370 protein-coding genes, 5 tRNA genes and 1 riboswitch (2 of these 376 cut by a window edge) are annotated in these 461,373 nt (G+C 53.3%); of the genes, 220 read left to right on the forward strand and 155 right to left on the reverse strand.

The genetic code is table 11. From position 1 onward, the window contains the following. From ACTJIK_RS07105 to ACTJIK_RS07130, 6 genes are all read left to right on the forward strand, one after another. Window positions 1–2,805 carry the 3' portion of a TonB-dependent receptor domain-containing protein gene (locus ACTJIK_RS07105; protein WP_440645664.1) on the forward strand. It extends 300 nt beyond the left edge of the window, so the window shows 2,805 of its 3,105 coding nt (coding positions 301–3,105); the start codon falls outside the window, past its left edge; the stop codon is at window positions 2,803–2,805. A gap of 57 nt (window positions 2,806–2,862) precedes the next feature. After that, window positions 2,863–4,296: a hypothetical protein gene (locus tag ACTJIK_RS07110; protein WP_440645665.1), complete on the forward strand. Its 1,434-nt coding sequence runs from the start codon at window positions 2,863–2,865 to the stop codon at window positions 4,294–4,296. 101 nt (window positions 4,297–4,397) lie between these two features. Continuing rightward, window positions 4,398–5,189 carry a hypothetical protein gene (locus ACTJIK_RS07115; protein ID WP_440645666.1) on the forward strand — a complete coding sequence of 264 codons (792 nt, stop codon included), beginning with the start codon at window positions 4,398–4,400 and terminating at the stop codon, window positions 5,187–5,189. 71 nt (window positions 5,190–5,260) lie between these two features. Beyond that, window positions 5,261–5,557, forward strand: a complete 297-nt coding sequence (locus ACTJIK_RS07120; RefSeq protein WP_440645667.1) for a hypothetical protein — start codon at window positions 5,261–5,263, stop codon at window positions 5,555–5,557. Between the two features lies 1 nt (window position 5,558). After that, window positions 5,559–6,233: a hypothetical protein gene (locus tag ACTJIK_RS07125; RefSeq protein ID WP_440645668.1), complete on the forward strand. Its 675-nt coding sequence runs from the start codon at window positions 5,559–5,561 to the stop codon at window positions 6,231–6,233. 300 nt (window positions 6,234–6,533) lie between these two features. Then, window positions 6,534–8,117, forward strand: a complete 1,584-nt coding sequence (locus ACTJIK_RS07130) for an ABC-F family ATP-binding cassette domain-containing protein (RefSeq protein WP_440645669.1) — start codon at window positions 6,534–6,536, stop codon at window positions 8,115–8,117. Here ACTJIK_RS07130 and ACTJIK_RS07135 read toward each other — a convergent pair. From ACTJIK_RS07135 to ACTJIK_RS07145, 3 genes are all read right to left on the reverse strand, one after another. Continuing rightward, a complete protein-coding gene (locus tag ACTJIK_RS07135; protein ID WP_440645670.1) occupies window positions 8,114–8,404 on the reverse strand; it encodes a hypothetical protein in 291 nt (96 codons plus the stop codon). The two genes, ACTJIK_RS07130 and ACTJIK_RS07135, sit on opposite strands and share 4 nt — an antisense overlap. Before the next feature lie 263 nt (window positions 8,405–8,667). Then, on the reverse strand, window positions 8,668–10,008 hold the full coding sequence (locus ACTJIK_RS07140; RefSeq protein ID WP_440645671.1) for an FGGY-family carbohydrate kinase: 1,341 nt from the start codon (window positions 10,006–10,008) through the stop codon (window positions 8,668–8,670). A gap of 20 nt (window positions 10,009–10,028) precedes the next feature. Continuing rightward, complete coding sequence (locus tag ACTJIK_RS07145) at window positions 10,029–12,152, reverse strand: bifunctional aldolase/short-chain dehydrogenase (RefSeq protein WP_440645672.1); 2,124 nt, start codon at window positions 12,150–12,152, stop codon at window positions 10,029–10,031. 179 nt (window positions 12,153–12,331) lie between these two features. Here ACTJIK_RS07145 and ACTJIK_RS07150 point away from each other — a divergent pair, with 179 nt between their 5' ends. From ACTJIK_RS07150 to ACTJIK_RS07200, 11 genes are all read left to right on the forward strand, one after another. Then, the gene (locus ACTJIK_RS07150) at window positions 12,332–13,363 is read left to right on the forward strand and encodes a GntR family transcriptional regulator (RefSeq protein WP_440645673.1); all 1,032 of its coding nucleotides are present in this window, start codon (window positions 12,332–12,334) and stop codon (window positions 13,361–13,363) included. Between the two features lie 155 nt (window positions 13,364–13,518). Continuing rightward, window positions 13,519–16,626, forward strand: a complete 3,108-nt coding sequence (locus ACTJIK_RS07155) for a SusC/RagA family TonB-linked outer membrane protein (RefSeq protein ID WP_440645674.1) — start codon at window positions 13,519–13,521, stop codon at window positions 16,624–16,626. Window positions 16,627–16,648: 22 nt separating this feature from the next. Beyond that, window positions 16,649–18,133: a RagB/SusD family nutrient uptake outer membrane protein gene (locus ACTJIK_RS07160; RefSeq protein ID WP_440645675.1), complete on the forward strand. Its 1,485-nt coding sequence runs from the start codon at window positions 16,649–16,651 to the stop codon at window positions 18,131–18,133. Between the two features lie 31 nt (window positions 18,134–18,164). Next, window positions 18,165–20,828: a c-type cytochrome gene (locus tag ACTJIK_RS07165; protein WP_440645676.1), complete on the forward strand. Its 2,664-nt coding sequence runs from the start codon at window positions 18,165–18,167 to the stop codon at window positions 20,826–20,828. A 2-nt stretch (window positions 20,829–20,830) separates the two neighbouring features. Continuing rightward, window positions 20,831–21,883 (forward strand): aldose 1-epimerase family protein, encoded by a 1,053-nt coding sequence (locus tag ACTJIK_RS07170; protein ID WP_440645677.1) that lies wholly within the window; start codon window positions 20,831–20,833, stop codon window positions 21,881–21,883. 28 nt (window positions 21,884–21,911) lie between these two features. Continuing rightward, window positions 21,912–23,111 carry a hypothetical protein gene (locus ACTJIK_RS07175; RefSeq protein ID WP_440645678.1) on the forward strand — a complete coding sequence of 400 codons (1,200 nt, stop codon included), beginning with the start codon at window positions 21,912–21,914 and terminating at the stop codon, window positions 23,109–23,111. Between the two features lie 60 nt (window positions 23,112–23,171). Beyond that, window positions 23,172–24,215, forward strand: coding sequence for a sugar phosphate isomerase/epimerase family protein (locus ACTJIK_RS07180; RefSeq protein ID WP_440645679.1), 1,044 nt, complete (start codon window positions 23,172–23,174; stop codon window positions 24,213–24,215). 21 nt (window positions 24,216–24,236) lie between these two features. Next, complete coding sequence (locus tag ACTJIK_RS07185) at window positions 24,237–25,382, forward strand: Gfo/Idh/MocA family protein (protein ID WP_440645680.1); 1,146 nt, start codon at window positions 24,237–24,239, stop codon at window positions 25,380–25,382. 17 nt (window positions 25,383–25,399) lie between these two features. Beyond that, window positions 25,400–26,143, forward strand: a complete 744-nt coding sequence (locus tag ACTJIK_RS07190; RefSeq protein WP_440645681.1) for a 3-keto-disaccharide hydrolase — start codon at window positions 25,400–25,402, stop codon at window positions 26,141–26,143. A gap of 193 nt (window positions 26,144–26,336) precedes the next feature. Then, entirely contained in the window at window positions 26,337–27,353 is a 1,017-nt protein-coding gene (locus ACTJIK_RS07195; RefSeq protein WP_440645682.1) for a zinc-binding alcohol dehydrogenase family protein, read from the forward strand. Between the two features lie 10 nt (window positions 27,354–27,363). Then, window positions 27,364–28,857: an alpha-L-fucosidase gene (locus ACTJIK_RS07200; RefSeq protein WP_440645683.1), complete on the forward strand. Its 1,494-nt coding sequence runs from the start codon at window positions 27,364–27,366 to the stop codon at window positions 28,855–28,857. Between the two features lie 46 nt (window positions 28,858–28,903). Here the strand turns inward: ACTJIK_RS07200 and ACTJIK_RS07205 are convergent, their stop codons facing one another. From ACTJIK_RS07205 to ACTJIK_RS07220, 4 genes are all read right to left on the reverse strand, one after another. After that, window positions 28,904–29,674 (reverse strand): TerC family protein, encoded by a 771-nt coding sequence (locus tag ACTJIK_RS07205; protein ID WP_440645684.1) that lies wholly within the window; start codon window positions 29,672–29,674, stop codon window positions 28,904–28,906. Window positions 29,675–29,691: 17 nt separating this feature from the next. Beyond that, a complete protein-coding gene (locus ACTJIK_RS07210; protein ID WP_440645685.1) occupies window positions 29,692–29,946 on the reverse strand; it encodes a zf-TFIIB domain-containing protein in 255 nt (84 codons plus the stop codon). A gap of 93 nt (window positions 29,947–30,039) precedes the next feature. Next, a complete protein-coding gene (locus ACTJIK_RS07215) occupies window positions 30,040–30,375 on the reverse strand; it encodes a hypothetical protein (protein WP_440645686.1) in 336 nt (111 codons plus the stop codon). 43 nt (window positions 30,376–30,418) lie between these two features. Continuing rightward, entirely contained in the window at window positions 30,419–31,273 is an 855-nt protein-coding gene (locus ACTJIK_RS07220) for an isocitrate lyase/PEP mutase family protein (protein ID WP_440645687.1), read from the reverse strand. Window positions 31,274–31,350: 77 nt separating this feature from the next. On the opposite strand from ACTJIK_RS07220, the gene ACTJIK_RS07225 reads away from it, so the two are divergent. Beyond that, window positions 31,351–33,498: an outer membrane protein assembly factor BamB family protein gene (locus ACTJIK_RS07225; RefSeq protein ID WP_440645688.1), complete on the forward strand. Its 2,148-nt coding sequence runs from the start codon at window positions 31,351–31,353 to the stop codon at window positions 33,496–33,498. A 165-nt stretch (window positions 33,499–33,663) separates the two neighbouring features. Further along, window positions 33,664–34,110, forward strand: coding sequence for a VOC family protein (locus ACTJIK_RS07230; RefSeq protein WP_440645689.1), 447 nt, complete (start codon window positions 33,664–33,666; stop codon window positions 34,108–34,110). On the opposite strand, the gene ACTJIK_RS07235 is transcribed toward ACTJIK_RS07230, so the two are convergent. Then, on the reverse strand, window positions 34,111–34,785 hold the full coding sequence (locus tag ACTJIK_RS07235; RefSeq protein WP_440645690.1) for a response regulator transcription factor: 675 nt from the start codon (window positions 34,783–34,785) through the stop codon (window positions 34,111–34,113). A gap of 270 nt (window positions 34,786–35,055) precedes the next feature. Between ACTJIK_RS07235 and ACTJIK_RS07240 the strand changes: the two genes are divergently transcribed. The 4 genes from ACTJIK_RS07240 (at window position 35,056) to ACTJIK_RS07255 (ending at window position 41,098) form a co-directional block, all read left to right on the forward strand. Next, window positions 35,056–36,144: a DUF4856 domain-containing protein gene (locus ACTJIK_RS07240; protein WP_440645691.1), complete on the forward strand. Its 1,089-nt coding sequence runs from the start codon at window positions 35,056–35,058 to the stop codon at window positions 36,142–36,144. A 90-nt stretch (window positions 36,145–36,234) separates the two neighbouring features. Further along, on the forward strand, window positions 36,235–37,365 hold the full coding sequence (locus ACTJIK_RS07245) for an imelysin family protein (RefSeq protein WP_440645692.1): 1,131 nt from the start codon (window positions 36,235–36,237) through the stop codon (window positions 37,363–37,365). Further along, the gene (locus ACTJIK_RS07250; RefSeq protein WP_440645693.1) at window positions 37,352–38,692 is read left to right on the forward strand and encodes an HTTM domain-containing protein; all 1,341 of its coding nucleotides are present in this window, start codon (window positions 37,352–37,354) and stop codon (window positions 38,690–38,692) included. The genes ACTJIK_RS07245 and ACTJIK_RS07250 overlap by 14 nt, the downstream gene beginning before the upstream one ends. 9 nt (window positions 38,693–38,701) lie before the next feature. Further along, the gene (locus ACTJIK_RS07255) at window positions 38,702–41,098 is read left to right on the forward strand and encodes a TonB-dependent receptor domain-containing protein (RefSeq protein WP_440645694.1); all 2,397 of its coding nucleotides are present in this window, start codon (window positions 38,702–38,704) and stop codon (window positions 41,096–41,098) included. A 4-nt stretch (window positions 41,099–41,102) separates the two neighbouring features. Here ACTJIK_RS07255 and ACTJIK_RS07260 read toward each other — a convergent pair whose 3' ends face one another. Continuing rightward, on the reverse strand, window positions 41,103–43,472 hold the full coding sequence (locus ACTJIK_RS07260; protein WP_440645695.1) for a TonB-dependent receptor domain-containing protein: 2,370 nt from the start codon (window positions 43,470–43,472) through the stop codon (window positions 41,103–41,105). A 77-nt stretch (window positions 43,473–43,549) separates the two neighbouring features. After that, a complete protein-coding gene (locus ACTJIK_RS07265) occupies window positions 43,550–44,569 on the reverse strand; it encodes a helix-turn-helix domain-containing protein (RefSeq protein WP_440645696.1) in 1,020 nt (339 codons plus the stop codon). A gap of 97 nt (window positions 44,570–44,666) precedes the next feature. On the opposite strand from ACTJIK_RS07265, the gene ACTJIK_RS07270 reads away from it, so the two are divergent. Both ACTJIK_RS07270 and ACTJIK_RS07275 read left to right on the forward strand, forming a co-directional pair. Next, window positions 44,667–44,939 carry a hypothetical protein gene (locus ACTJIK_RS07270; RefSeq protein WP_440645697.1) on the forward strand — a complete coding sequence of 91 codons (273 nt, stop codon included), beginning with the start codon at window positions 44,667–44,669 and terminating at the stop codon, window positions 44,937–44,939. Between the two features lie 11 nt (window positions 44,940–44,950). After that, on the forward strand, window positions 44,951–45,304 hold the full coding sequence (locus ACTJIK_RS07275; protein ID WP_440645698.1) for a hypothetical protein: 354 nt from the start codon (window positions 44,951–44,953) through the stop codon (window positions 45,302–45,304). A gap of 224 nt (window positions 45,305–45,528) precedes the next feature. Here ACTJIK_RS07275 and ACTJIK_RS07280 read toward each other — a convergent pair whose 3' ends face one another. The 7 genes from ACTJIK_RS07280 to ACTJIK_RS07310 form a co-directional block, all read right to left on the reverse strand. Further along, window positions 45,529–46,944, reverse strand: coding sequence for an arylsulfatase (locus ACTJIK_RS07280; RefSeq protein WP_440645699.1), 1,416 nt, complete (start codon window positions 46,942–46,944; stop codon window positions 45,529–45,531). A gap of 108 nt (window positions 46,945–47,052) precedes the next feature. After that, complete coding sequence (locus tag ACTJIK_RS07285; protein WP_440645700.1) at window positions 47,053–48,315, reverse strand: MFS transporter; 1,263 nt, start codon at window positions 48,313–48,315, stop codon at window positions 47,053–47,055. A gap of 44 nt (window positions 48,316–48,359) precedes the next feature. After that, complete coding sequence (locus ACTJIK_RS07290; RefSeq protein WP_440645701.1) at window positions 48,360–48,944, reverse strand: TetR/AcrR family transcriptional regulator; 585 nt, start codon at window positions 48,942–48,944, stop codon at window positions 48,360–48,362. A 92-nt stretch (window positions 48,945–49,036) separates the two neighbouring features. After that, on the reverse strand, window positions 49,037–50,623 hold the full coding sequence (locus ACTJIK_RS07295) for a Na+/H+ antiporter (RefSeq protein ID WP_440645702.1): 1,587 nt from the start codon (window positions 50,621–50,623) through the stop codon (window positions 49,037–49,039). 15 nt (window positions 50,624–50,638) lie between these two features. Next, entirely contained in the window at window positions 50,639–51,199 is a 561-nt protein-coding gene (locus tag ACTJIK_RS07300; RefSeq protein ID WP_440645703.1) for a flavin reductase family protein, read from the reverse strand. A gap of 102 nt (window positions 51,200–51,301) precedes the next feature. Continuing rightward, window positions 51,302–52,684, reverse strand: a complete 1,383-nt coding sequence (locus ACTJIK_RS07305) for a chloride channel protein (RefSeq protein WP_440645704.1) — start codon at window positions 52,682–52,684, stop codon at window positions 51,302–51,304. Between the two features lie 34 nt (window positions 52,685–52,718). Then, a complete protein-coding gene (locus ACTJIK_RS07310) occupies window positions 52,719–53,828 on the reverse strand; it encodes a hypothetical protein (protein WP_440645705.1) in 1,110 nt (369 codons plus the stop codon). Between the two features lie 184 nt (window positions 53,829–54,012). Between ACTJIK_RS07310 and ACTJIK_RS07315 the strand changes: the two genes are divergently transcribed. After that, entirely contained in the window at window positions 54,013–54,723 is a 711-nt protein-coding gene (locus tag ACTJIK_RS07315; protein WP_440645706.1) for a DUF4198 domain-containing protein, read from the forward strand. A 99-nt stretch (window positions 54,724–54,822) separates the two neighbouring features. On the opposite strand, the gene ACTJIK_RS07320 is transcribed toward ACTJIK_RS07315, so the two are convergent. Next, window positions 54,823–55,674 (reverse strand): phosphatase PAP2 family protein, encoded by an 852-nt coding sequence (locus ACTJIK_RS07320; protein ID WP_440645707.1) that lies wholly within the window; start codon window positions 55,672–55,674, stop codon window positions 54,823–54,825. 244 nt (window positions 55,675–55,918) lie between these two features. On the opposite strand from ACTJIK_RS07320, the gene ACTJIK_RS07325 reads away from it, so the two are divergent. Both ACTJIK_RS07325 and ACTJIK_RS07330 read left to right on the forward strand, forming a co-directional pair. Continuing rightward, window positions 55,919–56,965 (forward strand): sensor histidine kinase, encoded by a 1,047-nt coding sequence (locus ACTJIK_RS07325; protein WP_440645708.1) that lies wholly within the window; start codon window positions 55,919–55,921, stop codon window positions 56,963–56,965. A gap of 1 nt (window position 56,966) precedes the next feature. Next, complete coding sequence (locus ACTJIK_RS07330; RefSeq protein ID WP_440645709.1) at window positions 56,967–57,689, forward strand: LytR/AlgR family response regulator transcription factor; 723 nt, start codon at window positions 56,967–56,969, stop codon at window positions 57,687–57,689. Between the two features lie 51 nt (window positions 57,690–57,740). Here the strand turns inward: ACTJIK_RS07330 and ACTJIK_RS07335 are convergent, their stop codons facing one another. Beyond that, window positions 57,741–58,874, reverse strand: coding sequence for a glycoside hydrolase family 88/105 protein (locus tag ACTJIK_RS07335; protein ID WP_440645710.1), 1,134 nt, complete (start codon window positions 58,872–58,874; stop codon window positions 57,741–57,743). A 302-nt stretch (window positions 58,875–59,176) separates the two neighbouring features. Between ACTJIK_RS07335 and ACTJIK_RS07340 the strand changes: the two genes are divergently transcribed. The 3 genes from ACTJIK_RS07340 to ACTJIK_RS07350 all read left to right on the forward strand — a co-directional run bounded on the left by ACTJIK_RS07340 (window position 59,177) and on the right by ACTJIK_RS07350 (window position 62,235). After that, on the forward strand, window positions 59,177–59,764 hold the full coding sequence (locus ACTJIK_RS07340; protein ID WP_440645711.1) for a TetR/AcrR family transcriptional regulator: 588 nt from the start codon (window positions 59,177–59,179) through the stop codon (window positions 59,762–59,764). 127 nt (window positions 59,765–59,891) lie between these two features. Then, window positions 59,892–60,773, forward strand: a complete 882-nt coding sequence (locus tag ACTJIK_RS07345; protein WP_440645712.1) for an alpha/beta fold hydrolase — start codon at window positions 59,892–59,894, stop codon at window positions 60,771–60,773. 103 nt (window positions 60,774–60,876) lie between these two features. Continuing rightward, window positions 60,877–62,235 (forward strand): SGNH/GDSL hydrolase family protein, encoded by a 1,359-nt coding sequence (locus ACTJIK_RS07350; protein ID WP_440645713.1) that lies wholly within the window; start codon window positions 60,877–60,879, stop codon window positions 62,233–62,235. Between the two features lie 23 nt (window positions 62,236–62,258). Here ACTJIK_RS07350 and ACTJIK_RS07355 read toward each other — a convergent pair whose 3' ends face one another. Then, complete coding sequence (locus ACTJIK_RS07355) at window positions 62,259–62,711, reverse strand: VOC family protein (protein WP_440645714.1); 453 nt, start codon at window positions 62,709–62,711, stop codon at window positions 62,259–62,261. Window positions 62,712–62,749: 38 nt separating this feature from the next. Further along, window positions 62,750–63,118: a hypothetical protein gene (locus ACTJIK_RS07360; protein ID WP_440645715.1), complete on the reverse strand. Its 369-nt coding sequence runs from the start codon at window positions 63,116–63,118 to the stop codon at window positions 62,750–62,752. 169 nt (window positions 63,119–63,287) lie between these two features. Here ACTJIK_RS07360 and gndA point away from each other — a divergent pair, with 169 nt between their 5' ends. The 5 genes from gndA (at window position 63,288) to ACTJIK_RS07385 (ending at window position 69,596) form a co-directional block, all read left to right on the forward strand. Further along, entirely contained in the window at window positions 63,288–64,703 is a 1,416-nt protein-coding gene (gene gndA, locus ACTJIK_RS07365) for an NADP-dependent phosphogluconate dehydrogenase (RefSeq protein ID WP_440645716.1), read from the forward strand. A gap of 17 nt (window positions 64,704–64,720) precedes the next feature. Beyond that, window positions 64,721–66,229 (forward strand): glucose-6-phosphate dehydrogenase, encoded by a 1,509-nt coding sequence (gene zwf / locus ACTJIK_RS07370; protein ID WP_440645717.1) that lies wholly within the window; start codon window positions 64,721–64,723, stop codon window positions 66,227–66,229. Between the two features lie 6 nt (window positions 66,230–66,235). Beyond that, window positions 66,236–66,961: a 6-phosphogluconolactonase gene (gene pgl / locus ACTJIK_RS07375; RefSeq protein ID WP_440645718.1), complete on the forward strand. Its 726-nt coding sequence runs from the start codon at window positions 66,236–66,238 to the stop codon at window positions 66,959–66,961. Between the two features lie 142 nt (window positions 66,962–67,103). Further along, window positions 67,104–67,715 (forward strand): glutathione-regulated potassium-efflux system oxidoreductase KefF, encoded by a 612-nt coding sequence (gene kefF / locus ACTJIK_RS07380; protein WP_440645719.1) that lies wholly within the window; start codon window positions 67,104–67,106, stop codon window positions 67,713–67,715. 12 nt (window positions 67,716–67,727) lie between these two features. Next, entirely contained in the window at window positions 67,728–69,596 is a 1,869-nt protein-coding gene (locus ACTJIK_RS07385; protein WP_440645720.1) for a monovalent cation:proton antiporter-2 (CPA2) family protein, read from the forward strand. Here the strand turns inward: ACTJIK_RS07385 and ACTJIK_RS07390 are convergent. The 3 genes from ACTJIK_RS07390 to ACTJIK_RS07400 are packed head-to-tail and all read right to left on the reverse strand — an operon-like array spanning window position 69,593 to window position 75,239. Then, on the reverse strand, window positions 69,593–72,769 hold the full coding sequence (locus ACTJIK_RS07390; RefSeq protein WP_440645721.1) for an efflux RND transporter permease subunit: 3,177 nt from the start codon (window positions 72,767–72,769) through the stop codon (window positions 69,593–69,595). The genes ACTJIK_RS07385 and ACTJIK_RS07390 overlap by 4 nt on opposite strands. Before the next feature lie 6 nt (window positions 72,770–72,775). Continuing rightward, window positions 72,776–73,867 carry an efflux RND transporter periplasmic adaptor subunit gene (locus tag ACTJIK_RS07395; RefSeq protein ID WP_440645722.1) on the reverse strand — a complete coding sequence of 364 codons (1,092 nt, stop codon included), beginning with the start codon at window positions 73,865–73,867 and terminating at the stop codon, window positions 72,776–72,778. A 10-nt stretch (window positions 73,868–73,877) separates the two neighbouring features. Then, window positions 73,878–75,239 (reverse strand): TolC family protein, encoded by a 1,362-nt coding sequence (locus tag ACTJIK_RS07400; RefSeq protein ID WP_440645723.1) that lies wholly within the window; start codon window positions 75,237–75,239, stop codon window positions 73,878–73,880. Window positions 75,240–75,369: 130 nt separating this feature from the next. On the opposite strand from ACTJIK_RS07400, the gene ACTJIK_RS07405 reads away from it, so the two are divergent. After that, window positions 75,370–76,209, forward strand: a complete 840-nt coding sequence (locus ACTJIK_RS07405) for a TonB family protein (RefSeq protein ID WP_440645724.1) — start codon at window positions 75,370–75,372, stop codon at window positions 76,207–76,209. Window positions 76,210–76,282: 73 nt separating this feature from the next. Here the strand turns inward: ACTJIK_RS07405 and ACTJIK_RS07410 are convergent, their stop codons facing one another. Together ACTJIK_RS07410 and ACTJIK_RS07415 are read right to left on the reverse strand one after the other, a co-directional pair. Continuing rightward, complete coding sequence (locus ACTJIK_RS07410) at window positions 76,283–76,654, reverse strand: type II toxin-antitoxin system HicB family antitoxin (RefSeq protein WP_440645725.1); 372 nt, start codon at window positions 76,652–76,654, stop codon at window positions 76,283–76,285. Then, window positions 76,651–76,824: a type II toxin-antitoxin system HicA family toxin gene (locus ACTJIK_RS07415; RefSeq protein WP_440645726.1), complete on the reverse strand. Its 174-nt coding sequence runs from the start codon at window positions 76,822–76,824 to the stop codon at window positions 76,651–76,653. The genes ACTJIK_RS07410 and ACTJIK_RS07415 overlap by 4 nt, the downstream gene beginning before the upstream one ends. 140 nt (window positions 76,825–76,964) lie before the next feature. Here ACTJIK_RS07415 and ACTJIK_RS07420 point away from each other — a divergent pair, with 140 nt between their 5' ends. From ACTJIK_RS07420 to bglX, 5 genes are all read left to right on the forward strand, one after another. Beyond that, on the forward strand, window positions 76,965–78,113 hold the full coding sequence (locus tag ACTJIK_RS07420) for a glycoside hydrolase family 18 protein (protein WP_440645727.1): 1,149 nt from the start codon (window positions 76,965–76,967) through the stop codon (window positions 78,111–78,113). A gap of 74 nt (window positions 78,114–78,187) precedes the next feature. Then, window positions 78,188–80,728, forward strand: coding sequence for a family 20 glycosylhydrolase (locus ACTJIK_RS07425; RefSeq protein WP_440645728.1), 2,541 nt, complete (start codon window positions 78,188–78,190; stop codon window positions 80,726–80,728). Between the two features lie 103 nt (window positions 80,729–80,831). Then, the gene (locus ACTJIK_RS07430) at window positions 80,832–82,745 is read left to right on the forward strand and encodes a hypothetical protein (protein WP_440645729.1); all 1,914 of its coding nucleotides are present in this window, start codon (window positions 80,832–80,834) and stop codon (window positions 82,743–82,745) included. 116 nt (window positions 82,746–82,861) lie between these two features. Continuing rightward, complete coding sequence (locus ACTJIK_RS07435) at window positions 82,862–84,256, forward strand: sialate O-acetylesterase (RefSeq protein ID WP_440645730.1); 1,395 nt, start codon at window positions 82,862–82,864, stop codon at window positions 84,254–84,256. Between the two features lie 68 nt (window positions 84,257–84,324). Continuing rightward, the gene (bglX, locus tag ACTJIK_RS07440; RefSeq protein WP_440645731.1) at window positions 84,325–86,550 is read left to right on the forward strand and encodes a beta-glucosidase BglX; all 2,226 of its coding nucleotides are present in this window, start codon (window positions 84,325–84,327) and stop codon (window positions 86,548–86,550) included. A 33-nt stretch (window positions 86,551–86,583) separates the two neighbouring features. On the opposite strand, the gene ACTJIK_RS07445 is transcribed toward bglX, so the two are convergent. The 7 genes from ACTJIK_RS07445 to ACTJIK_RS07475 form a co-directional block, all read right to left on the reverse strand. Then, on the reverse strand, window positions 86,584–87,648 hold the full coding sequence (locus ACTJIK_RS07445; RefSeq protein ID WP_440645732.1) for a response regulator: 1,065 nt from the start codon (window positions 87,646–87,648) through the stop codon (window positions 86,584–86,586). Continuing rightward, a complete protein-coding gene (locus tag ACTJIK_RS07450; RefSeq protein ID WP_440645733.1) occupies window positions 87,645–88,793 on the reverse strand; it encodes a sensor histidine kinase in 1,149 nt (382 codons plus the stop codon). The genes ACTJIK_RS07445 and ACTJIK_RS07450 overlap by 4 nt, the downstream gene beginning before the upstream one ends. Window positions 88,794–88,819: 26 nt before the next feature. After that, complete coding sequence (locus ACTJIK_RS07455) at window positions 88,820–89,635, reverse strand: alpha/beta hydrolase family protein (protein ID WP_440645734.1); 816 nt, start codon at window positions 89,633–89,635, stop codon at window positions 88,820–88,822. A gap of 54 nt (window positions 89,636–89,689) precedes the next feature. Next, window positions 89,690–90,988 carry an erythromycin esterase family protein gene (locus ACTJIK_RS07460; RefSeq protein WP_440645735.1) on the reverse strand — a complete coding sequence of 433 codons (1,299 nt, stop codon included), beginning with the start codon at window positions 90,986–90,988 and terminating at the stop codon, window positions 89,690–89,692. A gap of 26 nt (window positions 90,989–91,014) precedes the next feature. Continuing rightward, window positions 91,015–91,725 carry a LytR/AlgR family response regulator transcription factor gene (locus ACTJIK_RS07465; RefSeq protein WP_440645736.1) on the reverse strand — a complete coding sequence of 237 codons (711 nt, stop codon included), beginning with the start codon at window positions 91,723–91,725 and terminating at the stop codon, window positions 91,015–91,017. Then, window positions 91,722–92,801, reverse strand: a complete 1,080-nt coding sequence (locus ACTJIK_RS07470) for a sensor histidine kinase (RefSeq protein WP_440645737.1) — start codon at window positions 92,799–92,801, stop codon at window positions 91,722–91,724. The genes ACTJIK_RS07465 and ACTJIK_RS07470 overlap by 4 nt, the downstream gene beginning before the upstream one ends. A gap of 144 nt (window positions 92,802–92,945) precedes the next feature. Then, a complete protein-coding gene (locus ACTJIK_RS07475; RefSeq protein WP_440645738.1) occupies window positions 92,946–95,369 on the reverse strand; it encodes a glycosyl hydrolase family 95 catalytic domain-containing protein in 2,424 nt (807 codons plus the stop codon). A 136-nt stretch (window positions 95,370–95,505) separates the two neighbouring features. Here ACTJIK_RS07475 and ACTJIK_RS07480 point away from each other — a divergent pair, with 136 nt between their 5' ends. After that, window positions 95,506–96,099, forward strand: a complete 594-nt coding sequence (locus ACTJIK_RS07480; protein ID WP_440645739.1) for a hypothetical protein — start codon at window positions 95,506–95,508, stop codon at window positions 96,097–96,099. Window positions 96,100–96,352: 253 nt separating this feature from the next. Here the strand turns inward: ACTJIK_RS07480 and ACTJIK_RS07485 are convergent, their stop codons facing one another. Beyond that, window positions 96,353–96,613, reverse strand: coding sequence for an HTH domain-containing protein (locus ACTJIK_RS07485; protein ID WP_346316042.1), 261 nt, complete (start codon window positions 96,611–96,613; stop codon window positions 96,353–96,355). Between the two features lie 963 nt (window positions 96,614–97,576). Between ACTJIK_RS07485 and ACTJIK_RS07490 the strand changes: the two genes are divergently transcribed. The 13 genes from ACTJIK_RS07490 to ACTJIK_RS07550 all read left to right on the forward strand — a co-directional run bounded on the left by ACTJIK_RS07490 (window position 97,577) and on the right by ACTJIK_RS07550 (window position 121,506). Continuing rightward, the gene (locus tag ACTJIK_RS07490) at window positions 97,577–99,730 is read left to right on the forward strand and encodes an alpha-galactosidase (protein WP_440645740.1); all 2,154 of its coding nucleotides are present in this window, start codon (window positions 97,577–97,579) and stop codon (window positions 99,728–99,730) included. Window positions 99,731–99,876: 146 nt separating this feature from the next. Next, a complete protein-coding gene (locus tag ACTJIK_RS07495) occupies window positions 99,877–101,256 on the forward strand; it encodes an alpha-L-fucosidase (RefSeq protein WP_440645741.1) in 1,380 nt (459 codons plus the stop codon). Between the two features lie 95 nt (window positions 101,257–101,351). Continuing rightward, window positions 101,352–102,809, forward strand: coding sequence for a sulfatase family protein (locus tag ACTJIK_RS07500; RefSeq protein ID WP_440645742.1), 1,458 nt, complete (start codon window positions 101,352–101,354; stop codon window positions 102,807–102,809). A 61-nt stretch (window positions 102,810–102,870) separates the two neighbouring features. After that, window positions 102,871–103,431 carry a hypothetical protein gene (locus ACTJIK_RS07505; RefSeq protein WP_440645743.1) on the forward strand — a complete coding sequence of 187 codons (561 nt, stop codon included), beginning with the start codon at window positions 102,871–102,873 and terminating at the stop codon, window positions 103,429–103,431. A gap of 34 nt (window positions 103,432–103,465) precedes the next feature. Beyond that, complete coding sequence (locus tag ACTJIK_RS07510; RefSeq protein ID WP_440645744.1) at window positions 103,466–105,049, forward strand: tetratricopeptide repeat protein; 1,584 nt, start codon at window positions 103,466–103,468, stop codon at window positions 105,047–105,049. Window positions 105,050–105,408: 359 nt separating this feature from the next. Further along, the gene (locus ACTJIK_RS07515; RefSeq protein WP_440645745.1) at window positions 105,409–108,201 is read left to right on the forward strand and encodes a TonB-dependent receptor; all 2,793 of its coding nucleotides are present in this window, start codon (window positions 105,409–105,411) and stop codon (window positions 108,199–108,201) included. 18 nt (window positions 108,202–108,219) lie between these two features. Beyond that, window positions 108,220–109,242, forward strand: coding sequence for a phytase (locus ACTJIK_RS07520; RefSeq protein ID WP_440645746.1), 1,023 nt, complete (start codon window positions 108,220–108,222; stop codon window positions 109,240–109,242). A gap of 382 nt (window positions 109,243–109,624) precedes the next feature. Continuing rightward, window positions 109,625–112,690 (forward strand): SusC/RagA family TonB-linked outer membrane protein, encoded by a 3,066-nt coding sequence (locus ACTJIK_RS07525; RefSeq protein ID WP_440645747.1) that lies wholly within the window; start codon window positions 109,625–109,627, stop codon window positions 112,688–112,690. A 10-nt stretch (window positions 112,691–112,700) separates the two neighbouring features. After that, the gene (locus ACTJIK_RS07530; protein ID WP_440645748.1) at window positions 112,701–114,203 is read left to right on the forward strand and encodes a RagB/SusD family nutrient uptake outer membrane protein; all 1,503 of its coding nucleotides are present in this window, start codon (window positions 112,701–112,703) and stop codon (window positions 114,201–114,203) included. 46 nt (window positions 114,204–114,249) lie between these two features. Beyond that, window positions 114,250–115,554: a glucoamylase family protein gene (locus ACTJIK_RS07535; protein WP_440645749.1), complete on the forward strand. Its 1,305-nt coding sequence runs from the start codon at window positions 114,250–114,252 to the stop codon at window positions 115,552–115,554. A gap of 365 nt (window positions 115,555–115,919) precedes the next feature. Further along, window positions 115,920–118,463 carry a glycoside hydrolase family 95 protein gene (locus tag ACTJIK_RS07540; RefSeq protein WP_440645750.1) on the forward strand — a complete coding sequence of 848 codons (2,544 nt, stop codon included), beginning with the start codon at window positions 115,920–115,922 and terminating at the stop codon, window positions 118,461–118,463. Beyond that, window positions 118,460–120,304, forward strand: a complete 1,845-nt coding sequence (locus tag ACTJIK_RS07545) for an alpha-L-fucosidase (protein WP_440645751.1) — start codon at window positions 118,460–118,462, stop codon at window positions 120,302–120,304. The genes ACTJIK_RS07540 and ACTJIK_RS07545 overlap by 4 nt, the downstream gene beginning before the upstream one ends. Before the next feature lie 29 nt (window positions 120,305–120,333). Then, window positions 120,334–121,506, forward strand: coding sequence for an alginate lyase family protein (locus ACTJIK_RS07550; RefSeq protein ID WP_440645752.1), 1,173 nt, complete (start codon window positions 120,334–120,336; stop codon window positions 121,504–121,506). Window positions 121,507–121,814: 308 nt separating this feature from the next. On the opposite strand, the gene ACTJIK_RS07555 is transcribed toward ACTJIK_RS07550, so the two are convergent. Further along, window positions 121,815–121,979, reverse strand: a complete 165-nt coding sequence (locus ACTJIK_RS07555) for a hypothetical protein (RefSeq protein ID WP_440645753.1) — start codon at window positions 121,977–121,979, stop codon at window positions 121,815–121,817. A gap of 27 nt (window positions 121,980–122,006) precedes the next feature. Continuing rightward, entirely contained in the window at window positions 122,007–122,852 is an 846-nt protein-coding gene (locus tag ACTJIK_RS07560) for an arsenite methyltransferase (protein WP_440645754.1), read from the reverse strand. A 40-nt stretch (window positions 122,853–122,892) separates the two neighbouring features. Between ACTJIK_RS07560 and ACTJIK_RS07565 the strand changes: the two genes are divergently transcribed. Further along, window positions 122,893–123,126 carry a hypothetical protein gene (locus ACTJIK_RS07565; RefSeq protein ID WP_440645755.1) on the forward strand — a complete coding sequence of 78 codons (234 nt, stop codon included), beginning with the start codon at window positions 122,893–122,895 and terminating at the stop codon, window positions 123,124–123,126. A 10-nt stretch (window positions 123,127–123,136) separates the two neighbouring features. Here ACTJIK_RS07565 and ACTJIK_RS07570 read toward each other — a convergent pair whose 3' ends face one another. Together ACTJIK_RS07570 and ACTJIK_RS07575 are read right to left on the reverse strand one after the other, a co-directional pair. Beyond that, window positions 123,137–123,868, reverse strand: coding sequence for a tetratricopeptide repeat protein (locus tag ACTJIK_RS07570; protein WP_440645756.1), 732 nt, complete (start codon window positions 123,866–123,868; stop codon window positions 123,137–123,139). Further along, complete coding sequence (locus ACTJIK_RS07575) at window positions 123,865–124,446, reverse strand: RNA polymerase sigma factor (protein WP_440645757.1); 582 nt, start codon at window positions 124,444–124,446, stop codon at window positions 123,865–123,867. The genes ACTJIK_RS07570 and ACTJIK_RS07575 overlap by 4 nt, the downstream gene beginning before the upstream one ends. A 207-nt stretch (window positions 124,447–124,653) precedes the next feature. On the opposite strand from ACTJIK_RS07575, the gene ACTJIK_RS07580 reads away from it, so the two are divergent. Both ACTJIK_RS07580 and ACTJIK_RS07585 read left to right on the forward strand, forming a co-directional pair. Then, a complete protein-coding gene (locus tag ACTJIK_RS07580; RefSeq protein WP_440645758.1) occupies window positions 124,654–126,669 on the forward strand; it encodes a PKD domain-containing protein in 2,016 nt (671 codons plus the stop codon). Between the two features lie 74 nt (window positions 126,670–126,743). Next, on the forward strand, window positions 126,744–129,461 hold the full coding sequence (locus ACTJIK_RS07585) for a CHAT domain-containing protein (RefSeq protein ID WP_440645759.1): 2,718 nt from the start codon (window positions 126,744–126,746) through the stop codon (window positions 129,459–129,461). Here the strand turns inward: ACTJIK_RS07585 and ACTJIK_RS07590 are convergent. Further along, window positions 129,366–129,899 carry a MarR family winged helix-turn-helix transcriptional regulator gene (locus tag ACTJIK_RS07590; RefSeq protein WP_440645760.1) on the reverse strand — a complete coding sequence of 178 codons (534 nt, stop codon included), beginning with the start codon at window positions 129,897–129,899 and terminating at the stop codon, window positions 129,366–129,368. The two genes, ACTJIK_RS07585 and ACTJIK_RS07590, sit on opposite strands and share 96 nt — an antisense overlap. A 145-nt stretch (window positions 129,900–130,044) precedes the next feature. On the opposite strand from ACTJIK_RS07590, the gene ACTJIK_RS07595 reads away from it, so the two are divergent. The 3 genes from ACTJIK_RS07595 to ACTJIK_RS07605 are packed head-to-tail and all read left to right on the forward strand — an operon-like array spanning window position 130,045 to window position 133,970. After that, window positions 130,045–131,088, forward strand: coding sequence for an HlyD family secretion protein (locus tag ACTJIK_RS07595; RefSeq protein ID WP_440645761.1), 1,044 nt, complete (start codon window positions 130,045–130,047; stop codon window positions 131,086–131,088). Between the two features lie 3 nt (window positions 131,089–131,091). Continuing rightward, a complete protein-coding gene (locus ACTJIK_RS07600; RefSeq protein WP_440645762.1) occupies window positions 131,092–132,672 on the forward strand; it encodes a DHA2 family efflux MFS transporter permease subunit in 1,581 nt (526 codons plus the stop codon). A 20-nt stretch (window positions 132,673–132,692) separates the two neighbouring features. Continuing rightward, a complete protein-coding gene (locus ACTJIK_RS07605; protein ID WP_440645763.1) occupies window positions 132,693–133,970 on the forward strand; it encodes a TolC family protein in 1,278 nt (425 codons plus the stop codon). A 112-nt stretch (window positions 133,971–134,082) separates the two neighbouring features. Here ACTJIK_RS07605 and uxuA read toward each other — a convergent pair whose 3' ends face one another. The 3 genes from uxuA to ACTJIK_RS07620 all read right to left on the reverse strand — a co-directional run bounded on the left by uxuA (window position 134,083) and on the right by ACTJIK_RS07620 (window position 137,010). Beyond that, window positions 134,083–135,249: a mannonate dehydratase gene (gene uxuA / locus ACTJIK_RS07610; protein ID WP_440645764.1), complete on the reverse strand. Its 1,167-nt coding sequence runs from the start codon at window positions 135,247–135,249 to the stop codon at window positions 134,083–134,085. A 70-nt stretch (window positions 135,250–135,319) separates the two neighbouring features. Further along, window positions 135,320–136,588, reverse strand: coding sequence for a glycerate kinase type-2 family protein (locus ACTJIK_RS07615; protein WP_440645765.1), 1,269 nt, complete (start codon window positions 136,586–136,588; stop codon window positions 135,320–135,322). Continuing rightward, window positions 136,588–137,010 (reverse strand): hypothetical protein, encoded by a 423-nt coding sequence (locus ACTJIK_RS07620; RefSeq protein ID WP_440645766.1) that lies wholly within the window; start codon window positions 137,008–137,010, stop codon window positions 136,588–136,590. The genes ACTJIK_RS07615 and ACTJIK_RS07620 overlap by 1 nt, the downstream gene beginning before the upstream one ends. Window positions 137,011–137,204: 194 nt before the next feature. On the opposite strand from ACTJIK_RS07620, the gene ACTJIK_RS07625 reads away from it, so the two are divergent. The 3 genes from ACTJIK_RS07625 to ACTJIK_RS07635 all read left to right on the forward strand — a co-directional run bounded on the left by ACTJIK_RS07625 (window position 137,205) and on the right by ACTJIK_RS07635 (window position 142,197). Continuing rightward, complete coding sequence (locus ACTJIK_RS07625) at window positions 137,205–140,306, forward strand: amidohydrolase family protein (protein WP_440645767.1); 3,102 nt, start codon at window positions 137,205–137,207, stop codon at window positions 140,304–140,306. A 21-nt stretch (window positions 140,307–140,327) separates the two neighbouring features. Beyond that, entirely contained in the window at window positions 140,328–141,629 is a 1,302-nt protein-coding gene (locus tag ACTJIK_RS07630; RefSeq protein WP_440645768.1) for an amidohydrolase family protein, read from the forward strand. Between the two features lie 196 nt (window positions 141,630–141,825). Continuing rightward, entirely contained in the window at window positions 141,826–142,197 is a 372-nt protein-coding gene (locus ACTJIK_RS07635; RefSeq protein WP_440645769.1) for a rhodanese-like domain-containing protein, read from the forward strand. A gap of 33 nt (window positions 142,198–142,230) precedes the next feature. On the opposite strand, the gene tyrS is transcribed toward ACTJIK_RS07635, so the two are convergent. Next, window positions 142,231–143,517 (reverse strand): tyrosine--tRNA ligase, encoded by a 1,287-nt coding sequence (gene tyrS, locus ACTJIK_RS07640; protein WP_440645770.1) that lies wholly within the window; start codon window positions 143,515–143,517, stop codon window positions 142,231–142,233. Between the two features lie 225 nt (window positions 143,518–143,742). On the opposite strand from tyrS, the gene ACTJIK_RS07645 reads away from it, so the two are divergent. Then, window positions 143,743–144,357: a TapB family protein gene (locus ACTJIK_RS07645; RefSeq protein WP_440645771.1), complete on the forward strand. Its 615-nt coding sequence runs from the start codon at window positions 143,743–143,745 to the stop codon at window positions 144,355–144,357. 1 nt (window position 144,358) lies between these two features. Here ACTJIK_RS07645 and ACTJIK_RS07650 read toward each other — a convergent pair whose 3' ends face one another. The 3 genes from ACTJIK_RS07650 to gatC form a co-directional block, all read right to left on the reverse strand. Beyond that, window positions 144,359–144,919: a cob(I)yrinic acid a,c-diamide adenosyltransferase gene (locus ACTJIK_RS07650; protein ID WP_440645772.1), complete on the reverse strand. Its 561-nt coding sequence runs from the start codon at window positions 144,917–144,919 to the stop codon at window positions 144,359–144,361. Between the two features lie 82 nt (window positions 144,920–145,001). Further along, on the reverse strand, window positions 145,002–145,709 hold the full coding sequence (locus ACTJIK_RS07655) for an ABC transporter ATP-binding protein (protein ID WP_440645773.1): 708 nt from the start codon (window positions 145,707–145,709) through the stop codon (window positions 145,002–145,004). Between the two features lies 1 nt (window position 145,710). Next, a complete protein-coding gene (gene gatC / locus ACTJIK_RS07660) occupies window positions 145,711–146,001 on the reverse strand; it encodes an Asp-tRNA(Asn)/Glu-tRNA(Gln) amidotransferase subunit GatC (RefSeq protein ID WP_346316008.1) in 291 nt (96 codons plus the stop codon). 147 nt (window positions 146,002–146,148) lie between these two features. Between gatC and trpS the strand changes: the two genes are divergently transcribed. The 9 genes from trpS (at window position 146,149) to ACTJIK_RS07705 (ending at window position 159,050) form a co-directional block, all read left to right on the forward strand. After that, window positions 146,149–147,153 (forward strand): tryptophan--tRNA ligase, encoded by a 1,005-nt coding sequence (gene trpS, locus ACTJIK_RS07665; protein WP_440645774.1) that lies wholly within the window; start codon window positions 146,149–146,151, stop codon window positions 147,151–147,153. A gap of 33 nt (window positions 147,154–147,186) precedes the next feature. Then, window positions 147,187–147,819, forward strand: coding sequence for a deoxynucleoside kinase (locus ACTJIK_RS07670; protein WP_346316006.1), 633 nt, complete (start codon window positions 147,187–147,189; stop codon window positions 147,817–147,819). Between the two features lie 111 nt (window positions 147,820–147,930). Beyond that, a complete protein-coding gene (locus ACTJIK_RS07675) occupies window positions 147,931–148,644 on the forward strand; it encodes a hypothetical protein (protein ID WP_440645775.1) in 714 nt (237 codons plus the stop codon). Between the two features lie 221 nt (window positions 148,645–148,865). After that, a complete protein-coding gene (locus ACTJIK_RS07680) occupies window positions 148,866–150,878 on the forward strand; it encodes a ComEA family DNA-binding protein (protein WP_440645776.1) in 2,013 nt (670 codons plus the stop codon). Window positions 150,879–151,484: 606 nt separating this feature from the next. Continuing rightward, window positions 151,485–154,655: a SusC/RagA family TonB-linked outer membrane protein gene (locus ACTJIK_RS07685; RefSeq protein ID WP_440645777.1), complete on the forward strand. Its 3,171-nt coding sequence runs from the start codon at window positions 151,485–151,487 to the stop codon at window positions 154,653–154,655. Window positions 154,656–154,674: 19 nt separating this feature from the next. Then, the gene (locus tag ACTJIK_RS07690; protein ID WP_440645778.1) at window positions 154,675–156,153 is read left to right on the forward strand and encodes a SusD/RagB family nutrient-binding outer membrane lipoprotein; all 1,479 of its coding nucleotides are present in this window, start codon (window positions 154,675–154,677) and stop codon (window positions 156,151–156,153) included. Window positions 156,154–156,308: 155 nt separating this feature from the next. After that, a complete protein-coding gene (locus tag ACTJIK_RS07695) occupies window positions 156,309–156,620 on the forward strand; it encodes a DUF3467 domain-containing protein (RefSeq protein WP_440645779.1) in 312 nt (103 codons plus the stop codon). A gap of 8 nt (window positions 156,621–156,628) precedes the next feature. After that, the gene (locus ACTJIK_RS07700; protein ID WP_440645780.1) at window positions 156,629–157,705 is read left to right on the forward strand and encodes an Ldh family oxidoreductase; all 1,077 of its coding nucleotides are present in this window, start codon (window positions 156,629–156,631) and stop codon (window positions 157,703–157,705) included. 22 nt (window positions 157,706–157,727) lie between these two features. Next, window positions 157,728–159,050: an aspartate kinase gene (locus ACTJIK_RS07705; RefSeq protein WP_440645781.1), complete on the forward strand. Its 1,323-nt coding sequence runs from the start codon at window positions 157,728–157,730 to the stop codon at window positions 159,048–159,050. Window positions 159,051–159,251: 201 nt separating this feature from the next. Here the strand turns inward: ACTJIK_RS07705 and ACTJIK_RS07710 are convergent, their stop codons facing one another. After that, window positions 159,252–162,236, reverse strand: coding sequence for a DNA polymerase III subunit alpha (locus ACTJIK_RS07710; protein WP_440645782.1), 2,985 nt, complete (start codon window positions 162,234–162,236; stop codon window positions 159,252–159,254). A gap of 4 nt (window positions 162,237–162,240) precedes the next feature. Next, window positions 162,241–163,467, reverse strand: a complete 1,227-nt coding sequence (gene dinB / locus ACTJIK_RS07715) for a DNA polymerase IV (protein ID WP_440645783.1) — start codon at window positions 163,465–163,467, stop codon at window positions 162,241–162,243. Window positions 163,468–163,589: 122 nt separating this feature from the next. Here dinB and ACTJIK_RS07720 point away from each other — a divergent pair, with 122 nt between their 5' ends. Further along, window positions 163,590–164,264 (forward strand): SdpI family protein, encoded by a 675-nt coding sequence (locus ACTJIK_RS07720; RefSeq protein WP_440645784.1) that lies wholly within the window; start codon window positions 163,590–163,592, stop codon window positions 164,262–164,264. 90 nt (window positions 164,265–164,354) lie between these two features. Here ACTJIK_RS07720 and ACTJIK_RS07725 read toward each other — a convergent pair whose 3' ends face one another. Continuing rightward, the gene (locus ACTJIK_RS07725; protein ID WP_440645785.1) at window positions 164,355–165,068 is read right to left on the reverse strand and encodes a Crp/Fnr family transcriptional regulator; all 714 of its coding nucleotides are present in this window, start codon (window positions 165,066–165,068) and stop codon (window positions 164,355–164,357) included. A gap of 98 nt (window positions 165,069–165,166) precedes the next feature. On the opposite strand from ACTJIK_RS07725, the gene ACTJIK_RS07730 reads away from it, so the two are divergent. Genes ACTJIK_RS07730 through ACTJIK_RS07740 form a run of 3 tightly spaced genes read left to right on the forward strand, consistent with a single transcriptional unit; the run spans window position 165,167 to window position 167,859 of the window. Continuing rightward, window positions 165,167–165,571: a hypothetical protein gene (locus tag ACTJIK_RS07730; protein WP_440645786.1), complete on the forward strand. Its 405-nt coding sequence runs from the start codon at window positions 165,167–165,169 to the stop codon at window positions 165,569–165,571. A 25-nt stretch (window positions 165,572–165,596) separates the two neighbouring features. Next, complete coding sequence (locus ACTJIK_RS07735) at window positions 165,597–166,178, forward strand: methyltransferase (protein ID WP_440645787.1); 582 nt, start codon at window positions 165,597–165,599, stop codon at window positions 166,176–166,178. A gap of 25 nt (window positions 166,179–166,203) precedes the next feature. Then, window positions 166,204–167,859: a SulP family inorganic anion transporter gene (locus ACTJIK_RS07740; RefSeq protein WP_440645788.1), complete on the forward strand. Its 1,656-nt coding sequence runs from the start codon at window positions 166,204–166,206 to the stop codon at window positions 167,857–167,859. Between the two features lie 48 nt (window positions 167,860–167,907). On the opposite strand, the gene ACTJIK_RS07745 is transcribed toward ACTJIK_RS07740, so the two are convergent. Next, window positions 167,908–168,372 (reverse strand): hypothetical protein, encoded by a 465-nt coding sequence (locus tag ACTJIK_RS07745; RefSeq protein ID WP_440645789.1) that lies wholly within the window; start codon window positions 168,370–168,372, stop codon window positions 167,908–167,910. 110 nt (window positions 168,373–168,482) lie between these two features. Between ACTJIK_RS07745 and ACTJIK_RS07750 the strand changes: the two genes are divergently transcribed. Then, window positions 168,483–169,238 carry an XRE family transcriptional regulator gene (locus ACTJIK_RS07750; RefSeq protein ID WP_346315990.1) on the forward strand — a complete coding sequence of 252 codons (756 nt, stop codon included), beginning with the start codon at window positions 168,483–168,485 and terminating at the stop codon, window positions 169,236–169,238. Window positions 169,239–169,456: 218 nt separating this feature from the next. Here the strand turns inward: ACTJIK_RS07750 and pdeM are convergent, their stop codons facing one another. Both pdeM and ACTJIK_RS07760 read right to left on the reverse strand, forming a co-directional pair. Then, window positions 169,457–170,107, reverse strand: coding sequence for a ligase-associated DNA damage response endonuclease PdeM (pdeM, locus tag ACTJIK_RS07755; protein WP_440645790.1), 651 nt, complete (start codon window positions 170,105–170,107; stop codon window positions 169,457–169,459). Window positions 170,108–170,135: 28 nt separating this feature from the next. Beyond that, window positions 170,136–172,577: a ligase-associated DNA damage response DEXH box helicase gene (locus ACTJIK_RS07760; protein ID WP_440645791.1), complete on the reverse strand. Its 2,442-nt coding sequence runs from the start codon at window positions 172,575–172,577 to the stop codon at window positions 170,136–170,138. A gap of 46 nt (window positions 172,578–172,623) precedes the next feature. On the opposite strand from ACTJIK_RS07760, the gene ACTJIK_RS07765 reads away from it, so the two are divergent. Beyond that, window positions 172,624–173,946 (forward strand): NCS2 family permease, encoded by a 1,323-nt coding sequence (locus tag ACTJIK_RS07765; protein WP_440645792.1) that lies wholly within the window; start codon window positions 172,624–172,626, stop codon window positions 173,944–173,946. Window position 173,947: 1 nt separating this feature from the next. Here the strand turns inward: ACTJIK_RS07765 and ACTJIK_RS07770 are convergent, their stop codons facing one another. The 5 genes from ACTJIK_RS07770 to guaA all read right to left on the reverse strand — a co-directional run bounded on the left by ACTJIK_RS07770 (window position 173,948) and on the right by guaA (window position 180,767). Next, window positions 173,948–174,763 carry a sulfite exporter TauE/SafE family protein gene (locus ACTJIK_RS07770; protein WP_440645793.1) on the reverse strand — a complete coding sequence of 272 codons (816 nt, stop codon included), beginning with the start codon at window positions 174,761–174,763 and terminating at the stop codon, window positions 173,948–173,950. A gap of 317 nt (window positions 174,764–175,080) precedes the next feature. Next, complete coding sequence (locus tag ACTJIK_RS07775; RefSeq protein WP_440645794.1) at window positions 175,081–176,685, reverse strand: ATP-dependent DNA ligase; 1,605 nt, start codon at window positions 176,683–176,685, stop codon at window positions 175,081–175,083. Window positions 176,686–176,698: 13 nt separating this feature from the next. Further along, window positions 176,699–177,712, reverse strand: a complete 1,014-nt coding sequence (locus ACTJIK_RS07780) for a ligase-associated DNA damage response exonuclease (RefSeq protein WP_440645795.1) — start codon at window positions 177,710–177,712, stop codon at window positions 176,699–176,701. An 81-nt stretch (window positions 177,713–177,793) separates the two neighbouring features. Further along, entirely contained in the window at window positions 177,794–179,065 is a 1,272-nt protein-coding gene (locus ACTJIK_RS07785) for an ABC transporter substrate-binding protein (protein WP_440645796.1), read from the reverse strand. Between the two features lie 163 nt (window positions 179,066–179,228). After that, window positions 179,229–180,767, reverse strand: a complete 1,539-nt coding sequence (guaA, locus tag ACTJIK_RS07790) for a glutamine-hydrolyzing GMP synthase (RefSeq protein WP_440645797.1) — start codon at window positions 180,765–180,767, stop codon at window positions 179,229–179,231. A gap of 134 nt (window positions 180,768–180,901) precedes the next feature. Here guaA and ACTJIK_RS07795 point away from each other — a divergent pair, with 134 nt between their 5' ends. The 10 genes from ACTJIK_RS07795 (at window position 180,902) to ACTJIK_RS07840 (ending at window position 190,113) form a co-directional block, all read left to right on the forward strand. Next, window positions 180,902–181,618, forward strand: coding sequence for a head GIN domain-containing protein (locus ACTJIK_RS07795; RefSeq protein ID WP_440645798.1), 717 nt, complete (start codon window positions 180,902–180,904; stop codon window positions 181,616–181,618). A 57-nt stretch (window positions 181,619–181,675) separates the two neighbouring features. Continuing rightward, window positions 181,676–182,602, forward strand: a complete 927-nt coding sequence (locus ACTJIK_RS07800; protein WP_440645799.1) for a hypothetical protein — start codon at window positions 181,676–181,678, stop codon at window positions 182,600–182,602. A 186-nt stretch (window positions 182,603–182,788) separates the two neighbouring features. After that, the gene (locus tag ACTJIK_RS07805; protein ID WP_440645800.1) at window positions 182,789–183,925 is read left to right on the forward strand and encodes a beta-ketoacyl-ACP synthase III; all 1,137 of its coding nucleotides are present in this window, start codon (window positions 182,789–182,791) and stop codon (window positions 183,923–183,925) included. 103 nt (window positions 183,926–184,028) lie between these two features. Continuing rightward, on the forward strand, window positions 184,029–184,451 hold the full coding sequence (locus tag ACTJIK_RS07810) for a hypothetical protein (RefSeq protein WP_440645801.1): 423 nt from the start codon (window positions 184,029–184,031) through the stop codon (window positions 184,449–184,451). 9 nt (window positions 184,452–184,460) lie between these two features. Continuing rightward, the gene (locus ACTJIK_RS07815; protein WP_440645802.1) at window positions 184,461–185,459 is read left to right on the forward strand and encodes a BtrH N-terminal domain-containing protein; all 999 of its coding nucleotides are present in this window, start codon (window positions 184,461–184,463) and stop codon (window positions 185,457–185,459) included. A gap of 9 nt (window positions 185,460–185,468) precedes the next feature. Then, the gene (locus ACTJIK_RS07820; RefSeq protein ID WP_440645803.1) at window positions 185,469–186,215 is read left to right on the forward strand and encodes an ABC transporter ATP-binding protein; all 747 of its coding nucleotides are present in this window, start codon (window positions 185,469–185,471) and stop codon (window positions 186,213–186,215) included. Window positions 186,216–186,238: 23 nt separating this feature from the next. Continuing rightward, window positions 186,239–187,534, forward strand: coding sequence for an ABC transporter permease (locus ACTJIK_RS07825; RefSeq protein WP_440645804.1), 1,296 nt, complete (start codon window positions 186,239–186,241; stop codon window positions 187,532–187,534). 82 nt (window positions 187,535–187,616) lie between these two features. Next, entirely contained in the window at window positions 187,617–187,874 is a 258-nt protein-coding gene (locus ACTJIK_RS07830; protein ID WP_346315975.1) for a phosphopantetheine-binding protein, read from the forward strand. 15 nt (window positions 187,875–187,889) lie between these two features. Next, window positions 187,890–189,104 (forward strand): beta-ketoacyl-[acyl-carrier-protein] synthase family protein, encoded by a 1,215-nt coding sequence (locus tag ACTJIK_RS07835; protein ID WP_440645805.1) that lies wholly within the window; start codon window positions 187,890–187,892, stop codon window positions 189,102–189,104. Next, on the forward strand, window positions 189,094–190,113 hold the full coding sequence (locus tag ACTJIK_RS07840; RefSeq protein ID WP_440645806.1) for a beta-ketoacyl synthase chain length factor: 1,020 nt from the start codon (window positions 189,094–189,096) through the stop codon (window positions 190,111–190,113). Before ACTJIK_RS07835 ends, ACTJIK_RS07840 begins: the two co-directional genes overlap by 11 nt. Window positions 190,114–190,155: 42 nt before the next feature. On the opposite strand, the gene ACTJIK_RS07845 is transcribed toward ACTJIK_RS07840, so the two are convergent. Then, complete coding sequence (locus ACTJIK_RS07845; protein ID WP_440645807.1) at window positions 190,156–191,889, reverse strand: M14 family metallopeptidase; 1,734 nt, start codon at window positions 191,887–191,889, stop codon at window positions 190,156–190,158. A gap of 242 nt (window positions 191,890–192,131) precedes the next feature. Further along, complete coding sequence (rpsT, locus tag ACTJIK_RS07850) at window positions 192,132–192,386, reverse strand: 30S ribosomal protein S20 (RefSeq protein WP_440645808.1); 255 nt, start codon at window positions 192,384–192,386, stop codon at window positions 192,132–192,134. 359 nt (window positions 192,387–192,745) lie between these two features. Here rpsT and ACTJIK_RS07855 point away from each other — a divergent pair, with 359 nt between their 5' ends. Together ACTJIK_RS07855 and odhB are read left to right on the forward strand one after the other, a co-directional pair. Beyond that, window positions 192,746–195,493 (forward strand): 2-oxoglutarate dehydrogenase E1 component, encoded by a 2,748-nt coding sequence (locus tag ACTJIK_RS07855; protein WP_440645809.1) that lies wholly within the window; start codon window positions 192,746–192,748, stop codon window positions 195,491–195,493. A 38-nt stretch (window positions 195,494–195,531) separates the two neighbouring features. Next, complete coding sequence (gene odhB, locus ACTJIK_RS07860) at window positions 195,532–197,112, forward strand: 2-oxoglutarate dehydrogenase complex dihydrolipoyllysine-residue succinyltransferase (protein WP_440645810.1); 1,581 nt, start codon at window positions 195,532–195,534, stop codon at window positions 197,110–197,112. A 72-nt stretch (window positions 197,113–197,184) separates the two neighbouring features. On the opposite strand, the gene ACTJIK_RS07865 is transcribed toward odhB, so the two are convergent. Next, window positions 197,185–198,594: a serine hydrolase domain-containing protein gene (locus ACTJIK_RS07865; protein ID WP_440645811.1), complete on the reverse strand. Its 1,410-nt coding sequence runs from the start codon at window positions 198,592–198,594 to the stop codon at window positions 197,185–197,187. Window positions 198,595–198,933: 339 nt separating this feature from the next. Here ACTJIK_RS07865 and ACTJIK_RS07870 point away from each other — a divergent pair, with 339 nt between their 5' ends. Then, window positions 198,934–200,079, forward strand: coding sequence for an Fmu (Sun) domain-containing protein (locus ACTJIK_RS07870; RefSeq protein ID WP_440645812.1), 1,146 nt, complete (start codon window positions 198,934–198,936; stop codon window positions 200,077–200,079). Here ACTJIK_RS07870 and msrB read toward each other — a convergent pair whose 3' ends face one another. Together msrB and mnmA are read right to left on the reverse strand one after the other, a co-directional pair. Continuing rightward, window positions 200,080–200,535, reverse strand: a complete 456-nt coding sequence (msrB, locus tag ACTJIK_RS07875) for a peptide-methionine (R)-S-oxide reductase MsrB (RefSeq protein ID WP_440645813.1) — start codon at window positions 200,533–200,535, stop codon at window positions 200,080–200,082. 130 nt (window positions 200,536–200,665) lie between these two features. After that, entirely contained in the window at window positions 200,666–201,757 is a 1,092-nt protein-coding gene (gene mnmA, locus ACTJIK_RS07880; protein WP_440645814.1) for a tRNA 2-thiouridine(34) synthase MnmA, read from the reverse strand. 332 nt (window positions 201,758–202,089) lie between these two features. Here mnmA and ACTJIK_RS07885 point away from each other — a divergent pair, with 332 nt between their 5' ends. The 5 genes from ACTJIK_RS07885 to ACTJIK_RS07905 are packed head-to-tail and all read left to right on the forward strand — an operon-like array spanning window position 202,090 to window position 207,958. Continuing rightward, window positions 202,090–203,556, forward strand: coding sequence for a tagaturonate reductase (locus ACTJIK_RS07885; RefSeq protein ID WP_440645815.1), 1,467 nt, complete (start codon window positions 202,090–202,092; stop codon window positions 203,554–203,556). A gap of 10 nt (window positions 203,557–203,566) precedes the next feature. Continuing rightward, the gene (uxaC, locus tag ACTJIK_RS07890) at window positions 203,567–204,961 is read left to right on the forward strand and encodes a glucuronate isomerase (RefSeq protein WP_440645816.1); all 1,395 of its coding nucleotides are present in this window, start codon (window positions 203,567–203,569) and stop codon (window positions 204,959–204,961) included. Further along, window positions 204,961–205,959 (forward strand): PfkB family carbohydrate kinase, encoded by a 999-nt coding sequence (locus tag ACTJIK_RS07895; RefSeq protein ID WP_440645817.1) that lies wholly within the window; start codon window positions 204,961–204,963, stop codon window positions 205,957–205,959. Before uxaC ends, ACTJIK_RS07895 begins: the two co-directional genes overlap by 1 nt. Window position 205,960: 1 nt before the next feature. Beyond that, window positions 205,961–206,623: a bifunctional 4-hydroxy-2-oxoglutarate aldolase/2-dehydro-3-deoxy-phosphogluconate aldolase gene (locus ACTJIK_RS07900; protein WP_440645818.1), complete on the forward strand. Its 663-nt coding sequence runs from the start codon at window positions 205,961–205,963 to the stop codon at window positions 206,621–206,623. Window positions 206,624–206,662: 39 nt separating this feature from the next. Next, a complete protein-coding gene (locus ACTJIK_RS07905) occupies window positions 206,663–207,958 on the forward strand; it encodes an MFS transporter (protein ID WP_440645819.1) in 1,296 nt (431 codons plus the stop codon). Window positions 207,959–208,199: 241 nt separating this feature from the next. Here ACTJIK_RS07905 and ACTJIK_RS07910 read toward each other — a convergent pair whose 3' ends face one another. Then, a complete protein-coding gene (locus tag ACTJIK_RS07910; RefSeq protein ID WP_440645820.1) occupies window positions 208,200–209,846 on the reverse strand; it encodes a UxaA family hydrolase in 1,647 nt (548 codons plus the stop codon). Between the two features lie 260 nt (window positions 209,847–210,106). On the opposite strand from ACTJIK_RS07910, the gene kduI reads away from it, so the two are divergent. The 14 genes from kduI (at window position 210,107) to ACTJIK_RS07980 (ending at window position 231,276) form a co-directional block, all read left to right on the forward strand. Next, window positions 210,107–210,949 carry a 5-dehydro-4-deoxy-D-glucuronate isomerase gene (kduI, locus tag ACTJIK_RS07915; RefSeq protein WP_440645821.1) on the forward strand — a complete coding sequence of 281 codons (843 nt, stop codon included), beginning with the start codon at window positions 210,107–210,109 and terminating at the stop codon, window positions 210,947–210,949. 81 nt (window positions 210,950–211,030) lie between these two features. After that, window positions 211,031–213,202: a glycoside hydrolase family 88 protein gene (locus ACTJIK_RS07920; protein WP_440645822.1), complete on the forward strand. Its 2,172-nt coding sequence runs from the start codon at window positions 211,031–211,033 to the stop codon at window positions 213,200–213,202. A 16-nt stretch (window positions 213,203–213,218) separates the two neighbouring features. Beyond that, the gene (locus ACTJIK_RS07925; RefSeq protein WP_440645823.1) at window positions 213,219–213,989 is read left to right on the forward strand and encodes an SDR family oxidoreductase; all 771 of its coding nucleotides are present in this window, start codon (window positions 213,219–213,221) and stop codon (window positions 213,987–213,989) included. A 15-nt stretch (window positions 213,990–214,004) separates the two neighbouring features. Further along, on the forward strand, window positions 214,005–215,051 hold the full coding sequence (locus ACTJIK_RS07930) for a LacI family DNA-binding transcriptional regulator (protein ID WP_440645824.1): 1,047 nt from the start codon (window positions 214,005–214,007) through the stop codon (window positions 215,049–215,051). An 8-nt stretch (window positions 215,052–215,059) separates the two neighbouring features. After that, entirely contained in the window at window positions 215,060–216,247 is a 1,188-nt protein-coding gene (locus ACTJIK_RS07935; RefSeq protein WP_440645825.1) for a glucuronyl hydrolase, read from the forward strand. A 145-nt stretch (window positions 216,248–216,392) separates the two neighbouring features. Continuing rightward, a complete protein-coding gene (locus ACTJIK_RS07940) occupies window positions 216,393–218,654 on the forward strand; it encodes a cation:proton antiporter domain-containing protein (RefSeq protein WP_440645826.1) in 2,262 nt (753 codons plus the stop codon). 110 nt (window positions 218,655–218,764) lie between these two features. Continuing rightward, window positions 218,765–220,984: a heavy metal translocating P-type ATPase gene (locus tag ACTJIK_RS07945; RefSeq protein WP_440645827.1), complete on the forward strand. Its 2,220-nt coding sequence runs from the start codon at window positions 218,765–218,767 to the stop codon at window positions 220,982–220,984. Window positions 220,985–221,007: 23 nt separating this feature from the next. After that, a complete protein-coding gene (locus ACTJIK_RS07950; protein ID WP_440645828.1) occupies window positions 221,008–221,217 on the forward strand; it encodes a heavy-metal-associated domain-containing protein in 210 nt (69 codons plus the stop codon). 160 nt (window positions 221,218–221,377) lie between these two features. Continuing rightward, complete coding sequence (locus ACTJIK_RS07955; RefSeq protein WP_440645829.1) at window positions 221,378–221,755, forward strand: hypothetical protein; 378 nt, start codon at window positions 221,378–221,380, stop codon at window positions 221,753–221,755. 34 nt (window positions 221,756–221,789) lie between these two features. Next, window positions 221,790–222,035, forward strand: a complete 246-nt coding sequence (locus ACTJIK_RS07960) for a hypothetical protein (protein WP_346315945.1) — start codon at window positions 221,790–221,792, stop codon at window positions 222,033–222,035. 211 nt (window positions 222,036–222,246) lie between these two features. Continuing rightward, complete coding sequence (locus ACTJIK_RS07965; RefSeq protein ID WP_440645830.1) at window positions 222,247–223,287, forward strand: LacI family DNA-binding transcriptional regulator; 1,041 nt, start codon at window positions 222,247–222,249, stop codon at window positions 223,285–223,287. Between the two features lie 999 nt (window positions 223,288–224,286). Beyond that, entirely contained in the window at window positions 224,287–227,217 is a 2,931-nt protein-coding gene (locus ACTJIK_RS07970) for a SusC/RagA family TonB-linked outer membrane protein (RefSeq protein ID WP_440645831.1), read from the forward strand. A gap of 21 nt (window positions 227,218–227,238) precedes the next feature. Further along, on the forward strand, window positions 227,239–228,882 hold the full coding sequence (locus ACTJIK_RS07975; protein ID WP_440645832.1) for a RagB/SusD family nutrient uptake outer membrane protein: 1,644 nt from the start codon (window positions 227,239–227,241) through the stop codon (window positions 228,880–228,882). 102 nt (window positions 228,883–228,984) lie between these two features. After that, a complete protein-coding gene (locus tag ACTJIK_RS07980) occupies window positions 228,985–231,276 on the forward strand; it encodes a GH92 family glycosyl hydrolase (protein WP_440645833.1) in 2,292 nt (763 codons plus the stop codon). Between the two features lie 90 nt (window positions 231,277–231,366). Here the strand turns inward: ACTJIK_RS07980 and ACTJIK_RS07985 are convergent, their stop codons facing one another. The 3 genes from ACTJIK_RS07985 to ACTJIK_RS07995 form a co-directional block, all read right to left on the reverse strand. Further along, window positions 231,367–233,649, reverse strand: a complete 2,283-nt coding sequence (locus ACTJIK_RS07985; protein WP_440645834.1) for a GH92 family glycosyl hydrolase — start codon at window positions 233,647–233,649, stop codon at window positions 231,367–231,369. A 176-nt stretch (window positions 233,650–233,825) separates the two neighbouring features. Continuing rightward, window positions 233,826–234,449 carry an N-acetyltransferase gene (locus ACTJIK_RS07990; RefSeq protein WP_440645835.1) on the reverse strand — a complete coding sequence of 208 codons (624 nt, stop codon included), beginning with the start codon at window positions 234,447–234,449 and terminating at the stop codon, window positions 233,826–233,828. Further along, window positions 234,449–234,817 carry a DUF7674 family protein gene (locus ACTJIK_RS07995; RefSeq protein ID WP_440645836.1) on the reverse strand — a complete coding sequence of 123 codons (369 nt, stop codon included), beginning with the start codon at window positions 234,815–234,817 and terminating at the stop codon, window positions 234,449–234,451. The genes ACTJIK_RS07990 and ACTJIK_RS07995 overlap by 1 nt, the downstream gene beginning before the upstream one ends. Window positions 234,818–235,152: 335 nt before the next feature. On the opposite strand from ACTJIK_RS07995, the gene ACTJIK_RS08000 reads away from it, so the two are divergent. The 5 genes from ACTJIK_RS08000 (at window position 235,153) to ACTJIK_RS08020 (ending at window position 242,541) form a co-directional block, all read left to right on the forward strand. Next, window positions 235,153–236,301 carry a FecR family protein gene (locus ACTJIK_RS08000; protein WP_440645837.1) on the forward strand — a complete coding sequence of 383 codons (1,149 nt, stop codon included), beginning with the start codon at window positions 235,153–235,155 and terminating at the stop codon, window positions 236,299–236,301. 40 nt (window positions 236,302–236,341) lie between these two features. Then, the gene (locus ACTJIK_RS08005; protein ID WP_440645838.1) at window positions 236,342–236,545 is read left to right on the forward strand and encodes a hypothetical protein; all 204 of its coding nucleotides are present in this window, start codon (window positions 236,342–236,344) and stop codon (window positions 236,543–236,545) included. Between the two features lie 254 nt (window positions 236,546–236,799). Beyond that, a complete protein-coding gene (locus tag ACTJIK_RS08010) occupies window positions 236,800–237,348 on the forward strand; it encodes a sigma-70 family RNA polymerase sigma factor (RefSeq protein WP_440645839.1) in 549 nt (182 codons plus the stop codon). Window positions 237,349–237,552: 204 nt separating this feature from the next. Next, window positions 237,553–241,143: a SusC/RagA family TonB-linked outer membrane protein gene (locus ACTJIK_RS08015; protein ID WP_440645840.1), complete on the forward strand. Its 3,591-nt coding sequence runs from the start codon at window positions 237,553–237,555 to the stop codon at window positions 241,141–241,143. 3 nt (window positions 241,144–241,146) lie between these two features. Next, window positions 241,147–242,541: a RagB/SusD family nutrient uptake outer membrane protein gene (locus ACTJIK_RS08020; RefSeq protein ID WP_440645841.1), complete on the forward strand. Its 1,395-nt coding sequence runs from the start codon at window positions 241,147–241,149 to the stop codon at window positions 242,539–242,541. 24 nt (window positions 242,542–242,565) lie between these two features. On the opposite strand, the gene ACTJIK_RS08025 is transcribed toward ACTJIK_RS08020, so the two are convergent. The 3 genes from ACTJIK_RS08025 to ACTJIK_RS08035 form a co-directional block, all read right to left on the reverse strand. Further along, window positions 242,566–242,838: a hypothetical protein gene (locus tag ACTJIK_RS08025; protein WP_440645842.1), complete on the reverse strand. Its 273-nt coding sequence runs from the start codon at window positions 242,836–242,838 to the stop codon at window positions 242,566–242,568. Window positions 242,839–242,940: 102 nt separating this feature from the next. Then, window positions 242,941–243,405, reverse strand: a complete 465-nt coding sequence (locus tag ACTJIK_RS08030; protein ID WP_440645843.1) for a MauE/DoxX family redox-associated membrane protein — start codon at window positions 243,403–243,405, stop codon at window positions 242,941–242,943. Window positions 243,406–243,587: 182 nt separating this feature from the next. Continuing rightward, window positions 243,588–244,550 carry a helix-turn-helix domain-containing protein gene (locus ACTJIK_RS08035; protein WP_440645844.1) on the reverse strand — a complete coding sequence of 321 codons (963 nt, stop codon included), beginning with the start codon at window positions 244,548–244,550 and terminating at the stop codon, window positions 243,588–243,590. 177 nt (window positions 244,551–244,727) lie between these two features. On the opposite strand from ACTJIK_RS08035, the gene ACTJIK_RS08040 reads away from it, so the two are divergent. The 3 genes from ACTJIK_RS08040 (at window position 244,728) to ACTJIK_RS08050 (ending at window position 247,161) form a co-directional block, all read left to right on the forward strand. Beyond that, window positions 244,728–245,249 (forward strand): adenylyl-sulfate kinase, encoded by a 522-nt coding sequence (locus ACTJIK_RS08040; protein ID WP_440645845.1) that lies wholly within the window; start codon window positions 244,728–244,730, stop codon window positions 245,247–245,249. 668 nt (window positions 245,250–245,917) lie between these two features. Next, entirely contained in the window at window positions 245,918–246,505 is a 588-nt protein-coding gene (locus tag ACTJIK_RS08045) for a hypothetical protein (RefSeq protein ID WP_440645846.1), read from the forward strand. A gap of 74 nt (window positions 246,506–246,579) precedes the next feature. Further along, entirely contained in the window at window positions 246,580–247,161 is a 582-nt protein-coding gene (locus ACTJIK_RS08050) for a TIGR00730 family Rossman fold protein (RefSeq protein ID WP_440645847.1), read from the forward strand. A gap of 3 nt (window positions 247,162–247,164) precedes the next feature. Here the strand turns inward: ACTJIK_RS08050 and ACTJIK_RS08055 are convergent, their stop codons facing one another. Continuing rightward, on the reverse strand, window positions 247,165–247,506 hold the full coding sequence (locus ACTJIK_RS08055; RefSeq protein ID WP_440646141.1) for a winged helix-turn-helix transcriptional regulator: 342 nt from the start codon (window positions 247,504–247,506) through the stop codon (window positions 247,165–247,167). Window positions 247,507–247,674: 168 nt separating this feature from the next. Between ACTJIK_RS08055 and ACTJIK_RS08060 the strand changes: the two genes are divergently transcribed. Next, window positions 247,675–248,244 carry a YceI family protein gene (locus ACTJIK_RS08060; protein WP_440645848.1) on the forward strand — a complete coding sequence of 190 codons (570 nt, stop codon included), beginning with the start codon at window positions 247,675–247,677 and terminating at the stop codon, window positions 248,242–248,244. Between the two features lie 182 nt (window positions 248,245–248,426). Continuing rightward, window positions 248,427–249,062: a redoxin domain-containing protein gene (locus tag ACTJIK_RS08065; protein WP_440645849.1), complete on the forward strand. Its 636-nt coding sequence runs from the start codon at window positions 248,427–248,429 to the stop codon at window positions 249,060–249,062. Window positions 249,063–249,069: 7 nt separating this feature from the next. Here ACTJIK_RS08065 and ACTJIK_RS08070 read toward each other — a convergent pair whose 3' ends face one another. After that, entirely contained in the window at window positions 249,070–249,543 is a 474-nt protein-coding gene (locus tag ACTJIK_RS08070) for an acyl-CoA thioesterase (RefSeq protein WP_440645850.1), read from the reverse strand. 29 nt (window positions 249,544–249,572) lie between these two features. After that, complete coding sequence (locus ACTJIK_RS08075; RefSeq protein ID WP_440645851.1) at window positions 249,573–250,049, reverse strand: thermonuclease family protein; 477 nt, start codon at window positions 250,047–250,049, stop codon at window positions 249,573–249,575. Window positions 250,050–250,157: 108 nt separating this feature from the next. Between ACTJIK_RS08075 and ACTJIK_RS08080 the strand changes: the two genes are divergently transcribed. Continuing rightward, window positions 250,158–251,354 carry a glycoside hydrolase family 88 protein gene (locus tag ACTJIK_RS08080; RefSeq protein ID WP_440645852.1) on the forward strand — a complete coding sequence of 399 codons (1,197 nt, stop codon included), beginning with the start codon at window positions 250,158–250,160 and terminating at the stop codon, window positions 251,352–251,354. Between the two features lie 64 nt (window positions 251,355–251,418). Here the strand turns inward: ACTJIK_RS08080 and ACTJIK_RS08085 are convergent, their stop codons facing one another. From ACTJIK_RS08085 to ACTJIK_RS08100, 4 genes are read right to left on the reverse strand one after another with little or no spacing between them, the layout of a single operon-like run. Beyond that, entirely contained in the window at window positions 251,419–253,746 is a 2,328-nt protein-coding gene (locus tag ACTJIK_RS08085) for a hypothetical protein (RefSeq protein WP_440645853.1), read from the reverse strand. Continuing rightward, window positions 253,712–254,740, reverse strand: a complete 1,029-nt coding sequence (locus tag ACTJIK_RS08090) for a hypothetical protein (protein WP_440645854.1) — start codon at window positions 254,738–254,740, stop codon at window positions 253,712–253,714. The genes ACTJIK_RS08085 and ACTJIK_RS08090 overlap by 35 nt, the downstream gene beginning before the upstream one ends. A 21-nt stretch (window positions 254,741–254,761) precedes the next feature. Then, the gene (locus ACTJIK_RS08095; protein ID WP_440645855.1) at window positions 254,762–255,265 is read right to left on the reverse strand and encodes a class I SAM-dependent methyltransferase; all 504 of its coding nucleotides are present in this window, start codon (window positions 255,263–255,265) and stop codon (window positions 254,762–254,764) included. A gap of 3 nt (window positions 255,266–255,268) precedes the next feature. Next, a complete protein-coding gene (locus tag ACTJIK_RS08100; RefSeq protein ID WP_440645856.1) occupies window positions 255,269–255,781 on the reverse strand; it encodes a hypothetical protein in 513 nt (170 codons plus the stop codon). 149 nt (window positions 255,782–255,930) lie between these two features. Here ACTJIK_RS08100 and ACTJIK_RS08105 point away from each other — a divergent pair. The 5 genes from ACTJIK_RS08105 (at window position 255,931) to ACTJIK_RS08125 (ending at window position 262,197) form a co-directional block, all read left to right on the forward strand. Further along, window positions 255,931–256,004 (forward strand) — tRNA-Asp (locus ACTJIK_RS08105). A gap of 535 nt (window positions 256,005–256,539) precedes the next feature. Continuing rightward, a complete protein-coding gene (locus ACTJIK_RS08110; RefSeq protein ID WP_440645857.1) occupies window positions 256,540–259,677 on the forward strand; it encodes a SusC/RagA family TonB-linked outer membrane protein in 3,138 nt (1,045 codons plus the stop codon). 17 nt (window positions 259,678–259,694) lie between these two features. Continuing rightward, window positions 259,695–261,140, forward strand: coding sequence for a RagB/SusD family nutrient uptake outer membrane protein (locus ACTJIK_RS08115; protein ID WP_440645858.1), 1,446 nt, complete (start codon window positions 259,695–259,697; stop codon window positions 261,138–261,140). A 216-nt stretch (window positions 261,141–261,356) separates the two neighbouring features. Then, window positions 261,357–261,430: transfer RNA gene (locus ACTJIK_RS08120), tRNA-Asp, on the forward strand. Window positions 261,431–261,879: 449 nt separating this feature from the next. Next, entirely contained in the window at window positions 261,880–262,197 is a 318-nt protein-coding gene (locus tag ACTJIK_RS08125; RefSeq protein WP_440645859.1) for a hypothetical protein, read from the forward strand. A gap of 249 nt (window positions 262,198–262,446) precedes the next feature. Here the strand turns inward: ACTJIK_RS08125 and ACTJIK_RS08130 are convergent, their stop codons facing one another. Further along, on the reverse strand, window positions 262,447–265,119 hold the full coding sequence (locus ACTJIK_RS08130; protein WP_440645860.1) for a TonB-dependent receptor: 2,673 nt from the start codon (window positions 265,117–265,119) through the stop codon (window positions 262,447–262,449). Between the two features lie 5 nt (window positions 265,120–265,124). Beyond that, a complete protein-coding gene (locus ACTJIK_RS08135) occupies window positions 265,125–265,970 on the reverse strand; it encodes a GLPGLI family protein (RefSeq protein ID WP_440645861.1) in 846 nt (281 codons plus the stop codon). Window positions 265,971–266,252: 282 nt separating this feature from the next. Between ACTJIK_RS08135 and ACTJIK_RS08140 the strand changes: the two genes are divergently transcribed. From ACTJIK_RS08140 to ACTJIK_RS08160, 5 genes are all read left to right on the forward strand, one after another. Next, window positions 266,253–268,166, forward strand: coding sequence for a histidine kinase (locus ACTJIK_RS08140; RefSeq protein WP_440645862.1), 1,914 nt, complete (start codon window positions 266,253–266,255; stop codon window positions 268,164–268,166). An 11-nt stretch (window positions 268,167–268,177) separates the two neighbouring features. Beyond that, window positions 268,178–268,930: a LytR/AlgR family response regulator transcription factor gene (locus ACTJIK_RS08145; protein WP_440645863.1), complete on the forward strand. Its 753-nt coding sequence runs from the start codon at window positions 268,178–268,180 to the stop codon at window positions 268,928–268,930. Between the two features lie 110 nt (window positions 268,931–269,040). Next, on the forward strand, window positions 269,041–270,612 hold the full coding sequence (locus tag ACTJIK_RS08150; protein ID WP_440645864.1) for a family 43 glycosylhydrolase: 1,572 nt from the start codon (window positions 269,041–269,043) through the stop codon (window positions 270,610–270,612). 354 nt (window positions 270,613–270,966) lie between these two features. Next, window positions 270,967–272,196, forward strand: a complete 1,230-nt coding sequence (locus tag ACTJIK_RS08155; RefSeq protein WP_440645865.1) for a T9SS type A sorting domain-containing protein — start codon at window positions 270,967–270,969, stop codon at window positions 272,194–272,196. Window positions 272,197–272,238: 42 nt separating this feature from the next. Further along, the gene (locus ACTJIK_RS08160) at window positions 272,239–273,909 is read left to right on the forward strand and encodes a hypothetical protein (RefSeq protein WP_440645866.1); all 1,671 of its coding nucleotides are present in this window, start codon (window positions 272,239–272,241) and stop codon (window positions 273,907–273,909) included. Window positions 273,910–273,911: 2 nt separating this feature from the next. Here ACTJIK_RS08160 and ACTJIK_RS08165 read toward each other — a convergent pair whose 3' ends face one another. The 6 genes from ACTJIK_RS08165 to ACTJIK_RS08190 all read right to left on the reverse strand — a co-directional run bounded on the left by ACTJIK_RS08165 (window position 273,912) and on the right by ACTJIK_RS08190 (window position 280,943). Beyond that, window positions 273,912–275,120, reverse strand: a complete 1,209-nt coding sequence (locus ACTJIK_RS08165; RefSeq protein ID WP_440645867.1) for a PepSY-associated TM helix domain-containing protein — start codon at window positions 275,118–275,120, stop codon at window positions 273,912–273,914. 5 nt (window positions 275,121–275,125) lie between these two features. Next, window positions 275,126–277,501, reverse strand: coding sequence for a TonB-dependent siderophore receptor (locus ACTJIK_RS08170; RefSeq protein ID WP_440645868.1), 2,376 nt, complete (start codon window positions 277,499–277,501; stop codon window positions 275,126–275,128). A gap of 170 nt (window positions 277,502–277,671) precedes the next feature. Continuing rightward, window positions 277,672–278,433: a LytR/AlgR family response regulator transcription factor gene (locus tag ACTJIK_RS08175; RefSeq protein WP_440645869.1), complete on the reverse strand. Its 762-nt coding sequence runs from the start codon at window positions 278,431–278,433 to the stop codon at window positions 277,672–277,674. Next, the gene (locus ACTJIK_RS08180; protein WP_440645870.1) at window positions 278,414–279,433 is read right to left on the reverse strand and encodes a sensor histidine kinase; all 1,020 of its coding nucleotides are present in this window, start codon (window positions 279,431–279,433) and stop codon (window positions 278,414–278,416) included. Before ACTJIK_RS08180 ends, ACTJIK_RS08175 begins: the two co-directional genes overlap by 20 nt. Before the next feature lie 123 nt (window positions 279,434–279,556). Further along, window positions 279,557–280,018: an organic hydroperoxide resistance protein gene (locus ACTJIK_RS08185; RefSeq protein ID WP_440645871.1), complete on the reverse strand. Its 462-nt coding sequence runs from the start codon at window positions 280,016–280,018 to the stop codon at window positions 279,557–279,559. Between the two features lie 142 nt (window positions 280,019–280,160). Then, the gene (locus ACTJIK_RS08190; RefSeq protein ID WP_440645872.1) at window positions 280,161–280,943 is read right to left on the reverse strand and encodes a DUF1223 domain-containing protein; all 783 of its coding nucleotides are present in this window, start codon (window positions 280,941–280,943) and stop codon (window positions 280,161–280,163) included. A 296-nt stretch (window positions 280,944–281,239) separates the two neighbouring features. Between ACTJIK_RS08190 and ACTJIK_RS08195 the strand changes: the two genes are divergently transcribed. Then, window positions 281,240–282,187: a heme-binding domain-containing protein gene (locus tag ACTJIK_RS08195; protein WP_440645873.1), complete on the forward strand. Its 948-nt coding sequence runs from the start codon at window positions 281,240–281,242 to the stop codon at window positions 282,185–282,187. Between the two features lie 15 nt (window positions 282,188–282,202). Continuing rightward, window positions 282,203–282,652 (forward strand): hypothetical protein, encoded by a 450-nt coding sequence (locus ACTJIK_RS08200; RefSeq protein WP_440645874.1) that lies wholly within the window; start codon window positions 282,203–282,205, stop codon window positions 282,650–282,652. Between the two features lie 33 nt (window positions 282,653–282,685). On the opposite strand, the gene ACTJIK_RS08205 is transcribed toward ACTJIK_RS08200, so the two are convergent. Then, window positions 282,686–283,588: an alpha/beta hydrolase gene (locus ACTJIK_RS08205; RefSeq protein ID WP_440645875.1), complete on the reverse strand. Its 903-nt coding sequence runs from the start codon at window positions 283,586–283,588 to the stop codon at window positions 282,686–282,688. 84 nt (window positions 283,589–283,672) lie between these two features. After that, entirely contained in the window at window positions 283,673–284,581 is a 909-nt protein-coding gene (locus ACTJIK_RS08210) for a helix-turn-helix domain-containing protein (RefSeq protein WP_440645876.1), read from the reverse strand. A gap of 109 nt (window positions 284,582–284,690) precedes the next feature. Between ACTJIK_RS08210 and ACTJIK_RS08215 the strand changes: the two genes are divergently transcribed. Then, entirely contained in the window at window positions 284,691–286,844 is a 2,154-nt protein-coding gene (locus ACTJIK_RS08215; RefSeq protein ID WP_440645877.1) for a GH92 family glycosyl hydrolase, read from the forward strand. A 56-nt stretch (window positions 286,845–286,900) separates the two neighbouring features. Here ACTJIK_RS08215 and ACTJIK_RS08220 read toward each other — a convergent pair whose 3' ends face one another. Further along, window positions 286,901–287,674 carry a bifunctional hydroxymethylpyrimidine kinase/phosphomethylpyrimidine kinase gene (locus ACTJIK_RS08220; RefSeq protein WP_440645878.1) on the reverse strand — a complete coding sequence of 258 codons (774 nt, stop codon included), beginning with the start codon at window positions 287,672–287,674 and terminating at the stop codon, window positions 286,901–286,903. Window positions 287,675–287,827: 153 nt separating this feature from the next. Here ACTJIK_RS08220 and ACTJIK_RS08225 point away from each other — a divergent pair, with 153 nt between their 5' ends. Beyond that, window positions 287,828–288,709, forward strand: a complete 882-nt coding sequence (locus ACTJIK_RS08225) for a DUF6528 family protein (RefSeq protein WP_440645879.1) — start codon at window positions 287,828–287,830, stop codon at window positions 288,707–288,709. Between the two features lie 26 nt (window positions 288,710–288,735). Here ACTJIK_RS08225 and ACTJIK_RS08230 read toward each other — a convergent pair whose 3' ends face one another. Further along, window positions 288,736–290,022: an RNA polymerase sigma factor gene (locus ACTJIK_RS08230; RefSeq protein WP_440645880.1), complete on the reverse strand. Its 1,287-nt coding sequence runs from the start codon at window positions 290,020–290,022 to the stop codon at window positions 288,736–288,738. A 4-nt stretch (window positions 290,023–290,026) separates the two neighbouring features. After that, complete coding sequence (locus tag ACTJIK_RS08235) at window positions 290,027–290,371, reverse strand: YciI family protein (protein ID WP_440645881.1); 345 nt, start codon at window positions 290,369–290,371, stop codon at window positions 290,027–290,029. Window positions 290,372–290,527: 156 nt separating this feature from the next. On the opposite strand from ACTJIK_RS08235, the gene ACTJIK_RS08240 reads away from it, so the two are divergent. Next, window positions 290,528–291,274 (forward strand): MerR family transcriptional regulator, encoded by a 747-nt coding sequence (locus ACTJIK_RS08240; RefSeq protein WP_440645882.1) that lies wholly within the window; start codon window positions 290,528–290,530, stop codon window positions 291,272–291,274. A 109-nt stretch (window positions 291,275–291,383) separates the two neighbouring features. On the opposite strand, the gene ACTJIK_RS08245 is transcribed toward ACTJIK_RS08240, so the two are convergent. Both ACTJIK_RS08245 and ACTJIK_RS08250 read right to left on the reverse strand, forming a co-directional pair. Next, complete coding sequence (locus tag ACTJIK_RS08245) at window positions 291,384–291,887, reverse strand: PPC domain-containing DNA-binding protein (protein WP_440645883.1); 504 nt, start codon at window positions 291,885–291,887, stop codon at window positions 291,384–291,386. 50 nt (window positions 291,888–291,937) lie between these two features. Further along, window positions 291,938–292,939 (reverse strand): LacI family DNA-binding transcriptional regulator, encoded by a 1,002-nt coding sequence (locus tag ACTJIK_RS08250; protein ID WP_440645884.1) that lies wholly within the window; start codon window positions 292,937–292,939, stop codon window positions 291,938–291,940. Between the two features lie 158 nt (window positions 292,940–293,097). Here ACTJIK_RS08250 and ACTJIK_RS08255 point away from each other — a divergent pair, with 158 nt between their 5' ends. From ACTJIK_RS08255 to ACTJIK_RS08265, 3 genes are all read left to right on the forward strand, one after another. Continuing rightward, complete coding sequence (locus tag ACTJIK_RS08255) at window positions 293,098–293,991, forward strand: inositol oxygenase family protein (protein WP_440645885.1); 894 nt, start codon at window positions 293,098–293,100, stop codon at window positions 293,989–293,991. Between the two features lie 111 nt (window positions 293,992–294,102). After that, window positions 294,103–295,740 (forward strand): sodium/sugar symporter, encoded by a 1,638-nt coding sequence (locus ACTJIK_RS08260; RefSeq protein WP_440645886.1) that lies wholly within the window; start codon window positions 294,103–294,105, stop codon window positions 295,738–295,740. 37 nt (window positions 295,741–295,777) lie between these two features. Further along, window positions 295,778–296,809, forward strand: a complete 1,032-nt coding sequence (locus ACTJIK_RS08265) for an ATP-binding protein (protein WP_440645887.1) — start codon at window positions 295,778–295,780, stop codon at window positions 296,807–296,809. Between the two features lie 46 nt (window positions 296,810–296,855). Here the strand turns inward: ACTJIK_RS08265 and ACTJIK_RS08270 are convergent, their stop codons facing one another. Continuing rightward, window positions 296,856–297,143, reverse strand: a complete 288-nt coding sequence (locus ACTJIK_RS08270) for a SelT/SelW/SelH family protein (protein WP_440645888.1) — start codon at window positions 297,141–297,143, stop codon at window positions 296,856–296,858. A 332-nt stretch (window positions 297,144–297,475) separates the two neighbouring features. Here ACTJIK_RS08270 and ACTJIK_RS08275 point away from each other — a divergent pair, with 332 nt between their 5' ends. The 9 genes from ACTJIK_RS08275 (at window position 297,476) to dapA (ending at window position 309,781) form a co-directional block, all read left to right on the forward strand. Continuing rightward, window positions 297,476–300,808, forward strand: coding sequence for a SusC/RagA family TonB-linked outer membrane protein (locus ACTJIK_RS08275; RefSeq protein WP_440645889.1), 3,333 nt, complete (start codon window positions 297,476–297,478; stop codon window positions 300,806–300,808). A gap of 10 nt (window positions 300,809–300,818) precedes the next feature. Continuing rightward, complete coding sequence (locus tag ACTJIK_RS08280; protein WP_440645890.1) at window positions 300,819–302,276, forward strand: RagB/SusD family nutrient uptake outer membrane protein; 1,458 nt, start codon at window positions 300,819–300,821, stop codon at window positions 302,274–302,276. A 31-nt stretch (window positions 302,277–302,307) separates the two neighbouring features. Beyond that, window positions 302,308–303,219 carry a zinc-binding metallopeptidase gene (locus ACTJIK_RS08285; RefSeq protein ID WP_440645891.1) on the forward strand — a complete coding sequence of 304 codons (912 nt, stop codon included), beginning with the start codon at window positions 302,308–302,310 and terminating at the stop codon, window positions 303,217–303,219. Between the two features lie 28 nt (window positions 303,220–303,247). Further along, the gene (locus ACTJIK_RS08290) at window positions 303,248–304,567 is read left to right on the forward strand and encodes a DUF4302 domain-containing protein (RefSeq protein WP_440645892.1); all 1,320 of its coding nucleotides are present in this window, start codon (window positions 303,248–303,250) and stop codon (window positions 304,565–304,567) included. A 58-nt stretch (window positions 304,568–304,625) separates the two neighbouring features. After that, window positions 304,626–305,207, forward strand: coding sequence for a hypothetical protein (locus ACTJIK_RS08295; protein ID WP_440645893.1), 582 nt, complete (start codon window positions 304,626–304,628; stop codon window positions 305,205–305,207). 143 nt (window positions 305,208–305,350) lie between these two features. Next, complete coding sequence (gene kynU, locus ACTJIK_RS08300) at window positions 305,351–306,610, forward strand: kynureninase (RefSeq protein WP_440645894.1); 1,260 nt, start codon at window positions 305,351–305,353, stop codon at window positions 306,608–306,610. Window position 306,611: 1 nt separating this feature from the next. Further along, window positions 306,612–307,208 (forward strand): SGNH/GDSL hydrolase family protein, encoded by a 597-nt coding sequence (locus ACTJIK_RS08305; protein WP_440645895.1) that lies wholly within the window; start codon window positions 306,612–306,614, stop codon window positions 307,206–307,208. Between the two features lie 621 nt (window positions 307,209–307,829). Further along, window positions 307,830–308,783, forward strand: a complete 954-nt coding sequence (locus ACTJIK_RS08310; RefSeq protein WP_440645896.1) for an acetyl-CoA carboxylase carboxyltransferase subunit alpha — start codon at window positions 307,830–307,832, stop codon at window positions 308,781–308,783. A gap of 95 nt (window positions 308,784–308,878) precedes the next feature. Continuing rightward, window positions 308,879–309,781 (forward strand): 4-hydroxy-tetrahydrodipicolinate synthase, encoded by a 903-nt coding sequence (gene dapA, locus ACTJIK_RS08315; protein ID WP_440645897.1) that lies wholly within the window; start codon window positions 308,879–308,881, stop codon window positions 309,779–309,781. 328 nt (window positions 309,782–310,109) lie between these two features. Here dapA and ACTJIK_RS08320 read toward each other — a convergent pair whose 3' ends face one another. From ACTJIK_RS08320 to ACTJIK_RS08330, 3 genes are all read right to left on the reverse strand, one after another. Then, window positions 310,110–310,940 (reverse strand): hypothetical protein, encoded by an 831-nt coding sequence (locus ACTJIK_RS08320; protein WP_440645898.1) that lies wholly within the window; start codon window positions 310,938–310,940, stop codon window positions 310,110–310,112. Between the two features lie 243 nt (window positions 310,941–311,183). After that, a complete protein-coding gene (locus tag ACTJIK_RS08325; protein ID WP_440645899.1) occupies window positions 311,184–312,092 on the reverse strand; it encodes a ribonuclease Z in 909 nt (302 codons plus the stop codon). 17 nt (window positions 312,093–312,109) lie between these two features. Further along, on the reverse strand, window positions 312,110–312,484 hold the full coding sequence (locus tag ACTJIK_RS08330) for a hypothetical protein (protein ID WP_440645900.1): 375 nt from the start codon (window positions 312,482–312,484) through the stop codon (window positions 312,110–312,112). Between the two features lie 273 nt (window positions 312,485–312,757). On the opposite strand from ACTJIK_RS08330, the gene ACTJIK_RS08335 reads away from it, so the two are divergent. The 7 genes from ACTJIK_RS08335 to ACTJIK_RS08365 all read left to right on the forward strand — a co-directional run bounded on the left by ACTJIK_RS08335 (window position 312,758) and on the right by ACTJIK_RS08365 (window position 324,905). Continuing rightward, window positions 312,758–315,289 carry an ATP-dependent Clp protease ATP-binding subunit gene (locus ACTJIK_RS08335; protein WP_440645901.1) on the forward strand — a complete coding sequence of 844 codons (2,532 nt, stop codon included), beginning with the start codon at window positions 312,758–312,760 and terminating at the stop codon, window positions 315,287–315,289. A gap of 528 nt (window positions 315,290–315,817) precedes the next feature. Then, entirely contained in the window at window positions 315,818–317,563 is a 1,746-nt protein-coding gene (locus ACTJIK_RS08340; RefSeq protein WP_440645902.1) for a hypothetical protein, read from the forward strand. A 69-nt stretch (window positions 317,564–317,632) separates the two neighbouring features. After that, on the forward strand, window positions 317,633–319,159 hold the full coding sequence (locus tag ACTJIK_RS08345; RefSeq protein WP_440645903.1) for a hypothetical protein: 1,527 nt from the start codon (window positions 317,633–317,635) through the stop codon (window positions 319,157–319,159). An 18-nt stretch (window positions 319,160–319,177) separates the two neighbouring features. Further along, window positions 319,178–320,773 (forward strand): T9SS type A sorting domain-containing protein, encoded by a 1,596-nt coding sequence (locus ACTJIK_RS08350; RefSeq protein WP_440645904.1) that lies wholly within the window; start codon window positions 319,178–319,180, stop codon window positions 320,771–320,773. 83 nt (window positions 320,774–320,856) lie between these two features. Continuing rightward, window positions 320,857–321,546, forward strand: a complete 690-nt coding sequence (cmk, locus tag ACTJIK_RS08355; RefSeq protein WP_440645905.1) for a (d)CMP kinase — start codon at window positions 320,857–320,859, stop codon at window positions 321,544–321,546. Window positions 321,547–322,134: 588 nt separating this feature from the next. Beyond that, on the forward strand, window positions 322,135–324,108 hold the full coding sequence (locus tag ACTJIK_RS08360) for a tetratricopeptide repeat-containing sensor histidine kinase (protein WP_440645906.1): 1,974 nt from the start codon (window positions 322,135–322,137) through the stop codon (window positions 324,106–324,108). A gap of 35 nt (window positions 324,109–324,143) precedes the next feature. Beyond that, the gene (locus ACTJIK_RS08365) at window positions 324,144–324,905 is read left to right on the forward strand and encodes a LytR/AlgR family response regulator transcription factor (RefSeq protein ID WP_440645907.1); all 762 of its coding nucleotides are present in this window, start codon (window positions 324,144–324,146) and stop codon (window positions 324,903–324,905) included. A gap of 436 nt (window positions 324,906–325,341) precedes the next feature. Here the strand turns inward: ACTJIK_RS08365 and ACTJIK_RS08370 are convergent, their stop codons facing one another. Then, window positions 325,342–326,577 carry a 4-hydroxy-3-methylbut-2-enyl diphosphate reductase gene (locus tag ACTJIK_RS08370; RefSeq protein WP_440645908.1) on the reverse strand — a complete coding sequence of 412 codons (1,236 nt, stop codon included), beginning with the start codon at window positions 326,575–326,577 and terminating at the stop codon, window positions 325,342–325,344. Window positions 326,578–326,717: 140 nt separating this feature from the next. On the opposite strand from ACTJIK_RS08370, the gene ACTJIK_RS08375 reads away from it, so the two are divergent. After that, window positions 326,718–327,215 carry a DUF4251 domain-containing protein gene (locus ACTJIK_RS08375; protein ID WP_440645909.1) on the forward strand — a complete coding sequence of 166 codons (498 nt, stop codon included), beginning with the start codon at window positions 326,718–326,720 and terminating at the stop codon, window positions 327,213–327,215. Between the two features lie 240 nt (window positions 327,216–327,455). Here the strand turns inward: ACTJIK_RS08375 and ACTJIK_RS08380 are convergent, their stop codons facing one another. Continuing rightward, a complete protein-coding gene (locus ACTJIK_RS08380) occupies window positions 327,456–328,346 on the reverse strand; it encodes a rhomboid family intramembrane serine protease (RefSeq protein ID WP_440645910.1) in 891 nt (296 codons plus the stop codon). A 185-nt stretch (window positions 328,347–328,531) separates the two neighbouring features. Here ACTJIK_RS08380 and rpsA point away from each other — a divergent pair, with 185 nt between their 5' ends. The 3 genes from rpsA (at window position 328,532) to ACTJIK_RS08395 (ending at window position 335,423) form a co-directional block, all read left to right on the forward strand. After that, on the forward strand, window positions 328,532–330,430 hold the full coding sequence (gene rpsA, locus ACTJIK_RS08385) for a 30S ribosomal protein S1 (protein ID WP_440645911.1): 1,899 nt from the start codon (window positions 328,532–328,534) through the stop codon (window positions 330,428–330,430). Between the two features lie 257 nt (window positions 330,431–330,687). Then, window positions 330,688–333,873: a SusC/RagA family TonB-linked outer membrane protein gene (locus ACTJIK_RS08390; RefSeq protein ID WP_440645912.1), complete on the forward strand. Its 3,186-nt coding sequence runs from the start codon at window positions 330,688–330,690 to the stop codon at window positions 333,871–333,873. A gap of 11 nt (window positions 333,874–333,884) precedes the next feature. Further along, complete coding sequence (locus ACTJIK_RS08395) at window positions 333,885–335,423, forward strand: SusD/RagB family nutrient-binding outer membrane lipoprotein (RefSeq protein WP_440645913.1); 1,539 nt, start codon at window positions 333,885–333,887, stop codon at window positions 335,421–335,423. Window positions 335,424–335,484: 61 nt separating this feature from the next. Here the strand turns inward: ACTJIK_RS08395 and hxpB are convergent, their stop codons facing one another. Beyond that, window positions 335,485–336,144 (reverse strand): hexitol phosphatase HxpB, encoded by a 660-nt coding sequence (hxpB, locus tag ACTJIK_RS08400; RefSeq protein WP_440645914.1) that lies wholly within the window; start codon window positions 336,142–336,144, stop codon window positions 335,485–335,487. 572 nt (window positions 336,145–336,716) lie between these two features. Here hxpB and ACTJIK_RS08405 point away from each other — a divergent pair. Genes ACTJIK_RS08405 through ACTJIK_RS08415 form a run of 3 tightly spaced genes read left to right on the forward strand, consistent with a single transcriptional unit; the run spans window position 336,717 to window position 340,228 of the window. Next, window positions 336,717–338,837, forward strand: a complete 2,121-nt coding sequence (locus ACTJIK_RS08405) for a nitrite reductase (RefSeq protein WP_440645915.1) — start codon at window positions 336,717–336,719, stop codon at window positions 338,835–338,837. 28 nt (window positions 338,838–338,865) lie between these two features. Next, window positions 338,866–339,642: a uroporphyrinogen-III C-methyltransferase gene (gene cobA, locus ACTJIK_RS08410; protein ID WP_440645916.1), complete on the forward strand. Its 777-nt coding sequence runs from the start codon at window positions 338,866–338,868 to the stop codon at window positions 339,640–339,642. A 4-nt stretch (window positions 339,643–339,646) separates the two neighbouring features. Then, window positions 339,647–340,228 (forward strand): precorrin-2 dehydrogenase/sirohydrochlorin ferrochelatase family protein, encoded by a 582-nt coding sequence (locus ACTJIK_RS08415; RefSeq protein ID WP_440645917.1) that lies wholly within the window; start codon window positions 339,647–339,649, stop codon window positions 340,226–340,228. Between the two features lie 78 nt (window positions 340,229–340,306). Here the strand turns inward: ACTJIK_RS08415 and ACTJIK_RS08420 are convergent, their stop codons facing one another. Next, on the reverse strand, window positions 340,307–340,831 hold the full coding sequence (locus tag ACTJIK_RS08420) for an acyl-CoA thioesterase (protein WP_440645918.1): 525 nt from the start codon (window positions 340,829–340,831) through the stop codon (window positions 340,307–340,309). Window positions 340,832–341,292: 461 nt separating this feature from the next. Here ACTJIK_RS08420 and ACTJIK_RS08425 point away from each other — a divergent pair, with 461 nt between their 5' ends. From ACTJIK_RS08425 to ACTJIK_RS08435, 3 genes are all read left to right on the forward strand, one after another. Continuing rightward, entirely contained in the window at window positions 341,293–342,948 is a 1,656-nt protein-coding gene (locus ACTJIK_RS08425; RefSeq protein ID WP_440645919.1) for a CTP synthase, read from the forward strand. Between the two features lie 119 nt (window positions 342,949–343,067). Continuing rightward, window positions 343,068–344,918, forward strand: coding sequence for a membrane protein insertase YidC (gene yidC, locus ACTJIK_RS08430; RefSeq protein WP_440645920.1), 1,851 nt, complete (start codon window positions 343,068–343,070; stop codon window positions 344,916–344,918). Between the two features lie 55 nt (window positions 344,919–344,973). Further along, window positions 344,974–345,894, forward strand: coding sequence for a M20/M25/M40 family metallo-hydrolase (locus tag ACTJIK_RS08435; RefSeq protein ID WP_440645921.1), 921 nt, complete (start codon window positions 344,974–344,976; stop codon window positions 345,892–345,894). Window positions 345,895–345,941: 47 nt separating this feature from the next. On the opposite strand, the gene ACTJIK_RS08440 is transcribed toward ACTJIK_RS08435, so the two are convergent. The 4 genes from ACTJIK_RS08440 to ACTJIK_RS08455 all read right to left on the reverse strand — a co-directional run bounded on the left by ACTJIK_RS08440 (window position 345,942) and on the right by ACTJIK_RS08455 (window position 352,842). Next, window positions 345,942–346,232 (reverse strand): helix-turn-helix domain-containing protein, encoded by a 291-nt coding sequence (locus ACTJIK_RS08440; protein WP_440645922.1) that lies wholly within the window; start codon window positions 346,230–346,232, stop codon window positions 345,942–345,944. Between the two features lie 123 nt (window positions 346,233–346,355). Beyond that, window positions 346,356–347,078, reverse strand: a complete 723-nt coding sequence (locus ACTJIK_RS08445; protein ID WP_440645923.1) for a hypothetical protein — start codon at window positions 347,076–347,078, stop codon at window positions 346,356–346,358. Between the two features lie 173 nt (window positions 347,079–347,251). Next, a complete protein-coding gene (locus ACTJIK_RS08450) occupies window positions 347,252–349,669 on the reverse strand; it encodes a transglycosylase domain-containing protein (protein WP_440645924.1) in 2,418 nt (805 codons plus the stop codon). 269 nt (window positions 349,670–349,938) lie between these two features. Continuing rightward, window positions 349,939–352,842: a tetratricopeptide repeat protein gene (locus ACTJIK_RS08455; protein WP_440645925.1), complete on the reverse strand. Its 2,904-nt coding sequence runs from the start codon at window positions 352,840–352,842 to the stop codon at window positions 349,939–349,941. 307 nt (window positions 352,843–353,149) lie between these two features. Here ACTJIK_RS08455 and ACTJIK_RS08460 point away from each other — a divergent pair, with 307 nt between their 5' ends. The 5 genes from ACTJIK_RS08460 to ACTJIK_RS08480 are packed head-to-tail and all read left to right on the forward strand — an operon-like array spanning window position 353,150 to window position 355,247. Next, window positions 353,150–353,548 (forward strand): hypothetical protein, encoded by a 399-nt coding sequence (locus tag ACTJIK_RS08460; protein WP_440645926.1) that lies wholly within the window; start codon window positions 353,150–353,152, stop codon window positions 353,546–353,548. Between the two features lie 55 nt (window positions 353,549–353,603). Beyond that, window positions 353,604–354,047, forward strand: coding sequence for a bactofilin family protein (locus tag ACTJIK_RS08465; protein ID WP_440645927.1), 444 nt, complete (start codon window positions 353,604–353,606; stop codon window positions 354,045–354,047). Between the two features lies 1 nt (window position 354,048). Then, a complete protein-coding gene (locus ACTJIK_RS08470; RefSeq protein WP_440645928.1) occupies window positions 354,049–354,237 on the forward strand; it encodes an AtpZ/AtpI family protein in 189 nt (62 codons plus the stop codon). Next, the gene (locus ACTJIK_RS08475) at window positions 354,227–354,622 is read left to right on the forward strand and encodes a hypothetical protein (protein ID WP_440645929.1); all 396 of its coding nucleotides are present in this window, start codon (window positions 354,227–354,229) and stop codon (window positions 354,620–354,622) included. Before ACTJIK_RS08470 ends, ACTJIK_RS08475 begins: the two co-directional genes overlap by 11 nt. A 4-nt stretch (window positions 354,623–354,626) precedes the next feature. Then, the gene (locus ACTJIK_RS08480; RefSeq protein WP_440645930.1) at window positions 354,627–355,247 is read left to right on the forward strand and encodes a SprT-like domain-containing protein; all 621 of its coding nucleotides are present in this window, start codon (window positions 354,627–354,629) and stop codon (window positions 355,245–355,247) included. 51 nt (window positions 355,248–355,298) lie between these two features. Here ACTJIK_RS08480 and ACTJIK_RS08485 read toward each other — a convergent pair whose 3' ends face one another. The 6 genes from ACTJIK_RS08485 to sucC form a co-directional block, all read right to left on the reverse strand. After that, complete coding sequence (locus tag ACTJIK_RS08485) at window positions 355,299–356,426, reverse strand: hypothetical protein (protein ID WP_440645931.1); 1,128 nt, start codon at window positions 356,424–356,426, stop codon at window positions 355,299–355,301. A gap of 1 nt (window position 356,427) precedes the next feature. Continuing rightward, window positions 356,428–357,621, reverse strand: coding sequence for a hypothetical protein (locus tag ACTJIK_RS08490; protein WP_440645932.1), 1,194 nt, complete (start codon window positions 357,619–357,621; stop codon window positions 356,428–356,430). Between the two features lie 86 nt (window positions 357,622–357,707). After that, the gene (locus ACTJIK_RS08495; RefSeq protein WP_440645933.1) at window positions 357,708–358,124 is read right to left on the reverse strand and encodes an OsmC family protein; all 417 of its coding nucleotides are present in this window, start codon (window positions 358,122–358,124) and stop codon (window positions 357,708–357,710) included. Between the two features lie 103 nt (window positions 358,125–358,227). After that, window positions 358,228–360,129 carry a mucoidy inhibitor MuiA family protein gene (locus tag ACTJIK_RS08500; protein ID WP_440645934.1) on the reverse strand — a complete coding sequence of 634 codons (1,902 nt, stop codon included), beginning with the start codon at window positions 360,127–360,129 and terminating at the stop codon, window positions 358,228–358,230. Between the two features lie 218 nt (window positions 360,130–360,347). Next, window positions 360,348–361,382, reverse strand: a complete 1,035-nt coding sequence (locus tag ACTJIK_RS08505) for a DUF4407 domain-containing protein (RefSeq protein ID WP_440645935.1) — start codon at window positions 361,380–361,382, stop codon at window positions 360,348–360,350. Window positions 361,383–361,514: 132 nt separating this feature from the next. Beyond that, a complete protein-coding gene (gene sucC, locus ACTJIK_RS08510; protein WP_440645936.1) occupies window positions 361,515–362,729 on the reverse strand; it encodes an ADP-forming succinate--CoA ligase subunit beta in 1,215 nt (404 codons plus the stop codon). A gap of 116 nt (window positions 362,730–362,845) precedes the next feature. Here sucC and ACTJIK_RS08515 point away from each other — a divergent pair, with 116 nt between their 5' ends. The 6 genes from ACTJIK_RS08515 (at window position 362,846) to ACTJIK_RS08540 (ending at window position 368,191) form a co-directional block, all read left to right on the forward strand. Then, on the forward strand, window positions 362,846–363,658 hold the full coding sequence (locus tag ACTJIK_RS08515) for a purine-nucleoside phosphorylase (RefSeq protein WP_440645937.1): 813 nt from the start codon (window positions 362,846–362,848) through the stop codon (window positions 363,656–363,658). Window positions 363,659–363,661: 3 nt separating this feature from the next. Next, complete coding sequence (locus tag ACTJIK_RS08520) at window positions 363,662–365,674, forward strand: putative porin (RefSeq protein ID WP_440645938.1); 2,013 nt, start codon at window positions 363,662–363,664, stop codon at window positions 365,672–365,674. A gap of 49 nt (window positions 365,675–365,723) precedes the next feature. Beyond that, the gene (locus ACTJIK_RS08525; protein ID WP_440646142.1) at window positions 365,724–366,104 is read left to right on the forward strand and encodes an HYC_CC_PP family protein; all 381 of its coding nucleotides are present in this window, start codon (window positions 365,724–365,726) and stop codon (window positions 366,102–366,104) included. A gap of 88 nt (window positions 366,105–366,192) precedes the next feature. Further along, on the forward strand, window positions 366,193–366,738 hold the full coding sequence (locus ACTJIK_RS08530; RefSeq protein ID WP_440645939.1) for a heavy-metal-associated domain-containing protein: 546 nt from the start codon (window positions 366,193–366,195) through the stop codon (window positions 366,736–366,738). Between the two features lie 9 nt (window positions 366,739–366,747). Then, window positions 366,748–367,617: a hypothetical protein gene (locus ACTJIK_RS08535; protein ID WP_440645940.1), complete on the forward strand. Its 870-nt coding sequence runs from the start codon at window positions 366,748–366,750 to the stop codon at window positions 367,615–367,617. Between the two features lies 1 nt (window position 367,618). Then, window positions 367,619–368,191, forward strand: coding sequence for a helix-turn-helix domain-containing protein (locus tag ACTJIK_RS08540; RefSeq protein WP_440645941.1), 573 nt, complete (start codon window positions 367,619–367,621; stop codon window positions 368,189–368,191). Here ACTJIK_RS08540 and hemN read toward each other — a convergent pair whose 3' ends face one another. The 10 genes from hemN to ACTJIK_RS08590 form a co-directional block, all read right to left on the reverse strand. Next, window positions 368,192–369,550: an oxygen-independent coproporphyrinogen III oxidase gene (hemN, locus tag ACTJIK_RS08545; protein ID WP_440645942.1), complete on the reverse strand. Its 1,359-nt coding sequence runs from the start codon at window positions 369,548–369,550 to the stop codon at window positions 368,192–368,194. Between the two features lie 10 nt (window positions 369,551–369,560). Then, complete coding sequence (locus ACTJIK_RS08550) at window positions 369,561–370,244, reverse strand: sulfite exporter TauE/SafE family protein (protein ID WP_440645943.1); 684 nt, start codon at window positions 370,242–370,244, stop codon at window positions 369,561–369,563. After that, window positions 370,241–370,678: a FixH family protein gene (locus ACTJIK_RS08555; RefSeq protein WP_440645944.1), complete on the reverse strand. Its 438-nt coding sequence runs from the start codon at window positions 370,676–370,678 to the stop codon at window positions 370,241–370,243. Before ACTJIK_RS08555 ends, ACTJIK_RS08550 begins: the two co-directional genes overlap by 4 nt. A 6-nt stretch (window positions 370,679–370,684) precedes the next feature. Next, window positions 370,685–372,130 (reverse strand): cytochrome c oxidase accessory protein CcoG, encoded by a 1,446-nt coding sequence (ccoG, locus tag ACTJIK_RS08560; RefSeq protein ID WP_440645945.1) that lies wholly within the window; start codon window positions 372,128–372,130, stop codon window positions 370,685–370,687. A 4-nt stretch (window positions 372,131–372,134) separates the two neighbouring features. Next, window positions 372,135–373,157, reverse strand: coding sequence for a cbb3-type cytochrome c oxidase N-terminal domain-containing protein (locus tag ACTJIK_RS08565; RefSeq protein WP_440645946.1), 1,023 nt, complete (start codon window positions 373,155–373,157; stop codon window positions 372,135–372,137). A 3-nt stretch (window positions 373,158–373,160) separates the two neighbouring features. Next, window positions 373,161–373,343 carry a CcoQ/FixQ family Cbb3-type cytochrome c oxidase assembly chaperone gene (locus tag ACTJIK_RS08570; RefSeq protein WP_440645947.1) on the reverse strand — a complete coding sequence of 61 codons (183 nt, stop codon included), beginning with the start codon at window positions 373,341–373,343 and terminating at the stop codon, window positions 373,161–373,163. Between the two features lie 5 nt (window positions 373,344–373,348). Further along, window positions 373,349–375,469 (reverse strand): cytochrome-c oxidase, cbb3-type subunit I, encoded by a 2,121-nt coding sequence (gene ccoN, locus ACTJIK_RS08575; RefSeq protein ID WP_440645948.1) that lies wholly within the window; start codon window positions 375,467–375,469, stop codon window positions 373,349–373,351. Window positions 375,470–375,479: 10 nt separating this feature from the next. Then, a complete protein-coding gene (gene ccoS, locus ACTJIK_RS08580) occupies window positions 375,480–375,632 on the reverse strand; it encodes a cbb3-type cytochrome oxidase assembly protein CcoS (RefSeq protein ID WP_440645949.1) in 153 nt (50 codons plus the stop codon). Window positions 375,633–375,721: 89 nt separating this feature from the next. Beyond that, window positions 375,722–378,100 (reverse strand): heavy metal translocating P-type ATPase, encoded by a 2,379-nt coding sequence (locus ACTJIK_RS08585; protein WP_440645950.1) that lies wholly within the window; start codon window positions 378,098–378,100, stop codon window positions 375,722–375,724. A 66-nt stretch (window positions 378,101–378,166) separates the two neighbouring features. Continuing rightward, a complete protein-coding gene (locus ACTJIK_RS08590; RefSeq protein ID WP_440645951.1) occupies window positions 378,167–378,355 on the reverse strand; it encodes a hypothetical protein in 189 nt (62 codons plus the stop codon). Window positions 378,356–378,609: 254 nt separating this feature from the next. Between ACTJIK_RS08590 and ACTJIK_RS08595 the strand changes: the two genes are divergently transcribed. Further along, complete coding sequence (locus ACTJIK_RS08595) at window positions 378,610–379,980, forward strand: hypothetical protein (RefSeq protein WP_440645952.1); 1,371 nt, start codon at window positions 378,610–378,612, stop codon at window positions 379,978–379,980. Window positions 379,981–380,054: 74 nt separating this feature from the next. On the opposite strand, the gene ACTJIK_RS08600 is transcribed toward ACTJIK_RS08595, so the two are convergent. Continuing rightward, entirely contained in the window at window positions 380,055–381,620 is a 1,566-nt protein-coding gene (locus ACTJIK_RS08600; RefSeq protein WP_440645953.1) for a calcineurin-like phosphoesterase C-terminal domain-containing protein, read from the reverse strand. Between the two features lie 324 nt (window positions 381,621–381,944). On the opposite strand from ACTJIK_RS08600, the gene ACTJIK_RS08605 reads away from it, so the two are divergent. Next, window positions 381,945–383,600, forward strand: a complete 1,656-nt coding sequence (locus ACTJIK_RS08605) for a L,D-transpeptidase family protein (RefSeq protein WP_440645954.1) — start codon at window positions 381,945–381,947, stop codon at window positions 383,598–383,600. Window positions 383,601–383,663: 63 nt separating this feature from the next. Here the strand turns inward: ACTJIK_RS08605 and ACTJIK_RS08610 are convergent, their stop codons facing one another. From ACTJIK_RS08610 to icd, 3 genes are all read right to left on the reverse strand, one after another. After that, complete coding sequence (locus ACTJIK_RS08610; RefSeq protein ID WP_440645955.1) at window positions 383,664–384,791, reverse strand: redoxin domain-containing protein; 1,128 nt, start codon at window positions 384,789–384,791, stop codon at window positions 383,664–383,666. Between the two features lie 189 nt (window positions 384,792–384,980). Beyond that, window positions 384,981–386,213: an NADP-dependent isocitrate dehydrogenase gene (locus tag ACTJIK_RS08615; RefSeq protein ID WP_120515350.1), complete on the reverse strand. Its 1,233-nt coding sequence runs from the start codon at window positions 386,211–386,213 to the stop codon at window positions 384,981–384,983. A gap of 145 nt (window positions 386,214–386,358) precedes the next feature. After that, on the reverse strand, window positions 386,359–387,624 hold the full coding sequence (gene icd, locus ACTJIK_RS08620) for an NADP-dependent isocitrate dehydrogenase (RefSeq protein WP_440645956.1): 1,266 nt from the start codon (window positions 387,622–387,624) through the stop codon (window positions 386,359–386,361). A 128-nt stretch (window positions 387,625–387,752) separates the two neighbouring features. Between icd and ACTJIK_RS08625 the strand changes: the two genes are divergently transcribed. The 5 genes from ACTJIK_RS08625 (at window position 387,753) to ACTJIK_RS08645 (ending at window position 391,492) form a co-directional block, all read left to right on the forward strand. Next, a complete protein-coding gene (locus tag ACTJIK_RS08625; RefSeq protein ID WP_440645957.1) occupies window positions 387,753–388,421 on the forward strand; it encodes an FAD-binding oxidoreductase in 669 nt (222 codons plus the stop codon). Window positions 388,422–388,543: 122 nt separating this feature from the next. Further along, on the forward strand, window positions 388,544–389,260 hold the full coding sequence (locus tag ACTJIK_RS08630; RefSeq protein ID WP_440645958.1) for a LiaF transmembrane domain-containing protein: 717 nt from the start codon (window positions 388,544–388,546) through the stop codon (window positions 389,258–389,260). A gap of 85 nt (window positions 389,261–389,345) precedes the next feature. Continuing rightward, window positions 389,346–389,699 (forward strand): DUF4288 domain-containing protein, encoded by a 354-nt coding sequence (locus tag ACTJIK_RS08635; protein WP_440645959.1) that lies wholly within the window; start codon window positions 389,346–389,348, stop codon window positions 389,697–389,699. Window positions 389,700–389,718: 19 nt separating this feature from the next. Continuing rightward, on the forward strand, window positions 389,719–390,786 hold the full coding sequence (locus ACTJIK_RS08640) for a sensor histidine kinase (RefSeq protein ID WP_440645960.1): 1,068 nt from the start codon (window positions 389,719–389,721) through the stop codon (window positions 390,784–390,786). Next, on the forward strand, window positions 390,761–391,492 hold the full coding sequence (locus ACTJIK_RS08645; RefSeq protein WP_440645961.1) for a LytR/AlgR family response regulator transcription factor: 732 nt from the start codon (window positions 390,761–390,763) through the stop codon (window positions 391,490–391,492). Before ACTJIK_RS08640 ends, ACTJIK_RS08645 begins: the two co-directional genes overlap by 26 nt. Here ACTJIK_RS08645 and ACTJIK_RS08650 read toward each other — a convergent pair. The 3 genes from ACTJIK_RS08650 to ACTJIK_RS08660 are packed head-to-tail and all read right to left on the reverse strand — an operon-like array spanning window position 391,487 to window position 394,444. Further along, window positions 391,487–391,876: a thioesterase family protein gene (locus tag ACTJIK_RS08650; RefSeq protein WP_440645962.1), complete on the reverse strand. Its 390-nt coding sequence runs from the start codon at window positions 391,874–391,876 to the stop codon at window positions 391,487–391,489. The two genes, ACTJIK_RS08645 and ACTJIK_RS08650, sit on opposite strands and share 6 nt — an antisense overlap. Window positions 391,877–391,895: 19 nt before the next feature. Then, window positions 391,896–393,776 (reverse strand): Nramp family divalent metal transporter, encoded by a 1,881-nt coding sequence (locus ACTJIK_RS08655; RefSeq protein ID WP_440645963.1) that lies wholly within the window; start codon window positions 393,774–393,776, stop codon window positions 391,896–391,898. A gap of 8 nt (window positions 393,777–393,784) precedes the next feature. Continuing rightward, window positions 393,785–394,444: a metal-dependent transcriptional regulator gene (locus tag ACTJIK_RS08660; protein ID WP_440645964.1), complete on the reverse strand. Its 660-nt coding sequence runs from the start codon at window positions 394,442–394,444 to the stop codon at window positions 393,785–393,787. A gap of 108 nt (window positions 394,445–394,552) precedes the next feature. Here ACTJIK_RS08660 and ACTJIK_RS08665 point away from each other — a divergent pair, with 108 nt between their 5' ends. Both ACTJIK_RS08665 and ACTJIK_RS08670 read left to right on the forward strand, forming a co-directional pair. Then, complete coding sequence (locus tag ACTJIK_RS08665; RefSeq protein ID WP_440645965.1) at window positions 394,553–395,464, forward strand: hypothetical protein; 912 nt, start codon at window positions 394,553–394,555, stop codon at window positions 395,462–395,464. 5 nt (window positions 395,465–395,469) lie between these two features. Next, a complete protein-coding gene (locus ACTJIK_RS08670; protein ID WP_440645966.1) occupies window positions 395,470–395,862 on the forward strand; it encodes a VOC family protein in 393 nt (130 codons plus the stop codon). Here the strand turns inward: ACTJIK_RS08670 and aat are convergent. After that, window positions 395,857–396,504: a leucyl/phenylalanyl-tRNA--protein transferase gene (gene aat, locus ACTJIK_RS08675; RefSeq protein ID WP_440645967.1), complete on the reverse strand. Its 648-nt coding sequence runs from the start codon at window positions 396,502–396,504 to the stop codon at window positions 395,857–395,859. The two genes, ACTJIK_RS08670 and aat, sit on opposite strands and share 6 nt — an antisense overlap. After that, window positions 396,505–396,810: an ATP-dependent Clp protease adaptor ClpS gene (locus tag ACTJIK_RS08680; protein ID WP_346319769.1), complete on the reverse strand. Its 306-nt coding sequence runs from the start codon at window positions 396,808–396,810 to the stop codon at window positions 396,505–396,507. 102 nt (window positions 396,811–396,912) lie between these two features. On the opposite strand from ACTJIK_RS08680, the gene ACTJIK_RS08685 reads away from it, so the two are divergent. Then, window positions 396,913–399,078, forward strand: a complete 2,166-nt coding sequence (locus tag ACTJIK_RS08685) for a cation:proton antiporter (protein WP_440645968.1) — start codon at window positions 396,913–396,915, stop codon at window positions 399,076–399,078. 32 nt (window positions 399,079–399,110) lie between these two features. Here the strand turns inward: ACTJIK_RS08685 and ACTJIK_RS08690 are convergent. Beyond that, a tRNA-Val gene (locus ACTJIK_RS08690) sits at window positions 399,111–399,185 on the reverse strand. Window positions 399,186–399,255: 70 nt separating this feature from the next. Continuing rightward, on the reverse strand, window positions 399,256–401,388 hold the full coding sequence (locus tag ACTJIK_RS08695; protein ID WP_440645969.1) for a TonB-dependent receptor plug domain-containing protein: 2,133 nt from the start codon (window positions 401,386–401,388) through the stop codon (window positions 399,256–399,258). 183 nt (window positions 401,389–401,571) lie between these two features. Between ACTJIK_RS08695 and ACTJIK_RS08700 the strand changes: the two genes are divergently transcribed. Then, window positions 401,572–402,546 (forward strand): helix-turn-helix domain-containing protein, encoded by a 975-nt coding sequence (locus ACTJIK_RS08700; protein WP_440645970.1) that lies wholly within the window; start codon window positions 401,572–401,574, stop codon window positions 402,544–402,546. A gap of 70 nt (window positions 402,547–402,616) precedes the next feature. Here ACTJIK_RS08700 and ACTJIK_RS08705 read toward each other — a convergent pair whose 3' ends face one another. Both ACTJIK_RS08705 and ACTJIK_RS08710 read right to left on the reverse strand, forming a co-directional pair. Next, window positions 402,617–402,739 carry an alanyl-tRNA synthetase gene (locus ACTJIK_RS08705; RefSeq protein ID WP_440645971.1) on the reverse strand — a complete coding sequence of 41 codons (123 nt, stop codon included), beginning with the start codon at window positions 402,737–402,739 and terminating at the stop codon, window positions 402,617–402,619. After that, window positions 402,739–403,068 (reverse strand): antibiotic biosynthesis monooxygenase family protein, encoded by a 330-nt coding sequence (locus tag ACTJIK_RS08710; RefSeq protein ID WP_440645972.1) that lies wholly within the window; start codon window positions 403,066–403,068, stop codon window positions 402,739–402,741. The genes ACTJIK_RS08705 and ACTJIK_RS08710 overlap by 1 nt, the downstream gene beginning before the upstream one ends. Window positions 403,069–403,243: 175 nt before the next feature. Here ACTJIK_RS08710 and ACTJIK_RS08715 point away from each other — a divergent pair, with 175 nt between their 5' ends. From ACTJIK_RS08715 to ACTJIK_RS08735, 5 genes are all read left to right on the forward strand, one after another. Beyond that, on the forward strand, window positions 403,244–403,933 hold the full coding sequence (locus ACTJIK_RS08715; protein ID WP_440645973.1) for an HmuY family protein: 690 nt from the start codon (window positions 403,244–403,246) through the stop codon (window positions 403,931–403,933). 11 nt (window positions 403,934–403,944) lie between these two features. After that, entirely contained in the window at window positions 403,945–404,718 is a 774-nt protein-coding gene (locus ACTJIK_RS08720; protein WP_440645974.1) for an HmuY family protein, read from the forward strand. A gap of 13 nt (window positions 404,719–404,731) precedes the next feature. Beyond that, a complete protein-coding gene (locus tag ACTJIK_RS08725; protein ID WP_440645975.1) occupies window positions 404,732–405,469 on the forward strand; it encodes a hypothetical protein in 738 nt (245 codons plus the stop codon). A gap of 1 nt (window position 405,470) precedes the next feature. Continuing rightward, a complete protein-coding gene (locus tag ACTJIK_RS08730; RefSeq protein WP_440645976.1) occupies window positions 405,471–406,505 on the forward strand; it encodes a hypothetical protein in 1,035 nt (344 codons plus the stop codon). 62 nt (window positions 406,506–406,567) lie between these two features. Continuing rightward, on the forward strand, window positions 406,568–407,287 hold the full coding sequence (locus tag ACTJIK_RS08735; RefSeq protein ID WP_440645977.1) for a hypothetical protein: 720 nt from the start codon (window positions 406,568–406,570) through the stop codon (window positions 407,285–407,287). 60 nt (window positions 407,288–407,347) lie between these two features. On the opposite strand, the gene ACTJIK_RS08740 is transcribed toward ACTJIK_RS08735, so the two are convergent. The 3 genes from ACTJIK_RS08740 to mtaB all read right to left on the reverse strand — a co-directional run bounded on the left by ACTJIK_RS08740 (window position 407,348) and on the right by mtaB (window position 409,222). Next, window positions 407,348–407,596: a hypothetical protein gene (locus tag ACTJIK_RS08740; protein WP_440645978.1), complete on the reverse strand. Its 249-nt coding sequence runs from the start codon at window positions 407,594–407,596 to the stop codon at window positions 407,348–407,350. Between the two features lie 154 nt (window positions 407,597–407,750). After that, window positions 407,751–407,825: transfer RNA gene (locus ACTJIK_RS08745), tRNA-Val, on the reverse strand. A 119-nt stretch (window positions 407,826–407,944) separates the two neighbouring features. Beyond that, window positions 407,945–409,222 carry a tRNA (N(6)-L-threonylcarbamoyladenosine(37)-C(2))-methylthiotransferase MtaB gene (mtaB, locus tag ACTJIK_RS08750; protein WP_440645979.1) on the reverse strand — a complete coding sequence of 426 codons (1,278 nt, stop codon included), beginning with the start codon at window positions 409,220–409,222 and terminating at the stop codon, window positions 407,945–407,947. A gap of 113 nt (window positions 409,223–409,335) precedes the next feature. Here mtaB and ACTJIK_RS08755 point away from each other — a divergent pair, with 113 nt between their 5' ends. Together ACTJIK_RS08755 and priA are read left to right on the forward strand one after the other, a co-directional pair. Beyond that, window positions 409,336–410,100, forward strand: a complete 765-nt coding sequence (locus ACTJIK_RS08755) for a lysophospholipid acyltransferase family protein (RefSeq protein ID WP_440645980.1) — start codon at window positions 409,336–409,338, stop codon at window positions 410,098–410,100. Then, on the forward strand, window positions 410,097–412,544 hold the full coding sequence (priA, locus tag ACTJIK_RS08760) for a replication restart helicase PriA (RefSeq protein ID WP_440645981.1): 2,448 nt from the start codon (window positions 410,097–410,099) through the stop codon (window positions 412,542–412,544). The genes ACTJIK_RS08755 and priA overlap by 4 nt, the downstream gene beginning before the upstream one ends. 2 nt (window positions 412,545–412,546) lie before the next feature. Here the strand turns inward: priA and ACTJIK_RS08765 are convergent, their stop codons facing one another. Continuing rightward, entirely contained in the window at window positions 412,547–413,185 is a 639-nt protein-coding gene (locus tag ACTJIK_RS08765; protein ID WP_440645982.1) for an NAD(P)H-binding protein, read from the reverse strand. A 57-nt stretch (window positions 413,186–413,242) separates the two neighbouring features. Between ACTJIK_RS08765 and murB the strand changes: the two genes are divergently transcribed. Then, a complete protein-coding gene (murB, locus tag ACTJIK_RS08770) occupies window positions 413,243–414,259 on the forward strand; it encodes a UDP-N-acetylmuramate dehydrogenase (protein WP_440645983.1) in 1,017 nt (338 codons plus the stop codon). Here the strand turns inward: murB and ACTJIK_RS08775 are convergent. The 5 genes from ACTJIK_RS08775 to nagB form a co-directional block, all read right to left on the reverse strand. Beyond that, window positions 414,252–415,214: a YpdA family putative bacillithiol disulfide reductase gene (locus ACTJIK_RS08775; RefSeq protein ID WP_440645984.1), complete on the reverse strand. Its 963-nt coding sequence runs from the start codon at window positions 415,212–415,214 to the stop codon at window positions 414,252–414,254. The two genes, murB and ACTJIK_RS08775, sit on opposite strands and share 8 nt — an antisense overlap. Before the next feature lie 9 nt (window positions 415,215–415,223). Continuing rightward, a complete protein-coding gene (locus ACTJIK_RS08780) occupies window positions 415,224–415,895 on the reverse strand; it encodes a type 1 glutamine amidotransferase (RefSeq protein WP_440645985.1) in 672 nt (223 codons plus the stop codon). Window positions 415,896–415,970: 75 nt separating this feature from the next. After that, complete coding sequence (locus tag ACTJIK_RS08785; protein WP_440645986.1) at window positions 415,971–416,453, reverse strand: GNAT family N-acetyltransferase; 483 nt, start codon at window positions 416,451–416,453, stop codon at window positions 415,971–415,973. A 7-nt stretch (window positions 416,454–416,460) separates the two neighbouring features. Then, window positions 416,461–417,822 (reverse strand): DNA recombination protein RmuC, encoded by a 1,362-nt coding sequence (gene rmuC / locus ACTJIK_RS08790; RefSeq protein WP_440645987.1) that lies wholly within the window; start codon window positions 417,820–417,822, stop codon window positions 416,461–416,463. Window positions 417,823–417,986: 164 nt separating this feature from the next. Then, window positions 417,987–419,912, reverse strand: a complete 1,926-nt coding sequence (gene nagB, locus ACTJIK_RS08795) for a glucosamine-6-phosphate deaminase (RefSeq protein ID WP_440645988.1) — start codon at window positions 419,910–419,912, stop codon at window positions 417,987–417,989. A gap of 209 nt (window positions 419,913–420,121) precedes the next feature. Between nagB and ACTJIK_RS08800 the strand changes: the two genes are divergently transcribed. Then, window positions 420,122–420,526, forward strand: coding sequence for a hypothetical protein (locus tag ACTJIK_RS08800; RefSeq protein ID WP_440645989.1), 405 nt, complete (start codon window positions 420,122–420,124; stop codon window positions 420,524–420,526). A 121-nt stretch (window positions 420,527–420,647) separates the two neighbouring features. Here the strand turns inward: ACTJIK_RS08800 and ACTJIK_RS08805 are convergent, their stop codons facing one another. From ACTJIK_RS08805 to ACTJIK_RS08845, 9 genes are all read right to left on the reverse strand, one after another. After that, a complete protein-coding gene (locus tag ACTJIK_RS08805; RefSeq protein ID WP_440645990.1) occupies window positions 420,648–422,957 on the reverse strand; it encodes a glycoside hydrolase family 20 protein in 2,310 nt (769 codons plus the stop codon). A 4-nt stretch (window positions 422,958–422,961) separates the two neighbouring features. Further along, window positions 422,962–423,885 carry a hypothetical protein gene (locus ACTJIK_RS08810; protein ID WP_440645991.1) on the reverse strand — a complete coding sequence of 308 codons (924 nt, stop codon included), beginning with the start codon at window positions 423,883–423,885 and terminating at the stop codon, window positions 422,962–422,964. 31 nt (window positions 423,886–423,916) lie between these two features. After that, entirely contained in the window at window positions 423,917–426,880 is a 2,964-nt protein-coding gene (locus ACTJIK_RS08815; RefSeq protein ID WP_440645992.1) for a GH92 family glycosyl hydrolase, read from the reverse strand. 283 nt (window positions 426,881–427,163) lie between these two features. Next, complete coding sequence (locus ACTJIK_RS08820) at window positions 427,164–427,946, reverse strand: endonuclease/exonuclease/phosphatase family protein (RefSeq protein WP_440645993.1); 783 nt, start codon at window positions 427,944–427,946, stop codon at window positions 427,164–427,166. A gap of 97 nt (window positions 427,947–428,043) precedes the next feature. After that, window positions 428,044–428,928, reverse strand: coding sequence for an alkaline phosphatase (locus ACTJIK_RS08825; protein WP_440645994.1), 885 nt, complete (start codon window positions 428,926–428,928; stop codon window positions 428,044–428,046). A gap of 198 nt (window positions 428,929–429,126) precedes the next feature. Next, window positions 429,127–429,885 carry a copper homeostasis protein CutC gene (locus ACTJIK_RS08830; RefSeq protein ID WP_440645995.1) on the reverse strand — a complete coding sequence of 253 codons (759 nt, stop codon included), beginning with the start codon at window positions 429,883–429,885 and terminating at the stop codon, window positions 429,127–429,129. An 81-nt stretch (window positions 429,886–429,966) separates the two neighbouring features. After that, window positions 429,967–431,040: a N(4)-(beta-N-acetylglucosaminyl)-L-asparaginase gene (locus ACTJIK_RS08835; RefSeq protein WP_440645996.1), complete on the reverse strand. Its 1,074-nt coding sequence runs from the start codon at window positions 431,038–431,040 to the stop codon at window positions 429,967–429,969. Between the two features lie 20 nt (window positions 431,041–431,060). Next, window positions 431,061–432,026: an ROK family protein gene (locus ACTJIK_RS08840; RefSeq protein ID WP_440645997.1), complete on the reverse strand. Its 966-nt coding sequence runs from the start codon at window positions 432,024–432,026 to the stop codon at window positions 431,061–431,063. After that, entirely contained in the window at window positions 431,998–433,632 is a 1,635-nt protein-coding gene (locus ACTJIK_RS08845) for an MFS transporter (protein WP_440645998.1), read from the reverse strand. Before ACTJIK_RS08845 ends, ACTJIK_RS08840 begins: the two co-directional genes overlap by 29 nt. A gap of 185 nt (window positions 433,633–433,817) precedes the next feature. On the opposite strand from ACTJIK_RS08845, the gene ACTJIK_RS08850 reads away from it, so the two are divergent. Together ACTJIK_RS08850 and galK are read left to right on the forward strand one after the other, a co-directional pair. Beyond that, window positions 433,818–435,113 (forward strand): sugar MFS transporter, encoded by a 1,296-nt coding sequence (locus ACTJIK_RS08850; protein WP_440645999.1) that lies wholly within the window; start codon window positions 433,818–433,820, stop codon window positions 435,111–435,113. Window positions 435,114–435,245: 132 nt separating this feature from the next. Further along, window positions 435,246–436,394 (forward strand): galactokinase, encoded by a 1,149-nt coding sequence (gene galK / locus ACTJIK_RS08855; RefSeq protein ID WP_440646000.1) that lies wholly within the window; start codon window positions 435,246–435,248, stop codon window positions 436,392–436,394. A 14-nt stretch (window positions 436,395–436,408) separates the two neighbouring features. Here the strand turns inward: galK and ACTJIK_RS08860 are convergent, their stop codons facing one another. From ACTJIK_RS08860 to ACTJIK_RS08870, 3 genes are all read right to left on the reverse strand, one after another. Next, window positions 436,409–436,870, reverse strand: coding sequence for an RES family NAD+ phosphorylase (locus ACTJIK_RS08860; RefSeq protein WP_440646001.1), 462 nt, complete (start codon window positions 436,868–436,870; stop codon window positions 436,409–436,411). Window positions 436,871–436,880: 10 nt separating this feature from the next. Then, window positions 436,881–437,372, reverse strand: coding sequence for an antitoxin Xre/MbcA/ParS toxin-binding domain-containing protein (locus ACTJIK_RS08865; RefSeq protein ID WP_440646002.1), 492 nt, complete (start codon window positions 437,370–437,372; stop codon window positions 436,881–436,883). Window positions 437,373–437,511: 139 nt separating this feature from the next. Beyond that, complete coding sequence (locus ACTJIK_RS08870) at window positions 437,512–438,909, reverse strand: Gfo/Idh/MocA family protein (protein WP_440646003.1); 1,398 nt, start codon at window positions 438,907–438,909, stop codon at window positions 437,512–437,514. A 284-nt stretch (window positions 438,910–439,193) separates the two neighbouring features. Between ACTJIK_RS08870 and ACTJIK_RS08875 the strand changes: the two genes are divergently transcribed. The 10 genes from ACTJIK_RS08875 (at window position 439,194) to argH (ending at window position 450,761) form a co-directional block, all read left to right on the forward strand. Continuing rightward, a complete protein-coding gene (locus tag ACTJIK_RS08875) occupies window positions 439,194–441,227 on the forward strand; it encodes an alpha-L-fucosidase (RefSeq protein WP_440646004.1) in 2,034 nt (677 codons plus the stop codon). 465 nt (window positions 441,228–441,692) lie between these two features. After that, window positions 441,693–442,463: a GNAT family N-acetyltransferase gene (locus ACTJIK_RS08880; protein ID WP_440646005.1), complete on the forward strand. Its 771-nt coding sequence runs from the start codon at window positions 441,693–441,695 to the stop codon at window positions 442,461–442,463. Between the two features lie 156 nt (window positions 442,464–442,619). Further along, entirely contained in the window at window positions 442,620–443,816 is a 1,197-nt protein-coding gene (gene argG, locus ACTJIK_RS08885; RefSeq protein WP_440646006.1) for an argininosuccinate synthase, read from the forward strand. Window positions 443,817–443,821: 5 nt separating this feature from the next. Next, window positions 443,822–444,793, forward strand: a complete 972-nt coding sequence (argC, locus tag ACTJIK_RS08890) for an N-acetyl-gamma-glutamyl-phosphate reductase (protein ID WP_440646007.1) — start codon at window positions 443,822–443,824, stop codon at window positions 444,791–444,793. A 46-nt stretch (window positions 444,794–444,839) separates the two neighbouring features. Then, entirely contained in the window at window positions 444,840–445,964 is a 1,125-nt protein-coding gene (locus tag ACTJIK_RS08895; protein ID WP_440646008.1) for an aspartate aminotransferase family protein, read from the forward strand. 36 nt (window positions 445,965–446,000) lie between these two features. Next, window positions 446,001–446,954, forward strand: a complete 954-nt coding sequence (locus ACTJIK_RS08900; RefSeq protein ID WP_440646009.1) for an acetylornithine carbamoyltransferase — start codon at window positions 446,001–446,003, stop codon at window positions 446,952–446,954. Then, the gene (gene argB, locus ACTJIK_RS08905; RefSeq protein ID WP_440646010.1) at window positions 446,954–447,751 is read left to right on the forward strand and encodes an acetylglutamate kinase; all 798 of its coding nucleotides are present in this window, start codon (window positions 446,954–446,956) and stop codon (window positions 447,749–447,751) included. Before ACTJIK_RS08900 ends, argB begins: the two co-directional genes overlap by 1 nt. Before the next feature lie 2 nt (window positions 447,752–447,753). Continuing rightward, window positions 447,754–448,827 carry a M20 family metallo-hydrolase gene (locus ACTJIK_RS08910; protein ID WP_440646011.1) on the forward strand — a complete coding sequence of 358 codons (1,074 nt, stop codon included), beginning with the start codon at window positions 447,754–447,756 and terminating at the stop codon, window positions 448,825–448,827. Between the two features lie 6 nt (window positions 448,828–448,833). Continuing rightward, a complete protein-coding gene (locus tag ACTJIK_RS08915; RefSeq protein ID WP_440646012.1) occupies window positions 448,834–449,412 on the forward strand; it encodes a GNAT family N-acetyltransferase in 579 nt (192 codons plus the stop codon). A 17-nt stretch (window positions 449,413–449,429) separates the two neighbouring features. After that, the gene (argH, locus tag ACTJIK_RS08920) at window positions 449,430–450,761 is read left to right on the forward strand and encodes an argininosuccinate lyase (RefSeq protein WP_440646013.1); all 1,332 of its coding nucleotides are present in this window, start codon (window positions 449,430–449,432) and stop codon (window positions 450,759–450,761) included. Between the two features lie 108 nt (window positions 450,762–450,869). Here argH and ACTJIK_RS08925 read toward each other — a convergent pair whose 3' ends face one another. After that, window positions 450,870–453,245 carry a TonB-dependent receptor gene (locus tag ACTJIK_RS08925; protein WP_440646014.1) on the reverse strand — a complete coding sequence of 792 codons (2,376 nt, stop codon included), beginning with the start codon at window positions 453,243–453,245 and terminating at the stop codon, window positions 450,870–450,872. Window positions 453,246–453,335: 90 nt separating this feature from the next. After that, a riboswitch (TPP riboswitch) is annotated at window positions 453,336–453,429 on the reverse strand. 184 nt (window positions 453,430–453,613) lie between these two features. Here ACTJIK_RS08925 and ACTJIK_RS08930 point away from each other — a divergent pair. The 7 genes from ACTJIK_RS08930 to ACTJIK_RS08960 all read left to right on the forward strand — a co-directional run bounded on the left by ACTJIK_RS08930 (window position 453,614) and on the right by ACTJIK_RS08960 (window position 458,236). Further along, on the forward strand, window positions 453,614–454,003 hold the full coding sequence (locus ACTJIK_RS08930) for a single-stranded DNA-binding protein (protein WP_440646015.1): 390 nt from the start codon (window positions 453,614–453,616) through the stop codon (window positions 454,001–454,003). A 253-nt stretch (window positions 454,004–454,256) separates the two neighbouring features. After that, a tRNA-Met gene (locus tag ACTJIK_RS08935) sits at window positions 454,257–454,328 on the forward strand. Window positions 454,329–454,469: 141 nt separating this feature from the next. Then, window positions 454,470–455,342 (forward strand): GTPase Era, encoded by an 873-nt coding sequence (era, locus tag ACTJIK_RS08940; protein WP_440646016.1) that lies wholly within the window; start codon window positions 454,470–454,472, stop codon window positions 455,340–455,342. Window positions 455,343–455,369: 27 nt separating this feature from the next. Continuing rightward, window positions 455,370–456,683, forward strand: coding sequence for a ribosome biogenesis GTPase Der (gene der, locus ACTJIK_RS08945; protein ID WP_440646017.1), 1,314 nt, complete (start codon window positions 455,370–455,372; stop codon window positions 456,681–456,683). 80 nt (window positions 456,684–456,763) lie between these two features. Continuing rightward, window positions 456,764–456,976, forward strand: a complete 213-nt coding sequence (locus tag ACTJIK_RS08950; protein ID WP_440646018.1) for a hypothetical protein — start codon at window positions 456,764–456,766, stop codon at window positions 456,974–456,976. Between the two features lie 190 nt (window positions 456,977–457,166). Then, window positions 457,167–457,715, forward strand: a complete 549-nt coding sequence (locus ACTJIK_RS08955; RefSeq protein WP_440646019.1) for a hypothetical protein — start codon at window positions 457,167–457,169, stop codon at window positions 457,713–457,715. A gap of 77 nt (window positions 457,716–457,792) precedes the next feature. Next, window positions 457,793–458,236, forward strand: coding sequence for a hypothetical protein (locus ACTJIK_RS08960; protein WP_440646020.1), 444 nt, complete (start codon window positions 457,793–457,795; stop codon window positions 458,234–458,236). Between the two features lie 34 nt (window positions 458,237–458,270). Here the strand turns inward: ACTJIK_RS08960 and ACTJIK_RS08965 are convergent, their stop codons facing one another. After that, window positions 458,271–459,878 carry a S41 family peptidase gene (locus tag ACTJIK_RS08965; RefSeq protein ID WP_440646021.1) on the reverse strand — a complete coding sequence of 536 codons (1,608 nt, stop codon included), beginning with the start codon at window positions 459,876–459,878 and terminating at the stop codon, window positions 458,271–458,273. A 114-nt stretch (window positions 459,879–459,992) separates the two neighbouring features. Between ACTJIK_RS08965 and ACTJIK_RS08970 the strand changes: the two genes are divergently transcribed. Further along, a complete protein-coding gene (locus ACTJIK_RS08970; protein WP_440646022.1) occupies window positions 459,993–460,844 on the forward strand; it encodes an N-acetylglucosamine kinase in 852 nt (283 codons plus the stop codon). A gap of 13 nt (window positions 460,845–460,857) precedes the next feature. Then, window positions 460,858–461,373, forward strand: partial view of an N-acetylmuramic acid 6-phosphate etherase gene (murQ, locus tag ACTJIK_RS08975; RefSeq protein WP_440646023.1) — the 5' portion only. Its footprint extends 297 nt past the window's final position; only the first 516 of its 813 coding nucleotides appear in the window; the start codon lies at window positions 460,858–460,860; its stop codon lies off the right edge, out of view.

Consider the following 461,373-nt stretch of genomic DNA (forward strand, 5'->3'; position numbering starts at 1 on the left):
CTGGATGCGAAAGATAATTCCCCCGTGATCGGCGCCACCATCAAGGCCGGAAGCCAGGGCACCACGGCGGACGTGAAAGGGGAATATACCCTGGAACTGCCTGAAGGCACGCACAGTGTGACCGTAAGCTCCATTGGTTACAACACCAAACGCATCGACGAAGTGATCGTGAAAGGCGGCGACCCCGCCATACTGAATATTTCGCTGAACATCCAGAAAGGAACGCTGAAAGGCGTGGAGGTAGTGGCCTCCGCCAGGAGAGAGTCCATTTCATCTTTATACCTGAAGCAAAAGAATAACGCCGCTATTTCAGATGGCATCAGCGCGGAGCAGATCAGGGTAACGCCTGATAACAATGCGGCGCAGGTATTAAAGCGTGTGAGCGGCCTTACTGTGCAGGATGAGAAGTACGTGACTGTGCGCGGCCTGAGCGAAAGATACAACACCGTGCTGCTGAACGGTTCCACGCTGCCCAGCACTGAGCCTAACAGGCGCAACTTCGCTTTCGACATCATTCCCAGCGGGCTGATAGACAACATCGTGATCCACAAAACGGCCACACCGGATATGTCGTCCGAATTCGCGGGAGGGCTGGTGCAGGTGAACACCAAAGATATTCCTGCGGAAAATTATTTAAACATCACCGTCGGTACGGGTATTAACACCAACAGTACAGGGAAAGATATATACAGTTCGAAGCGAGGGAAGAACGACTACCTGGGCTATGATGATGGTACAAAAGGCTGGTGGAAAAAGCAGGGGTGGAGCTTCCAGGATTATGTCTCAACGGGAGATCCGGAGAAAGTGGGTGAAATGGGTCGGCAGATACCGAACAACTGGGGTGTTTACAAATACAAATATTCCCCTATGCAGAATTACCAGTTTAACATCGGGCGGAGGCTGCCGCTGAAGAACGGTGCGCATATCGGCATCGTTGCGGGCGGACTGTTCCGCCATGATGAAACAAGGGAAGATGAAGAAAGAAGGATCTATTCAACAGAGGCATATGACTTCAAAGGGAACAATTATGTTTTCCGCAGCTCGCTGGGCGCTGTGCTGAACGTGGCTTACCAGGGCAAGAAAACCAAGGTGGTTTTCAAAAACCTGTACAACCATCTTTTTGTAAACGAAACATCCGATGCTTACGGCCCAATGCCCGGGTTTACTCCGGGTATATACCGCAATACGCTCAGTATTTCCACTATCAACGACATCTGGCAACACCGGCTGGAGGGCGAGCATGCGCTGGGCCGGAGAGGAATCAAACTGGACTGGAGTGCGGACAGGGTAACTATCGTGAGGGACCAGCCGGATACACGGAATTCCATGGGTCACCTGGAATACAACAGGGATGACTTTTATGTATATGAAGGACTGAGTGACCTTACGGGGAGCCTTTCCAGAGGGTTGAGCATATTCAACTCAAGACTGGATGAAAAAAGGTATAACTGGGCGGCCAATGTTGTATTCCCCTTCACTATCTGGGGGCGGCAACAACGTGTTAAGGCAGGATACGCCGGTACATACAGGGAAGCGGATTTTGAGAGCTTCGGCGTTGCTGCGGTCCAGTACCCTCTTGCAGACCGCGATCCGAATTTTGATAAGCTAACTTTCGGCTTGCCTGTTCAGAAGCTGCTGGCGCCGGAATTTATCAGGCCCGGGTTTATCTATTATGATAAAACTATTTACGATGGCAACGACTACGATGGTATCCAGCGGATGCATGCGGGTTACCTGATGCTGGACGCAAACCTGCTTAACAAGCTGCGTTTTATCGGCGGTGTACGGGCGGAAGACAATACGATGTTAGTGAACAGCCTGTTTTTTGTGAGCGGCCAGCCTGTGCATAATTACACTTATCACAAACTGGACTGGCTGCCTTCCGCGAACCTGGTATATTCGTTCACTTCCAAAATGAACGTAAGGGCTGCAGTATCCCAAACGCTGAGCCGGCCTGATTTCAGGGAAAGAGCATCCTTCAAGTATTTTGAATTCAAGACGCGTTCCGAGTATAAAGGCGCATTGGGCTTGAAAGACGCAAAGATTACCAATGTGGACCTGCGGTATGAATATTACCCGTCTGCAGGGGAGGTCCTGTCTTTCTCGCTTTTTCAAAAGTATTTCGATTCACCTGTTGAGATAATTGCGGCGCAGGGTTCAGGCAGCTTGTCGTATTTCTACTTCAACCTGCAAAGCTCCAGGAGCCAGGGTATGGAGATAGATTTCAGAAAGTCGCTGAATTTCATCAATCGTAATTCCCGCATTTTGTCAAATATCTATGTGAGTGGCAATGCCAGCTGGATGAAGGCGAACGTAAAATATAATACGACTGCACTGCTTGAAGCGGCTAACGGCGTAACCGGCGGCAGCGAGAGCGAACAGCCTGGGGATACAAGGAACAGGGCCGTTCAGGGATTATCTCCCAATATTTATAACGCGGCCGTCGGATACGTAGGCAAACCTGTCGGCCTGCAGGTAAGTTACAACCGCTATGGAAGAAGGATCATCAGCGGTGGGTTATATCCCTGGCAGGATGAGTACGAAAATCCCAGGGACGTGCTGGACATCCAGCTGAATGCTTTCCTGTTGAAAGACAAGCTCAGCCTTCGTTTCAATGTAAGCGACCTCCTGCAGCAACCTTTTATCATCTATAATAATTACACACTGAACCAAGAGCCAAATAAACTGAGCGACAATGGAAATAATGACCCGAAAGGCACACGATACAACCCCGATTTGGATTTTGTAAGATATAAGGCACGGAAAGGAGTTAACCTGAGTTTTAGCGCTACGTACAATTTCTAGTTTTCATTGCATCAAAGTATAACCCGATTCCCAAAAATTGTTAATCAAAAAAGTCCCATGAAAAAGATTCTATTTGGATTTGCTGCCTTAACGCTCATCGTACTGGGCGCTTGTAAAAAAGAGGTAAAGCCTGTTGGCGAAGGCGACAGAGCTTTGCAGGCAGGTATCGTACCGTGCAGCGACACGGTGGTATTACCCCAGGTTATTTCAGGTCCCAGGCTCCTGGACAAGGATTCTATTTACATCCTGAATGGTAAAACTTATGTATCCGCCACCGGTATCCTGACCATCGAGGCAGGTACCCGTATTGAGGGTGTGAGAAAAGACAGCGCAAGAGACGCATCAGCCCTGGTAATTACCAGGGGCGGTAAAATTTTCGCCAATGGTGACTCCTGCAACCCGATCGTATTTACTACCCGTATTAATGGCAGCAATGCCGTTGCTAACCCCGGCGACTGGGGTGGCGTTGTGATCCTGGGTAAATCTATCGTAAACAAAAGCAACCCGCTCATCGAAGGTATCGATCAGCCTTTGCTGCCCCCGGGCATTTCCGCTAACTATGGCGGTACCGATTCACTGGACAACTCAGGTGTTGTAAAATTCGTAAGGATCGAGTATGCTGGTGCTGTTGTGGCTCCTAACAAAGAGCTGAATGGTCTTACCCTCGGCGGTGTTGGTAGCGGTACTACTCTCCACCACATTCAAGTGCTCTGGGGCGCAGATGACGCGTTCGAATTCTTCGGCGGCACTGTAAACGCCAGGTACCTGGTAGCTACAGACATGAACGACGATGGCCTGGATTTTGACTATGGTTATCGCGGCGCTATCCAGTTCGCGCTGATTACACGCAGCAACTGCTGCTTTGCGCAGACTTTCGCTGATGCAAACGGCATTGAGTGCGACAACGACGAGATCTGCAATAGCGGCGATTTACCCAGAACCCGCCCCATCCTGTCTAACATCACTATCGTAGGTGGCGCGAATTCTGCCCTCACAGGCACATTGAACGGTGTTCGTTTCAGAAGGTCAACTGACTTTGTGATGCGTAATTCAGTTATCATGGGCTATGGTAATAGCTCTACCAGCTGGGCTGTTGCTATCGACTCATGCACAGGCGGATTCCCTACCAAGGCTCCTTTCCTGTACAACGTTGTTCATTCATTCGCTGCTGCTAACACAAATCTTGCGCCGCTGCCTGCTACCAATGTTGCTATAACTCCGCTTACTTCAGGAGTTGGCCTGATCACGCCGTTTACATGCGGTGCTGGTGGCAATGGTCTGAACTTCGCTCCTGCAAACGCAGCGTCTGCACCGATTGTTAATGCTGCTAACTTTGTTACAAACTGGCCGGCTAACATTATTCCTACGTCTAACAGCTTCGTGAACAAAACTGTAACCTACAGAGGCGCATTTGCTCAGGCTAACCGTAACTGGCTGGGATGCTGGACTAGCTGCACCGGCTTCACAGCACCTGCTTCCGGTTGCCAATAATCTTTTTTAAGTTTTTAACCTGAATTGATGCAATGAAAATATTAAGAAGCAGGTAGCAAAAGGCTGTCTGCTTCTTTAAAAAACAAAAAACACAATAAATAATGATGAATCAATCTTTACATTCTCAAACGAGAATTTTTTCATGTTCGGTGTTGTTGATAATTGCGATGGTTGCTTTTTTTTCCTGTTCAAAAGAAGGTACAATTGAAACAGTACCTGAATATACACGCGTTACCTTTGAGGTCAAAACCTTGAAACAGGCGCCAGTGCTGTATAGTATTGAAGTCGGTGATTTTCTGGTGAAGGACAGTGTTGCAGCCGCCGAAAGGGTTATTAATGCTGTTGAAAAATCCTCCGAAGCACAAAGGCTGAAGATCATGGAGACTAACAGCAATTCTATTCTGTTGGACACAATGATAGTAATCCCTGCTACGGGAGCGCTATACACCATATACCAGATCGATACTGCGGAGTCGGCCAAACCACTTTTCCTTGTTGGGGGACAGGAAAGTGATGTGCCCGTGGATACATTTATGTTATCGTTTTATACGAATGATCCCGCATTGCCGGAAACGTTTGACATTATGGTATATAAGATCATAGATTTTACATATGCCGAAGTTCCACCGGCTTATACCTTCAAGAATGTAAAAAAAGGGCAATTCACCGAATTTGCTCCTTTGGCAATTCTCGGTTTCTATATGTTCGAATTCCGAACGCCGGATGGTGAGATGGTCAAAGACATGATGCCCATAGATCCTCTCAATCCCTTCAGTGGTGGCACAATTGAATCCAGGTGCGCGGAAGTTAACAATCACCAGATAGCTAAAATTTCGACGGTGGACATAGGAGGAGTATATTATTATAACACGGAATGTATGTTCCAGTATTGACACGCTCTCTTTTTACTGTTATCCGCGACGCATTGCGGCTAAACGATCTTAATTTTTATAAACCCGGCGTTATGTTACCCGACGAACTGAGAGAAAAATTGTTGACCATTCACCCGCGCATCCGCGAGCGCGGCAATAAGTCCATTTACTATTATTACCTGCGCGGAAGATGTTGTTACGTGCTGAACGAGATCAAAAACACCGGTGTTCAGCTGTTCATTTTCTGCGACGACGCCCTGGCCCGCCCGCTGAAATTTGAATACCGGGAAATGGAAAGCGTAAACTGGGAACAGATCCTGCCATGGCTGAAAGAAAGCCTGCTGGTGCGGCGGTTGAACGCCGATACGGCAGTCCGGATAAATGTTTGATATGAAAACCCGAACCCTTCCACATGCACCCGCCTGGTGCGCGATGATGCTGGCCGCCATGTGCTGTATGCTCTCCTGCGAAAAGGACGACGCGGTACAGCAGAACAGCCCGCTGACCATCGCCACCATTCCCGTGAGCGATACCCTGAGCGGCATGATAACGGAAAATACCCTGCTCACCGCCCGGCGCGACTGGCGGATAAAGGGCATTGTATATGTCATGAACGAAGCCACACTTGAGATAGACAGCGGCGCGGTGATCGGCATGGTGCATGGGGAGGAAGAAACGTATCCCGCAAGCGGCATCGTCGTATTCCGCGGCGCGAAGATCATTGCAAAGGGAGACAGCGCCAACCCCATTGTTTTCCGCATTACAGATTCCCTGCTCTACCGCCCGGATGCCTGGAACGGCATCATCGTGCTGGGAAAAGCGCCTTCCGCCCGACCGGAGATCTCCATCAGCCACCAGCCCTGGATACGCGCCGGGATGGGCTATGGCGGCGCTTCGCCGGACGACAGCTCGGGCGTATTGCAACATATCCGCTTCGAACGGAACGCCATCCGCATGCCTGCCGGCAACCGCTTCGAAAGCGGCATCCACCTCATCAGCACCGGTAGCCGCACGCGGGTAGAGAACATTGAAATGATCATAAAGAAACGCCGGCCATTGAACTGATTATTTGGACTCCCAAATCCCTTGCCCCTCCCGGAGGGCTGCCAATTCCCCGGGCAGCCCTCTTTTATTTCGTATAAATTCCTATCTTTGCACTTCACGAAAAAATACTCCAGTGAAAATTGCTAAGTAAATATTCAAATCTTCCTGAATAACGGGGCTTTCTAAAAGCCCGCCAGGCGCTCCTGCACCTGGAAAAACTTAGTGATCATGTTTTTTTCTGCATAATTACCCACAACGATAATTTCTATCGGGCGGCTTCGCCCCGGTATATTCCTTCATTATTTAAATCTCCTGCCCACCATGAGTATGATACTACAGGATATCACCTATTTCCACAACGACCGGACCCTCCTTTTCGAGCACCTGTATTGTTCTATAGACAGCGGGCAGCATGTAAGCCTCATCGGCAACAACGGCTCCGGGAAATCCACCCTGATGCAGATAATGGCCGGGCGGCTGGCGCCGTCGGAAGGCAATGTGATCGTTTCGTCCCGGCCACATTACGTGCCGCAGCAGCTGGGCTGGCTGCAGGAGCAAACCGTGGCCGAAGCCCTGGGAGTGGATCAGAAAGTGAAAGCCTTGCACGCCATCCTGCGCGGGGAAACGGATGAACAATATTTTGAACAGCTGGCGGACGAATGGGACATCGAGGAAAAAGTGCAGAAAGCGCTGGCGGACTGGCAGCTGGAACATGCCCGGCTCAACCAGCCCATGCGCCTGCTGAGCGGCGGTGAACAAACGCGGGTAATGCTGGCAGGCATGGAGCTGCATGTGCCCTCCATCGTGCTGCTCGACGAGCCGACCAACCACCTGGACGCACGCGGGAGGCAACAGTTGTACCGCTTCATGGAAGGGTATAAAGGCACGCTGGTGACCGTGAGCCACGACCGTACGCTGCTGGAGCTGAACAACGTCACGCTGGCGCTGGCGCACGGAAAGCTGGAAACTTACGGCGGCAATTATTCCTTTTACAAAGCCCGCCGCGAAGAGCAGCTCAATGCCCTGCAACAGGATATCCATCACCGGGAAAAAGAACTAAAACTCGCCAAAAAGCAGGCGCAGCTTGCAAAAGAACGCAGGCAGCGGCAGGAGGGCCGGGACAAATCGCAAACCGGCGGCCTCCCGAAAATTGTGGCCAATACCCTGCGGAACAATGCGGAGCTAAGCACCGCGAAGCTCAATGCGGTGCACGCCGATAAAATGGACGACATCGCGAAAGACCTCCGGCAGCAGCGGGACATACTGGGCAAAGAACAGCTGTTGCAGCTCCGCTTCCCCGACTCCCTGCTGCACAAGGGCAAAAAGCTGGTGCATGCCGTCGGGCTGAATTTTGCGTACGGTAAGTCCATGCTCTGGAACGAGCCGCTGGATTTCCAGGTGAACAGTGGCGACAGCCTTGCCATCCGGGGCGCGAACGGCACAGGGAAAACCACGCTGCTGAAGCTCATAATGGGTACTTTACTCCCCACAATGGGTGTACTGGACAGGGCGCCCTGCCACATTATTTACCTCGATCAGCAATACAGCTTCATAGATGCGGATAAAACGGTGCTCGAACAGCTGGAACGATCAGACAGGCAGCATCTGCCGCCGCATACCTTAAAAATGTTGCTGCATCACTACCAGCTGGGCATAGAGCTTTGGGATAAAAAATGCGCGCAGCTTAGCGGAGGAGAGAAGATGAAACTGACCATCTGCTGCCTGTTCGTTTCCAACGCGCATCCTGATATGATCATACTGGACGAGCCTGGCAATAACCTGGACATCAGCAGCCTGGAAGTGCTCACGAATGCGCTGAAGGCATACAAAGGCACGCTGCTGCTGGTTTCGCACGACGCTGTGCTGGCGGAGGAGTTGGGGATTGAAAAATTTATTGATCTCTAATACATCGCCTGGCTTTGGTGATGCATTTCCGGCCTGGTCAGGTTAAGGTTATAAGTAAGCCGTTGCTGCTGCACGCCGTTGGCAACGAGATAAAGAAACTGCGGGTCAAAGTCATCCTGGTGATTCAGCGGCCTTAAGCCATTGTGATGATCGCGGCCGAAGCATACCTCAACGCCTTCAATGTCCACAGTGATCCTGTATCCGCTGCCTTGCTGGTCGATCCGTACTGGTAATTGCCACACTTTCCCCTGGTAGGAAATGCTGATCAGGTATTGTTCGGTAATCATAGAGAAAATAATTTGACGATGAAAAAAGGTACACTGAACTATATCATCAACATCCGGGCCAATGCAAGGCGCATTGCGCGTGGTTTTTCTGCCCGGAAACAGCCGTTTATTTTTCTAATGATGCAGGAAAACAAAGGTAAGGGAATGACGATGCGCAGGCAAATATTTAAACAGCTGTAGCTGCTGTCAAAATCGGGCGTTTTTTATGATGTATCATCAATTGTAAATGGCTGGCATTCAAATTATTTTAGTGAACATCAAGTTCAGGAAAGTGAAATAACGCCGGAATATTTTTTCAGTGTAACCAGGTTATCCGGCAGGGGCTGTTTGTTCCAGCAGGTATGAATGGCCATGGCCGCGCCGATAGCCGAGGCCTGGGCAACATCGGCCGCATACACTTCCATACCGGGGAAAGCTGCGGCCAGCAGGTTCATGTATAATGCGTTTTTACTGAATCCCCCATCCACGAAAATATTCTTCACCACCCCGCCATGCAGCACCAGTCCGGATGCATGCCGTTGCTGCGCGATAATATGGATCATCAGCTGGTGATATGCTTCTTCTGCGGTCTCAAAAACGGATAGGTCCTGCCCGGAGAGGAACTCCGCATCCGGGTACTGCGTCTGCAGGCGTTGCGCCAGCTCTGCATCAAAGGCCATGGTATGGAAATCTGTTTCTTTCCTTGAAAAATGAGCAGCCATACGCGAGACCTGCAATTCATGCTCGCGCCCTGCAAACAGCCTGGACGCCTTGATGGGCTTTCCCTGGAAGGAAAGATAACAAAGACAGTCCTGCTGAAGCTCATCGGCCGTCAGCGGCGCGTTGTTGAACGGATTGAGGCTGATGCACCAGGTGCCGGTGGAAATAAGCAGGAAAGGATCGCGGAATTGCAGCTGGTACGGTATCATAGCCGCGGAACTGTCGTGCAGGCCCGGGCCGGTAAGGTATGCGCCCTGGTGCACTTTATCGTACCGGTGAACAGGCGCCAGCTTGCTGCGCACGTTTTCGGTCTCCGTCCAGGCGTGGTACTGTTGCCGCCGGAAATCCCAGAGGTTCGTATGGCAGCCGATGCTGGTGATATCTGAACATGCCACGCCGGTGAGCAGGTAGCTCATGTATTGCGGCAGGTGCAGGGCATATTGCATTTTGCTGAACAGCACAGGTTGCTGATGCCGGAGGCGGTACAGCTGCATGCCGGAATTCAGGCTGCCCAGCACGGGCGAAGCCGACTCGAGTGAGAAGGCCGTTTCCCCGCCGTACTGCTCGTAAAAACCAATGCGCAAAAATGCCGGGTAAGGTTTCAGGTAGCTGTACAAAGGCGTCAGCGGGCGCCCGGCTTCGTCTATGAACACCATGCTGGCGCCATATGCGGAAAAGTTGACGGCTTTGACCTGGAATTCTTCAAGGGCCAGCGCCTTGGCCATCATGTCCTGCACGAAACGGCGCAGCAGCGGGAGGTCTTCGCAAGGGTCGCCATCTTCGTCGGTCGTTTCTTCCAGCCGTGCGCTTTCCTCGAACACAATGCGGTACTGTTCGTCGAAGAGGAACAATTTTTTGTTCGTCTTCCCGATGTCGAAAATTGCTATAACCGGGATTTTCTCCATGGATCGTTTCTTAAACCATCTTACCTGACAAATGCCATCGCCACGCCGCCGTCTACGTTCAGCACGTTGCCCGTGGCCTTGTTCAGCAATCCGCCTACAAACACGAAGCAGGCGTTGGCAATATCTTCCGGCACAATGATCTCGTTGAGCAGCGTGCGGCCGGCATAATACGCGGGCAGCTCTTCCACTTTCACGCCATACGCTTTCGCGCGGCCTTCCGCCCATGCGCCGGCCCATATCTTACTGTCGGAGATCACGGCGTCCGGGTTAACGGTGTTTACACGGATATGATCTTTCCCCAGTTCCGCGGCATTCAGGCGGCTTAGATGCAGCTGCGCTGCTTTGGCTGAACCGTATGCGGCATTGTTCGGCCCGGAAACGAGCGCGTTTTTACTGACGATATTAAGCACGTCTCCGCCGAAACCCTGCTTGCGCATGATAACCGTGCCTTCGCGCGTAACAAGGAACTGGCCTTTCACCAGCACATCATACAACAGGTTCCAGTCGGCTTCTGTATGTTCTTCCAGCGGTTTGGAGATAGAGAGCCCTGCGCAGTTCACCACGATATCCACCCCGCCGAACGCCAGCAGCGCGGCATCGAACACGCGGCGCACGGACGACTCATTCGTAACATCCAGCACTTCGGCGGCAAACACGTCTTTTCCAAAATCTTTGGAGAACGCTTCACGCGCGGTGGCCAGCCTTTCTTCGTCGTTGTCGTTGATCATCACCACGGCGCCTTCAGCCGCGAACTTCATGGCAATGGCCTTGCCGATGCCGCCGGCGCTGCCCGTTACCAGGGCCACGCGGCCGCTCAGCGCTTTGGGTTTGGGCATGCGCTGGAGCTTTGCTTCTTCCAGCAGCCAGTATTCAATATTAAATGCCTCCTGCCGGGGCAGGGAAGTGTAGGATGAAACGGCTTCCGCCCCCCTCATCACGTTGATGGCATTGATGTAGAACTCGGAGGCCACGCGCGCGGTTTGTTTGTCTTTCGCGAAGGTGAACATACCGATGCCGGGATACAGCACCACCACGGGATTCGCGTCGCGCATGGCAGGACTGTCCGGATGGCGGCAGCTTTTGTAATATTCCGTATACATTTCACGGTACGCTTCAAACTGCGGGGCCAGTGATTTTTTAATGGCGGCAGTATCGCTGAGATCCGCATCGGGCGACAGTTCCAGCACCAGCGGGCTGATCTTCGTACGCAGGAAGTGATCCGGGCAGCTGGTGCCCATGGGCGCCAGCCGGTCTATATCTTTTGAATTGATGAATTCGAGCACGCGCGCATCGTCGGTAAAATGGCCTACCATGCGGGTTTGGGAAGAACAGTACCCGCGCAGCAGCGGCGCCAGCGCAATGGCCTGCGCATGCCGTTTTTCCTGCGGGGGAGAGCTGAGCTTCGCGCCGCCGAACACCGGGCCTTTTTTGCCGGTATGCTCAGCGAGGTACTGGGCGCAGCGTTCCACCACTTCCAGGGTGTTGATATAACTTTCGTAAGCGGTATGCCCCCAGGTGAACAGCCCGTGCGAACCGAGCATGATACCGCGGATGCCGGGATTTTCGTCCAGGCATTGTTTCAGCTTCAGGCCCAGGTCGAAGCCGGGGCGCTGCCAGTCTACCCAGCCGATCGTTCCATCGAATAATTCCTGCGTGATCTTTTTCCCGTCTTTCGCAGCCGCAATAGCGATAGCAGCGTCAGGGTGCAGGTGGTCTATATGCGCGAAGGGAAGGAAGCCGTGCAGCGGCGTATCGATGGAAGGGGCCTTGGAACTGAGGTCGAATATGCAGTGGTTAAAAAGTTCCACCATTTCATCTTCATGCTCCACACCGCGGTAAACGCGCTGAAGGCTGCGGAGGCGGTCCACATACAGCGCCGCCAGCCCGCTTTTTTTCAACGTTCCGAGGTCGCCGCCGGAACCCTTTACCCACATCACTTCCGCAGGTTCACCGGTGAGCGGGTCTTTGGCCTGTACCTTGCAGGATGTGTTGCCGCCGCCGTAATTGGTAAGCCGGAGGTCTGCCCCCAGCAGGTTGGAACGGTAGATCAGCAGGGCTACTTCATCGCCGGCGAGCGCAGCGGCCTGTTTTTCATCCCATAAATAACTAACGTGCCTGAATTGGATAGTTCTATCTAAAGACATAAAATTCCTTTTAAGATTTCTGGATGGCACATCCGCGGATGGCCGGGGAACATGATGGTGACGTGGAATGTCATGTTGCTAAAGTAAAGCTTGTGCATTTTTGAACTGTCATGCACTGTCATGCTTCAGCAACTTTACAATTATTTTCTTACATTGCCGGCCGGCGAATATGCAAGCGTATGAAGCAACACCCGGTTTTTAAATATCTTTTTATCGATGATTTTTCTGCCACTCCCAAGTATTACCAGTTGGCCAATGCCATTATCCGGACAATAGCCGACGGGAAGCTGCAGCAGGACGACATCCTGCCGTCCATCAACGAGGTGAGCTACGTGTTCGAGATCTCGCGGGACACGGCGGAGAAGGCTTACAAACATCTCAAAAGCATCGGCGTGCTCGGGTCCGTGCCCGGCAAGGGATACTACGTGCAGAACGCCCACCCCCGCCAGCCATATAAGATACTGTTATTATTCAATAAACTCAGCGAACATAAAAAAATTGTCTACGATTCCTTTGCCGACAGGCTGGGGGAGCATGCCAACATCGACTTCTATATTTACAACAGCGATTTCAGTTTGTTCAAAAAATTGCTCACCCAAAAGGTGAACGACTATACCCATGTGGTGGTGCTGCCGCATTTCCGCGAGCGCTGGGAACATGTGGACGAGGTGATCAATGCCATCCCGAAGGAAAAGCTCATCCTGCTGGATAAAAAGCTCAAAGGCGTGACCGGCGAGTATGGCGCCGTGTATGAAAATTTCCGGGAAGACATTTACAGCGCGCTGGAACAGGCCCGCGACCGGCTGCAGAACTACCAGACGCTCAAGCTCATTTATCCTGACAATACCTATTACCCCGAAGAGATCCAGGAAGGGTTCGTGCGTTTTTGCCAGAATTACGCTTTCCCTTTCCAGCTGGTGCCGGATATCCTTTCAGAAGAGATCCGCCGCGGCGATGTGTATATCAATATCCGGGAGAACGACCTGGTGGCGCTGATAGAAAAGATCATGTCGCAGGGATTGCAGGTGGGTAGCGACATTGGCGTGATCTCCTATAACGAAACGCCGCTTAAAAAACTCATACTCAACGGCATCACCACTATTTCCACAGACTTCAGGGCCATGGGCGAAATGGCCGCGCAGCTCATCCTCGATCATTCGCGCGCGCAGATAGAAGTTCCTTTCAATATTAACCTCCGGCCGTCCCTGTAGCGGAACGCAGCCACATCTCCGTTTGCCCCATCACGTTAGCCCCGGGCAGGACAGTACAGGACGGTACAGGACGCAACAGGACAGGAATGTATAACCATTCGTCTAAATTGTGTCTGATACCAGATTCGCTTTTGCCACACTAATTCCACATTGTTATGTCTAAGTCCACGTGTAAAAACCCGCGTTTCGCGCTTGCAGGATTTTTCCTGTCCGTTCTGCTATGCGCCGCGCTACAGTCTTCCTCGCAGAACAGGACCAATATCAGCGGCAACCTCACCGATGCCGCCACAGGTGCGCCGCTGCCAAGTGTTACCGTAGGCATTAAAGGCACCAACTCAGGCACCTTCACCGACGCCAACGGCCGCTATGCCATACAGGCCGCCGCCACCGATTCCCTCGTTTTCAGCATGATCGGGTTCGTTTCCAAAACCGTGCTGGTGGGCGACAGGAAAGTGGTGAACATCCAGCTCGAAAGCAGTAACAAAGTGCTGACGCAGGTAGTAGTAGTGGGGTACGGTACCCAGCAGAAAAAAGATGTAACAGGTTCAGTGGGAATTGTTTCTATGAAGAATATCAAAGACATGCCGCTTACCGGTGTGGACCAGGCGCTGTCTGGTCAGGTGGCCGGTATACAGGTGAATACCTCGAATGGTATCCCCGGTGGCGGCCCGCAGGTGCAGGTAAGGGGCATCGGCGCGGTGGGCGCGGGAAGCCAGCCGCTGTACGTGGTAGACGGGTTTCCGCTGGGCTCTTCCTCCAGTGAAGTGACCAATCCCATGAACGCCATCAACCCGCAGGACATCGAGTCCATGGCCATCCTGAAAGACGCATCCGCCACGGCCATTTACGGTTCCCGCGGCGCGAACGGCGTAGTGCTCATTACCACCAAACGCGGCAGCACGGGTAAGCCTGTTGTGTCCGTTTCCGCCAGCACCGGCTGGCAGCAGATACCGCAGAAAGGCCGGCCGGACCTGATGAACGGGCAGGAATTCGCGCAGTTCTGGAAAGAGCTTACCGAAGACAAGATCCGCTTTGAGCAGGGCCGCGAGCCCGTAGAATCGGACATCCCCGAAAAATACCGCAACCCCTCGCTCATCGGCGAAGGCACCAACTGGTTCGAAGAAGTGACCCGCGTGGCGCCCATGCAGGAGATCAACGCCAGCGTAAGCGGCGGCAGTGAAAAAACGCGCGCCTACGTTTCCCTCGGTTATTTTAACCAGGACGGGGTGATGATCAACACCGGCTACCGGCGTTATTCCGTGCGTGCGAACATCGAGACCAACCTGAGCGAAAAATTCAAGATCGGCGTGAACGTTGCACCCACGTTCTCCACGAAAAAAGGCGCCATCCGCGGCGAAGGCCGCGAGGAATTCTTCGGCATCGCCAGCCCGATAGAGCCAGCGTATAAACCTGACGGTTCCTACAACGCCTTCATCCAGAGCCCCGGCACCTTCGGCCTGCCGAACCCCATAATGGTGATGAACGAAACGGTGAACAACCTGAGAGAAGTCAGGCTGCTGATGAACGGGTATGCGGAATACGAGATCATTCCCAACCTTAAATTCAAAAGCACGATCAACGTCGATTATCAGAATGGGGCGGCGGAATATTTCCGCCCTTCCACCCTGGGCACCACCAATACCGCGCCGCCCAGCATTCCCAGCGGCAATTCCTTCAGAGGCGATTACCTCAACTGGCTGAATGAAAATACGTTGACCTATAACTGGAACCGCCACGGCCACAACCTGACCGGCCTGCTCGGTTACACCGTGCAGCAGCAGAAAGAGAATTTCTCGGGGTTCACCGGCACCAATTTCCCGGACGACGATATCAAAACCCTCAACGCCGCCGCTACCCTCACCGGGGGCACGGATAAAACGGAATGGGTGCTGCTGAGCTACCTCGCCCGTGTGAACTACGCGTTCAAAGATAAATACCTCGTAACCGCCACCATCCGTACAGACGGCTCTTCCCGCTTCGGCGCGAACAACCGCTGGGGCACATTCCCCTCGCTGGCTCTGGGCTGGCGCATTTCGCAGGAGAATTTTATGCAGGCGCTCCCGGCAGTGAGCGACCTGAAGCTCAGGGCTTCCTATGGCTTCACCGGCAACTTCAACATCGGGAACTATTCTTATATGAGCAACATCGGCACGGCGGACTATGTGTTCGGCGGAGCCCTTGCAGGAGGCCGGGTGATGAATTCCTTCGGCAACCCCAATCTTGGCTGGGAAAAAATGAGGGAATTTAATATAGGCATCGATATCGGTTTGTGGAAAGACCGCCTTTACATCACCGCCGACCTGTACAAACGCAACACCGAAGCGCTGTTGCTACAGGTGGAAATACCGCAGTCGTCCGGCTTCGGTACTGTGACCGAGAACAGCGGCGACCTGGAGAACAAAGGCCTTGAGCTGGGCATCAGTTCCCTGAACATCAAGACCCGGCAATTCGCCTGGAACACCAATTTCAACATCGCCTTCAACCGCAATAAAGTGCTGAAGCTGGGCCGCAACAACGATCCCATCTTTTCCGGCAACAGCAGCGAGGGCAACCCCACCAACTACTCCATGGTAGGCAAGCCCCTGGCTATGCTCTTCGGTTATGTGTTCGACGGTATTTACCAGAACCAGGCTGAAGTGGAACGCGGCCCCGCATTCCCCGGCGCCATCCCGGGCAATATCCGGTTCAAGGACATCAATGGCGACGGGCAGATCACGCCGCGGCAGGATTTTGACATTATCGGCAACCCGTACCCGGACTTCACCTGGGGCCTCACCAATATGCTCACTTACGGGAGGTTCGACCTGCGGGTGCTGGTGGTGGGTTCCATGGGGGCAGACAGGCTGCATGCCACCAACGACTACAACGGTAATATCGACGGTGTGTTCAACGTAAGGCGCGAAGTGAAAGACCGCTGGCGCTCCGAATCACAGCCCGGCAACGGGCGCATCCCCACCACCAACGGTTCCGGCCGCGGCAGGGTGATGTACCGCGACGTAAGCTCGCTGACCGTGGAAAAAAATGATTACGCCTGGATCAAGAACATCACGCTGGGTTATTCCATCCCGGCCAAAGGCTTTATTTCCAGCGCGCGCGTGTATGCCGCCATACAGAACGCCTTCCTGTTCACCAAATACAGCGGCAACCCGGAAGTAAGCAATTACATCGGCAAAGGAGGCAGCGGTGCGCTGGTACCGGGGATCGACTATTCCAACTACCCGGTGCCGAGGATCTTTACCATCGGAACGAATCTGTCATTTTAACCATGTTTAAATGCTGCACAAAATGAAAACTAAAATATATCTTATATGTCTGCTGGCCTTATCATCCAATGGTTGTAACTACATGCTGGATGTAAAACCCAATTCGTTTTCCAGCGGCGAGAACTATTACCAGACCGAAATGCAGGTGCTGCGGGCGGTGAACGGCGCGTACGGCGTATTGCAGAACCTCTACACGAGCGATTTCTGGGCGATGACCGAAATGGTGGCGGACAATACCAATTACCAGTACGACGCCAGCGACCGCGGTGCCCAGCAAAGGGAGGAGATAGACGAGTTCCTGATCACCTCCAGCAATAACTACATAAATACCATCTGGGCGCAGATCTACCGGAATATCCACCAGTGCAATGTGATCACCAGCCGGATAGACGGGGTTCAGTTCTCTGACGAGGCCGTAAAAAAACGTTATGCGGGAGAAGCTAAATTCCTGCGCGCTTTGTATTATTTTCACCTTGTGCGCCTTTTTGGAGGAGTGCCGCTGATCGTGAAGGAACCCGAGGGCCCGGAAAATGCTTTCGCGCGCAGCCGGGCTTCCGCGGAGGAAGTGTACCAGCAGATCATCGCAGACGCAAAAGACGCCGCGGAAAGCCTGCCGGCGTCCTATACCGGGGCGGATATCGGCCGGGCCACGAAAGGCGCTGCGCTCACTTTGCTGGGAGAAGTGTACCTGACGCGGAAAGAATATCCCGCGGCGGTAGCGGCCCTGCAGCAGGTAACCACCCTGGGTTATACATTGTTGCCCGATTATGGGGATAATTTCAACCCGGCCCGGAAAAACAATGCCGAATCTGTTTTTTCCGTGCAGTATAATTCAGGGCTTGAAACTGAGAGCAGTAATTATATTTTTGTATTCGGACCACGTAACGGCAAAAAGGACCTCACAGGGTTTAACGGGCTGCTGGGCGGGAACAATATGCCGACTCCGGGTATTTACAATGCTTACGAAGCGGGAGACGAGCGGAGAGATGAATCGGTATTTCTGTACGACAGCCCGACAAACACGCCTTTCGAGGAAGCGAAGGCATTCGGAGGCAAACTTCCGCTGATCAAAAAATTCTATCATCCACCATATGCGCTGGACGGGCGCGCGAACGAAAACTGGCCGGTGTACCGCTATGCACATGTATTGCTGATGCTGGCGGAGGCTATCAACGAAACGGGCGGCGGCGATCCGTACCAATACATTAACCCGGTACGCGTACGCGCAGGATTGCAGCCCCTGGCCGGGCTCAGCCAGGCCGCTTTCAGGGACGCCGTTTTCCGCGAGCAACGGGTGGAGCTGGCCTTTGAGAACCACCGCTGGTACCAGCTGCTGCGCACCGGCAAGGCGATAGAAGTGATGACGCAGCACGGAACACAGGAAAAACAACGACTGACGCGATTAAGCGCCGCATCATACAATATTGCAGCCTACAAGCTGCTCTTTCCCATCCCCGACAGGGAAAAACGCCTGAACGGGCTTGAGCAGAACCAGGGCTGGGATTGATCGTCTACTATACTAAAAGAAACATTTTTTTATGCATGTAAAGACAAGACTCTTTATCCTTTTCGCAGCCGTTATGGCGGCAACAGCCTGTAACAACAAGCCGGAAGAACAGCGTAAGCTGACCGGCAACCCGAAGATCGACAAGCTGAAGCTGCCCGATAATTTTAACGCGGACCACCTGTACAGTCCCGGCGACAACAAACAAGGCTCCTGGGTGTCTATGACATTCGATCCCAAAGGCCGCATGATCGTTTCCGACCAGTACGGTTACCTCTACCGCCTTACGCTGCCCGCCGTGGGAGACACCACTACCAAGATCCAGATCGAACAGATGAAGATCGGGACGGACACTTCCTCCAAAGTGACGATGGGCTACGCGCAGGGCCTGCTCTATGCGTTTAACAGTCTTTACGTAATGGTCAACCATAACAAGGACGAAAAATTCGACAAAGGCAGCGGCCTGTACCGCCTGCAGGACAAAGACGGCGACGATAACTTCGAGACCATCACCCTGCTGCGCGAGCTGGAAGGCGAAGGAGAGCACGGGCCGCACAGCATCGTGCTGTCGCCCGACAAACAATCGCTCTACGTGATTGCCGGCAACTTCACCCGCCAGCCCGAAATGAACAGCTACCGCATCCGCACCACGGACAGTACGGACAACCTGCTGCCCATGATCAAAGATCCTAACGGGCACGACCAGGTTTCGCATGCACGTGGCGGCTGGATCGCGCACATCGATTCCACGGGTACCAACTGGGATCTGATCGCTTCCGGCTTCCGCAATCCTTTCGACATGGCTTTCAACAACGCAGGCGAGCTGTTCACTTACGATTCGGACATGGAATGGGACTTTGGTACGCCCTGGTACCGCCCCACGCGCATATGCCATGTTACCAGCGGCGCAGAGTTCGGCTGGAGGCACGGTACCGGTAAATGGAACCCGTCTTTCCCCGACAACCTGCCCGCTATCCTCAACATTGGGCAGGGTTCGCCCACCAACGTGGTATACGGCGGCAACTCGCACTTCCCCGAGAAATATAAAAAGGCCGTATTTGCGTTCGACTGGAGCTTCGGCATCATCTACGCCGTTCATCTCGAACCTTCCGGCGCATCTTACACCGCTAAAGCAGAAGAATTCCTTTCCGGCGCGCCGCTTCCCCTTACAGATGGCGTGATCGGCCCCGACGGCGCCCTGTATTTCCTCACCGGCGGCCGCAGGCTGGAATCCGATCTCTACAGGATCTATTACAAAGACAACAAAGAAAATACAGAAGCACTGGCCGCTGCAGAACCTACCGAACTGCAGCAGCAGCGCCGCAAGCTGGAAGCGTTCCATGGCGGGCCCAAAGCCGGCGCTGTTGAAGCGGCCTGGCCTTTCCTGAAACACGAAGACCGCTTTATCCGTTTTGCTGCGCGCATTGCCATTGAGAACCAGCCGCTGGCTGAATGGCAGGCAAAGGCTTTACAGGAAAAAGATCCCGAAACCGCCATTCAGCTTGCCATCGCACTGGCGCGGCAAGGGAAAGCGGATGTGAAGAGCCCGCTTTTCACGCAACTCACCAGCATTGATTACGGCAAGCTCAGCGAAAACCAGCAGTCAGACCTGCTGCGTGCCATCGAACTCGCGATCACCCGCCTGGGCGAACCTGATGCAGCGCAGAGAACCGCGCTGATCGCATATCTCGACCCGCATTATCCTGCCAAGACCAACAACCTCAACCGCGGCCTGAGCAAGCTGCTCGTGCATCTCGAAGCACCACGGGCCGTGGAGAAAACAATGGCATTGCTGGAAAATGCAAAAGACGATCCCGAAGAGCAGAAAACCGCTACCGCTTCGAAGGACCTCATTATGCGTAACCCGCAGTACGGGATGGACATTGCGAACATGCTCGCAAAAATGCCGCCCATCCAGCAAACCTACTATGCCACCGTGCTCAGCCAGGCCAAGCAGGGCTGGACGCCTTCGCTGCAGGAACAATATTTCAAATGGTACTACGCTGCGTTCGCCTTCAAAGGCGGCCACAGCTTCCTTGGCTTCATTGATGGCGCGCGCCGCAATGCGCTGGCCCTGGTGCCGAAAGACCAGTTTGAGCGTTTCAATATTATGTCAGGCGATTCGCTGGCCCGCAGCGGCGGCGCGGATGTGGCCAAAGTACAGCCCAAAGGCCCGGGCAGGAGATGGAAGGTGGAAGAAGCCACGCTGGTGATAGACAGCGGGCTGCACGACCGCAACTTCGAACAGGGTAAAGCCATGTTTGCCGCCACGCTTTGCAGCTCATGCCACACGGTGAAAGGCGAAGGCGGCGTTGCCGGTCCTGACCTGACGCAGCTGGGTACCCGTTTCTCCAACAAAGACATCCTGGAAGCCATCATCGAGCCGAGCAAAACGATCTCTGATCAGTACGCAGCGACTGTGTTCACGATGAAAGACGGCAGCTCCATCACCGGCAGGCTGGTGAACCAGGACGACAACAAATATTTCGTTTCACAAAACCCGTTCTCTCCGCAAGACCTGAGAGAAATTGAGAAAAAAGATGTGAGCGGCACAAAAAATTCTTCCGTGTCCGTTATGCTGCCCGGTCTTATCAACCGGCTGAGCCCCGATGAGCTGCGCGACCTGATGGCTTATATCAAATCAGGCGGCAACGAAAAAGATACGATGTTCATCAGCAGCAAGCTCGGAAAAAAATAAGGATGCAACACAACTGGCAACATAAAATATCACATCACGCGCAGCTTGGCGGCATTGAAACGGCCGTGCTGGATAATGGTCCCGGCAGGGGCAACCGGGTGGCCTGGGTCAATACCGGCGCCGGGCTGCGCTTTAAAGTAGTGATAGACCGCGCCATGGACATTGCAGAAGCTTTTCATGACCGGCACAGCCTGGCCTGGCTTAGCTGTACCGGTCATGCCCCGCCCGCGCCCGCCCCTGCAGGCGGGCTTTCGTGGCTACATACCTTCGGCGGTGGCTTGCTTACCACCTGCGGCCTCACGCACATAGGCGGGCCGGAAAGCGACGAGTCCGGCGAAAGAGGCCTGCATGGAGCCATCAGCAATACCGCGGCGGAGCTGGTCTCCGTGATACAGCCCAACCCGGCCGCCGGCCAGCCGGACATGCAGCTTACCGGCATCGTCCGCGAAACCCGCGCGCTGGGTGTGAACCTTGAAATGAAGCGGACCATCAGCGCACGTTTAGGCGTGCCTGTTATACGCATACACGACGAGATCGTGAACCGCGGTAATACCCCCGCGCCGCATATGCTCATGTATCACATGAACTTCGGCTGGCCGCTGGCTGACGAAGGCTCGCAATTGTTGTGGGAAGGCGATTGGCAGCCGCGGGATGAAGCCAGCAAAGCCATCTTCCGGGAAGGAGGCTCTTTTAAAACATGCCCGCCGGCCATGGCGGAACATGCCGGGACCGGCGAAGCCGTGGCGTATATCGACATCAAAGCCGGCAGCGACGGCTGGTGCGCGGCCGGTTTGCATAACCCGCGGCTGCAACTGGCGGCCGTTGTGCGTTTTAAAAAATCGCAGCTTCCCTGGTTCGTCAACTGGCAACACTGGGCGCCGGGAGAATACGTGACCGGGCTGGAACCCTGCACCAACCCGCCCGTCGGGCAGGCGGCGGCCAGAAAGGAGGGAGCCCTCATTATGCTGCAGCCGGGCGAAAGCCGCCACTACGAGCTGGAGCTGGAAGTAATAGAGGGAAATGAATCCATCAAAAAAATATTCCACGATGCATAAACAAACATCACCCATCAATACAATGCCAATGGAAAAATCAAGTTTAGCCGCCAAAGCGCTGGAGCAGGGCAAAGGCATTCTGCGCCTGGCGCCCACCTGGGTGCCGCGATCGTTCTGCGTACCCGGCCGGAGGATCAAGCTGCACCCGGATGATTATTACGTACTGGGCGGGCAGCGCGGCGGGATCGACGAACGCTGGCTGTCGTCTACCACCCCGGCCAAGAACGGCCCGCTTACCGGCGAGCACGAAGGCCTGAGCAAGATCGTGTTCAGCGACGGCGGCAAAGAAGTGCAGTTCCTGCTGAAGGATGCGGTGGACGAGCTGAAGGCAGAGCTGATCGGCAAACGGTTGTGGGATCAGTACGGCTCCTGGCCGATGTATTCCAAGTTCTTCGACAACCTGGGCCCCCTTCCTCACCATATTCACCACAACGACGAAAAAGCCGCGCTCATCGGGCAGCTGGGCAAGCCGGAAGCCTATTACTTCCCGCCGCAGCTGAACAATCATGGCGGCGATTTTCCATACACCTTCATGGGTATTGCGCCCGGCACCACCCGCGAACAGATCGGCGAATGCCTGCGCAATTTCACCAAAGGCGATAATAAGATCACCGATTATTCCCAGGCTTTCCTGCTGCGGCCCGGCACCGGGTGGGACGTTCCGCCCGGCCTGCTGCATGCGCCCGGCAGCCTCTGCACGTACGAACCGCAAAAAGCGTCTGACGTGTTCGCCATGTACCAGTCGCTCGTGAACAATGCCGTGATACCCGAAGAGCTGCTGTGGAACGGTACGCCCAAAGAAAGCATCGGCGACTACGAAGCGCTGCTGGATGTGATCGACTGGGACCTCAACCTGGATCCGAACCTGCATGAAAACCGTTTTATGGCGCCCATACCGGCAGCTAACGGAAAAGGTTATACGGAAACGTGGATCTGCTACAAATCATCCGCATTCAGCGCAAAAGAGCTGACCATCGAGCCGGGCGCCACCGTGGTGATCAAGGACAGCGCGGCTTATGGCCTGATCATGATGCAGGGACATGGAAAAATGGGCGTATGGGACATCGAAACGCCCGCGCTGATCCGTTACGGGCAGCTCACCCACGATGAATATTTCGTGAGCGAAAAAGCGGCGAAAGAAGGCGTGACCATCACCAACGCTTCCGCCACCGACCCGATCGTGATGCTGAAACACTTCGGGCCTGAAAACCCGGACCTGGTGCTGTAATGCACGTATACAACCACTCTGTTGAACCATGTAAAATTCTCACGTTATAAAAGTACCGTTATGCAACAAAATAACTGGCCCAAACTGCACAACGCCACCTGGCCGGGCATTGTGGGTAAAGGAGAAGGATCCGAACCGGTGATTGCTTTTGACGAAATGCTCAAAATGACCGCCGCCGCCGAAGTGGACGGCGTTAAATTCGACGGGGTGGACATCGGCCTGTTCAATCCCCACTTCGATGTGAACAGCAACGACGACGACATCAAAAAACTGGCGGACAAGGTAGGCGCCTATGGTCTTGAAATAGGCAGCCTGGTGGCCCCGATATGGCCGCCGGACGGCGGTTCCGCCATGGGCAGCGCGGCCGAGCGGAAACGTTTCGTGGAGCAGGTCCGCAAGTCGTGCCACATTGCCAAACGCCTCCGTGAAATAGGTATCCGCCCCCATGGCGTGGTGCGCATCGATTCCGCCAGCTCGCCCGAAGCCTGGGCGAAAGACCCCGCAGGCAATACCAAACTTATAGCGGAAACATTCCGCGAAGCCTGCGACGTAGCCGCCGGTTATGGCGAAAAGCTCGCCGCCGAAGGCGAAATATGCTGGGGCGGCATGCACAGCTGGAAAACCATGATCGAAACCCTGGAAGCTACCGATAGGCCCAACATCGGTTTCCAGGCCGATATGGCGCACACGCTGCTGTATCTCATGGGCTACAACGCGCCGGAGCACCGCATTTTACCGGCAGATTTTGAATGGAGCAACCGCGCAGCCCTGCAGGAAGGACTGAAAAAGCTCACCGCCGCCCTTCGCCCCTGGACGATCGACTTCCATGTGGCGCAGAACGACGGTACCGTGCACGGCACCGGCTCGCACGACAAAACCGGCCGCCACTGCCTGGCCAACGACCCCAACGGCAAGCTGGACGTTGCTGCTGACGCGGGTTTCTGGCTGCGCGATGAAAAGGGAGAACTGACCAAAGCCTTCCGGCATATCTGCTGGGACGGCTGCATGTTCCCCAACGAAAAAATGACCCAACCCGGCACCTGGAACAATATCCTGGCGGCCATGATCAAAGTGCGCAACCAGCACGGCTGGTATGAAGCCTGAAAACAATAAATCATTTTAACAATGACGAAGACTTTGAATATAGGACTCATCGGGTGCGGCTTTATGGGCAGAACCCATTCCAACGGCTACCAGCGCATCCGCAACTTTTTTCCCGAGCTGCAATACAAGCCGGTGCTGCATACCGTATGCGCCCGCAACGGCGAAAAAGCCAAAAGTTTTGCAGAACAGTGGGGATATGCCAACCATGTTACAGACTGGAAGAAAGTGATTGCAGACGACAGCATCGACGCGGTAGACATCTGCACGCCCAACGATACCCACGCGGAGATCGCCATCGCGGCGGCGGAGCGCGGAAAGATGGTGCTTTGCGAAAAGCCGCTGGCCCGCACACTCGAAGAATCCCGCAAAATGGTGGACGCCATCGAAAAAGCGGGCGTGGCCAATACCGTATGGTACAACTACCGCCGTATTCCCGCGGTAACGCTGGCCAAGCAGATCATCGACTCCGGCAAGCTGGGAAAGATCTTCCATTTCAGGGCCAACTTTTTGCAGGACTGGACCATCAGCGCCAAACTTCCCCAGGGCGGCGAAGGCCTCTGGAGAATGGATGCTGACGTGGCGGGTTCCGGCGTAACCGGCGACCTGCTTTCCCATTGCATAGACACCGCGATCTGGCTGAACGGCAGCATCAGCAACGTAACCGCCATGACCGAAACATTCGTCAAAGAAAGGATGCACCAGCTCACCGGCAAAGTGCAGGAAGTGAAGATAGACGATGCCTGCGCTTTCCTTTGCCGCTTCGATAACGGTTCCCTCGGCCTGTTCGAATCCACCCGTTACGCGCGCGGCCATAAAGCGTTGTACACTTTCGAGATCAACGGCGAGCATGCGTCCATCCGCTGGGACCTGCACGACCTCAACCGCCTGGAGTACTTCGACAATGCCGACAGCTCCAACCTCCGTGGCTGGCGCTCCATCCACGTAACGGATGGTGAGCAGCCGTATATGGACAAGTGGTGGGTGCCCGGGCTGGGCATCGGTTACGAACATTCTTTCGTGCACCAGGTGGCGGACTTTCTGAAAAGCCTGGAAACCGGCGCGCCCTGTTCGCCCACATTCCGCGAAGCATATGAAACACAGGCGGTATGCCAGGCGGTGCTCGACTCCGCGGCCTCGCTTGTTTGGAAAGACGTACCTAAAGCATAAACTTCTAAATCTCAGATATGCTGAAAAAATCAGTATTAAGTTTATTTGTTGCCTCCCTGGCCCTGTTCTACGCAGGATGCGCCAACGGGCAAAACAATAAAGGCTTCAAAAGCATTTTTGACGGCAAGACCCTGACCGGCTGGGAAGGCGACACCAATTACTGGCGCGTGGAGAACGGGTACCTGGTAGGGGAGATCACGCCGGACAAAACCCTGAAAACAAACAGCTTCATCGTCTGGCAGGGCGGGCAGCCCGGTGACTTTGAACTGACGCTTGAGTTCAGGATCACCAAAAACGGCAACAGCGGCGTCAACTACCGCAGCGCAAAATTTGCCGGCGTGCCCAACGCCCTCACCGGCTACCAGGCAGACATCGACGGGGCCAACCGTTATACCGGCCAGAACTACGAAGAGCGCGGCCGCACCACCCTGGCCTACCGCGGCCAGAAAGTGACCATCCCCGCTACCAGCAAAACCCTCCAGGAAGGCGGTAAAAACAACGCCTGGACGCTGGCCGAAGTAACCGGGTCGCTTGGCAGCAGCGATTCGCTGCAGGCGCTCATCAAACAGGAAGACTGGAACACCTGCCGCATCGTGGCTAAAGGCAACCGTCTCCAGCATTACATCAACGGCGTGCTGATGGCGGACGTAACGGACAACGATACCGTGAACGGCCGGAAAAGCGGCCTGCTTGGCATGCAGGTGCATATTGGCCCGCCCATGAAGGTGGAATACCGCAAGATCATGATCAAAGAATTGTAAGCATAATAACGGAGAACAAAAGGATAACAGAGAAATGAGGGCAGACGTCGGTCTGCCTTTTTTTATGCCCTGACGGCCGTTTATATGGATATTTTAGCACCAATAACGGTAACTATTTCACCGGTTTGTTTAAACGGAGCCTTTATCTTTACCCGGCCTGATACAGGCATTGTTGGTACATCAATCACGAAGTATGAAAGCGCTCGTTCTACAGCAGCCGGGGGAATTCCGCTGGGCTGAAAAGCCGCATCCGGGGCAGCCTCCCGCAGGTTATGCCCTGCTGCGCATTAAACATGTGTCCGTTTGCGGCACAGACCTGCATGCCTACAAAGGCCGCCAGCCGTTTTTTACCTACCCGCGCATTCTCGGCCACGAAGTTGCCGCCGAAGTGATAGCCACCGGTGAAGGAGTGCAGAACGTGCAGCCGGGAGACCTCGTTTCCATTGAACCTTACCGGAACCCGGTGGCAGACCAGGCCGTGAGGCGGGGCAAGACCAACTGCGGCAGCCAGGTAACGGTATTGGGCGTGCATGAGGACGGCGCCATGCAGGAATACATCCTTTACCCCGCATCCAACCTGCACGCGGTGAACGGTATGCACCCGGATCATGTGGCCCTGATCGAACCTTTCGCCATCGGCTGCCATGCGGTGGAGCGCGCAGGCATTGTGGACGGCGACACCGTGCTGGTGATCGGCGCCGGCCCGATCGGGCTGGCCATTATCGCTTTGGCAAGGCTCAAAGGAATAAAGATCGCCGCGCTGGACATCAATGAAAACAGGCTGCAATTCACAAAAAAAATGTTCCCCGAAGTGGAAACGGTATTGCTGAAAGATACGGTGGTGGAGGATCTCCGGCAGGCATTCGACGGGGAACTGCCCACGGCCGTGTTCGACGCTACCGGCAATAAAGCCTCCATGGAACGGAGCTTTGAGTTCGCGGCAGCGGGAAGCACCATCGTTTTTGTGGGACTGTTCGTAGGCGATGTGGTTTTCCCCGACCCCGTCTTCCACCGGAAAGAGGTCACATTAAAAGCCAGCCGGTCCGCCACCGCAGCGGATTTTAAAAAGGTGATCGGGCTTTTCAAAGCAGGGCTCATCCCCACCGAAGGATATATTTCACACCGCATCCCATTTGATAACCTGGCTGATGAATTCACCGGCCTCTACGCGCCGGAAGCAAATGTGATCAAAGCTATCATCGACTTTTGAAGATAAAACAATGAAGATCTTACAGAAAAAAATATCTGGATTACTGGCGCTGGCCTTCCTGTTCACCGACACATCCGCCCAGTTGCAACAGCCCGGCACTAAGCCCAACCTGGCGCAGCAGGCCATGATCAAACGCGGCTACGGGATGTTCATCCATTTCGGCGTGAACACCTTTGCTGACGTGGAATGGTCGGACGGTACCATTCCCGTTGAAAAATACAATCCCACCAGCCTGGATCCCGAACAATGGGTGAGAACCGCCAGGGACGCCGGTTTCAGGTATGTGCTGCTGATCACCAAACACCACGACGGTTTCTGCTTGTGGGACAGCAAATACACTACGTACGACGTGGCATCCTCGCCCGTAAAGACCGATGTGGTGAAAGCCGTTTCAGACGCCTGCAAAAAATACGGGTTGCAGTTTGCTATTTATTATTCCCTCTGGGACCGGCATGAGCCTTCCTACAAAGACAAAGACCCGCAAAAATATATCGACTACATGCTGAAGCAGCTCACCGAGCTGTTCACCAACAACGGCGCCATCTGCGAACTGTGGCTGGACGGCGGCTGGGACCGCAAGCCGCAGGATTGGGGGATCGACCAGGTTTATCAACTGGTGAAGAAATTCAACCCTGCCTGCGCCGTAAGCGTGAACCACACGATCGTGAACGAAGAAGGGAAAAGGAATTTCACCCTTCCCTCGAAAATGACGGCGGACAATAAATATTATTTCCAGTATTTCCCTTCGGATTTCCGGCTCTGGGACCCGAAGATCATCACCCGCTTCGACAAAAAACAATACCTGCACGAAGGCAAATCTTACTACATGCCGTTTGAGCATACGCTTTGCATCAGTCACCGCTGGAACTGGTTCCAGAAATCGGTGCAACTGCCCACGCGGGAACTGGACGAGCTCGAGGAGCTGTTCTACTGGTGTACGGACAACGATAATTCGCTGGTGATGAACATCCCGCCGGACCAGACGGGGCGCATCCGCGAATATGAAGCGCTTGCTGCCATCACCCTGGGCAAAAGACTGGGGCTTGCGCCGGGAAAACCTTTGCCGGAGAACGGGAAATTCATTTCAGAACGTAAGCCGGTACAGGCTTCCAGCGTATGGGAAGGGAAAGCCGAATATAACGGGAACATGGTGACGGACGGAAGCCTGGACAGCCGCTGGGCTTCGGCGGACACCCTGGCCAGCCTGGAGATAACGCTGGATCCCGCGGAGTCTTTCAACAAGATCAGCATATTTGAATACAAGGATACCAAAGACCTGGCGGACGGTTTTTCGCAGGTGCGCCTGCCGCGCATACAGGAATACGCGGTGGATATTATGCAAAACGGTCGCTGGGAGACCATTTACCTGGGTTACGAGCCGATGGGCGATTGCAAGGTGATAAGGTTGCCGAAGCGTTATAAAACCGGCAGGCTGCGGTTCCGGGTGACGAAGGCCGGCAACCTGCCTTCCATCTATGAGTTGTCTGTGATCAATATGCCGTAATAAACAGGGCAGCTTTTTGAAGGCCGCCCTGTTCTTTTTTTGATATCTACACTTCTTTTGTGTTCAATGCGATATTTTTTGCTTTTTTCCCTCTCAGCCTGATGTTGAGCATTTCTACGATCAGCGAGAAGCCGAGGCAGGAGTAAATGATGCTCTTGCTGATCTCCTGGTGGAAACCGCTGGCGATCAATACCACGCCTATTACGATCAGGAAGGTTAAAGCCAGCATCTGCAAGGTTGGCTGTTTGTTGATGATCTTCGTTACCGGCCCTGCGAACAGCATCATGATCAGGATGGAAACTACCACTGCAATGATCATTACCAGCACATTATCCACCAGCCCCACGGCCGTTAAAATAGAATCGAACGAGAATACGGCGTCTACCAGTACGATCTGGATCAGCACGGACCCCAGGCTGTGCGGGGTGCGGGTTTTTCGTTGGCTGTCATCATCGTCGGACTGGAGCTTGTGATGTATCTCCAGCGTGCTCTTGATGATCAGGAAAAGACCGCCGGCCAGCAGGATAATGTCTTTCCAGCTGAGCGGGATCACCGTTCCGTTGATCCATTTAAAATCAACCACGGGGTCTTTGAGCCCGATGATCCAGTTGATGCAGAGCAAAAGCCCCACCCTGAACACCATGGCCAGCCCCAGGCCGATGTTCCTGGCTTTGCGCTGCTGGTGCTCAGGCAGCTTGCCTGCAACGATGGAAATAAAAATGATGTTGTCTATCCCCAGCACTATTTCAAGGAAACAGAGGGTGAGGAGGCTTATCCACACGGCGGCATCAGCGAAGTCGGGGATGATAAATTCCATGCAGGTATTTTTTTAGTTTAATCGAAATCAAAGAAATCGCCCAGGAAACCTTTTTTCTTCCTGGGGTATTTGTGACGGTCGCCGTAGCGCTCATGGTCGTCGTGATCCCTGTCGCGGCGCGGTTCTTCATAGCTGCGCCTTTCGTCGTGTTCCAGCAGTTTGTCCAGCTCGCCTTTATCCAGCCAGATGCCCCGGCAATTGGGGCAATAGTCAATTTCAACATTGTTGCGCTGCGTCATCAGCAGCGTTTCGTTGCAGTTCGGGCATTTCATACCTGTATACTTTATAATTTACGGAATTAAAAATTCACAACATGTTTTCCATTCAGAAAACATGCCGGTTATCGGCCGGGTCGTAAAACAGTATCAAAACAGGCTGAACCGGTGGAGGAAAGTATAATATGCGGGCCTTATCCAGCAGGCCGCTGTGTAAAATAACCGGCGCGGGCCATGGGGAATGGCGCCACAGGCGGATGCGGACAGTTGTTTGGCGGAAGTTCGTTTATTCCTTACGGATGTTTCCATCCCAAGGCTTACTTTGCAGGCCTCAGCGCTTTCGGTTTCCAGCAGCAGCTCCTGGAAGCCGCCCAGCCGCGCGTCTGCCGGGAGAATGTCCGGCGCGCAGGCAACCAGGCTCAGTATTAACAGGGAGAGAATACGGAGCCTGCTTTTGCAAAATATATCTGAAATGTAGCTGAGCAATTCCTGAAAAATTTTTCCGGGCTAATGTAAAGAATAATCCTGACTAAGCTTCATCCATGAACAGCTTATTCATTTCCGCATAGGATTTCGCATCGGCCGCGAAGTGGAAAGTGCCCTGCTGCGCGATCTCTTCCGCCGCTTTGAAGAACGCGCCGTAAGCGGCCCTCGCCAGCGAAGAGCCGATGCTGACGCGTTTCACGCCCATCTCCGCCAGCATTTCCAGCGAAAAGTTCCCGCTCCCGCCGGAAAGCCCCATCACCACGTTCACGGGCCGCGGAGCCACCGCTTTTACCACGGTTTCTATTTCTTCGCGCGTTTTAAGCCCAGGCGCAAAAAGCACATCGGCGCCGGCGTCTGCAAACGCTTCGAGCCTTTTGATGGTGTCTTTCAGATCGGGGCGGCCATAGATCAGGTTTTCGGCCCGGGCCGTAAGCGTAAACGGGTGAGGCAGGCTGCGGGCGGCTTCAACAGCGGCTTTCACACGCTCCACCGCATGCCCGAACGCATAGATCGGGTCGCCGGGCCGGCCGGTGGCATCTTCTATGGAGCCGCCTGCCAGGCCGGCCTGCGCGGCCAGCAGGATCGTTTCCGCGCAGGAGGATGGCTCGTCGCCGTAACCATTTTCCAGGTCGGCGGACACGGGCAGACGCGTGGCGGCAATAATGCTTCGTACATTCAGCAGCGTTTCTTCGCGGGTGATAGACGCATGCCCGTCCGGCTTAGCCAGCGAATAAGCAAGCCCCGCGCTGGTAGTGGCCAGCGCTTTGAAACCAAGGATTTCCAGCATCCTCGCGGATCCGGCATCCCAGGGATTGGGTACCACGAAAATGCCGGGCTGCCGGTGAAGCGCCCTGAAAGCTTCGGCCCTGGCTGCGGGAGATATGTTCTGTTTACTCATATTAATATATAAATGAGGGTTGCCATTCAAATATAACCTGTTTTTTTATGTGGGATTATTTATATATTTAAGCATCTATGCCACGTTACATTCTTATACTCGCTTTATTGTTTTCCTGCAAACAAGCCTCCAAAAATCACGCCTACGACCAATGGCCCGTGTATAACGGTTCCAGGGCGGGATTAAAATATTCGTCCCTCCTGCAGGTGGATACTTCCAATGTGCACCAGTTGACCGTTGCCTGGCAATACCGCACCGGCGACGCGGATACCATCGGCCATTCGCAGATACAATGCAATCCTATCGTGGTGAACGGCATATTGTACGCCGTTTCTCCGCAGCTGAAGCTGCTGGCGCTTGATGCTGCTTCCGGGAAAGAGAAATGGGTGTTCGATCCCTGGGCGGGTACCGGGGAAAAAAAGAACATCAATTCCCTGCGCGGGGTTACGTATTGGGAAGATGAAAAAGAGCAACGCATTTTTTATACTGCCGGTTCACACCTGTACGCCATCGATGCGGCTACCGGGAAACGCGCTATAACTTTTGGAGACAGCGGGAGGATAAACCTGCACAACGATCTCGGCGAACGTTCAAAAGACCTGTACGTGCTCACCACATCGCCGGGTATGATCTACAAAGACCAGCTGATCATCGGTTCCCGCGTATCCGAAGGCAGCGATGCGGCGCCCGGGCATATCCGCAGCTACGACGTGCGTACGGGCAAGCTGCGCTGGATATTCCACACCATCCCGCAGCCGGGAGAATATGGTTACGATACCTGGGAAGACCCGGAAGCATACAAACATCTCGGCGGCGCCAATGCCTGGTCGGGTTTCAGCCTGGATGAAGAAAAAGGCATTCTCTTTGCGCCCGTCGGCTCTGTGTCGTTCGACTTCTACGGCGGTATGCGGAAAGGGGAGAACCTGTTCGGCAACAGCCTGCTGGCGCTGGACGCCAATACCGGCAAACGCATCTGGCATTTCCAGACCGTGCATCACGACGTATGGGACCGCGACCTGCCCGCTCCGCCGGTGCTGGTAACGGTTACGCAGGACGGGAGAAAGAAGGAGGCCGTGGCGCAGGTTACCAAAACGGGTTTCGTTTTCCTGCTGGACCGGCTTACAGGCCAGCCGCTTTTCCCCGTGGAAGAGCGCCCTGTACCCGTGCAAAGCGCACTGGCCGGCGAAAAGCTCTGGCCCACGCAACCCTTTCCCGTACTGCCTGCGCCGTTTGTGCGGCAGCGTATGACGGAAGCAGATCTCAATTATCTTTTGCCGGATTCATCATTCAAAGAAATAAAACAACGCTGGGTTTCGTACAAACGTTCACATATGTTCGAACCGCCTTCGAAAGAAGGTACCCTTATTTTCCCCGGTTTCGACGGCGGAGCAGAGTGGGGCGGCCCGGCAGTGGATCCCGAAACGGGCATATTGTATGTGAACGCCAGCGAAATGCCCTGGGTGCTGCAGGTGGTGGATGTGCCGGCGCAGCAGGCAAAAAAAGAAACCAATCTCCAGGCTGGTAAACGCCTTTACCGCAATTATTGCATGAGCTGTCACGGCCCGGAACTGCAGGGCGGCGGCGCTTATCCGTCGCTGGTAAATATTCAGCAGCGCTACAATCCCGGGCAGCTCCTCCAGCTGCTGAGCACCGGCAGGCGAATGATGCCCGCTTTCAACAGCCTGGGAAAAGAAGAAAAGGATGCCATCGCCGCTTTTGTGCTGGATATCAAAAAGGCGCAAACGCTGGCTTATAAAGGGCCGCAGCAGCAGCCGGACAGCTTCCGCCATCTTCCTTATAACATGACGGGTTACAATAAATTCCTCAGCAGGGAAGGGCTGCCGGCCAACAGCCCGCCCTGGGGCACGCTTACGGCCATAGACCTGAACAGCGGTAAAACCTTATGGAAAGATACGCTGGGAGAAGACCCCGCCTTCAAAGGCCGCGGCATTAAAACCGGCACGGAGAACTACGGTGCGCCCGTGGTAACAGCCGGCGGCCTGGTGATCATTGCTGCCACAAAAGATGCGAAAATACGCGCATTCAACAAACGTACAGGGCAACAGCTGTGGGAAGCCGCACTGCCTGCGTCAGGCTTTGCTACGCCGGCTGTTTACACCGCCAACGGCAAACAATTTATCGTAATAGCCTGCGGGGGCGGTAAGCTCAATACCGCGTCCGGTGACAGTTACGTGGCATTTGCATTGCCATCGCCCGGCCGGTAACAAAAAACGTTGTAGCTTTAACCTTATATAACCTGCTATCGGCAATACCAGCCGCATGCAACACGCACCTCGCGAAAGAACTTAAAACATACACCGGCCTGAACCCTTCCGGGTTTCAAACAGAAATACCGGGCGGATTTTAATTTTGAATAAAATATCAGCATTATGGAACAAAGAGTAAGCCTGGTCACCATTGGCGTGAAGAACCTGGCGGCCATAAGAGATTTTTATGAAAAGAAATTCGGCTGGCAACCCGCTGCTGTCAATAAAGACATCGTGTTTTACAAGATCAGCGGCGCACTGCTTTCTTTTTTTCCTGAAAAGGATCTGGCCGCGGATGCGGGTTTGGAAGTAAGCCGGTCCTCAGCGGGAAAGTTCGTGCTGGGTTATCTCCTCAAAACAGCGGAAGAAGTGGATGAGCTGTTTGCGCTCCTGGAAAGCAAAGGCGTAACGATCGTAAAAAAACCGGTAAAAACTTTTTTCGGCGCTTACACAGGCTATGTGCAGGATGTAGAAGGCAACCTCTGGGATGTGGGCTACAACCCGCTGATACCGATGGATGAGGATCACAACGTGATCACGCATGAGGATATCAAACATTTGGAACAGTAATTACGCCCCCCACTTATACCCCATGCCATGCACGGTTTTCAGGTAGTTGCCGGCGCCTGCGTCGCGGAGTTTTTTCTTCAGGTTCTTGATGTGGGTATATACAAAACCATGACTGTCCAGCAGGCCGGCAATATCGCCGGAAAGATATTCCGCCAACGTGGTTTTAGACACAACGCGGTTGCTGTTGCCGATGAGGTAATACAACAGCTCGAATTCTTTTTTGGTAAGACTGACAGGGCTTTCACGCACCCAGACGGTTTTCGTTACCAGGTCTATCTTTATTTCATTTAGCTGAATGATATTATGATTGCGGAACTGCCTGCGCCGGATCACTGAAAATATCCGTGCTTCCAGTTCCGGCAGCTGGAAAGGTTTGCAAACATAGTCATCCGCCCCGGAGCGCAGCGCATCTATCTTGTGCTCATACACACAGTCCGCCGAAATAATGATCAGCCCGTCCTGGCGGTTCCGCTCCTGCAGCAGCTTCAGCATCTCCATTCCATGGCCGCCGGGAATGGCGGGATTCAACAGCACACAATCGTATTCATGCGCCAGCACCTTACCCTCCGCTTGCTGGTAATTCATTGCATGCTCGCAGCTATAGCGCTCCTCCACGAGATAGGTTGATATACTTTCCACGAGCGCCAGCTCGTCTTCCACGATCAAGATCTTCATGCTTCATCAGTTTTCAAAACCAATACGTACAGACCGGTGCCCGCGATGCCTTCACTTCAAAAAAAACTCAAAATTGAAAGGCCCGGACTGGCGTTTCGTTTGCAATTGGTTGATAATTAGTTTTTTATAATGAATTCCACAACGCTCCCGCTACGACCAATTTACCTAAATTATTGATATCCAAATCATTGCAGTTCGTTTCTTTTTATTCCCATTATCGTAAACATGCGCGGCCCATACAGCGGTAAGTTTGCAGGATAAAACCAGTATATGAAGCAAAAACTATTTACTTACGTGATGATGGCGGCAGGCGTTTCCACTTTTGTGGCCTGCAGCAACGACGACGATACACCGGACTATTCCGTTAAACCTTACACTGTTCCTGCTACTTACAATTTCAATAACGCTTCCTATACCGTTTCCTCCCAGCGCGTTAAAATGGCCATTGAGCTGGACGGCTACCTGAAGCTGGCCAATGCGGGCGCTACCACGGTGCCGCTGGACCAGGCGAAGGTGACCAATATGTTTAACAACACCGGCAATCCTTTTGCGGATGCCAGCCTGAACACTTCCGGCAAAAATCTCCGCGAAGTCACTTCCGATGCGGATCATTTTAAATCTTATGCAGACAGCGTGCTGCTTTATAACACCGGAACCGCTGCGGCTCCGGGCATTGGCGGCTTTGTGCCCCGCGGCGCCAACAAGATCATAGTAGGCCCCCGCGGCCTGGAATATGGCCAGTCATTCGTGAAAGGCATCATGGGCGGGCTTTATTTCAAAGAAGCCGTTCGCATCCTTACCAGCGTGAAAGGCATGGCCGCAAGGGATACCGCTGCCGCGCAAAAACTCTGGGATGAAGCATTCGGCTACCTCGCCGTTCCCGCTGATTACGACACTTCCAAAACATATCCGAATACGGACCCGAACAGGCCTTTACTGTGGGGCGGTTACCTCGCGGAGCGCGGTAAAAGCATCCAGGCGGGCGGTATCATTTTCGGCGCATTCCTGAAAGGCCGCGCGGCTATCGGCGGTTACGACACGCAAGTGCGCGACGGGCAGGTGGATATCATCCTGGCTAAATGGGAACAGCTGGCCGCAGCCGCTGCGCTCAATTACGTAACGGCGCCTACCGCATCTTCCGCGATCGGCAATTACGGCTCCCAGCTGCATGCGCTTTCGGAAGGCCAGGGCTTTATTGCTTCACTGAAATACAGGCCTGCCAACAGTAAGCTGACGGCCGCCAACTATGCGGCGCTGGCAGCCATCATCAATAAAGATTTTTACGTATTGCTGAACCAGCCTGGTTTTACGGACCTGGTGACAGCGCAGACCATACTCAAAACAACCTACGGGCTTTAATATAATTATCCATAGCATTTACGGCGTAAAACCTGGCTTTTCAAGCGCCGGGTTTTACGCATTCAGGTCAAATCCATTTAAACGGTTTATATGAAGAAGATATCCCTGGCGGCCTTTTTTGCTGTTGTACTGGCGACAGTGTTTTTTGCATGCAGCAAATCCGGCGGCGGCGATGGTGGCCCGGAACCCGGGCAGGGTTTTGATAAATCGGCCATGCTGGCCAGTTATGCCGACAACCTTATTATCCCCGGTTACGCCGCCCTGCAACAGCAGCTCGCGGGCCTGAAAACCGCGTCGGACGCATTTCTTGCCGCGCCGTCTCCTACTGCACAGACTGCTTTGAAACAGGCTTACACCGCCACCCACCTGCAATACGAACGTGTGGCTGCATTCCAGTTCGGCCCCGCGGAAAACGCGCTGTTGGATCTTTTCGTGAACTTCTCCGGCGGGCTGGATTATAATTTCAATACCTCGGGAGAGCTGACGGGCTTTTCCACAGACAGCGTTACCATAGAACAGAACATTGTTGCCGGCGGTTATAACCTGGCAAACATGACGCGCGCATCCTTCTACTCACAGGGTTTCCCGGCGCTGAATTACCTCTATTTCGGCCCGGGCGCCATCGATAAGCTCAATGCCAGTCCCGTTAAACGCAAACAATACATCAACGATGTGCTGGCAAGGTTCAAATCGCTGGCAGATAAAGTGGCGGCCGACTGGACGGGCTATCGCTCAACTTTTGTGGCTAATACCAAAACAGACGTGGGCAGCCCGATCGGCAACATGATCAACCAGTTCGCCTACCAGATGGACCTCCTGAAAGGCCCGCGCATCGGCTGGCCGTTCGGTAAACAATCCAACGGCACCGTGTTTGCCAGTAAATGCGAAGCTTACTTTGCTGGCATTTCCGCGGCGCTGGCCGTGGAAAATATCACCAGCCTGAAGAAGATTTATACAGGCGGTGGTAGCGGCAAAGGAATGTCCGACTACCTGGTGGCGCTCGGTAAACAATCGCTGAACAACGATGTGACCGCGCAGTTCGACCTGGTGCTGGAAAAGCTGAAAGCCATTCCTGATCCGCTTTCCGCTTCATTGACCAACAATGCGGCGGCTGTGGAGGCGGCGTATAAGGAAATTCAGAAACTGCTTACGCTGCTCAAAACAGATGTGCCTTCCGCCACCGGCGTGCAGATAACTTTCATGGATAATGACGGGGATTAAAACAACGCGGCTTACTTCCCCCGTTGCTATCGCACCGCTGGTCACGTTCAGGATCGCCTTCGGGTTGCTGATGTTCGTGAGCCTGCTGCGGTTCTGGTGGCGCGGCTGGGTAACGGATGTGTACGTATTGCCGGAATTCCATTTTACCTACCAGGGTTTTGAATGGGTACAGCCTTTAGGTAATACGGGCATGCATATACTTTTTTTGACCGTGCTGGCGGCTTCACTGATGATCGCGGCGGGTTTCCTCTACCGGCTGGCCGCGGTGGTGTTCTTTCTCGGCTTTACTTACATAGAGCTGATAGACGTTACCACTTATCTCAACCATTATTATTTCATCAGCCTCGTAGCGTTTATCCTGATCTGGCTGCCCGCCAACCGCCGTTACGCCGTGGATGTGTGGTTTAAACCGGGGAGCAGGCGAACGGAAGCGCCCGCCTGGTGCGCCGGCATACTGATCTTCCAGGTCTCGGTGGTCTATATTTTCGCTGGCCTGGCTAAAGTGAACAGCGACTGGCTGCTGGATGCTCAGCCCATGCGTACCTGGCTGCCGGCCAAAACGCATCTGCCGCTGGTAGGCAAGTTTATGTACGAACCATGGGTCGCCTATCTTTTTTCATGGTTCGGCGCGGTGTACGACCTGTTCATTGTTTTTTTCCTGCTGAACAGGCGTACAAGGCCTTACGCCTACGGAGTGGTGCTGATCTTTCACATCGCTACGGCGGTCTTCTTTCCCGGCATCGGTATGTTCCCCTATGTGATGATGACGGCCAGCCTGATATTTTTCCCGGGACGTTTTCATGAGCGGCTGCTGGGGTATTTACCGGGTTATCCGCTTAACGGAACGGAAGGGAATGATGTTTACAAATATACCCGGCAAAAAATTTTCCTGGCGGGCATTGGCGTTTACGTGATACTGCAGGTCCTTATCCCGCTTCGTTTTCTCCTGTACCCCGGCCATTTGTTCTGGCATGAGGAGGGATACCGTTTCTCCTGGCGGGTGATGCTGATGGAAAAAGCCGGTACGGCTTATTTCACGGTGAAGGACCAGCAACACCGGGAACAATACACCGTCAACAACGCGGAATTTCTCACGCCCCTGCAGGAAAAAATGATGAGCACACAGCCGGATATGATCCTGAAATATGCGCGTCACCTTGCAGCTGAATATAAAAAACGCGGGGTGGACAATCCCGAAGTATACGGGGAAATATACGTGGCGCTGAACGGCCGGCGCTCCCGGCTGTTCGTGGACTCGCTGGTGAATCTGGCGGCCGAGCCCTTAAGCTGGAAACATTATACATGGGTTCTTCCCTATAAAAATTAGCACATAGCAATGAAACTACTCAGCGGTTGGATGATCTTAATGCTCCTGCATGTTGCAGCCTACGGCCAGTACAGCATCAGCGGCACGGTGAGGAATGGCAACGAAGCCGTGGCCGACGCATCCATAACACTGGAACCTTCCGCCCAACGGAAACTCAGCAACGACAATGGTTTCTTCCGCTTCGGCAACCTGCCCGCGGGAACTTATACGATCACCGTCACCACCGGAGGTTTTAAGGCATACACACAGGAGGTGAGCGTTACGAATAAAAATATTGTGCTCGATATCAGCCTGCTGAACCAGGACGTTCAGCTGGATACGCTGCGGGTGACCAGTGCCGCGAACTACGCGGTGGCGGGAAAGCTGAAGGACATTGAAGGCACTTCCATTTACGCCGGGAAAAAGACTGAAGTGATCCTGATGCGGAATGTGAACGCCAATCTTGCCACCAACAACACCCGCCAGATCTACGCCCGCGTGCCCGGCCTGAATATATGGGAATACGACCGCGGCGGTTTGCAGCTGGGCATCGGCGGCCGCGGCCTGAGCCCGGACCGTTCCTCCAATTTCAATATCCGGCAGAATGGTTATGATATCAGCGCAGATGCATTGGGTTATCCCGAAAGTTATTACACGCCTTCCGCCGAAGCGCTGGACAGGATCGAGATCATCCGGGGAGCGGCCAGCCTGCAGTATGGGCCGCAGTTTGGCGGGCTCGTTAATTTTGTGATGAAGGAAGGGCCGAAAGACAAACCTTTTGAATTCACCACCCGGCAAACGCTGGGCAGCTTCGGCCTGTTCAATTCCTTCAACAGTATTGGCGGCACTACGGCGAAGAACAAACTCAATTATTACGCTTTCTACCAGTTCAAACGCGGCGACAACTGGCGGCCCAACAGTCATTACGATCAGCATAACGCTTACGTTCACCTCGCCGGCAACATCACATCCAGGTTGAAGGTCACCGGCGAATACACCTTCATGAGCTATCTCGCGCAACAGCCCGGCGGCCTCACGGATGCACAGTTCGAAGCAGATCCTTCCGTTTCCGTGCGCGAGCGCAACTGGTTTAAGGTGAACTGGAACCTGGCCAGCCTCATCCTCGATTATTCCTTCAGCGAACAAACCAGGCTGAACTGGAGAACCTACACCTTACAGGGCGGCCGCGATGCGCTGGGTATCCTTTCCTACATCAACCGGCCGGACCCCGGCGGCCCGCGGGATTACATGGCGGACGATTATTCCAACTATGCCTCAGAGCTTCGCTTCATCCACCGCTACCGGCTGGTGAAAGACCATAAAAGCACTTTCCTGGCGGGCGCCAGGGCTTATAAAGGTTTAACGGACAGGAAACAGGGGAATGCGAATGATAAGAACGATGCGGACTTTACGTTCCTCGGTCCTGAACCGGACAAGTCGTCCTACAAATTCCCCGGCTACAACTTCGCCGCTTTCGCGGAGAACATTTTCCAGCTGAACGAATACTGGACGGTAACGCCGGGCATCCGCTTCGAGCATATCAACACCAAAGCCGAAGGCTATTATTACAAGCAGAACATTTTTATCCCGAACGAGAAGGTCATGGAGGAAAAAGAAAGCCCGCGCTCTTTCACGCTGCTGGGCATCGGCACCGCCTGGAAATTCCCGAACGGCATTGAAGTGTACGCGAATATTTCGCAGAACTACCGGTCCATCAACTTCAACGACATCCGGGTGCTGAACGTGAACGCACGCGTGGACCCGGACCTGAAGGATGAAACCGGCTATAACATCGATGCGGGCTTCAGGGGGAACTACCGTGGATGGCTATACGCGGATGTCAGTGTTTTTTACCTCAAATACAACGACCGCATCGGCTCTATTTTTACAAGAGATACCAGCTTTATGACCTTCCGCTACCGCACCAACGTGTCCGACAGCCGGAACCTGGGGATGGAACTGCTGCTGGAAGGCGATGTGATCAAAGCATTGTTTCACCATAATTCCCGCTACCGCCTGAACCTTTACACCAATCTTTCGCTGATAGACGCCCGTTACGTGAATACGGACAACACCGCCATTGCCGACAAGCTCGTGGAAAACGTTCCGCCTGTATTGTTCAGGACCGGCCTTTCATTCGGTACCCCAAAGTTTAACCTCACTTACCAGTTCGCTTACCAGTCCAGGCAGTATTCGGACGCCACCAATGCAGAAACCACGCCCACGGCGGTAGACGGCGCCATTCCCGCATTCAGCGTGATGGACCTGAGCCTGAGCTACAACTGGCGGCAGTTCACGCTCTACACCGGCGTGAACAATCTCGCTGACAAGAAATATTTTACGCGCCGCGCGGATGGTTACCCGGGCCCGGGCATCCTGCCTTCGGACGCGCGTAACTGGTATGTGACGCTGCAATTCAAGCTGTAAGCGCCTACATCGCCCGGTTCTCTTCATCGCTCCGGCTGCTCTGCTTTGTTTTATGGGTGGAGCTGCCGAAGTTGAAGGTCAGGGCAGCCACTACCCGCCTGTTGCCGAACCAGTGCTGAAGCTCGTTGTTGAGGATCTGTTTCTCACGGAAAATGTACTTAACCCTGTAATCATCAAAGATATCGTACACGTTCAGCTTCGAGTTCAGCTTTCCTTTCAGCCAGGTTTTCTGCAAACCGATGTCCACGCTGCTCAAAGGCCTGTGAATATAGAGGCCAGACCCGCTCCTGGACTTGTAGAAATATGAAACGTCGAGGGTGACGGCTGCAGGTAAGGTGAATACCTGGCTGCCCGAAACTGAATAATCCGTGATGGGGATGGCGTATGTAACGCCATGGTAGGGCGTTTGCTCCTTTTTATACCCGCCCCTGATATTGTGGTTCATCCTCCACCATTTGCTCACCGTGACGGGAAAACTTACTTCGATGCCTGCAAAGTCGTTGTACGGCAGGTTTGTGCCGAGATATTGCAGGATATTGGTAACGCTGTCGTATTCCGGGTAACGCGTCATGGGGTCGGATTCGCGGCCCGCCCGCAAGGCAACGCTCAGCGACCGGAGGCTGTAGGTAAGGCTGAGCTGGGTGGTGGTGGAGGGTTGGAGGAAAGGGTTCCCGATAAAATAATTCAGCGGGCTGATATACATCCGGAATGGATTGAGCTGGGCGAAATTGGGCCGGGTGACCCGGCGGCTGAAGGAGAGGTTGAGCTGTTCGTTTGTATGGAAGGCGTAAGTAAGGCTCAGCGAGGGCAGCCAGGCCAGGTAATTGCGTTTGGTGACCTGCTTTTCCGTGTAGGAATTTGCCACGCTGTGTGTATTCTCCACGCGCAGGCTGGCAGTGTAGCCGAACTTGGAAATACTTCCTTCGTAAGCGGCGTAACCCGCCGTAATGTATTCATCGTACCGGAAACTGTTCGTGCGGCCATTGTCCAGCACAAATTCGCCGGCGGTATTTAAGGTATCATAACGCAGGTCGTTCTCCGTGGCGGAAAGGGCGAATTTGGCGCCCGCGCTTAGTTTCCCCTTGCCGGCATTCCTCGTGAGGTCCGCCTGCAGCGCGCGGATAAGGATATCATTTTTCAAAATGGTCTTCCAGTGATCTTTCAAATTACCCGTAAAGGCATCCCTGTTCCGGATATCCTCATCCTGCCTGTTCATGATCTTCACAAGCGAACCCAGCACGTCCAGCTGCGTTTTCCCGAGGCGCCCGGAATAATTGAGATTGGCTGCGTAATTGTCCTGCCTGGGCGAGGAGTAGTTGTCGCTATTGGTAAAAGAGACCGGTTTTTCCCCGGAAGCGTCCGTGATGTCGAGGGTATTCAGCAATGCCAGGTCGCGCCGCACCTGGTAAGTTCTGAGCAGTAGCTCCAGCTTATGGTCTTTATGGATATTATAATCGGCCCCCAGCTGAATGCTGGGATTATTATTGCCCGTCAGCCACCGGGTATTGGTGGTCATGATATTTGTATTGGCCTGGTGCTGTAAAGCGTCGTAATGGCGGACAGTATTGCCCGTAGTGTACCCGAGCCGCGCGGTGTAAGCCAGCTTTTTAGTTTTGTAGGTCACGGCAAGGTTATTTTCATTCAGGGTGTATTGGTTCTGCTGCAGGCTGAGGGTGGCCGTGCCCTGCCAGCCCAGCGTCTGGTCGCGTTTCAGCCTGATATCGATGATCCCTTTATGTTCACCGTCGTACCGGCCGGAAGGGTTGCTGATCACTTCGATGGACGAGATCATGGAGGGGCTGAGGCTTGCAAGATAATTCTGCAGTTCTTCGGGGCTCATGGGAGAGGGCTTCCCGTCGATGAACACGCCCGGAGCAACCCGGCCTGCCATGAGGATGGCGCCGTCTGCGCCAACTTCCAGGTTGGGCAGTTTTTTCAGGATATCAAAGGCATTGGTGCTGGCGTTAAAAAGTTTATTACCGGAAATATTGACCACCAGCTTATCTCCCTGCATCTGCATGGCCGCCCTTTCACCGGTAACGGTTACGCCGTCCAGCAGGCTCGCGTCGGGACTGAGCGGGATATTCCCCAGGTTCGCACTCCCGTTCACTGGCCGGTACAGTTTCCGGTAACCCATCGCCGCCAGGAGGAGAGTGTACCGGCCGGATTTTACATCGCTGAAAGTGAACAGGCCGGCAGAATCGCTGATCTGTCCTTTTACAAGGCCGGAATCCGGCAGGGATAACAGGCTGACAGAAACGAACCCGACGCCTAAGCCGGTCTGTTCATCCGTTACTTTTCCTTTGAGCGTGGTTTGTGCCTGGGCGGTAAAATGAAATGCCAGCAGGCAGCAGATCATGAGCTTTTTCATCATGCCGCAAACCTAATACGCCCAACGCCGCGAGCGGTTTAAGTTCCGGAATTCAGGCGTACGGATTTATAAAACCGGACTTAACCCGCTTGATTTTCAATGCTTTCTTTGTAGAGTGCGGGCGTGGTGTCTTTGATCTTCCTGAACGCCGCGTAGAAGGTGGATTTGGAATTGTAGCCCACTTCGTACCCGATGGCCTCGAAGGTGAGCAGGTCGTTGCTGGTGATCAGCTTGCACGCTTCGGTGATCCTGTATTCATTGATATAGGTGGAAAAACTTTTGCCCAGGTTATCGTTCAGCAGCTGCGACAGCTGGTGTGGAGGAATGTTGATCTTCTGTGCGAGGTCGCTGAGCTTGAGGTTCGGGTCTTTGTAAAGTTCATTGTCCAGCAGGGCCTTATCCAGCCTTTCCAGTAACGTTTTCGCATCGTTCTCCGGAATTTTTTTCCGTTCAGGGCGGGGAGAAGCATTTCCAAACCCTGCGCCGTTCAGGTTAAAGAAAATGGTGAGGTACAATACGAAGGTGAACGAAAGTGCTCCGCCCAAATAGAAACCGGACCAAAGGCTCATAAACGCGCCAAGGTAAGCGAGGAAAATGAAGCAATTGCCTGCCAGGAGTATATTCAGGAACCTGCTGCCGCCCGTGCGGATCAGTAAAACACCGGTGGCTACCAGGTAAGCCGCCCACTGGGCATATATAATATGTACGATCACGTGGTTCCAGGCAAAACGGTTGGTCTCATAAGGCACCACAATGCCGGTAAGCACCAGGGCGGCCAGCTGAATGCCCCATATCCATTTCCAGCTGGCGGGTACTTTTGTCACTTTCTCCAATACGGTCCTGGTAAAATAATAAAGAGAGGGGCCGATGAGAAAACAGCCGCTCAGGCCCAGCTGGAGATATATCCTCGGCAACCCCGGGTTAAAGGAAACGAATACGGATTTGCCTACTCTTATGCTCATTGCGAGTAAAAGCACACCCAGCAATATGGAGGCGAGAGACCGCTTTTTGCGGTGCAGGATGAGATACAGGCCCAGGATGGTGCCGTTTACAGCTCCAAGAGCATACAGGAGAAATAATATTTGCTGACCTAAATTCATAAACAGGCTGCTATGGCAGGTTTTGCCCACGAAATATAAGAGAATTCGCGCAAATCCAGCTTACCGCCTGTCCGCTTTTGAGAAAACATGTCCGCTTTTGAAAATCGCCCCGGCCGCAAAACCAGTCGGCCCTGTTGCAGTTCTTCCCTCCCGCCCCCCGGATTCCCGCTCACCGATCGTTGATATCATGCCGAAGCACCTGCCAGCACTGCGTTTCAGCCGGAAACCAGGTATTGTCCGATCTGTACAAAACCGGACACTTTCCTGGTTTCGGTTTACCGTTCATCCGCTGATAACTATTCGTTTTACCGCCTTTCAAACCGTTTATACCTTTGAGTCATCAAACAAACAAAAACAAAAAAACACTTAAAACTTACTAATATGAAAGCAATTACCTTCCTCCTCGCCATCGCACTGGTTTCTGTGAACGCAGTAGCCAATAACAAGAAGTTCAACAATGCTGCAGCCCTTTCTGAAAAGAAAGTAATGATGCATTATGATGTTCAGGGCAATCTACTGGCCACTTCCCGCTTTATTTCCGATGCAGATCTGCCGCTGTACGCCATTACCAAGCTGATGAAACATTGCCCGGACGAGCAGATTAAGCTGGTAAGGGAATTTGATGCTTCCGGCGAAAAAACGTACATCGTAACGCTGGAAAACGCCACCGGCTTCAAAGTGGTGAAAGTGACCAATGCCGACCTGGAGATACTGGAGAAGCTGAAGAAGAGTTAACCAATTGATAATATTAAAGCAGGCCGGCCATGAACTTTCATGGCCGGCCTTTTTGTGTGAAAACCATGATGCCGGGGAACCCGGTATCACTTCTGTACCCCCCTGTATCAAAAGTGATACGGACACGCCTTAAAGTACCTTTATCCCCGGGTTTAACATGGGTTTACCCGGGGTTTACCCGGGGGATGAGTGTAGGGAGATACGGGTGTAACGTATGTACTTTTTCATTTTTCCGCTTTCACCAACGGGAATACCGGCGATTCAACATGTGCTTCCCGCATCCGCTTTTCCATTTCTTTTACAATGGAAGGATGGGCGGCTGCTACATTGTGTTTTTCCGCAGGGTCTTTGCTGAGGTCGTACAGCTCAACAGGCCCGTTGGGGTCGGTTTTCAGCTTATGCCGCAGCGCTTTCCACTTACCGGCCCGCACCGCCTGGCGGCCGCCGTCTTCATGGAATTCCCAGTACAGGTAATCATGCTGTTTTTGCACGCCTTTGCCCAGCAGCGTGGGCAGGAAGGAAATACCGTCCGTATAACGCGCCGCGGGAGCGCCGGCTGCCTGGGTGAGGGTGGGCAGCACGTCCCAGAATGCGCCTGCAAAGTTTGACGTGGTACCTGCCTTCACCTTGCCTTTCCATTGCACGATAAAGGAAGTCCTGATGCCGCCTTCATACAGGTCGCGCTTGAAGCCGCGCAGGCCGGCGGCACTGTTGAAGAACACCGGATCGGCGCCGCCTTCGCGGTGAGGACCGTTGTCGCTGGTGAAAATGACGATCGTATTATCCAGCAGGCCGTATTTTTCAAGCCTGGCCAGTACTTCGCCTACCTGCGCGTCCATGCGGCTCACCATGCCGGCAAAGGTGGCGCGCGGCTTTTCCACGGACTGGTACCCGGCCAGGTTGGCATTCGGGCCATAGTCCATGCCTTTATGCGGTTTTTCTTCGAAAGCGTTCTCATACATTTTGTAGAACGCATCGTTCGGCCCGGCCAGTTCCGCATGGGGCAGTACGGTGGGGATGAAGAGGAAAAAGGGCTGGTCCTTATGCTCGTCTATAAAAGCCAGCGCCTGTTGCTGGATGAGCTCCGGCGCGTATTTGTTTTTGTGCTCGAGGCCGTTTCCTTCCAATATTACTTTCTGGTCGTTGTTCCAGAGGTGCGTGGGGTAGTAGCGGTGGCTCTGGCGCTGGCAGTTGTAGCCGAAGAATTTGTCGAAGCCTTTACGGTCGGGCGCGCCGGTAGTGCCTACCATGCCCAGGCCCCATTTGCCGAAGGCGCCGGTGGCGTAGCCTGCTTCTTTCAGCAGCTGGGCGAGGGTTTGCACGGAATCCGCCAGCGGTTCCTGCCCTTCGGGCTGAATTTCTTTGTTGCCGCGCACATAGGTATGCCCGGTATGCTGGCCGGTCAGCAGCGAGGAGCGCGACGGCGCGCACACGGAAGTGCCGCAGTAAAAGGAAGTGAAACGCATGCCCTGTTTGGCCATTTTGTCGATGTTAGGCGTTTTGATCTTTTGCTGGCCGTAGCAGCCAAGGTCTCCTGCACCAAGATCATCCGCCAGGATGAATACGATATTGGGCTTTTTTTGCGCCATGCAGAAGGATGAGAGTAGCAGCATCCCCGCGAGTAACCATTGCTTTTTCATGGTTTAAAAATATAAAAAAGGCGGAAAGCCGCCTCCCGGTTTATTTTCCGGTAATCTTTTGATTGGACATGCGCGTATGAAATGCGCTGGTGACCGTTTGGGCAGTCATCAGTAATTCCTTGCTTTCCGCAGGGTAAGCGCCCAGTACAGCAAGCCAGCTGCGCTGAAAGCCGCTCCCAGCAAGGTTACCCCCGTCCAGCCTGCGGCGGCGTACGCCTGTGTGGAAAGAACGGCGCCCGTGCCGCTGCCGATGGAATAAAAGATCATGTAACAGCCCACAAGCCTGCTGGCCGCATCGGGCCTCGCTTTGAAGATCATGATCTGGTTGGTGACATGGATGGCCTGGGCTGCCATGTCAAAAAGAATAATGCCTGCCACCAGGGCCCACAAAGAGTATTGCGTAAAGCCCAAGGGCAGCCATGATAGCAGCAACAACAACAGCGCAGCCCCGCTCACCAGCTGCGCACGGCCCTGGTCCGACATTTTCCCCGCTTTTGCCGCGCCCAGTGCGCCCACAGCTCCCAGCAACCCAAATGCGCCGATGACGGTATGAGAAAGATAATGCGGCGCTGAACTGAGGGGTAGTACGAGCGAGGTCCAGAAAGTATTGAAGGCGGCGAACATGAACATGGTGATGATGCCCCGGTTGCGCAGCACAGGTTCTTCGGCGAACAGCCTGAACATGGAACGCAGCAGTTGCGGGTAGGTCATTTTCCCGGTGGAGGTGGCATGGCGCGGCAGCACGCGGTAAAGGAAAAAAAACATCACCACCAGCAGCGAAGCGGAAAGCAGGTACACCGAACGCCAGCCCGCCAGGTCCGCCATGGCTCCCGCCATGGTGCGTGCCAGCAGCAGCCCGATCACCACGCCGCTTTGCGTAATGCCCACGGCGCGGCCCCGCTGTTCTGCCGAGGCAAGCGTAGCCGCAAAAGCGATCAATCCCTGCGTCATGGCCGTGCCCATCAATCCCAACGCTACCATGCCCGGCAGCAGCGCGCCTTTGGTGGGTGCAAAACTAACGACGGCAAGGGCCAGCACCAGCACGGTCAGTTGGGCCAGCAGTAAGGTGCGCCGGTTGAGCATATCTCCCAGCGGCACTACGAACAATAGCGCCAATGCGCTGCCTATCTGAGAAGCAGTGATCACTACGCCCACCGCGGCATGACTGATCCCGAAATCCAGCGCCATGGCGTCCAATAATGGCTGGGCATAATAAACATTGGCTACGCTCAGCCCGCAGGCGATGGCGAACATGAACATCACAGCTGGTTGCAGCTTATACGCAGGCTTCGGCGCCATAATATACGTCTGTATACCGCCAGGAGCTTGTGTTGTAGTAGTTACGGCCATTCCGGTTTCTTCTTTCTGCATAATATTAATATTGTACTGATTGGTAAAATATTGTGTAAAAAAAATCAATGAAGGAATTGCAATTGGATCTCGATGATGCCGGCGAGGATATGATTGTCCGGGTACATCCTGCGGGTGATGCCCAGGCCGTTCCAGATGGCGATGAGGTTGCGTGCCAGCAGCTCCGGTTGTTCCTGGTTCTTCAGGCGGCCACTGGCCTGCGCCTTACGGATCACTTCAAGGAAAAGCTGTTCCAGCCGCTGCAGCAGGTTCACCGCTTTGTCCAGCAAAATGACGTGTGAGTTGGACAGCTCCGCCAGGCTGTTCCCGAAAATGCAGCCTTTCTGGTGGGCGCCCTTGGTGGCAGTGGCGATTTCGCGGAAGAGGTCTTTGAGCGTCTCCACCTGGTCGTTGCTCTCCGCCAGCCTTTTCCTGAACCTGGCCAGCTGTTCTTTGCTGAATTGCTCCAGCACTTTTTCAAACAGTTCTTTTTTCCCTCCTTTGAAAGCAAGGTAAAAGCTGCCCTTGCCAATACCCATCGCGTCCAGCAACTCCTCCGTGGAAGCAGGTTCATAGCCCTTGCTCCAGAAAACGGCGGTTGCTTTGCGGATCACATCCTCCTCATCAAATATTTTAGGTCTGCCTGACATATCCGGGGTAAAGGTATATAATTTACCGGTTAGTACAAAATTGCCGGAAATTCAAACCCGATGTTAATAATTGTACATCGAAAGCATATTTGTTATTCCGTTTCAAATCGTAATCGCAGTTTCTCTTCCTCCAGGTCCAGCAGATTGAGATATTTGCGCACCATCTCTTCGTTTACGCTTTGCTGTTTGTTGATGTGGTGCAGCGATTCGCGTTGATGGGTAAGCAGCTGGAGGTACACTTCCCGGTAATTTTCCAGTTCGTGGCCGGAGTCTTCCGCGGGTTCCAGCTGGTCGTTCTCGAAGCGGTTCTTCAGGGTCTGCAGGGGTTTGCTGCTGCTGAGCGCTTCGGCGTGATGCTCGTCGAGGTAGCGGAGGCTGAGGTTCGACAGCTGTAAACGCAGCTCCTGCTCCTGTTCCTCCGGGCTTTTATCGTAATCGGGGTCGTCCATTTTCACCCACTTGATGAGCAGGGGAAGGGTAAGGCCTTGTACAACGAGGGTGAGCAGTATAACGGTGAAGGTGATAAACAGTATCAGGTTGCGCTGCGGGAACGGCTGGCCGTTGCCGAGCGTGAGCGGGATGGAAAGGGCCGCTGCGAGGGATACCACACCGCGCATGCCTGCCCATCCGATCAGCAGCGGGCCTTTCCAGCCGGGCCGGCTGTCTGCCGTAGTGATGAACCGGCTGATGAAGACCGTAAATAGGGATGCGCCGAAAGTGCTGAGCAGTCTTGTGATGATAAGCACCACTGTGATCAGCACGCCGTACCAGATGGCGGTGCCGATGCCTACATCGCCGAGGCCGCTCATGATCACCGGCAGCTCAAGGCCAATGAGCATGAACACGAGGCCGTTCAGCACAAATCCTATGGTGGACCAAACATTGCTCCCCCTAAGCCGGCTGGCGGTGCTGAGAATGAGGTGGCTGCGCGCGGAAAGATACAGTCCCCCGCTCACTACGGCCAGCACGCCTGAAAAGTGAAACCACTCCGCCGCGATGTACATCACGTAAGGCGCGGTGAAGGTGAGCACAATGTCCATATTCGGCGTGGTGGGCAGCCAGCGGTGAATGGCGTAGTAGACCATGCCAATGGCCACGCCTGTCACGATACCCATTACGATCACCACCGCGAAGCTGAGGGCGGCTTCCTGGAATACGAACCGCCCCGTGTCTACCGCTATAAATGCAAACCGGAATACGATCAGGCTGGATGCATCGTTCAGCAGGCTTTCCCCTTCAACGATGGCGGACAGCCGTTTGGGCACTTTCACATATTTCAGGACCGATGTGGCGGATACCGCGTCCGGCGGGCTGACGATGCCGCCCAGCAGAAACCCCAGCGCCATTGTAAAGCCCGGCATGAGCGAGCTGGAAACGAGCGCCACCACGAAGGACGTAACGATCACGATCAGGAATGCAAAGCTGGTGACCACCCTCCGCCACCGCCAGAGGTCTTTCCAGGAAGTATACCAGGCCGCTTCGTATAGCAGCGGCGGCAGAAAGATGATGAAGATCAGCTCGGGGTTGACGCTGATCACCGGCATGCCCGGAATGGCGCAAAGCGCCAGCCCGCCCAGCACGAGCACGATAGGATAGGCGATCTTCAGCTTCTGCGCCAGCATCACCAGGAACAGGATGATGATGATCAGCGCGATGTATTGGATAAAATTCTCGAGCATAGCGTAGATTGAAGCTTACAGGTTTTGTGGTTTGAATTTCTCCGGGAAAGATAAATGTTTGCCTGATACCATAAAAACGCCTTCACCCCGGTAATGCACTGTTTTGGGATATTTTGGCCAGGTGGCGGCCCGTGCGGCCATCACTTCGAAAATAAAGAAATTGTATTTGTCCAGCATCCGCCTGTCTTCCACGCGGCATTCGAAGTGAGCGTAACATTCCTTAATGAGCGGAGCCTTCACTTCAAGCCCTTCTTCCGGCGTAAGCCCGAACTTTTTGAACTTATCCGTTTTGGCGCCTGTTGTATTCCCGATGCCGATGATGGTATCGATCATGTCTGCCGTAGGAATGTTGATCACGCATTCGCCGCTTTCTTTGATCATATCATAACTGTGATTGGCGGAGGTTATCATACAGCCGACGAGGGAAGGGGAAAACTCCATCACGGTATGCCAGCCCATGGTCATGATATTGGTCCTGCCTTTGTGAAAGGAGCTAACCAGCACTATCGGCCCGGGTTCCAGGAACTTCCTGATCTTGTCTACGGGCAGCATTGTTTTTTTATAGGCTCTTTTCATATTGATACGGTTTACTTTTTTACTGTAACCCACATGCCAACATACTGATAGTCTTTAAATTTAAGTGTTTTTTGAATTGGATATAAATGGAGGAGGAAATGATCAAAAATGATCATGGATATTTTTATCTGTCAGTATCTTCCTTTCCACCAGCGATTTGTGGTATACAGAGTGTTTTTCGTATTTGCGGGTAATGAAGTAGGAGATGGCGGACACGATCATCAGCGGGATGAACAGCTTATATCCGCCGGATATTTCAGCCAGCAGGAAGATGGCCGTGAGCGGCGCGTGCATTACGCCGGCCAGCACACCCGCCATGGCGGCAATGATAAAATTGGGCGTGTTCAGGTGATAAATGCCGGAGAGGTTCACCAGGTAGGCAAACAAAAAGCCCGTTAACCCGCCTGTGATCATAGACGGGGCAAAGATGCCGCCGTTGCCGCCCGCGCTGATAGTAAGGCAGGCGCATACCACTTTGAACACCAGCAGCAGCACCGTCATCAGGATGATAGCCCAGGCCTGGGCACTGTACCCTTCCAGGAAAGAGTGCGCTGTAATGGAAGCGTAGCGGCCTTCCAGCAGGTTGGTGATGGTGGAATAACCTTCGCCGTATAACCCCGGCAGCAGGAAAATGAGCAGGCACAACGGGATGCCCGCGGCCAGCCAGCTTTTCCAGTTCATACGCCGCTTTTCAAAATATCCTTCTATAAAATCCACGGAGCGCGTGATATAAACGGACACCATGCCGCAGCAGATGCCCAGCAGGATATAAAAAGGAATGGCCTTGATGCTCCAGCTTTCGCTGGCAACAAATATGAACTTGCCCGGGTACAGCAGTTGCGAGACCACCGTGGCCGTGGCGGTGGATATGAGCAGCGGGATGAAGAAGGGGATGCTGAAATCGAGCAGGAATATTTCCAGCACAAAAATGATCCCGGCAAACGGGCTGTTGAACACCGCGGCAATGCCGCTCGCCGTGCCGCAGGCAAGCAGCAGCACGGTGTCTTTGGACGAAAGCCTGAGGTCGTGCCCGGTATTGGAGCCGATCGCTGCGCCTGTAGCCACAATGGGCGCTTCCAGTCCCACGCTGCCGCCAAAAGCCACGGTGATGGCGCTTGTGATGATGTGGCCGTAGGTATGCCGCTTTTCGATCCGGCCTTTGTTGGAGACAATATTATGAATAATGAAGCCCACGCCCCGGTTGAGCTTATTGCGGAACAGGCGGGTGAGCAGGAGGAGGGAGAGGCCGGTGCCGATCATGGGTAATATGGCTGAAAGCCAGTTGCTGTTCATCCAATTGTTCATCACCTCCACGCGATGCTCGAAGAACTGTACGGTCACTTTCAGCAATACCGCCGCCAGCGCGGCAATAACGCCTACCACGAAACTGAGGATAATGAGAAAATTCCGGTGGGAAGTAAATTTAGTCCTGTAATTCCCGAATCTCACGAGCAGCCTGTAGTACTTATTGCCGGTTCCTTCCATGTGCCGAAAATAAGGAATATGCAATAAACAGGTCTTACTGGTAAGTTCTGAACACCACTTTCTCCACGATCACGCCCAGTTTTTTGAGGGAAGCATCGTTGGAGCTGAATTTCTTTTCGCCGGTGAACTTATCGTAGAGCTTGGGGTCGCCGCTGTTCACGGCGCGGAAGAGGATCATCACCCCTTTTTTGTCCATGGCGCCGCCTTCCCAGCTGTCTACCGTGCCGCCGTTGGTCCATTCAAAGCCGTTTACCGTGAAGCCTTTGCCGTTCACTTTATTGACCTTATCGATCGGGTCGCCGGGTTTAATACCGAAGGGGGAGCGCCATTTGCCCTCTTCCCTGCTGAAGGCGACAGATTTGGTGGAATCTTTATAAAAGATCACTTCCATTTCATTTTCCGTGTCCGGGTATACTACCCAGGCCTTGCCAGCGTCGTTGCCTTCAAAGTCGGTGGCGTCGCGCAGCTCCACGTTCTCTTTGCCGTAAAGTTCCAGCAACTGGTCGGGTTTTACCATGGCGAACACGTTGCGCACGTCCCAGTTACGGGTATCCACCGGCATATTGGCGGCGGTATTGATGGTTTCTTTCGAGGGAGAGGAACCCGGGGTGGCGGCAGGCGCCTGGCCGGTGGCGTTCGCTGGCGGGGCGCCCTGGAGCACGGTACCCGCGGCCGCGGCCTGGTTCTGGTTGTCTGGCGGGGCCACCATCACGGATATCTGTTTCGGGATGGCGCCTATACGGTACAGCTCTGTTTTTTCGTCCACGAGGGCTTTATTGTCGTCCTTGTTCTTATTCACGATGTAGGTGGCCAGGGGGAACACGTTGCCGGAATTCACGTTCATGGCGCGGAGGTTGGCGATGAGGGTCTGACGGTTGCAGTCGCTGTACTGGTAAAGGAACCGGAGGGCGGCGTCCAGGGCGGTGGGGTCCTTTTTGAGGTCCTGCATGGTTTTGTCTACCTCCAGGCCCCCGGAACCGGTCCTGCTCATTTGTTCGGTCACGAATACCAGGGCCGGGTCGTTCAGTTTCAGGAACTGGGTGGCCATTTTGGAGGAAATGTCTTCAATGGCTGATTCTGAGAGTTTCTGGGCGCTGGCCGCTACCGGCAGGAAAAATACAAGCAAATAAAGGATCCGTTTCATGGAGGGCGAATTTAACACTGATGTCTTATAACGAACATCATTATCACTAAATTATGCAATATTCCCTATTTGCCGCGCAAATAGCCTGCCAACGAACTTTTTCCCTTTTGCGTAAATAATTTTACCGATCGGAGCAAACTATGCGGGAGGGAGGCGATAATTTCACGCCCACAAAACTATTGCTATGCTTTACAGATCATTATGGATGATAACCTTTTTTACCCTGGTATGTGCCCAGGTGTTTGCCCACGCCCTCTGGATAGAGACCAGCCCGACCGGTAAAAAAGGCCAGCCCCAGGAAGTGCGCGTTTTTTGGGGAGAGTTTGCCGATAAGGATATTTCCCCGCTGGATAAATGGTTTTCCGATACCAAATCATACACCCTCACCCTCATTACCCCCGACAAGAAAGAGATCCCTCTCACTTCCGCCCCGGGGAAAGATCATTACAAAGCCTTCTTCACCCCCGAGTCTGAAGGCGTATATACGGTGGTGATGAAACATATCGTAAAAGAACTATATCATGGCAGCCGCCTGGATTACCATTCCAGCGCCAGCGTACTGGTGGGCAAAGGCGAAGCCAGCCCTGAAGTCAACAAAAACGATGTGAGCGTGTTCGTGGCCCCGAAAGCGGCGCACAAGGTGAATGAAAGCATCAGCCTGCATGCCCTGATGGACCTGAAGCCCGCTGCGGAACAGGAAGTAAAGGTGTTCGCGCCCAATGGCTGGGGCAAGGAACTGTATACGGACAGCACCGGCAAGGCGAGCTTTACCCCGCTCTGGCCCGGCAGGTATATGGTGGAAGTAGCCGGCACGCAAAAGAAAACCGGCCAGCACAACGGCCAGGCTTTTGAGGAAGTATGGAGATGCGCTACTTATTGTATCGAGGTAAAATAAACTCACTATTATAAAAAAAACGGGTGTATACGTTCGTATACACCCGTTTTTTGTGCGGCTATTTTTTACATGACCGCCAATGTGTGTAATTTCGTCTTTTCAAAATGTCATTGATAACCCCAATCCATATTGCCGTCCGTTATAATAAGGCATAACGATTCCATTTAGTTTATCCTTGTCCTTAAAAATCGCTTTCTTGATAAAGGGATGAATCCAGTAGGCAATTTTAGTGCTTAAAATCCCGATTCCCGCACCTGTAGCAACATCGGTAAGCCAATGTTTTTCGTTGGACATTCGAAAAAGACCTGTGCCAGCTGCGACCACGTAGCCGCCAATACCATACCAGACAGATACATGTTTATACTCCTGGTATAAAAATTCGGCACCCATAAAAGCCGTAGCGGTATGCCCCGAAGGAAACGAGTTTGTGTCTGAGCCATCTGGTCTTTTAACTTTTGAAGTTTTTTTTATGATGTTTACAGAGCCACCCATAATCAGATATGCCGTTGTCAAAACAATGGTTCTATCTTTAAAATTATTTTTTCCCTGTATGCCCAACGCATTTAAGGCATATACAGATAAAAACGGACTGTATTGGGAAAAATCGTCTAGGTTTACTTTCTTATCATCATGCTCCCTAAATTCATTTTTTGTACTGGTATTGATATCTTTTAAAGAAGGGCTTACAAGACCAACAACTCCATATCCGATTAAAACAGTTGGAATTATGAGCGATTTGTATTTGAATTGAATATTTTTCGCGTTTTTTTCTGAGTCGGTCGAATCGTTAATGCCCACTTTAAACTCAGGAATGCAAATATTTTGGCCAAACAGTGTTTCAGTATTGGACCTGTTAGCTATTATGCCGCTAAGGGTAATTTTTTCCTGCGAATATGCTTGGGACATATACGAAAAAAGAAGGATTAGCAAGGCCAAATTTCTGCCTTTCATTTATTAAAGTTTAGAGTTTAATGCCACAATTCCCGGCGAAAGTATATCGTTGTTGAACGCTCATATTTTATATATACAAAATGGCTTACTTTATATATTAAAGCAGCCTTTAGATGTAGTAAAACAGGTTGCAACATTCTGTCGTTGAGGCCTTGGCCAGGTTTGGCGATTAAAACTTAGCGTTTTTGCAGTTAAATCTTATTTTGGCAGGTAAATACATGTGCTCGAAACCTGAAATAGGCTTATGATTAAAACTTTGCACAACAGGAATATGGATGCCAATTGGATGCTTCAGCTGATCATTTCAGAAAAATACCGATTGCAACGTCATTTGTTACTAATCACGTTTTGTATTATTGTTTTGTATTACAGTCCACCGGACTACATAGAACCTTTCGAAACCTACAATCGGCTGATTATTTTTTTTCAGATAGTTTTATTGGCCTACAGTAACATGTATTTTTTTGTTCCTAAGTTTCTGTTTAGAAAGAAATACTTAAGTTATGGTCTTTTTGTGCTTTCTGGAATGATTCTTTCGTTTTACATTCATGAAGTTTTTTCCTCTTATTACAAGCCTGATTTACTTCCGAACGAGGATGACAATATCAACTTTTTGACCTTTTCTTTTATGATCATGGTGCTTATCATTGCATCGGCGGCGGTTAAGTTATTCCAGCAGTGGATATCGGATGCGCAACTGATTCATGATCTGGAACTTTCAAAAACTAATACTGAACTGGAGCAGCTCAAAAATCAGATCAATCCGCATTTCCTTTTTAACATGCTTAATAATGCAAATGTTTTAATTGAAGATGATCCCAAAAAAGCTTCGCAGGTTTTAATGAAGCTAAGTGACCTACTTCGGTATCAGCTTTATGACAGCTCGAGAGATAAAGTTTTATTAACTTCAGAAATCCATTTTTTGGAAGATTTTTTAAACCTGGAAAAAGTTAGACGGGATAATTTTAATTTTTTAATATCCAAAGAAGGAGAATTGAGTGGTGTTCAGGTTCCTCCCTTATTATTTATTTCATTTGTCGAAAATGCTGTAAAGCACAATAATGATTCAGCGAAATCATCCTATGTAAATTTGTTTTTCAGTGTTCGCCATACCGAGCTTTTTTTCAACTGCATAAACTCAAAACCCGCTGTAAAAGCAGTCAATAAATCCGGAGGATTAGGTCAGGCCAATATTAAAAGGAGATTAGAACTCCTGTTCCCTTCTTCACATGATTTGAAAATAGAGGACAATTTGGAAACATACTGCGTTACCTTAACTTTAAAATTATAAAATGAACTGCATAATAGTTGATGATGAGCCATTGGCAAGAAAAGCAATCCAAAAACTTGTTTATCAGACAGAAAACCTGGAATCTATAGCTTCATTTAACGGAGCGGATGCTACAAGGGAATTTCTGGCAAAAAATGCTGTTGATTTAGTATTTCTTGATATTCAAATGCCAGGAGTGAACGGGATTGAATTTGCCAGAACTATTCCTAAGAAAACTTTAGTGGTGTTTACCACCGCTTTTCATGAATTTGCTTCTGAGAGTTATGAAGTCGACGCTATTGACTATTTGATCAAACCTGTAAAATTAGAGCGCTTTCAAAAAGCGGTTGAAAAAGCGCAGACGTATTGTAAATTATTTCATACTGATTATACAAACAGCAATATAGAAAACATAACCGATGATTATATTTTTGTAAGGGCAGACCGCAGAATGTTCAAAGTACATTTTAGCGATATACTTTATATTGAAGGGTTAAAAGATTATGTAATTATTTACATAGAAAATCAAAAAGTGATTACACTTATGAATATTAAAACTATTCATAATTTGATTCCAAAAAGTTCTTTTGTCAGAGTCAGCAAATCCTACATCATCAATGTAAATAAAATAGATTCTGTAGATAACAATACTGTATATATTGGAAAAAACGAAATACCGATTGGTAATATTTATAGGGATTTCTTTTTTAATGAATTTGTAACAAAGAAACTTTTGAATAAGTAATAAAAAGGGTTCGGCCGCACCGGTCAGGATAAAAGCCGAACGGCCATTCACCTATTTCCTCAGCAGCGCTGTAGCGCACCACAGCAGTGGCGCCTGGCCATGCAGGTCGCCGGTGAGGCGCTTTCGGTCCAAGTAATACTGGTAGTCATTCTTCATATTGGTGCCTTCACAAACATCGCGGATGTCCGAATGCTCATCCAGGTAGGTGATGAGGGACAGCCAGGCCTTTCTCGCGGCAGGACCGTAGGTTTTGGCATCCAGCCAGCCATTTTTCACCCCGGTGATCATCGCGAAGGTGAACATGCCCGTGCAGGAAGTTTCTTTCCACGACTTCGGGTCGTCTATCAGCTGGTGCCACATGCCGTCTTCCGCCTGGTACTTCAGCAGGGAAGCCATCATCGTCTGGTAAGCTTTCAGGATGCGGGGGCGGTTGGGATTGTCCTTGGGCACGGAACGAAGCAGCTCGCTCATGCCGGCAGCCATCCAGCCGTTGCCGCGGCCCCAGAAGAAGGGCGCGTTGGGCGCATGGTAAAAAAGGCCGTTGGGCTTTTGAAGGGAATCCAGGTAAAGGATCATTTCATTGGCTGCTTTGTCGATATACGAACGGTTGCCGGTAGCACGGTAGGCCTGGCTCTGCACGGCGGTGATCATAAACATGTCGTCTATCCACAGGCGGGTTTGCCAGGTATAACCCTGGTTGTAGAATACATGAGATTCGGGTTTCACGCGTTTGCCTTCGGGCGGGCCCCATTGTTTGTCTGCAATGCCCTTACCGAGGGTGAGGTAACGCACATCTTTGGTTTGCAGGTAGAGCTCCAGCGGTACGGAACCGAATACGGTGTAATCCACATGGTCCGGCACGGGTATAAGCGTATCCCTTGAGCCAAGGAGCGGCTCGAACCGCTGGATGAGGTGCTTTTTGAGGGCTTCGTCCTTCGTTTCTTTTGCGAAGGTGAGGGCGCCGTACCAGGTGCAGGTTTCCGGGTAGGTGATCACTTTGGGTGGAAAGGGCCTGCCGAAGTTGGTGTGGGGCGTTGCCACGAAGTGGTCCGCCACTCTTTTCCCGATCTCTTCCGGGGTGGAACCTTTCGGGAAGTTTTTCAGGTCCGCAGACTGCGCGGTGGCGCCGGCGGATAACATCACTAAAGATGCCGCCAGCATTGGTGTCAGGTGCTTTGTTTTCATAACGTATGATTGAACAGAATACAAGTTATGCAAACGTTTGCATATTTACAAACAGGTCATGCGTAAAACTACGTGTTTTCAGAAATCAGCGGTTTTACGCGTGTTTTTGCCATCCGCCTGCCCTAATTTTACTCCTGCTAGTCTGATTACTACTGTTTGTTTTTCCCCAACCCCTCTCAGAAAGTACATCCCCGGATGTACTTTCATTTTTTACGCCTACACGGTTGATCCTTTAATAGAAAAAATTAATTTTGACCGAATGGTATAGAATTGTATTTTTGATCAGTTAAAACAATTACGACATGGCAGGAAGGTATAAAGAATTCGACGAGGGCAAAGCGCTGGCCGCCGCCACCGAGGTGTTCTGGACGAAGGGGTATGAAGCCGCTTCCATGGAAGACCTGCTGCAGGCGATGGACCTCAACAAAGGCAGCATGTACAATACCTTTGGCAGTAAGCGGCAATTATTCATCAGCGTGCTAAACAGGTTCTTCTTGAAAGAAGGCATGGCCATCCGTTCCACGTTCGAGCAGCACAAAAATCCCGTCAAGGCGCTTAAGGAGATCTTCCGGCAGGTAACCCAGCCCGCCGACATAAATGACCACAGCAAAGGATGTTTCCTCGTAAACACGCTCGGTGAAATGAGCGGTATGGACGAAGAGCTGGCCAGCCTCGCCCGTAATAAGCTCCTCGATGTGGAAACCATCTACCTGCAGTATATAAAAAAGGGCGTAAAAGAAGGATACATCACCACCCGGACCTCTCCCGAAACGCTGGCGAAATTCCTGGTGAACATGTGGAACGGTATGAGCATTTCCCGCCGCATTTATGGCCGGAAAGAACTGGAAAAGCTCGTAGAGTTGCAGCTGGACGTGCTTCAGCCGGGTTAACTTTTTTTTGTACTAATATTTGACTGAATGGTATAGAATTTACGGGGGCAAGCCAGGTTTCTTTTTCCGCGCCGCATTTTTTTTCTTCAATATTTGACCAATTAGTATAGAATTTAAAACATTTTTTATGACAACGTACAACACCATCTCCGTTAACGGACAGCAAATTTTCTACCGCGAAGCCGGCAGCCGCAGCAATCCCACCATCCTTCTCCTGCACGGCTTTCCCACCTCTTCATTCATGTTCCGCAATCTCATAACCAGCCTGGAAGACCGATACCACCTCGTTGCGCCCGATTATCCCGGTTTCGGCCAGAGCAGCATGCCCACCGTAAATGAATTCGACTACAGCTTCGACAACCTGGCCAATATCATGGAAGCATTCGTGGACGCCATTGGTCTCGGCAGGTTCAGCCTGTATGTCATGGATTACGGCGCTCCCATAGGTTACCGCATCGCCGCCCGACAGCCCGAAAGGATACAATCCCTGCTGGTGCAGAACGGCAACGCCTACCGCGAAGGCCTGACCGACTTCTGGACCCCCATTTTTCATTATTGGGAACACCCGGAAGAACCCGCCAGTATTGAAGCCGTCGCCGTGATGCTGACCCCCGAAAGTACCCGCTGGCAATATGTGAACGGGGTAAAAGATGTTACGAAGGTCAGCCCTGATACCTGGCTGCACGACCAGGCCCTGCTGGACCGCCCGGGCAACCGCGAGATCCAGCTGCAGCTTTTCCTGTCTTACGGTACCAACCCGCCGCTGTACCCCGCATGGCAGGAATATTTCCGCCAGCACCAGCCGCCCACCCTGGTAGTATGGGGCGAACATGACGCGATATTCCCCCCTTCCGGCGCCCACCCTTACAAACGCGACCTGCAAAATATTGAATTTCATTTGCTGGATACCGGGCACTTCGCGCTGGAAGATCATCTCGCGGAAATCGCCGCTTTGATAGACGGCTTTCTTGTCAGGAATGTAAAAAAAATTGCGGCGCTGGCAGTATAACACCAGTAAGATATGTTGATCCGGCATGGCTCCCCGCATGGGAGCCTTTGCCATTGGGATTGTTCACAGGATTATCTATTTTTATCGGATATATCCAACGACCATGCGCTCCTTTATTATCATCATCTGCCTTTTCGTAACCAGTCTCACCGCATCCGCCCAGCTTTTCAAAAAAGGTGACCGGGTTTGTTTTGTCGGCAACAGCATCACCCACAACGGTGATTACTGGCACAACATCGCCCTCTGGTATACCACGCGCTACCCGCAGCTGGGCGTCACCTTCTTCAACTGCGGCATCTCCGGCGATGTAACGAAAGGTATCATCAACCGCATGGACGAGGACATACTCGTGCACAAGCCCACCTGGGCCGTGATCATGATCGGCATGAACGACGTGAACCGCCCGCTGTATGATGCCAAACGGGCAAACGAACCGGGCATCAAAGAACAGCAGCAGCAGGCGCTTGTTACCTATAAAAAGAACCTGGACAGCATCATCCGCATTTTCCAGTCCAAAGGCATAAAAGTGGTGCTGCAAACGCCCTCCATCTACGACCAAACCTCCAAAATGGCCACCAGCAATCTTTATGGCGCGAATGACGCGCTGAAGACCTGCGCCGGTTATATCAAGGAATTCGCGGCCACATATAAGGTCCCGGTAGTGGACTACTGGACCTCGCTCAGCACCATCAACGCCGAAGTGCAGCGCACGGATTCCACGGCCACCGTGATCGGGAAAGACCGTGTGCACCCCGGCCCGGTGGGTCACCTGCTGATGGCCTGGGAATTCCTGAGAACATTCAAATCCTCGCCCATCGTGGCTACGATCGTTGCAGACCGCGATACGAAATCGAGCCAGGGAAAAGCGCAGCAGGCAAAGATCACCAACCTGGTGCGCGACGGCAATACGGTTACATTCACCGCCGAAGAGCAGGCGTTGCCCTTCCCGCTGCGCGACGAACAGGCTTTTGCCCTGGAGCTGGCGCCGTTCACGGAGAATTTTAACCGCGAAGTATTGAGGTTCAACTTTCTGAAACCCGGTAATTATGTGCTGTCAATAGACGGTGTGGAAATAGGGACCTATTTTTCCGGGGAGCTGGAAAGGGGGCTGAACCTGTCGCTGATCACCCAAACGCCGCAGTACCAGCAGGCAAAGAAAGTGCAGGCGCTGCTGCAGAACAGCTGGCGCCTCGAAGGCCAGCTGCGGCAGATACGCCTGGTGGAATACCGCTTCATCAACGCGCTGCCCGGAAAGGAAAACCTGGAAGTGGTGAAACATCACTACGATACCGGCTTCGTGAAAAAGCCAGATACCGATTACGCTAAAAAGCTGCTCACCGGCTACATCGAACAAAAACCGAAGGAAGCTGAGATCCGCCGTGAATGGCAATCTTCGTTGGATTCATTACCCGTGTTGCTGAAGCCGGCGCCGCATAAATATGTATTAAAGAGAGTGCAATAAATAATGGATATCCCGACGATAGATCATTTCGTCGCATCATTCACCTCGATCCAATACCCGTCCGGGTCCTGGAGGTAAATTTGTTTCACGCCGTCTACCCGTACGGTGATCTTTTCTTTTTCTCCCGCCCAGTTAATGAAGGTCATGCCCGCTTTTTTTAACCGGGTGATGAATTCCTCCACAGAAGGGACACTAAAACAGATATGAGAGTTCCGGTCACCTGTGTAAGGCGTTTTGGCGCCGGCTATAAGATGAAGATGGCTGGCCGGGCCCACGGAAAACCAGGTATGCTTGCCGTCGTGGAAAGGCTCGGGAATGGTATCCAGGCCCAGGAAGTCCCGGTAAAACACCGTAGCTTTTTCAAGATCCTGCACGTATAGCGCGAGATGGTTCAGGTAAGGCCGCGTTTTTTTCTGTTGCGCGGATACCGCCGTTGCGGCTGAAATAAGAAGACAAAGGAGCAGTAATTTCTTCATAACCCGTACAAGATAATAAATCCCCGGGTTTGTGAACCCTATTTCCGTTGGTACACGGGCGCTTTCTGCGGCATATTCAGCGGCAGGATCAGGAGGATGGACATGAGGGCGGAAAGGCCGATCAGGCTCATGCCCCAACCCAGCAGCATGCCGGCATCCCGGCCGGCGACGCGCGCGTCGCCCGCCTCGTCTATCAGGGCCAGCAGGAAATAAAAGCTGGCCACGAGCATCAGTCCGCCTACAGACATGCGGAATGCCGTGCGCCTGAAGAACAGCAGCCCCGAAAAGAGCAGCAGGAGGGTGAGCCCGAGGAAATTGATCATATCAGCATTCCATAATATACAAAGGGAACAGATAATGAAATAGGAGCAGGGGATGTAATGGAGGAGAAAAATGCCTTTTTTCATGGTTTGGGGGATTAATACTGTAATTTATGCAGTTGTTACAACTTTTCCTATCACATTTTTGTGCCTATTTTTGCGGGGTTTAAGGATGCGTTGCGCGGTCTTGCCCCGCAATTGCGCAAATAAATGGCTAATTTCGCCGCTTGAATACTCAATACAGACAATCATCAATATGGCAAACAGCTTATACGAATTCGGAATGATCGGCCTGGGCGTGATGGGGCGCAACCTCCTGCTCAACATGGCGGATCATGGATTTGCCGTGATCGGCTTCGATAAGGATACAGAAAAGGCCAAAGCCCTGGAATCCTCCGCTACCGCCGGCACACGCGTAAAAGGGGTGGTGTCGCTGGAAGAAATGATCAGCCAGCTTCAGCGCCCCCGCAGGGTCATGATGCTCGTGCCCGCAGGCAAACCGGTAGACGATGTGTTGGAATCCCTCAAACCCTTGCTGGAACCGGGCGATATCGTGATAGACGGGGGCAACTCCCACTTCACGGACACCCTCCGCAGGGTGGAATACATGAAAGCCGCCGGCTTTCATTTCATGGGCGTAGGCGTTTCCGGCGGGGAACAGGGCGCGCGCACCGGCCCCAGCATTATGCCCGGCGGCGACCAGGAAGCATACCCGCATGTGAAACCCATGCTGGAAGCCATTTCCGCCAAAGTGGAAGGAGAGCCCTGCGTGGCCTACCTCGGTAAAGGCGCGGCAGGCCACTATGTTAAAATGGTGCACAACGGCATAGAGTACGCCATCATGCAGCTCATCAGCGAAAGCTACCGCCTGCTGCAAAGCGCCGGTCTCAACAACGACCAGCTGCACCAGGTGTATAAGGAATGGAACAGCGGCGAAATGCAGTCTTTCCTCCTGGAGATCACGGCAGACATCTTCCTGCAAACAGACGACAAATCAGGTAACCGCCTCATTGATATGATCCTGGACAAAGCGGGCTCCAAAGGCACCGGCAAATGGACTTCCCAGGAGGCCATGGACCTGGCCGTGCCCGCTACCATCATAGACACGGCAGTGTCTATGCGCACCGTTTCGGCTTATAAGGACGAGCGCGTGCAGGCCGCCAGAGTATACGCGGAACCCAAAATTCCCGTGTCCGCCGATGCGAAACTTTTCATTTCACAGGTGAAAGACGCGTTACAGTTCGCCACCATCATGTGTTACGCTCAGGGCATGGCCATGCTGCACGCCGCTTCCGAAGCGCACGACATGCAGATACCCCTGCCCGACGCCGTGAAAGTTTGGCGCGGCGGCTGCATCATCCGTTCGGCCCTGCTGGGTACTTTCTACAAAGCGCTGAAAGAATCGCCTGAATTACCCAACCTGTTGCTGAACAAAGAAGTGGCCGGTATTGTAAAAGAAAAGGAACATAACATGCGCGCGGTGATTGTACAGGCCGCACAGGCCGGCCTGCCCGCGGCAGGATTTATGGCTGCGCTTTCCTATTTCGACGCATACCGCAACGAAAAGCTGCCCACCAACCTGGTGCAGGCGCAACGCGATTACTTTGGAGCACATACATACCAGCGGATAGACATGCCGGGCAGTTTTCATACCACCTGGCTACACCATTAATCATTTTTATCTTTTTTATGCAACATCATAAACGCCCGCCTGCTTCCATCCTCTTCATTTTCGGCGGCAGCGGCGACCTGAACTACCGGAAGCTGACACCTGCTTTGTATAACCTGTTCCTGGACGAATGGATGCCGGAACGCTTCGCCATTGTAGGGATCGGCCGCACGGAATACTCTTCCGATAATTACCGCACCCACCTGCAGGAGGGTATCGAGAAGTTCTCGCGCCGTAAAGCGGAAGTGAACGGCCACTACCAGGCATTTTTCGATCACGTCAACTACCTCCAGCTGGACGCCGGCGACGTGGCTTCCTACCAGCGCATCACGGAATTCGTGCAGCAGAAGGAAGCCGAATGGGGCGTGCACCCGAACGTGATCTTCTACCTCGCCGTGGCCCCGCAGCTGGTGCCTTCCATCGCGCAGGAACTGGGCACGCTCAACCTCTGCAAGGATAAAAGCGCTACCCGCATCGTGATAGAAAAGCCTTTCGGGCACGACCTGGAAAGCGCGCATGAGCTGAATGCCCTGCTCACCGGCCTGTTTGCCGAAGAGCAGATCTTCCGTATAGACCACTACCTCGGCAAGGAAACCGTGCAGAACATCCTGGCGCTCCGCTTCGCGAATGCCCTGTTCGAGCCCGTATGGAACCGTCATTACATCGACCATGTGCAGATCACCGCTGCTGAAAGCGTGGGCCTCGAAGGCCGCGGCGGATATTACGAACATTCCGGCGCCCTGCGCGACATGGTGCAGAACCATATCCTGCAGCTGCTTTGCATGGTGGCCATGGAAGCCCCCGTTTCTTTCGACGCCAACGAGATCCGTAATAAAAAAGTGGATGTGCTCAACGCCATCCGCCCTATCAAACGGGAAGACGTACATGAGTCCGCCGTGCGCGGCCAGTACGGTGCCGGCTGGATGAAAGGCAGGCAGGTAACAGGTTACCGCGAAGAAAAGGGCGTCAATCCTCAATCCAACACCGATACCTACGCCGCCGTAAAATTCTTTATCGACAACTGGCGCTGGCAGGGCGTACCTTTCTACGTGCGCACCGGTAAGCTGATGCACCAGAAAAGCACCCATATCACCATCCAGTTCAAAGAAGCGCCCACCTACGCCTTCCCGTCCGAAGCCGCTGAATCCTGGCGCAGCAACCGCCTCACGATCAGCATCCAGCCGGAGATGGACATCCGTATCCGGTTCCAGGCAAAACGTCCGGGACAGACCATGACGCTGGACCCCGTGAACATGACCTTCAATTACGAAGGCTCCGACGATCATACCCCCGAAGCATACGAAACCCTGCTGCTGGACGTGATGGAAGGAGACGCTACGCTGTTCATGCGTGCGGACCAGGTGGAATCTGCCTGGAAAGTGATCATGCCCATCCTCGAAACATGGGAAAACCGTATCCCGCAAGACTTCCCGAATTACGTTCCGGATTCCTGGGGCCCCGAAGATGCGGATGCGCTCATTGCGCGCGACGGTCACAGCTGGATCAACCTTCCACCGGAAAAAAAATAGCGCATTATGGAATTACACGTGGCAAAAGATACACAGCAACTGAGCGAGAACCTGGCCGCATTCATCAGCCAGTACATCCAGGAAGTGCTGCAGAAACAGGACCGCTTCACCTTCGCCCTCTCCGGCGGCAACACGCCCAAAGCGCTGTATACCCTGCTGGCAAAAGAGCCGTATGTGAACATGATAGAATGGAACAAGGTGCATTTTTTCTGGGGCGACGAACGGGCCGTGCCTTTTGAAGACGCGCGCAACAACGCCCGCATGGCTTACGACGTGCTGCTGGACCAGGTAGGCGCCCTGCCTGAGAACATCCACGTAATGCGTACGGACATTGAACCGGAACAATCCGCCGCCGAATATGAAAAGACCCTTCACCGCTATTTTCACGGCAGGGAAACCACGTTCGACCTCGTGCTGCTGGGTATGGGAGACGATGGCCACACGCTGAGCCTCTTCCCCGGCCTGCCCATCGTGCACGAAAAGAAAGCCTGGGTAAAGGCCTTCTGGCTCGAAGCGCAGGACATGTACCGCATCACGCTCACCGCGCCCGTTACCAACCTGGCCGCCTGCGTGGTGTTCATGGCTACCGGTTCCGCAAAGGCCCTCACGCTGAAAGCCGTGATAGACGGTGCGCCTGATCCCGACCGTTATCCGTCGCAGCTGATACGCCCTGAAAATGGCGACCTGCACTGGTTTGTGGACGAAGCGGCCGCCGAAGCGCTGCAGATATAACGGCAGAGAACATATTTCACAAGCCGGGAATTGCCTGCGGGCGCTTCCCGGTTTTTTATTGGCAGGCCAGCCGCAATGGTAGACATTAGGCTGGTTCGCCTAATCTCTTTAACTTCAGTTTTCATTTGAAATTTCCCGGAGATTGAAAGTACTAATCCTCTTCGCCCACCCGGCATTTGAGCGTTCCCGCGTTCACGCAAAACTTATCAGGGCAGTAAAGCAGCTGCCCGGCATTACGCTGCGCGACCTATACGAAGTATACCCTGACTTTGACGTACACCCTGACACGGAGCAGCAGGTGCTGAAAGAACATGATGTGATCATCTTCCAGCACCCGTTCTACTGGTACAGCGGCCCTGCATTGCTCAAGCAATGGATGGACCTGGTGCTGGAGCATGGCTGGGCTTACGGCAAAAACGGCGTTGCCCTGCAGGGGAAATACTGGCTGCAGGTCGTTTCCACCGGCGGCAACGAAGAAGCATACAGTCCTGAAGGGCATCACGGCCATGTGATCAAACAGTTCATGCTGCCTTTCGAGCAATCGGCCAAACTCTGCCATATGCATTACCTGCCGCCTTTCGTGGTACACGGCGCCACGCAACTGACCGAGCAGCAGCTGGACCAATACGCAGCAGGCTACACGAACATCCTGCAAAGCCTCCAGTCCGGCCAGCTGGACCTTCAAAAGGCGCAGCAGCTGCTGGAACTGAACAGTCTCGCAGGCGCTCCCGAAACAATATCCGCATCCAAATAAAACCCGGCTTTTATGACGAACGAATCCTTTTTTTACCAGGCGCTGGTGTACCTCGCTACCATGGTCGTGTTTGTACCGCTGGCCAAAAAACTGAACCTCGGTTCGGTGCTGGGATACCTGCTGGGCGGCATTATCATCGGCCCTTCCCTGCTCGGCTTGATAGGCCATGGAGGCGAAGACCTGATGCATTTTGCGGAGTTCGGCGTGGTGATGATGTTGTTCCTTATCGGGCTGGAGCTGGAACCTTCGCTGTTGTGGAAACTGCGCGCTCCCATATTGGGCCTGGGCGGGCTGCAGGTGACCGTTACCGCGCTGATAGTCACGGGCATTGCCGTGCTGGCGGGTTTGCCCTGGAACCAGTCACTCGTGATCGGGATGATCCTTTCATTATCGTCTACCGCTATCGTGTTGCAGATGCTGGGAGAAAAAGGGCAGATGGGCTCGGCGGCGGGGCAGAGCGCCTTTTCGGTGTTGCTGTTCCAGGATATCGCGGTAATTCCGATGCTGGCCATTTTCCCGTTGCTGGCGCCGGAAGGCGCGGCTGTATCCGCACAGGAAGGCAGCTCGCTGATCGCGGGCCAGCCGGCATGGGCAAAAACATTGATCGTATTGGGCGCGGTGACCGCTTTGGTGATAGGAGGGCGGTACGTGGTAAAACCGATCCTGCATATCGTGGCGCGCACGAGGCTGAGGGAACTTTTCACTGCCTCGGCCCTGCTGCTGGTGGTGGCCATCGCGGTGCTGATGACGCTGGTGGGTTTAAGCCCCGCCCTGGGCGCTTTCCTGGGCGGCGTGGTGCTGGCCAACAGCGAATACAGGCATGAGCTGGAAAGCGACATAGAGCCCTTTAAAGGGCTGTTGCTGGGCCTCTTTTTCATCGGCGTGGGCGCCACGATCGATTTTAACCTGATCGTCACGCATCCTTTGCTGATCGCGGGCCTGGTGTCGGGCATCATGTTCGTCAAATTCCTGGTGCTGCTGGGACTTGGAAAAATATTCCGCCTCAGCCGCGAGCAGAACCTGCTGTTTTCTTTCGCCTTGCCGCAGGTGGGCGAATTCGCTTTTGTGCTGTTTTCCTTTTCCGCAGGCGCATCTTTGCTGGATAAGGAAGTGGTGAACTCCATGATGGCCGTAGTGGCCATAACCATGGCGCTCACGCCTTTGCTGATGCTGGTTTTTGAGAAATGGATACAGCCGCGCTTCGGCTGCGCCGCGGAACAAAACGGGGAAAGAGAACCCGACCAGATAGACGAACGCAACCCGGTCATCATTGCCGGTTTCGACCACTTCGGTACCATTGTCGGGCGTTTTCTCCGTGCCAGCGGCGTAAAAGCCACGGTGCTGGATCTGGATTCAGACCGGGTGGACCTGTTGCGCAAAATGGGGCTGAAAGTATATTACGGAGACGCTTCCCGCACCGATCTCCTCAAATCCGCAGGAGCGGAACAGGCCCGCGTGATCGTGATCGCGATGGCAACACCTGAAAAGAACCTGGAAGTGGTCAACACCGTCAAAAAAAATTACCCGCACCTGCAAATGCTGGTAAGGGCAACCGATAACAACGATGCCTTTGAGCTGATGAACGAAGGCGTGCTGCGCATCTACCGCGAAACGGTGGACACTTCGCTGCGCATGGCTTCCGACGTATTGGAAATGCTGGGCAGAAGGGCTTACCAAAGCCAGCGCGCCGCGCGCATGTTCCGCCGCTTTGATGAGAAGTCGTTAAAAAGCCTTTCCGCTTACCGTGAAGACAAGCAGTTCGTGAATGTGATGAAAGAAAGGATCGAGGAACTGCAAAAGCTGATACAGGCGGATGCGTACACCAATATGATGATACGCGACGCCGGCTGGGACCGCGATAATGCGGAAGAACGGAATTAGTGCAGTGAGCTTTCTTCCGGCCGCCGGTTCTTTCCTTCTTCTTCCAGCTGCGCCAGCCGCTTTTTGCCATATGCCAGCCGCGTGATCAGCACATACAGCACCGGTACGGAGAAGATGGCGAGCACAGTGGCCGCCAGCATTCCCCCCACAACGGTGAACCCGATATTCACACGCGAAGCCGCGCCGGCCCCGTGTGCAAATACCAGGGGCAAAACGCCGAGAATGAACGCAAAAGACGTCATCAGGATAGGCCTGAAACGCAATGCGACCGCTTCCAGCGTGGCTTGTATCAAAGGCATGCCCTTGTCCACCCGCTCTTTACAGAACTCCACGATCAGGATCGCGTTTTTGGCGGAAAGGCCGATCAGCGTAATAAGACCGATCTGGGAATACACACTGTTAGCCTGTCCCGATAGCCACAACGCCAGGATGGACCCGAACAAGGCTACCGGAACCGCCAGCAGTACGGAAAATGGGACAGACCAACTTTCGTATAGGGCGGTAAGTAAAAGGAATACGAATAAGATAGACAGCATGAATATCAGCGTGCTTTTGTTGCCCGCTTCAATTTCCTGCCGGGAAATATTGCTCCAGTCGTAGCTGAAATTGGCCGGCAAAACCTGTGCGGACACTTCTTCCATGGCCTTGATGGCATCGCCGCTGCTGTAGCCTGGTTTGCTCGTGCCGCTGATCTCTATGGAACGGTAAAGGTTGAAGTGGTTGATCACCGGCGCACCCGCTCCCAGCTTATATTTGATAAGACTGCTCAGCGGCACCATCTCCCCGTTCAGGTTGCGCACGTAATAGAACTGCAACTGGTCGATGTTCTTACGGTAATTGGTATCCGCCTGCAGTACCACGCGGAAGCTGCGGCCGAAGCGGGTGAAGTCGTTCACATACAAACCGCCGAGAAAAGTTTGCAACGCACCGAACACATCGTTTACCGCTACGCCCAGCTGCTTGCAGCGGTCGCGGTCCACCTCCACATTATATTCCGGCGTGGCGGCGCTGAAGAAAGCATATGCCCGGGCTATTTCGGGGCGCTGGTTGGCGGCTGTCAGCACGTCTCGCAGCACTTTATTGAATTCCATGATGTCGTTGCCGCTGCGTTGTTCCAGCACGTAAGAGAAACCGGACGAAGTACCCATCCCGCGGAGCGTGGGCGAAGGCAGCGCCAATACGGTGGCTTCCGTGATCTGCGACAGCTTGCCCTGTAGCCGCCCAATGATGGTGTTCATGTTCTGTCCCGTCTCGTACCGTTCATCCCAGGGCTTGAGGTTTACGAACCAGGTGGCGGAGTTGGGTTTGTTGGCGCCGGCCACGAAGTTGATACCGGCCACACCCATGTAATGCGCCACGGCAGGGTCTTCCGAGAGTATCTTATTCACTCTTTCCGCCACTTCCCTGGTGCGCACGGACGATGCTGCGTCCGGCAGCTCAAGGGCGAGGAAGAGCGCGCCCATGTCTTCCTGCGGCACGAAAGTGGTAGGCACTTTTTGGAACAGGTAGAACGCGGCGCCGAAAAGAATGCCCAGCATGATGAGCACGAAAGCCGTTTGTTTGATCGCCCGCCGCACGCCGTGGGTGTATTTTTCGGTGAACCGGCCGAACCACCTGTTGAAGCGGAAATGCAATGCATTCAGCCCTCTCGATCTTTCATTCAGCTGCGTAGGTTTCAGCATAATGGCGCAAAGCGCGGGTGTGAGCGTAAGCGCGAGGAATGCGGACAGAATTACTGAGAATGCAATGGTAAGCGCGAACTGCTGGTACAGCTTGCCGCTCACGCCCGGTATAAATGCCACGGGCACGAACACCGCGGCCAATATCAGGCCGATGGCGATCACGGGAGCCTGCACTTCGTGCATGGCGCGGTAGGTGGCATCGCGTGGCGACATGCCGTTCACGTCTATGTGATGCTGCACGGCTTCCACCACCACAATGGCGTCGTCCACCACGATCCCGATGGCCAGCACGAAGCCGAACAGCGTAAGCGTATTGATGGAAAAGCCGAGCAGTGTGAAAAAGATAAAGGTACCGATGAGCGAAACGGGGATTACCAGCACTGGCACCAGCGTGGCCCGCCAGCTTTGCAGGAAAATGTACACTACCAGCACCACGAGCGCCAGCGCTTCCAGGAAAGTATGTATCACTTCGTTGATGGAGATCTTTACGAAGGAAACCGTTTCGAAAGGAATGAGCCAGTTCACGTCCGGCGGGAATGTTTTTTCCAGTTCTTTCATCCGGTTCTGCACACGTTCCGCCACATCCAGCGCGTTGGCGCCGGGGGAAAGGTAAATGGCCATCCCGGTGCCGGGCATGCCGTCCGCCCGAACGTCTATCGCATAGCTGAAAGAGCCGAGCTGCTGGCGTGAAATATCTTTTAACCGCACCAGCGAACCGGTTTGCGGGTTGGTGGTCACAATGATGTCCCCGAATTCTTCGGCGGTGAGCAGGCGGCCTTTTACTTTTACGGAGTATTCGAAAGCCTGGTTCTTATTGGCTGGCGGCGCGCCGATAATGCCGGCGGGCGCCTGTGTATTCTGTTCCTGGATAGCCCTCGCCACGTCTGACGTGGAGATGCTGAGGTTGGTCATCTTGTCCGGGTCCAGCCAGATGCGCATGCTGTAGTCGTTGGCAAAGGCGGTCACGTCGCCGATACCGTTGATGCGCGCTATTTCGGGTTTGAGGTAAATGTTGAGATAATTTTCGAGGAAAGACTTGTCGTGCGTGCCACCCGGGCTGTTCAGCGCCAGCACCATCAGCATGTCGTTGGAGCGCTTTTTGGTGGTAACGCCCACCCTGCGTACATCATCCGGCACGGAAGGCAGCGCCAGGCTCACGCGGTTCTGTACGTCCAGCGTGGAGATATCCGGATCGGTGCCTATTTCAAATGTGACGGTAATGCTCATGGAACCATCGTTTGCGCTCACAGATTGCAGGTACATTGCGCCGGGCGTACCGTTCACCTGGTTCTCGATGGGGGTGGTCACGGTTTCTTCCACGGTAGTGGAGTTGGCGCCTATGTAGTTGGCAGTTACAGACACGGTGGGCGGAGCAATGTCCGGCAACTGCGCCACGGGAAGGTTTACCATGCAGATGAGCCCTACGATCACCAGTATGATGGCGATCACGATCGTGGTATTCTTCCTTTCTATGAACGTTTTAGAGATCATGTGCCTTTATTTTACATTCACGGTATCGCCCGGTTTAACTTTCTGAATGCCTTCCACCACGATGCGCTGCCCGGCTGTAAGCCCTTTGTTGATGATCATGACGCTGTCCACGATCGGCCCTTTTTCAATGGGCACCGCCTGCACCACGTTGTTCCGGTCCACGGTATATGCTTTCACCTCTCCCAGTAATTCCACAATGGCTTTAGATGGAATGGCGATCTGGTTCTCGGTATGGTAACGTATCTGCACCAGCGCCGTCATGCCCGATTTGAGCGTTTCTCCTTTGTTGGGGAACGAAAGGCGCACACGCAGGGTGCCCGTCCTCGGGTCCACGACATTATTCACCAGCAGCACTTTCCCTTCCTGCGGATGCACGCTGCCATCGGGGAAAGCAATGTAGTACCGGATACCTTGTTCGTCCTTTTTTATATTGCCTGCGAATTCACTGTACCGGCCTTGCGGGATGTCGATGTCCGCATAAATGGGATCTTCGTTCACGAGTGTGTTGATAACGGTTGAACCCGCGGTCACCAGGTCGCCGATGCGCAGCTGCGCGATGCCTATCTTTCCGTTCATGGGCGCGCGGAGCACGGCATGACTGATATCCGTACCGGTTCTTGCTCGGGAGGCTTTCGCTGCGGCGAGCATGGCTTCGGAGGTCTTCACGGCGGTACGCGCCTGGTCCACCGTCTGCCGGCTGATAGCATCCTGTTTCAGGAGATTGGCGTATCGTTCGTAGTCCTGTTTCTTTTGAGCCAGGTCGGCTTCGGCCTGCAACACGGAAGCATTGGCCTCGTCGTAACTGGCCTGGCTGCGGCTTTTATCCACTTCATACAGCACCTGCCCTTTTTTGACGGTGCTGCCGTCTTTGGCGCGGATGGCTTCCAGGTAGCCGGTTACGTCGGACCGTATGTCTACGATCACATTCCCGGTAAGCGAAGCGGGGAAACTTTCCGTCACCACGTAGCTGGTGGGCTTCACTTCATATACGGTTACCGCGGGGCGTGGCATAGGGCCGCCTGCCTGTTGCTGCTTTCCTTTGCAAGCCGCTGCCAGCAAGGGGATAAGCATTAAATAGATGGTGCGGGTGCATTGCATATCCATTGATTTATTCCACTTTGATCTTGCCCATGGCCTGGTCCAGTTTCACTTTGCTGATAAGGGCATTGATCAGTGCGGTGATATATTCATTCTGCGCAAGTTTGAGATTGTTGTCGGCAGATATAACATCGAGGCTGGTGGAAACGCCCTGTTCGTACTTCAGCACCACACGGTCGTACACGCCCTGGTTCAGTTCGATGTTTTTCTGCTGGGTAACGAAGGAAGCGTAATTGTTCTTGTACTGCGTCCAGGCGTCGCGTACCTGCAGCTGTATCTGCTGGTTCAGGTAGTTCAGGTCGTTTTCGGATTGCCGGAGAGTGATGGCGTACTGCCGTGCCTGGTAAATTCTTTCGGTGCCGGCGAAGATAGGCCAGGAAAGCCGCAGGCCCAGCGCCGAAGCGCCATACCCGGTTTTATACAGTTCGGAGAATTCACCGCCGAACCAGTTGAAACCATAGTTCACGAAGGCATTGAGCGTGGGCAGGAATTCGAGTTTTTTGCTTTTGAGGTTCAGCCTGTTCAGCTCCACCTGTACGCGCTGCATGGCGTATTCGGGGCGGTCCAGCACGCTGTAGTTCAGGCTGTCGGGCAGGGCGGTGCTGGTGAAGTCCTGTACGGTTTCCTTCAGTTCCAGCTTCGCATTAAGAGGCATGCCCATGCTGTATTTCAGTACATCGTAGGCATACTCGCGGGTGCGTTCAAGATTGGCGCGTTGTGTTTCCACGCTGTTGAAGCTGGCCTGTATGCGGTCCACATCTATCCTTTCCGCCACGCCTTCACCGTACCGCGCTTTGGTGTCTTTGAGGGTTTTGCCGAATTGTGCGAGGTTGGCGTCCACAATGCGGATGCCTTCCTGTGCCACGAGTACGTCGAAATAAGCGACGCTCACCTGCACGCGGGTATCGATGGCGGTGCGCTGGAGGTCGCGTACGGAAAGTTCGTCGTATACTTTGGCGGCGCGCAGGCCGAGGAAATAATCGCTGTTAAAAAGCGTCTGCGTGGCTTCGCCGGTGAGGGCGGAAGAGAATTTGGTGCCGAACTGGACGGGGATCTTGTTGTTCGGGTCGTTGGCAATGTCCGGTATCAGTGAGGTTTGCAGTTTCAGGTTGTCGGTAAAGTTGCCGGTAACGGTCACATGGGGAAGCAGCCTGCCCCTCATTTCCCGGATCCTCTCCTGGCTGGATTGCCTGCTGAGGCGGGCGTTCACTACATCGTTCTGGTTACTGAGGGCATATTTTACGCATTCTTCCAGCGAAAAAACGTAGGAGCCGGCGGTATCCTGTTGGGCAAAAAGCACTTTTACGGCCAGCAGGAGTACTACAGTCAGCAAGGTTTCACGGAAGTTTATGTCGGGGAGCCAGCATCTCATACGGAAAAAAATTCGGTTAAAAAGCCGGTAATACTAGTAAAGAACAATCCTAAGTTAAAAAGGTTCAATGGTTTATTCCGCCCCTTATGGAAAATAAATTTCCCGGCATCTTCCTTCTAAACAAACTGCCATGGAAACAACCAAACTCACCAAACAAGACTTCCTTGACATTCTTTTCAACGACAGGAACAAGGACTATGGCGCTTATGACCTGCGCCGCCGCTACGATAAACGTGTACGCAACGCCGTGATAGGCATGGGCGGCATCGTATTGCTGATCATCGGGGGATATAGCGTAGGCAGCCGCCTGATGGCTAATGAGGGGCCGGTGCGGGAAACATTTATCCCTTACGAAGCCCCGGAGCGCATCGACCCGCTCATCGAAAAGCCCCCTGTGATCCCGCCTCCCACCCGCGTTGAGCCACCCGCCGCCAGCAGGCCTACAGTACAGCACACAACATTTGCCGTGGTGCCGAATGAACAGGTGAACCCTGAAGATGAACCCCGTAAGAACAGTGAATTACAGGAGGTAGCTATCGGACTGAAAACAGCGGACGGCGACGTAAACGGCAGCGATAATGGCGCGCCTGAAGGCTTCGGTGGGGGCAACAACGTGGTGGAGGCGCCGGAAGTAGTAGACCGGGAAAAGCCGGTAACCTTTGTACAGTTTATGCCTGAATTTCCCGGCGGTGAAAAAGCGCTCTCCAACTACCTGAGCAGGAATATACGTTATCCGTCGATGGCTTCTGAAACGGGCGTAGAAGGAACCGTGTTCATCAAATTCGTGGTAGGCTCCACCGGCGAGATCAGGGATGTGGAAGTGGTAGGCGCGAAGAAGGGCGCAGGACTGGAAGAGGAAGCTATCAGGGTGGTGAAAAAAATGCCGAACTGGAAACCAGGGAGGCAGAATGGGCAGGCAGTGGCAGTGTATTTTAATCTTCCCATCCGTTTTACATTGAATCCTCAATAAGAAGATTGAATTGGTCCCGAAATCAAAGCAGGCCGTGCACGCACAGTGTATGGCCTGTGGGTTGTTAAACAATTCAAATATTCACCTGGAAGGCTTTATTGACATCGTTTTTATGGCGAAGGGCATAGTGAATGGCAGTTTTCACAAAATCATTCAGGGAAACATTGTTCAGGGCTGCGAATGTAGCTGCTTCTTTATGCAAGTCCGTTGGAATGCGGACATTGAAGGTACCTTTATACGTTTTATCCGGTTCTTTACCCAAAGCCCTGCATGTTTCCAGGTAATCCTCCACGGCGTCGTGAAAGGCCTTTTTCAGCTGTTTCACAGATGATCCTTCAAAGCTCACCAGGTCATTGATTCCAAGAACTTTCCCGTAAAATATTTCATCTTCAGAGCTGAAGTGAATAGAAGCGTAATAATCCTTGTATTGAAGAATGTCATTCATTTTTTGATGTATCCTTTTGCTGACAAGTGTTCAATGATTTGTTTGATGGCGTACGTCTTAATAATATTTCCAGGATGTGGCTGATGGAGTAAAATAACATTCAGTTCCTTATTGACGAACTTCCGTCTTGACCCGCCCGTTTTTCCGGTTCCAGTTAAATTTCTAATCATCTTCTGAATATTTTTAAATGGATGTATGAGCAACTAAATATCAGTTGCAAAATAATAACATTTTCCCGAACCACAAAATCGTTCCACACTCAATATTTTTCTTGAATATAACTATCTTTATCCCGCTTAACCACCGCCTTATGCGTTACCCATCCATGCCAGCTAAAGCCGCCGCGGCCCTGGCCGCCACCTTCCTGCTCATTTGCAGCATGGCTTTCATAAAAGCCGGGCCGCCCGCAAAGCCCGTCGTGATCGCATATGTAGGCGGGTTCCGCGGTCTCATTGCCAACCCTGATTCCATCGAGGTGGAAAAACTCACGCATATCAACTACGCCTTCGTGGATGTGAAGAACGGCCAGGCATGGCTGACCAATGAAAGGACAGACACCGTGAATTTCCGCAGGCTCAATGCCCTCAAAGCGCGCAATCCCGAGCTGAAGATACTGATCTCCATCGGCGGATGGGCCTGGAGTGAGAACTTCTCCGACGCCGTGCTCACGCCTGAAGGCCGCGCGCTTTTTGCGCATACGTCCGTGGACATTATCCGGAAATACAAGCTGGACGGGGTGGACATCGACTGGGAATATCCCGGCGTACCGGGCGAGGAAGGGAATATCTACCGCCCGGAAGACAAACAGAACTACACGCTGATGTTCCAGGCCATCCGCGCGTCGCTGGATACCCTTGAAAAGGAAACAGGCGGCAAATACCTGTTGACCACCGCAGTGGGCGGCGGTAAATATTTTATCGAGCATACGGAGATGGAAAAAGCCCAGCAGTACCTGGACTTTGTGAATATCATGAGCTACGATTACAAAACGAACCCGAACGGCATTGCCGGTCACCATACTAACCTTTACGGCTCTACGAAAGACAGTACCGAGGCGTCCGCTCACCGTTCCGTGCAATATTTCCTGCGCGCGGGCGTGCCTGCCGCTAAGATCGTGCTGGGCTGCGCATTTTACGGTCGCGCCTGGCAGCTGCCTTCCGGCGACAAGCGCGGGCTGAACCAGCAGGCCCTGAAAGGCGCCAGGGGCGGAGGTTACACCCGCCTGAAAGACAGCCTGATGACGCAGGGATATGTCCGTTACTGGGACAGGCGCGCCAAAGCCCCCTGGCTGTGGAATCCCGGGCAGAATATCTTTATCACTTACGACGACGAGCGCTCTGTGCGCGAAAAATGCAGGTACGTAAAAAGGCATAAGCTGGCCGGCGTCATGTTCTGGGAATATTCCAGCGATCCTAAAGGTTACCTGCTCGGCAGCATTCATAAAACTTTTACCAAGTAATTACGCCTTCCGGGGAAACCGGCCCGCTCAAAGCCGGCTTTCCTTTGAGATTGCCGTAATTAAATCCTGATTATATGCATCAACGATTCACGTTTATTTTTTTATTGTTATCCTTCTCCGCGTTCGCGCAAACGCCGCCTTTCCCACAGAAAGGGCTGAAGCTCAAATGGGAAGTAAAGGAGAACGGTTTTATGGGCGAGGCAAAAACTTTATCGGTCTTTACCCTTACCAATACCACGAAAAAAACATTCCCGGCTGCGGGCTGGACCATTTACTACAATTTTATCCGCTTCACCACGCCGCTCCGCACCGAAACAGCGCCTGCCGTGGTACCGGGGCATGTGAACGGGCATCTTTACACCCTGAAACCCACCGGGAATTTTAAAGGGCTGGCGCCGGGAGAATCTATCCGGATCAACGTTGAATCCGGCGCCTGGGTCACCAATTACACCGATGCGCCCGACGGGCCGTATATCGTTTGGGACGAAGCGCCCGCCAAAGGCTACGCCATCGCGGATTACACCGTGGTGCCTTCTACAGACGACAAGCAGCTCCGCCGCCAGGCAAACGATACGAAGGTGCGCACCACGCCGGAAGAGATTTACAAACGCAACAGCCTGATCAGGGACATACCGCTGGAGCAGCTGCCGCGCGTATTTCCCACGCCCGACAGTACGCGCAACACCGAAGGCGTGTTCACGCTGGATGCGGGAGATGTGATCGCCTATCACCCTGAATTCAGGCAGGAAGCGGAATACCTTGCCGTTATCCTGAAAGAGGCGCTGGGCAAGCCGGTAAAGACCGCCGAAGGAAACAATGGTTCCATTGTGCTGGGGAAGCCCCTGAAGAAAGAAAGTTCCTCACCCGGTTCATATCATCTTAGCATAAGCAGCGATAAAGCCATGTTGAATGGCGTTGATGCGGAGCATGTATTCTACGCTATCCAGAGTTTCCGCCAGTTGCTGGGCAAACCCAACAACGGAGTCATTTCCATCGCCGGCATTGAAGTGAAAGACAAGCCCCGCTTCGGTTATCGCTCATTTTTGATAGACATTTCCCGCAACTTCCAGCCGAAAGCCGAAATACTCCGCATCCTGGATGTGCTGGCGCTTTACAAGCTGAACGTACTGCATCTGCACATGAGCGACGACGAAGGATGGCGCATCGAAATACCCGGCCTGCCGGAGCTGACCGAAGTAGGCGGCCGCCGCGGGCATACCGTGGATGAGCTGGATATGCTGCAACCTTCCTACGGTTCCGGTCCTGATGTGAACAATACAACGGGCAGCGGCTGGTACACACGGGCGGATTACATCGAGATACTGCGTTACGCAAAAGCGCGGCATATTAAGGTGATCCCCGAGGTGGAAATGCCCGGTCATGCCCGTGCCGCCATAAAAGCCATGGACGCGCGCTATACAAAACTCATGAAAGCAGGCAATGCGCAGGCCGCGGGCGAATACCGACTCAGCGATCCTGAGGATAAAAGCCAGTACCGTTCCGTGCAGGAATGGAAAGACAATGTGCTCAACGTGGCGCTGCCTTCCACTTATACATTCATTGAAAAAGTAACGGACGAGCTGGTGGCGATGCATAAAGAGGCCGGCGCGCCGCTGGATGTTATTCATATGGGCGGCGACGAAACGCCCGCGGGCGTGTGGGAACGCTCTCCCGCCTGCCAGCGCCTGCTGGACACCAGCGCCTCGCTGGAAACAGCGGACGACCTTTGGTCCTATTTCTACGACAAAGTGGCCCGGATCGTGAACCAACGCGGTTTACAGCTGTACGGCTGGGAAGAGGCCGGTATGCGCAAAACCAAAAGGGACGGGCGCAATGTGATGATCGTGAACCCGGAGTTCGGGGCCCGCAACTTTATGGTGGATGTGTGGAACAATGTAATGGGCGGCGGCATGGAGGATCTTTCCTACCGCCTGGCCAACGGCGGTTACAAAGTCGTGCTCTCCGGCGTGGCCAATTATTATTTCGACATGGCTTACCTCCGCGACTATAACGAGCCCGGTTTTTACTGGGGAGGATATGTTGATATAGATAAACCCTTCTATTTCATTCCTTTGGACCTTTATAAGAATACCAAAGAAGACGATGCAGGCAATGCCCTGCCGGCTTCCGTTTTCACGGGGAAAGACCGGCTGACGGAATACGGCGCGGGAAATATCATGGGTATACAGTCCGCGCTCTGGGGCGAAACCCTGAAAAGCTCTGCCGCGCTGGAATACCTGATGCTGCCCAAACTGCTGGGCATGGCGGAGCGTGCCTGGGCAAAAGACCCGGAATGGACAAAAGACGAGGCCGGATACAACGAAGCGTGGAGCATTTTCGCCAATGTGGCCGGGAAAAAGGAACTTCCGCGGCTGGCGAAGCTGAACGGCGGTTACAATTACCGCATCCCCACGGCGGGCGTGAGCGCGGCGGACGGAAAAGTTTCGGCCAACGTACAACTTCCTGGGCTGGTGATCCGTTATACAGTTGACGGAAAGGAGCCCGATGCGAAAAGTTCCGTGTATTCAGCGCCGGTAGCGCAAAAGGGAACCATCCGTTTCAGGGTTTTTGATCAGCAGGGCCGCGGAGGGAGAACTGTGACAGTACAATACTGACATTATTTTTCGATAAATTGAGGGAAGGGAAGTGTACTAAACGCAGCGTTTGGCCTTCCCTTTCTTTTTGGGCCCGCAGTTAATTGGTTAAAAATTTGTATTGTTGCTGAGATCAAAAGAAATGTTGAAGGGGTTAGGAAAAATAACCGTATTAGTCGCCCTTAGCTGTTACCTGATACTGTGTTGCCTGCCACAATGTGCCTTTGCGCAAAAAAAAGACACCATACCCGCGCAGGGCAAAAAGTGGTTTTCGAAGCTGAATACCTATGTAGACTCCCTGAAGAGCCGTCGTTACCGGGATTCCGTATTATCCAGGATCTCCCGCCACAACGACCCCCCGCCTTCAACGGACGACAGTAGCATGACCAGGAGCGAACAGGGATTTTTGCCGTATGCCGGCAAAGCGATCCGTCGTATCCATTACCGTAAAGTGGCCACCTTCGGCCCCCGGAACATCAACGATACCACCTTTTCCACCAGCATGCGGCTCATCCACATCGCCAACCGCCTGCATTTCGACTCGCAGGAATGGGTGATCCGGCAGAACCTCTTTTTCCGGGAAAAAGACACCATCAATGCCTACGAGCTGGCCGATAACGAACGTTATCTCCGTAACCGACCCTTTACCCAGGATGCCCGCATCCACGCCATTCAAACTGCCTGGCCCGATTCTGTGGACATTCTCGTGGTGACCAAAGACGTATTCGAATACGGGGTGGACCTCCGTAAGCTGACCCCCGGCTCCGTAGCCGCCAAAGTGAGCAACAACAACCTGTTTGGCGCGGGGCAGGGCGCGCAGGTGGGTTTCCGCTGGGATAAAGATTATTCCCGCCCCTGGGGCACGGAAGCCCAGTACACCAAATACAACCTGATGGGCAGTTTTATGGACGTTACCATCGGTTATTCCGAGCTGAATGCAGGCATGCCGCTGGACACCGGCGTGTACGAAGGATCTTATTACCTCCGGCTGGAACGGCCGCTCTACCGCACTTCCGCCAAGATAGCCGGGGGGCTTACGCTCTCGAAGAACTATTCCGTCAATATCTGGGACTACCCGGATTCCATCTACCGCGATTACATGTACAAGGTGTTCGACGGCTGGATCGGCTATAACTTCCGCAACCGCTTCGGCAAAGACGGGCATTTTGATAACAAACCCAATATGGCGCTGCTGTTCCGCTATTCCAATATCGCCTTCGACAAGCGGCCTGACCAGGAGATCTATATCGACGATCCCATCTACAATGACCGTCACTATTACCTCGGGCAGTTCAAGCTCTTCAAGCAGGACTTCTTCAAGGCGCACCATTTCTTCGGTTTCGGTCGTACGGAGGATATTCCCTATGGCTATAACGGCAGCGCGTCTATGGGCTGGGAGAACTGGGTGGGGAGGAAACGCCTGTATACCGGCCTCGAAGGGCAGAAGTTCTGGCAAACCCGGCTGAAAGGGCTCCTCAGCCTGAGCGCCGGAATCAGCAGCTACTGGCAGGCCGGTGTGTCTGAAGATATGGTGATCCATGCCAACGCCAGCTACTACAGCAAGCTGATGAACATGGGAAGGCGGTCCTGGCTCCGACAGTTTATCACGCTCGATTACCTCGGCAACCCGAACAACTATTTCTACCGCCCGCTGAACATCAATATGGAACAGGGTATTTGGGGTTTCAAACGATCTGTTATCAATGGTTTCCATCGCCTGGTGGCCCGCTCTGAAACGGTGTATTACAGTCCCTGGAAGATCTATGGTTTCAAGTTCAACTTTTTCGGCTCCCTAGAAGCCGCGCAGCTCTCGCACAAAAAAAGTTACCTCGTGGAAAACCCCGTGTACACCGGGTTTGGTTTGGGCGTCCGCATCAGGAACGAGAACCTTTCGCTGAATACCCTCAAGGCGGCCGTGTATTATTACCCCAGAACGCCGGACCGTGTGCCCGGGCTTTATTTCGAGCTTACCACGGTAACGGATCTACGCTTCGATATCTATGGCCTGAAAGCGCCGTCGTTCCTCAATTTCTGGTAAAAGTCCCGCGCCGGGCTCCATTGGCTTCCGCTATCGGGATATGCCTTCATTCCCGCGGAAAGTATGATTTCTGGCGGCCGTTTATTATTTTAATGCGCTTAAACTTCAGAAATTTCATGCTACGTTCTTTCCTTACATGCATTTTACTATGCAGCGCAATATTCGCCGGCGCACAGATCCGCCTTCCGGCTATCATGGCAAACAACATGGTGCTCCAGCAGAACGATTCCGTAATGCTCTGGGGCTGGGCCGCGCCTGGTGAAAAGATCAGGGTGACCACTTCGTGGAACGGCAGGCTGGATTCCGTGGTAACCACCCGCGACGCCAAATGGCAGCTCAAAGTGAAGACGCCCGCGGCCGGCGGCCCTTATGATATCACCCTGCAGGGCCGCAATACCGTTAAGCTGCAGAACGTGCTGATCGGCGAAGTGTGGATATGCAGCGGGCAAAGCAACATGGAATGGTCCGGCAACCACGGGCTAAAGCAGATCAAAGCCGAACTGCCCGTTTGTGCGGACGCAAACATCCGCTTCTTCCACGTTCCCAAAACAACCGCTGCTTACCCGCAGGACGATGCCGAAGCTGCCTGGGCGCTTTGTGATTCCAATACGCTGAAAAGCTTCAGCGCGGTAGCTTATTACTTCGGCAAAAAACTGAGAAAAGACCTGGATGTACCCATCGGCCTCATCAACGCCAGCTGGGGCGGCACGCCCGCCGAAGTGTGGACGCCCGCGGAGGAAGTGACCACCCAGCCCGCTCTCCTGGAAGCCGCCGGCAAGCTGGCTCCCAGCAACAACTGGCCTCACCTGCCCGGTTATACTTACAACGCGATGATCGCGCCTTTCACCAAATTCAGCATTGCCGGGGCCATCTGGTATCAGGGCGAGAGCAATTCCGGCACCGCATCCACCTACGACCCGCTGATGAGGAGCCTGATCGGTTCCTGGCGGAAAGCCTGGGGGCGGGAGTTTCCATTCTACTATGTGCAGATCGCCCCATACAATTACGGCAAAGAGACCATTAAAGGTGCGCTGCTCCGCGAAGCGCAAACCGCTACCCTTGGCTACCCGCACACCGGTATGGCTGTAATTACGGACCTGGTGGACGATACCAGCAACATCCACCCGCAAAACAAGGCCGATGTGGGCCTGCGCCTTGCCAACTGGGCGCTGGGCGATCATTACGGCAAAAGCGGCATTGCTTATAAGAGTCCCGTATACGAAAAGATGGAACAGCGCAACGGGAAGATCGTGGTGTATTTCAAAAACGCGGAGAACGGCTTGAAAGTGAACGGCGGCAAGGCCACACAGTTCTACATCGCCGGGGCGGACAAACAGTTTTGGCCGGCGGATGTGAAAATCGTAGGGAATACGGCCGTTGTATCTGCCAAAGCGGTGAAACAACCGGAAGCCGTCCGCTTTTCGTTCACGAATACCGCGATCAGCAATGTTTTCAGCAAGGAAGGCCTGCCGGTGACCCCGTTCCGCACGGATAACTGGGCTGAAAAATAAATACAGCCATACGGACTGAACAAAGCACTTTTAACCGGCGTTGATTAAGAAGTCAACGCCGGTTTTTTATGAAACTCATCCTCACCATATGCCTGCTTATGTCCGTTACTGCACATGCACAGCAGCCGCAACAAACCTTCCTCCGCAGCCTGCTGCAAAAAATGACGCTGGAGGAAAAGATCGGGCAGCTGAACCTGCTCACCAGCGACATGGATGTAACGGGCCCGTTCATGAAGGAAAATTATAAGCAGGACATTCTCAGCGGCGCATGCGGCGCCATTTTCAACGCCTACACACCGCAATACACGCGTATGTTGCAGGATATGGCCTTAAAAACGCGGCTGAAGATCCCGCTGCTTTTCGGTTACGATGTGATCCACGGGCATAAGACCATTTTCCCCATTCCCCTCGGCGAAGCCTGCACCTGGGACCTCGGCCAGATGGAAAGGAGCGCCAGGATCGCGGCGGAAGAAGCCAGCGCCGACGGTTTGCATTGGACCTATTCGCCTATGGTAGACATTGCCCGCGACCCGCGCTGGGGGCGGGTGGCCGAAGGTGTTGGGGAAGATACCTGGCTGGGCGTGCAGATAGCTAAAGCCAAAGTGCGCGGTTACCAGGGCACAGACCTCTCCGCTCCAAATACGCTGCTGGCCTGCGTAAAACACTTCGCGCTCTACGGCGCCATTGAAGCCGGCAGGGATTATAACACGGTAGACATGAGCCGCCGCCAGATGTACCAGTTCTATCTTCCTCCCTATAAAGCCGCCGTGGATGCGGGCGTAGCTTCGGTCATGACTTCCTTCAACGAAATCGACGGCATTCCCGCCACGGGCAACAAATGGTTGCTCACAGACCTGCTGCGGAAGGAATGGGGCTTCAAAGGCTTCATTGTAACGGATTACACGTCCATCAACGAAATGATCAACCATGGGATCGTGAAGAATGAATACGAGGCGGGCGAGCTGGCGCTGAAAGCCGGTGTGGACATGGATATGCAGGGTAGCGTATATGCCACGCAGCTGAAAAAATTGGTGACGGATAAAAAGATCAGCATACAGGCCATCGACCAGGCAGTGTACCGTGTGCTGGAAGCGAAATACAAGCTGGGATTGTTCAAAGACCCTTACCGCTACAACGATTCTGCGAAGGCGAAAGAGGTGATCATGAGCCCGGAGAAACTGAAAGCGGCCCGCGAAATATCGCAGCGTTCCATTGTATTGCTGAAAAACGACGGCGGCCTCCTTCCGCTGAAGCCGCAAGGAAACATTGCGCTGATAGGCCCGCTGGGCGATTCTCAGAAAGATATGATCGGCAACTGGTCTGCCGCCGGGGATTTTAAAAAGGCCGTTACCCTCCTGCAGGGCCTCAAAGCAAAGAACCTGAACGTTACTTATGCACAAGGCGCGAATGTGACGGACGACAGCGTGTTGCTGGGCAAGCTGAACATCCCGGCCGGCAACGCGGCAGCCATGGAAAAAGAAGCGCTGGACCTTGCGCAGCGGTCGGACCTGGTAATACTGGCGCTGGGCGAAAGCCAGGGCATGAGCGGAGAAGCCGCCAGCCGGTCGGACATTGGCATTCCTCACAGCCAGAAACGCCTGATGGAAGCCGTGTTGCGTACAGGCAAACCCGTTGTGCTGGTATTGATGAACGGCCGCCCGCTGGCGCTGGAATGGGAAGACCAGCATGTGCCCGCCATCCTGGAAACCTGGTTCCTTGGCACCGAAGCCGGCAATGCCATTGCAGACGTGCTGCTTGGGGAATACAATCCTTCCGGCAAGCTCACCATGACCTTCCCCCGCAATACCGGGCAGATACCCATCTACTACAACCGCAAAAACACCGGCCGGCCGCTGGACCCGAACAATAAATACACTTCCAAATACCTGGATGTGAGCAATGAACCGCTTTATCCATTCGGTTACGGTCTCAGCTATACGAAATTTGTATACAGCGATATCCGCATCAGCAAAAATTCTATCCGGGCTGCCGAAAAATTAAAAGTGAGCGTAACCGTGTCCAACGAAGGCGATTACGATGGTGAAGAAGTAGTGCAGCTCTACATCCGCGACGTGACGGCCAGTGTGAACCGGCCATTGAAGGAACTGAAAGGATTTCAAAAAATATTTCTCAAAAAGGGCGCCACGCAGGAAGTGGTGTTCACCATCAGTACAGACGACCTGAAGTTCTACGACCGCAACATGCAATACACCTGGGAGCCGGGCGAGTTCAGGGTACAGGTAGGAGCTAACAGCCGCGATGTGAAAGAAGCGGTTTTTAACGTTATCAAATAAAGAGGGCGGTCATTCGGACCACCCTTCGTTTTATCAATACAATAACTTCCTCAGCAATTCCGGCTGCACGATCCTGATGCGCGTGCCCTGCATTTCGATGAGCTTTTCCGATTTAAAATCACTCAGCGTCCGTATCAGCGATTCGGTGGCGGTGCCAACGAAGCGTGCAATATCGTCGCGGGAGAGCTCTATCAGCGCATCGGGCTGCTGCTCCAGGTGCAGCTTGTCGTGGATGGCCAGCAGGCCGTTAGCCACGCGTTTGCGCAGCGAATCGTAGGCCAGCTGCAGCAGGCGGTCTTCCTTTTCTCTCACTTCAGTGGCGATGCGTTTGATGAAAGTGCGCGCCACGCTGATATCGTTCAGCAGCTGTTCGAGGAACACTTCTTTCGGGATCTGCACCAGTTCGGTATTGTCCAGCGCTTCGGCGTTCTCTTCGTAGGGATGGTCTTCCAGCAGCGGAACGTAGCCGAAATAATCGCCGGCGCTGAATAGATTGGTGATGTACTCCTTGCCGTCGTCGTTCATGCGGTAGGCCTTTACTTTGCCGCTTTTCACATAATACAGGAACTGCGGATGTTTGCCTTCGCGGTAAACGGGTTGTTTTTTGGAGAACGGCAACACATCGTAAGCATCCAGGTTCAGCTGAAGGAGGCCGGAGGCCTGCCAGTCCTGCAACATGGTGCCGATGGACTGCGTTTGCGAAGCCGCGAATTTTTCCTGGAGGAACTGTTGTTTTTTCAGCCGCGTTTCAACGGCTGTAAGCAGTTCCACATCTTCGAAGGGTTTGGTGATATAATCGTCGGCGCCCATTTCCATGCCTTTCCTGAAATCGCTGCGGTCGGTTTTGGCGGTCACGAAAATGAAAGGGATATGTTCCGTTTCGGGGTACTTCCGGAGCATGTGCAATACACCGTAGCCGTCGAGCTCGGGCATCATGATGTCGCACACGATGAGGTCCGGTTGTCTTTCCCGCGCCATTTCTATGGCCTGTTTGCCGTTTTCCGCTTCCAGCGCGTTGTAGCCCGCCAGTGTGAGTATCTCCGCAACGTTCTCGCGGATGCCGGGGTGATCGTCTACTACCAGGATAGTGGCTGTCATTTGGTCTGAAGATTTGGAAAGTTGATAATGATCTTGGTGCCTTTGTTGAGCTCGCTTTCAACGTCGATGCGGCCGTGAAGCATATCCACATACCGTTTCACGATATGCAGCCCGAGCCCTGTGCCTTGAATATTGGTTACGTTGCGGCCGCGGAAGAAGCTGCTGAACAGGTATGCTTTATCTTCTTCAGGAATACCCATGCCATGATCCTGCACAATCGCATGGATATGCCCGTCCTGCTCCCAGACCTTCCAGTGGATGGCTGTTCCTTCGGGAGAAAATTTCGAAGCGTTGGTGAGCAGGTTCACGAAAATATGTTTCAGCAACCGTTTGTCCGACACTACCTGCAATTCCGCCTGAACGTCCGCATCCAACACCTGTCCTGGTTTCAGCAGGCCCTGCACTTCTTCCGCCGTTTCGTGGGAGAAGTTGTACATGGAAATGTTTTCCGGGTGCACGTGTATCTTCCCTTCCTCGATGCGCCCGAGCGACAGGAAGTCTTCCAGCAGTTCATTCAAATGGATCACGGAATCCCTGATCTTCTGCACGTGTTTTTCACGACGCGGCTGATCGTCGGACGAGGGGTATTTGCCGATCAGCGCTGCGGAGGAAAGGATGGCGCTCAGCGGTGTTCTGAACTCATGCGAGGCCATGGACACGAAGCGGGATTTGATCTCGCTCAGTTCTTTTTCTTTTTCCAGCGCGTCTTTCAGTTCGGCCTGGGAGGAGGCAAGATGCGACAGCGCCAGTTCGAGGTTGGCGGTCCTTTTCTCCACTTCCTTTTCCAGCGCCTGGTTCAGCTCCTGCATGGTGCGGTACAGTCTTTTCAGGAACAGTACCAGCAGGGTGGAGCTGATCACGAGGATGAGCGAAAAAAAGTGTTCTATGAATACTTCCGCGAGGTTCGGGTTTTTATGAGGCAGGCAGGCGATCACCACCACCAGTATGGTACAGGCGATGCCCATAAAGCGGGTGGGCGCATCCTTTTTGATGAAGATCGTGAGCAGGATGGCCGTGATGAGGCCGCCGTCGAAGAAGTTGTAGTCGGGCCGCCATACCAGCAGGCATGCAGTTACCAGCATGATAAAGATGGAAATAACAAGTGTCTGCCGCTGGCCGAAATGAAACATGGTATTCGTTTGCATTAAAGGCAAAGATAACGCATGCGGCCCTATCTGTAGGCAGACATGACGAAAGTCACTATTACAGACGGGTCTTTCAGGCTGTGAGGATGATGTTTTCCGCCCGGCTTGCGGATCACCTGTATTTTCCCGCCTGCGGCCAACACTTTCCGCTCAAAGAGGTCGGTATTTTCTTCGATGGGCACAGCTTCGTCCGCATCGCCGCAGATGTGCAGCATGGGGTAGCCGCCTTTCACGATCTCAGGCACCAGGTCCAGCGGGTTGCCTTTGAACCGGCGGGCTTCTTCCTCGGTCTTATACCCGAAGTCGTTTTTGAATGTTTCCCAAACCGCGGCGCTGCCGGGCCCTTTCCCTTCGCCCAGCGGCCAGCTGCGGATGTCCAGCACGGGAGCGTCAGCATACACGCAGGCTACGCGCTCAGGGTAACGCACGGCCCAGCGGTAAGCGTAAAATCCGCCGCGGCTCATGCCGAACATGGCTGCTTTCTGGTGAAAGCCCGCCTTGCGCAATTGCTGGTAGAAACGGTCCCAGATGCCGAGTGCTTCGTCGTTGGCGAACATTTCCGCCACATCGCAGAATACGACGTGATAACCGAGCGCCAGTAACGCACTGTCCGCCTGCGGTTCATGTCCCCAGAAACGGGAACGCCATACCCAGGGTTTGCCTTCGGCCGGTGTTACGTTAGGCACTACCACGTAGGCTTTGCGGCCTTCGAAGCGGCCCTCGTAACAGCTGAAGCCGTGAAAATTGGTCACAGAATCGAGGAAGGGCAGGGGTTTTTCCTTATCCTGTGCATGAAGGGTGTTTCCAGCCTGGAGGCATAAATACAGCAGTATCCGTTTCATAAAAGTAAAGTACGATAATTCCTTTCTTTTTGAAAGCGGGGGCAGGTTTGCCGTTTAAAGGCCAAGGGCAAAAGTGGTTTTATCCGCATATACCAGCCAGTCGAACAGCTCGTCCAGCTTTACGGGTTCCGGGGTGAACTGTTCCCTGGAAGCGACAGACCCGATCATACGGAACCTGCCTTTCAATGGCAGGGTATGCGTGGAGAAAAAGAATAACGGCATGCCGGTTTTATGCAGCAGCGATTCGATGCTCCCTGCTACAAGTATGCTGAGCGTATTATCTTCCTTCATTTTAAAAGTTACCTCGCTCATGGCGCGGTAAGTGCCGGTGGAAGTAGTGAAGCCAAGATTCTGATAAGCTGCGCCGTAGCGGGCTTTGAGGCGACTGCCCAGTGTTTTGAAACCCTCAACCGCGCCATGCCTGTTGCCTACATGGCCGTTGTGCGCCCACAGCATGATCTTCTCACCGGGATGCTGAGCAGCCAGGCGCTCCACATTGAGCGCCATCATGGAATCGCGCGTGTTGATGGCCTGCAGCCAGTCTTTGGATGTGAATTGCTGCAGGGCCGCTTTGATATTGAGCAAATACCAGGTAGCCTGTTCCCATTCTTTTTCATGAACGTGAGGCGGGCGGACCGGGATATTCTCCGCCATGCTTTCCGCGATGGCCCTTGCTTCTGTCATCGCCTGCCCGGCGGTATCGCCTTCTGAGGCGCTGTAGTCCGTAAGGCGGCGGAAAGCGTTGGTCTGGTAACTGTCCTCTATCTCGCGGATGCCTCTTACATAGCTGTCCATCTGCTGGTTGTCGAAGCCGGCGAAGGTGAGCTTGTTGCCGTGGGAGGCGTTGTAGCTGCGCATCCATTCAATCAGGTCCAGCAGTTCCTTTACCTGGAATACGTTGTGGAATTCCTTTTGCAGGATGTCTTTCGGGTCGCCCTGGCCCGTTGTGATGTATTGATTGATGAGGGCGGCGCCGTACATGCCGTCTTCTATGGCGAATACGGTGTAGCCCATTTCCTGCACGAGGAATTCGAAGAGGCGGTGCTTGAAGGTGAAAAATTCGTGCGTGCCGTGCGTGCCTTCGCCCGCGCCGAAGATGCTGACGCCGGAGAGGCCCTTCTTTAGCGGCGCCAGGTCGCTGAAGGTGTAACCGGGAAGGGCGGATTGCAAGGGGAATACCTTGAGGGAAATATTGGGTGTTTTCGCGGGCTGGGTATAATTGCGTTTAGGCGTTACGGTTGTCCGTACAACCGGGGCGGTGGAAGTATGTTTCCGCACCTCCGTTTTCTGCGCATGTACAAAGGAAAATAACAGGCATAACAATGCCGTAAACGGCAAAAGGCGTCGTTTCATGGGTCAGGCGTTTTTAAGATGAATGATCAGATGCCGCGCAGCTCGCGGAAGAGTATGGATTGGCGGCGCGACAGCGGGATGCGGGCGCCGTCCGCCAGTTCGAGTTCCAGCAGGGAATTATCCAGCGCATGGATCTGCTGCACATGGCCCAGGTTCACGATGTGCCTGCGGCTGGCGCGGAAAAAATGTTTCGGGTCCAGCCGCGGCTCCAGGGCGTTCAGGCTGCGGGCCAGCAGGGGCGCATGTTTCCCGAAATACAACCTGATATAGTTACCGCTGGATTCCATCAGCCGTATGTCGGATAAAGGCACAAACCAGCAGCGGTCGCCGTCCTTCACAAATATTTTTTCATGTATATCGAGGTAAGTGGAAGCTGGCGCAGGGATGGCGGTAGTTTCAAGCCTGTCAAGACTTTCACCCAAACGTTTTTCCGTAACCGGTTTCAGCAGGTAATCCAGCGCATTCACTTCGAAAGCCCTGATGGCGTAAGTGTCATAAGCCGTGGTAAAGATCACCTGCGGCACGGTTTCCAGCTGCTCCAGCAATGCGAAGCCGTTGGCTTCAGGCATTTCGATGTCAAGGAAGATCACCTGCGGGCGCAGTTTACGGAGCATTGTGAGCGCTTCGCTGACGTTCGCCGCTTCACCGGTTATTTTCACCTGCGGGAATTTTTCCAGCACGGCGCGCAGGTCGTTGCGCGCCAGCCTTTCATCGTCTATGATCATTGCTTCAATCATGCGGCGGGGAGTTTTACGGTGGCGCATACCGTTTGCTGCGCCGTGTTATGAAGAGTGAAAAAGGCTTTGTTTCCATACAGCAGCGCCAGCCTCTTCAGCGTGCCCTGTATGCCAAAACCGCCGCCGGAGCGTTCTTCAGACACCTGCCCGGTGTTTTCCACGCGCAGCACGAACTGTTTGCCCTCCAGTACAGCGGCGATCCTGATCTCGCCGCCGGCCGCCAGCTTCGAAATGCCGTGTTTGATGGCGTTCTCCACGAGCGTTTGCAGCAGCATAGGCGGCATGGTTTGCGTATGGATAGCGGGGTCGATGGTATAATGCACGTTCAGCCTTTCTTCGAACCTGATCTTTTCAATGGCAAGGTAATGCTGCACCACTTCCAGTTCTTTCCCGAAGGGGATCAGCTGGTGATGTTCCGAGAGCATGGCGCTGCGCAGCACTTCCGCCAGTTCTGCCACCGCCTGCTGCGCCCGGCCGGGATTTTCGCCGATCAGACTGCGGATGCTGCTGAGGGCGTTGAACAGGAAATGCGGGTTCAGCTTTGTTTTGAGATTATCCAGCTCGGCCTGTTTCAGCCTGTTTTCATTTTCCAGCTCGATCCGCTTGAAGCGGCCCTGCAGCAGGCTGAAATAAAGGATCACCCAGGCCCACACCACCAGGTGCCATACAAACCATACGGCGAGGAAGATCAAACCTATGGCCACCGGGGTTTCCAGGCCCCCTGTGTTTTTCAGCGACTTGTCTGCGGAGCTGAAGAAATTATGCCACCCACCGTCTTCGGCAATGCTGATACCGGAGAGCCATAACACGATCAGCAGCGAGCTGAGGGTCACCGCGCCCCACACCTTCATGAACACCGCGCCCAACCGGTAGCGTTGCAGCTGCTGTTTGCGCAGGTACAAGTACAGCAGGTGGGTGGAGAGCACCCCGATGAACCAGGCGCTGTAAAAATCGGTGTCGCCAAACACGTCCGTTCTGAAGGCAAAGCCGTCGCCCGCCCGGATATTGTTCCAGAGGTAAGTAAAGAGGCCCCAGCCTCCCAATTGACATGCCCAGTAACGGTACCTGATCTTCATGGGGACAAATCTATAGGTTAAGGCTGAATGAAAGCGGGGAAATTGAATGAACGGAAGATCGGGGCGGCAGGTGGAAGATTTTCAAGGTAAAGGAAAGAGGCTGCCCCGTTTATGGAACAGCCTCCGGGGTATTTTTGAAGTTCCTTACCGGATGGTATACTTCACACCTTTCAGGGTGGCGAATTCCACGATCCTTGCGGCGGGCCCTGGCTGGGCCATTATATTGCCTTTGGCGCCGGAAACCTGTTTTCCTGCGGGCAGCAGCACCCGGCAGGCGCCGCCTTTGGTGGAAAGGATGGATGCATGGGTGATGGCCCCTTTATCCCAGCTCATGTCCACCACGAAAGCGCCGCGTGTATGCAGGCCTTTCACTGCGCCTTTTTGCCATCCGCTTTCCGTGGGCAATGCAGGCAGCATCCTGATCACGGCAGTGTCGCCATGGCTTTGCAGCAGCATTTCGGCAATACCGGCGGTGCCGCCAAAGTTCCCGTCTATCTGGAAAGGCGGGTGCGCACAGAATAAATTCGGGTACGATCCGCCGCCACGGGGATTTACAGGCGGTACGGGGCGCAGCAGCTTATGGATCAGTTCCAGCGCGTGGTCGCCGTCGCCCAGGCGGGCCCAGAAGTTCACTTTCCATGCGAGCGACCATCCCGTACCATCATCGCCGCGCTGGCGCAGGGTTTCGCGAACGGCGGCGGTCAGTTCGGGCGTGTTCCAGGGCGTGATCTCGTCGTAAGGGTGCAGGCCGTAAAGATGGCTGATATGGCGGTGTTTGGGCTCGTTGTCTTTCCAGTCGTGCAGCCACTCGTTCAGGTCGCCGGCCTGGCCTACCCGGTTGGGCGCCAGCCTGCTGCGGGTATGGGCCAGTTTCCTGGTCCAGGCCGTATCTGTTCCAAGGATGCGCGACGCTTCGATGCATGCGCCGAACAGTTCGCGGCATATCTGCATATCGATCGTGGGCCCCATCACGGTGCTGCCCCGCGTACCGTCGGGCATGATGTAGGAATGCTCCGGGGAGTTGGAAGGCGCTGTTACCAGCCAGCCGTGCTGCGGCTCTTCAATGAGAATGGCTTCCAGGAACTCTGCGGAGCCTTTCAGCACGGGGTAATACTGGCGGAGAAAAGCAGTGTCCCTGGTAAAACGGTAGTGCTCCCAGATATGCTCGCAGAGCCATGCCCCGCCGGTGAGGGTGGAACCCCAGTCTGCACCCTCACCCGGAGAAGTAAAGCCCCAGGGATTGGTGATCACATGCGCTACCCAGCCGGGCGCGTTGTAGTAAGCTTTGGCCGTCTTTTGGCCGGGCGCTACCAGGTTGCGGATATAATGATGCAAAGGTTCCGAGAGGTCTTGCAGGCCGGTAACGGGCGCGAGCCAGTAGTTCATTTGCAGGTTGATATTGATGTGGTAGTCGCCGTTCCAGGGTGTTTGGTATTCGGGCGCCCAGAGGCCCTGTAAATTGGCTGGAAGGCCGCCGGGGCGGGAAGATCCGATCAGCAGGTAACGCCCGTAATTGTAGTACAGCACAGGCAGCTGCGGGTCCGGCCGGCGTTCGTAATAACGGGCCAGGCGTGCCGGTGTGGAAAGGGTATCTGTACCCGGTGCTGTTGCATCGAGGCGGAAACGGGAGCGGTTGAACAGGGGAAGATAAGCCCGCTGTTGTGCCTGGAAAAGCTGCGCGTAGGCACGTGCCGAGGACCTTTGCAGCGTTTGCCGGACAAGCGGCAGCGGGTCCGCACCATTCTGCGTGTAGTCGTTCATGTTATAATCGGTAGCGGCGCTGAAAAGCAGCAGGCATTCATCTGCGTTCTCCACGCGTATGGCGCCGTTTTCCGCCACCTGCCTGCCCCCGGTGGTCTTTACCTGCAAAGCGCCGGCAAAGCGGAGCCCGGGCTGGCCGCCATTGGGCAGCTGGCCGGTTATTTCCAGCGCGCCTTTGTTTGCCTGTACCGTGGCGTGTTCCTTCCTGCTGAGCGCAGCGGTGAAGGAAATGCCGCCTTTGCGGGCGGAGGTGATGCGTACGGCGAGGATGTTATCCGGTATGCTGACCCATGCTTCCTGCGTGTATACAACCCCCTTCCGTTGCCAGCTGGTGCGGGCCACGGCGGTTTCGAGGTTGAGCACGCGGCGGTAATGCGTCCAGGGGCTGAGCGTGTCTTTCCATTGCAGGGTAAGATCGCCGAAGGCCTGGTATGCGCCGTAAGGCACATTGGCGCCGTTGCCATGGCCTGAACCTTCGCCTTTACAGATGAAGTACTGCTGCAGGAGCTGCTGCGCTTCTTTGTTCCTGCCCGCCAGCAGGCTTTCGCGAATGCGGGGGAGGATGCGGTAGGCCGTATCGCTGTCTGCATCCTGCACGCCGCCGGACCACATGCTGATCTCGTTCAGCATGATCCTGTCCCTCACAGGATGCCCTGTGATCATGGCCCCGATGGTTCCGTTGCCGAGCGGCAGGGATTCCTGGTAGTGGGCGGCAGGTTCATTGAATCGGAGAACGGCGTCGGGCTTTTGAGCGGACGCGGTGAGGCCGGCAGCCAGTATCGCTGCCGTCAGTAGTACGTGGTTCATGTTATTAAATGTAACGGGTATTCTCTGAAATCAGAAGCGCTTGCTAAAGCAGGACGGGAAAAAGCGAAAATCCCATCAGCCCCTGTTCATTTTTTCCGTCAACGGTTTGTTATCCCATTAATGCTTAAATTACAGGATGCACCGGCCTATCCTCGTTATCGGCATTGTTTTTTTCCTCTTCGCCTGCTCCCCGAAAATGGAAGCGCCTGCAGTAACCAGCTATGAAATAGTGACGGGTTACCGCTTTTATACGCCCTGCGGCCAGCCGGTGCTGAATGACGTATTGCCTGCCGCCGGGTCCATTGCCGGGCCAGGTGATTTTTATGTCTACGTATTGCAGGACAGCCTTCAGATCGCGGATTGTATAGACCCGGAGGGTGCATCGGGGAGAGATACTTTTCCCATGCGTTTCGGAAATGATTTTATTGTAACCGTGGTGGTGAAGGACCAGCGGAAGGATTGGTACTTCCGGCTGGAGGATCTTACGGTGGAAGACAGCCTGCTGCATATCAGGCTCGTTCCGCATCATAAAACGGACACGGCAGGCGGCAAGCCCTGGTTCGCGCTGTCTGACAACTATATCTGGCGCGTGAACGGACGGCAGGTGAAGCTGATGAAACTTTATCTGAACCGGCAGGAGTATGCTTTTGTACGCGGCCCGAAGTGGAGCGGGGCGCCGGTAAAATGGCGGTTGCCGCTGGTGGCGCCGCCCGGTAAAATATACAGGTAACTGGAAAGGAACCTGTCAACCGTTGCCGGTACAAAGGATATAAGCAGTGATGCTTTTGGGGCCAGCTGTGATGGATGCGCGTATGAAAATATCTTCCGGTGATGATGCAATAAAAAAAAGCTATTCTGATGCCTGGATTGCGGGCATCAAAATAGCTTACTGCTAAAAATAGCGGAGTTAATTGTTTGTTAACCTGCTGTCGCTTCTATTCATCACCCGCTCAGGTAAAGGCCCCGGGGGCGGGCGATAAACTTCAGGTAGCCGCGGCAGTGGTTAAGCCGGCAAGTAATTTGGTGAACTTGATATTGAAGCCACCTTTTTCTCCATAATAATAACTTTCCTTGTACCTGTCGTATTCGATAGGCGCTCCGAGGTCTTTCATGAGTTTCAGGAACTCATAGAGCGTGCGCTCGGAAATCCGCAGGCGTTTTGCTAATTGAGCGGGCTTGCCGGTGCCTTTGATGCGGATAAGGTAGTCGATGGTCTGTAGTCTTTCAAAATAACGCTTTGGCATTGGATCAACTGGGGGTTTAGCTAAATTGGAAAATTTTTTTCTTTCAGTCTGTGTCAGGGAAATTCTGCTGTGTCTTTGTCAAACGTAAAAAATGGACATATGCATATCAATTTTGGTTAACGCTGTTGTTGTTCTCTTAGCGGGTTCATGTTCTAAGTTAACATACCGCACTGCATTATTTTTTCAGTCCGGAATTTTGTTAAAAAGGCAACCATCTCATGATATGGTTGCCTTTTTGATGGTTAACTTGGAGCGAAAATCTGAGCCCAATATTACAGTTTGCCCAACCGTATTGATGTTAATACACTGTTAAAGAAATGTCATTTTTTTGATGATCATTAACAAAAGGAATGGGTAGCCAGAAGGTACCTTTTCGTGGGGATGGACAGGTGCGGGAGCTTGGCCACCGCTCCGGGTAAAAACGATCCCAGATTTCGCCGGTTAGTGATTTGTCGGGCGTAATGCTTTGCTATACAGCATTTTCACAAAAAAAGCCGCCGTTCCAAATGGAACATGCGGCCGGGATTGCTCAAGTTAAACTGGATCAGAAGATGTGCAGGCGCGCTGCTATCAGTGTAATCTGGGGTTAGAATATCGGTACAAGTATACAGGCAAAGAAAAGCATTTTATGTTAACGGGTTGTTAATAAGACCGCCTTTAACAGATCGCTGGGCCCTGGCCCAACAGGGATTTTTTCCGCGTTAACAAAACTGTTTTTCCCTTTTTTGCGCTGAATGCCTTCTGGCGGACAAGTTAAAATCTGATCATTAATCGTATAGATACTATGCGTTGCCTCGCGCCGCTTTCCTTATTTTGGGCATGCAACCAGTTGAATCTTACGTCTACATTTGAAACTTAAAATGATGATCCACTTGTTAATACGGGCTTGCCGCTAAAACATCCCGTCTTTCTCTTATTACCTGGTAAACTTTACGTCTACTCTTAAAACTGTAATTTACTCGTATGATGATCCAAAAAAAACTGGCGCTGATAGCAGGATATTTGTTGGTCTCCGCCACATGCTTCGCTCAGCGGCAGGACTGGCTGGTGAACAACACCGGCTACAAAGCCGCCGTTAGCGAAAACGGCAGCAACCTGACGATCTCCAACGGCCTGCTCAGCCGCGGCTTTGTGCTGGGGCCGAACGCTGCCTGTATCGACTTCCGGAACCTCAGCAGCGGCGAGCAGCTGCTCCGCGCCGTGAAACCCGAAGCGCGCATCACGCTCAACGGCAAAACCTTCAACGTAGGCGGCCTGTACGGCCAGCCGCAACAGGCCTATCTTTTACCCGCATGGCTGAAGGATATGAAAAACGATGTCGCAGATTTCCAATACGTATCCCATACGGTGAAGCCTGTTCCGCCTTACGTGCACTGGAAACCGAAGCTGTGGGCGCTCAACAGGCAGCAGCCTCCCGGTAAGATGCTCACCTTCACCTACACTTCCGGCCAGCCGGAGCTGAAAGGCGTGCGCGTGCTGGTGCACTATGAATTATACGACGGCATCCCGCTCGTGTGCAAATGGCTGAGCATCGAAAACACGTCCGGCACCGCATTGCAGGTGAACCAGGTGGTGAACGAAGTGCTGGCAACCGTGGAAGAAGAATCCGCCGTGGTAGGAGAGGTGAACCAGATGGCGACGCCGCACAATATCTATATAGAAAGCAACTATGCGTTCAACAACGCCATGAAAGCCAATCTCAGCGACCAGACCACCCACTGGAAAGCAGACAGCACTTACCGCTCGCAGGTGAATTACAATTACACAACGCCCTGCCTGCTGGAAGTTTATCCCGTGCAGGGCGTGAACATCAGCATCGCGCCGGGCGGCAATTATTCCTCCATCCGCACTTACGAACTGCTGCTGGACAGCTACGACAGGGAACGGAACGGTCTTGCCCAGCGCGCCATGTACCGCACCATTGCGCCCTGGACAACGCAAAATCCCATATTCATGCACCTGGTGAGCTCAGATCCCGAACGCGTGAGATCCATCATAGACCAATGCGCTGCCACAGGTTACGAGGGCGTGATACTCAGCTTTGGCAGCAACCTGAATATGGAAGACACCAGCGCGGCCAACATCCGAAAATTCAAAGAGCTGACGGATTACGCCCATGCGAAGAACATACTCCTGGGAGGCTATTCCCTGTTCAGCAGCCGCCGCATCAGCGATGAAGACGATGTGATAGACCCGAAAACCGGCAAGCCCGGCGGCGCCATGTTCGGCGGGCATGCGCCCTGCCTCGGCAGCAAATGGGGAATTGCTTACCTGCAAAAGATAAAATATTTTATCAGCCGGACCGGCTTCGATATTTTCGAGAACGACGGGCCTTATCCCGGCGACCTTTGCGCTTCCACCACACATCCCGGCCACAAAGGGCTGGACGATTCGCAGTGGACGCAGATGGAACAGCAAAAGAAATTTTATCGCGAGCTGAATGAAATGGGCATATATATCAACGCGCCGGACTGGTATTTCCTGGATGGTACGCACAAGATCGCCGTTGGCTACCGTGAAACGAATTTCTCGCTCCCGCGCGAGCAGCAGGTAATATTGAACCGGCAGAATATCTACGACGGCACCTGGGAAAAAACGCCCTCCATGGGCTGGGGTTTTGTGCCGCTTACGCAATACCACGGCGGCGGGGCGGAGGCAACGCTGGAGCCGCTGAAAGATCACCTGCATGCTTATGAGAACCTGATGATGCAGTACTACGGCGCCGGCGTCCAGGCCTGCTACCGCGGTCCGCGCCTGTACGACACCGATGCCACCAAAGCCCTTGTGCAAAAGGTGATCAGCTGGTATAAAAAGTATCGCGGCATCCTCAACACCGATATCATTCACCTCCGCCGCGCAGACGGCCGCGACTGGGACGGCATCCTGCACGCAGACCCCAAAGGAAAGTACAAAGGCCTGGCGATGCTCTACAACCCGCTCACAACACCCATGACCCGGGAAGTGGCGCTGCCGCTGTATTACACCGGGCTGGACAAACAGGCTTCCATCCGCGAAAAAGAAGGGGCACCCCAAAAATACACGCTCAACCGGCAGTATGAAGCGCTGGTGAAAGTGACCATCCCGGCGCAGGGATATACCTGGCTGGTGATCGAATAGAGAATTGCGTTATAACAAATAATACAGGGGGAGCCGTTGTGCGTGTTCCCCCTGTGCATTGACGATTCAAAAAACAACAACCAAGGTCAAAATCCTACCAGCGGCAACAGGTGTTTACCATTAACTTGTAGGAGGTTAAAACTTATATGATGAAACGAAACAGCCTCTCGCTGCTACTCTGCATGCTTCTTACCCTCAATGCATTTTCGCAGGGCAAAAAACTGTTCCCGGAAACACCGGAACAAAAAGAGAAACGCCTCGCCTGGTGGACGAATGACCGCTTCGGGATGTTCATTCACTGGGGCCTCTACGCCCTTCCCGCCCGTCATGAATGGGTAAAGAACAGGGAGCAGCTCACCGATTCCGCGTACCAGAAATATTTCGAGTACTTCAACCCCGACCTTTACGACCCGAAGGACTGGGCCAAACAGGCGAAAGCCGCCGGCATGAAGTACGCCGTTATCACCACCAAACACCACGAGGGTTTCTGCCTCTTCGATTCCAAATTCACGGACTACAAAGCCACCAACACGCCTATCAAAAAAGACCTGATCAAAGAATGGGTGGACGCTTTCCGCGCCGAAGGGATCAGGATCGGGTTTTATTATTCGCTCATAGACTGGCATCATCCTGACTTCACTATAGACGGCACGCACCCCCAGCGCGCAAAATCCGACGAGGCATACGCGGCGCTGAACAAAGGAAAGGATATGGCCAGGTACCGCACTTACCTCAGCAACCAGGTGAAGGAGCTGCTCACCAATTACGGGAAGATAGACATCCTGTGGCTGGACTTCTCCTATCCCGGCAAATACGGCAAAGGCCACGAGGACTGGGGGTCCGAAGCGCTCATCAAAATGGTGCGCAAGCTGCAGCCCGGTATTATCGTGAACGACCGCCTGGACCTGAAAGAATACGAGGACGGCGGCGATTTCGTGACGCCGGAACAATACAAAGTAGCCGCGTGGCCTACCGAAAACGGCAAACGCGTGCCCTGGGAAACCTGTCAGACCTTCTCCGGCTCATGGGGTTATTACCGCGACGAAACTTCCTGGAAAGATGTGAAACAGTTGCTCGTGCTGCTGATCGAATCTGTGAGCAAAGGCGGTAACGTGCTGCTGAACGTAGGTCCCACCGCCCGCGGCAAGTTCGACGCACGTGCGCAAAGCGCGCTGAAAGGAATGGGCGAATGGATGGAATTCAACAGCCGCGCTATTTACGGCTGCACGCAGGCGCCGGATCAATATGCCCGTCCTGACCATTCGCTGCTGACCTACAACCCCACCACTAAAAGACTGTACGTGCACCTGCTGGATTACCCCTTGCAAAACTTTACCTTGCCCGGTTATAAAGGCAAAGTGAAATACGCGCAGTTCCTGCACGACGGTTCCGAGATCCGCTTCAGCGCACCTTCGGGCCACGGCTACCGTGCCAACGGCCTGGGCGACAACGACCTGAACCTGAGCCTGCCCGTGATCAAACCCGGTGTGGAAATACCGGTGATAGAACTCATGCTGGCGGAATAATAAATTTGTATTTTGTGAGACGGGGCTGTCTCAAAAGTAAACGAGGGCTTTGGTCCCGTTACTTTTGAGGCAGCCCTTTCGCTTAAACGATAACTATGATCAGACATTTCCTGGCCCTCTGCCTGCTGGCGGCAACAGGCGCGGCCATCTGCAGTTTCATTCCTCCTAAAGCGCCCAAACCCAATGTGGTGATCATTTTCATGGACGATATGGGCTATGGCGACCCCGCCTGCTTCGGCGGCGGCCCTTACCAGACGCCCAACCTGGACAGGATGGCGGCGCAAGGCATGCGGTTCACCAACTTTTACGCTGCGCAGGCTGTATGTTCCGCTTCCCGCGCGGGTTTGCTGACGGGTTGTTATCCCAACCGCATCGGCATTGCAGGTGCGTTGAGCCCCAATTCCAAAATTGCCCTGAGCAACGAAGAAGAAACGATTGCGGAGATACTTAAAGACCAGGGTTACGTAACCGGCATGGCCGGCAAATGGCACCTTGGCGCCAAACCGCCTTTCCTGCCCCAGCAGAACGGCTTTGATACCTACCTTGGCCTGCCTTATTCCAACGATATGTGGCCCGTGCATTACGATGGGAAACCTTATGCGGATACTTCTCGTAACAATCGCCGCAACTACCCGCCGCTGCCGCTGATAGAGGGCAGTGAAACGAAACGGATCATCAGCACACTGGAAGACCAGGCGGAACTGACCTCGCTTTATACAGAAAAGGCCTGCAATTTTATCCGCGAGAATAAGAACAAACCATTCTTCCTGTACCTGGCGCACAGCATGCCGCATGTGCCCATCGCCGTATCCGGGAAGTTCAGGGGAACGAGCGGGGACGGCCTTTTTGGCGACCTGATGCAGGAGCTGGACGAGAGCATCGGGCAGGTGATGAAAACGCTGGAAGAAAACGGCCTGAGCAAGAACACGCTCGTGATATTCACCAGCGACAACGGTCCCTGGCTGAACTACGGCAACCATGCCGGCAATACCGCCGGGCTGCGCGAAGGCAAAGGCACCAGCTACGAAGGTGGTCAGCGTGTGCCCTGCATCATGAAATGGCCGGGGCATATCCCGGCAGGAACGGTTACCAGCAAAGTCGCTTCCGCTATTGATGTGCTGCCCACAGTGGCCGCCGTTTGCGGCGCCAAACTCCCTAAAAAGAAGATCGATGGCATTAGTATCCTGCCTTTGCTGAATGGTGAAAAAAATGCCAATCCCCGTGATCATTTCGTGTATTACTATGGCCCCAACCAGCTGGAAGCGGTCCGCAAAGGGAATTACAAACTGGTGTTTCCCCACAAGGCCCGCACCTACAAGCTGAACCTGCCCGGCTACGACGGTTTTCCCGGCGCGCAACCAAATATAGATGCGCCGCTCGCCCTCTACGACCTCAGCTCGGACCCGGGCGAAACGCTGGATGTGCAGGCGAAATTTCCTGAAGTAGTGAAAGACCTGGAGGCGCTGGCCGATACTTACCGCAAAACGCTCGGTGATGCACTCACGAACGTGAAAGGTACGGAGAACCGGGAGCCGGGGAAAGTGACGGAGTGATAATTGTCATTGGTTATGGATAAAGAGGATCGTACTTTCAACAGTATTAAATTCCCTTCCTATGCAATTCGATCTCAAAATATTTTCCAGGACGCTTCTGATATTTGTTCTGCTGAGCGCTGCATGGACATGCATCTGTGTAACGATAAACTGGTTCGAAGATGAAGGACGGTTTACAGAGATATTTGGTTTCATATTCATTCTGGGATCCTCCCTTGGGCTGAGCCAGCGGAAGACAGACTGGAAAAAATGGCTCATCCTGTCGGTAGCTTCGGTCGTCATTTTTCTCACGGCTACTTTTGTTATATCCGGGCTACTGGTGCTGCTTACTTTCAACGACCTGGAGGAAGTGTCATATGCATTTGTGAACAGTATTTTCCTGGCAGCCGTGTTTACCTGGTTGCTGAAGAAAATGTACGGGATGGAAAAAATATATATGGTTATGATCGCGACGGCGGTATCGGTCATGGTAGCGTATGTGATCCATTACCAGGACGGTAAAACTCCTGTTGATCGTAATGTTGGCATAGCCTGGCAGCTCAATACCTTCCAGGTATTCCTGGTTGTGCCGCTGGCGGCAGGGCTGTCTTTGCGGAAGAAAAAGGCTCCGGCCGCGGCTTAACAATTCCATAATATTAGAAGGTTTCCTTTGCAGGATGAAGCCTATCGCCTTTATCTTCTTCCTGCTGCCCGTGCTGCGCCTTGCCGCGCAATCGGATGCTCCCATGATGATATCCCGTGCCGGCGCTCCCGCCACCGTAGCCGATGCGGCATTCCCGGCACTGAAAGATTCGCTGGACCGCGCCCTGGAGCGGAACGACGGGCTCGCCGCCGCGCGCCTGCTGAGCCGGATGGCCGATCAATGTTATCATCTCGGGTATTATCCCCAGGCGCTGGATTATCACCTGCAGGCCGGTAAGCTCTACCGCGAGGAAAAACAATGGCAGCTGCTGGCCGAAAATCTCAACGACATCGGCACATTATATTATTACAACCGCCAGCCCCAGCTGGCCCGCCGCCAATACGACGAAGCCCTGGACCTCTACCGCCAGGCCGGCAACAATAACGGCATGGCCCAAACCAATGGCAGGATAGGCCACCTCTACGAAAAGCAGCAGCATTACGACAGCGCCTCCTTCTACCAGCATAAAGCCCTGCAACTTTTCAGACAGACGGACAACCAGACCGGTATCGCCAAAATATATGAGAACCTCGGCAGCATCCACGAAGACCTTGCTCAGTACGACACCGCATACCGCTACTTCAGGCAGGCGCTGGACCTGAACCTCCGGAACGGCGACCGCCCCGCCACCATCGAGATCTACAACAACCTGGGCGACATCCTGCGCAAAACGGGCCGGTACGGGGAAAGTCTTGCCTACAGCCGCGACGCACTGAACCTGGCGCTGGAGGCCAAAGAGGAATACCAGCTCAGCAGCGCTTACCGCGATATCGCAAAGGCGTATAACCTCCTGGGCCGCAACGACAGCGCTTTTTATTACCTGGAACTGAGCCGGGAGAACCTGCTCACCATCTATTCCCGCGAAAGCAGCAAGCAGCTCTCCATCCTGCAAACCATGTACGACACCGGCAAAAAGGACCTGGAGATCGTGAACCTGAAGAACGCCCGCAAAACCGCCATTGCCCTGGTGATGGGCGCCCTGCTGCTGGCCGCGCTGGGCGCGCTCATTATCAGCCGCCAGCGCCTGAAGATCAGGAACGCCGCGCTGCTGCGCATGCAGGAGCAGCAACAGTTCCGCACCCGCACCGAATTATTGCAGATGCAGGAGCAGAACCTCAAACAGGAACTGGAAGTGCGCTCCAAAGTGCTGGGCACCCATACCCTTCATATTATCCAGAAGAACCAGCTGCTGGAAGACATCCAGCAGCGGCTGGAAGAAATGGTGAAAGACGACCGCCGCGACCAGAAAAAACAACTCAAACAATTACAACAGCTTATACACCAGAATTTTAACCACGACCAGCATTGGGATGAATTCCGCAGCATCTTCGAACAGATCCACCAATCCTTTTTCGATAAACTGAAAGGATACTGCGCCACCCTCACCGCGAACGACCTCCGGCTGGTAGCCCTGCTGAAAATGAACCTGAGCTCCAACGACATCGCGATCCTGCTGGGGATTTCGCAGGACAGCCTGCGCGTGGTGCGCTACCGCCTGCGTAAAAAGCTGAACCTGCGGCAGGGAGAAAGCCTCAGCATTTTTATACAGTCGCTGTGAGTAATGTTCGCTTAATGTTACGGTAATGTTTTCTTAACAGACATTTTGTTACGCATCCTGATATTGAATATCAATCATTTAAACACATCCTGTTCACGCTGTTGCCGCTTTGTTCACGCAGCTGTTCACGCTGTTTCCTTTTTGTATACGCTCAAAATTTGCCTGCCGGGCCGCTTCATGCGCATCTTTGAAGCGCCGGGAAAAATGACGGCCGTTTTTTCCCGGCACTATCCAAACCAAAAAAAGATACCATGAAACCGAGCGTGATAAATTTTAACGCACAGGGCAATGAACCGCGAGGTTCCATCCGGCTATTAAAATGCGGAGCATTTGTACGGGTTAAAAGAATGCTGTCTGTAATGATCCTCTGCTGCATCAGCATGCTGGGCTTTGCCCAGGGAACCGGGCTGGTGACCGGTCATATTATGGATAAAAAACAACGCCTGTCCCTTCCCGGCGCCACGTTGAAGCTTAGTCCCGGCAACCACTATACCGTCAGCGACCAGCAGGGCAAATTCGAGTTCCTGAACGTGCCTGCCGGGCAATATATCCTGGAAGTGAGCTACATCGGGTATGAAAAAGCTTCCCAGCCCGTGACCGTTGCTTCCGGCAAAAACGAACAGGTGACCCTGGGCCTGGAAGCAGGCGGTATTGCAGGCAAAGAGGTGCTGATCGTGGGCGACCGCCTGCGCGGCCAGGCCAAAGCCCTCAACCAGCAGAAGAACAATCCCAATGTGACCAATGTGGTAAGCGCAGACCAGATCGGCCGTTTCCCCGACGGAAACATCGGCGACGCCATCAAACGCATTCCCGGCGTGACCATGCAGAACGACCAGGGCGAAGCGCGCAACATCATCATCCGCGGGCTGGCGCCGCAGCTCAATTCTGTGACCCTCAACGGCGACCGCATCCCTTCAGCCGAAGGCGATAACCGCAACGTGCAGATGGACCTGATCCCTTCGGACATGGTGCAGACCATTGAACTGAACAAGACCCTCACACCCGATATGGATGCGGACGCCATCGGCGGCTCCGTGAACCTGGTGACCCGCGCCGCGCCTAACGGGCCCCGCGTATCCGCCACGCTTTCCACCGGCTACAATCCCATCCGTGAGAAGCCTATCTACAACGGCGCCCTCGTGCTGGGCAACCGCTTCTTTTCCAGCAAGCTGGGAGCCGTGCTGAGCGCTTCCTACAACAACAACGATTACGGCTCGGATAACATTGAACCCGTTTGGGCGAAAGACGATTTCGGGAACGTATATATTGAAGAACTCGGCATCCGCCAGTATTTCGTACAACGCATCCGCAGGAGCATTTCCGGCGCGCTGGATTACCGATTCAATGCCAACAACGTTCTTTACCTGAACGCCATGTATAACTGGAGAGACGATCGTGAGAACCGCTATGTGCAAGGATTTGAAGATATCGAGCCCGAATACGACGCCAACGATAACATTACCGGTTACACAGGCAGCCTGAGCAAAGAGAACAAAGGCGGCATCGGCGGAAGCAGGGGGAAGAACCGCAGGCTGGAAACACAGCGCGTGCAGAACTACTCCCTCCGCGGCGACCACCTGCTGAGCAGCAAGCTGGACCTGAACTGGAGCGCCACTTACTCCGCCGCCAGCGAAAAAGCAGATCGTGAAAGGTATATCGCATACGAATATGAGGACGTTCCCCTCACCCTGAACCTGGCCGATCCCCGCCGCCCGCTCGTAACCGCGCCCGGCGTGACCGATGGCGATTATGAGTTCAACTCCGTAACAGAAAACAACGACTTCACCCGCGAAAGCGAGCTGGGCCTGAAAGTGAACCTGCGCTTCCCGCTCAGCGTGATCCCCCAGCAGAAAGGCCGCATGCGTATTGGCGCCAGGCTGAGGCTGAAAGACAAAAAACGGGACAATAACTTCTTCGAATACGAGCCCATCGGCGAATTCGAAACGCTGGACAAAATGCCGACCGTGTCCTGGAACGGGAAGAACTTCCAGCCGGGCAGTCAATATGTGCCCGGAACCTTCATTGCGCCTGATTTCCTCGGCGGCCTGGACCTGAACAATCCTGCATTGTTCAACAAAGAAGCCGACCCGTCTGAATACCTTGCAGAGAATTACAAAGCAAGAGAAACCATCACCGCGGGCTACATCCGCTGGGACCAGGACATTACCTCCAAACTTTCCTTTATTGCAGGCCTGCGTTTGGAGAACACCAGCACCAGGTATGAAGGCAATGTGGTGGAAGACGAAGAAGAGCTGGCCGGCCAGCGCAGCGTGAAGAACAGCTACCTGAACGTGTTGCCTGGTCTTACATTCAAGTTCAATGCCACCGAGAACCTCGTGCTCCGCGCCGCGGTGACCACCTCCATTGCACGGCCTAACTACTACGACATTGCGCCGTACGTGAGCAGCGTGGTGGACGATGAAGAGCTGAGCGCAGGCAATCCCGCCCTGAAATCCGCCTACGCCGTTAACTACGACATCATGGCCGAGCAGTATTTCAAATCCGTGGGGATCCTTTCCGGCGGCGTGTTCTACAAGAATATCAAAGACTTCATTTATACCTACAGCGACCAGCAGTACAGCACCGCCAAGTTCGCCGCCGATTATCCCACCCTCGGCAATCCCATTCCCGATGGCGACACCTGGGCGTACAAACAGGCCCGCAACGGCAACAAAGTAAAAGTTTACGGCTTTGAAGTGGCCCTGCAACGCCAGCTGGACTTCCTGCCCGGTTTTGCCAAAGGCTTCGGCATTTACCTGAACTACACCTACACAAAATCTGAAGCAGACGGCGTATACAACGGCGACGGCGAAAAACGCACCGGCGTAACATTGCCTGGCACCGCGCCGCATATGTTCAACGCTTCGCTTTCCTACGAGAACAAACGCTTCACCGCCCGCATTTCCGGCAACTATGCCGCATCTTACCTCGATGAGCTGGGCGGTTCCGATTTTGAGGACCGTTTTTACGACCGGCAGTTTTTTCTGGACGCCAATGTTTCCGTGAAGCTGACGCAGCAATTGCGCGTATTCGGCGAGGCGAACAACCTCACCAACCAGCCGCTGCGTTATTACCAGGGCATCGTGGAAAGAACGATGCAGGAAGAGTTCTACCGTCCCCGGTACAACTTCGGTTTTAAATTCGATCTGTAATTTGCATAAATCAGCATAATGACGAGACTAACATTGATATATACAAGCCTGGCGCTGGCACTGGTTGCGTGCAACGATCATGCGCCCGTTGCGGAAAATGCGCTGAAACCGGCCGCAGTGACCGATCCTGTGGAACATGATACCGACGATCCCGCCATCTGGATCAACCGGAAAGATACGCTTCAAAGCCTGATCATCGGCACGGACAAAGACTCGCAGGGCGCGCTCTACGCTTTTGACCTCAACGGCAGGATCGTACGCAAATCAGAGGGGTTAAAGCGCCCTAATAACGTGGACATTGCATATGACGTACCTGTGAATGGCCGCCTGGTGGACGTTGCGGTGCTTACCGAAAGAGAGACCCGAAAGATCAGGATCTTCAGCCTGCCGGACCTCAACCCGCTGGACAATGGCGGCATCCCCGTATTCGCGGGCGAGCAGCAGGCCGATCCCATGGGGCTGGCGATGTACACCCGGCCTTCGGACTCCGCCGTGTTCGTGATCGTAGGCAGGAAAGAAGGTCCCGCCGAAGGCTACCTCTGGCAATACCGCCTGCTGAACGACGGCCGTGGCAACCTGAAAGCTGAAGTAGTGCGCAAATTCGGGCGGTACAGCGGTAAAAAAGAAGTGGAAGCCATCGCGGTGGACAACCAGCTGGGCTTCGTGTATTATTCAGACGAAACCGCGGGCGTGCGCAAATACTTCGCAGACCCGGATAAAAAAGATGACCGCGAGCTTGATTTTTTTGCACAGCAGGGCTTTGCGTCCGATCACGAAGGGATTTCCGTGTATCCGGTTACAGACAGCACCGGTTACCTGCTGGTATCCAACCAGCAGGCCAATACGTTCATGATCTTCAAAAGAGAAGGCGCGAATGCTTTTGTGGCCGAAGTGCCCGTTTCCACTATCGAAAGCGATGGTTCAGATATTACGCCCGTTACTTTCGGCGGCAAATATCCCGGCGGGCTGTTTGTAGCGATGAGCAACGGCAGGGTGTTCCACTACTATTCATGGAAAGATATTGAAGGCCGGATGAAGTGATTGCCTGGTAATAATATTTTTTAAAGGAATGCCGGTTCATTTTTTTGAGCCGGCATTCCTGTTTTTATCGATTACAAAAGACATTTCTATACCCATTTTGCAGATTTGAAACGACACTTTTGTTGTTTTCAGGAATTCCGGGTGACATCGCAGCGCCTTCATTTTAACATTGTTTTAACACTTATTGCAGTGGCATGACATATACCGGAGTGTTAATTGCGGTGTAACATCTAAATCGCTGACAAAATCGAATCCTTGCCCGTTTTCTTCAAACAGATTGAACATTAGAATCCCCGTGCTTGTAATTCTTGAATAACCTGGGCCTGTCTTGTTTTTCCCTAACCCTCCAATCACCCATATTGATGAGCTTAAACACGTTATTATGAAATCAGGCTTACTATTGTATTCCATTTTCTTATGGCTATTCCTGCAACCCCTTGCCACGCTTGCCCGTGGCTCAGGCGCTTTTATGCAGGCCATTGCCGTAAAAGGTACCGTGCGCGGCAGCGACGGTACGCCTATCCCCGGCGTTACCATCCAGGTAAAAGGCACTACCACCGGCACCGTATCACAGCCGGACGGCACTTATTCCATCAACGTACCCGATGCCAACGCTACACTACAGTTCTCCTACATCGGCTATACGCAGCAGGAAATCCCGCTCTCGGGCCGCACCACGCTGGATGTGGTGATGAGCTCCTCCGCTTCCGAGCTGGAGCAGGTGGTGGTGATCGGTTACGGCACACGTCGCAAGAGAGACGTTACCGGCGCCGTGGGCAGCGTACGGGGTGAAGAAATTGCCAAACAACCCGTAAACACCGCCACCCAGGGCGTGCAGGGCAAACTGGCCGGCGTGCAGATCATCAGCTCGGGGCAGCCGGGCTCCCAGCCCCAGGTTCGTGTACGCGGTACGGGTAGTATGCTGGCGGGCGCTGAACCGCTGTACGTGGTAGACGGTATTCTCACCAACGACATCCGCAACATAAACACCGCGGACATCGTGAGCATGGACGTGCTCAAAGACGCTTCCGCCTCGGCCATCTACGGCGTGCGCGCGGCCAACGGCGTGATCATCATCACCACCAAACGCGGCCAGGCCGGTAAGATGGAAGTGAGCTACAATATGAACATCGGCTGGCGCCAGGCGGCTAACGTGGTAAAAATGGCCAACAGGCAGCAATATATCGATTATCTCGCAGTGGCAGGCCCGCAGGTGACCATCCCGGACTTCGGGGCAGACTCGGACTGGTACGATGCTGTATTGCGCAAAGGCCTCCAGCAGGTGCACAATATTTCACTTTCCGGCGGCAGCGAAAAGTTCCTGTATTACTTCAACGCCGGCTACCTGACGGATGAAGGTATTGTGAAAGACAACCGCTACGACCGCTTCACGATCCGCTCCAACAATGAATGGAACATCGTGGAAGACAAGCTGAAATTCGTGGCCCAGCTGTCGTACATGCACAATAAGACCGACATCGTACAGCTGGACGACGTTTACAACAACACCTACCGCGCCGCCCCCGTGATCCCCATTACGCGCAACGGTAAATATGGCAATACATCCGCTTTCCAGAACGTCGGCAATCCCATCCTGACGCTCGATAAAACGTTCGATGAAGCGAACGAGAACCGTTTGCAGGGAACCTCTTACCTAGAATATTCCCCCTGGAAATGGCTCCGCCTCCGCTCCAGCATAGGTGTGAACCAGGGATTCCAGAACCGGCGGACATTCCAGGACAAATACCTCAACGACGAAAATACGTTCCTCGTAGCGGGTGGCAACCAGCAAAGGCCGGAAAGCCAGCTTACCATGGTGAAGGAAGAAGGTACCGAATGGCTCTGGGAAAATACGGCGACTTACCAGCAACGTTTCGATAAACACGACCTCACCGTGCTGGCCGGCTACACCGCGCAAAAATATTCCGGGAATTACCTTCAGGGCCTCCGCCGGAATGTGCCCAACAGTCCTGATCTCTGGTACCTCATTGCCGGTGATCCGAACACTTCCACCAACACGGCTGATGGCGATAAATACGCCCGCACTTCCATCCTGGCGAGGGTGAATTACAGCTACGACGACAAGTACCTGTTTTCCGCTTCTTTCCGTAACGACGCCTCGTCGCGCTTCCCTTCAGATAACCGTAACGGTTATTTCCCCGCATTTGGCCTTGGATGGGTGATCTCGCAGGAAGAATTCATGAAGAACCAGGAGCTGTTCAACTTCCTGAAACTGCGCGGCAGCTGGGGGCGCATCGGTAACGACAATATCGCTTCCAATCTTTACATACTCACTGCCAACTCGGGCCTGCTGTACTTTTTCAATGGCGTGCCCACGCTGGGCACTAACCTGTCCGACATCAAAGACCGGAACCTGAAATGGGAAACCACCCAGGAATACGACTTCGGGCTGGAATTCAGCATGGTGAACAGCAAGCTGACCGGTGAAGTGAACTACTATAACAAAGAGACCCGCGACGCGCTGGTGACCGTGAGGATCCCCGGCCTGCTCGGCGACCCGGACAACGAGTATACCACCAATGCAGGCTCTTTCGTGAACAGGGGCTGGGAGTTTACGCTGGGATGGAAAGACAAGATATCCGATGATTTCGATTACACGATCGGCGGCAACCTCACGCTCAACGACAACGAAGTGACCGGCCTTAACCAGGGCCAGCCGCTGTTCCGCGGCGGGGTAGGCCAGCAGGGCAATATTACCAAAACGGACAACGGCCAGCCCATCGGCAGCTTCTTTGTGCTGGATGCAGACGGCGTGTTCCAGAACCAGGGGGAAATAGACGCCTATGTGGATAAAGATGGCGATAAGATACAGCCCAACGCAGCGCCCGGCGACCTGCGTTACCGCGACGTGAACGGCGACGGCGTGATCAACCTGGACGACCGGGTATACGCCGGCAGCTACCAGCCTAAATTCTACTACGGCATCAACGCAGGGCTCAATTATAAGAATATCGACTTCAGTGTAGACTTTTACGGCAACGCGGGGAATAAAATCTACAACGGTAAAAAAGCCTTCCGGTATGATGTGACAGACAACATAGAAGCCAGCTATGCGGACAAACGCTGGCGGGCAGACCGTCCATCCACAACAGACCCGAGAACATTGCCCGGCGGCATTCCCGCATCGGATTATTTTATAGAGTCCGGTAATTTCTTCAGGCTGAACAATCTCACGGTCGGTTACACATTGCCGAAGGCGCTGCTGGAGCGTATAAAGTTCCAGCGGCTGAGGATATACCTTACTTCGCAGAACCTTTTCACCGTGAAAAAATTCACCGGCTTCTCACCCGAGCTGGTAGCGGGCCAGGCAAGGAGGGACGGCTTCCTGTCCCTGCAGAACAGCACCAGCCCGCTGGACGCGGGTATAGAGCTGAACCCGTACCCGACCACCAAAACTTTCGCGATAGGACTGAACGTAACATTTTAAATGCAGCAACATGAAAAAGACGATCTATATACCCCTGTTTATGATAACACTGCTGTTCGTATATGCGGGCTGCGGGAAAGGTTTCCTGGATATTCCTCCCCAGGGCAGGGTGACCGAAGAAGAGATACGCACCAATCCCACTGCGGCGATCGACCTTGCCAACGGCGTGTACAACGTGATGTGGCTGGGCGGTTTCGGACCCGATGTGCATGGCCTTCAATTTATCAACATCACCAGCATTGTGAGCGACGACGCGGATAAGGGCAGCACGCCACAGGATTATGGTCCTTCGCTTGAAATTGACAATTTTACGTACGGTCCTTCCAACCCTATCGTGGCCAATTTCTGGACCGGATATTACCAGGCTATCGCGCGCGCCAACCAGGCGCTGGACAAGTTGCCGCTGAGCCCGCTGGACGATGCGGACAAGAACAGGCTGATCGGCGAAGTGCGTTTCCTGCGCGCCTATTTTTATTTCAACCTGGTGCGTACCTATGGCGGCGTGCCGAAGCTCGACCGGGTGCCCACGCCGGAAGAAGCCAATTCAGACGCGTTCCAGACGCGGGCTTCAGCGGCGGATATTTATGCGCTCATCATCGAAGACCTGCAATTTGCCGTGGCTAACCTTCCGTTGAAAGGCGCAACGCCTGTAGGCCGCGTTACCAAAGGCGCCGCGCAGATGCTGCTGGGGAAAGTGTATATGTACCAGAAGAACTGGCAGCAGAGTTTTAACCTGAGCCAGGAAGTGATCAACTCCGGCCTGTACGATACTCTTTCCAATTATGCGAACATCTGGCGCACGGTTGGGGCCAATTCCATTGAATCTATTTTTGAAGTACAAACAGGTACCAATGCTGCCTGCAACTCCGCCATCGAGCTGTATGCCAACAGCCAGGGCATCCGCGCCAGGAGAGGCTGGTCCGATTTCGGGTTCGGTTTCAACAACCCCTCCGCGAATCTGGCTGCCGCTTACGAGCCCGGCGACAAACGGAGGGCCGCGACCATCATCACCATCCAGCCGAACGGCACCGTGCTGTGGGACGGCTTCCGGGTGCCCAGCCGCGATTCCGTGGAAAATGACCGGTATAACTACAAAGCATACCACAGCCGCACACAGGAACCCTACTGCGGTAGTCCTGACCGTACGCCCAAGAACCTGCGTGTGCTGCGTTACGGTGAATTATTACTGCAATACGCCGAAGCTGCCAACGAGCTGGGCAATACCGGCGAAGCATTGGCCAAGCTGAACATTGTGCGCAGGCGTGCCGGGTTGTCGCCGGCCGTTTCTGGCGGGCAGGCCGATCTGCGGCAGAAAATATGGAGAGAAAGAAGGGTGGAACTGGCCATGGAGCACGACCGTTTCTGGGACCTGGTGCGCACGGGCCGCGCAGGCGTGGTGATGCGCGCAAGCGGGAAAAATTTCGTGGACAACAAGAACGAATTGTTCCCCATCCCGCAGGACCAGATACTGCTGAGCAACAACCGCCTCACGCAAAACCCGGGATACAACTGATCGCGGGATGGAAGGAAAACTGTAATTTGAATCAACAAACCGTTATATGATACGAAGCCTGATCTGCGTTATTTGCTGTACCATATTGATGCTGCCCGCAACGGCGCAGAAGAAGAAACGGATCCCCCGGCCACAGCTGGGGGACTCTGCTTTGCTCACGCTCGTGCAGCAACGCACTTTCGATTATTTCTGGAAATTCGCCCATCCCGTTTCCGGCCTTGCGCCCGAGCGCACCACCACGCCCGAAGTAGTGACCGTTGGCGGTTCCGGTTTTGGCGTGATGGCGATACTCGTGGGCATCGAAAGAAAATTCATTACGAGAGAGCAGGGGCTGGAGCGGTTGCTGAAGATCGTGAACTTCATGTACAAAGCAGATCACTACCACGGCGTGTGGCCGCACTGGTTAGACGGCGCTACCGGCAAAACAGTCCCGTTCAGCCGGAGAGACGACGGTGGCGACCTGGTGGAATCTGCTTTTATGTGGCAGGGCCTGCTGTGCGTGCGGCAATACTTCACCGGCAACACGCCAAAGGAGCAGGAACTGCGCAACAAAATAACCTGGATGTGGGGGGAAACCGAATGGAACTGGTATACACAGGGCGGGCAGGATGTGCTGTACTGGCACTGGAGCCCCAACAGCGGATGGGCCATGAACCACCAGATACGCGGCTGGAATGAATGCCTTATCGCATATGTGCTGGCTGCCTCTTCACCCAACTATCCCATTTCGCCGAAAGTTTATCACAACGGCTGGGCGGTGAGCACTTTCTTTTCCACCAACCGCGAATATTACGGCATTAAATTGCCATTGGGCTTTCCATACGGCGGCCCGCTCTTCTTCGCACATTATTCCTTCCTCGGCCTGGACCCGCGCGGGTTGAAAGACCAGTATGCCGATTACTGGGAACAGAATAAAAATCACACGCTCATCAACCGCCAGTACTGCATAGAGAACCCAAAAAAGTTCAAAGGCTATAGTGCGGACTGCTGGGGGCTTACCGCCAGCGATAACCATGAGTTCTACAATGCGCATTCGCCTACCAACGACCTTGGCGTGATCACACCCACCGCCGCCTTATCATCGTTTCCCTATACGCCGGAGTATTCCATGCAGGCGCTGAAATATTTTTATAACAACGTAGGGGACAGGCTTTGGGGTGAATATGGTTTTTATGATGCCTTCAACGAGACCGTCAATTGGTTTGACTATCAATATCTGGCTATCGACCAGGGGCCGATCGTGGTGATGATAGAGAACTACCGCAGCGGGCTGCTGTGGAGGCTTTTCATGAGCTGCCCCGAAATAAAAACAGGCTTGCAGCGCCTGGGTTTCAGCAGTCCCGCGATATAATTGCTTTAGCACGGGTTAATTCTATACCAGCAATAGTTAAAATAATGCTTTATAATTTGCAACCGATTGCATAATTTCGGTATTATATTCAGGGCGTGTTTCAGGATATCAGCAACCAGATTAATGCAAACGTTTGCTGAATACAACAGGACCGGACTTAATTCTCTAATTATTATATGCCTGGACGCACAGGCACCGCGTTATGAAGATCAGTCATTACTTTTCATTACACAATTCATGCTTTGCTGCCATTCACGGGCGGCGCGATACATCATCGCGCTGCCTGTGAACAGCAACGTCATGGGATGTTTGATCACGCCGGCGCTACAGTTATCGTCAATGCCAATTGCTAAACTACAGGAAGGATGAAAGGATTGATCGCAGGGATCATATTGTTTATTGTACAGTTCCACGCGCAGGCTCAACAGGGAGATCCCTTGCTGAAGCTCTGGTACCGCCAGCCGGCCGCTAACTGGAACGAAGCGCTCCCGGTGGGGAACGGCCGCATCGGCGCCATGATATTCGGTTCCGTTGCGGAAGAAAAGCTCCAGCTGAATGAAGCGTTCCTCTGGAGCGGCAGCCCGTCCGACGGCAACAATCCCGGCGCGCGCACCACGCTGCCCTTCGTAAGAGAGGCCTTGTGGAAAGGAGAATATATGAAAGCGGATTCGCTGAGCAGGCTCATGCTGGGCCCTTACAGCGCACGTTACCTGACGCTGGGCAACTTACTGATAAAGAACGACGCGCCGGTGAGCGAAGTACAGGGGTACGAACGTTCGCTGGATCTTAATAATGCCGTGGCTACCGTGAAATATTCTTCCGGCGGCGTGGAATATACAAGGGAAATGTTCGTGAGCTACCCGGCGCAACTGCTGGTGATACGCTGGCGGAGCAGCAAACCCGGTGCGCTGAATTTCCGGGCATTGTTCGACAATCCCATGCCGGTAGAGCTGTCGAAGAAGAACGACAAACACATCGTGCTCAATGGCCAATGTCCGAGCTATGTGCCCCACAGGCCGTACGAAAAAAGAACCTTCGAATACGACCCAAAGAACGGGATCAGGTACGAAGTGCATTTGCAGGCCCGCCTGAAAGGCGGCAGCAGCAAAGTTGATGAAAAAGGCCTCAGCATAAAAGGCGCCACGGAAGCGGTACTTCTACTGTCTATCGGCACCAGCTACAACGGTCCCTTCAACAACCCGGTAAGCGCAGGGAAGGACCCCGCGGCACAGGCGCTGAAACCTTTGGCACAGGCGGGTTCTATGAGTTACGATAACCTGCTGAAAGCCCACAGGACAGATTATTCGGCCCTCTTCGCCCGCGTGAAGCTGGACCTTGGAAAAGACACATCGGCCCTGAAACCGACAGACACAAGGCTGAAAGAATATACCCGCGCGGGCGGCCACCGCGATCCGCAGCTCACCACGCTGCTGTACCAGTACGGCCGGTACCTGATGATCGCCGGCTCCCGCAAAGGCGGCCCGGCTATGAACCTGCAGGGGCTCTGGAACGACAAGATGCAGCCGCCATGGGGCTCCAACTATACGGTGAACATCAATACGCAGATGAACTACTGGCCCGTTGAAACAGCCAATCTCAGCGAATGCGCCGGCCCTTTGTTCGATTTTATTGCACAGCTGGCGAAGAACGGGGCAAAAACAGCGCAGGTGAACTACGGCATGAAAGGATGGGCCGTGCATCACAACACGGATATCTGGGCCATCACTTCACCCAGCGGCGGCTTCGACTGGAGAGACCCGAAAGGGGACCCGCGCTGGGGCATCTGGCCGATGGCGGGTGCCTGGTTCTGCCGGCATCTCTGGGAACACTATACATATACCGGGAACGAAAAGTTCCTTGCCGATACCGCTTATCCGCTCATGAAAGGTGCTGCGGAATTTATGATGGACTGGATGGTGAAAGATCCGGATGGAAAATGGGTGACCAATCCTTCCACTTCGCCGGAAAATAATTTCCTGGTGAACGGCGAACGGAAAGGTTCTGTAAGCATCGCTTCCACCATGGACCTCTCCATCATCCACGACCTGCTGAACCGTACTATACTGGCCGCGGAAACACTGGGGAAAGACGCCGACCTGGTGAAGCAGATGAAGTTTGTGCTCAGGAACATGTATCCCTTCCAGGCGGGCCGGCTGGGCCAGTTGCAGGAATGGTACAAAGACTGGGATGACCCGAAAGACAAACACCGCCACCTGAGCCATTTGTACGGGGTATACCCGGGCAACGCCATCACCCCGCGCCGCCAGCCCGAGCTGGCAGCGGCCGCCAAACAAAGCCTGCTGTTGAGAGGCGACGGCGGAACCGGGTGGAGCAAAGCATGGAAGATCAACTGGTGGTCGAGGCTGGAAGACGGCGATCACGCCTACACGATGCTGAACAAACAGCTCTTCCTGGCAACGATCGATTCCATCAGCGTGGGCGACAGCAGCGGAGGTTCATACGCCAACCTGTTCGATGCGCACCCGCCCTTCCAGATAGATGGCAACTTTGGCGTGGTGTCCGGCATCACGGAAATGTTCGTGCAAAGCCACGACGGCGTGATACACCTCCTGCCCGCATTGCCTTCAGCCTGGCCAAATGGCAGCGTAAAAGGATTGAAGATCAAAGGCGGCATGGAAGTGGACATCAGCTGGAAGAACGGCAAGCTGGAAAAAGCCCTGATCCGTTCCAAAGTGAACCAGGGTTCCCAAACGATCCGTACGGCGCAGCAAGTGAGCATCAGCCAGGCGAATAATACAAAAGCACAACGGAAAGAAATAAAAGACTACGGATTCCCGGTGAACAAAGTGATCAGCGACGGCGGCAAGCTGCCTTCCCTTGACCTGGAACCGGTAATGGATCAAACGGTTGTGATATCCGCAGGCACTGTAACGATCAGCGCGAAATGAATAAAAGAACCGTCATAACATTAGCCGCGGCCCTATCTGGCATATCTATACAGGCATCCGCGCAGTTTAAAGGAGACGACGATGGCATCCTCATGCAGCAGGCCGCCAGGCGCGACAGCATAGCTATTGCGGAAGCGACAGGCGGCTGGTGGACGGCTTCGATGAAGGATCATGATGCGCGTATTGCCTGGTGGCGGGAGGCAACGTTCGGCTGTTTTATTCACTGGGGCGTGTATTCCGTGCCCGGCGGCGAATGGAAAGGGAAGAAAGTGGGCGGTTATGCGGAACATCTGATGCGTAAAGAAAAGATACCGAGAAGCGAATATGCACAGCAGCTGATCAGCACTTTTAATCCCGTGGACTTCAACGCGGATGAATGGGTGAAGCTGGTAAAGGACGCCGGCATGAAGTATCTCATCATCACCGCCAAACATCACGACGGCGTGGCGATGTATCCTTCAGCCATCGGCGATTATACGATCGGTCACTCGGCGTTCAAAAGGGACCCGATGAAGGAGCTTTCGGCGGCCTGCAAAAAATACGGCATCCGTTTCGGGTTTTATTATTCCCATGCGTTCGACTGGGAACATCCTGATGCACCGGGCAACGACTGGGATTACCAGAACCCCGGCGGGGATAAGAATCTCTACGGCGGCACTGCCTGGTACGATCACCACCCGGAGCTGCTGCCCAAAGCGGTGAAGTATGTGGATGAAAAATCCATCCCGCAGATCAAAGAACTGCTGGTAAAGTATAAGCCGGACATCATCTGGTTCGATACGCCGCACAAGCTGCCGCTGTCTGAGAACATCCGCATCCTGAAAGCCATCCGCGAAACGGATCCCGATGTGGTGGTGAACGGAAGGCTGGCAAGAAGTCCGGCTGTTTCCTTCGGCGATTACAAGAACACTGCTGACAGGCCTGCGGAATTTTATCCCGTGGAAGGCGACTGGGAAGCCATCCCGACAACAAATGAATCGTACGGGTATTCCCGTTACGATAACAGCCACAAACCCGCCGCGTTCTTCATCCGGCTGATCGCCAAGGCAACCGCCAGGGGCGGCAACCTGCTGATGAACATCGGCCCGATGGGCAACGGCGTGATCGATCCGAGAGATACGGTCATATTGCACCGGATCGGGGAATGGCTGGGAACAAACGGCCAGAGCGTGTACGGAACGGAAGCATCGCCTTTGCCGTTGCAGCACTGGGGCGAAGTGACGAGGAAAGGGAATAAGCTCTTCCTGCACGTGTTCAATTGGCCCGCCAACGGGCAGCTGGTGCTGGGCGGCTTGCAGGGAAATATTAAAAATGCATCGCTGCTGGCCAATGGTAAAAAGCTGGGCTACAAAAAGAAAAACACCAGCGACTGGATATTCAACGTACCCACCAAAGCGCCGGATACTGTAAATACCGTGATCGTGGCGGAAGTGGAAGGCGCCATCAAAGGGGATGAAGCGAGATTGCTGGCCTCAAAGGAAAAAAATATCCTCCGGGCCTTCGACGCCACGCTGCATGGTAAAGGTCTTGGCTACGGCGACGGCAAAGCAGGAAAGGATTTTGTGCAGAACTGGAAGAAGCAGGACCAGTGGCTCAGCTGGAAGATCAGGCTGAACGAGCCGGCTGTATTGAAGTTGCAGCTGAGGTATGTAAAAGAGGATGCAGTGAAGGGCAACACCTTTCTGCTCAGGGCAGGCGATCAGAAAATTGAAGGGAAGCTGGGCGAAAATGAAACAGGCATTTTGCGATTGCCCGCCGGTACTTATGACCTGGAGCTGAAACCGGGCAATATAAATGGTGAACTGATGAAATTGCAGGAAGTGATATTGACAGGAAACTGAACAGGTATCAACAAACCGAACCGAACGAAATGAGAAAATATGTATTCATAGCGATCTGCATCCTGCTTGCCAATGTGGTGCAGGCCAATGGCGACGAATGGCTGAAACAGGCCGTGGTAGCCAGGAAGGCGGATATTATAGCCAAAGCGCAATGGGCCATGCAGCAGCAGCCGGTAACGGTTGCCGCAGCCAGCAGTCCCCGCAGCGCAGGCGGCATTCATGATTTTTATTCCGAAGGCGATTACTGGTGGCCCAACCCGGCCAGTCCGGACAGCCCGTACATTCAAAAGGACGGCCAAACCAACCCGGACAACTTTGTGGCGCACCGCCAGGCCATGGTACGGTTCAGCAGGGTAGTAGGCGCACTGGCAGCCGCTTACGTAGCCGAAGGCAAAAAAGAATACCTGGAGCATGCGCGCAGGCACATCCTCGCCTGGTTCGTTGACGCCAATACCCGCATGAACCCGAACCTGCAATATGCCCAGGCTATCAAAGGAAGAGCGACCGGCCGTGGCATCGGTATCATAGACACTGTTCATTTCATTGAAATAGCGCAGGCCTTGCGCATCATGGAAAAAGCAGGCGTGCTTCGCAATGCGGACCTTGCCGCTGTGAAAAGCTGGTTCGCCGCTTATCTCCGCTGGATGACAGAACATCCTTACGGGAAAGATGAAATGAATGCAAAAAATAACCATGGCACCTGCTGGGTGATGCAGGTAGCGGCTTTCTCCGCTTTCCTGAAAGACAGGCAATGGACGGACTTCTGCATCCGCCGCTACAAAGAAGTGCTGCTGCCCAGCCAGATGGCGGAAGACGGCAGCTTTCCGCAGGAACTGAGAAGAACAAAACCTTACGGTTATGCCCTGTTCAACCTCGATGCCATGGCCACTGTTTGCCAGATACTGAGCACGCCGGAGAACGATCTCTGGAAATACACTGCAGATGCGGGAAAAACGATCGGCAAAGGTATCGCTTACATGTATCCCTATGTGGAAGACAAAAGCAAATGGCCTTTTGCAAAAGATGTGATGTACTGGGATGAATGGCCTGTTGCGCACCCGTTCCTGCTGTTCGGCGCGGCGGCTTATAACAATAAAAACTATTTCAGGTTGTGGGAAAAACTGGAGCACGACCCCCAGGTGGAAGAAGTGCTGCGCAACCTGCCGGTGAGAAACCCGGAAATATGGATGGTTAAACTCTGAGTTCAATAAAAAAAAGATATCATAAACGTACTAAAGAGTACTGTAGACGTGGAATATGATAACGCCGGTCTCGTCTGAGCCGGCATCTTTTTTTCTAAAAACGAAGGAAGGCCGAGGCCTTCCTCCTGTTCAAACTAAATCCCTTTTCTCAGGCTTTCTGCGTAAGCGTCAGGCAGAATGCTTTCCTCCACTGCTTTTGCGGCTTTTTTCCACATCGTATTCGAACCGTACGAATTCAGTCTCGATATTGATTTCCGTGATGGTGAGCAAAACGTAACAGCCTTTTGGGTCGCAGTCTTTGGGCTTGCCTACGGCATCGGGCTTCCGGCTGTCGAGGCTTTGAAAGAAGGCTTCCAGCGCTGGAAGATTTGCGTGAATGTCTGCATCGCGGCAAAGATCCAGAGGGTAAGGTACCGGTCTATAAAACTAAGGTGCTTCCGGCCGGAGGCAGGGTTGCAATTGTTTGCAGTCATACTTTTGATTGAATGGATATTCCTGGTTTATTTGCAACAGTCAGTTCCGCAGCAGGCTGCTTTTTCAGCCGGCTTTTCCGCATACACGGTAATGCTGTAAATACCGGTGCTGCCATGTTTGAACGCTTCCAGCTCCTGCGCGTCCAGGTATTTTTCCAGGATATCGTCCGGGACCGTGATCTTTTTTTCTTTCTGTACGGTGATGTTCTCAAACCCCGTTTGCCCGATAAAACCAAGGTAAGCGTTTTTCTGAATGGCCCCGGATACGCAGCCGGCGTACATTTCAGCTGCTTCGTGGATATTGGCGGGAAGTTCGCCTTCCAGTACGATATCAGAAATACTGAAGTGGCCGCCGGGTTTCAGCACGCGGTATATTTCTTTTATTACGGCTTCTTTGTCCGGTACGAGGTTCAGCACGCAATTACTGACGATCACATCTGCCACGTTCGCGGATACAGGCATTTTTTCGATGTCGCCCTGCCTGAACTCCACGTTGTGATACCCGAGCTTTTCGGCATTGGCGCGGGCTTTTTCGATCATGGCCGGCGTGAAGTCTATGCCGATCACTTTACCCGTTTCGCCGGTCATGGCACGAGCGATGAAGCAGTCGTTGCCGGCGCCGGAACCGAGGTCTATCACCACGTCGCCTTGGCTGATCTTTGCAAATTGCGTGGGAAGGCCACATCCGAGGCCGAGGTCCGCATCCGGGTTATAGCCTTCCATGCCGGTATAGTCGTCTGTCATGATGTTATACACTTCGGTGGAGCAGCCACCCGCGCCGCAGCAGGATGCGGCGTTCTCTTCCTTGCTTTGCAGGGCGATCTCGCTGTATTTCAGTTTTACGATCTCTTTGAGCTGGGCTTGTGTTGCCATGTTGTTGTTATTTATTGTTACATTGCAATATTGCGATAAGTTGAAGCAAAAAAAATCAGCAGCAGGAATTGTTGTTATAAGCTACGAAGAACGTGTCGAAGGCGGCTTTGTACTGTTTCCAGACCTTGGGGCCTATGCAGTAGCAAACACTGGTTCCTTCTATGGTTCCCTGGATGAGGCCGGCGTTTTTCAGTTCTTTGTATTCTGTTTGTCGCTGAATATTTCTGATTTTGTTAGTTTCATATCTATCGCAATATTACGATTGATTGTTTGAATGGGCAAATTTATTTTCCCAGCTTCTCCATCAACTCCCTCGCCTTCGCATAATTCTCCGCGTCTTCCGGTATCTTCCCCAGCCATTCCCTGCATTTCTCTTCATTTTTTTCCTTGAGGTAACTCAGCGCAACATAAAATGCGCCTTCGTATTTGAATACGGATTCGCCGTTGTAAATGGATTCAAGATCGGCCCGGGCCTGTGCAGTTTGTTTGTTTTCCAGGTACGAAAGACCGCGGTAATACCGGGCATAGGCATTATCAGGCTGCTGCTGCAATACTTTGTCCAGCGTAACGATCGCTTTCTCATAATGATGATGATTGAACTGGTGCGCGGCTTCCGCCAGCAGCGTATCCGCATGGGTGCCGCGCTCTGCGGGAGAAACCATTTCCCTGACGCCGTATTGCTGGTAGAGGTCCTCATCCCAGGGGCCGAGAAACAGGATGAGCGCTACGGCGGCCGCCAGCGAGGCGATCGCGATCAGCGACTTGTTGAAACGCACTACTTTGGGGGCTTGTTTCGTAATGACGGGGCGCAGCTGGTGCAGCGTTTTTTTCAGCCCGTCGCGCTGCGCATCCGGCGCCAGCGAATGGCGGAGCGTTTCTTCCACGTCGCGCCAGGTCTGGAGTGTATGCAGCAGCTCAGGCTCCTTTTCGAGACGGCTCTCAAAGGCGGTCCTGGTGTCCGGGTCCATATCGCCGGCCAGGTAGCGTTCTATTAATTCGTGATCCTGTTCGTTCATGTCAGTCCCCATTTTGAAAGGTTTTCTTTAATGGCGCTGATCAAAGCGGCCATGCATTCCGATTTCTTTTTCCGGAGATAGCCGTAGGTAACGCCCAGTTTGGCAGCGATCTCTTCCTGCGGTTTGTCCGTCATAGACCAGCGGATGATCTCCTGGCAGCGTTCGCCCATCTTTTCGAGCATGGCTTTAAAGAGGCGCGCTTTTTCGTTATCCGCCCAAGTTTTTTCGGCATCCCGGAAGCTGTCTTCTCCCACATTAAATTGCTCATCCAGCTCTTTTGTTACCCCCTGCCGGCCTCTTTTCTTTAACTCGTTGAGCCATTTGCGCCTGCATACCATCAGCAGGAAAGGCTCGAACGGACAGGTAAGCACCAGTCCTTTGTAGCGGGCCTGGTTATAGATGTCCACGAGAGATTCCTGGAAGATGTCCGCCGCATCGTCTGCCGTGCCGCTGTTCTGCATTACATAATGCTTTACCCGCGGAGAAAAGCGCCGGTAGATCTCTTCCACCGCCTGCACGTCGTTGTGCAGCAGGGCGTGGATATAAGACTGGTCTGCATGAGGGGTTTGGGTGGACATATGTTTTAAAGATATTTAAAAATCCCGGGGTAACAAACGGCGCGGGTGGTTGATCTGTTGATGAACGCTCCTGACCTGTTAACGCCAGATACACGATAAAGGCCTCCCGTACCACGCGGGAGCGCCTTTTGTTGTTGGCGGAAAAACGGTATATTGACGGATCGTACCTGTCGGGCCGGGAGCAGCATTTACCCTAAATACCGCTATATGAATAAATTTATCAGCGCCGCCATTCTATTCCTCGTTATGGCCTTTCCACTGGCCGCACAGCAAAAAGCCGCGCCTGACACCATTCCTGCCGTTATTGAGATCGGGCTGGAAGGAAACAAAGCCAGCCTGAGCGCCAGCCTTCGCCCCCTGCGGCAGATAGCCGGCGCGCCGGAAGCATTCTATACGTATTTCTGGGAATTCGGCGACGGCACTTTTTCTTTTAGCCCCCAGCCTGTTCATCATTTCAAAGATACCGGCGACTATGAGATCCGGCTTTATGCGACGAATAATTACGACGACGGCAAAGCGCCTAAAAGCAAACCGCGCAAAATAAAAGTGAAGAAGACGATGTATGCCTCGGCAGATAATTCCCCGGGGTTTTTTCCCGGCCAGTCGGACTTCCTGGCAATGAAAGCCAACCGCATGCCGAAGCCCGGCGAGGAAATGGTGACCGTAGTGGGATACCGCCACCCGGGCGGTTCCGGAACAGTGAGCGGTTCGCTGCTTTTATTCTATAACGAAAAACAGTTTGCACAGAAGAACTTCGAAATGGCCGGTGCGCGTGCTTATCACGGCGAACGCAAATCTGTATTTGATTCGGTGCTGGCCTTTGCGCCTTCTGAAGACTTATACATCCCGCTGGCGGGCCCGTCTGCAAATGGAGCCTTTTTGCCTGCGGGAGAAAGAACAGCTGCCTGGCGCGCGGCGATGGCGGAGCGGAATGCGGCAGTAGCGGCTGTACTGGCAGAAAAGAAAAGCCTTTTCCGCGAGCAGCATGTATGGCGGGTGGAAAACCTGGGCGCCGGTGAAGAGAAATTTCTTTTCCTTTCGTTGGAAACCACGCCTGAGATGATTAAGGATACGAATGCGGTGGTAACGGTCAGCAGCCTGTTCATACCCGACGATCCGCTGATGCCGATGGGTCAGTATGATCTCGAAATGCAGATCGTGGCCTCGCACGATCCGAACCGCATGCAGCTGAAGAACCGGCGGATGAACTACCGCTTCGTCCGGAAATCGAAAGAGCTGAGCTATAAAGTGCAGTTCCAGAACACCGGGAAAGGCCCTGCCAGCAAAGTTTCCATCGGCGTGGCTGTGCCGGCGATGCTCAACGGGCAGACGCTGGAGATCACCGATTATTCGCCCAAATGCGTGATGTGCGACTCCGCTTACGAACGACAGAGCTGCCTGGATACTATTGTGCGCCAGGACAGTATCTTTTTTGTGTTCAACAATATTTATCTCAAAGGCGTAAGGCAGGAAGGCGTGGAAGACCAGGATTCCACGAAAGGGTTCATCAAATACCGCATCCGTTTCAGCGGGGAATTAAAAAAGCTGCCGTTCACCAGCCAGGCTTCTATTGTGTTCGACAAGAACGAACCGGTGATCACCAACCGCTCCAAAGGCCGCTGGATGCCTGGTATTTCGCCGGGCCTGATCATGGGTTACGGCATTGGTTCGGGTAAGAACAAGATGCCGTTCGGTCTGCCGGCGGGTTCGCTGGGTTTCAGCGTGTCTACCTACTCGCCGTACAGGCCCTATTTGCAGGCGGAAATATATCTTGGCCTCCAGCGGAAAAATGAAACGCTCACTTCTTTCTCCCGCGACCAGCGCGATACAACGATCGGTACCGGAAAATATATCGTGCAGGGGCGCGAGAATTTCGAAATAACCAGCAGAACGACGATGGATGTGGTGCCGCTGCATGTGCGGTACAACATCACTTCCTGGCTGGGCGTAGGCGCAGGCGCAATGGTGAGCGTAGTGGTGGGAGAAAAGAAACAGCAGAAAAAAGTGGTGACGGCAATGCCGCAGCCACCCATGGGCACCGTGGAAAAGTTTGAGCGGCTGGCAGGCACAGTGAATGAGCGTTTCACGGCCGCGGACGGCGCATTGTTTGCGGATATCAACCTGGGTATGGTTCGTGTGGGCCCCTCGCTGGGCGTGAGATTGCTGCAATACGTCAAAGATTCGCAGCAGTGTGTGTTCTTTTATGGAATATGGCGGTTTTGAAGTAGATCTTCCCGCTGGAAGGCAGTTCCCTGGCTGCATAAATTTCAACGCAGGTACATTATCTTTAGTACCGAATGGTCCGCCTGCGATATATCATCCTTTTCCTATGTTGCTTCCGCGCACCGGCGGGTATCTGCCAGGTTGCCGATACGCTGCGCCTTCCTGCTCAACTCGAACGCAAGGCGGTTGCGCTGCAAAATGAGAACAACCTCGCAGAATGGCTTTACCTGCAAATGGACTACGCAGCCGAAGCGCCCGCGGAAAGACTGGCGTTGCTCATGAACCTGCAACAGCGTGCATGGCGCGCGCCCCGCAACGAAGCCGAACATTCCGCCTGGCTGGATATGCTTACCTACCAGGGATATTACCAGATGTACACCGGCAATATCCTTCCTTCCATCGCTGCCTACGAAGCCGCTTATCGTTATTATAATGAACAAAAGATAACGGAAACGGATATACTGGAATATATCCTCAAACCGCTGGGCAATAACTACACGCGCCTTGGAGATTACGAACGGGCCGCGTTCATACAGGAACGCAGCCTGGAGATAGCCCGGCAGCAGAACGATGTGCAGCAGGCGGCATCTGTATACAGCAATCTCGCTGTTACCTCCCTGATGCAGGAACGTTTCGACCTTGCGCGTTCCTATGCTTTCGCCGGCCTCCGCCAGGCGCCGGCAAACAGCAGCGTAGCCGGACTGCTGCACTCTTCGCTTGCGGAGATCTATATCAGGAAGGAAATGCCGGACAGCGCTGCGATGCATGCGGCACTGGGCATGCGGATATTGCAGCGCCCCGGGATACTGCGAACGGAGAATGCTGGCTATTGGCTGGCCTCTGTGCTTCAGGCAGGCGGAGATGTCGCGATGCTGCGCAAACAATACAAGGAAGCAGGCGCCTGGTACGTCCGCTCGCTTGCGGCGCTGGACCGGTTCTATCCCGGTGCGCGCAACCGCGAAAAGGCCAGGGTGCTGGTAAAACAAGGGAAAGCGGCCTTGCTTTCCCGCGAGGCGAATGTGGCAACGGGCGCGCTGCCGTTCGACCGTGCGCTGCAATACCTGCTGCCCGGCCATACTACTGGCTGGCCTTCAAAGAACCGGCTCTATGGCGATTTCACGCTTGCCGACGCTATCGAAGGCCGCGCGGATGCACTGGCACAGGCCGGCCGCCTGGAAGAAGCGCTGGATGGATATTTGCTCATTTTTGATATTGAAGCTACCCTGCGAAGGGAATTCTTCAGCCGCGCAACACGTTTGCAGCACCAGCGGCAAAGCCATGCCCTGGCTGAAAAAGCCATGAATGCCGCGTATCTTTTATGGGAACAGGATGAACATGATGTATATGCCCTTGCTATGCTGCACATCATGGAAAAAAGCAAAGCGCAGGTGCTGCTGCAGGAGCAATTATTCAACATGCAGCAGGGGCGGCTTGGGATGAAAGATTCCCTGCTGGACCAACAGCAGCGGCTGCAGCAGGCACTTGCTTATTACGACCGCGAAGCGGCGTTGTCCGGGAAAAAGAACCCTGCCCGCGATGCACTGGCATACGATCTTTCGCAGCTCCAGGCCCGGATCAGGAAAAAATACCCTGATTATTTTGAAGCGCCCGCCGCAACAGCGCCTGAGCCCGGCAAAAAAATTCCCGCGGGGCTGACGGTGAAAAGTCTTTTTTCCGGCGACGACCACCTGTATGTAATGGATCTTACGCAGTCGGGCATTCAGGTCCGCCGGCTGAACGACGGGAGAGGCAAACAATTATTCCTGCAGCACTTCGTCACCAAATACTTCCACAACGGCCCGGCCGCCATGCAGAACGCTCCCGCGGATTATTACCGCGATGCATACCGCATCTACAGCTGGCTATGGAAAGATTCCATTGCTTCCCGCTACCTGCTGATCCCCGATGGCTGGTTCGGCTACCTTCCTTTCGATGCCCTGATCACAGACAGCACGTATAAACGAAATACCGCGCAGTGGCCCTTCCTTTTGAAACGTACCGTCACCAGCCTGGCCTATTCCCTCCAGACCTATATGCAGCAGTCACCGGCAGCAGGTAAGGGGCCGGAAAAGCTCAGGGGTTTCTTTATTTCAGCACAAGGCCTGCCCGCAGTGGAAGAAGAATACAAAGCGGTGAAACAGGCGGCCGGCGGGCTTTATTTTAAAGACGGCAACGCCACGCTCGCCGCTTTCAGGGAACAGCTGGGCAATGGCGGCATCCTGCACCTCAGCACGCATGCCTCGCTGGAAGGCGATCAGCAGCTGCCTGCCATCCAGCTGGCAGACGGGCCATTTTACCTGTTTGAATTATATGCGAGAAAATTCCGTCCCGGTCTTATCGTATTGAGCGCATGCAGAACCGGCCAGGGTATGATGGCGGAAGGCGAAGGCATCATCAGTCTTGCCCGCGAATTTACCGCTTCGGGCGCCACCGGCATTGTAGCCGGCCTGTGGAACCTGCACGATGCCACCGCGGCAAATCTCACCGGCGATTTTTACAGCCAGCTGCGTAACGCGGCAGACCCCGCCATGGCGCTTCATCACGCTAAAGAACAATGGCTGCTGAATGAAGAGGCCGGCCAGCAGCTGAAATTGCCGTATTATTGGGCGGCCATGACCTACATCGGCCACCCTCAAACGGTGCTGCCCGAAAAACCCGGAAGGAATAAAATGTGGTATGGATGGTTGGCAGGGGCCTTACTGGCCGGAGCTGCTATCTGGCTGGGCAGGCGGCGTTTTTTTCTCCACCCCGGCCGCCGCGGAGGGAAAGATCCCTTCCACCAGGCGGAATAGAATGTCCCGCAGCTGCTCCGCATCCTGTTCGCCGATAATGCTGGTATAGAACGCCTGTATCTCCTGCACGGCGCCCGAAACGTCGATCACCAGCTGCTTCCCTTTGTCGCTGAGGAAAATGACAGTGGCGCGGTTGTCCGTTTCATGTTTACGGGTATAGATAAAACCCATCGCCTCCAGGTTTTTTACCACCTTGCTCATCGCCTGCTTGGTAATGCGGGCCTTTTTGGCGAGTTCGTTGTTAATAGTGCCTTCCGGCGAAATATTCACCAGCAGCACCATGTCTCCTATCTTAAAGTCTTTATAACCAGTTTGTTGCAAATATTCAGTGATCCGGGCGTCAAAGTCCTTCTTCACGATGCTGAGCAGCTTCACCAGCAGCCGCGGCCTGCGGGCTACGATCTCTTCCAGTTTCTTATCTAATTCAGTTGTGGTCATAATTATACGCTGTTACAGTGTTGCCGAAAATAGCCCTTTTGTCACATAAAGTTAATAATTTTTATGAGATAGTCAACCTGTTTGTCTATTTGGTAAACTTGGTTTACTTTTGCGCCGTAAATACATTCTACAAACACACATTACAATGGAAACAGCAAATGCGAACCCTCGTAAGGGTAAATTGGTCGTGCGCTTCATCTTCATCGGCATCCTCATAGCCGGGGGCATTTTCGGGGTAAAACAATGGCTTTATGCCCGCCATCACGAAACGACAGACAACGCGCAGGTAGAAGGCCATTCCGCTCCCATTATAGCCAGGGTGGCCGGTTACGTAAAAAGTCTCAACGTTCAGGATTATGGTAATGTAAAAAAAGGCGATTCCCTCTTGCTGATAGACGATGAGGAATACCGCATTGCATTACAGCAGGCTGAAGCAGATTACCAGCAGGCGGTGGCCGACCTGGAGACTGCCCGGGCCAGCCAGGTGAACGCCTCGGCATCCATCAGGGTGGCGGACGCCAATGCGCAGGTGGCGCTGGTGCGGAAAGACAAAGCGCTGGCGGACCTTCGCCGCGACCAGAACCTTTTCGACGACCAGGCCATTACCAACCGCCAGCTGGACGATACCAAAGCCGCCAGCCTCACCAACGACAAACAATACCAGGCCGCGCAGGACAACATCACGCTTGCCCGTTCTTCCGTGCAGGTGGCCGCTGCGAAAGTAACGCAGGCGGAAGCGCTGGTAGCCAGCCGCAAGGCGGCCGTGGAGCAGATGAAGCTCAAACTGGGCTATACCAACATCACTGCGAACATCAACGGCCGTATCGGTAAAAAGAACATCGAACCGGGACAGTTTGTACAGGCGGGTCAGAGCCTCTTCACCATCGTTGACGAAAACGGTTTTTACATCCTGGCGAATTTCAAGGAAACGCAGCTGGCCCACATACAGGTAGGGCAGGAAGCGGAAATCGAAGTGGACGGTTACAGCGGCCTTAAAATGACCGGCCATGTGTCCGCCATCTCCCGCGCTACGGGCGCTAAATTCTCCCTGCTGCCGCCGGACAATGCGACAGGCAACTTCGTAAAGATCGTGCAGCGCGTGCCGGTTAAGATCACCATTGATAATGCAGACCAATATCTCGACAAGCTGCGTGCTGGCCTGAGCGTAGAAGTGGCCTTAAAATACTAACGTATGTCACCCAAACCGAAAGGATTTGCCAAGTGGATCATCGTAGCCACGGTGATTTCGGCTACCATGCTGGAACTGATAGACACCACGATCGTAAACGTGGCGCTCTCCCAGATCAGCGGTAACCTCGGGGCCACCATCGAAGACGCTTCCTGGGTCGTTACGGCATATGCGATCGCCAATGTGATCGTGATCCCAATGACCGGGTTCCTCGCTTCTTATTTTGGCCGCAAGAACTACTACCTGGCCTCCATCCTCATATTTACTTTCTCCTCGTACATGTGCGGGAACGCGGACGGGCTCTGGGAGCTCGTTGCATGGCGCTTCCTGCAGGGCGTGGGCGGCGGTGCGTTATTGTCCACCTCCCAGGCCATTCTATTCGATACGTTCGAGATATCTGAAAGGCCCATCGCTGCCGCCATCTTCGGGATGGGCGTGATCATCGGCCCTACCATCGGGCCCACGCTGGGAGGCATGATCGTGGATAATTTCCACTGGAGCCTGATATTCGACATCAACGTGCCCGTGGGTATCATCGCGGCTTTCCTCGTGTTTAATTTTATCGACAAGCAGCCGCACGAATACAACATCAACCGGAAGGCCATCAAGATCGATTACATCGGCATCGTGCTGCTCGTCGTCTGGGTCGGCAGTTTGCAGTACATCCTTGAAAAGGGGCAGTCTGAAGACTGGTTCGCCGCCAAACACATTATTGTGCTCACCATTGCGGCCGTTGTTTCTTTCATTCTTTTCATCTGGTGGGAACTGACGACAGACTCGCCCGCGGTGAACCTGCAGGTGCTGAAGAACCGGACGCTCGCCATCACGACGCTGCTTACGTTCATCATGGGTATGGGCATGTATTGTTCAATGTTCGTATACCCGGTATGGATGCAGCGAGTAATGGGCTTCACGCCTACGCTCACGGGTGAATCGCTGTTCCCCGGCGCGATCGTGGCGGCTATCATGATGCCGATCGTTGGTAAGCAGATCCAGCGCGGTGTGCCGCCGAAATTCCTGATCACGTTCGGGTTCTTCAGCTTCGCGGTGTTCTGCTTCTGGATGTCTACCGCCAGCGCTGAAGCCGGCGTGATGTTCTTCTTCCTGCCTTTGCTGCTGCGCGGTTTCGGTGCGGCCATGCTGAGCGTGCCGCTTACGAACCAGGCAGTGTCTGGCCTTACGCCGATGGAAATGCCGCAGGGTATAGCCATCAACAACATGCTCCGCCAGTTGGGCGGTTCCTTCGGTATAGCATTCATGAATACTTATGTGGCAAGACAATACAGCGTGCACCGCGTTCAGCTGCTGAATTACGTAACGTCAGACAATCCAATAGCCATGGAGCGGCTGAACCAAACGGCCGGAGCCGTTGCCGCCAAAGGTGTGAACGCGCTGGATGCGCACCAGGTAGGGCTGAGCCTGCTGGATAACGTGGTGACCAGGCAGGCCTATGTGCTCACGTACCTGGACGCTTTCCGCATCGTGGGTATCTTCTTCATACTCGTATTGCCGGTGATGCTGCTGGTGAAAAAAAATAATGTAAGCGCCGCCGCAATGAAAGAAGCGGCCGAACATGCGCACTAATGATAAAACCGAATTAAAAAATGAAAAAGTTATTATTCATCATACTGACCATTTCCGCCGCAAGGGTTTCCGCGCAAGAGGCGCCGGCAGACCTCAAAAGCCTGGTCAAACATTCATTCGATCACTTTTCAGAGATAAAAGCGATGGAAACGCAGCAGAGAATTGCCGCGGACAAAACCACGCTGGCCAAAGCCAACCGCCTGCCGGAAGTGAATGGCGTAGCGGGTTATTCGCACGTGTACCCCGTTCCTAAAATTGCGTTTCCCGGCAGCGATCTCATCTTCCAGCCCGTGCCTTCTGAAAATGTGAACGCCGGCATAGAAGCGCGCCAGCTGCTGCTGGACTTCGGGAAATCAGGCAGCCAGATCAAACAGAGCCAGGCGCAGGCCAGCCTGCTGGGCACGCAAACCGCCGAAGCGAAAGAGAACTTAGCCTACCAGGTAGCCGATGTTTATCTCGCTATCGCTTTCCTGCAAGACAATATCGCTGTGCAGGACGCCAATATCAAACTGCTGGAGGAAACGGAGAAAATGGTGGAAAACAAACTCAAGCACGGCGATGCGATCGACCTGGACCTGCTGAACACCCGCGTGAAGCTCGAAACATACCGCAACCGCAAGGTGGATTTCCAGAACTCGCTGCAAAAGCAGCTGGCCAACCTGGAATACCTTACCGGCGAGCCTTTGAAAGATTCCATTCACAGCAATTTCAGCTGGCCCATGCCCGCCACACAGGCGGATGTTGCGTTTGATGGGAACGCTGCCGTGAAGACCGCCATCGAAAAGGAAAAAGTGGCAGAAATTGGTGTGCAGCTGGCGAAGAGCCAGTATAAGCCTTCGCTGTTCGCCGAAGCGGGCACCGGTTATAAAAACGGTTACCTGCCGGATGTAAGCATGCCGAAATTCAATTACAACGCAGGCGTAAGCCTTTCCGTTCCCATATTCCACGGTAAAAAACTGCGCACGCAGGAACATATGGCCGCCACGGAAGTGGAAGTGGCCAAATGGAATACCCGGGGCATTAAAGACAATATCAGGAAAGAAGCTACCCAGCAATTGTCTGACATAGCCGCGAGCCGCGAAAGGCTGCAAACGGCGGAAACATTGCTGCAGCAGGCCAACCGGGCGCTTACACTGGCGCAGAGCCGTTATAAGAACGGCGTGATCACTTACCTGGACCTGCAGAATGCGCAAACCTCCCTGCTGGAAGCGGAGATATCAAAGATCCAATACCAATACCAGCTCTCTGTGAGCAGCCTGGCATTATTGCGACTGAATGGAAATGAATTCTGGAAATGATGATAAAGACAATTACGGACGGAGTGTCCGTAGTTTTGTTTTCGTAGTGTGTGTTTTTTAAAAAAGCCCGGTCCTTCGTGGACCGGGCTTACTTATTTTTATGTAAAGCACATTATTGTTTTCCCGCAATCCCCAGCTCAAGCCCTCTCAGCTCGGCAAGGCCGCGCAGCCTGCCGATGGCGCTGTAACCGGGATTGGTCTTTTTGTGCAGGTCGTCCAGCATCTGGTGGCCGTGGTCGGGGCGCATCGGGATGGATACGTTCCTTCTTTTCATCACAGCCAGGATGTTCTTCACCACGCTGTACATGTCCACATCGCCTTCCAGGTGGTTGGCTTCGTAGAAATTGCCGAGCGCGTCCCGTTTGGTGGCGCGGAGGTGGATGAAGTGGATATGTTCGCCGAGGCGGTCTACCATGCCGGGCAGATCGTTGTCTTCACGCACGCCATAAGAGCCGGTGCAGAAGCAGAGGCCATTGGCGGGGGAAGGCGCGGTGGCCAGCAGTTCCTTTGCATCCTGTTCGGTGCTTACCACGCGGGGCAGGCCGAGGATGGGGAACGGAGGATCGTCCGGGTGAATGGCCAGCTTAACGCCTACTTCTTCCGCAACCGGCACGATCTGCTGGAGGAAATAAAAGAGGTGGAGCTTCAGCTTGATGGCGTCCACATCCTTGTATTTATCCAGCGCGGCCTGGAATTGCTCCAGCGTAAAACTTTCTTCGGAACCGGGCAGGCCCGCGATGATGTTACGTTGCAGCAGGGTCTTCTCGTCGTTCGTCATGCTGTCGAACTGCTCTTTAGCGCGGGAGATCTCTTCCTGTGAATAATCGTTTTCCGCGCCGGGGCGTTGCAGCATAAAGAGGTCGAATGCCATGAACTGCGCCTTGTCGAAGCGGAGGGCCTTGGAGCCGTCTTCCACGGTGTAGGCGAGGTCTGTGCGCGTCCAGTCCAGCACGGGCATAAAATTGTACGTTACCGTATAAATGCCGCAGGCCGCGAGGTTGCGGAGGCTTTGCTGGTAGTTCTTAATATATTCTTTGAACCGGCCTGTCTGTGTTTTAATATCTTCATGCACAGGCACACTTTCCACTACAGACCATGTGAGGCCTGCGGCTTCTATTTCCTGTTTGCGCTGCATGATTTCTTCTTTGCTCCATACTACGCCGTTCGGCACGTGATGCAGTGCCGTAACGATACCTGTGGCGCCTGCCTGCCGGATGTCTGAAAGGCTCACGGGGTCTTTGGGCCCGAACCACCGCCAGGTCTGTTCCATTCTCAACATACGCTGATTGTTTTTTTAATTTCCCAAAAATAGAATCAAAAGCCAGATATGCAAACAATCGGTAAGAAAATCAGGGTTTTTGCAGCAATAACACCATTACGTCCATTACATTGGTGCCGGTATGCCCGGTTTTGACGTGGGTGCCGGCCTTTTCAAAAAAATGCCAGCTGTCGTTCTGCTCCAGGAAAGGTCGCGGGTCCGGCGCTGTGGCCAGCACGGAAGCGTTGATCACTGCGCCTGCGGCGTCTGTGGGGCCGTCTATGCCGTCTGTGCCTGCTGAGAGGAAAGTGATATGAGGAGCGTTTTGAAGTAATAATCCCGTTGCCAGCGCCAGTTCCTGGTTCCGGCCGCCCAGCCCTGCGCCGGTTACTTTTACGGTGGTTTCCCCGCCCGCCAGCAGGCAGGCAGGATAAGGGCCTTCGTAACCCAGCGCCAGTTCGGCAAGAGATGCGGCCAGGTCCCTGGCTTCTCCCGTAGCCGCGCCTGTGAGGATGCGGGTATGGTAACCCATGGCCTGCGCCTTTTCAGCGGCGGCTTCCAGCGCTATGCGGTTGCTGGCGGCAATGAGGTGGATGGAATGGGAAAGCTCGCCTGGCTTGGCCGTTTCCGGGACAATGCCGGCGATGCCGTTTTTGATATGTTGCAGGATGCCTACAGGCAATCCTTCGGTGAGATGATATTTTTCAAGTACGATCCAGGCTTCGGTGAAAGTGGATGGATCCGGTACGGTAGGCCCGGAGCCGATCACCGCCGGATCGTCGCCCGGAACATCGGAAAGGATGATGGTGAACACATCCGCGGGCAGCAGCGCGCGGGCCAGCTGGCCGCCTTTGATGGAGGAGAGGTGCTTGCGCACGGTGTTCATTTCCCTGATATCCGCGCCGCTTTTCAGCAGGGCGTTGAACAATTCCTGCAGTTCCTCCATGGTAGCGCCTTCCGGCACATCGGCCAGTAAGGAAGAAGCGCCGCCGGAAAGCAGGAATATCACCAGGTCCCCCGGCTGGAAAGCGGAGGCCATATTCAGCATGGCGGCGCCTGCAATGATGCTGTTGAGGTCCGGCACAGGGTGTGCGGCGGTAATGACTGTGGTTTTCTGCAACGTATAGGCGGGCAGGTGATTGGTCACCACCAATCCTTTTGTAATGCGGTCGCCCAGTATTTTCTCGGCTTCCAGCGCCATGGATGCAGCGGCTTTTCCCGCACCCAGCAGGTAGATGCGCGAAGGGGGAATGTCTGGCGCTGCGATGCTTTGCAGGGCCCTGCGCATGAACTGCTGCGGCTGGACGGCAGCCACGGCATGCTCAAAAATGGCAACTGCCTGTTGCAGAACAGCTTCCATCAATGATCTGCTTTACGGGCCTGCCTTTTATCCTGCCTGCGGTCCATCTTCTCTTCCATGTGCGCTTTTTTCTTCATTTCCCAATCGTTCCACTTTTTGTATTGCGCGGAAGAGAGCACAGACTTGAAGCGGTTGCTGCGCTCGGCGTCCAGTTGCTGGTACACCTGCATGCGCTGGCGGGAAGTGAGCGCGGCGTTCTGCCGGGCGGCGTCGCGGCGTTTGGTAATGTCTTCGTTGATGCCGTAGATCTGTTTACGCTGATCCTTCGTGAGGTCCAGCTCCCTGTAGAGCTTGTCGCTCAGCTTGTCGGCCTTGTCCGCCGCATCCCAGCGGTCTTTCCGCGTTTTCGTGGTATCCTGCGCATAAGCTGTTCCCATAGCGAGGAAGAACAGTATAAGGAGGCTCCATGTCTTATTTTTCATAGCTGTGAATTCTCTGTTTTGTTGCAAGTATTATACCGCTCGTAAAATTTATACTAAAATAGTACGATATGCGGTCAATCATTTATTAAATTTAGCACTTGTAGCTGTATTGTGACCGTATGCCGGAAATACCATGATCTAAACCTGTACCCGGCGGAATCAGCCATCATCTAAATTCTTAAAAGTAAACCGAAATGAAATCAAATCCGTTTCCTGCCGGTACCTCACCGGCACAAGGGAAGAAGCACCGCCGCTTCCTGACAACGCGTTTACGGTACCGTTCCGTATTGAGCGTTGTAGGATGCCTGCTGGCCGGCATTGCAGCCGACGCCCAGCAAACCTGGCCGGTAAATGGCGTTGCCAGTCCCCGTGAATCCTGCTATGCATTCACCCATGCCACCATTGTAAAAGACGCACAAAACACATTGAAAGACGCCACCCTCGTGATCCGCGACGGAAAGATCACCGCAGTGGGCGCCGGCGCCGCCATCCCGAAAGATGCCGTGGTGATCGATTGTAAAGGGAAGTTCATTTATCCCTCTTTCGTAGACATTTACAGCGACTATGGCATGCCCGCCACCCAGCCCCGCACCTTCGGCGGCCGCGGAGGCGGTGCCGCGCCGCAGATGCTTTCCAACACCAAAGGCCCCTACGGCTGGAACCAGGCCATCAAAAGCGAAGTAAATGCCGTCCAGCTTTTTTCTGCGGATGAATCTAAAGCCAACACCCTCCGCGAACAAGGCTTCGGCGTGGTGCTGAGCCACCAGCAGGACGGTATTGCCCGCGGCACCGGCGTGCTCGTCAGCCTGGCGTCAGACCGGGAGAACCTGACCATTCTCCGCGAAAAGGCCTCTGCCAATTATTCATTCGATAAAGGTACTTCCACGCAGGATTATCCCGGCTCCCTCATGGGCACCATCGCCCTGCTGCGCCAGCAATACCTGGACGCGCAGTGGTACAAAGGTAATCCCGCCAAAGAAGGCGTGAACCTCAGCCTCCAGGCCTGGAACGATAACCAGGGCCTCCCGCAGATATTCGACGCCAATGAAAAATGGAATGCGCTGCGCGCGGACAAGATCGGCGATGAGTTTGGCGTGCAATATATCATCAAAGCAGGTGGCAACGAATACCAGCGCATCCCGGAAATGGCCGCTACCAAAGCCACCTTCATCCTGCCGGTGAACTATCCCCAGGCTATGGACGTGGAAGACCCTAACGACGCGCGTTTCGTGGCGCTCTCAGACATGAAGCACTGGGAACTGGCGCCCACACAAGCCGGCGCCTTCGAAAAGGCTAATATTCCTTTCTGCCTTACCGCCGCCGATCTGAAAGACACGAAAACCTTCCTCGCCAGCCTGCGTAAAGCCATAGAATACGGGCTTTCAGAGCAGAAAGCGCTGGAAGCGCTCACCAAAACGCCCGCCACAGTATTAAAAGCCTACGACCGCATCGGCAGCCTGGATGCAGGCAAGCTGGCCAATTTCATCATCACCTCCGGCCCGGTTTTCCAGGAGAATACCGTGTTCTTCCAGAACTGGGTGCAGGGTAACCAATATGTACTGAAAACCGACGGATGGAAAGACCTTCGCGGTTCATACAATATCACCCTTACCTATCCAAACGGCAGCGCCACTTACCCCGTGACCATCAAAGGCACGCCCGCCTCGCTGAGCCTGGTGAATAAAGACACCATTCCCGGCAAGATCGAAGTGGACGGCCAGCTGGTGAAACTGGTGATCAATAACAAAAAAGATAATTCCCAGCAGATACGCCTGAGCGGCGTTATCGGCCAGCAGCCAGGGGCGGTAAGCACCTGGAGCGGTTCCGGTATTGACGATAAAGGCCAGCCTGTTACCTGGGAAGCCGTAATCTCCGCAGCGGTGCCCGCCAAAGAGGATAGCGTGAAAAAGAAAGAAGCACCGCAATACGGGAAGATCTATTTCCCCTTTTCCGGCTATGGCAGTGAAACATTGCCCACGCAGCAGGACGTATTGATCCGCAACGCAACCGTTTGGACAAATGAAAAAGAAGGCAAGCTGGAAGGCGCGGACGTATTGGTGCGTAACGGCAAGATCGCGCAGGTGGGTAAAAATCTTTCCGCAGGCAACGCCCGCGTGATAGACGGCACCGGCAAGCACCTCACGCCCGGTATCCTCGACGAGCACTCCCACATCGCCATCAGCCGCGGGGTGAACGAAGGCACGCAATCCGTGACCTCCGAAGTGCGTATTGCCGACGTGGTGAATCCCGATGACGTGAACATCTACCGCCAGCTGAGCGGCGGCGTTACTTCCAGCCATCTGCTGCACGGCTCCGCCAACACCATCGGCGGGCAGAGCCAGCTGATCAAGCTGCGCTGGGGCGCCAATGCGGAAGACCTGAAGTTCAGGAACTGGGACGGCTTCATCAAATTCGCACTGGGCGAAAACGTAAAACAATCCAACTGGGGCGACCGCCAGCGCGTGCGTTTCCCGCAGACCCGCATGGGCGTTGAACAGGTGCTGGCAGACGCATTCACCCGCGCCAAGGACTACCAGAAAGCAGGCCCCAACAAACGCCGCGACCTTAAGCTGGATGCGCTCGTGGAGATCATGAACAAAAAACGTTTCATCACCTGCCACTCCTACGTGCAGAGCGAGATTAACATGCTGCTGAAAGCCGGCGACCAGTACGGGTTCCAGGTAAATACCTTCACCCATATCCTGGAAGGGTATAAAGTGGCGGACAAAATGAAAGCGCACGGCTCAGGCGCATCCACCTTTGCAGACTGGTGGGCATACAAAATGGAAGTGGTGGACGCTATCCCGCAGAACGCCGCCATCATGCAGCGTGTAGGCCTTACCGTGGCCATCAACTCCGACGATGCTGAAATGGCCCGCCGCCTGAACCAGGAAGCGGCCAAGAGCGTGAAATACGGCAGCATGGCAGAAGAGGATGCTTTGAAAATGGTAACGCTCAACCCGGCAACACTTCTGCATGTGGCAGACCGCATCGGCAGTATCAAGGCTGGTAAAGACGCGGACCTCGTGCTCTGGAGCGATCATCCGCTGAGCATCTATGCAAAAGCGGAAAAAACAATGGTGGATGGTGTCATTTACTTCGACCGCGATAAAGACCTTGAGCTGCGCAAACGTATTGCAGAAGAGCGTAACCGCCTCATCGGCAAAATGCTCGGCGAGAAGAAAAAGGGCGCTCCCATGGGAAGGCCCGTACCGAGCCGCGAAGAGATCTACCATTGCGAAGACCTCCAGGCAGGCCACCAGCATCATATCATGGACGATGCTTATCAGCAGTAATCATCCGAAAATCGAAACAACATGCAAAAGATATTCATTTATATACTGGGCCTTTCCCTTTGCAGCACAGCCCTCCGTGCGCAGGAAACGGTGTACCCCGCCAAACCGCAGCAGGGGCTAGTGTTCCTGAGGAACGCCACCATTCACGTGGGCAACGGCCAGGTGATCCAGAACGGCACCATTGGTTTCAACAACGGCAAGATCATGGCGGTGGGCGCCAACGTGCCCATTCCCGCCGGCGATGTGAAAGTGTTTGACGCGAACGGCCAGCACATCTATCCCGGACTGATCGCCCCGGAAAGCAACCTCGGCCTCACCGAAGTGGAAAGCGTACGCGCCACCAACGACTACGAAGAAGTAGGGGAGATCAATCCTTCCGTGCGTTCCATCGTTTCCTACAACACCGATTCCAAAGTGATAGCCACCCTTCGCACCAATGGCATTTTGCTGGCGCAGGTGGTTCCCCAGGGCGGCCTGCTGTCTGGCAGCTCCTCTGTGGTGCAGCTGGATGCCTGGAACTGGGAAGACGCTGCCTATAAAACAGACAACGGTATCCACTTCTTCATGCCCCGCCTGATGCCCCGTGCCAATCCCTTTGGCGGCGCCGCGGCAGGCCCTGCCACAGACGCGGTGAAAGCGGCCATGGAAAAAATAGCCAGCGTAAAATCCTTCCTCCGCGAAGCGCAGGCTTATGCGGCCGGCGGGCAGCATGCTGAAACGAACCTGAAATACGCGGCCGTTAAAGGCCTCTTCAACAAGTCGCAGAAACTGTTTATTCATGCTGACCTGGTGAAGGAACTCATCGTGGCGGCTGATTTTGCGAAAGAGTTTGATATTGATGTAGTGATCGTTGGCGGCACAGACGCCTGGATGATCACCGACGTGCTGAAGAAATACAACATTCCCGTGATCCTCAGCCAGCCGCACAGCCTGCCTGTAATGGCGGACGATGATGTGGACCAGCCTTACAAAACACCCGCCCAGCTCCAAAAAGCAGGCGTGCTGTTCTGTATCAGCAACGAAGGCTTCTGGCAGCAGCGCAACCTGCCTTTCAATGCTGGCACCGCGGGCGCTTACGGTATGACGAAGGAAGAAGCGCTCAGCGCCATCACCCTCAACGCCGCGAAGATCCTCGGCATCGCCGATAAGACCGGTTCCCTGGAAGTAGGCAAAGATGCGAACATCGTAGTGAGTACCGGCGATATCCTGGATATGAAATCAAGCGTGATCACCCGCGCTTATATCCAGGGCCGCGAAGTGAGTTTGGAGGATAAGCATAAGCAGTTGTATGAGCGGTATAAGTATAAGTATGATCTGAAGTAGGAATTTTTATATGAAGGAAGCGTGTTGCAGTTGATGCAGCACGCTTTTTTGTTTTTAAAATGAAAGTCGAATTAAACGTTTTATGAATTTGTGTGCAATTTTGAAAGTTAAACTTTCAGATTGCACATTTTAAGCTTCACCCCTCCTGACACACCCTTGTCACTCCGCCCCCAGACCTTTGCCTAAAACGATTATTATGCAAACAAGGATCACCACCACCAGGCTCTTCGGGTTAGCCGAAATGTCCCCGGAAGAGGTGCGCCGCAGGCTGGGAGAGCCGGGGTTTATTGCCATCGACAACAATACATGCGCCTCCTTCCGCCGCCACCACGTTCCCGGCGCCCGTCATCTGGACCCCGGGGACTATTCTGCGCACGAACTCAGCGACAACAAAAACGATACGCTGGTCTTCTACTGCCAGGACGCCCTCTGCGGCGCCGCGCCGTATGCTGCCAAAAGAGCCAGGAACATGGGGTTTGAGCATGTGTACGTAATGAGCGCGGGGATCACCGTATGGATGCGGAAAGGCTACCCCGTGGAAATAGAAAACGGCGCAGCTACAGGCTGATGCCGTGCTGCGCCGTTGATGAACGTAAGGTGTTTATATGAACTTTACGAGGATATAATTTTTCTTCCCTTTCTGGAAGAGGATATTTTTGCCATTGAGCAGCGATTCTTCCGTGATCCGAAGATCTACCGCGGTGATCTTCTGGCCGTTCATGCTCATACCGCCGCCCTGTATCAGCTTGCGGGCCTCTCCCTTGCTGGCGAATACGCCCGCTTCCGCGAGGAAGGTCACCACGTCTTTCTGCTCGGTGAGCGCCGTGGCTGGCATTTCCTTCAGGTCCACGCCGGCCAGCGTTTGCAGCAGCTGTTCTTCGGTCATGGTTTTAAGCACGTCCACGCCGGCGGTTTTGCTGAACAGGCTTTCGGTGGTTTTGAGTGCCGCTTCAAATTCCGCTTCGCCATGGATGAAAGTGGTCACTTCCTGCGCCAGGCGTTTCTGAAGTACGCGTTTGCCCGGATCCTGGCGGTGTTCCGCGATCAGGCTGTTTACCGTAGGCTCGTCCAGGAAGGTGAAAATGCGGATGTAGCTTTCCGCGTCCTCATCGTCTGCATTCAGCCAGAACTGGTAGAACTGGTAAGGGGTGGTTTTGGCGGGGTCCAGCCAAACGTTGCCGCTTTCGGACTTCCCGAACTTGGTGCCGTCCTTTTTCTTGATCAGCGGGCAGGTGAACGCATAAGCCTCGCCACCGCCGATGCGGCGCACCAGCTCGGTGCCGGTAACGATATTACCCCATTGGTCGGAGCCGCCCATCTGCATTTTGCAGTTCTTCGCGGTATAAAGATGATAGAAGTCGTATCCCTGGATCATCTGGTAGGAAAACTCGGTGAACGACATCCCGCTTTCCCCTTCCAGCCTCTTTTTTACAGAATCTTTCGCCATCATGTAATTGACGGTGATATGTTTCCCCACGTCGCGGATGAAGCTGAGGAAAGAAATGCCTTTGAACCAGTCGTAGTTATTGACCATTTCGGCATAGTTGGGTTTGGACTGGTCGAAGTCCAGGAAACGCTCCAGCTGCGCTTTGATGCATTGCTGGTTGTGAAGCAGGGTGGCTTCGTCCAGCATTTTTCTTTCTTCCGCTTTGAACGAAGGATCGCCAACCATACCGGTAGCGCCCCCCACCAGGGCCAGCGGCTTGTGGCCTGCCTTCTGGAGGTGCACCAGCAGCATAATAGGCACCAGGCTGCCCACGTGCAGCGAATCTGCCGTAGGGTCAAAGCCGATATAGGCGGTGGTCATTTCCTTTTGCAGCTGTTCCTCCGTACCCGGCTTGATGTCCTGTATCATACCCCGCCAGCGCAATTCAGATATAAGATTCATGGAATGATGAAAAATTTTTGCAAACCTACGGATTCAATCACGAAATATGGCATGACAGTCGATGAATATTGCTTTAGTTTAATGTGTGGACTGTTCGCTGAATTCAGTAATTTACCGGATCATTGACCCCTCAAACCGTTTATCATGCTACGTTTCTGGATAACTATAACATTTTGCTGCGTTGTCTTGTCCGCCACAGCCCAGGATTGCAAAAATTATTATTACATGCTGCCCCATTCCGAGGTTGAAATGACCATCCAGGACGGCTCCGGCGCTCCCATCGGCAAGCAGGTGATCAAAGTGGGGGAGGTGAAGAACGAAGGCGGGGAAATGGTATCGTCCTTTACCTCTGCTTTTACGGCCAAAGACGGGAAAACGCTGGGGCAGGGCCAGGGGAAGTTCAAATGCAGCGGCTCCGGCATCGCGGTGGACGTGAAAATGATGATGCCCAATAACCCCATGGCCAGCCAGGAAGCAAGCCTGAAAGGCTCCGAGGGATTTCTCGTATATCCGTCCTCGTTAAGTGCCGGCCAATCATTGCCTGACGCTTCATTTACGATGAACACGGAAACAAGCGGCATGAAAATGAGCCTTACCTATAAAGTGAAGGACCGCAAGGTTGCAGGCAGGGAAAAGATCACCACGGACGCGGGCAGCTGGGATTGTTACCGCATTACCTTCAAAGCGGATTTTACCATCACCATGATGGGAAAGGAAATGCCGATGGACTTTACCGGTACGGAATGGTTCTCGCCTGGCTTCGGCGTGGTAAAAACGGAAAGTGCGGATAAGAGCGGCAAAAAGTTGGGCAGCACGCTCATCACCAAACTGGTAAAATAACCTACACCCTTGGTTTCCAGGGAATTTCAGGCACATTCAGCAGGTGCCCGGCATACCGGGCCAGCACGAACAGGTAATCGCTGAGGCGGTTGAGATATTGCAGCACCAGCGGCTCCACGGTCATTTCATGCTCCTGCATGCCCACGCACAACCTTTCCGCCCTGCGGCATACGCAGCGGGCGATATGGGAGTTCGATACGGCCGGGTGGCCGCCGGGAATGATGAAATGTTTCATTTCGGGCAGCACCTCATTCATCGCGTCTATCGCGTCTTCCAGCAGTTTCACGTCTTCCGCGTGCAGGTCGGGGATGCTCATTTTCACATTTTTCTCCGGGTCGGTAGCCAGTGAGGCGCCGATGGTGAACAGCCGGTCCTGGATCTCACTTATCAGGGCTTTCACACTGGCTTCGGTCATATGGTCGTTCACCAGGCCCATCCAGGAGTTCAGTTCGTCTACCGTGCCGTAGGTCTCGATCCTGAGGTGGTTTTTGGATACCTTGGTGCCGCCGATGAGGGAGGTTTTGCCTTTATCGCCTGTTTTGGTGTATATTTTGAAAGCCATGATCGCTGTTTTTCGCGAAGTTAATCAAAAGAAAAAAGGCAGCCTTGCTGAAGCTGCCTTTGAATAATATGCTGTTCCCGGCTTAGTGGGCCATGGATTTTACGGGATTCATCTTGTCTGATTCCACCACCCCGTCTCTCAGGCGGATGATGCGGTGGGCATGGTCGGCAATGTCTTCTTCGTGCGTAACCAGCACCACGGTATTGCCTGAATCGTGAATGCGGCCGAATATTTCCATGATCTCCACGGAAGTTTTGGTATCCAGGTTACCCGTGGGCTCATCCGCGAGAATGAGGGAAGGGTCGTTCACCAGGGCGCGGGCAATGGCCACGCGCTGGCACTGGCCGCCGGAAAGCTCGTTGGGCTTGTGTTTATAACGGTCTCCGAGGCCTACTCTTTCGAGCATATGCCGGGCCTTGTCTTCCCTTTCCTTTTTACCGATACCGGCGTAGATCAGCGGTACGGCCACATTTTCCAGGGCGGAAAGCCTGGGCATGAGGTTGAACTGCTGGAACACGAAGCCGATCTCCTGGTTGCGGATGCGGGCCAGTTCATTGTCTTCCATCCTGCTCACATCGTGGCCGCTCAGCACATACTTGCCGTTGGTGGGCGTATCGAGCGCCCCGAGGATGTTCATCAGGGTGCTTTTCCCGGAACCCGAGGGACCCATAAGGGCTACGTACTCGTTCTTCAGGATGTCCAGCGAAACGCCTTTCAGCACCTGCAGTTCGTTTTTGCCGATGAAATAGCTTTTACGGATGTCTTCGAGATGGATAACAGACTGGGCCATATTATTTCTTGATTACTTTAGGGACGCTGAAGTATTCTGCTGTATGAGCGGGGGCATTCTGAAGCCCTTCTTCCCGGCTGATCGGGTGTTTCACCTCGTCCTTGCGGAACACGTTCGCTTCGCGGGTCATATGCAGCATAGGTTTCACGTTAGTGGTATCCAGCTCTCCGAGCTTTTCCACAAAGGTGATCATCCTTTGCAGGTCGTGCCGGATCTCCTCCTGCTCTGCGGCATTGATATCCAGCCGGGAAAGGGTGGCCAGCTGGCGGATCAGTGCGTCGTTCACTTCCATGGGTTTTAAATTAACGGTTTAAAGCTAATAAATTGTATTCATATAATCGATAAATGTGATCGATAGGCAAAAATAGGGATAAAAGGCGGGCATTCTGCTACCGAATAACATAGCACGATGTTAAAATTTATTAAATTGCGCCCCGATATGGTAAAGGAAAAAGAAATCGTTGTCAGCGGCATCCGCTCCACAGGCATTTTGCATTTAGGGAACTATTTTGGCGCCATCCGCAATTATATCCGGATGCAGGAGGAGTTTAACTGCTATTTTTTTGTGGCGGACTGGCATTCCCTTACCACTCACCCCGATCCGAAAGACCTGCGCGGCAACGTGTACCGCGTGCTGGCGGAGAACATCGCTTCAGGCCTTGATCCCGAGAAAGTGACGTTGTATGTGCAGAGCGATATTCCCGAGATCGCGGAGCTGTACCTGCTGCTGAATATGATGGCTTATAAAGGGGAGCTGGAGAAAGTGCCGACCTTCAAGGATAAAGTGCGCCAGAACCCCGATAATGTTAACGCGGGACTGCTTACCTATCCCGTGCTGATGACGGCGGACATCCTCGTGCAGCGCGCCGTGAAAGTGCCCGTGGGTAAGGACCAGGAGCAGCATCTTGAAATGAGCCGGAACTTCGCGCAGCGTTTCAACAACCGCTACGGTTTCCTCTTCCCCGAACCTTTCCCTTTCAACTATGGCGATGATCTCGTACGCATCATGAGCCTGGACGGGAACGGGAAAATGAGCAAAAGCGAGAATGAAAATTCAACCCTTTACCTGAACGATACCGACGATGCGATCCGCAACAAGATCAAAAAGGCCAAGACGGACAGCGGCCCGCAGGCGGAGAATTCAGAGAAACCTGACTATATCAGCAACCTGTTCACCCTTATGAAACTGGTATCAGCCCCTGATACCGTGCAGTTCTTCGAAGAAGCTTTTAACAAATGCAATATCCGTTATGGGGATATGAAGAAACAACTGGGAGAGGATATGGTGGCGTTTATTGCCCCCATTCGCGAAAAAGCGGCGGCTATCCAGCAGGATCATGCCTACCTTCACCGCATTATGCGCGAAGGGGCGGAAAAGGCCCGCGCCACTGCTTCGCAGACGCTCTCGGAGGCCCGCAAATTAATGGGCATTAATTTCTATTGATTTTTTAACTTGTTGTATCATACACCCCCATGCATGGCAAAAAATAAGATCAAGCACATAGCGATAGCCGGCAACATCGGCGCCGGAAAAACTACGCTGACCGAAATGCTGGCCAAACATTACCGTTGGGTGCCGCAGTTTGAAGATGTAGAGCATAACCCTTACCTGAGCGATTTTTACGATGATATGCCGCGCTGGTCGTTTAACCTGCAGATCTACTTCCTGCACAGCCGGCTGAAGCAGCTGGTGGATATACAGCATGGGAAAGACACCGTGATCCAGGACCGGACCATTTACGAGGACGCGCATATTTTCGCGCCCAACCTTTATGAGATGGGACTGATGACCAAAAGGGATTTCGATAATTATTTCAACTTTTTCGAAACCCTGAAATCGATGGTAAAGCCGCCGGACCTGCTGATCTACCTGCAGGCCTCCGTTCCCACGCTGGTGGCGCAGATACAGAAGCGCGGGCGGGAATACGAGGAAAATATCCGGCTGGACTACCTGAAGCGGCTGAACGAATTCTATAACGCCTGGATCGAGAAGTACAAGGATGGGCCGTTGCTGATCATTGATGTGGACAAAAATAAATTCCCTGACAAGGAAGAGGATCTCGGAGAAATTATCTCCCGTGTAGATTCAGAGCTGTACGGCTTATTCTGATCTTTATAACGAATTGTATCTCCGGAATCTCCGAATTCCGGAGATATTTTTTTTGCTGCATATCCTACTCCCCTTTATTTTTACGGCATTGTTTGTTTAACCAGGAATAACATGATAGTCATTGTTTGTCAGCTTTGCCTGCAACTATTAACCATGCAGGCTCCCCGCATCCCGGTGGGCGGGAGTTTTTCAGAAGTATTCAGTGTTTTTCAGAACCCTGCGCGGATGGCGTCGCTGGAGCATTTTACTGCGGGCGCTTATACCGAGCGGCGTTTTATGCTGCGCGAGCTGAGCGTGCAGGCACTGGCGCTGGGCGTGCCGCTGGCGGGCGGCGTGATAGGCGTAAAGTTATGGCAGCTGGGTTACCGGCTTTACCGGGAGCAGTTGCTGGGGCTGGGATATGCGTTGCCGTTAGGGAAGAGGCTGAAGGCCGCTGCAGGATTGAATTACAGGCCCGGCGGGGCGGGCGGGGAACTGGGGGTGGACTGGCAGCTGACTTCGCAGTTCAACATGGGGATGCATTTGTATCATCCTGGCGGTAATGATGCTGCGGGAATGGTAACGCTGGGATACCGGGCTTCGGAGCAGCTGCGGCTGGAAGCGGTGATGCGCAAGGATGTGACGATGCCGCTGTCTGTACGGGTGCAATGCGCTTATTCGCCGTTAAAGCGGTTCGTTGTGCTGGGAGGCTGGGCAACGCAGCCGGTATACCAGTTTGCCGGGGTCGGCTATGGGGGCGGGCGCTGGAAGATCGGGGTGACGGGGAGTTTTCATTACACGCTGGGCATTACGCCGGGTATTTCATTGTTATGGGGAAGAGAATGAAGGATGGGAGAGCTTCCTGGCTTGCGTGTAAATTTGAGTGTCGGGATGGCCGGGGAGGGGGAGGTTGCGGGAAATATTACCGGGAAAAGGTTTCATCGCCTGCGTCAAAATTTTGGTGCCGTGACGATACCAGAATGAGGTCACAGGAAAGGTTCTACCGGAAAAATGCTTCGTCGTTTGTACAGAAATATTTGCTCATTGTAACATTGTTTTTATGCGTTGTGATCCGTGCAAAGGGCCAGGAAGAAGAGCACCCGATGGAGATGCGGCAGGAACAAAGCGCAGGCCGTGAAATGGAGAGGTTGGAAGGGCAGGAGCAGGCACAGGAAAACGATGAACAATACCAGGAACTCACAGCCTATACAAAACGGAAACTGAACCTGAATACAGCGGATGCTGCTGCATTGCACGGGCTGGGGTTGCTGGATGCTTTGCAGGTGAATACATTTTTGCAATACCGTGAAACGCTCGGTCCGCTGGTTTCTATCTATGAGCTGCAGGCCGTGCCGGGCTTTGAGCTTCCGCTGATCCGTTCCCTGCTGCCTTATGTACAGGCGGGTACAGGATTGGAGCCGTATTATACTTTGAAGGATTATTTCGGTAAGGGGAAACACCAGCTGGAGATACGTTACAGCCGCGGCCTGGAGCTGGCGGAGGGTTACAGGCGAAAGGACAGCGGCGTGGTGAAATATCTCGGAAGTCCCGATAAAATATTGTTTCGGTACCGGTACAGGTTTGGCCGCTATGCCAGCTGGGGATTGGTGATGGAGAAGGATGCAGGCGAAACCTGGCTGAGGAAAGGAATGCCCTGGGTGGCGGATCATATTGGGTTCCATTTGTTTTTGCAGCGGCTGGGGAAAGTGGAGGTACTGGCGCTGGGAGATTACACGGTGAACATGGGGCAGGGCCTGGTACAGTGGCAGGGACTGTCTTTCGGGAAAAGCGCGGCAGCGATGCAGGTGAAACGGGAGAGCGAAGTGTTGCGGCCGTATGCTTCAGCCGGGGAATTCTTCTTTTACCGTGGTGCGGGGGTTACATGGGAAGCGGGAAAATTCAGCGTCACAGGATTTATATCGTACCGGTCGCTAGATGGAAGATTAAGTATGGAAAAAGACAGTACGGTGGATGGGGAGGCGTTTGAAGAGGGAACGCTTTCCAGTGCGGGGTACCATAGAACGGCTTCCGAGCTGGCATTACGGAATACCTTGCGCCAGCTTACTGCCGGCGCTGTAATAAAACGGCGGCTGAAGCAGGGACATGTTGCGCTGAATGTATTAGGGCATCAGTATTCGCATCCATTAAAGAAAGGAGAAGAACTGTACCGGCTATACGCATTGCAGGGAGAACGGGTGTACAATGCCAGCGTGGATCATGCATTTGGCTGGCGGAATATCCACCTGTTTGGGGAAGCAGCAGTGGATGGAAGAGGAAACCCGGCACTGCTGCAGAGCTTGCTGGCGGCGTTGAGCTCTCGGATAGACCTTGCGGTGCTTTACCGTTACGAGCATAAGGCATACCGCAGCATGTACGGTAATTCATTCGGTGAAAGCAGCGCGCCGGGAAATGAAAGCGGCATATACCTGGGGATACAGTGCAAATGGGGAGCGAAGTGGTTGCTGGCGGCCTATGCGGACGTGTTCCGGTCGCCCTGGCTGAGATACCGCGTGAGCGCGCCGGCCGGGGGAACGGACGCACTGCTGTTCCTTCAATGGATGCCGGAGAAGAAATCGTTGTTAAATGTTACTTACCGGTACGCACAGTCGCCGGTGGATGTGAAAGAAGCGCCGCTGCGGCAGCGGTTCGTTGATCAGGAACGCAGGCACCATATCAGCGCACGGGCTGGTTTGCCGGTAGATCAGCGGGTAACATGGAACGGGAGAGTGCAGGCGGCATTCGGTAAAGGAGGCGAGAGCTGGCTGTTGTACCAACAGGTGCAGGCGCGATGGGGCAAGTGGAAATTGAGCGCCGGATACACATGGTTCGATACCGCGGAAACGGATGGATTATATCTCGCCGCTTTGGGATTCCCCGGAGATCAGTCCTTATCCCGGTTTTCAGGTAGAGGGCATAACGGGCATGCACAGTTGCTGTACCAAGTATTTACAGGACTAACCCTATGGTGCCGCTGGCAACAATCTGTATACCCCGGCAGGGAAAGCAATGGCACGGGCCTGGAAGAGATCGCGGGCGGCAGGAAAACAAGCCTGCAGCTGCAATTACAGTTCAGTTGGTAAACCCTCTCAATCCGAGGGTGAAATTTTTTTCATGTTTTTTTCTGCTTGTATCAGGTTGTTTTACAATGACTTGTAAAGTTATCTAGCAGGGGGTTTAACAAAAGTTTAACCCCGGATGATGGTGAAGTAAAATAAATTACTAACTTACGCCTATCATCCAAAATCATTACAGTCAACATCCAAGATCAGTAGTGGTTACTTACCGTTCATCCTAACAATGCTTAACTGAGTAGTAACAGAAGAAAAAAGGTCATCATCTAAATCGAAACTGAACTCTAAATCTAAATCCGAGACACATGAATGGGTAATCCATTTCATTAGCCAACGGCATCAATTCACAAAACCAGACGGTAAAAACTGCCATTCTTTTACCTGCCAATCCAAAACCCAGGATTTTAAATTGCATTTAAAAAATCAATATTTTTTAAATCGGGAGAGCTTTTTGCCTAACCGGCCTTCATCTATAAAACCTGTACTTGATAACCAGTTATTCCGTTAAAACAATATTCTACAACCAAGCTAAACTGCAATTATGACCTGAACCAATAGAATCTTTATTCCGCCTATTTATTAACATGTTTCTCATCCAAAATCTGAATCTATTTTATGAAACAAGCTTTACTGTTCATCACCATGATGATGGTGAGCGTCAGCCTGGCATTTGCCCAGCAGCGCCAGGTGACGGGCAAGGTAGTGGGAGACGATGGTGCTCCCATAGCCTTTGCCACCGTCCAGATTAAAGGCACTACATCCGGAACCACTGCCGACCAGGAAGGTAACTTTTCTCTCTCCGTATCTGGCACTAATGTCATCCTCATTGTCCGGAGCGTTGGTTACCTCGCAAAAGAAATCCCTTTAGGAAGCCTCACTTCCGTTTCGGTGTCTCTCGCACCAGATGCCAAAAGTCTTGAAGAAGTGGTAGTGACCGCCCTCGGCATGAACCGCCAGAAAAAGTCCCTCGGTTATGCTGTACAGGAGATCAAAGCGGACAAGATCACGCAAACCAAACAGGCGGACCTCAACACGGCCATCGCCGGTAAAGTGGCAGGGGTGCAGCTTCGCGGCGGTTCCGGCGCCAAGTTCGGCACCATGCAGATACGCCTGCGCGGTGTGAACAACCTCACCGGCGGTAACCCCATTTACGTGGTAGATGGCGTGATCACTCCCAACACCGCGATCAACCCGGATGATGTGGCTTCGCTCACCGTGCTGAAAGGTCCTGCCGCTACGGCGCTCTATGGCCAGCGCGCATCAGAAGGCGCAGTGGTGATCACCACCAAGAAAACATCCGGCGGCGGTATCGGTCTTACCGTAAACCACACCACCACCTTCGAAAACGTCTACGTGCTGCCTGACTACCAGAACGAATACGGCGGCGGCAGTTCACAGGAATGGAGAACCTTCGCATACCAGCCCGGCACGCACGATCCCGCCCTTGCCAAACTGGACGGCGCCAAATATTACAACTATGAAGTGGACGAAAGCTGGGGCCCCCGGATGGACGGCACCATGCACGCACCCTGGTATGCCTGGGATAAAACAGTCAATCCCTCCGACTTCGGCATCCAGAAACCTTTCGTAGCCCAGCCGGATAATGTGCGCGACTTCTTCAGGACCGGCGTTGCCAATAACACCACCGTGTCTTTCGCGAAGAGCAGCGACGTAATGACGAACCGCTTCTCCTTCACCAACCTGACACGCACCGGTGTGATCCCGAACTCCAAGCAGCAGAAGAACTGGCTCAGCTACTACGGCAGCCTTAATATGACCGACAGGCTGACCTTGAGCACCAACGTCAACTACGTAAATGAATATCTCTTTAACGTTCCCCGCGAGGGTTACGGTACCCAGACAACCGGTTCTTTCAACCAGTGGTTCCACCGCAACCTGGAGATCGACAAGCTGAAAGAATACTACAAACGCCCGGACGGCAGCTTCCGCAGCTGGAACATCACCAGCCCCACCAACGTTGCGCCGAAATATTGGGATAACCCATATACCGAGGCGAACGAAAACATCCGCCATAACTACATACAGACCATATACGGCCAGGTAACGCTGAATTACAATTTTATGAACGGCTTCAAAGCCGGTGTGATCGCCCGTGGTACTTTTGAAAACACCAATGGTGATAACCGCGTTGCTTCCTACACGCTCGATCCGCCTTCTTTCTCCACTGAAGAAGACAAGCGCACGGAAGTTTCCTACCTCGCCAATATCGAGTACGAAAAAACCATCAAAGATTTTTCTGTGCGCGCCGGCGCCTGGGGCGAGCTGAACACCCGTACCCGCTACCGCGTAACGTCCGCTACAGCAGGTGGTTTCATCCTGCCCGACGTATACAATGTGAGTAACTCCCTCAACGAAAAAGTAACCACCAACCTGATCCAGGAGCGTAAGGTGAACTCGCTGTTCGGCTACGCCGGCGTTGGTTTCAGGGACATGTTGTACCTCGACGCAACGGTGCGTAACGACATTTCTTCCACCCTGCCTTCTTTCAACAACTCATACGTTTACGGTAGCTTAAGCACTTCCTTTGTATTCACCGAAGTGCTCAATACCCGCGACTGGCTGAGCTTTGGTAAGGTGCGCGCTTCCGTTGCCCGCCTTGGTACGGATACAGATCCCTACAATACGCAGGAAACGTTTGCGCTGGGAACCAATTTCCCGAAATCAGGCAGCGCCACCTACTCCCGCATGAGCGTGCCGGATACAAGGCCTAACGACAGCCTCCGCCCCGCACTGTCTACCAGCTATGAGATCGGTACCGAACTCCAGTTTGCCAACAACCGCGCAAGGTTGGACGTGAACTACTTCTACCGTAAGAACGTGGACCAGATCGTGGACGTGACTGTGCCCAGCTCTTCCGGCTACTCCGCCCGCAGGATCAACTCCGGCGAAATGATCAATAAAGGCTGGGAATTCACTATCGGCGCCACTCCGCTGAAGATGCAGGATTTCAGCTGGGATATCGACGTGAACTTTGCTTTCATGAGAAACAAAGTAGTGTCTATCGCTCCGGATGTGGAAAACCTGCAGGTAGCGCTTGACGGTTCCGCGCTTTCATTCGGTTTCGTAGGCTCTCCCCGTGCTTCCCTCAACGCCAAAAAAGGTTCTTCCTACGGCCTCATCATGGGCGGCGGCTTCCAGAGAGATGAAGCTACCGGCAAAATGCTGGTGGACGACGATGGTTATCCCCTGCTGAACAACAGCGTTGAACTGGGTTATGTAACACCGGACTGGACCGGCGGCGTTGCTTCCGGTTTCTATTACAAGAGCTTCTCCCTCAACTTCTCCCTGGATTTCCAGAAAGGAGGCAAGTTCGTATCTATTTCCAAGATGTTCATGTCCGGTTCCGGCCTTTCTGCTGAAACCGCCGGCCTGAACGATAAAGGCAATCCCAAACGCAATGCAGTTGACGATGGCGGCGGTGTGAAGCTGGATGCCATTAATGCCAATTCCGGCAAACCGAACGAAGTATATGCAGATACTAAAGAACTGTACCAGTCTTACCTGTTCTCCCTCTGGGAAAACTGGACATACGACGCTTCTTACGTGAAACTGCGCGAACTGGCCGTGGGATATTCTTTCCCGACCCGTATGCTGACCAATACGCCTTTCAAAGGCATTAACGTAGCGGTGATCGGGCAGAACCTCTGGCTGATCCATAGTGCGACCAAAGGCATCGATCCATCGGAGCTGGAATCTTCCTGGCTCGAAGGCGGACAGCTGCCCGGCACACGTTCCATCGGCTTTAACGTAAAAGTTACTTTCTAACATCAAAACCGTAGAAGATATGAAACTCATCAGGTTAAAACATATAGGGGCTGCGGTAATGCTGGGGATTACGCTGGCAGGCACCGTATCCTGCAACAAGGATTTCGGCGACCTCAACGTGAACCCTAACCAAGCCAGCCAGCCCAGCACCAAATTCCTGTTCGGCAGTGCGGTACTAGGCATCGGCGGTATTAACAACGCCGCAGGCGGCGTGCTGTATGTGCAGCATCTTGCCGAATACGTATACAACAACGAATCCCGCTATTTCAACCGGGAATACAGCTATAACGCCATCTATGCCGGCCCGCTGATGGACCTTACCAGGATCATCGATATGAATACGGATCCCGCAACGAAAGACACCAAGGCCGTGCTGGACAACAGCCTGAACGCCAACCAGATCGGCCATGCCCGTGTTCTGCGCGGTTTTCTTATGCTGACCATGACGGACCGCTGGGGCGATATTCCTTACTTCGAAGCGCTTAAAGGTGCCTCCAATACCAAACCTACATTCACACCGCAGCGCGAGATCTACCTCGACCTGCTGAAGGAATTCAAGGAAGCCTCTGCGCAGATCACTGTGGCCATGCCCAACGATCCGCTGTTCGACGGCAATTTTGGAAAATGGAAACGCTGGGCCAACACGCTGCGCGCTATTGCTGCGCTGCGCCTTGCCGCTACATCCGAAGCAGCGGCCGGCCGCACCGCTTTCACGGAAGCAGTTGCCGCAGGCCTCATCGGCGCGAACACAGATGACGCCGCTTTCCCTTACCAGGCCGTTCAGGCATTCGAAAGTCCCTGGTATACCAACTACCGCAGCCGTTACGATTACGGGGTGAGCAACACCATGATCGATAAACTGAAGCTGCTGGCCGATCCGCGCCTGTCCATCTATGCACGGTCTCCCGCAAATGCCGCTGGAACCTATACCGGCGTGCCTTACGGCATCAACGAACAGTATAGCACCGGCGATTACAGCCTGATAGGCACCACGCCCGCAGCGCAGAACTTCCCGGCACTGATCACCACCTACGCGCAAACATGTTTCACCATGGCTGAAGCCGCCCTCATCGGCTGGATCCCCGGCGGAGACGCGGAAATGATCACCTGGTACAACAGGGGCATCGCCGCTTCCCTCCAAAAATGGCATGGCCTTGCCGCGAAAACCATTTCTGATGCGGAGATACTGACGTATAGCACCGGCCTCAACGTGGTGCTCACGCCTGTTCAGACCGCAGCCGTAAAACTGGAACGCATTCAGACCCAGAAATGGCTGAATTTCTACCTGGGCAATGGTTATGAAGCCTGGGCCGAATGGCGGAGAACAGGTTACCCTGTGCTGGCGCCCGCTCCTGACGCCGTGAATGTAGGCGGGCAGATTCCTCGCAGGCAGTGCTATATCGGCACCGAACGCGACCTGAACAAGACAAACTACGAAGCCGCATTATCCAGGCAGGGGCCAGATGAGCTGTCTACCCCTGTGTGGTGGGATAAATAATTATCTTTGAACAACCCGTGTTATAATTCCGGATTCATGGCTCTTGCAAAAGGGCCGGGAAATCCGGAATTATTCCAAAACTGGCCATAATAAAAAAAGAGGTGCTGGAAATGGCACCTCTTTTTTTATTTTTGTATCTCGTTAAACCACATATAATGGAAAATCAAAATGAGCAGCAGCAGCTGAATATTGAGCTGAGCGAGGAAATTGCCGACGGAACATATGCTAACCTGGCCATTATCACGCATTCTCCGTCTGAGTTTGTGGTTGATTTTATCAATGTGATGCCCGGTTTGCCGAAGGCAAGGGTCAAATCACGCATTATACTCACCCCCCAGCATGCCAAACGCCTGATGAAAGCGCTGGTGGACAATGTAAAGAAATACGAAGCAGCACACGGCACCATACAGGACCAGGAGCCGGTTTCCATTCCCATGAACTTCGGTGGGCCTACTGCACAGGCATAAACTATATAATGGAGCAAATTTTTCCTTACGAACATCTGCACGCTTTTACCAGGGATGTATTTCTGAAGATCGGCTGTACGCCTGAGCACGCACAACTGGCCACCACCGTTTTATTGTCTGCGGACCTCCGCGGTATTGATTCCCATGGGGTAGCCCGCTTGTCCGGCTACATCCGCCTGTGGGAAGCCGGCCGCATCAACCCGGTTCCGGACATCCGGATCGTACATGAAACTCCCAGCACCGCCGTGGTGGATGGGGATGGTGGTCTTGGCCTGGTGGTGGCGCCTTTTGCCATGCAGGTGGCCATCGATAAGGCGAAGAATGCCGGTACCGGCTGGGTGAGCGTACGCCACTCCAATCACTTTGGCATTGCGGGCTACCATGCCATGATGGCTTTGCAGCATGATATGATCGGTATGGCCATGACCAATGCCAGCCCGCTGGTGGCGCCAACCTTTGCCACGGAACGTATGCTGGGCACCAATCCTATTGCAGTAGCGATTCCTGCTGCCACCCAGCCCGCCTTTGTGGCTGATTTTGCCACTACCACGGCAGCTAACGGCAAGCTGGAAATACTCCAGCGGAAAGAACAGGAGGCGCCGCTGGGCTGGATACAGGATAAAAATGGCGTTCCCAGCACCAACCCTAACGAACTGAAGAGCGGCGGCGCTTTGCTGCCGCTGGGAGGCGACCGGGAGCATGGAAGTCATAAAGGTTATTGCCTGGGATCAATAGTTGATATATTTTCGGCCGTGCTTTCAGGAGCCAATTACGGTCCCTGGGCGCCGCCTTTTGTCAGTTTCCTGCCGTTGCCAGCCGATCCTGTGGGGAAAGGCCTCGGCCATTTTTTTGGCGCCATGCGGGTAGATGCGTTCCGCCCGGCGGATGAGTTTAAGGACCATATGGATACCTGGATCAACCGTTTCAGGAATGCCGCTACCGCTGAAGGTCATGAAAAAGTGCTGATACCGGGCGACCCGGAAAGGGAAATGCAGGCAGAACGCCTGGAATCAGGCATCCCGCTGCTGGAACCCGTGGTGAAAGACCTGGGAGAGATCGCGATGAAATTTAAAATCGATTTTTAAGTAATATATACCACGATAACAAATGAAAGTCTTAAAATTTGGCGGAACCTCGGTTGGTAAACCGGAACGTATGCATGCCGTAGCGAAGTTGATCACCGCAGACCCGGATGCCAAAATAGTAGTACTGTCGGCCCTCTCAGGCACCACGAATGCGCTGGTGGAGATTGGCCAATCCTGCTCTGAAGGCAAGAAGGCACAGGCCAAACAGCAAATAGACAAGCTGGAAAGCCACTACCGCACCTTCGTGCAGGAACTGGTGAAAACAGATGCCGGCCGGAAGAATGCCACTGCTATTGTAGACGAACATTTTGAATTTCTCAACATCATCCTGAGGATATCATTTAATGAAGCGTTGAATAAAGACATACTGGCGCAAGGGGAACTGCTCTCCACCAAACTGTTCTGCGCTTACCTGGAAGAAGCCGGCGTCAACGCCGTGTTGCTCTCCGCGCTGGATTTCATGAGCATCGATGAGTTTGAAGAACCGGAGATCCCCCGCATGAAAGTGCGGCTCAGCACGCTGATCGACCAGCATAAGGGCCAGATGATGTTCATCACCCAGGGTTATATCTGCCGCAACGCGCGCGGTGAGATCGACAACCTGAAACGTGGCGGCAGCGACTATTCCGCTTCCCTGATCGGCGCCGCCATCCAGGCTTCTGAAGTGCAGATATGGACGGATATAGACGGTATGCACAACAACGATCCGCGTGTGGTGAAAAAGACCTTCCCGATTGAGCAACTCAGCTTTGACGAAGCCGCGGAGCTGGCTTACTTCGGTGCGAAGATCCTGCATCCTGCTTCTATCTGGCCCGCACAGCATTTTAACATTCCCGTTAAACTGCTCAATACCATGCAGCCCGAAGCCAAAGGCACCATCATCACAGAAATGCCCAACGGCAACGGCGTAAAAGCGATCGCAGCGAAAGACGGCATCATTGCCATCAAGATCAAATCGAGCCGCATGCTGCTGGCCTACGGCTTCCTGCGCAAAATATTCGAGGTGTTCGAAAAATACCGCACCCCGATCGATATGATCACTACTTCCGAAGTAGCGGTGTCCATCACTATCGACGATACGCGCAACCTCGACCAGATACTGAAAGAATTACAACCCTTTGGTACCGTGGAACTAGATCACCACCAGGCTATTGTCTCCATCGTAGGCAACGAAGTGGCCGCTACGCCTTCCATCCTGAAGAAACTCTTCGAAGCATTAAACGAGGTGCCCCTGCGTATGATCTCTTACGGTGGCAGCAGGCATAATATTTCCATCCTCGTTGGCGGGCAGTACAAGGAGAAAACCCTGCAGCTGCTCAACAAAGGATTGTTCAACCTGGATTGATAACAATATCATCTTCCATAGAAAGGGCTGAGGCGTTTTGCTTCAGCCTTTTTTTGTTTAGCTGAGTTTTGCATGGTGGCTTACTCACCCTGTAACTTCAGGCGGCTATCCGTTTATGCCAAAACATATTTCCAATCTGCATAAAGATCATTAAGCCGGCGCAGGCCGGATCAGGAGCCCGCACCAGCTTAATGAGAGCGCTCACCGCGCGGCCGCCAGGCTCAGGGAACCCATCGTGGTACCGGTTTCTTTCACTTTATCCTCAAAGAACCCGATTTTCCGCATCCGGAATACATCCAGGGTATACACCCCGAACTCTTCGGTCACCTTGCCTTCCAGGATGTAAAAACCACTTTTCATAAAAGGGTATTTACGAAGGCTGTCCGGGAAGTGAACGGTATCCATCCAGTTGCCGTCCCTGTCCAGGAAAGTGCCGAAGCACATCGGTTCTCTTTTGGCCGTGTACACATGTTTGAGGGTTACGAGATAACCCAGCGCTGTCACCGTTTCCCCGAGGTGCTTTTCGAAGTCCGCGCCCATGATATAATGTTGCTGGTCGTGTTGCAACACTTCAAAGGGCGAACACAGCGGGAAACCGAGCAGTTCGATCTCGTCGAACGCATCTTCGTGCCGGTGATAGGCGAGGTGAGGCAATTCCCAGTCTTTTGAAGGCTCGCGGAAGAGGCGCGGCTTCAATTCTTCCGGGGGATCATTTTTCAGCAGCGCAGAACTTTTCCAGAGCAATTCTTTTTTGCTGTAACCTGTAAAGTTGAAGGCCCCGATACGGATCAGCGTCTCCAGCTGCCCGGGATTCGGATCTGTTCGTTCCGTAAAGTTTTCCAGGCTGGTATAAGGGCCGCTGGCCGCTCTTTCGGCCAACACCCTTTCTATCCAGGCCTGTTCCAGCTTTTCCACATGAATAAAACCCACGAACACATCATTGCCGCTGATGGTTGTATAGTACTGGCTGTTATTCATGCATGGCGGGAATATCTGCGCACCTGTCCGGGCCAGCTCGCGGAAATACAGCTCACGGTTATAAAATCCGCCGAAGTTGTTGATCACCGCCACCATGAACTCCTTCGGGAAATATGTTTTAAGATACAGGCTCTGGTAGCTTTCCACGGCAAAACTGGCAGAATGCGCTTTGGAGAACGAAAAATTCGCGAAGCTGGCGATCTGCCGCCATACTTCCTCGCTCACCGCCCGGGGCCTTCCCAGTTTTGCACAATTGTCGAAGAACAGGGTTTGGATTTTTTCAAAATGGTTCTGCCCCCGGTATTTCCCTGCCATGGCTCTTCTCAAGGTATCGGCGTCCGCCAGGTCGAGATCGGCATAATGGTGCGCCACCTTGATCACGTCTTCCTGGTACACCATCACCCCGTAAGTTTCCCCCAGCAGTTGTTTCATGACAGGATGCAGGTATTCCACTTTATCAGGCGCGTGAAAATTGAGCACATACTGCCGCATCATACCCGCCTGCGCCACGCCCGGCCTGATAATGGAGCTGGCGGCCACCAGTGTGATATAATCGTCGCAGCGCAGTTTTTTGAGCAGCTGCCGCATGGCGGGCGACTCTATATAAAAACAGCCGATCGTGTTCACCGTACGAAGCGCGTTGCGCACGTTCTCATCTTCCATAAAAGCTTTGGCGTTGTGAATGTCGATATCCACTCCCTGGTTGGCTTTGACCAGGTCGATGGAATCGCGGATATGCCCAAGCCCGCGCTGGCTGAGGATGTCGAACTTATGCAGGCCGATGGCTTCGGCCAGGTGCATGTCCAGCTGCGCAGTGCTGAAGCCTTTGGGCGGCAGGTGTGTGGCGCAGTATTGATGGATCGGTGCTTCGCTGATCAGAATGCCGCCGGCGTGAATGCTGAGGTGATTGGGGAAGCGGTCCAGCATCCTGCCGTAACGGATAATACGCTGGTGCACACCGTCTTCCCCAAGTTTCACCTGGTAAGGGTTCTCTAATATCTTGTCCAGCTCCTGCTTGGGCAGGCCGTATACTTTCCCCAGCTCGCGCACAATGGCATTGGTCTGGAAAGTGGCCACCGTACCCAGCAGGGCCGTATGTTCGGAGGTATATTGCCGGAAAATATATTTTGTGATCTCATCCCTGTCACGCCATGAAAAATCTATATCGAAATCTGGCGGCGAAGAGCGGTGAGGGTTCAGGAAACGTTCGAAATAAAGATCCAGCGCGATCGGGTCCACATTCGTGATCTGCAAACAATACGCAATGATGGAATTGGCGCCGCTTCCCCGGCCAACGTGGAAAAAACCGCGATGCTGCGCATACCGGATAATGTCCCAGGTGATCAGGAAATATGCATTAAAATCATGCAGGTCGATGATCGCCAGTTCCTTTTCTATCCTGGCTTTCGCTTCTTCGTTATCCGGGCCGTAACGGTATGCCATACCCTCAAATGCTTTCTCCCGCAGCAATTGCCGGTCTTCCCCGCGGCTGCCGGTAAAACGTTTTTTATTCAGGTGCTGCCCAAACGCGAAATCGATATGGCATTGCTCCATCACCTGCAGCGTGTTGTGCACGATATGCGGCAGCTCTTTGAAAGTTTCCAGCAGCTGGTAAGGACTCATAAAACATTCATCCGTGCCGGCCACGTCCTCAGCCGGCAGCTGGCTGATCAACAGGTTATTATCCACCGCACGCAACACGCGGTGCAGGCGCTGCGATTCTTCATTCTGGAAAGTGAGCGGCTGCAGGATCACGAGCTTGTCCGCATACTTCTTCGTGTCTGTCCTGAACAGTTTGTTCATCTCCCGCGGCCTGATACCCGCCAGTTCGTGCGGGGCCAGGGACGGGAGAGGACGGGCGCCCCAGGCATAGATAACGAAGGTATGAGGGAGCCGGGGCGCCGCGTCCGGGAAGGGGGTCTCTGTCTGTAAATGTTGCGAAAGGAACCGGTTGATGGACAACCAGCCTTCCATGTTCTTTGCCAGCAAAACATATTTAAATGCAGCCCCGTTGCGGCATTCAAGCCCCAGGATGGGTTTGATGCCCTGCTGCTGGCATTCCTGCACGAACATCCACGCGTCTGTAGTTGCATTGATATTCGTGAGCGCCAGCGAAGTGATGCCGAAATCCTTCGCCAGCTCTACCAGCTCGTCGGTACGGATGGTGCCGTAACGCAGGCTGAACCATGTTTTGCAGTTGAGATACATGGGTTCAGTATTTTGGGTAACGTTTGTGCATGATCATTGTTTCTTTCTGATATGGCTGTATCTGCTCTTCAAATTTCCCCGCGCTGCTGCTGCCGCGCATCAGGTATTGCCAGCCGAACTGGCTTTTGATACTGTCGATAGCCTGGTACAGCGAGATCATATCCTCCGTATCGTCGAACAGGCTGATCTGGTAATTGCCGGACACCAGGTTGCTGAAACGCACGCCTATCAGGCGTATCAACAGCCGCCGGTCGTACAGGCGGTGAAACAGCTCTTTCACTTTTTCCAGCAGGATATGATCGCTGGATGTGTAAGGAATGCTCAGCTGTTTCGTCACGGTCTCGAAATCGGAATAACGGATCTTGACCGTCACGCAGCCCGTCAGCCGGTTCTGCGAGCGCAGTTCAAAGCCGATCTTTTCCGTCATGCGCACCAGTTCGCTGTGAATAAAGCCGAGGTCGATCGTATCCGAAGGGAATGTATTTTCCGTGGAAATAGACTTCTGCTCATGATAAGGCACCACCGGCGATTCGTCTATGCCGTTGGCCTTATTCCACAAAGCAATGCCGTTCTTTCCCAGCCAGGCTTCCAGCAGCCCCACCGGTATCTCGCTCAGGGTGCGTACTGTTTCCACCCCGCGGCGCCTCAGCTGTGCGGCGGTTTCTTTTCCTACCATGGGGATTTTTTCCACGGGCATCGGGGCAAGGAAACCTTTTTCGTGCCCGAAAGGAATAGACAGCTGGCCGTTAGGCTTGGCTTCGTTTGTGGCTACTTTCGACACCATTTTGTTGGACGCAAGCCCCAGTGAAATGGGCAGCTGCGTCTTTTTCATGATCTGCTGGCGCAGCTCGCTCGTCCATTTCAGCGAACCGAAATATTTGTCCATCCCTGTCAGGTCCAGGTAAAATTCATCGATAGAAGATTTTTCATACAAAGGGGCTGAACCCGCAATAATATCTGTCACTTCCCGGGAAAAATGGCTGTATTCCTCGAAATCCCCGCCGCGTACGATGGCATGCGGGCAGAGCCGGAGCGCCATTTTCATCGGCATGGCCGAATGAATGCCGAAAGTACGGGCCTCGTAACTGCAGGCGGCCACCACGGCGCGGTCGCTCTTTCCGCCCACCAGCAGGGGTTTGCCTTTCAGGCTCTTGTCCTTCAGGCACTCCACGGAAACGAAAAAGCAATCCATGTCAAAATGCGCTATAGTGCGCTGTCCGTCTAGCAGCATGATCGGTCTCTTTATACCAAAAATACTAAAAATATTAGCAAAACTAACGCGGTTAGTAAAAAGATTTAAACTTATTGGCACGATGACTGTAGTTATATATAGAACTAATCACCCAAACTGCCATGAAACATCCGGATTATCTTAAGGAGATGCTGTTGCTGGCATTGCTGTTCGGGCCGATGACCTACCTGGGCATTATCTGGCCCAGCCTGCCTGCAACCATCCCGACCAATTTCAATCTCAACGGCATGCCCGACGGGGTTGTGGAAAAGCGGGAATTCCTCCTGCTCATGATCTTCCTTTTCTTCACCAACGGCTTACTGTACGCCCTTTTCAGGTACATACCCAAGCCTTTCAGCGAACTGGGTTCCATGGAAGGCGCGGAAGACCATTTACCGCAGTATTATAACATCCGTTTCAAGATCCATATTTACCTGGCCGTATTCACCGCCATTGTTATTTACCTGGTGAGCGCCGGGCGGGAGATTTTCCTGGAGAAGTGGGTATTTGCCGGGGTAGGACTGCTGGTTGCAGCCATCGGCCTCTATCTGCGGAACCTGAAGCCGAATAATTTCGTGGGCGTACGAACGCCGTGGACGCTTCAGAGTGACGACATCTGGGTGGAAGTGCATCACATGGCCAGCCGCTTATGGTTATTCGGCGGCCTGGGTATCATTGTGGCCGGTATTTTCCTGCCGATCATCAGCGGGGTGTTCCTGTTCATTTTCGCAGCGGGAGCACTGGCAGCACTGCCTTATATTTATTCTTACCGGTTGTTTTATAAAACCCACGGTTAAAAGCCGGGAACATACAGCAGGAGAGTGGCAAGCATTCCTTCAAATTAAAAAAAGTAAGAACGGGCCTTTCCCGTTCTTACTTTTTTTATGTCAGGAGGTGCCGTAGCCGGACAGCTCGATCAGTTTACCCACATCGAGGATGATGATCTTCCTGCCCTTGGTATCCAGCATGCCTGCGGTTTTGAATTCTTTCAGGAACCGCACCACGTTCTCGATGCCGCTGCCTACCATATTGGCCAGGTCGTTGCGTGAAACGTTAATAATAACGGGTTCATGCGAAGCCGGCTCTTCTTTGAACTTTTCACGCAGAACGATCAGCGCGATAGCCAGCCGCTCCTTCACGGAGCGTTGGGCAAATACAGAGATGCTGTTCACCAGCACGGTAAATTCGTGGCTCAGCGACTTCAGGAGCATCCGCGACAGGCTGCCTGAATTTTCCAGCGTATGCAGGAAATCCTCTTTCGGGATCAGTCCTATCACGCTTTCTTCCAGCGCAGCGGCTGAGTCCGGGTATCGTTCATTGGAAAGGATCGCGTGATACCCCAGCAACTCTCCCGTATTGGCTACATAGATGATCTGTTCCTTCCCCGTCCGGTTAACCTGGTATTTTTTTACTTTTCCCCGGATGACTACGTATAATCCCTGCGGCACAGTACCCTGCCGGAATAAGACCTCCCCTTTTTTCAGCTGCAGCTCGGTCATGTTCGCGCACAGCGCGGCGTATTCTTCAGGAGGAAGATTATTCAGGATGAATTGGGTGGAAAAATTCCATTTGTCGATAGGAAACAAGCCTGCCAAGCTCATAGCAATAACGGTGTTTCGTTCAGGGAATTGATATTTATCAATTTTGCAATTGATATTATGCTGCGTCAGCGGCCGGTATGTAAAGGTAACTTTGCAAAATGAAAATATCAACTCTTTCACGTCCGCGTATACATTTCACGAAGAATCATGAATGGATTGACTTTAACGGAACCGTGGGCTTTGTAGGCATTTCCGCTTTCAGGCTCAGCGGTATAGGCAGTATTGACAGCATCCGTTGGTGCAGGCCTGCCGGTGTGATCGAAAAAGGGGCGCTGGTGGCCGAAATTCTCGCGGGCGATTTTATCCTGCCCGTTTGCGCGCCTGTGAAATGTAAGTTCCTGGGCAGGAACCAGGGCCTTGGCAGCGGTTTGAACCTCATACTTGAAAGTCCGCAGGACAAGGGCTGGCTGTTTTTCATTGCCCCTTCTGTTTTTGGAAAACAAAACGATACGCTGCTTACGCCGGAAGATTACCAGAAACTTATACGCGTGAATACCTTTTAAAATCTACCAATTGTACAACCCGGCGATGCATACCACCTGTTTTAGAAATGATGCCAGCTTCGACTGGTTATACCCGGAAAATATACAAAAGCTCTCCCGCCGTCACTGGACGCCGCTGAGCATTGCGAAAAGATCAGCCCGTTTCCTGGCAAACGGCCCGGGGAAAAAGATATTGGATATCGGCAGCGGTGTGGGGAAATTCTGTATCATTGGTGCCAACTTTTTCCCGGATAATTTATTTTATGGCATTGAACAGCGGCGTGAGCTGTATGATCATGCAATGGCCGCAAAAGCCTTTACAGGATTGGAGAATGCCGACTTTATCCATGGTAATTTTACGCAGGCAGAACTGGGGGAGTATGATAATTTTTATTTCTACAACTCTTTCTTCGAAAACCTGGATGAGCAGGGCCGGATCGATAACCTGCTCGAATACTCCGTCAGCCTGTACATCTATTATTCCCGTTACCTGTTCAGGGCCCTGGATGCGCGGCCTTCCGGCACCCGGCTCGTTACCTTTCACAGCCTGGAAGAAGAAGTGCCGCCTGATTACCAGGTGGTGGAAGCTTCGCCGGACCTTCTGCTGAAAATGTGGATCAAGCGGTAGTGAAAAAACACTGCCTTCCAACAATATGTTTATTCCTGCATCCTTCAGGGCATTAAAAAATTACAGCTGGGCGCAGTTCGGGAGAGACTCGCTTGCCGGCGTAATTGTCGGCATTGTAGCATTGCCGCTGGCGATAGCTTTCGCTATCGCTTCGGGTGTTTCGCCGGAGAAAGGCCTGTATACCGCCATAGTAGGCGGTTTCATTATTTCCGCTTTCGGAGGAAGCAATGTGCAGATCGGCGGGCCCACCGGCGCTTTTATCATCGTCGTGTATGGCATCGTGCAGGCGCAGGGGATTAATGGCCTGGTGATCGCTACTTTTATGGCGGGCATATTCCTGGTGCTGCTGGGCGTTGCGAGGTTGGGGAACGTCATTAAATATATTCCGCACCCGCTCGTCATAGGCTTTACAACTGGCATTGCTGTGATCATTTTTTCCTCGCAGGTAAAGGATTTCCTGGGCCTGCAAATGGAGCAGGTGCCGGTGGATTTTGTGGAAAAATGGATTGTCTATTTCAGGCATATCAGGAGTATGAACGTGTATGCGCTGGCTGTTTCCTTCCTCACTGTGCTGATAGTGGTTTTTACTCCGCGCATCACACGGCGCATACCGGGGCCGCTGGTAGCGATATTGCTGGCCACGCTGGCGGTGCAGTATTTCCATTTGCCGGTGGAGACCATCGGCAGCAGGTACGGAAGCATTCCGTCCTCATTGCCGGTACCGGCCTGGCCTGCGCTGAGCTGGGGCACAGTGAAAAGCGCCATACAGCCCGCCATCGCTATCGCGCTGCTGGGCGGCATTGAATCGCTGCTTTCCGCGGTGGTAGCGGATGGAATGACGGGGGGCAAACACAACAGTAATATGGAACTGGTGGCGCAGGGCGGCGCCAATATTGCCTCGGCTTTTGTTGGCGGCATCCCGGCCACAGGGGCGATAGCGCGCACGGCGGTGAATGTGAAAAGTGGAGGCCGTACGCCAATAGCGGGAATGATACACGCCATAACGTTGCTGGCGGCGCTGCTGGTGATAGGCAAATGGACGACGCTGATCCCGATGAGCTGCCTGGCCGGTATCCTGGTGGTAGTGGCTTACAATATGGCAGAAACCGGCACTTTCCGTGACATTGCGCGGGGCGCGGGCAGCGATGCTGCTGTGCTGCTGGTCACATTTTTTCTGACTGTTATTTTCGATATCACGGTTGCCATAGAAGCAGGAATGGTGCTGGCTGCCTTCCTGTTTGTCCGCCGCATGGCGCGGATCAGTAACGTAAATGCGCTGGCGGACGGGAACGGCGAGGGAAAAGGGTTGCTGTTGGCGGGAGATATGCCGTTGCCGGCAGGCGTTGAAATATTTGAGCTGAACGGGCCGTTGTTCTTCGGGGCTGCCTATAAATTCAGAGATGCTGTTACCTGGACGGCCGGCAGGCCTGCAGTGCTGATCATAAAAATGGGGAATGTGCCGGTGATAGATGCTACCGGGCTGCAGGTGATCAGCGATCTGCTGCGCGACTGCAGCCGTCATCATGTGAGGCTGATCATATGCGGGCTGCAGCCTCCGGTGTATGATGCGTTCCGGGCGAACAGGTTATTGTTCCGCATAGGGAAACGGTATGTTGTACCCGCGTTCGGGCCTGCCGTTGAGCTGGCCGGGCGGATAATAAAAGAGGATAACAGCAGATGATGCATGTTATCCTCTGGAATTGGTTATTTATGTAAAACGACCGGTCTGTTAGAATGAAGGGAAGTAGGCCCTGCCAATAGCTTCGCGGCCCGGCCAGGGAATGGCTGCCAGGATGAGCACGAGGGCGAGCAGGAAGAAGATCAGCGCTGTTCTGTGTTTTTTACCGTCGTCCGTCAGCTTTTTGATCTTCGAGCGGCCGATGTGCACGAGTGCGATGGCTACGAGGGCCATGAGCGTGTGCTCCACGGTAAAAAAGCGGAGGCCTGCGTTTTTCATCGCGGCGCCCATATCTGAAGTGGCGGCTTTGATGAGCGGGCTGACGAAGAACAGGATAAGGCCCAGCAGGAACTGGATATCCAGGAAGATCATAAAGAAAAGGCCGGCTTTGGTATCGGCGGAAGTATAGGGTTTTTTACCGCTAACGCCCATGAGGGCACGAATTACGGCCCATATCCCGAACAGGAGTATCAGCCACCTTACGATGGAATGGATACCTAACAAAGTTTCATGCATAGTTAATTGAGTTTGTCCGCACAAAAATAGCGGATAAGCGAAGAATAATTTGGTAAATACAAAAAATAATTGCTAATTTTGTTAGCATTGTTGTACTAAATTATTTAGGGATGTCTACTGTTTGCCGTAATCTGAAATACCTGCGCAAGCAAAAGGGCTGGACGCAGCAGGAATTTGCCGACCGTCTTAACATTAAGCGGTCTTTGCTGGGCGCCTATGAAGAAGAACGCGCCGAGCCGCGCACAGAAGTACTGGAGCAGGTCAGCGACATGTTCCGGGTTTCTATAGATGATCTTCTCCGCCGCGATCTCAGTTCCCAGAAAGAAAGTTTCCTGGAGCGCCGCCGCCAGCAGAAGCTGGGCAGCAATGCCCGCCAGAATGTGGTCTTTGTTCCGGTGAAAGCCGCCGCAGGTTATCTTGCGGGTTTTAATGATGATGAATTCATCGAAGAGCTGAACACCTTTACCCTTCCCATGCTGGGCGCAGGCAGCTACCGAGCATTTGAAATAGCGGGGGATTCCATGCTGCCCACTCCTTCAGGTTCCGTAGTGGTCTGCCATAAGGTGGACGGCTGGGAGGACATCCGTAACAACGAGGCTTACATCGTTGTAACCAACCGCGAAGGCATCGTATACAAACGTGTTGTAAAAAGCAACCGGGCCAAGAACAAGGTAACGCTCGTATCAGACAATCCACAGTACGACCCGTACGCCGTGAATATGGACGAAGTGCTGGAGATCTGGCAGGCAGACGCCGTGATCCAGAAAATGGGCCAGCAGCACCGCATGAGCGTGAACCACCTCGCCGGCATGGTGAACCAGTTGCAGGAACAGGTAAGCATGCTGAAAAAGCAGATGAAAAATTAGACCGGATAATATCACTTTCAAGATTTTGACATGGAAGAATGCATCTCATGTCATATGCAAGGGAACTTCATCCTTGTTAGTACCCCATGTTGACCATTAGAAGCCGTCTCAATTCAGTGTTGAGGCGGTTTCTTTTTTGAAGGCCGGAATTTACCGGTGAGGCAATTGCAGTTTTTGTTATTGATGGAGCGCCCATTTGTTATCTAAAACCGGTTTTCCTACACCCTGAATATCTTTTTCTCCGCAATCACAAAAACAGTAGAAGATTCCTCCGGTTCCACGGAATACAGCCCCGTGAAAGCGCTGAATGCCGGCAATACCGCTCCCTCACCTCCGAAGTAAAAACAAGGCAGCCGCAATTTCTGGCGGCCGTAACCCACCATCCATACCCCCGGATGAATATGCCCGGAAAGCACATAACGCCCGTTTAAAGGCTTCGGCTGGTCTTTCAGATCGTGAACGAAGTAGATGTCGCCAAGTTGCAGGAAAGGTTGTATAACGATCTCCAGCTGCCCGTAAACAGCCGCCGGCATAATGTCGTGGTTGCCGGTGACCAGCTCGAAGCGGATGTGCGGGAATTGCTGCCGCCATATCTTAAAATACTGCACTTCGTTGTTGGCTTCGCTGTGAAACATATCGCCCACCACGATCACCCGTACAGGATCATATTTCGTGATCAATTGCTGCAAACGGTACAGGTCTTCCTGCACAATATTCGCCGGCACCGCGATGCCCGCCTTGCGGAAATGCGCACTCTTGCCCACATGCAGGTCCGCTATCACCAGCGCCCGCTGCTCTTCCCAATATGCCGCCCGGCCGGCAGACAGGCGCCAGTGCTGGCCCCTGAACGGATGTAAAACGTCTTCCAAAGTATGTTATGCCATTAAAAATTAAAACTCATTGCCAGAGGATCATCTTCTTGATCCTGTCCTCCAGCTTCTCGCTGGTCAGCTCTTCCCGCAAACTGTCCACCTTGATCGGGAAACAGAACGGCGTAAGCCGTTGCGGGAAGGTGATCACGATCTTATCGTTGCTGATGCGCGCCAGCGTTTCGCGAAGGCGGGCCTCTTCCATCTGGTAAAAGAACGCCTCATTAAACGCCTGCCGCACCAATATATTTTGCGCGTCGTAATCTTCAAACACCTTGAACAGCAGGCTGGCGGAAGATTGCAGGTGACGGTTCGCCTTGTGCTGCCCGGGGAAACCCTGGAATACCAGCCCCGCTATTACGGCAATATCCCGGAATTTACGGCGGGCCATTTCGGTGGCGTTCACGCTGTTTTGCAGGTCGATGTTGAGGTTGTCCAGCGAAAATAATTCCTGGGCATTTGTATCGTCTACCGGTATCGGCTGGTCAGACAACAGCTCGAAACCATAATCGTTCATCGCGATGGAAAAGGTGATCGGGTGCTGCTGGCTGATGCGCCAGGCGAGGAGCATAGCCATCACTTCATGTACCAGCCTGCCTTCGAAAGGATATACAAAAAGATGGTAGCCATCGTCTGTTTCGATCTGCTCCATCAGCAGTTCGTTCTCCCGCGGGATGTGCGACAACATTTGCTGCAGGTCGAAGAGCGGCCCGAGAATGGCGATCTCTTCTTCCTTCGCCGTACCAGCCATCGCTTCGTGGAACTTGCGCCGGAGCATCATGCCGAGGTTCGCTGAAAGCGGCATCCTGCCTCCGTTCCAGCTGGGTACGATACTTTTCTTGGATTTGCTTTTCCGCACCAATACGGTCATGTCCTTGATCATCACATATTCCAGGTTCTGGCCGCTGAGCCGGAAGCTGTCTCCCGGCGAAAGGCGGGAAATGAAATATTCTTCTATCAGCCCGATGAACCCGCCGGTCATGAACCGCACTTTCAGCATGGCGTCGCTCACGATGGTGCCGATGTGCAGCCGGTGGCGCATGGCCTGCTGGCGGCTTACGCAGTGGTACATATCGCCAACGCGGTGGAGCTTGTGAAATTCATCGTAGGTCTGCAGGGCATCGCCGCCCGTGGTGAGGAAAGCCAGCACCCATTGCCATTCTTCGGCGGCCATGTCTTTATAACAAAAGGTATTGGATACTTCCGCCCAGATTTCATCCGCGTTGAACCCGTCGGACACGCCGAGCGTCATCAGGTATTGCAGCAGCACGTCGTACGCGAGCACAACGGGCATGCGGCTTTCGATGAGGTTTTCTTTCATCGCGTCTTTCAGCGCCGCTGCTTCCACCAGTTCCAGCGAATGCGTAGGCAGGAACCAGATCTTGCTCACGGCATCAGGACGGTGGCCGCTGCGCCCGGCACGTTGCAGGAAACGCGCCACGCCTTTGGGACTGCCCACCTGTATCACCGTGTCCACCGGTCGGAAATCCACGCCCAGGTCGAGACTGGAGGTGCATACCACCAGCTTTAAGGTGCCGGTATGCAACGCTTCTTCCACCCAGATGCGCAGTTCCGCATCTATGGAGCCATGGTGAAGGGCCATAGCGCCGGCCAGTTCGGGGCATTCCTTCAGTATCTGGTGGTACCATATTTCCGACTGGCCGCGGGTGTTGGTGAACAGGAGGGTGGTATTACTTTCTAATATCACGGGCAACACTTTGTGCAGGAGCTTCAGCCCCATATGCCCCGCCCACGGGTATTTTTCGATCTCATCAGGCAAAATGCACTGCACGTCGATCTCTTTTTTGACCGCTGCTTTGACGATCACATGCGCGGGGGAAGGCTTGCCCATGAGCACTTCCAGGGCTTCGTCCAGGTTGCCGATGGTAGCGGATATGCCCCATACCTGCAGCCCCGGCCTGAGCCCGTGCAGGCGGCTGAGCCCCAGCTCCACCATCACGCCGCGTTTGCTGCCCAGCAGTTCGTGCCATTCGTCTACCACCACGGTATGCAGTGTGGCAAAACGTTTGGGGTATTCTTTCTGAGCCAGCAGGATGTGGATGGATTCGGGGGTGATGATGAGCACTTCCGGCATCTGCTTTTTCTGCTGCTCACGCACGGCAGTGGCTGTATCGCCGCTGCGGATGCCTACTTTCCAGGGCACTTTCAGCTCGTGCAGGGCCTCTTCCATGGCGCGCCCGATGTCTTTGGCGAGCGCGCGCAGCGGGGTGACCCACAACAGCTGTAAACCATTGGTGGTTTTATTGCGGTAACCGGGATTTTCGTTGATCCAGCGGATGACCGTGCCGAGGAATAAGGAAAATGTTTTACCAAAGCCCGTAGGGGCGTTCACAAGGCCTGAGCGGCCATGGAGGTAGTGTTCCCATGCTTCTTCCTGGAATGCGAACGGCTTGAGTTCTTTCGCCGCCAGCCACTGTTCTATCGCTTGCCAGCCGGGTGTCTGTTTCATTTTGCATGAAATTAGGAAAAATTCGGGCAAGGACTACCTTTGCCGTATGCGTGATATTTTTCGTTTGCACGAGAACGGTACTACCGTCAGGAAAGAACTGCTGGCGGGGCTTACCACCTTTTCCACCATGGCCTACATCCTGGCGGTGAACCCCATGATCCTTTCAAAAACCGGGATGGATTTTAACGCGCTGATCACGGCTACGGCACTGGCAGCCGCCATCGGCACGCTGGTAATGGGGCTGTATGCCAGGCTGCCCATCGGGCTGGCGCCGGGCATGGGACTGAACGCTTTTTTTGCCTACACCATTGTGCTGGGCATGGGCTACAGTTGGCAGTTCGCGCTCACGGCCGTTTTCCTGGAAGGGATCATTTTTATTTTCCTCTCGCTTTTTCATATCCGGGAAGCGATCATCAACAGCATACCGGAAAATCTCAAGCACGCCATTTCAGTGGGCATCGGCCTGCTGATCGCGCTGATAGGCATGGCCAACGCGGGAATTATTGAAACGGGCATGCGGCATGTGGGAGAGGGGCGGCTGGACGGCGTGATCCTCAGGATCGGGAATATCGCCAGCGCAGGGCCGCTGATCGCACTCATAGGTTTGATCGTGAGCGCGGTGCTGATGTACCGGAAAGTGAACGCGGCGCTGCTGCTCGGCATACTGATCGCAACGCTGGCGGGCATTCCCTTCGGCATTACGCACTGGCCGGCAGGGGGCTCGCTGGTAAGCCTGCCGCCGGATATTTCACCGATCGCATTTAAGCTGGAATTCAGTAAGATATTTTCGCTGGATATGGTGGTGATCCTTTTCACGCTGCTGATGGTGAACCTGTTCGATACGGTGGGCACGCTCATCGGTCTTTGCAACAAAGCCGGGCTGCTGGATGCGCAGGGCCGCATTCCAAGGGCGAAGCAGGCATTGTTTGCGGATGCGGTGGGCACTACGGCCGGCGCGCTGCTTGGCACAAGCGTGGTAACGGCGTATGTGGAAAGTGCCAGCGGCATTGCTTCAGGCGGCAGAACGGGGCTTACGGCGGTAACAGTGGCCGCAATGTTCCTGCTGGCCTTGTTCTTCGCCCCTTTGTTCGCCATGATACCCGCGGCGGCTACCGCCCCGGCGTTGATCATTGTGGGTATGCTGATGATGGGCGCGGTGGTGAAAATAAATTTTGAGGATGTAACGGAAGCGATCCCCGCGTTCCTGGCCATTGTGATGATGCCTTACACTTACAGCATCGCGGAAGGGATCGTGTTCGGCATGCTGAGCTATGTGTTGCTGAAAGTGTTCACCGGGCGTTACAAAGAGATCAGCCCGGTGATGTACGTGCTGGCGGTATTGTTCGTCATGAGCTTCCTGCTGCAATAACTCAGGTGAACAGCAAACGGACACCCACGAGCAACAGCGCTCCTGCCAATGCGAGGATGATCCCTTTCGGTTTAACCCTGCTGGAAAGCCCCGCGCCAAGCTGCGCGCCCAGTATCACGCCGGTGCCGATGGCCAGCGCCGTTTGCCAGCCTTCCCAGAAACTGCCTTGTATCATATGCACGATGGTGCCGGCAAGCGACATAATGGCGAGTATAAAATGCGAAGTGGCCGTTGCGATGTGGATAGGGAAATTGAGCAGGCTGATCAGCGCGGGCACATGGATGATGCCGCCGCCGATGCCCAGCAGGCTGCTGATGAAACCCACCAGGAAACTGATGCCGATGCCGTACCAGATATTGAACTTGTAATGGTGCTCTTCCCCGTTTCTTTCCCTGATGTCGCGCTCTACGCATTTTCCCGTGCTGTTCCGGCCGGCATAGCCGCCCTGTTTGGGTTTCAGGATCAGGAATATAGCGATCACGATCAGCAGCACGCCTAAAATGATATTAAAAGTATGGCGGGAAATATAAGAAGTGGCCATTGCTCCGAATACCGCGCCCGGTAAGGTCGCCAGGGCAAACACCCAGGCCGATTTATAATCGATGCGTTTCTTCCGGGCATAGGCCACGGAGCCGGAAGTGGCGTTCAGGCACACCACGGCAAGCGATATGCTGGTAAGCACATCCGGCGGCATATCGGGATAGATAAGCAGCAACAGGGGCATGAGAATAAATCCTCCGCCTGCGCCGATCAGCGTACCGAAGGTACCAATGAGAAACCCGAGCCCGACTAACAACAATAATGCATGCAGTTCCATTTTTCCTTGCAACAATTTTCACGTGTAATAGGATGCATCCGGTATGCGGCACATCAGAAAGCCTGAATCATAGCAATGGCTGGTACAATTGCGTTTTTTTAATGTTGGTTTGCGTATGATTGGTCCTTCCCTCTTGTGTTTTTCTTTTGCACAAAGGATGTTTTGGCGGCCGGTTGCGTATCCGGCGAAAGTAAAGGTAGGGGAGTTTCCCGACACTAATTCTGTAGACTAAAGGGGTAATAGCCGGCACTGCTCATACCCGCTATGGGCGCGGGTATCGCCCCGTTTTTTATACTCCGGTTCGGGCTTGAAAAATATCATGCGCCACCCTGCAGACGCAGCAATTCTTTCAGGTCGTCGAGCGTATTGATCTCGGACACAGGTTTGTCCTGCCGCCAGCGGTGGATGCGCGGGAAACGCAGCGCGATGCCCGATTTATGGCGGTTGGAAGCGGCAATGCCTTCGAACGCGATCTCGAATACCAGCTCGGGCTTTACGGTCCGCACCGGCCCGAATTTCTCCACGGCATTGCGTTTCACCCAGTTGTCCACTTCGGCGATCTCCTTGTCTGTAAGCCCTGAGTAGGCTTTGGCGAAGGGCACCAGCTGGTCGCCGTTGCGCACGGCGAAAGTGTAATCGGTATACAGGTTGGAGCGGCGGCCATGGCCTTTTTGCGCATATACCATCACGGCGTCCACGGTAAAGGGATCTATTTTCCATTTCCACCAGTCGCCGCGGCGGCGGCCTACCTGGTAGGTGGATGTTGTTTTTTTCAGCATGATGCCTTCGCTGCCATTGTCGCGGGAGCGAAGGCGGATGGCGGCCAGCTCGTTCCAGCTACTGTACGTGATGGGGGGCGAAGTGCGAAGGGACGGCTGGTTCACCTTTGATACAAGCTCTTCCAGCAGCCGGCGCCGGTCGTGCAGCGGCAGCAGCCGGATGTCTTCCCCGTTCCATTCCAGCAGGTCGTAGCTGAGAAAGGCCACGGGTGCTTCCTGCAATTGTTTTTTGGTAAGGTTCTTCCTCCCGATGCGCGTCTGCAAAGCCTGGAATGGCAGAGGCCGCTGCTGTTGCTGATCGTAGGCAAGTATTTCCCCGTCGATCGCCACCCCGTCAGGCAAAAAAGGCAGCAGGGCCGTAAGCTCCGGGAATTTCTCGGTGATCAGCTCTTCTCCCCGCGACCAGATGAACAATTGCCCGTTGCGGCGGATGACCTGCCCGCGGATGCCGTCCCACTTCCATTCCGCCTGCCAGTCCTGCGGTTCGCCCAGCTCTTCGGGTTTGTTTTCCAGCGCATAGGCCAGGAAAAAAGGGTAAGGTTTGGAATCGTCGGGATTGCTGGCCGCGTCGCTGAGCAGCTGCGGCAGCGTGATCTGCTGCGGGTCCCAGTTGCCGCTGATCATATGCGACACCACGGCCGCTTCCAGCTCATAGGTGCGCGACAGTGCGTTCACGATCATGCTTTGCGATACGCCGATGCGGAAGCCACCGGTGATAAGTTTGTTGAACACGAAACGTTCGTTGGGCTGCATCTGGTTCCATGCATTGCGGATGAACGCGGCTTTTTCTGCTTCAGGCGCTTTTTCAAGTTTGAGTAGCGCGTCCAGCCAGTAGTGCAGCGGCTGTGGAGCGGCTTTAATTTCCGGCGGAGGCAGCAGCAGCGCGATGGTTTCCGCGAGATCGCCCACGGTATGATAACATTCCGAAAAGAGCCATTCGGGCAATGCGGCGGCTTCCATACACCACTGCCGCAGCTGCGTGGAGTTCACCACCCGCTTGGGCCTGCGGCCTGAAAAGAGGGCCAGCACCCAGGGCTTATCGCGCTCATCCGCCGTGGCGAAATAGCTGCTCAGCGCTTCCAGCTTTTCGTTGGTTTTGGTGCTGCCGGCCAGTGTGGATATGAGTTGCGAGAAGTGGTGCATATGCTTCTTCTTTTTACGCCGGAGTTTGTACGGCCGTTTCTTCTTCGCCGCCAAACGCGGTTTTCACTTCTTCGGCCTGTATGCCATTTTCCTGCAGGTAACGTGCCAGCACGCTGCTGAACCCATGTGTGGCGAATACTTTTTCCGCCCCGGTTTGCCGGATGCTGTCCAGCAAACCCTGCCAGTCCGCATGGTCGGATATCGCGAAACCTGCATCTGCGTTCATTCTCCTGGCATTGCCGCGTACCTGCATCCAGCCGCTGCACACGCCGAGGGAATAAGGGGCGAAACGCCGCATCCAGGTACTGTCTGCCGTGGATGGCGGCGCTATGATGATGCTGTTCTTGAACCGTTCTTTCGGCGTTTCCTGGGTGATCAGCTCCACCGGCGGCAGGTTCCAGCCAGCGTTCCGCAATGTTTCATGGGCGTTGTAAATGGCGCCGTGCACAAGGAAATGCCTGCCGGTATGCTGCAAATTATACATTAACCGTTGTGCCTTGCCCAGGCTGTATCCCAGCAAAATGCTGTTCTTCCCCGACTGCTCGTTTGCCTTCACCCAATCTTCCATATCGCTGAAGAGGGCAGACTGTGGCCGCCAGTGATAGATCGGCAGGCCGAACGTGCTTTCGGTAATAAAAACATGGCAGGGTACGGGCTCAAACTGGCCGGAAATGCCGTCGTTCTCGGTTTTGTAGTCGCCGCTGGCCACCCAGGTCTGCCCGCCCACGGTCACCTTCACCTGCGCGGAGCCGATCATGTGGCCCGCTGGATGGAAGGATATGGTTGCCCCGTTCATTTGCAGGGTTTCGTTCCAGCCCATTCCCTGCACGGCAATGTCCTGCCCCAAACGCAGATGCAGCAGGGGGACGGAATCTTTCGTACAGAGATATTTCCGGTTCTCAGGCCGCGCATGATCCGCATGGGCATGGGTGATCACCGCACGGTTCACGGGTTTCCAGGGATCTATATAAAAATCCCCGGCGGGGCAGTAAATACCGCTGTCTGTAAATGTGAGTACGGGTTGCATGTATAACCTAATTTAAGACAAAAAGGGGACGGCCGTTGCCGGCGATCCCCTTTCCTGCAGCTGTATGCACAGCATTTATAATTATAATGCGGTATTCATCCTGAAATCGGCGCTATCGCCCTTCTGGATGATATAAATATTTTTATTCTCGAAATAATCGGGTACGGATTCTCCTTCTTTCAGGTACACCGGCTGGAAATTGAAAGCGGTGAACACGCGGTTGGCGGGCTTGTTCACGTCTTTGTTGAAATACAGGCCGTCCTGGTGAAGCAGGTTCACGAAATACCAGGTAAGCTCGAATCCTTTGAACGCCATGTCCGAGGGGCGGGCTTTGTACACTTTCCTGAACTGGTCGTTCACGTATTTGCTGTAGATATCCGTTTTGTCGTTGTAGTAAGGCGAAGAATAATACATGGTGATGCCGCTGAACTCAGGCTCTTTGAACTTCATCGCGTCCCAGGTGGGCATGCCGAACACCTGCATGGGGTAGGTGCCTTTTTGCGGGGCCAGTTTCCGCAGAATACTTTTGGCGCCCACCTCATCCAGCGCGGTGATGATGATAAGATTGGGCCGGTCCGTGAGCAGCAGCTGGCTCAGCTCGCCTTCGGTGGTAGCGTCGCTCCATACCAGTTCGCGCAGGCGGGCTTTTTTGTCGTAGTCCATTTTCTCGTACGCCGCTTTAATATTGCCGGCAATGCCTGCTTCGAAGTTGGTGTTCCTGCGAAGGATGATGATGTTCTTATTGGCGAATCCTCTCTGCGCATAGTCGTGCATGGCTTCCACGTGGGCGCGGAGGGTGCTGTTGGCGATGAGCAGGAAAGGATTTTCGGTAACGCCGCCGTCGTTGGGATAGGTGGCGGACACGAAGTTGATCTCTTTTTGTTTGGCGAAGTCGCTGAGCAGCTTGAATTCAGGGGTGCCTACGGCGCCGATGATCAGGTCTGCATTATCCAGCTGGCGGGTGCGCAGCACGGTCGCCACATCATTTGTGCGGCCTTTGTTGTCGAACACCTGCACCGTAAGCTGGAGGCCGCGGCCCTGCAATGAATCCAGGGCCAGCTGTACGCCTTCGTAAAACTCGAGACCGGGCAGCACGTAGCGAGGCATGGTTCTCCCGGGAATTTCGAGCGAGGCGGCAAAAACGGAATCCAGGTACAACGGGGCGAAAACGGCTACATGGTAGCTGTTGCGCTTTACTTCCTTCGCGAAGGCCGGTACGTTGAAGGGAGCGGCCTTTGCTTCGGGTTCCTTTGTTTCCGGTTGTTTTTCAACAGGTTTAGGCTTGCTCAGCTCAGGGGGAGGACCGTCCGTTTTCGTGGCTGCGGGCCGGAAAATGCTACAGGCTTGCATCATCAACATGACGGATATGGTCAGGGCAAGACTGCTAAATGTTCTCGATCGGTTCATATGGTGCCAAAATTGCAAAAATCATTCCACAGGAAAAAGAAATTACGAACTACGGATGAAAAAAATAACTCATCCATAGTTCGTAATCACTGTTTTATGCGGTATTAAATTATTCCCATTCAATGGTAGCCGGCGGTTTGGAGCTGATGTCGTACACCACGCGGTTGATACCTTTTACTTTATTGATGATATCGTTCGAAACTTTTGCCAGGAACTCGTAGGGGAGATGGGCCCAATCTGCCGTCATACCGTCCGTGGAAGTTACGGCGCGGAGGGCAACGGTGAACTCGTAGGTCCTTTCATCGCCCATTACGCCCACGCTCTGCACGGGCAGCAGGATGGTGCCGGCCTGCCAAACCTGGTTGTAGAGGCCTGATTCTTTCAGGCTTTCTATATAAATGGCGTCCGCCTCCTGGAGCATGGCCACTTTTTCAGGGGTGATCTCGCCGAGCACGCGGATGGCCAGGCCGGGGCCCGGGAAGGGGTGGCGGGCCAGGAAGATGTCGCTGATGCCGATCTCTTTACCCACACGGCGCACCTCGTCCTTGAACAGGAAGCGGAGCGGCTCCACCAGGCCCATCTTCATCTTTTCAGGCAGGCCGCCCACGTTGTGGTGGCTCTTGATGGTGGCGGAGGGGCCGTTTACGGATACGGACTCGATCACGTCAGGGTAAATGGTGCCCTGGCCGAGGAAGTGGATATCTTTCAGCTCGGCGGATTCCTGCTGGAATACCTCGATAAAGAGGCGGCCGATGATCTTGCGTTTTTCTTCGGGGTCTTTTACGCCATTGAGCTCTCCGTAGAAAAGGTCTTTGGCATTTACGCCTTTTACGTTGAGCCCCATATGTTTATAGGAGTCGAGCACGGTTTCGAACTCGTCTTTGCGCAGCAATCCATTGTCCACGAACACGCAATAAAGATTGCTGCCGATGGCTTTATGGATCAGCTCTGCGGCCACGGTAGAATCCACGCCGCCGCTGAGGGCCATTACGACCTTCTTGTTGCCCACCTGCTCTTTGATGCGGGTTACGGTTTCCTGTACGAATGCAGCGGGGGTCCATTCCTGGCTGATGCCACAGATATGAACGAGGAAGTTGCGGAGGATCTGTTTGCCTTCCAGGGAATGCGTTACTTCCGCGTGGAACTGGATGGCGAACAGCGGGTTCTTGGCGAGGGTATGGCTTTTGAAAGCCGCTACCGGGATATTTTCAGTATGTGCAATGGGTATGAAGGACTCAGGGAGGCGGGTAATGGTGTCCGCATGGCTCATCCACACCTGGCTCTTGAGGGAAATGTCATAAAAGAGGGGCTCTTCCTTGTCGCTGTGCTCCATAAAAGCACGGCCGTATTCGCGGTGGGCGCTCTTGGCCACTTCTCCGCCGAACACTTTGGCCATCAGCTGCGCGCCATAGCATACGCCCAGAACGGGCACCTTGTCTGCCATGGCCTTAATGTCCACTACGGGGGCCAGGGGATCGTTCACGGAAAACGGAGAACCGGAGAGGATGATACCTTTAATGCTGTCTTCCCATTGGATGGGTTTGGTACATGGCTGTATTTCACAATAAACGTTCAGTTCCCTTATGCAGCGTGCGATCAGCTGGGTGTACTGGGAACCGAAATCGAGGATCAATATCTTTTCTGTCATGGTGGTGCAAAGATAAAGGAATTTCGGACTTTGGTTTTTGCTTTCGGCAAGATATCGCGCAAATTGGCGGCGGCGCAAGGTTTGCAGAATTCTTTGTATTTTCCGCCCCGAATCTTACCCAAATTGACCTAATTATGAAAACGCAATTGAAATACCTCTTATCCCTCATTTTGTTCGTTCCCTTCCTGTCCGCCTGCGACGGCGTGAGCGGAAGCGGCAACGTGATCAAGGAAACCCGCGAAGTCGGGCCTTTCCGGGCGCTGGAAGTGTCCGGCTCTATGGACGTATACGTTTCACAGGGCAGCAGCACTACCGTTACCCTTGAGGGGGAAGACAATATACTGCCGGAAATCGAACTGGTCACCGAAGGCGACAAGCTGGAGATCCGCTTCAAAAGGAATATGAACATCCGCACCCACCGCGACGTGAAAGTGTACCTGTCTGCCAAAACCCTGGAAGGCGTGGAACTTTCCGGCTCGGGCGATGTGGAGCTGAGCGGCATATTCAATTCTTCCAACCCCGTGCATATCGGCCTTGCCGGCAGCGGCGATATCAAAGGCGTGTTCAATGCGCCCGAGATCTCCATAGACCTGGCGGGTTCCGGCGATATTGAACTGAAAGGCGAAACCCGGAATGTGAACATCAGTGTGGCAGGCAGCGGTAACTGCAATGCGGGCGCCCTGCTGGCCGAAACAGCGGAAGTGAACATCGCCGGCAGCGGCAATGTGGACCTGCATGCCAGCCGCGAGCTGAAAACCAATATCATCGGCAGCGGTGACGTTTATTATAAAGGAGAACCATCCATCTCAAGCAGTAAGATCGGCTCCGGTACAGTCAAGAAGAAGGATTAACAAATTCCGGATAATTTGTATGTTTACAGTTTTTATTGGAATATCCGATACCTGTTTATGAGTCAACTACCGAAGATATTAGTAGTGTATTACACGCAAACGGGCCAGCTGAGGAGGATCATTGATCATGTGACGGCGCCGTTGAAAGGCAAGGCGGAGATTACGTTCGAGGAGCTGGTACCGGTTCAGCCGTTCCCATTCCCCTGGTCCAAACAGGAATTTTTTGACGCCATGCCCGAAACCGTGCTGGCGAGGCCGCGCCACATTATGCCGCTGAAGGTGGATCCTGCGGCGGAGTTCGACCTGGTGCTGCTGGCTTACCAGCCCTGGTTCCTGAGCCCCTCGCAGCCCGTCGCCGCCTTCCTGCAAAGCGAGGAAGGCAAGCGCCTGCTGAAAGGCAAGCCGGTAGTGACACTGCTGGGCTGCCGCAATATGTGGATCAACGCCCAGGAAAAAGTAAAACGTTATCTTAAACAGGCGGAAGCCAGGCTGGTAGGGCATATTGCGTTGGCAGACAAACATCCCAACCTCGTGTCGCTCATTACCATCCTGCGCTGGGCTACCAAAGGGAAAAAAGACGCCTTTTTTATCTTCCCGCCGGCAGGCGTGCAGGAAAAAGAGATCACCGAATCCGTGAAGTTCGGGGAGCCGATATTGAAGGCCGCGGAGAACAGGGAATATGACAGCCTCCATACACAATTACTGGGGCTGGACAGCGTTGAAATAAACCCGGGGCTGATCGTACTGGAAATGCGCGGCGTAAAGCCGTTCCGCTTCTGGGCCAACTATATCAGCGAAAAGGGCGGCCCAGGCGACAGCGTGCGGCAGGGCCGCGTGAGCATGTACCGCATGATCCTTTTACTGGCCATACCGGTGCTCTCGCCGTTCACCCTCGTGGCTTCGTGGCTGAAGCTGCTGCTGGGCCGCAAAAAACTGAACAGGGACGTTGCTTATTATAAAGGAATACAGCTCCGTGAAGGATGAACCTGATTCTGCGTAGATTTGTTACGGGAATGAATGTTGACAGCACGTTATTTTACTGCTACCAGCGCGTCTATCTCATTTGATTATCCCTGCAAAATTCTATATTTACGGCCATTTTAAAATTTTGACAAACGACTAACACAAAGTATTGCTTCAACCCAATAAAGGATAAACTATAACTGAATAATGAAAGAAGTATATATTACGAGGCTCTCCAAGTTTTTGCCGAACGGGCCGGTGGGGAATGATGAAATGGAAAGCATCCTCGGAATGGTGGACGGTAAGCCATCCAGGGCCAGAACGATGATCCTGGGTAACAATAAGATCACGACCCGTTACTACGCACTGGATAAAGAAGGAAAATCCACTCACACCAATGCTGAAATGACGGCCGTAGCCGTTGAGAGCCTGTTCGACGACAAGTTTCCCATCAGCCGCATGGAGCTGCTCGCCTGTGGCACTACTTCGCCCGACCAGTTATTGCCTAACCATGCCGCCATGGTGCACGGCATCCTGAAATGCCAGCCCGTGGAGCTGATCGCCGCTACCGGCGCCTGCGCGGCAGGTATGCAGGCATTCAAATACGCTTACATGTCCGTGAAATGCGGCAACACCCGCAACGCGGTAAGCACCGGTTCCGAAAAGTTCTCCGCGTGGATGCTCTCCCGCAAGTTTGAGCCCGAAACCGAAAACCTGAAATCACTCGCGGAAAACCCCATCATCGCATTCGAAAAAGATTTTCTCCGCTGGATGCTGTCCGACGGGGCCAGCGCCGCTTTGTTCGAGGACAAGCCCAACGAGGACGGCCTCAGCCTGCGTGTGGACTGGGTGGAGATCGCTTCCTACGCCAACAACCTGGATACCTGCATGTATGCGGGCGCCGTGAAAAACCCGGATGGCACCACCAAAGGCTGGACGGACATGACGCCCGACGAATGGGGCGCCAACAGCGTATTTTCCTTCAAACAGGATACCCGCCTGCTGGGCAAGAACATCGTACCTTCAGGCGCGCAGATGTGGAAAGACATGGTGGAGAAATACAATATCGACATCAGCAAGCTTACCTACTTCCTCCCGCACCTTTCTTCCGAATACTTCCGTTTCAGGATAGATGAGGAGATCGCCAGGCTGGGCGTGCACATACCCCAGGAGAAATGGTTCACCAACCTCACCCGCGTGGGCAACGTTGGCACCGCTTCCCCTTACTTTATGCTGGAAGAACTGCTGAACCAGGGCCTCCTGAAGAAAGGGGACACGATCGTGATGATGGTGCCCGAAAGCGCAAGGTTTACCTACGCGTACGCGCATATCACGGTGGTGTAAACACCTGGCACATACACATTATTTCCATGCAGCAGAGGCCGTTAAATGCCGGTTCCTGCTGCATTTCAATAATAGGGACCCGTCCCTTCCAAAACTGCAAAACATGAAAAAAGATGAAGTTCCGCAGGATGGAAACAACCTGCATCGCGGTACATTCAAACAGTTGTTCTATGCAGTGGATAACTCCGGCGACTATACGACCGCTTCCAGCGTAGGCTGGGAACCGGAGAACGTGGCGCTGGACCAGGCCTGGGAAGAAGTGGAAAAAAGAGTAGCTGAAACCCGTGCCAGGGTTGAATCAGGCGAGGCCAGCCCCATTGCGTACTACATGGAAAGGACGCTGCTGGACCTTCCGCTGCTGGCCAGCAAGGCCGGCAAATTCGGCTGGCAGGTAAAACGGCATATGAAGCCCGGCGTGTTCAAAAAGCTCAGCGCCGGCATGATAGCGCGTTACGCGGGCATCTTCGGGATACCGGCCGAAACGCTGCAAAAGGGGGAGTTGCTGCCATTCCAGCGGCCCCAATAAATAAAAACAATGACACAATTCAGTCACACACAAACCGCCCACTGCGAAAGCGGCGTTATTTCCAACATGTTCCGCCACTACGGTTTGCAGATCAGCGAGCCGATGGCTTTCGGCATTGGCGCGGGCATATTTTTCGGCCACCTGCCCTTCGTGAAAGTGAACGGCGTGCCCGGAACCACTTACCGCATATGGCCCGGCGCCATCTTTTCCCGTGTGTGCAAACGACTGGGCGTGAAAATGGAATCGCATAAGTTCGGCAGTCCCGACAAAGCCATGCAGGCGCTGGACGAAGTGATCGCCAAAGGCATTCCCGTGGGCATGCAGAGCAGTGTGTACTACCTGCCATACTTTCCCGCATCGTACCGTTTTCACTTCAACGCGCACAACCTCGTGGTATACGGCAAAGAGAACGGCGATTACCTGGTGAGCGATCCCATTATGGACACCGTGACCACCATCGACCATGAAAACCTCGTGCAGGCGCGCTTCGCCAAAGGTTTTCCCGAACCCAAGGGAAAAATGTATTTCCCCGTAAGCGTACCCAAACAGGTCGATTTCAGGGAACCGATCAAAGCAGGCATCAGGCAGGCCTGTTATTATATGCTGAAGATCCCCATGCCGATGTTCGGCGTGAAAGGCATCCGCTTCCTCGCCAAAAGGGTGAAAAATTACCCGGCCAAAGTGGGCGACCGCAGGGCCGGCCTTTACCTCGGCAACATCATCCGCATGCAGGAAGAGATCGGCACGGGCGGGGCGGGCTTCCGTTTTATGTACGCCGCTTTTTTACAGGAAGCAGGCGCATTGCTGAACAACGAGGAACTGAAAGTCATCGGCAAAGAACTCACCGCCGTGGGCGACCTCTGGCGTAACTTCGCGTTTTCAGCCGGGAGGGTTTGCAAGGCAAGGGCCGCAGACAATACCTCTTATGCGGACCTCGGGAATATGCTGATGCACATTGCCGGTGAAGAGGAAAAAGTGTTCCGCCGTTTATCCAAAGTAAAAATCTAGCGCAGGGATATGAACAGCATTGCCGTGAATGATCTGCACAAAACCTATGCAGGCGCGCTTACGCCCAGCCTGGATGGGCTGTCGTTTACCTTCCCGGAAGGTAAGATCGCGGGCTTGCTGGGGCCGAACGGCGCGGGAAAGACCACCACCATTTCCATTCTCTGCGGGCTGGTGAAGGCCGATGCCGGTAAGGTGCAGATATTCAACATCCCGCAGGAAGCGGGGCGGCGGGAGGAGATCAAACGTGTGGTGGGCATTGTGCCGCAGCAGATCGCCCTGTTCCCGCAGCTTACTGCATTGGAGAACCTCGTGTATTTCGGCAACCTGTACGGCTTCAGGGGCAAAGCGCTCAAAGATAAAGTGATGGCGCACCTGGAAGCTTTCGGGCTCGACAAGGCCGCGCATAAAGAAATAGGTAAGTTTTCGGGTGGCATGAAAAGGCGTACCAATATCATTGCCGCCATCCTGCACGAGCCGAAGCTGCTGGTGCTGGACGAGCCTACCGCCGGCGTGGACGTGCAGAGCCGCAGCATGATACTGCAGTTCCTGCGCGAATACAACGCCAAAGGCAACAGCGTGCTGTACACCTCGCACCTGCTGGAAGAAGCGCAGCAGATCTGCGAAGACGTTGCCATTATGGACGAAGGCCGGCTGGTGGTGCAGGGCAGCCCGGCCGAACTGATCAGCGGGCTGGCGGATTGCCGCAACCTCGAAGATGTGTTCCTTCACTATACGGGTCACGCCGTAAGGGATTAAACGTGAAGGATTAAAAAGATGAAATGTTAAGGCTCATTGCAACGATACGAAAGGAATGGTTACTGCTGCGGCGCGACAAAGGCGGCCTGACGCTGCTGTTTGCCATGCCCCTGGTGCTCATCACCGTAATGGCCCTCATACAGGATGCGCCTTTCAAAGATTACCAGGAAGTGAAGTTCGACATACTGACCGTAGACAACGACCAGGGCCGCCTGGGCCGCTACATCCGCGAAGGGCTGGGGGCTAGCGGGCAGTTCAACGTCATCGATTCCATCGGGCAGCAGCCGCTGACCGAAGAAAAAGCGAAAAGTCTTATAGCAGAAGGGGAATACAAGATCAGCATCACCATCCCCAAAGGCGCCACCGCGGAGATCGTGAGCAATGCCAACAAGATCGTCAACGATATTTCCAAACGTATGGGCCTGGCATCACAGTTGCCGGTAAAAGCCGCCGTATCGGATTCGCTCGCCGTGCAGCTTTACTTCGACCCCGCTTCCAAAAAAGCTTTCAAAAGTGCCATACAGCAGGCATTGGATAATTTCCTGACGCAGGTGCAAACGGACCTGCTGCTGGAACGGATACAGATGCAGCTGAAAAGTAAGGACAGCGCCGCCGCGCAGGATTCTTTCCCCGCCATCAAGCTGAAAGCCGTGGCACTGCGGGAAACCGGAGTGGGAGCGGGGAAACAGATAGACGTGATCTCCAATTCCGTGCAGCACAACGTACCGGCATGGAGCATCTTCGCCATGTTCTTCATCGTGATACCGATCGCGGGCAATATGATCCGCGAGCGCGAAGACGGCAGCCTGGTGCGCATGAAGCTGATCCCCGGCAATTACGGCTCCATCCTTTCAGGGAAGCTGCTGTTTTTTGTCGGCATATGTATTGTGCAGTTTTATTTGATGATGCTGGTGGGCATTTACGTGCTGCCCAAGCTGGGCCTGCCAAAGCTCCAGCTGGGAGTGGATCATGCGGCGGGATTGCTGACGGCCGCCAGCATTGGCGTTACGGCCACGGCATACGGTATCCTGATCGGTACCCTGTTCAAAACGCCTAACCAGGCGCTGAACTTCGGCGCTATTTCCATCGTGATCCTGAGCGCCATCGGCGGCATCTGGATACCGCTGGAGATCATGCCTGAAACCATGCAGCGGATCGGCCGCCTTTCCCCGCTGAGCTGGGGGCTGGACGCCATCAACGATATTTACCTGCGCAACGGCAATACCCGGTACGTGCTGCCTGATATAGCCCGGCTGCTGGGATGCGGTGCGGTGATGCTGGCCATTGCCGCCATCGTGGAGCAGCGCAGGATCGGATAGGAATAAACATTTTATAAACAACCTTAAAACAGTTATTTTTACTCCCCTGGAATACGCCTTGGGCGTAAAACCTACAACAATTATGGAAGCGTTAAAATTGAAATTGAAACAGCAGATCATCGAAGCCCTTAACCTGCAGGATACCAAACCGGAGGATATAGACGACAATGCCCCGTTGTTTGGCGAAGGTCTGGGCCTGGACAGCATCGATTCCCTGGAACTGATGGTGCTGCTGGAAAGAAATTACCAGATCAAGGTGGAAGACCCGCGTGAAGGCCGTAAGATCCTTCAGAGCGTACAGACCATGGCTGAATTCATTAAAAGCAAACAAGCGGCGTAAGCGGTAAATAACGGGATGGCTGAACGTGTGTTTATAACCGGGATAGGTATGATCTCCGCCATTGGCAACAATGTGGAGGAGAATTTCCGCAGCCTGCGTGCGCAGCAGAGCGGGCTGGGCTATACCCGGTATATCGATACCATCCATCAGAACATACTGCCGGTAGGTGAAGTGAAGCTGAGCACCGAAGAACTGGCTGAGCTGGCAGGTAAACCCGGCTCCCCCGAATTTACCCGCACCACTTTACTCGGGCTGACGGCCATGCAGGAAGCCCTGCAATCCGCCGGCATAGCCAATCCCCGCGAAATGCCCGCCGCCTTCATCAATGCCTCCACCGTTGGCGGCATGTGCGATACCGAAAAAGTTTATTTCGACATACTGGCCCCCCAGAAGGAGGGCACCTTTCTCAGGTATATCGATACGCTGGATTGTGCGGACTGCACCCAGCGCATAGCCGATGAAACCGGCATCCGCGAATATGTGACCACCATCAGCACCGCCTGTTCCTCTTCCGCCAATGCGCTGATGTACGGCGCAAGGCTCATACAGCAGGGGCTCGTGCAAAGAGCGGTATGCGGCGGCACGGAAGCGCTCACCCGCTTTACCATCAACGGTTTTAATTCCCTTAAGAATACGGATAAACAATTCTGCCGCCCCTTCGACCAGCAGCGCAACGGCCTGAACCTCGGGGAAGGCGCGGCTTACCTGGTGCTGGAGAGCGAATCGCTCGTGCGGGCGCGCAAAGTAAGAGTGCTGGCGGAGCTTACCGGCTGGTGCAATACCAACGAAGCTTTCCACCCCACCGCTCCTTCCCCTGAAGGAGACGGCGCTTACGAAGCCATGCGCAAAGCGCTGGCCATGAGCGGCAGAACCACCGCTGATGTGCAATATGTGAACGTGCATGGAACCGCCACGCTCAACAACGATGCGTCGGAAGGCAGAGCCCTGGAACGGCTGTTTGGCAGTGAAGTGCCGAAATTCAGTTCCACCAAGCCTTTCACCGGCCACACACTGGCGGCGGCGGGCGCTGTTGAAGCGATCTATTCCGTGCTGGCCATCAACCGGCAGATGATATTTCCCAATCTCAATTTCTCAGAAAAAATGGAAGAGCTGAGCATTACACCCGAAACCAAACTGCTGGAAGAGTATCCCGTGCGCAACGTGATCTCCAATTCATTCGGCTTTGGCGGGAACAATGCTTCGCTGGTGTTCAGCAAATATGAAGGGTAAGATCTACATACGGGGTTGTGCCGCCATCTCTCCCCAGGAGAGCTTTTCAGGCGATTTTGCGCCACAGCTGCTCAAACTGGAGGGCAAAAGCATGATGCGTGTGAAAGAACCGGATTACAGCGGGTTCATCCCGCCCAACAGCCTGCGCCGCATGAGCCGTGTGCTGAAAATGGGACTGGTGGCCGCGCTGCAATGCCTGCGCAACAGCAACACTGCCATTCCCGGCGCTATCATCACCGGCACGGGCCGCGGCAGCTTGCAGGACACGGAAAAGTTCCTGCACAACATCCGCGATTACGCCGAAACCGCGCTCAATCCAACCCCCTTTATCCAGTCTACCTACAACTCCGTGAACGGGCTCATCGCTTTGCAGCAGCAATGCACGGAGTACAACAATACCTTCGTTCACCGCGGCTTCTCCTTCGGGCACGCCGTGCTGGACGCTATGATGCTGCTGGCGGAAGGCAATGCCACTGAAGTGCTCGCCGGTGCTTTCGATGAGATCACGGACGAGCATTTTTACATTAAAAGCCGCATCGGTTACTGGAAGAACGAGCTGACGCAACCCGCTGAGCTGTTCGTTTCCAACACTCCCGGTTCCATAGCGGGGGAAGGTTCCGCTTTTTTCCTGTTCAGTTCACAGCCGGCGGATATTTGCCTGGAAGGCATTAAGATGGTGTACAAACCTTCGAAGGAAGAGCTGAGCCATTCGCTTGAAACATTTCTTTCCGCCCATAATATCGCCACCGAGGAAATAGACCTCCTGGTATCGGGCCGCAATGGCGACATCCAGTTCGATCATTTTTATGACGGCGTGGAGCAGCAATTCCCGGATGCAAAGACCTTCTACTTCAAACCTTATTGCGGCGAATACGATACTGCCGGCGCTTTCGGGCTATGGTCCGCTGTGAAGCAGCTGGAGCAGGGGCCGGGGAAGACCGCTTTGTTGTATAACCAGTTCTATGGGGAACAGCATACGTTTATGCTGGTGAGGAAGGTAAATTTTTAATTATATACCGAAGGTTTCCCTAAAGAACAACTTTTTTGTTTCTCACTTCACCACCCTAAACACCGGGTACCTCATAAACCCCGGCTCATTCCAGGGCGAATTGCGGTACACGAAATTCAGCTGCGCGGAGGCGCTTTTGGCGAAGGTGCTGTCTTTGGCGCGTTGTTGCTCCAGCGCCTGTTTCAGCTCTGGATGCGCTTTGAGGTATTCCGCGGCGGTGTCTTCAAACACATAGGTGGAATAACCTTCTTTCTGTCCCAGGATGGCGTCAAAAAAGTTCCAGGCGAAAAATGAATCGCCGCCGGCAGGTTCCAGCGTTTCGATGAGATAGCGGTTGGCCGTTTGGTTCATCGGGATGTAATAATCGCCTTTCAGAAATTGGAGGGTTTGTTTGCTGCTGCTCACTTTTACCCCGTTGTGGAGGTAGTGTTTCTCGTAGGGCCGCTGCGGCGTTTTATAATCTTCGATGCGGTAGGCTTCCACGGTAACGGTCGTGTCCTGCGTAAAGCGGCGCATGGTCACTTTGTTGTTCTTCAGCAGCTCTATCACCGCCCACCAGCCTTGCGGGATGATGTAGGCTTCGGGTTTGGCCACGAAGTCCCCGGGCAGGAAGGTGTTGAATATCCTGATCTGTTTTTCGTAAGGTTTGGAGCGGTCGTAATACAGGCGGGGCAAGCCGGATACTTCACTGGTTTTGTAGCCGGCGGCGTAACCTTTGAAGGTGTAGAATTCGGATCGGGTCATATCCGGGTTCCAGCTGAGCGGGAATTTCTCCTGCGTTTTCACGGAGGCTTTGGTCTGCTCCCGCAGCTGGCGGATCTTCGCGCTATTGTCGCTGGTGAAGCGGATGAAACATTCCATGAGTGCGTAAGTAGCTTCCACGCGCTGTTTGTAGGGCTTTAGCATATGCGTTTCCGGCACGAAGCCGAAGGTATGGAACAGGGTGGTGTAGCCGCTGGAATAACGCGGACCGTCTGCATAGGCCACCCAGCCGCTGTCTGGTGTGCTGCCGTAGTGATTTACATAGGGGAGGAGGTCGTAGCCTTTTTCTTTCATGAGCTTGTACAGCCCCGGCTCGAAGGTGTCGTGAATGAAAGCGCCCATCACTCCGCCCAGTTTGCCGTGCTGGGTGGTGAGCAGGGTCATAATATGCTGGTAATCAGCGCCGTTGCTCACATGGTTATCGATGAACACATCCGGGTCTGTGAGGTGGTAGATCTGCTGGAAGGCGCGGGCGTTGCGGGAATCGGCTTTGATGAAATCACGGTTGAGGTCCAGGTTCTGGGCATTGCCGCGGGAGCCGAACTCTTCGGGACCGTTCTGGTCCACCCGGTAAAAGGCGCTCCTGTTCAGTGAACCGCCGATGTTGTAGAGCGGGATGGCGGCGAGCACGACGTTGGCCGGGAGCTGTTTCTTCCCCTGGAGGATGTCGCGGAAGAGCATCATGGTGGCGTCTACTCCGTCCGGTTCACCGGGATGGATGCCGTTATTGATGAGTATCACACGTTTATCTTTCTTTTTAAGGCTGGCGAAGCTGAAATCTTTATCCTGTGAAAGGATGACGAGGTGGAGGGGATATCCCGCGTCTGTTTGCCCGATTTCCAGCATTTTGAGCTGGGGGAAATGTTTGGTGAGCATTTTCCACCAGGCGATGCATTCCGGGTAAGTAACGGTCTCTTTGGCGCCGGTACGCTCATATTTGGTGGTAAGGTCCTGGGCGGAAAGGGAAAAAGCGGAGCAAAGCAGGAGCAGGATAACTTGGAAAGGCCTCGTCATTTGGTTTAAATTGTTGTAAATCAATGGTATTTTACCAGAATAAGCGGTTCAGGGGATAAATGTAAGCATTTGGGGCTGGCGGCGCAAGCGATGGGGGGAGAACAATACAGTAGCGGCAATGTCAATAACATGATAAAAGCGTTCAAACCATATGGGTCCGGCGGCAGGGAGGATCCGGGGGCAAATAAAAAAAGCCCTTCCCTTTGCAAGGAAGAGCTGAAAGATATTGAAAACCAGCCTGATTACGCGAGGGTGTTCACCTTCTTAGCAAGTTTGCTCTTCAGGTTGGCTGCTTTGTTTTTGTGAATAACGTTACGTTTCGCCAGTTTGTCGATCATAGAGATTACTTCCGGTAAATTATCAGAAGCAGCTGCTTTATCAGTCAGTTTCTTCAGATCCCGTATGGCATTACGGGTAGTTTTACCGTAGTAACGGTTACGCTCATTACGCTTTCTGCTCTGACGTACGTCTTTTTTCGTTGCTTTATGGTTTGCCATTGTATAAATTTCAAGTTTCGGACGGCAAAGGTAAGTTTTATCTTTTTATAAACAAAAATAAAAAACAGGTATTTCCCGCGGCCATCAACTTTCAGCGGATTCAAAAATAACAAATTATATACATATCCGGCAGGGGAAACAGCGGGTTAAATCATAAAACAGCCACGCTAAATGCCTGAAAATCCCAAATCTTTGTCGATATTTGCAATCCTGATTAACTCAAATTGAGTTATAAAAGCGCAGATTGAGTTATAAGGACAAGAGAATCAAAGACAAAAGATCAAAGATTTCGCGATCCTGACACCGTTTTTGGTGTTATAAGGGCAGAGAATCGAAGACCAAGCTTAAATACGTTGTAAATGAAGGACTTTTCGTTTGTCACCAACTCGCACCCGGCGTATATTGAATCGTTGTACCAACAATACCGCTCAGATGCTTCCTCAGTGGATCCTGAATGGATCAAATTCTTTGAAGGTTTCGATTTCGCGGTAAGCAACACCAACGGGAAAGCGGCCACCGCCCCCGGCGCCACTTCCGCACTTCCGGTGAGCAGCGATCAGCTTGTAAAGGAACTGGGCGTGTTCCGCCTCATCCAGGCATACCGAAAAAAAGGGCACCTCATCGCCAAAACCAATCCCATCCGCGAAAGGAAAGACCGCCAGCCCAACCTGGACCTCAAATTCTTCGGTCTTGCCGATGCGGACCTGAAAACCGAATTCTTCGCCGGCCAGGTGATCGGCCTCGGCAAAGCTTCCCTCGAAAAGATCGTACAGCACCTCACGGAAGTATATGCTTCCAAAATAGGGCTGGAATTCACTTATATCAACGACGCGGCCCGCATAGAATGGCTCCAGAAAGAAATGGAGACCACCATCCGCAAGCCGCTGAACGTGGACCAGAAAAAACGCATCCTGAGCAAACTGAACCAGGGCGTGATGTTCGAAAAGTTCCTCCACACCAAATACATCGGTCAGAAACGATTCTCCCTTGAAGGCGGCGAAACCACCATTCCCGCGCTGGACGCCATGATCAACACCGCCGCCGAATACGGCGTGCAGGAAGCCGTGATCGGCATGGCCCACCGCGGCCGGCTGAACATACTGGCCAACATCCTGGGTAAAACATACGAACAGATCTTCTCTGAATTTGAAGGCACCTCCATCCCCGACACTACGATGGGCAGCGGCGACGTAAAATATCACCTCGGTTTCCGCGCCAGCATTCAGACGCCGGCGGGCAAAGAAGTGAACGTGCAGCTCACACCCAACCCTTCGCACCTCGAAGTGGTGGACCCTGTGGTGGTAGGCTTCTCCCGTTCAAAGGCAGACGTGATCTACAACAGCGACTACGACAAGATACTCCCCATCCTCATCCATGGCGATGCCGCCATTGCGGGCCAGGGCGTGGTATATGAAGTGGCGCAGATGAGCAAGCTGAGAGGTTATTACACCGGCGGCACCATGCACTTCGTGATCAATAACCAGATCGGCTTTACCACCGATTTTGAGGACGCGCGCTCTTCCGATTACTGTACCAGCGTAGCTTCCATCGTGCAGGCGCCCGTGTTCCATGTGAACGGCGACGATGTGGAAGCCACCGTAAAAGTTGCCGAGATCGCCACCCGTTACCGCCAGGAGTTCAATTCAGATATCTATATCGATATGGTGTGCTACCGCAAGCACGGGCACAACGAAGGGGACGACCCGAAGTTCACCCAGCCCAAGCTGTACGCCGCTATCGACAAACATCCCAACCCGCGCGAGATCTACTCCCAGCAGCTGATCGCCAACGGTGAAGTGGATGCTGCCCTCGCAACGGAAATGGAAAAAGCTTTCTGGGCAGACCTCCAGGCCCGCCTCGATGATATAAAACAGCACCCGCTTCCCTACAAATACCAGACGCCCGACCTTTGGTGGAAAGAGCTGCGGAAGAGCACCCCGGAAGATTTCGGAACCTCTCCCGTTACGGCTGTTTCACAAGCGGACCTCGACCAGCTGTTCGCCGCCATCATGGCCATTCCGCAGGGCTTTAAGCCGCTGCGTAAAGTGGAAAAGTTGCTGCAGGAAAAACAAAAGCTGTTCGCAGAGCAAGGTCTGTTGGACTGGTCTTCGGGCGAACTGCTCGCGTACGCCAGCATCCTCAAAGAGGGCCGCGACGTGCGGCTCAGCGGGCAGGACGTGAAGAGGGGCACCTTCTCCCACCGCCATGCCGTGCTGCGCAACGAGGAAACGGATGAAGAATACAGCCGCCTCAGCAACCTGGGCGAGAACCAGGGTAAATTCAGGATCTATAACTCCCTGCTCAGCGAATTTGCTGTGCTGGGCTTTGAATACGGTTATTCCATCGCCAACCCTTATGCACTCACCATCTGGGAAGCGCAGTTCGGCGATTTCATGAACGGCGGGCAAACGCTCATCGACCAGTTCATCACTTCCGCCGAAACCAAATGGCAGAAGCAGAGCGGCCTGGTAATGCTGCTGCCGCATGGTTACGAAGGCCAGGGCCCCGAGCACTCCAGCGCCCGTCTGGAAAGGTTCTTACAGCAATGCGCGGAGCACAATATTTTTGTGACCAACTGCACCACTGCCGCCAGCTTCTTCCATGCGCTGCGCCGCCAGCTGGCGCTGCCTTTCCGTAAGCCGATGATCAACTTCTCGCCCAAAGCCAACCTGCGCCACGTGCGCAGCTACAGCCCCGCGGCGGATTTTATACAGGGAGGTTTCCGCGAAGTGCTGGACGATCCGTTCATTACCGATGCAACGCGCGTGAAGAAAGTGCTGCTGTGCAGCGGCAAAATGTACTTCGACCTGAGCGAGAAGCAAATGAAGGAAGACCGGAAGGATGTGGCCATCGTAAGGCTGGAACAGCTTTACCCGCTGCCGGTTGCGCAGCTGGAAGCCATCCAGCAGAAATACAAAGGCGCCACCTGGTTCTGGGTGCAGGAAGAGCCGCTCAACATGGGCGCCGCCAGCTTCCTGCAAATGAACCTCAAGCAGTTCAACTACGGCGTGATCAGCCGGAACCCGAGCGCAGCCACTGCCACCGGTTATTCCAAAGTACACGCGCAGGAACAACAGGAAATCATTGATACGGCTTTTAATATTTAATTTTTAACTATTTACTTTTCAACGGGAGGGTAATACTCATGATAATCGAAATTAAAGTTCCTACGGTAGGAGAATCCATCAGCGAGGTGACCATTGCAAAATGGCTTAAGAAAGACGGCGATATAGTAAAGCAGGACGAAGTATTGTGTGAAATGGAATCAGAGAAGGCCACTTTCGAACTCAATGCTGAAAAGCCCGGCGTTTTGAAGATACTGGCTCCCGAAGGCGCCACCCTGAAGATCGGGGATGTGGCCTGCACTATCGACACCGAAGGCGCCGGCAGCGCTCCCCAGCCTGAAGCGCCCGCCGCTGCAGCAGCTGCTCCCGCTGCGCAGCCCGAGGCCGCTCCTGCCGCAGCAGCCGCTCCCGCAGCCCCTGCCGTGAACAAAGGAACCGTTGATATTAAAGTGCCTACCGTTGGTGAATCCATCAGCGAAGTAACCCTCATTAAATGGCTGAAGCAGTCCGGCGACTACGTGGAAAGAGACGAAGTGCTGTGCGAGCTGGAATCCGAAAAGGCCACTTTTGAACTGAATGCAGAAGAAGCAGGCGTGCTCAAAACCGTCGCGAAAGAGGGAGACACCCTCAAGATCGGGGATGTGGCCTGCCAGATAGATACAGCTGCCGCGCGCCCCGCGGGCAAAGCAGCTCCCGCCCCTGCGCAACAGGCCGCGGCGCCGGCTCCCAAGGCAGCGCCCCAGGCCCAGCAGGCGCCTGTTACCACCATCCCCAACGATATTAAAGCCTCTCCCGTAGCCGCCGCCGTGATTGCGGATAAAAAGGTGGACCCCGCTTCCATCAAAGGTTCCGGCGCACATGGCAAGATCATGAAGGATGACGTGTTTGCCGCTCTCGAAAATCCCGGAGTAGCCATCGGCCACGAGATGTTCAGCCGCAACGAACGCCGCGAGAAGATGAGCAATCTCCGCAAAACCGTTAGCCGCAGGCTGGTGGAAGCCAAGAACACCACGGCCATGCTCACCACGTTCAACGAGGTGGACATGACCAACATCATGGCTATCCGCGCTAAATACAAAGAGACCTTCAAAACCGCCCACGGCGTGAACCTCGGCTTTATGAGCTTCTTCACCAAAGCCGTATGCTTCGCGTTGCAGGAATTCCCTGCCGTGAATGCCTACATAGACGGGGAAGAACTGGTGTACCACGATTTCTGCGACATCTCCATCGCCGTATCCGCTCCCAAAGGGCTGGTAGTGCCCGTGATCCGCAACGCGGAAAGCCTGAGCATGGCAGACATCGAGAAAAAAGTAGTGGAGCTGGCCACCAAGGCGAGAGACAGCAAGCTGACGATGGAAGAAATGACCGGCGGTACCTTCACCATCACCAACGGCGGCGTGTTCGGCTCACTCATGAGCACACCCATCATCAACATCCCGCAATCCGCTATCCTGGGCATGCACAAGATCCAGGACCGCCCGATGGCCATCAACGGCCAGGTGGTGATCCGCCCGATGATGTACGTAGCGGTCAGCTACGACCATCGCATCATCGACGGCCGCGAATCCGTGAGCTTCCTGGTGCGCGTGAAAGACATGCTGGAAAATCCCGAGCAGCTGCTGTTCGGTAAAGACCCGGTGAAAACTTTGCTCAAATTATAGTCTACCTGTAACGTATATCCGAAAAAGGCCATGACGCGTGTCATGGCCTTTCGCATTGTATGAAAACGTATGTCAGGGCTGACGTGTAAAGGTGATGGAGCTGCCGCCGTCGGAGGCCACCAGGTCGCCGTTCACCAGCCTGAGGCGGCCCCTTTCTTCCAGGAGCACGAAATCGCCTTTGGTGGTGTAGTACATGCGCATGGGTTCCCCGTTGTTCGACGTTACATACAGCTTGCCATCCTTCGCTTCCACGTTGAGGTTCACCGTCCGGTAATTGTATCTGCCGGTGTATTGTTTCAGTGAATCAACGGCAAGCGGCGCGGCAGTGACCGTATCCGGCCGGTAGAAATCCTTTTCCCATCCGTAGGTGATAGCAATGCTGCGCGTCACTTCGTCAATAATATCGAAGTTGTCTGAATTCACCATTACCACCATGCCGTTGCCACCATCAAGACTGCCGTAGTATACGCATCTGAAGCCTTCGTTGCCACCGTTGTGGTTGAAATAACGCTGCCCGTTGATGATGAATACCCCGAGCGCGGAATTTTTATTCATATAAGGCGTAAGCCTGGTTTTGGTCATGGCCTGGTTGAGCACTTTGGAAGATTTTCCCTGCAGGGCCAGCTGCGTTTCGATGATGTATTTCGAGAGGTCGGTCGGGTTGGTCCAGAGGCCGGCGGCGGCCATTTCCGGGTAGATGTGATATTTGCCCGGGTAAACCTTTCCTTCTCCATTGTAAGCCGTTGCCACCAGGTGTTTTTTGTTGTCGGGCGCGGGTTGGGTGTAGAAGCTGCCCGTCATGCCCAGCGGATCCAGCACTTCTTTTTGCATGTACTGGTCGTAAGGGATGCCGGTTACCGTGGTGGCGATCAGCTGTGTAACGGTGGTGCCGCCTCCTGAGTACTGCATTTTCACACCGGGGGCGAACAGCGGTTTCACTTCGCGGGTATTGGCCGGCCGCTGCCCGCTCAGTATTTGCTCTACGGTAGGTAGCGTATCGCCTGCCTCGTAACCGGGAAAGCCATGCACGCTCAAACCGGCGGTGTGGCTCAGCAAATTGGCAATGGTGATCTTTCCTGAATCTGCGGAAGGATGCCAGGTTTTGAGATAAGTGTTGATGTCCGCATCCAGGTTGAGCTTGCCTTCCTGCACCAGCTTAAGGATGCCCACGGCATTCAGCGATTTGCTGATAGACGCAGCCTGGAAAAGGGTTTGCGGCGTCACAGGGATCTTTGCTTCCTTGTCGGCGTAACCATAACCTTTCGCCCATTCCAGCTTATAATCACGGATTACGCCGATGGTAACGCCCGGCACTTTGTGGACTTTTAACCTTTCTTCGATATTCCAGCGGGCGGGCGGTTCATTTTCGATGATCACCCAGCTGGTAAGGCTGTTTTCCACCTTGCGGGCATTGTCGCTGCCGTTTTGGGCGCCGGCCATGAAGGGGAACAATAATAAAAGGATCAGGGGATAGTAATGCATAAGTGGCGGTTTAGGTATCATAATATACAAAATAAGTATGTAACAGCAGTGAATTATGCTAAACAGCAGTATTGACGGGGCAAACAGCCGTTAGCCTATCTTTCAGGGAAACAACAATATGCGTTGAGGTTTATTTTTTTGCGCGTTAAACCCCTGCTATATCACAGCGTCCAACCACAGGAAAAGATAATAGCTGGGGACAGAAAATATTAAACTCGCAACCCGTTTGTTGCCCCAAATTTGTTGCCGCTGCCTGATAATAGTGTTCTTGTTATAATGAAAAATCAGCGGCATCGCCGGTAGGAAACGCTTCACGAAAGCGTTTCCTATCTTTGTTTTATGACGCGCTGGGAAAATTACCTGAATACCGCTGCCGGTATCGTTGATGAATACGACGGCAGCCTGCCGCTGCACCACTACCTGAAACATTTCTTTAAAGCCCGCCCCCACATGGGAAGCCGCGACCGCAGGCGGATACAGCAGCTGGTGTACCAATTCTTCCGCCTCGGCAAATGGCAGCATCAGCTGGATATCAAGGAAAGGATGCTGCTTGGCGCTTTCCTCTGCGAACAAGCTCCGGATACGCTGCTTGGTTTCTTCAGGCCGGAATGGAATGAACGTATAACCGGCACGGTTACAGACAAGCTGCAGTTCCTTGGGTTAACCTGGGATGCCGCCGCTGCTTTCCCTTTCCTGGCGCATCTTTCCGGGGGGATTGAACCCGAAGCATTCACACTGTCTTATCTTCAGCAACCAAGGCTATATATCCGCGCCCGCCCCGGTAAAAAGGCTGCTATCCTGCGTTTGCTGGAAACTGCCGGTATTGATTTTGAAACGGTCGGGGAGCATACCATTGCATTGCCGAACGGCACTAAAACGGAGCAGGTGCTTCCGGACAAAAGTACTTACGAAGTGCAGGACCTGTCGTCGCAGGAAACGGGCCTTCGATTCAAACCCAAAGCCCGTGAGCGCTGGTGGGACTGCTGCGCGGCCAGCGGCGGGAAATCCATTCTCCTGCACGACATTGAGCCCACGATACAGCTTACCGCCAGCGACGTGCGCGCCAGCATACTTGAAAATCTCCGTAAACGCTTTGCCGAGGCGGGTCTCAAAAACTACGATGCAAAAGTGATAGACCTCACGAAGCCCGTCGCCGGCCTGCCGCGCTTCAACGGCATCATTCTCGATGCGCCCTGCAGCGGCTCCGGTACCTGGGGGCGTTCGCCGGAGAACCTGTATTATTTTACAGAGGAACGTATTACAGAATATGCCGCGTTACAAAAACAGCTCGCGAAACATGTAACGCCTTTGCTGCAACCCGGCGGGCGACTGGTATATATCACCTGCTCCGTTTTTAAAGAGGAGAACGAGGATGCGGTGACGTTTTTGAAGCACGAATGCGGATTGGAGATAGAAGAAAGCGGCGTGATCCGCGGGTATGACAGGGAAGCGGATACGATGTTTGTGGCGGTTGGGAGGAAGTAATTATTTCACTTCCTCTCCCACATGTTTCAGCGACTCCGAGTTAATACAATACCTTAGCCCGCTCGGCGCCGGCCCGTCAGGGAATACATGCCCCAGGTGGGCATCGCAGGTATTGCACATCACTTCAACCCTTACCATCCCGAAAGAAACATCCTTATCGTATTTGATCGCATTTTCTTTGATCGGCTGCGTAAAGCTCGGCCAGCCAGTGTTTGAGTCGTATTTGATGGTGGAATCGAATAATTCGGTATCGCAGCAGACGCAGTTGTATTTTCCCGGTTCGTAGCGGCTGCAAAGCTCGCCGCTGAAGCGGGCCTCCGTGCCTTTCGCGCGGGCAATACGGTATTGTTCGGGCGTTAACAATGCTTTCCACTCTTCATCGGTTTTTTCAACCCTTTTGTCCGGGGTGGGATTGCCTTTGGTGGCGAAATTCAGGACGTCGTTCCAGTTCAGCATGGCATTGTTTTTTAGAAATGGAAATTTACGCAAAATCCATGGAATGAATGATAGCCAGATCATGGCCATTGGTGTAATAAAAAAAGGGAAGCATGAGCCTCCCTCTTTTCTTTTTATTTTAAAAACAAGATCATCTCCTGATAATTCCCCCAGCCAGCACATCATCCCCTTCATAAAACACCGCAGATTGCCCCGGTGCAATGCCTTTCACCTCTTCATAGAAATGCACTTTCACGGTGCAGTCTTCCTGGTTGTAAACATTGGCCAGCGTGCCTTTGTCCTTGTACCGGATCTTCACGACAGATTCCATGCCTTCCGGCAGGTGATCGTATTTCACGAAGTTGAGGCCGCCTACTTTCATTTCACTGCGGTTTAGTTCCGCCTCGGCGCCCAGCACGACGGTATTGGTTTCCGGGATGATCTCGGTCACGAATACGGGCCTGCCCAGCGCGATATCCAGCCCTTTGCGCTGGCCGATGGTATAGAACGGGTATCCTTTGTGCTTGCCTACAATGGTGCCGTCAGCGAGCACGAAGTTGCCGCCGTTCACTCTTTCTTCCAGCCCGTCCACCTTACGTTTCAGGAAACCGCGGTAGTCGTTGTCCGGCACGAAGCAGATCTCATAGCTCTCGGCTTTTTTGGCCAGTTCGGGGTAACCGAAGTCCAGCGCCATCTGGCGGATCTCGGTTTTGCGGTAGCCGCCCAGGGGCAGCAGGGTGCGTTTCACCACGTCCTGGTCCAGCCCCCAGAGCACGTAGCTCTGGTCTTTGGTTTCATCCACGCCTTTGCTGATCACGCCGCGGCCGTTTTCCATGCGGAGCTTAGCGTAGTGGCCGGTGGCAATGAATTCGCAGTCCATAGCATCTGCCCGCTTCATGAGGGCTCGCCATTTGATATGGGTGTTGCACAGCACGCACGGATTGGGCGTGCGGCCCGCGATATATTCGTCCACGAAATTATTGATGACAAAATCCCCGAATTCGTCCCTTATGTCCAGGATGAAGTGCGGGAAACCGTGATGCACGGCGGCGGCGCGGGCATCGTTGAAAGAATCCAGGTTGCAGCAGCCGGTTTCCTTCTTGGAAGGACCGGCGGAGGCGTAATCCCAGGTCTTCATGGTGATGCCCACCACTTCATATCCCTGCTCATGGAGCATCAGGGCAGTGACTGTACTGTCAATCCCCCCGCTCATGGCTACCAGCACTTTTCCATGCTTGCTCATCTGATATTATTTAAACACCTGTCGGCAAGGCCCCGGTAACCCAAGGCCCGGCGTTCCAGGATGGAATTAATTAAGACCGCAAAATTACTGAAATCCCTTCAAAGTGGCGGCACTTGCTTATAGATACTGCCGATGAGGCCATAGCTGAAGTTTCAAACAAGTATAAAAAAATCTAAATAAGACGATTTACAACGATTGATTTGCACACTTTGTATAAAATCTTTAGCATTTTGTCAAAAAATTGGAATGCTAATTATATATTTATTGGAAATTAGCTATGTTATTTAATAAAACATCCATGCATGCTTCCGAGATTGAATAAGCAACACGTTATGAACAACCCCCAGTGGGGCATTACACCTGACTATCTGCAATTTCCTGAAAAAGTCCTGCAATTTGGTACCGGTGTGCTGTTGCGCGGCTTGGTAGACTTCCTGGTGGACAAGGCGAACAAACAGAATGTTTTCCAGGGCCGCATCGTAGTGGTAAAATCCACCGATGGCGACGCCGGTGCATTCGATACGCAGGACGGGCTTTTTACCACGCATATCAAGGGAATTTCCCAGGGACAGCCTGTGGATCAACACCTTATAAACGCTTCTATCAGCCGTGTTTTGCAATCGAATGCAGAATGGGAGGCGATACTGGAGGCCGCTTCACAGCCGAGCCTGGAAGTGATCGTGTCCAACACCACTGAAGTGGGCATACAGTATGTGGAAGAAGACGTGGCAGCGGGCGTTCCGGCCTCTTTTCCCGGTAAGCTGCTCGCCATCCTGCATGAACGGTACCGCCGCAAGCTGCCCGGTTTCGTTATCATCCCCACCGAGCTGATCGTGGACAACGGGAAGATCCTCAAAGAGATCGTTATCAAACTGGCGGAATTCAATAAAATGCCGGAAGGCTTCATCCAGTGGATAACACAGGGCAACCGCTTCTGCAATTCGCTGGTAGACCGTATTGTGCCGGGCAGGCCGAAGGCCCTTGCCGAAAGCTGGGAAAAAGCGGGGTATGAAGACGAGCTCTGGATCGAAGCAGAACCCTTCCTGCTATGGGCCATCGAGGGAGACGCGGGCGTTGCCCAGAAGCTGTCTTTCCACCAAACGGACGACCGCATGCTTATCGCTCCCAGCATCACTCCATACCGCGAGCAGAAACTGCGCCTGCTGAACGGCAGCCACACCGCCGCCGTAACCCTCGGTTACCTCTCCGGGTTGAACACCGTGTACGAATGCATGCAGGACGCTTATATGCGCCGCTTCTTCGAAACCGTGGTGCTGGACGAGATACTGCCCACCCTCGAAAACCTGGGCTCCCGGGCGGCCGTTTTCGCTAAAGACGTGCTGGACCGTTTCGCTAATCCTTACATCGAACATAAACTCATCAGCATCACCTTCCAGCAAAGCTCCAAAATGAACGCCCGTAACGTGCAGACCCTGCTCCGTTACCGCGACGCTAAAGGCCTGCTGCCGGAAATGATGATGCTGGGCTTTGCCAGCACCCTGCTGTTCCTTAAACCGGCCAGGGAGCAGAACGGCAAGTTCCAGGGCCAGCGTAAAGACGCCTTCTACGATATCACGGACGATAACGCAGCTATTTTCGCCACGTACTGGCAATCGGTTGCCAATGCCGGTTACCCGGAAGTGTCCGCCATGGTGAGAGACATTTGTGCGGACGAGCGCCTGTGGCAAACCGACCTCAACAAGCTGCCCGGCTTTGCCGATACCGTTGCTGATCACCTGCTGGGGATGATGCAGAACGGTGTGAAAGAGTACATCACCCATCATTCAAAGGTTCTTTAAGCACACGTTCATGAAAGCATTTCTGTCGGAAGACTTTATACTGCAAACTGATACCGCCCGGAAATTATATTTCGACTACGCGAAGGATATGCCCGTGATAGATTATCACAACCATCTTCCGCCCGATGAAATTGCGGCCAACCGCAGCTTCAGCACTATCACGGAAGCCTGGCTCAAGGGCGATCACTATAAATGGAGGGCCATGCGCGCCAATGGCGTGAATGAAGACCTTATTACCGGCAATGCGGACGATTTCACCAAGTTCAAAGTATGGGCGGAAACCGTGCCGTATACCATGCGCAACCCGCTCTACCACTGGACGCACATGGAACTGAAGAATCCCTTCGGTATTACTGAATTGCTCAACGGCGACAGCGTGGCCAGGATCTACGAAGCCTGCAACGCACAGCTGCCGGGGCTTACCACACAAACGCTGCTTCAGCATTTTAACGCGGATACGCTGTGCACCACAGATGATCCCGCCGATCCGCTGGACCATCATATCGCCATCCGCAAGCAGGGCTTCAAAGTGAAGGTGCTGCCCACTTTCAGGCCGGATAAGGCCATGGCGGTGGAAGACCCTGCTACCTTCAACGCCTACATGCAAAAGCTGGGCGCTGCGGCCGGTATTGAAATTAAAAGTTACAAGACCCTGCTGGACGCGTTAAAAAAACGGCACGACTACTTTCATGAAAATGGCGGCCGTTTATCCGACCACGGGCTGAATTATTTCGTATACGCGGACTTTACGGAAGCCAGGCTGGAAGAGGCTTTCCAGCGCCTGGCAGCGGGTAAGAACGTAACGGACGAGATCGCCGTGATGTTCAAAGCCGCTACCCTGCACCAGATTTGCCTCTGGAACCATGAGCGGGGCTGGGTACAGCAATTCCATGTGGGCGCCATCCGCAACAACAACTCCCGCCTGCTGAAACGCCTGGGCGCGGACGCCGGTGTGGATTCCATCGGGGACTGGCCGATGGCCGAAGCCATGAGCCGCTTCTTTGACCGGCTGGACCGCGACGGCAAGCTGGCCAAAACCATCGTATACAACCTGAACCCTTCTTACAACGAAGTGTATGCCACCATGGTGGGCAACTTCCAGGACGGCAGCGTAGCCGGCAAAATGCAGTTCGGCTCCGGCTGGTGGTTCCTGGACCAGAAAGACGGGATGGAAAAGCAGATGAACGCGCTCAGCAACATGGGCCTCCTCAGCCGTTTCGTGGGCATGCTCACCGATTCGCGGAGCTTTCTCTCTTTCCCGAGGCATGAGTATTTCAGGAGAATATTGTGTAATTTGATCGGAAACGATGTGGAGAACGGCGAGCTGCCGGGAGATGTGCCATGGTTGGGAAAAATGGTACAGGATATTTGCTATAACAACGCCAAAGCCTATTTTAATTTCTGATGCAACCGGTATCTGTAATCACTTTCGGAGAAATATTATTACGACTGAGCCCTGAATGGGCGCAGCAGCGCGCCGCGTTGTTCGTGGGCGGAGCGGAGGCCAATGTGGCGGCCGCTTTGGCAACATGGGGCAACAAGGTGGCCTATATCAGTAAAACGCCGGAGAACGGCCTCAGCCGCCAGGTGCTGGCGCAGCTGCAAACCATCGGCGTGCAGACGGACCGCATGCTCTGGGGCGGCGACCGCATCGGTGCTTATTATCTTGCACAGGGCTCGGACCTGAAACATGCGGAAGTAGTGTACGACCGCAAGTATTCCAGCTTTTCCGAGATCAAACCCGGTACGGTGGATTGGGATGCATTGCTGGGCGACGCACAGTGGTTCCACTGGAGCGCCATTTCACCCGCGCTCAACCCTGACGCGGTGATCATCTGCCGGGAAGTGCTGGAAGCGGCCACCCGCAAGGGCATGACCATTTCCACGGACCTCAATTACCGCAGCAAGCTGTGGCAGTACGGCCGCAGCCCGCTGGAAATAATGCCGGAGCTTACACAATACTGTCATGTGATCATGGGCAACATCTGGGCGGCCAATATGATGCTGGGCACGCCGCTGAACCAGGAAAAGATCGCCGCCGATACAAAGGAAGCATACCTGGAAGCAGCGATGGCATCAGCCGCGGCCATCATCAAACAGTTCCCGAAATGCGACAGGGTGGCCTTTACTTTCCGGTTTTCAGCCGCGCCCACGCATAACCTGTATTACGCGGTGTATTACACAGAAGGCAAGCTGTACGTAAGCAGGCAATATGAGACCAACGAAGTGGTGGACCGTGTGGGCAGCGGGGACAGCTTTATGGCCGGCCTCATTCACGCGAACCTGAACGGGTTCGACCACCAGGACACTATTTCCTACGCCGCCGCGGCAGCCTATTCCAAGCTGTTCCGCACCGGCGATTTTAACCTGACAGAGAAAGAATCGATCACACAATTGATGTAAAATGAGACCACATCCAGATACGATCATCGCAGCATTTGAGGCCACGAAAGTAGTGCCGGTATTTTATCATGAAGATCCGGCGGTATGCGTGGAAGTGATGAAAGCCTGTTACGAAGGCGGCATCCGTGTATTTGAATTTACCAACAGGGGAGAGCATGCCCGTCATAATTTCGCGGAGCTGCGCGATGTGAAAACCGCTTCCATGCCGGATATGTATCTCGGTATCGGCACCATCAAAAATGCCACTGACGCCAAGGCTTACACGGATATGGGCGCCGACTTCATCGTATGCCCCGTAGTGGACCCTGAAACAGCGGCGTATTGCCATGAGCAGAACATCCTGTGGGTGCCCGGCTGCATGACGCCTACGGAAATTTCCGTTGCGGAGAAGAACGGGGCGCAGCTGGTGAAACTGTTTCCCGGAAGCACGCTCGGCCCGGGTTTCGTGAAAGCGATCAAACCTTTATTCCCTTCCACCCGCTTTATGCCAACCGGGGGAGTGGAGCCTGAGAAAGACAACCTGCAGCAATGGTTCGATGCAGGGGTGGTATGTGTAGGCATGGGATCCAATCTTATCGCTAAAAATGCCATTGAAAAGCAGGACTGGAAAGGCCTGAGCGCTAAAATCAAGCAAACGTTTGCATATATTGCGGCATTACATTAATTTGTCGCAGCAATTCGATTTATCCTAAACAATCAACTAATGAATTCCACCGTAATTGGCCGGTACCGCTGGCGCATCTGTGCACTACTTTTCTTTGCAACAACCATCAACTACATAGACCGGCAGGTGATCGGTATCCTGAAACCAGTACTGGAGAAGGAATTTCATTGGACGGAAACGCAGTATGGCGAGATCGTGATGGTGTTTTCAGCCTGTTACGCCTTCGGCCTGCTGATATTCGGCCGTTTCGTGGATAAGGTGGGTACCAAAGTAGGATACACCGTTTCTATCGTGGTATGGAGCATTGCGGCAGTTGCGCATGCGTTCGCAAAATCCACTTTCGGTTTTGCCGCGGCACGCGCCATACTGGGCCTGGGCGAAGCGGGCAACTTCCCGGTAGCCATTAAGTCTGTAGCGGAATGGTTCCCCAAGAAAGAACGCGCCCTGGCAACAGGTATATTCAATTCCGGCGCCAACATCGGCGCGGTGGCCGCACCTGCAGTAGTTCCCTGGCTGGCGGCTGATTACGGCTGGCAGGAAGCGTTCATCTGGACCGGCGTTGTTGGTTTTGTATGGCTGATTTTCTGGATTGCGATGTATGAGATTCCTGCACGCCACAAAAAGATCACGAAAGCTGAATACGATCACATCCATAGCGACAACGTGGACGAATCCAATTCCAAACGTAAAGTGCCCTGGTTAAAGCTGTTCGGTATCCGCCAAACCTGGGCTTTCGTGTTCGGCAAATTACTGACCGACCCCATCTGGTGGTTCTTCCTCTTCTGGCTGCCTTCCTATTTCTCCACTACTTTCAACCTGAATATGAAGAGCCTGGGCCTGCCGCTGATCATCGTGTATACGGCCACCACTGTGGGAAGTATAGGCGGGGGATATCTTTCCAGCTATTTCATCAAACGCGGCATGCCGGTGTTCAGGGCGCGTAAAACCGCGATGTTCATCTTTGCTATCTGCGTGCTGCCTATCATGACCGCTCCTTTTGCCACGAATATGTGGGTAGCTGTAGCGCTCATCAGCCTGGCCGCCGCGGCGCACCAGGCATGGTCTGCCAACATCTTCACCACTGCGTCTGACATGTTCCCCAAGTTTGCGCTCAGCTCTGTAGTAGGGATCGGTGGCATGGCTGGTTCTATCGGTGGCATGTTGTTCCCGCTGCTGGTGGGCGCCCTGCTGGATCATTACAAGGGCCTGGGCAACATCGGTACGGGTTACAGCATTCTTTTCGTGATCTGCGGCTGTGCTTACCTGCTGGCCTGGGGCGCGATGCACCTCTTTGCTCCGCGCATGGAAGAGGTGGAGATTCCTGAAGAAGCATAATTCATTAAGTGTAATATTAATAACGGGCTGCATCTGATGATGCAGCCCGTTGTATTTTATACTAAATCACCTTAAAATAAGTTATGGAAAGCCCCGTTATTGCGAGGAGTAGCAGAGCTAAAGCGGGAGGGGCGACGAAGCAATCTCCCACATCGAATTGAGGCTCCCCCTGCATATGAAGATTGCTTCGTCGCGGCCCCTGCACAAAACCCCCGCAGCTCCTCGCAATGACGGACAATTTTTACAGGCTCACACCGCGTTTCCAGGGAATAAAATCATCCTGGTGCAGCTCTTCCGCTTTGGTGCGGATCTCGCCGCTGGCCACTCTCACCACAAAATCAAGGATGTCTTCACCCATCTGTTCGATGGTCTTTTGACCGCTGATGATGCTGCCGGTGTCTATATCAATGATATCAGGCATGCGCTGTGCGAGGCGTGAATTGGTAGAGAGTTTTACTACCGGCGCGATCGGGTTGCCGGTAGGCGTGCCCAGGCCGGTGGTGAACAATACCACCGAAGCACCGGAACCCACTTCCGCGGAGGTGGACTCTACGTCGTTGCCCGGTGTGCAAAGCAGGTTGAGGCCGGGTTTGGTAACATATTCCGTATAGTCGAGCACGTCTTTCACGGGGGAGGTGCCGCCTTTCTTCGCCGCGCCGGCCGATTTGATCGCGTCGGTGATCAGTCCGTCTTTAATGTTGCCGGGGGAAGGGTTCATGTGAAAACCTGAACCCACCATCTGCGCCTGGCTTTCATATGCCCGCATGATGGTGATGAACTTGTCTGCCGTGGTATCGTCTTCACAACGGTTGATCAGTTCCTGTTCCACGCCGCAAAGCTCGGGGAACTCGGAAAGAATGGTAGTGCCGCCGAGCGCCACCAGCAGGTCGGAAGTATGGCCGATGGCGGGATTGGCAGAAATGCCGGAGAACCCGTCGGACCCGCCGCATTCCAGCCCGATCACGACTTTTGAAAGCGGGGCCGGCCTGCGTTCCAGCTTGTTGGCTTCTACCAGCGCCAGGAAAGTATCCTTGATGGCATTGGAAAGCATATTGAATTCGGAGCCGCTGGTTTGCTGTTCGTATACCAATACCGGTTTGGAAAAGTTAGGGTTGAGCTTTTTGAGCGATTGCTGCAGGATGGAGACCTGCGCATGCTGGCAGCCGAGGCTTAGCACGGTAGCGCCCGCCACGTTCGGGTGGTGAATGTAACCGGCCAGCAGCGCGCAAAGCGCATCTGAATCCTGGCGGGTTCCGCCGCATCCGCCTTCGTGGATGAGGAACTTCACCCCGTCGATATTCGGGAATACAGGATTGCGTTTCGCGGTTTTGACGGCTTCTTCCGCTTTGTAATCTTTGATAGCGTCCAGCTTACCGCTTTTGTAAAGGTCCACCAGGTCAGCCACCTGTTCGTTGTACACCTCGGTGGGAGCGAAGCCCAGCCCTTTTTCGAAAGCGGTTTTGATAACGCCCACATTCCTGTTCTCACAAAATACCATGGGGATCACCAGCCAGTAATTGCGGGTGCCCACCTGGCCGTCTTCCCGGTGGTAACCGTTGAAGGTCTTGCCCTGCCAGCGGCTCACATCCGGTTTCTGCCATTCCATGCTGCTGTCTTTCTCATGGAAAGCATTGGCATCGTGCTGAAGGTTCTTCACCGTAATAGGTTCGCCTTCCTGGATGGGCGTAACGGCCTTGCCTACCAGCACGCCGTACATCAGCACGGGATCGCCGGCGTTGAGCGGCTTGAGCGGGAATTTATGTTTAGCGGGAACGTTCTGCTTCAATTGAATTGTTGAGCCATTAAACTGAATTTGCTGCCCTGCCGGTAGATCCTGTAAAGCCACCAGCACATTGTCTTTCGGATGAATCTGAAGATACGTGTTCATGATTTGCAAAATAGCGCATTTGAAAACGCCGCGTTAATACTAAAATCTGTTTTTTTGATTGGATATTAACCTTCACAAAGGTAAGGAAGCGCCGGCGGAAAACCTGCCGGGAGTCCCCGGAAACATTGAGATCAGACTGTTTTGTGGCAATTGAATGCAAACGTTTGCATTTTTCGTGATTTCGTATTACCTTCAACCCGGGAGCAACACCTTTAGTGATACTTTACTAGCTTACGGAACATTTTAAAATCCACTTTTTGATGAACACGTCTATTGAAACTCGATACGCCAGCAGCCCGCAGGAAGCTAAAACCTGGGATACCGCTCAATCCAGGGAAGCCCTGCTGATCACGCCCCTTTTTATGGAAGACCAGGTGAAACTGGTATACAGCCACTACGACCGCTTTATTACCGGCGGCATCATGCCCGTGAAACAGTCCGTGAAACTGGAAACGGTAGACCCGCTGAAAGCCGCTTATTTCCTGGAACGCCGCGAGCTGGGCGTTATTAACACCGGAGGCGCGGGCACGATAAGCGTAGATGGCGAAGTATTCGAGATAGGCTTTAAAGAAGCGCTTTACATCGGCAGAGGCAAACAGGAAGTGATCTTTTCAAGCACGAACGGCGCGGAACCCGCCCGCTTCTACCTGAACTCCACTCCAGCCCATATGACCTATCCCACCCGCCGCATCACCCGCGCGGAGGCGGATGTCGTAACGCTGGGCGCGCAGGAAACGTCTAACCACCGCACCATCAATAAGCTGCTGGTGAACTCCGTGCTGCCTACCTGCCAGCTGCAAATGGGCATGACGGAACTGAAATCCGGCAATACCTGGAACACCATGCCCGCGCATACGCACGACCGCCGCATGGAAGTATATTTTTATTTCGAAGTGCCGCAAGGCCAGTCTATATGCCACTTCTGGGGCCAGCCGCAGGAAACGCGCCATATATGGATGCAGAACAACGAAGCGGTGATATCGCCGCCCTGGTCCATCCACTCCGGCGCAGGCACCAGCAACTATACCTTTATATGGGGCATGGCCGGCGAAAACCTGGACTACGGCGATATGGACCACTGTGCTATTCCCGACCTGCGCTAATAGCACAACAAACATAAATTCCCGTGAGCAATGCCGCATTAACGGCAACGCATATACTGAAAACAACTGATACTCAGATCCATGAAGAAATTCACTCAATGGTGCATATGCTCCTGCATAGCACTGGGCGCAGCGTTTTCCGCCAGCGCACAGGAACGCCTTCTTCCTGATTCCATCATGGCTTCCATGAAAAGAGTGGCCGGCTGGCAGTTCCGCCACCTGGAAAAGGAAGGATGGCAGCATCCCAAAACCGACTGGACCAACGGCGCGCTGTATGCCGGCGTGTACGCATTTGCGGAACTGGCCAACGAGCAACAGTACTTCCAGCACCTGATCAACATTGCAGACCAGAACAACTGGGATGCGGGCCGCCGCCGCTTTTTTGCGGACGACTATTGCGTGGGGCAAACCTATTCGCAGCTGTACAATGTTTACGGCGAAGACCATATGATCCGCCGCTGGCGTACGCTGGCAGACAGTGTTGTGGCGCAGCCGCACACGGAAAGCCTGGAATGGACGAATAACATTCACATGCGCGAATGGGCCTGGTGCGACGCGCTGTTCATGGGTCCGCCCGCCTTGGCTTATCTTTCTACGGCTACAGGCGATCCGAAATACCTGCAAACTGCTATCAAGCTGTGGTGGAAAACATCCGGTTATCTCTACAGCAAAGAACATAAGCTTTACTTCCGCGACGGGCGTTACTTCAACCAGAAAGAAAAGAACGGCCAGCCTGTGTTCTGGAGCCGCGGCAACGGCTGGGTGATGGGTGGGCTGGTGCGGATGATGAACAACATCAGGCCGGGCGACCCTGCCCGCGCAGCTTTCGAGCAGCAGTTCAAGGAAATGGCCGCGAAGGTGGCGTCGCTCCAGCATGCTGACGGCACCTGGCATGCAGCGCTGCTGGACCAGGAAAGTTACCCCGCTAAAGAGACCAGCGGCACCGGCTTTTTCCTCTACGCCATCAGCTGGGGTATTAACAACGGCCTGTTGCCGAAAGTTACTTACCGCCCCGTGCTGGTGAAAGGCTGGGCGGCCCTTCAATCCTGCGTGCAGCCCAACGGCAAGCTGGGTTTTGTGCAAATGATCGCCGCAGCGCCGGGCACAGCCACGGCAGACGATACAGAGGTATATGGCGTAGGCGCGTACCTGCTGGCTGGTTCGGAGCTGGTGAAGCTTAGCCTGAAAGAGCAGGTATGGCCCGTGACGATCGAACTCTATAACCCCGCAGGCGCTCCCGCCGGGTTGGTGGAACTGGATTACAAAACGCTCGCTGACCACTGGAGACCCTTGCGCAGGGGGGCTTTCAAGATAACCAATACGATCACCGGGGAAGAGTACCCATACCAAATATTATACGAAGGCGGCAAAGAACCGGTGAAGATACTGGTGGATGCCCCGCTGGTAGCGGGCGGCAAGGTAATGGCCACGCTGGAGGAAGGTTTGCCTCAGCCGGTTGTAAAGAAAACGTATGGCCGCTACGTGCCCGAAAGGAAAGATGATTTTGCCTGGGAAAACGACCGCGTAGCCTTCCGTATGTACGGCAGGGCACTGGAAGCCACTCCGAAGGAAATGGCCTATGGCGTTGACTTCTGGAACAAACGCACCGGTAACCTCGTGATAGACAAATGGTACAAACGCACCAATTACCATAAAGACGACGGCGACGGCCTGGATTATTATCATGTGGGCCTTATGCTGGGGGCGGGCGGCATTGCGCCGTATGTGGCAGACAGCATCTGGCATTCCAGGAACTACACCCGCCACAGGATCATAGACAGCGGTGCGCTGCGCACCACGTTCGAACTGGGATATGAGCCCTGGAACGTGAGCGGCAGGCAGGTGAGCGTTACCAAGACCGTATCTATCGACGCGCATGCGCAGCTTAGCAAAATGGAGATCCGGTATTCGGACACGCTGCCCGTGGCTATCGGCATCAGCAAACGCAAGGAAGCCGGCACGATCTGGCTGGATGAAAAGACCGGCGCAATGGGCTACTGGGAGCCCCGCCACGGGGAAGACGGCACTACCGGCATCGGTTGCGTGGTACTGAACCCGGTAAAAGAAATGAAAGTGGAGAAAGGTCACATTCTGACTGTTTCCGCAACGGATAAAAACAAATCTGTAACTTACTACACAGGGGGAGCCTGGGATAAGGCCGGCGTTATTACCGGCGCAGACCAATGGTTTGCTTATCTCCGGCAGCAGGCGGCACGCCTTGCCAGGCCTGTGAGGGTTAAAATTTACAAGTAAAAAATAATCCCGCACGATGAGCGTACTCGATCTTTTCAGCCTCAAAGGCAAAACCGCGCTGGTAACAGGATGTAAAAGAGGCATCGGCAAAGCCATGGCAGTGGCCCTGGCAGAGGCCGGAGCCGATATCATCGGCGTATCGGCCTCCCTCGAACTGAACGGCAGCGACGTAGAAAAAGCAGTGCTAGCCACCGGCCGCCGCTTTAAAGCTTACCAATGCGATTTTGGGAAGCGCGAAGCATTGTATAATTTTATCGGAACGGTCCAAAAGGATTTTCCGGTGATAGACATCCTCGTGAACAATGCCGGTACCATTATGCGCAAACCTGCCGCGGAGCATCCGGACGAATACTGGGATGAAGTGATCGCCATCAACCAGTCGGCCCAGTTCATCCTTACCAGGGAGATCGGCAAAGGAATGCTGGAACGCGGCAAGGGTAAAGTAATATTCACCGCTTCGCTGCTTACTTTCCAGGGCGGCATCAACGTGCCGGGCTACGCAGCCAGCAAAGGCGCTGTAGGACAGCTCACCAAAGCTTTCGCCAACGAATGGGCTTCCCGCGGCGTGAACGTGAATGCGATTGCGCCGGGTTATATTTCCACGGATAACACCGCCGCTTTGCGTGCCGATGAAAAGCGCAGCCAGGGCATCCTGGAACGCATCCCCGCCGCACGCTGGGGCGAGCCGGAAGATTTTACGGGACCGGTCGTATTTCTGGCCTCTGACGCATCCAGCTATATGCACGGCACTGTAATGACGGTAGACGGCGGCTGGATGGGCAGGTAAACTTAACAAACCAATATGTCTGTACGTTCTGAGAAAACAATCGTAGATATCGCGGAAGAGCTGAACCTCTCCGTGTCTACAGTATCCCGTGCCCTGAATGACCACCCAAACATCAGCGCTAAAACGAAGGACAGGGTGAAGAAGATGGCCCGCAAGCTGGGATACCGCCCCAACGCCATGGCCGCCGGTTTGCGCAACAACAAAAGCAAGACCATCGGTCTCATCGTGCCGCGCATCTCCATGTTCTACCCCGCCACCATCAGCACCATCATCCAGAATAAACTGATGGAATACGGGTACAACCTCATCATCTGCCAGAGCAACGATTCTCTCGAACAGGAAATAGCGCTGGCCAATACTCTTTACTCCGCGCGCGTAGACGGGCTGGCGGTTTCAGCCACACTGTACACCACCGATTTTTCTCATTTCGACATATTCAAACAGCAAAATATTCCCCTCGTTTTCTTCGACCGCGTTCCCAACAAAGATTACAACGTGAAGGTGATCAAAGGAGATGATTTCCTCGGCGGCCTGCTCGCCACGGAACACCTGATAGAACAGGGTTGTAAAGACATCGTGCACATCTCCGGCCCGCTCACCTGCAACCTTTACAAGGAAAGGCTGGCCGGCTACAAGGAAGGCCTGCAAAGGCATAAACGGCCTTATAGCAAGTCGCGCGTATTCTTCCACGAGCTCACCCGCGAGAACGCATGGGCCACCGCGGAGAAGATCTTCTCCCAGAAGCCCATCCCGGACGGGATCTTTGCCACCAACGATACCACGGCCATCACCCTGCTGGAATACTGCCGCAAAAACGGCATCAACGTGCCGGAAGACTGCAAGATCGTAGGTTATTCCAACGACCCGCGCACAGAGATCGTAACGCCGGCCATCACGTCTGTAGACCAATACCCCGCCACCATGGGCGAAAGGGTGGTAGCGGCGCTGATGGACCTCATACAAGCCAAACATCCGCCTGCGTACAGGCATTCACAGGAAATTGTGCCAATACAGCTAGTGACAAGGGAAAGCTCCGCGGGAGTTCCCAAAAAGAAAAAATGATCCACATTATGAAGAAAATTGTCTTTTTATTACTTGCCTGCGGCACTTTCCACGCGCAGGCGCAGACGAAGTTGTCTGTAAAGCAGATGAAAGCGCTGGCAGATGAAAGCCTCCAGTTCTCCGCAAAGCAGTATAAGCACATGATGCAGTCGCTGCCTGATTCCCTTTTCCCGCGTTCCACCAACAGAGACGGCAGCCTTATGACGGCGAAGTATAACTGGTGGACGGCAGGTTTTTACCCCGGCAGCTGCTGGTACCTTTATGAGTTCACGAAAGATCCCGCATTTAAACAGGAAGCCCTCAAGCGCCAGCAATACCTGCTGCCGGACCAGTACCGTACCAATACACACGACCTCGGGTTCCTGATGTATTGCAGTTTTGGTAACGAACTGCGGCTGGAAGGCACGCCTGGCGTGAAAGACATCCTGATTACCAGCTCGCGCTCGCTTATACAGCGCTACAAGCCCACTATCGGCGCCATCCGCAGCTGGGACCATGCCGGCTGGAAATGCCCCGTGATCATAGACAACATGATGAACCTGGAAATGCTTTGCTGGGCCACCAAAAACAGCGGCGACAGCACTTTTTACCAGATCGCGGTGAACCATGCGAACACCACGATGAAAAACCATTTCCGCGACGACTACAGCTCTTACCATGTAATTGATTACGATACCATTACCGGCCAGGTGTTCGCCAAAAAGACCCACCAGGGCCATTCCGACGCTTCCGCATGGAGCCGCGGCCAGGCCTGGGGCCTGTACGGTTACACCATGATGTACCGCGAAACCAAAGACAAAAAATACCTGGACCAGGCGCGCCACATCGCCGATTACATGCTCAATCACCCGCACATGCCGAAAGACCTGGTGCCGTACTACGACTACGATGCGCCTGAAATCCCCAACGCCATCCGCGACGCGTCCGCCGCTGCTGTAATGGCTTCCGCGCTGCTGGAGCTGAGCCGCTATACCGGCAAAGCCGAAAGCAAACGTTACTGGAACGCCGGTGCGGACGCCCTGGCAAGCCTCGCAAGCCCTGCTTACCGCGCCAAAGAAGGGGGGAACAACAACTTCATTCTCATGCACAGCACCGGCTCCATGCCCGGTAAATCCGAGATTGACGTGCCTTTGTCTTACGCTGATTATTACTTCCTCGAAGGGCTGCTCCGCTACAAACAATGGGCAGGCAAATAATTTTAATAGGATTTTAATATTCCCGATTTGACCTTTGTTGACAAGGAATGCAGCCACCGTACTGCATTCCTTGTTCTTTATTGACCCGCTCTCCCGGATTTTTTCGTTATTTTAGCCACAATCGATAACGAAAACAGGTGGGAGTATGATTCATTTACCAAATCTTATTACGGACCTCGCCCTCATCCTGGGGGCCGCGGCAGTTACGACATTGATCTTTAAAAAACTGAAGCAGCCATTGGTGCTCGGCTACCTGATAGCCGGCATCCTGGTAGGTCCGTACTTCGATTTGTTCCCTACAGTACAGGAAAAAGACAACATCCAGATCTGGTCCGAGATCGGTGTGATCTTCCTTTTATTCAGCCTGGGCCTTGAGTTCAGTTTCAAAAAGCTGATGAAAGTGGGCGGTTCCGCGTCTATCACGGCTTTAGTGGAAGTGGTGGTGATGCTGGCCTTTGGTTATGCCACCGGTAAGCTGCTGGGCTGGAATACGATGGACAGTATTTTCCTCGGCGGCGTTCTTTCCATTTCCTCCACCACCATCATCATCAGGGCGTTTGAAGAGCTGGGCGTGAAAGGCCAGAAGTTCGCCGGGCTGGTGTTCGGCATACTGGTAGTGGAAGACCTGATCGCGATCGTGCTGCTGGTATTGCTTTCCACCCTCGCGGTGAGCCAGCAGTTCGCCGGCACGGAAATGCTGATCTCCGTAGTGAAGCTCGTGTTTTTCCTTATTCTCTGGTTCATCGGTGGCATATTTTTCATACCTACTTTTCTGAAGAAAACGAAGAAGCTGATGAGCGAGGAAACCTTGCTGGTCACGTCTATCGCCTTGTGTTTGCTGATGGTGGTGCTGGCCACGCAGGTGGGTTTTTCCGCTGCCCTGGGCGCTTTCATCATGGGCTCCATCCTCGCGGAAACCACGCAGGCGGAGAAGATCGAACACCTCGTGAAATCGGTGAAAGACCTGTTCGGCGCGATATTTTTCGTGTCAGTCGGCATGCTGATAGACCCGGAAATGTTGCAGCGTTATCTTGGACCGGTAATTCTCATTACTGTCATCACGCTGGTGGGTAAAACGCTCAGCACCACGCTGGGCGCGGTTTTATCTGGCCAGCCGTTGAAATCCTCCGTCCAGGCCGGTATGAGCCTGGCGCAGATCGGGGAGTTCTCGTTCATCATCGCCACGCTGGGGCTTACGCTGAAAGTGACCAGCGATTTCCTGTATCCCATTGCAGTGGCGGTTTCCGCTGTCACCACCTTCACCACGCCTTACATGATCAAAGTGGCCGAACCGTTTTACGGATGGCTCGATAAACGTTTGCCTGAAAAATGGAAAACTTCCCTGGCCCGCTACAGCAGCGGCGCGCAAACCATCTCCCAGGCTTCCGACTGGCAGGTATTGCTCAAAGGCTACCTTACCAATACCGTGGTTTGCTCCGTGATACTGATCGCCATCGGCCTGCTTTCTTCCATCTATATTCTTCCCAAAGCCAATGAGCTGGTGGGCGTTCGGTCCGGCAAGATCGTGACCGCCGTGGTTACCTTCCTTGCCATGGTTCCGTTCCTCTGGGCGCTGGCAGTGAGGCAGGTGCAGGGAAAAGCGTTTTCGAACCTGCGCTCGCAGAACAAATACAAAGGCCCGCTGGTGCTGCTGCGCATCGCCCGCATCACGCTTTCTGTGTTCCTGATCGGCTTTATGCTGGGCCGGTTCTTTTCTTTTGGTATAGCCTTCACCGTTACCCTGCTGATCGTGGCGGTGCTGATCATTTTTTCCAGGCGCATACAGGTGTTCTACGACCGGCTGGAAGCCCGCTTCTTCTCCAACTTCAATGCCCGCGAAGCCGCCGCCGAAGCGCAGAAGAAAAAAGAGCCCGTGCTCGCCCCCTGGGACGCTCACCTGGCTTCTTTCAATGTACATGCAGACTGGGAAGGCGTGGGCAGAACCCTCGAAGAGCTGGGCCTGCGCGAGAAATACGGTGTGAACATCGCCCTCATCGAAAGAGGGGAGCGGCTGATCCCCATCCCGCCTAAATCCGAAAGGCTGTACCCCGGCGACCGTTTGCAGGTAATTGGTACGGACGAGCAGATCACCGCTTTCCGCAGCTATATCGACTATCACGTGCCCGCGCTGAAGCATGCGCGTTCGGAAGTGGAGCTCCGCCGTTACGACGTGCAGTCCGGCAGCCAGGTGTTCGGTAAAACCATCCGCCAGAGCGGTATCCGCGAGCTGGCGCATAGCATGGTAGTGGGCATCGAGCGCGGGGAAGAACGCATCCTGAACCCTGTTTCGGACATGATGCTGGAAGAAGGCGACGTGGTATGGGTGGTAGGCAACCCCAGGCGTACCGCCGCCCTGTTCAGAACGAAAGGAGAGGCGCCCAGGAATGCGGCCCGCACCCCGGAATGAGCCACTGTAAAGCCTTCCGGCTCTTCCGGAAAATCTTGTAAATCTTTCCCCTAATTGTATAACAGCCGGGCAGCGGTTCTGCCGGACCTTTGTATCATCAAAAAGAAACGATGATGAATACAATGGAACAAACGGTAAAACAAAGCTTCCCGGTTACAGGCATGAGCTGCGCGGCATGCGCCGGCTCAGTGGAAAGCATGCTGATGGCACAGCCCGGCATCCTCTCCGTAGCCGTGAATTTTGCCAGCAGCTCCGCCCTCGTGGAATATTCCCCTTCAGCCGCCAACCCCGCCGAATGGAAAAAAGCCATACAGTCCGTAGGTTACGACCTGCTCACCGATAATATGACCGGCAGCCTGGAAGACCACCAGCGCGCCCATTACCGCTCCCTGAAGCAAAAAACGCTGTGGGCCGTCATCTTTTCCATCCCGCTGGTCGTTATCGGCATGTTCTGGATGGAAATGCCTTACGCCAATTACATCATGTGGGCCCTGGCCACGCCGGTAGTGCTGGTGCTGGGCCGGCAGTTCTTCACTAACGCATGGAAACAGGCGCGCAACGGCAAAGCCAACATGGACACGCTGGTAGCCCAGAGCACCAGCATTGCATATATCTTCAGCATATTCAACACCCTGAACCCCGATTTCTGGCACAGCCGCGGTCTGCACGCCCATGTGTACTTCGAGGCCGCAGCGGTGGTGATCGCATTTATTTTACTCGGCAAGCTGCTGGAAGAAAGGGCCAAAGCCTCCACCTCCTCCGCCATCAAAAAGCTGATGGGCCTGCAACCCAATACGGTTACGCGCATTGGCCAGGATGGCCGCGAAGAAGTGATGCCGCTGGCGGAAGTGCAGGTTAATGACGTATTGCTGGTAAAACCGGGCGAACAGGTGCCGGTGGACGGTACCGTGATCCAGGGCAGGTCGTATGTGGATGAAAGCATGATCACCGGCGAACCGGTGGCCGTGGCCAAAGAGAACGGCAGCGGCGTATTTGCCGGAACGCTTAACCAGAAAGGCAGTTTCCGATTCAGGGCGAAACAGGTGGGCGGCGATACGCTGCTGGCGCAGATCATCCGTAAAGTGCAGGAAGCCCAGGGCTCCAAAGCGCCGGTGCAAAAGCTGGTGGACAAAGTGGCCGGTATTTTCGTGCCTGTTGTGATCGGCATTGCGCTGCTGGCCTTTGCCGCCTGGATGACCTGGGGAGGAACGAACGGGCTTACGCAGGGTTTGCTGGCATTGGTAACCGTGCTGGTGATCGCCTGCCCTTGCGCGCTGGGCCTGGCCACGCCTACCGCCATTATGGTGGGAATGGGCAAAGGCGCGGAGAACGGCATCCTGATCAAAGACGCGGAAAGCCTTGAAAAAGCGTACCGCATACAAGCGCTCATTCTCGATAAAACCGGCACCATTACCGAAGGTAAGCCTGCTGTAACCGGTGAGCTGTGGCGCACGGAGCAGGAGCGCCTGCAATACACCGGCGTGCTGTACGCGCTGGAAAAACAATCCGAGCACCCTCTGGCGGAGGCCATTGTGAAACACCTGGACGGTATTGCCACACCTGGATTACAACACTTTGAAAGCATCACCGGGCGCGGTGTTAAAGGAACATCTGACAAGAAGACCTTTTACGCGGGCAACCGGGAGCTGCTGGAGGAGCACCGCATTGTTATTCCCGCGGAACTGCGGAAACAGTCGGACCTGTGGCTGAACAACGCACACACCGTGATCTGGTTCGCGGACGCGCAGCAGGCCCTGGCGGTGATCGCCATTGCGGACAAAGTGAAAGCCGGCTCAGCCGCCGCCGTGAAACGTTTGCAGGAAATGGGCATTGAAGTGTACATGCTCACGGGCGACAATCCGCAGACCGCCGCCGCGGTGGCCAGGGAAACCGGCATCCGGCATGTGCAGGCGGGGCTGCTGCCCTCCGGTAAAGCGGATTTCATCAAACAATTGCAGCAGGAAGGCAAAACTGTGGCGATGGTGGGCGACGGCATCAACGACAGTCACGCGCTGGCGCAGGCGGATGTAAGCATTGCCATGGGCAAAGGCACAGACATTGCGATGGACGTGGCAATGATGACCCTCATTTCTTCCGACCTTCAGCAGATACCTAAAGCCATCCGCCTTTCCCGGAAAACCGTGCGGCTGATACGCCAGAACCTTTTCTGGGCCTTCGTTTACAACGTGATCGGTATTCCCGTGGCGGCGGGGCTGCTCATCCCCATTACCGGCTTTGCGCTGGACCCCATGCTGGCAGGCGCCGCCATGGCGCTCAGTTCCGTGTCCGTCGTGAGCAACAGCCTGCGTTTAAAGCTTTCAAAAATCTGACAGAAACATAAAAACAGGACATCATGAAAACGTTAAAATTCAAGACCAACATCAATTGCAGCGGATGCATCCGATCCGTAAGCCCTCACCTGGACGGCGAAAAGGAGATCGCGCACTGGGAAGTGGACATCAACAATCCAGACAAGATACTGACCGTTTCCACCACCACGCTCTCAGCGGAAGAAGTGGAAAACACCGTGAAGAAAGCGGGTTTCAAGGCAGAAGCAGTATAAACGGGAACATATGCAGATGCAAGGGTTGCGGCTTACCGGCCGCAACCTTTTTTATTTTTATGAAAAATTGAAACAACAGCATTTATGTTATATAACTTTATGAAAGTGAATCTTACCCGCAAAAAAATATATGATCTCAGTATAAATGGCGAAGCATAAAATGAACCGGTTTATAGCATTGGTTTTACTGCTCATGATTTCCTGCAACACTGGCAGGGAACTCCTTTCCGACGGCGAAAAACGTTTCCGGCAGCAATTGCAGGAAGAATGCGGCTGCGAGGTAAGCCTTGCCCACGACGACTTTGCGCTGCAGAACGACAACAGCACGGGAACTTTCCAGGTAACCTTCATCAATTCATCCGTGTATTACTGCGACAGTGATTCTTCAGAGCTGGCGCGCATTTCAGGGAACATCGCGAAGAGGCTGGCCGTAATTATGTCGAACAAAAAAAATTACAGCAATATCAGGTTCACCTACCTGCAGGTCAGCAAGGACGAAATAACGTGTACACGTCACATAATGATCCGCCGTCCTTGAGCTTTCTTCGTACCTTTAATTCAAATACAGGAGTATGAAAGTCATCTATAAGAAACTGGGACGGGAAAAAGCCTACGGGATGTCTGACTACGGTTGTAATACCATTGTGATAGACAGCAGGCTGCAAGGCCGCAAGCACCTGGAAGTGAGTCTGCACGAATCCCTGCATGTGTATTTTCCTGAAAAGAGCGAAACTTTTGTAAAGAACACCGCCCGCAAGCTGGCTAATATCCTGTGGCGGATGAATTACCGGAGGGTGGACAATTCCCTGGGTATTTAGTATATCCGGGAGCGTTAAGGCGCCGCCGCAAAGCATGTTGGGAGTGTGGGGGTGCCGCCGGCCAAAGCCGGTGCGGGATTGTTTTGAAACACAATAATATTGCCCGGGGCTTCCTGAATTCCCGGTTTTTTGCTGTAAATTCCGCTTTTGAAGACAAAATCAACCTCAATCGAGCCGCATCCGGCCAACCAAAAAAATTGTAGCTGTATACATGAAAGATATGAAAGGCCAGGAAATGAAGCGATTATCCCTTAAAGATGTGGCAAAAATGGCGGGAGTAGCCCCTTCCACAGTGTCGTTTGTACTAAATGGGAAAGCCCGCCAGATGCGCATCAGCGACGAACTGGCGGAAAAGGTGATGGCCGTGGTCAAAAAGACCGGTTACCAGCCGCATTCCGTGGCGGTGAACCTCCGTACCGGCCAGTCCAAAACCCTCGGACTCATCGTGGAAAGCATCTCCGGCAGTTTTTTTGCCGCGCTGGCGAGAGTGATTGAAACCGAAGCGGACCGTTTCGGATACAACATCGTTTATTGCAGCACCGAGAACAATGCCCAGAAGGGCAGCGACCTCATCCGTATGCTCAGCCGCCAGCAGGTGGACGGTTACCTGATCACCCCCGCAGCCGGTATGGAAAAGGATATCCAGCAGCTGCTGGCACATAAGCGCCCGGTAGTGCTGATGGACAGTTATTTTCCCGGCCTGGCCGTTCCATATGTGCTGATAGATAATATCGGGGGTGTGAAGCAGGGCATGGAACATTTGCTGGACAAAGGGTATAAAAAGATCGGCTTTGTAACCGTGGATATGGAACTGGTGCAGGTGCAGGACAGGTTGCAGGGCTACAAAGAAACCCTCCGCAACCATGGTATCAGCGTGAAGAATAAGCAGATACTCAAGATCGGGTACGACAGTCCACGCGAAGAATCCATCCGTAGCATACAGCAGTTTATAAAAGACAATAAGGGGATGGACGCTCTTTTCTTTTCCACGAACTACCTGGGCATTCTTGGCCTGGAAAGCATTGCCGGCCTGGATTTAAAGATCCCCGGCGATATAGCGATGATCTGTTTTGATGACCATGATATTTTCCGGCTGTACCCTCCCGGCATTACGGTGGTGCAGCAACCGATCGAGGAGATCGCAAAAACAGCTATGGGGCTGCTGATGAACCAGCTGGACAAAAGCCAGCGGTACGTGAAGAAAAGCCAGGTACAGGTACCCGGGAAGTTTATTAAGCGGGGGTCTGCGTGAGAATGCGGTGACTGCGTTTTTTATTAAATTAGCCCAGGCCGTGGCCGTATTCCGCTGCTCCTCGCAATGACGGGTTTTTTCGTCGCTTCTCCTGCACGAAATTCTCCACTGCTTCTCACAAAAAAGGATTTTTCCCATGTGTCAATATAAACAGGCGGATAGTCATATAAATTATTAATGTTCCCTCAAACCCTTACCACTTCAGCATTCCAGCCTCCCCGCAAATATTTTTTGCTTAAAATGGTGTTAATTTTCGCAAATAAATTATACATTTATGAAGTGTTTTCATTTCCGGTTCGCCGGTAAAAAGTCCTTCGGGCCTTTTTTTTAAGATCAATGCTAAATCGATTTTGCATTTAGCAGGAGGAAATGAGCCACAGGCGGGTTATTCATTTATATCAAGTCACGTAACCTGACAGTGTTGAGACCAGGATCATGCTCACCCGGGCAACCACGCCGGGGAGCATTGTTGTTCGTGCAGGAAGAGGAAGGAAGCGTTATCGAATATTATTTAGCCAACTCGGATGTCAATTGAAAAACCAACAGCATCGCTGCATGCAACACCAGCGGGACTGTGAACAGTGAAACCAAGGAAGTCGCTGAGAATTAATTACTTCCAGAACACAACAGTGAAACTAAAAAACGTGCATAACGCATGTATGCACGCAAGAACAAAACGCTAACAATGAGACCAGACGGGAGTGAACCACATCTACTCCCGGAAAACGAGAAACCAAACCGGATCGGGTAACGGGTTCCACCGCTATGATCCTCTTTTTGAAAAAACTCAATTTACTAACAATGAAAAGGTAGCAAACCGGCAGACTAAACTGCCCAACCCATTCCGCCATTATTAAACCCATTGCTAAATCGATTTTGTACGGTGTGCTGAAAACACCGCAGGGGAATCTTTTTGCATTTACGTAACGGCCCTTAACAGGGCGGCAGGACTTCCCATGTCATAACTTTTTAACCAAACCAATTTCAACTGCAATGAAAATGAGATCCACGTTTTCCATGCGCATGAGTTGGCTGAGCTTCCTGATGCTGCTCACCACCTCCCTCACCTATGCACAATCCATCACCATACGCGGTAAGGTGACGGACGCAAAGGACCAGACGCCACTCCCCGGTGTAACTGTCAGGGTAGTGAACACCACTACCGGCACTTCCACCGTGGCAGACGGCACTTTCAGCATCAGCGTTCCCAACGCGGAAGCGCAGCTGGAATTTTCCTACATCGGCTACGAGACCATTACCATCCCGGCCGGCCGGAACGCCACGCTGAACGTTCAGCTGAAGCTTTCGTCCAAAACGCTGGAAGACGTAGTGGTGGTAGGTTACGGCACACTCAAAAGAAAGGAGATCACTTCCGCTGTTACCTCCATTAAAGCGGAGAACTTCAACCCGGGCGTTGCCCGCTCACCCATGGACCTGGTGCAGGGTAAGGTACCCGGCCTCAGCATCACCCGTGTGAACGGCAACAACCCCAACCAATCCGCCAGCGTGCAGATGCGCGGTATCACCACGCTCGGCGGCGCCGTGGCGCCGCTTGTTGTGATAGACGGTGTGCCCGGCGGAAACCTAGACCTGTTGCAGCAGGAAGACATTGCCTCCATAGACGTGCTCCGCGACGGTTCCGCCGCCGCCATCTACGGCACACGCGGTACCGGCGGCGTTATTCTCATCACCACCAAAAAAGGCAGGGGCGGCGAACCGCAATACAACTTCGCCACCTACCTGCAGAGAGACGCCATCGCCAAAAGGCCGGACATGCTCAATGCAGATGAATTCCGTAAGCTGTCGCCCGCCAACGACCTCGGCGCCAATACGGACATCTACGACATGCTGATCAATAAAGACAATCTCAGTCAATATTACACGCTCTCTGCCACCGGCGGTACCGACAAATCGAACTACCGCGCAGCCGTGTATTACAACCGCGGCGAAGGCATTGCCAAGCGCAACTTCCGCAACCAGTACGGCGGCCGCCTGAACGTGAACCAGGTGGGCCTGCAGGGCAAACTGAGCATGACGGCCAACCTCGCGGCCAACTTCAACAAGGCGGACCTGCTCGGCGGCGGCGCCGGAGATTTTGAACAGGCCGTTCAGCGCAATCCTACCGCGCCTGTTAAAAATCCTGACGGTTCTTACCTGGAAACCTCCGCGTTCAACAACTTCAATCCCATTGCCCGCCTGGAGCAGGAACTGAGCGAAAGAGACCAGCAGACCATTCAGGGCGACGGCAAGGTGAGCCTGGAGATCATTAAGGGCCTTCGCGCGTCCGTATTCGGCGCAGTGGTGAAGAACACCTGGAACGACCGCCAGTACCGCCTGCGCGCATCACAGTCATCCCAACAGAGCTACGAAGGCGGCGGCTACGCATACAAAGGCAACCGCATGGAGCTGGACCAGACCCTGGAATCCACCCTCGATTACAATACCACGATCAATAACGATCACACCATTTCAGCGGTAGCCGGTTACAGTTATTACTACAATACCGTTGAAACATACAGCGCCAACAACTCCGGCTTCCTCACAGACGCGTTCCAGGACTGGAACCTGGGCAACGGCCTTTATCTTACCAAGGGTAAGGCGGGCATGGCCAGCAACAAAACAGACTATAAGCTGGTGGCGTTTTTCGGAAGGGTGAACTATTCTTACAAACAGAAATATTTTGCACAGGCGATCCTTCGCCATGAAGGTTCTTCCAAGTTCGGCGCGAACAATAAATGGGCGAGCTTTCCGGCGTTCTCACTCGGATGGTCGCTGCATGAAGAAGATTTCCTGAAAGGCAACCGCATCATCACGCAGCTGAAGCTGCGCGGCGGTTACGGCGTGACGGGCAACTCCGGCTTCACCAGCTACAACTCACTGATACTGCTCGGAACAGGCGGCGCTTACCTGCAAAACGGCGAATGGTACCAGACCTTCGGCCCTTCCCGCAACCCGAACCCTGACCTGCGCTGGGAAAAGAAAAAAGAATGGAACCTGGGTACGGATTTCGCCTTGTTCGGCGGCCGCCTGAGCGGTTCATTCGACGTGTACCAGCGTAATACGGAAGACCTGCTGTACGAGTACGATACGCAGCTGCCGCCTTTCGTGACCAGCAAGATCTACACGAACGTTGGTTCCATTTCCAATAAAGGCTTTGAAATAGTGCTGAGCGGCACACCGGTGCAGACGAAGAATTTCATTTACAGCACAGACGTAACGTTCAACCGGCAGCAGAACAAAATGACTTCCATTTCCAATGACCTTTACCGGCTGGACAGGCTCACCTTCGGCGATCTGCCTTCCCCCGGCAATCTGGGTCCCGCTATACGCGTAGTGGAAGGCGGCCCCCTGGGTAACTTCTATGGCAAACGTTTCGCAGGCTTTGATGATGCGGGCAACTGGCTGTTCTACAAAAAAGACGGCTCAAGGGTGGAAGCAGGCGCTATCACGGAAGACGACCTGGGCGTGATCGGCAACGGCGTGCCCAAGGTAATGTTCAGCTGGAACAACAACCTGCGTTATAAGAACTGGGACCTGACCATTTTCTGGCGTGGCAAGCTCGGGTACGACATCCTGAATCTCCAGGAAATGTACTTCGGCAACCAGAGCTGGCTGCCCAATAACGTGCTCCGCAGCGCCCTCACCAAACACGCGAGCCTGAAAGTTCCTGCCCAGTATTCCGATTATTATCTCGAACCGGGCGGTTTCGTGAAACTGGATAACGTTGCGCTGGGCTACAGCTTCAAGTTCAAAAACAACTACATCCGCAACCTGCGCGTGTACGCAGCCGGCCGCAACCTCGTGACCATCACTGACTACAGCGGCCTGGACCCTGAACTGGAAGACAACGGCACCACTACCGGCATCGACGGCCGCGGTTTTTATCCCAGAACACGTTCTTTCACCGTAGGCCTTAACCTCGGGTTCTAAAAATTCCAAAAAATGAAGATCATGCAAAAGAAACATAAAGTATGGGGCCTGGCTGTTTTACTTACCGGCGCTTCGGCCTGTACCAACCTGGACGAAAAAGTATACAGCGAAATACCGGCGGAGAACTTTTACAATAACCGCACGGAAGTGATGGCCGCTGTGCTCAGGCCTTTCACCCACGCCAACGCATGGGCCGCGCCCACCGGGCAGGTAGGCTACTGGCGCGTGAGCGAGCTTAGTGCGGACCAGCTGGCCTGGCCTACCAAAGGCCGGCACGGGTTCGATAACGGCGACTGGATACGCCTGCACCGTCATACCTGGATCGCGAACGATAACAATGCCTGGAACCCTTGGAGGCTGATGTTCTGGGGAGTGGGCTTTTGTAACAATACCATTAAAGACCTTTCTGCCGTTGACTTTAAGACCATCGGCATGCCGGACGAGGAAAAGGCATCCATCATCGCTGAAACCAAGGTGCTGCGCGCATGGCATTACCTGAAGCTGATGGACCTTTACGGGAATATTCCCATCGTTACCGAAGTGGGGATACCCCAAAGCCCGGTGAACGCGCCCCGCGCGCAGGTATGGGCATTCATCGAAAAGGAGCTGAGAGAAAATGTGGACCTGCTGCCCAAGCTGGAAGAAAAGCTGGTGGGCCGGGCTACCCGCGCAGCCGGTTACGCTATGCTGGCGGAACTTTACCTGAATGCCCAGAAGTGGGCGGGCACACCCAAATGGGATGAATGCGTAGCGGCCTGCAACAAAATACTCGACGGCAGCTGCGGCTCCCTGTCCGGCGGCGTGCCTAAGCTGGAGACAGACATCATGCGGCCGTTTTCCACCACCAACCACCAGAGCCCGGAGAATCTTTTCCAGATCGCATACGACTACGCGATCGGTAATTTCCGCTTCGGATGGGAGGGCGATCTCTGGCATTACGTACAGAAAGACGCCTACAACGCCAGCTTCAGGGGCAACAACGGCATCGTGGTGATCCCGACGGCTTACGACGCCTTTGCGGATAATGACCTGCGTAAAAAGAACTGGATGCTGATCGGCGAGCTGAAGAAACATCCATCGCTCAGAACGGGAGTTGCCGATTCGCTGGTGATGGGTACTGAAGAATATAACGGAAAACCCCTTATCTTCGTGAAAGAGATCCGCAAAAATTCCCAGGGACAGACCGGCCCGGGTAGTATGATGGACGGGGAGGAGAACAGCGGGGCGCGCTTTGCGAAGTACCTGCCGGACCAGCAGACCAACACCGCCCAGTACTGGAATAACGACTTTGTGCTGTACCGCCTGGCGGAGATCTATTACAATAAGGCAGAGGCTTTGATGCGGAAGAACGGGGGGGTAGCCACCCAGGAAGCCGTGAACCTGGTGAATGAGGTGAGAAAAAGAGCCTTCTCTGCAACAGATTGGCCCACAGCGGCTTATACAATTCCTGAATTAACTTTGGACGAATTCTTGGCAGAACGGGGGCGCGAGTTTATTTTTGAGGGGAAAAGACGTACAGATTTGATTAGGTTTGGTAAATTTACGACCGCAACCTGGTGGGATCACTCCGCGTCCGGTGCCGATAAATGGAACCTGTTCCCGATTCCCTATCAGCAAATGGTACTGAACAAGAATCTGAAACAGAACCCGGGTTATGATCAATAACCCCTATGAACAAGTGCTTATCATACAAACAATAAAGAGTAGCATCTAACGGCTGGCCCATTCCTGGGCCGGCCCCTCTTTTTTAACAAAATCGATTTTGCAATGAATAAATTCGCATGGTGTATCCTTGCCCTTACCGCCAGCTTACATTCCACCGCTCAAACAGTCCTCAAAGTAACAGACCCTGTTGAATGGGTGAACCCCCTTATGGGCACCGATTCCAAAGGCAGCCTGTCTAACGGTAACACCTATCCCGCGATCGCAGTGCCCTGGGCTATGAACTTCTGGATGCCGCAAACCAATACCATGGGTAACGGCTGGGCTTACCAGTACAGTGCGGACAAGATCCGCGGTTTCAAACAAACCCATCAGCCTTCCCCCTGGATCAACGACTATGGCCAGTTTGCCATCATGCCCGTTACCGGGAAGCTGCAATTCACGCAGGATGCCCGCGCCAGCTGGTATTCCCACAAAGCGGAGGTGGCCAAACCTTATTATTACAGCGTATACCTCGCCGATGCGGACGTCACCACGGAGATCACGCCCACCGAAAGGGCCGCGCAGTTCCGGTTCACCTTTCCCGCTACAGACAGCGCGTTTGTAGTGGTAGACGCATTCGACAAGGGATCGTATATCAGGATCATCCCGAAAGAAAATAAGATCATCGGCTACACCACCCGCAACAGCGGCGGCGTGCCCGAGAACTTCAAGAACTATTTCATCATCACCTTCGACAAGCCGTTTACCGTGGCGCACGCCTGGAACGGCAGCCGGCTGGCGAAAGACACGCTGGAATACAAAGCGGACCACGTTGGCGCCATCGTGGGCTTTAAAACCGTCAAAGGCGAAAAGGTGCACCTGAAAGTGGCCTCTTCCTTCATCAGTCCCGAACAGGCCGCCCTCAACCTCCAGCGCGAGGTAGGCAGCGACGGCTTTGACGCCACCAAACAAAAAGCCAAACAAAGCTGGAACAAAGAGCTTGGCAGGATGCTCGTGGAAGGCGGTACCTCAGACCAGGTGCGCACCTTTTACTCCTGCCTCTATCGCGTGCTGCTGTTCCCCCGCAAGTTCTACGAATACGACGCGGCCGACAAGATCGTGCATTACAGCCCCTACAACGGCCAGGTACTGCCCGGGTATATGTTTACGGACAACGGCTTCTGGGACACTTTCCGCGCCGTGTTCCCCTTCTTTACCCTCATGTATCCCGAGCTGAACAGCCACATCATGGAAGGGCTGGCCAATACTTACAAGGAGAGCGGCTGGCTGCCTGAATGGGCAAGCCCCGGCCACCGCGATTGCATGATCGGTTCCAACTCCGCCTCTCTCATCGCGGATTCTTACCTGAAAGGCATCCGTGGGTATGATATCGAAACATTGTACGAAGGCATCCTGAAGAATTCTGAAAATGAAGGACCCATGTCGTCCGTAGGCCGCAAAGGCGTGAAGTTCTACAACGAGCTGGGTTATGTTCCCTACGATGTGAACGTGAACGAAAACGCCGCCCGCACGCTGGAATATGCGTACGACGATTTTACCATCTACAAGCTGGCCATCGCGCTCAAACGCCCGCAGGCTGAAATAGACCGCTTCGCGAAACGCAGCCAGAACTTCCGCAACATCTTCGACCCGGAAACAAAGCTGATGCGCGGCAAAAATAAAGACGGCAAATTCCAGGCGCCTTTTAATCCCTTCAAATGGGGCGACGCCTTTACCGAAGGTAATAGCTGGCACTACACCTGGTCCGTTTTCCACGACGTGGAGGGCCTGGCCGGGCTGATGGGCGGCCGCCAGCAGTTCGCAAAAATGCTGGATTCCGTATTCGTGATGGCGCCCGTGTACGACGAAAGCTACTACGGCAGCGTGATACACGAGATCAGGGAAATGCAGATCGCTAACATGGGCCAGTACGCGCATGGCAACCAGCCCATCCAGCACATGATATACCTGTACAACTACGCAGGCCAGCCCTGGAAAACCCAGTACTGGGTGCGCCAGGTGATGGACAGGCTGTACCATTCCGGCGCCGACGGGTATTGCGGCGACGAGGACAACGGGCAGACCTCCGCGTGGTACGTGTTCTCAGCCATGGGCTTCTACCCGGTTTGCCCCGGTACAGACCAGTACGTGCTGGGCGCGCCGCTGTTCCCGAAAATGACGGTGACCCTGGAGAACGGGAAACGTTTTGTAGTGGAAGCGCCGGGCAACAGCAAGACCAATGTTTACACGCAAAGCGTATCCCTTAACGGTAAAGCACATACGAAAAACTGGATCAGCCACAGCCAGATACAGAATGGCGGGGTGATGAAAGTAGTGATGGGGGCGGCGCCTGAGAAGGTGAGGGGTACTAGGGAAGACGCATTTCCGTATTCGTATTCAACAACTAAAAAATAATCAAAAATCCTGGAATAGTAGCTCTAATTGCTATTTCATTGTTCACTGTATACATTACATCCCGACTCTTCGGGATGTTTTTGTTTTATATCAACGGGCCGGCTTACGGTCCATGTAGAACACCAGCTTTCCGCCGTTCATGATGTCTTCATGCCGGATGAAAGGTCTTTGCAGCGTTTTCCCGTTCAGCACCACTTTCTTTACATACACGTTCTGCGCGCTTTGGTTCACGGTTTCCACGGCAAAGGTCTTCCCGTTCTCCAGCTGTATGGCAGCGGATTGTATGGCAGGGCTGCCGAGGGCGTATTCCGTTGAGCCGGGGCAAACCGGGTAGAAGCCCAGCGTGCTGAAAAGGTACCAGGCGCTCATCTGCCCGCAGTCGTCGTTGCCGCCGAGGCCATCAGGCGTGGGTTTGTACATTTTCCCGAGTATCATGCGGGTGCGTTCCTGCGTTTTCCAGGGCGCGTCCGTCCAGTTGTAGAGGTATGCGGCGTGATGGGCGGGCTCGTTGCCATGCACGTAGTTACCGATGATGCCTTCACGGGTGATGTCTTCCGTTTCGGCAAAAAATGCATCGGGCAGGTGCATGGTGAAGAGGGAATCGAGGTGGCTGGTGAATTGTTTGCGGCCGCCCATCAGGCTGATCATTTCAGCGGGATACTGCGGCACGTAGAGGCTGTAGTTCCATGCATTCCCTTCAATATAACCCTGGCCGTGCGTGCTGAGCACGTCAAACTCCTTGCGGAATTCGCCGTTGCTGAGGCGGGGGCGCATGAAGCCGGTGGAAGGGTCGAATACGTTGCGGTAGTTCGTGCTGCGTTTGATGAACTCGTCGTAAAGGTCCTGGCGGCCCAGCTTTTGGGCTACCTGTGCAATGCACCAGTCGTCGTACGCATATTCCAGCGTTTTCGAAACGGAGGAGCCGTTTTTATCTTCCGGCACATAACCCATTTGCATGTACCATTCCAGGCCGTCGTATGGTTTGTAACGGGCGGTGTTGGCGCACGCTTCCAGCGCCTGCATGGCGTCGTAGCCTTTGATATTGCCTTTCATGATGGCGTCTGCGATCACAGACACGCTGTGGTAGCCGATCATGCACCAGTTCTCATTGCCCTGGTGGCTCCATACAGGCAGCATTTTGTGCGCGCTCTGGTTGTAATGTTCCAGCATGCTGCGCACCATATCCGCATTGCGCTGCGGCTGCAGGATGTTGAACAGCGGGTGCAGGGCGCGGTAGGTATCCCAGAGGGAGAAGGTGCTGTAGTTCGTATAACCGTTGGCGGTATGGTTCAGCTGGTCGATGCCGCGGTAGCCGCCGTCCACATCCATATAGGTGGTGGGGCCCAGGTAGGTGTGGTAGAGCGCGGTGTAGAAGTTGATGAGATCGTCCGGGAGGATGGTTTTTACGGCTACTTTAGACAGCTCCTTATTCCATGCATCCTGGCTTTGCTGTTTCACCGCTTCAAAGTCCCAGCCGGGTATCTCAGCCGCCAGGTTGCGCCGGGCGCCTTCTGTGCTCACGGGCGACAGTGCGAATTTGACCTGTACCTTTTCTCCTGCTTTGGCATCAAAATCGAACCATGCGCGGAGGTTGCGGCCGGCCATTTCGGGGAAGTTCTCCGCCTGGTTGAACTTGCGCCAGAAACCTTTGTACACGTCGTTCGCATAGTTGCGGTGGCCGTACTTTTTGATGGGTTTGGAGAAGGTCATGGCGAAATAAAGCGTGCGGGTGCGTGCCCAGCCGTTGGTTTGCCGGTAACCGGTTACCAGCGTATCGTTTTCCACCCTTACGAAGGTCCAGACGTTCTTGTTATCGTAATTGTAGATGCCGGCCATCAGGTCGAGAATGATGTGGGCATCGCCGCCTGAGGGAAAGGTGTACTGGTGGAAGCCCACGCGGTTGGTGGCGGTAAGTTCGGCGAGGATGTTGTGGTCGTCCAGCTTTACTTTGTAATAGGCGGGCTCGGCGGTTTCATTGTCGTGCGAAAAACGCGAGCGGTAGCCGTTCTCCGGGTGGTCTGCCGTACCGGGGTTCAGTTGCAGGGGCCCGGTGGTGGGCATGATGAGGAAGTCGCCAAGGTCCGAATGGCCGGTGCCGCTGAAATGGGTGTGGCTGAAGCCGGTAATGGTGCGGTCCGTATACTGGTAACCTGCGCAGTATTTGTATACGTCAGGATTGTATTTGCCATTCATCTCATACGGAATGGTATCGGTGTCCGGACTAAGCTGCACCATGCCGAACGGAACGGTGGCCCCGGGATAAGTGTGTCCCATTTTCTCCGTGCCGATGACCGGTCTTACGTACTGTACGGGCTTTTGAGCATACAGCAGGGCCGGGCACGAGAGTAACAGGATAAGGGAGATTTTTCTCATGCTACAGGAAATTGATTTTGATCCTTTCAAAGATAAATCGTTTTAGCGTTGGTAGGTAGTGGATTTGCGGGGTTTGAGCAAATAAAAAACAAGAGGCCGGAAGGGTTTTCGAAAGGATTCCTGAGAGAGATTGAACCGGCCTCTTGTTTTTGTGTTTGTATGTATATGCTGGGTTATTACCCCGCATGCCGGGCGGGATCGAAAAGTAATGCGGTGCAGAGACAGTTCTTACCATCTTTGGAGCAAAGGATACCATGATTCACGCAGCTGCTGCAGCCTTTCCAGAACGCCGGGTCGTGCGTGAGCATGTCGTAGGTGACCGGCTCAAATCCCAGCCTGGTATTCAGTTTCATCACGGCCAGGCCGGTAGTGATGCTGAATATTTTTGCGGCCGGGTATAGAACGCGGGAAAGCCGGAAGATCTGTTGTTTGATCAGCGCTGCCACGCCTCTTTCCCGGAAGGCGGGAGCAACGATCAGCCCGCTGTTGCTCACGAACTGTTCCTGCTCCCAGGTTTCCAGGTAGGAGAAGCCGGCCCAGATACCGTTCATAGTGACGGCGATGACGGCTTTGCCCTGTAATATCTTTTGTACGATGGATGCAACGGAACGGCGGGCGATGCCCGTGCCGCGCGCTTTGGCGGAGGTTTCCATTTCAGCGGTGATGGCTGCGGCAAATTGTACGTCTCCCGCTGCGGCAGGGCGTACGACGATGGCTTCCTGCGAGAGGGTGGCGGGTATAACGGCAGGCGTTACGGTTTCGATGACGACGGGGCCGTCTGTTTTCGATGAAGTGTCCATTATGCGTTATCTGAGTTTAAATGCAGGTGATGTTGCATGTAAAGGTTATAAATTGAAGGCGGGATGAGCGAATACAGCCGGATGCGGCTGAGATTATCCGCCGGGTGCTCTTTCGAAAGGTCGGGCACGATGATCCTGACCACGGCGTGCCTGACCAGCGGGTTCCCCCGTTCGTAGAGGCGGCCCGTTAGTTTCAGGCATTTTTCCAGCAGGGCGTAATTTTTGTTACGCAGCTGGCGGATCAGGTAGTGATCCAGGCACTGCACCGTTTCATAAATATGGAAAATGGCGGGAAACTGGTGCAATGGTCTTTTGAGTTCCGGAAGTGCGTCTTCAATTAAAGCAGGCACTTCATATTGATTTATCATCTTATTTAATATATTTAGAAAATCCAGGCAAGTGCGAGCGTGATGAGTGCGATGGCCACCGTGCCGATAATGAGATTGATGAAATAAAGCGTACGTTTCAAAGTGCTAAGGTTTGAGAGGCATATGCCAAACGTTGTTCCAGGCGGGGGTAAAACTTCGTTAAAACCATGGAATGCAATGCAGGCGGGCCTTAAGTGAAAAGCGGGCCGCCGGCGGGGGCAGCGGCGACCCTTCAGAAATGAAAGGGAGCCTGTCAAAATGGGAAAAATATTATTTTTCAGATACACCCTGAGGGGTTTCAAAATCCATCTTTAATATAACACCCTTGTAAGTTTATGGAAGCAGATCTCGAACATATCCGGCAGTTATACCTGCAAAAATTGGCGGGAGGGCTCTCTGAGGAAGAGGAAGCTGAGCTGGAAGCCGCCATGGTGGATTCCACGGTACGCAAAATGTGCAAGGAGCTGGAAGAATTGTACCAAAGCCCCGAAATGCTCAACCTCCTGAAGGAGCGGCCTACCAGCAAGCGCTGGGACGAGCTGGCGGAGCATGTCATGAACAGCCAGGACGCCTCCCGGAAAACGAGGGTCATGGTAGGGTGGGCCGCCGCGGCGGGTGTTGCGGTGCTGATCGGGCTGGGGGCATATCTCCGGTACGACACGGTGCAACAACAATCCATTAACTATTCCGCCGGCCGCGTAACGATCAAGGACAGGCCCCGGGACGTGCGGCTTAAGCTTGCCGGCGGCAAAACGATCAGTCTTGAGAACAGCGGCTCCCGGAAAGTGGGGGACGTGGACCTGGTGTACGAAGCGCAAAGCCTTCATTTCCAGGATAAATTCAACAACAGCGGCCAGATGAACACGCTGGAAGTGCCCTCCAAGCTGGATTATAAAGTGCGGCTGAGCGACGGCACCGAAGTATGGCTCAATTCCATGTCATCCCTCCGTTTCCCGTTCACCTTTACCGGCAGTACGCGCGAAGTGGAAGTGGAAGGCGAGGCTTACTTCAAAGTGGCCGCGGATGCGGACAAGCCGTTTATCGTGCATACCCCCGAGGGCAAAGTGCAGGTGCTCGGCACCACGTTCAACGTAAACGCTTACGAGCCGGGGCATATGACCACCTCGCTGGTAGACGGGGCGGTGAAAACCTCCAACAGCGGGAAGGATGTAATACTCCGCCCGGGCCAGGAGGCAGTTTGGGACGAGGGCCGCGAAACGCGGGTGCGGAAATTTGAACCGGTTGAAACCCTGGCCTGGATGGAAGGGGTGATATATTTCAAAGGGGCGGATTTCGGTATGATTGCTACGGCGCTGGACCGCTGGTACGACCTGGAGCTGAGAGTGGAAAGGCCGGAACTGAACAGTCTGCGTTTCCATGTTCAGCTGGACAAGCACAAACCTATTGGTGATTTTATGGAGATACTGCAGGGGTCGAAGGGATTCCAGTATCGTGTGGACGGGCATGTGTTGCACATATTCTAAAAAAGACAATTATTTGACCTAATAACAATCATTTTGTTTTATGGACAACACTAATCTCACAAACCGGTTGCAGTACATCTTCCTGTCGGATAACCTGAGCTGGGATGACTTCGCGTTCAGGGCGGGTGAAAACGGCGCCAATTTGCGGGAGGAGTTGATGGAACTGTTGCAGGAGTCCAGTGAATTATTATCCCGGATAGGGTATCATATTGAAATTGTCAAAAACACAGATAGAATTCGTTGATTTATAATTTGTTAGCCTCTTTTCCCCAGTTAACCATTAAAAGCCGCAGGATCAACTATTTTATAACCATCTCCTATGGCTATTAACCGAAGATTAACATCTTCCGTTTTTTCTTACTGTGCAAATTTCACTATCTTCAGTGAACGCAAGCAGAATCAATTTACTATTTTAGTGTTACGATTAGAAGCTCCTTCCCCGGGTAAGGGAAAGGAGTTTTATCAATGTCCATTTTTTTTGTTTCACGTTTTACCCAAATGATCAACGACGCTATGCGTGAAGAATGCACAACACCAAACGATGACCGGCAGGGGCTGGAAACGCTCAAGCGGCTGTTTGACCAGTACCGGCGGGCGCTCATCGTTGAAGCCCAGGTAATTCTGCATGACTATTGGGAAGCGGAGGATGTAGTGCAGGATACCTTCATTGTTTTATGGGAAAAGGATCACCTGATGAATGTTCCGCCGGAGAAGCACAAATCGTATATCTTTTGTGCCGTGAGGAATAATTGTCTCAGTCTTCAGCGCAAGCTGCAAACGGCGGAGAAAAAGAAAGCCCATTACATGGAAACCGCGCCGCAGTATGATATGGGCGACCTGGGCGAGGCCTGGGAGGTCCGCCGCAAGATCAATGAAGCGGTGCAGGAGTTACCCGAGCAGCGCCGGCTTGCTTTTATCAAAGCGCATTTACACCAGAAAACGTACCGGCAGGTGGGCGATGAAATGGGCCTGAAAATGGAAACCGTTCGCAGCCACGTTAAGATCGCATTGCGTAGCCTCCGGGGGATGCTGAAGCACCTGAAATGAAATTTCCCAGCTGTTATAATACCGTTGCTTAAGCCAAAAGATCAGAATCCTATCCTGCGTAGGATTTTGTTTATTTAATATAGTGAATAAAATGTAGGTTTAATCCCGTTTGCATACAACAAGGAATCAGAATGAGAAATATGTACGTACGTCCCGGAGAACAGCTGCCTGGTATGGAGCGTAACCGATCAACCAATAACACCTTTGCGAGTAAATACGATGTGTAAATCCGCGGCTTTCCTGGGAAAATTGGTAGTGGGTATCGTTTTGGTATGCATGGGCACCGCTTTGCAGGCGCAGGTGCGGGGAGACGGTACCTGCACCATCGTGGGCACCTACCGCATCGAAGACCTCTTCTCCGAAGTGCGCCGCCAAACCGGGGTTCACATCAATTTCGAACAATCAGTATTGAGCCCCGACCAGAAAGTAAAGGCCGATTTTAAAAAAGCCACGCCCGAAGAAGTAGTGGAGAAGATCACCCGCGACCTGCATCTGAACTGGATCTATGTAAAAGGGCAGATCGTTATCAAAGAAGGCGCCCCGCCTGCCGTTCCGGAAAAGAAGGAGGAAGAGACCGTATCCGTTACCGGGTTTGTGACGGACACCCTGGGCAACCCGCTTCCCGGCAGCACCGTTCTCGTAAAAGGCACCATGCGCGGAACTACCACCGGCGAAAACGGCCGGTACGTGCTGGAAAACATCCCTCCCCGTTCCACCCTCGTGGTGCTTTCCATCGGCTACCTCAGCCGCCAGTACCGCCTGGACAATGAAAAAATAAAGAATTTCTCCATGGAGCCGAACGTGGCCCAGATCGCCGCGGTGGAAGTGACCTCCGTGGCCACGGGTTACCAGATGCTGCCCAAAGCCCGGACCACCGGGTCTTTTGTGTTGATAGACAGTGCTTTGCTGAACAGGAACCCCAGTCCGAATATATTGGACAGGCTGGAAGGGGTGACCAGCGGGTTGCTGACGTTGCGGGCGCAGACCATGAATATGTATTTCATACAAAAGATGCCAACGATCAATTACATGGGCATGGCGCTCAGGGGCATCAGCACTTTATCTCCCAACCAGGTTAATTCGAATCCGTTATTGATCCTGGACAACTTCCCTTACGAAGGAGATATACGGAACATCAATCCCAATGATATTGAATCCATTACAGTTTTGAAAGATGCCGCAGCTGCGAGCATCTGGGGCGCGCGAAGCGGTAACGGTGTAATTGTACTGACCAGCAAAAGAGGGAAGTACAACCAGAAGATGAAGATCGATTACAACATGAACTTCACGATAGGAGCAAAGCCTGATCTATACTACGACCCGAATTACATGCGTGCTTCGGATTATATAGAGGTTGAAAGGACTTTGTTTGACAGGGGATATTTCAATAGCGATCTGTCCAACCGGAATTCGCGGCCGGCCGTTACTCCCGCGGTGGAAATATTGGCGAAGTTGAGGGCGAATGAGATTTCCCCCGATGAGGCGGAAGCGCAATTAAATGAGTTGAAAAAGAACGATCTCCGCGACCAGATCTATAAATACTCTTACCAGCGGATGGTGAACCAGCAGTATTCTCTTGGTATCAGGGGAGGGAATAAGGATTTCGCGTATTATCTGTCCCTGGGGCACGACCGTAATAGAGATAACCTCGTCAATAATGGCCGCAACCGGACGACGGTGATTTCATCGAATTCTTTTAAGCCTGTGAAAAAGATGGAGATGAGGACGTATCTGAACTTTAGCCAGAGTAATACGGCGATGGGGAATGATGTGAGGTATGGCGGGTTGAACATGGGTACGCCGAGATATGCAGACCTATATCCTTACGCCAGGTTGGCGGATGAGAACGGGAAAGCGCTTGCTGTAGCGAAGGACTACAGGGGCAAATACCTGGACAGCGTTGAGAACCTGGGTTTTTTGGATTGGAGGTATCGGCCGCTGGATGAGATCGGTAATAAAATTGAGGATGTAGCTATTCAGAATTTGATCTTAAAGGCATCTTTAAAGTACAGTTTCTCAAAATCACTTTATGCACAGTTGCATTACCAGAATGAGAAACAAACTGTTTACTCAAAGCGATATTGGGATGAATCTACACACTATACAAGGAACCTCATTAATAAATTTGTCGCTTTTAATCGAGCCACACGAGAGTTCACATATAACTTTCCTAGAGGCGGGATCATGGAAATAGGCGATTATGATTGGAGGACGAATAGCCTCAGAGGGGACATTAATTTCTCACATACGTATGGAGATCATGCTATTGGAGCAATATTAGGGGCGGAGGCACGTGAATTGAAAGCCGAAGGTACGGTACGGGGTTCCATAGGATACGCCAGTGGGAATGGTCCTCCTTCTTCAGGGTTTAATGCGAGTACACTTTATACATTAAATCCTTCTGGAACATCGACAATTGAATCCGCCATAAGTCTCAGCGGAGGTAATCGCGGTCTTTTGAACAGGTTTATTTCCTATTATTCGAATATTGAGTATAGCTTTAAGAATAAATATGATTTGAATCTCAGCGCAAGGCGAGACGGGACGAATTTGTTTGGAGCACAGGTGAATGATAAGATGTCACCGTTTTGGTCCGTAGGTACTGGTTGGGATATTCATGAGGAGGAGTTCTTTAGAGTAAATTGGATCAATAATCTCAGGCTGAGGGCTTCTTTCGGGGAAAATGGCAACGTATATAATGGGACTGCTTATCTGACAGGAAGACAGGCTTCTGATCCACTTACTGGCGCCGATATATATATAATCAACGACCCAGCAAATGAACGTCTCCAATGGGAACGCATTCAGATACTGAATCTTGGATTGGACGTTTCGTATAAGAATAGAATAAATGCAACTATTGAGTATTATATCAAAAAAGGTATTGATTTAATTCAAGCTGTGCCGTTGGCTCCTCAAACTGGCTTTGGTTCTGCCAATTTAAATTCGGCCAGCACACTTACAAAAGGATTTGATATAACGGTATCAGCTCGGTTAGTCGAAAAGCCGTTCAACTGGAGCTCTACACTTTTATTCAGCACGCTGAAAGATGAAGTTACCGAGATTGAGTTGCCTTCAAATACTAGTACAGCGCTAATGTTAAAGGATGCGTATCAGAGCGGTACCCTGAATGTAAAAGGGAGGCCGTTAAAAGGTATACTAAGTTATCAATGGGCTGGATTGGATCCGGAAAATGGAAACCCGCTCGGATATGTAAATGGCCAGAAAAGTAATGAGTATGGTACAATATTAGCAAATGCAAATCCTGATAGCTTAGTTTTTCATGGGTCAGGAATGCCAACAATATTTGGTTCATTTAGGAATGACTTGTCGTTTAAAGGATTTTCTCTTTCCTGGAACGTGCTCTTCAAACTAGGCTATTATTTCAGAAGAAATTCTGTGAACCTTAGTTATACAGGCATATTAAATCAGGGTATGCATACGGACTATACGCATAGCTGGAAGAAGCCTGGGGACGAATTATATACTACCATACCTTCTTTGGTATATCCGTTTAATGATTTGAGGAATACATTTTACCAGTTATCAGAGGTATTAGTTGAACGGGGAGATCACGTAAGATTGCAGGATATTCGTTTTGCATATGGCATTTCAAAATCTAAAACGCCATGGTTTCCAGTAGATTTCGCGGAATTTTATACAAACTTCAACAATCTAGGAATCATTTGGCGAGCGAATAAACATAAACTAGATCCAGACTTGTCTAATCAAAGGAGTATGTTAAGTATTCCGGTGCCGTTCTCTGTTACTTTTGGTCTAATAGTAAAACTATAACCAATGAATAAGTTGCTATTGTTCTTGGTAGGATTCGCTTATTGTTTGTTCATCAGCTGCAAGAAGCAAAATGAATGGTTGGATATTCCGAAGGATCCTAATGACAAGACATTGAAAAGTTTGAAGGATTTTCAGGCTGTTCTTGACAGGACTGTCGTGCTTAATTCTAACTATCCCAGCATAGGTCAGCTAGGCTGCGATCATTATTATCTTAATGACCAGTATTACAGTTTTACAGCACCAATTGAAAAAAATGCCTATCTCTGGAAGGTAGATATCTTCGAAGGAAGATTGTCAACTGACTATACAGATGGGTATCAAAAGATTGGCTTTAGCAACATTGTGTTGGATGGATTGAAAGAAATAAAAATAGGGCCAAGTGAACAAATAGAATTTAATAATATCAAAGGGCAAGCATTGTTTTTTAGATCGATTTGTTTCTTTGAGCTTGCCAGCATCTTCAGTAAGCCATACGTAAATCAAACTGCTTCTACTGACTTAGGGTTAAGCTTAAAGCTGTCCTCAGATATTTATGAAATTGAGCAGAGATCAAGTTTGGAAAGTACCTATAAACAAATAATCGATGATCTTTCGACAGCGTCTTTGTTGCTGCCAATACAACCAAAGTATAAGACCCGTCCTTCGAAGATTGCTGCTTATGCTTTACTAGCCAGGGTGTATCTAAACAAGGGGGACTTTATAAAAGCAAAAGAATTTTCAGATTCGGTACTTATATACAATCCAGAACTATTGAATTTTAACAGCGACATACCTTCTTTGGCCCTTGAATATCGATTTCCTGACTTTAAAACAGATAATAAGGAAGTGATTTTTTATAGTGAAGGTATTGGATATACAGGAATTATCCCAGATTACAATTTTAGTTTTGGACTAGTTGACACGGTATTATTTAGATCCTATGATGAATATGATCTAAGAAGAAAATACTTTTATGAACAACAAGGACCAATAGAGGTTAAATATAGAGGTGCATATACCGGAGCGACAAAAAATTTCTGTGGATTAGCACTGAATGAAGTATACATTACCAGGGCTGAATGTAATGCAAGAATGAATAACATTCAGGCCGCTCTTGATGATTTGAATTTTCTTCTTTCGCGAAGGTATGAGACAGGGAAATTTGTAAATTATTATACTAACAACGTAGATACCTTACTTCAGAAAATTTTGACTGAAAGGAAGAAAGAACTTCCCTTTACTGCCCAAATAAGGTGGCAAGATCTAAGACGACTTAATATCGATCCCAGATTTGCCACTTATTTAACAAGAATTATAGGCGGACAAGCATTTACATTGGCTCCTGATGATCCTAAGTACGTTTACCCGATCCCTCAAAACGAGATTGATAGGACGGGTATAGTTCAAAATGAGCGATAATTGCCTGATGCTAAAACAAAGCCGTTATTGATTGTAGGTACTCTCAATTGTGACTTCGGTGATCCAAACTTCGTCGTCCACTGAATAGGGCTCTGTGCTTGCGATGCGGCAGATGTATGGATAGCTTGTGCTGCCTGAGCAAGAAGGAGAGGGAGGTGTAGCGCTAATTATAGCGGTTAAGGCGTTTTTAGGAGTGCCTGGATCTACCCAGTAATAATTTATTGTAGCCTGTCCATAAGCCCCAGCAAAGCCCGCAAGTAAGCCCACAGCCAACACAGCCAATTTAATCTGTTTCATGTCAATAAAATTTAGAGAGTAAATAAATCAGAGAGTGATAAAATAAGTTCAACGAGAATACAAAAGAAGCCCGTTTTTTTAGACTAGGAACGGCTTCCAAACCTAATGTGTAGATCTAAGAAGTTCAATCTGGTCATAGGGAGGAGGAGCGTTTCTTAAATGCCACTTTTGGAGAAAAATCCCCAGGACATTAACGGTTACAAAAAACAGGTTGAAATAAAGATGCTGCATCCACGTCAGCGTCGGAAACACGCCGCCGCAGGAGCAGGGCACATGATCAAAAAAACTAAGCTTGATCAGCGCGATATAACCTGTGAAAACCAGTAATAATACCAAAGAACTGTATAATCCAACCAGTAATGTTCGCTTGAAAATGAGCAGGCCGGCAATGACGAACTGCAGAGCGGGAAGACCCCAGACCAACGCCGCCGAATATTTGTCGTCGAATGGCTGGTCGTTCATCTGGACAAGAAAAAGCTTGTAGTCCATCAGTTTGGTCGTAGCCGCATATACGAAAAGTGAAAATAAAAGCAGGACGATCATCTCCATAGTCCATTTACGGTACATAGAGTATGGTTTTTTAAAGTTGGACAATCTAAAGCGCTTGATGTGTTGTAATGAATTGGATGCGTGTATGATGGCGCGGTTTTTCTGAACATTCATGCCTGTAAGTTTCTCTCGTGCTCTACGTAAATCTAGTTTCTTAATATATCTTTTTAATTGCCGATTTGACCGATTCCTTTGCAATTTTAGCAGGCTTCGATCAATTCCCTGCGGAAGTCGCTTGGAGACAGCTTGTAGTAATTCGAAAACATCCGTGAAAACCCGGCAGCGCTCTCGTAGCCTACTTCCCAGGCGATCTCGTGCACCGGCAGTTCAGTCTTTACCAGCAGCCTGCTGGCTCTTTCCAGCCGTAGTTCGCGGATGTAATCGGCGAGCTGGTGGCGGAATATTCTTTTGTAACCCCGCCGTAGCTGTGTGGGCTGTATCCCGAAGCGGTTGGCGAGGATCTGGATGGATAATTTTTTGTCGATGTTATCATGGATGTAGTCCTTTATTTTTTTGTACGTCGGGTAGTCGCGGTGATATATGCTGGGGTCTTCCTTGCGGTAGGCCGCACCCATATCGTCCAGCGTTTTGAAGAGCAGGTCCAGCAGCAGTACCTGGCGTTTCAGCTGCCATATTTCCCCCGAGAGCTGTGTTTGTTCCAGCTCTGCCAGCTGCTGCCTGCCGGCGGCGTTGATGTTGCCGGTGCGGGGCGCTTCGTAGGGATTGCCGATACAGGTTTCATCCAGCTGGCTGAAGATGCTGGGGCCCAGTTGCAGCAGCAGCAGGCGGTTACGGCCCGGTTGCAGGCGCAGGCTGTGCTGCCTGGGCTGAAGGCTCAGCAGGCTGTATTGTTGTTCCGGCAACGGTAGCGGGTTGTGCTGAAGGGTTTGCAGCGTTACGCCGCCCTCCAGCGTGTAGATCATGACCACCGAAGTTTGCAGCAGGTGTACGGGAATGGTGAAGGCGGATTCGGTCTCGAAGTCATACAGCCATCCGCGGGTGTATTGATCTGAGAAATGCTGGGCAAGTATCTGCCCGGCAGCGTGCCGGCTATGTGTTGTGCATGCGTCCTGAACACGGCCGGCCGGCAGGTTGGCGGGAATCGTTTTGCTGAATGGGAACGCGGGTCCCAGCAGGATTCCTTCGGTTTGATTCAAAGGCATGGAAGCAGGAATTAAGTGACAGAATCAGTCTTTAAAGCTAGTCGGCAGAAAAAATGATGGGCAGGCAATGGTTGAAACGGGTGTGAATACACCGGTTCTTATATCCTACTGAAACAATACCGCAGCGGGAATTGTTTTGTAGTTACACAAAAGAACATTCACGATACTAAAAGTTTTATGCCCCTGATACAGCTCACCGGCCTGTCCGGTTCCGGTAAAACAACTATCGGGGAATTGCTGAAAGCACGCTGCCTCGCTGAAGGCCGTCCTGCCGAAGTGCTGGACGGTGAAGACGGCAGGCGCGTACTGTCCAATGACCTTGATCATTCCAATCAACACCGCGCGGATCATATCCGCCGCCTGGCCCGTGCCGCTCACCGATTGAGCCGCAACGGCTTCGCGGTAGTGCTGGCTGCCGTCAACCCATTCGAATCCGTCCGCCTCGAAATGGAACAACTGTACGGCGCCCGAACGGTGTACCTGGATTGTTCCCTGCCGGAGCTTATCCGCAGGGACAGCAGGGAACTGTATAAAAGGGCGCTGCTGCCTGACGGCCATCCGCGGAAGCTCTACAACCTCAGCGGAATCAACGGCCCCTACGAAATTCCTTTTAAACCCCATCTCATCCTGAATACCGAAACCGATACGGCGGATGTTTCGGTGGACAAGCTATTTCATTTTCTCCGCAATTGCAAGTAGCCAGCCCCGCAGCAGCCGTCTGTTGGGGAATTTTTTCCACGGCCGGCGCTTCCCTGGAAACTTTGGGAAAATGTTTGGCATTCTTACACCCTCCAGCCCGGTTTTCCACCCGGTATAGCCGTTCACGTTATCAAGCATCATTGTCATAATAGTGTCATGTAGTTGGGCGGCCTTTAGCGGAAGCAGCCCTGCGTTTGTTGCGGATTTCATCAGCGGGGAAGAGGTCAGGATGCCCTTTCAGGCGGATCGTTCATCCCGGGAGGAATGTCTTCCTTGGGGGCATTTTTTTCTGTCATGATTACATCACTTTTCCACGGGCCGTAACCCGGTTGCATCCCCTGGGTATTATCTTGTGCGTGTTAAGCTACTTTATTAATTCTTTGTTGTTTTTGTATGAATCCGCGCTGCGCTGCGAATAATATTTTCATGGATATTTATGACCGATGATATACATGCCTCTGCCGGGGCAGGGAAGACTTTTGTATGAATGACCGCTACTCTTGATTGTTTGAACGTACTACCAGTAACGCGTAAACGAAAATCAACCTCTTTACATCGCAGAAAGCAGCCCGTACGGGCGTATCCACACCGGGTACGCCCTTTTTATTTTTACCGGCGGCAAAAGGCAGAATGTATTACATTTATCGTCTCTAAAAACCCTTGAACTTATGAAGATCAGGATCATATTCTTGATGCTCGCCGTGCTTGCCTGCACTGCCGCGCGGGCCCAGAAAGTAACGCTGGCCGGCGGAAAGATGGCCGCAATCAAAGGCATAGACACTTTTAACCTCGTGTTCGACTATAGCAAGATGACCGTGGGCGACCTGGGCCGCGAAGCCAACTATGTAAAAAAGAAACGCGCGGACGCCGAAAAAAGGTCGCTTGGTTCCGCCAATGCCTGGGAAGAAGGCTGGTATAACGACCGCACGGCGCACTACGAGCCAAGATTCATCACAGAGTTCGTCAAACAATCCGAGAAAGCGGCCGGCAGCTATCCCGGTGCCCGTTACCAGCTGATCTTCAGGACCAAACATCTTGAACCCGGCGGAGCCATCACCAGCAGAACGCCGAAGCTGGACGCGGAGGTATGGATCGTGGAAGCCGCCGCTCCCACCAAAGCCCTGGTAAAGCTCCGGGTAGAAGACGCCGCGGGCAATGGCGCGCTGGGCGATATCGCATCCGGTGCCAGGATAGGAGAGGCTTATGCCAAAGCCGGCAAGGAGCTGGGCGCGTTCATCCTGAAGGAAACAAAATAAATTTTGCGTTAAGATACTGGCTGGAAAGGCCGTTCCTGCTCAACGGGACGGCCTTTTTGATTTATATTTATCCTATGAAAAGCATCACGGTATTTTGCGCGTCGAGCCCGGGGTTTAGCGAGGTGTATATGGATCAGGCTTACCTCGTGGGGAAAACGCTGGCGGAAAAAGGCATCCGCCTGGTATATGGCGGCGCGAATGTAGGATTGATGGGCGCCGTGGCGGATGGCGCGCTGGAAGCGGGCGGGGAAGTGATCGGCGTGCTGCCGGATTTTTTGCGGGCGAAGGAGATTGCCCACCGCGGCCTTACAGAACTGATCCTGGTGGAAACCATGCACGAACGTAAAACAAAGATGAACGAGCTGTGCGACGGCGTGATCGCCTTGCCCGGCGGTTACGGTACCCTTGAAGAGCTCTTTGAAATGATCACCTGGGCGCAGCTGGGCCTTCACCAGAAGCCCATTGCGCTGCTGAATACCAACGGCTATTACGACCACCTGGTGAAACTGTTGCAGCATATGACCGGCGAAGGCCTGCTGAAAGCGGAAAACCAGCGCATGCTGCTCACCGGTACGGACATTCTCCAGGTGCTGGAACAGATGCGGCAATACACGCCCCCGCTGGTGGGCAAATGGATCACGGAAGACGAAGTGTAGTATCTAAACGGCGTCCACCGGGGAATGCTGCTCGGCCGTTTGGCGCAATTGGCTGCGGATCTTCTCCCGGTGCATGGTGCCCCATTCCCGGAGGGAATTCACCACGGCGCCCAGCGTGTTGCTATAATCGGTCAGCTCGTATTCAATGATCACTGGTGTGGTATTATGCACCTTTCGCAGCACAAAGCCGTTCAGCTCCAGCTCTTTCAGCTCATGGCTCAGCACTTTGGCCGCAATGCCTTTCACCGTTTTCTGCAGCTCATTGAACCGTTTGTTGCCGGAACTGAGCGCCACAATGATGGGCAGCTTCCATTTTCCGTGCAAAACATACAATGCATCCTGCACTGCGCTCAAAGCTGAACAGGTTTCCCATTCTGCTGAAATTGTTTGTAACTTTAACATATATACTATTGTTAGCTAACCTGAACGTAAGTGCTTACCTTTGGGTAACTACTTACCAAGCGTAAGCAAATGTACATAAGTTTGCATTCCTTTTTAAACCAAACACACAACATGAAAAAGATTACCTGCTTCGTATTGCTCCTGGCAGCTTCGCTCAGCACTTTTGCTCAGAACTGGAAGTCAGATAAAGCGCATTCCCAGCTGAAATTCGACGTGCAGCACATGGGCATTTCCACTGTTTCCGGCGAGTTTAAGGATTTTGCCGCTACTATTTCGGCTACCAAGGCTGATTTCAGCGACGCGACCTTTAACCTCACGGCCCAGACCGGCTCTATCAATACCGGCATTGAACAGCGCGACAATCACCTGAAAAGCCCGGATTTTTTTGATGCGGCCACCAATTCCACCCTTACTTTCAAGAGCACTTCGCTGAAGAAAACCGGGGAGAACAAATACCAGGTTACCGGCGACCTCACCCTGCACGGCGTAACCAAACCCGTAACCCTCGACCTCTGGTACCGCGGCACCATCGAAAACCCGATGAGCAAGAAGCCTGTAGCAGGTTTCCGCGCCACCGGCACCATCAAACGTTCCGATTTCGGCATCGGCGCTAAATTTGCTGCCCCCATGCTGAGCGACGAAATAGCCATCACCGCAGACGGTGAATTCGGCAAGGAGTAGCCTCCGGCAAATGCAAGACATGATCCTAGAACCCGTCCAGGCCCGGCCCGGACGGGTTTTTTTATGCCCCGGAAGAATATTTTATATAAAGTCTATAGAATTAGTAGGATAATAAATATTTCTCCCTATATTTGCATTACAATACCCGTTTATAAAGTCATACCAACCTTAAAAAAGAACATATGCGTACCATTAACCGATATGCAGACTTTCCGCCCCTCAGCTACGAGATCCGCCGTACCAAACCGCGCGATAACACCCCCATCAAGCCTATTTCCGCCGGCCATACCCTGCCGCTGTTCAACCTGCACAAGGAAGATTTTGTGGTCCCTTTCCAGTTCATGAACCGTGAAAGCAGCTACATTGTTGGCAGCGAGTTGCTGAACCAGCCGCTGGTACTGGCCTTTTTCTCTATTCACTGGAACGGGTACGGTGAGAAATATATTAAAGCGTTGCAGGACCTGTATGCGGATATACAGGTAATGGGAGGGCAGCTGCTGGTAGTATCGGCAGATGGCCGCAAGGAGCTGGAAGAAGTGGTAGCTAAATACAACATCACTTTCCCCCTCGCACAGGACCGCGGTCACCAGATCGCGCGCAACGCGGGTATCTACGCTGAAACAGACCCGCTGTGGGACCGCCTGTCCGGCTTCGAAGAAAATGCGCCCCTGCCGGCCATTTATGTGATCGGCCAGAGCCAGCGTATTACCTACGACTTTACCGACCATTATTTCGACCGCAGCATCAACCGCCGCGAACTGCTGTCTGAAGTATATACCGCCGGCCAGGCCCAGGCCCTGAGCCGCGCTATCGCCTAACCTTTTCCTACAGGTAAGGTTTCATCTCATCTTCAATATTTTTGCGGAGGTCCATCAGCCGGTGGGCATATTCTTCCATGCTCCGTTCGTGGTCCGTTTGCGGCATCCATTTGGGAATGGGCACGGTTTTGCCATGTTCATCGATCGCCGCGAACACCATGATGCAATGGGTGGTTTTCACTTTCTCTCTTTGCCGCGGGCTGCCGGCGAATACATGAATGGAAATATGCATGCTGGTATTGCCGGTGTAAATGATGGAGGCGGAGATCTCCACCAGGTCGCCGATCGCAATGGGTTTGTAGAAGCGGATGCCGCCCACATATACGGTTACGCAGTATTGCCCGCTCCAGTTGGCCGCGCAGGTAAAGCCCGCCTGGTCTATCCATTTCATCACGGAGCCCCCGTGAACTTTTCCCCCGAAATTAACGTCTGAAGGCTCTGCCAGGAAGCGGAGGGTGACGGTGTGTTGCGGATGTTCCATTATCAGGATTTAATGAGTTTAAAACGATGTTACCTCGCCGCGCTTCTCCGCTGCTTTCTCCATACCCAGGGCGCCACGGGACGCGCGTCCTGCCAGAGCCCTTTGCGGGAGGTTTTCGCCTCGGTTTGCGCCAGCGCCATTTCCCGGCTTTTGCTGAACTGTGTGTATTGCCAGGCATAACCGGCTTTCACCAGCTGGAGGTTGAGGCTGGCGCCGCCGGGAAGATATACTTCCGCCACCACGCGCCGGTATTGATCCAGGCTTTGCTTACGCGCCGTTACTACTTTACCGAAACAAAGCGACGAGGTATACTGCCGGGCCTTTTCTCCGAAGGCCTGCCCCTTCTCCGGGCTATCCACCCCAAACAGCCTGATGCGCACAGCTTTGCCATTCACCAGCATTTCGATCGTATCCCCGTCTTTCACCGCCGTCACTTTCCCGGTATAGGTCTGTGCCCTGGCAATTACGTTGCCGAGCACCAGCATGAGTACTAATAATATGCGCATGCTGCAAGATTAAAAATTTCCTTGGATATTCCCCCTCGTTTATTATTTTTATGCAAACGTTTGCACCGCGAGCGGACGTTCCACGTTTACAGCCTAAACACATCAAACATGAAATCCACTTTTGAAAAATTGACCGCAACGGTCATTGCTGCGCTGTTGCTTCCCCTGATCTCCTTTGGACAATCCGCCGGCAAAAAACAAATGGCCGCGCTCATCGATGAAAACATGCAGTTTGCCGTTAAACAGTACCAGGTGCTGAAAGACAATACCCCGGCAGACCGTATGCCCCGCTCATTCGCCAAAGGCAAATCCGTTACCTCCGATACAGAATGGTGGTGCAGCGGCTTCTATCCCGGCACGCTCTGGTACCTGTATGAATATACCAAGGACCAGAACGTGAAAGCCGAAGCGGAAAAAAGGCTCGGGATCCTGGAAAAGGAAAAACGATACACCGGCAATCACGATATCGGGTTCATGATCTTTTGCAGTTTCGGCAACGCCTACCGCATTACCGGCGACAAAAAATATAAAGAAGTGATAGATACGGCGGCGGTGTACCAGATCACCCGCTACCGCCCGTCCATCAAGTCCATTCAATCCTGGAACAAAAGCAGCAACCTGAACTGTCCCGTGATCATCGACAACATGATGAACCTGGAGCAATTGCTCTGGGCCGCGCAGAATGGCGGCAGCAGCCGGTTCAGGGAAATTGCGCTCATTCACGCGAACACCACCATCAAAAACCATTACCGGCCGGACTACAGCACTTTCCACATCGTGGATTACAACCTGGACAACGGCGAGATCATAAAAAAAGTGAACGGCCAGGGCGCGCACGACACATCCGCCTGGAGCCGCGGCCAGGCCTGGGGCCTGTATGGTTTCACGATGATGTACCGCTTCACCAAAGACCAGGCCTATCTCAACCAGGCCAGGAATATCGCCAATTTCATCCTCAGCCACCCCAACCTGCCGGCAGACAAGATCCCTTACTGGGATTACAACGCGCCGCAGATACCCACTTCCCGCGACGCTTCCGCCGGCGCCATAGCCGCATCCGCGCTGCTGGAACTGGGGCAGTACACCACCGGCAGGGAACGCTCCCGCTACGTGGACGCCGCCACGGTGATGCTGCGGTCCCTGTCATCTGATGCATACCGCGCCAGGCTGGGAGAGAATGGCGGCTTCCTGCTGAAGAACAGCGTGGGCAGCTTCCTCGCCAATTCAGAAGTGGACGTGCCGCTTACTTACGCGGATTATTATTTCCTGGAAGGTTTGCTGCGGTATAAAAAATGGTATCTCTGACGGTACTTTATATTAAGTAAAAAAGGGATGAAATTATTTCATCCCTTTTTTATTTGAAGCCCGTTTACAGCTTAGGGTGCGACCTGTGGAAGTCGCGCAGGTAGCCGCATTGCATCATTCTTTCTTTATAGAATTCTGTCTCCTGGTAGTCTTTGTACAGTTCCGGGAAATAGGGGTTGCTGGTGGCGTGTTGGGCCCATACCTCGCCATCGCTGTAAGGGAGATGTTTTTGCGCGCAGCGGGCGGCCATGTAGAGGCATTCTGCCTTGAATTCCTTGTCTGTAGCGGCATCCGCGGCTTTTTTGTAGTATTCTTCCGCGCGGTAACAGCCGAAATATTGTTTCAGGAAAGGCGTTTTGTCGTCTTCGGGTGAGTACCAGTCTGTACTGGGCCGGTAGTTGGCAGAGAGCTGGTAAGAGTGCCCGTAATACGACATGCTGAACAAGCCTGTGGCATATTCAAAATATACTTTGGCGTCGGGTTTCTTTTTCATTTGTTTTTCCAGCTCCACCATGCGCTCTGCAAACTGCTGGTGGCTGATAACAGGCAGCTTCGTGGAATCCGCAATATCAATCCCAAAATCTTCCAGCTGAGGTGTAAACACGAGTGTCGCGGAACGGCTGCTGCCGGAGCGTTTGAACCATTCCACCGCGTCCTGGAACTGGTGCGTTCTCACATAATTCACCGCGATCATTTCACCGATCTCTTTTTCGCTCATTTTGAGCTGGCTGTACAGGTATTGTTCAAACGGTGTTTTTTTCTTCGATTGATAGCCGTTGTATAATGCCAGCAGCTGGTGGGTTTGAAGGGAATCCTGCATATAATCCTTGCCGCTGGTGTTGTAGTAGCTGTAGGAGTAAGGTTGTACAAGATCCCTTTTCACCATGATGAGCGCTTTGCGGGAGAAATCGTTCTGTTTGGCATAACGCGTGGAGATCACGAGATCCAGCAGGTTGCGGTACATGCGTTTGAAATAATACGTGTCCAGGTTGGCGGGTTCCAGGGCGTTGGCGTATGATATGTCGGCTGCTGTTTTGGTGTCCAGCCAGCGGAACGATTCCAGCAGCTTGTTTTCGAATGCGGCGTCGATGGAGGGCTGTTCGTTGATGGTGACCAGCAGCTTCACCACTTCCAGCTGGTCTTTGAGCGCAGGGCGCAGGCTGGCGGCTGAAGCGGCGGCCAGCCTGCTGCGCGCGCCGGCAAAGTCTTTGAGCATCCCGGAAATGTAGGCTGAAGAGATGTGCCACAGCGCGGGCTCTTTCACTTTTCCGCCTTTGGCCAGTTCGTCCAGCAGCTGCTGCATCTGGAGAACGGGAGATTTGTCCGCCCGTGCATCTTCCCAGTAGTAACTCTGCCGGTTCGCATCCTCTTCGAGTATATTGGTGAAATAATCTTCTTCCAGCTTATTCATTTCGCGGCCCAGCAATACGTCGAGCATGGGCGATTGCGCGTCCAGCCCGTACACTTTCCGGATGCCTTCCGGGTTCATGTCCGTTGTTTTTAAAGCGTATATAGCCGCCACGGTGGCCTTTTCCCTGTTGTTTTTGCAAAGCGGCAGCACTGAATTTTCGTAAGCGTCGGTATAGTGCACGTTCCGGTAAGCCATTTCCCGCTGCGATGGCGCGTTTTCGAAGATGCGGGAAAAAAGGTAAGCGCTTTGCGCCTTTTTGCCGGTACGGCGCAGGGCGCCGGCGCGCAGGCCTTCGATCTTATAATGGATCAGCGAAGTGGAGCCGGCGGGCGTGGACAGGGAATCATAATATTGCAGCGCCTGCGTATAGGCGTTACAGTAATGCGCCAGCCGGATGCTCTGGAAGGCAAAACGTTCACGGATGTCAGGGTTCTTGCAGGCTTTGTAAAGCTGCACCCCGTTGCGGGACAATTTGATCATGGTAAGTGAATCCCTTTTCACTTCCTCCCAGGCGGCGGGGCCTTCGACGTATGGCTCGCATTGTTTGGCAAACATGAGGTAGCCCAGCGTTTCTTTGTCGCCCGATTTTATAAAATGCTGCGTCAGCGCGTTGAGCTTTGCACTGTCTGCCAGCTGAAGCGCGGCTCCTTTTTCGATATGCATGTACAGGTTGCTCATCTGGGAGCGGGAGAACCCGTAAATAAATTCGTTGAGGTCTTTTTCCGGGACCTTCCCGCCGAAGAATTTTTTCCATTCTTCCAGGTTGATCGTTTCTTCGGGTGTTTCGCTGCCGTAGAAGTGGGTGAGGGCGGTGTAATAGAACGGCTCGAACCCACGCTGGGCGGGAATATTAGGGTTGTAGAAGTTCGCGTAATAATCATACGGGTCCGGTTCGGGGCCGCAGGAAAACACATAGGCAACGCCGCTGAGCACCAGTGCCAGGCAGCTACTCGAAATTATGGTAAATCGTTTCCAGGTCATGCAGAGAATACTTTTGCAGGATGATAGGATCAAGATGATAAAATATAATGGCCGGTTTATGGGGTTGCCGTTGCCGGTCGAGATGGCGCGCTGCCTTTTGCAGCAGTTCCGGCGGGCAGCTTTCGCGGCGCACTACGTCTCCCCGCCTGATCAATACGTTTTGCAGCGCTGTGTCGCGGAGGGCGGTGTAGGTATGTTCGCCGTTTTCCCGGAAAAGCGCTGTATTGTTGAGCGGCAGCTGCCGCAGCAGCCCGATGTATTTTTTATTCCGGAACAGCACATCCCACTCAAAAAGCGGCAGCGCCAGGTCCAAAGATAAAGGATAATTGCTGATCCTGTCAGACCCCGTGTAGGCCCGCAGGGCTTCCATGTTGAGGATGGAATTATGATCGCCGGGCTTGCGGAGGTCACCCATGTTGTAGCACATCAGCAAACCTTTGTCTACCGGAGGCACGCCGCTGCTGCGGGTGTATTTTACCTGGTGCATGCGGATGGTGGCGGAGAGCTGGCGGTTGGCGAAGAAAGGCTGCCGCCGGAGCTGTTGCAGGAAACTAAAGTACTGGTCGCGGCTGGTGCGCGTCCAGTCGCAGTCCAGCTGTATTTCCCTGATCTGCCGCGGGGGTATCTGTCCGCATTGTTTTTCCAGCAGCGAGGCTGTTCTTTCCGCCATAAGCCGCGCCCAGCCCGTATCTTTTTGCTGCCAGATCTCGTTCATCAGGAATACGACCGGCACAATTTCCAGGCTGTCAGGGAATGGCTCTTTAAAATCCGAGATGGCAACGGGCACGGCTGTACGATCGGCTGTATTCCAGGCCACATCAAAACATTTCACATACAGCCTGCTCGCGTGCAATTTTTCCAGCGCAGACTTTTCCGCGGGGGACAGCGTGTATTTCTGTTTCCAGAAATAAAACGCGCGGTGCACTTCCCTGGGGCGGGAGCAGGCCATGCACAGGGGTAAGAGGCTCCATAACAGTAGGGTACGTACGTTCATGCGGTTGCAAATATCGGCAAATCAGCGGATCAGCGCGGCGTACATCCTGGACCGGTGGTAGATGGAAGGATGTTCGCGCAGCAGCTCGGTTTTTTTATATCCCGCTTCATGGAAAAGTTTTTGCAGGTTCGGGAAAGAGAGGGGATAAGGCACCCATGGGTTGGGCGTATCCGTATTGTATTCCACGATGAGAAAATGGTGTTTTTTGTCGAGGTGCGCGGCTGCTTTGGCAAGGAAGGCTTGTTTGTTTTTTATGAAGTGAAGGGAATTGGCCATCAGTATGCCTTGCAGGGTGGGCAGCTTCCATTCGTTCTTCTCAAAGTCCATCTGTACGGGCCGGATGTTGGATTTCGGGAACGACACCGGCTCACGGTCCACCGCGTAAATGGTGCTGCCCGGGTGCAGGAGGGTGGCCAGCGCCCGGGTGAAGAGGCCCTGGCCGCAGCCAAGGTCCGCCCAGGTAGCGGGTTCCGGTGTGCGGATGGCCGGCGTGTTGATGAGGGATATGGCGGAGCTTAGTTCCATTCGTTATTTGTTGATGGCGATAATACGGTAGCCGTCAGGCAGGGGGGCGAACCATATTTCACCGCTGCCGATCATGGCGCCCTGTGAGTTGCGGAAGATGCGGTCCAGCCGCTGGCTGTCTACCCTGGCTTTCAGCGAGGCGTCGAATATTTTGCCGTAGCTGGCGAGGAATGATTTTTCGGTTTTATATTCCCGGAGCGGGAACTGGATATGCGCGGCGATGCTGTCTTTCCGGTCATTTTTCACCCAATCCTTGAAGCGGAGCAGGAACAATTTGAACCCATCGGGATCGTCGAAGCCCGCGGCGCTCCAGCTGGCGGGCATGGTGCCGTCTTCAAAAAGGGTGTCCTGCGCCTGCACCTGTGCGGCCACCTGCTGGTCTACGGAGGGGGGCGGCGCTACCGGCACGAGGTCTTTCACACCGTCTACGATGGAGCTGTCTGCCGTTGTTTTCTGGCTGCTGGTATTGCAGGCAAACAGGAAGGCGAGCGGCAATATGATACAATGGAATTTCATGTGATAGGCTTTGATGCTCAATGAAATTAAGTATTTCCGGGGGCTTAAAATTTTTGTTAAAAAGATTTGCTTATATGCTTTAATTGTCCTTATCTTTGCAATCCCAAAACAGAAGAGTGCAAGGCTCTGACGAGGGATAAAAAAAAGTTGGATCGGTAGTTCAGTCGGTTAGAATGCCGCCCTGTCACGGCGGAGGTCGCGGGTTCGAGTCCCGTCCGGTCCGCAAAAGTCGCTCAAAAGGGCGACTTTTTTGTTTTAGGTCTATCCCGCTTCATGCTTATGAAGAATAATAATTTTTTTACAGGCTGGTCGAGTTTGTGAAAAAATCAAGTACATTTGTCGCATATATAACATTTATGCATGCTTTGTTCATGCGGCTTATAAAGACCGAAATCTAATCCAGGTGCCCATGCGCTCGTCGACCATTACAGAGATACAGGCTGCCCTGATAAGCTCGGTTAGTCTGACTAACTATTCCCCGTTTGTTTTTTAGAATTTATCAGTATTCAGTAAATAAAATCTAATCGATGCCTATGTATGAAGAAACATAACTTACGTGTAAGCCTTAAAGGCTATTTCGTTCCTGCAGCGATCCAATAATGCAGGCATACCCGCTACCCATATTGACAAACAGTTTCCAATGCGACCCTGACAGGTCTGCAGGTAATGTGATTCGTCGTTCCCGGTTTTTAGCAGATTAACCTGACGGGAGAGGTATGCGATATAAAAACATCTTCCAAATCTAAATTGACAAGAACATGCACAGAATTTTATGCCTGTTTACCTGCCTGTTACTACTGGCGGCGGGCGCCAATGCCCAGGTAAGGGTAATTTCAGGAAAAATTACGGATGCGACCGGCGCGCCCCTTCCATTTGTTACGGTCAGCATCAAGGGTACCAGTTCCGGTACTATTTCAAAACAAGATGGTACGTACAGTCTCCAGGTGCCTGCTTCAGGCAAGGTGCTTGTATTTTCCACCATCGGCATGAAGGTGAAAGAAGTGGAGATCGGCGACCAGTCTACGATCAACGCAGCGCTGGAAACCGGCGTGAATGAACTGGAAGAGTTCGTAGCCGTGGCGTACGGTTCACAAAGGAAAAGCGCCTTCACAGGCAGCGCTTCCGTGATCACCGCGGAGCCTTTGCAAGCCCGTCCTGTTGCTTCTTTCGATAAAGCGCTGCAAGGCCTTGCTACGGGTCTTACAGTTCAAAGTAACTCCGGCCAGCCCGGTGGCAACAGCACGATCCGTATCCGCGGCGCGAGCAATTTCAGTACCGCACAAGGCGCGCAGCCTCTCTTCGTGATAGACGGTGTGGCTGTTGCCGAAGGAGACTACACCCAGGCTCAAACGACCGCGAACATCCTTTCCACGCTGGACCCGAAAGACATCGAAACCATCACCGTGCTGAAAGACGCGACCGCTTCCGGTCTGTACGGTTCACGCGCAGCTAACGGCGTGATCGTGATCACTACCAAAAAAGGTCGCGCAGGCAAATCCAATATCAACTTTAGCGCCAACAACGGCTGGTCTTCCATTGCAGTAGACAGGCATAAAATGATGGGTGCTTTAGAGTATTACAAGTACTGGTGGGATTATTATAACACGCAGAACCTGGGAGCAGGGGACAATCCCGCTACCGCTGCATCCAAAGCCAATGTAAGCACTTTTGATATCCTGCAGCTGGATGGGTTGAACCTATTCAACAGCGATCAGCCGCTCGGTCCCGGTGGTACGCTGAACAGCGGCGTAAAGCAGTTTTATGATACAGACTGGCGTGACGCGGTGCTCAACCAGGGCCGCACAGAAGATTATGGCCTGAACGTTTCCGGTGGTACCGACAAGACCAAATTCTATTTCGGCGGGTCTTACTTCAACCAGAAAGGTATCGTACTGGCTTCCAACTTCAAACGTTATTCCGCCAGGATAAACGTAGAGCATGCGGTTACCAGTTTCATCAAAGCAGGTGTGAACAGCACGCTTTCTTACACCGATCAGAACACGCCCGCGGGCGCAGGCGGCGCGGCTAACCCGATCCGTTTTTCAGAATCAGTAGCGTCCGTTTACCCGCTGTACCAGGTAGACGCCAGTGGCAATCGCATACCGGACCCCGCCGGCGGTGGTTTCCTGTACGACTATAATGCGCCCCTGGTAAAGGACTACAACCCTGTGGGGCTTGCCAAATACAATATTTACCGGGCCAAAACCGTGAGAGGTATTTTCAGCCCCTATATAGAAGTAAGCTTCCTGAAAAACTTCAAATTCAGGACACTCGGAGGTGTTGATTATTTCGATATTTCTGAAACTCAATACTACAATTCCGCGCATGGCGATGGTGTAAGCGTACAAGGCCGTACCATCCGCTACCGCCCCCGCAACCTGGATCTCACACTCACCAATACCCTGGCTTACGACCGCCAGTTTGGCGAGCATACGGTGGGTGTAATGGTTGGTCAGGAAGCGCTGAACCAGACCTATGAGAACAACTCTCTCAATGGCACCACTTTCCCCTTCAACGGTATTTATGAACTGGACGCCGCTGCAACGCCGGTGGAATTGGGTACTTCCACTACTGAAAAAAGAATGCTGTCCTGGCTGTCCAGGGTGAACTATAGCTACGGTGACCGTTATTACCTGACCGGTGGTGTTCGCCGTGATGGTTCTTCGATCTTCGGTTCCGATTACCGCTACGGTACCTTCTGGAACATCGGCGGCGGCTGGCGTATCGGCCGCGAGAGCTTTATGGCTTCTCAGGCGTGGATCGATGAGCTGAAACTGAAAGCAAGCTACGGTACTACCGGTAATGATAATGGTCTCGGCCGTTATGCACGCCTCGGCCTGTACGGGACCGGCAATAATTACAATGGCCTGCCGGGCATTGCCTATAAACAGCTTGAAAATACCAAGCTTCACTGGGAAACCAGCAAGATACTTGATATTGGCCTTGAATTCGCTTTCCTGCGCCGCTTCAGAGGTGAGATCGGTTATTTCAACCGTCACTCTTCCGATGTTCTGTTCGCTCAGCCCCTCTCCATGCTGGTAGGCTTCCCGACGATCAACACCAACCTTGCCTCTATCAGGAACAAAGGCTGGGAGTTTATGGTAGAAGCCACAGTATTTAATACGAAGGACTTTAACTGGACTGCTTCTGCTAACCTCACGATTACCAAAAACATAATCCTGAAGATGACCAATAAGGACACGCTGATAGATCCTAATGCATCTTCCAAAAGATGGGTAGTAGGCAAGGACCGTTATATATGGTTCCTTCCGGAATGGGCTGGCGTAGACGCCGCCGACGGCCGCCCGCAGTGGTATCAGGATGAGATCGTGAATGGTGCACGTACCGGCAAGAAAATTACTACGAAAAGCTACAATGCGGCTACCCGTTACGAGCTGGGTTCTGCTCTCCCGAAATTCTTCGGTGGTTTCAATAACACGTTCCGCTATAAAGATTTCGACCTGGGCATCTATACTTATTTCAGCGTGGGTGGCAAGATCTATGACAACTCATATTCCCAGCTGATGACCAACGGGCAGACCACCGGTCAGCAGTATTCTCCGGATATGCACAGGGCATGGAAAAAAGCAGGCGACGTAACAGATGTGCCACGTTTCGTACCGGGCAACGGAGACCAGGGGAACAACACTTCTTCCCGCTTCCTGTACGACGGCAGCTATGCAAGGATCAAAAACATCAACCTCGGGTACCAGGTGCCGAAGTCTTTGCTGAGCAGGATCAATGTCGCAAATCTGCGTGTATATGTGTCCGGCGAAAACCTGTTCACATGGGCCAAGCATAAAGGCGTAGATCCGGAAATGAGCATCGGCGGCAGTGCCGATAACGACGTTCCGAACGTGAAAACATTTACTGTGGGCTTAAACCTCGGCTTCTAATCTTAAAACAGACAACCATGAAACGTTTATTATATATTTTTCTGTCAGGATCGCTTTTAGTGGCCAGCGGTTGCGGGAAGGATTTCCTGGAACCGTTACCCTCTGCTGATATAGCAGCTGAAACGGCATTCTCCACACCGGAAAAAGTGACTGCCGCGATGAACGGCCTGTACGACCTTATCACCACTTCATCGTTCAATACGCAGATCTCGCTGACGCAGGACATCAAAGGCGGTGATATGGTGTTGCTGAAAACGGGTAACTACAACCGTTTCCTGACGGAGTACCAGTTCCTGCAATCGCCAACCGCGGGGTATGGTGGAGTGTTCTTCAGGGATGCTTACAAGCTGATCACCAACACAAATGTGGCTATTACGGAGTTGCCGAAATCGCCTATCTCCGATGACCTGAAAAACGATTATCTCGCCGAAGCCAGGGCACTCAGGGCCTGGGCTCATTTACAGCTCGTGCGGTTGTTCGCCCAGCCGTTCGCCGTTAACCAGAATGCTCCGGGTATTCCTGTTGTGGATAAAGTGATCGGCGCAAACGATCCGATCCCGGGCCGCGGTACGGTGAAAGCGGATTATGATTTTATCCTGGCAGACCTGCTGTTTGCAAAAGCAAGCCTCAGTACCGGGCGTACGGGCGGCGATGGCCGTTTTACCGTTAACGCAGTAAATGGCCTGCTTGCAAGGGTATATCTGGATATGCAGCAATGGCAGCTTGCCAGTGATCATGCGAAGCTGGCTCGCACGGGTTATCCCCTGCAGCCCGCAGCTACATTGCTGGAGGGTTTCGTAGATCCGAATGATGAATGGATATGGACGCTGGTATACCGTTCAGACGACAATACCGGGTACGTACAGATCGCTTCCTTCCAGGAGCCCTACAACATCGGTTACAGCACGTTCCGCGCTACCACCTCATTCCTGAACATGTTCGCTGCTAATGATATTCGCAGGAGACAGTTCTACGTAAACCTGGATATGGTGGCCACCCTCGAAGGCGATGCGCTGCGTCGCGACGACATTCTCTTCTCCCGCGATGGTTACCTGATGAATAAATTCTGGTTCCGCGATGCATGGGACCTGAACGTTCCAATGATGCGTTCAGCCGAAATGTACCTCATCGAAGCGGAAGCTGAATCCGAATTGGGCCGCGATGGTCTTGCACAGGACGCGCTCTTCGCTGTTCAGGCCAGGGCCATCGCCGGCGCGGTGAAATCCACCAACACCGGCACCGCCCTGAAGAACGAGATCCGCGACGAAAGGAGGAAAGAGCTTTACGGCGAAGGTTTCCGTTTCTACGACCTCACCCGGCGCAAAGAAACGCTTACAAGAACAGCGCCTGACCACTGGGTTCCCATCACGCTTGCTACCGGCGATTATCGCAACATCCTGCCAATCCCCAGAGCTGAAACTGACGTGAGCGGCATGGAACAGAACACCGGTTATACCAACTGATCGTTCATACATTTTTAATTTTTCAAAAAGAAGCCCGCATCACGCGGGCTTCTTTTTATTTTGCCGGGCCTGGCAGGGAGATACCGTGTGAACTCAGGGGGCGCCCGGATTCGTGATTATACGGCTGTTTGGCCGGAGAATTTTTTCCGGCAAAAAAATTGGAGGAATAAAAAATAAATAGTTTCTTTGCAACCCGAAAGGGAGAAAAATGAAGCTGGATCGGTAGTTCAGTCGGTTAGAATGCCGCCCTGTCACGGCGGAGGTCGCGGGTTCGAGTCCCGTCCGGTCCGCAGAAGGGGACAAATCATCTAAAAAATGATTGTCCCCTTTTTCGTTTGAGCTTTTGTAGCTTTTCTTTTGCTCGATTTCGCCAGAACTCCATGTAGCAGGAATGCTTGCATTTCATTCATTAAGGCGAATGCAATTTTAAAAATGATTTCCTCTTCAGGTTTCCTGGCTACCCTGGAATGGGCAAGACAGCGGGTAAAAGCCTGGTCGCTCCAACAAAGTTTTTTACAGACTTCCTCTTTAACAGCGCGGCAATTATCCTGTCGGAGTTTCCGGGCCGCGAATTTTCCTTGAATCGGTACGAATATCAACCGGGCGATCACGAATATACATGCACGGTAATTCGGCTGCCGTTAATACCGATTTTTACGTTCGAAAGGCAATTCGAACCATGTGCATCCTCATTTTCCGCATACATATTCAATTTTGTTAACTTTTTAAAACTGAAAACATGAAACGTTTAGTATTAGCCATGCTCTGCCTGACGCTGGGCGCAGGCGCATTTGCAGCCGATTCCAAAACTGCGAAACCCGCTGACAAGAAAGTGGAAGTGAAAATGACCACTAAAAATGACATCGTGGTTAGCAACAAAAAAATGAAAGAATCCAAATTCCGCATTCAACGTGCGATTTTGACCCAGGACCTCTGCGGCAATCACATCGTTGTTTGGGTATCCGGTCCGAACAACACCAGCTGGGTGTCGATGTACGACACCGCTTTGAATTACGTTGTTGCCCACATGGATTCCAACGGCTGTTACGTAGGATAATCCTGCGAATTACGAGGATGTGTGTCTGGCCTTACCCAAATCCAGGGGAACCCGGTATTTCTTTATCCAGGCTCGATATAAGGGCAATCCACCGGGATTGCCCTTTTCCATTGCCCGTGGCCGGACGTGCGAGGTACACATTCACGGTTTTCATAGTAGCGTATCCTGATGATGGCTTTGGTTGTCGCAGGCCTGCAATCCGTTCGTGCGGCGCAGGTGAACCCGGTGTAAAGCCGCGGCGGGTAATCATCAAAATCCCAATAAGTACTTCAGCATGATCGTTCTGCCACGTAAAGGCATTTCAAGGATAGACGACTGGTTGGCCGTGTTAACGATCTGCCGGTATTTTTCCTGCCCCAGCAAATTGACGCCTTCCAGCTCGAACGTGCTTTTCCGCTTCGGCAGTGCGTACCGGGCTTTACAATCCAGGAAATGCTGATGGATAGCGGCTTGTCCGGATGGGTGGTAGGATGTCAATTGATATACCGGCGTGATGGAAATTCCGGCGGCCAGTTGCTGCTGCCATTCTGCTTTCGCCTTTACGGATTCCGTGGTGTTGGGCGCTGCAATGCCTTTCCGGGGCCGCAGCCGATAAATATTTTTTCCCGCTTCCCCCGAAACCGACAATTTCGCCCCGAATGGCAACTTCTTCTGGCCCGCAAATGCCAGGCTGAAATTGTGTGAATTGAAAGGGGAAATATCGCTGTTATACCACAGGTACCCTGTTTGCAAACCGGCCCTGATCGCGGCTGATAGCTGTATTAAAAGGGGGAAGACGTATTTCGAGTAATTACCGTTGACGGTGTATTTCGACTGGCGGTTATCGTAATCCATGGCTGTGATGCGGGTAATGCCGCTGTCTATCATGAAAGCTTGCAGGAAATTCAGTTGTGATCTTTCGGTGGAAAGCATGATTTGCCAGAATACCATCTCAATCGGTTTCCGGTAAACGAAGCGCGCCATGGCGGAATGAACACTGGTTTGGGGGAGCGGTGCCGTGCTGGCGTTGAATTGCCGGTAGTTGACGAGGATCGATCCGGGATAAATGTCGCTGACGTGCCCGAAGGTGGTTTGCGCGTTGTACCGGAACTGGAATTCGCTGTACCTGCCGATATTCCTCCGGAAATCGAGCGTGGGGTTCAGCACGAAATTCTCCTGCCGGTGGTCCCGGTTTTCTCCCTGCACGTTATATCCGATGAAATGTACCGCAGGTTTCACTTCCGCAACGATTGTACCTTTTGCCAGCATCCAGGTGGCATTGGCGCTGGCGAACAACCCGAGATTTTCGAAGTTGACATTGTTCCGGAAGCGGGCGCCCGCGCTGGAGATTTTCCCGGTGCTGTCCGTAACCTGGAGGTCAGAGCGAAGACGGTTCTTTTCATAATTACCGCCCGCCGAATACGAAAGCACCCATCGCCCGCGCTTGATGTTGAACGCGGCGGACTGATGCACATAAAACTGTTGCGTCTGCACCCGTTGCCCGAGCTCGCGGAAGCCCGCGCTGTCGTTTACCAGGTTTTCATGGAGGCCCGGAAGAACGAAGAGGCTTTCGTCTACATGGACATATCGCAAAACCGAATTGTATTGCAATAAAAGTCCACCGCCAACGGCTTTCACAATATGCGTTTCGTTCCCCGCGCTTTGCTGGCGGACGGGCAGGCGCTGCTGCATGAACCGGCCGTTCTGCCAGGCGTCTCCCCGTGCGGAAGAATACGGAAGATTCACGCTGGTAGAAGATTTTGTGAAAGCCCGTGGACTGTTTTTCTCGAATTGCGCCTGCACTTGCCATTCGCGTTGGCGTTCTGTATTGAACTGGGATTCCTGGTATCGGATGGTATCTCCCTGCGGCAGGAAGTATTGAACAGACTGTGAGCCGTTGTACCGGCGTTTCAGGTCCAGGGCTGTCACGTTCAACCGGAGCGCCCGGTCTGCGGGGAGTTTAAGCAATGCGTTGGCATTTACGGCATGGTCGGTGTTCCGGAGATAATATTTTTCGTCAACCGTGGGCAGGTTTTCGCCGGTTGTAGACAAGTAGGCGTGGGGCTGCTGAGGCAAAACGCTGCCATGGCCGGCGGTAGCGCCCAGGTCGGCGGTTTCCCGCTGGAGGTTGTGGCCGGCATTATTGGATTTGAGGTAATTGATGCTTTTGACCCTTTGCTGCAGCACCAGGTTGCTGAAGGAAAGCAGGTATGCGTTGTTCCCTGCGCCCGCTTCGCCGGTATTGATCGTAGTGGCGCGGGCTTTGTCTGACAGCCGGAGGTTGAGGGAGACGTTATCGGCCGGCACATATCCGTTGAGGACTTTCACCGGCTGGTCGCGCTCCAAAACCTGTACCTGCTCTACCGCATCCACCGGCACGTTGTTCGTGGCAACGCCGTATCGGCCGTTGAGCAGGTTTTCTCCATCGATATACACATTGGAAATCCGTTTCCCGTTGTAGCTGATCATACCTTTCTCGTCTACTTCGATCCCCGGCAGCCGGGCGATCAGGTCGCCGATTACCCGGTCGTTCTTGTCTTTGAAAGCTGCCACGCGATATTTCAACGTATCGCCGGAAGTCTGGATGCCGGTTTTCGATTTTACGGTGACCCCGGCCAGCGCGGTAGGCAGTGCGGAAAGCGTAACAAGGAATGGTGATGTGCCGCTGGAAATGGATTGGATGAAAGGCCGGTAACCCAGGGCTGTAACCTTCAGCGATAGCCCGTTGCCGGATGCGGGTAATTTGCAGTCGAAGGCGCCGTTGGCATCCGTTTTCGTGAAATGGACGCCGGCCCCGGAAGCGTTTATGATCGTTACGGAAGCCGCCGCCACCGGTTTGCCCGTGCTGTCTTTCACCCTGCCGTTTACATTTGCGGGGTTTTGCGCCATGGCCGGCATGGCGAAGGAAAGGATGGGCAACAGCAACAGGGTTTTGATGCGCAACAGGATTATTTTTTAGTGGGCAATTCGAGGGGGTAATTGAGTTGGGGTTTGGTGTTCGCTGCTTTCATCTGCTGACCGTTTATCGTAGCATTGTCGACCGTTACGTCGTCGGAGTTGCCGGCATTGGCCAGGAGCCCTTCGCGGTAGGCGGCTTCCATACGGAGGAACGCGATATTTGTGGTATGGGTGGCGTCCGCAGGCGGGTTGAGGGAAAGCCCTTCGGGCAGCGCGGTATCCGTTTCAATGCGAGTGCAGGTGAAGCGGATGCGGTTGGCGTTATCGTAGGCTTCGAGAATGAGGCCGGGCAGGCCATGCAGCTTCCATGGGCCGAAGCTGGCGGGGATATCCGTGGTGAACCAGGCCGTGTACGCTCTGCCTTTCACGGTGCCGGAGGCTTTTTGGCAGGTGTAGCTGAGGAGCTGTTTCGTTTCGGTGGATATTTGCCAGGCGATTTCTTCCAGCGGTTCTTTGATAAGGTAATTGGCCCGGCGGAAGCTCCGGTTTACCAGCAGCGCCTGTTCATTGATATACACGGCTTCTTCGGTGACGGGCCTCCAGGCGCCCATGTTCACCGTAATACTGTTGGTGCGCTCGGCTTCTTCGAAGGCTGCGCGGTGCATGGAGTCTTGCCGGCGCTTGGTGGCGCTCAGGTACACGCTCTGCTGCGGTCCGAACGCCAGCTGGAAATCTTCTTCCCATTTGTTGGACGCCCGCGTGGTGTCGCGAACGTGGGAGAAGTGGTAATACGCGATGCCGGCGCGCTCTTCGGATAAAGTGCCGTCTTCCTGGCGGAAGGAGTAAAGAATGCAAATCAGCAGCGCAGGGGCCACGAGTTTTATCAGGTAACGCATGCTCAAATCTCGCCCCCGAAGGCACCTTGCACAACGGCAAACCGATATCCGGCGGAAAGAAATTCATATTCGATGATTTCCGGGCCATATTTGAATCAACCCCCGGCCGGGAAATACCCTGCGGAGATCCGGCGGATAACGGCGGATTTCGGACGGAAACCGGCGGATATGGAACCGCACCTTCGCATGTTGTGCCTGATAAGTACATTTATACCGAGCAAACTCCGTAATTAGGGAACGGATTGTATTTTTATGTTTTTTAGCGGAGCAAATTTTTGTAGGATGAATGTAAGACCGGCATTGGCTATCTTCTGGATGATTTCCCTGTTTATGGCCGCTTCCTGCGGTGAGCGGTCTCCTTCGCGGAAAGTTCCCCGGCACCAGGAGGCTTTGGCGCAGGATAAAGATTACCTTTCCATGGTTATTTCGCTGGACACACTGCCGTCTGACCAATTCTGGAAAACGGTGCGCCGCGAAGACAGTCTCCTTTCCCAACGGCCCGACAGCAATTCCAACCCGTTTTTCCATTACTTCCGCGCCCGGATTCTCCTGAAAGAGGGCTATCGCGACAGCGCCATGGCCCAGCTGGAAAAAATGAAAGGAGAAAGGGCGGACAGCAACGTTTCCCTGCTCAGGGAATTTACCGTTTTCGATTACAATAGCCGCAACAATATGATGGTGGAGGCCCGGATGATGCAAGAGATCCTCGTGGCGATGAAAAAAGCCGAACGCTTGCATAGTCCGGTCACTTACCGGTTCTACGATCTCATGGCCAAGGCGTATTACCAGAACGAGAACGAAAGAGAATCCCTCGAATACGCGGAACGCCACTTCAGATCACATCCGTTTAATACGCATCCCGTGGTGATGCAGCGCCACTACGACGTTTCGTATCTCCTCGCACACCAGATGAACGATTTCGACAAGATGATGCTGTACAATTCCCTGGCCCGGAAGCTGGCCATCCATACGGGCGACAGCCTTGCTATTGCCCGGACATACGACAGCGAGGCAATGGTGCTCGACAAAAGGGGAGAATTCGCCAAATCGCTGGAATGCAGCAAGATCTTTGTGGATTTTCTCGAAAGGACGAACCGTATCCACGAACTCGCCTACAACAATCTCGCCACCGGTTTCAACCACAACGGCCTCCCCGATTCGGCCATAAAATATTACCACAAAGCGATGGCCCTTGCAAAAAACCAGGGCAACATGAATCAGACGCCGCTTTATTATAAGGGTCTGGTGGAAGCATACAAATTGAAAGGCGATATGAAGAACGCCATGGAAGCCCTCGATTCGGCGTATGGCATTGAAGTGCGCAACATCAGGAAAATCGAAGCGGTGAAATTCGCTGATATCCACGAAAAATATGACACCGAAAAGAAAGACCGGAACATCGCCAACCTGAGCAGCCGCAATGCCCTCAATGAAAAGATCATCCAGCAGCAAAGATGGACCCTCGGCCTGGCGACCATTGTGTTCCTCGGCGTGGTCGGCTTCCTGTATTTCCTCTACCGGCAGGTTAAACTCAACGAGAGGAATAAGCTTCTCCAATCGGAGAACGAACGGCTGCGGATGGAGCAGAAATTACTGCAGGTACAGCTGAACCCGCACTTCATCTTCAATTCCATCGCCAACCTGCAAAGCCTCGTGGCTTCCGGCGATACGAAGGAATCCGTCCGCTACCTGTCCGTTTTCTCTGGGCTTTTACGGAATGTGCTGGAACAAAGCCGGAGGGATTTTATCCCGCTCGATGAAGAGATCGATTCACTGGAAAATTACCTGCAGCTCCAGCAGATGCGGTATGCAGCGCTTTTCGATTACGAAATAGGCGTGGCGGAAGATATCCGCCCGGGCGAACTACTGATCCCACCCATGCTGATACAGCCTTTCGTTGAAAACTCGATCGAGCACGGTTTCCGTAACATCAGTTACAAAGGCATGCTGACCATCCGCTTCGAAGCGAAGGATGAACGGCTTACTATTACCGTAATTGATAACGGACAGGGCATTGTCGATAAAGGAACTGACGTGCAGAAAAAGCAATCGCTGGCGCAGACGATCCTCAAAGAGCGGATACAGGTGCTTTTTAAATCCGATTGCCAGCGGGCGCGATTCGATATCGAGAACAAAGCCGGTGCCGGCGGGCGCGGCGTTACGGTGCACATCATTCTTCCCGTCATCAAAGATTAAACCCGGCAACCATGCGCATGAAACTTTACATACTCGAAGATGAGGTCCGTATCCTGAAACACCTGTTGCAGATAGTGCAGGAAAATCCGTATGTGCAGGTGGCGGGCCATGCGGGAGATATTGCCACGGCGGCGAAGGAGATCCCGGCGCTGAAGCCGGACATTATCCTGGCCGATATCCGGCTGAAAGACGGCGACAGTTTCCGTTTGTTCCACGAGATAGGGGAGATCGATTTCCAGGTGGTCTTTCTCACGGCTTATGACCAATATGCCATCCAGGCGCTGAACATGGGCGCGTTCGGATATTTGCTCAAACCGATCGATGAAGCAGCCCTGTCGGAGATGCTGAACAAATGTTTTCAGCACCGGCAGCAGGAGCAGTTCAACCGGCAGCAGCTGGAGATTGCGCGGCAGCATTATGGTACGCAGGGCGGGGGGAATGTGAAACGGCTGGCGCTGAAGCGGGTGGAATATATGGAGATCGTGTCTGTTGAAGACATTATGTATTGCAAGAGCGATAAGGGCTATACGACTTTTTACCTGACAGACAAGCGGGATATCCTCGTGTCTAAAGGGTTGATCGAATATGAGAGCATCCTGGGGCCGGCGGGTTTTTTGCGATGCCATCAATCCTGGCTCGTCAATTTTCAATTCGTGAAAAAATATTACCGCGAAGGGTATCTGCAGATGCAGAATAACGAACAGATTCCCGTTAGCAGCCGCAAGCGGGAGGAGGTGTTGCGGTTTTTGGAGAATATTTCGTAAAATTCCTTATCGCATTAAATTATATTCCTTATTTTATATACTGATTAACCTATTATAAACCCCGCGGCAATTTATTCCACGTTCAATTGCCGCATAAGAACTACTATGTTATGAAAATCAAAGCGCTCACAAACGTTGCGGCGGTTTTGCTGCTATTGGCAACAGCCTGCCAAAAAGAAACCCAGAAGAAAAACGCTGATGCAGGAGAAGAATTACTGCGGATTAATGACACCAGGATCAGTGCGGCGCCGCCACTCGGCACATTGATCGATGGCGCTACTTACCGCATCAGGGGAGTAACCTCGTCCGCCCCGGCTGGCCCTGTAGTAGAAGTTACCGGTAATTCCTCCGCTGAAGGCCAAAAAATCCAGCAGTGGTGGTGGTTCCCTAACAACGGTCAGAAATGGAGACTGGTAAAGATCGATGCCACTTATTATAAGCTGGTGAATGTGACCAGTAATAAATGCCTGGAATCTCCTTCCTCCACCTCCGGTGATATTTTGCAGCAGGGAACAGACGATGGAGGCGATGACCAGGCCTGGTCCATAGCGTACTCCGGTAGTAACAACGTATTTTCGCTGACCAATAAAGCCACCGGTATGAAAATGGTGCTGGATCCGCAAAGCACTACTCCCGGCGCTAAGATCAGGCAGAAGTCCGCCATTACCGGTGACCAGGATCTGTTCAATTTCCATAATCTCAATTTTCAGAACCCGCTGATCAATGCCAGCAGGCCGGACCCTTTTGTTGCCCAGAAGGATGGGTACTATTATTTCATGTACACCAGGGGTAATAACATCGGCCTGAGGAAAACAACTTCCATGTCCTTATTATCCACAGCGCCGGAATCTGTGATCTGGACGCCGCCTGCGGGAACGGCCTACTCTTCAAATATCTGGGCGCCCGAACTGCATTTCCTGTCCGGGAAATGGTATATCTATTTTGCGGCTAATGATGGCACCGGCGATTCACACCGCATGTTCGTGTTGGAAAATCCTAATGCGGATCCAATGACCGGCACCTGGACATTTAAAGGAAAGATTTACGATTCCAGTGATCAATGGGCGATTGACGGCACCATACTCACGATTGGCTCCAATAATTATTTCGTTTGGTCAGGCTGGGAAAGTACCGCCAGCAGGTACAAACAATACCTTTACCTTGCTACGATGTCGGACCCATGGACCATTAGCGGGCCAAGGATCAAAATATCCTCCCCTACCAATACCTGGGAAAAGCATGAGCCGAACTCGATCGGAGCCGGTGTGAATGAAGGGCCCATCATGCTGCAAAAGGATGCAGGCAGCCCTGTATTTATCATCTATTCAGCCAGCAGGTATACCAGCGACAACTATTGCCTCGCACAGATACAGCTCAAAAGCGGTGGCGATCCTACAGTACCGGCTGACTGGATCAATAAAAAACAGGTTTTTGTAAGAAATGATGCCAACAACGTTTACGGACCAGGGCATAATGGTTTCTTTACCAGCTCCTATACAGATCCCAATGGCGTGACGAAAAAGGAAAACTGGTTTATCTATCACGCACGCAGCGTGGCTGCTACTACCAATGGCCAACGGGCGCCAAGAATGCAGAAGCTTACCTGGAATACCGATGGTTCGCCAAATTTTGGCGTCGCCTTAGCAACCGGTGTAGACATGCCGATCCCTGTAGGGGAGTAATGTAAAATAACGACGTTATAATTTAATCGGATCGTGTATAGGCTTTTATTCGGTCACATTATATACACAGAAAATGCTCCCTGCACAGGGAGCATTTTTTTATTTAATCAGTCAGCCGCCACCAATGGGAACATTCCCTCACTATGGGAGCATTCCCACCAAAAAAATCCCCGCCCTTTCATTGTGGACACATGACTTTTTCTGTTACTTGTTTTCATAAGTATTCCACATATGAAAAGAACTGTCCACGTTGTATCCCTGGTACTACTAGTACTCTCTGTTTCTAATTGTTTCGCCCAATCGTTTATCCCCGGAAATTTTGTCGTCGTCAGAATTGGGTCTGGAACAGCGCCTATGGCCGCCGGAGAGGCCCAGCCTGTTTTCCTGGATGAATATAATTCCTGCGGGAACCTGGTGCGAAGTATTCCCATGCCCGTGTCTGTTTCGGGCAATAACAAAAGGCTCACACTGCCAATTTCAACAAGCGATTACACGGAAGGTTACATCAGCCTGTCGCAGGACGGGAGTAAGCTGGCGCTTGCAGGCTACGATGCCGATCCGGGCACGGCCGCGGTATCGTCGGTTTCAAGCACCACGGTAAAAAGAATGGTTGCGGTGGTGGGCGGCGACGGTACGGTGAACACTGCAACGGCATTGGGCGCTTTCAGCGGCCAGGCGGTCCGCGCGGCGGTGGTCGATGGTTCCGGCATCTGGGTGAGCGGCGGTTCAGGCGGTATAATGTATACCACCCTCGGCAGCACTACCCATGTTCAGATCACCAATGCCACGGCGCGCTCCCTCGTCGTATCAGGCGGGCAATTATACGCCTCTTCCACCTCCGGCGCATTCAGGCTCACGGCCGTCGGCACAGGGCTTCCGGCTACTGCCGGGCAAACGATGGTGAACCTTCCCGGCCTTCCCACTACGGGCAGCCCGTATCAGTTCCTGATCGTCAATGCCGGCAGCGGGTCGGATGTGCTGTACATGGCGCATGATAACCTGCTGAGGAAGTATTCTTTATCAGGCGGCACATGGATCAGCAACGGCGCCATCGGCATTGCATCGGATAAATACCGGGCCGTTACCGGGCAGTTCAATGCAAACGGTACCGTTACCCTGTATGCCATCCGTAGGAATGATAATGCCACCGGCGCAGGCGGGGAAATAGTGACACTGACGGACAGCACAGGATACAACAACGATTTTTCGGCTGTTGTGCCTGCACTCATTGTTCCGGCCAATGACTATAATGTTTTCAGGTCCATCGTGATGGCGCCGGATGTAATGGCTGCTAACACCGTATCCCGCAAAGGGCCTGTGAACGAAACGGCGGATTCCCTGAGCCTGAAACTCTCTCCCAACGCCGCGAGAGAAAGGGTGGTGGTGACGTTCAATAAGACCAACATGCCCCATCCTGGGATCGTTGTGACGAATGCCGCGGGGCAGATCGTCCGGCAGCTGCCTCCCGCTTCCATACAGGCGGGCCAGGCCACCATCGACCTGCAGGGGCTGCCTAAAGGTGTATACTACGTCACCTTAAACGACGGCAAAAAACAAACAACCAAAAAGCTGCTGGTATTATAACTCTCCTGTCCGGCAGGCATAATCGCATAAAAAATCAGTAAAATGAAACTCACTTCCGCGTTTTTCCATCTCTGCATGCTCATGGCCTGCGCCATTGTTGCGCAAGCCCGGCAGCTACCGGATTTAAAGACCATTCTCGACCCACAGAAGAACAATCCCGTCATTGAAATCCCGGCGGGGAAATACCAGCTCAACAATATGGTGAATGGCGCTTACCTGTTTGCCAACCTGAACAATGTTGAGATCAGGGGCAATGGTGCGTCCATCATCTGCAATTCCCAGGAGCTGGCGTTCCGGTTCCTGAATTGTACCAACATAAAGATATCCGGGTTTTCCATCGACTACGACCCGCTCTGTTTTACACAAGGGGTGATCGTAGCCAAAGATCCCGGCAATACGTGGTTCGAGGTGGAAATTGACCCGGGATATCCCATTGAGAATGTAAGAAATGCCCGGGTGCAGTTTTATGACCCGAATACGAGGCAATTAAAAAGAAATAGTATTACAACCGGCGAAGGGCATTATTCGGCATTCCAGCACATCACCGGCACCAGGCGGTTCAGGCTCACCAAGAATAACCCATGGGTGGCGTATGAGAAAGTGGGAGACCTGGTGGTACTGGATGTAGTGTCTACCAAAGCCAATCCCGCCGCGCATGCCTTCCAGCTGGAAAAATGCGTGAATGCTACCGTGGAGGATGTTACCATTTACGGGTCGAACAGTTTTTCTTTTTTTGAAAGGGATTGCAGGGGCACGCATTATAACCGCTGCAAGGTGGGCCGCGGGCCTGTGGCGCCCGGTATGCCCGCCCGCCTGCGTTCCGGGAACGCGGACGGTATTCACAGCAGCCTGGCCAGCATCGGGCCCCTGGTGGAAAACTGCGACATCAAGCACAATGGCGATGACTGTATCATCGTATGCGGCCGTTCATTTCCGATATGCAGGATAGACAGTGCTACTAATTCCATCTATCTTTTATCGAGGGAAGGGAATCTCGTTTTCTACGCAGGCGATACCTTGCAGCATGTGCTGTTTGCCGGTATAAAGAGCGGGAAGGCGAAAGTGCAGGCCTTTGAGCCGTACACGCCGTCCGTAGCGGAGCGGCAGGCGGTGATGGCGATGTACCCGGAACTATTGTTTCAAGCCAACTATACAAGAGGAGCGCGCATCACGCTCGATACGCTGCCGGCCATGGCCATCGGCGATATGATCTACAACGAAAGCCATACGGGCAAAGGGTTCGTTATCCGCAACAACAAAGTTGGGTATAACCGTTCCCGTGGTATTCTCATTAAGAGCAGCAATGGCATTGTGCACGACAACGAGATTACCGGCACGGCCATGAACGGCATACTAGTGGGGCCCGAAATTCACTGGATGGGAGGTGGCTTTGCGGATCATGTGGAGATCAGGCACAATCGCCTTTTTGAATGCATGTTTGAGAAAACCAACCCGGGCATGCCGCCGGGAGCGTTGTCCGTATTCTGTGCCAACGGCCCGCAGATTCCCTCCGCCGGCGCATTTGGACAGATCAATGTGCATCACAACACGATCCAGAAATCCCCATACCCCGGTATGGTATTCACTTCTGTAATTGGCTTGCAGCAATCGGCCAACAATGTGGCACCCTATCCTTGTGGCAGCAGGGAGCATGGCAAGAGGTTCAACACGGTCTTTACCGTGCCGGTATGGGAGAAGAACAATACGCCGTAATGCTACGGCACTGCTGTGTTACGGGCAAAGGCCCCGTCTTTTTTTACAGGCGCCTGCGCCTTCTTTTTCCTGCGCCCCCACCAGATGAGGAAACCGCTCACCGGCAATGATGCGCAATACAATGCAATAAAGCAGGCCAGTATTTTGGTAGGCAGGCCGTAAATGCTGCCTACATGAATGGCGTAGTTGCTGTTCCGCCATTTGGCGCCCAGGGTTTTCTGGTCGTGGGGAGTGGAGAAATATAATTCCCCGGTCTTCGGATGGTACGCATACACATCGGATTCATCCCAGCCGGAAGTTCCCGAAGAAAACCGGATGAATGCCGTGATCGCGCCAGGCTCTTTTGCGCCCGGTTCCTGTATGCTGAAACCGGCCAGCTCCCAGTTGGGTACGCGGCGCATGGCGTCTGCAAATACACGGTCATACAGATGTACCACCGAATCCGTAACAGGTGCCGGTTTCGGCGGCCTTGCAAATACTTTCGCCGGGTCGTTGCCGAGGAGCCGGTATATACCGTTGGTCCACCAGTCGAAGGTCCACACCAGACCCGTTACTGCGAACAGCAGCACGAAAAGAAAGGTATAGATCCCGCCGATATTGTGCAGGTCGTAATTTTTGCGTTTCCATTTGGTAGAGGATTTCCATTTGAACCACAGCCTTTGTTTTAACGCGGCTTTGTTCTTCGGCCACCATAGTACGATCCCGGTAATGATCATCACAAAAATGATCAGCGTGGCCCCGCCTACAATGTAGTGCCCTACATCGTACCGCAGCAGCAGGCACTGGTGCAGCATGCGGGTGTTGAAGATCCAGTCGCGGGGAAGATCTACCACACCCAGTACTTTCCCGGTATAAGGATCAACATATATGTGCTGATAATGCTCCATGGACGACATGTACAGCCATCCGGGTTCCTTCGCTTCCTTGAAATTGGTGAACTCGTAAGCTTTTGAAGGATCGCGGTCGAGGGTAACAAAGCTTACGTTGTTGCCCCGTGCCGCTTTGCGGGCATTTTGGAGGATAAGGTTGAATGGAAGGCGTTCTGCCTTTACTTCCGGCACGAATAATTTATCCCGGTGATACCATTCCGCCAGTTCTTTTTCCCAAACGAACACGGCCGCGGCGGTGAGGCTGATAAACACCACCAGCCCGGCGGTAAGGCCGAGCCAGAGGTGTATCTTTCCAAGTATTTTCTTGACGGGTAAACGCATAAGCATTAAAATGTATAACCCACGTTCAGTAAGAAATTGCGCGGCGCTCCGGGGAAATTGCGCTCATAGTTGTAGCCGCCGGAGATATATTTTTTATCGGCAAGATTGTTCAGGTTTACGGACAGCTGCAATCTCTTTACCTGGTAATAAAGCGCCCCGTTAAAAACAACATAGGCTGGCAGTTGTAACGTTCTGTCAAACGTTTCACGCTCCGATACCTGGGAATGGCCGAGCCCGATACCGAAGCCGCTGAACGCTCCTTTACGGACGGTATACTTGATCCAGCTGCCGCTGCTGTGTTTCGGCGCATTCTCTTTCGTCAACCCCACTCGTTTATTGATATCGTTCTCTATATCTTCCGTGATCAGCGCTTCGTTAAAAGCGTAATTCACCTGGATGCTCAGGTTGGGCAGTACGCGGCCGGATGCTTCCACTTCAAAACCGCGTGCGCGCTCTTGTCCGCGTTCCCTCAGCAGGTCGGGTTTGGAAGCGTCGTTGGCATTTACGAGCACATTGTTCTGCGTGATCTGGTATACGGCTACAGCGGCGAACAGGCGGCTATTGAAAAATTCCCCTTTCGCGCCTGCTTCCAGCAGCTCGCTGGTCAGTGGGTCGAAAGGGCCGCCGGTAGCGGGATTGCTGAGCGTTCCCCCGGCCTGCGGCTCAAACCCGGTGGCATAGGTGGTGTATACGCTGATATTGTCCGTCACCGCATAGGTAATGCCTATCCTCGGTAGAAGCGCGTTCTGTTCCTGGGCTTTTGTGATATTGGAGCCCGCGTACGAGAAGCTGGTGACGGGATAGCTGTAGAATTCCTGCCGGAGGCTCAGCAGGAACTGGAAGCGGTTGAGCTTCACGAGGTCCTGCAGGTACACGCCCTGCGTTTTGAACCGGTTGCCTGAAGAATAATTGTTGGCGGCGCCGTAGGTATAACTTTCCACGGGCCGTTTTTTCCAGGACGGGTTTCCCAGGCTGAAGTCGGCAACACCGCTGGCAAGACCGATGGCCGAGCGGTTGTAGCTGATATTATAACCGTCGATATAGTCATAACCGGCCAGCAGGGTATGCTCCAGCAGGGAGGTGTTGAATTTGAAAGTAAGGTAGGTGGTCAGGTTATTGCCGTTGAATTTCGTCGTCCTGTCTGTGAAAGCCATCTGGATGCTGTCAGGCGTAATATAGGCGGAATGGACGTGTTCGTTCAGCAGTTCGTCGTACCTGAATTTCATGTAAGAGGCATTGAACGCGATCTTTTGGGATAGCTGCTGGCTGAAAGACAGCGTGAGAGCGAGGTTCTGCTGTTTCAGGTAATCGCCCGGCTGCGCCACGTTGAAATTAATAGGTGTGGCGAAGAGGTCTTTGGTGCCCCGTATGATGGTTCTGCCACGGTCCAGGATCGTGTGCTGATTGGTGTAAACAAAATCTGCATTGAACCGCGTGCCTTCCCGGGGGAGGAAGGAAACGGAAGGGGCTACCACGAACGACTTGTTGAAGACCTGGTCCCGGAAGCTCTCCGCATTCTCGTAACCCAGGTTCAAACGGTATAATAAGGTCTTGTCATCATTCAGCGGGCCGGTAAAATCACCCTGCAGGCGGAAAGTGCTAAAGCTCCCGGTGCTGAAGCTGACAGCCTGGCGGCTTTCATCCAGCGGTTTCTTGGTAACCATATTAACCGTGCCGCCGGGGCTGGCATTGGCGAAAACCGCTGAGGCCGGGCCTTTGATGAATTCTACTCTTTCGATGTTGACGAGAAGGGGGCTGGTCCAGAAGTTGTTGTGCGTGCGCAAGCCGTTCATCAGCCGGCCGCTGCTGCCGCTGTTCCTGAAACCGCGCATGGTGATATCGTCGTACACGGAGAATTCGTTGATCCCTGCCACGTTCTGCACGATGTCCTTCAACCGCAGCGCCTGCCTGTCCTGTATCAATTCTTTGGTAACGGTGGAAATGGACTGGGGAATGTCTTTAATGGCCATTTCAATCTTCGATGCGGAAAACGAGAGGTTGTTTTTGTAGGAAGTTTCCTTCCTGCCGGTAACTTCCACGGTTTGCAGCTGGCTTATGTCCGCTTCGGCTTCAATGTCCAGCTGAGCTGTCTCCGCCGCTTTGATGCTGATCTTTTTGCTGAATTGTTTATAACCGACGGTGGAGAATATGATGGTATAATTTCCCGCTGGAACGCCGGAGATCTGGTAAGCGCCGTTTCCGTCGGTTGTAGCGCCATAGGTGGTGCCTTTTAACCCGATGTTGCCGGATATAATATATTTGCCTTCCCCGTCTTTTACAATGCCTTTTATACCGCCGGTCTGGGCGGTTGCGTTTTGAACGAGAAATGCCAGTATAATCAGTAAGCCCGTCTTTTTAAGCTTAAGTAGAAGTGTTGTCATGCTGGTTGGATTGAAGCTCAAAATGAATGCTTTCAACCCCCGTAAGCAACTCGTATACGGAAAATGATTTACGCAATCAGGAAAAAAAGCCGGGCAGGGAAACTATAAAGAAAAAGCGGAAACAATTGCCAGGGCATTTGTTTCCGCTTTCGCCGTTTATATCCTCTAAACTACCTGTTCTCCAGCCAGTTCAGAAAACTGCTCGTCTTTTCTTTCCCGATCAGCAGCTTCTCCGCCGTGGGGACCGTCAGCTTCACCAGCAGCTTCCGCGCGAAATAATGCTCCACTTCCTTCACCGCGCTGAAGTTCACCAGGTATTGCCGGTTCAGCCGGAAGAATTGCCGGGCAGACAGCAGGCCCTGCACCTGGTCCAGCGACTGGTCTATTGCATACTCCTGCCCCTGGAAGGTCATGATCGTGGAAGAATCGTATTTGATATAGATAAAAGCGATCTGCTCTGTTTGTATCGTGGTGTATTTGTTGTTCTTGAACACGAGGAAACTCTTTTTCCCCTCATCCAGCCCTATCTTTTTCAACAGCCCGTCCAGGTCCGGCTGGGTATGCTGCTGGAAGAAGTTCTTAAAGCTCTCCACTTTTTCAAAAGCTTCCTGCAAAGCTTCTTTGGAGAACGGTTTCAGGATATAGTCGATGCCGTTGGCCTTGATGGCGTCCATCGTGTATTCGCCGTAAGCGGTGCAGAACACTACCGGGCACTGGATCTTAACGGATTTGAATATCTCGAAGCACAGGCCGTCAGACAGCTGGATGTCCATAAAGATCAGGTCGGGCGTTTCGTTCCGGGAAAGGTAATTTACCGCGTCCTCGATGCTTTGCAGCTGCGCCGCGACCGTGGCCCCGGGCCGCAGTTTGGAGATCATCGCGGCGAGCGATTTTGCTGCTTTCAGCTCGTCTTCAATGATAATTATTTGCATGGATCACGGGTAGTTTAATCGTAAATAATGTTTCGCTGGCGAGGATATCGATCTTTTTGTCCAGCAGGTGGATGTAGCGCTGGTTGATATTCTCCAGCCCCATGCCCATGGAGGATTCGGGCGTTCTTTTTAGCTGCACCCTGTTTTCCACCACAATACAATCCCCTTCGGAATAGATCCGGATATGCAGCGGATGCTCCAGCGACACGACGTTGTGCTTGATGCAGTTTTCCACCAGCAATTGCAGCGTGAAAGGAGGGACGAGCGAGGTATGATGTGCTTCATTCACCGCCACGGAAAGATCAATACCATCTTCAAAGCGCGCCTTCAACAGGAAAACGTAGGCGTTCAGGATGTCCAGCTCTTCTGAAAGCCTGATCAGGTCTAGCTTCCGGCTTTCGAGGGTGTAACGGTAGAAGTCTGAAAGTTTCAGGATAAAATCCACCGTATGTTTATCGTTGCTTTCCACCATGTATTTCAGGGTGTTCAGGCTGTTGAACAGGAAGTGCGGGTTCACCTGCTGCTTGAGCAGCTCGTACTGCGCGCCAAGATTGTCCGCCTTGGTGCGTTCCAGCTCTATGCCTACTTCCTGGTTCCGGTAGCTCTGGTACAGCAGGTGCAGGAACATGTAAAAAGTTAAGTTGATGAGGATGCCCCTGATACCGATCATCAGCGCCACCGGGCCAAAGCTGAGGTAAGAAATGAGTATCTGCTGCAGGCAGGCGAGCACGAACATCACCACCATACCTACGACGAGGCTTTTGATAAGCCGCATCACGGAAAAGCCGTTGGCCACATCGCGGGAGGTATAGGCGGGAAGGGTGAGGATGTTGTAGTACCAGATAAAGACAGCGAACAGGAAAGTGATGACCGCATTCACAATGGCCTCGAAAGGATTAAAATGCCGCTCGGCAATTTTCGGGACCGAGGTAAGCACGCCCAGGAAAAAGGAGCTCAGCCATATTATCTTGTTGGAGACTTTAAATGTTTTTTTGTTCATACAGCCTGATCGGTAAGGTTGAATAATGATTGCTTCCCGGTTATCCATTGGCATCGCTAAGTTATCGCATCCTGTTGAAAATAGCCCGCCCCTGTTTGAAGGCGGGCTATTATTGAAATGAATTTACACGAGGTTGATCTCCACGCCGATGTTGCCCCTGGTAGCTTTGGAATACGGGCAGTTCTCATGCGCGAAGTCCACCAGCGCCTGGGCTGTTTCACGGTCGAGGCCGGGCAGGCTTACGTTCAGGCGGGCCTGGAGAAAATAACCGCCGTTGGTTATGCCCAGGTCTACTTCCGCATCCACCGCATGGCCTGCCGGGAGGGCTATTTTCATTTTGGCGGCCGCGAGGCCCATGGCGCCGATGAAGCAGGCGGACCAGCCTGCGGCGAACAATTGTTCGGGATTGGTGCCGCCGCCGGTGGAGCCGGGAGATGACAGCGAAATGTCCAGCCTGCCGTCCGTACTGCGGGAAACGCCGTCGCGGCCGCCGGTGGTATGGGTTTTACCGGTGTAAAGCACTTTCTCCGGTTTGATGATATTGTTTGAAGTCACGATGACGTGTTCGATGTTATTGTTTTCCATTGTTTCGTTTTTTATGTGTTTTTTGATTTGTTTGTCAAAGGTATTTCCATGTGTTGCCGCGGTCAATCAGAAATCAGCGGGGTGGGCCAACCTGCTCCTGAAGTGGACAATCCGGGGGGCGAAATTCCGTGGTCATCCCGTTTTATTTTGTTTCAAAACCGGTTCTGCCTGCGTTGCTGATATGCCCGTCCGCAGTATGCTGCACAAAGCCGATCAGCTCCCAGCCCTCAGCATTAAAATCCGGGGGAAGGCGCATGCTGATGTCTTTTTTATTCTCCTTGTCCAGCGGCACCCGGAGCAGGCGGCGCACGATCTGTACATGCGACAGGCTCCTGCCTGAGTTTTCTCCTGCTTTCACACGGCTCGCCGCGGATTTCTGCACCAGGGCCAGCACCAGCTCGGTGTTCTTTTCATTACCGGCGCCTTCATAATCCACCTGCAATTGATTGCCTTCCGTTTTGGCTGTGAGCATCAGGGGCTGGGCGGATTCCTGGTTCAGCCCCGCTGAAATGGCTCGCAGGATAGGCCCCTGGTCGGAACCGATATGCTCAGAGGCGCCGTTCACCACGATCTGCGGCGTATACACGGTGCGCACGTTCAGCCATTCTGCATACCGGCGTTGCCTGTTGGAAAATTCACGGTCGCTGAAGCGGTCTTTCCAGCCCTGGTGGTCCCAGTAATCCACATGGTAGGCCAGGATGTAGATCTGCGGGTTCTTATTGTCTTCCTGTATCTTCTCTACCAGCGCATCCGCCGGCGGGCAGCTGGAGCAGCCTTCTGATGTAAATAGCTCCACCACCGCGAATCCTTTGCTGTCCTGTTGCGTTTGGATCGCCCTGATGGCTTTTTCACGCTGCATATCCGCAAAGGCCGCCGTTACGACCAGTACCGCTCCCAGGCTGCCTGCAACAATCATTGCTTTCATTGATTTCATGTGTTATCGCTTTAAATGTGATCGTTATCGTTACTGATCCAAAAGTAGCTGCCCGCTGCACAACGGCTAAGTACAAAGTGCCCCAGGCTGCCAAAACAGGTCCTGGATCAGGCAATCCGGTCCTCCAATTCCCGGCGCTCATTCCGCCCGCTCCGGGCAGTTCCCGGAAAAAAATGGCAGCGGATATTTCAGCGCGGAAAATGTCCGGCTCGCCGTCCATTCTGCCGGGCACACGGCTTCCGGCTATGCCGGGGCGGGGCCAGCGGCTACTTTTGGAAAAAAAAGCCATGAAATCATTGAAGTCTGGAAGAACCAAATGGATGATCATCACTGCGGCCGCCGTAGCAGTGGTGGCAACGGGCTTGCAGTTTACCAGTCCCGTTATCCCGAATCCCCCGGTGACCGGCGAATTCAAAGGGCCGGAAGCGGTAACGGCGATCTTTGAACGGGCGTGTTACGACTGTCATTCCAACGAAACCAGCCTGGAATGGTACGATAAGATCGCGCCGGTTTCCTGGAAAGTGGCGGCGCATGTAAAGGAAGCGAGAACGCGGCTGAACTTTTCAAACTGGGACAGCCTTTCCTCCACAGCGCAGCTCACCACGCTGTGGTACATTGTGAATATGGTGGACCAGGGCAAAATGCCGTTGGAGAGCTACACCGCCGTTCATCCTTCCGCGAGGATATCAAAATCAGACGTGGATGTTTTAAAACAATATGTCGTGTCGCTCACCAATGCCCGGCCAACTGCCAAACCAGCGGGGTCTGTTCCGGTAAAAACTGCGGCAGTGGCGGATGATCTGCCCTTCCAGGTATCCCCTTCACCCAACGGCATCAGCTATTTTTCAGATTACAAAAGCTGGAAAGTGATCACTTCCTCCAACCGCTTCGATAATGGTACGATGCGCATCATTTACGGGAACGATATCGCCGTGAAGGCCATACAGGAAAATAACATCCACCCCTGGCCCAATGGCGCCAAGATCGTGAAGGTGGTGTGGGACAAGCAGGCGGAAGATAAGGATGGGAACGTGTTTGCGGGGGATTTTAACAATGTGCAGTTCATGATCAAAGACGATGAAAAGTTCAGGGATACAGAAGGTTGGGGCTTTGCAAGGTTCAGCACGAAGAAGCTGGTGCCTTACGGAAAAACGGCCTCCTTTGCCACGGAGTGCATCAACTGCCACCGCCTGGCATCCGCCACCGGTTTTGTATTCGATATCCCGATGAAATGATCAAACAAATCAACGATGAAAATAAAACATCTCTCAATTGCATTGTTTTCCTTACTGGCAGCAGCTTGCGGCCGCACGGAAGCGCCGGAGCTGTCGCCGGAGGACATTTACAACAGCGAAGGGCTGACGGTGATCACCTCTTCCTTTAATACCCGGCAGCAAACCATGTCCACGCTGTATGGCAACGCCATGGCGCTGAAAGCGGCGGCAGACAATATTCACCAGCCGGGGGAAGAATACAGGCTGGTAACCTGGAAGCAGCAAAGCCACCCGTTTTGGTTCGGCAGCAATAAAAACGGGGCCCTCCAAACTGTGGAACGCGTGAGCATAGCGGCTTCTGCGGACGGTGAACCGAAGATGGACTATGAGCTGGTGCAGGGGACGCCGGCAGACGTGCCTGGCGGAACCGACCGGGAGGGCAGGGTGAGTTTCATCTTGGCGCAGAAATTGTCGGTATCCCCGTAGCTTAAAAATTAAGCATTTCTGCATGGCGGCTTTCTAAAAACCATTTTCTTCCAGCCAGCTGGCGCACCAGTTGAACCACTTATCTTTATTCCCCGGATTGTCTAACCCAAATCCATGGCCACCCGCCTGGAAGATGTGCATGCTTGTTTTTACATTCGCGCGTTGCAGGGCTTCGAAAAATGCGATGCTGTTCTTTACCGGCACCACGTCATCGTCTGCCGCATGCACCAGGAAAGTGGGAGGAGTGCTGGCCATGACATGTTTTTCATTGCTGTAAAGATCCAGCAGTTCCCTGGAAGGCGTAACGCCGACCAGTCTTTCCCGTACGCCGCTGGGAATGGCCGGGTCGAAAATGATCACGGGGTATACTAGTAGCATAAAATCGGGACGGAGGCTCAGCTTGTCAATATTCTCAATAACAGGTCTATCGAAATGCGTGCCCGCCGTGGATGCCAGGTGGCCGCCCGCGGAAAACCCGATGAAACCGATCTTGTCCGGACGGATGCCCCATTCCGCCGCCCGCCTGCGCACCAGTAGCAGCGCTGTTTGCGCGTCCTGTAAAGGGCCGTTGGTTTTATCTTTCATGATGGCATCGTGCGGCAGGCGGTACTTCAGCACAAAAGCGGCGATCCCGATCTTGTTGAATTCTTTTGCTACGGCCTCGTTTTTTTCGGCCGCAGGCAACACGGCGTAGCCGCCGCCAGGGCAAATGATCACTGCGGTGCCGGTTCGCATGCCCTTTTCCGGCAGGTAAGGCGTGAGAGTAGGATGGGTCACATTGTGCGTGAGGCCTATGCTGTCTATGTATTCCATATAGTCCGCCGGCGCAGGCTTCGCGTTGGGAATATTGTTTTCATATAACGGGATAGGCTTTTCCTGTGCATCGGCAAAACAGGAGAACAACAAAAGCACGGGAACGGAGATGATTGTTTTCAATTGTCAAATTTTAATCGGTTAAACTGGTGACGATTAAAATTAGTGACAGGGAGGAAGGCCTGATGTGCAAAAATGCTCAATTTATCAGCACTGCTTTCTAAAGCCGAGGGGCTGCGTACCGAATTCCGCCTTAAATGCACGGCAGAAGGCACTGGCATTCTCAAACCCGCAGCGCCAGGCTATTTCATGCACAGGTTTACCGGTTTGCTTCAGCAGCTCCGCCGCCCGTTTGAGCCTGATACGGATGAGGTACTGATGAGGCGTGATATGGAATACGGCCTTGAACTGCCGCACCAGCTGGGGGACAGACAGGCATGCCAGGCTGCTGAGGAGTTCCAGGTCAGGATTGTCCATATAAGAAGAATGCAGGATATCCCGGGCGATGCACAACCGCTTGTATATTTCCGCCCTGGTGCCGGCCTTCAGGGCATTTACGTCGTGCACCCGGTTTGCTTCCGACTTGTGCGCGCTGATAAGCGAATGCAGCAGGAAAACCAGGTGCTCATCCACGACGGCCGCCTTGTAGCCTTCACTGTCCATCGCGGTGATGAGGTTGCCCAATTGTGTTTGTAACGCCGGTGTGATGTTGTTCAGCGTTTGGAAAAACTCAAGGGCCTTACCGCTTTCCAGCGGATCGTCCAGCAGTGTTTCTTCGCGCTGAAGCGCATCGCGGAACACGGAGGAGGCAAAATCTTTTTTGAAGAATACGGAGAAGACCTGCGTATGCACTTCTTCGTCGATATGGCAGCTATAATGCTGGTCGTCGTTCAGGATGAGGAATTGGCCCGGCCTGACCGCCAGCCGGTGGTTGTTTACGCCGTACCATTCTTCGCCGCTCAATACGGTCTTGAATGAAAGACAGCCCACATGATCGTCGCAGTGGCTGAAGCGGCTCCGGGCGTTAAAGACGATGTTGTGTTGTTTGAACCTGCTGAAATGCAGCGTTTCGTCGAACCCCGGCCTGGTATGATCTGGCAGGCTGGTGAAATACATGGCAGGGGAAGTTAACGCTATTTTATCAATTTTGCCGCAAACTATGAACTATATCGATTTAGTAGTATTTTAATTGCCCAGATACCGCTAACGAAATTTTTTCTTAATAATGAAATACCACGTCAAAACGCTGCCGGTCCTTATCGCGCTGATGTTTGCAACCGTTGCAGGAAATGGCCAGCCGGGGCCGGTTTATACAAAGTATGTGAACACCTTTATCGGCACCGCGCCGCTCACTGATCCGAAAATACTCGGCTATAAATTGCCTGAAGGCTGGCGGTCATGGGCCGGGCTTACATTTCCCGGCAGCTCGCTGCCCAATGCCATGGTGCAGCTGAGCCCCATCACCGAATACGGCTCCGGGGCCGGGTACGAGTATGAAGATTCCGTTATTTACGGTTTCACGCATACAAACAAAGGCCACTGGAATCTCTGCAACATTCCTATCCTGCCGGTTTCGAACCCGGGAGAGAAACGGGGCTCAAGATTCTCGCACAAAAAAGAAAGCGCCGCACCGGGGTTTTACCAGGTGTATCTTGAAGATTACAAAGTGAATGTGAATCTCACTTCCACGCTCAGGTGCGGTTTCCATCAATATGAATACGAAAACGGGAAAAACAGACAGATACTGTTCGACCTGGCCAGGGCCAACAACCGGGTATCCGGCTGGAATATAGAACAGGCGGGCGCTTCCGTGCTGCAAGGTTACCAGCAGACGGGAGAGCGGATCTATTTTTACGCCATCCTGAACACGGAGATCGAAAAGCTGGAGAAGAAAGACGAAGGCCAGCGCACCGGCTCCGCCACCGTGCATTTGAAGGATGGCCGCAAAGGGCCGGTAGAGCTGAAGATCGGCCTGTCTTTCGTAAGCGTGGAAAATGCAAGGCAGAACCTTGAGCAGGAGATCGGCAGCAAAACCTTCAGCCAGGTGCGCAGCGAAGCTACCCGGACCTGGGAAACCCTGCTGTCGTCCATACAGGTAAAGGGCGGCACGCCCAAACAAAAGGAGATGTTCTATTCCTGCCTCTACCGCTCATTCCTCTGGCCCGCCCTGCGCAGCGATGTGAACGGCGAATTTACCGATGCGTCCAGAAAAGTGGCAAAGGCCGGCTTTAACTATTACACCGAACCTTCGCTTTGGGACACCTACCGCAATAAAGATGTGCTGCTGAGCCTTGTCTCTCCCGGCGTTGCGCTGGACGTGATCAAATCGATGAAAGATGTGGGGGACAAAAAAGGATTCATTCCCACGTTCTTCCACGGCGATCATGGCGCTTCCACCATTGCAGGCGCATACCTGCGGGGAATGGACGATTTTGATGTGAAGGGCACTTATGAAATATTGCTGAAGAATGCGAACGTGGCGGGCGGCGCCCGTCCGCATATCCGCGAATACATCGAGAAAGGTTACATTTCCGATCCTGATATTCCGAACCCGCACGTGGAAACCAAGGCAAAAGCGGGCGTTTCCAAAACCCTGGAATATTCATACGATGATTATTCCCTCGCGCAGATGGCCGGGAAGCTGGGCGATACGGCCAATTACAGGATACTGATGGCCCGTTCAAAAAACTATAAGAACATGTTCGACCCGTCCAGCCGCTTTATGCGCGGCAGGCTGGAGAACGGAGAATGGATACAGAATTTTAATCCCCAGTACCCGTACTATGAATACATGTACCGCGAAGCCAATGCCTGGCAGGTGTCGTTCTTTGCGCCGCATGATATGAAAGGGCTGATCGAACTGTATGGCGGGGAAAAAGGTTTTGAATCGAAGCTGGATTCGCTGTTTACCCTGCCCTGGAACCCGAACCACATTGCCCGCAACGTGGAAACGATGATCGGGCAGTATTGCCATGGCAACCAGCCGGATCATGAAGCCCCGTTCGCATATTATTTCATTGATAAGCCGCAGAAATCACAGAAAATAATAGACACCATCCTCAACAGCCTCTACGGCATCGGCGATGAGGGCCTGGCGCTCTGCGGAATGGACGACGCGGGTGAAATGTCCGCCTGGTATGTGTTCTGCGCTGCCGGCCTTTATACCTTCTCCGCCACCGATCCCGAATACATCGTAACCGTGCCGCTTTTTGACGAGGTGAAATGGAAGACCAGCACAGGTAAAATGCTGACCATCACCAAAACAGGAAAGGGAAGGGACCTTACGGCGATCAGGGTGAACGGCAAAACGAACAAAGGATACTTCGTGCCGCACAGCCTGTTCAGGGAAGGAGGAAAGATCGGGATCGTGACAAAATAATGTTCCGTTTCACGGAAAGGGGGGAGCCTGTGCAATTGCGCAGGCTTTTTTCTTTTTTAGTCTTCAATGATCAGCTCGTCCGCTTCCTGCTCCATGGACCGGGCAATGTAGGCGGATGTTTGCCGGGCGGCTTCGGTCAGGGCTTCTTCTTTTGTTTTTCCTTCAAAAAAGAAATGAAGCAGGAACAAAGCAAGGAAAGCATCGCCTGAACCGCCGAAGTTCCGCGACAGGTAAGGATGATAGAAAGAAAAACGGTTTTCCCCGTACAGTTCTACTCCGATCTCTTCCGGGGTAGGCAGCATGCTGGTCACTACCAGCTCTGCCTCCGGGTAACGGCCGCGGAATTGTTCAATATAAGCTTCCGGCGCGCCTGCTGCGGCGGGATCGTTGCCGGTCAGTATCTTTATTTCGGAGAGGTTGGGAAAAACTATGTCAGACAAGCGGATGAGTGCCGGCCATCTTTCCGCGATCTCCGCCGGCACGTACATCCGGCCATGGTCCCCGCAAACGGGATCGGTAACGATGTACGCGATATGCGGCCGGTAAACCCGGATCAGTTCCGCCAGAACGTCCGCCTGCTCAGGCTTGCCGAGATAACCGATGTACAGGATCAGGCGCTGCCCGCGGAATACCGCCAGCTCAAACACTTCCGTGAGCAGCTTTTCAAAAGGCACATCCAGCTTGGTCACGCTTTTCATGTTCGTCAGCCCGCTCAGCACCACGCTCGGCACAGGCAATACCCTGGAACCCAGTATTTTGATCATTGCTTTCAGGCTTGCCGTGCCATGCACGGCGAAGCTGCCTACTGCCAGTACTTTCAGATTACGCATATGGACTGCAAATTATGAATTCCAATCCTTAACAATAAGCTAAAAAACGTGATCCGATTATTTCTTACTTTTGGCCGTCCCTTCCAGGTTTGTATGATCAAGTGAAATTAAGGCCCATCGATGGCATGGGCGGTTCAAATAAACAATATCGTTATGAAGTGTAAGCACATTTTCGGTTTCTGCGCCATGCTGCTCGCAGCCGCCACGGCCTTTGGCCAATCGGGGAAAAAGTTTCTCGTATGTGGCGACAGCAAGGTGCTGCTGGTGGATTACGACCGGTCTAAAGACAGCATCCCGGAAGTGACCTGGGTGTGGGATGCCCATGAGGCGGCTGACCTGCCCGAAGAATACCGAAGCCGCATGTTCAATACCATGGACGATTGCAAAGCGATCAACGGCGGGAAACAGATACTGGTTTCTTCCTCATCAGGCGCCATTGCGATCGTGAACCTGGAAGATAAAAAAGTAGTGTTCCACGCCGCCGTTCCCAACGCGCATTCCATCGCCCTGCTGCCCGGGAATCTTGTAGCGGCGGCCGCTTCCACGCATAAGGCGGGTAATAAGATCATGTTGTTCAACATTGCCCGGCCGGGGAAGGTATTATATACAGACAGCCTGTATTCAGCTCACGGCCTGGTGTGGGACGCGAAAAGACAGCGCCTTTTTGCGCTGGGCTATTCCGTGTTGCGCGAGTACAGGATCGCTTCGCCGGATGCCCTGCAGCTGGAGAACGAATGGAACATACCGGGCATTGGCGGGCACGAACTGCAACCTGCTCCTGGTGGCAACCATCTTTTTGTGACCGAACATCACGGCTCATGGGTGTTTGATATCAATGCGCAGAAATTCAGCAAACGCAAAGGTTTGCCGGATGCGGAGAATGTCAAAAGCCTCGGCCAGCTTAAGTCCGGGCAGTACATCTACACCATCCCCGAAGAAAGCTGGTGGACGTTCCATGTGAAATTTTCCGCGCCGGAACGTTCTTTTGTTTTCCCTGATATGCATGTTTATAAAGCACGCTGGTTCACGAACTAGCGGTTGACCTATAACTGTTAACTGTTTCACTTTTTGCGTTCCCCATCCTTCGCGGATGGGGATTTTTTATGGCCGGCCCGCAGCCGCTCTATTTCTTTCGCCAGCGTTCTCTTTTCCGCCGCCGGCCTCGTGAGGGTAATGGCCTTTTGATAATGTTCAATCGCTTTGGCCGTGTTGACGCCGGTGTAGAGATAGCCCAGCAGGGAATGGTAGAAATTCATGTCCTCAAGGCCCAGCTTCTCCGCTTCAGGAATGGCCTGCAGGTGACCGTGCACTTTGGCGAAAGCGAAAGTGCGGTTCAGCGCGGTGATAGGGGAGTATTCCAGGATGACCAGCTGGTTGTACAGCTGAAGGATATGTTCCCATTTGTGGTGATCCGTGGGCGTGGTGTGCCAGTAGGCGATGGCTGCTTCCAGGTGGTATTTGGAGATGTCGTTGGCCGAACAGGCTTCCACGAGATAATAGTTGCCCTTTTCGATCAGTTCTTTGCTCCAGCGGCTTTTATCCTGCTGCTCAAATAAAATGGCGTCTCCTGCATCGTCTTCCCGCGCTTCGAGCCTGGAGCTTTGGTAACAGATCAAAGCCAGGAGCGCATTGGCTTTAGGCGTGCCGGTGAGCGGGTTTTCGGTGAGGATGAGCGCCAGCCGCATGGCTTCCGAGCAGAAGTCTTTCCGGATCAGGTGATGCGCCGAGCGGGAAGCGTAACCTTCGTTGAACAGCAGGTAGATGGTCCGCAACACCGTATCCAGTCTGGATTGTATGGTAGCGGCCTGCAACGTTCCGATCCCGAAACGGTCGTTGCGCAGGTTCGCCCTTGCCCTGGCCAGCCGCTTTTTGATGGTTTCGGTCTTTGAAAGAAAAGCCCCGGCGATCTCTTCCACGCTGAAACCGCAAAGCACCTGGAGCGCCAGGCAGATCTGCGCTTCGGTAGAATTGGCAGGGTTGCAAACGGCAAAGATCATCGCCAGCTCGCTGTCTGTTATCGTTTGTGGCGTAAAGTCCACTTCCTGGGCGGTTTTCGGCTCATCACCGCTCAGCGCGGGTTTTATTTGTGTTTCGAACAGGGAATGCCGTTTGAGGTAATCCTTCGCATGATTCTTCGCGACGGCATAAAGCCAGGCGGTAGGATTGGGCGGCACGCCATTGCGGCTCCAGTGTTCGGCCGCTTTCAGGAAGGTATCGCTCACCATGTCTTCCGCGGTCTCCATATGCTGCAACCCAAAATGACGGCACAATACGGCCGTCATTTTGACGTACTCCAGCCTGAACAGGCGGGGCAGCAATTCGTGGTGAGGCGAAGCTTTTTCTTTCATGGCCTCAGCCTTTTTCTTCCGGCGTTAAAATGGCCCTCACTTCAATATTGCCGCCCATTTTGAGGATGGGATTCTTTTGGGCGATCTCTACTGCTTCCTCGATGGTATCCGTTTTTACGATCACGTAACCGAGAATGAACTCTTTGATCTCGGTGTAAGGCCCGTCGGTCACCACATCATCAGGCCGCACGGTTTTGGCGATGCTGCCGGACAGCCTGTTGCCTTTGTCTGCCAGTTTGTTCTGCGCGGCAATGCCCGCCATCCAGTTCATTCTTTCCTGCATTTGCTCCGGCGTGGGCGCAGGGTGCGAGGTGTCGCTGTTTCTGAAGATCAGGAGGAAATCTCTCATCGTGTAATATTTTATGGTTTCATGGTCTTAACGATCGGAAGTGAGGGAAGGGGACAAAGAGGGGAGCGGTTTTTTAAAAAATTGAAAAAAAACGCTTGACTCTAACCTTACGTCATACCCTACCTTTGTTTTGCAATCTAAAACAAGCATTCCATTATGGCGCAATATGCGGTAAAAAAACTGGCGGAAATGGCTGGTGTAAGCGTGCGCACGCTGCATCACTACGACAGGATCGGTTTGTTGCAGCCCTCTGTGCGCACGGAGGCGGGTTACCGGCTGTATGGTGAAAAAGAGCTGCTGCGGCTCCAGCAGATACTTTTTTACAAGGAAATGGACTTTGAGCTGAAGACCATCGCCGATCTGCTGGACGACCCGGACTTTGATATGGTAGCGGCTCTGCAGCGCCACAAACAAAGCCTGCTGCAACGGAAAGAACGCATCGCCACGCTGCTGGAAACGCTTGACAAAACAATTGATCACCTCGAAAACAAACAAAAGATGAAACCTGAAGATCTTTATAAAGGACTGCCGAAAGAACAGGCGCAGGCCTGGCGGAAAGAAGCCATGGAACGCTGGCCGGACCAGGTGAAACATTCCGGGGAACAGCTGCTGAAGCTCAGTCCGCAGGAGTTTGAGACCCTGGGAAAGAACTTCGCCGCCAACTGGGAGCAGCTGGCAGCCATAACGGGCAAAGATCCGCACAGCCCTGAAGTGCAGCGGCTCATTGCGGATCATTATCACTTCATCCGGCAATTCTGGGGCAAGCCCGAAGGCGATATCACCGCGGCCTACAAAGGCCTGGGCGACCTGTATGCCACAGACGAACGGTATACCTCTTCCAATCCCGCGTTTGGTGCGTTCCTGCAAAAGGCGATGTATTATTTTGCGGATAACCTGGAATAACAAAAAAGCCCCGGATGTTTCGGGGCTTTTTGTTTTTATATTTTTTAAGATCAGCCAGGGCAGACCAGGAAAAGCGCCATTGCGGGGAGGGGCGGTGATTTTGTAAAAATTATTCCTCCAGCTGCAACACATTCGCCCCCGGCGGTTCCTCCATCTTCCGTTCCAGCATTTTATCGTGCACCGTTACGAGTATTTCCACTGAGCCCGTGCCCACTATGGCGCCCAGCATATGGCCGCCATAAGCTTTGAACTCCCTGTCCGTTACCACGCCATGCGCATGGATGGACACCTTGCCTTTTTGCCAGGCGATGGAACCGCGCATGCTGGCCAGCTCCACGTTATTAAATTCCTTGGGCTCATATTCTTTCGTTTCGAAGTTGAAGAAGCCGAAACGGGCGTTCACAAAGCCCATCCCCGCGAAATTCGCCGAAGGGATCTTTTCTTTGATGGCCAGCGATTCGAGCTGGGCTAATACATCGTCTCCCTGCCGCAACACCATCAGGTAGCCGGCGGGAACCTTTATGTAACGGGTAATGGTATCCATGGCATTGTTTTGTGCGGCTGCTTTGCTGATGAACAGGCAAACGAGTAAAAGCGCTATTACCTTTTTCATGACAGGAAGGTTTGTTCCCTTGTTAGCGCGCACGTGCCGTGCCAGAAAAACTACAGTGTGGACCCACGCCTGATCAGCTCCGAAGGTATCACCATATTCAGCCCTGCGGGGTCGGTGTTCTTTTTTTCGAGCAGTTTCAGCAGTGCGGCCGCAGCGGCCTTACCCATTTCAAACGCGGGCTGGGTAACGGTTGTAAGCGAAGGATATAACATAGCGGCAATACCGAGGTTGGAGAAGCACACCAGCTTCACATCCGCCGGCATGGCCAGCGGCAGTTCCGCGCACACCTGGTACACCAGCGTGGCGAGCTTTTCCACGGAAGCCAGTATGCCGTCCGGCCGGTCCGGCCGTTGCAGTAATTCCCGGACAATGGTATAATTTTCCCCGGCAGAAGCGGAACAGTAGGTTTCATGAACCGGCAGCCCTTCTTCTTCCATGGCCTTCCGGTAGCCGGCCATCCGGTCGTTGCTGATGGACAGTTTGCTGGAAACTCCCAGGAAAGCGATATTCCGGCAGCCCTGTTCTATGAGGTGCAGCGTAGCTTTGTAGCCGCTTTCAAAATCGTCCGTCACGATCCGCGTGGCGTTCACTTCATTCAGCGCCCGGTCGAAAAACACGACCGGCACCTCTTTGGCCATCAGTTCCTGGATATGCCCGCCGCTGGCGGTTTCGCTGGAAACGGACATCAGCACCCCGTCTACCCGGCCGCTCTGGAACTCTTTCAGGATGGTTTGCTCATTCTCGTAATTCTCATGCGTGAGACAGATCAGCACATGATATCCCTTTCCCTTCGCCACACTTTCGATGCCGTTGATGGCCTGCGAAAAAAAACTGTCTGCCACCTCGGGGATCACGATGGCGATATTCCGGCTCTTTTTGCCGCGTAAGCTGCTGGCATAAGGATTGGGCGTATAATTCAGCTTAGCCGCCAGCTCCAGCACCCGGTGTTTCGTTTCGTCGCTGATCTCATAGCTGTCCCGGAGGGCCTTTGAGATCGTGGAAACGGAAAGGTTCAGTTCCTGCGCCAGCGCCTTGATATTGATCTGTTTCATTGGTTGATAAGTCCTTACGATGCTAAATTAGCCTTTAATGCCCGGATTTAACGAAACCGGTTTCGTAAATAAAGCAGTGGCGCGGTATGAAAATCCTTAAAAATGACCGAAATTATAGTGTTCAACTCACCACTTTTTTAATTTACAAAATACTTGCCATGGCCACAATTCAAAATTCATCATTAACCGCTAAGGAGATTAACCCGCTCAACAGCCTCGATGAATGGGAAGACGCCGTACTGGAACGTTATCCGGACCCGGATAGTATTGCCACCGATAAATCCACGGATGAATACAGGAACTATGATTCCCCGCAAAGAGACACCGTTAAGGAATTCTACCGCCTCAACCACACGTATCAAACCTACGAGTTTGTGCAGCAGAAAAGAGCGGACTACCTCAAATTTGACAAAAAGGAAATGCCCGTATGGCAGGCCTTCGACTTCCTGAACCAGCTGGTGGACGATTCCGACCCGGATACCGACCTGGACCAGTTCCAGCACCTGCTGCAAACATCCGAGGCCATCCGCAGGGACGGTCACCCGGACTGGATGGTGCTGGTGGGCCTGATGCACGATATGGGCAAAGTGCTCTGCCTCTTCGGTGAACCGCAATGGGCCGTGGTGGGAGACACCTTCCCGGTGGGCGTGCAGTATTCAGATAAAGTGGTGTACCCCGAATTCTTCAAAAACAACCCCGACTACAACAACCCCGAGTACCAGACGCCTACCGGCGTATACAAAGAAGGTTGCGGGCTGAGGAATGTGCATATGTCGTGGGGGCACGACGAATACGTTTACCAGATGATGAAGGACCATTTGCCCGAGCAGGGCCTGTACATGCTCCGGTACCATTCTTTCTACGCCTGGCACCGCGAAGGCGCTTACAGCCAGCTGCTGGACGATCATGACCGCGAAATGCTGCGCTGGGTGAAGCTTTTCAATCCATACGACCTGTATTCCAAGAATCCGACGCCGCCGGACTGGAAGGAGTTAAGGCCTTATTATGAGGACCTGGTGGCGAAATACCTCCCTTCCACGTTAAAATTCTGATACTTCAACCGGTATTTCAGTGAAGTACGTTCCAAATCGGTAATTTCCCGCAGCGTAAGACTTTGTGCTTTGCCTGCGGGAAATTTTTAAGCCTAACCTTGCCTCCACTATATGAATAAACTGCATACAGCTGATTACATCGTATTTTTTATCTACTTCATTGCTATCGCCGCTTACGGTTATTATATCTACCATAAAAAAAAATCCGCCTCGCCCGATTCCAAGGATTTTTTCCTGGCGGAGGGTTCGCTTACCTGGTGGGCCATCGGGGCATCGCTGATCGCGTCCAATATATCGGCGGAGCATTTCATCGGCATGTCCGGCTCAGGCTTTGCGCTGGGGCTGGCCATTTCCACCTACGAATGGATGGCCGCCGCCACGCTTATCATCGTGGCCGTGGTGTTCATCCCCCTTTACCTGAAGAACAAGATCTACACCATGCCGCAGTTCCTCGCCAAGCGGTACAACGACAAGGTGAGCACCGTGATGGCCGTATTCTGGCTGCTGGTCTATGTTTTCGTGAACCTTACCTCCATTATTTACCTTGGCGCGCTGGCCATTGCATCCATTTCCACTATCTCGTTTGAATGGTGCATTGCCGGCCTGAGCATTTTCGCGATCCTCGTAACGCTCGGCGGCATGAAGGTGATCGGGTATACGGACGTGGTGCAGGTGCTGGTGCTGATCCTTGGCGGGCTGGTAACCACCTATCTCGCGCTGGACCTGCTGGCGGAGCGTTTCGGTTATGGCGGTGATATCCTGAAAGGATTAGGCGTGCTGCGTAAAGAGGCGCCCTCGCATTTTCATATGATCTTCGACAAGAGCAATCCCTATTATAAAGACCTCCCGGGCCTTTCCGTGCTGATCGGCGGCATGTGGATCAACAACCTGGCTTACTGGGGCTGTAACCAATATATTACACAACGCGCGCTGGGAGCGGATCTTAAAACGGCGCGCAACGGCATCCTGTTCGCCGCCTTCCTGAAGCTGCTGGTGCCGGTGATCGCCGTGCTGCCGGGCATCGTGATGTTCGTGCTGCACAAGCACGGCATGTTCCAGGAAGAAATGCAGGGCGTGGTAGACGGTGTGAAGAAAGTGAAGCCCGACCATGCGTACCCCACGCTCATGAACCTGCTGCCGCCCGGGCTGAAAGGCGTGGCCTTTGCCGCGCTCACAGCCGCTATCGTGGCTTCGCTGGCGGGCAAGGCGAATAGTATCTCCACTATTTTTTCGCTGGATATTTACAGGAAATTCTTCAATAAAAATGCTTCCGAAAAACAGCTGGTAAGCGTGGGCAAATACGCCGTGATCCTGTCTATGCTCATTGCCGCGGTGGTGGCCCCCGCCCTGCGTTCGCTGGACCAGGCTTACCAGTTCATCCAGGAGTATGTCGGGTTTATTTCCCCTGGTGTGCTGGCCATTTTCCTGATGGGTTTCTTCTGGAAACGCACTACTGCGGCTGCTGCGCTCACCGGCGCCTTGCTTACCATTCCCGTTTCAACGGTGCTGAAATTCCTGCCGGTGTGGACGAATGGCGCTTTCCCGGATTATCCTTTCCTGGACCGCATGTCCATTACTTTCGTGCTGCTCATTATCGTTATGACGGTGATGAGCCTGATGAAACCAGCGCCCAAAGGAGAGTCGCCGATCGAGATCGATAAGTCCCTGTTCCGGGTAACGCCGGCTTTCGTCGTGGCGTCTGTGATCATTTGCGGGATATTGACGGCTTTGTATACCGTTTTTTGGTAGCATATTGACTATGTAAATTATTGAAGATCAATTATCATTGTCTTTTTTTATAGATGAGGTGCAAATGGTACCCGAGCTATTCCGTGCACTGAAAGTTGTCGTAGATGAACTAAGGTTGCGGGATAAAGAACATGCGAACGGCCGGTATTTGTTGACAGGTTCTGTCAATATATTGGCTCTGCCGAAATTGTCTGATCCCCTGGTGGGAAGGATGAGCGTTTTAACGCTTTATCCTTTCTGTACTGCTGAATCGTCGCAAGGGATCGGGAATGGGCTGGACAGGCTGTTCAATTTTGACTTTGCCGGTATGACTGATCGTGGATTAAGTCTTATAGATGCAATAAAACTGGCTACCTTTCCTGAAATAGCTGATAAGAATGCTAAAGAACGTTCACTTTGGTTCGATGGTTATCTGACAACAATACTGCAGCGTGATGTACGGCAGATCGCAGAGCTTGAGAAGATTTCCACCCTTCCTAATCTCTTGCGCATCCTCGCTATACGGGCAGGTAATTTGCTTAACGATGCCGATATTGCCCGGGACATGGGGTTAAACCCGGTTACATCGAAGTTCTATCGCAATATCCTGAAAATGATGTTTCTGAATTTCGATGTTGAACCCTGGTTCCGGAATACTGGCAAGCGGCTGGTGAAAGCGTCTAAAGGTTTCCTTATCGACACGCTTATGCTGTGTCATATGCTGGATCTTGATCTGGAGGACATTAAAAAGAACAAGCCTGATCTTTTTGGGCATGTTCTGGAAAACTATGCAGTCGCGGAGCTAACGAAATTGCTGACTTTCAGTGAAACAAAGGCTAAGCTCTTACATTTCAGAACCAGCGACGGAAAAGAGGTTGATTTCGTGCTGGAAAAAGCGGACGGCTCCCTGTTCGCCATTGAAATAAAAAAGTCGGAATCCGTCAATATCCAGGATTTTAACGGCATAAAAACGCTGGCTGAACTTACAGCAAAAGAGTTTATTGGCGGTGTTGTGCTGTACTCTGGAAAAGAAGTTGTGCCATTTGGCAAAAATCTCTGGGCTGTTCCTTTTCACATTTTGTGGCAGTAATATCTTGACAGCCTTCCAGATCATGCGGAGAATATCCGGTAATCCCTTACTCCTCCTTCTTCCTGTCCGCATGCCCGAGGCTTTTGCCCGGGTTCACCAGGTCGCGCACACGCTGTTTTAATTCCTTTATCTCGGGAAAATGGCCGTCCCGCTTCCGGTCAAAAATGATCTGGTCGTTCAGCGATACCTGGTAACTTCCCGCGATCTCGGAGGGTTTCAGCGTAACGCCGGTCAGGTCTTCTTCGAAAGTGACCAGCAGCTCCTGTGCCATGTAGGCTGCGCGGAGCAGCCAGCCGCATTTAGGGCAGTAAGAAATGGTTATTCCTGGTTTCATTTGTCTTTTTTTGGTCGGGAAAATTTATCATGCCCGGCTCCATATCTGTAAATGTACATCCGTTCGCGGGCGTTTGTATCCCTCCCATAAAAAAGCGTTATAAAAAAGTTAAAACCCCGCATTTATTATGTATCTTAAGTACGGATAATATTCCCAAAACGACTGAAATTCTGCTGATTGTCTGTTTAACTCAAAAGGGGAGCATGCTTCTGTTGTAAAGCATTTGAGAGCTGCCGGCATATCAACCAAAATGTTCCAAAATCAAACATGCGCACATGCAATTAAAGGTTTACGCCTGTGATGCCGGGAAGTGGCGCCTAAAACTCCCGGTCTTGTTTATCCTGTTACTGCTTGCAGCATCCACACCTGCTGACGCTTTTGCAACGGAAACCACAGTTTATCAGGACTCTGTGCCTGCCTCCCAGATCCGGGGCAGGGTCATAGACGCGGACGAGAACATACCGCTCCCCGGTGTTACCGTGGAAAATCTCGTGAACCGCAAAGGCATCCTCTCCGACGTGAACGGCAATTTTGTGCTCGCCGGCAAAACGGGCGACAGCATCCGCTTTTCCTACCTCGGCAAAAAAGTGCAGGTGGCCATTTACCGCGGGCAACCGCTGAACATCCGGCTGGAACAGCTGGGCGGTGTATTGTCTGAAGTAGTGGTGACCGGCTTCCAGGACCTGGACAAAAGGAAATTCTCCGGCGCCGCCGTTACCCTCAAGGGCGACGATGTGAAGATCGACGGGGTGGCCGACCTGAGCCGCATGCTGGAAGGCCGTGTGGCCGGTGTTTCCGTGCAGAACGTGTCCAGCTCATTCGGCGCCGCGCCCAAACTCCGCATCAGGGGCGCCACTTCCATCCATGGCGACAATAAACCGCTCTGGGTGGTAGACGGTGTGGTGCTGGAAGAGATCATCAACATTTCCAACGACCAGCTTTCCAGCGGCGACCCTACCACTTTGCTGGGTTCCGCCGTGGCCGGCCTGAACGCCAACGACATTGAAAGCTACGCGATACTGAAGGACGCCGCGGCCACCGCCCTGTACGGCGCAAGGGCGATGAACGGCGTGGTGGTGATCACCACCAAAAAAGGACGGGTGGGCAAAACGCTCGTGTCCTATACCGGCAACTTCAGCACACAGCTGAAGCCCTCCTACGCCGACTACAGCATCATGAACTCTTCCCAGCAGATGTCCGTACTTGCGGAACTGGACAGGAAAGGGGCCCTTGGGCCTAATATACTGGACCGGGCGGACAACGGCGTGTTCGGCAAAATGTACGAGCTCATGCTGGCGGATGCCAACGGTAATTTCCCTGTTCCCAATACGCCTGAAGGCCGCGCCGCTTTCCTGAAAAGGTATGCCGCCGCCAATACGGACTGGTTCGACCTGCTGTTCCGCAACAACTTCGTGCAGGAACATTCCCTCAGCGTTTCCTTCGGTAACGAAAAATCGCAGTCCTATTTCTCCACCAGCTATTATGGCGACAATGGCTGGACGGTGGCCGACCGTGTGAACCGCTACACGCTCAACTTCCGCAACAACTATAATTTCTCCGACCGCCTCACCGTCAGCTTCTCCGCCCTTGCTTCCGTAAGGCAGCAGCGCGCGCCGGGCTCGCTTACCAGGCAGGAGAATCCCGTGGAAGGGCAGTACGACCGGGACTTCGACATCAACCCCTTCAGCTACGCGCTCAATGCCAGCCGTACCATGACGGCCTATGACGAGAACGGCGACCGGGAATATTTCCGCCGCAACTTCGCACCCTTCAATATTCTCACTGAACTTGAAAATAACTACCTGAACATCAACGTATCGGACCTCCGCCTGCAGGGCGACCTGAAATACAAGTTCACGCCGGCGCTCACTTTCGAATTCGTAGGAGCGGTGCGTTACGTGAAGTCGAGCATGGAGCACCAGATCACGGAAAACGCCAACATGGCCAATGCTTACCGTGCAGCGGGCAATGCCACCATCAGGCAGAACAACCGCTTCCTTTACCGCGACCCGGACGATCCTGAAGCGGAACCTGTGGTAGTATTGCCTTACGGCGGTTTTTACAACAGAACGGAAGACCAGCTGGTGAGCTATGATTTCAGGAACAGTCTTGCTTTTGTAAAGACCTTCAACAATATCCATTCCGTGAACCTCCTGGCCGGTATGCAGGTGAAGTCCGCGGACCGGCAGCAGGCCAGCAATACCGGTTTCGGTTATCAATACGACAACGGCGGGGTGCCGTTCGTAGATTACCGCATCGTGAAGCAAACCATCGAGAGCAATTTCCCGTATTATGGTATGAGTAAGGACTGGGACCGGTTTGTGGCATTCTACGGCTCGGCAGGTTACACATTCAGGCAGCGCTACAACTTTACCGGTACGGTCCGTTACGACGGTTCCAACAGGCTGGGCAAAAGCACCACGGCCCGCTGGCTGCCTACCTGGAGCCTTGCAGCATCCTGGAATGCGGACAGGGAGCCGTTCATGCAGAACCTGTCGTGGGTAGATTACCTGACAGTAAGAGGATCTTATGGCCTCACAGCCAGTATGGGCCCCGCTACCAATTCCAGCATCGTGCTACGCAATATCAACACCACCCGCCCGTATTTCACCGAAGTGGAATCCGTGATCAGGCTGGCTAACCTGGAAAATTCGGAACTGACCTGGGAAAAAGCCTACACGGGAAACGCCGGGCTGGACTTCGGTTTGTTCAGGAACAAGCTGAACGTGAGCCTCGACGGGTATATCCGCCAGAGCTTCGACCTTATCAGTATCATCCGCACTTCCGGCATCGGCGGTGAAGCGGAGAAAGCCGCGAACTATGCGGACATGGATTCCTGGGGTGCGGAACTGATGGTAGGCGGGCCGGTGATCACCCGCAGGGACTGGAACTGGAAAACCAATTTCACCTTCGGCTACAACGAAAACAAGATCACCAACGACCGGAGCCGTCCGCAAATATTCAACATGGTGCAGGCCGAAGGCGGCAACCGCCAGGGTTTCCCGGTACGCAGCCTGTTTTCCCTGGAATTCAAAGGCCTTGACTCCTACGACGGCGGCCCGCTGTTTGTGAACGAAAAAGGAGAGACCAGCGAAGGCGTTTACCTGCAGGACAGGGATATCAGTCACCTCGTATACGAAGGCCCGGTGGACCCTATCGTGACCGGCGGCTGGTCCAACACTTTCAGTTATAAAAACCTGTCGCTCAATATTTTTGTTACCGCGCAGGGTGGCAACAAGATCAGGTTGTACCCGGCGTTCAAAACCGCTTACTCCGACCTGGACGCCACGCCAAAGGAGTACCTGGACCGCTGGCTGATGCCGGGGGATGAAAAAGTAACGAACGTGCCTTCCATCCTGGGCGGCCTTGAAATATCGCGGCTGAACGGCGAATACCCTTACAACAACTACAACTATTCAACAGCAAGGGTGGCCAGCGGCGCTTTCCTGCGGCTCAAAACCGTGTCGCTCACCTATGCGCTCAAACCTGCGCTGCTCAACAGGATCGGGCTGAACAGCGCGAGCGTTTCCGCGGCGGCCATCAATCCCTGGCTGATATTGTCCGATGAAAAACTGAGAGGGCAGGACCCTGAGTTCTTCAATACCGGCGGCGTGGCGCTGCCTGTACAGAAACAATTTACTCTCACCCTGAGAGTGGGCATTTAATTGAACTGACATGAAAAGACTGCTGATATACACAAGCATTTGCCTCACGGTTGCCGCTGCCGGTTGTAAAAAATACCTGGAGCAGCCGCCGGATATGAGGGCTGAGCTGAACAGCCCTGAACAGGTGTCGCGCCTGCTGGGCACAGCCTATCCGCAAGCAAATTATATGGCTTTCACCGAAGGCCAGTCCGATAACGTAGCCGATAAACGCGGCGGCACGATCGAGAACATCAACACCGATCCTTTCCAGTTCCGGGATGTGAGAGACGACCAGGAGGATTCCCCGGAGTACTACTGGAATGCCTGCTACACGGCCATCGCCGCGGCCAACCTGGCCATCCAGGTCTGCGACAAAGCGCCCGACCCCGAGAATTACCGTTCGCAGAAAGGGGAAGCGCTTATAGCGAGGGCTTACGCGCATTTTATGCTCGTCACCTTTTTCTCCGAAACCTACGATCCGGCCACGGCGGCTACCAGCCCGGGCATACCGTATGTGACCGAGCCGGAGGATGTCGTGATCAAACAATATGAAAGGAAAACAGTAGCCTATGTGTACGAGATGATAGAAAAAGACCTGCTGACGGGCATCCCCATGCTGGACAATAACCGTTACGCCGTTCCGGCCTATCACTTTACCACTGCGGCTGCCTATGCATTCGCCGCGCGTTTTTATCTCTTCAAGCAGGATTGGACAAAGGTGGTGACCTACGCTACGCTCGTATTCCCCGACAACAACATCACCCCGATGCTGCGCCCATGGAACACGACGTATAAAACAATGACCTACCTGGAGCTGTTCGGCGTTTATGCAAAAGCCACCGAGCCGGCCAACCTGCTGCTGGTGGAAACGCCTTCCGTGTATGGGCGTTATTATTTTACTTTCCGATATGCCCTTAACCCGGCCAAGCGCAATGAAATACTGGGGCCCAATGTAACCGGCGGAGACTGGGTGTTCAGAAACCAGACCTTTACCAGCGGCAGCAGCGAGAACCTCCTGATCCCGAAGATCAATGAGTATTTCGTGCGTTCCACCGTAAATGCAGGCATCGGTACTGCTTACGTAATGGTGCCGCTGCTCACCGCCGAAGAAGTATTGTTCAACCGGGCGGAAGCCTACACTTACCTGAACAACACGTCCGCCGCCATCAGCGATCTGAACACTTATGCCGCCACGCGCATCAACAATTATAATCCCGGCGCACATGCGGTTACAGCGCCAAAAATGCGGAACTTTTATGGCACCAATAACCTGCAGACCGCGCTGATACGTACTATCCTGGATTTTAAACGGGCGGAGTACGTACAGGAAGGCATGCGCTGGTTCGATATTCTCCGCTACCGCATTCCCGTGACGCACGTGGTAGAAAATGGCGGAGGGGTATTCAACCTTACGGGCGACGATCCGAAAAGGTTGTTCCAGATACCTTCTTCCGCGGCTATCTCAGGCGTGCAGGGCAACCCGCGTTAAAAACAGGACACGAACTTTTAAAAGCACAAACATGCATATGAAGCATTTCAAGATATTGACCTTCCTCTTTTTCTGCTGCGTACTGGCCGCCTGCAGGAGAGACGAAAAGCTGGACGATGTGAACGACATCCCCGGCCTGGGCGGAGATACCTGGGCGCCAGGCCCAATAGACGTGTGGATCAAAGACAGTCTTACCACGCCGCTGAACGTTGCCGTGAAATACAAATGGGACCAGGGCGAGCTGGATTATACGCACACGCTGGTGCCACCCAAAGAAGAAAAGATCATTCCTGTGCTGAGCACCATCCGCCGGGCCTGGCTTAAACCCTATGAAGCCGAAGCGGGAGAAATGTTCCTGAAACGGTACGTTCCCAAGTTCTTCGTGCTGGTAGGCAGCGCCAGCTATAATACAGACGGTACCATCACCCTTGGCACCGCGGAAGGCGGGCGCAAAATAGCGCTGTATGTGCTGAACGACTTCCGCAACAAGTCGATGCCCGGTTATGTGCCTTCCGATTCTTTCGGCGTGAAGCAGATGTTCCATACTATCGAGCACGAGTTCGGGCATATCCTGCACCAGAACATTATGTACCCTGATGAATTCAAACGCATATCGGTCGGTATGTACACCTCTAACTGGAACAACGTGTCTGATGCGGATGCGCGGGCAGACGGTTTTGTGACCGCTTACGCCATGAGCGCGCCGGATGAGGATTTTGTAGAGATGATCGCGATGATGCTGGTGGAAGGCAAACAGGGTTTCGACGACCTGGTGAACAGCATCACGCAGCCCGGCCCCAACGGCACTACGCCTGAGCAGGCCAGGGCGCGGCTGCGGCAGAAAGAGGCCATCGTAGTGAAATATTTTGCGGAGGCGTGGAAGATCAAATTCTACAGCCTGCAAGCCCGCACAAGAACAGCCATCGACGGGCTGATACGGTAATTATTCCCTTACGGACAACCTTCAACAGATGAAACGAATTATATCATATCTCTTACTGGCGTTACTGGCGTTCTCTTCCTGCCGTAAGGACAATAATGATTCCGTGTTTCCCGGCACAACGGACGAGCGGATCAACAAGGCCCTCAGCGACTACCAGTCTGCCCTGGAAAGCGCGCAGTTCGGCTGGAACGCCCGGCTGGTAACAGCTACCGGCAGCATCTATAATTTCCACTTCAGCTTCAACAACACCAACCGCGTGCTGATGTTCGGCGATATAGACACGCTCACCGCGTCCGAGCGGAAGGAAAGCAGCTACCGCCTCAAAGCGCTGCAACAGCCTTCGCTCATCTTCGATACTTATTCCTACCTCCATATTCTTGCGGACCCCGATGGTTCCGTGAATGGCGGCGAGCCGGGCGAAGGGCTGAGCTCCGATTTCGAGTTTTCGCTGGACTCCCTGGCGGCAGACAGCATCAAGCTCACCGGCCGCTTCAAAGGCAGTAAAATGGTGCTGAAAAGGGCCACCCAGCAGGATCTGCAGACCTGGCAGAACGGGCAGTGGAAAAACGTACTGCTGTTTGAAGACCTCAGCGCGCGCATCCTTAATTATTTCAAACGCCTTCACTACGGTGGCACACAATACGAGATACAGGTAAACAATACGGAGAGAACGGTGACCTTTACCTGGAGAGACGGCGCGGGCGCGGCCCGTCAGCATACCACCGGCTACATCGTGAACAGTACCGGCATACAGCTCACCACCCCGCTGGTGAACGGGGCAAGTACCATCAGCTCCTTTTCGAACTTCAGCTGGAACCCCGGCACGGCAGCCTTCACCATGAACACGAACGGCACCACGCCTTCCACGATAACCGGCGCCATTGCGCCCGTGGTGGTAGACCTGCAGGCTCCCGCGCGCTGGTGGAATTTTGCGGCACAGCAGGACAACTACTGGGCTACGCTCAACGGTTTCCATGTGAACGGCGTGGACGATGCCTTCGGGCTGCACAGCATTCCCGATTTTATGTTCCTCGTTTTCTGGCCCCGCTTTGGCGACGACGCCGGTGTAACATATGACCTCGCCGGTTGGGTGCACAATGATGCCGGAACGCCGTCCATTATTTTCGGGGCAGCATTCAGACCGCCGGTGTTCACTGCAAACGGGCGGGTGATCTTTACTTATTACGGCACCCTTGGCGATGTGCCGCCCGCAGCGGAAGACCCGTACATCAATACGGCTTCGCAGTTTATTGACCCGATGGGTTATTACCTGGTGCAAACCGGCCCCGGCACTTACGATATGGTGAGCGCTCGCGACGCGACAGCCTGGATCACCTGGGAATTTTGACAAGAGCAACTGTTTGAGAGAATTACTAATTAATTATTAATAACTAAAATCAACTTGTATGAAAAGGATGACGCCCCGGATAGTATACGTCCTTATGCTGTTTGTTTCTATAATCGCAGTGTCCTGCTCCAAAGACGGCGATGCCGGTCCTGCCGGCCCCGCTGGTCCCGCTGGCCCTGCCGGTCCCGCTGGTCCTGCCGGACCGAACGGCCCTGCCGGTACCGCGAATGTGATCTACTCCGCCTGGATGGATGTGGCATTCGTTCCTGAAAAAGACCCCGATACCGGCGATACGCTGGCTTTCACTGCAACCATAGCAGCGCCGAAGCTGACCAAAGAGATCGTCAATTCAGGTGAGATAAAAGTATATTTCAACTGGGGTACAGCCGCCGCGCCGGAGGTGGACCCGCTGCCGCTGTTCGATATTTACATCGGAGGAGGCCTGAGCTGCACCACCACATTCTACGAAGGGGAAATATTCATGATCTCCAACTTCGACCTCAGCAGCCGCAACAATACAGCCGGAGTCAAGACATTCCAGTTCCGCTACATCCTGATACCCGGTGGCACGACCGCGCGCCAGGCCGTCAACTGGAACGATTACAAAGCTGTGAAAGCATACCTGGGCCTGAAGGACTGATCATTTCTTTTCAGCAACCTGCTATAAAACCTGGAAAAAGAAAAGCCGTATGGACTGAAAGGTCCGTGCGGCTTTTTAATGCTTTCAAATGATCACGCCGCTCTTCTTTTTTGCGCAGAACTGCCGGAATAGTATATTGCCGTATGAACACTGCTTTTGAGACAACAGCATCCTTCGCGCAGGAGCGGGATGCTGCTGACGTATTGAACGGGTTTAAATCCCGCTTCCACTTCCCGCAGCACAACGGGAAAGACAGCATTTACTTTTGCGGCAATTCACTCGGCTTACAGGCGCGTTCCGTGGCCGGGGCTATACAGCAGGAGCTGGAGGACTGGCAGAACATGGCCGTGGAAGGATATTTCCGCGCGCGGAACCCCTGGCTGTATTACCAGTATAACTTCAGCGAAACCCTCTCGGGCATGATGGGCTGCAGCGAAGATGAAGTAACGGTGATGAATACACTTACCGTGAACCTGCACCTGGTCATGCAAAGCTTCTACCGGCCTGATAAACAACGCTACCGCATCCTGATGGAAGCCGGCGCTTTCCCTTCCGACCAATACGCGTTGGAAACGCTCGTGCGCCTGCACGGCTTTGATGCAGATGATGCGATCGTTGAGGTGCATCCGCGGGAAGGGGAGAAGCTGTTGCATACTGAAGATATTCTGGCCGCCATTCACCGCCACCGCGATTCCCTTGCGGTGGTGCTGATGGGCGGCATCAACTATTACACCGGCCAGTTCTACGATATGCCCGCCATTACGGCAGCGGCCCACGAAGCAGGCGCTTACGCGGGCTGGGACCTTGCGCATGTGGCCGGCAATATTCCCCTGCAGCTGCACAAATGGGATGTGGATTTTGCCGTGTGGTGTTCCTATAAATACCTGAATGCCGGTCCCGGCGCGGCCGGCGGCCTATACGTGCATGAGCGCTTCGGGAATGATGCTGGCTTTCCGCGGCTCGGCGGCTGGTGGGGCAACGATGAAAAGACCCGTTTCAAAATGGAAAAAGGTTTCATCCCCCGCAACGGCGCCGCCGGCTGGCAGATCAGCACGGCCCAGGTGCTCAACATGGTAGCGCTGAAAGCCTCCCTTGAATTATTCCGCGAAGCGGGCATTGAGCGGCTGCGGGAAAAAAGTTTACAGCTCACCAGCTACCTGGAATTTTTGCTGGGGCACACACAGCTGCCTTTCGAAGTGATCACGCCGAAAGACCCGCAGCAGCGGGGCGCGCAGCTGTCGCTCTTTTTTCCGCAGAACGGCAAGGCCATTCAAACGCGCATGATGGAAAACGGCATCATCTGCGATTACCGCGAGCCCGGCGTGATACGCCTGGCGCCCGCGCCGCTGTATTGTTCCTATACCGATGTATACCGCTTTTACGAAGTATTACAAACTTTCTGATATGGCCAATTCACCGAAAACCTGGCTGGCACTCGGCGATTCCTACACCATCGGCGAAGGTGTGCCGCTGCATGATAGCTATCCCTACCAGGCCCTGCAGCTGCTGAGGGCCAACGGCAAACAGTTTAATGCGCCGGAGATCGTGGCCAGAACGGGGTGGACGACGGATGAGCTGATTGCCCACCTGCTGCATAACACGCGCCTGCTGCCTTCCTACGACTACGTAACGCTGCTGATCGGCGTGAACAACCAGTACCGCGGCATGAGCGAAACAGATTACGGCGCCACATTCGAATGGCTGGCAAAAAAAGCGCAGGAGCTTACAGCGGCGGAGAACGTAACCGTGATCAGCATCCCCGACTGGGGCGTTACGCCCTTTGCCAAAGACCGCGATGCCGCGGCCATCGCTTCCGCCATCGACCGGTTCAATAATATCAACCGGGAAATAAGCGCGGAGAAGGGTTTCAATTATGCGGACATCACGCCGGTGTACCGCGAAACAGGCGGCAGGCCGGAAAGTGTGGTGGAAGACCAGCTGCATCCTTCGGCAAGGGTGTATGCTTATTGGGCGGAGCAGGTGGCGATATGGTTAAAATAAACTGTTAACAGAGATGCTTACCTATTTTGAGAAATTGCAGTACTCTTTGATATTTATGCTCCACAAGCCTCGCATTTACAGGGTGGGGCGGGGTTACCTGTACAGGGCAAACCTGGTTATCGCAATAGGTTTGTCTGTCATGGCAAGTTTTACGTGGCTGATGCTGAACAGGTTTAAACTAAGTGGCCCTGTAGTAGCGCTCGCTTTCGGCATTCTCTGTGTGATAATATTTGGCTTATTAGAGATCAATGTGACAAAGGCTAAGATGCTGAAGCATCGGAATACCTATTTATCCCGGAGAAGGTATATACTGCCGTTTTATATTGTTTTGGGTTTGTGGATGAGTGTATTTGCTTATTTTTATTTTCTGTACAAATAATCACCACGTTTATATATTCGCGAATATCGCTATCCCTGCCTTTTTGATATCCTTAAAAATATCCTACATTTGCACTCCTGTCCCGGGCCGAACCGGGATCAGTATTTAATGCGATCCCTGTACGAAGCAGCCTCCGGGTTCCAAATACAGGGTTTTACTATCTTTATGGAACGGATATTTCATCAGGCAGCATGATATCGACCATTACCTGGTGCAATACTTTAACCTTTTTAAAACTGTATATGCAATTTCTGGATTTTGAAAAACCAATTGCTGATCTGTACGAACAACTGGGAAAACTGAGAGAGAACGGGGAAAAATCCGGTGTGGATGTTTCCGCTACTGTAAAGGAGTACGAACAAAAAATCACTGACACTCAACAACAGATCTATAACAATCTCACCAGCTGGCAGAAAGTGCAGCTCAGCCGCCATCCGGACCGTCCGTACACGCTGGAATACATCGAACGCATGACCACCAATTTCGTGGAACTGCATGGCGACCGCAACGTGAAAGACGACAAGGCAATGGTAGGCGGGTTTGCCGACCTGGACGGTGAGACCGTAATGTTCATCGGGCAGCAGAAAGGCATCAACACCAAAATGCGCCAGATACGTAATTTCGGCATGGCCAACCCGGAAGGCTACCGCAAGGCTCTCCGTCTTATGAAGCTGGCTGAAAGGTTCAACAAACCGGTCATCACCCTTATCGATACTCCCGGCGCATATCCCGGCCTTGAAGCGGAAGAGCGGGGCCAGGGCGAGGCCATTGCCCGCAATCTTTTTGAAATGGTGAAGCTCCGCGTGCCCGTGATCTGCGTGATCATCGGCGAAGGCGCTTCCGGCGGCGCGCTCGGCATCGGCATAGGCGACAGGATATTTATGCTGGAAAATAGCTGGTACACCGTTATTTCACCGGAAAACTGCTCTACCATCCTCTGGAGAAGCTGGAATTTCAAGGAAAAAGCGGCGGAAGAGCTGAAGCTCACTTCCGGCTACATGAGCCAGTTCGGCCTGGTAGACGGGGTGATCAAAGAACCTGTCGGCGGCGCGCATTCCAACCACGAAGAAATGGCAGTCATCCTGAGGGAAAAACTCAAGGCCACACTGGCTGAACTGAAGCAGATAGACGCGGATACGCGCATTGAGCAACGGATTGAGAAATTCTCCAATATGGGCTTTTTTGAAGAGCGCTGAATAAAATAACAGCCTTCTTTGTTGCGTGAACCGGATCAAAATTCAATATTTGCATTATTTCCAGGCCGCAAAAGGGGCTTTTGATAAAGATTGATATGTTACAGGAACAATTGAGGGGTACCGGCGTTGCGCTGGTTACGCCCTTTACTACACAGGAAACGATCGACTGGTCCGCCCTCGAAAGGGTGATAGATCATGTGATCGGAGGTGGAGTGGATTATGTTGTTACATTAGGCACCACCGGGGAAACACCTACACTTTCAGCAGATGAAAAGCTGGACCTTATCAACTTCACATTTGAAAAGGTAAGCAAGCGGGTGCCTGTAGTAGTAGGAATTGGCGACTATAACACGAACGATGTGGTAAAACGCCTGGAAACCTGTCCGCTGGACGAGGCGGCCGCTGTGCTCAGCGTTGCGCCTTATTACAGCAAACCCACCCAGGAAGGTATTTACCAGCACTATAAGGCCATTGCCGCCGCTTCTCCCAAACCCATCATTCTCTACAACGTTCCGGGCCGTACGGGCCGCAATATGACGGCGGACACAACCCTGCGCATTGCGAACGAGGTAGACAACGTGATCGCGATGAAGGAAGCTTCCGGTGATATGATACAATGCATGGAGATCATCCGCCGCAAGCCCGAAGGTTTTCTCGTGATCAGTGGCGATGATGCCGTGGCCTTCCCGCAGCTGGCCTGCGGTATGGACGGCGTCATATCCGTTGCCGCGAACTACTTCGCGAAAGATTTTTCCTCCATGGTAAGGGCCGCGCTGGAAGAGAACTACACCGAAGCCCGCCGCCTGCACTACAAAATGCTGGAAGGTTTCGACCTGATGTTCGCAGAGAACAACCCCGCCGGCATCAAAGCATTCCTGCACTACGACAAACTGGTGGAAAACGTGTTCCGCCTGCCGGTAGTGCCCGTAACCGCGGCGCTGCAAAGCAGGATCAACGCTTATCTCAAAGCATACAACAAAGCCGGATCGCTGGTGTAATTGCCTGGTCCCTGAAAATAAAGCAAGCCGGATGGAGATGTTCTTCATCCGGCTTTTGTTTTGAAAAGAATAAACATCCTTGCGGCGGGTTCCCGCTGACGCCTTATTCCGGTGGCTAATTCCGATCCGGCGCCGGGAAATGTTATATCGATATCACTTCTGTACTCCCTTCCCTCGAAGTACTATTAAACACGCCTTATCCATGCTTTAGACACGGGTTTAAGTGGGGGATGAGTACGGTGAGGGAGGGCATAGGCTGGGTACAAAAAAGGCCGCCCGGGTAAAGGGCGGCCATTGTTTGTAGTATGGGGATGAATAAAAGGACAGTTTAGAAAGCGAAGCCCACGGTAAGCCCCAGGCCGCGAACGCCCAGGAACGGGAGTTTGATATCTGCCCGAACGCCATCGTCTCGAACTTCGGCTTTGATACCGTGGTTGTCGCCAAGGTCCACCAGGCCTTCGATATCGTCTTTCAGCTCGGCGCGGTCTGCCTCGTCCAGGTCGCTGAGGTCGGTAAGACCTTCCGCCTTGCCGGTCATCCTGCCATAGTGGCCGCCGATGATAAACAAGTCTACCACCACCCGTTTGGCGATCATGAACTGCCCGCCGAGGATAATGCCGCCGCCGATGCCTTTGGAATTTCCTTTCAGGGGCACGAGCGTGTTGCCGCCGTCGGGGTTCTCAAAATCGTAGGGGTAATCGTACTTAAAGGAGGCATAACGGCCGTAAACGCCCGCGTAGAAACCCTTTGCGCCCGGCCTGCGGCCCGTATACACGCGGAATTCCAGCGTTACGGCATTGCCGCTCATCTTCAGCTTGTCCAGCTGCTGGCTGATATCGTCCCCTTCTTCCGCCACGATATCCATTACGGTTTCGCCCAGCGGAGTTTGCGTGACGTTCGTGGAAGGCATGAACCGATAACCGATGGAAGCCGAGATCTTCCGGGTGAGCATGCGCTCGTAGGTAAGTCCGTAATTGGCCAGGGCAATACTGGAAAGGTTGGTCTTGATAATGTTCTTGTAGTAAGGGCTGTTGCGTACGGATGTTTTTTCCCCGGCTGGCGCTTCCAGGGCCGTTGCCCTAGTGGTATCAGGAGATTGTGCGCCGGCGCACAGGCTCAGGCATAGCATAGCCGGAACAAACAGTAGAGTTCGGTTCATAGTTATAGGAATTATTTATTGTGTAAAAATAGTTTCATGAGCCAGGTGGCGCAATACCAAAATATAGGTATTTTACATGTGTAAGGGCTTGAAAAGGATTTGTTATAGGAGGCAGCCGTTTGGTTACACACGGGAGGCAACCCGCCAGGAGTCCCGCCCGTATGGGTAAGGTAACCTGGCAGCGAAGTTCCAGGTAACGGTAAAGAATGTTTGAAAGGCGGGATGAGAACAGCTAAGGACTCCTTACAAAATGTAAGTTGTTCCTTCCAGTGCCAGGTCGGTATTGGCAAATACGGGTCTGCTTTCTTCCAGGAAAGGTTCCAGCTCGGTGTATTTGGAGCTGAAGTGCCCGATCAGCAAGCGTTTTGCACCAGCGCGGGCTGCCAGGCCCGCCGCCTGTACAGTGGTGCTGTGGTACCGCTCCGCGGCGCGCTGATGCAGATCCTGCAGGTAAGTGGTCTCGTGATAGACAAGGTCCGCGTCCTGCATATAGGGGATAAGGTCTTCGTCATAAATGCTGTCCGCACAATACACGTACCGCTTTGGGCGGGGCGGGGGCAGGGTCACCCAGTCGTTTTTCACGAGCTGGCCGTTTTTGCCCTGGTAGTCCTCCCCATCCTGGAGCCTGGAATAAAAGGCGGCGGGAATTTCGTAGGCGCGTGCCTGCTCAGGTATCACGCGGCGCTTGCGGCGCTGCATGCTGAAGGAAAAGCCATAGCAGGGAATGCGGTGCTTGACGGGGAAGTAGCTTACTTCCATGTCTTTATCGCGGAAGAGCAGGCCGGTGGCATCCGGCAGCAAAGCGTGGAATTGAAGCTGGAAACGCAGGGTGGTGGCGGCTACGCGGAGCTGCAGCGTCAGTATCTCTTCGAGTTCGGGCGGGCCATAAACGGAAAGCGGCTCGGTACGGCCAAGGAGGCTCATGCTGTTGATCAGCCCGATTAGGCCGAAGTAATGGTCGCCATGAAGGTGGCTGATGAAAATGTACCTGATCCGGCTGCGGCGCACCTTGTAGCGGGTAAGCTGCATCTGGGTGCCTTCCCCGCAGTCCACCAGCATCAGCTGCTCGTTGAAGGTCACGACCTGGGCCGTAGGATGCCGGTCTGGCGTGGGTATGGCTGAATTATTCCCTAAGATCGTTACCGCAAACATATGGCGAAAATAGACATTTATTCCTCATCGAGATCCAGCTCCCGTTCGAAGTCTTCCATCATCACCATGTCGATGGCTTCGGATTCGGTGGGTACGATATTGAGCATTCCGGGATACGCTGCGGTGAGTTTTTGCGTTAAAGTACTGTTAAGGCCGGCCACCGCCGCGCTGAGGCTGCGATCGTACTGGCGCATGTATACTGTAAAAATGGCTTTGAGCCCGTCATCGTCGGCGGATTGGAGGGAATGCAGGTCCAGTATAAGATTCTTCCCCTCCAGTTCATCCATGGCGCCGGTTGCGTCCACAAACGCATCTGACATTTTAGCATCCAGCGTTTCCTCCTCCAGCCGTAATAACACTATTTTTTCTTTGGTATCAATTTTGAATTGCATATTGCCGGATGTTATATTTTTAACATTATAAAAAAAGGACACGCACTAAAAAGGAAACCGGTCCGATAAAGATCCTTGCAGAAGTTAAAGCAGAACGAATCAAAAACATCCCTCTTCTCGTAAGTATATTTACCTCACAAGGCCCTTCACCGCAAAAGTAAATCTTAACCAAGAATGTACAAGCATAAAAACTAAATCCAAAGTAAATCCAAAATTTATTTGGTAATATTGTATAAGCAAGCCCCCGTAAGGGTTTAACAAAAATCATCTACAATGGATCAGAATTTTTCACCGCAAGTAAAGGAGATCATTTCGTTTAGCAGGGAAGAAGCATTGCGCCTGGGGAATGATTTCATCGGTACGGAACACCTGCTATTGGGTATTATTCGTGAAGGTGAGGGAACAGCTGTAAAAATTTTACAAGCGCTGAACGTTGATCTTTATGAATTGAGAAAAGAGGTGGAATTGGCTATCAAAGATAAGACCGGTAAGAATATCGCGAATATCAACAGCCTCCCGCTGACCCGACAGGCAGAGAAAGTGATCCGTGTAACCGTGCTGGAAGCTAAGGCGCTTAAAAGTCCCACCGTGGAAACAGAGCACCTGATGCTGTCCATCCTGAAGAATAAAGAAAACGTATGTACTCAAATCCTTCAACAATTTGACGTGGACTACGATACTTTTAAAAACGAACTGGGCTTCGTAAAATCTGCAGATCCGAAAGCGGAATTCGATGACCCCGGAGAAGAGGAGTTTGAAGACGAACGGAAGAGTTATGCTTCTAAAGCAAAACAAACCAATACAAAGTCTAAAACACCTGTACTCGACAATTTTGGCAGGGACATTACCAAGCTGGCCGAATCAGGCAGCCTTGACCCTATCGTGGGACGTGAACAGGAGATCGAACGCGTCTCCCAGATACTCTCGCGCCGTAAGAAGAACAATCCCATCCTCATCGGGGAGCCGGGTGTTGGTAAAACCGCCATCGTGGAAGGCCTCGCCCTCCGCATCGTACAGCGCAAGGTTTCCCGCGTGCTGTTCGACAAACGGGTGGTAAGCCTGGACCTTGCAGCCCTCGTGGCCGGTACCAAATACCGCGGCCAGTTCGAGGAAAGGATGAAAGCCATCATGAATGAGCTCGAAAAGAACCGGGACGTGATCCTGTTCATCGACGAGATCCATACCATTGTTGGCGCAGGCGGCGCTTCCGGTTCGCTGGACGCTTCCAACATCTTCAAACCGGCCCTCGCAAGAGGTGAGCTCCAGTGCATCGGCGCATCCACCCTCGATGAGTACCGCATGTACATCGAGAAAGACGGCGCGCTCGACCGCAGGTTCCAGAAAGTAATGGTAGATCCCCCTTCCGTGGAAGAAACCATCCTCATCCTCAACAATATCAAGCAACGTTACGAGGAATACCACAACGTATCCTATACTGACGATGCGATCGATGCCTGCGTGAAGCTCAGCGACCGTTACATGACGGACCGCCTGCTGCCGGACAAGGCCATCGACGTGCTGGATGAAGTAGGCGCCCGCGTGCACCTGAAGAACATCAACGTTCCGCAGAATATCCTCGACCTGGAAAAACAGATCGAAGACATCAAGCAGGAAAAAAATAAGGTCGTGAAGAGCCAACGCTTCGAAGAAGCCGCCGCCCTCCGCGATACTGAAAAGAAACTCGGCGAAGACCTTGAAAAGGCCAAAGCCGTGTGGGAAGAAGAAGTGAAGCACAAACGTTATCCCATCGACGAAGAAGCGATAGCGGAAGTGGTGAGCATGATGACCGGCATTCCCGTAAAACGGATGGTGCAGGCGGAAAACGAAAAGCTGCGCCGCATGGGTGAAGATCTGAAAGGCGCTGTGGTTGGGCAGGACGAGGCCATCTCCAAGGTGACCAAAGCCATCCAGCGTAACCGCGTGGGCCTGAAAGATCCCAAGAAGCCGATCGGTACCTTCATCTTCCTCGGCCCCACCGGGGTGGGTAAAACCGAGCTGGCCAAAGCGCTCGCCAAATACATGTTCGACTCCGAAGATGCGCTCATCCGCATCGACATGTCTGAATACATGGAGAAATTCTCCGTAAGCCGCCTTATCGGCGCGCCTCCGGGATATGTTGGGTACGAAGAAGGCGGTCAGCTTACCGAAAAGGTTCGCCGCAAACCTTACTCCGTGATCCTGCTGGACGAGATCGAGAAAGCGCACCCGGATATCTACAATATCCTGCTGCAGGTGCTGGACGATGGTATCCTGACGGACGGCCTGGGCCGCAAGGTGGACTTCAAGAACACCCTGATCATCATGACCTCCAACATCGGTGTGCGCCAGCTGAAAGACTTCGGCGCAGGCGTAGGCTTCACCACCTCTTCAAGGGCTGTGAGCGAAGAAGACAACACCAAGGCCGTGATCGAAAAGGCGCTGAAACGCACCTTCTCCCCGGAGTTCCTCAACCGTATCGACGACGTGATCATCTTCAACTCCCTCTCCAAAGAGCATATCTATACCATTATAGATATCACGATGAAAGGAGTGCTGGCAAGGTTGCAGACGCTGGGCTTCAGCCTGGAGCTGACGGACGAAGCGAAAGGCTTCCTCGCAGAGAAAGGTTACGACCAGCAGTTCGGCGCCCGCCCGCTGCACAGGGCCATCCAGAAATACCTGGAAGATCCGCTGGCGGAAGAGATCCTCAATATGAACATTCATAACGGGGATATCCTGATCGCTGACCTGGACAAGGAAAACCAGAAACTGGTGTTCTCTCTGAAAAATCCTTCGAAGAGTAAATCAGAGAAATCAGAAGCATAATTTTTAAGTGAAATAAAACTTGAGGCCGTCCCGGGGTAACCGGGACGGCTTTTTTTATTGCTGACGCTGGCGGTGGCAGGTTCGCAACCTGGTGAAAAAGCTTGGGAGAAAATAGCCGGTTTACGCTTTAAAAAAATACGATCGAAAAGGCATGATAATCATTCATTATCATGCCTTTTTTGTGCAGGATTTATGTAAAAGTTACCGCAAATTATACACCCGTAAAACCGCCACTGGCTTTGGTTTAACTTATAATCATCTGTAAATCACCGTGTCTTGTTGATATAAATATTAAATTAAATAAAAACATTATAAGAATAACGTATTAATCAAAATATATATGTAATATTGCATCAACGTTGTTACCCTGTACTCGGAAGTAAGAAAATAGCAGACAAAATTCTGGACTGGCGGCTTCTGTGTACAACGGGAAGTGAACGCATAATTGGGCACTATGAAAAACCAATATTCAACATTCATATCATAATCTCTTAAAACCACAAGTCATATTTTTTTAACCTATTACCTATGAGAAAGTCGTTACGTATCAGCCTCATAATGGCAACCCTGTTGTTCTTTTCATACAACAGCCTCAAAGCGCAGGTCAAGATCGGGGGCGATCCCGCGGTGGTTGACCCGAACGCTATCCTCGAACTGGAAAGCAACCGTAAAGGTTTCCTGCTTCCCCGTTTAGACGCAGCCGGATTTACTTTCCTGAAAACACGAACCGTGACCCAGGGTATGGTCGTATACCTGAAAGCGGGCGCTCACGCCAATGGCGCGGGTTTCTACTTTAAAACAGGCACCGGTAATACAGATGCGGACTGGACCAAGATGGCGGGAGACGACGGCGTAGGCGGCGGCCCCTGGAAACTGGGCGGTAACAACAATGCTGATGCAAACAGCTTCATTGGTACCACCATTTCTCAGCCGCTGGCGTTTAAAGTGAACAACAGCCCCGCCATGTCATTCGCTGTGGACGGACGTTTGACCATCCCTTACGCGAACGTCGACGTAGCGGGTGTAGGTGTAAATGATGTGCTGATGATCGGCACCGATGGTAAAGTGCTGAAACAAGATCTTTCTCTTACTTCAGTTACGGCAATGAACGCACTGAAAGGAGATGTGGTACTCGGCGCTGTTGCTTCGCCGGTAGCCACTAGCATCACTGCAACCACTTCAGGCCAGAACTTGACACTGAACATCCCGACCATGATGGGTACGGCCGGCCAGAACTACGGTTTCCTCTCCAAACCCGATTGGGACCGCTTTAATCGCATCGTTACCAGTGGTCTTACCGTTGCGGACATTACCACTACACCGGCCGAGACCGGCAACTTCGCCGGCAAGTTCGTTCCAAATGCCACCGCGGGCAACGAAGGCAGGTGGTCGCTTTCCCTCTTTCCCGCCACAGGCCTTAATCCTGGTGTGGTGACAGTGGGTGACCAGACCTTTGCCGGTAAGAAAACATTCGACGGCGACATCGAGATCACCGACGGCTATGCAGGCAGCACCGGGAGCCTGAAAACCATAGGCAAACTGTCTATCGGTACCACCGACGCAGCCGATCCTGCTGCCACCAGCTATAGAGTGCTCGTGAAAGAAGGCACTGGCGCAGAAGTGAAAGAAGTGGACCTGAATCCTAAAAAACTTGGTGGTATCTCCGCGCTGACCGACCCTTCCAATGTTGCGGCCGAATCTACCACAGACGGTAAAGTGGGCATCCTGACAGGCACTTCCGGCACAGACTTCAATATCGTTGCCGGTACCAATATCATGACCTTTAACATTCCTGATGCAAATACCGCCAACCGCGGTTTGATCACTACCGGGGCACAGACTCTGGGCGGTGTTAAAACATTCGCCAACCAGGTAGTGGCCAGCACCAACCTGAGCGTGGGCGGCGCGGGTCAGACCGCCAGCCTTTCCATCAACGGATCTGTATCTGTGAACGTGCGTACACTGCCCGGCGGTGGCGGCGCAATTGCTGACAACGATTACATTGTACTCGTGGCAGGTTCCGGTTCCAGCACTGTTCCGGTTACCTTACCTGCTCCCGCCGCAACCAACAAAGGCAGGATCTATATCGTAAAAAGGATTCCCCAGGCAGGTTCTGTTGTGGAAGAAGAAAGCACCGTGGCAATTGCCGCACAGGGCGGATCTACCATCAACGGTCAGACCGCGATCAATATCGATGCGCCTCACTTCTCAGTGACTTTCCTCTCCGACGGCACCAGCTGGTCAGTACTGAGCAGGTCTGCCGCAACCTTATAATAATTTCGATTGAAGGGAACGGTTATGCGTATAACCATAACCGTTCCCTTATAATCCAAATACTATCCCATGACCTATTGCTACACCAAAATATGGAAAACGGCTATCCTGCTGCTTTCCCTTGGCCTGGCCGTTAGTCCCGCCACCGCGCAGATGAAATTCGGCGGCACTTCAGACTACCGCGCAGACGCTATCCTGGAGCTAAGCTCCACCAAAAAAGGTTTTCTCCTTCCACGTATCAACGCATCCGCGCTTGCCGCATCTCCATTGGATACTGCCGCTCCCGGCATGATGATCTACAACCAGACAGACAACAATATTTACATCCGGAAAAAAACAGGTCCCGCTACCAGCACATGGGTGGCACTGCAGGAAGTTTCCGGCGCCGGCGGCACCTGGTCGTTCTCCGGCAACAGTAACATTAACCCCGCTATAAATTATTTGGGCTCTTCTAATGCCCAGCCGCTGGTATTCAAGACCAACAACACCGAGGCCGCGCGCATTGCTTCAGACGGAAAGATCGGCATCGGTACCGCCACGCCCAATGCCCGCCTGCATGTGAACGGCTCCACGAGCACCAATGTGGCCACTGCCACGGGCAACTTTACCATGGCCGATTCCAACAGCGTGATCATCATGAATAACGCCGCACAGGCCACCCTTACCCTGCAAACCGCCGCAGGCCAGGCTGGCCGGGCTGTCGAAATAGTTTCCTACGGCGCCGATTCGGTTTTTTTCGCGGGAGCGAATGTACGGTCGCAGGCTACCGGGGCCAATCCTGTAGGGTACGTTGCACCGGGCTATTCTTTGCGCCTCGTGAGCAACGGCACAGACTGGGTGGTATCCGGCAAGCAACGCAGCGGGGTGCCCATGTACATCGCCACCACCGCCGCTGCGAGAGATGGCGAAGTGGTGCGGGATTACAACAGCTACCTGAACGCAGGCAGCTCTATCATCCAGACGGACGTGCTGGCTGTGCCACTGAACCCGATACCCAATGAGGGCGCATGGTTCAGCATGATGATGCAGGCAGTGGGCAGCACATATTTCGGGCAGTTCAATGTGAATGATCATAACGCCTACTTCCGCGGCGGGGAAAAAACGAACGTTGCTACCAGCACCTGGTACAAATTCCTGAGCCATCCCGCAAAAATTAAATTCTCAGTGCAGGAAAGAGGTACCGACAGCATCAATTTTAACCAGGAAGATGCCCGCGCAATCGTATTCAGCACCAACAACACTCCCCGCGTTTCTATTACCGGCGAAGGTGCTGCTAACTTTAAAACACAGATGATCTATAATGTGACCACCATCACCGGGAATCATGTAGTTGCTCCTACTGATTATACGATTGTAATGACCGCGAATGCAAATGCGACCGTCAGTTTACCGGATGCTTCCACATGCATCGGCCGGGTGCTCGTATTTAAAAAGCTGAACGCCAATCTCAGGACGTTCTCGATTTCCCCCACAGCGACAGACAGGATCGATACCGCAGCCGTGAACACTGACCTGAGCTATTCCGGCACCGGGCTACGCTCCTGGATGTTGCAGGCGACGGGGAACGACCAATGGATTGTCATCTCTCAATTCTAATTAAAGGCTGAAGCTGATATGAAACACCTCTTCCACCTATTATCCCTTCTCCTCCTGCCGCTGCTGATGCGCGCGCAGCAGGGAGTGTACATTGCCCCGGGCGCCCGTATCCAGGTGTCTTCCGGCGAAGTGATGTCCATTTACGGTAATGTAGTGAACGATGGCGGTTTCGGATCGAACCAGTCTTCGGTGATCAACTTTTTCGGTAAAAGCTGGAGCAACGGCACCGGCGCCACCCTGCCGGACGAAAGCGCCAATGGCTTCTCCGGCAAAGGAGGGCTGTTCCGTTTCTCGGGCAACAATCCTTTATACGGCAACCTTGGCGCACAGCAGCTTTTCGGCGGCTACAACGTAAGCAGCCGACTGGGCGCCACCTTTCCCAACTTCGAGGTGAACAACCGGCTGGGCATCCTGCTGTTGGACCTGAGCGATATGAAAGTGCGCAGCAACCTGCACTTTTCCGCCGGGCACCTGTTCCTCAACGGCTGGAACCTGGTGGTAGGCAACGGCAATCCCGGCGCCATCACGGGTTACAGCGAACAATCCTTCATCATCACCGGCTCCAGCATTGCCGGGGGATTTGTATACCGCGAACAGGTGAACGCGGCTGCGGGCCGAGTGGTGTTCCCCATCGGCACATCGCCCGCCACATACGCGCCCGCTGCTATCGAATACAACGGCGCGGCAGACGATTTCAGGGCCAGGGTGTTCGACAGTGTATACCAGTTCGCCATCTCCGGCCTGGTAAACAAGCTGGACTTCACCAACAAGACCTGGAACATGGCCCGTGGCAGAACAGACGCGGCCGAAGCCAGTCTTACCCTGCAGCACATGGATGCGGATGAGGGGCGGGACTATGCGTCTCACCGCGCTGCCAGCTATGTAACCCGTTTTGTGAACAACTCCTGGGACTTCCTGGAGCCGGAAACCTTCCCGACAGCGGGCAACCTCACTACCACGGCTACACTGAGAAATGCCACCATGCACGTCCGCCGCTTCCGCGACGGCATCCGCAACAACGAATATTTTACGAAGGCCTCTATCCTGTACGGGCCATATGCGCCTGCTGTTTTTATTTATTTCAACGCCTGGCGCCTGAACGAAAACTTCGCGCAGCTGGAATGGTCCGTTTCGCGCGAGCTGAACAATGCGTATTTCGAGATAGAGCGCCGCCTGGATACGGACACCGGTTTCGTGAAAGTAGGCCAGATAGGCACCATGGCGCCCAACGGCAACATCAATACCCGGCTGGATTACCGTTACGTGGACCCGAACAATTACGACGGCTGGAGCTACTACCGCATCAAGGCGGTGGCCCGCAGCAACGGGCGCGTGAGCTATTCGGAGATCAAAGCGGTGCCGCCGTTCCTGCGTATAGAAGTATTCCCGAACCCCAACCGCGGCCAGTTTACGGTGCGCGTCCGCGGGGAACAGACCGCCATCACCATGCACCTCGTGAACAGCCTGGGCCAGCTCATCGAGCAGTTCACCATCGAAGGGGAGCGCGACCTCCGCATAGAGGCGCTGGCCAAGGGTACCTACCTCCTCGTATTCTACGAAAAGGGCACCAACCGCCTGATGCGCACGCATAAAGTGGTGGTGATAGACAGGTAGGCAATTTCTCTTTGATTTTTCCGGGATTTAAGGCAACTTTGCAGAGGCTTCCCAGCCGAATGCACATCCAAAAAAACCGGGGCTTGAAGAAAATAATCATTACGATAGACGGATATTCCTCCTGCGGGAAGAGCACACTGGCCAAACAACTGGCCAAGCGGCTGAACTATCTGTATATAGACAGCGGGGCGATGTACCGCGCAATCACCCTTTATTTTATTCAGCATACCGTTAACTGGAACGATGCGGAAGCCGTGAAACAGGCCCTTCAAAGCATCCACCTCGAATTCATCCACAACCAGATCTCCGGCCAGAGCGACATGTATCTCAACGACGAGAACGTGGAGCCCCTGATCCGTGAAATGCTGGTGGCGGAAAAGGTGAGCGAAGTGGCCGCCATCCGTGAAGTACGTGAGTTTGCGGTGGCGCAGCAACAGAAGATGGGGAAAGAAAGAGGGATCGTAATGGACGGGCGCGACATCGGTACCGTTGTATTCCCGCACGCCGAACTGAAAATATTCATGACCGCGGACCCCGCCATCCGCGTGGAACGCAGGTTCAAGGAACTGTATGAGAAGAACCGGAACATCACGCTGCATGAGGTGAAGGAAAACCTCGAACTGAGGGACTATATAGACTCCAACCGCGAAATAAGCCCGCTGCGCAAGGCGGAAGACGCCATTATCCTGGACAACAGCCAGCTGACCATGCCGGAACAGCTGGACCTGGTGCTACAGTGGGTGGAAGACGCAATAATGGCACATTCCTCTTAATTTTTTTTGTATATCAAAAAACGTTATTATCTTTGGTTGACTAAGGGAGCCTGTCTACCCTGTGTGTTAGCTTTTCTAGTAATAATAACCTCATCCTCAGAAATTCCTGCTAGTTAATGGTCTTTGCCCGGCCTTCCATCACGATGGATGCCTGTAGATACATGCCGCTGATACTATTTGGACCAGAACCGAACCTTACCTGGAAAAGAACCTGAACTTTGTTGCCGTCAAAATAACCATTTTTGACAAGAGCTGCCGGATAACGCATTGCGGACCCGGTAACTTTCACGACGCAACAAGTCGGTTCCAGTGTTAGTCCAAAGGCTTTTTGAAGCCATATCCGGATTGTTCCAGCAACAAAAAGACCATGCTATTAACCGTCTATAAACGAACTGTGATATAAATCAGACATCCCTGGACCTTGGTGTTCAGGTCGTTGTAAACGTAATGTGGAATTTGGGCCAAGCGCCCTGTTTCATATTTTCAGTAGGTGTATTCGGTTAATAGGAAAGGGGCGAATTCTTTCGCCCCTTCGCTTTTTTAACCGGTGTAAACCGGCATGCACATGTCGCAATTAAATTTTACCTTGTGAGGGCTGTTGCACCTGATACCATGTCTAAAAGAGGGCTTTTTTTGCTGATATGCCTCATATTCCTCTTCCGCGGAAGCTCCTCCGCGCAGGATTCCATATTGGTATACCGCAGCCTCGATTCCGTGAAGAAAATGGCGGACGACACCCTCAAGGTGAACACGCTCATGGCCAAATCCAAAAGCTATTACCGCTATTTCGACCGGAAGAACCAGGAAAACCTGTTCCTGCAGGAAGCCATCGCCCTGTCTTCCCGTATAAAATACCATAAAGGTCTTGCGGACGCCTATAACGAAATGGGCACCTCCAAACGCAACAAAAGCCAGTATATCCTCGCCACCGAATACCACGAAAAAGCGCTGGAAGCCGCGGAGGCCAGCCGGATAGACCGTCTTATCGCCGTGTCGCTCAACAACATAGGCGTGGATTACCGCCGGAGGGACATGCTCGAAAAAGCCTTCGGTTTCCATTTCCGCGCCCTCAGGCTGGCCGAGAAGATCAACGACGTCCGCAATATCACCATCGCCACTAATTCCATCGGCAATATCAACCTCAGCGACGGCAAATACGAGGACGCCATCCGTGAATTCACCCGCAGCCTGCGCCTGGAACAGGAAAGCGACAACGACCTCGGGGTGGCCATCAACCTCGGTAACCTGGGATATGCATATGAATACCTCGGCAAGCTGGACCTCGCCATCGATTATTACGAACGTTCCCTCGCCGTGAACCAGCGGCTGGGCAATTCCACCGGCATGTCCATCTGCTACACCTGCCTGGGCACGGCCTACCAGAAAAAGAAAAATTATCCCCTGGCCATGGACTACCTGCAAAAAGCGCTGGAAGTGAACGACCGGGTGGATGACAAGATACATGTGGCCGAGAGTTACCTCAGCATCGGCCGCCTGCTGAACGAAGAAGGCAAACATGACGATGCGCGGCAGTATATCCAGCAGGCGCTGGACCTGGGGCATAAATGGAACTTCAAAAGCGTGCTGATGGACGGCTACAAGGCTATGGCGGACAATTACAAAAGGGAAGGGGAGTTCGGGAGATCGCTGGACAATACCAATCTCTCCCTCCAGTATAAGGACAGCATCCTGGAAGAACGCTCCAGCATTGAGTTCGCCCAGATGAAGGCCATGCATGAGGTATACCAGAAAGACAACCAGATCAAAGAATTACAGCAGGCACAGGACCTCAACCAGCTGCGCATCCGCCGCAACCTCGCACTGGCCATTGCCCTGGCGGGTTTCCTGTTCATGCTGATCGTGGGCGGCTTCTTCTACATCCGCCACAGGAACCTGCAGGCCAACCGGCAAACGCTGCAGCTGGAGCTGCGCTCGCTGCGTTCACAGATGAACCCGCACTTCATCTTCAATTCCCTCAGTTCCATTCACCGCTACATCTGGAGCAACAACCAGGAAGAAGCCAGCGACTACCTGACCAAGTTCTCCAAGCTCATGCGCATGATCCTGGACAACAGCCAGCACACCTTTATCCCGCTCAATAAAGAACTGGATTCCCTCCGCCTTTACCTGGACCTGGAGGTGCTGCGCTGCAACAATATGTTCGACTATCACATCAGCGTAGGGGAGAATATCAACGATGAAGAAGTGCTCATCCCGCCCATGATCATTCAACCCTACGTGGAGAATGCCATCTGGCACGGGCTGGTGCACCGGGAAAAAAAGGGCCGGCTGGAAATAGCCGTATCGCTACGGGGCAAAGTATTGGAAGTGGTGGTGACAGACAATGGCATCGGCCGTAAGATGGCGATGGCGATCAAGGAAAAGAAAGACCGCGTGCATAATTCCATGGGGATGAAAGTGACGGAGGGGCGTATAGCCCTGATCCGCAAGATCAATAATACCAAAGATGCGAACGTGGAGATCCTGGACCTGCAGGATCAGGGGGGGCAGGCTACCGGCACACAGGTGAAGATCGTGCTGCCGGCCGAATTCCTTTTTTAAGAGCAATTGCAGAGAAAAATATAATAACATCACACATGAGCGAGATCAAAGCCATTATCGTTGACGATGAGCAGCACTGTATTGATGCATTGCAGACGATGCTGCAAAAGAAATGCCCGGAAGTGACCGTTTTAGCCGGGGTGAACAGCGTAAGGGAAGCCAAGCAGCTGATAGACGAGCTGCAGCCGGACCTGGTGTTCCTGGATGTGGAAATGCCGCATCAGAACGGCTTCGAATTACTGAAACTGTACGACAAGGTGACGTTTGACGTGATATTCACTACCGCGTACGAGCAATATGCGCTTAAAGCCATCAAGTTCAATGCACTGGATTACCTGCTCAAACCATTCAGCGTGCAGGAATTGCAGGAAGCGCTGCGCAAGTACCATGAAAGGCGGCTGCAAAAGCAGGACACCGCCATTGCCCCGCTGGAAGTGTTTTTGCAGAACATGAAAACTTTACAGCAGACGAACAAAAAGATCGCGCTGCCGACCATCAACGGCCTGGTGTTCATGCCTGTGCAGAACATTGTGCGCTGCGAAAGCACCGGCAACTACACGAAAATATTTTTTACGGACAAGAAGCAGCTGCTGGTGTCCAAGCCCCTGAAGGAGTTCGAGGAGCTGCTGACGGACGTGGATTTTTTCCGCGTGCATAATTCCCACCTGATCAATCTCCAGCAAATGGATTCTTACCTGCAGGGCGAGGGCGGCTTCGCGCTCATGAGCGACGGCACGCAGGTGGAAGTGTCACGCCGGCGTAAGGCGGAATTCCTGAAAAAGGCCATGCATTTCTAAATGCCGTTTATGCCGCATCCGATTTTATGCCCGTTCTTGCCAGTTATCGCCTATACGATACCAGATATTAAATGCCGGTTGCAACCTCCTTTGGGGCGTATTACTTTTGTATCACACAAAAAGAAAGTCGATTGTTTGTTACAACGAATAAGAATTTTCTCTGCATTACTAGCGTTTGATTAGCCCCAAAGGAAAAAGGCACCTTCTGGTGTCTTTTTTGTTTTTCTTAAGCCTGTAGCGGGTTTTCTGATACAGGGTTTCAGCCCGCTGCAAGGCGGCCAATCTAAATAGACCGGAGGTCCACACGAGATTGAAGGCCGGGCCACCCGGCGGGCGCCGCTGCTTCATCAACCTTTTTTCATGATTTTTTTAAGAAGAGAGATTTGCCGGTTATCCTGCGAACGCGGCTTCCGCCTCGCTGGTGCCCGTAAAGAAGTTATTGATCAGCCAGCAACGCTGCCGCGGCTTCGTCCACTTTTTCTTCCAGGCCGTAAAATGCGAGGAGTTTCCGGATCACCGCCTCCACGATCGCATCGGGGCAGCTGGCGCCACTGGTGAGCAGCAGGGTCACCGGTTCTTTTTCCGGCAGGAAGCTGAAACTGTGCAGCTCCTGGTTATGATGGAAATCGTAATGAAACAGCTCGTTCCTGGAAATGAGCTTTTCCTCCGACGATATAAAATAAGTGGGGAGTTTTTCTTCGCACAGCTCCACCAGGTGGGAGGTATTGGAACTGTTGTACCCGCCTACCACGATAGCCAGGTCCGCCACGGATTCCAGCATGCCGGTCACCGCCGTTTGGTTGTCGTTGGTGGCGTAGCAGAGCGTATCGCGGGTGTCCGCAAACCTTTCGGCAACGCGGTCGTCCGCCAGCGCATATTTTTCCTGGATGGCCTGTTTCACATAATCTGCAATAGCCTGGGTTTCGGAGGCCAGCATGGTGGTCTGGTTCACCACGCCCACACGCTCCAGGTGTTTGCTCACGTCGAAGCCTTCGGAATACTGGCCTTTGAACTCTTCATAAAAATCTTCCGCCGGCGCCTCGCCGCGGATATAGGCGGCCAGGCGGTGCGTCTGCTCCATGTCCTTCACCACCACCGTGGGCGTATGGGAACGGCTGTGGGAGAAGGTGGCGCGGGTTTCCTCATGCTTCGGCTTGCCGTGCACGATCACGGTATATTCTTTCGCGCCGATCTGCTCGGCCTTGTTCCATACTCTTTCCACGAAAGGGCAGGTGGTATTGTACTGCAAAGGGGTAATGCCAAGCGATTGCAGCCGGGATTCTATCTCGAGGGTGGTGCCGAACGCCGGGATGATCACGATATCATCGGGCCGGAGGTCTTCCCAGGGAATGAGCTGTTTGCCGGAAGGATCCATCAGGAAACGCACCCCCCGCGAAAGCAGGTCCGAATTCACCTGCGGGTTGTGGATCATTTCGCTGAGCAGGAAGATGCGTTTGCCCTCGTTTTCCTCCACGGTCCTGAAAGCGATCTCGATCGCGTTCTCCACGCCGTAGCAGAACCCGAAATGCCGGGCGAGCAGGATGCGGAGCGGGCCGAAATCCAGGAGGGTAGGACTGAAGTCTTTCTTCATGCGGTCCTGCTGCTTCCGTTTCTGCTTGATGGCGGAGATCAGCGGGCTGCGGTATATGATGGGTACGTTGAATGTTTTCATGCTTTTCAAAACCGGTGCTGCCGGTTCTGCGCAAAGTTAAGAATGTTTTGTAGTAATGTCGTAACGCAGCCATTCCGCCAAAATCCTTTTTATATTCCAACATTTTATACTTATCTTGTAATTGCGTAAAACACCTATGCGTGAAAACATCCAAAATCTTGCTGACGGGCTTATGCCTGGTCTTTGCAGTATCTGTCACCCGGGCCCAAAGTCCTAAATATTTCAGGGATTCCCTCATCGCCCGGGCCGTGAAGCAGTTGATAGACAGCAGGCAGTTTATTTTCTTCGTTCAGTCAGTAATGGCCCCCGGCGGTACTTCCGTGCCGATGGCAGGGGAAAATTACACTTTCCGCATAAAAACCGACAGCGTGCAGCTGAACCTGCCTTACGTGGGGCGCAGCCATACCGCGGTTACGGACTATAGCCAGGTGGGCTTCAATTTTAAAGCGGGCAATATCGATTACGTGGTGAAGGACAGGAAAAGAGGCGGATGGAATGTGACCATCCCGCTTCATAACGCTACCAATGTGAGCGTGATCGTGCTGAATGTGCTGAAAGACGGGTCCGCCACGCTTCACCTCACGCCGAGGAACAAACAACCGATCTCCTACCAGGGAAATATTGCAGGGAAAGAATAGAGAGCGTGCATGCCTGAAGGAACGGGGAACTCCGCGTGGCGGTTCCGCCGTGGTTACCTTTTACAGCAACGGGTAGGCATACCCAAACCGGGCTGGCCGTCAAAACGCCTGCCTGCCGCAGATCCTGACGGTCTGCCATGAAACCAGGATTTTACGTTTACTGATAAACTATCTGATCAGGCCCCGGTTCTCCGGGGCTTAGCTTTTTTAGAAAGAGGGGAGATGGGTTTTAGCCGGCGCTTATTTTTCGTCGCTGTACTTGCGCAGCCAGGTCTTTTCCTCGGTGGTAAGGCTGTTGTAGCCTTTTTCGTTGATCTTGTCCAGCAGCTGGTCCAGGCGGGAGGCGTGGCTGGGCTCGTTGTTGCGCACTACGCGGAGGGGCGATTTTTTGGGTTTGAACTTGCGGGTGGAGGCGGGTTCTTTTTTGGAGAACAGGCCGCTTACACGGTCGAAGAAACCGGAGATGGGCGCCACGAGGTCGCGGCCCTGCTGCAGCTGGCGGATATAGAGGTACCCGAAGGCAGCGCCGGCCAGGTGGGCAACGTGGCCGCCGAAGTTACCGTGGGGGAGAGACACAAGGTCGATCAGCACCAATACGGCGGCAACCCATTTGATGCGCACGTTGACCACAAAAAATATGGATATTTCCAGGTTGGGCATTAAGGTGGCGGCGGCCACAACGAAGCACATCACGGCTCCGGAAGCGCCGATGCCGGTGGAATCGATGCCCCTCATGCCGGGGATGAGATTGTAGAACAGGATCAGTACGCAGGAGCAGAGGAAGCCGCTGAGCAGGTACAAAGGCACTACCCGCTTGTTGCCTACTTCCGTACGGAAAAGGTTGCCGAAGAAAAAGAATATGAGCATATTGCCCAATATATGCCAAACACCGATATGTGTAAAAGCTGTGGTTATCACTCCCCATGGCTTCCTGATGAGGATGGATGGGAGGGTGTGGAGGGAAAGGTTATTGTACAGGAAATCTCCCACGCTGGTGGCCCCGGCGGCGGAAATGAAACCAGAGATGGCGAACAGGAGGAAAACAACAATGTTGATGATGATGAGGATGGTGACCGAGTTGCCTTGTTTTACCCAGTTTTTGAAGTCCGATGTGAGAGAAGTTCCGTTCATACCGGAAAATTAAAGAAAAATTGGTTGCCCGCCTGCATTTCAGCGAGAAATGACCGGCGGGGCGGCTAAGCGGATGGTTATCAAAAAAATATATAAACGATTCGTTTACAGTGTCTGGATCGCTTAAATAAAATTGCCCGGAAGGGATTATCTCCGTATCTTTGCTTCCCTTAAAACATTTTATTTTGGAAGAAAACAACATTACTAACGAACAAAACGCTGAACAACAGGCTCCCGTAGCAGAAGCTGCTACCGTGGAAACAGCGACAACAAATGCTCCTGTTGCCACCGCTCACGACGATTTCGACTGGAGCGTGGACAAACGTAACGTATCTTCTTACTCCAAAGCTGAGAAAGAAAAATACGACGCAACTTACGAAAGTACCTTTAAAGTGATCGAAGAAAGCGGTCTGCTTACCGGTACTGTGGTAGGTCTCACCAAAACCGACGTGGTGCTGAACATCGGCTTCAAATCCGATGGCCTGATCTCCCTCAATGAATTCCGCGATCTTCCCCAGCTGAAAGTTGGCGACGAAGTGGAAGTATTGGTGGTTGAGAAAGAAGACCGCGACGGCAACCTGCACCTGAGCCGCAAACAGGCTCGTATGCAACGTGCATGGGAACGCATCGTGGAAGTGTACAAAACCGGCGAAGTGGTTACCGGTACTGTTACCAGCAAAACCAAAGGCGGCCTGATCGTGGACGTGTACGGTATGGAAACGTTCCTGCCCGGCTCACAGATCGACGTTAAGCCGGTTACAGACTACGACCAGTTTGTAGGCAAAACCATGGAGTTCAAGGTAGTGAAGGTGAACGAAGCTATCCGCAACGCAGTGGTTTCCCACAAAGCGCTTATCGAAAGCGACATCGAGCAGCAGCGTGTGGACATTATCTCCAAACTGGAAAAAGGCCAGGTATTGGAAGGTACTATCAAAAATATCACGGACTTCGGTGCGTTCATCGACCTGGGTGGTCTGGACGGCTTGCTGTATATCACCGATATCAGCTGGGGCCGTATCTCTCACCCGAGCGAAGTACTCCAGATGGATCAGAAGATCAACGTGGTGGTACTGGACTTCGACGACGAGAAGAAACGTATCAGCTTAGGTTACAAGCAGCTCACCCCGCACCCGTGGGATACCCTGCCTGCAGCCATCACCGAAGGCGCCAAAGTAAAAGGCAAAGTTGTAAATATCGAAGATTACGGCGCATTCCTGGAAATTCTGCCTGGTGTAGAAGGCCTGGTGCACGTATCCGAGATCTCATGGGCTTCCACCCCGATCAACGCCAAAGAGTTCTTCAAACTGGGCGAAGAGTACGAAGCAGTGGTAGTTACCCTGAGCAAAGACGAGCGTAAAATGAGCCTGTCTATCAAACAACTCACCGAAGATCCCTGGTCTACCATCGAAACCAAATTCCCGCTGGACAGCCGTCACAAAGGCATCGTGAAGAACATCACTCCTTATGGCGTATTCGTTGAGCTGGAAACCGGCATCGGCGGTATGATCCACATCTCCGACCTGAGCTGGATCAAACGCTTCAATCACCCGAGCGAGTACACGAAAGTGGGCAACGAGATCGAAGTAGTGATCCTGGGCATTGATAAAGACAACCGCAAACTGAGCCTCGGCCACAAACAGATCGAAGAAGATCCCTGGAACACTTTCGAAACTATCTTCCCGATTGGTTCTATCCATGAAGGTACCGTAGTGAAGAAAGACGACAAGGGCGCTACCGTGCAGCTGCAATACGGCCTGGAAGCTTACGCTCCCGCCCGTCACCTGCGCACTGAAGACGAGAAGCCGATCGCTGTTGAAGATGTGAAAGAATTCCAGATCATCGAATTCGACCGCAACGAAAAACGCATCCTGGTATCTCACACCAAGGTTTGGGAACAAGTGAAAGCCGACGAGAAAGACGCTGTGAAGAAAGAACAACGCGCTGAAGCTGAAAAGACCCGCAAAACGGTGAAAAACCTCCAGTCTAAGGTAGAAAAAGCAACCCTGGGCGACCTGGGCGCGCTGGCCGAACTGAGAGAAAAACTGAAACAATCCGAAGGTGGTGAAGAAAAGAAAGGTGAATAATTGACGGATTCGTTTTAAAAGATAAAAGGTCCCCCGGTGTGAGCCGGGGGATTTTTTTTGCAAGCAATGACGGGCTTCGCCGCTTACGAAAACGTTTTCGCGAATAGTTGCAGCTGCAACGATGCATCCCCTGAAACTCTTTATCCATCAACCTTTCAGCCTACCTATACAACTATAGCCAAAATTTATTAGGATAATTTTAACACATCCTATACCTTCGCAACCTATTTAGTCTATAAATATAATAGGGTAATACCATGCGACATTTCTTCAAGCTTACCCTGCTTTTGCTGACGACCAGCCTAACTATCTATGCACAAAGCAGGAAGATCACCGGTAAGGTTTCTACCGCAGACGGACAGCCGTTACCCGGCGTAACCGTGTTCATCAAAGGCACTGCCACCGGCACCATCACCGCCGGAGACGGCAGCTACAGCCTCAGTGTTCCGGAGTCTGCCACGGAACTCACATTCTCCCTCATCGGGATGGAAACATTCACACAGCCGCTCAGCGGCCTCGCTTCCTACAACGTTACACTCAAAGCCAGCGACAAACAATTGCAGGAAGTAGTGGTTACGGCGCTCGGTATTTCCCGCGCCACCAAAGCGCTGGGCTATGCCGTGCAGGAAGTGAAGAGCGCCGAGCTGCAAACCCGCCCCACCAACGCGCTGGCTTCACTGTCGGGCAAAGTGGCCGGCCTGCAGGTGATCTCCTCCGGCGGCAACATGGGCGGCTCCAACAGGGTGCTGCTCCGCGGTATCAATTCCATTTCCGGCAACAACCAGCCGCTGTTCGTGGTAGACGGTATCACCATCGACAATGCGGATATGAACACCAAAAGCACCATCAACTCTTCCGCGGGTAAAGACGTGGGCAATATGATCCAGGACCTGAACCCGGACGACATTGAAAGCATCAACGTGCTGAAAGGTCCCGCCGCTGCCGCATTGTACGGCACCCGCGCCGCCAACGGCGTGTTCGTGATCACCACTAAAAAAGGCCGCGCCGGCAAAGGCTTTGATGTAACGCTCAATTCAGGTCTTGAATTTGAACGCCTCACCCGCCTGCCCGAACGCCAGCACCTCTATGGCGGCGGCAAAAGCAATGCATTCCAGACCGCCACGATCAACGGCACCACTTACAACATCGTGGATTACGGCATGGACGAAAGCTGGGGCCCGAAGCTGGACGGTACGCCGGTACTGCACTGGTACAACCTGGACCCCGAATATGCGGACGATTACCTGAAACCGCAGCCCTGGATATATCCCAAGTCGGACGTGGAAGACTTCTTCCGCACCGGCCTTGCATCCAGCAACAATATCTCCATCAGCGGCGGCAACGAGAACCAGACCTTCAGGCTTTCATATACCAACCGCGCCGTGCGCGGAACCATTCCCAACTCAAGCCTGCACAGGAACACCGTGAACCTTTCCGGTTCTTCCCGCTTCGGGAAATTCCTGGCTACGGCCAACTTCAACTACGTGAAGAACCAAAGCACCGGCAGGCCCTGGACCGGCGCCAGCAACCGCAACATCATGCTGGAAGCATACCAGTGGGGCCAGGTGCAGGTAGATTACGACAAGCTGCGCGAATACAAACGCCCGGACGGCACGCCCCGCGCATGGAACCGCAACAGCTATGAGAACACCGCGGCAGGCCGCGCCACCAAATACATCGACAATCCTTTCTGGTCTGCCCACGAAAGTTACCTCGAAGAGAACCGCGACCGCTTTTACGGCAACATCGGCCTCTCTTACGACGTGAACAGCTGGCTGCAGCTCAGCTCCAAAGTGAACGCGGACGTTTACGATTACCAGAACCAGGACAGGATCGCGGTGTTTTCCCGCAGCCAAAGCTCCTACAACGAATACAACAATAATTTCAGCGAGTTCAACTACGAGTTTATTGCCAACGCGAAAAAACGCTGGAACGATTTCTCACTCTCCGCATTCGCGGGCGGCAACATCATGAACCAGAAACGCCGTATCAGCAACGCCGCCACGCAGGGCGGGCTCATCATCCCGAACTATTACAACCTGAAGAATGCGAACAGCGTGCTGAACGAATCCAACTTCTTCCACAAGAGCATCTATTCCCTCTTCGGAAGCGTGTCGCTCGGTTACAAGAGCTTCCTCTTCCTGGACGGAACGCTGCGCAACGACTGGAGCAGCACCCTGCCGCTGGATAAGAACTCATTTGCCTATCCTTCGGTGTCCACCTCTTTCGTGATCAGCGAGCTGGGCGAACTGAAATCGTCTGACTGGATCAACCTCCTGAAGCTTCGCCTCAGCTGGGCGCAGGTGGGTAACGATACCGATCCGTACCAGCTGCTGAAGGCTTACGAGGCCACTCAGGCATTCAACGGCAACGCGGGGTACAAGCTTCCCAACGTGTTCCCCAACGAAAACCTGAAACCGGAGATCACTTCTTCCTTTGAAGCGGGCGTAAGCTTTAAGGCATTCCGCAACAGGCTCGGGCTGGACGTAACGGTGTACACCAACGACAGCCGCAACCAGATCATCAACATCCCTGTTTCCACTGCTTTCGGTTATGAATCAAGGTTCATCAACGCGGGCAAGATCAACAACAAGGGCGTGGAAGTGAGCCTGAATGTAGTGCCCATTACCAACAAGGATTTCAACTGGGATGTGAACCTCAACTGGAGCGCGAACCGCAACGAAGTGAAGAAACTTACGGACGACGCCACCAGCTATCCCATCAACGATCCTACCGGTACGCTCGTTACGCTCGTTGCCCGGGAAGGCGAGTCCTACGGCCAGTTCATGGGATATGACTTCGTATACGACAACGAGGGCAATAAAGTGATCGGCGCCAACGGCGCATACCTGCGCACGGAGCAGATGGTGCCGCTGGGAAGCATCCTTCCCAAATGGCAATTCGGTATCGGCCAGCGGTTCACCTACAAACGCTGGGATGCGGGCATCCTCGTAGACGGGCGCGTAGGCGGGAAAGTGTTCTCGCAGACCTACAAAGTAGGCATGCAGACCGGTGTGCTGAAACCTACCGCAGAGAACGGCATCCGTGAGAACGGCCTGGTGCTGGACGGCGTGAACGGCAACGTAACCTTCAATCCCGACGGGAGCTACAGCGTATCCGGCACGAAGGCGAACACCACGCGTATTTCCGCGATGGACTGGGCGCTGGGCTTCTCCAACGGTCCTACCACGCAGAGCATATTCGACGGCACTTACGTGAAGCTCCGCGAGCTGACCGCCGGTTATACCATTCCTTTCTCCAAAACCGGCATCGTGCGCCAGGTGCGCGTATCCGCATACGGGAGGAATCTCTGGAACATTTATACCGCAAACGATTACATCGATCCGGAGCTGACGAACAGCGGCGGCAACATCCAGGGGGTAGAAGGCGGCAACCTGCCGGTGCCTGCCACATTCGGGTTCAACGTACAGGTGAAATTCTAAACTGATCTATCATGAAGCAACGACTTTTTAAAATATATGCGTTGGCGTTGGGAGCCGTACTGTTCCTGGCCGCCTGCAGCGACGATAAGTTCGAGGACATCAACAAGGACCCTAACCGGCCTTCCGATGTGCCTACCACTACCATACTTTCCCAGGCGCAGAAACAGCTGCTGGATAATTTCCGCGGTTCCGCGGGCAACTTCCGCGGCAGCATGCTCTTCGCCCAGTATTTTTCACAGAACCAGTATACCAACGAAAGCCGGTACGACCTGCCCAGGAGCAATTCAGACGCCTACTGGGACAATACCTACAAAGCGCTGAACAACCTGGAAGAGATCATCCGCCTCAATACAGACCCGCTTACACAGGTGAAAGTGTCTGTGAACGTAGGCCCGAATGCCAACCAGATCGCCATTGCGCGCATCCTGAAATCGTACGCGTTCATTTCTCTCACAGACGCCTTCGGCGATGTTCCTTACAGCTCCTATGGCAGCAGCGATCCTGATTTCCAGGCGCTGAAGCTGAACCCGGCCATCGTGAAACCGAAATATGCTTCACAGGAAAAGATCTATACAGACATCCTGAAGGAACTAAAAGAAGCCGCCGCCCAGCTGGACGTGAACGCCAATACCTTTGGCAATTACGACGGCATTTACAAAGGCCGCACCGACCTCTGGAAACGTTTTGCCAACTCATTGCGGCTGCGCGCCGCCATCCGCGTGCGCGCCAAGCTGCCGCAGCTGGCTGGAACGCACATCCAGGAAGCGATAGCTGGCGGGCTTATTCAAAGCAACGCGGAGAACGCCGTGCTGAAATACGAAGCCAAAGCGCCCAACGAAGCGCCGTTGTACCGTATCACCGTTACCGAAAACCGCCGTGACTTTTCCGTGTCGCACCTCCTGATCAATGTGCTGAAAGGGCAGACCGGCCCCTTCACCGCGCCGGACCCGCGCCTGAGGATCTATGCCCGCGTGAATAAGAACAACGAATACATTGGCCAGCCTTACGGCCTTAACGCTACAGTGGCTTCCATCCTGAAGGCTGAAGACATCAGTCTGCCCGGCACCGCGGTGAATGCGGCGGACTATGCGGAAGTGCTGCTGGAATACGCGGAAGTGAATTTCCTGCTGTCTGAATACCGCAACTGGAGCCAGGCGGATTATGTGAAAGGTGTACAGGCCTCCCTTGAAAAATGGGGTGCAGACCCGGTGGCCGCTACCGCTTACCTGGCCTTGCTGCCGCCTGCTACGCAGGAAACGGTACTTTCCCAGAAATACCTCGCGCTGTACATGCAGGGCAACGAGGCCTGGGCCGAGATCCGCAGGACAGGTTACCCGCGCTTCCTGGTGAAGCCCGGCGATATCGTGTGGCCTGCTGCGCCGGGGCCCGACGCGGCGAACAAACAGTTCATCCCGCTGGTGGGCACTGCTATTCCCGACAGGATCTATTATCCCCAGAAGGAGCAGACCGTGAACCGGGAAAGCTACCAGGCCGCGGTGGCCGCACAAGGCAACGACAGGCTGGATACCAAGGTTTGGTGGGACAAATAGCCATGTTAACTATTGATAGACAAGCGGCAGGGGCGTGAGTTCCTGCCGTTTTTTTTACGCCTTATCTGCCAAGCAATTCCAGCTGTTCTTCCCCGAATTGAAGCAGGGAATCCAGCTTCATATCCGCCAGCACGAACTTCGGTTCCGTTCTTTTATGGGCTTCGGGTACCACTACCACTTTCATGCGGGCAGCCTTGGCGGCGATCATGCCGGTAACGGAATCCTCAAAAGCAAGGCAGTTCAGGGGATCGGCGCCAAGCTCCCCGGCACAGGCCAGGTACACGGCGGGATGGGGTTTGCCATAAGGTTCATATTCCGCGGAAACAACGGCGTTGAAGGCGGAGCGGATATCCAGGTGGGCCAGCACGGACTGGATGAGGCGCATAGGGGAGGAGGAAGCCAGGCCGATACTGAAATTCCGGCTGCGGAAGAAATCCAGGATGTAGTGGAGGCCTTCCATGCCCTGCCCGTTGCGCAGGATCTTGTCCGTTACATTGTCGATGATCTCGGCGGTGACCTGTTCGGGGCTTTTGTCGTTCCAGTTGAAATAGCTGTGCCAGTAGCTTACTACTTCCTTGGTTCTCAGGCCTGTAGTGAGGTGGGTCAGTTCCGGGGAGAGGGAAACGCCTACCGTGGAGAACACCTCCCGCATGGCGATGCCCCAGAGAGGCTCGGAATCCACCAGCAGGCCGTCCATATCAAAAATCACCGTGTTGATCATATCGTACTTTTTGCGCCGCAAAGGTACAAACTCGCGGGGAAAGGAGGGAACATCCGGCCCGCCGAAGCCCGGAATAGAGGAAGAGGAAAGCGCCAGGAGCCGGTATGGCCGGGAAAAGAACACATTTCCCGCCCGGCCCCGAACCTGCCGCTGAAGAGTGCGACGCAACGGCAGCGGGGCAGCATTCCTGCCGCCGGGCACCATCCCATTAGAAAATTTCTAAAATTAATAGCCGTTTTTTATCAAAAAAAGTTTTGAGTTTACATGCCGGACCTATACCTTTGTATTACTCTACAAATTCTATAGGAAAATGGGCAATACGATATCAGGAATAGAAATGAACATGCGCATGTGTTGCTGGACAGTCTCAACGGACTGAGGAGGACGCTACATATGAATTATCTGAATTCAGAATCATACAACGAACAGCCTCCGACATGCAAAACGGGGGCTGTGTTTTTATAGGCCTGTGCCGGAAGTAGTTAGTAGTTATGAAACCAAAGGTTCCATCCGGCCTATAAAAGACAGATATTAACGGATGAATACATTAAATAACGAGCAATTCAATTATCATGCAAAGTTTCAGAACCGAACTGGAAAATCCGATCGTAGAAAGGGACATTATTGAACTGGAACAAAAGATCAGGCTGTTTCGCGAAGGCAAGATGTCTGACGAAAAATTCCGCAGTCTCCGCCTCGCACGCGGCGTGTACGGCCAGCGCCAGCAAGGTGTGCAAATGGTGCGCATCAAGCTGCCCTACGGTAAAATGACCCTCCAGCAGTGGAACCGCATTGCCGACATTTCAGACGAGTATTCCACCGGTAACCTGCACCTTACCACGCGGCAGGACATCCAGATACACTTTGTGTCGCTGGACAGAACGCCCGAGCTGTGGGCCAAACTGGAACTGGACGATATCACTATCCGCGAAGCCTGCGGCAACACCGTTCGTAACATCACCGCATCAGATATAGCAGGGATCGACCCGGAAGAACCTTTCGACATCACGCCTTATGCTGATGCGACCTTCCGTTACTTCCTGCGCAACCCCATCTGCCAGGACATGGGCCGTAAATTTAAAATGGCCTTTTCTTCCAGCGAAAAAGATACCGCCCTCACCTTCATGCACGACCTCGGCGTGATCCCCAAGATCCGCATCGTGGACGGCAAGGAAGTGCGCGGCTTTAAAGTACTGGTAGGCGGCGGCCTCGGCGCCCAGCCTTACCTCGCCAAAACGGCATTCGAGTTCCTGGAAGCAGACCAGCTGATCCCGTACATCGAAAGCGTGCTCCGCGTGTTCGACCGCCATGGCGAACGGTCCAGCCGCCATAAAGCGCGCATCAAGTTCCTCATCCAGAAGATCGGCATGGAAGAATTTGAGCGCCTCGTAAAAGAAGAATACAAAGCCATCAGATCCAAGACCGTAGCGATCGATTATGCTGCATGGCCTGCGGATATAGCGCCTGCGGACGGTTTCACCGCCCCGGCCTTCACCATCAAAAACCAGCAGCAGTTCGAGGCCTGGAAAAAGACCAACACCTTCGAACAGAAGCAAAAAGGTTATTTCGGCGCATACATCCGTGTGCCATTGGGCGACATCAAATCGCACACCAGCCGCTGGCTGGTTGAAAGGCTGCGCCCCGTGGTGGCAGACGATGTACGCGTGACCGTGAACCAGGGCCTGCTGCTGAAGTTCGTGCGCGAAGAGAACCTGCCTTACATCTTTTCCCTGCTGGAAGAAGCGGGATTTGCCGTAGCCGGTTTCGACAGCGTGGCGGACATCACTGCCTGCCCGGGTACAGACACCTGTAACCTCGGCATTTCCAGCAGCACCGGTATCGCGGCAGAGCTGGAGCGCGTGATCCACGAAGAATTCCCGGACCTGATCTACAACAACGATATTAAGATCAAGATCAGCGGCTGTATGAACTCCTGCGGCCAGCATGGTCTTGCCCACATCGGCTTCCATGGCTCTTCCCTGAAAAGCGGCGGTAAAGTGCTGCCTGCGCTGCAAGTGCTGCTTGGTGGCGGTGTGCTGACCGACGGGGCCGGAAGGATCTCCGACAAAGTACTGAAAGTGCCCAGCCGCCGCGGGCCCGACGTGCTGCGTACCCTGCTGCACGATTACGAGGCCAATGCGAAGGACAAGGAATTGTTCAACGATTACTACGACCGTAACGGCGAAAAATATTTCTACGAACTGCTGAAGCCGCTGGCAGATCTTACCAGCCTGAAAGACGGCGACTTCATCGACTGGGGCCAGGCCGAAGGGTTCAGCACCGCGATCGGCGTGGGCGAATGCGCCGGCGTAATGATCGACCTGATCGCCACCCTGCTGTTTGAAGCAGAAGAAAAACTGGAATGGGCCGCGCAGAGCTTTGCGAACAACGCATGGGCCGACGGCATCTATCATTCCTACGCCTGCCTCATCCAGACGGCGAAAAGCATCCTGCTGGACGAGAACGTGAACTGCAACACGCAGCACGGCATCATGAACGATTTCGACAAACATTTTGTAGAAACCGGCAAATTCAAAATACCCGCCGAAAGCTTCAAGAGCCTGGTGCTGCAGATCAACCAGCACGAGCCTACCGAGAGCTTCGCGAAACAATATTACCAACAGGCAAAATCCTTCTTCGACAAAGCGCAGCAATACCGCACGGAGAAGCAGGCCGCAAGCGCCAACGCCTGATACACCCAACCATAAAAATTGTACGATCATGCAAACACAACAACCGAAAGTGACGCTGGTAGGGGCTGGACCCGGAGACCCGGAACTGATCACCGTGAAAGGACTGAAAGCCATCCAGCAGGCCCGCGTGATCCTGTATGACGCCCTGTCTAACAACGAGCTCCTCGACCATGCACCGCAGAACTGCCTGAAACGCTTCGTAGGAAAGCGCGCCGGCATGCATGTGTATACCCAGGCGGAGATCAACCGCATGATCGTGAAATATGCTTTGACCTACGGTAACGTAGTACGCCTGAAAGGCGGAGACTCCTTCGTGTTCGGCCGCGGCCAGGAAGAACTGGCGGCTGCGCAGCAGTACGGCATCGAAACCGAAGTGATCCCCGGCATCAGCAGCGCCATCTCCGTTCCCGGGGTCAATAAAATACCCGTTACCGCAAGGAACGTCAGCGAAGGGTTTTGGGTGATCACCGGCACCACGCAGGACGGCAAGCTGAGCCGCGACCTGGAATATGCCATCCAGGCGGATACCACCGTGGTTATTCTCATGGGGATGAGTAAATTGCAGGAGATTGCGGGAATTTATGCCCAGCTCGGCAAAGGCCAGGTGCCTGCCGCCATAATCCAGAACGGAACGCTTCCTTCACAGAAGATAGGCGTAGGCGTGGCGCAGGATCTGCCGGTGTTTGCGGAAGAGCAGGGGCTGAAGAACCCCGCGATCATCGTGATCGGCGAGGTGGTGCGCTTCCATGAAGCATTCCAGGAATTGCAGACCAAACTGGCCGATAATTATAAACTAGCCGTTTGATCTCATGGAACAGAATCACTTGTTTCCCGTTTTTTTTAAGCTGGAGCAGCTCCAGGTGCTGGTAGTAGGCGGCGGCAACGTGGGTTGCGAGAAAGTGTCCGCCATCCTGCAAAACTGTCCTGCTGCCCGCGTAACCGTAGTAGCCACCTGGTTTGCACCGGAAATGGCCTCCATTACCGAAGGGTTCGACAATGTAACCCTGGTGCAGAAAGAATTCTCCTGCGGCGACCTTTTCGGTAAGGACCTCGTGATAGCCGCCACGGCAGACAAGGAGCTGAATAGCTGCATCTGGGAAAAGGCCAAGGCCTCCAAAGTGCTGATCAATGTAGCGGATACGCCCGCGCTCTGCGACTTTTATCTTGGTTCCGTAGTGCAGAAAGGCAACCTCAAGATCGCCATCAGCACCAACGGCAAATCGCCCACCATCGCCAAAAGGCTGAAGGAAGTGCTGAACGAGGCCATCCCGGAACAGCTGGAAAACGTGCTGCATCACCTGCAGGCCATCCGCGACCGGCTGAAGGGGGATTTTGCGGAGAAAGTGAAAAAACTCAACGAGCTGACCAGCGTGCTGGTAAGTAAAGACTGATTGATAGATCGATTCATATAAAAAAGCGGCCGTTCCCTGCTGGGGCGGCCGCTTGTATTAATATATCCTGGTGTTTTTTTATTGCTGTTCGTAGAAAAGCGCTTTCAGCTCACCTGCATCGGCGGGTTTCATTTTCCCGCCCAGTATCAGCCTCAGCTGGCGGCGGCGGAGCGCGCCTTCGAAGAGTTTCTTTTCTTCTTCCGATTCGGCGATCACCGGCGGCACGGGCCTGGATTTGCCGTTCGGGTCCAGGGCCACGAAGGTCATGAATGCTTCGTTGGATTTATAGCGGTATTGCAGCACCGGGTCTTCTCCCCAAACCTTCATGTGCACTTCGATGGAAGTATTGAAAGCGCGGGTCACGATGGCTTCGATGTGCACCACGTTGCCCAGCTTGATGGGGTTTTCGAAGGAAATGTTGTCTACAGAAGCGGTTACCACCGGCGCCGCGCAGTGTTTCATACAGGCGAGGGCGGCAGCAATGTCCATCCAGTACATCAACCGTCCGCCCATGAGGTTGCCAAAGGTGTTGGTATCGTTGGGGAGCACCAGCTCCGTCATCTGGATCAGGGATTCGTGTGCCTTCTTTGGCGTTAAGGTCATATCAGTTGTTATTTCGTCTGTTATTTCGTCCGTTGATAGCCGGCTTTCAAGCGCATAATTTGTCTTTTAAAAGAGCGCATGCGTGCTTTGCATGCGGCCCCTGTATGGCAAATATTCCTCATGCCTGGCTTCAGGACGCAAAATTACGGGAATGCGGCGATAATTCCCGTGACATGCGCCGGGTACGTTGCCGTTCCGCCATGGAAGCAGGGGAGGCGGCTGGCCGCCGCCGGGGGAAAAGTGCAACGCGCTATTTTTTCGTTAATTTCCTGAAATGCTTTGCTGTATTGGGTTTCGATCGATTTTTAAACCTGTTCCGGGAAATTGAACTTGGGTGCGAGGCAAATTTGTGTATCTTTGCATGACCTTACGGAAGTAAATTACTTGACAGGATACACCAAACAGTCGTCCCGGCAGCACTTCCTCTTTGGTCAAGTAAAAATTTCAGGAACTTAGTTTTTATGGCAAAATATATCTTCGTTACGGGAGGTGTTACTTCCTCATTGGGTAAAGGAATTATCGCAGCGTCCCTCGCTAAACTATTGCAGGCACGCGGCTTTAAAGTGACAATTCAGAAATTTGATCCATATATCAATGTGGATCCGGGTACATTAAACCCTTACGAACATGGGGAATGTTATGTAACCGAAGATGGCGCCGAAACCGACCTGGACCTTGGCCACTATGAGCGTTTCCTGAATACGCCCACTTCTCAGGCCAACAACGTTACCACCGGCCGCATTTACCAGACCGTGATCAACAAAGAGCGCGAAGGCGCTTACCTCGGTAAAACGGTGCAGGTGATCCCTCATATTACAGACGAAATTAAACGCCGCATCCTGCTGCTGGGCAAGGACGGCAGGTACGATATCGTGATCACCGAGCTGGGCGGCACCGTGGGCGACATTGAGTCGCTGCCTTATATTGAGGCCGTTCGCCAGCTGCAATGGGAGCTGGGCGAAGAAGACTGCCTGGTGGTGCACCTCACCCTCATCCCTTACCTGCGTGCCGCGAAAGAATTGAAAACCAAGCCCACACAGCACTCTGTAAGGCTGCTCAGCGAAAACGGCGTACACCCCGATATTCTGGTGTGCCGTACCGAAGAACCTATGTACCGTGAGCTGAAGAAGAAGATCGCACTGTTCTGCAACGTGCAGGTAGACGCGGTGATAGAAGCGAACGACGTGGGAACCATTTACGAAGTGCCGCTCGAAATGATGCGCGAAAAGCTGGACGTGATCTGTCTCAAAAAGATGAACCTGCCCGTGGAGAAAGAGCCTGAGCTGGTGAAATGGCGCGAGTTCCTGGACAAGCTGAAATACCCCAAATCCAAAGTGACCATCGGCCTGATCGGCAAATATGTGGAATTGCAGGATGCATACAAATCCATCCTGGAATCATTCATCCATGCAGGCGCCGTGAACGAGTGCAAGGTGATCGTACAAAATATTCACTCTGAACATATTACGCCCGAAAACGTATGCGAGAAACTGAAGAACCTCGATGGTTTGCTGGTTGCTCCCGGCTTCGGCCACCGCGGCATTGAAGGCAAGATCACGGCCATCCAGTATGCCCGTGAGAACAGCCTGCCTTTCTTCGGCATCTGCCTGGGCATGCAAATGGCCGTAGTGGAATATTGCCGCAACGTGCTGGGCCTGCGCGAAGCGCATTCCACCGAAATGAACCCCGAGACGCCTTACCCGGTGATCAATCTCATGGAAGAGCAGAAAAAAGTGACCAAAAAGGGCGGCACCATGCGCCTTGGCGCATATGCCTGCGACCTGAAGCCCGGCTCACAGGCCTCCGCGATCTACGGCGGCGCAACGGCTATCAGCGAACGCCACCGGCACCGTTACGAGTTCAACAACGACTTCCTGAACCAACTGGAGCAGGCAGGTATGATAGCCTCCGGCAAGAACCCGGAAACCGGCCTCGTGGAAATGATCGAATTGCCCGGCCATCCCTTCTTTGTAGGCGGCCAGTTCCACCCCGAGCTGAAAAGCACGGTGGAAAGCCCGGCCCCCCTCTTCGTGAGCTTCATTGAAGCCGCCAAGAACTTTGCCGAGAACAAAAACGGCAAGGCTAAACAGGCCGAAGAGAAAGTGATACATGAATAAAATAATTTTAAAGTGATGCACGGTTCCCGCAGGAGGAGATTTAACAGTTTCCTTTAGCAGAAATCGTGCATCATTATGCCGTAAATATTACCTTTGCTCCTTAAATTTTAATTTTCGACATGGATAGAAATTCGGTCATCGGTTTTGTGTTATTAGGCGCTTTACTGATCGGGTATATTTTCTGGAATCAGAAAAGCTCTGAAAACGCGAGACTGGAAAAGGCCCGTCAGGATTCCATAGCCAACCTGAACAAGCCCAAGGAGGAACAGTCGAAGCCAGTGGCAACGCTGAACGACTCCACGGCCGCCGCTACGCCTGATTCCGCGCGCTTCAGCGCCGAATACGGCCCCTTTACCGTGGGCGCAACCGGCACAGAGGCTACCGCAGTCCTGGAAAACAAGCTCGTAAAGATCACCTTCAGCAATAAAGGCGGCGAACCCAAGCTGATCCAGCTTACAGAGTTCAAATCCTCAGACGGCAAGCCCCTCTTCCTGCAACAAGGCTCATTTAACAGGACCGGCCTGAAGATCCCCCTGGCCAACAACCAGACGCTCAATACTTCAGACGTGTACTTCACGCCCGGCCAGCTGGAAAAACACCCGGACGGCAGCCAGAGCATCAGCTACCGCCTGTCCGCCGGAGCGAACCAGTACATCGAGTACCAGTACATGCTGAAGAACGACAGCTACCTGGTGGATTACACCATCAACCTGGTGAACATGCAGAACATCCTGCCGAAAGGCAACCTGAACCTGCAATGGAACAGCCAGGCCAATCTCCAGGAGCACGATATCAAGCAGGAACGCCTCAACAACCAGGTGCATTACCGCTTTGAAAACGAAGACCACGACTACTTCACGCTGCAGAACAAAAGTGAGGAGAAGCTCAGCAAGCCCATCCAGTGGATCAGCTTCAAGCAGCAGTTCTTCAATATCACGCTTATCGCCAAAAAAGACAAGTTCACCGCAGCCGAGATACATTCCAAAGTACCTGAAAGCGGCAACATCGTTGGCCAGCAGATGAGCACGCTGAGCATTCCGTACAACGGCGCGTCCAACTACAGCTTCCCCGTGGAAGTGTATTACGGCCCCAACAAGTACAAGACCCTCAAAGCCATGGACATCGGTCTGCAAAAGATCATCCCCCTCGGCTCCGGCATCTTTGCTTTCGTGAAGTACGTGAACATCTGGATCATCATCCCCGTGTTCGACTTCCTGAGCGGGATGACCAGCAACTACGGTCTTATCATTTTGCTGCTCACTATCTTCATCCGCCTCATTATCGCTCCTTTCACCTACCAGAGCTATGTATCGGCGGCCAAGATGAAAGTGCTGAAACCTGAGCTGGACGAGCTGCGCGCGAAACATAAGGACGACCAGCAGGCATTCGGCATGGAGCAGATGAAGCTCTTCCGCAGCGCAGGCGTGAACCCGCTCGGCGGATGTTTGCCCGCACTGCTGCAGCTGCCCATCCTCGTGGCGATGTACTCTTTTTTCCCCTCTTCCATTGAGCTGAGACAGGAAAGTTTCCTCTGGGCAAACGACCTTTCCACTTACGATTCCATTTACAACTTTGGCTTCACCATCCCGTTGTACGGCGATCATATCAGCCTGTTCACCATCCTGATGACGATCACCAGCCTCGTGCTCGCGTTCTACAACCGCGGCATGACGGACCAAAGCAACCCCGTGATGAAATACATGCCTTATGTATTCCCGGTAATGCTGCTCGGTATCTTCAATAGCATGGCGGCGGCGCTCACGTACTATTATTTCCTCAGTAACGTGATCAGCATCCTGCTGCAATGGGTGATACAAACGTTCATCATCAACCACGACAAGATCCACGCTAAGATCCAGGCGAACAAAGCCAAGCCGGTGAGCAAAAGCAAGTGGGCCGAGCGGCTGGAAGAGATGCAGAAACGCCAGCAGGAAGTACAGAAACAACCGAAGCAACCGAAAAAGAAATAAAATAATTATCCTAAAAAGGCTCCATGAAAAGGAGCCTTTTTATTTTACGAATGATATGAGAGTTTTACTATTAGCGGGATTATTACTGGCGGCCGCCGGCGGCTTTGCGCAGCAATACAGGCCATCGGCAGAGCGGATCACTGGAACGGTGAAGTATTTATCGGCAGACAAACTGAAGGGCCGCGGCACCGAAGAAAAAGGCGGAAGGAAAGCCGGCGCATTCGTGATGAAACAATTCCGCAGGCTGGGCCTGGAGCCGGGCAACCACGGCGAGTGGTACCAGGACTTCACCTTCAGCCGCGGCAAACATAACAACCTGCGCAGCCGCAACGTGATCGGCTTCCTTGATAACGGAGCCCCCTATACGATCATTATCGGCGCGCATTACGATCACCTGGGCACCGCCGGCCTGTTCGACGGCAAATATCCCGCAGGGCAGATACACAACGGTGCAGACGATAATGCTTCCGGCGTGGCGGGCCTGCTGGAACTTGCGCGGTACTATACCGCCAATGCGGAGAAAGAACCTTTCAACTTCATGTTCATCGCTTTCGGGGGTGAGGAGCTGGGCCTGCAGGGTTCCAAATACTACACGAAAGCCCCTGTCGATTCGCTGGAAAACGTGCATTTCATGCTGAACATGGATATGATAGGCCGTTACAATCCTGAGCGCGGTGTGGGTATCGGCGGGTATGGTTCGGCAGCCGAATGGCCGGAGATCTTCAAAGGCGTGCAGTATGAAGGCATAAAATTCTTTACTGATGCCGCGGGCAAAGGCGGCTCGGACCATCACAGCTTTTACATAGCGGGCGTACCGGTATTATTCTTCCACACCGGGGGCCACGACGATTATCACAAACCCACGGACGATGCGCCGAAAGTGAAAGCAAAAGAAGAAGCGGGGATATTGGAAATCGCGGTGCAGCTGATCAACAACGCGATGAAGGTGGGGAAGCTGGAGTATAGAGGCGAATGATCTTTAAAATAAGAAATAAAAAAGGGACGGCGCCTGCCGTCCCTTTTTTATTTCTTCGCAAGTTGCGCGATCATGTTCTGTATCACGGGGAATAACTGGTCGTATAATTCCCGCTTGTTCTCCGGTACGTCTTCTCTTTCGATGGCATGAGAATAGATCAAGCCTTCGGGAACCTCCAGCACCTCGCTGATCCGTTTCAGTGAATCCTGTCCCGGCTTTACGCCGCTCTTTTCGATCCTGGAAAGTGCCGCCTGCGTGATACCTGCTTTGGATGCAAGGTCCATCTGGCTAAGCCCTTTTTCTTTTCTGAGTTCCCTGATAGCTTTTCCTATATTCATTGGTTAACGATTAGTGTACTGAGATTAAATAATGATAGCAAAAGTTCGATGATCGCCTTTAATTCTTCATGCGTGATGGGTTGGCTTAATTTATCAATTGCCTCTCTGATAACTGCGCGTTCTTCATCCGTAAGTGTATTGTTGGTTTCCAGTAAGTCGATCAGTTCCTGGATGATCTGGGAGATGTCCATGATTTTTTAGTTGTGATAGGTTGGAAAATGATTTCACATTGTTAGGTACAATTTGAAATGCATCTCCCGTTTCATCTACCACGTGCCTGAAGTGGGACCTGTAATACAGATAGTGGTATTTTCGCAGGCCACGGTATGCCCTTTTTTTCGTAGTGCGGCCGATGAGCGCTCTCAGGCTGCGTTTGAGCATCCTGCGCGTGAATAATTTTTTCAGATCGATCACCGAGGTGTGAAATGTCAGCTGCTGAATGAGCTGCACCCTTTCTGCTTTCGTGAGATAGGAGTTCAATACCGAGATCAAATGATCGAGCTTTTCCAGCTGCTGATCAGTAGTGCCAAGGGGGAGGGCTTTCAACGCGTGCACCACTTCTGAAAGCAGCTTTTCTTTTTCCGACAGGAAAGCTGCCTCTTCGGTATTCTGGTGCTTATTGCTCAATCCCCACATCGAGTGCCTGATATTTTGGATAGTGAATATCTGCCTGGCTGTTTCCCACCATAAGCCGGCATATGCCAGCAATTGCCCTTTATACCGGCTGATCTTCATGTCATTCCATTCCACTTTCCGCAATTCCGCCTTGGTGATGCCTGCCAGGCAATTGCTGACGGCAACCAGTTTCTGTAATCCCGTCTGCTTCCTGCCATGAAGTTTTTTCATAAAGCCCCTGTTTGAATTCCAAAGGTAAGGGAATTCTAAATTATAACAAAAACAATATAAATTATCTGACTTTATATTTTATTTGAAATAATCTCCAGCCATGTTATCCAAACAAAACGGCCTGTCCCGGGCAAAATCAGGAACAGGCCGTTCAAAATATTATCAGAAAGGATTTAATTATTCTTCGGCTTTGCCGGCATCACTGCCTTGGCGTTATTCCCGGGAACCGGTTCATCCTTCTTCTTCTCTTTGTCTTTATTGTCTTTCGGCTGATCTTTCGGCTGATCCTTCGGTGTTTCCTTTGCGGGCTCGGTGGGTTCGCCATAGTCGCGCAGGTCTATTGTTTCGTAGTCGCTGGCGGCGCCGTTGCCGTAATCTTCCGCTTCCGCGCCGGGCTGTACGTTGCTGTCGTAGTTGAAGTACAGGTCGTTCTGCATGTTGGCGGGTATGGGGAATTTAGAGTTGGGATCGATGCCCAGCGTTTTGTCCGCATACACTTTCTGCATGAACAGCGCCCAGATAGGCAGGCCGGTATTGGCGCCCTGGCCGAGGGCGGTGCTGTTGAAGCGGAGGTAGTTGTTATCGCAGCCTACCCATGCGCCCGCCAGCAGCTGCGGCGTGTAGCCGATGAACCATCCGTCTGTATTACTGTTGGTGGTACCGGTCTTACCGGCCACTTCACCGGGGATGTTGTAACGGAAACGCAGCCTTGCACCGGTACCGCCGGTGGTGGTTACGCCTTCCATCATCTTCACCATGGTGTATGCATCAATTTCGCTGATCACTTCTTTTTTCTCCGGTACATTTGTTTCCAGGATGTTGCCGTTGCGGTCTTCGATGCGCGTGACGTAGATCGGTGTGGTGATCACGCCCCTGGCGGGGAACATCGTGTAGGCCCTCAGCATGTCGAACAGGGAGAGGGTGGAAGTACCCAGCGCGATAGACGGATAAGGTTCTATTTTATTGGACTGGAAGCCGATCTTGGTATTGGCGAAGTTGGCGAAAGCCTTTGCGCCGAATTGTTTGATGAGGTAAGCGCTCACCAGGTTCAGCGATTTAGCCAGCGCTCCCGCCATGGAAATAGAACCGCCCACGCTGCCTTCGGAGTTGGTGGTCAGCGTCCAGTTGCCGATGGTAATAGGCTCATTCGGCAGCATGGTGTTGGGATTAAAACCATTCATCAGCGCAAAGCAGTAGAGGAACGGTTTGAAGGTAGAACCAACCTGGCGCAGTGTTTTAGACACGTGGTCGTTTTTGAAATAACGGAAATCAGGCCCGCCCACCCATGCTTTCACTTCACCGCTTTCAGGGTCCATGGCCATGAAGCCGGTTTGCAGGATGGCCCTGGAATATTTGATGGAATCCAGCGGGGTCATCACGGTATCGGTCACGTTCAGGTCCGGCTCGGTAAAGCTTTTCCAGGCAAACACCTGCATTTTGGTGGGGGTGTTGAAGGCCGTTTCTATTTCTTTGTCGGTCGCTTCGTCTTCTTTCATCTGGCGGTAGCGGTCGCTTTCTCTCACGAAAACAGGCAGGTCTTTCAGGGCCAGCGGGTCTTTCCAGATCTTGCCGGTTTTGATGTTGGCCTGTTGCTGGAAGGCCTTTTGCAGGTCTTTCAGGTGTTTGGCCACGGCTTCCTCCGCGTACAGCTGCATGCGGGGATTGATGGTCGTGTATATCTTCAGGCCGTCGCGGTAGAGGTTGTACTCGGTGCCGTCTGCTTTTTTGTGCTCCTTGCACCAGGTTTTCAGCTCAGCCCGCAGTACTTCGCGGAAGTAGGGGGCAAGGCCTTTGTTATGGTCGATCTTGTTGTAACGCAGCACGATGGGGCGGCTTTTCGCAGCCTCGCCTTCCGCCGCGGTGATGTACCCTTCATCCACCATGTTGTTGATCACGGTATTCCGCCTGTCGCGCGCCATTTGCGGGTTGCGGCGGGGATTGTACTGGGTGGAGCCTTTCAGCATGCCCACCAGCGTAGCGGCCTCTTCAATGGAAAGGCGCGCGGGGTCTTTACTGAAGAAAGTCCTGGAGCCGTTCTCAATGCCGTATACGTTATCGCCGAAGGGCACGGTATTGAGGTAAAGCGTGATGATCTCTTTTTTGGTAAGGTTCCTCTCCAGCTTGATGGAGATCACCCATTCCGTCAGCTTCTGGAAGCCGCGCACAAATGCGTTGCGGGAGCGGGTTTTGCCCTCGGAGTCCTGCTGGAGGTTGAGCGCCAGCTGCTGGGTGATGGTGCTGGAACCGCGTTTTTTACCGATGAGCAGGTAAAACGGCACAGCGGCGGTCGCTTTGGCGTCAATACCGGAGTGGTCATAGAAATTGCGGTCTTCTGTGGCCAGCAGGGCATTGATCACGTTCTTGGAGATATCCTTGTAGTCTACATTGGAACGGTCTACCGATAGATATTTCCCCATCAGTGTACCGTCTTCGGCGATTACTTCAGAAGCGAGGGACGTCCTTGGGTTCTCCAGGTCCTCCATGCTGGGCATATGGCCGATCAGGCGGAGGTTGATGAGCAGCAGGAGCAGCAGGAATACCGCCACACCGGCGCCAAAGGCATACCATAATATTTTTACGGATTTTTTCATCTGTATATTTTTCGTCTACGTTGATGGCCAGGTGGAATCTCGCAAAATCCCGTGATCTAGCATCTTATTAAGCTCGGTTTTATCTGTATATTTTTTGTCTATTTTATTGGTCAGATAGAACCTCGCAAAATCCTAAGGACCAAGTATCTTATTAAGCTCGGTTTTATATGTTAAAATGTGTGAAACAGTTTGTTTAATGCAAAATTATGCAGTTTTCCCCGGGTTTCATAGGCCGGGAGGCATAGTGCTCCCGGATTGAAGTGCAAATATTATTCCGTTATATAGTTCACGCCGAAGAATTTCTTGTAGCCTTCTATGTCCTTGGTATTGTTCAGCAGGATGAAGTTTTCCCGGGATATGATAAAGAATTTATACTCAGTGGGTTTGATACGCGGGATAATAGCGGTGGGAGCTACTCTCGTCACTTCGTCAAAATATCCCAGGGCCTTGTTCTCATCGGGGAAAAGCCGCACAATGACCATGATCTCAGACGGGGTGAGCACAAAGCTGCTGGTTTCCAGCTTATCCGCCGGGTGCTGCTCAGCGTTGTATTTGGAGAACTGGGCCACGGCTTCGTCTATCAGTACTTTAGACACACGGTTGAAATACAGCACCACGAAATGCGGGACAGCTGCCTTTTCGTCACCCAATACATAAGGCGTAACAGGTGGCGGTGGCGGCGCTGCGGGAACTACCGCTGCCGAATCCACTCCTGAAGCGGCCACTGCCGCTGAATCCACGCCTTTTACAACGGTAGCGGCGGAATCAGGCAGGTTTGGCTTAGGCGTTTGCCAGGGATAACGGATGCTGATGTTTTCATCCACCGCAGCGGTGCCGCTGCTGTCTCTTGTTACCCGCAGCTGCGCGAGGTAGTCCGTGATCTCCTGGCGGCGGTTCAGCACTTCCTGGATGGCTTTGGCCTGCTCCAGGATGGGCGCGTCGCCGGGATATTTAGCGATGATCCCTGCTATGGCGGCTTTGCCGGAATCCTCTGATGACGTTTTAACGATGGTCATGGCTTCCAGCATATCGAACTTAGCCTGCAGGGAGCTGTAACCATAAGCGGAATCGGCGAATTTACGGAGCACGGCCACGGTGTCGTAATTGCCCGCGCGGTATGCGTTGTAAGCGGCTTCGTAAATAGCGCTCACGGCGCCGGTCTTGGCCTTGTCCTCGTCTTTCGGCAGGCCGAATTGCAGGATGTTGGCGAAGTTGGTGCCGGGGTATTGGGTGAGAACGAGTTGTTTGTAACGGGTCGCTTCCTGGGTATGGTTCAGCCGGTTGTGCCAGATGTAAAGCGAGTACAATTCCTCCACCCTGCGCGGGTTCTCGGGGAACCTGCTTAGCAGGGAATCGTAGGTAAGGATGGCCTCGCGGGGATCGTCGAGCTTGTCGTTGTAGATCTTGCCGAGATCGTACCAGGCTTCCAGTTGCCGTGTGCGCGATTCTTTCAGCTTTTCGGGCGTATCGGGCAGGTTTTCCGCCAGCAGCGAGGTACTAATGCTGTCTGCCGGCAGATTGGCTATAGCGGCGGCAGGATCGGTTACAGGGTCCGCTTCAGGCACAGGTGCGTTATTGTTGCCGGCCAGCAGATTGGTGCTCTGGCTGCGGCGCCAGTTGTCCGCCAGTGTGCGGTTGCCCCAGCGGCGTTTAAATTCTGAATAACCGGTGCTTTTGGTGCTGGCGTTATAAAAATACCATTCACCGCCGGCCTCGGGCGCGGGGCCGAAGGAAGGGCTGCTGTAACCGCTGTTGGTGGTGAATTTCGGCTGTGAGCTGTTGTTCTCTTCCGTACCTTCTTTGCTTTTTTCAGGGGCGGCTTTGGCGGCTTTGATGGCGGCCACCTGTTTGGACAGCATGGAGTCGCGCAGGGCGGGAGAAAGCGCGGCGATGGTTTGCAGGCTGTCTTCCAGGTGCATGATGCGCAGCTTTTCCGTTACCTCTGCCAGCGCTTCTTTGCGGGTGGTCACAAGCTCGGCTTCTTCAAAATCGGCTCCCATGATCAGGGAAGTGCTGTCGTAATATTTTTGGGCTGAAGCGTAGTCTTTGGTCGCGTAATAAATGTCCGCCATGCCTTTGAAGGTCAGGGTTTTCTGGAGCATGTTGCCGCTTTCCACCTTCAGCGACTTCTGCAGGAAATCGATAGCCCGCTCAGGCTGTTCGTTGGCGCAGAGGGCGGCCATCTGGTAATATATCGCGTCGCGGAAGGGGATGAACCGTTCTTTGCGCAGCATGCGCTGCAGGGCGGCGATGCTTTCTTCGAGGCTGCCGCCGTTGGCTTTTACATTGGCTTTGGCGATCTGCACGCGGGCGTTGAAGTCCATGGTAGCGTCGGGCTTCAGGGCTATAACGTTGCGGAAGGCCCTGATAGCGGAATCCTGCCGGTCCTGTGCGGCGTACAGCTGGCCGAGTATGAAGTTCATACGCGCTTTCTGAGCGCGGCCGCTGTTGGATCTTTTGATGGCTTCTTCGAGCGGGGCAATGGCCTGGGCGTAGTTGCCCTGTTTGTAGAAGCGCCATGCCTGCAACTCCGCCAGCTGGCCGTTGAGCCGCCTGGGGAAATACGGGTCCGCCGCGAGGATGTTCAGCAGCGACTGGGCTTCGTCGTGTTTGCCCTGTTCCAGGAAAGCGCGCGCCTGCCACACGAAGGCGTCGTTGCGGGCGGATTTGTGCCTGAACTGGCGGCTGAACCAGTCCTTTTGTTTTTCCCGTGTGGAAATGGACAGGCGGTCGTCTTCGCTGCGGCCCACCACGGTATTGTATTCCGATTTCTTTTTAGGGGCGAAGGTGGTATTGATGTACTGGAAGGTGTTGTTGGCATTCTCCCAGTCGCCTTTGTAATAATAGGCTTTGCCGATCAGCAGGAAGCAGTCGTCTATCCAGCGGCCGCGCGGGTCGTGGATCTGTACGGCTACGGATGCTTTCTGGATCACGGAGTCCAGCTCGCCGGAATTGAGATTGAGTTTTTCTACGGTAAAAGGGTAGAAGGGGAGGAACACATTATAGTTGTCCTGGCGCTGGGCGTTGATGCCCGCAAGCACCTTTTCCAGCCTGAGTTTCGCGTGATAATAGTAGTTATACCGGGTAACGGTGTTCTGAACCACCCTTCGGGTGACGGTAAAGGGCTTCTCGGCCATTTTTTCGGAAGGAGGACGGCGGTCTTCCTTTTTCACGGGTTTGCCGCCAGTCTGATTTTGACCAAATACCGCCAGGGCACCTGAACACATAACCAAACTTAACACACAGGCGCGTATATATAAGGATCTAGAACAATTCATGTAAAGCCAGGGTCAGTAAAAACTACTAATCTATATAACTGCGTTAGAGAAAAAAATATTTTAAAGATAGGATAATTTTTTTCTTTGCTGAACGTATAAGGGCTAACTTGAAATGGCTTTTCAGGCTCCGGGTTAACGAATTATGATTTTTTGTCGGATATTTCATTATTTTCTTCAATCTTTACATTTTTACTAAGCGTATATGGCACTGGAAGACAAAAATAAGGGAAGGAGCCTGGACAGGTTGAACCATAAGTACAGGCTCGTGATCATGAACGACGATACCTATGAGGAAGTAACTGCCTTCCGCCTTTCACGTATGAGCGTTTATGTAGCTTTGAGCACCCTTTTTGTGTTGCTGGTGGCCATTACCGTGGCTACGGTGGTATTCACCCCGCTGCGATATTACATACCGGGTTACGGGGACCTGAAGCAGCGGAAAGAATTCCTCCAGCTGAAGATGCGCACCGATTCCCTGGAACGGGCCATCACCGTGCGGGACCAGTACCTGGACAACATGTTGAAGAATGTGATCGGCGACAACAAGCCGCTGGACACGAACATGCTGAAACTGCCTAAAGTTGACAACAGTACTTATTAAATATTTTTTCACTATCTTACACCATCTTTATTTAAACGAAAAACCTTGAAAACCTATGTTTAACCAAAGTAAGAAAGGCGAGGGCAAGAGCATTATGCCTACCTCCAACATCAACCTTATAGGGAACGGCACCAGTATCCAGGGAGATATTGTATGCGAGGGTGATATCCGGATAGACGGGCAGGTTACCGGCCTGGTGTCTACCAAAGCCAAGATCGTGGTAGGGCCCGAGGGCGAGATCAATGGAGACCTGATCTGCCAGAGCGCTGACATCCTGGGGAAGGTAACGGGTATCATTAAATGCGAGGAGCTGCTGTTCCTCAAAGGCAACGCACTGATCAAAGGAGATATTTACACGGCACATTTTGAAATGGAACCTACGGTGAAATTCAATGGCCGCTGCTATATGGACCCGGCAGACCTGCCGCAGGCCCCATCGAACTCAAACGCGGAGTCTAACAAAAATGGAAGAACCGTCCTCCAGGAAGAATCCATATAAAATGCTCTGGCGGTACGCCGGGCTGGCGTTCCAGATGCTTGCTGCCATCGGCCTGGCCCTTTGGCTGGGCTACTTGCTGGATCAATGGCTGGGGATACGTTTCCCGGCTTTCATGATCATTTTTTCTTTACTTGCTTTAGCCCTACTTTTGTGGCGAATTGTAAAAGATACCAGCAAGCATGACCGATAAGTTTATTTTCTGGCTGGCAGGAGTGTTCATACTGATCACCGCTGTCCTGTTCCTGTTGCAGCAATGGCTCTTCCAGTCGCTGGGAGTGCATTTTGAAGTGCTGGTCGCGGGCAACATCGCCATGGCGCTCATTACCCTCATTAGTTATTCCCTGAACCGCAAAGGCATGACGGCAGCCAATCCTAACGTCTTTGTAAGGTCAGTGTATGCCTCCACCCTCAGCAAACTCATGCTCTGCGCGGTGGGCATCGGCGTGTATGTATTCCTGAGCCGCCCGCATGTCAGCAAATCGACCATCTTCCTGCTGCTGTTCTTTTACCTGGTATATACGGTGTTTGAAACCATCCACCTGTACCGGATGATGATCAAGCAAAAGAAATCCTGAGTAATTGAAGCAAGAAGCACCTTTACATGCGTTGGCCAGTTACCTGCCGGACGGGACGTTTGAGCAGGTGATCGCTTACATCCGCGAATACAAAGTACATCTCACCATCACCCGCGAGCGCCAGAGCGTGCTCGGGGATTACCGCCACCCTTACGAGAACAAAGGCCACCGCATCAGCGTCAACGGCGGGCTCAACAAATATTCTTTTTTACTGACCCTGCTCCACGAGATCGCCCACCTGGTGACCTTCATCGTTTATGGCAACCGGGTGCCCGCCCATGGCAAGGAATGGAAGCAGGAATACAGCAAGATCCTCCGGGAGTTCGTCGGTAAGGATTACCTGCCGCCCGATGTGGAAGCCGCCGTAAAACAAAGCCTGCATAACCCCGCCGCCAGCTCCTGTGCGGACGAGGACCTGATGCGCGTGCTCAAGAACTACGACCGGCGCAGGGAAAACCATTACCTGGTGGAGCAGCTTCCGCCGGGGCAGCTCTTCAAAACCAAAGACGGCCGCATATTCCGCAAAGGCGAACGCATCCGCAAAAGGTTCCGTTGCGAGGAAGTGCCTTCTAAAAGGGTGTATCTTTTCAGTCCTGTGTACGAGGTGGAAGTGGTGACGGAGTAGGGCCGAAGCCGCTTTCTTTCAGGTACCTGTAATGGTTTCGGGATCGTTGTATCAGAACTGCATATTTTTTAAATAATGGTATAGCTTATAATACCTGTCATAATCCGTTCCCGCGCCACTGGCGGTTTCCAGGTCTTTCATGATCAGCGCCTTTTCTTCCGCCGGGATGTTCAGCGGGTGTTCCGCCAGATAGGGGTAGAAGCGGTGATCGTCATATAGCTGGGTTTTATCGCGCAGGTAAGCGTATTTTTGAATGCGGGTAATTGCCCGCTGGCCGTAGTACACCGGCTCCAGTGGTTCCATCGTAATGGCCGTATCAATATCATTCAGAGCAGCATCAAATTGCAGGTCACCTATTTTTTGAAAGGCGCGGAGGTAATAGATCTCAGCGTTCCGGGGATCGGCGAGGAGAGCGGCGTTGAAATCTTTTTTATGCAGGAGGCTGGCCACCTCTTCAAATTTCCCTCTTCTTTTTACAAACCTGTTCCAGGTGGTAAGCGAATCTTTTATCCTGCCGTCGGAATGGTACGTTACCTCCACCGACCTGTGCTTTTTTATGCTGACAGTTTTTTTCAGCTTGCCATTGGCATACCACCACTGCCGCTCGGAAGATTCGTCTGTTCTGAACAGTTCTGTGCGGAATACGATCCCCGCAGCGTCTGTGTGTATTACACTTAGGCTGTCGCCTTCTTTCGTATAGGTACGCGTCGAATAGAAATTCCCGTCTTCGTCGTAACGCTTGAAGGGACCGGTTTTCCTGCCGTCTTCCAGCATTCCTTCTTCTTCTTTCTTACCGTTGAAATGATAGTCAATTATTTTACCTGTATAGGGTTTATTCTGGTAATAATAGCGGAAGATGTCGGAAGTTTCCCTCCGTCCTTCCAGGTGGTCTGAAGCAGGGATTCTTCTCTCCTCTTCGCTCCGTGCTATATATGCTTTTGTGAATACATGCGCTATGCTGTCGTAGCTCCTTTCAGCCGCATACCGCAGGCCTTTGCGAGCCGGTACCATATTGGTATAAGCAACGTCCGCAGGGGAAAGAATACCGTTATAATAATTGTATTGCATTGGGTTGAACACGATCAATACCGAATCCAGGTAATACAACACTTTTTTGGGTTTGGACTGGGCGGAAGCCGAAGCGGCCGCCAGCAGCATAATAGCGGTGATCATTTTCATATCAGAAGTTTATGCTCTTAAGGTATTTGTACAGCTCCTTAAACACATTATCCGTGCTGAAAGGCACAGCGGCCCTTTGCAGGTCTTTCATCATCGATGCCTTGTCTGCAGCGGGTATATTGATGTTGGGATGCGTGCGCATATATTCCACGATCTCTCTTTTATTCAGCCTGCTGTCTGTATCCCAGTACGCCGCTTTATAAACAGGCACGAGCGCTCTTTCGCCGTAGTAGTCCGGTTCCTGCGGTTCTATGGCAATGCAGGCGTTCAGATCGGCCAGCGCCCCGGCATAGTCCAGCTTTTTTATCCTGTAAGCGGCGCGCGCCAGGTAGATCGCCGGGTTGCCGGGTTCTCTTTTTAATGCAACATCGTACTCATCGATGTTCAGCAGCTTTTCGCGCCTTTCCATCGTTTTGGTTTTAACGGCCGTTCCCATACCGGGCCATGGCTTGAATACGGAGTCTGTTATCATGCCGGAAGAAAGGTACTTTTTGACAAGCGTGCCGTTCCTATGGGCTTCGATCCGCGTTTTCAGGCTCCCGTCAGGGTAATAGTATTCGGATACGGATACTTTTTGCGGCAGCAGGTATTTCCAGCGGTAATAAACGTTCCCCGCGCTGTCCATGGATGTTTTTTCAGTATCCAGTGTATCCGACACCGTTGTGGTATGCAGCGTCAGCAGGCCGTTAACGTCATACTTTTTTTCAGCGCCTTTCAGCAAACCATCCTCATAATACGATTCCGATTTTACATCGCCGGAATAATAATAATCGATCACCTTTCCCGTGTACAGCCGGCCCCTGAAATAATACCGGTTGGTATTCCGCTTTTCCAGCCTTGCGGTAGACGGCGTATTCTTCAGCTCCGGCGGCAGTTGCAGGTAATGTTTGGTGAAAATGAAAGTAACGCTGTCGTATTTGCCGTAGCCAAGTTTAAACAGGGTGAACGGGTCTCTTACCGTGCTCACAAATCCCACCTGGTCGTCCCGCAATTTTTCGTCGGTGATGGTCATTATTTCCGCGGAATCCAGCAGGAAAAGCTGCTTCCGCTTACTGACGCTGGCGGTTCTTTTATTGTCGGCGGCGGCAGATGTTCTGGATATTTTCACCCTGCTCACTTTGCCGGACTGTGCGGAAAGCTGCAAGCCGGCGAAGAGAATGAGGGCTAAGCTGGCAAAGGTTTTAGGGATCGTCATACAATACAAGATAGCGAATAATGCGCGGCCCGCCAACGGAAGCCGGGGCAGGAAAAAAGAAGCTTTTGTTAAATTTTACCGGCGGTTCAGGCGCCCTGTTTCACCACGTCTATCGCGTTCAGTTTTACCTGTGTGCCTGTTCTGAGTGAGTAAGGTATTTCCGCCACCTGGTCCGTATGCCTGATCAGGTCTTCCACATCCTTGCGCGGCGCGGGAGATTCCAGCCGGATGTCGTACCGGACGTTCTTCGCCTGTGCGGGCTCCCCGCTCCAGTCGCCATTCACGATAATTTCAACATGGGCGATCTCTATGCCCCTGGTGGCGGCTTCCCGGTAAAGGTCGTTGCAGAGGCTGGCCCCGATGGCCATCATAAAAAGTTCTTCCCCGCTGAAGCCGATGCCAAGCCCGCCGGCCCTGGGCGTGCGATCTATCACAACGCTGCGTGGTCCTGCCCATCCTGCCGCGGCGCTGGTTCCGTGGATTGTTTTGATATGTACCTGCATAGTATGTTTAATGTACGCAAAGTTGCGCGTATAACAAAAAAATGCCTCCCGGGACCGGGAGGCGCTGTAAAAAGCATGAGCTACATCTTGGGGTATATGACACTTAATCGAGATTGACAAGTTTGCCTTTCGGGTACTTCACCGTGTACTGGAGCTGCATCTTTTTTTCCCCTTTCACGGGGATCTCCAGGCTCCAGGTTACCAGCTGCGACACGGGGTCCATACTGGCACCGGCATACGATACCTTGCTCACTTCCACTTCGTTCTGCGCGGGCATGGGCACCTGGTCTTCCACCAGGATGCGCACCGGTTCCTGCTTGTTGTTCCGCACACTGATCTCCCAGTTGCGTACCGCCGTCTGGTTGCTGGCAAAGAACTGGTTCTTTGAATATTCCTTTTGCAACCTGCGGTTGATCACGATATTCTTGTCCTTGCCAAGCGACACATACAAGGTATCTGAAGCGCTTTGCAGGTTGAGCAGCGATTTGCCGAGGTAAGTGCCTTCGAAGTAGATGCTGGTTTCGCCTTCCAGCAGGTTCAGCTGCTCCCAGCCCGTGATGCCGGCCACAAGATAAGCGGCAGGGTCCAGCTTGGGCGCGGCGTGGTACTGGTAGGTGGTGGCCACGGCGGTTTGACTGACAGACACGGCATACGGCTTCCCGTCTGAAGGAATGCTGTAGGGCACTGCAATATCAAAATTGACGCTGGTGGTGTGGAAGCTGGCGGATACATCCAGCGGAATGTCTTCGTGCTGTTTGGCGGTGCTCACGCCACGTATACGAATGCCGGGAGAGACGCCGGCCAGCGCACCTGTGAGTTCTTTCCTGGAGGCGCCATAACCTGTTACCACCACTTCTTCCAGCGCCCTGGTATCTTCCGCCAGCACAATGTTCATGAAATTGCTGCTCAGCGTTATCTGCTGGCCCTTGTAACCGATAAAGGACACATCCAGCGAAGTGGCGCCGGGTGGCAGTTGCAGGCTGAACTCGCCTTTTTCGTTGGTGCTGGTGCCGATAGTGCGGTTGGGTATGCGGATGGAAGCGCCGGTAATGGGATTGCCGGAAGCGTCCATCACGCGGCCGGTGGCGCGGCTGAGGTCCTTCAGCGGCGAGGCGTAGCGGGCGCGCGTGAGTTCCTGCATGCTGCTGAAAGTGCGCAGGTACCAGGCGTTCATTTCAGGTTTCTGCCCGTTCTCGGAAGGATTGCCGCTGGAGAGGCTGAGCTTTACATTTTTCCAGTCTTCGCCGCATTGCTGGAACACATTGGCTTTGTAGGCCAGCTCCATCGGCCGGCTGATATTTTCCACGCGCAGCTCGTAAGTAGGGTACCAGCCGGCGTTTTTAACGAGGTAGCGGAGGGTAAGCCTGCCGCTGATATTTTCTTTGGAAGAAACAGTCACGAGCAGGTCCGTGGTGGAAGTGTCTTTTGTTTCCAGGAGCGCGGCGCGCTGCTGCATGTTCTGCCGGATATTGTCGTCCAGCCTGCGGATATTGGCCCGTATGGCCAGCTGCTGGTCCAGCACTTCGGTAAGGCGGTTGCGCTGGAAGTCCAGCGCTTCTTTCAGGTCCGCGGTTTTGAGGCCTGTATTGGTACCCCGCAGGTCCTGGTTCTTTTTGAGCATTTCCTCTTCCTGCCTGAATACGGATTCTTTGTTTTTTTCGCGCTGCAGTTTTTCTTCCAGCACTTCCAGCTGCTCCTGCAATTTTTTTATTTCTTCCTGGGGCCGCTGGGTGTTCATATAATTTCTTTCGCGCGATACGGACAGGATGGTGAAAGCGCCTTTCCCCTGTACCTGGATGCTCTTTTCCTCCAGCTCGGGCGAAATGCCTGGAAACACCAGTATGGCGGTGCCTGCGGGGATAGTGGCTGTTGCGCTGCGGGTGATCTGCGCGCCTTGGAGGAAAATAGTGACGTTCTCGATAGTGGAAGGAACGGTGACCTTCTTCGTTTGTGCGGTAGCGTTAGTAAAAATGACGAGGGTGAAGAGGTATAGCAGTGGTTTCATACCGGAGGTTTATGGTCAGGATGTGGTTTTTGTCCTGATTCCATAAACCCCTTCGGGATTTTTTTTAAAAATGATTATCCGCTTAAGAAAAGCTCGTCATTGCGGGGAGCAGCAGGGCCAAAGCGGGTGGGGGAGTCCGTCATTGCGGGGAGGAGATTGCTTCGTCGCGGCTACCGCACAAAATCCCCGCCGCTCCCCGCAATGACGACAAAACCTCCTCACGAGAACGCCGTCCTTCCTTCGCCGGCCGGCCGCCCCGTTTTTTCCGCTTCTTTTTTCGCGATCCTTTCTTCCGTTTCCATTTGCAGGATGGCTTTCTTTTCCTTCCGGTGCATGGCGAAGGTGAATTCGTGCTGGTCCTGCAGGTCGTCGTAAGGGCCGCGGGGGGAAATGAGCTTTACAAACACGGGGGCGGTTTCTATGGCGATGAACAGCAGCATGATGAACCAGTTGGCCCAGCGGATGGGCTGGCTGGCGGCGGTGACGCGGCCCAACGCTTCCAGTCTGGAAGCCATGCCGTTCAGCCGGCCGCGTTGCAGGCCGGTAATATCTGCGGCCACGGTGCTGTCTACTTTCGCGAGTTCTGCGCGTAAGGCCTGCTGCCGCAGGGCCAGCGAGGCCAATACGGCTGAAGCGCTGTCTGCATCCGCCTTTTTGGCTTTATAGATGGGGCCGAGATTTTTCACGCGGGAGCCGCCGGTGCCGTCCGCCTCCTGCTGGGCGATCAGCTGCAGCGTATCCCTGCGGGCGGCCTGCACGGCCATTTCCTGCTGTACGGCGGTTAAACGGCTTTTCAGCTCATTGCTGCGGCTGAGGTAACGTTCGGAAACCCTGGTTTCCTGTTCACGGAACTTCTGCTGTTCCATGATGATCAGCTCGGCCTGTATCTCGGTGTCGAATATCTTCAGCTCCAGCGGTTTGGAGATCACAATGGCGATCAGCACGGCGAGAACGATACGCGGCGTGGCCATCCACAGCTCCTGCCCGAAACGTTCCCGCTTTTTCATGCTGGAAACAATGTAGCGGTCCAGGTTAAAGATCATGAGCCCCCATACCAGGGCGAAAAGCGCGGCGATCCAGGCTTGCTGGAAAACGGTCCACAGCGCATACCCGGCGGATATGGCAGCGAAAACGCCGGTAAAGAAAACGGTGGCGCCGATGCCTGCGTACTTATTGAGCTCTGAAGGCGCGCGGCGCAGCATGGGCAGGTGTGCCCCGGAACAAATGAGAAAGAATTGGCGGATGCGTAGCATGAAAAACTTGTGTTAGTGGTTGAACCATTAACCCGCACATGTTCAGAGTAAAAGGATGGAAATCAAAGATAGGCAAAAAAATGGCCGGCGATAATGCCGGCCATCGATATGTAAGAACAATATTCTGAAGGATTATGCGTTCACCGCCTTGTTCACCAGGTCTGCCGCTTCGCTCAGCAGGATGGCGCTCTGTACTTTCAGGCCGCTTTCCTCGATGAGCACTTTGGCTTCGGCAGCGTTGGTACCCTGCAGGCGCACGATGATGGGAACAGTGATGGTGCCGATGGATTTGTAGGCGTCTATCACACCCTGGGCTACCCTGTCGCAACGAACGATACCGCCGAAGATGTTGATCAGGATCGCTTTTACTTTAGGATCTTTCAGGATGATGCGGAAGCCTGCTTCCACGGTCTGTGCGTTGGCGGTGCCTCCCACGTCCAGGAAGTTGGCGGGTTCACCGCCGGACAGCTTGATCATGTCCATGGTGGCCATGGCCAGGCCTGCGCCGTTCACCATGCAGCCTACATTTCCGTCCAGCTTCACGAAGTTCAGGTTATACTGGCCTGCTTCCACTTCCGTGGGGTCTTCTTCGGTGATGTCGCGGAGGGCTACCAGGTCGGGATGACGCAGCAGGGCGTTATCGTCCAGGCTCAGCTTGCAGTCTACGGCGATCACTTTATCATCAGCCGCTTTGAAAAGCGGGTTGATCTCGATCATGGCGGCATCCAGGCCAACGTATGCGTTGTACAGGTTGGTCACGAATTTCACCATGTTTTTGAAGGCCTCGCCGGTTACGCCGAGGTTAAAAGCGATCTTGCGCGCCTGGAAGCCCTGGAGGGGCATATTCGGGTGCACGCGTTCGCGGAATATTTTCTCGGGAGTGTCATGAGCAACATCTTCGATGCTCATACCGCCTTCCGTGGAGTATACGATCATATTCTGGCCGCTGGATCTGTCCAGCAGGATGGAGAGATAGAACTCCTGGCGTTTGCTGGGACCGTCATAATACACATCCTGCGCAACCAGTACTTTATTTACCACTTTACCCGCCTCGCCGGTCTGAACGGTCACCAGGGTGCCGCCAAGGATATTGCCGGCGATGGTCTTGATATCTTCTGAGCTTTTTCCTACCGCTACGCCATGCTGCTGCGTACCCCTGATCAGGCCTTTACCGCGGCCACCGGCGTGGATCTGTGCCTTTACAACCGCGAAGTTGTTGCCGAATTGCACTTTCAGTTGCTTATATGCTTCCGCAGCCGCTTCGGGAGTATCTACCGGGATACCTTCCTGTACCGGTACGTTATATTTTTTCAGCAGTTCTTTAGCCTGGTACTCGTGTAAATTCATCGGTATTTAAATTTGGCCGCTAATTTAGGCAATTTATGTTTTAGAATAGGGATTTCTTTGGGGGGAGATGATGATATGTTATATAGAATTAACTTTGCCGGGCACAAATCATGGCTATGCTGGTACAGATCAATGAAGCAACGGCTTATATACGGCAGTTTGCAGCGGAAACACCCGTGGCGGGCATTATCCTGGGCAGCGGCCTGGGCAACCTGGCGGGGGAGATCACGGACCGTAAGGAGATCCCCTATTCCGACATCCCTCATTTTCCTCCCGCCACCGTGGAAGGGCATTCCGGCAAGCTTATCCTGGGCCGGCTGAACGGCAGGCCGGTAGTGGCGATGGCCGGGCGCTTCCATTATTATGAAGGGCTCAGCATGCAGCAGGTCACCTTTCCCGTACGGGTCATGAAAGCCCTGGGTATCCATACCCTGCTCATTTCCAACGCGGCGGGGGGCATGAACAAGGCTTTCCGTGTAGGGGACCTGATGATCATCACCGATCATATCAATCTCCAGCCCGAGCACCCGCTCCGCGGCCGGAATGAGGACGCACTCGGCCCCCGCTTCCCGGACATGAGCGAGCCTTATGCTAAAGAACTGGTAACCTCCGCGAAAGCGATTGCTTCCACCAAAGGCATATCTTTACATACCGGCGTGTACGTGGGCGTACAAGGCCCTACCTTCGAAACCCGGGCTGAATACAAGTTCATGCACGCCATCGGGGGCGATGCCGTGGGTATGAGCACCGTGCCGGAAGTGATCGTAGCCATCCACAGCGGCCTGAAAGTATTCGCCATGAGCGTGATCACAGATCTGGGCATCCGCGACGAGGACAATGTGATCACCCACGAAGAAGTACTGGCCGCGGCCAAAGGGGCGGAACCACATTTAACATATATTTTCAGCGAACTGGTCCAACAATTGTAACAAATGGCGGATCCCACACGAATCATCAGGATGAGGCATTTCACTATCGTTTTTTTACTGCTGGTATGCTCCGGCTCCGCCCTCCGGGCACAATTCAATACCAACCGCCTTCCTGGCGGCGGCGGTGGCAACTCGTCCATGCAGCGCGATACCACCAAGCACGACCATGAGCCCGATACCCTCACGCTCCGTTTCCGCTACCTGGACGAGCCCACGGATTTTATGCTGGATTCCACCATCTCCGACTTCCAGCTCAATTACCTGGGCGTGCCCGCTTCCTACATGACGCTCGGCAACAATGGCAACGCGGCCCGCAACCTGCTGCTCAGCCCGCGCATGATCCCCGGCTTCGACCCCGGTTTTCATGCCTTCGACATATACAGCTACAATCACACGAACGCCCGCTTCTATAATACCAACCGGCCTTATTCCGAACTGGGCTACCTTATCGGCGCCAAGCAGGAGCAGATGATCAACCTCATGCATACGCAGAACAGGGGAGAGAAGTTCAATTTTTCCTTTGCCTACCGCAAGATCAATTCCCCGGGCTTTTACCGGAACCAGAGCACCAACCACGACAATTACCGTGTTACGGCCAATTATAACAGCCAGAACAAACGGTATCACCTCTTTGCAAGTTATTACCTTAATAAGCTGAACGGCGGCGAAAACGGGGGGGTGCAGAACCCCGCGGACCTGGAGAATCCCGAGTTCACCCAGCTGCGCCTCATTCCCACCAACCTGGGCGGCGCCAGCGCGCAGAGCAGCAGCTTTTTCAATACCTCCATCGCTACCAAGAACGCCTACCAGGAAGCAGGCATCCTGCTGCGCCAGCAGTACGACTGGGGCAAAGGCGATTCCATCCACATCAACGATACAACCGACATCTATAAATTCGACCCGCTGTTCAGGGTGGAGCATACTTTCAGCTACACCGAAAATACCTACCGGTACATCGACGAATCGCCGGATTCGCTCTGGTATGCCCAAAAATACGGTTTCAGCATACCCAGGGGGGGCAACGACAGCATATATACCCGCCACCGCTGGCGTATTATGAGCAACGATCTATCCGTCATGCAATTCCCCGTTCGCGGCAACACTGCGCATTTCATCAAGCTGGGCGGAACGTTGGAGACCATCGCCGGGCAGTTCCAGGCCATGAACGAATCGTTCATGAATTTCAGGGTGCATGGCGAATACCGTAACAAGACCCGTAACCAGCGCTGGGACCTCCAGGCCAAAGGCGAATTTTACCTGCTGGGCGAAAATGCGGGAGATTACATGGTGATGGGCCGCCTCAGCCGCTTCCTCAACGAAACCCTCGGCAACGTGAGCCTGATGGCCATGAACGTGAACAAAGAGCCGTCGTACGTATACCGCTACTTTGGCACCAATCAGCCCCCGCCGTCTGCCGTCTGGCTGAACAATAACCTGGACAAGGAGAACGTCACACAGATCCAGTTCAGGGCGGACAATAAGCAGCTGAAGTATAATGTGACGGCGAATTATTACCTCTTCAACAAATACACCTATTTCAAAAGCTATAAGGAAAGCGACCAGTTCGCCGGCCTGTTCAACCTGCTGCAGCTGGTAGTGTACAAGCGCATAGACGTAAGAAGCTTTACCTTCGACGCGGACGCCGCTTTCCAGCAGATCGCCGGTGATGCGCCCGTGCAGCTGCCCGCCTTCTGGGCAAGGCTGCGGATGGCTTACACCGCCCGCCTGTTCAAGAACCTGAACCTTTATACGGGGCTGGAAGGGAAATATAACACCCCGTATTACGCCGACGATTATTCCCCCGTGATCGGCCAGTTCGTGTACCAGAACATCCAGCAGTTCAGCAATATGCCCGATGTGGCCGCTTTCATGAACTTCAGGATCAAATCATTCACCGCCTATGTGCGGGGCGAGAACCTGAACTCCTTCGTGTGGAACTATAATTTTAACGCCCCGCTGTACCCCAGCAACGATTTTGCGGTGCGGGTAGGCATCCGCTGGTGGTTTGTGAATTAACAGCCGTGTTATTTCAGCGGGAATATCTTAAATTTGTAGCGTGAAGAAAATGCTCACCATATGTTTTGCCGTACTTTACACGCTGATTACCAGCGGGTTCAGTGTCAATGCGCATTATTGTATGGGCGAGCTGGCTTCCGTGGGCCTGCACGATACCTCCAAAGAACCCTGCCCCAAATGCGGCATGCCCCTGAAAGGCGATTGCTGTACAGATGAGGCGAAGTTCTTTAAAATGGACGATTCTCACCAGGCCGCCAAAGCCTTTGCAGGCATGGCCGAATCCTGGGTGGCCCTGCCTGTGGCTGTTCAGCCTGTATGGCTTCAGCCCGTTTTTAATACCCCTGTGCTCAACGCCTGGGCCCCTGTTCATGCGCCGCCCCTGATACCGGCGCTTCCCCTCTACAAGCAGCACTGCATTTTCCTGATCTGATTCCGGTCAATTTCTCCCGGACCGTACAACCGTGCCCATATTCCGCACGTATTATTGTTACCGGGCTTTAGCCCGAAAAATCAAGATCATGAAAACAATCCTCTTAGCCATAGCATTCATCGGTGCTCAGTTCACCGCTTCCGCACAATATAAAAAGGCCGCTTTACAGGCCGCCGGCCTCACCTGCGCCATGTGTTCCAACGCCACCCAGAAGGCCCTGAAAACATTGCCTTTCGTGGACAGGATCGATACCGATCTGAACACCACGACCTTTATTCTCCATTTCAAGCCCAATGCAGCCGTGAACCTGGACCAGATCAAACAGAAAGTGGAAGGCGCCGGCTTTTCCGTTGCCACACTAAAAGTAACGGCAGATTTCGACCAGGTGAAGGTGCAGAATGATACGCATATACCTTTCGGCGGGCAAACGCTGCATTTTATGAACGTGAAACCGCAGGTATTGCAGGGTGAAAAAGAAGTGACCATTATCGACAAGGACTTCGTGACATCCAGGGTGTACAAAAAATACAGCGCGCAGACCAAAATGGCCTGTTACGCCACCGGCACCATGGCCGAATGCTGCCAGCCCGGTACCAAACCCGCAGGTAAAAGAGTATATCACGTAACCATTTAAGCCCGTACTATGCTGAAGCAACTATTTTTATTCTTCGCCTTTACGGGCGCGGCTGCCGCTGCGCAGGCGCAGGAGCTGTACGTGTATACCGAACCGGCCAGCAATATGGCCGTCAATTCGCTGGGCGTGCGGGTCACCAACAGGTTCTTCCCGATGGATCATGTGGATTACAAAGGCTACCGCCTGCAGCCGGAAGTGATGTACGGCTTCTCCAAAAAACTGATGCTGCATGCCAGCACGTATTTTTCGAACATGATGCAGAAGCAGTTCGAATTTGAAGGAGCCAGCGTGTACGCGAAGTACCGGTTCATTTCCGTGGATGACATACAATCGCATTTCAGGGTAGCCGCTTTCGTAAAAGGCTCGCTGATCAACAATCCGTACATGCCGCCCATGCGTGACCACGACCATACCGCCAAACCGTACAACAACGAAGAGCTGGACCTTGACGGCGGTTCCTCCGGCGTAAGCGGCGGCATCGTTGCCACACAATTGTTGCATAAGCTGGCGCTTTCGGGTACAGTGGCCTACGACCGGTATATGCGGAACACGAAAGATGAAATGCCGCTTTTCTTTTCGAAGAATGCGCTCAACTACAGCCTTTCCGCCGGTTACCTGCTGTTCCCGCGCAAGTACAGGAACTACAAACAAACGAATGTGAACCTGTACGTGGAGTTCCTCGGCAAAAGCAACCTGGACCAGTACCGCCGCAATTATTATGTGGACATGGCGCCGGCAGTGCAGTTCATCATCAACAGCAATTCCCGCGTGGACCTCGGTTACCGCTGGCAGCTGTACGGCGATATGGACCGCGTGATGGACCGTAGCTTTTTAGTGCGCTACGAATTCAATTTTTACAACATCAGAAAGCAGCAATAACATGAACAAGGCAGAATTACATATCAAGAACATGGTTTGCCCGCGCTGCATTAAAATGGTGCGCTACGTGCTGGAGCACCAGGGGCAGGAAGTGCTGGATGTGAGCCTGGGAAAGGCTTTGCTGAAAAAGGCCCCCGATGCCTCGCAGATGGAAGGCATTGCAGAAGCGCTGAAAGAAGAAGGGTTCACCCTGCTGGACGACCGCCGTCACCAGACCGTGGAAGCCATCAAGAATTTCGTAGTGGAAACCGTGCATTACGGCGAGCTGGACGAGCTGAATGAAAATTTCTCCACGCTGCTCGCCCAAAAGCTGCAAAAAGATTACCACCAGCTGAGCAAGCTGTTTTCCGAAACGGAGAACACCACTATTGAACAATACATCATTCAACAGAAAATAGAACGGGTAAAAGAGTTGCTCGTATACGGCGAACTGACGCTGAGCGAGATCGCCTACAAGCTGGGTTACAGCAGTGTGGCCCACCTTTCAGGCCAGTTCAAAAAAGTGACGGGGCTCACGCCCAGCCACTTCAAGCAGCTGAAGGACGATAAACGCAAGCCGCTGGATCATATCTGATCAGATAGCGCTGCTGAAAAGCTTTGCCTGCGGAGTGCTCCGCCAGAGCTGTGCATCGAAGGCCATACATATATTCCGTATGTATGGCCTTCCTTTTTCGGTCACTTCAACGCCGTTCCGCTGCACAATTACCAGGCCGTCCTTCTCAGGCTCCTGCAGCCGCTGAAGGCCTTCTATTACCGCTGTGCACTGAACATCCTTCTTATCCCATCTCGTCCGGAAGGTGCACATTAACTCCGTGATATGCCTGCGCAGCAACTGGTCTTCGCTGCTGAGCAGGTGACCTTTAATGATAGGCAGTTCCCCTGCCTGAACCACCTCCTGGTATGCAGATAATGTTTTTTCATTTTGCGTATAAACAGAATGGCCGTCGCTGATGGCGGATACTCCCAGGCCTAACAGCATATCGGTATGTGAAATAGTGTAGCCCATAAAATTGCGGTGAAGGCTGCCGTTCTTCCAGGCAAGGAACAGGGGATCGTCCGGCAGCGCGAAATGATCCATACCGATCTCCGTGTAGCCATGCTGCTCCAGCAACGATCTGCCCGTTTGATACAAAGCGAGCCTGGCGGCTCCATGAGGGAGGTCTTTTTCAGAGAAGAGCCGCTGGCCGTTGCCTTTGATCCAGGGAACGTGGGCGTAACCGTAAAATGAAATCCGGTTGGGCCGCAGCTGCGTCACCTGGCTGATGGTATGCCTGATGGAAGCGGCGGTTTGCAGGGGCAGGCCGTAGATCAGGTCGAAGTTCACAGACCGGTAGCCGATCCGCCGGGCGGCTGTTACAACCCGCTCCACATTCTCAAACGGCTGGATGCGGTGGATGATTGTTTGTATATCGGGGTTCAGGTCCTGTATGCCAAGACTCATACGCCGGAACCCCAGATCGTAAAGGGTTTGCAGGTGATCTTCCGTCGTGTTGTTGGGGTGGCCTTCGAAGCTAAGGTCTGCATCGGGCAGGAGGGTAGCGGTAGAAAAGATATTTTCAAGCAGGCGGCGCAGATTTCCGGGACTGAAGAAGGTGGGCGTTCCGCCGCCAAGGTGAAGCTCACGGATGCAAGGCGGTTCGCTGAACAGCTGGCAGTACAGTTCCCATTCCTTTATCACGGTATCTATGTAAGGTGTTTCGTGGCCGTGATTCTTCGTGATGTATTTGTTGCAGCCGCAATAAGTGCAAAGCTGTTCACAAAAAGGAAGATGAATATAGAGCGTTATGCCGGTTACACTGTTGGCAGCAGTAAAAGATGCCTGGAAGCGGGGCGCCCATTCATCTTTGCTGAACCCGGCCGTATTCCAGTAAGGAACGGTGGGGTAGCTGGTATATCGTGGCGCCGCCGTATCGTATTTTTTAAGAAGTTTCATGTTACGGTTTTTAATGACAATGCTGATGTGCCTGCTGTGATTGTTCGGGCGCCATTACCGGGCTGACATACGGAATGCCGAGGTTCATGCCGCGCAGTATGAGCAGTACGGCCATGATGCCTACCACCAGTGGAATAGCCTGCCGTATCCGGTGCCTCACAGGTATACTGATGAGCTGGCTGAACCAGGTAACGGCCATCATGGCAGGAAGCGTACCTGCGCCAAAAGCAGCCATGAACAATGCGCCACCTGCGATATTTCCCGCCGCCAGCGCACCCGCAATTGCCATGTACACCAGTCCGCAGGGCAGGAAGCCGTTGAGGAAGCCAATCGAATATAAGGTGCTGAACCGCTGGCGCGACAGCAGCCGCCCCAGCCAGGAACGGAGAAAGGCCAGCCTGGGCGCAGGCAGGTGGCGGTGGAAGATTATGGTCGCCAGGAGCAGTACGCCCAGTGATACAGACAGCCATTGCTGCAAGCCGCCGATGTAGAACTGGCGGCCGATCCAGCCGAACAATGTGCCCATCAGCATGTATGCGGTAATTCTCCCTGTATTGTACAAAAGGATGCCGGATAATCTCCTGACCCCTTTGAACTGCTGCACGGGCAGGGTGAGCGCAATCGGGCCGCACATACCGATGCAGTGGAAGCTCCCTAGGAAGCCGAGAATGATGGCAGGTAATACGATGTTCATCGAATAAAGATTTCGGTTTCCTGGAAATAAGCGGCGCCACCCTGCTCCCATTGAAGTTTTACATGGTAGTTCCCCTTCCGCAGATGCTCTCCCGGCACGGTAATTTTCCCTTCAGCATCGATCGTAAGCGGTGTGGTGAAATCGTGCCGTGAATCGGAAGGCCGGTAAAAATGCACCTGTCCCTTAGCAGGGATGTTCCGCAATTCCTCCGGGAACGTGATGAGGACAAGGTTTCCCTGCTGGCTTACAGATACGGGGGAGGAGAGCCCGCCGGCATTACGCTGGCCGTCGATCACCTGCTGGAATTTCAGTTCTTCCGCGTAGTAATCATTTGTGACCATGTCTATACGGGTCTGCATGCTTTTGGTAACGAGCGTGATGATGCCGGCAGCGAATATGATAAATACGAGAATGATGGAATGTCCCCAGTTCATAGCTTTTTATTTTACAGGTCCGAGAAATGTGGTGCGCGTACTAAGCACCTGTTTGCTGCCTTCGTACAGCCCTATTTTCAGCATCGATTTTCTTTTGCTGACCGCATGCCGTGGCAATACGATGAAGAATGTGCCTTCTCCCTGGCCTTCCGCTTTGATGCGGATGTAAGGATGGCCGATCAGTTCCACTCTTCCTTCGATGCCATCCAGCCGCAGGGTGACGGGCATATCTGCCGTGGTCTTGTTGATGAGCTTGATGCGGTAGAGGTTGCTGATGCTGTCTTTCCCGCGCTCCTGGTACAGCATGCCCGCTGTGCGCATCACGGTGGCGCCCGCTGGTTTCCGGCTGGCCAGCATGACGGTGATAGCCGTAATGAGCAGCAGGAGCACGGTGGTATAGGTCTTCAGCCGAGGGGTGAACCGCAGCTTTTTCTTTTCCGTTATCCCGTTTTCGGATGCATAGCGGATCAGCCCTTTGGGCCGCCCGGTTTTTTCCATCATAAAATCGCAGGCATCCATGCAGGCGGTGCAGTTTATGCATTCCAGTTGCGTGCCGTTGCGGATGTCTATGCCGGTGGGACAGACCTGCACGCATTGCAGGCAGTCTATGCAGTCGCCCATGGGCGGCGGGATGATCCTACTGCAGCCCCCGCAATTCGTGCAGCTGCAATCTTTTTTCCCGGTCTCCTTTTTTGAGAGTTTCCCCCGCGGCTCACCACGCGCGTGATCATATGCGACCACCACAGAATCCTTGTCAAGCAGCACGCTTTGAAGCCTGCCGTAGGGGCAAACGATGGTGCATACCTGTTCACGGAAAAAAGCGAACACAGCATAGAATACAAAAGAGAAGACCATTATCGCCGCAAACCCGCCGGCATGGGCAGACAGCGGTTCGGTAACGATCTTCCACAGCTCACCGGTGCCGATGATATAAGCGAGAAAAGTGTTGGCGATAAAAAAAGACAGGAGGAAAAAAATGCTGTGTTTGAGTATTTTTTTTATCGCCTTTTGGGTGGTCCAGGGGCCACGGTTGAGCACTTTCTGTGCGGCGGCGGTACCCTCTATCATGTATTCGATACGCCGGAAAAGCATTTCCATGAAAATGGTCTGCGGGCAAACCCATCCGCAGAACAGCCGCCCGAATGCCATGGTGAACAATACAATGAACAGGATAAAGGCGACCATGACCAGTCCGAAGATGAAAAAATCCTGCGGCCAGAACACCGCGCCGAAGAGGATAAACCTTCCGTCCACGACATTAAACAGGAACAGGGGCCTGCCGTTGATGTGAATGAACGGCAGGCTGAAAAACAATAAGAAACAACAGACGCTCACGACGGTCCTGGCATTATAGAGCCGGCCTTTGGGCTGTTTTGCAAAGATCCAGTTGCGATTTCCCCGCTCATTGACGGTGGCCAGGCTGTCGCGGTATTTTTCCTCTTCTTCTTTCATTGTATTATTCTTTCTGTCCTTCTGCGTCTTTAGGATTGGCGGGTTTCGCACCCTGCAGCGAACGTATGAAGCCGGTCAGCTGGGCGATCTGTTTGGGCGACAAGTCGTCTTTCCAGGATTTCATGCCTTTATCGGGCACGCCGTATTTGATGGTGGAAAATATCTCGTTCACTTTTCCGCCGTGCAGCCAGTATGGGTCTGTCAGGTTTGGACCTACAAGTCCTTGCCCTTCGGGGCCGTGGCATGCTGCACAGTTGGTGGAGAAAACTTTCCGGGCGGCATCCAGTTCCGCCGCATCCGTGATGAGCGTTACGGAGTGCTCGTCGATATTGTTGGCTGCGTTTTTCAGGTATTCTTCTTTTGCCGCGGCAGCTTTTCGGTTTGCGATGTCGAGTTCTTCGAGCTGCAGTGGGGCGGCATGGGTAACGTGGTAGCGCCAGAGGTAGACCACGGCGAACACCATGCTGAAATAAAATCCCCATCTCCACCAGGGCGGGGTTGGGTTGTTCAGTTCGCGGATGCCGTCGTAATCATGCCCCATATCGGCTTCCGTTTCTGCGGCGGCATCAACGCTGCGTGTGCGGTTAAGCCTGTCCATCCAGCTGACGTGCGGTTTTGGAGCTTTTACTTTCCCGGGTTTGCGTTTGCCGGAAATGCCTGTGAGCACCCGGAGGGCTTGCAGCAGGAAAAGCAATACCAGCAACTCCAGCGCGATAACGGAGAGCAGCATGTAAAATACATTGTCGGGCAAGCCGCTGACTACATTGCCGGATTGTGCGCCGGCGGTTTGCGAAGCGGCGGGCAGCAACAGTATAATCGGCAGCTTTTTCATTCTTTCGCGGAAGATATCCGTAGCCGCCAGTACCGTATACCCGAGGATGATAATAGCGAGCAGCAGCCCGGCGGCCACGGAAAGCAGCAACAATGCAACCGGGTGGGTCAGCTGGCCGTAACCCTGGCCCGGCGTACTCTGCGAAGATGCTGTGAGGGATGAAAAGAGTATTATGAAGGTCAGTATAGATCTCATACCCTACTGGTTTTTAAGTGAATCGTTATCGTCTAATGGAAGCCCGCTGATATGCTCCATCATCTTCCGGTCTGCCTTGAACGCCCACCATGCTGCCAGCAGGAAGAAGGCGGAGAAAATGATGAGCGAGACCATAGGATAGATGCTGACATCGTCTATCGATTTCAGGTAATTGATGAATTTCATACACTTTAGTTTTTATCGGCGATTACTTTAATGTCTTTTCCGAGTCTTTGCATATATGCGATCAGCGCGATGATCTCGCGGTTTGCCGGTATATCCAGCTTATCTTTTTTCAGGTTAGCCGTTATCTGGCGGGCCTGTTGTTCGAGATCGGATTTTGCCCGCAGTTCATATCCCTCAGGGTATGGAACGCCCAGCCTGCGCATCACATTGATCATCGCCGGCGTTTTGGCATTGTCGATATTGCTGTCGAACAACCAGGGATAGGATGGCATGATGGAGCCTGGACTCATAGACGTTGGATCGAGCATATGATTATAATGCCAGCTATCGGGGTATTTGCCGCCGAGGCGCGCCAGGTCGGGGCCTGTTCTCTTGGATCCCCACTGGAAGGGATGGTCGTAAATGAATTCGCCGGCTTTGGAGTAGTCGCCGTAGCGGGCCACTTCATCGCGGAAAGGGCGTATCATCTGGGAGTGGCAGGTATAACAACCTTCGCGGATGTATACATCGCGGCCGTGAAGTTCCAGCGGTGTATAAGGTTTCACGCTGCTGATGGTCGGAATATTACTTTTGATGAGAAAGGTAGGTACCATTTCGAATACGCCGCCGATACCTACTACAACCAGGCTGAATATCACCATCTGCACGGGCCTGCGCTCTATCCAGTTGTGCCAGTGGGAGGTGCCGTAGGCGGCGTCGGTCTTTACCAGCGGCGCGGCCTCTGCGGACTCGTTGGCTACAAAAGAGCCGCGGCGGATGGTTTTCATGATGTTCACGATCATCAGTATCAGGCCGCTTACATATAATAATCCACCCAATGCGCGCAGCGCGTACATGGGCACAATGGAGGTCACAGTTTCGAGGAACTGGAAGCGAAGTGTGCCGTCTTCTGTAAACTGTTTCCACATCATGCTCTGCGTAAAGGCTGCCCAGTACAGGGGCACTGCATAGAGGATGATACCCAGCGTGCCTATCCAGAAGTGCGTATTGGCCCATTTTCCGGAATACAGCGTGGTGGAGAAAAGCCGTGGAATCATCCAGTATAATATCCCGAATGTGAGGAAACCGTTCCAGCCGAGGGCCCCGATGTGCACATGCGCGATGGTCCAATCCGTATAGTGGCTGATAGCGTTTACATTTTTCAAACTGAGCATCGGGCCTTCGAATGTGGCCATGCCGTAACAGGTTAGCGCGACTACGAAAAATTTCAGGATGGCGTCTTCCCGCACACGGTCCCAGGCGCCGCGCAAGGTAAGCAGGCCATTGAGCATGCCGCCCCATGAAGGCGCGATCAGCATGATAGAAAACACGGTGCCGAGGCTCTGCGCCCATTCGGGCAGCGCGGTATACAACAGGTGGTGCGGCCCGGCCCAGATGTAGATGAAGATGAGCGACCAGAAGTGGATGATAGACCAGCGGTAGGAGTATACCGGGCGGTTGGCGGCTTTGGGTACGAAGTAATACATCAGTCCGAGGTAGGGCGTAGTGAGGAAAAACGCCACCGCATTGTGCCCGTACCACCATTGTACCAGTGCATCCTGGACGCCGGCGTACCATGAGTAACTTTTGAACAGGGAAAGCGGCATTTCAAAGGAATTGATGATATGCAGCATTGCCACGGCCACCCAGGTGCCGATATAGAACCAGATAGCCACGTAGAGGTGCGCCACGCGCCGCTTTAGGATGGTGCCCAGCATATTGGCGCCGAATACCAGCCAGATCAGCGTGATGGCAATATCAAAAGGCCATTCCAGTTCTGCGTATTCTTTCCCGGTGGTGTAGCCCATGAACAGGGTGAGCGCGCCCCCGGCGATGATGGCCTGCCAGCCCCAGAAATGTATCTTGCTCAGCAGGTCGCTGTACATGCGGGCTTTACAAAGCCGTTGCAGGGAATAATACACGCCCATAAAAATGCCGTTGCCCACAAAGGCAAAGATCACGGCATTAGTATGAACGGGCCGCAGCCTGCCGAAGGTCACCGGCGCATACCCGAGATTCATCTCGGGGCGCACCAGCGCTATAGCCGCCCACAGCCCCGCCAGCATTCCGACGAGGCCCCAGAACATTGTGGCGTAGGCAAACCATTTCACGGTACGGTTGTCGTAAGAAAATTTTTCGAGGGACATATTGCTTGGTTTATTCTTTATCGGTTTCTTCTTCAAACAAAATGCGGTGGGCGGGAGAAAAGTCGTCTTCATATTGCCCGTCTTTCACAGACCAGATGAAGCTGGCGAGAAAAAACAGCGCCACAGCCAGGCTGGCGCCCAGCAAGAGGGTAATCACGCTCATGGGAAGGTGTCGTTTTAATTGATAGTGTAAAGGTACTTTGCGGGGGACCGCGGGTTTATGACCACGATCAATGCCGGGAGTGACTGTCATCAACGTAACAGCCTCCTGCCGGCCCATTCGCTCAGTGCGTAGGTGAGCAGGATGATGCTGATAGAGCTGGCAGGCATGAGTATGGCCGCTGTAAGCGGCGACAGGTGGCCCTGCACGGCAAAGAACAATCCTGTTATATTATACGCTGTGCTATATGCGAAGCTGAAGAGGATGATCCGTTTATTGATCTTACAGAGACGGATGAACGCCGGGAGCTTATGCAGCTGCGATGCTTCAAGAATGCCATTGCTGGCAGGCGTAAAGTTGTTGCTGTTCTCTGCCAGTGAAATGCCGGTATTGCTTTGCTTCAGCGCGCCGGCGTCATTCAGGCCGTCGCCGATCATGAGCACCTGTTCGCCCTGCGTCCGCAAACCGAGAATGTAATCCAGCTTATCATGCGCCTGTTGCCTGAATTTCAATACGGCTTCAGCGCCCATCATTTTACGGAGGTTACCGGCTTCGCCGGGCTGGTCGCCCGAAATCAGGGAAAGACGGTAGCCTTTCTGCAATTCTTTCAGCATCGGCTCCATCCCTTTGCGATAGGCATGCCGTATGAGGAAATACCCGGCGTGATCGCCGTTGATATTCAGGTGTACGGTGCTGCCGCTGCTGTTGCCCGGTTCTTTCGCGCCGGTATATGTTGCGCTTCCCAGCTGTATATGCATCTGGTGAACCCATCCCTGCAATCCCATGCCCGGTTGCTCTGAAAACCGGCCGACCGTGTGCATCACCGGTTTGCCGCAATGCTCCCTGACCTGTACGCTGAACGGATGCCGCGATGATGCGGCGACGGCGGCGATAGCGCTTTTTTCCGAAAGGCTGAGCGGGCGTCCGTGCCATTCGGTAACGGTGCTTTGTTTACCGGTGAGCGTGCCTGTTTTATCGAATACAATATGGGACGTGCCGGCCAGGCTTTCGATGGCCTGCGCATTTCGCAGGTAGAGGCGGTGGCGGCTGAGTATGCGGAGGATGTGGCCATTGGTGAAGGACGCGGCAAGCAATAATGCGCAAGGGCAGGCAATGATGAGTATGGCCGTTACCGAAGGCCAGATCTTTGAAGCATCGTAAATGCCCCAGTAAAGAGCGGTTACGGCTGCAACGGTCAGTACCACCCAGCTGAAATACTGGCCCAGCAAGTGAATGAAGGACGCTTTCGGCCGCTGCTCTTCCCGCAGATCATCCCGGTTCCAGAGACTGGTCAGGTAACTCTGCGCCACTTCCTTGATCACCAGCAGCTCCATATTGCCTTCCAGCTGCCGCCCGCCGGCATAGATGATCTCACCCGTCTGTTTCAGTACGGGCGCGGATTCCCCGGTTACAAAACTGTAGTCTATCAGAGCTTTGCCCCGAACCAGGATGCCGTCCGCCGGCACGAGTTCTTCGTGATGGATCAGAAGGGTGTCGCCGTTTTTTACATCGGGCAGGCGGGTCGGGATTTCCGTTTCGTTCGTTATTACGGTGACGGCTATGGGGAAATAAGCGGTATAATCCCTGTCGAATGTGAGCCCCTGGTATGTTTTTTCCTGCAGCAGCCTGCCTATGAGCATAAAGAGTACGATGCCGGTCATGCTGTCGAAATACCCGGCGCCGGTGCCGCTGATCACATCGGCGAGACTGCGTACGAAGGTGACCAATATGGCCAGCACTATAGGAGCATCAATATTCAGGAACCCGTGCCTGAGGCCTTTCCATGCGGGTTTATAAAAGGCCTGTGCGCTGAAGAACACTACGGGAAGGGATAACGCCAGGTTGAGATAGCGGAAAATAACGGACATGCCGCTTTCCATATGCCCCGGGCGGGAGAAATATTCGGGGAAGCTGAGCAGCATGATATTGGCAAAGCAGAATCCCGCTACACCGAGCTGGTAAATGAGTTTCCGGTTGGAAGGTTTTGTTTGTTTCTTCAGGTCCTGCAGGCTGATGCACGGCTCATATCCTATGGCCGTGAGGGTCTCGGCCACTTTTCGCATGGAAGTGGAGGCATGCCGGTAGATGATCTTTGCTTCTTTTCTGGTAAAGTTCACCTGTACCTGCTGCACACCTGCATCCAGCCTGGAAAGGTTTTCCAGCAGCCAGAGGCAGGAGCTGCAATGAATGGCGGGGATAAGGAAGGTTACGTGGATGAATTCCGCATCCTTGTATTGCAGCAGCAGCTGCTGAGTACGCTCATCGTCCAGGAAGGCGAATTTGTCCTTTCTGACGGGCGCGCGCTGGGCAAGTCCCGGCTTTTCATTCAGGGTATAATACCGGCAAAGGCCGTTTTCTTCTAATAACTCATATACCATTTTACAACCGTTGCAGCAGAACCTGGCACCGCCGGTACAAGGTTCTCCGCAGTGGACGCATTGTTGCTGGGTATCCCGGGCTTCTGAAATCATGCCCTAAAAGTATTTCCTGCTGTTGTCCCAGACTATGAGGGCAGTCAAGCCGGGCGGTGATGCTGGTCACTGATGAAAGTCAGTTTCAGGATGACACACCTGATTAGAAATTCCGCTACCGGCCTGAACAGCCTCAGAGCGCAAAATGAATTTCATCAGCTGTGCTTCCTGAATCATATAACGAATCACCATAATTGTATAACGATCAACAATCAGTGTGGCCTTACCTTTGTTGCAGATTAAGACAGGTACCATGGTTAAGATCGTTAAAAGCATCCTCCGGTTCGTCCGGTCATTATTTGTAAAGAAGAATTGCTGTAAATAAACCGGCACACATGAGATCAACACGAAGTGCAGATCCCATGTGGCCATTGACGAGACAAATAAGTACACATGAGTTCCGCACGAAGTGCAGATCCCATGTGGCCATTGAAGAGACAAATAAGTACACATGAGTTCCGCACGAAGTGCAGATCCCATGTGGCCATTGAAGAGACAAATAAGTACACATGAAACATTTAACAGGACTACTGCTGCTGATAGGAACAGCCCTCGGTGCGCAGGCGCAACACGACCATCATATGCCCGCGAAAAAAGACACTGTTCCCGCCAAAGACACTTCCATGCACGCCGGGCACGACATGCACAAGGGTCATGATATGCATGAAGGGCACGACATGAGCAATATGACCAGCGCCTATTCCCTGAACCTTCCCATGAACAGGAACGGCTCCGGTACCAGCTGGCTGCCTGATAACAGTCCCATGTACATGTATATGGCACAGAAGGGGAAAACTTCTTTTATGTTCCATGGCAACATATTCCTGCGGTATACATCCACAGACTTCACGGCCAAAGGCTCCCGCGGCGCGGCTAAGCTGGATGCGCCCAACTGGTTCATGGGTATGATGAACCACCGCGTAGGTAAAAAGGGATTGCTGAACGCTACCGTAATGCTGAGCTTCGACAAGCCCGTGATGGGCGGCGCCGGTTACCCGCTGCTGTTCCAGAGCGGGGAAACATGGGAAGGCAAAGCCCTGGTGGACCGCCAGCACCCGCACGATCTTTTTGCGGCGCTCAGCGTAGGGTATACTTATGCGATCAATAAAGACATGGATGTGTATGCCTACCTCGGCTATCCCGGCGAGCCGACTATCAGCGCGCCCGCCTTCATGCACCGCGTATCGGCCATGAACAACCCCGATGCGCCGCTGGGCCACCACTGGCAGGATGCGACGCACATCACCTTCGGCGTGGGTACGCTGGGCTTCCGGTACAAACAGCTGAAAGCGGAATTCTCCAGCTTCACAGGCCGCGAGCCGGATGAGAACCGTTACGACTTTGACAAGCCGCTGTTCGACAGCTATGCATACCGCCTGAGCTATAACCCTTCCAAACAATGGGCGCTACAGTTCTCACAGGCATTCGTACACAGCCCCGAAACGCTGGAGCCGGAAGAGAACATCACCCGCACCACCGCTTCCGCCATTCATACCGCGCTGCTGCGCAAACCCGGCAGCTTTGTGGCTTCCACAGCCGTATGGGGCCTCAACAACAAAAGCGACGGGCACAAAGAACATTCATTCCTGGCCGAAAGCAATTTGCAGCTACAAAAGAACGCTATCTACGGCCGGTACGAATTCGTTGAAAAGAGCACACATGAATTGCAGCTGGAAGATGAGCTGGGCGAAGCGAAATTCAGCGTACATGCTTTCACGTTAGGATATGCCCACACGCTGGCCACCATCTGGAAAACAAACCTGGCAGTGGGCGCACAAGGTACGGTGAATGTACAGGATAAAGCGCTGTACGGCATTTACGGGAAGAATCCGCTGAGCGCGCAGGTGTATCTCCGCATCAGTCCGGCCCTTCACCGTTAAGAAAATACTTCTTCTGAAAATAAAGCAGGCCGCCCGGTTACCGGAACGGCCTGTTTGTTTTATAGCTGCTTTACTTACTCTGCGATCGTGTAGTCTACAGACTGTGTATACGTTTTGCCGTAGCGGTCGGTGGCCTTTACGGTCACTGTGTGTTTGCCGGCGTTCAGCCTGAACGGCGCTTTCACGGACCACAGGTGGGTGCAGGCCTGTGCGTTGGAAGGCCGCCTGCCGGGCAGCACTTTTTCTGTATGGTCAAACAGGTGAAGGATGTCCAGGTAATTGGGATCGTAGTCTTCTATGTAGTCCATAGGCTTGAAAGCTCCCCCGTCCACGGAATATTCCACTTTATCACCTTTGGCGCCCATAAAGAAATTCGCGTAGATCGATGAAGAGCTGTTCTGGCCCTTTTTGATCACTTTCGGCGCGAAGAGGGCCATCTGGTAACCTTCAGGCTGGCCGGCTACTTTGTAATCGATCGTGTATTGGTTGCCGGAGATGTTGAGGAAAGCATAGCCTTTGGGCGTGCCGTCGCGCATGGTGGAGGCGGGAACGCCCTGTGCGTTCAGCTGGCCGGAGTACCAGTCGCCGGAAGTGGTGCCGGCATTATATTCATGATGCGGTTTTTCCTGGAGCCAGCCGTCTTCTTTACCATAGAAATTCTGGCGCTGCAGATGCGTGTGGGCGGAGAGAGACAGCGTGTTGGGGAAATCCTTCAGCAGGCTGAACAGGCGGTCGCGGTCCGCCTGGCGGAAGGCCTGGCCGTTCTCGTTCAGCAGTGGGATATGGAACGACAGTACAACGAGCTTGTCTTTGCCCACAAATTTCAGATCGTTTTCGATAAACTGCAGCTGGTCTTCCCTGAAACCGCCCCAGTAGCCTTTCCCGTCGCGCGGGTCTGGGTAAAGGATATCGTCCAGCACAATGAAGTGCGCATTGCCCACATTGAAGGAATAGTTGGCAGGGCCGAAATTGGCTTCGAATGTTTCGTCGCTGAGGCTGTCCGTTTTGGCTTCGTAGTTCATGTCGTGGTTGCCCATTACATTGTACCAGGGCAATCCCACTTTTTTCACCGCCCTGATGTAGGGCTGGTGAAGGCTGAGGTTGTCGCCCACGAGATCGCCGAGGCTGAGGCCGAAGGCAATATTTTTGATCCCCTCCACTTCGGCCACCACGCCTTTTTCAAAATGTTCGATCTCTTCCATGGTGTAGGGCTGCGGATCGCCAAAAACGAGCACGCGGAAATCGTTGCCCTCCGCCTGCTGGCGAAGCGCGAAGTTTACGAGCGCGGGTGTGGGACCGGTGGGGGCGGCGCCTTTGTATTTAAAATCCTGCGGTGCGCCCTGCGGTTTGATGAGGTGGTAATTTTTCGCAAGGTTGTTGGAATCCAGCAGGAACTGGTAGCCGGATGGTTTGATGGCAAAGATCACCTGGTCCTGCCGCTCGGGCAGCGTGTAAAAGCCTTTGTCGTCGGTCTGCACCACTTCCAGCCCGTTGCTGACGCCTACGCCGGCAACGCCTTTTTCCTTTTTGTCCATTTTTCCATTGCTGTTGGCATCCAGGTAAACATAACCTTTCACCTGTGCAAGGCAGCTGCCGGTGGCGAATAAAGCGGCAGCCAGGGTAAGAATAGGTAGTTTCATATTGTTAACTTTATTTCGAAGGCGCAAGGTTTGCAAAAAAATATGAAACGTTTTAAAAGAGCGGTTTATGAGATTGTTAAGAAATTTTAACCAGGCCCGTTTTAATTTTCTCATTTCAAAACATAAGGATAATGCAAATGTCGGGATGCCCGGCCCATTGTAGTATTCCCGCTACCTGAGCACCGGCATATTGTAGTATTGTAATTACTTAAATGTGTATCTCCCGATGCCCCAAATTCCTTTTTGTGAATAACACGTTAATTACAGCACGGAGTTTGCTTTTTATTCTACATTAGCTCATGTAAAAAACCGTGGAAAAAAGGGATGAATTATTTCAAGACAGCCTGGATATTGTTGCTGATCGTAGCGGTGGCCGCCTGCGGCAGAAAGAAAGGCAAGCCCAGGCAAAAGGAGATCGTGAAGACCATCCGGCAGCTGGATGAAGTGGTGCCGGCGCAGATCAGTGAAAGACTGGAATACATTGCGGGGAACGAGGGCATGATGGAAGACAGTGTGCCGGCATTCCGCCTTACCGCCCTGCAATACGCCTACAACCGGCAACAGGGCGCCGCTTTGTGGTCGAAGAATGGTAAAGCCGGTTCCGGGGCAGACAGCCTGATGCAATGGATCAACACGGCGGGCATTTACGGCCTGAATCCTGTGCATTATCATGCGGAAGCGCTCAACGGCGCACGCGAGCAATTTAAGACCGGGAAAGACGCGCAGAAAGACGCCGCGCTCTGGGCCAAGATGGATGTGCTGCTCACCGACGCGTTCTTTAAAATGGCGTATCACCTCCATTACGGCGTTGCGCCGAGAGACAGTGTTACCCTGCGCAAAGATTCCCTGCTGTCGGATACCGTACTGGCCGACCTGTTGCAACAAGCGCTGCAGAACGGCAACATTTCCACGGTCCTGCAGCAACAGGAGCCGGTGCATCCCGGCTACATCGCACTCAAAGAAGGTGTTCAGCAATACCGGCAGCAGTTCGGCGATATGCGCTGGGATACACTGCCACAGCAGTATTACGACACCCTGCAATTCAAACAGCAGCTGGCGGCAAGGCTCATCCTTACGGGGCAGCTGGATTCCGCCGGCCTCGTGGTAACGGATTCGGTGGTGCTGAAGAACGCGGTACGGAAGTTCCAGAAAGAATTCAATATTTATCCTGACGGCGTTGCAGGCAAACGCACCATTCAGACGCTCAACAAACAGCCGCAGGACTGGATGCTGCAGGCCGCCATAAACCTGGACCGCTGGCGCAAGCTGCCGGATACCTTGCCTGCGCGTTACCTGCTGGTAAACATCCCCGCTTTCCGCCTGAATGTAATGGAAGACACCGCCAACGTGGTGGAAAGCCGCGTGATCGTTGGCACTCCCCGCACGCGCACGCCCATCCTCAATTCGGTGATGACCAACTTCGTGCTGTACCCATACTGGCGAGTTCCTTACAGCATCGTATTCAAGGAAATGCTGCCGCAGATCAAAAAGGATGTAAGCTACCTGGCGGAAAAAAATCTTGAAGTGGTGGATCACCGCGGCAATGTGGTAAGCCCCGATTCCATCGACTGGAGCAAGCTGAGCCGGAAATATTTTCCTTATGTGCTGCGGCAGATGGACGGGCTTGACAATTCGCTGGGGATCCTCAAATTCAACTTTCAAAACAAATTCAGCGTATACCTGCATGATACCAACAACCGCAGCCTCTTCAGCAACAGCAACCGCGCGCTGAGCCACGGCTGTGTGCGCGTGCAGGCCTGGGACAGCCTGGCCATGTACATGATCCGTAACGACCCGCGCCCCGAGATGCGCGACAGCGTGAGGGCCTGGCTGGATAACGAAGAGCAGCGCGTGTATTCCATGACCAACAGGCTGCCGATCTATATCCGCTACTTTACAGCCGAAATGCGCGGCGGGCGTTTGCAGTTTTACGAAGATGTGTACGGTGAAGATAAAACGCTGGAGAAATACTTCAGGTAATAAGCAACCCGCATAAAAAAAGGCTGATCACTGATCAGCCTTTTTTATTGAAGAAGTGTTTTTTTAGTGGATCAGCTCCGACAGTTTTTTGTTCAGCTCTTCCCCGCGCAGGTTCTTCGCAATGATCTTACCCTGCGGATCGATCAGGAAGTTCTGGGGAATGGAGCGGATGGCGTATTGTTTGGCCACGGCGTTATCCCAGAAGGCGAGGTCTGATACCTGCGTCCAGGTGAGGTTGTCGTCTGAGATCGCTTTCAGCCATTTGTCTTTGGCGTTCGGCTGGTCGAGGGATACGCCCAGGATGGTGAAGTTTTTGTCTTTGTAATTATTGTAAGCCTTCACCACGTTCGGGTTCTCGGCACGGCAGGGGCCGCACCAGCTTGCCCAGAAGTCGATCAGCACATATTTGCCGCGGAAAGACGCGAGGGAAACGGGTTTTCCTTCGGGATCGTTCTGCACGAACTCAGGAGCGGTAGCGCCGATGGATACTGCTTTTATTTTGTTGAGATGATCGTTGTATTGTTTCCCGGCTTCGCTGTTCTGCACGTCGGGGCTCAGCTTGGCGAAAAGGGGATATACTTCGGCATATTCAGGCGTAGAACCGGCGAGCTGCTTCACTACGTCGAGCGCCACGTGGGATTTGGTGTGCCCGGTCAGGAACTGCTTTAGCAGCGCTTCGCGGTCTTCTTCTATCTTTTTGGATTCATCCATGATGCCGGCCATAAAGGTCGAATCTTTTTGCGATTCCGGGGATGCGCTGTAGTATTTGGTCATCAGCGCGCCGTTGCGTTCGTTCACCTCTTTCATCAGCTTGTTCAGCTCAGCATTGTCCGCATTGTTGGCGCCGCCTTTTACGGTAGCATTGCGCATGCTGTCTTTACTCTGGATCAGGATGTCGCCTTTTTCAAGGTAGATCCTTACGTTTTCAGCCTGGCTTACGGCGCGGGGAGTAGAGGGCCCGTAGTTGAGTGCCACAGTCGCGCTTGTCGGGCTTTTTACGGTACCGCTGAAAGTGAATTCGCCGTTATTCAGGGCTGCTGAATCGGTTACTCTTTTGCCGTCTGCCACATACAGCAGGTATGCTTTAGCAGGTTCGCCATGGGTCCCTATCTTGCCTTTAATGGTATACGCATCCTGCGCATGTACGAAGGCCGGCAGGAGCAGCGCCGGAAGTAATAATCTTTTTTTCATGATTGGTTGGGTTTGAGGATAAATGTAATAAAAACTGCCGGTTTTGCCGGCCAAAAACTGCATGAACGGCAGGGATCAGTGATGTGATGCTGCTTTATGGCTGATTTTCAGGCAACCGCGTTCAGGATCAGCAAAAAAAAAAAGCGGCCCCCGAGTGGAGGGCCGCCTGTATGTAAATGTGCATCTGGCTTATTTAGCGAGCTTCGCTTTCAGCGCGGTGTCCAGCTCGGCGAGGAATTCCTCGGTGTAGAGGTAATGTTTGCCATGCTCCACTTTGTTGCCGTGGATACAAACGGCCAGGTCCTTGGTCATTTTACCGCTTTCAACGGTCTCCACGCACACCTGCTCCAGCGCGTGGCAGAAGTTCACCAGCTCCTGGTTGCCGTCCAGCTTGCCACGGAACTCCAGGCCGCGCGTCCATGCGAAGATGGAGGCGATGGGGTTGGTGGAAGTAGGCTTGCCGGCCTGGTGGTCGCGGTAGTGGCGGGTAACGGTGCCGTGGGCGGCTTCCGCTTCCATCGTTTTACCGTCGGGCGTAACGAGGGTGGAGGTCATGAGGCCGAGGGAACCGAAGCCCTGGGCCACGGTGTCTGACTGTACGTCGCCGTCGTAGTTCTTACAGGCCCATACGAAATTACCGTTCCATTTCAGCGCGGAGGCCACCATGTCGTCTATCAGGCGGTGCTCGTAAGTGAGGCCTGCTTTGTCGAACTCGGCCTTGAATTCCTGCTGGTAGATCTCTTCGAAGATATCTTTGAAGCGGCCATCGTATTTTTTCAGGATGGTGTTCTTGGTGCTGAGGTACAGCGGCCATTTTTTCATCAGCGCCTGGTTGAAGCAGGAGCGGGCGAAGCCGCGGATAGACTCGTCTGTATTATACATGGCCAGCGCAACGCCGTCGCCTTTGAAGTTGTATACTTCATGTTCGATCACCTCGCCGTTCTCGCCTTCAAATTTGATGGTGAGCTTGCCTTTGCCTTTGGTCACGAAGTCTGTAGCGCGGTACTGGTCGCCGAAAGCGTGGCGGCCGATGCAGATGGGAGCGGTCCAGTTGGGCACGAGGCGGGGAACGTTCTTCGTCACAATGGGCTCACGGAACACGGTGCCGTCCAGGATGTTGCGGATGGTGCCGTTGGGTGATTTCCACATTTGTTTCAGCTTGAACTCTTTCACACGCTCTTCGTCCGGCGTGATGGTAGCGCATTTGATACCCACGCTGTACTGTTTGATCGCATTGGCAGCGTCTACAGTCACCTGGTCGTTGGTGGCATCGCGGTGCTCCATTCCGAGGTCAAAATATTTAATATCCAGGTCCAGATAAGGAGTGATCAGCTTGTCTTTAATGAACTTCCAGATGATCCGCGTCATTTCGTCGCCATCCAGTTCAACCACAGGGTTTGCAACTTTGATTTTTTGTGACATCAGTTTTTGTTTTTTATTACAGCCAATTTCAAATACGTATCCGGTTGATTGGATTACGTTTTTTTATCAAATGATTAGATTACAATTTCGAAAGATAATATTTACCGGCCGAATTTTGCAATCCGTTGCATGAATTTCATGTTGCCTACAGCTGCTTGATGATCTCATCCGCGAATTCGCTGCATTTCACGAGCGTGGCGTCGTCCATCAGCTTGTAGAAGTCGATGGTCACCCGCTTGCGCATGATGGCCGTGCTGAGGCCGTGCACGATGATATCCGCGGCTTCTTTCCAGCCCATGTATTCCAGCATCATCACGCCGGAAAGGATCACTGAGGATGGGTTCATCGTGTCCGTATTCGCGAAGCGGGGCGCGGTGCCGTGCGTGGCTTCGAATACAGCGTGCCCGGTAGTGTAGTTGATGTTGCCGCCCGGCGCAATGCCGATGCCGCCCACAGCCGCCGCCAGCGCATCGGAGATATAATCGCCGTTCAGGTTCAAAGTGGCTATCACGGAGTATTCCTGCGGCGCCAGCAGTATCTGTTGCAGGAAGTTGTCTGCGATCACATCGTTGACGATGATCTTGTTGTGCGCCTGCGCTACTTTCAGCTCGCGGTTGGCTTCTTCTTCGCTTTTTTCTTTTTTGGTCTGTTCCCATTGCTCCCAGGTATACACGTAGTCGCCAAACTCGCGTACCGCCAGCTCGTAGCCCCAGTTCTTGAAGCCGCCTTCGGTGAACTTCATGATGTTGCCTTTATGCACGATGGAAACGGTAGGCCGTTTGTGCTCGATGGCGTACCTGATGGCGGCGCGCACCAGCCTTTCGGTGCCTTCCTTTGAAACGGGCTTGATGCCCAGGGAAGAGGTTTCAGGGAAGCGGATCTGCTTCACGCCCAGCTCTTCGGTGAGGAATTTCAGGAGCTTGTTCGCCCCTTCGGTGCCGTACATATATTCGATGCCGGCGTAAATGTCTTCGGTATTCTCGCGGAAGATCACCATATCCACCTTCTCAGGGTGCTTTACGGGAGAAGGCACCTTGTTGAACCAGCGAACGGGGCGCACGCAGGCGTAAAGGTCCAGCTCCTGGCGCATGGCCACGTTCAGCGAGCGGATGCCGCCGCCTACCGGGGTAGTGAGGGGGCCTTTGATGGATACGAGGTATTCCTTCAGTGCGTCCAGCGTGGTTTTGGGAAGCCATTCGCCTGTTTCCTGGAAAGCTTTTTCGCCAGCCAGTACTTCTTTCCACTCAATTTTGCGTTCGCCGCCATAGGCCTTTTCAACCGCTGCGTCAAACACTCTTACACTGGCACGCCAAATGTCCGGGCCAATGCCGTCTCCGATAATGAACGGAATAATAGGATGGGCAGGAACCTTTATCTGCCCGTTGATCATCTGAATTTTTTCTGCCGGCATATATTGCTATATTATTATTTCATTAATGCTCCGCAAAGGTATGATATTTGGGCTTGGCCTGTACCCCGGAATTGTGATAATTACCTTAAATTAGGAGGAGAATTGTTGCATCAGAAAATCAAGGAGCTATGGCTGAACATATTGTGTCAATATTAGATATAACCCCTGTAACCCACGACGTTAAGCGATTTACTCTTCAAAAGCCCGCCGGTTACACGTTTGTACCCGGCCAGGCAACCGATGTGGCCATTAACCTACCCGGCTGGGAAGACCAGCTCAGGCCCTTTACCTTTACCGCTCTCAATGAATGGGATACCCTGGAATTCACCATCAAGATATACGACGACCATCCTCATCCCAGCGTGACCCACCAGCTGGGCCAGCTGAAACCCGGCAACAGCCTCATCCTGCACGACGTATGGGGCGCCATCCAGTACAAGGGCGAAGGCGTGTTCATTGCCGGTGGCGCCGGGATCACCCCTTTTATAGCCATTTTCCGCCAATTGCATAAAGAGGGCAGGCTTGGCAACAACAAGCTCATCTTTTCCAACAAAACCCGGGCAGACATCATCCTGGAGCCCGAATTCAGGGCCATGCTCGGTAAAAATTTTATCAATACCCTTACGGATGAAGCTTTCCCGGGCTACGACCATCATTATGTGGACGAGGTATACCTGCGCGACAAAGTGAAGGATTACCGCCAGCATTTCTACATCTGCGGTCCGGATGCCATGGTGGCCGCCCTGCAGCCCATCATCCGCAAACTGGGCGGCGAATCTGTTATTGTCGAATTGTGAATATTTTCACCGGCATTTTTCCCCTTTTCACCGGTAATTGTCCCCTCCCCGCCTAAGCAGCATTGCCCCGCGCGCTGAGCCGGAGTAGATTTGTATCATAAATTTTAAAAACAATACAATTTATGAGCAGGCTTAATCGTCAACAAAATAACGGCAACGGCAGCGGTCTCTGGGCCGGCGTTATTGTCCTCTGTATAGGTCTTTTCATTTTCCTGAGAAAGGCGGGCATGGATCTGCCCGACTGGATCTTTTCCTGGCCGATGATCCTGGTGCTCGTGGGCTTTGTGATGGGCGCGAAAAGCAAATTCCAGGGCATTACCTGGTTCATTGTCACGTTCGTGGGCTGTATCTTCCTGGTGGGGGAAATTGTGCCGATGGACTGGAATATACGCCGGTTCCTTTTCCCGAGTATTATCATGGTAGTGGGCGTGTATATGATCGGGCGGGCCACCAGCCGCAAGCAGCGGTATGATGAAGTGATGAGCGACAGTTCGCTGAACCGGGACGATTTCCTGCAAAGCACCACCATCTTCAGCGGCACGAACAAGATCATCCTTTCGAAGAACTTCCAGGGCGGTAATATTACCACCATATTCGGCGGCACGGAATTGAATTTCACGCAGGCCGATATCCAGGGAGAAGCCGTGCTGGACATCACAACACTGTTCGGCGGCGTGGAAATAATAGTGCCCAGCAGCTGGGACGTGAAGCTGGACGTGAACACCATCTTCGGCGGGATCGAGGATAAACGTAACGTGCCTCCCGTAATGCCCACCAACAAAGTGCTTGTGCTGAGAGGCTCCTGCACCTTCGGCGGGGTAGACCTGAAAAGTTATTGATCTCTCCGTCCGCCATTCTTTTATCCATTGTCATTGTTATCCGTCCATCCATCCATCCTTATTATTACCCATAAACCGTTAAAACATGTATTGGTTTGTAGCAAAGATCGTTTACCAGATCATCTGCGGAAAAGGGGAACACCTCCCGCAGTTCGATGAGCAGCTGCGCCTTATCAGCGCCGTGAGCAAAAAAGAAGCGTGGAAGAAGGCCGTGGAGATCGGGGAGCAGGAGCAATATGCTTTCCGCAACCAGAAGCAGGAGCTGGTGGAATGGCGCTTCATCAACGTGCCGGAGCTGAGCGCGCTGGAGGAACTGAAAGACGGCATGGAGCTGTACTCCCGCGTGGAGGAGCCCGAGAACGCGAGCAGCTACGTGGCCCTGCTGCAGATGAAGGCTGCCCAGCTGCAATCGCAGAAATACTTTGAGCTGAATGTATAACCGGTAAAAAAACTTCCGTTTGGCTACACACCTGCTCAAAGAAACGCCCTTCCGCTGGACCTTCATTACCGGCGTCTGTGTCTTCATCCAGATGCATGCCATCATCCTGCATCTCTGGCTGAAGATCCCGATGGCCCTGGCCTGGGCAGACAGCGGCATTCACAACAGCCTGCTGGCCGTTTGCGCCGCGTGCATCACGCAAATGCTCGCATATTACCGGCCCGTAAAAGGAAAATATGTGTTCGTGGCCCTGCTGACCTTTATGGTGAGCGTGATCTGGCTGGTGAGCGTGTATTGGGCGCTGCGCAGCATCTTCGGAAGCCTCACGGATTATGCTTTCTGGCTGAAAGATACGCTGCCTGTAAGATTCGCGCTGGGCTGGCTGATCGTTACCGGCTCCGGTTTCATCAGCTTCTTTTTATACGAGATGGACGAGCACCGCGCTGCGCTGGCCCGCAAAGAAGCCGCGGAAAAAATGGCCAGGGAGGCGGAACTTTATAAGCTCCGCCAGCAGCTGCAGCCACACTTCCTGTTCAACAGCCTTAATTCCATCAACGCGCTCGTTACCATCCGGCCCGAAGAGGCCCGGCAGATGATCCAGAAGCTGAGCGATTTCCTGAGAGGCACGCTGAAAAAGGAAGACCAGCTGTGGATACCCCTGAAAGAAGAATTGCAATACCTCCAGCTATATCTCGATATTGAAAAGGTGCGCTTCCGCCACCGGCTCAGCACCAGTGTGGAGCAGAGCGACGAAGCCGCCGTTTTACAGATACCGCCCATGCTTCTCCAGCCCGTAGTGGAGAACGCGATCAAGTTCGGGCTTTATGATACTACGGATGCGATCACCATTGTGATCAAAGCCTGGCAGGAACACGGCATCCTGGTGGTGTCCGTTTCCAATCCGTTCGACCCTTCCCTGCAACAGCAATCCTGGCAGGGAACGGGTTTCGGGCTCAGCTCCATCAGCCGGAGGCTGTACCTGCTCTTTGCCCGGCAGGACCTGCTGGAAACACGCATAGAAGGAAATATATTCACTACCCTGATCAAAGTACCGCAATTGCATGATAAAGACAATATTGATAGATGATGAGCCGCTGGCCCGCGAACTGGTGAAAGAATACCTGCAGGCCTACCCGCAGATAGACGTGGTGGCCGAATGCAACGACGGGTTTGAAGGTTTGAAGGCCATCCAGCAGCATCAGCCCGACCTCATTTTCCTGGACATCCAGATGCCGAAGATCAACGGCTTTGAAATGCTGGAGCTGGTGGATAAGATACCCTGTGTGATATTCACCACCGCCTTCGAAGAATATGCGCTGCGCGCGTTTGAGGTGAACGCGGTGGATTACCTGCTGAAGCCGTTCTCCAAAGACCGCTTCGACAAGGCCCTGCAAAAGATGCTGGAACGGAAGACCGAAATAACGGCGGACTTCCTGGACAATGCCGCCCGTGAAGTGCCCATGCAGCATAACCGGATCGTGGTGAAGACCAGCGGGAAGATCAAGATCATACCCGTGCAGGAGATACACTACCTGGAAGCCGCCGACGATTATGTGAAGATCGTTACCGGCGAAGGCAGTTTCCTGAAAAATAAAACGATGGCTTTTTTTGAAAAGATGCTGGACCCGCAGCAATTCATCCGCGTACACCGCTCGTACATCCTGAATGTAAGCCAGATCACGCGGATCGATCCCTACGAAAAAGAAACTTACCTGGCTATATTGCGCGACGGCAGCAAAGTGCTGGTCAGCAAAACGGGTTACCCGAAACTCAAAGAGGTATTGGGGTTATAAGGAACGGAACAATGTTTCCAGCTTTTCCTTCTTCAGTATCTTCTGCCCCTGCTCGCCTGAAGCCACCAGCCGCTCCCCGCAGCGCGCTTCGTAAGAGCAGATGATCTCATTGCCCCGGAGGGACTTTACCCTGGCGGTGAATACCACCATCGCCCCCTCCGGGGCAGGGCTTATATGGTTCACCGAGATCATGGTGCCAATTCCTTCTTCATCTTCCTCTTTCATTTCCAGTACGAACAAACGGCAGCACCATTCCGCATCGCGGGCAAGCGCGAACGTGGCGTACACCGGGTGAACCGGCCCGCTGTCGAACATCGCGCAGTCCGTTTCCGCCACCTGCCGCTCAAATGTTTTCACGTCGCCGGGTTTGAATTTGTTCAGCATATATCTTTCCGTTTTTACATCATTGCACCACCAGCACGGGGATATGCACATAATGCCGCACGTAATTCACGGTTTCTCCATATATCCAGTCTTTGATGCCGGTATGCCCGTGCCCGCCGAGCACCAGCAGGTCCGCCTGTTCCGCTTTCACGATGCGCACAATTTCTTTCGCGCGGTGGCGGTAGCCCAGCACGCCCCTGGCATGGATATTCCTTCCGGCCAGCAGGGTGAGATAGGTTTCCAGCTGTTCCTGGTCCTTACGGGTTTCGAAGTCGTCCGCTTCCTTGCCGAAATACCGCGCGGAAGCGCTTTCCACGATATGAATGAGAATGTATTCCGTATCGGCCTGCCCTTGCGCCAGCGCGTTGGCGATGATCTTTTCATCGTTCTGCGAAAAGTCCAGCGCCATGGCGATGCGTTTGTAGCTGGGCGCTTCCAGGCTGCCGAGCGTGACCTTGGTAGGGTGCATGCGGGCAGACCGTTCCAGCCGGTAGCGGCTGAGCCAGGGGTAAATAATGGTGATCACCAGCAGCAGTAAAAATGCCAGGCCGGTGAGGATGATCAACCCGTCTATCCACCATGCATTATCGCTGCTGATAAAATCGCTGGCCTGCGACCATACCATCCGCACGTTCAGGTATACCAGCACAGTGGAGATCAGCCAGGCGGCCGCTTTCACGGCGGGTTTGATGGCAAAGGAACCCATCGTGTGCTTATCGCTCACAAAATGTATCAGCGGTATCACCGCGAAACCAAGCTGCAGGCTGAGCAGCACCTGGCTGAACACCAGCAGCTGCCCGATCTTTTCCTCGCCGGATACCCAGATCACGATCAGCGCGGGAATAATGGCCACCAGCCTGGTGAGCAGCCTGCGCAGCCAGGGATTGATGCGCAGGCGCAGATAACCTTCCATCACGATCTGCCCTGCAAGCGTGCCGGTAACGGTGGAGCTCTGCCCCGCGGCGATCAGCGCCACGGCAAAAAGGATGGGTGCGAGGCGCGTGCCCAGCAACGGTTCCAGCATGCGGTGCGCTTCATGGAGGTCCGCTATTTCGGTGTGGCCTGCTTTATAAAAGACGGTTGCGGCGAGTATGAGGATGGCGGCGTTCACGAAGAATGCGAGGTTCAAAGCAATGGTCGTATCCAGGAAATTGATCTTCAGCGCATGGCGGATGCCTTCATCCGATTTTTTGATCTTGCGCGTTTGCACAAGCGCCGAATGCAGGTAAAGGTTGTGCGGCATCACCGTGGCGCCGATAATGCCGATCGCGATGTACAAAGCCGTATCGTCGGGCAGCGAAGGCACAAAACCCGTTACAACTTCGCCCAGCGGCGGCCTGGCCAGCAGCAGCTCCACGAAAAAGGAGGTGCCTACGATCGCCACCAGCGTAATAATGAATGCCTCCATTTTACGGATGCCGTAACGTTGCAGCAACAGCAGCAGGAAAGTGTCCAGCACGGTGAGGCCTACGCCCCACATGAGCGGCAGCCCGGTGAGCAGCTGTATACCGATGGCCATGCCCAGCACTTCGGCCAGGTCTGTAGCCGCAATGGCAATTTCCGCGAGGATGTACAATACAAAATTTACCGGCGCCGGGTAGGTTTCCCGGTTGGCCTGCGCAAGGTCGCGCCCGCGCACGATGCCCAGCCTTGCGCTGAGGCTTTGCAGCAGCAGGGCCATGAGGTTGCTCATGAGCAGCACCCAAAGCAGGGTGTAGCCGTATTTGCTGCCGCCTGCAAGGTCTGTGGCCCAGTTACCCGGATCCATATACCCTACGCTCACAAGGTATGCGGGGCCAAAGAAAGCCAGTATCTTTCTCCAGCCGGATTTATGTGCGACCGTTGTATCTACGCTCTGGTTTACTTCGCTGAGTGATGCTGAATGGTCCTGGAGTTTCATTTCTCTGCTTACAATGTTTTCACCATAATATTTTTCGAAACCTGCTCGCTGATGGTAAATGCGGGCTGATTGCGTATCTTGATCTCTACGGAATTATCAAACTCATAACGTTCTATCACGTCTATCTGCGTGCCCAGCCTGATCCCTTTGGCGTTGAGGAATTCGAGCAGGGAAGAGCTCTGGTCGGACACGCCGGCCACTTCCAGCCGCCGGGCCGTTGCCTTGTCCAGCGATACGAGCTGTTTGTTTTTGCTGAATTTGCCCTGCGCATCCGGAATGGGGTCTCCGTGGGGGTCTGTGGTAGGGTTGCCGAGGAACTCGCTGAGGCGGTTGATCAGTTTTTCGCTGCGCACATGCTCCAGCTCTTCGGCGATCTCATGCACCTCGTTCCAGCTGAAAGAAAGCTTGTCCACCAAAAAACACTCCCACAGCCGGTGCCGCCGCACGATCTGCAGGGCCAGGCGCCTGCCTTCCGCGGTAAGACTGATGCCCTGGTATTTCTCGTAATCGATCAGTTTCTTTTCTTTCAGCTTCTTGGCCATGTCCGTCACGGAGGCCGGCTTGGTATCCAGCTCGTAGGCAATGGCGTTGGTGCTCACTACCGCCTGGCCGTCCTGCAACTTGTAGATGCTTTTGATGTAGTTCTCTTCCGCCGCTGTCAAATTCATAGTCCCTAAAATATAATTTAGACAAATCTAAATAATAATTTCCGGAAATTGAAATAACTGTGAGATATATGAAATTATAATTACCTTTTCGCTCAATTACAACAAGATATGAGCAGACTCCTACTCCTGGCACTGGCGATTGGTTTTATGACGGCTTGTAAATCAAAGCCTAAACAGGCGGTAACCGAGGAAGAGCAGGTATTGTCGTATCCTGATTTCCGGCGGCTTTTCCCCGTTGCACCGCTTACTTACCGTTGGGACGCAGATTCCCTGAACCGCAGGCTGCCTGACAGTACCGCCCTGAAAGCCAAGGTGGTAAAGCAGTTCTTGCCCGATACGCTGGCAAAGGGCGTGTTTGCCGCTGCGGAGAAACCGAAATTTTTCCCGCTCGGCGTGATACAGCCGGCCACCGAGAAATTCGATATCGTGCTGGTGGAAGGCAGCGCCCGCTCCGGCGATGCGGCCTGGATGCTGCTATACAGCAAAACCGGCGAATTCCTCGGGCGCCACCTGGTGGCGAGGAACAAGGGCGGTAAACGCATGGGCTTCACGATCGACAAAAAGCTGAACATCAAAGTGACCACCGAAACCGGCGCCAAAAGCACCCGGGAAGACGTATATGCCGCCAGTTCAGACGGCAGCCTGGCGCTCATCCTCACCAATTCCAACGAACCGGTGGACGGGCTGTATAACCCGATAGACACGCTGCCGCGTAAACATAAATTCTCCGGCAACTACTGGTCCGGCGACAATATCGTTTCCATCCGCGACGGCGAAACACCGAAAGAATTCCTCTTCTTCATACATTTCTCCCGCGATAAAGGCGCATGCACCGGCGAGCTGGACGGCACGGGCCGCTTCACTTCCGCTACCACCGGCCAGTTCAGGGACAAGCAGTCCGCCTGCATCATGGATTTCAAATTCAGCAGCGGCCGCGTCACCATCCGGGAAACCGGCTGCGGCGCGTACCGCGACATCAAGTGCATGTTCGAAGGCACTTTTGTCAGAAAGAAAAAATAAAGCTTATGGAAAAACGTGTTACCGGTATTGGCGGCTTATTCTTCCAGTGCGAAGATCCTGCGGCAATGAAAGAATGGTACGGCAAACACCTGGGCCTGCCGGTTGACCAGTGGGGCGCTTCGTTCAGGTGGCGGCACGAAGATAACCCGGAACGGACGGGCCTGACGCAATGGAGCACGATGAAAAAAGAGGATGAGTATTTCAGCCCGAGCAAAAAGCCGTTCATGATCAATTACCGGGTGGAGAACCTCGTGGAGCTGCTGGAAGCCCTGAAGGCGGAAGGCGTGCAGGTGGTAGGGGAGATGCAGGAGTTCGAATACGGCAAATTCGGCTGGATCATGGACCCCGAAGGCAACAAGATAGAGCTTTGGGAGCCGCCGCTGGAAGAGAAGTTATAAAGCGTGCCGCTGCACGATATCCAGGAAACTCACGCGGCTGATGAACCGCGCCCCCAGCGAGGCCAGGTGATGCGTATGCACCTGGCAGTCTATCACCTCCAGTTCCTGCCTGTGTTCCTTCACAAAAGTGATAAAGGCTGCTTTTGAAGCATTGCTGGTTTTGGAGAACATGCTTTCCCCGAAAAAACATCTCCCGATCCTTACGCCGTACAATCCGCCAACCAGCTTGTCATTTTCCCAGCATTCAACGGACAGTGCAAAACCCGCGTTGTGCAGCCTGATGTAGGCTTCCTGCATATCACGGGTGATCCAGGTGCCATCCTGCCCATCGCGCTCAATGCTGCGGCAGTTGCCGATCACATCCGCGAATGCCTGGTTGTAGGTGATGCGGAAGCGGTTTTGCTTCAGCAGCTGTTTCATGCTGTGGGAAACTTTCAGTTCGGAAGGAAAGAGCACGAACCGCGGGTCCGGCGACCACCAGAGGACGGGCTTGCGGTTGTACCAGGGGAAAATACCGGAGCGGTAGGCCAGCAGCAGGCGTTCCATGCTAAGGTCACCCCCTACGGCCAGCAGCCCGTCGGGCTCCGCCAGGGACAGGGGCGGGAAAACCAGTTCATCGTCGGGGAGGTAGAAGAGGGGCATTTATGATGCGACTGTTTCTTCGAGCGTAGCGCTGATGCCTCTGTCGAGCAGGGCTTCGCACATGGGTTTCAGGTCTTCGAACGGGCCTTTTTTAACCGCGTATTTGCCGTTGTGGTGAATGATGAGGGCGCATTGTTCCGCCTGTTCGGCCGTATGGCCGCATACTTCTATCAGCGATTGGATCACCCAGTCGAAAGTATTAAAATCGTCGTTCCAGACGATAATGGAAAAGGGAAATTGTTCTGCCGTTTCCACCAGCACGTCTTCCTGTTCCTGTACGGATACGCCTGTTCCCGTATAACTCATGATTGCAACCGATATTTCCACAAAGTTACATTTTTTTGCGGATGCCCCCCGTTTTGGCAGAATGGTTGTAAATTAACGGGCACGAACGATAAATATAAGTAGATGAAAGGTTTGGATTTAGTTATTCACTTCAGCTTACCCCTGAAGGACCCGGTTCCGATTTTTTCGCTGGTATTATTCATCATCCTGCTGGCGCCGATCGTGCTCCGCAAGTTCAGGATACCGAGTATTATAGGGCTCATCCTGGCGGGTATGGCCATTGGCGACCATGGGTTCAAGATCATAGAAAAAGGCAGCATCAATCTTTTTGGTAATGCGGGGTTGCTGTACATCATGTTCCTGGCCGGTCTTGAGCTGGATATGACGGAGTTTCGCAAAAACCGCCACCGCAGCTTGGTTTTCGGTGCGTTCACCTTTTTTATCCCCCTTATTCTCGGTTACATCCTCTGCACTTATGTGCTGCATTTCAACCTGATGGCCTCGCTGCTGATATCCAGCATGTTCGCCACGCATACGCTGGTGGCTTACCCGCTGGCCAGCAGGCTGGGCATTACCAAGGTGGAGGCCGTTACCGTAGCCGTCGGCGGCACCATCATCACCGATACGGCGGTGCTGCTTATCCTGGCCGTTATCACCGGCGCGGAAGCGGGCAACCTTAATACTGCTTTCTGGCTCCAGCTGGGCATTTCCCTGGCCGTGTTCGCAGTGATCGTATTATGGGGATTCCCGCTCATCGGCAGGTGGTTCTTCAAAAAGATCAAAGACGATAAGACGACGCACTTCATATTCGTGCTGGCCCTGGTGTTCCTGGCGGCTTTCCTGGCTGAGCTCGCGGGCGTGGAAGCCATTATCGGGGCCTTCCTGGCGGGGCTTGCGCTCAACCAGCTGATACCGCATACTTCCCCGCTCATGAACAGGATCGAGTTTGTGGGTAATGCCCTTTTTATCCCGTTCTTCCTCATTTCCGTGGGCATGATCGTAGACCTGAAGGTATTGCTGAAAGGCCCTGAAGCCCTTATCATAGCGGGTTCCCTTACAGCCATGGCACTGGCCAGCAAATGGCTGGCGGCATTTTTTACCCAGCTTTCTTTTGGTTACACTGCTACGCAGCGCAACGTGATATTCGGCCTCAGCAGCTCGCATGCGGCCGCTACCATCGCCGTGATACTGATCGGTTTTAAGATGGGCATCATCGACGAACATGTGCTGAACGGTACGGTGGTGCTGATACTGATCACCTGCATGGTGGGCTCTTTCGTAACAGAAAGCGCAGGCCGTAAGCTCGCTATCCAGGAAGCGGATAAAAAACCGGAGATGTCCGGCGGCCCCGAACGTTTCCTCATTCCCGTGGCCCATCCCGAAAAAATGGAGCCGCTGATAGACTTTGCGCTGATGGTGAAAGACCCCAGCAACAGCGCACCTGTATACCCCATGGTGGTGGTGCAGGACGATGAAGAAGCCCGGGAGAAGATCTACGCCAGCAATAAAATGATGGAAAAGGTAGTGATGCACGCCGCCGCTTCCGAAAGCAATGTGCAGGTGGTGACGCGTGTGGACCTTAACGTCACAGACGGTATTTCCCGCGCGGTAAAAGAACTGCTTATCTCCGATGTGATACTGGGCTGGAGCGATAAGACCAGCGCCACAGACCGCCTGATCGGTTCGTTTTTCGGCAGCACGACAGACAACGTGTTGCAAAGCGTCTGGGAAACCGTGTATGTATGCCACTTCCAGCATCCGCTCAGCACCACCAAAAAACTGGTACTCATATTGCCGCGCAATGCGGAGTATGAACTGGGTTTTGATCATTACATGCAAAAGATCATCCTGCTGGCAAAACAGGCCGGCGCAAGGATCGTGCTGTACAGCGGAAAGCAGACGCAGCTGGGCGTGCAGCGGTTCATCGCCGAAAGCAAACAAAGCGTGGAGCTGAGTTACAAGATATTGGAAAACCCGGAAGACTTCCTGGTGCTGGCCCGCAACATCTCGCGGGACGACCTGGTGGTGGCCGTTTCCGCGCGCAAAGGCACGCTTTCGTACCAGCCTTACCTGGACGGCGTGCCGCAGCGGCTGCAACGGCATTTTAAAGACAACAACGTTATACTCGTATACCCCGAACAACGCACCGCCGAAAACAGCGAGCCCGGCATGCAGGAAGGCGACATCACGCTGATGCCGATCCAGGAGCAGCTGCGGAATATCAACAAGATCAGGAAAGCCGTGAGGCGGATCTTCAAAGGAAAGCAGGAGGAAGAAACAGAGGAATAAAAAAAGAGGCACCATTGCGGTACCTCTTTTTGTGGGAGCTGGCGGATTCGAACCGTCGACCCTCTGCTTGTAAGGCAGATGCTCTGAACCAGCTGAGCTAAGCTCCCGTTGTTGCTGTAAGAGGGTGCAAATATATAGACAAATATTTCAAAACCAATCAACCGGGCAAAAAATTTTTCAGCGGAGAGCGGGGGTGCTTTTCCTGAAATGCCATTCCACGCCCGCCACCAGTACGCGCCCGGGTTGCGAAGGCATCAGGTAGTTGGTGGCGTTCGCGAGGTTGTCTACAGAAAAACGGAGTGTAAGCCGTTTGTCCAGCAGTGATTTTTGCAGGGACGCGTAGAGGAGTGTATAACCTTCCACAAAAACATCATAACGGTCGATATAGCCATTGTTGTCCACATCCAGGAAACCGTATTTGCTGCGGTAACTTGCGCGGAAAGAAGCGCCGAGGCCCCAGGGGAGATATTCGTAGTAGATCTGCGCATTGCCGGAGTGACGGCTGCGGTTGGGTAAAGCGAAATAATCGCCGGCGCCGGCGGGGCGGATGCCTTCAGGCGTGCGTACCGTGGCATAGGCGCCCTTGCCGGCGCGGATGGAATCCAGCACATCTTCGCTGCGCACATCCAGCAGCTGGTAGCCCGCGGTGAATAATAATCCTTTCACGGGACTGTACCGCACACTGCCTTCCAGACCGCGGTTGAATACTTTGCTGATATTAATGTAGGAGAACAGTTGCTGCCCGTTATTCATAATGCCGAACTGCTCCGTGTTGATCAGGTTGCGGATGTTGTGATAAAACCCGTTCACCGTTATTTCCGCATCCGCGCTGATGTTGAAAGTGAGGCCAAGGTTATACGATGTGGATGTTTCAGGTTGCAGGCTGCGGAGGTTCTGCGCATTGCTCCACACCTGCTTTACGGTGCCCGCGGCTTTCAGTTCCTGCGCTTTTTCATGGAAGATGTTCGCGCCGATCACCGTATAGCCTTGTGTGATATTGGTGAACACCTGGTACATCTGCGCATAGGTGGGCGCTTTGAAACCATTGCCGAAAGAGGCGTTCAGCTTCAGCCATGTTGCGGGGCGGTAGCCCGCGCCCGCGCTGAAGTTGAGCCTGCCGCCGTAATCGGTGTTGCCGTCATAACGCAGGCCCGCGGTGAGTTGCAGGGCATCTGCAGGCTGGTATTGTGCTTGTGCGTACGCGAAATAGTTCAGCATGTTGTTGCCTGCGCCGTCTGCATTCTGCCGGTACTGCTGGTATTCGCCGCCTGCGCCGCCAATAAGCGAAAGTGCCGCATAATTTTTACCGGCCTGCATTTCCAGCCGGTGGTGCTGCTGGGAGAATTTATTTTCCTGCAGGCGGCGGCCGTTTTCTTTGAGCACTACTTCCTGTTCCGTTTGGTAGTTAGTGTAATAATACCTGCCTAACAAACGCCAGCCGTTATTGCCATTATGATTGAAGGTGAGCGCAGTATTGAGGTCGCGCTCGTCCAGCAGGTCGTTGAACGGCTGCGCGCCATAGGAGCGGAACATGTCGCTTTTGCGGGCGGCATACCTTGCGCTGGCCTGCAGGCTGGTGGCGGCGGAGAAGTTCCTGCGCGCGCGGCCCTGCAGGGTAAGGCTGTGATAGGGAGGAGAGGTTTTCCCATCCTGCAGGTATTCGGTATTCACATTAAACCCGTCTGTGCGGTAGTAGTTGGCGGAAAGATGCGCGAACCCGTTCTGCTTGCGGAAAGGCGTTTCCCCGTTCAGCGATGCGTCCAGCGTATTGTAAGTGCCGTAGCGCAACGCGGCATGGCCCTGCGCTTGCGAGACCTGCTGGCGGGTAATGATATTCACGACGCCGCCCAATGCATCGCTGCCGTACAGGCTGCTGGTGGCGCCTTTGATGATCTCGATGCGCTCGATGTCGGACACGCCGATGCGGGAAAGGTCGAAATTGCCGGAAAGGCGGCCGGTCATGGGTTGCCCGTCCAGCAGGATGAGGATGTACTCCGAGCTGAAGCCCTGCATTTGCAGGCCCAGGCTGCGGTTGCCGGCGCCGAGGTCGCTCACCATGACCATGCCCGTTTGTTCGCGCAGCACTTCATCCAGCCGGCGGCTGCCCATCAGCTGGATATGTTTGCGGGAAATGATCAACGTGGGGGCGGGCGATCGTTTGATGTCTATGAGGTCGTCTTCCTTCTTTAACACGGAATGCACTATTTCTACAGTGCCGAGCGTACGCTGCCTGCCGGCAGAGTCCGCCGATTGGGATTTTGCGGCGAGCGCAGGCAAGAGGAGCAGGCAGGAATAAAGGGGAATTCGCATAACAGCCGCAAAGGTGCGCCAATACGCAGGCCAAGAGCGGAGAAATATTTACCCGGGAGGGAACTGCGGCTTCCATGGCTATGATCATGAAAGGAATTTAATTTACCATATCCGGAATTTCTGTGCTAAGCGCCCGTTTATACTGGTGGTAACTATTAATATTGCTATTAATATTAACAATCATTGCAACCGGAAACGCAACATACCGTCAATTCCTGCCGCTTCGACATCAAAGGGTCGGGCAACTTCCGTGAAAGGCGGCGTTCGCTGTCTGAAAACGGGCACTCCGGCTCTGTATTCGAAATGCTGAGCCCGGACGGGATCAATTTCGGGTACTACAATCTCCGCTCCAGCCAGGAAGGCGAGATCGTGATCTGCAATATGGAGCCGTTCATCCAGATGAGCTATACGATGAGCGGCAGCAAGCGGTATTCCGCGCAAAGCAGTCCCCTGGCTTCTTTCGAGAAGCACCAGTATAATTATCTTTTTTTCCCGAAGGAAGAAATCCACCTGCACTGGCAGCCCGGGGAACACCTGGAGATCTTTGAGCTGGGTATCAGTCCCGAGCTGGTCATGAACTTCATGCCGCAGGAGCACCCGCTTTTCGCCATCTTCACGCAAAGCATCGCGGAAAATGCGCCGATAGCGATGAGTAAAGTGAACCTTCCTTTGCAGACCACTATCAGCACCATTTTATACGATATGCTGAACTGCCCGCTGGAAGGGCGTTACAAGCAGCTGTTCCTCAAGGCGAAAACGATAGAGCTGCTGGCAATACAGCTTTCGCAGTATGAAAAGATAGCGGGTATCAAAAAAAATGCGCTGCAAAGCCGTACGCTGAAAAAAGAAGATGTGGAGAGAATGCACCTGGCGCGCGATATTATCGTGCAGAACATCAACAGCCCCTGTACGCTCATAGACCTGGCCCACCAGGTGGGTACGAACGACGCTTACCTGAAGAACCATTTCAAGCAAGTGTTCGGCACCACGGTATACGGTTACCTGCAGGGAATAAAAATGGCGCATGCGAGAGAATTGCTGGCCCAGGGCAAACAGGTGAGCGAGGTGGCATATCTGTCCGGCTATAAACATACCGCGCATTTCACGCGGGCCTTTAAAAAACATTTCGGGTTTTCGCCGGGGAAGATGAAGCAGTAGGTGTTCCGGCGCACAGGAAAATATAAAACAGTAAAGCGGGTGCCGCCTTACCGTTTTATACGTTGAAGGTTCATTTTGCCAGCCAGTAAATAACCGCCAGCCACACGAGCCCCTTCACGAGGAAAAAGATAAATCCCCAGAACCCGAGCCTCTTCAGCCATTTGATGATCCGGGGTTTAAGCGTGTCTTTCATTATTCGCTGATTATCTGATAAATTTTGAAGTCGCTGCTCATGGGAGCGGGGCGCCCTTCGGCTTTGGCTTTGGCCAGCTCCTCAAATCCGCGCCGGTGGCCTGCTGCGAAGGCTTCCGATTTCATCCAGTCTTTAAAGGCCTGTTCCGTTTCCCAATAACTGACGATCAGGTATGCTTCGCCGTCCTTCTCAGGCCGGAGAACATGCATATTAATAAATCCGGGCATGGTATCAATGGCATGCGCACGCGTGGCGAACAGTTGCTCAAAACGTTCCCTGAAATCCGCGTTGCATTGAATGTAGTTAATGGCCACAAAGTGCTTGTTCATAGTATTGTAATTTTATTGTAAAGTAAAAGTACAATTGTCATACCTTGGTCATGCGCCAATTCCGGAATTTCACTTACCCTAAACGGAGAGATCGCATAATTCCCGCAGGGGTTGCTCTTTCTCCCGAAGTGGTCAGCGGCTGTCTGCAACTTTGCAGCATCAAAACCAAGCCGATATGACGAAACACTTTGGCGTATTATGTGCCCTGCTTATCCTCTTCACCGCCTGCAGCAAAGACAAAGATCCCGTTGCCCCTGCTGACGAACGCAGCACCACCGTTAAAGACCTGGAAGCTGATACCGGCGCTTCCATGGGCGATGGCGTGGACGGTAGGGAAAAACGCCCCTTCCATACACTGATCTACCAGTTCTCCACCGGCCGCAGCCGTCTTCTCAAAACAAAAGAAGACTCGGCGCAATACCTGAAGAATACCGACTGGGATATTGCTTTCACGAAAGAATACAACTCCTACGTAGTGATCAATAACGGAACGATTGCCGGAACGCCGGGCTACGGCGGGCCGGGCGCGGGCAGGATGATCATCGTGGAAAAACCTTACGACCAGGTGAACGAAGCGCCGGCAGACGAAGTGTTTACCTCGAGCGGAGTGCCCGGCGTGGGCTGGGATAACGGGAACGGCTATGGCTGGTATTTCTATTCGCTCAACAATCACATCTGCGTGCCGGTGAAGAACCGCACGTTTATCCTGAAAACAGCCACCGGCAAGTTCGCCAAGCTGGCGCTGCTCAATATTTACAAAGGCAATCCGCCCGTGGTGACGGACCTTTTCTGGCCCGCGCCTTACCTGACCTTCAAATTTTTTGTGCAGGAAGACGGCAGCCGCAATCTCAGAACCAATTCATAAAAAAACTGATCATGTACCGGAAACTATTATGGTGCCTGCTGCTTACCGCCGCGGCCGCCTGCTCCAAAGACGATGCGCCGCCCGTGCCGGAAGAAAAACCGGATGGGAACGGGAACACGGTAAAGACCGGCGTTTACCGCGTGGTGAACTTAGCGGCGGATACCAACGCCACTTCCGGCGGTAACGCGGTATCGCTTTATTACAGCCTGGAAGAAAACAAAGTGATCCCCGAATCGCAGCGGCAAACGGGCAACTGGGATATCGTGTTCTACGGCATTTATAACAGCAGCGTATACCCCAACAACGGCGCGGCGATGGGTTCCCCGGGTTACGGCGGGCCGGGCAAAGCGCTCATCAGCGTAGTCGTGAACCGAAAGTTCGACGCGCAGTATTATGACACGCTTCAATACAAGCCTTTGCAGCTGCCCATCAGCCGCGATCTTTTTACCACCGCGTTCGAATCGGTAAAAACGGTGGAAGAGGATAAATATCCTTTTATCACGAGAGACATCGGGCTGGACCATTTCCAGGGCGGCTTCGACGGCTGGGGGCATTACGATTTTTACGGCCTGCTGTTTCCCGGCGATCCGAAAAAGTCGCATGTGGTGTACACCATGCCGCGCGTGATGGTGATCAAAACCCATAAAGGCCACTACGCAAAACTGATGATAGAGAATATTTACAAGGATAGTCCTGCTAATCCCAACCGGGACAACAAGCCGGGCTACATCACTTTCCGTTATGCCATCCAGATGGACGGTACGAAGAATTTAGACATCAAATAACCACGCCAGCTTTATGCATTTATATTTCCGACATCTTGCGGCAGCGATGCTCATTATCACCTTCGCCGCCTGCACTAAAACAGAGACCATCGAGCCGCAGGCTGAAGGGCAGGACCGCATTCTCACCTACAACATCGTGAACGTGCAGGGAGAGCCCATCAGCGGGGCGGTGAACGACCGCGACAGTTCCATTACCATTTACCTTCCCTTCTACCGCCAGCTGGTGGTGCTGGAACCGGAGATCACCGTGCCCGAAGGCGCCACGGTAACACCCGCGTCGGGCACGCTGATAGAAGACCTGCTGGACGTGTTCCACAGCGGGCGCGATATCAAATATACCGTTACCGCGAAAGACGGGTCGAAGCGCACTTACACGCTGCGCATCGTGGTGCAGCAGCCGGATGTGGTGCTGGATGAGCTGAGCACGGCAACGGAGACAAAAGAATTTACGATAGACACGCGGCTGGCGTACGATATGATCGCCATCAACCTCACCGGCTCCGGGTTTATGGAAAACAATGAGCTGATGAAGATGGTGCTGGTGGATGACACTGGGAAGGAACTGCCACCCATCGGCCTGTCCATCACCAACGTAGGCAACTTATACAAAGTTGGCGGCGTCATCACCAAATACACCGATCCGCAGGAGCCCGTGCTCCGGGAACTGAAGACGGGACTGTATAAAATAAGAGTGTACAGCTACGGAAAAAATGCCACCACCCAATTCCCGGTCAAGATCAACAAACTTTAACATGAACCAGCTATATAAAAAATCCATCCGGGTGGTTGCGGGCCTGTTCCTTTTATGGGCCGCAGCTTCCTGTAAAAAAGAAACGGAATACGCCCCTTCGCCTTACAACCGCGTGGAATCCTTCACAGTGGCCGCCGGCACGGAAACGATCCGCGCATCCGTCGCGGGAGACAGCATCGTGATCTACTGGCCGTCATGGTTGGCCCGGCCTGAAAAGATCAGTCCCCAGGTAACCGTCGCCGAAAACGCCACAGTAACGCCCGCTTCCGGCACAGCGGTAGATTTCAGGACAGGCACGGCTTTCATGGTGAAAGCCCAAAGCGGGGCCGAGAAAAAATATTACCTGAAAGTAGTGGTCAACCAGCCACCTATCCAGGTAACGGAGCAAACCTACTCTACCGTAAAAGGCGGTTCGCTGGTGGTGGACAATGGCACATATATGCGCTATTTTGAAAGAAATGCCGATGTAACGAAGTTTTATATCATCGATGATCAGAACGCCGCTACACAATTGCCGCTGGAATTTTTCACCGACCCGTCCGGTGTGCCCAGCATGCGCATTTCCGTGCCGAACACAGCGGAGCTGAAAGCCGGCGCTTATAAGATCCGTATCACCAGCGGCAGTCAGACGTACAATTCACAGAACAAAATATTCGGTATTATCCATCCCGCAAACCTGAAGCCGGCCGTGAATGAAATGGCCGCGCCGGTAACCGTGAAACAGGGCGGCACCATTACATTCCAGGGTTCCGGTTTCTTTGAGATGAAAGAGGCGAGGGTGTTCAGCTACAATGCGGACTGGTCTGAAAAAGAAGTGGCCACGCTGGAACTGGAAAGCTCTACCGCTACCAGCGTGACGTATAAAATTCCCACCAATTTTCCCGCAGGCGTGTACGAGCTGGGCGGATGGGAAGCCAACGGCATCTTCATCCAGCTGCGTATCAGCGATTTCTTCGGGTTCTGGCAGTGGAACAAGGTGCAGAAAAATTACATCGAAGTAGGCGGTAACACTACGTTTACCGTTACCCAACCATAAAGACTTTTAGCGCAACAACCCCCGATCATTATCATTATTTTTCATTAACAACCCTTTTGATTATGACTACTATTAGTAAAACCCTTTTCCGTTTGACCCTGATCATGGCTGCCTCAGCCCTGATCTTCGTATCCTGTTCCAAGAACAATGACGTTGTTGTACCCGGCACAGATGAAAAAGTATCAGCAGACCTGCAGAGAGTAGCTGTAACCATACCCGACGGCAGCACCGTGAGCATTACCGGTCCCGGCGTTACTTCCGGCACCATCAACCGCAGCGGCGCATTATATACCGTGGCTAATTTCAGGCAGGCATATTCCACCGGCCCGGGCCAGCCGGCGGATGGTAATTTCTACTGGCGTTTTACGGTGAACGAAGCCGGAACGCCTACTAATTTCCAGATCAAATTTACCGGCGTTGCAACGGGAGATATCACTTCCAACGATTCTATCCGCTTTATCAATAAAAGTTTTGCAGCAGTGGTGGCCGCGGATTGGGCTACCGCCAGCAACCCCGGTCCCACACCCGCCGGTGCAAACGTGATCGGCATGAACAACGTAACCGGCACCGGTGTGCCTCCGGCTGTATCAGCTTATGCCAATGGCGCGGGCTGGTATACCTACAACTGGAGCGCAGGCCACACTGTTACGCCGGTTGCGGGCAGAACGCTGCTCTGGAAAAGCGGCGCGAACCTGTTCAAATTCGAGATCACTTCCATTTACCAGAATGGTGTAACAGGCGGGGCTTTCCCGTATTATAATTTCAAGTACCAGCAATTATAAGCCCTTTAATGGGAGTTGTTGCGCCAGGCAGTACCCGCATGCGGGTACTGCCTTTCCCGGTTACAGCTCCTGCGTGCCGCCGAAGCTTTGTTCGAGCGCTTCCGCGTCGGCGTTGAACAGGGTGGGGTGGAAGACCTCCAGCAGGAAGTACAGCGAGAGATAAATAAGCGCCAGCCGCAAACCCGTCAGCTTGGCCGCAGTGAGGATATGAATGGGTAAATATGGCAGTGCCGGCCCTTCTGACGGTATGTTGAACATGTAGTGGATCAATACGGTGAGCCCGAAGATACCCGCCGATGTTCCGGCCACTATACCAGCTTTTTTTCCACTCACGGGTGTAAAAAGGGGGATGATTTCGGCGGAAAGATACATGTATTATTAGAAAATATTAATACATGTAGGGCGCTTGGTAAAAACAGAAAGGCCGTTCCGGCATACCTGCTGAAACGGCCTTTGTTATTCGTGGGAGCTGGCGGATTCGAACCGTCGACCCTCTGCTTGTAAGGCAGATGCTCTGAACCAGCTGAGCTAAGCTCCCATTGTGTTTGAACGCTTTTCGTTCGATGGGATTGCAAAGGTAAAAACTATTTTTATTCTGCCAAATATTTTTTCGGAAAACTTTGGAAGGCGGGTCGCCCGCTTGCCCGAAGCCCGCTGCTACCGCAGGTTCCAGTCCACAATGCTGTTTCTCCATTCTTCCCGGAACGGCGTGGTCACCTTGATGTAATTATCGGTATAACCTTCCATTATTCCGTCTCTGCCGTGTCTCTCGAACAGTACTTTCCGCGTTTGCCCCAGGTGCTGCTCCGTGAAGTATTGCAGCTTTTTATGGCTCAGGTTACGGAGGGCCTTGTTCCTTTCGTGCCTTACCTGTACGGGCACCACCGGCTGGATGCCGAGGGCATGGGTATTGTCCCGCTCGGAATAGGTGAACACATGCAGGTAAGAAACGTCCAGCTCGTGCAGGAAATCGTAGGTTTCCCGGAAATGCGCGTCGCTTTCCGCGGGGAAGCCCACGATCACATCCACCCCGATGCTGCAATGCGGCATGAACTGCTTTATCAGCCCCACTTTTTCAGCATACAGCTCGCGGCGGTAGCGGCGGCGCATGAGGGCCAGCACTTCGTTGCTGCCGCTCTGGAGAGGGATATGGAAATGCGGCATGAACTTTTTGCTGCCAGCCACGAATTCGATGATCTCGTTGCTGAGCAGGTTGGGCTCTATGCTTGAAATACGGTAACGTTCAATGTCTTCCACCTCATCCAGCTGTTGGATCAGCTCAAAAAAGGTCTCTTCGCGTTTTTTGCCGCCTTCGAAACCTTTCCCGAAGTCGCCCAGGTTCACGCCGGTGAGCACGATCTCCTTCACTCCGCCGGCCGCCAGCTCGCGGGCGCTGGCCACCACGTTGGCCACGCTGTCGCTGCGGGAAATGCCGCGGGCCATGGGAATGGTGCAGAAGGAGCAATTATAGTCGCAGCCGTCCTGCACTTTCAGGAAGGTACGGGTGCGGTCGTTCACGGAGTATGAACTGTGGAAAGTATTCACATCCCCGATGTCGCAGGAGCAGATCTTTGCGCTGTCGCCCTTGGCCAGCTCGCGGATATGATCTGCGATATTGAACTTTTCGGCGGCGCCCAGCACAAGGTCCACCCCGGGTATCTCAGCGATCTCCTTCGGCTTCAGCTGTGCATAACAGCCGGTGATCACCACCAGGCTCTCCGGCGCGCGGCGCTGGATGCGACGCACGAGCTGCCGGCATTCCTTGTCCGCATTGTCCGTCACGGAGCAGGTATTGATCACGTACACGTCCGCCGTATCGTCAAAATCCTTTTTGACGAACCCGTCCTTTTCGAGCATCCTGCTGATGGTAGAGGTCTCGGAAAAGTTCAGCTTACAGCCGAGTGTATGAAAAGCTACTGATTTTGCCGCTGTCATAAGGATGGCAAAGGTACGATATTCACCCGATTTCCGCCACAGGTATGATATTTGTTTGTTATGTATGTTCGTTTCTTGCAGCCAAGACCATAATTCTGTATCTTGCCGGTTTTATGCGCGTGCTTTCGAAATGTTTCCAGGCTTTGTACAGCCTTTACGCCCTGATCGTGTGGCTGGGTATCATGTTCCTGATACTTCCGCCTATCGTGCTGGTGTCTTTCTTCGGGAAAGTGAAGGGAGGGAATGTCGTTTTTTATTTCCTCCGTTTCTGGGCGCATGTCTGGTTTCCCGCCACGGGCATCAGGGTCACCAAAAAATGGGTGACCCCATACGAAAACAGGCCGCTCATTTACCTCGCCAATCACTCCTCCTACCTGGACGCCGCGCTGGCCGTGAAAGTAATGCCGCTGCCCTTCAGGCCGCTCGGCAAAAGCGAACTGAGCCGCATCCCGCTGTTCGGCCTCATCTACAGCCGTTCCGTGGTACCGGTGGACCGCAGTACCGCCAAAGGCCGCGCCCAGAGCATGCGCGACATGCTGTACATGATCCGCCAGGGCGTTTCGCTGCTTATTTTCCCTGAAGGCACCACCAACGAAACGGAACAGCCCCTGCTGCCTTTCCACAGCGGCGCGTTCAGGATCGCTATTGAAACACAGACAGATATCAGGCCGGTGATCTACGTAGATAACCATGCCCGCCTTGCCAAGATAAAATTCATGTCCCTCAACCCCGGCCCCTGCCGCGTGGTGTTTCTGCCCATCGTGCCGGTAAAAGGCCTCACCATGGAAGACGTGCCCCAGCTCAAAAAGCAGGTACGCCACATGATGGAGGAAGAATTAAGAAAATATAATAACTATCCTGCCTTACAGGCAATATGAAGTATGCAGATGTAATATTACCCCTTGCTCTTCCCAGGAATTATACTTACGCCGTACCGCCGGAAATGGAAGCCACTATACAACCGGGCAGCCGTGTGGCGGTACAGCTGGGTAAACAGAAGAAGTACACCGGCGTGGTAAAATCCGTTCACGAACAGGCGCCTTCGGCTTACAAAACCAAGCCGATCATGGACCTGCTGGACAAAGAGCCGGTGGTGTACCCCACGCAGCTGGCCTTCTGGGAATGGATCGCGCAATATTACATGTGCAACGAAGGTGATGTGCTCAACGCCGCCCTTCCCGCCCACCTCAAGCTTTCCAGCGAAACGATCCTGCTGTATAACGACGCCTTCGGCGACGATTTCACTTCCCTCGGCGAATACGAATACTTGATCGCGGAAGCCTTGCTGATACGCAAGGAGCTGCGCATCGGCGAAGTGCAGCTCATCCTGGACCGGTCCGACGTATACACCGTGATCAAGCAGCTGATCGAAAAGAAAGTATGCCTGGTGTACGAGGAGCTGAAGGAAGTTTACAAGGAGAAAAAAGAAAACTACATCCTGCTGAACCCCGCATATGAAGGGGATGAAGCCCTGGCCCCGCTGTTCGACGAGCTGGCCCGCGCGCCCAAGCAAATGGAGCTGCTGCTGGCTTACCTCCACCTGCTCAAAACGCAGGGACAGGTGTTGCAGACCGAGCTGCTGAAAAAGTCCGGCGCTTCCGCCGCGCAGCTAAAGGGGTTGGTGGACAAGCAGATACTGGTGGTGGATAAACGGGTGGTAGACCGCATTCCCATGGGAAAAGTGGAAACCAATCTCAACTTCGACCTCAGTCCCGCGCAGGAAAAAGCATTGCAGGAAGTGAAGGCCAGTATTGCCGAAAAACAGGTCACCTTGCTGCATGGCGTTACCTCCAGCGGTAAAACGCAGATATACGTGAAACTGATGGAAGAAGCCCTGCAAAGCGGCAAACAGGTGCTGTACCTGCTTCCTGAAATAGCGCTCACCGCGCAGATCATCCGCCGCCTGCAAAAACATTTCGGCGGGCAGATCGGCATTTACCATTCCCGCTTTTCCAACAACGAAAGAGTGGAGATATGGAACAAGGTGAAGAGCGGCGAGATCCGCATCGTACTGGGTGCGCGCAGCAGTCTTCTATTGCCTTTCCGTGACCTCGGCCTTATTATCCTCGACGAAGAGCATGACGCCTCTTTCAAGCAGCAGGAGCCCGCACCCCGCTACCACGCCCGCGATGCGGCCATCTATTACGCCAGCCTTTTCGGCGCCAAAGTGCTGATGGGCTCCGCCACGCCCGCGCTGGAAAGTTATTACAATGCCAGGCAGGGCAAATACGGGCTGGTGGAACTGAACGAACGTTTCGGCGGCATCGCCATGCCGGAAATCGAGATCGTTGACCTCAAAAAAGAACTGGCGCTGAAAGAAGTGGTGCACAACTTCACTTCCGTGCTGCGCAAAGAAATACACCGCTCGCTGGAAGCGCAGAAACAGGTGATCCTTTTCCAGAACCGCCGCGGTTACGCGCCTTTCCTGCTCTGCACTACCTGCGGCTGGATACCGAACTGCAAACAATGCGACGTTTCACTCACCTATCATAAGCACCAGGATAAACTGAGCTGCCACTATTGCGGCACCCGTTATCCATACATCTACACCTGCGCCGCCTGCGGCAGCCAGACGTTGCAGCCGAAGAACTTCGGCACGGAAAAGATCGAGGAAGACCTCCAGGAAATGTTCCCCACCGCGCGCATCGCCCGGATGGATATGGATGCGATCCGCAACAAGGACAGCCATAACAAGATGATCCAGCTGCTGGAGCAGCGGGAGATAGACATTCTCGTAGGCACGCAGATGGTGGTGAAAGGACTGGATTTCGAGAACGTGAACCTCGTGGGCATCCTGAGTGCGGACAGCCTGCTGAGTTATCCCGACTTCAGGGTGAACGAACGCGCGTTCCAGCTGATGGAGCAGGTGAGCGGCCGTTCCGGGCGGCGGGACGGGCAGGGGAAAGTAGTGATCCAGGCCAGCAATACCCGCCATCCTATCCTGCATTTCGTGACGGAGCATAACTACAAGGCGATGTACGAAAACGAGATCACGGAACGCGAACAATTTGGCTACCCGCCTTTTTTCAGGCTGGTGAAAGTGACCCTCAAACATAAAAAACAACAGACGGTGGAACAGGCCGCGATGATACTGGCCAACTGGCTCAGGCCGCACCTGGGTGCGCAGCTGGTGGGCCCGGCGGCACCGCTCGTAGGAAAGGTGCGTGATTTTTATTTGCAGGAAATGCTCATTAAGCTGCCACGCGACTCCAAACGTATTGCACAGGTGAAGAACCTGATGAAAGAATATTTCTCCCAGCTGCTGATCGAAAAGCAGTTCCGTTCGGTGATCATCGTGCCGGATGTGGATTGTGTGCAGTAGTGCTACAGGTTGAAATAAACGATATGCACCCCTTTTTCTCCTTCTTCTGATTTTTTCAGCATCGTTTCCGCCACGGCAGCCGCTTTCACGGGCCGGTATTTTTTCGCATTCCCCTGTAATATCAAATTGAATACGGGCGTCAGCCATTGGGCGAGTTGTTCGCCAAAGCGCACTTCCTTCCGGTCTCCCACCAGGAAGGAAGGCCGGTAAATGTATAAAGAGGGAAAGCCTATAGCCGTGAGCGCAGCTTCCACATTGCCTTTGGTGCGAAGGTAAAAATTACGTGCGCCGGCTTTTGCGCCGATGGCCGATACAAGATGGTATTGTGAAACGCCGTTCCGGTAAGCTATTTGGCCGCAACGGACGGGAATATCGTGATCCACCGCGGTAAAAGCAGCCTGGCTGCCCGCTTTTTTTATGGTGGTGCCGATGCAGCAGAACAGCGCGTCTCCTTTCAGCGCTTCTTCCAGCTCCGTGCCGCCCTCCAGGGAGCTGAGGGTTTGTTTCAGCCTGGGATGCTCCAGCGGCAGCGGCCTGCGGGAAACGGTCCTCACCTCATCATACCCGCTGTTCAGCAACCGCTGCACCAGCTGCTGGCCGATCAATCCCGTTGCACCGATAACAATTGCTGTTCCTGGCATTTTATTGTTAGTTATATTTGTTCCGTTATTAAAGATAGGATATTTGAATACTTGATTATGAAGGTAATCGAAAATGTTTCCCTCCGCCAGTACAACACATTCAACCTGGACGCTACGGCCCGTTATTTCGCCGCATTTCACTCCCGCGAAGCGCTGGAAGAGATACTGGCCGACCCGCAATACAAAGATACGCCCAAACTGATCCTGGGCGGCGGCAGCAACATCCTGCTCACGAAGGATTTCGACGGCCTGGTGCTGAAGAACGAGATCAAAGGCATTCACGCCGTGAGTGAAGATGAAGAGTATGTGTACGTTAAAGCGGGAGCGGGGGAGAACTGGCACCAGTTCGTGATGCATTGCATTGAAAAGGGATACGCGGGACTGGAGAACCTTTCACTCATTCCCGGCAACGTTGGCGCCAGCCCCATGCAGAATATCGGCGCTTACGGCGTGGAGATCAAAGATACGTTCGACGAGCTGGAGGCGCTGCATTTGCAGGACCGTACGCTGGTTTCATTCAACAAACAGGCCTGCGGTTTCGGGTATCGCGAGAGCGTGTTCAAACGGCAATATAAGGACCAGTTCGCGATCCTCCAGGTGATCTACCGGCTCAGCAAAAAGCCTGCGTTCAATACCAGTTACGGCGCCATAGAACAGGAGCTGGAGCGCATGGGCGTGAAGGAACCTTCCATCCGGTCCGTCAGCCAGGCAGTGATCAATATCCGTTCTTCCAAGCTCCCCAACCCCGCGGAGATCGGTAATGCCGGCAGCTTTTTCAAGAACCCTGAAGTCACGAAAGAGAAATACGAAACGCTGAAGCTGGCCTTCCCCGAAGTAGTGGCCTATCCTTTACCGGGAGACCAATACAAGCTGGCGGCAGGCTGGCTGATAGAGCAATGCGGCTGGAAAGGCTACCGCAACGGCGATGCGGGCGTGCATGCGCGGCAGGCGCTGGTGCTGGTGAATTATGGCCATGCAAGAGGGGAAGACATCGTGGAGCTGTCGCGGCAGGTGGTGGAAAGCGTGAAAGAAAAGTTCGGCGTAGCGCTGGAGCGCGAAGTGAATATTATCTGATGATATGACGGATGATCTTATCCGCATGTTCCCGCGAATTCTCGATGAACCAGATATGGGTGTTCATGCCGCCGCATACAACGCCCGCCAGGTATACGCCGGGCAGGTTGGTTTCCATGGTTTCCGGGTTGTAGGAAGGGCTGCGCACCGCGTCTTCCGATAAAGTGATACCCGTTCTTTCCAGGAAGCTGAAATCAGGCTGGTAGCCCGTTGCGGCGATCACAAAATCATTCGGGATGGTCACCACGCCTTCCGGCGTAAGAATATCCGCTTCCGTTTCGCGGATGCTGGTGAGCACGGAATGAAAATACGCTTTGATGCTGCATTCCTTCACCCTGTTCTCTATATCCGGCTTCACCCAGTATTTCACCCGTTTCCCGATCTCGCCTTCACGGATCACCATGGTTACGTCAGCACCTTTGCGGTAGGTTTCCAAAGCCGCATCCACAGCGGAATTGTTGGCGCCTATTACGATCACTTTCTGGGTGGCGTAGAAATGCGGGTCTTTGTAGTAATGCGTTACCTTGGGCAGGCTCTCGCCGGGAATATTCAGCAAATTGGGAATATCATAGAACCCGGTGGCAATGATGATGTTCTTCGCCGTGTAGGTATTTTTATCAGTAACGACCGTATATCCTTCCCCGTTAGACTTTATACTTTCCGCCTTTTCGAACAGGTTGATCTTTACATGCGTGGAAAGCGCCACCCTGCGGTAATATTCCAGCGCTTCGGGGCGGGTGGGTTTGGCGTTGTTGGAAACGAAAGGGATGCCGCCTATTTCCAGCCTTTCGCTGGTGGAAAAGAAGGTCATATTGAGGGGATAACGGTAGAGCGAATTCACCAGGCACCCTTTTTCGAGAATGAGATAATCCAGTCCTTCCTTTTGCGCCGCCAGCGCGCATGCCAGCCCTATCGGCCCTCCGCCGATGATGATTAACGGTACCTGCTTTGCCATGCTGCTAATTTAAGTGAATTTTTCCAACCGGTCCAGCAGGCGGAACAGCACTGTACGAGTGGTTTCCGCGTAGTGGATGCCGTTGCGCAGCTCTTCCGGGTCCTGTACCCAATCTCCTTTCACCAGCTCATGCCCGCATACGGCTATCATGCCTTCCAGCGCCGCGGGCGTCATCTCGAAATGGAACTGCAGGCCATACACACGGTCGCCCGAGCGGTAAGCCTGGTTTTTACAGGCCACCGATTCTCCCAGGCGCACCGCGCCTTCCGGCAGATCGAAGGTATCTCCGTGCCAGTGGCACACCACCAGCTCGCCGTCATACAGTTCTTTATCGAACCGCACCGGGAACCATCCGATCTCTTTATGTTTATTCGGGTAAACATTTGCGCCCAGCACATCGGCCAGCAACTGGGAACCAAGGCAAACGCCCAGTACAGGTTTCCCGGCATCAATACTTTCCCGGATGAACTGCTTTTCATCCCGCAGCCAGGGATAGTCGGTTTCATCATAAATACCCATGGGGCCGCCCATTACGATCAGCATATCAAAGTCCTGCTGTTGCGGAAGCAGCGGCTTTTCGTACCAGCGTGTAGCCGTGAGGGTATGGGATCGGTCTTTCGCCCAGTCTTCAATAGCGGCAAGCCCTTCAAAAGGCACATGTTGCAGGTAATGTATGCGCATGTCAGTTATTTAATGGTAAGTATTCGGCCCATTGCGCCGTATCCCTCAGTAGCAAGCTTTTCAGCTACATTCATCTCAAAGCGTTAAATGATAGAATTTTTTGTCTACCACCGCCAGGAATTTTTCATTCGGCAGTTCTTCCCTTTGCACTTCCACAAAACCGTTCTTTTCATAAAAACGATGCGCAGTGGTCATCACTTCGGTAGTTCCGAGATAGATATCCGTAAATCCTTTTTCTTTCGCCCAACCGAGCAAGGTATCCAGCAAACGTTTGGCCATGCTGTGTTCGCGGCCGCGGTAGTCTTTGGCGACGAACATTTTTTTCAACCCGCCGATGTTGTTGCCGGTATCGAGCAGGGCAATGGTGCCGACTACTTTATCGCCGTCGAGGGCGGTCCAGAAATTGCCCCTGCCATCCTGGTACGCTTGCGGGATTTTCAGCAGGTCAGGCTGGTGGTCGATGGTAACGGGCAGACTGAACTCCACCTGCTGAATAGGCAGGATCAGGGCGATCACCTCGTTGGTGCGCGTTTGGTCAAATGGTAGTATCTGTATCATGGTTTCCTTATACTTTTCCTGGAAGCGCTTGCGGGAAGCGGATCTCCATGTCTGTTTCTATTTCTTTCGGAAGCTGCTTACCCGTTTTGGCATCCAGCTCGCGGATGATCTCAAATTTCCCGATAATGGTATCGCCTTTGCGCTTGCCGTCTTTCAGCCGCTCCATCGCATCTTCGTATGCATTGCCCGCCTGTTTCAGGTTGTGGCCGATGCGGCCCATCTCTTCGAGGAAGAGGATGAATTTGTCGTACAACATGCCGCATTGCCTGAAGATCTCTTCCACGTTGCGTACCCGGTTCTCGTTCTGCCACAGCAGCCGCACGATCTTGAAAGTGGCTACCAGCGTGGAAGGCGTGATCAGGATCACCTTCTTTTTCATCGCGCGGTTGAAGATGTCCGGGTTTTCGTTCAGCGCCAGCGTAAGGGCGGATTCGAAATGCATGAACATGAACACGAAGTCCGGCGTATTGAGCGTGCCGAGGCGTTGGTAGTTGCGGGCGGACAATTCATCGATATGGTCGGTGATATTGCGCACCAGCTGCCGGAGATGGCCTTTCTTTTCTTCCGGTTCGGTGGCGTTGAAATAGGCTACATATGCGTTCAGGGATACTTTGCTGTCTATTACGAGATGCTTGCCGTCCGGCAGGCGCAGGATGAAGTCCGGCCGGCGGTTGCGCTCTTCTTCCTGGTCGCGGTGCACTTCCTCGCTGGTGTAATCAATGTATTTCTGTAAACCTTCCGCTTCAAGGATGAGCTTGAGCCGGTCTTCGCCCCAGTTGCCCTGCACTTTCACATCCGACTTCAAAGCGCCCGCCAGCCGCTGCGCATCTTCGCTGAGCTGGAAGTTCAGCTTCTGGAGGGATTCTATTTCTTTTTTGAGGGAAGTAAGGTCCTGTATGTCCTCTTTCCGCGTGTCTTCTATCGTTTTGCGGAATTGCCCGATGTCTGTCTTCAAAGGGGAAAGGATGTGCTCCATGGCCGTGCGGTTGGTGTCCGCAAAATCCCTGCTCTTTTGCTGGAGGATGTCGTTGGCCAGGTTCATGAATTCCTGCCTATTGGATTCGTGTATCTTTTTCAGCTCGGACCCGATGCCGGAAAGTTGTTCTATTTCCTTCCTGAGCCCCGCCAGCTGGGCATTCAGCTCAACTACCAGGCTTTCTTTTTCCTTCAGCTCCTGCTCGCGCTGGTTGAGGGTGAACAACATGTTGTCGTACATCTCGCGGGCCACAAAACCTTCGTCCACTTGTTGCCTGCTAAGCCTTTCGGCCAGTTCATGCCGGGGGGCGAAAAATTTCCGGAGGAAGAGATAGCTGCCCAGGCAGCCTGCCAGCAGCCCGATGATCAGTCCGGATAGGAGGGTTACGCTCATAGCCTTCAAATTTAAGCATTTACGCAAAACGGCGCTTCAAAGGGTTTTGCACAGGTGTGCATAACCGCTGTGGGTGCTAACTTCCTAAGGATCACCGGTTGCCGCATGCAAAAAGCCCGGGCTGTTGCCCGGGCTTGCTCAAACATATCTCTAAAGTGGACTGATTATCTGAAGTGATAACGCACGAATGCCTCCATGGCTGCGTATTTCTGGAGACCAAGACGGTCGAACAGATCCGCGGTATTGGCATTCCTTTCTTCGGCGCGCTGCCAGAACTCACGCGCATCGGTACCCTGGAAGGGAACCACGTCTTTCTGGCTCTGGTGGATGAAAATGCCGAGGCGTTTCTGCATCACCTGGTCGGGGCTCATGGGCACGGCCATTTCAATTTCATGGATGTCCCATTCCTGCCAGGCGCCTTTGTAAAGCCATACCCAGCAATCTTTCGCCCATTCTTCGTCCTTCACGATGTCCAGCGCGGCAAAGATCACGTCCAGGCATACTTTGTGGGTGCCATGCGGATCCGCAAGGTCGCCTGCGCAGTAGATCTGCTGGGGCTTCAGCTGGCGGAGCAGGTCTACAGTGAGCTGCACATCCTCAGGTCCCATCGGTTTCTTTTCCACCAGGCCGGTTTCGTAGAAGGGCAGGTTCTGGAAATGCGCATTTTCATCGCCAATGCCTACGTAACGGCAGGTGGCCTTGGCTTCGCAACGGCGTATCAGGCCTTTGATGGCGCGTATCTCGGCGGTATCTTTCTGGCTGGGCTTTTTGATCTGGATGAATGCTTTCGCGTCTTCCAGGATCTGCGAGCTCTTGCTCCTGTCTATGCCGAACATTCCTTCGAAACCTACGGCAAAATCGATAAAGCGCAGCAGGAACTCGTCCGTTACGGCAATGTTGCCGGAGGTCTGGTAAGCTACATGCACGTCGTGGCCCTGCTCGTGCAGACGGATGAAGGTGCCGCCCATGGAGATGATATCGTCATCGGGGTGGGGGGAGAAGATCAGCGCCCTTTTCCGTTCGGGTTGCGAACGTTCGGGATGATTGGGAAGCTGTGCGCCGGGTTTGCCGCCGGGCCAGCCGGTAATGGTATCGCGGATGGCGTTGAACTCGCGGATGTTCAGCTCGTACGCGGAGCCGTATTGCACGATCAGGTCGTTCAGGCCATTGTTGTTATAATCCTTATCCGTGAGCATCAGGATGGGCTTGTCGAGCTTCAGCGCCAGGTTGGTCACCGCTTTGCGGGTGAGTTTGGGCGTCCATTCACAATCCCCCGTGAGCCAGGGTTCTTTATTACGGGTGAGCTCGGCAGCAGCCTGCTCGTCTATCACGAATTTGCAGTTAGCGTGCTGTTGCAGCAGGGAAGCGGGCACCTGGTCGGAGCTGTGGCCTTCTACTGAACGGCATACGATCTTGGCTTTGTGGGAGCCCCAGGCAAGGAGGATCACCTTTTTGGCTTTCATAATGGTGCCGATGCCCATGGTTACCGCGAGGCGGGGCACCTGGCTCATGTTGGAGAACTCGTAGGCGTTGGCCAGGCGGGTGGAATTATCCAGCGTTACCAGGCGGGTGTGGGAGTTCACATTGGAGCCGGGCTCGTTGAAGCCGATGTGGCCGTTGTTGCCGATGCCGAGGATCTGGATGTCTATACCGCCGGCCTCTTCGATCTTGCGTTCGTAAGCTGCGGCATATGCTTTGATCTGCTCTTTCGGCACGGTGCCGTCCGGTACATGGTAATTCCCCTCGGGAATGTCCACGTGATTGAACAAATGTTCCTTCATGAAACGGTTATAGCTTTGCAGCGCATCCGGTTCAATCGGGTAATACTCGTCGAGGTTAAAGGTGACTACGTTCTTAAAACTCAGGCCCTCTTCTTTATGGAGACGCACCAGTTCTGCATAAAGGTATTTGGGAGTGGAGCCGGTTGCGAGGCCGAGTACGGCTGGTTCTTTGGCAGCCTGTTTTTCGCGGATCAGAGTAGCAATTTCCTGCGCCACGGCTTTGGAACCGTCTTTGGCTGTAGGATGGATGTCCACGGAAATCTGTTCGAAACTGTCTATCAGTTCAATTTCCTGGTGATTGATGGTCATTGTTCAAGTTTTTTAAATGCGATTTTAAAAACGAGCCCGAAAATTAAATAAAATACAGCGATTGTTAGGAAAAATTTACGATTAACAATTTTATAGGCCTGTCCATAGTAATATGCTATTAAAATGTAATAATTTGGGCCTTGCCCCGGCAAATCCAAATACCTGTGGTATCCGTATTTATAATGCACCTGTTACGCAAAACCATCCTGATGAAAAAACTGCTTCTCGCCTTTTCGGCTGTCGGCCTGCTGCTGGCATCGGATGTAAAGGCTATACAAACCAATGGTCAACCCCGGCACCGCCACCAGGAACTGAACTGGGCTAAAGCCAGGAACGGCGTTTGGCTCGCGCTGGTGGATAATAAGGTGAACTGGTTCAAGCTGGACAAGAACGCCCGCCTCTGGGCCAGCAACGATGGAAAGGAATGGGCCGAAGTGAGCGATGGGATGTGGCTGGACAATGAAGGCCGCCAGCTAAAGATAGGAGAAGGCAAATTGTGGTGGACCAGCGATGCGGGGAAGAACTTCTCCGAAGTGCCCGAATGGAAATGGAAAGGCCCCAAAGGCGAATGGTATAAGTTTGATGCAAAGTGGACGCTTTGGGTCGCGAAATAAATAAGAATCACGAATAGCACACAATTTTTAGAACGCACCGGTGTTTTCGAGCACCGGTTTTCTGCATAAAAAAAAGCCGTCCGGTTCAACCAGGACGGCTTTTTTATTTATAGGTGTAAGATTATTGAACAATAAGCTCGTCCACGAATAACCAGGCCGGATTGCCCTCCCCCGGCGCTCCTTCGGGGATCCTGCCCTCAGATTGCGCCACTATTTTCACATACCGGGCCTTCACGGTTTCTTTCAGCCTTTCGCGCACGCGGATGATACCTTTGCCATCTATCTCTTTCTGTTGGCCTGCTTCGGTATAATGCTTGCCGTCTTTTGAAATATAGAAGGTAACCTGTTTCGGCGGATAGATCCACTGGTCCTTATTGCTCAGGGTATTCAGCCCCAGCACGCTGATCTCGGTGGAATCGCCAAGGTCTATCACCGCCTCCATGGTGCCGCCGCTGTAGCCGGTCCACTGGTTGTCGTTGAATTCTTTGACGCCTTCAATGCCGTTTACCAGGGCAAAGGGGCTGCCGGGATTGTAGTTCTGGTGCGGCGGTTTGGCGAGGGTAACGGTTTTACCCGCCGCTTTGTGCAGTACAAATGCCTGCTGGAATTCGTTGCCATACTGGCGGTCGCCCTGGAACACGGCCGCTCTTACCACGCCGGTCTTTGTAACGGGAACGGGGCTGGCATAAGCGGCAGATTGCGCTGTAGGCGCGGTGCTGTCTGTGGTGTAAGTGATCTTTCCGCCATCCAGCTTGCTGTCCAGCTTTACCTGCAGGCCGCCTTTGCCGTCGCTTTCTATCACACCGCGTACTTCAAATACATGTTTGGCGTAGTTCACGCCTTTCTTTTCGAGGCGGGGAAGGTCTGCTTTCAGCCTTTCCAGGAAATCGTCGTAGTTCTTTTTTTCTTTCGGCGTCCAGAGCACTTCCGCCAGCGCGATGGCGCGCGGGTATACCATGTATTCCACGTGCTCGGAGTTCTTCATATACTCGGTCCACACATTGCCCTGCGCACCTTTGATGTAACGGGCCTCTTCAGCGCTCAGCCCTTCCGGAACGGGTTCGTAGGCATACACTTTGCTCACGGGCGTAAAGCCGCCGATGGCAACGGGCTCATTTTTGCCCTGGCTCTGGTAATGATCGAGATATACATAGCCGCCGGGCGTCATGATCACGTCGTGATGCTGTTTGGCGGCTGCAATACCGCCTTCGGTGCCGCGCCAGCTCATTACGGTGGCGTTCGGGGCAAGACCGCCTTCCAGGATCTCGTCCCAGCCGATGATCTGGCGGCCTTTGCCGTTGAGGTATTTTTCAATGCGCCGGATGAACCAGCTTTGCAGCGCATGCTCGTCTTTCAGTCCTTCCGCTTTCATGCGGGCCTGGCATTTAGGGCATTTCTCCCAGCGCACTTTCGGGCTTTCGTCGCCGCCGATGTGAATGTATTTGCCCGGGAACAGGATCATCACTTCATCCAGCACATCCTGGAGGAAGGTGAATACGGAATCGTTGCCCGCGCAATACACATCGTCGTACACGCCCCATTTGGTGCCTACTTCGTAGGGCCCGCCGGTGCAGCCCAGGTGCGGGTAAGCGGTGAGCGCGGCAAGCGAGTGGCCCGGCAGCTCTATTTCCGGGATCACGGTCACATGACGGGCCTTTGCATACGCCACCACATCTTTGATCTGTTCCTGTGTATAAAAACCGCCATAAGGTTTACCGTCAAATTTCTGGTCGTCGTAATGCCCTACCATGGTCTCTTTTCTCCGGGACGCCACTTCCTGCAGGCGCGGGTATTTTTTGATCTCGATGCGCCAGCCCTGGTCTTCGGTGAGGTGCCAGTGGAATGTATTCATTTTATGCATCGCCATGAGGTCGATGTATTTTTTGATGAAGTCCGCCGGGAAAAAGTGCCGCCCTACATCCAGGTGCAGGCCGCGGTAGGAGAAGCGGGGCTGGTCGAATATATCCACACCCGCCACCCAGTAGCTGGAAGCCTGCTGCAGGGGCAGCAGCTGGATGAGGGTTTGCATGCCGTAGAATGTGCCGGCGGCATCGTCGCCCTGGATGGTCACCTGGTCTTTACCTACTTTGAGGCGGTAAGTTTCAGGCAATCCTTTTTCGGCGGCGGGCATGCTGGCGAACACGATCATGTTGCGCGCAGCGCTGTCCTGCACTTTCAGCGCAAAGCCGCTGATGCTTTTGAAATATTCGTTGAAGAGGGCAGCCACTTGTTTGTCTGCCTCAGAAGCAGCCACCAGCACGGTTTGTTTGTCAAGCAAAAAAGAATCAGGCGTTTCCAAGAGTCGCGCGGGGAGGGGAATGATGCTCACTTTTGCCTTGGGCGCCGTGGAGGCGGAACCGCCTTCAGAGCAGGCAGCAAAGCCAAGAATAGCGCAGCCGGCTGCAAGATGGAAGAGTCTTTTTATGATCATGTTTTTATTTTTTCAGTTTATCTGCTTCCAGCGCCGCGACCTTTTGTTTCAGCAGCTCATTTTCCTGTTTCAGCTCAATCATATACAGCGTTAATTCTTCTATCTTCTTCATCTGGATCTTCTGCATTTCCCCTATGTCGAGGCCGTCCTTTTCGATGTCCTGTGCGGACGGAACGCCCGGTAAATGATGGTTCAATTTAATAAAAGAATTTACTTCCTGTAAGGAAGGCAGGCTGAAACCGCGGCTGAACACGTAATCGGGCCATCCGGTCAGTGTTACTTTCACTTTTTTGGCGGTGATTTCGCCGTTGACTGCCAGCAGCGACTGGGGCTCTGCTGTGCCGGTGCCGATGCCGATGTTTCCGTTATGGGAAATATGCATGCGTACAGTGGGTTCGCCGCCGGTATTGCTTGATCCGCTGGTCATAAATTGAAGGTAAGAATCCCAGGCCATGCCGCGATATGCCCGTATTATCGCTTTGCCGGCCGAATTGAATTCGTAGGAGATGTCCCGCTTGCTGTCCGGGCCGCCCGGCAAATTGGCTCCCCTGACCACCACTTTGGAATAAGTGTAATTCGTGTTATCTCCTAAAATGGGAGCGGGTGCAACAATACCGTGCTTTACAACCAGCAGCCCGGAGTTGTCCAGCGACATGATCTGGTGCGCGTCTGTACTGTAATCAATGGCTGCATTATCATTAACAAGCCACCTGAACTTGAACCCGCTGGTTTTCGCGCCATACATCCCATAATTTAAAGAACCATTGGACTGCTGGATGAAACCGGATCTGAAATTCATACTCCATACTCCGGATGTGATGGTGTTAGTGTATACATTCGGGAACTGAATTGTGGTGAACGTATCAGTTTGCCCGAATAATGAAATACTTACAACGAATTGTAAAACAATGAGGATGATCTTTTTCATAGATATACTGTTGGGTTTGAAACACAACATACTATTCTATAACGATTTCATCCGCAAAAATGTGACAAGGTTCGCCTTTGCCCGGATGCCAGTCAGGAATGGTGCCATGGTTGGCGGCCACTACTTTCACGTAGCGGGCTTTCAGGTTCACGGGCAGGCTCAGCACCTGTGTGAAGCTGCCGTACTCGCGGTCGGAGAAGGCATTTTTTACCACGCCGGCGGAAGTAAAGTTCTTGCCGTCGTTGGAAGTGAAGAATTCCACCTGCGTGGGGTACCAGATCCACGAGCCAAGATCCTGCAATACGCCCAGTCCCAGCTTATGCAGGGAACGCGGCGCTTTCAGGTCCACGATGGCTTCCAGGTTGCCGGGGTAGTGGCTCTGCCATGCGCCCAGCCTGAAATCTTCCTGCCCGCGGATGCCGTCTATCAGTGCATCCGGCCCGCCCGCTTCGAACTGCGGATGGATCTTCGACAGCACTTTGATGGTCTTGTCGGTTGGAATGAGGAAGAATGGCGTGGATACGGTATGGCTGTATTGCCCTTTCTTGAAGCCCACCGCTTTCAGCGTTAAGGTTTTGTTGATATTGAAAGGTTGCGTGTAACGCCTCGAGCCTGCATTTGGTTCAGAGCCATCCAGCGTGTAATAGATCACCGTTCCGGGTTCCACTGCTTTCAGCGATACCTGCGTGGAATGTTTGAACCTGTCGGAAGGCGCCACTACGTAAGGAACTGCCACAATCAGGTCTTCCCTGATCTCGCTCACGGGCGAACCTTCAGCATTGGCCCATGTTTGGGTGGGCGCATCTGTCATCTCAAACTCCATTACACCGCCATTCATGATCAGCTCATGCGGAACGGATGACGAGGGCAGGTTCATGGAAGCATTGGTAGTGGTGGTTGTGCTGGTTTGCGTTGTCGTAGTTCTCTCATGAAACACTTTCACATTCTTCACGTAAAAGTTTTTCGCGCTCAGGTTATTAGCCTTGATGGTGAAGGTTTTCCCGTTCTCCAAATGAATATTCACTTCGTCAAAGGTTGGCGTGCCGATCGCATACCGGCCGTCACCGGGCCTTACAGGGTAAATACCCATGGCGCTCATCACATACCAGGCGCTCATTTGCCCGCAGTCTTCGTTGCCGCTGAGGCCATCGGGCGCATTATGGTACATGGTGTTCATGATCTGGTGCACCAGCTGCTGGGTTTTCCAGGGCCGGCCCACGTAGTTGAACAGGTAGGCGATATGGTGACTGGGCTCGTTGCCATGCGCATACTGGCCGATGAGGCCGGTGATGTCGGACTGGTGGCGGCCGCTCAGCTTGTCTCCGGTAGTGAATAATCTATTTAATTTCTGCGTGAATTTTTCTTTGCCGCCGTTTAGTTTGATAAGGCCGCTTACGTCCTGCGGGGCGTAAAAGCTGTATTGCCAGCTGTTGGCTTCGGTGAAGTAACTATTCACTTCGGTGGGATTGAACGGGCTCATCCAGCGGCCGCCGATCTTGCCACGCATAAAGCCGGTGGAAGCGTCGTACAGGTTTTTGTAAGACTGTGCGCGTTTCATGTAACGGTTATACACCGCGGTGTCGCCCAGCATTTTGCCCATCTGCGCAATGCACCAGTCGTCGTAGGAATATTCCAGTGTGCGGGAAACGGATTCAGGCTGCGTGTCCATGCTCAGGTAACCCTGCCGGATGTAGTGCTGCATGCCGAAACGTTCGCCTTCGGCATAGCTGCGCATGGCTTCCAGCGCGTATTTCGCGTCGTAGCCGCGGATGCCTTTCTGGTAAGCGTCCACGATTACGGGTACGGAATGGTAGCCGATCATGCAGAAAGTTTCGTTGCCGCTCAGTTCCCAGACAGGCAGCATGCCGCCGTTTTTGTATTGTGCCAGGAAGGTGTTGATCCAGTCGTTGGTTTTCTGGCGGTTGATGATGGTCATGAGCGGATGCAGCGCGCGATGCGTATCCCAGAGAGAAAATACGCTGTAGTTCTCAAATCCTTCCGCTTGGTGGATCTTCAGATCGGTGCCGCGGTATTGGCCGTCCACATCCATGTAGAGATTGGGATTGAGGCAGGCGTGGTACAGCGCGCTGTAGAACATCGTCTGCTGGTCATCGGTTCCGCCTTTCACGTCAATTTTCCCAAGCTCCTTGTTCCATGCGGCTTTGGCATTGGCCAGCGTGCCGTCGAAGTCGAAGCCGGGCATTTCCGCGTCGAGGTTTTTCAAAGCGCCTTCTTCGCTGACCCCGGAAATAGCCACCTTCACATAGAGCGGCTGCTGCACGTCGAAAGTGAAGTAAGCCTTGATGTTGCGGCCTTCCGCGCTGGGGAGGGCGCCTTTTGAAGTGTCGCCCAGCGCCACGTTGTGCGATTTTGCGGGGCGGGAGAATTTCATGGCGAAGAACAATATCTGGTCCTTGGCCCAGGAATTGGAACGGCGCATACCCACTACAGTGCTGTCGTTCACGACTTTCAGGCTGGAGCTGATCACGATGTCGCGGTGATAGAGGTCCAGCAGCACATGCCCTTCGCCGGCGTTCTGCGGGAATTCGTATTTGTGCAAGCCGACTCTTTTCGTGGCGGTAAGCGATGCGAGGATGTCGTATTTATCCAGCTTTACGCTGTAAAAACCGGCGTAGGCTTTTTCATTTTTATGGGAAAAAGGGGAGGCATATTCATCATTTTTCCAGGATGGTTTGCCGGTAACGGGCATCAGCAGCACGTCGCAGTAATCTTCGATGCCGGTGCCGCTCAGGTGGGTATGGGAAAAGCCATACATGACGGAATCGGTGTAATGATAACCGGAGCAGCCGTCCCAGCCTTTGAGGCGTGTGTCAGGACTGAGCTGTACCATGCCGAAGGGCATGCTTGGGCCGGGATAAGTGTGGCCGTGGCCGCCGGTTCCGATAAAAGGATTTACTTTAGATGAGTAATCCGTTTGCTGCGCGCTGGCAGCGGATGCCAGCCCCATAGCCAGCATAACCAACCAATTTTTCATTCACTGTTTTTTTAGTTCCTGTCCGGCTTTCCGCGTGGGATAAGGCCGCGGCGCCGGAAAGAGCTAAATTAAGGAATAATGGATCGCTAAAACGTTTTAGTGTGAGAAAGTTTGATGATTAAAAAAAAGCTTGGGAAGGACTTTATCCTTGCAAATCGAAAATCAGATGTTACAATTGCAAGGATGATCTACGAAGGAACATCGTGAACTGTCCTGAGACGGATATCAGCAAAAAAAGACCGCTCCCGGAAAGAGCGGCCTTTACAATATCTCATATTTCAATTTATTTCAGCAACACCTCCGCGATCACCGGCCTGTGATCCGATGCAACGGTTTCTTCCACCACCAGTGCGCTCATTACATGCCATTGCGTTTTATTGTAGAGGAAAATGTAATCCAGCTTCTGGGTGGGTTTGTCTGAAGGCCAGGTAGGGCCCAGCTTTTCAGTGGCGTCTGCAAAAGTTTGTTTGAAGATGCTTATTTCTTTTGATGCGGGCTGCGCGTTCATGTCGCCTGCTACGATCAGCGGCAGCGCGGGATGGGCCTGAACGTGCTGCATGAGCAGGTTCACCTGGCTGAGGCGGTCGGCGGGATCGTCCAGGTGGTCCAGGTGGGTGCTGATGAAGCGGAGCAGGCTGTCGCCCGGGAGCTTTACGGTTACCACCGCGGCATTACGCGGCTCGCTGCCTTCGCCTTTGGCGTGCAATGCAATGCTCTGGCTTTTTTCTATCGGGAAGCGGCTGAGAACGCCGTTGCCGAAGCTTCCGCCATCAAACTCCATGGCTTTGCCAAAATAGATGTACATGCCTGTGATCGCGGCCAGCTCCTTCAGCTGGTCGGTTTTATTGACGCGGGAAGTAGAGCTGTCTACTTCCTGTAAGGCCACCAGGTCGGCATTGGTGGCGAGTATCACGTTGGCAATACCCTGGATGTCCAGCTTGCCCTGCGTGTTCTCACCATGATGAATGTTGTAGCTGAGCACTTTGATCACCTGCCCCTGAACCTGCGCCGACGCAGGAAAAGAAGCGGCAAGGGTTAGCACGAAAAGAAAAACGATTCGGTACATAATATTCAGATTAAGAATTTCCGGATAATATCGAGCCATATCTCATTCTTCCCGGCAGGTACAACTATCATGCCCGCATATCCACCCGGAATCCCGGCTATTTGCCGAAGATCTCCTTCACCGGCCGGCCTACCCATTCCTGCGGCGTTTTAAGCCCGAAAATCCAGGCAATGGTGGCCGCCGTGTCGTAGGTCATCACGCTCTCCCGCACTTCATGGCCTTTTTTGATGCCCTTGCCGGTAAAGATCCAGGGTATCTGCATTTCCACCATCGTTTTGCCGCCATGGCCCTTGTTGATGCCGCCATGGTCGGAACTGAGGATGAGCACGCTGTTATCCCACATACCCGCGTCTTTCACCGCCTGCACGATCCTGCCTAATAAAACGTCATTCTTATGCACTTGTTCATAGTACTCGGGAATGTTGTGCCCGATACCATGACCCACCCCGTCCGGCTGATCGAAATGTATAAAGAGGAAGTCAGGTTTCTTTTCTTTGATATAGGCTACCGCCGCATCGGTGGTGGCGGTATCGTTCGGGCACGACTGGTCTTTGTTCACTGCTTTTTTCGGGAACAGGTAACCGATGCCTCCCCAGCTGTAGATCACCCCCATTTCAGCGTCCGGGCGTTGCCGGCGCAGCAGGGTGAACACGGAAGGGAAAAGACCGTATTCATCCAGGGTCCTCGGTTCCACTTCGGGCGTTTTACTGCCCCATTCTGTGAAACCATGCAGTTCCGGGCCCGCGCCCATGATCATGCTGGCCCAGTTCACCGCGCTGGAGGAAGGAAGTACGCTGCGCGCCTTTAACGTCCAGCTGCCTTCTTTCATCAGCTGCTTCATCACCGGGTTGTCCGCCTTTGCGATGGCATAGGCGCCCAGGCCGTCCATACCAATGAGTATAACATGTTTTACGCCTTTTACCTGTGCCTGTGCCGCCAATCCGCAGCACAATACTAAAGCTAAGAAGCCTGCTTTTTTCATGTCTCGACTAATTTAAAATTTATTTAATGTATCAACAATAAAGAAGTATGCACATTTACCTGATGTGGATAAAAGTAGTAAATATATACTATACTTTGTTTAATATTTATAAATATAACAAAGAGGTAATAACAAGAACAGGGTTGGCTTACAGTTCGTTTCAAACGGTTTGGGGCAGATCAGTCTTTGTATAGTTGATCAGCCGTTCAAACCTTTTTCCGCTTCTTCGCGGATACGCTTTACGGTAGCTGCTTTGGTAACGGCGATGCCGTATTCCGGCACACCAGGAATGCCGCCCATGCTTACGTTGGGATTGCGGTATTGCATGCGGCTGTCTTCGTATTCTTTTGCGGTGGTATGAAATTCTTTTGCGCGTGTGGCGGCTGCCAGCGCGGCGGCATTATGATCGCGCAACCCGGAACCTGCCATGATGCGGATGCGGCCCGCGGCTTTTTTCACCAGTGCGGCGATCAGTTCCGCGCCTTCCATGGCCGTGTTGCGCTGGCCCGAGGTCAATATCCGCTCGCAGCCTGTTGCGATCACGTCTTCCAGCGCCTGCAACGGATCCGCCGTCATATCAAATGCGCGGTGGAAGGTGACGCCCATCGGCCCGGCAAGTTCTACCAGCTCGTGTGTGCGCGCCTGGTCTACTTTTCCGTCGGCAGTCAGCAAACCAATTACCACGCCGTCGCAGCCCAGCTGTTTGCACACTTTAATATCTTCTTTCATGATGGCGAACTCCTGGTCGTCGTACAAAAAATCTCCCCCGCGCGGCCGGATAATAGGGTAGAGGGCAATGTTCACCGCTTCGCGCGCCAGTTTGATAGTGGCGTAACTGGGTGTGGTGCCGCCTTCCAGCAGGTTGTCGCAAAGCTCTATCCGGTCTGCGCCGCCTTCCTGCGCTGCTTTGCAGGAAGCCAGCGATGTGGCGCATATTTCAAGGGTGATCTTTTCCATGGTTGCAAAAATAAGGAGGAAGGTACCGATAAAAAAAGCGCACCGTACCGATGCGCTTCTTTTAAATTATTCTCTGAATGATCAGAAGTAGTGTTTGCCTTTGATCAGCTCTTCTTTATCGTCGCCGGTGGTTACAGCGTAGCTGAAACCTTCGTGCAGGCAATACGCCCCGTGCTCGCCTTTTTTATTGAGCGCAAGGAAGCCGATCTGGATGCCTTTGGCCCGGTCAGGGTTCTTTTTCACGATGCGCATGACGGCTTCTTTGCAGGCCGCTTCAGGGGAATACCCCTGGCGCATCAGTTCCACCACCAGGAAGCTGCCCACCACGCGTATCACTTCTTCGCCAACACCGGTGGCAGTGGCGGCGCCTACTTCATTATCCACGTAAAGCCCTGCCCCGATAATGGGCGAGTCGCCAACGCGGCCGTGCAGCTTGAATGCCATGCCGCTGGTAGTGCAGGCGCCTGAAAGGTTGCCCTGCGCATCCAGCGCTACCATCCCGATAGTGTCGTGATTGTATACGTTGCCGGGAAGTTTCAGCGGGTTGAAAGCGGTGGCGTTTGTTTCGCCCCCGTTAAAAGCGCTGGTGCCCTTTTTGCCCTCGTAGCTCTGGTTTTCGATGTTCATCACCGGTTTGTACTCCGATTTCTTGAGCCATTCTTTCCAGGCTTTTTCGGATTCGGGCGTAAGCAGGTTCTCTTTTTTGAAACCATTCTCCAGCGCGAACTGGAGGGCGCCTTCGCCAACGAGCATCACATGCGGCGTTTTTTCCATCACCTTGCGCGCCACTGAAATAGGGTGCACGATATGTTCGAGCGCAGCCACGGAGCCGCAGTTGCCCAGCTCGTCCATAATGCAGGCGTCCAGCGTTACATGGCCGTCCCGGTCGGGGAAGCCGCTGTAGCCTACGGTGTGGTTGTTCGGGTCAGATTCGGGTACATGCACACCTGCTTCCACCGCGTCCAGCGCGCGGCCGCCCTTTTTGAGCACCTGCCATGCAGCTTTGTTGGCCGCGATACCAAAGTCCCAGGTGGAAACCACGATGGGTTTCCGGCCTTTGCCCTTGCGGGATTGCGCGGCGGCGGGCAATCCGTCTATGGAGAGGGCTGCTGCGCCCAATGCCGCTGTTTTAAAGAAATTCCTTCTGCTGTTCATACCTCACAATGTTACGGAATTTAGTCTTTCATTTCCCAGGCCATGGCGCTGGCGCCAAGGATGGCGGCGTCGCTTTCTTTCAGCTCGGAGAACAAAAGTTTGACCTTGTTCTGGAAGATCGGCAACAGGTTCTTTTCCATGTGCTCGCGAACGGGGCGCATGATGAGATCGCCTGCCTGGGTGAGGCCGCCGAACAGAACGATGGCTTCAGGGCTGGAGAACATCACGAAGTTGGCCAGCGCTTCACCCAGCACTTTGCCGGTATATTCATAGATCTCCATCGCGAGCTTATCACCTTTGATGGCCGCTTCGTAGATCATTTTGGAATCGATCTCTTCGGCGGTATGGTTGCGCAGCAGGCTTTGTTCGTCCGGCCGCGCTTCAAGGAGTTCCAGTGCAGTGTTGGTAACGCCGGTGGCGGATGCATACGCTTCCAGGGAACCGTGTGCGCCGGTGCCGTGATGCAAACGGCCGCCGGGAATAACGATCACGTGGCCCAGCTCACCTGCAAACCCGTCGTGGCCATATATAAGCTGGCCGTTGGCTACGATGCCGCTTCCCACGCCGGTGCCCAGCGTGATGGTGATAAAGTCTTTCATGCCACGGGCCGTGCCGTAAGTCATTTCACCGAGCGCCGCCGCATTGGCGTCGTTGGTGAGCACCGTAGGCAGGCCGAATAATTCCTCGAGCATCTGCGCAAGCGGTATGATGCCCTTCCAGCGCAGGTTAGGAGCATATTCAATGTTTCCTGTGTAATAGTTACCATTGGGTGCGCCTACGCCAATTCCTTTAATGTTCTCAATACCGCCTACCTGTTCGATCAGTTTCGTCAATCGCTGATGCAGTTCAGCAAGGAACATGGTAACTTCTTCGTGAGCTTTGGTTGACATACGGTCCTGGAACAAAATGTTGCCACGACGGTCTACTATTCCAAATTTAGTATTAGTACCTCCAATATCAATGCCCACCGCTAGTTGCTGACTCATAGTCTATACCTTGGGATTTTAAAATTGTTTTAACACGGAATGCGAAAAATGCGAGATAAGCGAAGCAGATCACCGGCACAATATACGACATGTGAATGCCGATTGCCGGGATATCTGAAAAGCCACCCTGCAATGGCGGAACGAGCGCCCCGCCGAGGATCATCATGATCAGGAAAGAAGAACCCTGGCCGGTGTATTTTCCAAGTCCTGCGATGGACAGGGAAAAGATGCAGGGCCACATCACGGAGCAGAAAAGGCCGCCACTGATGAAAGCGAACAGGGATATGGGACCTGTGGTGAACAGACCGATCAGCATGGCGATAACGCCCATGATGCCGAAGGTGAGGAGCGTTTTGGCCGGTTTGTCCTGGCCGTAAAAGAACCCTGCGATCTGGATCACGATACAGATCGCGAAAGGATACAGTTTGGTGATGTCGTTACCTTTCAGCGCGTTAACGCCAAGAATAACGGCGTAAGCGATAAAAGGCACCACAACAGACAATATCTGGCGGGTGGATTTGGTAACGTTGAATACGCTGATGGCGCCGGTCCAGCGGCCGATCATCAGCCCGCCCCAGAAGATGGCGATGTAGGGGCTGATCTCGGATTCATGCAGGCCTTCGGCGGTGAGGAAGCCGGGTTTTTTGAGCAGCTCGCCGAGGTTGGAGGAGGTGCTCACTTCCACGCCCACATATACGAAGATGGCGATCATGCCCATGATCAGCTGCGGGTATTTCATAGCGCCCCATCCGTTGCCATTGCTGCGGGATGCGAATTGCGCGTAGAACAGGATAATGAGGATGCCAACGATGCCCGCGATAAAATACGGCAGCGGTTCGGTGGTGATGCCGATGCCGCTGGCGATAATGAGGAACATCAGCGTGATGCCCAGCAGGGTGCCGGTGGCTTTGGGGGAAGATTCGAAATGATCGTCTTCCGTGCCCTTCGGCATTTTGGTGGCGGCGAAAATGCCGGCCGCGGCCAGGAACAGGCCTACGAGGGTAATATATAATATGTTGATCTTGCTGATGTCTGTATCGCCTGATGTGCCGGCTACTTTGGCGGAGCCGAACAGCAGGATGCTCACGATGAGCGGGCCGATGGTGGTGCCGAAGGAGTTGACGCCGCCGGCGAGGTTGAGGCGGTGCGCGCCTTTAGCCGGGTCGCCCAGCAGGATGGCGAAAGGGTTGGCGGCGGTTTGCTGCAGGGAGAAACCGAGCGCTACAATAAAATATGCCCCGAGGATAAGGTAGAAGGCGGCGGTTTTGTTTTCCATGCCCAGGCCGAGGTTCACGGCGCCGATAGTGGCGGCGGCCCCTACGCCGGAAATGAGCAGGCCATATATAATGCCTTTTTTGAACCCGATGCGGTTCAGGATATCAACCCCTTTCATGGCGGAGAGCAGGTAGAGGATGAGGGAGCCGATGAAATAAGCGCCGTAGAAGGCGAAATCCACCAGCTGCGATTGTATTTGCGTCAGTTCAAAATGCGCTTTACAAAACGGGATGAGGATACTGTTAGATGCCGCAACGAACCCCCAGAAAAAGAATACCAGAATGAGTACGAAAAACGAGGGATGCGTACCTTGTTTACTTTGCGTGGACATATACCTGATTGTATTTTGACAAAATATGGCTCTAAATGTATAATTATTTTTTTGACAAAAGATGAAAAACAGCGAGAAAAGCTGTATTTTTTTTAACTGCTCAAACGTTTTAGCTAATATATTTATGAAATATGGGAATTGTTAACTATGTTCGTGAATTCTTGACCAATCAACCTTAGCTACTCATGAGTGATAAAACCGCTACAGTGGCCGCTCCCCGCGGTAACTACAAACAGGCGATGTTTATTATTGCCACACTGTTCTTCATTTTCGGCTTCGTAACCTGGCTGAACTCACTACTGATTCCCTTTCTGCAACAGGTATGCGAGCTGTCGGATGTGGTGGCCTACCTCGTAACGTTCGCCTTTTACATCTCCTACTTTGTAATGGCGATCCCTTCTTCCATGATCCTGAACAAGATAGGCTTTCCCAAAGGGATGTCTCTCGGCTTGCTGACCATGGCGGTAGGTTCCCTGATCTTTATCCCGGCCGCGCAAATGAGGAATTACCCGTTGTTCCTGGTAGGACTTTTCACCCAGGGTACCGGCCTTGCCTTATTGCAAACCGCTTCCAATCCATACGTAACTATTCTCGGACCCATCGAAAGCGCGGCCAAACGGATCAGCATCATGGGTATCTGTAATAAAGTAGCCGGTATCATCGGCATTTTGCTGCTGGCTAACCTCCTTTTCAGCGATACCAAAGAGATCTCCGATAAGATCAATACACTCACCGGCGCCGCTAAAGAAGCGGAGCTGGACCTCCTGGCCGCCCGCCTCGTAACGCCCTACGCCATCATGGCTGTAGTGCTTTTTATCCTGGCATTTTTTGTATTGAAAGCGCACCTTCCGGAAATTTCACAGGATGATGAAACGCCGGTAGCCGCTACCGACGGCCCAGACCAATACGGAAGGACTTCCGCGTTCCAGATCCCTTACCTCATGCTTGGCGTGCTCTGCATCTTCTTATACGTAGGGGTAGAAGTGCTGGCGATCGACTCCATCAAAAAATATGGCGAGTATGCCGGCCTCTCCGGCGATGTGGCCGCCAAAGTTCCCATCTGGTGCCTTGTTGCGCTCGGTGTGGGTTACCTGATCGGTGTGGCGGCTGTGCCGAAGATCCTCAGCCAGAAAACCGCCCTGGTGATCTGTGCGGTGCTTGGCGCAGTATTCACAGTAGGCGTTCTGCTTACCTCCGGCATCGTTTCCATCGTTTTCCTGGTGCTTTGCAGCTTTGCGCACTCGCTCATGTGGCCCGGTATCTGGCCTCTGGCTATCAATAAGTTAGGAAGATTCACGAAGCTGGGCTCCGCCCTGCTGGTAATGGGCATTGCCGGCGGCGCCATCCTGCCGCTGGTGTACAGCGCCCTCAGCACCAGCCTGGGAGGCAACCTCCAGCTGGCTTATGTGATCATGATCCCCTGCTACCTGTACATCCTGTATTTCGCATACACAGGCCATAAAAAAGGCTTGCCGGCTTAGCTTTTCAAGCTGAAAAATATCAGAAATGCTTCTGCACGCCGCGGTAAAACCGGCTCCGCAGAAGCATTTTTCTTTTCCCGCTGGGAAAGCCCGCTCTTTTTTATATTTTTAGGTGTCAAAAGTACCCTTATAATGATATCGCAAGCAACTGAGCAGTTTAAGAAGTTATTCCACAAAGAACCGTTGATCGTTTCCTCTCCCGGCCGCATCAACCTGATCGGCGAACATACCGACTATAATGAAGGTTTTGTGCTGCCCGCCGCCATCGATAAAAAGATCATCTACGCCATTGCCCTCAATGGTACGGATACCTGTAACGCCTATGCGCTGTTCAACGACGAGATGGCGTCTTTTTCGCTGAAAGACATCCGCCCCGGCGGAGGCTGGATCAATTACCTGAAAGGCGTGGTGTACCAGCTGCAACAGCGCGGGCTGGAAGTAAAAGGTTTCGATTGTGTGATCACCGGCGATATCCCCATCGGCGCAGGCATGAGCAGCTCCGCCGCCGTGGAAGGAGGGCTCAACGTTGCGCTGAATCATCTCCTCGGCTTCAACCTCAGCCGCATGGACATGGCCAGGGTAGGCCAGCTGGCCGAACACACATTCCCGGGCGTGAAATGCGGCATCATGGACCAGTTTGCCAACCTCCACGGGCAGAAAGACCGCGTGATGCTGCTGGACTGCCGCAGCCTGGAATTCACTTATTTCCCTTTCGAATTCTCCAAAGACCATAAGATCGTACTGGTGAACTCCATGGTACACCATTCCCTCGCTTCTTCCGAATACAATGTGCGCCGCGCGCAATGTGAGGAAGGCGTGAAGATCCTCCAGGAATTTTTCCCGGACATCAACAGCCTGCGTAATCTGACGTCCGCGCAGGTAGAGCAGTACAAAGACAAGCTGCCGCCCAAAGTATACGACCGCTGCCGCTACGTGACCGAGGAAAACGAGCGCGTGGAAAAAGCCTGCGCGCATCTCCAGCGCAACGAACTGAAAGAAGCGGGCGAGCTGATGTTCGCTTCCCATGAAGGTCTCAGCAAACTTTACGAAGTATCCTGCCCCGAGCTGGACTTCCTGGCCAACCTCGCACGGCAGCGACCCGAAGTAGCCGGCGCCCGTATGATGGGCGGCGGGTTCGGCGGATGCACCATTAATCTCGTAAGATCTTCAGCAGTTGATGCCTTTGTGAATTTTGTACAGGGTGAATATGAAAACAAATACGGAAAGGCGCCGGAAGTGTATGTGACGTCTATCGAGGATGGGGCGAAGGTGGTGGGGTAAAGCCTCTCCCAGGATCATTTTTTTAAGATCGCTTCAATCCGGCCGCCAGGAATAAAGTCTTTTACCTCGATGATTTTGCATTTGGTGAAATCGATGTGGGTGGCATGCAGCACAAAGTTGTATTCCAGGGGTACTACCGATGAAGGTACCTGGAGCACGGCCGTTTTTCCGGAGTTATACCATTCATCTCCAACAGGCTGGCTGATGGAATAATCATCCGGCTGGCTCCACCCAAGAGGCAGGGAATGCAGATCAAGAACGGTTTTAGGAATTGAATCAGGTATTTGTATGTACATGATCGCAAAATCCTTATTAAAACCGTACCCGTTCCTCCTGATAAGATTTTCCATAATGGCCAGTGAAATACTGCCCGCAGTATAGATCACTTTATTCCCTTCGGAATTCCACCTGCCGGCAATGCCCGGGGCAAACAGATTTTTGGCATACCGCTTCAATACGATCCTGTAAACAATCATCCGGGCTGTTTTAAAGCGAATAACCGTAAGCGATCCTGTCCACCTCCTGCGAAATGAGATCAACGCCACCGGGGGTAATGAGCCAGTTCACGGGTTTGTCCCTGAGGTGTGAAAGCGGTTTCCGCAGCCACTCCTGGAACTCATGCAGGTTGCTGAACACCTCTTCTCCCTTTTTGAATAATACGATCAGCTTCAGCAGGTGCTCGCCTTTCACGGGTTCAAGGGGCTTGTCCAGTTCTTTGTAGTTGGTCAGCGTCCTGGTAGACGTGTTGATCAGCTCAGCGAGGTATTTGTCTGGTATGTTGATGAGATTGGCGAATGTATAGAATACGGAAGTTTTTACTCCTTTCTGGGCATAGCGCACCAGCGAGGGAAGGCCGGTAGTGTAATTATCAAACTTACCTGCCAGGGAGGCGGCACTCACCGTTTCATCCCAGCCGCTTCCTGTGTTTTTATCACTCTCCTTTTTTCCGGGAGTTTTTTTACCTGCATGTGCAGCCATACTACAATAATATTTAGCCTATTTCGAAGATACGAATTATTTCCATTCTTAAATGGAATGTTTTCCACTTCTTTTTTATCAAAAAAAAGGGCGCTCCTCTCAGAGCGCCCCTTATATTTCTGATCTACTCCAAACAGCATTAATACTCCCCGTCCAGCGCGAAGTTGGGCTTGCGGTTGATCCAGCGGCCGCGGGTGAAGTCAGGGATGAACTGCGCTGTGCCGCCTTCCTGGATGGATTGCTCGCTCAGCGGTGTGATAGCATACCAGGTAGCCAGATCGTATACGTCCATCTGGTAGTCTGTGCCGCGTTTGATGCTTTCAATGAAAGAGTTGATCACGAACCAGTCCATGCCGCCATGACCGGCGCCGGAGGCATCGTTGGCATATTTTTTCCAGAGCGGGTGGTCGTATTTGCCCATGTAGCTTTCAGCGTCTTTCGGGTCGCCGGCTTTTTCCCAGGTATGCGGTTTGCTTTTGCCTTCAATGTGAATGCTGTCGAAATCATCCATCCACAGCCCGTTGGTGCCCTGCACTCGGAAGTTCAGCGAATAGGGACGGGGCAGGTTGGTGTCATGGCTCAGCATGATGGTTTCGCCGTTGTTGGTTTTGATCAGCGTGCTCACGATATCCCCCAGCTTGAATTCCACTTTGGCGTTCGGGTGGCTGGGCCCTCCTTTGGGATGATCCATGATATATTTATGCAGGCCGCGCGATTTAGTGGCCACTGAGGTGAGCGACAGCAAACGGTTGCCACGGTTGATGTTCACCATATTGCTCACGGGGCCGAGGCCATGGGTGGGGTAGAGGTCGCCGTTGCGGTGAACGGAGTGGTTGGTGCGCCATTTGGCTTCGGAAACGCCTTTGTCTCCAAACTCAACGCCGCCGCCGTAAAGCTGCTTGCCGTCGTTGAACTTCACTTCACGCAGGTCATGCTGGTAACCGCCCTGCAGGTGCAGCAGCTCGCCGAAAAGGCCCTGGCGCACCATGTTCAGCACAGCCAGCACATCGCGGCGGTAATTCACGTTCTCCATACCGAATACGGGGATGCCGGTTGCTTCTGAAGTGTTCACCAGCTCCCAGCATTCCTGGATATCGGCCGCGCCGCAAACTTCCACTGCGGGCGTAATGCCTGCGCGCATAGCGTCTACTGCCATCACGGTATGCCATTCCCAGGGAGTGGCGATCACCACTGCGTCTATGTCTCCGCGTTTGAGGAGGTTCTTGTAGTCGTGCGGGCCTTTGGTATATTCAGCCACTTTGCGTTTTGCGCCATAATGCTCGCCGATCATTTTGCGGACCTGCGGCAGGGTGAATTCGGTATCCGGGTCCGCAATGGCCACCACCTCCACGTCGCTGCGGCGGAGGCAAAGGTCCAGGTGGTTCAGCCCGCGCGCTCCCACGCCGATCAACCCTACTCTTACTTTTTCTTTCTTTTCAGCGGCGAATATCCGTGCGGGCGAATTCAGCAGGGAAAGTCCCACGCCTGCCGCCACGCTGTTCCTGATGAACTTTCTGCGATGCAAGTGCTTATTCATAACTTTTGATGTGTTTTAAAAAGAGTAACATGTTCAGTTAACAGCTTTAAATGTATAGCTTTAACGGTATCATCCGCAACGCGTGTTTATGAATTGTGACATTCCTGTGATAGATGGCAAATGCAGGGTTTTCCCGGCTAAAGCCCTCAGTATTAGCCATGATGCGCACTGCAAACGGTTGTTAGCGTATTATTTTATCATTCTCTGTCATGATATTACCAAACTACAGGAAATGAACGCCAGGATGTTATTTTTATGATCACACGTCTTGCAATTACAGTATTATGAAAAAAGCGGCACTCTTTGTTTTATTGGTCATTTCCGTCAATGCCTGGGCGCAGCCCGAGATCAAGCCTTTCGGCGCGCTGCCCTCCAATGCGCAGGTTAAATGGCAGCAGCTGGAATATTACATGTTCATTCATTTTGGCCCCAATACCTTCACCGATAAGGAATGGGGGCACGGGGACGAGGATCCGAAAGTCTTCAATCCCACAGCGCTGGACGCCCGCCAATGGGCGCGCACCGCGAAGCTTGCCGGTATGAAGGGGATCATTATCACCGCCAAACACCACGACGGCTTCTGCCTCTGGCCCAGTGAATACAGTAAACACACCGTTCGTGAAAGCGCCTGGAAGAACGGCAAAGGTGATGTGCTGGCGGAATTGTCCGCCGCCTGCAAGGAATACGGCCTGCTGTTCGGTGTGTACCTTTCGCCCTGGGACCGCAACCACCCGGCTTACGGCACGCCCGAATACAACCAGGTATTCGCCAACCAGCTGCGTGAAGTGCACACAAAATACGGTCATGTATTCGAGCAATGGTTCGACGGCGCCAATGGCGAAGGCCCCAACGGCAAAAAGCAGGTATACGACTGGGATCTGTTCGAAGGAACTGTTAAAAAATACCATCCCGAAGTGATCTTCTTCAGCGACGCCGGCCCCGGCTGCCGCTGGATCGGCAATGAGAACGGGTTTGCAGGCACCACGAACTGGAGCACGATCAACCGCAAAGAATTTGCGCCGGGCATGCACGGCATACAGGATAAGCTGAACAAAGGCCAGGAAGGCGCATCGGACTGGGTGCCCGGAGAAGCGGACGTTTCCATCCGCCCGGGATGGTTCTACAGCCCCAGCACGGATGATAAGGTGAAAACGCTGCCCTGGCTGCTGGACATTTACTACGGCTCCGTTGGCCGCAATGCCAACCTGCTGCTGAATGTACCGGTAGACCGCCGCGGGCGCATCCACGAGAACGATTCCCTGCGCCTGATGGAACTGAAAAGAACATTGGACGCGGATTTTAAGCTCAACCTGGCGGTGCGTGCCAGAACAACCGTTACCAACGGCCGCAGCGGCAGCGCCATTTCAAGCGCCATCCACCTTACAGACAATAACTACAATACCTATTGGGCAACAGCGGAAGGCAAGCTCACAGCGGATATTGAGCTTAGTTTCGAAAAAGAGGTCACGTTCAACCGGTTGGCCATACAGGAGTTCATCCCGCTGGGACAGCGCGTGAAAGCCTTCTCAGTAAGCGTTTTGGAAGGAAAAGAATACCGCGAGATCGTCCGGGAGACTACTATCGGTTACAAACGCATCCTGCGCCTGCCCAACACCACTACCAAAAGCGTGAAGATCACCCTGCTGGATGCGCTGGCCAGCCCGGTGATCAGCGAGGTGAAGCTCTACAAAGCGCCCGAGCTGCTGGCAGACCCGGTGATCAAACGCAGCAAATCAGGCCAGGTGACCATTACCTGCCAGTCACCCGACCCGGTGATCTACTATACCACAGACGGCAGCGAGCCCACCACCGCTTCCAGGAAGTACGAGGGCACAGCTTTCTCTTTCCCCGGCAGCGGTACCATCAAAGCCAAAGCGTATATCAACAACGGTAAACAATCCGGCGCCACAGCAACCCAAACGATGGACATCGCGCCTGACGGCTGGAACGCGGTGACGCCCGGCGCGGAAAAAGCGGTGGACGGAGATCCCGCTACAGTCTTCCGCAACGCGGAAATGAAATATCCTGCTGAGCTGGTGGTGGATATGGGCGCGCCCGCCACGGTGAACGGCTTCACCTACACGCCTCACCCGCGCGGCGGCATTGTGTACCAATATGCCTGGTATGTGAGCAACGACGGGAAGGAGTGGGGCGAACCGGTGGCGAAAGGCAGCTTTGCGAACATCCTGAACAACCCGGTGAAGCAAAGTGTAAAACTCCCTGAATCAGTGAAATGCCGTTACTTCAAGCTGGTGGCGCTGGCCCCGGCGAATGAAAAGGACACTACGCCGGCATTTGCTGAAACAGGCGTGTTCTAGCAGCCGAAGCCTATATCCGGGACGGCCCGGGGGAACCTGGTACCGGCCCCCTGGAAAGCCCGCTTTCAGCCCCCCGCCGGACATACCGGTAAAAAGAACGGAAACGCAGGCAGGGCCGCGCTTCCGTTCTTTCTTATTTTAACAAAAAAAATCGGTTGCATATTTAAATATGTTATAACTTTGCGGATACTTTAATAACTAAAGACGAATTTTTATAACAATTTAATGTCGAACTGAAGTTGGAATACATCTCAACCCATACCAACATCTCTGCTTACCACCCTTCTTTCGAAGGGGGCGTATACGCTATTGGGTTTCCTGTCTTTAGATATCTCTCCCGACGACCTCGTATTTGATAGCGCCGTTAACCACACCCGCTATCGCACCATGATCCCCCTCATGGGTTTTTCCGGCAACGGAGCTTTCGCATCAATTTATTGAATCACAATTTTCAATTTTAACAAGTTGGAAAATAAAGATATCATCGTTCGGGCAGCTACTGCCGACGATAAGCATTATGCCAAAACCATCACCGATGAGATGGAGGCTTCTGCTAAAGCCCGTGGAACCGGCATAGCCAAACGTTCCCCGGAGTACGTGCAGCTGAAAATGGAAGAAGGCAAAGCTGTTATTGCCCTCACCCCAGGCGGCGAGTGGGTAGGTTTTTGTTACATCGAAGCATGGGGTCATGAAAAATTCGTGGCTAACTCCGGCCTTATTGTAAATCCTGCCTTCAGGGGCCATGGCGTGGCCAAAGCCATTAAAGAAAAGATATTCGAGCTGAGCAGGAAAAAATACCCTGACGCAAAGATTTTCGGCCTCACTACTGGTCTTGCCGTCATGAAAATTAACTCAGACCTCGGTTATGAACCCGTAACTTACAGTGAATTAACAGACGATGAGGAATTCTGGAAGGGCTGCCGCAGCTGTGTGAACTTCGACGTGCTGACGGCCAAGAACCGGAAGAACTGTCTTTGCACCGCCATGCTGTACGATCCCGTGGAAAAAGCCAAGGAAGCGGAAGAAAAAGCCGCGGCTGAAAAGAACAAGCTGGTGATCACCACTGAAGGCAGCATGCAGGAAGAAAGGAAGAAACGTAAGTTCAAAGGCAACTTCTCCCTGTTTGAAAGGTGGGTGCGTTACAAAAAATACGTACTGCTGAAAGCGGCCCGGAAAAGCGGCGGCAGCGGCGCGGCAGGCACCAGCAAGAAGAGGTTTTTCTTTGGGTGGTTGTAATGGGATATTAGAAAAAGACCAATAAAAAAAGACAAATAACTACAAATGACACCGGTTTTACCGGCTGCATCTGGCAAATAAAAAAGACAAATAACTACAGATGACACCGGCCTTAACCGGTTCCATTTGGCCGATAAAAAAGACAAACAAGAACAAATGAAAAAAGTTGTACTGGGATTCAGCGGAGGGCTTGATACATCGTACTGTGTAAAATACCTGTCCGAGGAAAAAGGCTATGAAGTGCATTCCGTGATCGTAAATACGGGCGGTTTTACTGCTGAAGAATTGCAGGAGATCGAGAAACGCGCCTACAGTCTGGGTGTGAAAAGTCACAAGACAGTAGATGCGGTTCGCTCTTATTACGATAAAGTGATCCGGTACCTGGTGTTCGGCAATGTGCTGAAGAACAACACCTATCCCCTGAGCGTAAGCGCCGAGCGCATGAGCCAGGCCCTCGCCATCGCGGAATATGTGAAGGAAGTGGGCGCGGACGCAGTAGCCCATGGCTCCACCGGCGCCGGCAACGACCAGGTGCGGTTCGACATGATCTTCCACATCATGATCCCCGGCGTGGAGATCATCACCCCCATCCGCGACCTTAAGCTGAGCCGCGAAGAGGAGATCGCTTACCTGCAATCCAAAGGCGTGCAGGTGAACTTTGAAAAAGCCATGTACTCCATCAACAAAGGCATCTGGGGCACTTCAGTGGGCGGTAAGGAAACCCTTACTTCCAACGGTATGCTGCCTGAGCAGGCATGGCCAACGCAACTGACCAAAAACGAACCCGAGCAGGTAGAGCTTATTTTCGAGAAAGGCGAGCTGCTGGGTGTGAACGATAAAAAATTCACGCATCCCACCGAGGCGATCATTTACCTGCAAAGCATTGCCGGCGCATTCGCCATCGGCCGCGACATTCACGTGGGCGATACCATTATCGGCATCAAAGGCCGTGTGGGCTTCGAAGCAGCCGCGCCCATGGTGATCCTGAAAGCGCATCATGCGCTGGAAAAACATGTGCTCACCAAATGGCAGCTGAGCTGGAAAGACCAGCTGGCGCAGTTCTACGGCAACTGGATGCACGAAGGCCAGATACTCGACCCCGTGATGAGGGACATTGAAGCCTTCCTGCAGCACAGCCAGGAGAACGTGAGCGGCAAAGTATCCGTAACCCTGATGCCTTACCGCTTCCAGGTGACCGGCATCACGTCGTCCTACGACCTGATGAGCAGTAAATTCGGTAAATACGGGGAAATGAACTCCGGCTGGAGCGGCGAAGACGTGAGAGGTTTCAGCAAGATCTTCGGTAACCAGACCATGATCTGGCACCAGGTAAATGAAGACAATAAAAAGTAAAGGCGATGAAAAAAAGGGCAGGCATTATTGGCGGGGCAGGTTACACAGGCGGAGAAACTATCCGGCTGCTGCTGAACCACCCGGACGTTGAACTGGCATTCGTGCACAGCCGCAGCAACGCAGGCAATCCCCTGCATGCCGTGCATGCGGACCTGCTGGGTGAAACCGACCTCGTATTTACCAGCGAGATCGACCAAACCGTGGATGTGATCTTCCTCTGCCTGGGCCATGGCGAATCGAAAAAATTCCTGGAAACGACGGACATTGCGGACAACGTTCACATCATAGACCTCAGCCAGGATTTCAGGCTGGGCGAAAGCGTGAAAGGCCGCGAGTTTGTATACGGCCTGCCTGAAGCGAACCGTGAAGCGATCAGAAAAGCGCATAACGTGGCCAATCCCGGCTGCTTTGCGACCGCCATACAATTGGGCTTGCTGCCGCTGGCAAAAGCGGGGCTGCTCAACGAAGTGCATACCACCGGCATAACCGGTTCCACCGGGGCCGGGCAAAGCCTTAGCGCCACCTCGCACTTTACGTGGAGGGCGAATAATATTTCAACCTACAAGGTGCTCAACCACCAGCATCTGAAAGAGATACGACGAACCTTGCAGGGCCTCCAGCCTGCTTACTCAGGAGCGCTCAACTTCGTGCCTGTACGCGGCGATTATCCGCGCGGCATCTGGATCACTTCGTATCTCAATTCCGATCTATCGCTCGAAGAAGCATACGAATTGTACACGGCGTATTACGAAGGTCATCCCTTCACGCATGTGAGCACAAAGCAGATCGATCTCAAACAGGTGGTGAATACCAATAAAGTGCTGATCCAGCTGGAAAAAGTGGACGGCAAGCTGGTGATCCATTCCATAGAGGACAATCTGGTAAAAGGTGCGTCCGGACAAGCCGTGCAGAATATGAACCTGGTACTTGGCCTGGAGGAAACAGCGGGGTTGAAGCTCAAGTCCATCGTGTTTTAATTTTCCTTCAGAAACGGCCAGTACCGCTGGTCACAAAAAACAAACAATGATCTTATTCGACGTATACCCGGTAAACGATATCACCATTACCAAAGCCGAAGGCTCCACCGTTTGGGACGATAAAGGCCAGCAATACCTTGACCTCTACGGCGGCCACGCCGTGATCTCCATTGGTCACACGCACCCGCACTATGTACAGCGGCTGACGGACCAGCTGGGCAAAGTGGGTTTTTATTCCAACTCCATCCACATCCCGCTGCAGCAGCAGCTGGCGGAAAAGCTGGGTAAGATCTCCGGCAAGGAAGACTATCAGCTGTTCCTCTGCAATTCCGGCGCGGAAGCCAACGAGAACGCGCTCAAGCTCGCGTCTTTCCATAACGGCAAAAAGAAAGTGATCGCTTTCAAAAAAGCGTTCCATGGCCGTACCTCTCTCGCAGTAGCTGCAACAGACAACCCGAAGATCGTTGCCCCGGTGAACGAGACAGACAACGTGGTGTTTCTGCCCTGGGAAGACCAGGCCGCCCTGGAAGCCGCTTTCAAACAACATGAAGTATCGTCTGTGATCATCGAAGGCATACAGGGCGTGGGCGGCATCAACGTGGCCTCTCCCGCTTTCCTGCAAAAGATCAGGACGCTCTGCGACGAGCACAACGCCGCTTTCATTGCTGATTCAGTGCAGTGCGGTTACGGCAGGAGCGGCAAATTCTTTAGTCACGACCATGCCGGCGTGAATGCGGACATCTATTCCATGGCAAAAGGCATGGGCAATGGTTTCCCCATTGGCGGCATCATTATCTCCCCGAAGTTCAAACCCGTGTATGGCATGCTGGGCACCACTTTCGGCGGTAACCACCTGGCTTGCGCCGCTGCGCTGGCCGTGCTTGAAGTGATCGAAAAAGAATCGCTGATCGCGAACGCCGGTGTGATAGGCAATTACCTCATGGAAGAGCTGAGAAAGCTGCCGAAAGTGAAAGAGGTAAGAGGCCGCGGCCTGATGATCGGCATTGAGCTGCCCGAGGAGCTGGCGCATGTGAGAAAAGAACTGTTATTCAAACACAAAATATTCACCGGCGAAGCCAAGCCGAACGTGATCCGTTTGCTGCCGTCCCTGGCTTTGACGAAGGAACAGGCAGACCACTTTTTAACCGCATTTAAAGCAGAATTAAACTAATGGTGCTCCCCTTGGGGAACCAAATGTAAAACAACGATGAAACAATTTATTTCCGTGGACGACGTGCCCGGTGTGCCGCAAATAGCGGCTACAGCACTGGATTACAAAAAGAACCCTTTTAAAGATAAAGGGCTGGGTGAGAACAAAACTCTGGGAATGATATTCCTGAACCCGAGTTTGCGCACGCGCCTGAGCACGCAGGTGGCCGCCAGGAACCTGGGCATGGAAGTAGTGGTGTTCAATATCGACAAGGAAGGATGGGCCCTCGAAATGAACGACGGCGTTGTGATGAACGGGAACACCACCGAGCATGTGAAAGAAGCTGCTGCCGTAATGGGCCAGTACTTCGACATCCTGTCTATCCGCACCTTTCCCGGCCTGAAGAATAAAGAGGAAGACTACACGGAAAAATATATCAACCAGTTCATCAAATACGCCGGCAAGCCGGTGGTGAGCCTCGAAAGTGCCACCCTGCACCCTTTGCAGAGCCTAACCGATGTGATCACCATCAAAGAGCGCTGGAACCAGCCGCGCAAGCCGAAAGTGGTAATGACCTGGGCGCCGCATGTAAAAGCACTCCCGCAGGCCGTTCCCAACTCTTTCGCCCAGTGGATGAACGCCTGGGATGAAGTGGATTTTGTGATCACGCATCCCGAAGGATATGAGCTGGACCCGAAGTTCGCCGGCAATGCGCCCGTGATCCACAACCAGCACGAAGCGCTGGAAGGAGCCGATTTTGTGTATGTGAAGAACTGGTCCAGCTACAAAGACTACGGCAAGATCACCTGCACGGACCAGGGCTGGATGGTGACCAACGACACGCTGAAGAACACGAACAACGCGCAGGTGATGCATTGCCTGCCTGTGCGGAGGAACGTGGTGATAGCAGACGAAGTGCTCGACGGGCCCAATTCCATCGTGATCCCTGAAGCCGGCAACCGTGTGTGGGCGGCGCAGGCTGTATTAAGTGAAATTTTAAAGAACAGGTAATGTCATCTCCCGGAACGGTATACATCATCAAGGTGGGCGGTAATGTGATAGACAATCCCGCATTCCTCGACAGCTTCCTTGCAGACTTTGCGGCCCTGCCCGCATTGAAAGTGCTGATCCATGGCGGCGGCAAGATTGCCACCCGCATTGGCGACAAGCTGGGGATCAAAGCCAATTACGTGAACGGCCGCCGCATCACCGATGCGGAGACCATAGACGTGGTGACGATGGTGTATGGCGGGCTGGTGAACAAACAGGTGGTGGCGAAGCTGCAGGCCAACGGCTGCAACGCCATCGGGCTTACCGGGGCCGATGCCGACATCATTCCCGCAGTGAAGCGCCCTGTGAAAGAAACAGACTACGGTTTTGTAGGAGATATTCCCACCGGCGCCGTGCAGACGGCGCCGGTGAAACTGTTACTGGATGCCGGCTTTACCCCGGTGTTCTCCCCGCTCACGCACGACGGGAAAGGGCAGATACTCAACACCAATGCGGACACCATTGCATCTTCGCTTGCAGTGGCGCTTTCCGCGCATTACACGGTGCGGCTGGTATATTGTTTCGAGAAAAAAGGCGTGCTGCGGAACGCGGAAGACGACGATTCCGTTATCAACCTGATCAACCGTGAAATTTACCAGCAGCTGCTGGCTGAAGGCGTATTGTCAGACGGCATCCTGCCGAAGCTGGACAACGCATTTGCTGCTATCGAAAGCGGTGTCAAAGAAGTGCTCATCGGCCATGCCGGTGACCTGAAAAGGAACACGACCGGTTCGGTAGCGGGTACCTTAATTTGCTAACTATGTGGAACCAACAACGTTACGAGGATGCAGTGAGGCTGTTGAAAGAATTGATCGCCACGCCGTCCTTCAGCAGGGAAGAAGACGCTACCGCCGCTATACTGGTGCGTTTCCTGGAAGAGCAGGGCGTAAGGCCCGAACGCCACCTGAACAATGTTTGGGCGCTGAACCGGCACTTTAATCCCGGTAAACCGAGCATCCTGCTCAATTCCCATCACGATACCGTAAAACCCAACCCGCAATACACCCGCGACCCTTTTGCGCCTGTTGTTGAAGACGGCCGGCTTTTCGGTCTTGGCAGCAACGATGCGGGCGGTTGCCTGGTGAGCCTTATCGCCACCTTCCTGCATTTTTATGATGCGGAAAACCTGCCTTACAATATCATTTTTGCAGCATCCGCGGAAGAGGAGATCAGCGGGATAAATGGTATTGAAAGTATCCTGGACAAGCTGCCGCCGGTCGATTTTGCGATCGTGGGAGAGCCTACCAAAACCGACCTGGCCGTGGCCGAAAAAGGCTTGATGGTGCTGGATTGCGTGGCGCATGGCAAAGCCGGCCACGCCGCGCGCGACGAAGGCGAAAATGCGCTTTACAACGCCATGGACGACATCAGCTGGTTCCGCACTTACCGCTTCCCCAAAGTGTCTGACACGCTGGGGCCGGTGAAAATGAGCGTGACCGTGATACAGACCTCCAATAAAGCCCATAACGTAGTGCCCGCGGAATGTTCTTTCGTGGTGGACGTCAGGGCTACCGATCAATATTCGCTGGAAGAAATGCTGGAGATCATCCGCGCAAATGTGAAATGCGACGTAACGCCGCGCAGCATGCGGATGAGGCCTTCCTTCATCCCGAAGGAACATGCGCTGGTGCAGGCTGGTATTGGCCTGGGCAAACAGCTTTACGGCTCGCCCACCACTTCTGACCAGGCCTTAATACCCGCCACTTCCGTGAAAATAGGTCCCGGCGATTCAGCAAGGAGCCATACGGCAGACGAGTTCATTTACCTCGACGAGATCCGCCAGGGTATTGACACATATATCCGGCTGCTATCCGTCGTGAATGGCGTAAATTAGCAGGATATGGAACAGCCGGTACTGGAAAACAAACGCGTATTGCTGCGGCCCCTGCAGCCCTCCGATGCGGATGCGCTGCTGGAGGTAGCGCTGGAGCCTTCCCTCTGGGAAGTAGGCCTCACCTGCATCCGTAACCGCGAAGAGCTGGAACGGTATATGCAGATCGCTTTTTCCGAACGCGACCAGGGCCTTTCCATTCCTTATGTGATCATAGACAAAGCGACCGGCAAAGTGGCCGGCAGCACAAGATATTGCGGCATCGCACTGCAGCATAAAAGGACCGAGATCGGGTACACCTGGATACATCCTGGCTTCCAGCGTTCCGGCCTCAACCGCGCCATGAAGTTCGCCATGCTGCAATACGCTTTTGAAGTATGGGGCATGAACCGGGTGGAACTGAAAACCGACGAACGCAACGACAAATCGCGCAATGCCATGCTGGGCATAGGTTGTAAGCAGGAAGGCATTTTACGCCACCACATGATCACCTGGACCGGGCACCTGCGCAACAGCGTGTTTTTTGGAATGCTGAAAGAAGAATGGCCGGAGATCAAAGAAAGGGTCTTTGGGAAATATGATTTTTGAGTTTAAACAGAAGCAGTATGAAACTTTGGCAAAAGGATAAAACAGCACTGGCGGCGGTAGAACAGTTCACCGTTGGCCGCGACCGCGAAATGGACGCATACCTCGCACCCTTCGATGTGCAGGGCTCCCTCGCGCATATCGCCATGCTTGAATCCATCGGTTTGCTTTCCAAAGACGACCTCAGCGTGCTGCAGAAAGAACTGAAGCAGATCTATGCCGAGATCGCCGCGGGGAACTTTGTGCTGGAAGACGGCGTGGAAGACATCCATTCGCAGGTGGAACTTTTGCTGACGAGAAGGGTGGGAGACTCCGGCAAGAAGATCCACAGCGGCCGCTCCCGGAACGACCAGGTGCTGGTGGACCTCAAGCTGTTCCTGCGCCACGAGCTGGAAACCATCGTTCACGAAACAAAATCACTGTTCGACCTGCTGCAAGCGCAGAGCGAAGCGTATAAAAAATATCTCATGCCCGGCTATACGCACCTGCAGATAGCCATGCCATCATCTTTCGGGCTGTGGTTCGGCGCATATGCCGAAAGCCTGGTAGACGACCTCACCATGCTACAGGGCGCTTATAAAGTGGTAAATAAAAATCCCCTCGGATCGGCCGCAGGATACGGTTCCAGCTTCCCGCTGAACCGCACCATGACCACCAGGCTGCTGGGCTTCGAAGCGCTCAACTACAACGTGGTATACGCCCAGATGGGCCGCGGCAAAACGGAAAAGCTCGTAGCCTTTGCCCTTGCAGGCATTGCCGCCACGCTTTCCAAAATGGCGATGGACGCCTGTTTGTTCATGAACCAGAACTTCGGTTTCATCAGCTTCCCTGATGAACTGACGACCGGCTCCAGCATCATGCCGCATAAAAAGAACCCTGACGTATGGGAGCTGATCCGTTCCCACTGCAATAAATTACAGGCGTTGCCGAACGAAATAGCCATGATGACGGTAAACCTGCCTTCAGGCTACCACCGCGACTTGCAGCTGTTGAAAGAGAACCTGTTCCCCGCGTTCACCACGCTGCGTAATTGTTTGCAGATGAGCAAGCTCATGCTGGAAAACATCCGCATCAAAGAAGATATCCTCAAAGACGATAAATATCAATACCTCTTCAGCGTTGAAGTAGTGAACCGCCTGGTGCTGGAAGGCACGCCTTTCCGTGAAGCGTACAAGCAGGTGGGCATGGATATCGAAAAAGGCGGCTTTAAGCCCGATACGGACATTCATCATACCCATGAAGGCAGCATCGGTAACCTGGAGAATGAAGCCGTTAAAGCGCAGATGGACGCTGTTTTGAAAGGGTTTCCTTTCGGGCAGGTGCATGCGGCGATAGAGGCATTGGTGAAGTAATAAAGAACGTAAATAAAGAGGCCGACAGAAAGCGAAAACTTTTTGTCGGCCTCTTTTTATTTTTGAATGGAAATACCGTCGGTCTATGTCGTTTTATCTCGTGAAAAACTAGAAACCGATCCTCACCCCTGTCATAAAATTAAACCTTGCCATCGGCAAATACCCGTTCTGCGCCTTCTGTACGCCCTCTTCGATGTAGGCGTAGGTGAAGCCGTTGGGCACATATTTCACATCGAAGATATTGTTCAGCATCAGTTGCAGCGCCAGTTCCCTGAAGAAAGTTTGCGGAACGGTGTAATTGAACCGCAGGTCGTTCACGAGGTATGACTTAAGGCTGCGCGCGAGGTCGGAAGTATTGTCCAGGTACTGGCGGCCTACGTATTTGCCCAGCCAGTCGATGCTGAGGCCTTTCACGGGGCGCGCGGTAACGGTGTAGCCGAAGATCAGCTCGGGGGAGAAAGAGATGTCGCGGTCTTTGTAAGACACGGTTTTCTGCCCGCCGTTGTCCCAGTCGTCCACGAATTCGGAGAAGTCGGGGATGCGGTTCCTGCTCAATGCTGCGTTGCCCGCCAGGGTAAGCTGCGGGCAAAGGTTGTAATACCCTTCCAGCTCCAGTCCCAGGCGGTAGCTTTCAGGAATATTGGTCCTGGCGTATGCGCCCACGTCGTTGATCCTGCCGGTGAGCACCAGCTGGTTCTTGTAGTTCATGTAATACACGTTGGCCTGGAGGCCTGCGTTCTGTGCATGCAGCACGTAGCCGGCTTCGAGGTTCCGCAGGGTTTCGTGCTCCGGCGTTTCGGTAGCGCTTACTTCGAAGTCGTCGCGGTTCGGTTCCTTGTTGCCGATAGCGAAAGAAGCGTATACATGCTGCTGGTCGTTCAGCTGGAAAGTGAGGCCTGCTTTGGGATTGAAGAAATTGTATTCTTCATTTCTCCGGATACCCGGGTTGTTGCGGAAGCCGTTCAGCTCGTAATTCACGTGCCGGTACTGCAGGTCTGCGAACGCGCGGAGCTTTTCGGTAATGGCCATTTCGCCTTTCCAGTAGATATTGAAATCCGATTTATGCGCATCCAGGTCGTACCAGCGGTGGTCTTTATCGAAGCCGCCGTTCTGCGCCCAGATCACTTTTCCGTAATGCTTGCCGTCATAACGGTTCCAGCCGCCGCCTGCGCTCCAGTTGAAGCGGTTCAGCTCCTGGCGGAAAGAAAAGATGCCGCCGTAAAAATGATTGTCCAGCCACAGCTGGCGCACCAGGTCGGTGGTGGTGACGGGTATGCCGTTCACGACGGGCGGTTCCACGCCGAAGTCGGCATAACTTTCACCGTTGCGGTAGTTCTCGTAATAACCGCGGCCGCGGGTGTAATGGAGGGCTACGTTGAAGTTCATATCGGAGCGGAGGGCCTGGTTGAAGAACAGCTGGTAGTGGTCCTGCTGATAGTTGTCCGTTTCGTTGTCGTAGAACTGGCCGGGTTTTGCTGCAATGGCGCCGCTGGGATTGTAAGTGCGGTTGGTGTCCAGGTCGCCCTGGGAGATGCCGTTCCATGCCTGGTAAGTTTTTTCTTTACCGGAGAAAACGTTGAGGCGCACCGCTGTTTTTTTGGAAATATAAGCGGCGGAAGTATAGAAGGATTTCAGGTCGGAAGAAGCCCTGTCCACATACCCGTTGGAAGATATCTTGGACAATCTTGCGTCGAAGGTGAAGTGGTTGTTGATAAGGCCGGAACCCGCTTTCACCGTGGTCTTCCAGGTGTCGAACGAGCCGTAGCCTGCGTTCACTTCGCCGTATGCCTTTTCATTGTAATCGTTGGTGGAAAGGTTGAGCGTAGCCCCGAAAGCGCCGGCGCCGTTGGTGGAGGTACCTACGCCGCGCTGCAGCTGTATGCTGTTCACGGACGATGCGAAGTCGGGCATGTTCACGAAAAAGGTGCCCTGCGATTCCGCGTCGTTGATAGGAATGCCGTTTACCGTTACGTTGATGCGGGTGATATCGCTGCCGCGGACGCGGAGGCCGGTGTAGCCCACGCCTGCGCCTGCATCGGAGCTGGTCACCACGGAGGGCAGCTGGTTCAGCAGCAGCGGCAGGTCCTGGCCGAGGTTCTGTTTGGCGATATCTTCCCTGTTGAGGTCGCTTTTGGTGAAGGGAGCGTTCCTGCCGGCGCGGAGGCTGGCTATTTCAACGGCTTTTACGAAGAGACCGGTTTCGAGGAGGGAGAAGTCGGCAGTGGCAGCGCCGGGTTGCAGCGTATCGCGCAGCGGGCTGAAGCCCAGGAAACTGGCCTGCAATATGGGCGCAGTTTGCGACGGGATAGTGATGCGGTATTGGCCTTTGGCGTTGGTAAAAGTGCTGGGACCGTTCAATATGGCTACGGTGGCGCCTTCGAGCGGTTTGCCGGTGTTCCGGTCCGTTACCGTGCCCGAAACCCTGGTTTGAGCCTGCGCAAAGCCGGTAAGGGCGAGCAGCGCAAGCAGGATCATTGTTTTCATTTTCATCCTGTTTATACACACGTTAATGTTCATGCCCGGTCACGGCGCATGCAGAGCATCCGCCGTCAACTATCGTAAAATAACAGGTAAGGAAACATCGCTTACCTTTCCTAACCAGCATTACCCGGTCCAGGTTCAACGGGTGTGATCTCAGCCTGATAGTAAGGCACCCCGAGGTGAAAAGGGATCTGGAAAAAAGACTGCGATCCGGTTTCTGGTGCAAAGTTAGACACATGGAAGGAATTTGACGGAATTATTTTTCCGGATCAGTTTTTTTCTTATCTTCAGAATGTTAACCGTCATACATCCTGCTTAAATTCCCCTGCACTGCGATTTTTATTTATTGTTAACCTTTAACCATCATTCAGATGATCAAGCTTTCGTTAATCGGGCATCTGGGACAGGATGCTGTGATGAACACCGTCAACGGGAAAAATGTGCTGAACTTTAGTGTAGCGCACAATGAGCGTTTTAAAACTGCCGCCGGCGAAGTGAAGGAACGCACTATCTGGGCGAACTGCGCATTATGGGCGCCGAACTCCATTGGCCCTTATCTTCTCCAGGGAACTTATGTGTATGTGGAGGGCACGCCTTACATGGAAATGTATACGGACAAGAAGGGGCAGCCCGCCGTATCGCTGAAGGTCCGTGTCACGAACGTTCAGCTGCTGGGCGGCAGTCCGCGTTCCGGTGAAAAAACAGGGGAAGGAAAAGAGACCACCGATCCGGAACAACCGATGGACGATCTGCCGTTTTAGAGAAGCGGGAGAGAGGAGCGTACCGCAAGCGCAAAAAACGGTGAGCCAACAGGCGATTTAACGGTTAAAAAAACAAAAAATCTCCTGCCGGACAGCCATGCAATCCACCAGCATTTCCGCGGAACGCCGAAAAATCGAAACAGCTGTAACCCGCCGTGGTACCTGGTTTTCAATGCATAAGCAAATTTTTTTTTCTTTTCCGAGCGAAAAATATTTGGTGGCTTTGAAAATTCTCTTACCTTTGCACCCACATTGCGAGGTAGAGCAGAGGTAGCTCGTCGGGCTCATAACCCGAAGGTCAGAGGTTCGAATCCTCTCCTCGCTACAAAAAATTAAAGGTCCCGCTCAAGGAGCGGGATTTTTTATTTAGGGAAATCAGGTACGCACAAACGCTGTTTTGGCAGGCTTTAACGGCTTTTTTAATTTGTAGTACCTTTGCACCCGAACGCGAACTAAACGATCTCATATGCACCGTGCAGGATTTGTGAACATCTTCGGTAAACCAAACGCCGGAAAAAGTACTTTGCTCAACGCTTTGCTGGGCGAGAAACTGGCTATTGTGTCGCCCAAGGTGCAAACCACCCGCCACCGCATCACCGGCATCGTTACCGAACCCGGCTACCAGATCGTGTTTTCGGATACCCCGGGTATTATTGACCCGAAATATAAAATGCATGAGAAGATGATGGGCGCCGTGAAATCGGCCCTGGAAGATGCAGACGTTGCCCTGCTGCTCATGGATGCAAAAGACGATACTGAAGACACCCTGGCGCTGTTCGATTCGCTTAAGCTCAAAGCCACCAGCATTCTCGTGGTCAACAAAATGGACACGCTGGAAACGGCCGCGCTGGAATCGCTCCGCGAACGGCTGGAAAAATGGGGCAAAGCCAAAGCCATCGTGTTCATCTCCGCCATCCAAAAGAAGGGGCTTGGAGACCTGAAAACCGCCATCCTGCAGCTGTTGCCGGAAAGCGAGCCGTTTTACCCGGAAGATACCCTCACAGACCGCTCCACCCGCTTCTTCGTGGCCGAGCTGATCCGTGAAAAGATCTTCCACCTGTTCGACGAAGAGATACCTTATCATACAGCCGTGCTGGTTACCCAGTTCCAGGAAAAGAACACCCTCACCAAGATCTCCGCGGAGATCATCGTGACGCGGGAAACGCAGAAAGGCATTATTCTCGGGGAAAAAGGAAAAAGCATCCGCGAGATCGGCTCGCAGGCAAGAGTGGATATTGAAAAGTTCCTGGACCGCAAAGTGTTCCTGGAGCTGCATGTGAAAGTTCGCGGCAAATGGCGCGACAACGATACTTACCTGCGTGAGTACGGATTGGTTTAATAAGACATTTTTAAAAACAAGATCAATATGCCTGGTTTTACAGTAGCAATTGTGGGACGCCCCAACGTGGGAAAATCTACACTGTTCAACCGCTTGCTGGAGCAGCGGAAGGCCATTGTGGACGATGTAAGCGGCGTAACCCGCGACCGGCAGTACGGTTTGGCCGACTGGAACGGCAAAACCTTCAACGTAATTGATACCGGGGGATTTGTTTCCCGGAGCGAAGACGTGTTTGAACGGGAGATACGCAAACAGGTGAAAATAGCTATGGAAGAGGCGAACGTGCTGGTCTTCATGGTGGATGTGACTACCGGCATTACAGACCTGGATGCCGATGTGGCCGACCTGCTGCGCCGCTCCGCCAAACCCGTATTCCTTGCCGTCAATAAAGTGGACAACCACGAACGCCAGCTGGAGGCCGCAGAATTCTACAGCATGGGCTTCGAACGTATATTCTTCCTTTCTTCCATGACCGGCAGCGGCACAGGCGAACTGCTGGACGAAGTGGCCGCCCTCATCCCGGAAGACGAGCAGGCTGCGCCCGGAGACGAAGGCATTCCCAAGATCGCTATCATCGGCCAGCCTAACGTAGGCAAATCCAGCCTGCTGAACGCGCTGGTAGGCGAGGAGCGCAATATCGTGTCCGACATCGCCGGTACCACCCGCGATACTATTCATACCCGTTATAAGCTTTTCCAGAAAGACTTTGTACTGATAGATACCGCCGGCATCCGCCGCAAATCGAAAGTGCATGAGGACCTGGAGTTCTACTCCGTGATCCGCGCCATCAAAGCGCTGGACGAAGCGGATGTATGCCTGCTGCTGCTGGATGCCGAAAAAGGTATCGCAGCGCAGGATCTCAGCATTTTCAGCCTGGCCGCCCGCAAAGGCAAGGGCATCGTGATCATGGTGAACAAGTGGGACCTGGTGGAGAAGGAAACCAATACCGCCCGCGACTACGAGAAAGTGCTGAAGCAGCGCCTGGCGCCGTTTACAGATGTTCCCATCATTTTCGCGTCCGTTACCGAGAAACAAAGGATATTCAAAGCGATAGAGACTGCCCTGGAAGTGTATGAAAACCGCCAGCGCAAAGTGCAGACCTCCAAGCTGAACGACATCATGCTGAAGGCGATAGAGGCATACCATCCCCCGGTGGTGAGGGGAACGGCCATCAAGATCAAATATGTGACGCAATTACCCACGCAAACGCCGTCATTTGCTTTCTTCGCCAACCTGCCGGACGATATCAAAACGCCTTACAGGAACTACCTGGAGAACAAACTCCGCGAAAACTTTAATTTCCAGGGCGTTCCGCTGCGGATCTTCTTCCGGAAGAAGTAAATTCCTGTTATTAAATAAAAATATATTTTGTACTACGGGAATTTTGAATAACTTTGCGCCGATTTAAAAACAAAATCAACATGAAAAAATTATTCGTATTAGCTATCGCTACCGGCCTGTTCGTTGCTTGCAACAGCAGCTCTACTGCCACTACAGACTCTACCACTACCACCGTTGATTCTACCACCCTGCAAGCAGCTCCTCCGGCAGCTGACTCTACAGTTGCTGATTCTACCGTAGTTTCTGCTGATTCTACCGTAGCTCCTGCTGCAGACAGCGCTCACAAACACTAATTCAGGGTTTGCGATAACCATATGGTCCCTCCGGCATTACCGGGGGGATTTTTTTATTGCCCCGGCGCTTTCGCTTTTTATTGTCCTGCATAGACCGCAATTTTAACATCCTGCACGCGTTTTTTCAGGAATTCATAACCGCCTTTGGCACAGCAATTGTTTTAAGGGCTCAGCAAAACCGGACCGTCTGATGAAAAAATTCCTGGTTACCCTGCTCCTCCTTGCCGGGGCACATCTTTATACCTTTTCCCAACCTACTGGGAATGACTACGTTTTCCGTTTCCCCGGCACAGACCTGCATGGGCTTGCCCAGCTTCCCGCTTCCGCGCGCGACAGCATCCTGCAAGCTTTTTCCCAGTTCAACCCGGACCAGCTTTCTTTTGAAGGCACTGAAATTTCCGCCGCCAACCGCACACAGCTCCGTACCGTGATCATGGAAATGATGGAGACGGTGAAGGCCGTCATCAAAGACCCTACCAGCGCAGCCGCCATGGAGCGGAAAATGGAGGGGCTCCGCAAAAAGCTGGACGATGTGCAGGCCGATATCCAGCTGGATGAAGCGCTGACCGACCTGAAAGCCGATTACGAAAAGAACCGCCTCCAGCGCACGAAAGAATTTGAAGACAAAACTTACCCCAGCGATAAAGATAAACGCGTGGCCCGCAGGGAATTGGAGCAGGAACTGCGCGATATGAAACGCGACTACGAAGAAGACCGTGCCCGCATCCGCAAACGCTGATCACCCGTTGATGTCATATTTAGGATTATGAGAATATGTATATTTGGGCTACCGAATATCCTTATAACCGTATACCTATGTTCTCGTCCAAACTGACCCTCTACATCATCCTGGTATGGCTGACCAGCTTAAGCCTGCCTCCGCTGACCATCCTCATCCTTTTGCAGCTGAACGAACAATCCATTTACGCATCCTGGAATTTCAGTTTCGTGTACATCCTGGCCCTGCTGGTATCCGTATTGTACGGCCTGCCCGGCCTCCTGCTTTTCGCCTGGATGGGGTACCGGGCTTTCAGAAAGAACACCAGCCTGAAAACCAAAAGACTTGCGATGGTGAAAGCCGTGGGATTGAGCGTGGTGCTCACTTTCCTGGTTTTTCCGCTGATAGACCCTTCCGGTATCTTCGAAGAGTTTGGCTGGGGAAGGATGTTCATTGTACTGGTGTACCTCGCTACCGCTATGGCTGCTGCCTGGTTTTACCCGCTGGAAGACCGGCCTGAAATAAAAAACCTCCCGCAATAACGGGAGGTTCCTTGTTCAAATTATTCCTGGTAATTTATTTCTGGTCCGCCAATGTGCCCACCGCACGGTCGATCACTTTATCGCCGTGATTGATCACCATATAATACCCTTCGCTTCTCCACAATTGCCTTGCCAGCAGGGCTTTCAGCCGCAGGGTGATCTCCTGGAGGTCGCCAGGGCTCAGCTTGTCCGTTTTCACCTGCTGGTTGCCGGCGAAGCTGCGGAAGGAATTGATGAGCGCATTGTCCACGTTGAACTTGGTGTTAAAGTCCTCGGCGCTTTTGTATTGTTTGAACGATCCCGCATTGGCCGTATAATATTCATAAATGAAGCTGCCGAAGACGTTCCGGGTATACAGCTCCGTTAGCAATTGCGAATAACGGGTGGTGTCGAAAGGAATGAACACGTCGGGCATGATGCCGCCGCCGCCGTACACCACTTTGCCTGCGGGCGTTTTGAATTTCAGGGAGCTGTCTACCGGGCGGATGCTGTCCTGGTTCAGGAATTCGCCATGGCTGTAACGGTTGGCGATATCTTCTTCGTAGGCTGCGCGGCCGTTCTCATAGCTTTTCTGGATGCTGCGGCCGCTGGGCAGGTAATACCGCGCAATGGTAAGGCGCAGGGTGCCGCCGTTGTTGAGGTCGAAGGGTTCCTGCACGAGGCCTTTGCCGAAGCTGCGCCGCCCGATGATCTCGCCACGGTCCCAGTCCTGCACGGCGCCGGCCAGCACTTCGCTGGCGGAAGCGGAGCCTTCATCCACGAGGATGGCGAGCGGCCCTTTTTCGAATACGCCGGGGCGGGTGCAGTTATAATCCTGGCGGGGAGAATTTTTCCCCTGCGTGTATACGATGAGTTTATTACCGTCCAGCAGCTCGTCTGCCAGGCGGGTGGCCGCATCCAGCAGGCCGCCGCCGTTCTGGCGGAGGTCGATGATGAGCTTTTGCATGCCCAGCTTTTGCAGCTTGCGGGTAGCTTCCATGAACTCGGTATAGGTGGTGGCGGCAAACTTGCTGATCTTGATATAGCCGACACCGGGAGCGGCCATGTAGGCGGCGTCCACGCTGTTCAGCGGTATCAGCCCGCGTTTGATGGTAACGCCGATCTCCTTGCCGGCACGCAGCATGGTGGCCTTTACGGTGGAGTTGCGCGGGCCGCGCAGCAGCTTGCGGATCTTTTCGTTGGAGATTTCTTTTCCCGTTACCACGATGGAATCGTTCACACGGAGTATCTTATCGCCCGTAAGCAGGCCGGCAGCGTCTGAAGGCCCGCCGGCTATCACGTTCACAATGTTCACGGTATCGCGGATGATGTTGAACTCCACGCCGATGCCTTCAAAATTGCCGTCCAGGTCTTCATTCACTTCCTGCACATCGGCGGGGGGAATATACACGGAATGCGGGTCCAGGTGGGAGAGGAGGCCTTCTATGGCTTCTTCCTGCGCGGTGGCAACATCCAGCGTGTCCACATAATTATACTTCAGCAGGTCCATTACTTCCTGGATGGTACCTTTGTTATTCCTGAAAAAGGCACGGGAATCGCTGTTGCGGGTTTGGGGCATCTTATGCCCGAGGTACATGCCCAGCGCCAGGACCAGGGCAAATAACAACGGCAGAAACACTTTTAACTTCCTGTTATCCGACATATGAATATTTAAAACGTTGACGGGAATGACCCTTTTGCTTAACTTGTGAACAAAAATAACATATTCATAAGCAAAACATCTACATCTAAACTTTAATTTCATAAACGATTGGATATGGCTTCGAAAGTTAAGCTGGTGGCGGATAGCGGGTCCACAAAAACGGAATGGTGCCTGATGGACGGTAAGTTGCGCAGCACTTACAACACGCAGGGCATCAGCCCCTATTTTCAGACCAGCGTTCAGATGGAAGAGCTGATAAGAGAGGAACTGCTGCCACAGCTGGGAGACCGGGCGCCGGATGAACTGTACTATTACGGTACCGGCTGTTCTGCGGAGCAGAATGTAAAACTGGTGCACAAGGCCCTGCACGCCATATGGCCCGGGACTAAAATATCGGTGAATACGGACTTGATGGCCGCCGCCCGCGCGCTTTGCGGCCGCGAGCCCGGCATCGCCAGCATCCTGGGCACCGGTTCCAATTCCTGTTATTATGACGGGAACGAGATCGTGAAGAACAATCCCGGCCTGGGTTTCATTCTGGGAGACGAAGGCAGCGGGGCGTACCTCGGCAGGAAAGTGCTGCAGTATTATCTCTACCAGACCTTCGACGATGAAATGCGTTTCCGCTTCGACCAGAAGTTCAACGTCGAAAAGGACCAGATACTGGACAACGTATACCGCCAGCCCCTGCCCAACCGTTACCTCGCTTCCTTCACGCCTTTCCTGGCGGAGAACCGCGGGCATTATATGATCGAGAATATCCTGGAAGACGGGCTGAACGAATTCTTTTTCAACCATATTTATAAATACAGCGAAAGCTGGACCGTTGCCCTCCACTTTACCGGCAGCGTGGCATGGCATTTCAGGGATATCATTGAAGAGCTTTGCCAGCTATATGAGCTGCAGCTGGGCAGGATACTCCGCAACCCGATGGACGGGCTTACTGTTTTTCATGAAGACAATTGAATAAATCTCCGATATGGCATTTACCAAAGTAACCGAACAAGCAAGCCATTACCGTCACCTCGAGCAGATGACCGTGCAGGAAGTGCTGACCAACATCAATAAAGAAGACAAGACCGTTCCCGACGCCGTAGAAAAGGTCATCCCCCAGATCACGAAACTCACGGCAGCCATTGCCGATAAAATGCTGGCAGGCGGCCGCCTGTTCTACATGGGCGCTGGCACCAGCGGCCGCCTTGGCATACTGGACGCTTCCGAGTGCCCGCCTACTTACGGCGTGCCCCAGGGCCTCGTGGTAGGCCTTATTGCCGGCGGCGACTCCGCCATCCGCCGCGCCGTTGAAAACGCGGAAGACGACCGCGAGCAGGGCTGGCGCGACCTCCAGCAGTGGAACATCAGCGATAAGGACGTAGTGGTGGGCATTGCCGCCAGCGGCACCACGCCCTACGTGATCGGCGCGTTGCAGGCCTGCAGGGCCAACGGCATCACCACCGGCAGCATCAGCTGTAACCCCGGCTCGCCCGTTTCGGAG

The sequence above is a fragment of the Chitinophaga sp. 22620 genome, assembly GCF_052044405.1.
Lineage (GTDB): Bacteria > Bacteroidota > Bacteroidia > Chitinophagales > Chitinophagaceae > Chitinophaga.

Excerpts from the sequence above, each read along its gene's own strand:
- ACTJIK_RS07110 (WP_440645665.1), top strand. The coding sequence starts at position 2,863 with ATGAAAAAGATTCTATTTGGATTTGCTGCCTTAACGCTCATCGTACTG.
- ACTJIK_RS07115 (WP_440645666.1), top strand. The coding sequence starts at position 4,398 with ATGATGAATCAATCTTTACATTCTCAAACGAGAATTTTTTCATGTTCG.
- ACTJIK_RS07120 (WP_440645667.1), top strand. The coding sequence starts at position 5,261 with ATGTTACCCGACGAACTGAGAGAAAAATTGTTGACCATTCACCCGCGC.
- ACTJIK_RS07125 (WP_440645668.1), top strand. The coding sequence starts at position 5,559 with ATGAAAACCCGAACCCTTCCACATGCACCCGCCTGGTGCGCGATGATG.
- ACTJIK_RS07130 (WP_440645669.1), top strand. The coding sequence starts at position 6,534 with ATGAGTATGATACTACAGGATATCACCTATTTCCACAACGACCGGACC.
- ACTJIK_RS07135 (WP_440645670.1), bottom strand. The coding sequence starts at position 8,404 with ATGATTACCGAACAATACCTGATCAGCATTTCCTACCAGGGGAAAGTG.
- ACTJIK_RS07140 (WP_440645671.1), bottom strand. The coding sequence starts at position 10,008 with ATGGAGAAAATCCCGGTTATAGCAATTTTCGACATCGGGAAGACGAAC.
- ACTJIK_RS07145 (WP_440645672.1), bottom strand. The coding sequence starts at position 12,152 with ATGTCTTTAGATAGAACTATCCAATTCAGGCACGTTAGTTATTTATGG.
- ACTJIK_RS07150 (WP_440645673.1), top strand. The coding sequence starts at position 12,332 with ATGAAGCAACACCCGGTTTTTAAATATCTTTTTATCGATGATTTTTCT.
- ACTJIK_RS07155 (WP_440645674.1), top strand. The coding sequence starts at position 13,519 with ATGTCTAAGTCCACGTGTAAAAACCCGCGTTTCGCGCTTGCAGGATTT.
- ACTJIK_RS07160 (WP_440645675.1), top strand. The coding sequence starts at position 16,649 with ATGAAAACTAAAATATATCTTATATGTCTGCTGGCCTTATCATCCAAT.
- ACTJIK_RS07165 (WP_440645676.1), top strand. The coding sequence starts at position 18,165 with ATGCATGTAAAGACAAGACTCTTTATCCTTTTCGCAGCCGTTATGGCG.
- ACTJIK_RS07170 (WP_440645677.1), top strand. The coding sequence starts at position 20,831 with ATGCAACACAACTGGCAACATAAAATATCACATCACGCGCAGCTTGGC.
- ACTJIK_RS07175 (WP_440645678.1), top strand. The coding sequence starts at position 21,912 with ATGGAAAAATCAAGTTTAGCCGCCAAAGCGCTGGAGCAGGGCAAAGGC.
- ACTJIK_RS07180 (WP_440645679.1), top strand. The coding sequence starts at position 23,172 with ATGCAACAAAATAACTGGCCCAAACTGCACAACGCCACCTGGCCGGGC.
- ACTJIK_RS07185 (WP_440645680.1), top strand. The coding sequence starts at position 24,237 with ATGACGAAGACTTTGAATATAGGACTCATCGGGTGCGGCTTTATGGGC.
- ACTJIK_RS07190 (WP_440645681.1), top strand. The coding sequence starts at position 25,400 with ATGCTGAAAAAATCAGTATTAAGTTTATTTGTTGCCTCCCTGGCCCTG.
- ACTJIK_RS07195 (WP_440645682.1), top strand. The coding sequence starts at position 26,337 with ATGAAAGCGCTCGTTCTACAGCAGCCGGGGGAATTCCGCTGGGCTGAA.
- ACTJIK_RS07200 (WP_440645683.1), top strand. The coding sequence starts at position 27,364 with ATGAAGATCTTACAGAAAAAAATATCTGGATTACTGGCGCTGGCCTTC.
- ACTJIK_RS07205 (WP_440645684.1), bottom strand. The coding sequence starts at position 29,674 with ATGGAATTTATCATCCCCGACTTCGCTGATGCCGCCGTGTGGATAAGC.
- ACTJIK_RS07210 (WP_440645685.1), bottom strand. The coding sequence starts at position 29,946 with ATGAAATGCCCGAACTGCAACGAAACGCTGCTGATGACGCAGCGCAAC.
- ACTJIK_RS07220 (WP_440645687.1), bottom strand. The coding sequence starts at position 31,273 with ATGAGTAAACAGAACATATCTCCCGCAGCCAGGGCCGAAGCTTTCAGG.
- ACTJIK_RS07225 (WP_440645688.1), top strand. The coding sequence starts at position 31,351 with ATGCCACGTTACATTCTTATACTCGCTTTATTGTTTTCCTGCAAACAA.
- ACTJIK_RS07230 (WP_440645689.1), top strand. The coding sequence starts at position 33,664 with ATGGAACAAAGAGTAAGCCTGGTCACCATTGGCGTGAAGAACCTGGCG.
- ACTJIK_RS07235 (WP_440645690.1), bottom strand. The coding sequence starts at position 34,785 with ATGAAGATCTTGATCGTGGAAGACGAGCTGGCGCTCGTGGAAAGTATA.
- ACTJIK_RS07240 (WP_440645691.1), top strand. The coding sequence starts at position 35,056 with ATGAAGCAAAAACTATTTACTTACGTGATGATGGCGGCAGGCGTTTCC.
- ACTJIK_RS07245 (WP_440645692.1), top strand. The coding sequence starts at position 36,235 with ATGAAGAAGATATCCCTGGCGGCCTTTTTTGCTGTTGTACTGGCGACA.
- ACTJIK_RS07250 (WP_440645693.1), top strand. The coding sequence starts at position 37,352 with ATGACGGGGATTAAAACAACGCGGCTTACTTCCCCCGTTGCTATCGCA.
- ACTJIK_RS07255 (WP_440645694.1), top strand. The coding sequence starts at position 38,702 with ATGAAACTACTCAGCGGTTGGATGATCTTAATGCTCCTGCATGTTGCA.
- ACTJIK_RS07260 (WP_440645695.1), bottom strand. The coding sequence starts at position 43,472 with ATGATGAAAAAGCTCATGATCTGCTGCCTGCTGGCATTTCATTTTACC.
- ACTJIK_RS07265 (WP_440645696.1), bottom strand. The coding sequence starts at position 44,569 with ATGAATTTAGGTCAGCAAATATTATTTCTCCTGTATGCTCTTGGAGCT.
- ACTJIK_RS07275 (WP_440645698.1), top strand. The coding sequence starts at position 44,951 with ATGAAAGCAATTACCTTCCTCCTCGCCATCGCACTGGTTTCTGTGAAC.
- ACTJIK_RS07280 (WP_440645699.1), bottom strand. The coding sequence starts at position 46,944 with ATGAAAAAGCAATGGTTACTCGCGGGGATGCTGCTACTCTCATCCTTC.
- ACTJIK_RS07285 (WP_440645700.1), bottom strand. The coding sequence starts at position 48,315 with ATGCAGAAAGAAGAAACCGGAATGGCCGTAACTACTACAACACAAGCT.
- ACTJIK_RS07290 (WP_440645701.1), bottom strand. The coding sequence starts at position 48,944 with ATGTCAGGCAGACCTAAAATATTTGATGAGGAGGATGTGATCCGCAAA.
- ACTJIK_RS07295 (WP_440645702.1), bottom strand. The coding sequence starts at position 50,623 with ATGCTCGAGAATTTTATCCAATACATCGCGCTGATCATCATCATCCTG.
- ACTJIK_RS07300 (WP_440645703.1), bottom strand. The coding sequence starts at position 51,199 with ATGAAAAGAGCCTATAAAAAAACAATGCTGCCCGTAGACAAGATCAGG.
- ACTJIK_RS07305 (WP_440645704.1), bottom strand. The coding sequence starts at position 52,684 with ATGGAAGGAACCGGCAATAAGTACTACAGGCTGCTCGTGAGATTCGGG.
- ACTJIK_RS07310 (WP_440645705.1), bottom strand. The coding sequence starts at position 53,828 with ATGAAACGGATCCTTTATTTGCTTGTATTTTTCCTGCCGGTAGCGGCC.
- ACTJIK_RS07315 (WP_440645706.1), top strand. The coding sequence starts at position 54,013 with ATGCTTTACAGATCATTATGGATGATAACCTTTTTTACCCTGGTATGT.
- ACTJIK_RS07320 (WP_440645707.1), bottom strand. The coding sequence starts at position 55,674 with ATGAAAGGCAGAAATTTGGCCTTGCTAATCCTTCTTTTTTCGTATATG.
- ACTJIK_RS07325 (WP_440645708.1), top strand. The coding sequence starts at position 55,919 with ATGATTAAAACTTTGCACAACAGGAATATGGATGCCAATTGGATGCTT.
- ACTJIK_RS07330 (WP_440645709.1), top strand. The coding sequence starts at position 56,967 with ATGAACTGCATAATAGTTGATGATGAGCCATTGGCAAGAAAAGCAATC.
- ACTJIK_RS07335 (WP_440645710.1), bottom strand. The coding sequence starts at position 58,874 with ATGAAAACAAAGCACCTGACACCAATGCTGGCGGCATCTTTAGTGATG.
- ACTJIK_RS07340 (WP_440645711.1), top strand. The coding sequence starts at position 59,177 with ATGGCAGGAAGGTATAAAGAATTCGACGAGGGCAAAGCGCTGGCCGCC.
- ACTJIK_RS07345 (WP_440645712.1), top strand. The coding sequence starts at position 59,892 with ATGACAACGTACAACACCATCTCCGTTAACGGACAGCAAATTTTCTAC.
- ACTJIK_RS07350 (WP_440645713.1), top strand. The coding sequence starts at position 60,877 with ATGCGCTCCTTTATTATCATCATCTGCCTTTTCGTAACCAGTCTCACC.
- ACTJIK_RS07355 (WP_440645714.1), bottom strand. The coding sequence starts at position 62,711 with ATGAAGAAATTACTGCTCCTTTGTCTTCTTATTTCAGCCGCAACGGCG.
- ACTJIK_RS07360 (WP_440645715.1), bottom strand. The coding sequence starts at position 63,118 with ATGAAAAAAGGCATTTTTCTCCTCCATTACATCCCCTGCTCCTATTTC.
- gndA (WP_440645716.1), top strand. The coding sequence starts at position 63,288 with ATGGCAAACAGCTTATACGAATTCGGAATGATCGGCCTGGGCGTGATG.
- zwf (WP_440645717.1), top strand. The coding sequence starts at position 64,721 with ATGCAACATCATAAACGCCCGCCTGCTTCCATCCTCTTCATTTTCGGC.
- pgl (WP_440645718.1), top strand. The coding sequence starts at position 66,236 with ATGGAATTACACGTGGCAAAAGATACACAGCAACTGAGCGAGAACCTG.
- ACTJIK_RS07385 (WP_440645720.1), top strand. The coding sequence starts at position 67,728 with ATGACGAACGAATCCTTTTTTTACCAGGCGCTGGTGTACCTCGCTACC.
- ACTJIK_RS07390 (WP_440645721.1), bottom strand. The coding sequence starts at position 72,769 with ATGATCTCTAAAACGTTCATAGAAAGGAAGAATACCACGATCGTGATC.
- ACTJIK_RS07395 (WP_440645722.1), bottom strand. The coding sequence starts at position 73,867 with ATGCAATGCACCCGCACCATCTATTTAATGCTTATCCCCTTGCTGGCA.
- ACTJIK_RS07400 (WP_440645723.1), bottom strand. The coding sequence starts at position 75,239 with ATGAGATGCTGGCTCCCCGACATAAACTTCCGTGAAACCTTGCTGACT.
- ACTJIK_RS07405 (WP_440645724.1), top strand. The coding sequence starts at position 75,370 with ATGGAAACAACCAAACTCACCAAACAAGACTTCCTTGACATTCTTTTC.
- ACTJIK_RS07410 (WP_440645725.1), bottom strand. The coding sequence starts at position 76,654 with ATGAATGACATTCTTCAATACAAGGATTATTACGCTTCTATTCACTTC.
- ACTJIK_RS07415 (WP_440645726.1), bottom strand. The coding sequence starts at position 76,824 with ATGATTAGAAATTTAACTGGAACCGGAAAAACGGGCGGGTCAAGACGG.
- ACTJIK_RS07420 (WP_440645727.1), top strand. The coding sequence starts at position 76,965 with ATGCGTTACCCATCCATGCCAGCTAAAGCCGCCGCGGCCCTGGCCGCC.
- ACTJIK_RS07425 (WP_440645728.1), top strand. The coding sequence starts at position 78,188 with ATGCATCAACGATTCACGTTTATTTTTTTATTGTTATCCTTCTCCGCG.
- ACTJIK_RS07435 (WP_440645730.1), top strand. The coding sequence starts at position 82,862 with ATGCTACGTTCTTTCCTTACATGCATTTTACTATGCAGCGCAATATTC.
- bglX (WP_440645731.1), top strand. The coding sequence starts at position 84,325 with ATGAAACTCATCCTCACCATATGCCTGCTTATGTCCGTTACTGCACAT.
- ACTJIK_RS07445 (WP_440645732.1), bottom strand. The coding sequence starts at position 87,648 with ATGACAGCCACTATCCTGGTAGTAGACGATCACCCCGGCATCCGCGAG.
- ACTJIK_RS07450 (WP_440645733.1), bottom strand. The coding sequence starts at position 88,793 with ATGCAAACGAATACCATGTTTCATTTCGGCCAGCGGCAGACACTTGTT.
- ACTJIK_RS07455 (WP_440645734.1), bottom strand. The coding sequence starts at position 89,635 with ATGAAACGGATACTGCTGTATTTATGCCTCCAGGCTGGAAACACCCTT.
- ACTJIK_RS07460 (WP_440645735.1), bottom strand. The coding sequence starts at position 90,988 with ATGAAACGACGCCTTTTGCCGTTTACGGCATTGTTATGCCTGTTATTT.
- ACTJIK_RS07465 (WP_440645736.1), bottom strand. The coding sequence starts at position 91,725 with ATGATTGAAGCAATGATCATAGACGATGAAAGGCTGGCGCGCAACGAC.
- ACTJIK_RS07470 (WP_440645737.1), bottom strand. The coding sequence starts at position 92,801 with ATGAAGATCAGGTACCGTTACTGGGCATGTCAATTGGGAGGCTGGGGC.
- ACTJIK_RS07475 (WP_440645738.1), bottom strand. The coding sequence starts at position 95,369 with ATGAACCACGTACTACTGACGGCAGCGATACTGGCTGCCGGCCTCACC.
- ACTJIK_RS07480 (WP_440645739.1), top strand. The coding sequence starts at position 95,506 with ATGCACCGGCCTATCCTCGTTATCGGCATTGTTTTTTTCCTCTTCGCC.
- ACTJIK_RS07485 (WP_346316042.1), bottom strand. The coding sequence starts at position 96,613 with ATGCCAAAGCGTTATTTTGAAAGACTACAGACCATCGACTACCTTATC.
- ACTJIK_RS07490 (WP_440645740.1), top strand. The coding sequence starts at position 97,577 with ATGATGATCCAAAAAAAACTGGCGCTGATAGCAGGATATTTGTTGGTC.
- ACTJIK_RS07495 (WP_440645741.1), top strand. The coding sequence starts at position 99,877 with ATGATGAAACGAAACAGCCTCTCGCTGCTACTCTGCATGCTTCTTACC.
- ACTJIK_RS07500 (WP_440645742.1), top strand. The coding sequence starts at position 101,352 with ATGATCAGACATTTCCTGGCCCTCTGCCTGCTGGCGGCAACAGGCGCG.
- ACTJIK_RS07505 (WP_440645743.1), top strand. The coding sequence starts at position 102,871 with ATGCAATTCGATCTCAAAATATTTTCCAGGACGCTTCTGATATTTGTT.
- ACTJIK_RS07510 (WP_440645744.1), top strand. The coding sequence starts at position 103,466 with ATGAAGCCTATCGCCTTTATCTTCTTCCTGCTGCCCGTGCTGCGCCTT.
- ACTJIK_RS07515 (WP_440645745.1), top strand. The coding sequence starts at position 105,409 with ATGATCCTCTGCTGCATCAGCATGCTGGGCTTTGCCCAGGGAACCGGG.
- ACTJIK_RS07520 (WP_440645746.1), top strand. The coding sequence starts at position 108,220 with ATGACGAGACTAACATTGATATATACAAGCCTGGCGCTGGCACTGGTT.
- ACTJIK_RS07525 (WP_440645747.1), top strand. The coding sequence starts at position 109,625 with ATGAAATCAGGCTTACTATTGTATTCCATTTTCTTATGGCTATTCCTG.
- ACTJIK_RS07530 (WP_440645748.1), top strand. The coding sequence starts at position 112,701 with ATGAAAAAGACGATCTATATACCCCTGTTTATGATAACACTGCTGTTC.
- ACTJIK_RS07535 (WP_440645749.1), top strand. The coding sequence starts at position 114,250 with ATGATACGAAGCCTGATCTGCGTTATTTGCTGTACCATATTGATGCTG.
- ACTJIK_RS07540 (WP_440645750.1), top strand. The coding sequence starts at position 115,920 with ATGAAAGGATTGATCGCAGGGATCATATTGTTTATTGTACAGTTCCAC.
- ACTJIK_RS07545 (WP_440645751.1), top strand. The coding sequence starts at position 118,460 with ATGAATAAAAGAACCGTCATAACATTAGCCGCGGCCCTATCTGGCATA.
- ACTJIK_RS07550 (WP_440645752.1), top strand. The coding sequence starts at position 120,334 with ATGAGAAAATATGTATTCATAGCGATCTGCATCCTGCTTGCCAATGTG.
- ACTJIK_RS07555 (WP_440645753.1), bottom strand. The coding sequence starts at position 121,979 with ATGACTGCAAACAATTGCAACCCTGCCTCCGGCCGGAAGCACCTTAGT.
- ACTJIK_RS07560 (WP_440645754.1), bottom strand. The coding sequence starts at position 122,852 with ATGGCAACACAAGCCCAGCTCAAAGAGATCGTAAAACTGAAATACAGC.
- ACTJIK_RS07570 (WP_440645756.1), bottom strand. The coding sequence starts at position 123,868 with ATGAACGAACAGGATCACGAATTAATAGAACGCTACCTGGCCGGCGAT.
- ACTJIK_RS07575 (WP_440645757.1), bottom strand. The coding sequence starts at position 124,446 with ATGTCCACCCAAACCCCTCATGCAGACCAGTCTTATATCCACGCCCTG.
- ACTJIK_RS07580 (WP_440645758.1), top strand. The coding sequence starts at position 124,654 with ATGAATAAATTTATCAGCGCCGCCATTCTATTCCTCGTTATGGCCTTT.
- ACTJIK_RS07585 (WP_440645759.1), top strand. The coding sequence starts at position 126,744 with ATGGTCCGCCTGCGATATATCATCCTTTTCCTATGTTGCTTCCGCGCA.
- ACTJIK_RS07590 (WP_440645760.1), bottom strand. The coding sequence starts at position 129,899 with ATGACCACAACTGAATTAGATAAGAAACTGGAAGAGATCGTAGCCCGC.
- ACTJIK_RS07595 (WP_440645761.1), top strand. The coding sequence starts at position 130,045 with ATGGAAACAGCAAATGCGAACCCTCGTAAGGGTAAATTGGTCGTGCGC.
- ACTJIK_RS07600 (WP_440645762.1), top strand. The coding sequence starts at position 131,092 with ATGTCACCCAAACCGAAAGGATTTGCCAAGTGGATCATCGTAGCCACG.
- ACTJIK_RS07605 (WP_440645763.1), top strand. The coding sequence starts at position 132,693 with ATGAAAAAGTTATTATTCATCATACTGACCATTTCCGCCGCAAGGGTT.
- uxuA (WP_440645764.1), bottom strand. The coding sequence starts at position 135,249 with ATGTTGAGAATGGAACAGACCTGGCGGTGGTTCGGGCCCAAAGACCCC.
- ACTJIK_RS07615 (WP_440645765.1), bottom strand. The coding sequence starts at position 136,588 with ATGGAAGCTGTTCTGCAACAGGCAGTTGCCATTTTTGAGCATGCCGTG.
- ACTJIK_RS07620 (WP_440645766.1), bottom strand. The coding sequence starts at position 137,010 with ATGAAAAATAAGACATGGAGCCTCCTTATACTGTTCTTCCTCGCTATG.
- ACTJIK_RS07625 (WP_440645767.1), top strand. The coding sequence starts at position 137,205 with ATGAAATCAAATCCGTTTCCTGCCGGTACCTCACCGGCACAAGGGAAG.
- ACTJIK_RS07630 (WP_440645768.1), top strand. The coding sequence starts at position 140,328 with ATGCAAAAGATATTCATTTATATACTGGGCCTTTCCCTTTGCAGCACA.
- ACTJIK_RS07635 (WP_440645769.1), top strand. The coding sequence starts at position 141,826 with ATGCAAACAAGGATCACCACCACCAGGCTCTTCGGGTTAGCCGAAATG.
- tyrS (WP_440645770.1), bottom strand. The coding sequence starts at position 143,517 with ATGAATCTTATATCTGAATTGCGCTGGCGGGGTATGATACAGGACATC.
- ACTJIK_RS07645 (WP_440645771.1), top strand. The coding sequence starts at position 143,743 with ATGCTGCCCCATTCCGAGGTTGAAATGACCATCCAGGACGGCTCCGGC.
- ACTJIK_RS07650 (WP_440645772.1), bottom strand. The coding sequence starts at position 144,919 with ATGGCTTTCAAAATATACACCAAAACAGGCGATAAAGGCAAAACCTCC.
- ACTJIK_RS07655 (WP_440645773.1), bottom strand. The coding sequence starts at position 145,709 with ATGGCCCAGTCTGTTATCCATCTCGAAGACATCCGTAAAAGCTATTTC.
- gatC (WP_346316008.1), bottom strand. The coding sequence starts at position 146,001 with ATGGAAGTGAACGACGCACTGATCCGCCAGCTGGCCACCCTTTCCCGG.
- trpS (WP_440645774.1), top strand. The coding sequence starts at position 146,149 with ATGGTAAAGGAAAAAGAAATCGTTGTCAGCGGCATCCGCTCCACAGGC.
- ACTJIK_RS07670 (WP_346316006.1), top strand. The coding sequence starts at position 147,187 with ATGGCAAAAAATAAGATCAAGCACATAGCGATAGCCGGCAACATCGGC.
- ACTJIK_RS07675 (WP_440645775.1), top strand. The coding sequence starts at position 147,931 with ATGATAGTCATTGTTTGTCAGCTTTGCCTGCAACTATTAACCATGCAG.
- ACTJIK_RS07685 (WP_440645777.1), top strand. The coding sequence starts at position 151,485 with ATGAAACAAGCTTTACTGTTCATCACCATGATGATGGTGAGCGTCAGC.
- ACTJIK_RS07690 (WP_440645778.1), top strand. The coding sequence starts at position 154,675 with ATGAAACTCATCAGGTTAAAACATATAGGGGCTGCGGTAATGCTGGGG.
- ACTJIK_RS07695 (WP_440645779.1), top strand. The coding sequence starts at position 156,309 with ATGGAAAATCAAAATGAGCAGCAGCAGCTGAATATTGAGCTGAGCGAG.
- ACTJIK_RS07700 (WP_440645780.1), top strand. The coding sequence starts at position 156,629 with ATGGAGCAAATTTTTCCTTACGAACATCTGCACGCTTTTACCAGGGAT.
- ACTJIK_RS07705 (WP_440645781.1), top strand. The coding sequence starts at position 157,728 with ATGAAAGTCTTAAAATTTGGCGGAACCTCGGTTGGTAAACCGGAACGT.
- ACTJIK_RS07710 (WP_440645782.1), bottom strand. The coding sequence starts at position 162,236 with ATGTATCTCAACTGCAAAACATGGTTCAGCCTGCGTTACGGCACCATC.
- dinB (WP_440645783.1), bottom strand. The coding sequence starts at position 163,467 with ATGCTGCTAGACGGACAGCGCACTATAGCGCATTTTGACATGGATTGC.
- ACTJIK_RS07720 (WP_440645784.1), top strand. The coding sequence starts at position 163,590 with ATGAAACATCCGGATTATCTTAAGGAGATGCTGTTGCTGGCATTGCTG.
- ACTJIK_RS07725 (WP_440645785.1), bottom strand. The coding sequence starts at position 165,068 with ATGAGCTTGGCAGGCTTGTTTCCTATCGACAAATGGAATTTTTCCACC.
- ACTJIK_RS07730 (WP_440645786.1), top strand. The coding sequence starts at position 165,167 with ATGAAAATATCAACTCTTTCACGTCCGCGTATACATTTCACGAAGAAT.
- ACTJIK_RS07735 (WP_440645787.1), top strand. The coding sequence starts at position 165,597 with ATGCATACCACCTGTTTTAGAAATGATGCCAGCTTCGACTGGTTATAC.
- ACTJIK_RS07740 (WP_440645788.1), top strand. The coding sequence starts at position 166,204 with ATGTTTATTCCTGCATCCTTCAGGGCATTAAAAAATTACAGCTGGGCG.
- ACTJIK_RS07745 (WP_440645789.1), bottom strand. The coding sequence starts at position 168,372 with ATGCATGAAACTTTGTTAGGTATCCATTCCATCGTAAGGTGGCTGATA.
- ACTJIK_RS07750 (WP_346315990.1), top strand. The coding sequence starts at position 168,483 with ATGTCTACTGTTTGCCGTAATCTGAAATACCTGCGCAAGCAAAAGGGC.
- ACTJIK_RS07760 (WP_440645791.1), bottom strand. The coding sequence starts at position 172,577 with ATGAAACAGACACCCGGCTGGCAAGCGATAGAACAGTGGCTGGCGGCG.
- ACTJIK_RS07765 (WP_440645792.1), top strand. The coding sequence starts at position 172,624 with ATGCGTGATATTTTTCGTTTGCACGAGAACGGTACTACCGTCAGGAAA.
- ACTJIK_RS07770 (WP_440645793.1), bottom strand. The coding sequence starts at position 174,763 with ATGGAACTGCATGCATTATTGTTGTTAGTCGGGCTCGGGTTTCTCATT.
- ACTJIK_RS07775 (WP_440645794.1), bottom strand. The coding sequence starts at position 176,685 with ATGCACCACTTCTCGCAACTCATATCCACACTGGCCGGCAGCACCAAA.
- ACTJIK_RS07780 (WP_440645795.1), bottom strand. The coding sequence starts at position 177,712 with ATGCAACCCGTACTCACATTTACAGACAGCGGTATTTACTGCCCCGCC.
- ACTJIK_RS07785 (WP_440645796.1), bottom strand. The coding sequence starts at position 179,065 with ATGATGCAAGCCTGTAGCATTTTCCGGCCCGCAGCCACGAAAACGGAC.
- guaA (WP_440645797.1), bottom strand. The coding sequence starts at position 180,767 with ATGACAGAAAAGATATTGATCCTCGATTTCGGTTCCCAGTACACCCAG.
- ACTJIK_RS07795 (WP_440645798.1), top strand. The coding sequence starts at position 180,902 with ATGAAAACGCAATTGAAATACCTCTTATCCCTCATTTTGTTCGTTCCC.
- ACTJIK_RS07800 (WP_440645799.1), top strand. The coding sequence starts at position 181,676 with ATGAGTCAACTACCGAAGATATTAGTAGTGTATTACACGCAAACGGGC.
- ACTJIK_RS07805 (WP_440645800.1), top strand. The coding sequence starts at position 182,789 with ATGAAAGAAGTATATATTACGAGGCTCTCCAAGTTTTTGCCGAACGGG.
- ACTJIK_RS07810 (WP_440645801.1), top strand. The coding sequence starts at position 184,029 with ATGAAAAAAGATGAAGTTCCGCAGGATGGAAACAACCTGCATCGCGGT.
- ACTJIK_RS07815 (WP_440645802.1), top strand. The coding sequence starts at position 184,461 with ATGACACAATTCAGTCACACACAAACCGCCCACTGCGAAAGCGGCGTT.
- ACTJIK_RS07820 (WP_440645803.1), top strand. The coding sequence starts at position 185,469 with ATGAACAGCATTGCCGTGAATGATCTGCACAAAACCTATGCAGGCGCG.
- ACTJIK_RS07825 (WP_440645804.1), top strand. The coding sequence starts at position 186,239 with ATGTTAAGGCTCATTGCAACGATACGAAAGGAATGGTTACTGCTGCGG.
- ACTJIK_RS07830 (WP_346315975.1), top strand. The coding sequence starts at position 187,617 with ATGGAAGCGTTAAAATTGAAATTGAAACAGCAGATCATCGAAGCCCTT.
- ACTJIK_RS07835 (WP_440645805.1), top strand. The coding sequence starts at position 187,890 with ATGGCTGAACGTGTGTTTATAACCGGGATAGGTATGATCTCCGCCATT.
- ACTJIK_RS07840 (WP_440645806.1), top strand. The coding sequence starts at position 189,094 with ATGAAGGGTAAGATCTACATACGGGGTTGTGCCGCCATCTCTCCCCAG.
- ACTJIK_RS07845 (WP_440645807.1), bottom strand. The coding sequence starts at position 191,889 with ATGACGAGGCCTTTCCAAGTTATCCTGCTCCTGCTTTGCTCCGCTTTT.
- rpsT (WP_440645808.1), bottom strand. The coding sequence starts at position 192,386 with ATGGCAAACCATAAAGCAACGAAAAAAGACGTACGTCAGAGCAGAAAG.
- ACTJIK_RS07855 (WP_440645809.1), top strand. The coding sequence starts at position 192,746 with ATGAAGGACTTTTCGTTTGTCACCAACTCGCACCCGGCGTATATTGAA.
- odhB (WP_440645810.1), top strand. The coding sequence starts at position 195,532 with ATGATAATCGAAATTAAAGTTCCTACGGTAGGAGAATCCATCAGCGAG.
- ACTJIK_RS07865 (WP_440645811.1), bottom strand. The coding sequence starts at position 198,594 with ATGCATTACTATCCCCTGATCCTTTTATTATTGTTCCCCTTCATGGCC.
- ACTJIK_RS07870 (WP_440645812.1), top strand. The coding sequence starts at position 198,934 with ATGACGCGCTGGGAAAATTACCTGAATACCGCTGCCGGTATCGTTGAT.
- msrB (WP_440645813.1), bottom strand. The coding sequence starts at position 200,535 with ATGCTGAACTGGAACGACGTCCTGAATTTCGCCACCAAAGGCAATCCC.
- mnmA (WP_440645814.1), bottom strand. The coding sequence starts at position 201,757 with ATGAGCAAGCATGGAAAAGTGCTGGTAGCCATGAGCGGGGGGATTGAC.
- ACTJIK_RS07885 (WP_440645815.1), top strand. The coding sequence starts at position 202,090 with ATGAACAACCCCCAGTGGGGCATTACACCTGACTATCTGCAATTTCCT.
- uxaC (WP_440645816.1), top strand. The coding sequence starts at position 203,567 with ATGAAAGCATTTCTGTCGGAAGACTTTATACTGCAAACTGATACCGCC.
- ACTJIK_RS07895 (WP_440645817.1), top strand. The coding sequence starts at position 204,961 with ATGCAACCGGTATCTGTAATCACTTTCGGAGAAATATTATTACGACTG.
- ACTJIK_RS07900 (WP_440645818.1), top strand. The coding sequence starts at position 205,961 with ATGAGACCACATCCAGATACGATCATCGCAGCATTTGAGGCCACGAAA.
- ACTJIK_RS07905 (WP_440645819.1), top strand. The coding sequence starts at position 206,663 with ATGAATTCCACCGTAATTGGCCGGTACCGCTGGCGCATCTGTGCACTA.
- ACTJIK_RS07910 (WP_440645820.1), bottom strand. The coding sequence starts at position 209,846 with ATGAACACGTATCTTCAGATTCATCCGAAAGACAATGTGCTGGTGGCT.
- kduI (WP_440645821.1), top strand. The coding sequence starts at position 210,107 with ATGAACACGTCTATTGAAACTCGATACGCCAGCAGCCCGCAGGAAGCT.
- ACTJIK_RS07920 (WP_440645822.1), top strand. The coding sequence starts at position 211,031 with ATGAAGAAATTCACTCAATGGTGCATATGCTCCTGCATAGCACTGGGC.
- ACTJIK_RS07925 (WP_440645823.1), top strand. The coding sequence starts at position 213,219 with ATGAGCGTACTCGATCTTTTCAGCCTCAAAGGCAAAACCGCGCTGGTA.
- ACTJIK_RS07930 (WP_440645824.1), top strand. The coding sequence starts at position 214,005 with ATGTCTGTACGTTCTGAGAAAACAATCGTAGATATCGCGGAAGAGCTG.
- ACTJIK_RS07935 (WP_440645825.1), top strand. The coding sequence starts at position 215,060 with ATGAAGAAAATTGTCTTTTTATTACTTGCCTGCGGCACTTTCCACGCG.
- ACTJIK_RS07940 (WP_440645826.1), top strand. The coding sequence starts at position 216,393 with ATGATTCATTTACCAAATCTTATTACGGACCTCGCCCTCATCCTGGGG.
- ACTJIK_RS07945 (WP_440645827.1), top strand. The coding sequence starts at position 218,765 with ATGATGAATACAATGGAACAAACGGTAAAACAAAGCTTCCCGGTTACA.
- ACTJIK_RS07950 (WP_440645828.1), top strand. The coding sequence starts at position 221,008 with ATGAAAACGTTAAAATTCAAGACCAACATCAATTGCAGCGGATGCATC.
- ACTJIK_RS07955 (WP_440645829.1), top strand. The coding sequence starts at position 221,378 with ATGAACCGGTTTATAGCATTGGTTTTACTGCTCATGATTTCCTGCAAC.
- ACTJIK_RS07960 (WP_346315945.1), top strand. The coding sequence starts at position 221,790 with ATGAAAGTCATCTATAAGAAACTGGGACGGGAAAAAGCCTACGGGATG.
- ACTJIK_RS07965 (WP_440645830.1), top strand. The coding sequence starts at position 222,247 with ATGAAAGATATGAAAGGCCAGGAAATGAAGCGATTATCCCTTAAAGAT.
- ACTJIK_RS07970 (WP_440645831.1), top strand. The coding sequence starts at position 224,287 with ATGAGATCCACGTTTTCCATGCGCATGAGTTGGCTGAGCTTCCTGATG.
- ACTJIK_RS07975 (WP_440645832.1), top strand. The coding sequence starts at position 227,239 with ATGCAAAAGAAACATAAAGTATGGGGCCTGGCTGTTTTACTTACCGGC.
- ACTJIK_RS07980 (WP_440645833.1), top strand. The coding sequence starts at position 228,985 with ATGAATAAATTCGCATGGTGTATCCTTGCCCTTACCGCCAGCTTACAT.
- ACTJIK_RS07985 (WP_440645834.1), bottom strand. The coding sequence starts at position 233,649 with ATGAGAAAAATCTCCCTTATCCTGTTACTCTCGTGCCCGGCCCTGCTG.
- ACTJIK_RS07990 (WP_440645835.1), bottom strand. The coding sequence starts at position 234,449 with ATGGACACTTCATCGAAAACAGACGGCCCCGTCGTCATCGAAACCGTA.
- ACTJIK_RS07995 (WP_440645836.1), bottom strand. The coding sequence starts at position 234,817 with ATGATAAATCAATATGAAGTGCCTGCTTTAATTGAAGACGCACTTCCG.
- ACTJIK_RS08000 (WP_440645837.1), top strand. The coding sequence starts at position 235,153 with ATGGAAGCAGATCTCGAACATATCCGGCAGTTATACCTGCAAAAATTG.
- ACTJIK_RS08005 (WP_440645838.1), top strand. The coding sequence starts at position 236,342 with ATGGACAACACTAATCTCACAAACCGGTTGCAGTACATCTTCCTGTCG.
- ACTJIK_RS08010 (WP_440645839.1), top strand. The coding sequence starts at position 236,800 with ATGATCAACGACGCTATGCGTGAAGAATGCACAACACCAAACGATGAC.
- ACTJIK_RS08020 (WP_440645841.1), top strand. The coding sequence starts at position 241,147 with ATGAATAAGTTGCTATTGTTCTTGGTAGGATTCGCTTATTGTTTGTTC.
- ACTJIK_RS08025 (WP_440645842.1), bottom strand. The coding sequence starts at position 242,838 with ATGAAACAGATTAAATTGGCTGTGTTGGCTGTGGGCTTACTTGCGGGC.
- ACTJIK_RS08030 (WP_440645843.1), bottom strand. The coding sequence starts at position 243,405 with ATGTACCGTAAATGGACTATGGAGATGATCGTCCTGCTTTTATTTTCA.
- ACTJIK_RS08035 (WP_440645844.1), bottom strand. The coding sequence starts at position 244,550 with ATGCCTTTGAATCAAACCGAAGGAATCCTGCTGGGACCCGCGTTCCCA.
- ACTJIK_RS08040 (WP_440645845.1), top strand. The coding sequence starts at position 244,728 with ATGCCCCTGATACAGCTCACCGGCCTGTCCGGTTCCGGTAAAACAACT.
- ACTJIK_RS08045 (WP_440645846.1), top strand. The coding sequence starts at position 245,918 with ATGAAGATCAGGATCATATTCTTGATGCTCGCCGTGCTTGCCTGCACT.
- ACTJIK_RS08050 (WP_440645847.1), top strand. The coding sequence starts at position 246,580 with ATGAAAAGCATCACGGTATTTTGCGCGTCGAGCCCGGGGTTTAGCGAG.
- ACTJIK_RS08060 (WP_440645848.1), top strand. The coding sequence starts at position 247,675 with ATGAAAAAGATTACCTGCTTCGTATTGCTCCTGGCAGCTTCGCTCAGC.
- ACTJIK_RS08065 (WP_440645849.1), top strand. The coding sequence starts at position 248,427 with ATGCGTACCATTAACCGATATGCAGACTTTCCGCCCCTCAGCTACGAG.
- ACTJIK_RS08070 (WP_440645850.1), bottom strand. The coding sequence starts at position 249,543 with ATGGAACATCCGCAACACACCGTCACCCTCCGCTTCCTGGCAGAGCCT.
- ACTJIK_RS08075 (WP_440645851.1), bottom strand. The coding sequence starts at position 250,049 with ATGCGCATATTATTAGTACTCATGCTGGTGCTCGGCAACGTAATTGCC.
- ACTJIK_RS08080 (WP_440645852.1), top strand. The coding sequence starts at position 250,158 with ATGAAATCCACTTTTGAAAAATTGACCGCAACGGTCATTGCTGCGCTG.
- ACTJIK_RS08085 (WP_440645853.1), bottom strand. The coding sequence starts at position 253,746 with ATGACCTGGAAACGATTTACCATAATTTCGAGTAGCTGCCTGGCACTG.
- ACTJIK_RS08090 (WP_440645854.1), bottom strand. The coding sequence starts at position 254,740 with ATGAACGTACGTACCCTACTGTTATGGAGCCTCTTACCCCTGTGCATG.
- ACTJIK_RS08095 (WP_440645855.1), bottom strand. The coding sequence starts at position 255,265 with ATGGAACTAAGCTCCGCCATATCCCTCATCAACACGCCGGCCATCCGC.
- ACTJIK_RS08100 (WP_440645856.1), bottom strand. The coding sequence starts at position 255,781 with ATGAAATTCCATTGTATCATATTGCCGCTCGCCTTCCTGTTTGCCTGC.
- ACTJIK_RS08110 (WP_440645857.1), top strand. The coding sequence starts at position 256,540 with ATGCACAGAATTTTATGCCTGTTTACCTGCCTGTTACTACTGGCGGCG.
- ACTJIK_RS08115 (WP_440645858.1), top strand. The coding sequence starts at position 259,695 with ATGAAACGTTTATTATATATTTTTCTGTCAGGATCGCTTTTAGTGGCC.
- ACTJIK_RS08125 (WP_440645859.1), top strand. The coding sequence starts at position 261,880 with ATGAAACGTTTAGTATTAGCCATGCTCTGCCTGACGCTGGGCGCAGGC.
- ACTJIK_RS08135 (WP_440645861.1), bottom strand. The coding sequence starts at position 265,970 with ATGCGTTACCTGATAAAACTCGTGGCCCCTGCGCTGCTGATTTGCATT.
- ACTJIK_RS08140 (WP_440645862.1), top strand. The coding sequence starts at position 266,253 with ATGAATGTAAGACCGGCATTGGCTATCTTCTGGATGATTTCCCTGTTT.
- ACTJIK_RS08145 (WP_440645863.1), top strand. The coding sequence starts at position 268,178 with ATGCGCATGAAACTTTACATACTCGAAGATGAGGTCCGTATCCTGAAA.
- ACTJIK_RS08150 (WP_440645864.1), top strand. The coding sequence starts at position 269,041 with ATGAAAATCAAAGCGCTCACAAACGTTGCGGCGGTTTTGCTGCTATTG.
- ACTJIK_RS08155 (WP_440645865.1), top strand. The coding sequence starts at position 270,967 with ATGGCCGCCGGAGAGGCCCAGCCTGTTTTCCTGGATGAATATAATTCC.
- ACTJIK_RS08160 (WP_440645866.1), top strand. The coding sequence starts at position 272,239 with ATGAAACTCACTTCCGCGTTTTTCCATCTCTGCATGCTCATGGCCTGC.
- ACTJIK_RS08165 (WP_440645867.1), bottom strand. The coding sequence starts at position 275,120 with ATGCGTTTACCCGTCAAGAAAATACTTGGAAAGATACACCTCTGGCTC.
- ACTJIK_RS08170 (WP_440645868.1), bottom strand. The coding sequence starts at position 277,501 with ATGACAACACTTCTACTTAAGCTTAAAAAGACGGGCTTACTGATTATA.
- ACTJIK_RS08175 (WP_440645869.1), bottom strand. The coding sequence starts at position 278,433 with ATGCAAATAATTATCATTGAAGACGAGCTGAAAGCAGCAAAATCGCTC.
- ACTJIK_RS08180 (WP_440645870.1), bottom strand. The coding sequence starts at position 279,433 with ATGAACAAAAAAACATTTAAAGTCTCCAACAAGATAATATGGCTGAGC.
- ACTJIK_RS08185 (WP_440645871.1), bottom strand. The coding sequence starts at position 280,018 with ATGGAAAACAATAACATCGAACACGTCATCGTGACTTCAAACAATATC.
- ACTJIK_RS08190 (WP_440645872.1), bottom strand. The coding sequence starts at position 280,943 with ATGAAAGCAATGATTGTTGCAGGCAGCCTGGGAGCGGTACTGGTCGTA.
- ACTJIK_RS08195 (WP_440645873.1), top strand. The coding sequence starts at position 281,240 with ATGAAATCATTGAAGTCTGGAAGAACCAAATGGATGATCATCACTGCG.
- ACTJIK_RS08200 (WP_440645874.1), top strand. The coding sequence starts at position 282,203 with ATGAAAATAAAACATCTCTCAATTGCATTGTTTTCCTTACTGGCAGCA.
- ACTJIK_RS08210 (WP_440645876.1), bottom strand. The coding sequence starts at position 284,581 with ATGTATTTCACCAGCCTGCCAGATCATACCAGGCCGGGGTTCGACGAA.
- ACTJIK_RS08215 (WP_440645877.1), top strand. The coding sequence starts at position 284,691 with ATGAAATACCACGTCAAAACGCTGCCGGTCCTTATCGCGCTGATGTTT.
- ACTJIK_RS08220 (WP_440645878.1), bottom strand. The coding sequence starts at position 287,674 with ATGCGTAATCTGAAAGTACTGGCAGTAGGCAGCTTCGCCGTGCATGGC.
- ACTJIK_RS08225 (WP_440645879.1), top strand. The coding sequence starts at position 287,828 with ATGAAGTGTAAGCACATTTTCGGTTTCTGCGCCATGCTGCTCGCAGCC.
- ACTJIK_RS08230 (WP_440645880.1), bottom strand. The coding sequence starts at position 290,022 with ATGAAAGAAAAAGCTTCGCCTCACCACGAATTGCTGCCCCGCCTGTTC.
- ACTJIK_RS08235 (WP_440645881.1), bottom strand. The coding sequence starts at position 290,371 with ATGAGAGATTTCCTCCTGATCTTCAGAAACAGCGACACCTCGCACCCT.
- ACTJIK_RS08240 (WP_440645882.1), top strand. The coding sequence starts at position 290,528 with ATGGCGCAATATGCGGTAAAAAAACTGGCGGAAATGGCTGGTGTAAGC.
- ACTJIK_RS08245 (WP_440645883.1), bottom strand. The coding sequence starts at position 291,887 with ATGAAAAAGGTAATAGCGCTTTTACTCGTTTGCCTGTTCATCAGCAAA.
- ACTJIK_RS08250 (WP_440645884.1), bottom strand. The coding sequence starts at position 292,939 with ATGAAACAGATCAATATCAAGGCGCTGGCGCAGGAACTGAACCTTTCC.
- ACTJIK_RS08255 (WP_440645885.1), top strand. The coding sequence starts at position 293,098 with ATGGCCACAATTCAAAATTCATCATTAACCGCTAAGGAGATTAACCCG.
- ACTJIK_RS08260 (WP_440645886.1), top strand. The coding sequence starts at position 294,103 with ATGAATAAACTGCATACAGCTGATTACATCGTATTTTTTATCTACTTC.
- ACTJIK_RS08270 (WP_440645888.1), bottom strand. The coding sequence starts at position 297,143 with ATGAAACCAGGAATAACCATTTCTTACTGCCCTAAATGCGGCTGGCTG.
- ACTJIK_RS08280 (WP_440645890.1), top strand. The coding sequence starts at position 300,819 with ATGAAAAGACTGCTGATATACACAAGCATTTGCCTCACGGTTGCCGCT.
- ACTJIK_RS08285 (WP_440645891.1), top strand. The coding sequence starts at position 302,308 with ATGCATATGAAGCATTTCAAGATATTGACCTTCCTCTTTTTCTGCTGC.
- ACTJIK_RS08290 (WP_440645892.1), top strand. The coding sequence starts at position 303,248 with ATGAAACGAATTATATCATATCTCTTACTGGCGTTACTGGCGTTCTCT.
- ACTJIK_RS08295 (WP_440645893.1), top strand. The coding sequence starts at position 304,626 with ATGAAAAGGATGACGCCCCGGATAGTATACGTCCTTATGCTGTTTGTT.
- kynU (WP_440645894.1), top strand. The coding sequence starts at position 305,351 with ATGAACACTGCTTTTGAGACAACAGCATCCTTCGCGCAGGAGCGGGAT.
- ACTJIK_RS08305 (WP_440645895.1), top strand. The coding sequence starts at position 306,612 with ATGGCCAATTCACCGAAAACCTGGCTGGCACTCGGCGATTCCTACACC.
- ACTJIK_RS08310 (WP_440645896.1), top strand. The coding sequence starts at position 307,830 with ATGCAATTTCTGGATTTTGAAAAACCAATTGCTGATCTGTACGAACAA.
- dapA (WP_440645897.1), top strand. The coding sequence starts at position 308,879 with ATGTTACAGGAACAATTGAGGGGTACCGGCGTTGCGCTGGTTACGCCC.
- ACTJIK_RS08320 (WP_440645898.1), bottom strand. The coding sequence starts at position 310,940 with ATGAACCGAACTCTACTGTTTGTTCCGGCTATGCTATGCCTGAGCCTG.
- ACTJIK_RS08325 (WP_440645899.1), bottom strand. The coding sequence starts at position 312,092 with ATGTTTGCGGTAACGATCTTAGGGAATAATTCAGCCATACCCACGCCA.
- ACTJIK_RS08330 (WP_440645900.1), bottom strand. The coding sequence starts at position 312,484 with ATGCAATTCAAAATTGATACCAAAGAAAAAATAGTGTTATTACGGCTG.
- ACTJIK_RS08335 (WP_440645901.1), top strand. The coding sequence starts at position 312,758 with ATGGATCAGAATTTTTCACCGCAAGTAAAGGAGATCATTTCGTTTAGC.
- ACTJIK_RS08340 (WP_440645902.1), top strand. The coding sequence starts at position 315,818 with ATGAGAAAGTCGTTACGTATCAGCCTCATAATGGCAACCCTGTTGTTC.
- ACTJIK_RS08345 (WP_440645903.1), top strand. The coding sequence starts at position 317,633 with ATGACCTATTGCTACACCAAAATATGGAAAACGGCTATCCTGCTGCTT.
- ACTJIK_RS08350 (WP_440645904.1), top strand. The coding sequence starts at position 319,178 with ATGAAACACCTCTTCCACCTATTATCCCTTCTCCTCCTGCCGCTGCTG.
- ACTJIK_RS08365 (WP_440645907.1), top strand. The coding sequence starts at position 324,144 with ATGAGCGAGATCAAAGCCATTATCGTTGACGATGAGCAGCACTGTATT.
- ACTJIK_RS08370 (WP_440645908.1), bottom strand. The coding sequence starts at position 326,577 with ATGAAAACATTCAACGTACCCATCATATACCGCAGCCCGCTGATCTCC.
- ACTJIK_RS08380 (WP_440645910.1), bottom strand. The coding sequence starts at position 328,346 with ATGAACGGAACTTCTCTCACATCGGACTTCAAAAACTGGGTAAAACAA.
- ACTJIK_RS08390 (WP_440645912.1), top strand. The coding sequence starts at position 330,688 with ATGCGACATTTCTTCAAGCTTACCCTGCTTTTGCTGACGACCAGCCTA.
- ACTJIK_RS08395 (WP_440645913.1), top strand. The coding sequence starts at position 333,885 with ATGAAGCAACGACTTTTTAAAATATATGCGTTGGCGTTGGGAGCCGTA.
- hxpB (WP_440645914.1), bottom strand. The coding sequence starts at position 336,144 with ATGATCAACACGGTGATTTTTGATATGGACGGCCTGCTGGTGGATTCC.
- ACTJIK_RS08405 (WP_440645915.1), top strand. The coding sequence starts at position 336,717 with ATGCAAAGTTTCAGAACCGAACTGGAAAATCCGATCGTAGAAAGGGAC.
- cobA (WP_440645916.1), top strand. The coding sequence starts at position 338,866 with ATGCAAACACAACAACCGAAAGTGACGCTGGTAGGGGCTGGACCCGGA.
- ACTJIK_RS08415 (WP_440645917.1), top strand. The coding sequence starts at position 339,647 with ATGGAACAGAATCACTTGTTTCCCGTTTTTTTTAAGCTGGAGCAGCTC.
- ACTJIK_RS08420 (WP_440645918.1), bottom strand. The coding sequence starts at position 340,831 with ATGACCTTAACGCCAAAGAAGGCACACGAATCCCTGATCCAGATGACG.
- ACTJIK_RS08425 (WP_440645919.1), top strand. The coding sequence starts at position 341,293 with ATGGCAAAATATATCTTCGTTACGGGAGGTGTTACTTCCTCATTGGGT.
- yidC (WP_440645920.1), top strand. The coding sequence starts at position 343,068 with ATGGATAGAAATTCGGTCATCGGTTTTGTGTTATTAGGCGCTTTACTG.
- ACTJIK_RS08435 (WP_440645921.1), top strand. The coding sequence starts at position 344,974 with ATGAGAGTTTTACTATTAGCGGGATTATTACTGGCGGCCGCCGGCGGC.
- ACTJIK_RS08440 (WP_440645922.1), bottom strand. The coding sequence starts at position 346,232 with ATGAATATAGGAAAAGCTATCAGGGAACTCAGAAAAGAAAAAGGGCTT.
- ACTJIK_RS08445 (WP_440645923.1), bottom strand. The coding sequence starts at position 347,078 with ATGAAAAAACTTCATGGCAGGAAGCAGACGGGATTACAGAAACTGGTT.
- ACTJIK_RS08450 (WP_440645924.1), bottom strand. The coding sequence starts at position 349,669 with ATGAAAAAATCCGTAAAAATATTATGGTATGCCTTTGGCGCCGGTGTG.
- ACTJIK_RS08460 (WP_440645926.1), top strand. The coding sequence starts at position 353,150 with ATGGCACTGGAAGACAAAAATAAGGGAAGGAGCCTGGACAGGTTGAAC.
- ACTJIK_RS08465 (WP_440645927.1), top strand. The coding sequence starts at position 353,604 with ATGTTTAACCAAAGTAAGAAAGGCGAGGGCAAGAGCATTATGCCTACC.
- ACTJIK_RS08470 (WP_440645928.1), top strand. The coding sequence starts at position 354,049 with ATGCTCTGGCGGTACGCCGGGCTGGCGTTCCAGATGCTTGCTGCCATC.
- ACTJIK_RS08475 (WP_440645929.1), top strand. The coding sequence starts at position 354,227 with ATGACCGATAAGTTTATTTTCTGGCTGGCAGGAGTGTTCATACTGATC.
- ACTJIK_RS08485 (WP_440645931.1), bottom strand. The coding sequence starts at position 356,426 with ATGAAAATGATCACCGCTATTATGCTGCTGGCGGCCGCTTCGGCTTCC.
- ACTJIK_RS08490 (WP_440645932.1), bottom strand. The coding sequence starts at position 357,621 with ATGACGATCCCTAAAACCTTTGCCAGCTTAGCCCTCATTCTCTTCGCC.
- ACTJIK_RS08495 (WP_440645933.1), bottom strand. The coding sequence starts at position 358,124 with ATGCAGGTACATATCAAAACAATCCACGGAACCAGCGCCGCGGCAGGA.
- ACTJIK_RS08500 (WP_440645934.1), bottom strand. The coding sequence starts at position 360,129 with ATGAAACCACTGCTATACCTCTTCACCCTCGTCATTTTTACTAACGCT.
- ACTJIK_RS08505 (WP_440645935.1), bottom strand. The coding sequence starts at position 361,382 with ATGCTACGCATCCGCCAATTCTTTCTCATTTGTTCCGGGGCACACCTG.
- sucC (WP_440645936.1), bottom strand. The coding sequence starts at position 362,729 with ATGAATTTACACGAGTACCAGGCTAAAGAACTGCTGAAAAAATATAAC.
- ACTJIK_RS08515 (WP_440645937.1), top strand. The coding sequence starts at position 362,846 with ATGCTGGTACAGATCAATGAAGCAACGGCTTATATACGGCAGTTTGCA.
- ACTJIK_RS08520 (WP_440645938.1), top strand. The coding sequence starts at position 363,662 with ATGGCGGATCCCACACGAATCATCAGGATGAGGCATTTCACTATCGTT.
- ACTJIK_RS08525 (WP_440646142.1), top strand. The coding sequence starts at position 365,724 with ATGCTCACCATATGTTTTGCCGTACTTTACACGCTGATTACCAGCGGG.
- ACTJIK_RS08530 (WP_440645939.1), top strand. The coding sequence starts at position 366,193 with ATGAAAACAATCCTCTTAGCCATAGCATTCATCGGTGCTCAGTTCACC.
- ACTJIK_RS08535 (WP_440645940.1), top strand. The coding sequence starts at position 366,748 with ATGCTGAAGCAACTATTTTTATTCTTCGCCTTTACGGGCGCGGCTGCC.
- ACTJIK_RS08540 (WP_440645941.1), top strand. The coding sequence starts at position 367,619 with ATGAACAAGGCAGAATTACATATCAAGAACATGGTTTGCCCGCGCTGC.
- hemN (WP_440645942.1), bottom strand. The coding sequence starts at position 369,550 with ATGAAACTTCTTAAAAAATACGATACGGCGGCGCCACGATATACCAGC.
- ACTJIK_RS08550 (WP_440645943.1), bottom strand. The coding sequence starts at position 370,244 with ATGAACATCGTATTACCTGCCATCATTCTCGGCTTCCTAGGGAGCTTC.
- ACTJIK_RS08555 (WP_440645944.1), bottom strand. The coding sequence starts at position 370,678 with ATGAACTGGGGACATTCCATCATTCTCGTATTTATCATATTCGCTGCC.
- ccoG (WP_440645945.1), bottom strand. The coding sequence starts at position 372,130 with ATGAAAGAAGAAGAGGAAAAATACCGCGACAGCCTGGCCACCGTCAAT.
- ACTJIK_RS08565 (WP_440645946.1), bottom strand. The coding sequence starts at position 373,157 with ATGAGATCTATACTGACCTTCATAATACTCTTTTCATCCCTCACAGCA.
- ACTJIK_RS08570 (WP_440645947.1), bottom strand. The coding sequence starts at position 373,343 with ATGAAATTCATCAATTACCTGAAATCGATAGACGATGTCAGCATCTAT.
- ccoN (WP_440645948.1), bottom strand. The coding sequence starts at position 375,469 with ATGTCCCTCGAAAAATTTTCTTACGACAACCGTACCGTGAAATGGTTT.
- ccoS (WP_440645949.1), bottom strand. The coding sequence starts at position 375,632 with ATGAGCGTGATTACCCTCTTGCTGGGCGCCAGCCTGGCTGTGGCGCTG.
- ACTJIK_RS08585 (WP_440645950.1), bottom strand. The coding sequence starts at position 378,100 with ATGATTTCAGAAGCCCGGGATACCCAGCAACAATGCGTCCACTGCGGA.
- ACTJIK_RS08590 (WP_440645951.1), bottom strand. The coding sequence starts at position 378,355 with ATGGTACCTGTCTTAATCTGCAACAAAGGTAAGGCCACACTGATTGTT.
- ACTJIK_RS08595 (WP_440645952.1), top strand. The coding sequence starts at position 378,610 with ATGAAACATTTAACAGGACTACTGCTGCTGATAGGAACAGCCCTCGGT.
- ACTJIK_RS08600 (WP_440645953.1), bottom strand. The coding sequence starts at position 381,620 with ATGAAACTACCTATTCTTACCCTGGCTGCCGCTTTATTCGCCACCGGC.
- ACTJIK_RS08605 (WP_440645954.1), top strand. The coding sequence starts at position 381,945 with ATGAATTATTTCAAGACAGCCTGGATATTGTTGCTGATCGTAGCGGTG.
- ACTJIK_RS08610 (WP_440645955.1), bottom strand. The coding sequence starts at position 384,791 with ATGAAAAAAAGATTATTACTTCCGGCGCTGCTCCTGCCGGCCTTCGTA.
- ACTJIK_RS08615 (WP_120515350.1), bottom strand. The coding sequence starts at position 386,213 with ATGTCACAAAAAATCAAAGTTGCAAACCCTGTGGTTGAACTGGATGGC.
- icd (WP_440645956.1), bottom strand. The coding sequence starts at position 387,624 with ATGCCGGCAGAAAAAATTCAGATGATCAACGGGCAGATAAAGGTTCCT.
- ACTJIK_RS08625 (WP_440645957.1), top strand. The coding sequence starts at position 387,753 with ATGGCTGAACATATTGTGTCAATATTAGATATAACCCCTGTAACCCAC.
- ACTJIK_RS08630 (WP_440645958.1), top strand. The coding sequence starts at position 388,544 with ATGAGCAGGCTTAATCGTCAACAAAATAACGGCAACGGCAGCGGTCTC.
- ACTJIK_RS08635 (WP_440645959.1), top strand. The coding sequence starts at position 389,346 with ATGTATTGGTTTGTAGCAAAGATCGTTTACCAGATCATCTGCGGAAAA.
- ACTJIK_RS08645 (WP_440645961.1), top strand. The coding sequence starts at position 390,761 with ATGATAAAGACAATATTGATAGATGATGAGCCGCTGGCCCGCGAACTG.
- ACTJIK_RS08650 (WP_440645962.1), bottom strand. The coding sequence starts at position 391,876 with ATGCTGAACAAATTCAAACCCGGCGACGTGAAAACATTTGAGCGGCAG.
- ACTJIK_RS08655 (WP_440645963.1), bottom strand. The coding sequence starts at position 393,776 with ATGAAACTCCAGGACCATTCAGCATCACTCAGCGAAGTAAACCAGAGC.
- ACTJIK_RS08660 (WP_440645964.1), bottom strand. The coding sequence starts at position 394,444 with ATGAATTTGACAGCGGCGGAAGAGAACTACATCAAAAGCATCTACAAG.
- ACTJIK_RS08665 (WP_440645965.1), top strand. The coding sequence starts at position 394,553 with ATGAGCAGACTCCTACTCCTGGCACTGGCGATTGGTTTTATGACGGCT.
- ACTJIK_RS08670 (WP_440645966.1), top strand. The coding sequence starts at position 395,470 with ATGGAAAAACGTGTTACCGGTATTGGCGGCTTATTCTTCCAGTGCGAA.
- aat (WP_440645967.1), bottom strand. The coding sequence starts at position 396,504 with ATGCCCCTCTTCTACCTCCCCGACGATGAACTGGTTTTCCCGCCCCTG.
- ACTJIK_RS08680 (WP_346319769.1), bottom strand. The coding sequence starts at position 396,810 with ATGAGTTATACGGGAACAGGCGTATCCGTACAGGAACAGGAAGACGTG.
- ACTJIK_RS08685 (WP_440645968.1), top strand. The coding sequence starts at position 396,913 with ATGAAAGGTTTGGATTTAGTTATTCACTTCAGCTTACCCCTGAAGGAC.
- ACTJIK_RS08695 (WP_440645969.1), bottom strand. The coding sequence starts at position 401,388 with ATGCGAATTCCCCTTTATTCCTGCCTGCTCCTCTTGCCTGCGCTCGCC.
- ACTJIK_RS08705 (WP_440645971.1), bottom strand. The coding sequence starts at position 402,739 with ATGAAAGACACGCTTAAACCCCGGATCATCAAATGGCTGAAGAGGCTC.
- ACTJIK_RS08710 (WP_440645972.1), bottom strand. The coding sequence starts at position 403,068 with ATGAACAAGCACTTTGTGGCCATTAACTACATTCAATGCAACGCGGAT.
- ACTJIK_RS08715 (WP_440645973.1), top strand. The coding sequence starts at position 403,244 with ATGACGAAACACTTTGGCGTATTATGTGCCCTGCTTATCCTCTTCACC.
- ACTJIK_RS08720 (WP_440645974.1), top strand. The coding sequence starts at position 403,945 with ATGTACCGGAAACTATTATGGTGCCTGCTGCTTACCGCCGCGGCCGCC.
- ACTJIK_RS08725 (WP_440645975.1), top strand. The coding sequence starts at position 404,732 with ATGCATTTATATTTCCGACATCTTGCGGCAGCGATGCTCATTATCACC.
- ACTJIK_RS08730 (WP_440645976.1), top strand. The coding sequence starts at position 405,471 with ATGAACCAGCTATATAAAAAATCCATCCGGGTGGTTGCGGGCCTGTTC.
- ACTJIK_RS08735 (WP_440645977.1), top strand. The coding sequence starts at position 406,568 with ATGACTACTATTAGTAAAACCCTTTTCCGTTTGACCCTGATCATGGCT.
- mtaB (WP_440645979.1), bottom strand. The coding sequence starts at position 409,222 with ATGACAGCGGCAAAATCAGTAGCTTTTCATACACTCGGCTGTAAGCTG.
- ACTJIK_RS08755 (WP_440645980.1), top strand. The coding sequence starts at position 409,336 with ATGCGCGTGCTTTCGAAATGTTTCCAGGCTTTGTACAGCCTTTACGCC.
- priA (WP_440645981.1), top strand. The coding sequence starts at position 410,097 with ATGAAGTATGCAGATGTAATATTACCCCTTGCTCTTCCCAGGAATTAT.
- ACTJIK_RS08765 (WP_440645982.1), bottom strand. The coding sequence starts at position 413,185 with ATGCCAGGAACAGCAATTGTTATCGGTGCAACGGGATTGATCGGCCAG.
- murB (WP_440645983.1), top strand. The coding sequence starts at position 413,243 with ATGAAGGTAATCGAAAATGTTTCCCTCCGCCAGTACAACACATTCAAC.
- ACTJIK_RS08775 (WP_440645984.1), bottom strand. The coding sequence starts at position 415,214 with ATGGCAAAGCAGGTACCGTTAATCATCATCGGCGGAGGGCCGATAGGG.
- ACTJIK_RS08780 (WP_440645985.1), bottom strand. The coding sequence starts at position 415,895 with ATGCGCATACATTACCTGCAACATGTGCCTTTTGAAGGGCTTGCCGCT.
- ACTJIK_RS08785 (WP_440645986.1), bottom strand. The coding sequence starts at position 416,453 with ATGATACAGATACTACCATTTGACCAAACGCGCACCAACGAGGTGATC.
- rmuC (WP_440645987.1), bottom strand. The coding sequence starts at position 417,822 with ATGAGCGTAACCCTCCTATCCGGACTGATCATCGGGCTGCTGGCAGGC.
- nagB (WP_440645988.1), bottom strand. The coding sequence starts at position 419,912 with ATGACCATCAATCACCAGGAAATTGAACTGATAGACAGTTTCGAACAG.
- ACTJIK_RS08800 (WP_440645989.1), top strand. The coding sequence starts at position 420,122 with ATGAAAAAACTGCTTCTCGCCTTTTCGGCTGTCGGCCTGCTGCTGGCA.
- ACTJIK_RS08805 (WP_440645990.1), bottom strand. The coding sequence starts at position 422,957 with ATGATCATAAAAAGACTCTTCCATCTTGCAGCCGGCTGCGCTATTCTT.
- ACTJIK_RS08810 (WP_440645991.1), bottom strand. The coding sequence starts at position 423,885 with ATGAAAAAGATCATCCTCATTGTTTTACAATTCGTTGTAAGTATTTCA.
- ACTJIK_RS08815 (WP_440645992.1), bottom strand. The coding sequence starts at position 426,880 with ATGAAAAATTGGTTGGTTATGCTGGCTATGGGGCTGGCATCCGCTGCC.
- ACTJIK_RS08820 (WP_440645993.1), bottom strand. The coding sequence starts at position 427,946 with ATGTACCGAATCGTTTTTCTTTTCGTGCTAACCCTTGCCGCTTCTTTT.
- ACTJIK_RS08825 (WP_440645994.1), bottom strand. The coding sequence starts at position 428,928 with ATGAAAAAAGCAGGCTTCTTAGCTTTAGTATTGTGCTGCGGATTGGCG.
- ACTJIK_RS08830 (WP_440645995.1), bottom strand. The coding sequence starts at position 429,885 with ATGGAAAAGATCACCCTTGAAATATGCGCCACATCGCTGGCTTCCTGC.
- ACTJIK_RS08835 (WP_440645996.1), bottom strand. The coding sequence starts at position 431,040 with ATGAACAGCAGAAGGAATTTCTTTAAAACAGCGGCATTGGGCGCAGCA.
- ACTJIK_RS08840 (WP_440645997.1), bottom strand. The coding sequence starts at position 432,026 with ATGAGTCAGCAACTAGCGGTGGGCATTGATATTGGAGGTACTAATACT.
- ACTJIK_RS08845 (WP_440645998.1), bottom strand. The coding sequence starts at position 433,632 with ATGTCCACGCAAAGTAAACAAGGTACGCATCCCTCGTTTTTCGTACTC.
- ACTJIK_RS08850 (WP_440645999.1), top strand. The coding sequence starts at position 433,818 with ATGAGTGATAAAACCGCTACAGTGGCCGCTCCCCGCGGTAACTACAAA.
- galK (WP_440646000.1), top strand. The coding sequence starts at position 435,246 with ATGATATCGCAAGCAACTGAGCAGTTTAAGAAGTTATTCCACAAAGAA.
- ACTJIK_RS08860 (WP_440646001.1), bottom strand. The coding sequence starts at position 436,870 with ATGATTGTTTACAGGATCGTATTGAAGCGGTATGCCAAAAATCTGTTT.
- ACTJIK_RS08865 (WP_440646002.1), bottom strand. The coding sequence starts at position 437,372 with ATGGCTGCACATGCAGGTAAAAAAACTCCCGGAAAAAAGGAGAGTGAT.
- ACTJIK_RS08870 (WP_440646003.1), bottom strand. The coding sequence starts at position 438,909 with ATGAATAAGCACTTGCATCGCAGAAAGTTCATCAGGAACAGCGTGGCG.
- ACTJIK_RS08875 (WP_440646004.1), top strand. The coding sequence starts at position 439,194 with ATGAAAAAAGCGGCACTCTTTGTTTTATTGGTCATTTCCGTCAATGCC.
- argG (WP_440646006.1), top strand. The coding sequence starts at position 442,620 with ATGAAAAAAGTTGTACTGGGATTCAGCGGAGGGCTTGATACATCGTAC.
- argC (WP_440646007.1), top strand. The coding sequence starts at position 443,822 with ATGAAAAAAAGGGCAGGCATTATTGGCGGGGCAGGTTACACAGGCGGA.
- ACTJIK_RS08895 (WP_440646008.1), top strand. The coding sequence starts at position 444,840 with ATGATCTTATTCGACGTATACCCGGTAAACGATATCACCATTACCAAA.
- ACTJIK_RS08900 (WP_440646009.1), top strand. The coding sequence starts at position 446,001 with ATGAAACAATTTATTTCCGTGGACGACGTGCCCGGTGTGCCGCAAATA.
- argB (WP_440646010.1), top strand. The coding sequence starts at position 446,954 with ATGTCATCTCCCGGAACGGTATACATCATCAAGGTGGGCGGTAATGTG.
- ACTJIK_RS08910 (WP_440646011.1), top strand. The coding sequence starts at position 447,754 with ATGTGGAACCAACAACGTTACGAGGATGCAGTGAGGCTGTTGAAAGAA.
- ACTJIK_RS08915 (WP_440646012.1), top strand. The coding sequence starts at position 448,834 with ATGGAACAGCCGGTACTGGAAAACAAACGCGTATTGCTGCGGCCCCTG.
- argH (WP_440646013.1), top strand. The coding sequence starts at position 449,430 with ATGAAACTTTGGCAAAAGGATAAAACAGCACTGGCGGCGGTAGAACAG.
- ACTJIK_RS08925 (WP_440646014.1), bottom strand. The coding sequence starts at position 453,245 with ATGAAAACAATGATCCTGCTTGCGCTGCTCGCCCTTACCGGCTTTGCG.
- ACTJIK_RS08930 (WP_440646015.1), top strand. The coding sequence starts at position 453,614 with ATGATCAAGCTTTCGTTAATCGGGCATCTGGGACAGGATGCTGTGATG.
- era (WP_440646016.1), top strand. The coding sequence starts at position 454,470 with ATGCACCGTGCAGGATTTGTGAACATCTTCGGTAAACCAAACGCCGGA.
- der (WP_440646017.1), top strand. The coding sequence starts at position 455,370 with ATGCCTGGTTTTACAGTAGCAATTGTGGGACGCCCCAACGTGGGAAAA.
- ACTJIK_RS08950 (WP_440646018.1), top strand. The coding sequence starts at position 456,764 with ATGAAAAAATTATTCGTATTAGCTATCGCTACCGGCCTGTTCGTTGCT.
- ACTJIK_RS08955 (WP_440646019.1), top strand. The coding sequence starts at position 457,167 with ATGAAAAAATTCCTGGTTACCCTGCTCCTCCTTGCCGGGGCACATCTT.
- ACTJIK_RS08960 (WP_440646020.1), top strand. The coding sequence starts at position 457,793 with ATGTTCTCGTCCAAACTGACCCTCTACATCATCCTGGTATGGCTGACC.
- ACTJIK_RS08965 (WP_440646021.1), bottom strand. The coding sequence starts at position 459,878 with ATGTCGGATAACAGGAAGTTAAAAGTGTTTCTGCCGTTGTTATTTGCC.
- ACTJIK_RS08970 (WP_440646022.1), top strand. The coding sequence starts at position 459,993 with ATGGCTTCGAAAGTTAAGCTGGTGGCGGATAGCGGGTCCACAAAAACG.